339 protein-coding genes, 7 tRNA genes, 1 rRNA gene and 2 pseudogenes (1 of these 349 running past the window's edge) are annotated in these 366,175 nt (G+C 37.1%); 180 read left to right on the forward strand and 169 right to left on the reverse strand.

The annotated features are described in order from the left end of the window. From JO178_RS11315 to JO178_RS11370, 12 genes are all read right to left on the reverse strand, one after another. Nucleotides 1–930: the start of a glycoside hydrolase family 97 protein gene (locus JO178_RS11315; protein WP_291935449.1), read on the reverse strand. It extends 1,179 nt beyond the left edge of the window; the window shows 930 of its 2,109 coding nt (coding positions 1–930); the start codon lies at nucleotides 928–930; its stop codon lies off the left edge, out of view. A gap of 224 nt (nucleotides 931–1,154) precedes the next feature. After that, nucleotides 1,155–1,652, reverse strand: a complete 498-nt coding sequence (locus tag JO178_RS11320; protein WP_291935451.1) for a phosphoheptose isomerase — start codon at nucleotides 1,650–1,652, stop codon at nucleotides 1,155–1,157. Between the two features lie 24 nt (nucleotides 1,653–1,676). Then, a complete protein-coding gene (locus JO178_RS11325; RefSeq protein WP_291935453.1) occupies nucleotides 1,677–3,959 on the reverse strand; it encodes a GH92 family glycosyl hydrolase in 2,283 nt (760 codons plus the stop codon). A gap of 16 nt (nucleotides 3,960–3,975) precedes the next feature. After that, complete coding sequence (locus JO178_RS11330) at nucleotides 3,976–4,836, reverse strand: ROK family protein (RefSeq protein WP_291935454.1); 861 nt, start codon at nucleotides 4,834–4,836, stop codon at nucleotides 3,976–3,978. 121 nt (nucleotides 4,837–4,957) lie between these two features. Continuing rightward, a complete protein-coding gene (locus JO178_RS11335) occupies nucleotides 4,958–7,360 on the reverse strand; it encodes an endo-beta-N-acetylglucosaminidase H (RefSeq protein ID WP_291935456.1) in 2,403 nt (800 codons plus the stop codon). A gap of 114 nt (nucleotides 7,361–7,474) precedes the next feature. Further along, on the reverse strand, nucleotides 7,475–8,902 hold the full coding sequence (locus JO178_RS11340; RefSeq protein WP_291935458.1) for a glycoside hydrolase family 125 protein: 1,428 nt from the start codon (nucleotides 8,900–8,902) through the stop codon (nucleotides 7,475–7,477). A 33-nt stretch (nucleotides 8,903–8,935) separates the two neighbouring features. Next, complete coding sequence (locus JO178_RS11345; protein ID WP_291935460.1) at nucleotides 8,936–11,167, reverse strand: GH92 family glycosyl hydrolase; 2,232 nt, start codon at nucleotides 11,165–11,167, stop codon at nucleotides 8,936–8,938. Between the two features lie 123 nt (nucleotides 11,168–11,290). After that, entirely contained in the window at nucleotides 11,291–12,262 is a 972-nt protein-coding gene (locus tag JO178_RS11350) for a glycoside hydrolase family 130 protein (RefSeq protein ID WP_291935462.1), read from the reverse strand. Nucleotides 12,263–12,308: 46 nt separating this feature from the next. Further along, nucleotides 12,309–13,601, reverse strand: coding sequence for an MFS transporter (locus JO178_RS11355; protein ID WP_291935463.1), 1,293 nt, complete (start codon nucleotides 13,599–13,601; stop codon nucleotides 12,309–12,311). A 141-nt stretch (nucleotides 13,602–13,742) separates the two neighbouring features. Beyond that, entirely contained in the window at nucleotides 13,743–15,371 is a 1,629-nt protein-coding gene (locus JO178_RS11360; RefSeq protein WP_291935465.1) for a SusD/RagB family nutrient-binding outer membrane lipoprotein, read from the reverse strand. 14 nt (nucleotides 15,372–15,385) lie between these two features. Then, complete coding sequence (locus tag JO178_RS11365; protein WP_291935467.1) at nucleotides 15,386–18,340, reverse strand: SusC/RagA family TonB-linked outer membrane protein; 2,955 nt, start codon at nucleotides 18,338–18,340, stop codon at nucleotides 15,386–15,388. 374 nt (nucleotides 18,341–18,714) lie between these two features. Continuing rightward, on the reverse strand, nucleotides 18,715–19,593 hold the full coding sequence (locus tag JO178_RS11370; protein WP_291935469.1) for an AraC family transcriptional regulator: 879 nt from the start codon (nucleotides 19,591–19,593) through the stop codon (nucleotides 18,715–18,717). A 189-nt stretch (nucleotides 19,594–19,782) separates the two neighbouring features. Between JO178_RS11370 and JO178_RS11375 the strand changes: the two genes are divergently transcribed. The 5 genes from JO178_RS11375 to fabF all read left to right on the forward strand — a co-directional run bounded on the left by JO178_RS11375 (nucleotide 19,783) and on the right by fabF (nucleotide 24,602). Next, nucleotides 19,783–20,649, forward strand: a complete 867-nt coding sequence (locus tag JO178_RS11375) for an AraC family transcriptional regulator (protein WP_291935471.1) — start codon at nucleotides 19,783–19,785, stop codon at nucleotides 20,647–20,649. 87 nt (nucleotides 20,650–20,736) lie between these two features. Beyond that, nucleotides 20,737–21,156 (forward strand): OsmC family protein, encoded by a 420-nt coding sequence (locus JO178_RS11380; protein ID WP_291935474.1) that lies wholly within the window; start codon nucleotides 20,737–20,739, stop codon nucleotides 21,154–21,156. Between the two features lie 116 nt (nucleotides 21,157–21,272). Further along, nucleotides 21,273–21,878, forward strand: coding sequence for a TetR/AcrR family transcriptional regulator (locus JO178_RS11385; protein ID WP_291935476.1), 606 nt, complete (start codon nucleotides 21,273–21,275; stop codon nucleotides 21,876–21,878). Between the two features lie 10 nt (nucleotides 21,879–21,888). Continuing rightward, entirely contained in the window at nucleotides 21,889–23,157 is a 1,269-nt protein-coding gene (locus tag JO178_RS11390; RefSeq protein ID WP_291935478.1) for an acetyl-CoA C-acetyltransferase, read from the forward strand. Between the two features lie 203 nt (nucleotides 23,158–23,360). Beyond that, entirely contained in the window at nucleotides 23,361–24,602 is a 1,242-nt protein-coding gene (gene fabF, locus JO178_RS11395; RefSeq protein WP_291935480.1) for a beta-ketoacyl-ACP synthase II, read from the forward strand. A 160-nt stretch (nucleotides 24,603–24,762) separates the two neighbouring features. Here fabF and JO178_RS11400 read toward each other — a convergent pair whose 3' ends face one another. Genes JO178_RS11400 through JO178_RS11410 form a run of 3 tightly spaced genes read right to left on the reverse strand, consistent with a single transcriptional unit; the run spans nucleotide 24,763 to nucleotide 27,023 of the window. Further along, the gene (locus JO178_RS11400) at nucleotides 24,763–25,242 is read right to left on the reverse strand and encodes a hypothetical protein (protein WP_291935482.1); all 480 of its coding nucleotides are present in this window, start codon (nucleotides 25,240–25,242) and stop codon (nucleotides 24,763–24,765) included. Nucleotides 25,243–25,262: 20 nt separating this feature from the next. Beyond that, the gene (locus tag JO178_RS11405; RefSeq protein WP_291935484.1) at nucleotides 25,263–25,682 is read right to left on the reverse strand and encodes a Dabb family protein; all 420 of its coding nucleotides are present in this window, start codon (nucleotides 25,680–25,682) and stop codon (nucleotides 25,263–25,265) included. 12 nt (nucleotides 25,683–25,694) lie between these two features. Further along, nucleotides 25,695–27,023 carry a hypothetical protein gene (locus JO178_RS11410; protein WP_291935486.1) on the reverse strand — a complete coding sequence of 443 codons (1,329 nt, stop codon included), beginning with the start codon at nucleotides 27,021–27,023 and terminating at the stop codon, nucleotides 25,695–25,697. A gap of 239 nt (nucleotides 27,024–27,262) precedes the next feature. Here JO178_RS11410 and JO178_RS11415 point away from each other — a divergent pair, with 239 nt between their 5' ends. Both JO178_RS11415 and JO178_RS11420 read left to right on the forward strand, forming a co-directional pair. After that, entirely contained in the window at nucleotides 27,263–27,949 is a 687-nt protein-coding gene (locus JO178_RS11415) for a response regulator transcription factor (protein WP_291935487.1), read from the forward strand. Beyond that, nucleotides 27,946–29,325, forward strand: a complete 1,380-nt coding sequence (locus JO178_RS11420; RefSeq protein WP_291935489.1) for a HAMP domain-containing sensor histidine kinase — start codon at nucleotides 27,946–27,948, stop codon at nucleotides 29,323–29,325. The genes JO178_RS11415 and JO178_RS11420 overlap by 4 nt, the downstream gene beginning before the upstream one ends. A 17-nt stretch (nucleotides 29,326–29,342) precedes the next feature. Here JO178_RS11420 and JO178_RS11425 read toward each other — a convergent pair whose 3' ends face one another. Both JO178_RS11425 and msrB read right to left on the reverse strand, forming a co-directional pair. Next, the gene (locus tag JO178_RS11425) at nucleotides 29,343–30,101 is read right to left on the reverse strand and encodes a murein L,D-transpeptidase catalytic domain family protein (RefSeq protein ID WP_291935491.1); all 759 of its coding nucleotides are present in this window, start codon (nucleotides 30,099–30,101) and stop codon (nucleotides 29,343–29,345) included. 129 nt (nucleotides 30,102–30,230) lie between these two features. Beyond that, nucleotides 30,231–30,677, reverse strand: coding sequence for a peptide-methionine (R)-S-oxide reductase MsrB (msrB, locus tag JO178_RS11430; protein WP_291935493.1), 447 nt, complete (start codon nucleotides 30,675–30,677; stop codon nucleotides 30,231–30,233). Nucleotides 30,678–30,894: 217 nt separating this feature from the next. On the opposite strand from msrB, the gene JO178_RS11435 reads away from it, so the two are divergent. Together JO178_RS11435 and JO178_RS11440 are read left to right on the forward strand one after the other, a co-directional pair. Continuing rightward, the gene (locus JO178_RS11435; protein ID WP_291935495.1) at nucleotides 30,895–32,139 is read left to right on the forward strand and encodes a DUF445 domain-containing protein; all 1,245 of its coding nucleotides are present in this window, start codon (nucleotides 30,895–30,897) and stop codon (nucleotides 32,137–32,139) included. A gap of 16 nt (nucleotides 32,140–32,155) precedes the next feature. Next, a complete protein-coding gene (locus JO178_RS11440; RefSeq protein ID WP_291935498.1) occupies nucleotides 32,156–33,046 on the forward strand; it encodes a hypothetical protein in 891 nt (296 codons plus the stop codon). Between the two features lie 36 nt (nucleotides 33,047–33,082). Here the strand turns inward: JO178_RS11440 and JO178_RS11445 are convergent, their stop codons facing one another. Together JO178_RS11445 and JO178_RS11450 are read right to left on the reverse strand one after the other, a co-directional pair. Then, nucleotides 33,083–34,120, reverse strand: a complete 1,038-nt coding sequence (locus tag JO178_RS11445; protein WP_291935500.1) for a quinone-dependent dihydroorotate dehydrogenase — start codon at nucleotides 34,118–34,120, stop codon at nucleotides 33,083–33,085. A 210-nt stretch (nucleotides 34,121–34,330) separates the two neighbouring features. Beyond that, complete coding sequence (locus tag JO178_RS11450; RefSeq protein ID WP_291935502.1) at nucleotides 34,331–35,026, reverse strand: pseudouridine synthase; 696 nt, start codon at nucleotides 35,024–35,026, stop codon at nucleotides 34,331–34,333. A gap of 231 nt (nucleotides 35,027–35,257) precedes the next feature. Here JO178_RS11450 and JO178_RS11455 point away from each other — a divergent pair, with 231 nt between their 5' ends. From JO178_RS11455 to JO178_RS11470, 4 genes are all read left to right on the forward strand, one after another. Continuing rightward, a complete protein-coding gene (locus JO178_RS11455) occupies nucleotides 35,258–36,799 on the forward strand; it encodes a glycine--tRNA ligase (protein ID WP_291935504.1) in 1,542 nt (513 codons plus the stop codon). 106 nt (nucleotides 36,800–36,905) lie between these two features. After that, complete coding sequence (locus tag JO178_RS11460; RefSeq protein ID WP_291935506.1) at nucleotides 36,906–37,730, forward strand: hypothetical protein; 825 nt, start codon at nucleotides 36,906–36,908, stop codon at nucleotides 37,728–37,730. A gap of 129 nt (nucleotides 37,731–37,859) precedes the next feature. Then, entirely contained in the window at nucleotides 37,860–38,690 is an 831-nt protein-coding gene (locus JO178_RS11465) for a hypothetical protein (RefSeq protein ID WP_291935508.1), read from the forward strand. A 78-nt stretch (nucleotides 38,691–38,768) separates the two neighbouring features. After that, complete coding sequence (locus JO178_RS11470) at nucleotides 38,769–39,902, forward strand: serine hydrolase (RefSeq protein WP_291935510.1); 1,134 nt, start codon at nucleotides 38,769–38,771, stop codon at nucleotides 39,900–39,902. 68 nt (nucleotides 39,903–39,970) lie between these two features. Here JO178_RS11470 and JO178_RS11475 read toward each other — a convergent pair whose 3' ends face one another. The 3 genes from JO178_RS11475 to JO178_RS11485 all read right to left on the reverse strand — a co-directional run bounded on the left by JO178_RS11475 (nucleotide 39,971) and on the right by JO178_RS11485 (nucleotide 43,644). Beyond that, nucleotides 39,971–40,483 carry a hypothetical protein gene (locus JO178_RS11475; protein WP_291935512.1) on the reverse strand — a complete coding sequence of 171 codons (513 nt, stop codon included), beginning with the start codon at nucleotides 40,481–40,483 and terminating at the stop codon, nucleotides 39,971–39,973. Between the two features lie 104 nt (nucleotides 40,484–40,587). Then, complete coding sequence (locus JO178_RS11480) at nucleotides 40,588–41,880, reverse strand: Y-family DNA polymerase (protein WP_291935513.1); 1,293 nt, start codon at nucleotides 41,878–41,880, stop codon at nucleotides 40,588–40,590. 177 nt (nucleotides 41,881–42,057) lie between these two features. Continuing rightward, on the reverse strand, nucleotides 42,058–43,644 hold the full coding sequence (locus tag JO178_RS11485; protein ID WP_291935515.1) for a Na+/H+ antiporter: 1,587 nt from the start codon (nucleotides 43,642–43,644) through the stop codon (nucleotides 42,058–42,060). Nucleotides 43,645–44,025: 381 nt separating this feature from the next. On the opposite strand from JO178_RS11485, the gene JO178_RS11490 reads away from it, so the two are divergent. The 9 genes from JO178_RS11490 to JO178_RS11530 all read left to right on the forward strand — a co-directional run bounded on the left by JO178_RS11490 (nucleotide 44,026) and on the right by JO178_RS11530 (nucleotide 50,846). Continuing rightward, a complete protein-coding gene (locus JO178_RS11490; RefSeq protein WP_291935517.1) occupies nucleotides 44,026–44,526 on the forward strand; it encodes a M15 family metallopeptidase in 501 nt (166 codons plus the stop codon). Nucleotides 44,527–44,718: 192 nt separating this feature from the next. Further along, nucleotides 44,719–45,756 carry a patatin-like phospholipase family protein gene (locus JO178_RS11495; protein WP_291935520.1) on the forward strand — a complete coding sequence of 346 codons (1,038 nt, stop codon included), beginning with the start codon at nucleotides 44,719–44,721 and terminating at the stop codon, nucleotides 45,754–45,756. Nucleotides 45,757–46,102: 346 nt separating this feature from the next. Next, a complete protein-coding gene (locus JO178_RS11500; RefSeq protein WP_291935523.1) occupies nucleotides 46,103–46,693 on the forward strand; it encodes a DUF2589 domain-containing protein in 591 nt (196 codons plus the stop codon). A gap of 77 nt (nucleotides 46,694–46,770) precedes the next feature. Continuing rightward, nucleotides 46,771–47,454, forward strand: coding sequence for a hypothetical protein (locus JO178_RS11505; RefSeq protein WP_291935526.1), 684 nt, complete (start codon nucleotides 46,771–46,773; stop codon nucleotides 47,452–47,454). Between the two features lie 3 nt (nucleotides 47,455–47,457). Further along, complete coding sequence (locus JO178_RS11510) at nucleotides 47,458–48,012, forward strand: hypothetical protein (protein ID WP_291935529.1); 555 nt, start codon at nucleotides 47,458–47,460, stop codon at nucleotides 48,010–48,012. A gap of 202 nt (nucleotides 48,013–48,214) precedes the next feature. Further along, nucleotides 48,215–48,385: a hypothetical protein gene (locus tag JO178_RS11515; protein WP_291935532.1), complete on the forward strand. Its 171-nt coding sequence runs from the start codon at nucleotides 48,215–48,217 to the stop codon at nucleotides 48,383–48,385. Between the two features lie 425 nt (nucleotides 48,386–48,810). Further along, nucleotides 48,811–49,731 (forward strand): WYL domain-containing protein, encoded by a 921-nt coding sequence (locus tag JO178_RS11520; protein ID WP_291935535.1) that lies wholly within the window; start codon nucleotides 48,811–48,813, stop codon nucleotides 49,729–49,731. 53 nt (nucleotides 49,732–49,784) lie between these two features. Then, nucleotides 49,785–50,408, forward strand: a complete 624-nt coding sequence (locus JO178_RS11525) for a hypothetical protein (RefSeq protein ID WP_291935538.1) — start codon at nucleotides 49,785–49,787, stop codon at nucleotides 50,406–50,408. Nucleotides 50,409–50,414: 6 nt separating this feature from the next. Continuing rightward, a complete protein-coding gene (locus JO178_RS11530) occupies nucleotides 50,415–50,846 on the forward strand; it encodes a nucleoside deaminase (RefSeq protein WP_291935541.1) in 432 nt (143 codons plus the stop codon). A gap of 29 nt (nucleotides 50,847–50,875) precedes the next feature. Here JO178_RS11530 and JO178_RS11535 read toward each other — a convergent pair whose 3' ends face one another. From JO178_RS11535 to JO178_RS11550, 4 genes are all read right to left on the reverse strand, one after another. After that, nucleotides 50,876–51,406 carry a GNAT family N-acetyltransferase gene (locus JO178_RS11535; RefSeq protein WP_291935544.1) on the reverse strand — a complete coding sequence of 177 codons (531 nt, stop codon included), beginning with the start codon at nucleotides 51,404–51,406 and terminating at the stop codon, nucleotides 50,876–50,878. A gap of 68 nt (nucleotides 51,407–51,474) precedes the next feature. After that, nucleotides 51,475–52,233, reverse strand: a complete 759-nt coding sequence (locus JO178_RS11540) for a type III pantothenate kinase (protein WP_291935546.1) — start codon at nucleotides 52,231–52,233, stop codon at nucleotides 51,475–51,477. A gap of 104 nt (nucleotides 52,234–52,337) precedes the next feature. Continuing rightward, nucleotides 52,338–54,176 (reverse strand): M1 family metallopeptidase, encoded by a 1,839-nt coding sequence (locus JO178_RS11545; protein WP_291935549.1) that lies wholly within the window; start codon nucleotides 54,174–54,176, stop codon nucleotides 52,338–52,340. Nucleotides 54,177–54,375: 199 nt separating this feature from the next. Continuing rightward, nucleotides 54,376–56,067, reverse strand: coding sequence for a hypothetical protein (locus JO178_RS11550; protein ID WP_291935553.1), 1,692 nt, complete (start codon nucleotides 56,065–56,067; stop codon nucleotides 54,376–54,378). Nucleotides 56,068–56,381: 314 nt separating this feature from the next. On the opposite strand from JO178_RS11550, the gene JO178_RS11555 reads away from it, so the two are divergent. Continuing rightward, nucleotides 56,382–58,577, forward strand: coding sequence for a glutamine synthetase III (locus JO178_RS11555; protein ID WP_291935556.1), 2,196 nt, complete (start codon nucleotides 56,382–56,384; stop codon nucleotides 58,575–58,577). A gap of 337 nt (nucleotides 58,578–58,914) precedes the next feature. Then, nucleotides 58,915–59,625, forward strand: coding sequence for a C40 family peptidase (locus JO178_RS11560; RefSeq protein WP_291935559.1), 711 nt, complete (start codon nucleotides 58,915–58,917; stop codon nucleotides 59,623–59,625). Nucleotides 59,626–59,755: 130 nt separating this feature from the next. On the opposite strand, the gene JO178_RS11565 is transcribed toward JO178_RS11560, so the two are convergent. The 6 genes from JO178_RS11565 to JO178_RS11590 all read right to left on the reverse strand — a co-directional run bounded on the left by JO178_RS11565 (nucleotide 59,756) and on the right by JO178_RS11590 (nucleotide 66,085). Next, the gene (locus JO178_RS11565; protein ID WP_291935562.1) at nucleotides 59,756–60,334 is read right to left on the reverse strand and encodes a pentapeptide repeat-containing protein; all 579 of its coding nucleotides are present in this window, start codon (nucleotides 60,332–60,334) and stop codon (nucleotides 59,756–59,758) included. A gap of 75 nt (nucleotides 60,335–60,409) precedes the next feature. After that, complete coding sequence (rodA, locus tag JO178_RS11570; RefSeq protein WP_291935565.1) at nucleotides 60,410–61,639, reverse strand: rod shape-determining protein RodA; 1,230 nt, start codon at nucleotides 61,637–61,639, stop codon at nucleotides 60,410–60,412. Next, nucleotides 61,636–63,681: a penicillin-binding transpeptidase domain-containing protein gene (locus tag JO178_RS11575; protein WP_291935567.1), complete on the reverse strand. Its 2,046-nt coding sequence runs from the start codon at nucleotides 63,679–63,681 to the stop codon at nucleotides 61,636–61,638. Before JO178_RS11575 ends, rodA begins: the two co-directional genes overlap by 4 nt. Next, a complete protein-coding gene (locus JO178_RS11580) occupies nucleotides 63,678–64,184 on the reverse strand; it encodes a rod shape-determining protein MreD (RefSeq protein WP_115968295.1) in 507 nt (168 codons plus the stop codon). The genes JO178_RS11575 and JO178_RS11580 overlap by 4 nt, the downstream gene beginning before the upstream one ends. Then, nucleotides 64,177–65,031 (reverse strand): rod shape-determining protein MreC, encoded by an 855-nt coding sequence (gene mreC, locus JO178_RS11585; RefSeq protein WP_291935573.1) that lies wholly within the window; start codon nucleotides 65,029–65,031, stop codon nucleotides 64,177–64,179. Before mreC ends, JO178_RS11580 begins: the two co-directional genes overlap by 8 nt. Nucleotides 65,032–65,059: 28 nt before the next feature. Then, the gene (locus JO178_RS11590) at nucleotides 65,060–66,085 is read right to left on the reverse strand and encodes a rod shape-determining protein (protein ID WP_002982450.1); all 1,026 of its coding nucleotides are present in this window, start codon (nucleotides 66,083–66,085) and stop codon (nucleotides 65,060–65,062) included. A gap of 453 nt (nucleotides 66,086–66,538) precedes the next feature. On the opposite strand from JO178_RS11590, the gene hemA reads away from it, so the two are divergent. From hemA to hemE, 4 genes are read left to right on the forward strand one after another with little or no spacing between them, the layout of a single operon-like run. Then, a complete protein-coding gene (gene hemA, locus JO178_RS11595; protein ID WP_291935576.1) occupies nucleotides 66,539–67,813 on the forward strand; it encodes a glutamyl-tRNA reductase in 1,275 nt (424 codons plus the stop codon). Further along, complete coding sequence (hemC, locus tag JO178_RS11600) at nucleotides 67,800–68,708, forward strand: hydroxymethylbilane synthase (protein ID WP_291935579.1); 909 nt, start codon at nucleotides 67,800–67,802, stop codon at nucleotides 68,706–68,708. Before hemA ends, hemC begins: the two co-directional genes overlap by 14 nt. Nucleotides 68,709–68,767: 59 nt before the next feature. After that, nucleotides 68,768–69,451: a uroporphyrinogen-III synthase gene (locus JO178_RS11605; RefSeq protein ID WP_291935583.1), complete on the forward strand. Its 684-nt coding sequence runs from the start codon at nucleotides 68,768–68,770 to the stop codon at nucleotides 69,449–69,451. 47 nt (nucleotides 69,452–69,498) lie between these two features. Beyond that, entirely contained in the window at nucleotides 69,499–70,530 is a 1,032-nt protein-coding gene (gene hemE, locus JO178_RS11610) for a uroporphyrinogen decarboxylase (protein ID WP_291935586.1), read from the forward strand. Between the two features lie 83 nt (nucleotides 70,531–70,613). On the opposite strand, the gene JO178_RS11615 is transcribed toward hemE, so the two are convergent. The 5 genes from JO178_RS11615 to JO178_RS11635 all read right to left on the reverse strand — a co-directional run bounded on the left by JO178_RS11615 (nucleotide 70,614) and on the right by JO178_RS11635 (nucleotide 76,652). Then, a complete protein-coding gene (locus JO178_RS11615; RefSeq protein ID WP_291935589.1) occupies nucleotides 70,614–71,834 on the reverse strand; it encodes a cysteine desulfurase in 1,221 nt (406 codons plus the stop codon). Nucleotides 71,835–72,109: 275 nt separating this feature from the next. Next, nucleotides 72,110–72,763, reverse strand: coding sequence for a 50S ribosomal protein L25/general stress protein Ctc (locus tag JO178_RS11620; protein WP_291935592.1), 654 nt, complete (start codon nucleotides 72,761–72,763; stop codon nucleotides 72,110–72,112). A gap of 56 nt (nucleotides 72,764–72,819) precedes the next feature. After that, a complete protein-coding gene (locus JO178_RS11625) occupies nucleotides 72,820–73,758 on the reverse strand; it encodes a ribose-phosphate pyrophosphokinase (protein WP_291935595.1) in 939 nt (312 codons plus the stop codon). 85 nt (nucleotides 73,759–73,843) lie between these two features. After that, entirely contained in the window at nucleotides 73,844–75,406 is a 1,563-nt protein-coding gene (locus JO178_RS11630) for a G-D-S-L family lipolytic protein (RefSeq protein WP_291935597.1), read from the reverse strand. A 10-nt stretch (nucleotides 75,407–75,416) separates the two neighbouring features. Next, complete coding sequence (locus JO178_RS11635; RefSeq protein ID WP_291935600.1) at nucleotides 75,417–76,652, reverse strand: outer membrane protein transport protein; 1,236 nt, start codon at nucleotides 76,650–76,652, stop codon at nucleotides 75,417–75,419. Between the two features lie 476 nt (nucleotides 76,653–77,128). Here JO178_RS11635 and ricT point away from each other — a divergent pair, with 476 nt between their 5' ends. The 6 genes from ricT (at nucleotide 77,129) to JO178_RS11665 (ending at nucleotide 85,281) form a co-directional block, all read left to right on the forward strand. Then, on the forward strand, nucleotides 77,129–78,523 hold the full coding sequence (gene ricT / locus JO178_RS11640; protein WP_291935603.1) for a regulatory iron-sulfur-containing complex subunit RicT: 1,395 nt from the start codon (nucleotides 77,129–77,131) through the stop codon (nucleotides 78,521–78,523). Beyond that, nucleotides 78,516–78,983, forward strand: coding sequence for a gliding motility lipoprotein GldH (locus tag JO178_RS11645; RefSeq protein ID WP_291935606.1), 468 nt, complete (start codon nucleotides 78,516–78,518; stop codon nucleotides 78,981–78,983). Before ricT ends, JO178_RS11645 begins: the two co-directional genes overlap by 8 nt. A 6-nt stretch (nucleotides 78,984–78,989) precedes the next feature. Beyond that, nucleotides 78,990–81,368, forward strand: coding sequence for a transglycosylase domain-containing protein (locus JO178_RS11650; RefSeq protein ID WP_291935609.1), 2,379 nt, complete (start codon nucleotides 78,990–78,992; stop codon nucleotides 81,366–81,368). A 75-nt stretch (nucleotides 81,369–81,443) separates the two neighbouring features. Continuing rightward, nucleotides 81,444–82,985, forward strand: coding sequence for a protein adenylyltransferase SelO family protein (locus JO178_RS11655; protein ID WP_291935611.1), 1,542 nt, complete (start codon nucleotides 81,444–81,446; stop codon nucleotides 82,983–82,985). Nucleotides 82,986–83,068: 83 nt separating this feature from the next. Then, nucleotides 83,069–83,923, forward strand: a complete 855-nt coding sequence (locus tag JO178_RS11660; RefSeq protein WP_291935613.1) for a T9SS type A sorting domain-containing protein — start codon at nucleotides 83,069–83,071, stop codon at nucleotides 83,921–83,923. A gap of 80 nt (nucleotides 83,924–84,003) precedes the next feature. Next, nucleotides 84,004–85,281, forward strand: coding sequence for a DUF6080 domain-containing protein (locus JO178_RS11665; protein ID WP_291935617.1), 1,278 nt, complete (start codon nucleotides 84,004–84,006; stop codon nucleotides 85,279–85,281). Between the two features lie 52 nt (nucleotides 85,282–85,333). Here the strand turns inward: JO178_RS11665 and JO178_RS11670 are convergent, their stop codons facing one another. Continuing rightward, nucleotides 85,334–85,891: an SPOR domain-containing protein gene (locus JO178_RS11670; protein ID WP_291935620.1), complete on the reverse strand. Its 558-nt coding sequence runs from the start codon at nucleotides 85,889–85,891 to the stop codon at nucleotides 85,334–85,336. A 184-nt stretch (nucleotides 85,892–86,075) separates the two neighbouring features. Here JO178_RS11670 and JO178_RS11675 point away from each other — a divergent pair, with 184 nt between their 5' ends. The 11 genes from JO178_RS11675 to JO178_RS11725 all read left to right on the forward strand — a co-directional run bounded on the left by JO178_RS11675 (nucleotide 86,076) and on the right by JO178_RS11725 (nucleotide 100,139). Continuing rightward, nucleotides 86,076–87,434: a c-type cytochrome gene (locus tag JO178_RS11675; RefSeq protein WP_291935622.1), complete on the forward strand. Its 1,359-nt coding sequence runs from the start codon at nucleotides 86,076–86,078 to the stop codon at nucleotides 87,432–87,434. Nucleotides 87,435–87,457: 23 nt separating this feature from the next. Then, nucleotides 87,458–90,520, forward strand: a complete 3,063-nt coding sequence (locus JO178_RS11680) for a TAT-variant-translocated molybdopterin oxidoreductase (protein WP_291935624.1) — start codon at nucleotides 87,458–87,460, stop codon at nucleotides 90,518–90,520. Nucleotides 90,521–90,545: 25 nt separating this feature from the next. Beyond that, complete coding sequence (nrfD, locus tag JO178_RS11685) at nucleotides 90,546–91,943, forward strand: NrfD/PsrC family molybdoenzyme membrane anchor subunit (protein ID WP_291935626.1); 1,398 nt, start codon at nucleotides 90,546–90,548, stop codon at nucleotides 91,941–91,943. Continuing rightward, the gene (locus JO178_RS11690; protein WP_291935627.1) at nucleotides 91,930–92,451 is read left to right on the forward strand and encodes a DUF3341 domain-containing protein; all 522 of its coding nucleotides are present in this window, start codon (nucleotides 91,930–91,932) and stop codon (nucleotides 92,449–92,451) included. The genes nrfD and JO178_RS11690 overlap by 14 nt, the downstream gene beginning before the upstream one ends. 1 nt (nucleotide 92,452) lies before the next feature. After that, complete coding sequence (locus JO178_RS11695; RefSeq protein WP_291935628.1) at nucleotides 92,453–93,139, forward strand: cytochrome c; 687 nt, start codon at nucleotides 92,453–92,455, stop codon at nucleotides 93,137–93,139. 8 nt (nucleotides 93,140–93,147) lie between these two features. Further along, complete coding sequence (locus JO178_RS11700) at nucleotides 93,148–94,479, forward strand: quinol:cytochrome C oxidoreductase (protein ID WP_291935629.1); 1,332 nt, start codon at nucleotides 93,148–93,150, stop codon at nucleotides 94,477–94,479. Between the two features lie 168 nt (nucleotides 94,480–94,647). Continuing rightward, entirely contained in the window at nucleotides 94,648–95,850 is a 1,203-nt protein-coding gene (locus JO178_RS11705; protein ID WP_291935630.1) for a hypothetical protein, read from the forward strand. Beyond that, nucleotides 95,851–96,387 (forward strand): adenine phosphoribosyltransferase, encoded by a 537-nt coding sequence (locus tag JO178_RS11710; protein WP_291935631.1) that lies wholly within the window; start codon nucleotides 95,851–95,853, stop codon nucleotides 96,385–96,387. A 193-nt stretch (nucleotides 96,388–96,580) separates the two neighbouring features. Continuing rightward, a complete protein-coding gene (locus tag JO178_RS11715) occupies nucleotides 96,581–97,288 on the forward strand; it encodes a tetratricopeptide repeat protein (protein ID WP_291935632.1) in 708 nt (235 codons plus the stop codon). A gap of 3 nt (nucleotides 97,289–97,291) precedes the next feature. Continuing rightward, the gene (gene ribH, locus JO178_RS11720; RefSeq protein ID WP_291935633.1) at nucleotides 97,292–97,810 is read left to right on the forward strand and encodes a 6,7-dimethyl-8-ribityllumazine synthase; all 519 of its coding nucleotides are present in this window, start codon (nucleotides 97,292–97,294) and stop codon (nucleotides 97,808–97,810) included. 250 nt (nucleotides 97,811–98,060) lie between these two features. Beyond that, nucleotides 98,061–100,139 carry an alkaline phosphatase family protein gene (locus JO178_RS11725; protein ID WP_291936430.1) on the forward strand — a complete coding sequence of 693 codons (2,079 nt, stop codon included), beginning with the start codon at nucleotides 98,061–98,063 and terminating at the stop codon, nucleotides 100,137–100,139. On the opposite strand, the gene JO178_RS11730 is transcribed toward JO178_RS11725, so the two are convergent. The 3 genes from JO178_RS11730 to JO178_RS11740 are packed head-to-tail and all read right to left on the reverse strand — an operon-like array spanning nucleotide 100,129 to nucleotide 101,925. After that, nucleotides 100,129–101,259: a glutathionylspermidine synthase family protein gene (locus JO178_RS11730; RefSeq protein ID WP_291935634.1), complete on the reverse strand. Its 1,131-nt coding sequence runs from the start codon at nucleotides 101,257–101,259 to the stop codon at nucleotides 100,129–100,131. The genes JO178_RS11725 and JO178_RS11730 overlap by 11 nt on opposite strands. 4 nt (nucleotides 101,260–101,263) lie before the next feature. After that, complete coding sequence (locus JO178_RS11735; RefSeq protein WP_291935635.1) at nucleotides 101,264–101,596, reverse strand: hypothetical protein; 333 nt, start codon at nucleotides 101,594–101,596, stop codon at nucleotides 101,264–101,266. Nucleotides 101,597–101,598: 2 nt separating this feature from the next. Beyond that, complete coding sequence (locus tag JO178_RS11740; RefSeq protein ID WP_291935636.1) at nucleotides 101,599–101,925, reverse strand: hypothetical protein; 327 nt, start codon at nucleotides 101,923–101,925, stop codon at nucleotides 101,599–101,601. Between the two features lie 77 nt (nucleotides 101,926–102,002). Between JO178_RS11740 and JO178_RS11745 the strand changes: the two genes are divergently transcribed. Then, nucleotides 102,003–102,866 (forward strand): neutral zinc metallopeptidase, encoded by an 864-nt coding sequence (locus JO178_RS11745; RefSeq protein WP_291935637.1) that lies wholly within the window; start codon nucleotides 102,003–102,005, stop codon nucleotides 102,864–102,866. Between the two features lie 47 nt (nucleotides 102,867–102,913). Here JO178_RS11745 and JO178_RS11750 read toward each other — a convergent pair whose 3' ends face one another. Further along, on the reverse strand, nucleotides 102,914–103,768 hold the full coding sequence (locus JO178_RS11750; protein WP_291935639.1) for a GLPGLI family protein: 855 nt from the start codon (nucleotides 103,766–103,768) through the stop codon (nucleotides 102,914–102,916). Between the two features lie 7 nt (nucleotides 103,769–103,775). Beyond that, complete coding sequence (locus JO178_RS11755; protein WP_291935641.1) at nucleotides 103,776–104,699, reverse strand: GLPGLI family protein; 924 nt, start codon at nucleotides 104,697–104,699, stop codon at nucleotides 103,776–103,778. Between the two features lie 214 nt (nucleotides 104,700–104,913). Between JO178_RS11755 and JO178_RS11760 the strand changes: the two genes are divergently transcribed. From JO178_RS11760 to sufD, 5 genes are all read left to right on the forward strand, one after another. Then, the gene (locus JO178_RS11760; RefSeq protein ID WP_291935642.1) at nucleotides 104,914–105,243 is read left to right on the forward strand and encodes an iron-sulfur cluster assembly accessory protein; all 330 of its coding nucleotides are present in this window, start codon (nucleotides 104,914–104,916) and stop codon (nucleotides 105,241–105,243) included. Between the two features lie 353 nt (nucleotides 105,244–105,596). Further along, nucleotides 105,597–107,045, forward strand: a complete 1,449-nt coding sequence (gene sufB / locus JO178_RS11765) for a Fe-S cluster assembly protein SufB (protein ID WP_291935643.1) — start codon at nucleotides 105,597–105,599, stop codon at nucleotides 107,043–107,045. Between the two features lie 22 nt (nucleotides 107,046–107,067). Next, nucleotides 107,068–107,478, forward strand: coding sequence for a hydroxyisourate hydrolase (gene uraH, locus JO178_RS11770; RefSeq protein ID WP_291935644.1), 411 nt, complete (start codon nucleotides 107,068–107,070; stop codon nucleotides 107,476–107,478). Between the two features lie 30 nt (nucleotides 107,479–107,508). Then, on the forward strand, nucleotides 107,509–108,252 hold the full coding sequence (sufC, locus tag JO178_RS11775; protein ID WP_114819740.1) for a Fe-S cluster assembly ATPase SufC: 744 nt from the start codon (nucleotides 107,509–107,511) through the stop codon (nucleotides 108,250–108,252). A gap of 167 nt (nucleotides 108,253–108,419) precedes the next feature. Continuing rightward, on the forward strand, nucleotides 108,420–109,727 hold the full coding sequence (sufD, locus tag JO178_RS11780; protein ID WP_291935648.1) for a Fe-S cluster assembly protein SufD: 1,308 nt from the start codon (nucleotides 108,420–108,422) through the stop codon (nucleotides 109,725–109,727). A 75-nt stretch (nucleotides 109,728–109,802) separates the two neighbouring features. On the opposite strand, the gene JO178_RS11785 is transcribed toward sufD, so the two are convergent. Together JO178_RS11785 and JO178_RS11790 are read right to left on the reverse strand one after the other, a co-directional pair. Next, nucleotides 109,803–110,726, reverse strand: coding sequence for a DUF3078 domain-containing protein (locus JO178_RS11785; protein WP_291935650.1), 924 nt, complete (start codon nucleotides 110,724–110,726; stop codon nucleotides 109,803–109,805). Nucleotides 110,727–110,969: 243 nt separating this feature from the next. Further along, complete coding sequence (locus JO178_RS11790; RefSeq protein ID WP_291935652.1) at nucleotides 110,970–111,896, reverse strand: DUF3078 domain-containing protein; 927 nt, start codon at nucleotides 111,894–111,896, stop codon at nucleotides 110,970–110,972. A 246-nt stretch (nucleotides 111,897–112,142) separates the two neighbouring features. Between JO178_RS11790 and JO178_RS11795 the strand changes: the two genes are divergently transcribed. From JO178_RS11795 to JO178_RS11810, 4 genes are all read left to right on the forward strand, one after another. Then, the gene (locus JO178_RS11795) at nucleotides 112,143–112,910 is read left to right on the forward strand and encodes a rhomboid family intramembrane serine protease (RefSeq protein WP_291935654.1); all 768 of its coding nucleotides are present in this window, start codon (nucleotides 112,143–112,145) and stop codon (nucleotides 112,908–112,910) included. Between the two features lie 33 nt (nucleotides 112,911–112,943). Beyond that, the gene (dprA, locus tag JO178_RS11800) at nucleotides 112,944–114,053 is read left to right on the forward strand and encodes a DNA-processing protein DprA (protein WP_291935656.1); all 1,110 of its coding nucleotides are present in this window, start codon (nucleotides 112,944–112,946) and stop codon (nucleotides 114,051–114,053) included. 190 nt (nucleotides 114,054–114,243) lie between these two features. Further along, the gene (gene gdhA / locus JO178_RS11805; protein WP_291935659.1) at nucleotides 114,244–115,602 is read left to right on the forward strand and encodes an NADP-specific glutamate dehydrogenase; all 1,359 of its coding nucleotides are present in this window, start codon (nucleotides 114,244–114,246) and stop codon (nucleotides 115,600–115,602) included. Nucleotides 115,603–115,731: 129 nt separating this feature from the next. Continuing rightward, on the forward strand, nucleotides 115,732–116,106 hold the full coding sequence (locus tag JO178_RS11810; protein WP_291935663.1) for a DUF1801 domain-containing protein: 375 nt from the start codon (nucleotides 115,732–115,734) through the stop codon (nucleotides 116,104–116,106). Between the two features lie 35 nt (nucleotides 116,107–116,141). Here the strand turns inward: JO178_RS11810 and JO178_RS11815 are convergent, their stop codons facing one another. The 3 genes from JO178_RS11815 to JO178_RS11825 all read right to left on the reverse strand — a co-directional run bounded on the left by JO178_RS11815 (nucleotide 116,142) and on the right by JO178_RS11825 (nucleotide 118,095). Continuing rightward, a complete protein-coding gene (locus JO178_RS11815; RefSeq protein ID WP_291935667.1) occupies nucleotides 116,142–116,444 on the reverse strand; it encodes a hypothetical protein in 303 nt (100 codons plus the stop codon). A gap of 190 nt (nucleotides 116,445–116,634) precedes the next feature. Next, a complete protein-coding gene (locus JO178_RS11820) occupies nucleotides 116,635–117,123 on the reverse strand; it encodes a YkgJ family cysteine cluster protein (RefSeq protein WP_291935670.1) in 489 nt (162 codons plus the stop codon). Further along, complete coding sequence (locus tag JO178_RS11825) at nucleotides 117,124–118,095, reverse strand: ion channel (protein WP_291935678.1); 972 nt, start codon at nucleotides 118,093–118,095, stop codon at nucleotides 117,124–117,126. It lies immediately after the preceding gene. A 100-nt stretch (nucleotides 118,096–118,195) separates the two neighbouring features. On the opposite strand from JO178_RS11825, the gene JO178_RS11830 reads away from it, so the two are divergent. Beyond that, nucleotides 118,196–118,576 (forward strand): group III truncated hemoglobin, encoded by a 381-nt coding sequence (locus tag JO178_RS11830; protein WP_291935681.1) that lies wholly within the window; start codon nucleotides 118,196–118,198, stop codon nucleotides 118,574–118,576. Between the two features lie 98 nt (nucleotides 118,577–118,674). Here the strand turns inward: JO178_RS11830 and JO178_RS11835 are convergent, their stop codons facing one another. The 9 genes from JO178_RS11835 to hflX form a co-directional block, all read right to left on the reverse strand. After that, nucleotides 118,675–119,745: an ionic transporter y4hA gene (locus JO178_RS11835; RefSeq protein WP_291935684.1), complete on the reverse strand. Its 1,071-nt coding sequence runs from the start codon at nucleotides 119,743–119,745 to the stop codon at nucleotides 118,675–118,677. A gap of 66 nt (nucleotides 119,746–119,811) precedes the next feature. Continuing rightward, the gene (locus JO178_RS11840; RefSeq protein WP_291935687.1) at nucleotides 119,812–120,150 is read right to left on the reverse strand and encodes a DUF6122 family protein; all 339 of its coding nucleotides are present in this window, start codon (nucleotides 120,148–120,150) and stop codon (nucleotides 119,812–119,814) included. 28 nt (nucleotides 120,151–120,178) lie between these two features. Next, nucleotides 120,179–121,414 (reverse strand): hypothetical protein, encoded by a 1,236-nt coding sequence (locus tag JO178_RS11845; RefSeq protein WP_291935690.1) that lies wholly within the window; start codon nucleotides 121,412–121,414, stop codon nucleotides 120,179–120,181. Then, nucleotides 121,415–123,433, reverse strand: coding sequence for a hypothetical protein (locus JO178_RS11850; RefSeq protein WP_291935694.1), 2,019 nt, complete (start codon nucleotides 123,431–123,433; stop codon nucleotides 121,415–121,417). It lies immediately after the preceding gene. 17 nt (nucleotides 123,434–123,450) lie between these two features. Beyond that, complete coding sequence (locus JO178_RS11855; RefSeq protein WP_291935698.1) at nucleotides 123,451–124,119, reverse strand: hypothetical protein; 669 nt, start codon at nucleotides 124,117–124,119, stop codon at nucleotides 123,451–123,453. A 127-nt stretch (nucleotides 124,120–124,246) separates the two neighbouring features. Continuing rightward, on the reverse strand, nucleotides 124,247–124,966 hold the full coding sequence (locus tag JO178_RS11860; protein ID WP_291935701.1) for a DNA alkylation repair protein: 720 nt from the start codon (nucleotides 124,964–124,966) through the stop codon (nucleotides 124,247–124,249). Between the two features lie 18 nt (nucleotides 124,967–124,984). Next, nucleotides 124,985–126,271 (reverse strand): sodium:proton antiporter, encoded by a 1,287-nt coding sequence (locus tag JO178_RS11865; protein WP_291935704.1) that lies wholly within the window; start codon nucleotides 126,269–126,271, stop codon nucleotides 124,985–124,987. 22 nt (nucleotides 126,272–126,293) lie between these two features. Then, nucleotides 126,294–126,863, reverse strand: coding sequence for a DUF4919 domain-containing protein (locus JO178_RS11870; protein WP_291935706.1), 570 nt, complete (start codon nucleotides 126,861–126,863; stop codon nucleotides 126,294–126,296). Nucleotides 126,864–126,922: 59 nt separating this feature from the next. Further along, nucleotides 126,923–128,146 (reverse strand): GTPase HflX, encoded by a 1,224-nt coding sequence (hflX, locus tag JO178_RS11875; protein WP_291935708.1) that lies wholly within the window; start codon nucleotides 128,144–128,146, stop codon nucleotides 126,923–126,925. Between the two features lie 200 nt (nucleotides 128,147–128,346). Between hflX and JO178_RS11880 the strand changes: the two genes are divergently transcribed. Next, nucleotides 128,347–129,054: a LytTR family DNA-binding domain-containing protein gene (locus tag JO178_RS11880; RefSeq protein WP_291935710.1), complete on the forward strand. Its 708-nt coding sequence runs from the start codon at nucleotides 128,347–128,349 to the stop codon at nucleotides 129,052–129,054. A 354-nt stretch (nucleotides 129,055–129,408) separates the two neighbouring features. On the opposite strand, the gene JO178_RS11885 is transcribed toward JO178_RS11880, so the two are convergent. Next, nucleotides 129,409–129,843, reverse strand: a complete 435-nt coding sequence (locus JO178_RS11885; RefSeq protein WP_291935712.1) for an META domain-containing protein — start codon at nucleotides 129,841–129,843, stop codon at nucleotides 129,409–129,411. Between the two features lie 85 nt (nucleotides 129,844–129,928). On the opposite strand from JO178_RS11885, the gene JO178_RS11890 reads away from it, so the two are divergent. Together JO178_RS11890 and JO178_RS11895 are read left to right on the forward strand one after the other, a co-directional pair. Next, on the forward strand, nucleotides 129,929–132,133 hold the full coding sequence (locus JO178_RS11890) for a S46 family peptidase (protein WP_291935714.1): 2,205 nt from the start codon (nucleotides 129,929–129,931) through the stop codon (nucleotides 132,131–132,133). A 76-nt stretch (nucleotides 132,134–132,209) separates the two neighbouring features. Beyond that, complete coding sequence (locus tag JO178_RS11895) at nucleotides 132,210–132,686, forward strand: YdeI/OmpD-associated family protein (protein WP_291935715.1); 477 nt, start codon at nucleotides 132,210–132,212, stop codon at nucleotides 132,684–132,686. Nucleotides 132,687–132,689: 3 nt separating this feature from the next. On the opposite strand, the gene JO178_RS11900 is transcribed toward JO178_RS11895, so the two are convergent. Then, nucleotides 132,690–132,989: a hypothetical protein gene (locus tag JO178_RS11900; protein ID WP_291935717.1), complete on the reverse strand. Its 300-nt coding sequence runs from the start codon at nucleotides 132,987–132,989 to the stop codon at nucleotides 132,690–132,692. A 242-nt stretch (nucleotides 132,990–133,231) separates the two neighbouring features. Between JO178_RS11900 and JO178_RS11905 the strand changes: the two genes are divergently transcribed. Beyond that, complete coding sequence (locus tag JO178_RS11905) at nucleotides 133,232–134,449, forward strand: spondin domain-containing protein (protein ID WP_291935718.1); 1,218 nt, start codon at nucleotides 133,232–133,234, stop codon at nucleotides 134,447–134,449. Between the two features lie 119 nt (nucleotides 134,450–134,568). On the opposite strand, the gene JO178_RS11910 is transcribed toward JO178_RS11905, so the two are convergent. The 8 genes from JO178_RS11910 to JO178_RS11945 form a co-directional block, all read right to left on the reverse strand. Further along, nucleotides 134,569–136,104, reverse strand: coding sequence for a YifB family Mg chelatase-like AAA ATPase (locus tag JO178_RS11910; protein ID WP_291935722.1), 1,536 nt, complete (start codon nucleotides 136,102–136,104; stop codon nucleotides 134,569–134,571). Between the two features lie 195 nt (nucleotides 136,105–136,299). Beyond that, the gene (locus tag JO178_RS11915; protein WP_291935724.1) at nucleotides 136,300–137,262 is read right to left on the reverse strand and encodes a T9SS type A sorting domain-containing protein; all 963 of its coding nucleotides are present in this window, start codon (nucleotides 137,260–137,262) and stop codon (nucleotides 136,300–136,302) included. A 50-nt stretch (nucleotides 137,263–137,312) separates the two neighbouring features. Further along, a complete protein-coding gene (locus tag JO178_RS11920; RefSeq protein ID WP_291935727.1) occupies nucleotides 137,313–138,671 on the reverse strand; it encodes an outer membrane beta-barrel protein in 1,359 nt (452 codons plus the stop codon). Then, on the reverse strand, nucleotides 138,664–139,230 hold the full coding sequence (locus JO178_RS11925) for a sigma-70 family RNA polymerase sigma factor (protein ID WP_291935729.1): 567 nt from the start codon (nucleotides 139,228–139,230) through the stop codon (nucleotides 138,664–138,666). Before JO178_RS11925 ends, JO178_RS11920 begins: the two co-directional genes overlap by 8 nt. A gap of 100 nt (nucleotides 139,231–139,330) precedes the next feature. Next, nucleotides 139,331–139,909, reverse strand: coding sequence for a DUF4840 domain-containing protein (locus tag JO178_RS11930; RefSeq protein WP_291935732.1), 579 nt, complete (start codon nucleotides 139,907–139,909; stop codon nucleotides 139,331–139,333). Nucleotides 139,910–140,185: 276 nt separating this feature from the next. Then, on the reverse strand, nucleotides 140,186–141,601 hold the full coding sequence (locus JO178_RS11935; RefSeq protein ID WP_291935734.1) for a TolC family protein: 1,416 nt from the start codon (nucleotides 141,599–141,601) through the stop codon (nucleotides 140,186–140,188). Continuing rightward, complete coding sequence (locus tag JO178_RS11940; RefSeq protein ID WP_291935737.1) at nucleotides 141,588–144,746, reverse strand: efflux RND transporter permease subunit; 3,159 nt, start codon at nucleotides 144,744–144,746, stop codon at nucleotides 141,588–141,590. The genes JO178_RS11935 and JO178_RS11940 overlap by 14 nt, the downstream gene beginning before the upstream one ends. Nucleotides 144,747–144,772: 26 nt before the next feature. Next, entirely contained in the window at nucleotides 144,773–145,891 is a 1,119-nt protein-coding gene (locus tag JO178_RS11945; protein WP_291935739.1) for an efflux RND transporter periplasmic adaptor subunit, read from the reverse strand. A 306-nt stretch (nucleotides 145,892–146,197) separates the two neighbouring features. Between JO178_RS11945 and JO178_RS11950 the strand changes: the two genes are divergently transcribed. Then, the gene (locus JO178_RS11950; RefSeq protein ID WP_291935741.1) at nucleotides 146,198–146,791 is read left to right on the forward strand and encodes a porin family protein; all 594 of its coding nucleotides are present in this window, start codon (nucleotides 146,198–146,200) and stop codon (nucleotides 146,789–146,791) included. 151 nt (nucleotides 146,792–146,942) lie between these two features. Here JO178_RS11950 and JO178_RS11955 read toward each other — a convergent pair whose 3' ends face one another. Together JO178_RS11955 and JO178_RS11960 are read right to left on the reverse strand one after the other, a co-directional pair. Further along, nucleotides 146,943–147,707, reverse strand: a complete 765-nt coding sequence (locus tag JO178_RS11955) for a LytTR family DNA-binding domain-containing protein (RefSeq protein WP_291935745.1) — start codon at nucleotides 147,705–147,707, stop codon at nucleotides 146,943–146,945. After that, nucleotides 147,704–148,762: a sensor histidine kinase gene (locus tag JO178_RS11960; RefSeq protein ID WP_291935747.1), complete on the reverse strand. Its 1,059-nt coding sequence runs from the start codon at nucleotides 148,760–148,762 to the stop codon at nucleotides 147,704–147,706. The genes JO178_RS11955 and JO178_RS11960 overlap by 4 nt, the downstream gene beginning before the upstream one ends. Before the next feature lie 287 nt (nucleotides 148,763–149,049). Here JO178_RS11960 and JO178_RS11965 point away from each other — a divergent pair, with 287 nt between their 5' ends. From JO178_RS11965 to JO178_RS11985, 5 genes are all read left to right on the forward strand, one after another. Next, nucleotides 149,050–149,874 carry a universal stress protein gene (locus JO178_RS11965; RefSeq protein ID WP_291935750.1) on the forward strand — a complete coding sequence of 275 codons (825 nt, stop codon included), beginning with the start codon at nucleotides 149,050–149,052 and terminating at the stop codon, nucleotides 149,872–149,874. A 319-nt stretch (nucleotides 149,875–150,193) separates the two neighbouring features. Next, entirely contained in the window at nucleotides 150,194–150,703 is a 510-nt protein-coding gene (locus JO178_RS11970) for a hypothetical protein (protein ID WP_291935752.1), read from the forward strand. Further along, the gene (locus JO178_RS11975) at nucleotides 150,700–151,047 is read left to right on the forward strand and encodes a tRNA-binding protein (RefSeq protein WP_291935754.1); all 348 of its coding nucleotides are present in this window, start codon (nucleotides 150,700–150,702) and stop codon (nucleotides 151,045–151,047) included. Before JO178_RS11970 ends, JO178_RS11975 begins: the two co-directional genes overlap by 4 nt. A gap of 16 nt (nucleotides 151,048–151,063) precedes the next feature. Next, nucleotides 151,064–151,765, forward strand: a complete 702-nt coding sequence (locus JO178_RS11980; protein WP_291935756.1) for a 3'-5' exonuclease — start codon at nucleotides 151,064–151,066, stop codon at nucleotides 151,763–151,765. Nucleotides 151,766–151,768: 3 nt separating this feature from the next. Next, the gene (locus JO178_RS11985) at nucleotides 151,769–152,095 is read left to right on the forward strand and encodes an SUF system Fe-S cluster assembly protein (RefSeq protein ID WP_291935758.1); all 327 of its coding nucleotides are present in this window, start codon (nucleotides 151,769–151,771) and stop codon (nucleotides 152,093–152,095) included. A gap of 48 nt (nucleotides 152,096–152,143) precedes the next feature. On the opposite strand, the gene JO178_RS11990 is transcribed toward JO178_RS11985, so the two are convergent. Then, entirely contained in the window at nucleotides 152,144–152,980 is an 837-nt protein-coding gene (locus tag JO178_RS11990) for a sulfurtransferase (protein WP_291935761.1), read from the reverse strand. A gap of 143 nt (nucleotides 152,981–153,123) precedes the next feature. Beyond that, complete coding sequence (locus JO178_RS11995) at nucleotides 153,124–153,972, reverse strand: hydroxymethylglutaryl-CoA lyase (protein ID WP_291935764.1); 849 nt, start codon at nucleotides 153,970–153,972, stop codon at nucleotides 153,124–153,126. Between the two features lie 273 nt (nucleotides 153,973–154,245). Here JO178_RS11995 and JO178_RS12000 point away from each other — a divergent pair, with 273 nt between their 5' ends. The 6 genes from JO178_RS12000 (at nucleotide 154,246) to JO178_RS12025 (ending at nucleotide 159,839) form a co-directional block, all read left to right on the forward strand. Then, nucleotides 154,246–155,178 carry a hypothetical protein gene (locus tag JO178_RS12000; protein WP_291935767.1) on the forward strand — a complete coding sequence of 311 codons (933 nt, stop codon included), beginning with the start codon at nucleotides 154,246–154,248 and terminating at the stop codon, nucleotides 155,176–155,178. Nucleotides 155,179–155,348: 170 nt separating this feature from the next. After that, the gene (pepT, locus tag JO178_RS12005) at nucleotides 155,349–156,596 is read left to right on the forward strand and encodes a peptidase T (protein WP_291935770.1); all 1,248 of its coding nucleotides are present in this window, start codon (nucleotides 155,349–155,351) and stop codon (nucleotides 156,594–156,596) included. Nucleotides 156,597–156,602: 6 nt separating this feature from the next. After that, nucleotides 156,603–157,169 carry a hypothetical protein gene (locus JO178_RS12010; protein ID WP_291935772.1) on the forward strand — a complete coding sequence of 189 codons (567 nt, stop codon included), beginning with the start codon at nucleotides 156,603–156,605 and terminating at the stop codon, nucleotides 157,167–157,169. Nucleotides 157,170–157,386: 217 nt separating this feature from the next. After that, nucleotides 157,387–157,983, forward strand: a complete 597-nt coding sequence (locus tag JO178_RS12015; protein ID WP_291935774.1) for a porin family protein — start codon at nucleotides 157,387–157,389, stop codon at nucleotides 157,981–157,983. 67 nt (nucleotides 157,984–158,050) lie between these two features. Continuing rightward, nucleotides 158,051–159,112 carry a histidine kinase gene (locus JO178_RS12020; RefSeq protein WP_291935777.1) on the forward strand — a complete coding sequence of 354 codons (1,062 nt, stop codon included), beginning with the start codon at nucleotides 158,051–158,053 and terminating at the stop codon, nucleotides 159,110–159,112. Continuing rightward, nucleotides 159,102–159,839 carry a LytTR family DNA-binding domain-containing protein gene (locus tag JO178_RS12025; protein WP_291935780.1) on the forward strand — a complete coding sequence of 246 codons (738 nt, stop codon included), beginning with the start codon at nucleotides 159,102–159,104 and terminating at the stop codon, nucleotides 159,837–159,839. Before JO178_RS12020 ends, JO178_RS12025 begins: the two co-directional genes overlap by 11 nt. A gap of 84 nt (nucleotides 159,840–159,923) precedes the next feature. On the opposite strand, the gene JO178_RS12030 is transcribed toward JO178_RS12025, so the two are convergent. From JO178_RS12030 to JO178_RS12050, 5 genes are all read right to left on the reverse strand, one after another. Next, a complete protein-coding gene (locus JO178_RS12030) occupies nucleotides 159,924–160,829 on the reverse strand; it encodes a DUF6268 family outer membrane beta-barrel protein (protein WP_291935783.1) in 906 nt (301 codons plus the stop codon). A 98-nt stretch (nucleotides 160,830–160,927) separates the two neighbouring features. Further along, nucleotides 160,928–162,145 carry a multidrug effflux MFS transporter gene (locus tag JO178_RS12035; protein ID WP_291935786.1) on the reverse strand — a complete coding sequence of 406 codons (1,218 nt, stop codon included), beginning with the start codon at nucleotides 162,143–162,145 and terminating at the stop codon, nucleotides 160,928–160,930. A gap of 168 nt (nucleotides 162,146–162,313) precedes the next feature. Next, on the reverse strand, nucleotides 162,314–163,135 hold the full coding sequence (locus JO178_RS12040) for a helix-turn-helix domain-containing protein (RefSeq protein WP_291935789.1): 822 nt from the start codon (nucleotides 163,133–163,135) through the stop codon (nucleotides 162,314–162,316). 86 nt (nucleotides 163,136–163,221) lie between these two features. Beyond that, nucleotides 163,222–164,286, reverse strand: coding sequence for a thiamine-phosphate kinase (gene thiL, locus JO178_RS12045; RefSeq protein ID WP_291935792.1), 1,065 nt, complete (start codon nucleotides 164,284–164,286; stop codon nucleotides 163,222–163,224). A gap of 80 nt (nucleotides 164,287–164,366) precedes the next feature. Continuing rightward, a complete protein-coding gene (locus JO178_RS12050) occupies nucleotides 164,367–164,861 on the reverse strand; it encodes an acyl-CoA thioesterase (RefSeq protein WP_291935795.1) in 495 nt (164 codons plus the stop codon). A 113-nt stretch (nucleotides 164,862–164,974) separates the two neighbouring features. On the opposite strand from JO178_RS12050, the gene JO178_RS12055 reads away from it, so the two are divergent. Genes JO178_RS12055 through JO178_RS12070 form a run of 4 tightly spaced genes read left to right on the forward strand, consistent with a single transcriptional unit; the run spans nucleotide 164,975 to nucleotide 168,145 of the window. Beyond that, nucleotides 164,975–166,177 carry an NAD(P)/FAD-dependent oxidoreductase gene (locus JO178_RS12055; RefSeq protein ID WP_291935798.1) on the forward strand — a complete coding sequence of 401 codons (1,203 nt, stop codon included), beginning with the start codon at nucleotides 164,975–164,977 and terminating at the stop codon, nucleotides 166,175–166,177. A 2-nt stretch (nucleotides 166,178–166,179) separates the two neighbouring features. Continuing rightward, nucleotides 166,180–166,587 (forward strand): energy transducer TonB, encoded by a 408-nt coding sequence (locus JO178_RS12060; RefSeq protein ID WP_291935801.1) that lies wholly within the window; start codon nucleotides 166,180–166,182, stop codon nucleotides 166,585–166,587. Between the two features lie 5 nt (nucleotides 166,588–166,592). Next, nucleotides 166,593–167,231, forward strand: a complete 639-nt coding sequence (locus JO178_RS12065) for a DUF2306 domain-containing protein (RefSeq protein WP_291935804.1) — start codon at nucleotides 166,593–166,595, stop codon at nucleotides 167,229–167,231. Continuing rightward, nucleotides 167,228–168,145: a YARHG domain-containing protein gene (locus JO178_RS12070; protein WP_291935807.1), complete on the forward strand. Its 918-nt coding sequence runs from the start codon at nucleotides 167,228–167,230 to the stop codon at nucleotides 168,143–168,145. Before JO178_RS12065 ends, JO178_RS12070 begins: the two co-directional genes overlap by 4 nt. A 12-nt stretch (nucleotides 168,146–168,157) precedes the next feature. On the opposite strand, the gene JO178_RS12075 is transcribed toward JO178_RS12070, so the two are convergent. Then, nucleotides 168,158–168,556: a DUF2809 domain-containing protein gene (locus JO178_RS12075; RefSeq protein ID WP_291935809.1), complete on the reverse strand. Its 399-nt coding sequence runs from the start codon at nucleotides 168,554–168,556 to the stop codon at nucleotides 168,158–168,160. Nucleotides 168,557–168,731: 175 nt separating this feature from the next. On the opposite strand from JO178_RS12075, the gene JO178_RS12080 reads away from it, so the two are divergent. Continuing rightward, nucleotides 168,732–168,893 (forward strand): hypothetical protein, encoded by a 162-nt coding sequence (locus tag JO178_RS12080; protein ID WP_291935812.1) that lies wholly within the window; start codon nucleotides 168,732–168,734, stop codon nucleotides 168,891–168,893. Between the two features lie 35 nt (nucleotides 168,894–168,928). Here JO178_RS12080 and mutS read toward each other — a convergent pair whose 3' ends face one another. Further along, nucleotides 168,929–171,517, reverse strand: a complete 2,589-nt coding sequence (gene mutS, locus JO178_RS12085; protein WP_291935813.1) for a DNA mismatch repair protein MutS — start codon at nucleotides 171,515–171,517, stop codon at nucleotides 168,929–168,931. Nucleotides 171,518–171,640: 123 nt separating this feature from the next. Here mutS and JO178_RS12090 point away from each other — a divergent pair, with 123 nt between their 5' ends. Next, a complete protein-coding gene (locus JO178_RS12090) occupies nucleotides 171,641–172,171 on the forward strand; it encodes a GNAT family protein (protein WP_291935816.1) in 531 nt (176 codons plus the stop codon). A gap of 138 nt (nucleotides 172,172–172,309) precedes the next feature. Here JO178_RS12090 and JO178_RS12095 read toward each other — a convergent pair whose 3' ends face one another. After that, entirely contained in the window at nucleotides 172,310–173,188 is an 879-nt protein-coding gene (locus JO178_RS12095) for a cupin-like domain-containing protein (protein ID WP_291935820.1), read from the reverse strand. A 131-nt stretch (nucleotides 173,189–173,319) separates the two neighbouring features. After that, nucleotides 173,320–173,481 carry a hypothetical protein gene (locus JO178_RS12100; protein ID WP_291935823.1) on the reverse strand — a complete coding sequence of 54 codons (162 nt, stop codon included), beginning with the start codon at nucleotides 173,479–173,481 and terminating at the stop codon, nucleotides 173,320–173,322. 107 nt (nucleotides 173,482–173,588) lie between these two features. Here JO178_RS12100 and JO178_RS12105 point away from each other — a divergent pair, with 107 nt between their 5' ends. From JO178_RS12105 to JO178_RS12150, 10 genes are all read left to right on the forward strand, one after another. Beyond that, nucleotides 173,589–174,467, forward strand: coding sequence for a bestrophin family ion channel (locus JO178_RS12105; RefSeq protein ID WP_291935824.1), 879 nt, complete (start codon nucleotides 173,589–173,591; stop codon nucleotides 174,465–174,467). Nucleotides 174,468–174,625: 158 nt separating this feature from the next. Beyond that, complete coding sequence (locus JO178_RS12110) at nucleotides 174,626–175,156, forward strand: RNA methyltransferase (RefSeq protein ID WP_291935827.1); 531 nt, start codon at nucleotides 174,626–174,628, stop codon at nucleotides 175,154–175,156. A 187-nt stretch (nucleotides 175,157–175,343) separates the two neighbouring features. Continuing rightward, a complete protein-coding gene (locus JO178_RS12115) occupies nucleotides 175,344–175,994 on the forward strand; it encodes a CBS domain-containing protein (RefSeq protein WP_291935830.1) in 651 nt (216 codons plus the stop codon). Between the two features lies 1 nt (nucleotide 175,995). Next, complete coding sequence (locus tag JO178_RS12120) at nucleotides 175,996–176,862, forward strand: NAD kinase (protein WP_291935833.1); 867 nt, start codon at nucleotides 175,996–175,998, stop codon at nucleotides 176,860–176,862. A 71-nt stretch (nucleotides 176,863–176,933) separates the two neighbouring features. Beyond that, complete coding sequence (gene fbaA / locus JO178_RS12125) at nucleotides 176,934–178,004, forward strand: class II fructose-bisphosphate aldolase (RefSeq protein WP_291935836.1); 1,071 nt, start codon at nucleotides 176,934–176,936, stop codon at nucleotides 178,002–178,004. A 94-nt stretch (nucleotides 178,005–178,098) separates the two neighbouring features. Next, a complete protein-coding gene (gene accD, locus JO178_RS12130) occupies nucleotides 178,099–178,953 on the forward strand; it encodes an acetyl-CoA carboxylase, carboxyltransferase subunit beta (RefSeq protein ID WP_291935838.1) in 855 nt (284 codons plus the stop codon). A 54-nt stretch (nucleotides 178,954–179,007) separates the two neighbouring features. After that, complete coding sequence (locus JO178_RS12135) at nucleotides 179,008–179,517, forward strand: hypothetical protein (RefSeq protein ID WP_291935841.1); 510 nt, start codon at nucleotides 179,008–179,010, stop codon at nucleotides 179,515–179,517. A gap of 331 nt (nucleotides 179,518–179,848) precedes the next feature. Next, nucleotides 179,849–181,252 (forward strand): spore maturation protein, encoded by a 1,404-nt coding sequence (locus JO178_RS12140; RefSeq protein WP_291935843.1) that lies wholly within the window; start codon nucleotides 179,849–179,851, stop codon nucleotides 181,250–181,252. Next, entirely contained in the window at nucleotides 181,245–181,481 is a 237-nt protein-coding gene (locus JO178_RS12145; RefSeq protein ID WP_291935846.1) for a four helix bundle protein, read from the forward strand. Before JO178_RS12140 ends, JO178_RS12145 begins: the two co-directional genes overlap by 8 nt. A gap of 188 nt (nucleotides 181,482–181,669) precedes the next feature. Next, the gene (locus tag JO178_RS12150; protein ID WP_291935850.1) at nucleotides 181,670–182,062 is read left to right on the forward strand and encodes a hypothetical protein; all 393 of its coding nucleotides are present in this window, start codon (nucleotides 181,670–181,672) and stop codon (nucleotides 182,060–182,062) included. Between the two features lie 117 nt (nucleotides 182,063–182,179). Here the strand turns inward: JO178_RS12150 and JO178_RS12155 are convergent, their stop codons facing one another. The 4 genes from JO178_RS12155 to JO178_RS12170 form a co-directional block, all read right to left on the reverse strand. Continuing rightward, nucleotides 182,180–183,067, reverse strand: a complete 888-nt coding sequence (locus JO178_RS12155; RefSeq protein WP_291935853.1) for a ferric siderophore ABC transporter substrate-binding protein — start codon at nucleotides 183,065–183,067, stop codon at nucleotides 182,180–182,182. Nucleotides 183,068–183,100: 33 nt separating this feature from the next. Then, entirely contained in the window at nucleotides 183,101–183,499 is a 399-nt protein-coding gene (locus JO178_RS12160) for a biopolymer transporter ExbD (protein WP_291935856.1), read from the reverse strand. Between the two features lie 10 nt (nucleotides 183,500–183,509). After that, complete coding sequence (locus tag JO178_RS12165) at nucleotides 183,510–184,214, reverse strand: MotA/TolQ/ExbB proton channel family protein (RefSeq protein ID WP_291935860.1); 705 nt, start codon at nucleotides 184,212–184,214, stop codon at nucleotides 183,510–183,512. 174 nt (nucleotides 184,215–184,388) lie between these two features. Beyond that, on the reverse strand, nucleotides 184,389–184,850 hold the full coding sequence (locus JO178_RS12170; RefSeq protein ID WP_291935863.1) for a hypothetical protein: 462 nt from the start codon (nucleotides 184,848–184,850) through the stop codon (nucleotides 184,389–184,391). Nucleotides 184,851–185,018: 168 nt separating this feature from the next. On the opposite strand from JO178_RS12170, the gene JO178_RS12175 reads away from it, so the two are divergent. Both JO178_RS12175 and JO178_RS12180 read left to right on the forward strand, forming a co-directional pair. Then, nucleotides 185,019–186,815: a DUF885 domain-containing protein gene (locus tag JO178_RS12175; protein ID WP_291935874.1), complete on the forward strand. Its 1,797-nt coding sequence runs from the start codon at nucleotides 185,019–185,021 to the stop codon at nucleotides 186,813–186,815. An 87-nt stretch (nucleotides 186,816–186,902) separates the two neighbouring features. Continuing rightward, nucleotides 186,903–187,349 carry a DUF1572 family protein gene (locus JO178_RS12180; RefSeq protein ID WP_291935877.1) on the forward strand — a complete coding sequence of 149 codons (447 nt, stop codon included), beginning with the start codon at nucleotides 186,903–186,905 and terminating at the stop codon, nucleotides 187,347–187,349. A gap of 88 nt (nucleotides 187,350–187,437) precedes the next feature. Here the strand turns inward: JO178_RS12180 and nth are convergent, their stop codons facing one another. Continuing rightward, nucleotides 187,438–188,058: an endonuclease III gene (nth, locus tag JO178_RS12185; protein WP_291935880.1), complete on the reverse strand. Its 621-nt coding sequence runs from the start codon at nucleotides 188,056–188,058 to the stop codon at nucleotides 187,438–187,440. A 33-nt stretch (nucleotides 188,059–188,091) separates the two neighbouring features. On the opposite strand from nth, the gene bcp reads away from it, so the two are divergent. After that, nucleotides 188,092–188,541 (forward strand): thioredoxin-dependent thiol peroxidase, encoded by a 450-nt coding sequence (bcp, locus tag JO178_RS12190; protein WP_291935883.1) that lies wholly within the window; start codon nucleotides 188,092–188,094, stop codon nucleotides 188,539–188,541. Between the two features lie 64 nt (nucleotides 188,542–188,605). Here bcp and JO178_RS12195 read toward each other — a convergent pair whose 3' ends face one another. From JO178_RS12195 to JO178_RS12215, 5 genes are read right to left on the reverse strand one after another with little or no spacing between them, the layout of a single operon-like run. Then, nucleotides 188,606–189,139, reverse strand: coding sequence for a GNAT family N-acetyltransferase (locus JO178_RS12195; protein ID WP_291935886.1), 534 nt, complete (start codon nucleotides 189,137–189,139; stop codon nucleotides 188,606–188,608). Further along, nucleotides 189,108–189,770, reverse strand: coding sequence for a hypothetical protein (locus tag JO178_RS12200; RefSeq protein ID WP_291935889.1), 663 nt, complete (start codon nucleotides 189,768–189,770; stop codon nucleotides 189,108–189,110). Before JO178_RS12200 ends, JO178_RS12195 begins: the two co-directional genes overlap by 32 nt. A gap of 34 nt (nucleotides 189,771–189,804) precedes the next feature. After that, a complete protein-coding gene (locus tag JO178_RS12205) occupies nucleotides 189,805–190,887 on the reverse strand; it encodes a mannose-1-phosphate guanylyltransferase (protein WP_291935892.1) in 1,083 nt (360 codons plus the stop codon). Nucleotides 190,888–190,889: 2 nt separating this feature from the next. After that, nucleotides 190,890–191,480, reverse strand: coding sequence for a SprT-like domain-containing protein (locus JO178_RS12210; RefSeq protein WP_291935896.1), 591 nt, complete (start codon nucleotides 191,478–191,480; stop codon nucleotides 190,890–190,892). A 1-nt stretch (nucleotide 191,481) separates the two neighbouring features. Next, complete coding sequence (locus JO178_RS12215; protein WP_291935903.1) at nucleotides 191,482–192,804, reverse strand: TolC family protein; 1,323 nt, start codon at nucleotides 192,802–192,804, stop codon at nucleotides 191,482–191,484. Nucleotides 192,805–192,900: 96 nt separating this feature from the next. On the opposite strand from JO178_RS12215, the gene JO178_RS12220 reads away from it, so the two are divergent. The 3 genes from JO178_RS12220 to JO178_RS12230 all read left to right on the forward strand — a co-directional run bounded on the left by JO178_RS12220 (nucleotide 192,901) and on the right by JO178_RS12230 (nucleotide 194,376). Beyond that, nucleotides 192,901–194,145 (forward strand): folylpolyglutamate synthase/dihydrofolate synthase family protein, encoded by a 1,245-nt coding sequence (locus JO178_RS12220; RefSeq protein WP_291935906.1) that lies wholly within the window; start codon nucleotides 192,901–192,903, stop codon nucleotides 194,143–194,145. A gap of 48 nt (nucleotides 194,146–194,193) precedes the next feature. Further along, nucleotides 194,194–194,268: transfer RNA gene (locus JO178_RS12225), tRNA-Val, on the forward strand. Between the two features lie 33 nt (nucleotides 194,269–194,301). Then, nucleotides 194,302–194,376, forward strand: a tRNA-Val gene (locus JO178_RS12230). Nucleotides 194,377–194,471: 95 nt separating this feature from the next. Here the strand turns inward: JO178_RS12230 and JO178_RS12235 are convergent. The 5 genes from JO178_RS12235 to JO178_RS12255 all read right to left on the reverse strand — a co-directional run bounded on the left by JO178_RS12235 (nucleotide 194,472) and on the right by JO178_RS12255 (nucleotide 198,296). Next, nucleotides 194,472–195,359, reverse strand: coding sequence for a glycosyltransferase (locus tag JO178_RS12235; protein ID WP_291935908.1), 888 nt, complete (start codon nucleotides 195,357–195,359; stop codon nucleotides 194,472–194,474). A gap of 4 nt (nucleotides 195,360–195,363) precedes the next feature. Next, entirely contained in the window at nucleotides 195,364–196,329 is a 966-nt protein-coding gene (locus JO178_RS12240; protein WP_291935911.1) for a glycosyltransferase family 9 protein, read from the reverse strand. A gap of 2 nt (nucleotides 196,330–196,331) precedes the next feature. Beyond that, nucleotides 196,332–196,751 (reverse strand): SufE family protein, encoded by a 420-nt coding sequence (locus tag JO178_RS12245; protein ID WP_291935913.1) that lies wholly within the window; start codon nucleotides 196,749–196,751, stop codon nucleotides 196,332–196,334. 226 nt (nucleotides 196,752–196,977) lie between these two features. Further along, entirely contained in the window at nucleotides 196,978–198,072 is a 1,095-nt protein-coding gene (locus tag JO178_RS12250; protein ID WP_291935916.1) for a glycosyltransferase family 4 protein, read from the reverse strand. Beyond that, complete coding sequence (locus tag JO178_RS12255; RefSeq protein WP_291935920.1) at nucleotides 198,072–198,296, reverse strand: uroporphyrinogen decarboxylase; 225 nt, start codon at nucleotides 198,294–198,296, stop codon at nucleotides 198,072–198,074. The genes JO178_RS12250 and JO178_RS12255 overlap by 1 nt, the downstream gene beginning before the upstream one ends. 151 nt (nucleotides 198,297–198,447) lie before the next feature. Between JO178_RS12255 and JO178_RS12260 the strand changes: the two genes are divergently transcribed. Further along, nucleotides 198,448–200,985, forward strand: coding sequence for an ATP-dependent Clp protease ATP-binding subunit (locus JO178_RS12260; RefSeq protein WP_291935923.1), 2,538 nt, complete (start codon nucleotides 198,448–198,450; stop codon nucleotides 200,983–200,985). 115 nt (nucleotides 200,986–201,100) lie between these two features. Here the strand turns inward: JO178_RS12260 and JO178_RS12265 are convergent, their stop codons facing one another. Further along, nucleotides 201,101–201,628 (reverse strand): hypothetical protein, encoded by a 528-nt coding sequence (locus tag JO178_RS12265; protein ID WP_291935926.1) that lies wholly within the window; start codon nucleotides 201,626–201,628, stop codon nucleotides 201,101–201,103. A gap of 208 nt (nucleotides 201,629–201,836) precedes the next feature. On the opposite strand from JO178_RS12265, the gene mnmA reads away from it, so the two are divergent. Further along, a complete protein-coding gene (gene mnmA / locus JO178_RS12270; protein WP_291935929.1) occupies nucleotides 201,837–203,024 on the forward strand; it encodes a tRNA 2-thiouridine(34) synthase MnmA in 1,188 nt (395 codons plus the stop codon). Between the two features lie 93 nt (nucleotides 203,025–203,117). Continuing rightward, complete coding sequence (locus tag JO178_RS12275) at nucleotides 203,118–203,327, forward strand: hypothetical protein (RefSeq protein WP_291935931.1); 210 nt, start codon at nucleotides 203,118–203,120, stop codon at nucleotides 203,325–203,327. 59 nt (nucleotides 203,328–203,386) lie between these two features. On the opposite strand, the gene JO178_RS12280 is transcribed toward JO178_RS12275, so the two are convergent. After that, the gene (locus tag JO178_RS12280; RefSeq protein ID WP_291935934.1) at nucleotides 203,387–203,737 is read right to left on the reverse strand and encodes a hypothetical protein; all 351 of its coding nucleotides are present in this window, start codon (nucleotides 203,735–203,737) and stop codon (nucleotides 203,387–203,389) included. Between the two features lie 26 nt (nucleotides 203,738–203,763). After that, nucleotides 203,764–204,483, reverse strand: a complete 720-nt coding sequence (locus JO178_RS12285; protein WP_291935937.1) for a hypothetical protein — start codon at nucleotides 204,481–204,483, stop codon at nucleotides 203,764–203,766. Nucleotides 204,484–204,603: 120 nt separating this feature from the next. Here JO178_RS12285 and JO178_RS12290 point away from each other — a divergent pair, with 120 nt between their 5' ends. Both JO178_RS12290 and JO178_RS12295 read left to right on the forward strand, forming a co-directional pair. Next, complete coding sequence (locus tag JO178_RS12290; RefSeq protein ID WP_291935940.1) at nucleotides 204,604–205,500, forward strand: hypothetical protein; 897 nt, start codon at nucleotides 204,604–204,606, stop codon at nucleotides 205,498–205,500. A gap of 134 nt (nucleotides 205,501–205,634) precedes the next feature. Beyond that, complete coding sequence (locus JO178_RS12295) at nucleotides 205,635–206,861, forward strand: DUF6051 family protein (RefSeq protein WP_291935943.1); 1,227 nt, start codon at nucleotides 205,635–205,637, stop codon at nucleotides 206,859–206,861. A 210-nt stretch (nucleotides 206,862–207,071) separates the two neighbouring features. Here the strand turns inward: JO178_RS12295 and JO178_RS12300 are convergent, their stop codons facing one another. The 10 genes from JO178_RS12300 to JO178_RS12345 form a co-directional block, all read right to left on the reverse strand. Further along, nucleotides 207,072–207,815 (reverse strand): LytTR family DNA-binding domain-containing protein, encoded by a 744-nt coding sequence (locus tag JO178_RS12300; protein WP_291935946.1) that lies wholly within the window; start codon nucleotides 207,813–207,815, stop codon nucleotides 207,072–207,074. 54 nt (nucleotides 207,816–207,869) lie between these two features. After that, nucleotides 207,870–208,160: a 2TM domain-containing protein gene (locus tag JO178_RS12305; RefSeq protein WP_291935948.1), complete on the reverse strand. Its 291-nt coding sequence runs from the start codon at nucleotides 208,158–208,160 to the stop codon at nucleotides 207,870–207,872. A gap of 29 nt (nucleotides 208,161–208,189) precedes the next feature. Next, nucleotides 208,190–208,483 (reverse strand): 2TM domain-containing protein, encoded by a 294-nt coding sequence (locus JO178_RS12310; protein WP_291935950.1) that lies wholly within the window; start codon nucleotides 208,481–208,483, stop codon nucleotides 208,190–208,192. 279 nt (nucleotides 208,484–208,762) lie between these two features. Next, nucleotides 208,763–209,332 carry an isoprenylcysteine carboxylmethyltransferase family protein gene (locus JO178_RS12315; RefSeq protein WP_291935953.1) on the reverse strand — a complete coding sequence of 190 codons (570 nt, stop codon included), beginning with the start codon at nucleotides 209,330–209,332 and terminating at the stop codon, nucleotides 208,763–208,765. A 42-nt stretch (nucleotides 209,333–209,374) separates the two neighbouring features. Then, complete coding sequence (locus JO178_RS12320) at nucleotides 209,375–209,680, reverse strand: 2TM domain-containing protein (RefSeq protein ID WP_291935956.1); 306 nt, start codon at nucleotides 209,678–209,680, stop codon at nucleotides 209,375–209,377. Continuing rightward, the gene (locus JO178_RS12325; protein WP_291935958.1) at nucleotides 209,667–210,998 is read right to left on the reverse strand and encodes a 2TM domain-containing protein; all 1,332 of its coding nucleotides are present in this window, start codon (nucleotides 210,996–210,998) and stop codon (nucleotides 209,667–209,669) included. The genes JO178_RS12320 and JO178_RS12325 overlap by 14 nt, the downstream gene beginning before the upstream one ends. A gap of 193 nt (nucleotides 210,999–211,191) precedes the next feature. Continuing rightward, nucleotides 211,192–211,848 carry a hypothetical protein gene (locus tag JO178_RS12330; protein WP_291935960.1) on the reverse strand — a complete coding sequence of 219 codons (657 nt, stop codon included), beginning with the start codon at nucleotides 211,846–211,848 and terminating at the stop codon, nucleotides 211,192–211,194. A gap of 51 nt (nucleotides 211,849–211,899) precedes the next feature. After that, on the reverse strand, nucleotides 211,900–214,146 hold the full coding sequence (locus tag JO178_RS12335) for a TonB-dependent receptor (RefSeq protein ID WP_291935962.1): 2,247 nt from the start codon (nucleotides 214,144–214,146) through the stop codon (nucleotides 211,900–211,902). A 94-nt stretch (nucleotides 214,147–214,240) separates the two neighbouring features. After that, on the reverse strand, nucleotides 214,241–215,143 hold the full coding sequence (locus tag JO178_RS12340) for an AraC family transcriptional regulator (RefSeq protein ID WP_291935965.1): 903 nt from the start codon (nucleotides 215,141–215,143) through the stop codon (nucleotides 214,241–214,243). Between the two features lie 71 nt (nucleotides 215,144–215,214). After that, the gene (locus JO178_RS12345) at nucleotides 215,215–215,853 is read right to left on the reverse strand and encodes a 4'-phosphopantetheinyl transferase superfamily protein (protein WP_291935966.1); all 639 of its coding nucleotides are present in this window, start codon (nucleotides 215,851–215,853) and stop codon (nucleotides 215,215–215,217) included. A gap of 212 nt (nucleotides 215,854–216,065) precedes the next feature. On the opposite strand from JO178_RS12345, the gene JO178_RS12350 reads away from it, so the two are divergent. Further along, nucleotides 216,066–216,569: a superoxide dismutase family protein gene (locus JO178_RS12350; RefSeq protein WP_291935967.1), complete on the forward strand. Its 504-nt coding sequence runs from the start codon at nucleotides 216,066–216,068 to the stop codon at nucleotides 216,567–216,569. Between the two features lie 54 nt (nucleotides 216,570–216,623). Here JO178_RS12350 and JO178_RS12355 read toward each other — a convergent pair whose 3' ends face one another. Then, a complete protein-coding gene (locus JO178_RS12355) occupies nucleotides 216,624–218,753 on the reverse strand; it encodes a carboxy terminal-processing peptidase (protein WP_291935973.1) in 2,130 nt (709 codons plus the stop codon). A 337-nt stretch (nucleotides 218,754–219,090) separates the two neighbouring features. Here JO178_RS12355 and JO178_RS12360 point away from each other — a divergent pair, with 337 nt between their 5' ends. Beyond that, nucleotides 219,091–219,261, forward strand: a complete 171-nt coding sequence (locus tag JO178_RS12360) for a lmo0937 family membrane protein (protein WP_291935975.1) — start codon at nucleotides 219,091–219,093, stop codon at nucleotides 219,259–219,261. A gap of 339 nt (nucleotides 219,262–219,600) precedes the next feature. Beyond that, complete coding sequence (surE, locus tag JO178_RS12365; protein WP_291935978.1) at nucleotides 219,601–220,395, forward strand: 5'/3'-nucleotidase SurE; 795 nt, start codon at nucleotides 219,601–219,603, stop codon at nucleotides 220,393–220,395. Nucleotides 220,396–220,468: 73 nt separating this feature from the next. On the opposite strand, the gene JO178_RS12370 is transcribed toward surE, so the two are convergent. The 3 genes from JO178_RS12370 to JO178_RS12380 are packed head-to-tail and all read right to left on the reverse strand — an operon-like array spanning nucleotide 220,469 to nucleotide 222,867. After that, nucleotides 220,469–221,872 (reverse strand): radical SAM protein, encoded by a 1,404-nt coding sequence (locus tag JO178_RS12370; protein WP_291935981.1) that lies wholly within the window; start codon nucleotides 221,870–221,872, stop codon nucleotides 220,469–220,471. Nucleotides 221,873–221,881: 9 nt separating this feature from the next. Then, nucleotides 221,882–222,115: a hypothetical protein gene (locus JO178_RS12375; RefSeq protein ID WP_291935984.1), complete on the reverse strand. Its 234-nt coding sequence runs from the start codon at nucleotides 222,113–222,115 to the stop codon at nucleotides 221,882–221,884. Continuing rightward, the gene (locus tag JO178_RS12380; RefSeq protein WP_291935994.1) at nucleotides 222,112–222,867 is read right to left on the reverse strand and encodes a prolipoprotein diacylglyceryl transferase family protein; all 756 of its coding nucleotides are present in this window, start codon (nucleotides 222,865–222,867) and stop codon (nucleotides 222,112–222,114) included. The genes JO178_RS12375 and JO178_RS12380 overlap by 4 nt, the downstream gene beginning before the upstream one ends. A gap of 61 nt (nucleotides 222,868–222,928) precedes the next feature. On the opposite strand from JO178_RS12380, the gene JO178_RS12385 reads away from it, so the two are divergent. Then, nucleotides 222,929–223,966: a GMP reductase gene (locus JO178_RS12385; protein WP_291935995.1), complete on the forward strand. Its 1,038-nt coding sequence runs from the start codon at nucleotides 222,929–222,931 to the stop codon at nucleotides 223,964–223,966. Nucleotides 223,967–224,042: 76 nt separating this feature from the next. Here the strand turns inward: JO178_RS12385 and fabG are convergent, their stop codons facing one another. From fabG to JO178_RS12405, 4 genes are all read right to left on the reverse strand, one after another. After that, nucleotides 224,043–224,786 (reverse strand): 3-oxoacyl-[acyl-carrier-protein] reductase, encoded by a 744-nt coding sequence (gene fabG / locus JO178_RS12390; protein ID WP_291935997.1) that lies wholly within the window; start codon nucleotides 224,784–224,786, stop codon nucleotides 224,043–224,045. Between the two features lie 174 nt (nucleotides 224,787–224,960). Then, on the reverse strand, nucleotides 224,961–226,472 hold the full coding sequence (locus JO178_RS12395; protein ID WP_291936001.1) for a WG repeat-containing protein: 1,512 nt from the start codon (nucleotides 226,470–226,472) through the stop codon (nucleotides 224,961–224,963). Continuing rightward, nucleotides 226,473–227,147, reverse strand: coding sequence for a 16S rRNA (cytidine(1402)-2'-O)-methyltransferase (gene rsmI / locus JO178_RS12400; protein WP_291936003.1), 675 nt, complete (start codon nucleotides 227,145–227,147; stop codon nucleotides 226,473–226,475). Nucleotides 227,148–227,149: 2 nt separating this feature from the next. Continuing rightward, nucleotides 227,150–228,622: a hypothetical protein gene (locus JO178_RS12405; RefSeq protein ID WP_291936006.1), complete on the reverse strand. Its 1,473-nt coding sequence runs from the start codon at nucleotides 228,620–228,622 to the stop codon at nucleotides 227,150–227,152. A gap of 61 nt (nucleotides 228,623–228,683) precedes the next feature. Here JO178_RS12405 and JO178_RS12410 point away from each other — a divergent pair, with 61 nt between their 5' ends. From JO178_RS12410 to JO178_RS12435, 6 genes are all read left to right on the forward strand, one after another. After that, a complete protein-coding gene (locus JO178_RS12410) occupies nucleotides 228,684–229,271 on the forward strand; it encodes a thymidine kinase (protein WP_291936009.1) in 588 nt (195 codons plus the stop codon). A gap of 172 nt (nucleotides 229,272–229,443) precedes the next feature. Then, a complete protein-coding gene (locus JO178_RS12415; protein ID WP_291936012.1) occupies nucleotides 229,444–231,891 on the forward strand; it encodes a bifunctional UDP-N-acetylmuramoyl-tripeptide:D-alanyl-D-alanine ligase/alanine racemase in 2,448 nt (815 codons plus the stop codon). A 2-nt stretch (nucleotides 231,892–231,893) separates the two neighbouring features. Beyond that, the gene (locus JO178_RS12420) at nucleotides 231,894–234,050 is read left to right on the forward strand and encodes a patatin-like phospholipase family protein (protein WP_291936015.1); all 2,157 of its coding nucleotides are present in this window, start codon (nucleotides 231,894–231,896) and stop codon (nucleotides 234,048–234,050) included. Between the two features lie 4 nt (nucleotides 234,051–234,054). Beyond that, nucleotides 234,055–234,474 (forward strand): rRNA maturation RNase YbeY, encoded by a 420-nt coding sequence (gene ybeY, locus JO178_RS12425; RefSeq protein WP_291936018.1) that lies wholly within the window; start codon nucleotides 234,055–234,057, stop codon nucleotides 234,472–234,474. Between the two features lie 154 nt (nucleotides 234,475–234,628). Further along, complete coding sequence (gene mnmG, locus JO178_RS12430) at nucleotides 234,629–236,491, forward strand: tRNA uridine-5-carboxymethylaminomethyl(34) synthesis enzyme MnmG (RefSeq protein ID WP_291936021.1); 1,863 nt, start codon at nucleotides 234,629–234,631, stop codon at nucleotides 236,489–236,491. Between the two features lie 110 nt (nucleotides 236,492–236,601). Continuing rightward, nucleotides 236,602–237,423 (forward strand): class I SAM-dependent methyltransferase, encoded by an 822-nt coding sequence (locus tag JO178_RS12435; RefSeq protein WP_291936024.1) that lies wholly within the window; start codon nucleotides 236,602–236,604, stop codon nucleotides 237,421–237,423. Nucleotides 237,424–238,414: 991 nt separating this feature from the next. Here the strand turns inward: JO178_RS12435 and JO178_RS12440 are convergent. Next, nucleotides 238,415–238,999, reverse strand: coding sequence for a hypothetical protein (locus JO178_RS12440; protein ID WP_291936027.1), 585 nt, complete (start codon nucleotides 238,997–238,999; stop codon nucleotides 238,415–238,417). Nucleotides 239,000–239,296: 297 nt separating this feature from the next. Beyond that, entirely contained in the window at nucleotides 239,297–240,487 is a 1,191-nt protein-coding gene (locus JO178_RS12445) for a phosphoglycerate kinase (protein WP_291936030.1), read from the reverse strand. 554 nt (nucleotides 240,488–241,041) lie between these two features. Between JO178_RS12445 and rpiB the strand changes: the two genes are divergently transcribed. The 8 genes and pseudogenes from rpiB to tsaB all read left to right on the forward strand — a co-directional run bounded on the left by rpiB (nucleotide 241,042) and on the right by tsaB (nucleotide 248,687). After that, nucleotides 241,042–241,476 carry a ribose 5-phosphate isomerase B gene (rpiB, locus tag JO178_RS12450; RefSeq protein WP_291936033.1) on the forward strand — a complete coding sequence of 145 codons (435 nt, stop codon included), beginning with the start codon at nucleotides 241,042–241,044 and terminating at the stop codon, nucleotides 241,474–241,476. Nucleotides 241,477–241,867: 391 nt separating this feature from the next. Beyond that, nucleotides 241,868–242,086, forward strand: a pseudogene (locus tag JO178_RS12455) (thrombospondin type 3 repeat-containing protein); the annotation flags it as partial. 607 nt (nucleotides 242,087–242,693) lie between these two features. Then, nucleotides 242,694–244,847 (forward strand): ribonuclease R, encoded by a 2,154-nt coding sequence (gene rnr / locus JO178_RS12460; RefSeq protein ID WP_291936036.1) that lies wholly within the window; start codon nucleotides 242,694–242,696, stop codon nucleotides 244,845–244,847. A 224-nt stretch (nucleotides 244,848–245,071) separates the two neighbouring features. After that, on the forward strand, nucleotides 245,072–245,758 hold the full coding sequence (locus JO178_RS12465; protein ID WP_291936038.1) for a LysE family transporter: 687 nt from the start codon (nucleotides 245,072–245,074) through the stop codon (nucleotides 245,756–245,758). Beyond that, a complete protein-coding gene (locus JO178_RS12470) occupies nucleotides 245,755–246,684 on the forward strand; it encodes an LD-carboxypeptidase (protein WP_291936041.1) in 930 nt (309 codons plus the stop codon). Before JO178_RS12465 ends, JO178_RS12470 begins: the two co-directional genes overlap by 4 nt. A gap of 38 nt (nucleotides 246,685–246,722) precedes the next feature. After that, nucleotides 246,723–247,094: a YraN family protein gene (locus JO178_RS12475; protein ID WP_291936045.1), complete on the forward strand. Its 372-nt coding sequence runs from the start codon at nucleotides 246,723–246,725 to the stop codon at nucleotides 247,092–247,094. A 94-nt stretch (nucleotides 247,095–247,188) separates the two neighbouring features. Beyond that, nucleotides 247,189–247,938, forward strand: coding sequence for an SDR family NAD(P)-dependent oxidoreductase (locus tag JO178_RS12480; protein ID WP_291936048.1), 750 nt, complete (start codon nucleotides 247,189–247,191; stop codon nucleotides 247,936–247,938). Nucleotides 247,939–248,015: 77 nt separating this feature from the next. Then, a complete protein-coding gene (tsaB, locus tag JO178_RS12485; RefSeq protein WP_291936051.1) occupies nucleotides 248,016–248,687 on the forward strand; it encodes a tRNA (adenosine(37)-N6)-threonylcarbamoyltransferase complex dimerization subunit type 1 TsaB in 672 nt (223 codons plus the stop codon). Nucleotides 248,688–248,756: 69 nt separating this feature from the next. Here the strand turns inward: tsaB and JO178_RS12490 are convergent, their stop codons facing one another. The 4 genes from JO178_RS12490 to JO178_RS12505 form a co-directional block, all read right to left on the reverse strand. Then, complete coding sequence (locus JO178_RS12490; RefSeq protein WP_291936054.1) at nucleotides 248,757–251,351, reverse strand: tetratricopeptide repeat protein; 2,595 nt, start codon at nucleotides 251,349–251,351, stop codon at nucleotides 248,757–248,759. A gap of 87 nt (nucleotides 251,352–251,438) precedes the next feature. Continuing rightward, nucleotides 251,439–251,993 (reverse strand): Maf family nucleotide pyrophosphatase, encoded by a 555-nt coding sequence (locus JO178_RS12495; protein ID WP_291936057.1) that lies wholly within the window; start codon nucleotides 251,991–251,993, stop codon nucleotides 251,439–251,441. A 10-nt stretch (nucleotides 251,994–252,003) separates the two neighbouring features. Next, nucleotides 252,004–252,522 carry an HAD hydrolase family protein gene (locus JO178_RS12500; protein ID WP_291936061.1) on the reverse strand — a complete coding sequence of 173 codons (519 nt, stop codon included), beginning with the start codon at nucleotides 252,520–252,522 and terminating at the stop codon, nucleotides 252,004–252,006. Then, nucleotides 252,512–253,261 (reverse strand): Rossmann-like and DUF2520 domain-containing protein, encoded by a 750-nt coding sequence (locus JO178_RS12505; protein ID WP_291936064.1) that lies wholly within the window; start codon nucleotides 253,259–253,261, stop codon nucleotides 252,512–252,514. Before JO178_RS12505 ends, JO178_RS12500 begins: the two co-directional genes overlap by 11 nt. A gap of 203 nt (nucleotides 253,262–253,464) precedes the next feature. Between JO178_RS12505 and JO178_RS12510 the strand changes: the two genes are divergently transcribed. The 5 genes from JO178_RS12510 (at nucleotide 253,465) to lepA (ending at nucleotide 258,081) form a co-directional block, all read left to right on the forward strand. Further along, nucleotides 253,465–254,016, forward strand: coding sequence for a sigma-70 family RNA polymerase sigma factor (locus JO178_RS12510; RefSeq protein WP_291936067.1), 552 nt, complete (start codon nucleotides 253,465–253,467; stop codon nucleotides 254,014–254,016). Nucleotides 254,017–254,033: 17 nt separating this feature from the next. Continuing rightward, nucleotides 254,034–254,570, forward strand: a complete 537-nt coding sequence (locus JO178_RS12515; protein ID WP_291936070.1) for a hypothetical protein — start codon at nucleotides 254,034–254,036, stop codon at nucleotides 254,568–254,570. Nucleotides 254,571–254,576: 6 nt separating this feature from the next. Continuing rightward, complete coding sequence (locus JO178_RS12520; protein ID WP_291936073.1) at nucleotides 254,577–255,086, forward strand: hypothetical protein; 510 nt, start codon at nucleotides 254,577–254,579, stop codon at nucleotides 255,084–255,086. 100 nt (nucleotides 255,087–255,186) lie between these two features. Continuing rightward, nucleotides 255,187–256,209 (forward strand): hypothetical protein, encoded by a 1,023-nt coding sequence (locus JO178_RS12525; RefSeq protein WP_291936075.1) that lies wholly within the window; start codon nucleotides 255,187–255,189, stop codon nucleotides 256,207–256,209. Between the two features lie 75 nt (nucleotides 256,210–256,284). Continuing rightward, on the forward strand, nucleotides 256,285–258,081 hold the full coding sequence (gene lepA / locus JO178_RS12530; protein WP_291936077.1) for a translation elongation factor 4: 1,797 nt from the start codon (nucleotides 256,285–256,287) through the stop codon (nucleotides 258,079–258,081). A gap of 38 nt (nucleotides 258,082–258,119) precedes the next feature. Here lepA and JO178_RS12535 read toward each other — a convergent pair whose 3' ends face one another. Then, nucleotides 258,120–258,872, reverse strand: coding sequence for a hypothetical protein (locus tag JO178_RS12535; protein ID WP_291936080.1), 753 nt, complete (start codon nucleotides 258,870–258,872; stop codon nucleotides 258,120–258,122). A gap of 63 nt (nucleotides 258,873–258,935) precedes the next feature. On the opposite strand from JO178_RS12535, the gene JO178_RS12540 reads away from it, so the two are divergent. The 21 genes from JO178_RS12540 (at nucleotide 258,936) to JO178_RS12640 (ending at nucleotide 277,848) form a co-directional block, all read left to right on the forward strand. Then, nucleotides 258,936–259,631 (forward strand): NUDIX domain-containing protein, encoded by a 696-nt coding sequence (locus JO178_RS12540; protein ID WP_291936082.1) that lies wholly within the window; start codon nucleotides 258,936–258,938, stop codon nucleotides 259,629–259,631. A gap of 154 nt (nucleotides 259,632–259,785) precedes the next feature. Then, a complete protein-coding gene (locus tag JO178_RS12545) occupies nucleotides 259,786–259,995 on the forward strand; it encodes a hypothetical protein (RefSeq protein ID WP_291936085.1) in 210 nt (69 codons plus the stop codon). A 135-nt stretch (nucleotides 259,996–260,130) separates the two neighbouring features. After that, nucleotides 260,131–261,285 (forward strand): TlpA disulfide reductase family protein, encoded by a 1,155-nt coding sequence (locus tag JO178_RS12550; protein ID WP_291936088.1) that lies wholly within the window; start codon nucleotides 260,131–260,133, stop codon nucleotides 261,283–261,285. Then, nucleotides 261,278–262,771: a vitamin K epoxide reductase family protein gene (locus JO178_RS12555; protein WP_291936091.1), complete on the forward strand. Its 1,494-nt coding sequence runs from the start codon at nucleotides 261,278–261,280 to the stop codon at nucleotides 262,769–262,771. Before JO178_RS12550 ends, JO178_RS12555 begins: the two co-directional genes overlap by 8 nt. A gap of 124 nt (nucleotides 262,772–262,895) precedes the next feature. Further along, nucleotides 262,896–265,727: a thiopeptide-type bacteriocin biosynthesis protein gene (locus JO178_RS12560; protein WP_291936093.1), complete on the forward strand. Its 2,832-nt coding sequence runs from the start codon at nucleotides 262,896–262,898 to the stop codon at nucleotides 265,725–265,727. Nucleotides 265,728–265,906: 179 nt separating this feature from the next. After that, entirely contained in the window at nucleotides 265,907–266,449 is a 543-nt protein-coding gene (locus JO178_RS12565) for an NADAR family protein (RefSeq protein ID WP_291936096.1), read from the forward strand. A gap of 125 nt (nucleotides 266,450–266,574) precedes the next feature. After that, the gene (locus tag JO178_RS12570) at nucleotides 266,575–266,910 is read left to right on the forward strand and encodes a hypothetical protein (RefSeq protein ID WP_291936101.1); all 336 of its coding nucleotides are present in this window, start codon (nucleotides 266,575–266,577) and stop codon (nucleotides 266,908–266,910) included. A 2-nt stretch (nucleotides 266,911–266,912) separates the two neighbouring features. After that, nucleotides 266,913–267,767: a hypothetical protein gene (locus tag JO178_RS12575; RefSeq protein WP_291936103.1), complete on the forward strand. Its 855-nt coding sequence runs from the start codon at nucleotides 266,913–266,915 to the stop codon at nucleotides 267,765–267,767. A gap of 44 nt (nucleotides 267,768–267,811) precedes the next feature. Beyond that, nucleotides 267,812–268,912, forward strand: coding sequence for an adenylosuccinate synthetase (locus JO178_RS12580; RefSeq protein ID WP_291936106.1), 1,101 nt, complete (start codon nucleotides 267,812–267,814; stop codon nucleotides 268,910–268,912). 155 nt (nucleotides 268,913–269,067) lie between these two features. Beyond that, the gene (locus JO178_RS12585; protein WP_291936110.1) at nucleotides 269,068–269,337 is read left to right on the forward strand and encodes a hypothetical protein; all 270 of its coding nucleotides are present in this window, start codon (nucleotides 269,068–269,070) and stop codon (nucleotides 269,335–269,337) included. 2 nt (nucleotides 269,338–269,339) lie between these two features. Continuing rightward, nucleotides 269,340–269,816 carry a macro domain-containing protein gene (locus tag JO178_RS12590; RefSeq protein ID WP_291936112.1) on the forward strand — a complete coding sequence of 159 codons (477 nt, stop codon included), beginning with the start codon at nucleotides 269,340–269,342 and terminating at the stop codon, nucleotides 269,814–269,816. A gap of 7 nt (nucleotides 269,817–269,823) precedes the next feature. After that, nucleotides 269,824–270,414 (forward strand): DUF4291 domain-containing protein, encoded by a 591-nt coding sequence (locus tag JO178_RS12595; protein ID WP_291936115.1) that lies wholly within the window; start codon nucleotides 269,824–269,826, stop codon nucleotides 270,412–270,414. Nucleotides 270,415–270,536: 122 nt separating this feature from the next. After that, a complete protein-coding gene (locus JO178_RS12600) occupies nucleotides 270,537–271,352 on the forward strand; it encodes a TIGR02452 family protein (RefSeq protein WP_291936117.1) in 816 nt (271 codons plus the stop codon). Beyond that, nucleotides 271,349–271,864 carry an O-acetyl-ADP-ribose deacetylase gene (locus tag JO178_RS12605; RefSeq protein ID WP_291936119.1) on the forward strand — a complete coding sequence of 172 codons (516 nt, stop codon included), beginning with the start codon at nucleotides 271,349–271,351 and terminating at the stop codon, nucleotides 271,862–271,864. Before JO178_RS12600 ends, JO178_RS12605 begins: the two co-directional genes overlap by 4 nt. A 63-nt stretch (nucleotides 271,865–271,927) precedes the next feature. Further along, entirely contained in the window at nucleotides 271,928–272,614 is a 687-nt protein-coding gene (locus tag JO178_RS12610) for a Sir2 family NAD-dependent protein deacetylase (protein ID WP_291936122.1), read from the forward strand. After that, nucleotides 272,614–273,561, forward strand: a complete 948-nt coding sequence (locus JO178_RS12615; RefSeq protein WP_291936123.1) for an ADP-ribosylglycohydrolase family protein — start codon at nucleotides 272,614–272,616, stop codon at nucleotides 273,559–273,561. The genes JO178_RS12610 and JO178_RS12615 overlap by 1 nt, the downstream gene beginning before the upstream one ends. Then, on the forward strand, nucleotides 273,558–274,037 hold the full coding sequence (locus tag JO178_RS12620) for a hypothetical protein (RefSeq protein WP_291936126.1): 480 nt from the start codon (nucleotides 273,558–273,560) through the stop codon (nucleotides 274,035–274,037). The genes JO178_RS12615 and JO178_RS12620 overlap by 4 nt, the downstream gene beginning before the upstream one ends. A 16-nt stretch (nucleotides 274,038–274,053) precedes the next feature. Next, nucleotides 274,054–274,599 (forward strand): RNA 2'-phosphotransferase, encoded by a 546-nt coding sequence (locus JO178_RS12625; RefSeq protein ID WP_291936129.1) that lies wholly within the window; start codon nucleotides 274,054–274,056, stop codon nucleotides 274,597–274,599. 74 nt (nucleotides 274,600–274,673) lie between these two features. Continuing rightward, a complete protein-coding gene (locus tag JO178_RS12630) occupies nucleotides 274,674–275,420 on the forward strand; it encodes a metallophosphoesterase family protein (protein WP_291936132.1) in 747 nt (248 codons plus the stop codon). Nucleotides 275,421–275,756: 336 nt separating this feature from the next. Beyond that, entirely contained in the window at nucleotides 275,757–276,014 is a 258-nt protein-coding gene (locus tag JO178_RS12635; RefSeq protein WP_291936135.1) for a hypothetical protein, read from the forward strand. Nucleotides 276,015–276,123: 109 nt separating this feature from the next. Next, the gene (locus tag JO178_RS12640; protein WP_291936137.1) at nucleotides 276,124–277,848 is read left to right on the forward strand and encodes a hypothetical protein; all 1,725 of its coding nucleotides are present in this window, start codon (nucleotides 276,124–276,126) and stop codon (nucleotides 277,846–277,848) included. 61 nt (nucleotides 277,849–277,909) lie between these two features. Here JO178_RS12640 and JO178_RS12645 read toward each other — a convergent pair whose 3' ends face one another. Then, the gene (locus JO178_RS12645) at nucleotides 277,910–278,791 is read right to left on the reverse strand and encodes a cupin-like domain-containing protein (protein ID WP_291936202.1); all 882 of its coding nucleotides are present in this window, start codon (nucleotides 278,789–278,791) and stop codon (nucleotides 277,910–277,912) included. Between the two features lie 622 nt (nucleotides 278,792–279,413). Between JO178_RS12645 and JO178_RS12650 the strand changes: the two genes are divergently transcribed. Beyond that, a complete protein-coding gene (locus JO178_RS12650; protein ID WP_291936215.1) occupies nucleotides 279,414–282,122 on the forward strand; it encodes a hypothetical protein in 2,709 nt (902 codons plus the stop codon). A 50-nt stretch (nucleotides 282,123–282,172) separates the two neighbouring features. Here the strand turns inward: JO178_RS12650 and JO178_RS12655 are convergent, their stop codons facing one another. Beyond that, nucleotides 282,173–282,673, reverse strand: coding sequence for a DinB family protein (locus JO178_RS12655; RefSeq protein WP_291936218.1), 501 nt, complete (start codon nucleotides 282,671–282,673; stop codon nucleotides 282,173–282,175). A gap of 155 nt (nucleotides 282,674–282,828) precedes the next feature. On the opposite strand from JO178_RS12655, the gene JO178_RS12660 reads away from it, so the two are divergent. The 9 genes from JO178_RS12660 to JO178_RS12700 all read left to right on the forward strand — a co-directional run bounded on the left by JO178_RS12660 (nucleotide 282,829) and on the right by JO178_RS12700 (nucleotide 292,501). Beyond that, a complete protein-coding gene (locus JO178_RS12660; protein ID WP_291936220.1) occupies nucleotides 282,829–283,731 on the forward strand; it encodes a GLPGLI family protein in 903 nt (300 codons plus the stop codon). Between the two features lie 325 nt (nucleotides 283,732–284,056). After that, nucleotides 284,057–284,311, forward strand: coding sequence for a FeoA family protein (locus JO178_RS12665; RefSeq protein WP_291936222.1), 255 nt, complete (start codon nucleotides 284,057–284,059; stop codon nucleotides 284,309–284,311). After that, the gene (gene feoB / locus JO178_RS12670) at nucleotides 284,311–286,344 is read left to right on the forward strand and encodes a ferrous iron transport protein B (protein WP_291936225.1); all 2,034 of its coding nucleotides are present in this window, start codon (nucleotides 284,311–284,313) and stop codon (nucleotides 286,342–286,344) included. The genes JO178_RS12665 and feoB overlap by 1 nt, the downstream gene beginning before the upstream one ends. After that, the gene (locus tag JO178_RS12675) at nucleotides 286,344–286,496 is read left to right on the forward strand and encodes a hypothetical protein (RefSeq protein WP_291936228.1); all 153 of its coding nucleotides are present in this window, start codon (nucleotides 286,344–286,346) and stop codon (nucleotides 286,494–286,496) included. Before feoB ends, JO178_RS12675 begins: the two co-directional genes overlap by 1 nt. A 64-nt stretch (nucleotides 286,497–286,560) precedes the next feature. Next, entirely contained in the window at nucleotides 286,561–287,577 is a 1,017-nt protein-coding gene (locus JO178_RS12680) for a DUF4421 family protein (RefSeq protein ID WP_291936230.1), read from the forward strand. Between the two features lie 63 nt (nucleotides 287,578–287,640). Continuing rightward, nucleotides 287,641–289,023, forward strand: coding sequence for a phosphoglucosamine mutase (glmM, locus tag JO178_RS12685; protein WP_291936233.1), 1,383 nt, complete (start codon nucleotides 287,641–287,643; stop codon nucleotides 289,021–289,023). Between the two features lie 48 nt (nucleotides 289,024–289,071). Next, a complete protein-coding gene (locus JO178_RS12690) occupies nucleotides 289,072–289,653 on the forward strand; it encodes a Crp/Fnr family transcriptional regulator (protein ID WP_291936236.1) in 582 nt (193 codons plus the stop codon). Nucleotides 289,654–289,939: 286 nt separating this feature from the next. Next, on the forward strand, nucleotides 289,940–290,911 hold the full coding sequence (locus JO178_RS12695; protein ID WP_291936239.1) for a zinc-binding alcohol dehydrogenase family protein: 972 nt from the start codon (nucleotides 289,940–289,942) through the stop codon (nucleotides 290,909–290,911). 207 nt (nucleotides 290,912–291,118) lie between these two features. Next, a complete protein-coding gene (locus JO178_RS12700; protein ID WP_291936243.1) occupies nucleotides 291,119–292,501 on the forward strand; it encodes a tetratricopeptide repeat protein in 1,383 nt (460 codons plus the stop codon). Between the two features lie 123 nt (nucleotides 292,502–292,624). On the opposite strand, the gene JO178_RS12705 is transcribed toward JO178_RS12700, so the two are convergent. Genes JO178_RS12705 through JO178_RS12715 form a run of 3 tightly spaced genes read right to left on the reverse strand, consistent with a single transcriptional unit; the run spans nucleotide 292,625 to nucleotide 294,578 of the window. Next, nucleotides 292,625–293,503 carry a DMT family transporter gene (locus JO178_RS12705; protein ID WP_291936245.1) on the reverse strand — a complete coding sequence of 293 codons (879 nt, stop codon included), beginning with the start codon at nucleotides 293,501–293,503 and terminating at the stop codon, nucleotides 292,625–292,627. Continuing rightward, nucleotides 293,490–294,143 carry a leucyl/phenylalanyl-tRNA--protein transferase gene (aat, locus tag JO178_RS12710; protein ID WP_291936248.1) on the reverse strand — a complete coding sequence of 218 codons (654 nt, stop codon included), beginning with the start codon at nucleotides 294,141–294,143 and terminating at the stop codon, nucleotides 293,490–293,492. Before aat ends, JO178_RS12705 begins: the two co-directional genes overlap by 14 nt. 57 nt (nucleotides 294,144–294,200) lie before the next feature. Then, complete coding sequence (locus tag JO178_RS12715; RefSeq protein WP_291936251.1) at nucleotides 294,201–294,578, reverse strand: DUF3127 domain-containing protein; 378 nt, start codon at nucleotides 294,576–294,578, stop codon at nucleotides 294,201–294,203. Nucleotides 294,579–294,756: 178 nt separating this feature from the next. On the opposite strand from JO178_RS12715, the gene JO178_RS12720 reads away from it, so the two are divergent. The 5 genes from JO178_RS12720 to JO178_RS12740 all read left to right on the forward strand — a co-directional run bounded on the left by JO178_RS12720 (nucleotide 294,757) and on the right by JO178_RS12740 (nucleotide 295,297). After that, nucleotides 294,757–294,838, forward strand: a tRNA-Leu gene (locus JO178_RS12720). 4 nt (nucleotides 294,839–294,842) lie between these two features. Further along, nucleotides 294,843–294,918, forward strand: a tRNA-Gly gene (locus tag JO178_RS12725). Between the two features lie 6 nt (nucleotides 294,919–294,924). Beyond that, a tRNA-Leu gene (locus tag JO178_RS12730) sits at nucleotides 294,925–295,008 on the forward strand. Nucleotides 295,009–295,127: 119 nt separating this feature from the next. Then, nucleotides 295,128–295,212: transfer RNA gene (locus JO178_RS12735), tRNA-Leu, on the forward strand. A 1-nt stretch (nucleotide 295,213) separates the two neighbouring features. Further along, nucleotides 295,214–295,297, forward strand: a tRNA-Leu gene (locus tag JO178_RS12740). A gap of 365 nt (nucleotides 295,298–295,662) precedes the next feature. Here JO178_RS12740 and JO178_RS12745 read toward each other — a convergent pair. Continuing rightward, nucleotides 295,663–296,289 carry a helix-turn-helix transcriptional regulator gene (locus tag JO178_RS12745; protein WP_291936253.1) on the reverse strand — a complete coding sequence of 209 codons (627 nt, stop codon included), beginning with the start codon at nucleotides 296,287–296,289 and terminating at the stop codon, nucleotides 295,663–295,665. A gap of 196 nt (nucleotides 296,290–296,485) precedes the next feature. Between JO178_RS12745 and JO178_RS12750 the strand changes: the two genes are divergently transcribed. Genes JO178_RS12750 through JO178_RS12760 form a run of 3 tightly spaced genes read left to right on the forward strand, consistent with a single transcriptional unit; the run spans nucleotide 296,486 to nucleotide 298,808 of the window. Next, the gene (locus JO178_RS12750; RefSeq protein ID WP_291936255.1) at nucleotides 296,486–296,851 is read left to right on the forward strand and encodes a hypothetical protein; all 366 of its coding nucleotides are present in this window, start codon (nucleotides 296,486–296,488) and stop codon (nucleotides 296,849–296,851) included. Nucleotides 296,852–296,893: 42 nt separating this feature from the next. Continuing rightward, the gene (locus tag JO178_RS12755; RefSeq protein ID WP_291936256.1) at nucleotides 296,894–298,309 is read left to right on the forward strand and encodes a PLP-dependent aminotransferase family protein; all 1,416 of its coding nucleotides are present in this window, start codon (nucleotides 296,894–296,896) and stop codon (nucleotides 298,307–298,309) included. A gap of 13 nt (nucleotides 298,310–298,322) precedes the next feature. Then, complete coding sequence (locus tag JO178_RS12760; RefSeq protein WP_291936258.1) at nucleotides 298,323–298,808, forward strand: GNAT family N-acetyltransferase; 486 nt, start codon at nucleotides 298,323–298,325, stop codon at nucleotides 298,806–298,808. 78 nt (nucleotides 298,809–298,886) lie between these two features. Here the strand turns inward: JO178_RS12760 and JO178_RS12765 are convergent, their stop codons facing one another. The 6 genes from JO178_RS12765 to JO178_RS12790 form a co-directional block, all read right to left on the reverse strand. Further along, nucleotides 298,887–300,740 (reverse strand): alkaline phosphatase family protein, encoded by a 1,854-nt coding sequence (locus JO178_RS12765; protein ID WP_291936260.1) that lies wholly within the window; start codon nucleotides 300,738–300,740, stop codon nucleotides 298,887–298,889. Nucleotides 300,741–301,125: 385 nt separating this feature from the next. Then, nucleotides 301,126–301,794 (reverse strand): HAD-IA family hydrolase, encoded by a 669-nt coding sequence (locus JO178_RS12770; protein ID WP_291936262.1) that lies wholly within the window; start codon nucleotides 301,792–301,794, stop codon nucleotides 301,126–301,128. Between the two features lie 6 nt (nucleotides 301,795–301,800). Next, nucleotides 301,801–302,955, reverse strand: a complete 1,155-nt coding sequence (locus JO178_RS12775; RefSeq protein ID WP_291936264.1) for a TIGR03364 family FAD-dependent oxidoreductase — start codon at nucleotides 302,953–302,955, stop codon at nucleotides 301,801–301,803. Between the two features lie 11 nt (nucleotides 302,956–302,966). Continuing rightward, nucleotides 302,967–304,265 carry a DUF5690 family protein gene (locus JO178_RS12780; protein WP_291936266.1) on the reverse strand — a complete coding sequence of 433 codons (1,299 nt, stop codon included), beginning with the start codon at nucleotides 304,263–304,265 and terminating at the stop codon, nucleotides 302,967–302,969. A gap of 9 nt (nucleotides 304,266–304,274) precedes the next feature. After that, complete coding sequence (locus JO178_RS12785; protein WP_291936269.1) at nucleotides 304,275–307,100, reverse strand: TonB-dependent receptor; 2,826 nt, start codon at nucleotides 307,098–307,100, stop codon at nucleotides 304,275–304,277. A 479-nt stretch (nucleotides 307,101–307,579) separates the two neighbouring features. Continuing rightward, entirely contained in the window at nucleotides 307,580–308,149 is a 570-nt protein-coding gene (locus JO178_RS12790; RefSeq protein ID WP_291936272.1) for an XRE family transcriptional regulator, read from the reverse strand. Nucleotides 308,150–308,375: 226 nt separating this feature from the next. On the opposite strand from JO178_RS12790, the gene JO178_RS12795 reads away from it, so the two are divergent. The 10 genes from JO178_RS12795 to JO178_RS12840 all read left to right on the forward strand — a co-directional run bounded on the left by JO178_RS12795 (nucleotide 308,376) and on the right by JO178_RS12840 (nucleotide 317,703). Continuing rightward, nucleotides 308,376–309,083, forward strand: a complete 708-nt coding sequence (locus JO178_RS12795) for a response regulator transcription factor (RefSeq protein ID WP_291936276.1) — start codon at nucleotides 308,376–308,378, stop codon at nucleotides 309,081–309,083. A 3-nt stretch (nucleotides 309,084–309,086) separates the two neighbouring features. Further along, nucleotides 309,087–310,487 (forward strand): HAMP domain-containing sensor histidine kinase, encoded by a 1,401-nt coding sequence (locus JO178_RS12800; protein WP_291936279.1) that lies wholly within the window; start codon nucleotides 309,087–309,089, stop codon nucleotides 310,485–310,487. Nucleotides 310,488–310,694: 207 nt separating this feature from the next. Next, a complete protein-coding gene (locus JO178_RS12805) occupies nucleotides 310,695–311,189 on the forward strand; it encodes a hypothetical protein (protein WP_291936282.1) in 495 nt (164 codons plus the stop codon). A 27-nt stretch (nucleotides 311,190–311,216) separates the two neighbouring features. Further along, entirely contained in the window at nucleotides 311,217–312,044 is an 828-nt protein-coding gene (locus tag JO178_RS12810; RefSeq protein ID WP_291936284.1) for a YoaK family protein, read from the forward strand. A gap of 242 nt (nucleotides 312,045–312,286) precedes the next feature. Beyond that, nucleotides 312,287–314,080 carry a DNA mismatch repair endonuclease MutL gene (mutL, locus tag JO178_RS12815; protein ID WP_291936287.1) on the forward strand — a complete coding sequence of 598 codons (1,794 nt, stop codon included), beginning with the start codon at nucleotides 312,287–312,289 and terminating at the stop codon, nucleotides 314,078–314,080. A 4-nt stretch (nucleotides 314,081–314,084) separates the two neighbouring features. Beyond that, on the forward strand, nucleotides 314,085–314,813 hold the full coding sequence (locus JO178_RS12820; RefSeq protein WP_291936290.1) for a rhomboid family intramembrane serine protease: 729 nt from the start codon (nucleotides 314,085–314,087) through the stop codon (nucleotides 314,811–314,813). 9 nt (nucleotides 314,814–314,822) lie between these two features. Further along, nucleotides 314,823–315,821, forward strand: coding sequence for an endonuclease/exonuclease/phosphatase family protein (locus JO178_RS12825; protein WP_291936292.1), 999 nt, complete (start codon nucleotides 314,823–314,825; stop codon nucleotides 315,819–315,821). A gap of 74 nt (nucleotides 315,822–315,895) precedes the next feature. Further along, nucleotides 315,896–316,867 (forward strand): endonuclease/exonuclease/phosphatase family protein, encoded by a 972-nt coding sequence (locus tag JO178_RS12830; RefSeq protein ID WP_291936294.1) that lies wholly within the window; start codon nucleotides 315,896–315,898, stop codon nucleotides 316,865–316,867. Nucleotides 316,868–316,871: 4 nt separating this feature from the next. Beyond that, nucleotides 316,872–317,231, forward strand: coding sequence for a hypothetical protein (locus JO178_RS12835; protein ID WP_291936295.1), 360 nt, complete (start codon nucleotides 316,872–316,874; stop codon nucleotides 317,229–317,231). A gap of 25 nt (nucleotides 317,232–317,256) precedes the next feature. Then, entirely contained in the window at nucleotides 317,257–317,703 is a 447-nt protein-coding gene (locus tag JO178_RS12840; protein WP_291936298.1) for a hypothetical protein, read from the forward strand. A gap of 75 nt (nucleotides 317,704–317,778) precedes the next feature. Here the strand turns inward: JO178_RS12840 and JO178_RS12845 are convergent, their stop codons facing one another. From JO178_RS12845 to mraZ, 16 genes are all read right to left on the reverse strand, one after another. Next, nucleotides 317,779–319,293: a GH3 auxin-responsive promoter family protein gene (locus JO178_RS12845; RefSeq protein ID WP_291936300.1), complete on the reverse strand. Its 1,515-nt coding sequence runs from the start codon at nucleotides 319,291–319,293 to the stop codon at nucleotides 317,779–317,781. Between the two features lie 104 nt (nucleotides 319,294–319,397). Next, a complete protein-coding gene (locus JO178_RS12850; protein WP_230032974.1) occupies nucleotides 319,398–319,808 on the reverse strand; it encodes a BrxA/BrxB family bacilliredoxin in 411 nt (136 codons plus the stop codon). A gap of 451 nt (nucleotides 319,809–320,259) precedes the next feature. Next, on the reverse strand, nucleotides 320,260–320,706 hold the full coding sequence (locus JO178_RS12855) for a GatB/YqeY domain-containing protein (RefSeq protein ID WP_291936306.1): 447 nt from the start codon (nucleotides 320,704–320,706) through the stop codon (nucleotides 320,260–320,262). An 89-nt stretch (nucleotides 320,707–320,795) separates the two neighbouring features. Continuing rightward, nucleotides 320,796–322,709 (reverse strand): cell division protein FtsZ, encoded by a 1,914-nt coding sequence (gene ftsZ, locus JO178_RS12860; RefSeq protein WP_291936308.1) that lies wholly within the window; start codon nucleotides 322,707–322,709, stop codon nucleotides 320,796–320,798. Nucleotides 322,710–322,773: 64 nt separating this feature from the next. Further along, nucleotides 322,774–324,159 carry a cell division protein FtsA gene (ftsA, locus tag JO178_RS12865; protein ID WP_291936311.1) on the reverse strand — a complete coding sequence of 462 codons (1,386 nt, stop codon included), beginning with the start codon at nucleotides 324,157–324,159 and terminating at the stop codon, nucleotides 322,774–322,776. Between the two features lie 92 nt (nucleotides 324,160–324,251). Beyond that, nucleotides 324,252–325,229: a cell division protein FtsQ gene (locus JO178_RS12870; RefSeq protein ID WP_291936313.1), complete on the reverse strand. Its 978-nt coding sequence runs from the start codon at nucleotides 325,227–325,229 to the stop codon at nucleotides 324,252–324,254. Nucleotides 325,230–325,414: 185 nt separating this feature from the next. Beyond that, the gene (murC, locus tag JO178_RS12875) at nucleotides 325,415–326,773 is read right to left on the reverse strand and encodes a UDP-N-acetylmuramate--L-alanine ligase (RefSeq protein WP_291936316.1); all 1,359 of its coding nucleotides are present in this window, start codon (nucleotides 326,771–326,773) and stop codon (nucleotides 325,415–325,417) included. A 40-nt stretch (nucleotides 326,774–326,813) separates the two neighbouring features. Further along, the gene (gene murG / locus JO178_RS12880; protein WP_291936319.1) at nucleotides 326,814–327,911 is read right to left on the reverse strand and encodes an undecaprenyldiphospho-muramoylpentapeptide beta-N-acetylglucosaminyltransferase; all 1,098 of its coding nucleotides are present in this window, start codon (nucleotides 327,909–327,911) and stop codon (nucleotides 326,814–326,816) included. 1 nt (nucleotide 327,912) lies between these two features. Next, nucleotides 327,913–329,151: an FtsW/RodA/SpoVE family cell cycle protein gene (locus JO178_RS12885; RefSeq protein ID WP_291936322.1), complete on the reverse strand. Its 1,239-nt coding sequence runs from the start codon at nucleotides 329,149–329,151 to the stop codon at nucleotides 327,913–327,915. Between the two features lie 23 nt (nucleotides 329,152–329,174). Continuing rightward, a complete protein-coding gene (gene murD, locus JO178_RS12890; RefSeq protein ID WP_291936325.1) occupies nucleotides 329,175–330,512 on the reverse strand; it encodes a UDP-N-acetylmuramoyl-L-alanine--D-glutamate ligase in 1,338 nt (445 codons plus the stop codon). Nucleotides 330,513–330,573: 61 nt separating this feature from the next. After that, on the reverse strand, nucleotides 330,574–331,815 hold the full coding sequence (mraY, locus tag JO178_RS12895) for a phospho-N-acetylmuramoyl-pentapeptide-transferase (RefSeq protein ID WP_291936328.1): 1,242 nt from the start codon (nucleotides 331,813–331,815) through the stop codon (nucleotides 330,574–330,576). 19 nt (nucleotides 331,816–331,834) lie between these two features. Beyond that, a complete protein-coding gene (locus JO178_RS12900; protein ID WP_291936331.1) occupies nucleotides 331,835–333,295 on the reverse strand; it encodes a UDP-N-acetylmuramoyl-L-alanyl-D-glutamate--2,6-diaminopimelate ligase in 1,461 nt (486 codons plus the stop codon). Between the two features lie 56 nt (nucleotides 333,296–333,351). Continuing rightward, on the reverse strand, nucleotides 333,352–335,343 hold the full coding sequence (locus tag JO178_RS12905; protein WP_291936334.1) for a penicillin-binding transpeptidase domain-containing protein: 1,992 nt from the start codon (nucleotides 335,341–335,343) through the stop codon (nucleotides 333,352–333,354). Then, nucleotides 335,327–335,692, reverse strand: a complete 366-nt coding sequence (locus tag JO178_RS12910; RefSeq protein ID WP_027372881.1) for an FtsL-like putative cell division protein — start codon at nucleotides 335,690–335,692, stop codon at nucleotides 335,327–335,329. The genes JO178_RS12905 and JO178_RS12910 overlap by 17 nt, the downstream gene beginning before the upstream one ends. A 66-nt stretch (nucleotides 335,693–335,758) precedes the next feature. After that, nucleotides 335,759–336,652, reverse strand: a complete 894-nt coding sequence (gene rsmH / locus JO178_RS12915) for a 16S rRNA (cytosine(1402)-N(4))-methyltransferase RsmH (RefSeq protein ID WP_291936348.1) — start codon at nucleotides 336,650–336,652, stop codon at nucleotides 335,759–335,761. A 44-nt stretch (nucleotides 336,653–336,696) separates the two neighbouring features. Continuing rightward, on the reverse strand, nucleotides 336,697–337,155 hold the full coding sequence (mraZ, locus tag JO178_RS12920; RefSeq protein WP_291936351.1) for a division/cell wall cluster transcriptional repressor MraZ: 459 nt from the start codon (nucleotides 337,153–337,155) through the stop codon (nucleotides 336,697–336,699). A gap of 272 nt (nucleotides 337,156–337,427) precedes the next feature. Between mraZ and JO178_RS12925 the strand changes: the two genes are divergently transcribed. The 3 genes from JO178_RS12925 to JO178_RS12935 all read left to right on the forward strand — a co-directional run bounded on the left by JO178_RS12925 (nucleotide 337,428) and on the right by JO178_RS12935 (nucleotide 339,319). Beyond that, complete coding sequence (locus JO178_RS12925; RefSeq protein ID WP_291936353.1) at nucleotides 337,428–338,189, forward strand: alpha/beta hydrolase; 762 nt, start codon at nucleotides 337,428–337,430, stop codon at nucleotides 338,187–338,189. A gap of 64 nt (nucleotides 338,190–338,253) precedes the next feature. After that, nucleotides 338,254–338,877: a ribosome biogenesis GTP-binding protein YihA/YsxC gene (gene yihA, locus JO178_RS12930; RefSeq protein WP_291936355.1), complete on the forward strand. Its 624-nt coding sequence runs from the start codon at nucleotides 338,254–338,256 to the stop codon at nucleotides 338,875–338,877. Beyond that, on the forward strand, nucleotides 338,870–339,319 hold the full coding sequence (locus tag JO178_RS12935; protein ID WP_291936359.1) for a GNAT family N-acetyltransferase: 450 nt from the start codon (nucleotides 338,870–338,872) through the stop codon (nucleotides 339,317–339,319). The genes yihA and JO178_RS12935 overlap by 8 nt, the downstream gene beginning before the upstream one ends. 107 nt (nucleotides 339,320–339,426) lie before the next feature. Here the strand turns inward: JO178_RS12935 and JO178_RS12940 are convergent, their stop codons facing one another. The 8 genes from JO178_RS12940 to JO178_RS12975 form a co-directional block, all read right to left on the reverse strand. Next, nucleotides 339,427–339,642, reverse strand: a complete 216-nt coding sequence (locus tag JO178_RS12940) for a TM2 domain-containing protein (protein WP_291936361.1) — start codon at nucleotides 339,640–339,642, stop codon at nucleotides 339,427–339,429. 3 nt (nucleotides 339,643–339,645) lie between these two features. Then, nucleotides 339,646–340,272 (reverse strand): PH domain-containing protein, encoded by a 627-nt coding sequence (locus JO178_RS12945; protein WP_291936364.1) that lies wholly within the window; start codon nucleotides 340,270–340,272, stop codon nucleotides 339,646–339,648. Nucleotide 340,273: 1 nt separating this feature from the next. Beyond that, the gene (locus JO178_RS12950) at nucleotides 340,274–340,822 is read right to left on the reverse strand and encodes a hypothetical protein (RefSeq protein WP_291936366.1); all 549 of its coding nucleotides are present in this window, start codon (nucleotides 340,820–340,822) and stop codon (nucleotides 340,274–340,276) included. 3 nt (nucleotides 340,823–340,825) lie between these two features. Continuing rightward, the gene (locus tag JO178_RS12955) at nucleotides 340,826–341,896 is read right to left on the reverse strand and encodes a type I restriction endonuclease (RefSeq protein WP_291936369.1); all 1,071 of its coding nucleotides are present in this window, start codon (nucleotides 341,894–341,896) and stop codon (nucleotides 340,826–340,828) included. A gap of 11 nt (nucleotides 341,897–341,907) precedes the next feature. Beyond that, on the reverse strand, nucleotides 341,908–342,087 hold the full coding sequence (locus JO178_RS12960; protein ID WP_291936372.1) for a YegP family protein: 180 nt from the start codon (nucleotides 342,085–342,087) through the stop codon (nucleotides 341,908–341,910). A gap of 125 nt (nucleotides 342,088–342,212) precedes the next feature. Next, on the reverse strand, nucleotides 342,213–342,878 hold the full coding sequence (locus tag JO178_RS12965) for a response regulator (protein ID WP_291936375.1): 666 nt from the start codon (nucleotides 342,876–342,878) through the stop codon (nucleotides 342,213–342,215). A gap of 14 nt (nucleotides 342,879–342,892) precedes the next feature. Then, nucleotides 342,893–344,536, reverse strand: a complete 1,644-nt coding sequence (locus JO178_RS12970; RefSeq protein ID WP_291936378.1) for a hypothetical protein — start codon at nucleotides 344,534–344,536, stop codon at nucleotides 342,893–342,895. Between the two features lie 67 nt (nucleotides 344,537–344,603). Continuing rightward, nucleotides 344,604–344,786: a hypothetical protein gene (locus tag JO178_RS12975; protein ID WP_291936381.1), complete on the reverse strand. Its 183-nt coding sequence runs from the start codon at nucleotides 344,784–344,786 to the stop codon at nucleotides 344,604–344,606. Nucleotides 344,787–345,179: 393 nt separating this feature from the next. On the opposite strand from JO178_RS12975, the gene JO178_RS12980 reads away from it, so the two are divergent. Then, a complete protein-coding gene (locus JO178_RS12980; protein WP_291936384.1) occupies nucleotides 345,180–346,016 on the forward strand; it encodes a hypothetical protein in 837 nt (278 codons plus the stop codon). A gap of 30 nt (nucleotides 346,017–346,046) precedes the next feature. On the opposite strand, the pseudogene msrA reads toward JO178_RS12980, so the two are convergent. The 9 genes and pseudogenes from msrA to JO178_RS13025 all read right to left on the reverse strand — a co-directional run bounded on the left by msrA (nucleotide 346,047) and on the right by JO178_RS13025 (nucleotide 359,442). Continuing rightward, nucleotides 346,047–346,651: pseudogene (msrA, locus tag JO178_RS12985) on the reverse strand (peptide-methionine (S)-S-oxide reductase MsrA). Between the two features lie 208 nt (nucleotides 346,652–346,859). Beyond that, entirely contained in the window at nucleotides 346,860–347,828 is a 969-nt protein-coding gene (locus JO178_RS12990) for an ROK family protein (RefSeq protein WP_291936390.1), read from the reverse strand. A 79-nt stretch (nucleotides 347,829–347,907) separates the two neighbouring features. Further along, nucleotides 347,908–349,119 carry a PepSY-associated TM helix domain-containing protein gene (locus JO178_RS12995; protein ID WP_291936393.1) on the reverse strand — a complete coding sequence of 404 codons (1,212 nt, stop codon included), beginning with the start codon at nucleotides 349,117–349,119 and terminating at the stop codon, nucleotides 347,908–347,910. A gap of 51 nt (nucleotides 349,120–349,170) precedes the next feature. After that, nucleotides 349,171–351,285, reverse strand: coding sequence for a TonB-dependent receptor (locus JO178_RS13000; RefSeq protein ID WP_291936397.1), 2,115 nt, complete (start codon nucleotides 351,283–351,285; stop codon nucleotides 349,171–349,173). After that, entirely contained in the window at nucleotides 351,285–352,487 is a 1,203-nt protein-coding gene (locus JO178_RS13005; RefSeq protein ID WP_291936400.1) for a PepSY-associated TM helix domain-containing protein, read from the reverse strand. Before JO178_RS13005 ends, JO178_RS13000 begins: the two co-directional genes overlap by 1 nt. 42 nt (nucleotides 352,488–352,529) lie before the next feature. Beyond that, complete coding sequence (locus tag JO178_RS13010) at nucleotides 352,530–354,707, reverse strand: TonB-dependent siderophore receptor (RefSeq protein ID WP_291936403.1); 2,178 nt, start codon at nucleotides 354,705–354,707, stop codon at nucleotides 352,530–352,532. Between the two features lie 149 nt (nucleotides 354,708–354,856). Continuing rightward, the gene (gene secA / locus JO178_RS13015; protein ID WP_291936406.1) at nucleotides 354,857–357,931 is read right to left on the reverse strand and encodes a preprotein translocase subunit SecA; all 3,075 of its coding nucleotides are present in this window, start codon (nucleotides 357,929–357,931) and stop codon (nucleotides 354,857–354,859) included. A 125-nt stretch (nucleotides 357,932–358,056) separates the two neighbouring features. After that, nucleotides 358,057–358,278: a DUF2795 domain-containing protein gene (locus JO178_RS13020; protein ID WP_002662059.1), complete on the reverse strand. Its 222-nt coding sequence runs from the start codon at nucleotides 358,276–358,278 to the stop codon at nucleotides 358,057–358,059. 135 nt (nucleotides 358,279–358,413) lie between these two features. Next, a complete protein-coding gene (locus JO178_RS13025; RefSeq protein WP_291936409.1) occupies nucleotides 358,414–359,442 on the reverse strand; it encodes a GDP-mannose 4,6-dehydratase in 1,029 nt (342 codons plus the stop codon). Nucleotides 359,443–359,532: 90 nt separating this feature from the next. Between JO178_RS13025 and JO178_RS13030 the strand changes: the two genes are divergently transcribed. Together JO178_RS13030 and JO178_RS13035 are read left to right on the forward strand one after the other, a co-directional pair. Continuing rightward, nucleotides 359,533–360,330, forward strand: a complete 798-nt coding sequence (locus JO178_RS13030; RefSeq protein WP_291936413.1) for a DUF2797 domain-containing protein — start codon at nucleotides 359,533–359,535, stop codon at nucleotides 360,328–360,330. A gap of 33 nt (nucleotides 360,331–360,363) precedes the next feature. Continuing rightward, nucleotides 360,364–363,027 (forward strand): hypothetical protein, encoded by a 2,664-nt coding sequence (locus tag JO178_RS13035; protein WP_291936416.1) that lies wholly within the window; start codon nucleotides 360,364–360,366, stop codon nucleotides 363,025–363,027. Between the two features lie 121 nt (nucleotides 363,028–363,148). On the opposite strand, the gene JO178_RS13040 is transcribed toward JO178_RS13035, so the two are convergent. Further along, on the reverse strand, nucleotides 363,149–363,499 hold the full coding sequence (locus JO178_RS13040; protein WP_291936419.1) for a hypothetical protein: 351 nt from the start codon (nucleotides 363,497–363,499) through the stop codon (nucleotides 363,149–363,151). Nucleotides 363,500–363,676: 177 nt separating this feature from the next. Between JO178_RS13040 and JO178_RS13045 the strand changes: the two genes are divergently transcribed. The 3 genes from JO178_RS13045 to JO178_RS13055 all read left to right on the forward strand — a co-directional run. Further along, complete coding sequence (locus tag JO178_RS13045) at nucleotides 363,677–363,871, forward strand: hypothetical protein (protein WP_291936421.1); 195 nt, start codon at nucleotides 363,677–363,679, stop codon at nucleotides 363,869–363,871. A gap of 124 nt (nucleotides 363,872–363,995) precedes the next feature. Next, on the forward strand, nucleotides 363,996–365,042 hold the full coding sequence (locus JO178_RS13050) for a PA0069 family radical SAM protein (RefSeq protein WP_291936423.1): 1,047 nt from the start codon (nucleotides 363,996–363,998) through the stop codon (nucleotides 365,040–365,042). Between the two features lie 1,014 nt (nucleotides 365,043–366,056). Further along, nucleotides 366,057–366,175: ribosomal RNA gene (locus JO178_RS13055) — 16S ribosomal RNA — on the forward strand; the annotation flags it as partial.

Here is a 366,175-nt window from a genome sequence, read left to right on the forward strand (position 1 = left end):
GTATTCCCACCATACTCCGATATATTTGGTAGGTTTGATCCAGGAAGTATCTTCTATTTTACTGGGCTCATTAAGATTTACAATCAGATTGGAAGCCAATATATCTCTGGCATCATCACTGATAATCATTGTACGCCAGGGACTTACGGAACCGGTTTGGATAAACCCTCTTTCTCCGTTTTTATCGGGTGTCAGGTTAGAAGATAAAATGAAATTTTTCTCATCCAGATTCAGGCTCATTGCCGGAAAATTAATCAAAGCGGCTTCATGAATGTTAATATAAATTCCATCCTGAGACTTCAGCATCAACGGAGTCTGTACGGCAAGTCCGGTACTTGGAGCTTTAGCAGCAAGTGGTTCTTTTCTCACCTCATCAATCAGCCCTGAAACTTCGGATAATCTGGAAGTGGTTACCGGAAATTCATTGGTATCATAATCTGCGGGAATCCAGAAAGATTTATAATCTTTTCCAAGATTAAAAGAGGTAAGCTCGTTGCTGATCGTAAAATGTCTTAGCTCGGGCTGAACCGGGAATTCATACCGGAATCCCAATCCGTCATCAAAAAGTCTGAACCGGACGTCAAGTTTCCACCCAGTTTTATTTTGCACCAGATGAACGAGCATCTCATTATAATGATTAGCCACTTCCCTATTGGGGCCCCAAACGGTTTTCCATGTATTATTTTCAGAAGTATAGGTAATATTTGTCACTGTAAATCCGGAAAAATAGGACGTGGAAGGCTTCAGAATAAATCCAAGTTTACTGTCCTTTAATATTGTTTTTCCTTTATACTCAAGGCCATAATAAGGACTTTCTTCTTCCATTTTAAAATTCAGTTTTAATTTGGCATTGGGGGATTCAAGTAATTGTGCATCAACCATTAGCCCGAATACAACAGACATATAAAGGCACAGCATATTTTTTATCATGATCTTCAGTTATTTAGTTGTTTAAACAAAGAGTTTCAGTTCATCCGGAAAAGATGAGAGCTAAAAACACGGATTTCCATATCATTCTGAAATTCAGTCTTATAGAAAAGACTATGTAAGAAATACAGAAACTGAAAAGAAGTATTTTCACCCTTGACATTCACATTACATTTCTTCCCTTCTTCTTCTTTTGAAGGGAAGAAATGAATATGTTTTTATTTTAATTATCTGCCGAAATCATCCTGTACGCGAACGATATCATCTTCATCAGAAGGATTAGAAGCATCAGTATGCTGCCAGATTTCAGCAACCACACCCCAGCCGTCCAGACCAATCAGCCTGTGTCTTTCTCCCTGCTGAAGTTTTACCTGATCTGCCGGATGATATTCTTTCAGTTCTCCTTCTTCATCGGTATTGCTTCTTTTAATTCCTACGCTACCTTCCACCACCTGCCAGATTTCGGCTCTTCTGTGGTGATATTGCCAGCTTAATCTTGCTTCCGGAGCAACGATAAGAATTTTAGGACTTAATTTCCCTCCAATCCTTAAACTATCAACATCAATCCCATCAAAATACTGATTGGCAAAATCCTGCGCCTGATTTTCATCAATCACAAAAAAGCCGCCCCATGGTCTTGTATCATCTTTTGCTGCAATACTGAAACCTTGTGTTGCCAGTATTTTCTCTACTCTATCGAATATTTCTGTTTTTTCTGTACTCATACAGTTGTATTTGTAGGTTAAAATTTATTTTTTTGATTCTTCTTTTGACATTGAATATGGAAAATCTTTTTCCTCGGATCCTCTTTCTTTATTCGGTTTACTATTCATTTTAAAATCCAGAACACTGCCTTTCATCAATTCTGTATGGCTCAGCCAGCTTTTGGAATAAGGCTTCTGGTTTACCTGTAATGATTGTACATAAAGATTATCCTGAGTGTTTTCCGGAGCTTTGATTTCAATTTTTTTACCATTTTCAAGGTGAATAGTGGCCTCTTTGAAAAGTGGCGCTCCTAAAACATACTGATCTGTTGCCGGTGTTACCGGATAAAATCCTAATGCAGAGAAAATATACCATGCGGAGGTCTGTCCGTTATCTTCATCTCCACAATATCCATCAGGAGTAGCCTGATATAATTTATTCATGACCTGTCTTACCCAATATTGTGTTTTATAAGGAGAACCCGCATAGTTGTACAGATAAATCATATGCTGGATAGGCTGGTTACCATGAGCATACTGGCCCATATTCATGATCTGCATCTCTCTGATTTCATGGATTACACTGCCATAATAGCTGTCGTCAAACACAGGCGGCAGTGAGAACACCTCATCCAGTTTAGCTTCAAATTTCTTTTTACCTCCCATCAGTTCTGCAAGACCGTTGATATCCTGGAAAACAGACCACGTATAATGCCAGCTGTTTCCTTCTGTAAAAGCATCTCCCCATTTGAATGGGTTGAAAGGTTTCTGGAAGCTACCGTCTTTATTCCGGCCACGCATCAATCCTGTTTCCCTGTCAAATACGTTTTTGTAATTGTAAGCTCTTTTCTTATAAATATCAATTTCTGAAGCGGGCTTTCCCAATGCTTTCCCCAGTTGATAAATCGAAAAATCATCATAGGCATATTCCAGGGTTCTGGCAGCATTTTCATTAATTTTCACATCATAGGGTACATATCCTAATGTATTGTAATATTCTACTCCTGCACGTCCAACGGCTTCTATCGGGCCCTCATGATTCGCCCCGTGTTTTACGGCCTGCCAAAGAGTTTCCGTATCATATCCTCGAAGTCCTTTGATATAGGCATCTGCCACTACGGAAGCAGAGTTGTTTCCTATCATGATATCAGAATATCCGGGGCTGCTCCATTCCGGCAGAAATCCACCTTCTTTGTAAGCATTGGCGAGCCCTTCCTGCATTTCAACATTGATGCTTGGATATACCAGATTCAGGAAAGGGTATAATGCACGGAAAGTGTCCCAGAATCCGGTTCCGGCAAACATTCTCCCGTTCAGCACCTTACCATTATAGGGGCTCCAGTGTTTTATGGTATTCTGGGCATCAATTTCATATAATTTTTGCGGAAAGAACAGAGTCCTGTACAGGGAGGAATAGAACGTTCTCATTTGCTGGTCCGTACCTCCTTTTACCTCTATTTTCCCTAATGTTTTATTCCAGATATTTTTAGCATCGGTTTTTACCTGTTCAAAATTTTTGTCACCGATTTCTCTTTTAAGGTTCAGTTCAGCCTGTTCAACACTAATAAATGAAGAGGCTACTTTTGCATATACCGATTCTTTATTCTTTAGCTTAAATCCTACAACAGCTCCTGCATGATCGCTGGTTATTTCCAGCTGGCTATTCACAAACTGATCATCTTTCCATCCTTTGGTCAGCTCAAAATCTTTATCAAACTGGATGACGAAATAGTTTTTAAAGTTTTCATATTTCCCGGTTGAATATCTTGTTGTATATCCTAAAATTTTTCTTTCTTTAGGAAGAATTTTAATATAGGAGCCTTTGTTCAGGGCATCAATTACTACATAAGCGCTATCTGTTTTGGGAAAATCAAACTTAAAATAAGAAGCTCTCTCTGTGGGAGTCAGCTCAGTAGTCACATTAATATCAGCAAGATAGACACTGTAGAAATAAGGAGTTGAAACTTCCGCTTTATGACTGAACCAGCTCGCTCTGTCCTCTTCTTTAAATTTTAATTTTCCCACACCCGGCATAATGGTAAAAGCACCGTAATCATTCATCCACGGAGAGGGCTGATGGGTTTGTTTAAAACCTTTTATTTTATCCGCATCATAGGTATAGGCCCATCCGTCACCCATTTTACCCGTCTGCGGAGTCCAGATATTCATTCCCCACGGAAGTCCGACTGCCGGATAGGTATTCCCGTTGGATAAAGAAGGTTTAGACTGGGTTCCCATTAACGGATTTACATAATCTACAGGGGATACATTCTGGCCGAATGCACAGAACTGCAGTACTATAAAGAAAGAAGAAAATAGCGACTTCATCGTATTGTTTTATTATTTATTTAATCTTTTTCAAAGCATAACTGGCTGCTCCTAAAATGGCTGCATCTTCAAAAATAGCAGAAATTTTAACCGGCAGATTTATATTATTCTTTTCTAAATTCTGGGTGAAGCGTTTTTCAAAATAAGGATATGCTTTCGCAATATTGCCTCCAATCACCAGGACTTCGGGTTCATAATGACTTACATATTTCATGACAAATTCTGAAAAAGAATCTGCATATTCATCAAAGATTCTGGTTTGAATTTCGATGGGTTTATCCAGCAGATCTTTCGTTCCTGAGATCAGTTCGCCGGTTAATTCTTTATAATAATTAACAAACCAGCGCGTTGCAAGATAATCTTCAGCAATAGAGTTTTTAAATGGTGAATCCCAAAGATCTTCATCAGTGGCGAAATCTCCGTTATAAAAAGTGGTTCCAAGGCCTGTTCCAAGAGTGATTCCGAAAACTTTTTTAAAATCCTGAACACATCCTCCGAATATTTCTCCTTCCATGAAGGCAGCAGCATCATTTACAAAATGGATCTGATGCTGAGAGACGGATAATCTTTCAGCCAGTTCTTCTTTAATGTTTACCTGATAGATATCGATAAATTTTCCGTGCAGCATCAGAGATATTCCGTTTTCATAATCAAAGGGACCGGGCATGGCAATTCCTATTAAAAGCTTATCTTTCCCAAGATTATATGCTGCTTTTTCCACCGCCGAAACCCATGCTGAAAAGATAACCTCTCTGTTATCAAAAGAATTCACATGCTCCCTTACGTATGTCGAAGAAATAATTTCTTTTTTCCCGGAATCTACCTGAGCTAAGGTAATATGTGATCCGCCGATATCTATTCCTAGTATATTTTGCATTATTTTACTGTATTAACTTCCTAGTTTTTTTACTGAAAAACAGACAAACAAGAATTCATACTTGTCTGTCTGTTTACTATTCAATTTTATTCCGGGGATAATATCCTGTTATCCGGCATATTTAATTCACTATGATTTTACCTGATGATAATACTCTACCCTCTTTTGAAGTAATTTTGTAAAGATAGTTACCAGAAGGTAAATCCTGTGTATTCATCCTATTATTATTTTGATTAATATTTTGTTTTTTAGATAATGCTCCGGAACCGTCATATACAGCTATTTCACTGGCAGAGCTGTCATCAATTCTGAAACTGATATCAGCACCTCTTTTAACCGGGTTCGGATAAACCGCACTTTCCTGTTTGCTGTTCGCATTTACTGATTTTACGGATAAAGAAGACGGACAAGGTACTTCTGTTTTCCAGTTGGTATCTGTCATACTTATTAGTGTGGCATTGTGTGTATTAGAAGTGGCATCTACAGCACCTGTTCCGCTTCCGTCATCCATTTTCCAGTTGGCTTCAAGACTGGCTGATCCCGGTGCTACACTGCACTTATTAGCAAGGACTTCCTGAGCGGTTAATGCTTTCTTCCAGACTCTGAACTCATCCATTGAACCGTTCAGGGTGCGGGAATTATCATAATTTCTCGCCATATAAAGAATTCCGTTTGCCGTAAAATTACCTGTAGCCGTAGTACTTGCATCAAGATTACCATTGACATAGAGTTTCATAGCTGCTCCGTCATAAGTGGCTGCTATATGATACCATGTGTTGGCTGCAAGTGCTGTGTTTCCGTTGAGTTTAACCTGATTAGAACCGAAGCTTAACGTAAACTGCAGTTTATTATTAGCAAGATTAGCATCACCTAGTCTCAATATCGCTGAATTATTATCTGCCACTTCAATTCCGATAATGGATGAGATATAAGGGAATGCGGTTTTGAAAGCACTTACTTTTACCCAGCCTTCGAAAGTTAACGCATTTCCGCTAAGATTAAATTGCCCTGCATTCAGGTACTGAGTGCTTCCGTTGAAGGACAGCGATCTCGGGCCAGGGCTTGTTACAGGGGTATTTCCGCTGTTGAAGGGAGTATCTGCTGAATAGGCACTGGTGGTTGTTCCTCCGCATACGGATTGTATTTTCCAAACATAGTTGGTATTGGCTGTCAGATTCTGAAGGGTATACGTATTCGTTGAAATAGTAGGAACGGTAGTCCAGGTTGTAGCTGCGGCGGTTTTATATTGTAACGTATAGGAAGAAGCGCTTGCTACGGTATCCCAGTTTAATTTAGCCGTAGTTCCGAGAGTATTGGTGGCACTCAGGTTTGACGGGGTTCCACATCCGTTTCCTAAACTAAATCTCGGAGCAAACAGATAGGTACTTTTTGATGTTGAAGAGCAGTTAGATTGTATTCTCCAGTCATAATCCGTATTCATGGTCAGGTTACTGACTGCGATATTGTTTCCGGAATAATTACTGGCAACATTAGTCCATGTGGTTGAACCCACCGGTTTATAATCAATATTATAGGTTTGGGAACCAGTGGAAGTCCAGTTTAAGGTAGCTGAATTTGTAGTAAGGTTACTTACTCCCAGTCCCAATGGCGGATCACAGGTTGCACCCTGCGTCCATGAATAGAGCTGTCCGGTAAGCTGTGTATTCTGATTATAAAGGATATTGGACCCTGTACTTAAATAGCTGGCCATATTGGTTCCGGGCAGATCATACCACATAAAGACTCCATAGCCGTCATTTTTTGAATTCGTTGCCAATGTGGATAATGTGGAAGTAGAGGTATTATTGATCCAGGTTGCGGCAGCGGAAAGTTTGGCTTTAGTAAGTGGGGGTACACTTGGAGCGCTGTAGGTTCCGTAATAGGCATTCCAGCTGTAGTCAATATAATTTCCGGCCTGATCTCCGTTATAGCTCTGTCTTGAAGTCGCAGGGCCCAGATAATAGAATGTGATGAGCTTATCAGGCATTGCTGCTTTAAGTTCCTGCAGCAACATTACGAAAGAGCTGCTGTTCGGCTGTCCCGTCCCGTTATTTCCGTAATCTGCATATTCGTCATCCAGATCAACGCCATCCAACCCGTAGGTATACACGGTATTGGCAATCTGTAGTGCAAAATCTTTTGCTGCTTCTCTGTTCGGGAAATTGGATATTCCGGCTCCCTGGTGATTTCCTAAGAGATCAAGCAAAACCTTGATTCCTTTTTGTTGCAGGGGTTTCACATAAGTGTTTACATCATTCAGTACTTTGGTAACATTATTATTACTGGAGATATACGCCCTGTTTTTGGAAGTATCATAATTGATGTTGGCGGCAAAAATAATAGCGACATCAAAAAGCTGTTTACCGCTGCTCTGCAAAGTATAGGACCCTGCATTCAGCATATTGTTGTTATTCACTTCCACATAGCATATTCCTACCGGATTATTAAGCTGTTGTGCAGTGAGTAGAGAACCCGACTGAAGCATGGCTGCCATCAGTGTAATAAAAAGAGATTTTTTTTTCATTGTATAACTTTTTTGAGGTTTTTTTGGTGTTTGGATTTTGTATAGCATTCCCCTGATATCATTCTTCTTAAAGAAAAATATCGCAGATAAAAGAGGGCAATATAAAATGATGGGCTAGCTCAGTAGCTCAGGATTTTCATTAAAGGTTTTCCATAATAATTCACCCAATAATGTATTCGACCAGGCGAACCATTCTCTGGTGAATTTTTTGTCGTTGTCTTTATGGAAGGACTCATGCATAAAGCCTGTCCCGCCGTGCGTTTTCTGTAAGGTTTCGATACACCATCTGATCTCTCCCTTATCTTTGGTAGTAAGGGCTTTCATAATGATACTCATCGGCCAGATCATATCAAGTCCAATGTGAGGTCCTCCAATCCCTTCTGCCAGTTTCCCTTTAAAGAAAAAAGGATTGTCTTGTGACCACACGTATTTTCTTGTATTTAAATATACCTGATCATCAGCTTTTACAGCATCCAGATAAGGTAATCCCAATAAACTCGGGCAATTGGCATCATCCATCAGGTTGTAGCTTCCAAAGCCATTCACTTCAAATGCATAGATCTGCCCGTACTGAGGATGATTATAGATTCCGTACTTTTTGATGGCTGCCTCTACCTCATCAGCAAGACTGGTAAGCTGCTGGGCCAGTGTTTTATCGTTTTTGATCTGAGACACCATTTCTGCCGCCTGGCGTAGGCTTACCACAGCAAATAAATTGGATGGAATCAGGAATCCGTAAATGGTAGCATCATCACTTGGACGGAACATGGAGCTGATCAGCCCTACAGGCTTTGTCGGATATCCGTAACCTCCCATAGGAACACCATCTGTTGCCCATGATGTGGTACGCTCAAACTGATAAGGTCCCAGATCTTTTTTCCGCTGCTGCTCCGTAAAAGTCTGTAAAGTAAGCTTGATTCCTTTTAACCAGCTATCATCAAAAGGTCGGATATCTCCTGTGGTTTTCCAGAAATGATAAGCAAGGCGGATCGGATAGCATAATGAATCGATTTCCCACTTTCTTTCATGGGTTCCCGGCTTCATATCGGTATGATCATATTCTTTCCATTTACTGATTTTCTGATCATCGTTATAGAAAGCATTCGCATACGGATCTTTCAGAATAAAAGTAGTCTGCTTACGGATAACCCCTGCAATGAGCTTATGAAGTTTTTCATCTTTTTTCGTAAACTGCAGATAAGGGAATACCTGTGCAGAGCTGTCGCGAAGCCACATGGCATCGATATCTCCTGTAATTACGTACGTATCCGGAGTACCGTTCTTTTCACTGTAAAAAACAGTAGTATCTAATGTATTCGGAAAACAGTTTTCAAAAAGCCAGCCCAGTTCTTTATTTTTGACTTTCTTTTTAAAAGCTGCAATAGCACTTTCTACGGATTCACTGGTAAAATGTCTTTTATCTTTAGGAACACGGACAACAGGAAAATCCCCGATAACCAGATTTTTAGCAAAAACATTTTGAGTAAACAGCAATCCGGCTCCTGCCAGTGCACTTGTTTTAATAAAATTTCTCCTTTCCATTGATACTTTTGTTTCGTTTATTTTTTATTAGTCTTATTTTACAGGCTTACTTCCCATTACAAATCTCAGCTCTCCTCCATTCATAATGTCACTGTGATTCAGTTCCCAGCTTTTGTATGCTTTCCCGTTCAGGAACATTTTCTGTACATATATATTTTTATCTGAGATTTTATCTGCTATTACCGTAAAGGTTTTTCCGTTTTCCAGCTGAAGAGAAGCTTTCGGAAACTGCGGAGCACCAATGGCATATACAGGTTTACCCGGAGTTACGGGATAGAATCCTAATGAAGAGAAAATATACCAGGCCGACATTTGTCCGCAGTCTTCATTATTCACAATCCCGTCAGGTTTTGCCGCATACATATTGTCACGGATAAATTTGATCATTTTCTGCGTCTTATAAGGACTTCCTGCATAATTGTACAGATAGGGAACATGATGTCCCGGCTCATCTCCAAATCCTAAAGAACCAATGAATCCTGAAATATCAACGTGTTGTTCTCCCTGCATATTCAGTGCTTCAGTAAAGGTTTTATCCAGCTTTTCTTCAAACCCTTTTTTACCGCCATACAGATCCATCATCTGATCGATCTGATGGGGAACAAAGAAGTCATAAGCCCAGATATTTCCGGAAACCCAGTGCGGCTGTAATTTTTTCCAATCATTCAGAGCAAAATCAGCTATGAATTTCCCGTCTTTCTGTTTGGGCCAGAAATGCTTATTCTCTTTATTGAAAGTATTAAGAAAGTTCATGGAACGTTTCTTATATACTTCTGCCTCTTCTTTTTTACCTAATTTTTCAGCAAGTTGCTGGATACACCAGTCATCATACGCATATTCGAGTGTTGCAGAAACAGAAGCTCCGTTTTCAGAGGGAGTATATCCCAATTTGATATAATCATTAAGACCACCCCCGCCATCACTACTGCTCATTTTATCTGTGAGAGACGCATCTTTCATAGCAGCAAAAGCTTTTTCTGTATCAATCCCCGGTACCCCTTTGGAAATGGCATCCCAGATCACCGATACGCTATGGTAACCCAACATGCAGAAATTATCATATCCGCAGAGTTCCCAGATCGGCATATGATCTTTGCGGTCTGTATATCTGCTGATCAGGGAATTGGCAAATTCCTTGGTATGTTTCTGATCCATGATTGTCAGCAACGGATGGGTTGCTCTGAAACCGTCCCAGTAAGAATAGGTGCTATAGTTTGTAAACCATTTGGTATTCATATTTTCCTGAGCCGCCACATAATCTCCGTTGGTATCCATATATAGATTGGGAGCAATAAAAGTGTGATAAACTCCGGTATAGAAAATTTTTCTCTGATCGTCTGTTCCTCCGGTAACCTGGAATCTTCCGATAAGATCTCTCCATGTTTTCTGAGCGGTTTCTTTTGCTTTCGCAAAGTCTATGTTTTTGGCTTCTTCATCAAAGTTGGCTTGTGCATTTTCTGTACTTATCGGTGATAAAGATACTTTTACCTCGATGCTTTCGTTGTTTTCCGTGGAGAACCGAACAAATGCTTTGGCATCTTTTGCAAGGGCAATTTTTTCGTTATTCTTTGTCTTTCCTTCCGCATAAACACCGTAGGATTTAAATGGTTTCGAAAATTCCATCACGAAATAAGCGAATCGCTTCCCCCCCCAACCGTTGCTGTAACAGTATCCTTTGATCTTGTTATTTCCTTCTACGCTAACCAGTGTGTGATAAATATTTCCGAAAATTTTGTTAGTAGGATCAATAATAATATTGGCTTCCTCTGTTTTGGGAAATGTATATTTATGAAAACCTACTCTTGGAGAGGCCGTAAGCTCCGCTTTAATTCCATAACTGTCCAGCATTACGGAATAATATCCCGGAGAGGCCGTCTCTTTGTCATGACTGAACGTTGAACGATATCCCGTTTCCGGATGATCTTCTGATCCCGGAACCATTTTTACCTGCCCAACAGTTGGCATCACTAAAATATCCCCAAGATCTGCCCATCCCGTTCCGCTCAGGTGATTATGACTGAATCCCATGATCGTTTTGCTGCTGTAATGATAACCGGAACACCAGTCCCAGTCTCCGCTTTTCGTATTCTGATCGGGACTGAGCTGAATCATTCCGAACGGAGTCGTAGCTCCCGGAAACGTATGACCATGTCCTCCTGTCCCTATAAAAGGGTCTACCCAGGACAGAACATCATTCTTATTTTGCTGTGCATTCGCCGTGGAAATCAGGGCAGTAAAAAAACAGATAAGCAATTCTTTTTTCATGATACGAGAGATATCGGACTTTTTTTAAGTTAAAAGTTGGTTTAAAAATATGAAAACCTTAACAAAGATCCCAAAAAGCAGAGAAATTAAGCTGATTAACATAATATTAAAACCTTAGATTCCTTAGATTGAATTCTTTTTCATAAAATCTATAATTTCTGAAATGTATCCAAACGCAATAGCCACTACCGTATCGGCAGCACCATAATACACGGTTACTTTATCTCCTTCAGTTAATGCTGCACAAGGAAAAACCACATTCGGAACATCTCCTGTCAACTCATAAATTTCTGCCGGAGCCAATAAATACGGTTTTGTTCTGTACAATACTTTTGTAGGGTCTTCAAGGTCAAGCAATGCTGCTCCCATTGAATATCTGAACCCTCGGCATGTATTGATTACTCCGTGATAAAAAAGCAGCCATCCTTCTTCCGTCTTAATAGGAACAGGACCTCCGCCGATTTTTGTACACTGCCATGCGCTGTCTTCAAAAGGTGTTACCTTCATTACACAACGATGTTCACCCCAGTATTTCATATCAGGGCTATAGCTGATATAAATATCTCCGAAAGGGGTATGTCCGTTATCACTCGGACGGCTCAGCATTGCGTATTTACCATTGATCTTTTCCGGAAAAAGAACTCCGTTTCTGTTGAAGGGTAAAAATGCATTTTCACACTGAAAAAATTCTTTGAAATCAAATGTATATCCGATTCCGATCGTAGGCCCGTTATATCCGTTACACCATGTGATCCAGTAGCGGTCTTCAATAAAGGTAACACGGGGATCATATTTGTAGTCAGATTCTATCATATCTGTATTTCCGGCCTTCATTTCAATAGGATCATGATTGATATCCCAATGAATTCCGTCTTTACTGAAACCTGCAAAAATATTCATCTGTACCGCTTTGTTATCGCAACGGAATACTCCTGCAAATCCATCCTCAAAAGGAATCACTGCACTGTTGAATATACTGTTGGATGTGGGTATCGCATATCTGTTAATGATCGGGTTTTCGGAAAACCTCCACATGATATCGTTACAACCTTCCGGGCGATCCTGCCATGGGATCATTACTGATTGAGCTGTCATAAAGTATTTTTACTTTTATTTATTTTTAAATGATTCGTATTTGATTTTATTGTTCTTTCTGATCTTCAGCATATGGGAACGGTACCCACAGGGTGACAAGGAATGCAGGAATGGTAGCGACCAATACCCAGATGAAGAATAACTTGTACCCGACCCAGTCACTGATCATTCCGCTGAACATTCCCGGAATCATTACTCCCAGATTCATAATTCCTGTTGCAAATGCATAGTGAGCCGTTTTATGTTTTCCCGGTGCAATCTGTTGCATCATATACAGCATAAGGCCTACAAAGCCAAAGCCATAACCGAAATACTCCACGACAACAGCCACTCCTACCGGCAAAAGGTCAGCCGGCTGATAGTGAGCCAATAAGGCATACACCACAAATGGAATATTAAATGCACAGCACAGCCATATTAAAGATTTTTTCAATCCGCGGGATGAAATAAAATATCCCGCCAGTACAGATCCTAGAATAAACGCTGCCGAGCCATAGGTTCCGTAAATAAGTCCAATATCCGAAGTCGATAGTCCCAATCCTCCTGAAGATCTTGGTGCCTTGAAAAATAAAGGCGCGATTTTAATGGCAAAACCTTCAGCAAAACGGTATAGAATAATGAACAATACAGACCACAGAATATTCTTCTTTGTAAAGAAAGAAGTAATAACTTCCAGCAGTTCTTTACGGATATTTCCTACTGTCTTTTTATCTTTCTGTACAGCCCCTTTATTTTCTTTTGGTAAGATTAAATAATGATAAACCGCCAGTGCAAAAAATAACATAGCATATACAATCATAATGATCATCCATGCATGTGTAACTCCTTTTGTTTTTTCTAAAACCCCTGCAAAATAAACCAAGGCACCACTGCTGATAATCTTGGCTAAATTGTAAAAAGCACCCTGCCATCCGATATACTTCGCCTGTTCCTTATTGGTCAGAAAGCTGATATAAGTTCCATCTGCCACCACATCATGAGTAGCCCCGCAAAAAGCGACTACTGCAAAAAGAGCAATACTGTATTTAAAAAAGTCGTGCAGAGGCAGACTTAATGCAACCAGTGCAAACAAAATTCCTATCGCAAACTGAGTAAAAACAACAAAGAATTTTTTCGTTTTATAGATTTCCAGAAAAGGGCTCCACAGAGGTTTCAGGGTCCATGAAAACATAATAAGAGCTGTCCAGAATGTAATCTGAGAATCCGAAACTCCCATATCCTTATACATAATCCCGGAAACTGCATTAATCGTTACAAAGGGGATTCCCATTGCAAAGTATAAGGTGGATATCCAAAGGATTGGCTGTACTGAACGGGTTTCAGCGTTGTTTTTTCCCATATATAAATAAGATGCTAAAGAAAAAAGAGAACATCTCAACATTGCATTTCAGAACTTAAAACGAAACTATAAATATTGGAGATTACTCTCCTTCTGAAATTTCTTACTGTTAAGATGTCTCTGTATTTTGAGTGATTCTGATTATAATTTTTTATCCCACCATAACTTCGTTCCTCCTGTATCAGCTCCTCCAAGCATTTGTGCAGCCTGCGGATAATTGAAAAGAGATGTTTTTGTATCTGTCGTGAAGGGAATTCTTCGGATCATCACATCAGTACTGATCAGGCCACCGCTATCATTTTGTCTGATTTTAAATAAAACAGGATAGCCGGTTCTCCTCTGCTCTGCCCATGCCTCCGGCCCGTTTGGATAAAGGGACAGCCATTTCTGAGTAATAATCCTTTCCAGTTTTCTTTCCTGAGAATCAGTACTGTTCCAGGCAATAGTGATGGTGCTCAGTTGTGCATCACCGGCATTTATATTATTGGCAGCATTTTTAGGATCAATATAAGGCGCTTCCGTAGATGTTGTATTAGCCAGGTAAGTCATAGCGTCAGCACTTTTACCCCATTCTCCAAAAGATTGTTTTACTCCGTTTTCGTAATTGGTCTGAATATCTCCGGCTCCTGAATACCCTCTCAGAGCAGCTTCAGCTTTCAAAAACCATGTTTCAGCCGCAGTAAATAATTTCATTTTACCGTCTGTTGCAGAGAAATAGTCACCGGTTGCAGATTTTGCTTGTGGCTGAGAAAATCCTCCATAGGTTGTTTTACCGTTAAGCAAATCAATACCCTGTCTTATTCCTATATATTGCCCCTGCACCTGATTGTCTGTTGCCGGAATAGCGTAAGCCGAAAGTCTTGGGTCATGATATCCGTTCATATAGGCCATTAAAGGAGCTCCAATCAGACAGTCTCCCCAGGCATAAATAATAAAACTCAGCTCAGATTGTCCTACACTGATTAATCCGTTATCTGCATTATCTGTAATGAGCCCGGCAGATGAAGCAAATGCTTCTTCAGCATATTGTTTAGATTTAGCCGGATCTGCGTAGCTCATCCTCATAGCCAGTCTTAGTTTAAGAGAGTTTGCTAATTTTGCCCATTGTGCAATATTTCCTCCATACACCAAATCTGCTCTTTTTAATGCTGACTTATCTTCCACATTTTGAGTGGCAGGCATATTATTTACTTTTTGCAGATCTGTAATTGCGGCCGTAAGATCTGCAATAAAGAAGTTGTACGCATCCTGCTGAGAATCAAAGTCGGTAACTCCATTGGCATTAGGTGTTTCATATTTACTGTATACAACAGGTCCATGACTGTCTGAAACTCTGGCTGCCGTAATTACTTTCAGTATCTTTTTCATGGCCAGCGTAGCTGTGAAATCTATTCCCGGATAGTTAAATTTTGCTGCTTTATCGATAGTAATGGAATAATTGAAAATATCCTGCTGTCTGGCGATAATCCTGTTATTCCATCCATCCATCATATAGTAGGTAAGATTATTTTTCCCGCCGTTAAATTGGGTTGCCGTACTAAACATTCCGCTATACATATCTGCACTGAGATTAGGATACAGCTGATAATCTGACTGTAATCCTCTTTGTATAGATTTCAGAGGGTTTACGACAGCAATAAAATCAGCATAGAAATTTTCAGGCCCGCCTGCTTTTTCCTGATTATACTGATCAAAATCGCCGGTACATCCTGAAGCAGAAAACAATACTACTGCTCCGAATACTAATGTTTTAATATGATTGATTTTCATTTTCGTATTGTAAATTAGAAGTTAGCCTTTAATGATAAACCTAGAGATCGGGTAATTGGCACTCCGAATGCATCTACTCCTACCCCGCCCGGTGTATTTCCTGCTACCTGCTCAGGATCAAAAGGAGCTTTTTTATAGAAGAAGAACAGATTCGTTCCTACAAGACTCACAGTTGCATTTTTCATATATTTTGAATTAATATCAAATGTATATGATATAGAAGCCTGGCGTAAACGTACCGTTGTTGCACTATAGATATAGGCTTCATCGATACCTGTTGAATTGTTAATCCCTCCGGTTGCCGAATAATAAGCTTTAGCATCGGTTTTTCCGTTGTATGCCATTCCTGCCTGAGGGGTTCCCGGAGCATACACGGCATTCTGAATCGTTACTCCTCCGGCATCACGGGCATCGGCAGAAGCTTTACTTACTCCGTATAGATCATTGGCTTTTTCCGTAAGAGACAATACCTGTCCTCCGAATTTTCCGTCAATAAGGAAGGAAACTCCCAGTTTACCGATGTTGAATGAGTTATTGAAGCCCAAAATAAATTTAGGATTCGGATTTCCCAGATACCCCAGTTCTCCTGTGGTTGCTAATGGAACTCCATTCTTATCTACTAAGATACGTCCCTGATCATCTCTTTGAAATTTAATTCCGTAAATATCTCCAAAAGATCCGCCCAGTTTCAGTTTGGTATAATTTCCTCCCCCTGTAAGTGAAAAAGGTAATTCTTTTGGAATTCCTAAGATTTCAGGAAACAGCTCCACAATCTTGTTTTTATTTGCGGATGCATTCAACGTAGTTGTCCATCCGAATTTTTCATTATTGAATACTTTATAAGATAAAGAGGATTCAAAACCTGTATTTCGGATTTTCCCTGCATTCACATAATATGATCCTGAATTGATTCCTCCCAGATTAGATGCTATTGTTGTTTCCAGCAACTGATTGGTAGCATTCGAATTATAATAGGTAATATCAAAACTTAATCTGTTATTCAAAAGCCTCAATTCTGTTCCGGCTTCAAATGTTTTGTTAAGTTCAGGTCTTGGAATTAATTCCGGGATGTCTGTAATAAACGAACTTTTTGGATATACAATGATCCCTGCATCTACTCCGTAAGAATATGCTTTGTAATATTCCTGCATTGCATTGGCTATATTAGCAGGCAATCCAAGTCCTACTGTAGCATACGATGCTCTCACTTTCCAGAAATTAATCGTTTGCGGCATCTTGAAAATAGAAGATAATATAGCATTTGCTCCGATAGATTCATAATCAAACCCGGTTCTTCCTGTCAATGCTAAAGTAGAATCCCAGTCATTTCTGAAAGTCATATCTACATAGAACAGGTTTTTATATCCTAATGTTGCGCTGGCAAAGAATGATTGTACCTGTTTCTTAAAAGATGTATAAATATTATGATATCCGTCTCCCTGATCTCTGTTAACATTCCACTGCAGATTACTCAGAGTAAACAGGTTAGGCGCCGCGAGATAAGCATTATCAATCTGTGTTACAGTATTTCTTGTCGTGTTGATACTTCCTCCTACTGTAAAATCTAGACTAATAGATTCGCTCAGCTTAGGACTACCGATCAACAATACGTCTCCATAGGTAGATGAGTTTTCATATACATTTTTAAGCAGCCTTCCGTTAGCACCATTTAATAGTAAGGCAGGATCTGAGTAAGCCGAAATATCTCTCTGACTGTCAGAAGTATTCCAGCTGTAGTTCCCTCTTACTCTTGCAGACAACCATGGATTAATCTGATATGATAAAGCCGCGGAACCATAGAGATTTTTATTATTAACGGTCACCTGGTTTCTGTTCAGTATCCAGTATGGATTCTGTGTTGCCGGGTTTCCTTTGAAGGTACCGTCAGGTTTTATTTCCCACCAGTTTTGAGCAGGCAGGAAACGGGTTTTATTCATATAAAAATAATTATCCGGGCCGTATTGATCAAAATCAACACCTCTTGGCAACCAATACAAACTTGCTAAAGGAGAAAAGGAAGCTCCCGGTGTTTGCCTGTTCTTACTGTTTTGCAGGGAACCTATAAAATTGGCATCCAATGTTAATTTATCATCTAAAAACTTGCTCGAATTTCTGAAAGAGATATTATACTGGTCAAAGTACGACAAAGGTACAACCCCTTTATTAGTAGTATTTCCAATAGAAAAATAGCTTGTTGATTTGTCAGTCCCGGACTGGAAAGAAAGGCTATTCACCCACGTTGTTCCGGTTTGTAAAAAATCTTTTAGGTAATCTTTTGAAGAGCCTTTTGCGCCCCAGCTAAAGATAGATTCTCCCGGAGCCTGGTTCGGTACTGAAGGATCATAAGACAGATAGCTATGTTGTAATTTAGGCAGGCTATATGCTCTTTCCACTGTTAAGCTTGTGTTATATGTGATGGAACTTCTTCCTGCACGTCCTTTCTTAGTGGTAATTAAAATGGCTCCGTTCCCACCGGCGGATCCATACAACGCAGACGCTGAAGCTCCTTTTAAAAAGTTGATACTTTCAATATCATCAGGATTAATAGAGCTTAGCACATCTCCCGGGTCTGGCATAGAAGAGTACGGGCTTATCTCGGCAGATTTCCCTGTTCCGTTCGAAATGGGAATCCCATCAATTACGTACAGTGGCTGGCTGTTGGTAGCTGATTTATTTCCTCTCATAATCACCCTTACGGAGCCTCCTACACCGTTGGTTCTGTTGATCTGGACATTGGAAACTTTTCCATTGATAGAGTTTAAAAGATTGGGAGTTTTCACTTCTGTCAGCTCATCTCCGCCAATCTGCTGACTGGAATACGTCAGAGACCGGGCCTGCCTTTTAATCCCCAAAGAAGTCACAACAACCTCCTGAATATCGGTTGTCTTAGTGGTGTCGGCTGTTTTTTTCTCCTGAGCATTGGCTGCAAGCGAAAAAACGAATAGAACCGGTATAACTGCTTTTCTCATAAGGTTTAGATTAGTTAGATTTATTTGAAAATCAATCACATCACTTTAAATAATTCCTTAGTGTTTAATACAAACTTCTTTTATTTTTTAAGCAAGAATATGCTGTTTATGTATTAAAAAATTTAAAGTTTCGTTAAGATTTAATTCATATTAGCAAATCTAAATTTTGTTGGCAGTCCGATATAATACTATTTTATCATAAAACGATATTATTTTTTCAGCAATTTTAAAAAAACGCAAACAACAAGCTGATTTACAGCAACATAAAACACATAGAAATCTTTATAAAAAAGAGGATTTATTATACTTTTTAATCAAAAAAATAAAATCCGGATTTGCTGATCCGGATTTTAAAACTCTATTTTACCTCTTTATTATTCAATTTTTCTGACGCCTTTAAACTGTTCTTTAAATTCTGTAGGAGTTGTCTTTTTAATGGATTTAAAAACTTTATTAAAATTGGCAATATTATTAAACCCAGCCTCAAAAGCAATTTCAAAAACACTAAGATTTTTTTCCATTAGCCAGCGGGCGGCATAGCCGATTCTTATTTCATTAAGGTAATTCACAAAAGTTTTACCTACCCTTTTTTTAATGAATCTGTTGAAGGTCACATTACTCATGTTCACCAGCGAAGCGGCATCGTCCAATGTAATTTTATTTTCAAAATTCTTATGCACATAGTCATGAACAATCTTCATTTTATCATTGTCCGCAAAAGTTTCCAGCTCTATACTGTAAGAAGACAATAAGATCTTATCTTCAGCCACCGCCAGCTCATTAAGAATCTTCATAATTTCTATGAAAGACTCAAAACTGTTCATTTTGGAGAGATTCAGAAACGAATCTTTTAATTTTTCAGCAGTATCTGTAGAAAATAAAATTCCCCGTATTGAATCTTTCATGAGATTATTAATCGGCTTCAGGATATTTTTTCCCATCAGCGACTGATGGAAGAAATCCTGGTTAAACTGTATGGTGATTTCGTGAGTCTTTCTGTTTTTACATTTATGATTTGCCCAGCAATGCGGCAGATTCGGGCCTACAAGTACTAATTCTATATTTCCTATTTCTCCCGTATGATCACCTATCATTCTTCGATAGCCCTTTCCCTTATAAATAAAATTAATTTCAATTTCCGGATGATAATGGTATGGAAAATCAAAAGAAGCCTTAATCCTGTCAAAAACAAGAAAACTGTCTTCAGGAGAGAGTGGAGTTATTTCCCTCAAAATATTTTCTAATTCATTCATTAATAATTCTTTAAATAAAATTAATGCAATTTTTTACGGTACAAGTCTTTGTAAAAGTGATAAAATAATATCAATGTAAAAAACATATTTTAATTTTTTTCTCTGATAGTATAAGAAGAAAGACTGGTCGGGATCATTTAATCTGGTTGAAACCCCACTTTTTTGTATCTTTAAACTAAAGTTAAAAGTATGGCGCATCCGCTAATTTTTGAAGACCATTATAAAAAACTCGGGCTTGAAACATTTTCAGGGGGAAATCCTAAAGCAATGAATGGAAATCTGTTCAAATCGGATATTAAGGTTTTCTTTATTGCTGCCGGATATGATCTTATGGTAGATTTCAACCATCACCAAACAAAAAAACCTTCTTTATTTTTTATCACCAATCAACAACTGACCATTCAAAAAGGAAAAGAAGAATCCGAATTATTATATTACAACCGGGATTTCTACTGCATCCAGATTCATGATAAAGAAGTTGCCTGCGATGGACTTCTTTTTCATAATGTTTTTGAAATTCCTTTCGTGGAACTGGATCATGAGGAAACTCTTCTTATTAAAAACCTTTTTCAAAATATTAAAAACGAGCTCGAATGGCAGGATTCTTCTGCAGAGGAAATGATACGTACGTATGTAAAACAACTCATCATCCGGGCAACAAGAAAGTGGAAAAAACAAAATCTGGACAATGATCTTATCAAAATTTCGGGCAGTGAACTGGATATTTTCAGAGATTTCAGCAGATATCTGGAAATCCACTTCAGAGAAAAACACCATGTAGCAGATTATGCTGATATGCTTCATGTTGCTCCCAAAACCTTAACCCATAAGTTTAAAAACCTACAGCTGGATTCTCCGAATCAGTTGATTATCAACAGAATTTTATTAGAAGCCAAAAGACTTCTTTTCTACACAGACAAACCCGTTAAAGAAATAGCCTATGATCTCGGATATGAAGACCCTGCCTATTTTAACAGATTATTTACCCATAAAACGGGAAGCACACCGGCAAGTTTTAAAAAAAATTATACCTCGGGAAAAAAGTACAATTTTTAAAGCTCTTTATCTATTGAAACAGACCTATGACCGATTTATCTTTGTAACATCAAAACCAACCCATATTAATAATAAAAAACAAACATTATGAGACGTAACGCAACAGCCGTTTGGAACGGTACTATCAAAGAAGGAAAAGGACATTTAACGACTCAAAGTACAACTTTAAACCAGACTCAATATTCTTTCAACAGCCGTTTTGCAGATGGTGTGGGAACAAATCCCGAAGAATTACTGGCAGCAGCACATGCAGGATGCTTTACCATGAAATTAGATGCAGAACTGTCTCAGGCAGGTTATAATCCTGAAGAATTAAAAACAACTTCTGTGATTAGTCTTGATCCTAATATTGGAAAAATTACAAAATCTGAACTGACTTTAACCGCTAAGGTTCCCGGAATTTCAGAAGAAGAATTTCAGAAATTTGCTAAAATTGCGGAAGAAGGATGTCCTGTAAGCGCAGCATTCAACTTTGAAATTACCCTGAATGCCACTTTAGAAAACTAAGCATTCCCATACATCATATATTAAATCTGGGTTTTTATTGACTCAGATTTAATTTTTTCCATAAAATATACCGAGTGGTATATTTTTGTATATTTGCAGGAGAAATAGTAATCATCATGTCGAAAGCAGAAAAAACGAAACAGCATATTATTGAGAAAACGGCCACCTTATTTAATACAAAAGGCTATATTGCTACCTCTCTGTCTGATATTACTGAAGCAACAGGGCTTACAAAAGGAAGTATTTACGGAAATTTTGAAAATAAAGATGAAGTGGCCATTGAGGTATATAAATATAATGCTGACTTGCTGGGCCAAACACTCAGTCGTTCTTTCGGGGAAGAGTTTCCGGCTTCAAAGGACAAACTTCATGCTTTTGTCACCTTCTACAGAAAAAACTGGCAGACCGTCTTTGCCAATGGAGGCTGCCCGCTGATGAATGCTGCAACAGAAGCTGATGATTCTTTTCCGGCCCTTAAAATACAGGTCAGACATTCCTTTGAGATCTGGATGAAAAAAATTGCCGAAGTGATTATTCAGGGACAAAAAAAAGGTGAAATCCATCAAGAGATTGATGCAAACCGATATGCATCTCTATTTATTATGCTCATTGAAGGCGGAATTCTGCTTTCAAAAACCATGGGTGACCAAAGATTTCTTTATCATGCATTAGACAAGGTTACCCATATTATTGATCACGAATTAATTATTCTTCCATCATAAATTTTATACTATGGAAACAAAAAGAGTGGCGATTGTAGGATACAACAGAATCCCGTTTGCCAGAATGAATACCGATTACTCAGAACAGGGAAATCAGGATCTCCTGCTGGCTTCTCTTAACGGATTGATTGACCGTTATCATTTAAAAGGCAAACGCCTCGGAGAAGTAGCCGGGGGAGCCGTTATTAAACATATCTCTGAGAGTAACCTCATCAGGGAAACTGTGATGAATACAGCTCTGGATCCTGCTACTCCTGCCTGTGATTTACAACAAGCCTGTGATACAGGAATTGAAGCTGCTATTTATATCGGAAACAAAATAGCTTTAGGACAGATTGAAAGCGGAATTGCCTGTGGTGTTGAAGCCATGAGCAATATTCCTTTTGAATCTTCAGTAAAGCTAAGAAAAGCCTTACTGAAAGCCAATAAAGAAAAATCAGCATTCGGAAAATTAAAACATCTGCTGAGCCCCGGATTAAAAGACTGGATGCCTGTCCCTTACAAAGGTCAGGAACCGAAGACCGGGCTCGTGATGGGAGAACATACCGAAATTACGGCAAAATATTATTCGATTACCAGAGAAGAACAGGATGAATTAGCTTTTAAAAGTCATCGGAATATGGCTAAAGCCTATGATGAAGGGTTCTTTGATGATATGATGACGCCTGCTTTCGGACTGGATAAAGATAATAACCTGCGCCGCGATACCAGTTTAGAAAAACTATCACAGCTAAAACCTGCTTTTGATAAACAGAACGGAACTTTAACAGCTGGAAATTCAACACCATTTACAGACGGTGCTTCCGCTATTTTACTCGCCAGCGAAGAATGGGCAAATGCCAATAACCTTCCTGTATTGGCTTATATTACTTTTTCAGAACTGGCAGGAATAGAATATGTTGAAAATAAACAGAATCTGCTGTTAGCACCGGTTTTTGCTGCGGAAAGAATGCTTAAAAAAGCCGGAATGAATCTGGAAGATTTCGATTATTATGAAATCCATGAAGCGTTCGCTGCACAGGTTCTGGCTACCCTGAAAATTTGGGAAAACGAAGATCTTGCTAAAAAATTCGGACTGGAAAAAGCACTTGGAAAAATAGACAGAAGCAAGCTTAATGTAAAAGGGGGAAGCCTTGCAACGGCTCATCCGTTTGCAGCCACCGGCGGAAGAATTATCGCAACATTGGCTAAACTTATTCATGAAAAAGGCAGCGGAAAAGGCTTTATTTCCATTTGTGCCGCACGCGGACAGGGAATCACCATGATTCTAGAAAAATAGGATCTTCCCTATAAAAAGTTTTCTAAAGGCAATTTTTCTTTTATTATGCTTCAAATAATACCTCTAAAATTTGTCTACAGCGGAAGAAAAATGATAATATTGCAAGCGAAAACTAAATGATAAAAAAGAGAACCCCAACGAAACATAGGGTAAACCGGGTTTATCCTATTGAAATCTTATCTATTTAAAATTAGTAACTACGTATGAAAAGAGTTGTCATTACAGGATTAGGCGCAGTGACGCCTTTGGGAAATAATGTCGAAGATTTTTGGCAAAACAGTATTAAAGGAGTCAGCGGTGCAGGATTAATTACTTATTTCGATACAGAGAAGTTTAAGGTACATTTTGCCTGCGAGGTAAAGAATTTTGATCCTAAGGTTTACCTGACTCATAATGAAATTAAGAGAAGTGACCTGTTTACACAATATGCGATGTATGCTTCTTCAGAAGCAATTCAGGATTCCGGCTTGGAGCTGGAAAAAATGAATCCTTTCGATACCGGAGTAATCTGGGGAACCGGACAAGGAGGAATGTGGACTTTTGAAAAAGAGGTTATGGATTTCGCACAAGGTGACGGCACCCCGCGTTTCAACCCATTTTTCGTTCCTAAATTTATTGCCAATATGGCATCGGGAATGATTTCCATGAAATACGGTCTTCAGGGAATCAACTACACCACAGTTTCAGCATGTGCTACAGGAAACACAGCATTAATGGATGCTTTCAACTATATCCGTCTTGGAAAAGCGAAAGTAATCATCAGTGGTGGTTCTGAAGCCGCTATTACTCCGGCTTCCATAGGGGGATTCTCTATTATGAAAGCAATGTCTACCAGAAATGATGATTTCGCTTCAGCCAGCCGTCCTTATGATGCAGACAGAGACGGTTTTGTTATGGGTGAAGGTGCAGGAGCATTAGTTCTTGAAGAATATGAACACGCAGTAGCGAGAGGCGCAAAAATCTATGCAGAATTAGCAGGGGCAGCAATGACTGCAGATGCTTATCATATGACCGCACCTCATCCGGAAGGAGTTGGAGCGATCAAAGCGATGCAATTAGCTGTGAAAGAAGCAGGTGTCAACATGGAAGATATAGATTATATTAATCCACATGCCACTTCTACGCCACTGGGAGATTTAATTGAACTGAAAGCAATCAATGCTGCTTTTAAAGGAAGCAAAAATCTTGATATCAGTGCTACAAAATCTATGACAGGACATTTATTAGGTGCTGCAGGCGCTGTGGAGGCCATCCTTTCGATCAAAGCTATTCAACATAGTATTATCCCGCCAACGATCAATCTTCATCATATTGATGAGAATATTCCACAGGATATTAATATTGTTTTTGGAGAGGCAAAGGAAAAAGAGATCAATTTTGCATTGAGCAATGCCTTCGGATTTGGAGGCCATAATGCTACTGTAGTTTTCAAAAAGTTTAGATAATCCTGAAACAAAAATAATCTTTAATCCTTGTGTCTTACACAGGGATTTTTTTATTTCAAGAAACATTATTCCGGCATACATCCTAAAAAAGCAGCCCAACCGGCTGCTTCAAAAACATAACGAATCTATATATACTCTGTAAAAAGAGCTGTATTAAAAACTATTGCGCATCAGGCACGAAAAAATCGTCGGCATTTTCTGAAATCGGAATATAAAGCCTTTCCCATTCTTTACTTTTCACCATATCCCAGCTATGCCCTGTTCCTTTAAGATCTTCAGCAAGAAGCACCACCCCCGGCTTAATGATAAAAGTAGAACCATCGGTTACTTTAAATCTGATATTCCCTTTGATGGTGATCACATATTGCCTTCTGGGTGCAGGATGGGCATTTTTTTCCCACTCTTCGGTCTTATTGCTCATCCAGAAAGTGGTCGTATTCATGTGTTTAAGCGTCGGAATCTTTCCTTTTTCGAAAGAACATGAGCCATCCGGATTATTAATTAACCGTATGGCAGGAATAAACGCTGTAGATTCTTCCGGGGTTACACTTACATTTTTATGGTTTTTATGCTGTCCATTCATAAACCCTAAGTTACTTAATGCTAAAACAAGGCTTAGCCCTTTAATGATATTTTTCATTATAAATTTAAATTTTATTTTTAATTATATATGGTATCGTGAACCAACATTCTATCAAAGAATGGTTTATATTTTTGAACCAATGCAAGATGTTCAGGAAGCTGGCCATAAGCTTCCAGTTCTTCCAGGCTGTCAAATTCCATAGAGGCATTATAGGTGAATGTATTATCCAGAACATTTCTCGGGCTGGATGCTGCAGGCTTTCCATAACGCAGATTTTTCTGATAGGGAAGTTTTTTAAGACCTTCAAAAAAATTTTCAAAATCTTTAATCTCTGAGGCTGAAAGATCTTTTTTCAGCCAGAATAGCAAATAATGGAAGTACACTTTTTTCTTTTTTATAGGGTTAAACATCGGCAAAGCAGAGGCTAACATATTTCCGGAAACAACTAACAAAGCTGAAGCCTGTACTGAACTGAATAAAAATTTTCTTCTTTCCATAGTCGGTTATTTTTAGTTAAAATCTATTCTGTATTTAAGGACAAACTGCCATTTTCTATCGGAAACGACTGCATTATTCGAAGGATCGTTCATATATACGGGTCTGTTCTGGGCATCGAAGGTTAATCTGGATGACATTCCGTTCATAAGCAATGATATTCCGGCATCATAGACAACAGCATTATCGTGAAGCCCTTTTAAGTCGGACAGCTGAATTCCCACCGCAGGCTGAAGCTGAAGGTTTTTCTTTTCTTTATCTAAATAAGGAAGGGTTCCTCCTAATTGTACATAATAAGTATTTCCTGTTCCTATAACCGGCATTGCATTTCCTGCACCATTGAGACTGGCTTGTGTAACATCTACCGAAGTTGCGGGATTATTCGTCCCTACATAACGGATATAATTAGGACCATAGTCATTATGCATCGCCATTCCATATGCACTTATTGACGTTCCTTTCTCTTTATTTAAAGGAGCATCATAAAATAGGTCTACCGCAAAGCTCTTCATATCATCATTCACGGTATTTTTAGCAGCATCTTTATGCCATAAAGCATTGTGGATATAATCAAAACCAGCTCCTAAGCTCAGTACATTCTTTTTCCCTACATAGGTTCCTGAATTAAAAGGTGTTGAAATATTTTCTTTATCAAAAAAAGCATATCTGAAATACCCGGAGAAGTCTTTGCCTGGAGAATTCTTACTGAAAGTCGCTACATCAAATTTAGGATCTGAAGTCGCCATACTATAAGGATCAGCAACAACCAATCGATAATCAAATCTTCCCAGCTGACCTTTCACATATGCACTCAGCTCACGTACCGTATAATCAGTAGCACCTGCGTTAGCTGTTGCATAAGCGGGCAAATCATAAAGTAATGTATTTAAAGGACCGGTAGTAAATCTTGAAAGTCCTCTCCATGTAGAACGTCCTGCCCCGAAAGCGATTTTATCACTGAAAGAATATTCCGCATAAGCATCCAGTAGATCAAAGTAATTACTTGCTTTTGCATTGACATTGACATTGGTGGTTCCGCCCTGTAGAACAAACATTAATTTTTCAGTAGGCTTATAGGTCATTTTTACACGAACTCTGCGAAGAGAAAGATCAGAGGCATCTGATTTAGCTTCGTTGTTGATAAGACTTCCCGGATTAAGCTGAGCATATCTTGCCCATAATTCTGCATAACCACTTAAAGAGATATAGCGTGAATGTTCATCATTAAAATAATGGGTCAATCCCGGATTATTAAAGTCATTTTTTTTCTGAGCTTCTAATTTCCCCGTGATTCCTAACAGGGCCAATAAAGCGATTCCCGTGCTGAAAGATCTTGTCTTCATATTTTTCTGTTCTAATCTTTTTTGTTGATTTCAACGGGACAAAATTAGATCGGGAAGCTCCCCTCCGTTATTAGAAATCTATTAGAAACCTTTTAGAAAACTATTAAAAGCGTTAATCTGCTACCATAAAAAGAAAATAAGAAATACCTTTGCAAAGGGCTTTAGGAAAGCTGGAAATCAATATTTTAAAAACAAAATACCGAACTGAATATCAGCCTTCAATCCTGTAATATTTCCTTATGAGAATTTTAATAATAGAAGATAATTCACGAGTTTCAAGTCTGTTAAAGCGCGGGTTAGAAAGCCAGAGCTATCAGGTATATATTTCTGAAGATGCGGAGGATGCTATTGCGCTGCTTGGTAAACTAACTTTTGATCTGGCTATTACAGATATTATGCTTCCTAAAATGAATGGTATAGACTTGTGTAAATTCGTTAAACAGAAATATCCAGATTTACCGATTATCATGCTTACTGCATTGGGAACCATTGATGAGAAAGTAGAAGGATTTGATGCCGGAGCGGATGACTATATGGTAAAACCATTTGAAATACGAGAGCTTTTTGTCAGAATAAAAGCCATTCTTCAAAGAAGCTCAAATAAGAACAGAGAAACCTATCTCAGTGATCTGGAATATCATGATCTTAAGATTAATAGAAAAATTAATCGGGTCTTCAGAAATAATGAAGAAATAGAACTTACTCCAAAAGAATTCAAACTTCTGGTCTTTCTCGTAAGTAATGCTGAAAGAATTCTCACCCGTGAAGAAATTGCAGATAATGTATGGGGCAATCATTTTGATACGGGAACCAACTATATTGATGTGTACATTGCCTACTTACGAAAAAAAATAGACAAGAATTTTGATACTAAACTTATTCACACCAAACCGGGTGTAGGATTTATTTTTGCTTCACAATTATGAAAATAGCCACCAGAACAGCATTAATTTACGCCATTCTCACCGCAGGCATTCTCTTTATGTTTGCTTATGTACTGTATGTTGTCTCTGAAAAAAACAGGGAAGATGAGTTTAATGATCGTTTGGGATATAAAGTCATCTGGCGTTCTGAGTTTATTTTTGATGTCCGGATCAGTGATGAAAAAATCCGTGAACTGCATCAAAGAAACCAGAGATTATTGAATGAGGCTGATATCAGCGTTTATAACAGTAAAAAAGAGTTGACCTTTACAGATATTCCCCCATTGAAAAGCAATGAAAAGTATCTTGATAAAATCATTAAATCCAATAAAAATAGAATATTCTGGCAGCAAGGTGACCGCCAATACATTGCTATTAAATTCAAATCAGCTGGGGAAGATTATTATATCATCGGAAGTGCTGTAGATGTAACAGGAAATGCCCATATAGCAGAGTTTAAAAAAGATATTATCATCATTTATATCAGCTCGGTTATTGTTATTTTTATCATCGGGTTTCTTTTTTCCTACTATACTTTAAAACCTTTAAAAGATATCATTCTTCAAATCCGCGATATTTCAGAACATAATCTCAACCAACGCCTTGATGTTCCGAAGGCCAAAGATGAAATTTACGAGCTTACAGAAACTTTTAACTCCACTTTTAACAGGCTGGAGAAGTCATTTAATAATCATAAACAATTTGTGACGACCATTTCTCATGAATTCCGCACTCCGCTTTCTACCCTGATTGCAGAGCTGGAGCTGGCAAAAGAATTGAATGTAACATTGGATGATTATAAACTTTCCATTGATAATGCGCTTCAGGATGCCAATGATGCTTCAGAACTTTCATCGGCACTTTTAGATTTCGCAAGAGCCAGTTATGACGTTTCACAAATCAGTTTTACTAATATCCGTTTAGATGAAATCTTGGCAGAAGCCAAACTGGCACTGATCAAAAAAAACACCCATTATAAAATCGGAATCAATTATATCAGTAATGATGAAGAGGAAAGCAATTACGATGGGTATGGTAACCCTTATCTATTACAGGTTGCTTTTTCAAATCTTATGGAAAATGCCTGTAAATACTCCAAAGATAAAGGCTGCCGGGTAGAAATTGAAGCACACCGCTCGTCGGTAAAAATTCGTTTTGTAGATTACGGAGTTGGCATATCAGAACAGGATCTCACAAAAATATTTGAATTGTTTTACAGAGGTTCCAATAAAAACTTTGAAAAGGGAAACGGAATCGGATTATCTATTGTGAAAAGAATTGTAGAAATTCATGAAGGAAACCTGTATGTAGACTCTGAGATTTCTCAGGGAAGTACATTTACCATAGAATTCTCTTCTAAAAATAAAAAAGCAGTCTGATCAGACTGCTTTTTCGTTTATGCTTTTAACCATTCCGAAGAGGAAAGGTAATTTTGATCAGGATAATAGATGAATAATAAATTTCTGCCTTTTATCGTATTAATCATTGCTTGTGACAGTTCTCTGGGTACTGCAGGACAGCCCCAGCTTCTTCCGATTCTTTTGTGTACTGCGGCAAATGCATCACTTACATAATCTGCTCCATGCATCACAATAGCTCTTTTATACGCTGCATCATTAAATCCTTTATCCATTCCTAATAATCTCAACGAATACCCGTTATCTCCCTGATACGTTGCATCTGTGATATAAAATCCCATGCTGCTCTGTCGCGAACTTTCCGTGTTAGAAAAATTCGTGGCAAATTCTTCGCCTGTATTTTTACCGTGGGCAACCAATGAGTTGAACAGTACTTTTTTGTCGTTAAGATCAATAATCCAAAGTCTTTTAGTATTGGAAGACATAGAAAAATCGCAAACAGTTAATAAATGAGACTCGTCCGTAAGCAGTCCTGCTTTCTTTAGATTTTCAAGTCCTGTTAATGCTTTCGAAAAAACTTCATAGTTCAGTTCATGTTCAGGATCAAATTCAATGGTTTTGTATAATGCTTCTGCCGAAGATACTGCTGTAGTATTACTCTTCTCAGATTTCGTGTCTGTTACTCTTTCTGTTTTTGTTGTGGTGATACTTACACTCTTTACCTCTGCTCTCGGAGAAATGTAGAATGAAGTCGTCACCATGTAAAGAAGGCCTATTACGCCATAAAATCCTTTCATTCAATAATATATTAGTACCAAATTAGTGGGGCAAAATTATAAAAACATCGCTATCAGCCACTTATAAGTCTACAAAGTTTAACTGAATTTAAGAAACTTTAACGTCCTGATTCTGTGAAATAAAGCTCATTATTTCACAGAATCGCCAACAAATTCCAGGCTGATAGAATTCATACAATACCTCAATCCTGTGGGTTTTGGACCATCATCAAACACGTGCCCCAAATGGGAATCACATCTCTTGCAAAGTACTTCTACTCTTTCCATTCCGTAGGTCTGATCTCTTTTATAATATACGCCTTCTTTATCAGCTTCAAAGAAGCTTGGCCATCCACAACTGCTGGAAAATTTTGAAGTGGAACGGAATAAATGATTACCACAAACAGCACAGTAATAATCTCCTAACTCATCAAACTCATTATATTTTCCAGTAAAAGCCCTTTCCGTTGCCGCTTCTCTAGCAATTGCATAAAGGTCCGGGGCAAGTATTTTTTTCCATTCGCTATTGGGGATATTCAGTTTCGTAGTATCTGTTCTTGAGTAATATGGATTGCTTTTTGCTTCTTTATTTTCCATAGAAGTAATTTTAATAGGTTGCTGTTTCTGCGTACATCCCTGCAGAAGAATTAATATAATGGCTGAAAATAAAAATTTCATCAAAATTTTAAATGTCTTATATCTTAGCCACAAAACAAACATGTAAGGGAGCTAAACTCTTTACAATAAAACTTTTGCGTCTTTTGTGGTTCAAATATTGGATGATTTGATAACCAAATTTAGTAAATTTGAGAATATGAATGACGAAGCAAAAAGAAAACAACTTAGAAAATATAAGGCATTTGCCACCGGATTATTTGTTCTGATGGCGGTTATTTTCATTGTTACGACGGTTCTTCAAAAGTCCAGCAATTCTCACTGGATTGGCTATGTACGGGCTTTTGCAGAAGCGGCTATGGTAGGAGCATTAGCAGACTGGTTTGCAGTTACGGCCTTATTCCGTCATCCGTTGGGACTTCCGATTCCCCATACCAATCTGATTGAAAACAGTAAGCAGAAATTGGGTGATAACCTGGGAAGCTTCGTGGTGAGTAATTTTCTTTCTCCTCAAAATATCCGTCCCTACATTCAAAGAATCAGGGTTTCAAACTTTGTGGGGGAATGGCTTGGTAAAGAAAAAAATCAGGATATTCTGATCCGAAATCTGTCGGATATTGTTCTGGACATTCTCAATAAACTGGATGATTCCACTGTGAGTCAGTTTATCAGCAAAAAAGTGTCAGAAATGACCGATGGTATCAAACTGAATAAAGTGGTGGGCAACGGGATCAATTATATCCTGGAAAAAAATGACCATCAGAGAATCATCACCAATCTTTCCAAACAGATCAAAGAATACATTATTCAGAATGATGAAATGATCAAAGATCGGGTGAAAAAAGGAAGTTACACTTTCATTCCATCTTTTGTTGACAATAAAATTGCTGATAAAATAGCAGACGGTTTATCTGATTTTTTCAAAGAAATAGAGGAAGATCCCAACCATGAAGTAAGAGCCTTAATCACTCAAAAAATTTATGAATTTTCAGTTGATCTTAAAGAAGATCCGAAATGGGACGAAGAGTTTAAAACCATTAAAAACGGTCTTCTTAAAAATGATAAACTCGATGAATATTCCAATGACATCTGGGTTTCTATCAAAAGAACCCTTATGAAAGAACTTCAGGAGGATCAGTCTGCTCTGAAAGGTTATCTTTCTAAAAATCTGAATGAGTTTTCACAAAATTTAAAAACAGATGAAAATCTTCAGAATAAAATTGACCATTGGGTTCGGGTAACCGCTTATAAATATATTCTGAAAAACACTCATCAGTTCGGAAACCTCATCAGTACCACTGTAGGGAATTGGCAAGGTAAAGAATTAAGTGAAAAACTGGAACTGGAAGTAGGAAAAGATCTTCAGTTTATCCGTGTGAACGGAACTTTAGTGGGAGGTCTGGTAGGTTTAATTATATACACCATTTCTCATTTCTTTATTTAAAAACCGAAACACAACCATGAAAAAACTCCTTATTGCTCTCTTTCTTTCCTTTTTCCTTTCCGGTAAAAGTCAAAAGATTGAATTAAAAGCAGTCACAGATTCTTCCCAAGTCTTTAAAGGCGAGATTGCAGGAGTTCCTGTAACCTTTCAGCTTCGTTATACAGGCATTATAGACTGTGATCAGTATCAGCATTATGTAGACGGCTGGTACTATTACGACAAATACCAGAAGAAAATTCCTTTAACCGGCATCTACGATTTTTATGGCAATATGTATTTGTATAACTTTGGGAATAGGCAAAAGATGAATTCTAAAATTTTCAAGGAACAAATCACCTCCCGAAAGGCCATAGAACAAACTCATGAAATCGCACAAAAACTGGCTCCTCAGGAGTCTGTTATATTCGGACAACCTGTACCAAAAGAAAATACAGTCTCAGGAAATTTTTATCATAATAAAAAAGTGCTTTCCGCAAAGCTTTTCACCGGGAATGATATGATTTACCGGTATAATAATTATCTGATTTTACCGGATAATAAAAAGATCAATACGTATGATTTCATTAATAAGGCAGGCGGAAATCAATTCATATCATTTGCTTCCGGAGAACAGGGAAACAGGATTCTTCTATATTTTGAAGAAGTTTCCAATTTTAATTTTTGCGGGATGTGCGGAGCCAGTGACGGGGAAAAAGGATATCGGATTTTATATTTTACCAAAGACTGGAATTACAAACATTATGAAGAATATCTGACGGAAAGCTGCCGGAAAGGAATATCTGAAACCCGGAAGATAAAGACCAAAGACCCAAATGTACTTCAGTTTAACGTTCCAAAATCCTACTCTTCACCTGCATATTCATTAAGGATTGATACTAAAAGGGTTCATGTTATAAAATCAAAATAAATAAAAGAGAGCGCTGCCAGCGCTCTCTTTTTATTTCTATCTTGGCAATCTGCTTGCTCTTTTTAGAATTTCTTTATTGATTTCGTTAATCAGCTCAGGCCCTTCATAGATAAATCCGGTGTATAGCTGCACTAAACTAGCTCCTGCATCCAGTTTTTCAATGGCATCCTTTGCCGAATGAATTCCTCCTACTCCAATGATTGGGAATGCTCTGTTGCTTTTATCGGAAAGGTATTTAATCATCTTTGTACTTCTCTCACGGATAGGCTTACCACTTAAACCTCCGTTTCCGATTTGTTCTAAAACTTCAGGAGATGTTTTCAGTCCTTCTCTGTTGACAGACGTATTGGAAACAATGACTCCGTCAATTTTTGTTTCTGCAATCAGATCGATGATTTCATCCAGTTGCTGATTATTAAGATCGGGTGCAATTTTTAGTAATACCGGTTTTTGCACCGTTTTCGACTGATTGATTTTCTTAACTTCCGTAATCAGTTCACGCAGGTATTCTACATCTTCCAATTTCGCGTGACTTCCTACATTCGGGCAGCTTACATTCAGTACGAAATAATCTACATGTGGATGAAGCCCTTCAAAGCAATCCAGATAATCCTGGGTATAATTTTCGGGCTGGGTATCTGTATTTTTTCCGATGTTTCCACCAATGATTATTTTTCCTTTATTGGATTTCAGTTTTTCAATGGCAGCCTGAAGCCCATCATTATTGAACCCCATTCTGTTGATGATTCCTCCATCTTCAATAAGACGGAATAGTCTTTTCTTAGGATTTCCGGCCTGAGCTCTTGGGGTTACAGTTCCGATTTCTACAAATCCAAAACCTAAATCTCCCAACTCGTTAAACAATGCTGCATTTTTATCAAAACCGGCAGCCAGCCCTACAGGATTTTTAAATTTCAATCCGAAAACTTCTCTTTCCAGACGTTTGTCTTCAATAGGTTTTGGGAAAAATAATTGAGTAAGAAATCCAAAATTCTTAAGCATCGAAAAAGTAAAGTGATGCACTTCTTCGGGATCAAATTTGAAAAGAACCGGACGGATGAGCGATTTGTACATTGAAAAAAAGTTTTACAAAAATACTCATTTTAAAATTAATCTATAATTGACGTATGATATTTTATCAAGAAATGAATTATTAATACTATCTATATCATACAAAAACTGTGTAATCTGAAAACCATCGAGAATTTTTTTACGCTGACTATCCTTGTCAAGGTTTAAAACCTTGACAAGGATGTTTTCTAAAGATTTTCTTCTTTAAGATCATTAAGAATACGAACTCAAATCGAAGTTCAGGATATCTCCTACTCTTTTAAATTCTTCATCTATAGTAGCATTTACCGTAATTCTTTCGTTAGAAATAGGATGATTAAAAATCAATTGATGAGCATGAAGCGTCATTTTGTTAATTTCAAATGTTTGAAGCCATAATTTATTCTGTTTATTGCAGCCGTGTTTCCGGCATCCTAAAATGGGGTGTAAAATATGTTTAAAATGTTTTCTCAATTGGTGAAATCGTCCTGTTTCAGGGATCGCTTCTACTAAACAGTATCTCGAAGTCTGATGTTTTAAAAAGGGTAAATCGATTTCTGATTTTTGTAAAAGACGATAATAAGTAATCGCATTTTGCCTGACTTCGTTTTCATTAACCAGATCATAATCGATGGTTTCTTCTTCTTTCGCCCAGCCTCGTAGAATGGCGATATATTTTTTCTCCACTTCCCGGGTTGCAAAACGGTCGCTCATGATTCTCAGTGTATCTTTATCTAAAGTGAACAACAAAACCCCGGAGGTTTTGCGGTCTAAACGATGCACAGGATAGACTTTTTGTCCAATCTGCTTTCGTAATTCCTGAATAGCATAGGTATCTGCTTCCCCTGCATAGAAGGACTTGTGAACTAATAATCCACTGGGTTTATTGATGGCAATAATATGTTCGTCGCGATAAAGAATTTCTAACATGGGGCAAAAGTAGAAATTTTCTACTGATCTAGCCCTGATTGTAACGGCATCCTTTTTTGTTGCGGCCGGAGTGAAGCGGAAGCTGCGACAAAAAAGATACAGTGGAAAGCAGGTTCCCGGCTCCTAAAAACGAAAATCAAACTATTTAATGGATTATTAACAGCTTTTTTTACTGAATCTCATGATTTTGGATCCAATTTGCTATTTTTGCACATCAGACGTAAAAAAATTATGGCAAAGCAAGAAGATGTTTTCAAGAAAGTAATTTCTCACGCTAAAGAATACGGGTTTATTTTCCCTTCAAGTGAGATCTATGATGGTTTATCCGCTGTTTATGATTATGGACAGAACGGTGCTGAACTTAAAAATAATATCAAACAATACTGGTGGAAAGCTATGGTACAGCTTAACGAAAATATTGTGGGTATTGATTCGGCAATCCTTATGCACCCAACAACATGGAAGGCATCAGGCCACGTAGACGCTTTCAACGATCCATTGATTGATAATAAGGATTCTAAAAAACGTTTCAGAGCAGATGTTTTGGTGGAAGACTATTGTGCTAAAATTGAAGATAAAGAGAATAAAGAAATTGAAAAAGCGGCAAAGAGATTCGGAGATGCTTTCGATAAAGATCAGTTTGTTGCTACCAATCCAAAAATTTTGGAATACAGAGCAAAGAGAGAGGCTATTCTTTCAAGATTGGCAAAATCTCTGGAAAATGAAGATCTTGCTGATGTAAAAGCTTTGATTGAAGAACTTGAAATTGCTGATCCGGATACGGGTTCTAAAAACTGGACGGAAGTAAGACAGTTCAACTTAATGTTCGGAACTAAATTAGGTGCTTCTGCAGACAGCGCAATGGATCTTTATTTAAGACCGGAAACGGCTCAGGGTATTTTTGTGAACTATTTAAATGTTCAAAAAACTTCACGTCACAGACTTCCTTTCGGTATTGCACAGATTGGTAAAGCGTTCAGAAATGAGATTGTTGCCAGACAGTTTATCTTCAGAATGCGTGAATTCGAACAAATGGAAATGCAGTTCTTTGTAGCTCCGGGTACAGAGCTTGAATTCTACGAACAGTGGAAACAAAAACGTCTGAACTGGCACTTGGCATTAGGATTAGGGAATGATAATTACAGATTCCATGATCATGAGAAATTAGCTCACTATGCGAATGCTGCGGCTGATATTGAATTCAACTTCCCATTTGGTTTCAAAGAACTGGAAGGTATTCACTCAAGAACTGATTTTGACCTTAAGGCGCACGAAAAGTTCTCCGGAAGAAAGCTGCAGTTCTTCGATCCTGAAAGAAATGAAAACTATGTTCCTTACGTAGTGGAGACTTCTGTAGGTTTGGACAGATTATTCCTTTCTATCTTCTCACACTGCTTAAAAGATGAAGTACTGGAAGACGGTTCGGAAAGAACGGTTTTATCTTTACCTCCGGCATTGGCACCAATTAAGGCTGCTATTCTTCCATTGATGAAGAAAGATGGCTTAGCGGAGTATGCTGAGAAAATCTTCAACGATCTGAAATATGATTTCAACTTATTCTACGAAGAAAAAGACGCCATCGGAAAACGTTACAGAAGACAGGATGCTATTGGTACTCCTTACTGTATCACGGTAGATCACGATTCATTAACAGATCACACAGTAACCATCAGAGACAGAGATACAATGCAGCAGGAAAGAGTTCCTGTTTCAGAGTTGAGAAGAATCATTGATGAGAAGACCAACTTCAGAAATTTACTTTCTAAAATATAATGCAAAAGCCCTGAATAATCAGGGCTTTTTTCATTTTCAAAAAATATATATTCAGATATTGCGAAAATGATTATTTTTGACGGAATAAAAAAAACTAATAACAATCATGAAGAAATTATTTATTTCGTCTTTGGCTATGGCAGTGATCGTAAGCTGTAGCTCATCCAATGATGATACATCTGCCAATAGCAGCAATAATAACAATAACAACACGCCCTATCTCCTAAAGAAATCTACTGAAATTAGTCCGGATGGCTCGTCTTATGTTGTTGAATATAAATACAACGGAACTAAAATAACCGAGTCTTATGATGTTACTGACAAAGAAAAAACAGTATTCACTTATGACGGGGATAATATTGTAAAAGCTGAAGTCTATAGAGACGGAGTATTAAAAATCACAAGAGAGTATGCCTATTCCAGTGGTAAGCTGGTTTCTGAAAAGGTAACGAATAAAGAAAAGGGGCAACCCTTGATTTATACTGAAAACTATCAATATCTGAGTGACAATCATGTACAGTATAATGATTTTTATACGGCTACATATAATCCGACAACAGGTGCTTATTCAGATATCAAGTTTATTCAGAAAGATGTTTATTTCAATAATGGCAATATGATTTCCTGCAGTTCTACAAACATGGGAATTACCCATAGTATTACTTACATTTATGACGGAAACAACCATCCTATGAAGAATGTAACCGGTTTTGTAAAAATGGAAATGTTTAGCAATAATGACGGTGAAATTGGTTACAGTAATCTGTTAAGCTCAAACGGTACCTATACAGGTACTTTGAATGAAACTCATAAATCCAATGGAGTTCATACGCTTAATGCAGCTAATTATCCTACAAAGTCTGAGATGACTTATGTAAGCTCCAGTATTGGAACTAATAAGCGCACTTACCTTTACGAATACAACAAATAATGATTTACAGTATATAAATCCCTAGCCCTGAAATATTTCAGGGCTTTTTTATTTTTTAATCAGAGCAGATCAACATACCACGAAAATTGCTATTTTTAACGGACTAAAAACTAAAAACTGGTAATAACCATGAAAAAACTACTCATTTCATCACTGGCTGTAGCCGTGATTTCAAGTTGCGTATCCAATGACAATCCTGCAGATCACAGGGACGAGGGCAAAAAAAACAATAATACCAATGCTGCTTTCCGTCTTCTGAAAAAAGCAACCGAGATCAAACAGACCGGCACGCCTTATGTTCTGGAATTTAAATATAACGGAGACAAAATAACAGAATCCTACAATGCAGCAGATGATGATAAAATCATTTATACTTATAATGGAGATTATATCATTAAAATGGAAGAATTCGTTGGCGGTGTACTGGTTCTTATGAAAGAATTCACCTATTCCAACGGAAAACTTGCCACAGAGAAAGTAACTGATAAAGAACAGGGAATACTGGTTTACACCAAAAACTATCAGTACGTAAGCAATACGCATGTAAAATTTAATGAGTATAAAGATGCCACCTATAATGCATCCACGGGAACCTATTCGAATCTTCAGTTTGCCCAGGCGGATGCTTATTTAACAAACAACGGCAATGTAGCCTCAGTAAGTTACATTTATAACGGAACCACCTACAATATTACCAATATGTTTGATACTTCCAACAATCCGATGAGAAGTGTCAAAGGCTTTATTGAACTCGCCTTAACAGATGTACACGACGGGCAGCTATCTTACAATAATCTCCTCACCCAGAAAGAAATCTATTCGGGAGCGGTTAACGGAAGCAACAAAATTACGGCAACCCATACTCTCGGAGGTGACAATTATCCTACCAAAACAGTGACCACTTATGACATTTCATCCTATGGAACCACCACGATTACTTCACTTTATGAATACTATTAGTCTTTAAATTTTTACCGGTTCATTTTTACTTTTATAACCAAATTAGTTTAATTTTGTCAGAGACCGATTCATAACAATATGAAAATACTAAAGTACATGATAGGTGGTGCTGTAGCAGGTGCTGCAGCAGCTTATTTCCTGGGATACGACTATCTGTTTAGCGGCATATCCAAAACCTACCTTAAAGGAAAGTCCAGTGCTTATATTGATGACGGAGATCTTTTTCCAAGCAATCCTGTGGCCACAGAATCTCCTGAGCTTTGGGAAGAGGATCCGGACTATAATAAAAAGGAATTACCTAAAAGCTTAGTTGATAATTTAAAACATTCCAAAACAGCGGCTTTTATAGTGATCAGAAGCGGAAAAATTCTTCATGAGCAGTATTGGGATGGCTATAATCAGCTTTCACAGACCAATTCTTTTTCCATGGCAAAGGCTGTTACGGTTATGCTTCTGGGAAAAGCTCTTGAAGAAGGTATTATAAAAGACATTGATGAAAAGATGGCCACATTCTATCCTGAACTTCGCGAAAAAACATTTGGAAGCAGTGTTACCCTTAAAAATCTCGCTCAGATGGAAGCAGGACTTGACTGGGACGAAAATTATAACAACCCTTTTCTTCCCAATGCAAAAGCCTATTACGGAAAGAGCCTGGTAAAAGCAGTATTTTCAAGAAAATTCAAAGAGGAACCGGGCTCCCGGTTTGAATACCAGAGCGGCTCTACACAGCTTCTTGGCTTTGCTGTAAAAAAAGCACTGGGAAAACCGCTGGCTACCTATTTATCAGAAAAATTCTGGATTCCGCTGGGCATGGAACAAAATGCAAAATGGAGTACAGACAATTACGGAATGGAAAAAACATATTGCTGCATCCATTCCAATGCAAGAGACTTTGCTAAACTGGGACAATTATTCCTGAATGATGGTAAAGTTGGAGATCAGCAGGTTCTTAATACCGCTTTTATTGAAGCCATGAGAACCCCGACAGAGAAATCTGAAGGAATATACGGACTGGGTCTTTGGATCAATAATGATAATCCGGTCAGACATTATTATTTTCTGGGACTTCAGGGACAATATATTATTATGGTTCCGGAATACCAAATGATCATCGTAAGAACCGGAAGTTATTCCAACAGTCCTAAAAACGACAGGGGAAGACCGGATCAGGTGAGGTTTCTTGTCAATGAAACAGTTCAGTTTTTTCAGTAAAAGAGTCTGAAAAATATATTGAGTAGATCCGATTTGTCAAAAACACTGCTGTCGTGTTTTTTAACGGCTTATCTATTGGCCTTATCTTTTCCTTCCCACCTATAATGATACCATAGCCGGATTTCATCTTCCAGTGATGCCGGCTTTTTATCAGGATCAAACGGCTCTGCTCCGCCATTATCAATAATTTCCTGAGAATATCCCCTCTTCTTAAAAATTCTTTCTCTGCTTTTATCAGCAGTGATCATAAAAAGAATAAAAACACCCACTATGGATATCACAGCGACAATGATATTGGTATAATTAAAGAAAAAATCGTCCTTTATAAAAGTTCCCTTTCTCAGATACAGATAATTAAACAACCATATAACACACATGATTCCAAACAGATACAGATTGGAAATAACAGTATCATCATATCCATTAAGTTCCGAAAAGAATTTTAAAGAACACAAAATTAAGAACAGAAGAAAACTAACGACAAGTGCCGTCTTATGAATTAAGATACTTCTGTCATCTTTTTTAAAGCCTATTTTCAGAAGTTTATAGATTGAAAATGCCCAATAATTATATAGTTTCATGGTTTCTGAAATATACAGCTTTTTTGTTTTTTAAAACCATACATAGATAACTATTATTGAAGGGAGGGATCTTTTGAGTTTCCAAATGGTAAAGAAAACTGAGATCAATGAAACCTAAAATTCGCTTCAGGCAATGTATTCTTTTTCAAAAAGGCCTCATATTCCGGAGACAGCTGAGCACGGCCAAAGGTATTTTCGCCACTCATGCTTCCCAAACGGACTTTATCTTTTCCGAACTTTTTGTTCATGGCATCCATCGCTTTCATAACGGGCAGATGCTGATTTTGGGTATCTTCTTCAAACAGGCTGATCTGCCTTTGATCTTCAGGAACAAAATCATTAACCATAACCCCCGCTCTTTTATAATGAAAACCCTCTTTAAAAACAGCTTCAAACAGCTCATTCACTACCCTTCCGATTAAAATAGAAGAATTGGTAGGATTAGGAAGTATCTGTGTGACAGCATTACTGTATTCGGGAAGGTCTTTTCTGAAGCGGTTGGTCTGCACAAAAACACTAATCATTTTACAACAGGTATTTTGCTTTCGCAATCTCTCAGAGCAATACATTCCAAAAGTCTCTACTCTTTCTCTGACATCTTCTTTTTTTGTCAGCATTTCCATAAAACTTCGGGTAACGGCTATAGATTTTTTAGGAGATGGAGCATCGAGTTCCAGCTGGCGGATTCCTTTCAGTTCATTAATCATTCTAATACCGTGAATTCCCATTATTTTCCGGATCCATATCTCCGGTTTCTGAAGAAGATCCCAGGCTTTATACACCCCGCTATCATTCATTTTTGCACCGAGCTTTCTGCCAATTCCCCACACATCACCTATAGGAAGCCACCTCAACGCTTTTTCAATCTTTTCAGGCGTATCCAGAATATAAACACCGTTACATTTTTCCGGAAAATCTTTCACAATTCTGTTGGCCACTTTGCATAAGGTCTTCGTAGGAGCAATTCCTATACTCACCGGAATATTTTCTTTCTCTGAAATTTCCTGCTTGATTTTCACACAATATTCATAAATATCAATATACTTAAATCCTGTCAGATCCAAAAACAGCTCATCAATACTATACACCTCATGATCAACAACATAAGACTTCGCAATATTAATTACCTGCTGGCTTTTATAATTATAGAGTTCAAATTTTGCGGAAAAACTCTTTACATCATGTTTCTTAAAAAGATCTTTATACTTAAAAGCAGGTGCTGCCATAGGAATTCCAAGGTCTTTTGCTTCTTTGCTTCGGGATACAACACACCCATCGTTGTTGGAAAGAACCACAACAGGTTTGCCTTCAAGGCCCGGATTCAGAGTTCTTTCACAGGAAACAAAAAAGTTATTGCAATCTACGAGAGCGTACATGATGATGAATATATAATGCAAAATTATTCTTTTTTAAGAATAAAATAAGCTTTCATTTCAAAATTAACACAAGCTTTAACAGTCTACCTATCAAATAATTAAAATGATTTTTAATGCGTCATATTTTGACGTTCCCCTATTTTAATTTTAGCTTCAAAATCTCATTTCGCCAATACAAGCCTGCCATTTCCGTCTATATTACAATAACATTCTTAGCCGTTCTTCTTCCAGATCGATCTGATATAACTGATGGCGTATAATTTCTTCATCTATCGAAATATCTTTGTTAAGCTCAGAAAGAAACTGTCTCTGACTTTCCAGCATTTCAAAGAAAACAGTCCTGATCTCTTCATCCATCCAGTCTGTATTATTGCTCTGGTTCTTTTCCTCCCAATGTCTCAGGAGCCTTTCAATTCCGGTACTGCTGTGCACTGCATTTTCATGTTTATTTTTCAGAAAGTGATAAACATGTTGCTTCAGCTGGTGTCTGACTTCCTGCCTTGCCTGTTTCTCTTTTTCTTCATCGGTAAAGTCAGCAAACGGACGTAAATACTTTATAAAATAAGGCAGGGTAAGCCCCTGTACCAAAAGAGTAAGCAGGATCACAACAAAAGTGATGAACAGGATCAGATTTCTGTTTGGGAAAGGGGTTCCGTTTTCAAGGGTGATAGGAATTGCCAGTGCTGCAGCTAATGAAACGACCCCTCTCATACCTGTCCATCCCAGTATAAGCGGCATGGCAAAACGCCTTCTGGCAGAAGAAGCCCTTGGCGCCACACTCGGCCGGAAAATAATAGTTGCGATCATCGCCGCATATGAACTTATAATTCTGGCTAAAATAAGGATCACCGTTACCCAGACGCCATATTCAATTGCTGTTTTCAGAGGAATCCCTTCTGAGCGTAACCCACCGACAATTTCAGGAAGTTCCAGCCCTATAATCAGAAAAACAATTCCGTTTAAAATAAATACAAAACTTTCCCAGACACTGTATCCTCTTATACGGCTGGTACTGTTTAAGAAAATCATTCTTTTATTGGACATATATAATCCGCCGCATACAACAGCCAATACCCCGGAACAGTGGAACTGTTCAGCGACCCAATACATCAAATAAGGGTCAATAAGGGTCAGTGCAATATCCGAGGAAGCATCCGTAGGAAGTTTTTTATGAGCCTGCACAAACAGCCACGCCAGAACGAGCCCAATTACCGTTCCTCCTATCACCATCCATAAAAAATCTAATGAGGCTTCCTGCCATACAAACTGGCCCGTTCCTACTGCAATCAGGGCAAAACGAAAAATAATAAGAGAAGAAGCATCATTCAGCAGGCTTTCACCTTCCAGAATCGCCGAGGTCGTATTAGGTATTTTCACAAATCTCATAATGGCACCTGTGCTTACCGCATCAGGAGGAGAAACAATTCCTCCCAACAGAAATCCAAGGGCAATGGTAAATCCGGGAATAAAATAATTGGCCGCTATGGCCACTGTGAAAGCAGTAAAGAAAACGACCAGAAAAGCAAAACTTCCGATAATGCGCCACCATTTCTTCATCTCCTTAAAAGAGATCGTCCATGCAGCTTCAAATAATAAGGGGGGCAGAAATATAAAAAAGATAAGATCCGGATTAATTTTTACAGCGGGTAGTCCCGGTATAAAACTCACGAGCAGGCCGAATACCACCAACAAAATCGGATAAGCAATTCTCAGTCGGTTCGCCCACATGTTCAATAATACAATAGCGGCAACCATAGCCAGTAAAAAAGGTAAAATCGTATGCATGAAGTCTTGTGTTTTTTAATTTTCATCCATTATCTTCATTCCCTGTCTGAAGACAACATCTTTTACAAATATACAATCAATCTGTATTTTCGGAGTTTTTTTTTCATTCTTATTAAAACTTAAATAGAAATTATACAACAGGACCTCGATATGATCCCTGCTTATTAAGAAAAGGGGTTACAATCGTAAAAAAATCAATTAAAGCACACCAGATCTTGTCGTATTTACTTCTTTTTGTCTACTGGCTTTTGTCTAAAAATTTCAGTACCAAACCTGTGGATATAATCAATTTGATAGAGGACAAATAAAACAAATTTTATTCTACATACGTCAAGTTTTGTCGTAGCGTGCTCCTACTTTTGCCTCAGAACAGTAAATCATATGGACAAAGTAACATCAGAAAGAATTCAGACCCTTCACCCCCTGATCAGGGATGAAGTACAGCAGATTATTAAAGAGTGTGACGAAGCGCTTACCGGAAGAGCTAAGATAAGAATTACCCAGGCTTTGAGATCTTTTGAGGAGCAGGAAAGACTGTATGCCATCGGAAGAATTACTTCAGGAAAAAAAGTAACCAATGCAAAAGCAGGACAGAGCATTCACAACTATGGTCTTGCCGTAGATATCTGTCTGATGATCGACGGAAAGACAGCAAGCTGGGACACCGTCAAAGACTGGGATAACGATAAGGTTGCCGATTGGTACGAATGTGTAAAAATTTTTGCAAAACACGGCTGGGAATGGGGAGGAAACTGGAAAACATTCAAAGATCTGCCCCATTTCGAAAAGAAGAGTATCCCGTCTTCAGAAGGCACCGTGAAAACCAATTGGAAAACCCTTTTAAAAATGCCCAGAGACAAAGAGAATTACGTTATTTTTTAGACCTCATTTATTTAAAAAACAACTAAAATACGACACCTTTTGTCGCTGTCCCCGCCTACCTTTGCTTTACTAGATAACTACTAAAAAAGCAATCAAATCTAAGGATAAAAACCACAATATTTTTCCAAAAAAACACGGTTCTATCTGTTGAAGATTGCATGTGTCCTTTTAAAAAAACAATTAAAATATCACATGAAAAAGACAACCTTACTTTCTTTGGACGGGGGTGGAATAAGGGGAATTATCACCTGTATTATTCTACGTTACATAGAAGAACAGCTCCAGTACTATGATAAGCCGAGTGCCAGGCTCGGAGATTACTTCGATCTGGTCGCAGGCAGCAGCACAGGAGGTCTGATTGCTTCTATTATCCTTTGCCCCGATGAAACCCGGAAAGCAAAATATTCCATTCAAAAAGGATTGGAATTATACGCTGAAAAGGGTGGAGACATTTTTCAGGTTTCTTTTTGGGAAAAACTGGTCAATCCGTTTGGATTACTGAATGAAAGAATTTCTCAGGAAGCACTTGAAAAAAACCTAACCGATTTTTTTGGAAATCTGGAATTAAAAGAACTTATAAAACCATGTTTAATTACAAGTTATGATATAGAAAACAGAAGAGCCAAGCTTTTCAACTCCTGGGAAGCGAATCTCAGTACCGATAATTTTTATGTAAAAGATATTTGCAGAGCCACCTCAGCAGCGCCTACTTATTTCAGTCCTGTACAGATAAAATCCATGTACGGACAGATTTTTAGCCTGATTGACGGTGGTATGTTTGCCAATAATCCGGCCTTATGTGCTTATGCCGAAGCACGAAAAATTCCTTTTGCCGAAGTTTTAAAGAATCATCAGAAAGCTAATCATCCCGGAGTCAATGACATGATTATTATCTCTATCGGGACAGGAATTGAAGCCCGCCCCTACTCCTTTAAAAGATTGGAAAAATCGGGAAAAATAGGCTGGGTAAATCCTATCATTGACATTTTGATGTCTGCCAATGCAGAAACTGTAGATTACCAGCTGTCTCAGATGTTTCAGACATTAGGCATAAGAAATCAGAAAAATTATTACCGTCTGAATCCTTCGTTAAAAAACGCCTCTCCGGCAATGGATAATGTAAGGCGGTCTAATATTGAAAACCTGATCCAGGCCGGGCTGAGTTATATTGATGATAACAGGGAAACATTAAATGAAATCGTTCAGAAGCTCATCAAAAACAAAATATAAGCTTAACAACTTATAATATCTAAAAATAAGCTTTTTAGCTTATATTAAAAATTCTCTAAGATGAAAAGACGTTTACTCCATCTGAATTAATTTTGAAAAACTAAAAAAAAAATTTATAACACGACGAGTTTTGACGTCTCAGTAAACGATCTTTAAGTCAGTTAAATAACCTAGAAAACTAAAGCTAAAAGCTTATTCCATTTTTTTAAACATTCCGATTATTTTAAAATAATGAACGCTCAGTACCCAGCACTGAACCGGATATGTATTGCTCCCTATTGAATATTAGTCTGCTAGCACTACTATATATTATTAACCAATTAATACTCTTAACAATTTTAAAATTATGGCAAATTTAGTACAAGAATTAAACAGTTTAGATTTCAGTGTTTACATTGGAGGGCCTATGCAGGCTGCTATTAAAGCCCAGCATGACGCCTCCATGTCGCAGGTCAACTTTATTAAAGAAGTAGGTTTTGAACAGCCGGACGCACAGGGCGGCGCTACAAAACTTAAGTATGTTGACTTTGTCTATACAAAGTCAGTACCCAGTACTACAGGAAGTACCGATAGCGTGGTTAAATCAGAGGTAAAGCTAAGTGTCCCGTTACTTTCCATGCTTACCATTCCGGCGCTGAGAATTGATGAAATGACGATTGACTTCAACGCAAAGCTAAATTCAGTAGAAACCCAAAGCATTGCCAGTGAGTTTCAGGGAAGTGCTTCCCTGAGCGCAAAGTTTTGGAAAGTGAAATTCAATGCTTCTGCTTCTTATAAGAAAACAAGTTCAAGCACATCTACAACAGAAAAAACATATACCTTAGGAGTACATGTAAAGGCTGTCAACGATGAGCTTCCAGCCGGACTTTCAAAAATCATGGATATGTTAGAAGATGCTATTGTTGCTTCTGCAGCTCCGATAGCAAATCCGGCTTAATAAGCCTTTAGGGTGGCTGCTCCGGCGGTCATCCTTTTTAAACTTAAAATTCTTACTCATTTAAAAAAAAACTTATTATGCCAAAACTGAATGAATATCTGGGAGGTATTGTTTCCGAAATTACTGCTGCCAGAAAAATGACTGATTTACAGACGGTACAAATTGCTAAAGAATACGCTCAGGATGATCTGTTAAAACACTTTTCGGTTCCAAGGATGAAAGTCGGAACCGTAGATCTGACAATACCTTTTGCCATGGCCGGAAGTTCCCCAATTTTATCTTTCCGGGATTTCACATATGACGAAATTATCAAAGTAGCCAAAACCGATTACAATTCTTCTGATACTAAAAATGATCAGAATTTAAAGAACTTTCTTGCCAATCAGGAATTAAGTTATAATGATTATGTCACTAAAATTAAAGCTGAAAATAAGCCTGTACTCACTGATGAACAAATCAAATATTTTGAACCCATCACAAAATATACCATCGAATATTGCCGTTCACTTCCCAACTTTGCCTGGAAAGTCACAGACCCTCAGCTTTTATCCCAAAGTCTGTTCAACAGAATTATTTCCGAAGTAAAAAGAGTAATTGAAAAAACGGATGATCGTGAAATTATTGTAGAAGCAAGCAAGCTGATGCAGCTGGACAGCAAATGTCTGATTTTTGCTAAAATGAACGTAACTGAAGCAGGAATGGAATGGTCAAGATATGAAGATATCAACGGAAATATTGTAGAAACATTAATCCCGGAATAACCAATGAAAAAATCTCAGTTTATTTTAGTTTCCCAATTAAAGGAACAGCTGTTGAGCTTTCCGGATATTGTTTCTGCGTTAGAGAAAAAAGATCCTTTTTTTATAGAAAAAATGCTTCTCTGGCTAAAATCTGTTGAAGACATTCTTTCGGCAAACTCCATCAGTGAAGTTTCGGAAATAGCAGGATTCAGAAGTAAAATTCTGGCCGGAAAAATCAGCGATGAGAGAAGTTTTAACGCTAAGAAGAATCAACTCAAGATTACGGCTAATCTTCTCTACGAAGCACAAAACTGTGTGCTCAATGTATTATTACCTCACGAAGGAAAAATGAACGAGTGCAGAGAAATCACAAAACAGGTACTGACTTTAGCAGCTCAAACATCAACACAATTGTACAGCCCTGAACTCCAATTTGAAGATTTTGTACAAAAAGTATGGTGGTTTATCCTTTCTGACAATGATCTGAAAATGGGCGCTGTAAAACTCAAGTCGATGCTTTCGGAGATGGACATCATCATGCTTATGGCAGATGAGATAGAGCGTAAAGATTTTTCTTAAAAAACTAAAATAGTTCAAATTTTTTTTGAGCTATTTTTTTATACGTCAAGTTTTGACGCTGTGCCCTCTTATTTTTGAAATATAAATAAGGAACACAAAAATAATCTATAAAAATTAAAAAGACCTTTTGAATTCAACATTGATCAATGCTGAACAGTATAAAATATGTTCAAAAATTAACCCAAATCACCAAATACAAAACATGGAGACAACCAATCACAACACAGATTTACTCTTTGATGAAGATCTCTATACAATAGAATGGAGTGACATCGAAAATGCAGAGATGGACTACGAAAACTATCTTAATGATATTGAAAACTTCTTCAGACAGGATTTTGAAAATGATATTCTTGAAGAAGAAACCTTATAAATAAAATTTGAAACAATAGAAGTTCCGAAGCTGCTCACCCTACTTTAAGCATCCATAATGCTCACGCAATCTCGTCAAATTTTCGCTATACCTTTGAACTCACCATTCACAAAAGCGTGGGCAGCCGGAACTTTATTTAAAAAACATCAGACCAATTACATAAAGCTTATTATAAAGCAATTATTCTTATAGTTATTACCTGACTATTATATGAAGCCGGCGAAGGAATCTGCTCAAAACAGAGCCTTCCCGGTTTCATTTTTCACATAAAACCGCACTCAGATTGTGCACTTATTTTCATTACTGAGAATAAGTATCAGCCCCCCTTATATTTAAGCTTCCTCTACCACAAAATTGTCATAAAAAATAAAACACGACACATTTTGTCGCATTAAGCACATATATTTGTCTTACAAAATTTTACCATGAAGAAAGACTTTTATCTGACAAGATATGCCTTAATTATTAAAAGACTGGAAAACTCTCCTGCAACGTATTCTCAGCTAGAAGAATACCTTTTAAATTCTTTTGAATTCCAGGATGCGGGAATCAAGAGCTATTCCATCCGTACTTTACAGAGGGATATCCGTGAGATCTCAGATCTTTTCAATCTTTCTATCCATAATAAAAAAAAGGGAGATAACCGGTACTATATTGAAAGCCGCCCTATTATGGAAGTGGATGAATATAACCAGAAGTTGCTGGAGTCTTTTCAGGTAAGCAATGCGCTGAACCTTCATCCGGATTTTTCAGACTTTATTTTTTTTGAAAGCAGAAAGCCGACAGGTGTAGAAAACTTTTACGATCTGTTCTTTGCCATCCGTAATAAGAGAGTGGTCAGTTTTGAACATTATAATTACAAAAACAAGCTGATGACTTCCCGGAAGGTACATCCTCTGGCTTTAAAAGAATCTAAAGACAGATGGTATCTTATTGCCATCGATACTAAAGATAAAATTTTAAAATCTTTCGGACTGGACAGAATCAATTATCTGGATGTCGGAAAAAATAAATTCCGTGAAAAATACAGCTACAATTTCAGGGAACATTTCAAAAATGCTTTTGGAGTCATGAATCTCACGGAACAAAAACCGCAAAATATTGTTCTAAAATGCAGCCGCCATCAGGGGGAATACATCAGAAGTTTTCCGCTCCATCAATCTCAGAAAGAGACTAAGGAAACACCTGAAGAAATTTATTTTGAGTTCTTTCTTCATCCTACCTATGATTTTATGCAGGAGATTCTTTCCTATGGAAAAGAAGTAACCGTACTGGAACCGAAATGTCTAGTTGATGATATCCGTGCTCATCTGCAGGAGTCTCTGAACCGTTATTTTGAAAACTAGCATCATCATTTTATCTCATATTTTTTGATTATATTTACATAAATATACCTGAATTGAGAGCTTTATTTATTGGCATCAGCTGTTTTATTTCTTCATTTTTGTTGTCACAGCAGAAAGAGGAATTCAGGCTTGTCAAAAATTATTATAATCAGCATAGAAGTTTACTGAATAAAGAATTCAGGAAGAAATTCGATGCAGAATCCAATACGTTTAAGAAAGCGACGATAAAAGGTGATTTTCTGTACTTTATGAAGAAGATGGATAGTATTGAAAACACGGCTTTAGTCGGGGCTTTATTAAGAGTAAGGAATCTGGAGGATCTTCAGAGGATAAAAATGCTGAAAGATCCCACTCAGCTTATTCCTGAAAAGCCGGGAGATATAGAAACAGCACCCAATTATCCCGGAGGAATCAATACCCTGCGGCAGGAAGTGGCTAATCTTATTTATGTAGGCGGAGTTTATTCTGAGGTAAAAACAGTAAAAACGAGTGTTGCTTTTATTGTGGAAAAAGACGGGAGCATCAGCAATGTTCATGCACAGGGAGATAATTTCACTTTCAACCGACAGGCTGAAATTGCTTTATATTCTCTTTCTGAAAAATTTCTTCCGGCAGTAGCTAAGGGAGATCCTGCAAGATTCCAGTTCAGACTTCCTTTAACATTAACAATGGAATAGATATCAATGTTTACTGACGAATATTATATGAAAATGGCTTTGCAGGAAGCAGAAACTGCTCTGGAAAAAGATGAGGTTCCTATTGGCTGTGTCATCGTTTCCAATAATCGGATCATTGCAAGAGCCCACAATCTTACCGAAACTCTGAACGACGTTACCGCTCATGCAGAAATGCAGGCTATCACTGCTGCTGCTAATTTCTTAGGAGGAAAATACCTGAAAAACTGTATATTATACGTCACTCTGGAGCCTTGTGTGATGTGTTCAGGAGCTCTTTCCTGGTCTCAGATCTCGAAAGTCGTGATCGGTGCCAGAGATGAGCAGAGAGGCTTTATCAATAAACATCTTTCTTTACATCCGAAAACGGAAATAGTCACGGGTATTATGGAAAATGAATGTTCATCGATTGTCAAAGAATTTTTTAAAAGCAAAAGATAAAGGAACAATACCGGGTATTGTTCCTTTTTTTAATCATTAAAGATCGAATACTGAACTAAATCTAAATATTCTCCGTCTTTCTTAATATGTTGTTTTAAAACAGCCTCTTTTTCCATTCCGATTTTTTCCATGATTTTTCCGGAAGCAGGATTATGCAGAAAATGGGTTGCAAAGATTTTATTGAAGTTCATTTTTGTAAAACCAAAATCCACGATGGCTTTTGCCGCTTCTGTTACATATCCTTTATTCCAGAACGGGATTCCGATCCAGTATCCCATTTCGGCTTTATCATCATCCCGGTCATGAAGCCCTATTGCTCCCATCAGTTGTCCTTCCTGATCACGAATAGCAAAAGTATATCCTGAATTATTTTCAAAGGCATCCAGAGACATCTTCAGCCAGAGTTTAGCGTCATTTTCAGTGTAAGGATAGGGAATATTAGAGGTAAGATCAGAATAAATCTTATGTTTAAGGTATTCGGTTATCAAAGGAATATCTTTTTCTTCCAGTTGTGATAGAAGCAGTCTTTCTGTTTTGATTACAGGAAATTCTTTTGTCATATAAATAAGGAGTGATTAAGAAAAACAAAGGCTGACAATGGTTATTTGGTTCAGCCTCAGTCTTTATATTATAGATCTTTTCCGAGGAAATAGAGTCCTTTCAAAGTATGAAGTCTGTCCATGACATGGATCTTATCCGTCAAAGGTTTATAGACATGCGATACGCCTCCTGTGGCTACCACGAAACAATCGTCATTTACCTCATCATTAATCCGGTTTACAAATCCTTCTACCATTCCTAGGAATCCATAGACCATTCCGCTCTGCATACATGTTACGGTATCCAATCCCAGAACTGACTTTGGTTTTTTCAACTCAATATCAGGAAGTTGTGCCGTCTGACTGATCAATGAATTTAAAGAAGTAACGATTCCCGGAGCAATAATCACGCCTAAAGTCTCACCCGTTTCCGCGACACAGCTTGCCGTAAGGGCGGTACCGAAATCGATGACAATTTTTTTTCTGTTCGGGTAGAGGTTGTGAGCAGCAACAAGGTTTGCGTAAATATCCGTTCCCATCTGTTTTGATTTTGCCTGAACTCCTGACGGAGTTGTACGGTCAACAATTACAGGGGTAATTCCGTGAATCTTTTTAATTCCGGAACTCATCACTTTGGTAAGTTGGGGAACTACCGATCCTATGATTACCTTATTAATTTCTTTAGGTTCAATTTTATAGGTCTGATACAGCATCAGCATTTGCACATAAAGCTCATCTGCTGTTCTGTAAGGTTTTGTATTGATTACCCAGGAAATATCACAGTTGTCTCCATTGAAAAGTCCGAATCTGATGTTGCTGTTCCCTACGTTGATTACAATTGAATTCATTGATTTTATTTAACAGGCTAAGATTTAAAAATTCTACTTCCAAATTTATAAAAAAATAAAAGGAGTACCCGCGAATACTCCTTTTATCTGTATGTTTAACACTTTTATTTTACTTGTACAAAATTATCTTCCAGATTTACATCGGCTATTCTCTGGCTGAAGTCAATCCCCAGAACGGATAATTGAGATTTTGTGTAAGGGATGGTAAGCGTATATTCCTTTTGAGTCCAAGGCCAGTAAGGCATTGTTTTAAAATCCCCGTAGATATCTTTTGTTTTCCATGTGTGGGTCATGTTTAGTGGAATCTGATAAGTGATCACTTTTTTGTCGGTTGTCATCACTCCGAAGTCGATAGGCATAGGCACCTGACCTTTATTGATCAGCGTAATTGTGGTAGAGGTAGTATCGTATTTTACATCTTTAATCGCATAATCGATGGTTTTTGTCGTATTGATCCAATAGTTGTGAAACCATTTTAAATCCATACCGGAAACTTTTTGGGCAATATGAAGAAAGTCTCTGTCTGAAGGATGTTTCATGCTCCACTGATTATAATATTGTTTCAACGTTTCAGCAAGGTTCTGTTCTCCCATAATATATCCTAACTGTACCAGATACAACTCTCCTTTTACATAAGAAGCATACGTATAAGCCGTTCCGTTATCATGATGATCTCCCAGCCAAACAGCCGGTTCTTCAATTCCTTTTTTTATAAAACTTCTGTAAGCATCTAAAGTTTTAGCAAAAGGATTGGGAAGGTCTTCAGGGAATAACTGGTACATGGTGTATCCCTCTGCATAGCTTGTAAAACCTTCATCCATCCACGGGCGTACCGATTCGTTTGTTGCAAGCATTTGTTGATACCATGAGTGAGATCCTTCGTGAGCCATTAAGCCCATTAAATCTTTAATATTTTTAGCTTCTCCTAAAATCATGGTACACATTCCGTATTCCATACCACCGTCGCCTCCCTGAATAAAGGCATAGGTTGGATATACATATTTCCCGAAATGAGAGTTCATGATCTGGAAATATTTGGTAATATAAGGCTGAGCTTCACCCCAGGCTTTTGTTTTATCATTTTTCTGGTACACCAGATAGACTTTCGGACCATCGGGAACGTTAAAGCTTTCTACAGAATAATCTCGGTCTGCGCTCCAGGCGAAATCCAGAATATTTTTAGCGGTCCATTTCCAGACTGCTTTCTTATCTTTTTCAGCTTTAATTTTCGCATTGTTATCATATCCTTTAACCTCAGCCGGGTTTTCAAGAATTCCTCCTGCTCCCACTACATAATCTTTGTTGATTTTAATACTGACATCAAAATCTGAGAATGGCGCATGGAATTCTCTTCCCAGATAATCAAAGGTTGCCCATCCGTCATAGTCATATTCAGCAATTTTAGGGTACCACTGAGTCATGGTCATATCTACTCCTTCTCTGTTGTTTCTTCCGCTTCTTCTGATTTGCTGTGGAATTACCGCATCCCAGTCCATGGTGAAAGTGGTTGTGGAATTCGGCTTAATTGGTTCTGCCAGATACACTTTCATAATGGTTTCCTGCACTTCAAACTTCAGCTCTTTTCCGTTTTGTCTGATCCAGTGGATATTCTGAGCGCCTTCCTGATCTTTAGGAATAGAGGCCAGTCTTGAGATCCCGTCTTTCTGCAATCTCCCGTCTCCGTTTTTCCCCTGGGAAGCCACCCTCTGATCCATCATGGAATTGGGTTTAAAAGCGTTCCAGTACAGGTGAAAATAAACCACATTCAGCTCATCGGGTGAGTTGTTGGTGTATTCTAAAGTCTGCTTTCCCTGGTAAGTAAATTTTTCAGCATTGACATCAATATCCATCTTGTACTTCGCAGCCTGCTGATAATAAGCTCCTTGCTGAGCCTGAAATTGTGAAATGATAAACGCAAAAATGATTGCAGCCGATTTTCTCATTTAAAATTTAATTTTTTTCTAAAGGTAGGTAATTTAAGTAAGACCCTCAAATGTGGACTTATTCTGTTTAATATGAGTTTAGATCCCGTTTCACCTGATTGGTTAAATGAATACTAAGACTATTTTGAACCCTACCGGCTTTGCATAAAAAACCTCAGACGTAATACGTCTGAGGTTAATATGATTGATTTAAATCAGATTATTTTTTAGCGGGAACTTCTTTTTTTCCGCTTTTAAAGATTTTCTCAAGAATTCTTAAAGTAATCAGATAGGTAGGCTTCACTCCTGTAAGACCAAGACCTCCTGAAGATAACGTACTTCCTGTTTCCAGGGGATTATCCGATGCATAATACGCATAGCATACAAACAGGTCCGGTGAAATATGGTGTCTGATTTTAGAAGCCACCTGAATTGCTTTCTGGTAATGCGCGCCTTCCATTTCAAGACCGATTGCTCTCCATGAAGTATTCATAAAATAGGAAAGAATATCTCTGTTTTGAAGTGAGGTTCCTAAAACAGTAATCATAGGACCTTCGAATGCTTTAAGCTCGTCATCTTTAAAATCCTCCAGTTTCAGGGCATTTTCGAAAGGATAGTTATCTGCAGTTCCTTCAAAAATATGAGAGGTAGGAATCATAATATCTCCTTTCTCTCCTGTAAGGATACCAGCTTTTCCCATGATGGAAACAGACTTCACATGCATCATATACACTTCTCCTTTATGTTCAAAAGGTTTAAGCAGCTCATCCATTACTTCAAAAGCCTGCTCTCCGAATGCATAGTCGAATACCATAATAACATCATCACCGGAAAACTTGCTGTCACTGAAAGGAGTATTCTTCAGATCGGTTTTGCTCAGGTCGATAATCTGAACATCAATATTACTTCCGCTTTTATCAGCAATATGAATCATCCCTTCATCCAAAGCATACTTCGAGACTTTATCACGAAGATCTTTTTTGTTGGAAATGTCTTCGTATAGTTTGTAGTCTACTTCATGATGTGGTTTCTTTTTAAGTGCCTCATTCGCATACAGCATATTTTTTACAGAGTGCATGTTGGCAGAAATAATGTGCAAAGGACGCATATGAAGGTTGTTTTCAAACAAAACTTCTTTCACTTTGTTGGCCCATTTTTCTCCGAAGTAGTGATGCCCTACTCTTTCTTTTAGTATCGCACTGAAATGAATTTCTCTTTCTCTTGTTTCTTTAGCATCCTCAAGACTTACCTTTCCTAAGTTATAGATAATTTTAAACAAACGGTCAGGATTGTTATCATCCCCGAAAGTATTATATGCTCTCAGTGTTTCATCGAAAGTTCTTCCTATTAAAGAAGAAAGGTGAATAAGTGCCACTTCTTTTTCTCTTCTGCTGAATTTCTTTTCTCCTTTCACTACCTCTTCAATAATTTTAAAGGCACGTGTCGGTTTCCAGTTTTCATCCTGAATGAAAGCCAGGTTACGGATTTTATCTGCTTCTATAAATAGGAATGTCAGGTGGGTAAGAATGTCATAAATTTCGGAACGGCCCAAAAGAACCTCAATATTCATCTGGTGTTCGTCTATTCTATAACAGTTTCTTCTTCTTTTCTTAGGTACAATAGGTTCGAAACTTCCTTTATCAAACCCTTCGTCAGATGTAAGATGAATAAAAGCACATTCTTCAATTCCTTCCGGAAGTCTGTCTAAAACGTACATCAAACCGTCAAGTTCCAATTTATTTGGAATATTCATGGTACCATAAATCTCCGGATTGATTGTTTTTAACAAACTTCTAATGCTTTCTCCTGAAACACCCCCCGGCTTGAAAAATCCTCTATAAAATAAATGTCTCATAGAGATATATAATCTTTCAATAGCCTCTGTTGTTTCTCTTGCTCTAGAATTTGTCATAAAATAAATTTCACACAAATATACGAAATCTTTGTCCATTTTATTTTAACTATCTTTTAATAAGTAGTTTAATTCCCTTTATTTTCATATCTTATATACGTAGGCCCTTTCATATATATTTCAGAATCATTTCCCCCATAAAAGCAGGCTTGGGCCATTCAATTCAAAATCCGGACTGTTCCGCATGCCCCTGTTAAAAACGTTAAACTAATGTTTAATTTGTATAAATTTTCAAAGTACCCCTATTTTTTTTAGGGTCAAATCATTTTCGTTTCATTTTTTTCGTAAATTTGCCCCATAAAAATCACCCTAATATGTCAACCTTAAGATTCAAAGCGCTAGAAACCCTTCCATTTAAGGACTTCAGAAAAGATAATTCTGTTGAAGTTCCTGCCAAACTATCAGAACTATTCTGCAAAAATGTTTTCTCAGAAGAAACCATGAGAGAATATTTAACAAAAGAAGCATTCGGTTCTATTATGGATGCTATTAAAAAAGGAACTAAAATCCAGAGACATATCGCAGATCAGGTAGCAGTTGCGATGAAAGACTGGGCTATGAGCAAAGGCGTAACCCATTACACTCACTGGTTTCAGCCTTTAACAGGGACTACTGCTGAAAAACATGATTCTTTTTTTACTCCAATTGAAGGTGGCAGAGCCATCGAAAGGTTCAGCGGAAATATGCTGATCCAACAGGAGCCTGACGCATCTTCTTTCCCGAACGGAGGAATCAGAAACACTTTTGAAGCAAGAGGATATACGGCCTGGGATCCTACTTCACCGGCATTCATTATGGGGACTACATTATGTATTCCATCAATCTTTATTTCTTATACAGGAGAAACCTTAGATTATAAAGCTCCTCTTTTAAGAGCTTTGAATGCTGTAGATGAAGCTGCAACCAACGTGATGCAGTATTTTGACAAAAATGTAACGAAAGTAACACCAACATTGGGTTGGGAACAAGAATATTTCCTGGTTGATTCTGCATTATATCAGTCTCGTCCGGATCTTGTATTAACGGGTAAGACTTTATTAGGCCATTCTCCGGCTAAAGGACAACAGCTGGACGACCATTATTTCGGATCTATTCCTACAAGAGTAATGAACTTTATGAAGGAACTGGAAATCGAGTGTATGAAACTGGGTATCCCTGCAACGACAAGACACAATGAGGTAGCTCCCAACCAGTTTGAACTGGCTCCGATGTTTGAAGAGGTAAACGTTGCTGTAGACCACAATTCTTTATTGATGGACATCATGGCAAGAGTAGCGCACAAACATCATTTCCACATTCTATTCCATGAAAAACCTTTCGCAGGAGTAAACGGAAGTGGTAAGCACAACAACTGGTCTCTGGCAACTGACACAGGGGAAAACTTATTAAGTCCGGGGAAAAATCCTAAGAAAAATCTTCAGTTTTTAACATTCTTCGTGAATACAATTAAAGCTGTTCACGAATATGCTGACCTTTTAAGAGCAAGTATCGCTTCTGCAAGCAATGACCACAGACTTGGTGCTAACGAAGCTCCGCCGGCAATTATTTCGGTATTCATCGGAAGCCAGTTGTTCAGTGTTTTAGAAGAACTTGAAAAGGTAACAAACGGTAAATTATCTCCTGAAGAAAAAACGGAATTAAAACTAAATGTTGTCGGAAAAATTCCTGAAATTCTTTTAGATAATACAGACAGAAACAGGACATCTCCATTTGCATTTACAGGAAATAAATTTGAAATCAGAGCGGTAGGTTCTTCTGCCAACTGCGCGGAATCCATGACAGTAATGAATACTATTGCTGCAAAACAGCTGAATGATTTCAAAAAAGAAGTAGACAGTCTTATCGAAGGAGGACTGAAAAAAGACGAAGCCATCTTTAATGTTCTAAGAGAATATATCAAACAGTCCAAGAGCATTATGTTCGAAGGTGACGGCTACTCTGATGACTGGGCAAAAGAAGCCAAGAAAAGAGGATTAAACAACTTAAAAACAACTCCGGAAGCCTTAAAACAGGAAATGGACAAAAAATTCTTAGATCTGTATGAAGAGATGGGAATTTTCAACCACAGAGAAGTTGAAGCCAGAAACGAAATCAAACTGGAGAAGTATTCTACCGTGATTGATATTGAAGCAAGAGTACTAAGTGATATCGCAAGAAATCACATTATTCCTTCCGCTTTAAATTATCAGAACAGATTGATTGAAAACGTTAAAGGTCTTAAGGACATTTTCGGGGATAAAGAATTCAAGCCACTGGCAAAAGAGCAAATGAGCCTGATTACAAACATTTCTGAAAATGTTTCAAAGATCAAATTAGGCGTTGAAGATCTGATTAAAGCCAGAGAAGCAGCAAAAAGCTTAGCCAATAGCCAAAAGCAGGCAGAAGAATACTGCAACAAAGTAAAACCACTGTTTGACCCGATCAGAGAAGCTTCCGATGCGCTGGAAATGATGGTGGATGATGAGCTTTGGCCAATGACAAAATACAGAGAAATGTTGTTTACAAAATAACACCTGTAAAGTTCCATATTAGTTTAAATTCCTCGGTTTTCCGGGGAATTTTTTTGTTTTATTAACAACCTTCAAAAGTGGAGTTGTAAATTTCAAACTACGATTTATAGAAGAAAATCGATTAAGTTTGTTAAAGAATCTTAATAAAAAAAACCGCAGACTTGCCAAAAATGGGGAGTTGCGGTTTATTTTTCTTTAACATATGTAAACAATATGTTAAAATGTGTTAAAATAAGATCCTGACAATTATCATATCAGGGGTCTTTTAATCGGAATCTCTACTTTTGTAATGCTTTTGAAAATAAATATTCCTTTTAACACGGTTAATCAAATATATATGAAGAAAAGAGTTTTGTTTTATTTAGTTGCTTTAGTTACTACAGTTTCTATGCAATCGTGTGCTACCAATTATGTGGTTTCAAAACCAGCAACTTACGCTAAAGAATACAAAACAGATGCCAAACTAGCTTCTATAGATACTAAAAAAATGGAGCAGGATAAGCAAAAGCTTATCAATTCTTTTCTTGATGAAAAGGCAGCATCTATAGCAAATGCTAAAAAATCTATTAAGAATTCTGAGATTGCTAAAGCAATCAAACACAATAAAACTATTGACGGTATCCTTACAGAAGCTGAAACATACCTTGGAACGCCTTACAGATACGGAGGAACTACAAGAAACGGTATTGATTGTTCAGCTTTCGTTCTTTCTGTATTCGGAGCAGCAGCAGGCCTTAGCTTACCTAGAGTAGCAGCCTCTCAGTCTCAGGAGGGAGAAAGAGTAGAAAAAGGAGATTTACAAAAAGGAGATCTTATTTTCTTTTCACATGGAAGAAGAATTTCTCACGTAGGTATTGTAGAAAGTGTTTCTGAAGAAGGTGAAATTAAATTCATCCATGCAGCAACATCAAAGGGAGTAATGATCTCTTCACTTAACGACTCTTATTGGGGACCTAAGTTCAGATTTGCAAAAAGAGTGATCAATGAAGAAGGAGAATCATACAATAACTTAGCAGCAGTTACTCCAGCTACACCAGCAAATTTTTAATTTTTTAAATAATTGATTTAAATAATGAAGCCATCAAAATTTTGATGGCTTTTTTATTGCTTATCCGTCTTTTAAAAAGAAATAGATCTCAACAGGAAAGGAAGGTGTATTGATCAGTATATTTTAAAATTTAATCCTTATCAATTACAATGTCCAGCTTATACAGCAGACCATAGACTTCAGACAATGAAAATTTAGCCTTTTTAAGCTTATTTAAAGCCGGATCTATAGAATAACCGAATGAAGTCCTCAGATCGGCCTTTTCAAGGATTGTATTATCAAAGACTGCACCTGAAAGATCACAACCGCTCAGTATGGCATAAGAAAGATCACATTCTGTAAAATCAACTTCAATCAGTCTTGAATTCTTAAAGACTGTTTTTTTTACGGAGGTTTGGTAGAATACCGAATTATTCAATAAGCAGCCATCAAATGTAAAGGAAAGGCCAAACGCATTACAAGTGTTAAACTGCAGCCCGAACATTTTACATTCTTTAAAAACGGCATCGTGAAAAGAGGTTTTCACAAGCTTAGCCATGCTTAAGTTACATCCTGTAAATTCACAATTTTCAAAACTGAAGCCGGATATATCTGTATATTCAAAATTACAGTTTATGAATCGGCAGTTCTCATATTCCCCTTTATTGAATGGAAGTCGGGAAAAATCGGTGTTTTCAAAATTTTGATCTGCAATATAAGCTTCTTTCATAGCATACAATTTTGGATGGAAATACTATTACTTCCACAGTGTATATAAAAACAAAATGGTTGTTCCGTATGAAAATTATACCAGACTGTTCTTATCAGAATAATTAAGTTTAAAGAAAATAAATGTCATCATAGAAAAGGCCAGCAAAGAACTTCCTCCATAACTAAAATACGGAAGAGGAATCCCTACGGTCGGGAAAAGCCCCATAACCATCCCTAAATTGATCGAAAAGTGCATCAGCAGAATGGAAGCAAAACAATATCCGAATACCCGATTAAAAGTAGATTTCTGTTTCTCAGCCAGGTAATAGATACGTCCGATAAACACCAGATAACACAAAACGAGCAGAGCACTTCCTACAAACCCCCATTCTTCCCCTACTGCGCAGAAAATATAATCGGTCTGCTGTTCCGGAACAAATTTACCCTGAGTGACAGACCCTTCACGGTAACCTTTTCCTAAAAGGCCTCCTGATCCGATAGCTGTTTTGGAATATAATAAATTATAACCTGATGTATCTCTAAATGCTTTTTCTCCTTTATAAAGAACCTCGATTCTTTCTCTCTGGTGTTTTGGCAATTTTTCTAAAATAAAAGGGGAACCGAAAGCCAGCCCGCATAATAAGAGAATGGACCCAGTAATTCCGGAAATAGAAATTACATCCCAGGACATCCTGTGATAATTCATTGCAATCAGGACACCGGCAATCAATACTACCGCTGCCGCAACATATACCGGAGGTATTGCCAGTGAAACAAGAAAAACTGCTGCAAAAATAAATCCTACCCCAAACAATAATCCGCTTAATCCTTCCCGATAAAGAGCGATAAAGAATGCTATAAATACGAGCATGGATCCAACATCCGGAATAGCAAGAACTACTGCTGCCGGAATACCCACAATAGCCAATGCCATCAATAATGATTTTCTGTTAGCAAGGTTAAAATCCGGACCCGAAACATAATTGGCAAGCATCAGAGCGGTTCCGATCTTCGCAAATTCTACGGGCTGCATGGTAAAACTACCGAACTTGTACCAGTTCTTCTGTCCGAGAATTTCTTTACCAAAAGGGAAAAGGCCGATCAGCAGCAATACGCCGCCAATGTAGATGATTCCTGCCATATTCTCAAAGAATTTACTTCGGCTAAAGAATATAATAATCCCCACAAATAAAGAAATTCCGAAAAAAACCAATTGTTTTTCACCCAGCTTCTGATCCACACTGTAAATATTTGCAATCGCAAAAACGCAAAGCAGGACGTACAGTCCAAGACCAAGTTTATCTATTCCTTCTGTCCATTTCATTGCTTTACAGGTTTTTTAGGAGTGTTATTATTTTGAGTTCCTTCTTCTGTTTTCTTCTGAAGGCCGGCTTTTTGCTGTTTAACACGATCCAGACTATCTTTTATTCTTTTCCGTTTAATTGAGTCAGGTCTAGGATCAACATATAAACCTTTACGTTTTAAATCTGCAACCCATTGTCTTTTATATTCCGGCATAAAACTCGAGGTGATCATTTTTTTATACAAATTTTCCCTCTTCAAATCACCGGTAATATATTTTTCTGCAATCACCGTACAAGCCGGGCCCGCCCAAGTAGCTCCAAATCCGGCATGTTCCATTACAGCAACCACAACAATTTTCGGTTTATCAGCAGGAGCAATCAGTACAAAAATAGAATTATCCTTTCCCTGCGGAACCTGCGCAGTACCTGTTTTGGCTAATTGTGTAAAATCATTGGATTTTAATCCTCTTGCCGTTCCTCTCAAAACCACAGCTTCCATACCTTTTAAAACAGGTTCAAAATGTTTAGGATCAACTAAGGTCTGATGTTTAACCTTAAACCTTGGGTCAGGATTTGGTTTCCCGTCAATAGCTTTTACGATATGAGGCGTATAATACCATCCTCTGTTAGCGATAGCACTCACATAATTGGCGAGCTGAATAGGAGTTACCAAAACATCACCCTGCCCCATTCCGTTATAAATGGCACCGGTTGACATTTCATCCCAGTTTTTAAAGTCCGTTCGCTTGGAACCGCTTGCTTTCATGATGGCTTTAAATCGTCTTTCATAAAAATCTCCGGAAGGTATCCTGCCTTTTGCACCCACGGCGAAATCATTATTTAAAAACTCTCCGACTCCAAAGCTGCTCATGATTTTTTTCCATTCGTCAACTCCTTTTGAGGGATTTCCCGGATATTTTTTGATGATGGCAATAAATGCATAGGTAAAAAAACAGTTACTGGACACCTGAATGGAAGGAATCAGGGGCTCAGCTCCACCATGTCCTTTAATCCTTTTACCTTTATAGAAAAATCCGCCTCCACACGGAAAAATAGTTTTTTCATCCATTACTCCCATTTGCATGGCAGCCAGGGCAGTCAGTAACTTAAACGTTGAACCCGGAGGATATCCTGCCTGTAAGGAACGGTCAAAAGTAGGTTTATTTTCATAAAGCGTATCTTTTGACAGAGCATATAAATTTTTAGACTTATAGGGTCCGGTGAAAAGATTAGGATCAATATCCGGCCCGGTGGCTGCTACAAGTACTTCTCCGTTATTAGGGTCTATTGCTACAATTGCACCGTGTTTGTTGACCATCATTTCTTCAGCTGTTCTCTGAAGATCATAATCAATAGTCAACGTAATATCTTTACCCGTAATCACATCCTTATCCAAAGATCCGTTTTTATAAGAACCAATATTTCGAAGCCTGATGTCTTTTTGGATATATTTCATTCCTTTTACTCCCCGAAGGACTTTCTCGTAGGATTTTTCAACCCCTGTTTTTCCGATAAAATCTCCCGGTAAATAGTAAATAGAATCTTTTTTAATCTCTCTTTCATTCACTTCACTGGTATATCCCAAAAGGTTACCTGAAGTAGAAACTTCATACTGGCGCTGAGGTCTCTGCACAATATTAAAAGCCGGATATTTAAAAATAATTTCCTGGACTCTCGCAATATCTTCCCTGCTGAGGTCTTTCAGAAAAGTCATCGGGGTCAGCTTAGAATAATATTTTTCTTTTTTAATAATATTGATTTTGTTGATAAAATCAGACTTACTGATCTTCATGAGACTACAGAAGCCTAATGTATCAAAATCAGGTTTCATTAACGCCTGAGTAAATGAAATTTCATAGGCAGGCTGGTTACCCACCATAATTTTTCCGTTCCTGTCAAAAATAACCCCGCGCTGAGGAATTACGTATTCGATTTTAATGGATGTATTGGCTGCATTTAAAGCATAACGGTCCGTAAACAACTGTAAATAAGAAAGCCTCGCTACAAAAATAAGAGCGATAGCAACAAGGACGGAAAAGATTTTTAAATAACGTGTGTTCAAACTTTTTGTTTGATTTTAAATATTAATGCGTAAACAACTATAAATATAAATGAAATTACACTGGTCACCAACACATTAAATAAAATTTCAAAAAATCTGCTGAACTTAAAGAACTCAATATACTGTACTAAAAGCTGATGCAGAAAAATACTTGAAAATAAAAACAGCAAAAACTGCGCCCATTGCAGGGACTGAAAAGAGAAAAAGTCTGTAGACGTATCTGTAGATGTTCTGAAGATCAATGTTCTGAAATAGGCAATCAACGTGGTAGCAAAAGCATTGATTCCCCATGAATAAAGAAAACCGTCAATTGATAGGCCTATTAAAAAACTTAATGCCAGAAACTGAAATTTATTTCTGAAGAAAGGATAAAACATAACGAATACCGGGTATAATACCGGTGTATACTTCCCGAAAATCGTAATCCTGTTCAATACAAAAATCTGTAATGCAACAAGAAAAATCATGATCAATATGTCGGTAAATAAAGTCCTGCTAATCATTTTCTTTTTTTATTACAGCCTGCATAGTATCCTGAATCTTTTGCACCTCGGCTTTTTTAAGATTCTTTACTACGTATACTTTACTTAAAGCACCCATTTTTTCACTCAGCTCTACGGAAATATCCCAGAAACCGGTTTTATTATCTACGGAATATCCCGCAATCGTTCCAATCATGACCCCTTTAGGAAAGATGGCAGACTTACCGTCTGTCACTACGCTATCTCCTACTTTTAAGGCAACATATTTAGGAATATCGGCAAGATGCATTACCCTTGAATTATCTCCGTTCCAGGTAAGGGTACCAAAGTATCCGGAATTTTTAAGGGCTGCATTAATTCTGATTCTGTTGACACTTAATACGGACTGAACCAGGGCATAGCTATCTGTAGAATTGATAACAATTCCGGCAATACCTCTTGGAGCCATTACTCCCATTTGAGGAAACACCCCGTCTCTTCGGCCACGGTTGATCGTAAAGTAATTATTTCGTCTGTTGATACTGTTAAAAACAATCTCTCCGTCAACGAAAGTATAAATCTGCCCGCCCCCTATGGTATCATGAACTCTTTTGAAAACCGGATTTTTAGCGCCTTCTTTTCCATAAAGCTCAGTCATAAGAGCTTTATTCTGAGCTACAAGATCCTCATTGATCTGTTTAAGCTTCAGATAAGAAACTCCTTCGTCAATATATCCGGAAATCCAGGAATTCAGCGCAGCTGTTTGTCCCGCAATCCAGGATCTCTGCATGGCGTTTCTGGAGAATATCAGAACCAGAGCAATAATTTGCAGAAATATAAAGAAGACAAAAAGAGTGTTCTTCGAAAATAATCTCAGCAAAAATCCCATTCAGATATAGTGTCGTAAAAAGTTAAAATTATTTAATTAAGAAATTGAATTTATCCATATTCTTAAGTGCAATACCTGTTCCGCGAACAACAGCTCTCAACGGATCTTCAGCAACAAACACAGGAAGACCTGTCTTTTTGTGAATTCTATCCGCAAGACCTCTTAGTAACGCACCTCCTCCGGCAAGATAAATACCGGTTTTATAAATATCCGCAGCCAATTCCGGCGGAGTAAGAGAAAGTGTTTCCATTACCGCATCTTCAATTCTGATAATAGATTTGTCTAATGCACGGGCAATCTCTTTATATCCAACCATAATTTCTTTCGGTTTCCCTGTGATCAGGTCTCTCCCCTGTACAGGAATATCCTCGATATCTACATCAAGATCTTCTACTGCAGAACCTACTTCAATTTTGATTCTCTCAGCTGTTCTTTCTCCGATATAAAGATTATGGTGAGTTCTTAAGTAATAAGCGATATCATTGGTGAATACATCCCCTGCAATCTTCACAGATTTATCACATACGATACCCCCTAAAGCCACTACAGCAATTTCTGTAGTACCCCCTCCTATATCAATGATCATATTTCCTTCAGGCTTCTGTACATCAATACCTACTCCTATCGCGGCTGCCATTGGTTCGTAGATTAGTCTTACTTCTTTAGCGTTTACTTTCTGAGCAGAATCTCTTACCGCTCTCTTTTCAACTTCAGTAATACCAGAAGGAATACAGATTACAATTCGTAATGCAGGCTGAATGAATTTACCTTTGATTCCGGGAATTTTCTTGATGAATTCCTTGATCATGTGTTCAGAAGCATGGAAATCAGCAATAACCCCGTCTTTCAGAGGACGGATGGTTTTGATGTCCTCGTGAGTTTTACCTTGCATATGTTTAGCCTGCTCACCGACAGCAATCGGCTTACCCGAAGAACGTTCAATTGCAACAATTGAAGGTTGATCTATAACAATCTTATTATTATGGATGATAAGGGTATTAGCAGTTCCAAGGTCTATCGCAATTTCTTGCGTAAACATATCAAATAAACTCATATTTTTCTTCTGATTTTAAGTTTACAAAGATATAAATTTAACAATACTAAAGAAATTTCCAAACAACATAATTTGGTTAAAATTTTATTAAAATTTATAATTCTTTATTAACTTTTACTTTAGATATTTACAGAGTTTGAGTTAAACTAAAATTAATGGCGTGTTAAAAGAGTGAAATTGCAGATTCACGGAAGCCTCAAAAGACAGGGAAAACCGAAAAAAAGCGAACGGTACGGAAGGCTTAAAACGGAAAAAAAGAAAGTTTCAGAAACAGAACTCCCTGAATACACAGAAAAAAAAGGAACATTTAGCCCTCTCTCAACCGTTTTTCAGTTTCATTACTTCATGACTCAACACTTTTTCACGTCTGCCGTCTTATAGTTTTTTACGATAATTATCATATACACTATCAGAGGGTGGTTAATTAAAAAAAACGTAAATTTGCGACTGCTTATGTTACAGTATTCCAATATCCATCAAACATCAAATTTTGCCGTGCTTTCTATAAGCTACGAAAAAGCCGATGTAGAAACGAGAGGAAAATTTGCATTCTTTGATGAAAACATCAAAAACTTTGTTTCCAGAGTCCACCAGGAAGATCTGGGCGATGCTTTTGTGGTTTCCACCTGTAACAGAACCGAGATTTATACAACCTCCTCCAATTATCTTTTAGTAGCTGAGGAATATTGTAAAACAATCGGAGTACATCTTACTGATTTTCTTCAGTTCGCTAACATCCTTACAAAAGAAGAAGCTCTGATTCATCTTTTCAGAGTGGCTGCCGGTCTTGAAAGCCAGATCATTGGTGACTTTGAAATTATCGGACAGATCAAAAAGGCCTACAGCCGGTTCAAAAGAGAAAGACAAAATTCCAACCCTTATCTGGAGAGAGCGATTAATGCTGCAATTCAGATTTCGAAAAGAATCAAAAACGAAACAGGTATTTCCAATGGAGCCGCTTCTGTTTCCTATGCTGCAGTTCACTATATTTTAAATAGCCAGAAAAGAATTAATGAAAAAAACATTCTTCTGTTAGGAGTAGGTGAAATCGGGCAGAATACGGTTGAGAACCTGGTAAAACATGTCTATCAGCCAAAAATTAAAATTGCCAACAGGACTCAGGAAAAAGCTGAAAAAATTTCCCAGAAATATAATATTCCACATGTCGACTATGCAGATTTTGACAAGGAATTAAAAAACACGGATATTCTCATTGTAGCAACAGGAGCTAAACATCCTATTGTTAATCAGTCTCATTTTCCGAACGGAAAAGAAACATTGGTAATTGATCTTTCGATTCCCCATAACGTTGAGAAGAATGTTACCGAAAATGAAAATGTAACATTAATTGACGTGGATGAGCTTTCTAAGCAGATTCAGGAAACCATTCAACAGAGAGAAAGAGAAATCCCAAAAGCTGAAAAAATCATCAAGGAACTGATGAAAGATTTTATTGAATGGGAAAAAAAGAGAAAACTCGCACCAAATATTCATCATTTCAAAGCCGTTTTAAAAAACATGGAACGCAATGAAATGCATAACTTTTATAAAAAGAATAAATATATCAACATTCCGGACATGGAACTTTCTGATAAAATGATCCAGAAAATTACCAACCGTTTTGCAAAATATATAATAGATAATCCTTTAAAAGCCGAAGAAATTAGTAAATTAATGCACGAAATATTAGTTGAACAACCAAACAACGAATTCAATGAAAAGCATTAGAATCGGAACAAGAAATTCCGCACTTGCACTTTGGCAGGCTAGAGAGGTTGCGAGGCACCTTCAGAACAACAATTATTTAACGGAAATCGTCCCTATCGTTTCTTCCGGCGACAAGAATCTTAATCAGCCATTATATTCTTTAGGAATTACAGGGGTTTTCACAAGAGACCTTGATGTGGCGTTACTTAATGACGAAATAGACATTGCCGTACATTCCTTAAAAGATGTTCCTACCCAGCTGCCTCAAAATATTGAGATGATTGCTTATCTGGAAAGAGATTATCCACAGGATATTCTAATCAGAAAGGAATCTGCAAGAAATAAAGAATTCCACGAGCTGAAATTAGCAACAAGCAGTTTAAGAAGAAGAGCATTCTGGCTGAGACATTATCCTGCTACTGAATTTTCAGACATCCGTGGAAACATTCAGACCCGTCTTCAGAAACTTGAAGACGGAAACTTTGATGCTACTATTCTATCATTAGCAGGAATCAAAAGAATGAAAATGGAAATCGATTACGAAATGCTTCCATTATTAATTCCTGCCCCGTCGCAGGGAGTTATTGCCGTAGCCGGACATTCTGACAAACCTGAGATTAATGAAATATTAGGCCAGATCAATCATAGGCCGACTCAGATCTGTGTAGAGATTGAAAGAAATTTCCTGAGCACTCTGGAAGGCGGCTGTACTGCGCCTATCGGCGCTTTTGCAGAAATCATCGAAAATCAGATCCGTTTCAAAGGAGCACTTTGCTCTTTGGATGGCAAAAACTGTATTGCTGTGGATGAAAACTTCGAGTACAATCCAACAGAGAATTTTGGCGAAAAGTATGCAAAAGTAGTTCTTGAAAACGGAGGAAAAGAATTAATGGCAGAAATCAAAAGCCAGATCTAACAGATTTTAAATTTCAATTTTCCCGGTTTTTCCATTTTCACAGCTGCAAACTTCAGGACATGAAAATCTTATTCACCAAAAATATAGACCAGACGCTTATATCCAAAGAATTAGGAGAAGATATTTCGGTGGACTGTATTGAGGTAATAAAGACGAAACCCATCATGATCAGCCCGTTTGAGTTGAAAAACTATTCTCTGATTTTCACCAGCGTCAACGGGGTGACTGCATTTTTTAAAAATCGTTTTAAACCCAACGAAGATTTTACGGCGAAGAACTACAATAAGATTTATTGTGTAGGTGAGAAAACAAAAAAAGAATTAAGAAAGAATGGTTTTGGAACTTTTAAGGTATTAAAAAATGCTGAAATGTTATCCCGCTTTATCATCGGAAAATGCCAGCATGAGCAGTTTCTTCATTTCTGCGGCAACCTTGCCATCAATGTCCTGGATAAAGATCTTCCCTTACAAAACATTAAGTACAAAAAAGTTACTATATATAATACGGAGGAAATCTATCCTCTAATAACTGAAAAATATCATGCTGTAGTATTTTTTAGTCCGAGCGGAGTTCGTAGTTTTGCAAAGCGAAATTCCATGGAAGGGATGAAGCTCTTTTCGATAGGAGAAACCACTTCCGGAGAGTTGAAAAATTATACCAAAGACCCTATTTTTACTTCTGAAGGCAATAATCTAAGCTCTATCTTTGAGCTGATCAGGAAAGAATTCGGAAGTCATTTTTAAGAAAGCCGGTACCGGAACTTTGGCGGTACGATTAGTTTAAATAGATTATGATTAAAAACGACCTATATTTAAAAGCACTTCGCGGAGAAACCGTTGAAAGACCTCCTGTCTGGATGATGAGGCAGGCTGGAAGATATCTGCCGGAATTCATTGCTCTGAGAGATCAGTATGACTTCTTTACAAGATGTCAGACTCCTGAGCTTGCTGCTGAAATTACATTACAGCCTATCCGCAGATTTCCTTTGGATGCTGCGATCCTGTTTTCTGATATTCTGGTAGTTCCACAGGCTATGGGAATTGATTTCAAAATGAAAGAATCTGTTGGCCCTTGGTTGGATACCCCAATCAGAACCATGGAGCAGGTTCAGAATATTGAAACTCCGGATGTGAATGATACTTTAGGATACGTTTTTGATGCCATCGAACTTACTCTTCAGAAATTAGACAATGAAATTCCGTTGATCGGTTTTGCCGGATCACCATGGACTATTCTTTGCTACTGTGTGGAAGGAAAAGGAAGTAAAGCTTTTGATATTGCAAAATCATTCTGTTTCCAGCAGCCTGAAGCAGCTCACTTATTACTTCAGAAAATCACTGATACTACCATTGCCTATTTAAAGAGAAAGGTAGAAAAAGGAGTTTCTGCGGTACAGATATTCGACTCATGGGGTGGAATGCTCTCTCCTACCGATTATCAGGAGTTCTCATGGCAATACATCAACCAGATTGTTGAAGCATTAAGCCCGCTTACCCATGTCGTGGTATTTGGAAAAGGATGCTGGTTTGCATTGGAAGACATGACCATGTCTAAAGCATCTGCACTGGGTGTTGACTGGACGATCAAGCCGGAATTTGCAAGAACACTGACCAATCATACGATGACATTACAGGGAAATTTTGATCCTGCAAGACTTCATTCAACCCCTGAAACCATCAAGAAAATGGTTACTGAAATGATTAACCGTTTTGGAAAAGACAGATATATCGCCAATCTTGGACACGGAATTTTACCTAATGTTCCGGTGGAGAATGCAGAAGCTTTTATCAGAGCTGTCGTAGACTGGAAACCTACACTATAAGAGCGGTTCAATCCGTCAGCCATATACAAAAAGCCCCATCAGTAATGACGGGGCTTTTTTATTCTTATGACAGGTATATATTGTTAACCCAGCATTCTTTGCGCCTTCTTAACACCTTCTACCAATACATCAATTTCTTCAAAAGTATTATATACTGCAAAGCTGGCTCTTACCGTTCCCGCAATATTAAAGAAGTTCATAATAGGCTGTGTACAATGGTGACCTGTTCTTACCGCAATCCCCATTTTATCCAGGATCATTCCCACATCAGAAGAAATACCTACTCCTTCCAGATTAAAAGAAACAACCCCTGTTCTCCTCGCTTTTTCGCCATAGATTTTAATCCCTTCTATTTCTAAAAGCTGTCTTTGGGCATATTCCAGTAAAGCATTTTCATGGTTCTGGATATTTTCATGTCCTACGCTGTGCATAAAATCGACAGCAGCTCCTAAAGCGATATTCCCGCCTACGTTCGGCGTTCCTGCTTCATACTTAAAAGGAAGTCCTGCATAGGTAGTCCCTTCAAAAGAGCAGGTAGCAATCATCTCTCCTCCACCGTGAAATGGCGGTAAAGCTTCCAGAATATCACGTTTACCGTATAAAATACCTGTTCCCATCGGAGCATACATTTTATGACCTGAAAACACAAAGAAATCACAATCCATTTTCTGAACATCTATGTTAAAATGAGGAGCTGACTGAGCGCCATCAATAACAACATAGGCATCCGTATTTTTTCTTGTTTTTGAAATAATCTCTTCAATAGGATTCACAATTCCTAATGCATTGGAAACCTGATTAACAGAAACTACTTTTGTTTTTTCACCTAACAACTGATCAAACTGATCCATCTGAAGTACACCATTCTCATCAATTGGGATCACACGAAGCTTTGCTCCTGTTCTTTCACACAGCATTTGCCATGGAACAATATTAGAGTGATGCTCCAGATATGAGATAATGATCTCATCATCTTTCTTTAATTTCTGTGTTAAAATATAAGCAATGAGGTTTAAGCCTTCTGTGGTTCCTTTTGTAAAAATAACTTCAAAATCATGTTCAGCGTTAATGAATTTCTGGATCTTTCTTCTGGAAAGCTCCATCTCTTCGGTAGCCAATTGGCTCAGGGTATGAATCCCCCTGTGGACATTAGCGTTAAGTTCTGTATAATATGCATGACAGACTTCCAACACTGAATTTGGTTTCTGAGATGTAGCTGCATTATCCAGATAAACTAATGGTTTACCGTTTACTTCCCTGTCCAATATAGAAAACTGGCTTCTTATTTCCTGAATGTCAAACATTTATTTATTTTTTAAATTAAAACGTTCTTATTTAGAACTCTTCAAATTTACGGCTTTTTTTCTGAAAGGAAGCATTACAAGAAGTACTGATACTTGTCAGCTAATAGAAATATTCGATAGCTTATAGTGAAAAAAGCTGATGAGGAGAAAACGTACAAATACCGAAGTTCTGATAAAAGTCTTTTTATTCTGTTGTTGTTTGCACTCTTCAGCATGAAACAAAAAAACCTGCCAATATATATTGACAGGTCTTATATTCTTTAAATAAGCAATACTTATTCTGCAGATTTTTCTTCTGTTGTTGGAACATCAGGAGATTGAGTTGCAACTTCTTCTGCTTCTTCTTCATCTTCTTCATCCATTGCTGCTGCACCTCCTTTCATTGCATTTCTAGACATCTTAACAGCAACTACTACTGCGTTGTCAGGGTGCATGAAAGAATATCCTTCAGTTTTGATACCACCGATGTAAAGTTTGTTACCAATTCTTAATGGAGTAACATCTACAACGATTTCGTCTGGTAAGTTAGCAGGAATAGCTTTTACTTTTAGTTTTCTGAAAGACTGACGTAAAACACCACCAGCTACAACACCTTTTGAACGTCCAGTAATTCTTACAGGAACTTCCATGATAACTGGCTTATCGTCAGATAACTGGTAGAAGTCGATGTGAAGAATTTTGTCAGTGATTGGGTGAAACTGAATATCCTGAAGAACTGCTGGAATTGTTTTTCCGTCAACTTCAATAGATACCGTGTGTGCTTCAGGAGTGTATACTAACCCTTTGAAAGCTTTCTCTTCTGCAGAGAAGTTTAAAGGGGCTTCACCTCCATAAACAACACAAGGAACTAATTCAGCATCACGTAAAGCTTTTGTAGACTTTTTGCCCACGCTTTCTCTTTTTGTACCTTGAATTGTAATAGATTTCATTTATAAAAAATTTAAAAAATTATTTTAGTTTTGATTTGCAAACTTCTAAAAACCAATTAAATAACAAACTTGCTGCTAATTGATTTATGCTCATGAACCATTGTCATAACATCCGCAAATAACGGGGCGCAAGATAGCACTTTTATTTTAGATGACAAATTATTTTTAACAGGAATTGAGTCAGTTACAATAACTTCCAGAATTTTTGAATTCTCAATATTCTCGTAAGCCTTTCCGGAAAGCACTCCGTGAGTAGCCATTGCGCGAACTGTTTTTGCTCCTTTTTCAATTAAAATATCTGCGGCTTTACAAAGTGTTCCTGCAGTATCAATCATGTCATCAATAAGGATTACGTTTTTGCCTTTTACATCTCCGATAAGGAACATCTCTTCTACAACGTTTGCCTTTTTTCTTTCTTTATAAGCAATTACTACTTCTGCCCCTAAGTGACCCGCGTAGTTTTTTGCTCTTTTTGCACCTCCCATATCCGGAGAAGCAATAGTAAGATCTTCAAGATTTAAAGATCTGATATAGTCTACGAAAATAGTAGAAGCATACAGGTGGTCTACCGGAATTTCGAAGAACCCCTGAATCTGATCTGCGTGAAGATCCATGGTCATAATTCTCGTTGCTCCTGCCGCAGTCAGAAGATTAGCAACTAGTTTTGCTCCAATAGGTGCTCTTGGCTTGTCTTTTCTGTCTTGTCTTGCAAGTCCGAAATAAGGAATTACGACAGTGATGCTTTTAGCAGAAGCTCTTTTCGCTGCATCAATCATTAGAAGAAGCTCCAAAAGATTGTCTGCAGGAGGGAATGTAGATCCGATTAGGAAAACTCTTCCTCCTCTTACAGATTCGTCTAAAACAGGCTCAAATTCCCCGTCACTGAACTCCTGAAAGTTGATTTTTCCTAATTCTTTCCCATAATGTTGGGCAATTTTCTCTGCCAAGTCCCTGCTGGTTCTTGTACAAAATAGATAACTTAACTGATCGGCCATTTTTACTTTTTAAAAGATTTTGCAAATTTAAAAAAAAACCACAAGAATTACTCTTGTGGTTTTTAAGTTTTTTATTTCCTATTGATTATGGGAATTTTACACCTCCGTAATTATTAGGATTTACCTGTGGTAATGTTGATCTGTATTTAGCATTGATCGACTTAATAAATTCATTGGCAACAATACCGTACCCTCTTCCTGTCAGGTGAACACCATCCAGAGAGAATGCGCCTCCTGTTACAAACTTTGCTGTATATTTTACGCCATCAAATGAAATTCCTGACTGACCGTTGAGTTCAACCATTTTAGAATTAGCATCTACAAAAGCCAATCCATAAGAATCAGCAAGTGATTTGATAGACGCGTTATATGCATCCGTTGCTGTTTTTACATAAGCAGCCTCGGTTTTTGTTAATACGTGTTGGTTCTGCAATGGATAAGAAATACCATATACATTCACCGGAGCCGGAACCCCCGGCGCATTTGTATTAATTACAGAGCTCGTTGTAAGCAGGATATAATCATCCTGAGTAGCCTGTCTTGCCTGGCCGTAGATCTGGCCGAAAAGAGTGGCCTGAGCCAACCCTAGCGCCGGTGTTAAAGCCGCAGTAAGCTGGGCAGATAAATCCTGAAGGGCAACATCTTTAATCAGAACCGGGTTAGCAGAAGTAGAAGAAAGCAGATTAATTCTGTCTCCAGCACCAAAAGCAGTAAGTGCCTGTTTTAAAGGACCATATAAGCTTGTATTAAGAGCTGTCAGATTAGCTCCTAAAGCAGCTGGTGTCAAAGGGTTATACGGAACCGTTGTAAAGAAAGGTACTGAAGTAACATAAGGAATATTAGCAATAACTCCTTTTGTTGTCCCTACACTTTTAAGACCGTCTAAAACTCCTTTAATAGAACCCGCCACAACAGCAGGGTCAGAAATATCATTTGATTTATAAGTTCCCGGATTGGTATTTCCTGTCTGAACAGTTGCTGTTGTATATGTTGTCACGTTTCCTACCGTCTGGGAATTAGTTCCGCCATTGGTTGCATAAGACAATACATCATTATTTCCTATCCAAAGAGAAAAGAATGTTGCTTTCTGAGCCATAGCATCCTGTAAAACACTGGTTGTAGCAGAAGAAGCAAACCTTACAAAGTAAGGATTAGCGGTTCCTGCTGCAAGACCTGCAGGATTCCCATATCCAGGTGCTACCAAATGAAATGATTTGGCCCCCGGAACGCCCATATTCTGATATGTACCTCCATTAGGCAGAATATCCAGCGTGGCAGCCGGCGCACTTGGTACCGGAGATAAAGCTCCGTTAACAACCTGAAGTGTTAACTTTCCGGGAAAGCCTGGAAGATTGGTAAAACCACCAATATCATTAGGGACTAAAGGCTGTTTGAAATCTCCGCTTCCAGCCAGCTTCATCTGACCGGCAATCATACTTGGATAAGATTCGTTCTGGCCGGAGCTGTATAAAGCTCCATTGCTGTATCCGGAAGTCAAAGAGTTTCCTAAAGATATATATTTTGAGAAATCAGCATCCCCTTTTGTTACAGGGATATCTTTCACATCAGTATCAAAGTCTGTTTTACAACTCGTTACCGTAAAAAGAAGTGCAGAAACCGCAATTGTTGATATTATAATTTTTTTCATAGTCATTCAATTAAAAAGGATTATAAGATACGCCTAGACCAAAGTAGAATGCTTTTGCTTTTGCCTGTCCGTAAAATCCAAGATTCGCGTTGTTTACATCTCTGGCTTTAGGCATTGCATAACCTCCCGCAATATCAACTCCAAACTTTTTCAGTTTAAATCCTACCCCACCTGTCAGTACAAAAGTATCAAATGAAGGGGTTTCCGGAATAAAGTTGTCATTAGTATAAGGAGATTCGTCATAGTAAGCTCCCAGACGTCCGTAAATCATATTGGTGAACGCATACTGAGTCCCCAGTCTGAACGTTTTGGTATTCCTGAAGTTCTTAGGACTTACAAGAACTGTCGGATCTGCCTGATTTCCGATAGGTGCATTGTCGAAATCCAGTACAAGTTTACTGTATCTTTCCCATCCATGATAGTTAAAGTCTGCAGAAACCTGCCATTTCGGAGTCACTTTATAGGTTAAACCAATGGTATATTCTTCAACAAGCGGAAGTGTTGCAGAGAAGCCATCCTGCCCAGCTGCATTCAGTTTCAGCTGTGAGTAAATAGATTGTGACGGAAACTGGAATGATGCCGTCCCGGTTTTAGCTTTCATATCTACCGGTGAACGGTATGCAATACTCACATCTAATTTAGGATCTGGTCTGAAATAGAAACCGAATCCATATCCGTGTCCGCTTGCTTTTGTATCTTTAATATTAACCTGTCCTCCGAATTGAGTTACTGCTTTATCCCAGTCTACGATACCCCTTGCATAAATATAACTAGCACCAAAAGCTAACCATGGAGCAAGTTTTACTGAAACCATAGGCTGGAAATAGAAACTCTTCAGCTCAAGTTTTTGTACCATTTCCTTACCTTCCCAGTTTTCCGGCCATTGGATCGTACTTCCAAAAGGGGTAGTTACACTAAGACCTACTGATAATTTTTCTATTGGTCTATAAGTAACCGCAGCATAGAAAGGAGTTCCTAAAGGGTTATCCGTTGATGTACTTTGTAAAGTATTCAGGTTCTGGAAAGTAATTTTATTACTGGCTCCGAACCCTCCTGCCGCTATACTCAGCTTGGAAGGGATAAATGACATCCCCGCAGGGTTAAAAAATGTCACACTCGCATCTTCGGCATGAGCACTAGTATGCGCCATTGCCAATTGCTTTACCCCCTGCAAAGAAACCCTGAAGCCTCCTGCGTAAGATAAAACGCCTGCCAATAAAGCAGTTGATACTAATATTTTTTTCATAGACTATTATTATATAATCCAAATATAAAATTATTTTGAATACGTCTGTTAATATTTCCCAATATTTTAAACATTATAGGAAAAGAAAATTATGTTTAAAATAATACTTTATACGAAAACACCCATAAAATAACCAATATTAATCACTTAGTATATTCATCAAAAAGGGATATATTTAACGTTTAATATTAAACAATAGTTTAACTAAATTAAATATTGATTTTAAATCCAAAACCAAAAAATAGTCAGCCTTTTAGTGGAATCTTCATTTTTGAACAGAATTGGAACAGAAATAATTTAACACTCCTATTCAATGATAAAAAAAATACTTCCGATAACTTTCTCTTTCAGGCCTCAGATCTATTTTTATGGGGAAAACAGAGAAATGTTTTACCCTGAATTCAGGTTATTTGAGGATTTTAGAATTGGGTAAAGATAAAAATACATAAATTTGCAAGATTATAAATAATAATAATATGAGTTGTGGATGCAAAACATCTGGCGATTCTGCACATTCTTGCGGTCCTAAAAAGACTGCAACTGGTTGTGAAAATGTAAATACCTGCGGGAATAGTTATAAATTAAGTGTTTTTGACTGGCTTTCTAACATCAACAATCCGGCACCGAACAGGTGTGATTTCGTGGAAGTTAGATTTAAAAATGACAGAAAATCGTTTTATAAGAATGTAAACAATATTCCTTTACATATAGGCAGTGTAGTTACAGTAGAATCAAGCCCGGGACACGATGTGGGCGTAATAAGCCTTACCGGAGAATTAGTAAAGATTCAGATGAAAAAGAAAAAGTTTTCTGAAGAATCGGCACTCAAAATATACAGACAGGCCAACCAGAAAGATCTTGAGGTATGGCAGGAAGCAAGAAAAAAAGAAGACGGCGTAAAACTTGAAGCAAGAAAAATTGCTCAAAGAATAGGCCTTGAAATGAAAGTTACCGATGTGGAATATCAGGGTGATGCTTCAAAAATCACTTTTTATTATACTGCAGATAACCGGGTAGATTTCAGACAGCTGATCAAAGATTATGCAGGAGCTTTCAGAACAAAGATCGACATGAAACAGATCGGCTTCAGACAGGAAGCTGCAAAAGTAGGCGGAATAGGATCTTGCGGACGTGAACTTTGCTGCTCAACATGGCTTACAGATTTCAGATCTGTAAATACCAATGTAGCAAGATATCAGCAATTGAGTATCAACCCTCAAAAACTGGCAGGACAATGCGGGAAACTAAAATGTTGCCTTAACTATGAGCTTGACAGTTATTTAGATGCATTAAGCAACTTCCCTTCTTCATCTACCACACTCGATACAGAAAAAGGAAAAGCTTTCTGTATTAAAATAGACGTTTTTAAAAAGAAGATGTGGTTTGCCTATGTAGACCATTCTATTGCATGGTATGACTTTGATATAGATCTTGTCAAAAAACTAATCTCCAAGAATAAAAGGGGTGAAAAAACCCTTCCGCTGGAAGATTTAAAACAACCTGAAACATCAATTCAAACTATTGATCTGATTCAGGAAAATAATGTGGACCGTTTCGAGAAGAAAAACAGAAACAACAGAAACAGAAACAACCAGAATAAGCAGAATAATAATCAGCAGGGACAAGGACCGGGACAAAAGCGAAACAGACCTGAACGCCAGGAAAGACCTGAAAAAACTGAAAATCAGAACGCTCATTCGGGGAACCAACAGCCCAAACAGCAACCCAAGCCGCAGCAGAAACCACAAAAACCACAGCCCCCTGTGGAAAAAGTAGAAGCCGCTTCTAATGCTGAGAAAACCCCACAAAACAACCCGAACAAGAAGAAATTTAAAAAGAAATATCCTCCAAAAAAAGATAAAAATGCGTAAAATTTTAGGATTATTTTCCCTTATCCTTTTCTTTAGCTGTAATAGCTCTCCTTCAGGAGAAAACGTTATAATGAATTCTGTTGATAACAAATGGAATAAGAAAAGTGAGCAAAAATTTAATCTTGAAATTTCAGATCCGCAGAATCCTAAAAATATTATATTTGTTGTAAGAAACAATAATAAATATCCTTATAGCAACATAAGGTTTATTGTCAATTTCACCAATCTTCAGAATAAGAAAAAGGAAACAGACACCTTAAATTATGTTTTGGCAAAACCAAACGGAGAGTGGCTTGGTACAGGCTTTGGTGACACGAAAGAAACATTGTTTCAGTATAAATTAAATTATAGATTTCCTGCAAAAGGTAAATACGAAATCGGGCTGATTCAGGCGATGAGAAATGACAACCTTCAGGGAATTGAAGATATTGGGGTAAAAATAGAAACGGCTAAACCGTAACCATAAATGGAAGAAAACAAAAAAAATACAGGAAATAAAGGGAAAACATTCCCTCTGCCTCCCAAAAAAAAGAAAGACTCCTCTTGGAAGAAATGGGTTTCGTTTATTTGGATCGGACTCATTGCGGTAGTCTTAGGAATTTCAGGAATTTTCTTTGCTGTTTCCCAGGGTTTCCTTGGTGAAATGCCTGATGTGAAAGAACTTGAAAATCCGGACATCTTTGTCGCTTCTGAAATTATTTCTTCAGACGGAGTTACTTTAGGTAAGTTTGAAAAGGAAAAAACACAGCCCATTGTGTACAAAGACCTTCCTCCCTACCTGATTTATGCTTTACAGGCTAAAGAAGATGAGCGTTTTAAAGAACATTCAGGAATCGACTTATACTCTATCGCAAGAGCTGTGGCCTACGGTGGGGGACGTGGAGGGGGTTCTACAATCACCCAGCAGCTGGCAAAACTATTGTTTACAGGAGCTGCTTCTCAAAACAAAATAGAAAGAGGGTTCCAGAAACTTAAAGAATGGGTAGTGGCGGTAAGCCTTGAAAAAAGATATACCAAAGAAGAAATTATTACGCTTTATTTCAATAAGTTTGACTTCCTTTTCAATGCCAACGGTATTGAGATGGCTTCCAGAGTATATTTCAATAAGAAAACTTCGGAACTTACCTTGCCCGAAGCGGCTACTTTTGTCGCCATGCTTGAAAATCCAAGAAAAAACAACCCTTACCGATATCCTGAAAAAGCGAAAGAAAGAAGAAATGTTGTATTGGATCAGATGCAGAAAACGGGATATATTGACGCTGCCACGTATGAAAAGGCAATCAATACTCCTATCGAAGTAGACTTCCACCCTATCAAAAGCATTACTGACGGATATTCTGCGTATTATAAATTCTATCTGAGAAAAGAAATCGATAAGTATCTTGAAGGATATGAAAAAGAAACCGGAAAAAAACTTAATCTTTATAAAGACGGTTTAAAAATATATGTTACTCTGGATTCTAAAATGCAGAAATATGCAGAAGAAGCTATCAAAGAACATTTAACTGATCTTCAGAAGAGATTTGATGCCGAGCAAAGAGGAAGAAAGAACAGACCTTTCTACTATCTGACCGATAAACAAATCAATGAAGTAATGCTTCAGGCTATGAAGAGAACCGGCCGATACAAGCTTTTAAAAGCTGATGGCATGCCTGAAGATTCTATCATGATGGAATTTAAAAAACCGATCAAAACATCAAGATTTACATGGAGCGGAGAGGAAGAAGTTGAAATGTCTCCTTGGGATTCTATCAGATATCACAAACAGATTGCACAGGCCGGCTTAATGTCTATGGTTCCCGGAACCGGGGAGATCAAAGCCTGGGTAGGTGGAATCGACTGGCAACACTTCCAGTACGATCATATCAAACAAGGAAAGAGACAGGTGGGATCTACCTTCAAACCTTTTGTATATGCTACAGCAATTATGAAACTGGGAATGACTCCCTGCTCAACAGTTTCCAACGGAACTTACGATCATAACGGATGGCACGTACCGGGAAGAGGCGGAATGCTTACACTGAAAGACGGTTTGGCACACTCTCAAAACCCGGTTGCAGCAAGACTTATCGAAATGACAGGAGTAGATGCGGTAATCCAGACGGCAAGAGACCTTGGGGTAACTGAAGATATTCCGAGAAATAATACCATTGCTCTGGGATCATCAGATATTACTATTTACGAAATGCTTGGTGCCTACAGTACTTTTGCCAATTACGGAAATTACAATAAACCGGAAATGATCTGGAGAATTGAGGATGCCAACGGAAGAGTTATCAAAGAAGTAAATGTAGAGCCTAAAGAAGTCATGAACCCTATGTATGCGTACACCATGATTGAGCTAATGAAAGGTGTTGCACAATACGGAACCGCTTCAGGCGAGCTTGGAAGAAGAGGAATCTCAAAAGCAGTTGAAATTGCAGCCAAAACAGGTACTACTCAGAACAACTCTGACGGTTGGTTTATGGGTATTACTCCAAAATTAGCAACCGGAGCATGGGTTGGATGGGAAGACAGAGCCACTCACTTCTATGGTACCGGTGAAGGTCAGGGTGCACGAATGGCCCTCCCGATATGGGCAATATTCATGAAAAAGGTATGGGCAGACAAAACACTGGGTGTTACGCCGGATGATAAATTTGTTAAACCTTCAGACTGGAAAGATGGCTGTTCAAACCTTAAAGGGTTAGGCGGAGGATATGGAGACGATGGAAGTCTTCAGACCATTGATGAAATCAAAAATCCAAGACCGGCAGATCCAAACCCTAAAAAACCGACTGAAAAGAAAGAGGAAAACATCAATGAAAATCTTCACTCCAATGATGATGTAGATTTTAATAAATAGATTCTCTTTTAGAAATACACAAGACCTTTCAATAATTTGGAAGGTCTTTTCTTTTATAATTAATACCTTTGATATATGAATATCGAACGCATCAGACAGCCTTTCATTGAGAAGTTTCCCGGAGATTTCTCAAATAACCTTATGCAAAGAAACACCCCTAAAGTTTTATTTGCCACGACACAGCCTGCCGGTTTTAGCCACCCCAGACTGATCACTTTTAACGAAATTCTCTCAGAAGAAATCGGACTGGGAAAATTTGAAGAAAAAGATCTTGATTTTCTGGTAGGAAGCCATCTTCCCGAAAATCTCAAAACTTATGCAACAGCCTATGCAGGGCATCAGTTTGGAAACTGGGCAGGACAGTTAGGAGACGGAAGAGCAATTCTGGCAGGAGAAATTGAGAATAAAGACGGAATAAAGACGGAAATCCAATGGAAAGGAGCCGGCGCCACCCCTTACTCAAGACATGCTGACGGAAGAGCCGTTTTAAGGTCATCCGTCAGAGAATATCTGATGAGCGAGGCCATGTATCATCTGGAAGTTCCTACTACAAGAGCATTAAGCCTTGTACTCACAGGAGAGGATGTTGTCAGAGATATGATGTACAATGGAAATCCCCAACTGGAAAAAGGAGCAGTTGTTATCAGAACGGCAGCAAGCTTTCTGCGCTTCGGGCATTTTGAACTGATGTCAGCTCAAAGGGAATACAATACCCTTGAAGATCTTGTCGATTTTACCATTGAAAACTATTTCCCTGAAATCACATCCACAGGTAATCAAAAATATAAAGATTTTTTCGAAGATATATGTACACGAACTGCAAATATGGTAGTAGAATGGTTCAGGGTAGGCTTCGTACATGGAGTAATGAATACCGATAATATGTCTATTTTAGGTTTAACAATAGATTATGGCCCTTATTCTATGATGGACGAGTATGATCTGAATTTTACACCTAACACTACCGATCTTCCGGGAAGAAGATATGCTTTCGGAAAGCAGGGACAGATTGCCCAATGGAATCTCTGGCAACTTGCCAATGCCCTCCATCCGTTGATTAAAGATGAAAAATTTTTAGAAGATACTTTAAACCATTTCGGAACTTATTTCTGGGAAACTCATGATAAAATGCTTTGCAGAAAATTCGGCTTTGATGAACTTCAGAAAGGTGATGAAGAATTTTTCACCAACTGGCAGGGGCTAATGCAGGAGCTTCATTTCGACTACACTTTATTTTTCAATACTTTGGAAAATGTAAATACTGAAATCAACCTGAAATCGGCTTTTGAAAAAGTGTCTTATGCTGCTTTTGATAATGAAAAACTTAGAAAACTGGAAGACTTTATCAGAGGTTATCAGTCGAGACTTGCCTCAAATATTATTTCGGAAGAGGAATCAAAGCTTCTGATGAGAAAAACAAACCCCAGATTTATCTTACGAAATTATCTTCTTTATCAATGTATTGAGGAAATAGAAAATGGCGGAACGGAAATGCTTCAAAAGTTAACAAAAGCTCTTGAAAACCCTTATGAAGAACTATATCCGGAATTTTCTTCCAAGAGACCTTCTTCATATGATGACATTACAGGATGCTCTACACTTTCCTGTAGTTCTTGATAAATGGTTAATATTTTTCTATATTTTTTAGTTATTTCTTTTCATATTAAAAATTTTCACTAATTTTAGAAAAAATATTTAACATGAAAAGAACTCTACTATCTTTAGCTTTATTAGCTGGTTTTTACAGCAGCGCCCAAACGGTATTATCTGAAAATTTTGAAGGAGCAACATTTCCACCAACAGGATGGACAAGAAGTGCAACGCTTTCATCAAGACCCTGGGGACCATCTAATGTAGCGACAACCTTTCCATCAAGTGGAAGCGGAGCAATAACAACGTATTCTATCAATGGAACATCGGCAGCAATAGACTATTCAGCATCCAACAATACGGCTAACCTTGTATCCCCTGTTTTCAGTTTAGCAGGAGCTACTTCACCGGTATTAAAATTCAAAGTAGTGGTAGGCTGGTCCTACATGATTGATCAGGACTTGGGAAATCTTCTTGCGCAAATCTCCACAAACGGAGGAACAACCTGGACTACATTATGGACAGAGGACACAGAATCCGGTTTCATTGATGATGGTGACGGGAACCCGGATACCGATTTATATAATGTTGTATCCGTTCAGAAAGACCTGTCATCTTATGCCGGACAAACAAACGTTCAGATAAGATTCCAGTACGCAGCAGCAGACGCAGATGCTGTTTCTATAGATGATGTACAGGTTCTTGCAAGCGGTACATTGGCAACTCATGAAGTTTCTGCTAAAAAAGCCTCATTGGAAATTTATCCTAATCCAACAAAAGGAGAAATAAGCATCAAAGCGGATAAAAACATCAAGTCTTCAAGCATTTTTGATGTGTCAGGGAAATTATTGTTACAAACAGACCATGAAACAGCCAATATCTCGTCGCTTCCGAAGGGTACATATTTAATAAAAGTTGTATTCGCAGACGGAACTTCATCAACAAGAAAAGTAATTAAAGAATAAATAGATTTTAAATTAATATAATCTTCAAAGCTCACCCATATGGTGAGCTTTTTATTTTTACTTTTGCAAAAATTTTGGCTGTGTCTTTTATCAAAACAAAATTCATTAACTTTTTAAGGCTGGTTTTCCCCTCTGCTTATACTGAACTTGCAGTCTTTTTGTTTTTTATAACCTGTTATGGCATAATGGGCTCTTATATTGCGCTCCATTACAGAATAATATTGGATGACAGAATACCTTGGGACGCCTATTTCAGCTTTGATAATAAATCTATTCTGATGACAGGAGGAAGTTTTGAAAGACATCCCCTGTCTTATTACTTTTTTAATTGGATCAGGGAATTTTCATTATTTATTTCAGGTGGTAAAACGGACGCCACCTTCAGACTTACACTGGCATGGCTAAGTAATTTTGTCATTTCCCTCAATATTGTTCAAATCTTCAAATATCTAAAGAACATTATCAGACTCCCCCTCATGCCGAGTATTCTCATTGTTCTGTTTTTTGGAGCTTTTTCAACCAACATTATTCTTTCTTTTACTCCTGAAAATTTTACATACACTCTATTTTTACTGAGTTTGTACAACTATTACGCAGCCATAAAACTAAGACAGCAAGAAAAAACACCTGCTATAGCTTTATCCCTCGCAACCATCACAATCGGCGGACTTACCGTTACCAATCTTGTAAAAGTTTTCATCCCTGTATTGTTTGAAAAAAATCTTTTCAAAGACTGGAAGAAAATGGGAAGTGCTTTTATAAGAGGAGCAATAGCTATTATTCTTTATGCTTTACTCTATCTGAACAGAATTGATTTTAAATACCAGAATATTTTTTCAAAAACAAATCAGCAGTACGAAAAGTTCTCTCATGTAGAATCCATGCCGACATGGGATATGATTCTTTCTTTCTTTTTTGGAGGCAATATCTTATTTCCGAGTTTCATTACTTCGGATAAGCATAATATGAAAGGCTTTTATTTTAAAGCGTTGTATATGGATCTTTATTCTTCCGTATTTTCTTATCTTTTTATAGCCATTATACTTATCCTTGTAGGTTGGAGTTATTTCAAAAATTTCAGAAACAAATGGGTTCAGATTATTATGATTTCATTCCTGGTTGATATCATGATCCATTGCGTGATGAGGTTCGGTCTTCATACGTCTTATATCTATGGGGGCCATTTTGTCTTCATATACCCATTACTTATAGGATGGCTGTTTTATGCGTACAGAACTTCTCCTAAAATCATTTCAGCCCTGACTTTAACGGTTATTGTATTATGCATATATCTTGTCGCTAATAACGGGTACAGAATGTCAGAATTCTTTTGGTTTTTAGATTCATACTATCAATAAAAAAAGCCGGGAACTGGTTCTCGGCTTGTATCTAATTTGAATTGAATCAATTTTATTTAGCTTCAGCGCAGAAAATTCTGTATTGTACAGCAACTGCAGACTTGAAGTATTCTCTGATTTTAGACAGATCTGCTGCTGCACTTTGCTTCGTAAAATAACTTCCTGCTAAAATCTTATAGTTGGGTCTTAAAGAAGCATCAGTTTCTACTTTTAGGTTGGGAAATCTTTTTCTGAAATAAGACTTCACTTCATTGGCTTCATCATTGCTTTTTACCGTTGTAATCTGAATTTTAAAACCTAAAATTCTAGGATTTTTCTTACAAATTTCGGCATTGGTAAGTTCTCTGTTCGGAATATAAATTTTAGTTGGTTTTGTAATCCCGCCTGTAGAAATTCCGTTATCAATATTGCCATAATCCTTGGATGAATTATTCACTGCAACTTTTGAGCATTTGCCTTCAATTCCTTCCAAAGCTGCACTTATTTTGGAATCCATGGTCATGACAAGCTCTGTTCCCGAAAGCGTATCCTTTTTAACAACCTGCTGTGCTTCAATATTATAAAAACCAAATAATGATAATATCGAAAATATTTTAATCAAATTTCTCATTTAAACTTGTTTCCGCAAATTTATACAAATTAAAAAACTATACCAAACAGGTTATTTAGAATCAATACAAATTAAACGTAAATGATATTTTCCCTTTTCGATATGCCGTTAAATTTCTGTTAAAAATATTATTTTTGCGGAATTGATTGAATGTTCAATAATTTACTAACATAAGATAATTTAAATGATTAGTTGGAGAAAGCATTATAAAAAAACGTTGATCGCAATAGGTTTATTGCTATCAACCAGTGCTTCATTTTACGGGCAAGACGGCGATCCTAAAAACGGAGAGAAACTTTTCAAAGCGAATTGTACTGCATGTCACGCGCTGGACAAACAAGTGATAGGACCCCCATTAAAAGGTGTTGTAGAACGTGTAAAGACAGAAGGTGGTGTAGACAAAGATTGGCTTCACAAGTGGATCAAAGACAATAAAGCTTTAAGGGCTTCTGGGGATAAATACGCCAATGAGATTTTTGAAAAGTTTAATAAGACTGAAATGTTACAGTTTCCTAATCTTACAGAGAAGGATATTGACGACATTTTAGCTTTCACAACTAATCCTCCGGCTCCGGAAGAGAAAAAACCGGAAGCAACTCCTGCAACTGACGCTACTGCGGCAGCTCCTGCAGACAAAACGACTACAAACATTGTCATCATTTCTCTTTTAGCGATTGCAGGTTTATTGGTTTGGATTTTAGTAAAACTAAGACAATTAGTGACACTAGGCCAATCTGAAGAACTGGCAGGTCTTAACGAAACAAGAGTTCGTTCCTTCAAGGAAATGTATGAAAAGTTCCACTTCATCGGTAAAGGTGCTTTGGCAATTCTTGCTATTCTGGCGGCTTACGGAGTTTGGAACTGGCTGATGTGGATCGGTGTTTACAAAGGATACAAGCCAGAACAACCTATCTACTTCTCTCACAAAATTCACGCTGGAGAACAAAAAATTGACTGTCAGTTATGTCACTCCAGTGCTAAATACGGAAAAGTATCTGAGATCCCTTCTATGAACGTTTGTATGAACTGTCACAGAACCATCTCTGAATACAACAAAGATCACTATATGGAGCCTGGAAAAGACAAGGCATTCTATGACGGAGAAATCCAGAAGATCTATGCTGCTACAGGTTGGGATCCTGCAAAACAACAATACACAGGAAAAACACAACCGGTTGAATGGACAAGAATCCACAACATGCCGGACTTCGTTTACTTCAACCACTCTCAGCACGTAATTGCTGGTGAACAAGCAATTATTAATTCTTTCAACAAAAAGAATCCAGATAACAAAATTGATGTTGTATGTAAAGCTTGTCACGGAAAAATTGATACAATGAATGTTGTTCAGATGGCAAACGACTTTACAATGGGATGGTGTATCGAGTGCCACAGAACGACTGAAGTTGATATGAACAACGGTTATAATAAAGAGTACTTCAAAAATCTACATGACAAGTTGAAAAAACAATATCCACAAGATGGAGGTAAGATCACTGTAGCTGCAATTGGAGGTCTTGAGTGTGGTAAATGTCATTATTAATAACTAAAAAATTAGAAGTATAAATGGCTTCAAACAAAATACAATTCAGAAGTATTCATGAACTTAAAGATCCGGCTTTAAACAATAAGCTGGCTCAGAAAGAGTTTCAGGAAGAAATTCCGGTAGAAGATTTCCTTGGAGATGCTGAGAAAAACGGATCAAGTACTTCAAGAAGAGATTTCCTTAAATTATTAGGATTCTCTACAGCAGCAGTAACATTAGCTGCCTGCGAAGCTCCGGTTATCAAAACGATTCCTTATGTGGTAAAACCGCATGATATTATTCCGGGAATCCCTAATTATTACGCTTCAACTTATTTTGATGGTTTCGACTTTGCAAGTGTTTTAGTAAAAACCCGTGAAGGTAGACCTATCAAAATTGAACCGAACCCGGCTGGTGGCGATTTAGGTAAAACTAGTGCAAGAGCTCAGGCAAGTGTACTTTCTCTTTATGATAATGATAAAGTAAAGCAGCCTAAATTAGACGGGAAAAATGAAACATTCGATAAAGTAGATAGTTTCATTCTTAAAGGTTTAGAAGAGGCTAAAGCGTCAGGCAAAAAGATTGTGGTTCTATCACACTCTTTTGCTTCACCTACTTTCAAAAAATTATTCGCTGAATTCAAAGCTAAATATCCTACAGCTGAATTAGTAACTTATGATGCTTTCCCGTATTCTGCACAATTAGATGCAGCTCAGGAAGTATTCGGACAAAGAGCATTACCTGTTTATGACCTTAAAGGTTCTGAACTGGTAGTTTCTTTCCAGGCTGATTTCTTAGGAGACTATAACGCTTCAAGCTTAGAATCTTCTTATGCTGCGGCTAGAAAACCAGGAGCAAACATGTTGAGACACATTCAGGTGGAGTCTAATATGTCATTAACTGGTGCTAACGCTGACTCAAGATACAGATTAAAGCCAAGTGCAGTAAACAAAACACTAGTTGAGGTTTACAATGCTATCGTAGGTGGTGGTACTTCAGACAAGACTGCTACTGAGATCGCTAACGAACTAAAGACAAAAGGAAGCAAAGCGGTTGTTTTTGCTGACGGTTCTAAAGGAGCACAGGTATTAGCACACTTAATCAATCAGAAATTAGGATCTGTTGCTTTTACCGGTAAAGCTAACTTCTTAAAAGATTTCGATAAAGCAAGATACCAGGAATTCTTAGGATGGGTAAATGCAGGTCAGGTTGGTGTATTAATCGCAAACAACGTAGACCCTATCTACTCTCATCCAAAAGGAGAAGATTTCAAAAAATCTCTATCTAAAGTTCCTTGTGTAGTTGCTGTAGCAGATAAGAAAAATGAAATGTACAAAGCAGCGAAAGCTGTAATTCCAGTGGCCAACTGGTTAGAGTCTTGGGGAGATATCGAACCACAGACCGGAGTATATTCATTAATGCAGCCTACGATCCAGAAGATCTACAAATCAAGACAGATTGAAGAATCTCTATTGGTTTGGAAAAATGGCAAAAATAATGCAGCAAACAACTACTATGACTATTTAAAAGCTAATGCGGCTTCTATCTTAGGAGGTACTTCTTTCAACAAAGCATTATACAACGGTATCAATACCTCTACGAACTCAACAACATTATCTTATGCGGGCGGAAACGCGGCTCAGGCTGTTGCTGAATTAGGAAACTTCAAAGCTTCTGAACTAGAATTAGTATTGTACACTACGACTTCTATGGGAGACGGTACTCAGGCTAACAACCCTTGGTTGCAAGAATTACCTGACCCGATCACAAGAATGTCTTGGGATAACTACCTGACAATTTCTCCTAAAGATGCAGAGAAGTTTGCTATTGACAACGATCTTAACGCAAGAATGCAGTTAGACGGTTCAATCGTAAACCTTACTGTAAACGGAGTCACAATCAAAGATGTTCCTGTATTCGTTCAACCGGGACAAGCTGAAGGATCTGTAGGTCTTGCGCTTGGTTATGGTAAGAAAAATTCAGGAGCGACTGCAGATACAGGAGTAAATGCTTATCCTTTATTCGATGGTTCCAACCTTGCTCTTTCAGGAGTAAAAATCGAGAAAACAGGAGAAGACCACGAATTCGCAGGTATCCAGCTTCAAAATACATTAATGGGTCGTTATGAAATCGCTAAAGAAGTTCCTTTAGCTGAATTCATCAATGTACCGTTCGATGATGAGCACAAAGGATGGAATAAGCCTTTGGAATACCACACGATCAGCGGAGCACTTCCGGCGAGAAAAATCGACCTTTGGGATGCTTTCGATGATACGGACGGACCTCACTTCAACTTATCGATCGACTTGAACTCTTGTACAGGTTGTGGAGCGTGTATCATCGCTTGCCAGGCTGAAAACAACGTTCCTGTTGTAGGTAAAGAAGAAGTAAGAATGTCGAGAGATATGTATTGGTTAAGAATTGACCGTTATTACTCTTCAAGACAAAAAGTTGAAGTATACGAAGGATTAAAAGAAGGAATGGCTGTACCAGAATTATACGGTACTGCATTCAACAAAGAAGGAGGTGCATTAAACCACCCTGCAGACAATCCGGATGTAATCTTCCAGCCAGTAATGTGTCAGCACTGTAACCACGCTCCATGTGAAACAGTATGTCCGGTAGCGGCTACTTCACACGGTAAGCAAGGTCAAAACCATATGGCTTACAACAGATGTATCGGTACAAGATATTGTGCAAACAACTGTCCGTACAAAGTAAGACGTTTCAACTGGTTTACTTATAACCTGAACGATCGTTTCGATTTCAACATGAACAACGATCTAGGAAGAATGGTACTTAACCCGGATGTAGTTGTAAGAACTAGAGGGGTAATGGAGAAATGTTCAATGTGTATCCAAATGACTCAGAATACAATTCTTGAGGCTAAGAAAGAAGGAAGAAAAGTGAAGGATGGAGAATTCCAGACTGCATGTTCTAAAGCTTGTTCTACTGGTGCAATGACATTTGGAGACATGAACGATAAAGATTCTTCAATCAGAGAGCAGTATGCTTCTAACAGAAGATATTATTTACTAGAGGAGATCGGAACAAAACCAAACGTGTTCTATCACACTAAAGTAAGAAACAGAGTAGAAAAATAAAGTTTAAATAATAAATAGGTAAAAAATGTCAGGACATTACGAAGCTCCGATAAGGGAACCTCTAATTATTGGTCACAAAACTTATCACGATATCACAGAAGATATTGCACGACCTATCGAAGAAAGAGCAGGTAAATTATGGTGGATTTCATTATATGCTGCACTAGTTCTATTTCTCTATGGATTCGGCTGTATCGCTTATACGATCGGGACAGGTATTGGAGCATGGGGGCTTAACAGAACTATTAACTGGGGTTGGGATATTACCAACTTCGTATGGTGGGTAGGTATCGGTCACGCCGGGACCCTAATCTCAGCAGTATTATTATTATTTAGACAGAGATGGAGAATGTCTGTAAACAGATCTGCAGAGGCGATGACGATCTTTGCGGTTGTACAGGCAGCAATCTTCCCTGTAATTCACATGGGTAGAGTTTGGGTTGGATACTGGGTATTCCCTTTACCAAACCAGTTCGGTTCTCTTTGGGGGAACTTTAACTCTCCTCTACTTTGGGACGTATTTGCAATCTCCACGTATTTCTCAGTATCAACTGTATTCTGGTTTATGGGATTAATCCCTGACTTTGCAATGATCAGAGATAGAGCGAAAACTCCTTGGACTAGAAAAATTTATACATTCCTTGCATTTGGTTGGGGTGGTAAAGCAAAACACTGGCAAAGATTCGAAGAACTTTCTTTGGTTCTTGCAGGTTTAGCAACTCCGCTTGTATTCTCAGTACACACTACCGTATCTTTTGACTTCGCAACTTCAGTAATTAAAGGATGGCACTCAACTATCTACCCTCCTTATTTCGTTGCTGGTGCGATTTTCTCAGGATTTGCAATGGTACAGACTCTATTGTTGGTAGCAAGAAAAGTTTGTCACTTAGAAGAATATATTACTATGTATCATATCGAAATTATGAACATCGTAATCGTTCTTACAGGAGGTATGGTAACGGTAGCTTATGCTACTGAATATTTCATCGGATGGTATTCAGGATCAAGATTTGAAGACTTTACGTACCTTTCACCAGGTGCTGCAGTAGGACCTTACTGGTGGGCTTTCTGGTCTTTGATCATCTGTAACCTTGTGATTCCGGCTTCTTTCTGGTTTAAGAAAGCAAGAACAAATATTATCTGGACGTTCATCGTTGCATTGATTATCAACATCGGTATGTGGTTTGAGCGTTTTGATATCATCGTTATCAACCTTTCAAGAGACTACTTACCAGGATCATGGACAATGTTTAAGCCAACGATCATTGATGTGGGTGTATACTTAGGAACTATCGGATTCTTCTCTGTATTATTCTTATTATACGCAAGAACATTCCCTGTAATTGCACAGGCTGAATTAAAATCGATTTTGAAAATCTCAGGTGAAACTTATAAAGCAAAAGAAGGAGATGAGCACCACTAAAATTGTATACGGACTTTATGCTGACGACGACGATTTAATGAACGGCGTTAAGGCATTCAACGATAAAGGAATCAAAATAAACGAAGTGTATACTCCGTTTCCGGTTCACGGACTAGACAAAGCTTTAGGATTAAAGAAAACCAGAATTTCTGATGCTGCTTTCATCTACGCTTGTTATGGAGTGACTATTGGTGCTACTTTAACCTGGTATGTAATGAACCATGACTGGCCTCAGAACATTGGTGGAAAACCAGCATTTGACTGGGGACACAACATGCCGGCATTCGTAGTTCCAATGTTCGAATTGATGGTATTCTGTGCAGCTCACATGATGTCTTTAACTTTCTTATTTAGAAATAAAATGTATCCGGGGGCGCCGGCTCAGAATCCTGATCCAAGAACTACTGACGATAAATTCATGATGGAATTTGTAACTGAAGATGTAGAATCTGTAAAACAGTTGCTAATTGAAACGGGAGTTGAAGAAATAACTGTTAAAGACGCTTAAAATGAAAAAGAATGTATTAAAAATTACAGCAGTTTTAGGTTTAACAACAGTTTTACTTAACTCTTGCGGACCGAAAGAAAATACACCGTTGGTTTATTTCCCGGACATGTATTTTCCGGTAGCCTATGATCCGTTGATGAAAGCTCAGGATGCTTATTCAGATCATGAAAATGAAATTCCTGCTTTCGTTAAAAATAATGGTGCAACAGGTCTTTCTCCTGTAGAAGGATCAGTAGCTCAAAATAAAGACGGAGTTTTTGAAGAAGGTTTACTTCCTAAAAATGTAGATCAGTACAATGCAGGATATGATGCTTCTAAAAAGCTTACGGTATCTCCTTTAAATCCTGCCAATGCGGCTAAGGATCTTGAAAGAGGAAAAGTATTGTTTGATCACACTTGTGCTGCATGTCACGGAACAGGAGGAGATGGACAAGGACCTATCGTACAAAGCGGAGCATTCTCAGGAGTTCCTAATTATGCTGACAGAGAAATTACTGTAGGATCTGTTCATTATGTATTAACAAACGGTAGAAATGCTATGGGTTCTTATGCAGGACAATTGAATGCAGGAGACAGATGGAGAGTGGCTATGTATGTGATGAGTGCTTTCAAAAAAGGAGCAGCAGCACCGGCAGCAGCTACAGCGGCAGCACCAGCAACTGAAACGACTACCGAAACTAAAAAATAAGAAAAGAAATGTATAGTTTTTCACCAAAATTAAAATCAACTTCTATAATACTTCTTGTTGTAGGTTTAGTTCTGTTTGGTATTGGTTTCTTTATGAATAAAGGACTTTCTACTGAGAAGATAGAACAAATGATGGAAGCTGTTCATGCTTCAGGTCATAACGCTCCTACACACTCAAGTGAAATGGTTGGGCCACAGGACCACGCAGCTCATTTAGAGCACGCTGAACTTCAGGTTCACAATCAGCCGTTGGCATCGTTACACTTTGTAGCTGTCTTTTTCTTTGGAGTGAGTTGTGCTGTATTGTTTTTTTACTGCATTCAGCACGCTGCCCACGCTGGTTGGCCAATTATCATTACAAGAGTAATGGAAGCTATTGCTTCTTATATTCCTTATGGAGGTGCTATTCTGGTTATTATGATGATTTTAAATATCACGCACAATGGCCATTTATTCCACTGGATGGATCCGGAATTAACAAACCCTGACTCCGCTCATTTCGATGTTATTTTATTCGAAAAGAAAAGATTCTTAAACATACCTTTCTATGCTATCAGAACAATCATTTATGTAGTAGGTGCTTCTTTCTTTGCATGGAAATTAAAAGCTCAGTCTAAGAAAGTAGATGACACTAAATCTAAAGTTGAATATCAGATGCTTTACAGATGGGCAGTAGGATATATCGTATTCTTCGGATTTGCTTCTGCAGCTTGGGCTTGGGACTGGTTGATGTCTATTGACCCTCACTGGTATTCTACAATGTATATCTGGTATTCCATGGTTAGCTGCCTTTCAAGTGGTATTGCTGTAATCATCTTATTAAGTGTTTACCTTAAGAAAAATGGTTTCTTACCACAGTTCAATGACAACCACTTACACGATTTAGGAGTTTTCCTTTTCGCAACAAGTATGCTTTGGACATATACATGGTTCGCTCAGTTTATGCTTTACTGGTATGCCAACGTTCCGGAAGAGGTAAACTACTTCTTCGGAAGATTCCAGCACTACTCTCCTACTTTCTTACCAATGCTGATCATCAACTTCTTATTACCATTATTGGTATTAGTAAGCAGCAGCATCAAGAGAAATTACAAAGTAGTAACTACGATGGCTGTAGTAGTGATCTTAGGACACATTTTAGATTACTTCAACATGGTAATGCCGGGAACGGTAGGACCATACTGGAACACTCCTGAAGTATTCTTATTAATCTTAGGAGCTATCCTGTTCGTAGCCGGATTATTTATGTTTACTGTACTTTCAGCTTTATCTAAACTGAAGTTGATCCCTACAGGAAACCCATTCTTACACGAATCTGAAATTTATGAGTATCCTTTCTAAGGACTTATAATAAAATAAATTTAAAAAGGTTGGTCATTCAGTGGCCAACCTTTTTTTATGACATCTCTTAAGTTCTTTTTTTAGAACGATTTAAAAGAACAACAAAACAAAAAATAAAAACCTAGTATTAATAAAGGTTTTATTAAATTTGCAACAAACCAAATAAAAATGAAAAAGTTTTCTTTTCTACTTGTTTTCAGTCTCTTGCTTTTCACAGCATGTAAGAAAGATCATGTAGATGCTACGAATACTAAAACGCTGCAGTCGAGTATCAATGATATGACTTCCAGCCTGCCAACCATTAAACAGATTAAGTTTAATGAAGCTCTTTATATCCTTAAAACATTCGGTGTAGAAGCTGATGGAGATATCAATGAACTAAAAGCCCTTGGAAAACTGATCGACGGAAAAAAAGTTCCTGAGATTATGTCCCTAGCTGACGAAGTGGCTCAGAAAAATGGAATTGAATGGGCAAGCACTGCCCCTCCATCACTTGGAGAAATGAATATCTTCGGAGATGATAAAGCCAAAGAAAGTGATCCGAATGATGTCAAAGCCGGAGCCTTAAGTCTTGTGACCAGACCTACGGGAGATGACGGAAGCGGAGCTCCCACGGCAATTCAGATCGTTCCGAGGCTTGTAGATGCTGCAGGAAATCCTGTATCATTCACCGGTGCCGGACTGGAAGCTACTTTAGAAGTTTTCAGCAACGGAGTAAAACTGGCTACCGCTAAAAACCTGATGCAGGATAATAACTTCAAAGGATTCAACCTGAAGTTCTCTTCAATACCTGCGGCAAAAGTAGTAGACAATAAAATCGATATTACGGTTTCAGTAAAAACAACAGCCAAGACTTTTAAAATGTCTAAAATAGGACTTGATGTCAACGCTGCTGCTCTGAAAGTACCGGCAGTTCCTAAAACTGATACGACTGCAGTTCCTCAACAGCCAAGTGCTGTAGTGGATCCTAATAACCCCACTGCGACTCCTTCTGCCACCACAGAACCGGGAACAGCGACACCCGCAACACCTGCTGCCCCAAAACAGCCAGCAACAGATCCTAAAAATACCGTAAGTAAATTCTTAAACAGTGTAAGCTCTCAAAATTTAAAATCAGCTTATGAAGTATCCAATAATCCAAGCTGGGGAAGCTATGAGTCTTTCTCTAATCCGACCTCAGGCTTCGGATCTGTGAAAAACGTAAGTGTAAAAAACATTACCACCAATGCTACCAATCCAAACGGAGCAAGTGTAAATGCCACTTATGATGTAACCGATAAAAGTGGTAAGACAACCTCTTTAAAAGTGACTTTCGGACTTAAAAATGTAAACGGTGACTGGAAAATTTCCAGCTATAAAATCAATCCATAAATGGCTTCAGCAGAACTGATCAGAAAACTAGAAAATACTATTGAAAATATTGCTGATTTTCCAATACCGGGAATACAGTTTAAAGATATTTCACCCATTTTTTTAGATCCAAAACTTTACGAAGAAGTGATTGCAGATCTTGCCGCTTTCAGTAAAGGAAAAGTAGATGCAGTCTGCGGAATTGAAAGCCGTGGCTATCTTTTTGGAATCGCCATTGCGGTTGCTTTAGAAGTTCCTTTCATCCTGATCAGAAAAGCAGGAAAACTTCCGCCACCCGTAATTTCGGAAAGCTATGATCTGGAATATGGCAGTGCCGTCATAGAAACCCGCGAGGGACAAATAAAAAAAGGCCAGAGAGTTCTGATTCATGATGATCTTTTAGCGACAGGCGGAACAACAGAAGCTGCGGCAAAACTGGTAGAGAAACAAGGTGCTACTGTTTCTCAGTTTAGTTTCCTTATCGGATTGAAAGGACTGAATGGAGATGAAAAACTGAAGAAATTCGGTGCCGAAGTTTACCCTATTTTAGAATATTAAGAAATATATAAACCTATGCTTCGGCTTCGCTCAATATGGCTATCACTCGTTTCAGACAGTCCATGATGAGCGGAGCCGAAGTGTTTTTAGTGTGAATAGGTACAAATTCACAACATTTACATAATAATCCCGATAAAGTATTTTGTAAATCATTCAGAAACAATTAAATTTGCAATTCAATTTTTAAAAACTTATGGCAAAATTGGGTAAGAATGCTCAGAACGAGCAAGAAGGTAAAGAAACAGTTGAGTTCTTTAAAGACCTTGACAGAGAGGCTTTAAATGCTGAAAGGCTTCTTGAAAAATATTCAAAACCTTTAGGTGTTGTATTAGGAGCTTTAATTTTAGGTGTTTTAGGATTCTTCGCATACAAGCAATTTATCGTTGCTCCTAAAAATACTGAAGCTGTAAAAAGTTTCCTTGCTGCTCAAAAAAACCTTACAGAAGGTAAAGATAAAGAAGCTTTAGGTGGAAAATCTGCTGCTAATCCGGGTTTCGTAGGTACATATAACGATTATTCAGGAACAAATGTAGGCCAGCTTTCTGCTTATAACGCTGGTTTATTGAAATTCAAAGAAGGAAAATTTCAGGAAGCTTATGATCTTCTGGATAAATTTTCTTCTGATAACAAAACGTTAATGGCAATGAAGTACGGAGCGATGGCTGATGCTAAATCTGGTCTTAATAAAAATGATGAAGCTTTAGCTTTATTAGACAAAGCAGCAACAGCTTCTGATGATCCGTATACGACTTATTTCTTTACCAGAAAAGCAGGTATTGTAGCATTAGGGCTTAAGAAAAACACGGAAGCTAAAAAATACTTCTCTACCATTGATGAGAAATATCTGGATTATGACAACGGAATGTCTGATTCTTACATTGAAATGACTAAATATTATTAAAACATGGCAACAGTTAATCTTTCCGATTACAAGCCACTTCATATAACGAATGCCGAAGATTTTTCTATCGGCATTGTTTTTTCTGAGTGGAATGATTTTGTAACATACAATCTTCGTGATGCAGCATTGGAAATTCTTGAAAAAGAAGGAGTAAAATCTGAAAATATTAAACTTTTTCCTGTTCCCGGAGCTTTTGAATTAAGCTATGCAAGTATGCAGCTTTGCAAAGAAAGAAAATATGATGCAGTAATTTCTATAGGATGCGTAATCCGTGGAGAAACGCCTCATTTTGATTACGTTTGTTCTGCCGTAGCACAAGGGATTAAGGATTGTAATATCATGACGGATACTCCTACCATCTTCTGTGTACTGACAGATGATAACAAAGAACAGTCTATCGCAAGAAGCGGTGGTGATTTAGGGAACAAAGGAGTGGAAGCTGCTGTGACTGCCCTTAGAATGATTGATTTCAAAAAGAAATTATCTGATAAAAAAGGAAATATCGGTTTCGGACATTCATAAACCGATCAACCACTACATTAATAAAGGGCTGTCTCCAATATGGGCAGCCTTTTATTATTCTATACAACCTGCCTCTTCAATAAAACGGTACCGGAAGGTCAACATTATGACACAGGAAATTTTGCCTCGGATAAAAGGACTTCTTAAAGATTCATAAAATATCATTAATAAACAGGATGTTTTCATTTTTTTCCGTTAAAAGTTGCACACAAAAACTATCTTTGTGAAAACTAATTTAGATAATAAGTACATGTTTTTAAGAAAAATAAAACCGTTCCTTTATCTTGGAATTTTCTATCTTATTATTTCGTTGATAATAAGAACAATATTCTTTTTCCATCCCATCACTACAGCTAGTTTTGGTTTTTTTGAAGTGGTAAAAGTACTTCTGGTAGGACTTATCAATGACATATTTGTCTTCATACTGGCCAGTTCACTGCTCGCCGTTTATTTTTTATTTCTTTCCAACTCAAAGTATAAAAAACCTTACGGTTATGCTATTTTTGGAGCTTTAGTATTATTTTTTCTGTATATATGGCTTATACCCAATAATATTTTTAAACAATACGGAGGTTCAATAACAGAAGTTGCTCTTAGCTTCGTGGGAATAAAGACACTTTTCTTCGGACTTATGCTTTTCCTTCCTACTCAGAGAATTAAAATCCGCAATGTATTATATTTCACCACGCTATTACTTTATGTGCTGGTCATTATTTTTAACGGGGTAAGTGAATATTTTTTCTATAATGAATTTGGAGTACGTTATAACTTTATTGCGGTAGACTATCTGATATATACCAATGAAGTCATCGGGAATATTATGGAGAGTTATCCCGTAGTTCCTTTGTTTTCAGGCATCATGATTGTCACCTTATCCATCACATGGGTTATCTATAAGAAGACCAAAAATGAACTTCTGGAACTACCGGACTTCAAGCAGAAGATGGTTTTATTAGGATCATTTATTGTGCTATGCGCACTGAGTCTTGTGGCCATACCTTCATTAATGCAAATCAAATCAGACAATGTATTTGCAGACGAAATTGAAGCCAATGGAATTCCTAAGTTTTATTGGGCTTTTACTCATAACGAACTGGATTATTTCCAGTTTTATTCACAGATTAACCAGAAACAGGCAGAACAAAATTTATTAAGTCAGTTTTCTCAGCATACACTCTCAAGAAATATTATCGCAGAACAGCCGGAAGCCAAGAAAAATGTTGTTCTGATTTCTATTGAAAGCCTTTCTGCAGATTTTATGGAACATTACGGAAACAAAGAAAAAATAACGCCATTCTTAGATAGCCTGGCTGACAAGTCCTTGTTTTTCACCAACTTGTATGCAACAGGAAACAGAACAGTACGCGGACTGGAAGCTTTAACGCTGTGTATTCCTCCTACAGCCGGAGAGAGTGTTATTAAAAGAAATGACAATAAAAATAAATTCACAACAGGAAGCGTCTTCAAATCTAAAGGGTATGATGTAAGATTTCTATACGGCGGATACAGCTATTTCGATAATATGCAGGATTTTTTTGCCGGAAACGGATATGGTATTGTAGACCGAAATAATTTTAAACCTGAAGAGATCACTTTTGCTAATGTATGGGGTGTTGCTGACGAAGATATGGCAAGAAAAGCAATTCAGGTAATGAATGCTGAAGCAAAATCAGGAAAACCCTTTTTTAACCACTGGATGACGGTATCCAATCACAGACCTTTTACTTATCCGGATGGAAGGATTGATATTCCGGGAACCGCAAAATCCCGTGAAGGAGGAGTAAAATATACGGATTACTCATTGAAACTCTTCTTCGATATGGCTAAAAAACAGGACTGGTATAAAAATACCGTCTTCGTTATTATCGCAGATCATTGTGCTTCAAGTGCAGGAAAAACCGAACTTCCTATGGACAAATACAGAATTCCTGCGATGATTTTCTCAGAAGGATTTATACAGCCTCAGAAATTCAGTACACTGATGTCCCAGATCGATCTGATGCCAACTGTTTTCGGATTACTTAATTTCAGCTATCAATCTAAATTTCTGGGTCAGGATGTCTTCAAAAAAGAATTCCAGCCCAAGGCTTATATTGCAACTTATCAGGATCTTGGCTTGGTAAAAGATAATCGTTTAACCATTATTTCTCCGGTAAAAAAAGTAAAACAATACTCTTTAGACCTTGAAAAAAGTGATCTGGCTCCTGAATTTAAACTGTATTATAACGAAAAATTACTGAAGGATAAGGATCAAAAACTGATAGACGAAACTATTTCTGCTTATCAGTCTACTTCTTACTGGCTTAAAACAAAACAACTTAATCGTTAATTAAATGAGGCATAAAACGGCTTTGATTATTGGTGATCAGGTGAGTACTCTCTCTGATCCCAATTCCTGCCGGCTCCTGGCCTATCACCCAGCTTCCTATAACAGGATAATTTCCTTCAAATTCCGGAAGATCAAATAATTGCTGATAAATAAAACCTTCTTTGGCATAGTCTCCGCCATTTTCTTCAATAACAATATCGTCTTTGTATAAAACAACGTTTGCCCCTTCTCTCGAATATACCGGTTTTTTAGCATAGTTTTTCAGATGTCCCGGTTCGAAATAGGCTTCCAATAAATAAGGATGATCCGGATATAAGTCCCAAAGAACAGGAAGAATCGCTTTAGATGAAAGTAAAACTTTCCAGGCCGGTTCCATCCATTGTGACCGGAAACCATTCTTTACGAGCTTCTCACCATAACCGTCAGCCAGAATCCATTCATAAGGATAGAGTTTAAAAATATACTCCATAATCAGATCATCTTTTGCAATAAATTCTCCGATATTTTCTGCCCATCCGATATCCTGGATTGCAATAAACTCAGTATCAAAACCAGCCTGAGAAGCACAATCCCTCATATATTCCACATTAGTGACGTCCTCAATATTCGTTAATGATGTAAAATAGATATAGTGCGGATTCATATAATTTTTAAGATACTTCCAGTAATCCACAAGTTTCTCATGAATAGAATTAAACTGATCCTTATAAGGAAACAGCTCCTGAAGCCAATACCATTGTACCACCGAAGATTCGTAAAGAGAAGTCGGGGTATCTGCATTAAACTCCAGCAGTTTCAAATTGCTACCGTCAAACCCAAAATCAAACCGCCCGTAAATAGCAGGATGGTCTTCTTCCCAACTGGTAACAATATAATCTCTAAACCATAAAGGGATATTAAACCTGTCCCAAAGACCATTGGCAATAACATGATCTACCGCCTCCAGACACATATCCCATAATTCTGCTGTGGCCTTTTCAATAGTGGTAATCTCACGCATAGAAAACTGATAATAATGGCTTTCATCCCAGTAAAGCCCTTCAAGGGAATGATACCCAAATCCCAGGTTCTCAAGTTTATGCTCCCAGTTCTTTCTAAATGCTGATTGTATTCTTTCCATATCCTTATGATGATGCTCTGAAACCACTTCTTCCTAACCCGCCTCTGACAATACTTCCCTTATAGGAGCTTCTTCCTACATTAGACTTGGAACTTACAGCATCACTGTAATATCCGGCTTTATAATACTCTCCGTGATAATAGGCTCCATACGGACGAAAAGCACGATACGTATAGTAACCGGGAATGAACCCGTGTGATCTGGTATAAGCAGCCGTAGTATCTGATCTCATATACACTTTCTTCTCCTTTCCCCAGTCATTTTTAGGTTTTTCTTCAGAACACGCCACCAGTAAACCGGTCACGAAAAGCAATTTGACAGAACTTGATTTTTTCATAATTATTGAACGGTAATATAGAATTCATAATCATCTTTCATTTCTTTAATACGGTAACCCGCCGCAGAGCTGCTGTCCGGAACCGCCTGAAAACCACTTCTCAATGCAGGAATGGTATCTTTTTTTATAATTTCTTTCAAGAGCTTATTGTCTCTCCAGATCCGGTGTCTGGTAACCAGCAGATCTACCTTATCCAGATGTTCCACGGAAAGCTCTGTTTCAATAGCCGCTTCTTTATTTACCGAACTTACTTCATCCTCCTTTTGTTTGCTGCAAGCTGCAAAAAACATCATTCCCGGCAACAAAAAGTAAAATTTTAATTTTCTCACTTTGGCTTTAATTTTTAACAAAAGTAGTCATTTAGTGATGATATTATTTTAAATTTACAAGGCAAAAAAATTCTAATATGAAATGGACAGACGACAGAGGCGCAAGCGTTGACGATCGCCGTGGCTCCGGAGGCGGAGGTGGCGGTATGATCGTAGGCGGAGGCCTCGGAACCTTAATTATAGCAGCAATTGTTTTCTTTTTGGGTGGTGACCCTTCCGGTATTTTAAATTCAGGAAGTGTACAGTCTTCTTCGGGAGCCAGTGAAAAAAGAGAGCTTTCAGCCGGTGAAAAAAAAATCGGCGATATGGTAGAGATGATGGCGACATGGAATACCCAAACCTGGGATAAAGTGTTTAAAGAAAATGGGATGAACTATACAGAGCCCACCGTAGTTCTTTTTGAAGATACGACACAATCAGCTTGTGGTACTGCCCAGTCTGCAATGGGCCCCTTCTATTGCCCTGCCGACCAAAAGGTTTATATGGACATGAGTTTCTTTAATGAACTTCAGCAGAAATTCGGGGCTAAAGTTACGGAATTTACAGTAGCCTATGTTCTGGCCCACGAAGTTGGCCACCACGTTCAGACTCTTTTAGGCACTACACAGAAAGTAGATGCACTAAGAAGAAGCGGAAGATATTCTGAAGCTGAAATGAACAGAGTTTCCGTGGCCACAGAATTACAGGCAGACTTTTATGCCGGAGTCTGGGCAAAAAGAACAAATGACAGCAAGCATATTCTGGAACCCGGAGACATTCAGTCCGCAATAGATGCGGCAGAAGCAGTGGGAGATGATAATATTCAGAAAAGAGCTCAGGGATATGTTAACCAGGAAAGCTTTACCCACGGATCATCCGCACAACGTAAAGAATGGTTTATGAAAGGATACAATACCGGAGACATCAGACAAGGCGATACCTTTAATCAGCTTCTGAAGTAAACCAAGATACATAAAAAAACCTGAAGGATTTTCTTCAGGTTTTTTATTTATTGCAATTCAATCGGATTAGAATTTTTCTTGGCTTCCCCCTTTACTCTGTCTTCCATTCTCTTTTTCATATCCGCAGGATTTTGATTTCCACCACCCTGACCTCTTCCGCCACCCATTCTCATGGTAGTGGAAAAACCTCCCTGTCCTCCACTTTGGTTCATGAATGACATAGGATCTGCAATGAATTTCTGCTGTTGTTTTACAAAATCTGTCCTTTTTACCTTAATGGTATTTCCAAACTGATTCATATTTGGTAATTCTGCAATTTTATAATTCTTCATCAGATCAAAGGAATAATCTCCTTTATCGTCTTCCACCTTTACAATTAAACCGGGAAGTCCTCCAAATTTATAGGGCCCGTCCTGATATGGTAAATCTGTTGTAAACCAGGCCGTCCATTTTCTTCCTCCAAAATCTGTCTCTGCCTTTTGAACCTTATACTCTCCTATCTTTCGGGTTTCAGATGAAATTATCCAGTTAATGGGTCTGTCTTCTTCATAAGAATAAATATCCCTTCCTATACGGTCTTTAAAAAAGATTTTTTGATTGGTTTTATCTTTTTCAACCGAATAATTAATATTTGATCTCAGGCTTTCCATCTGATCCCTGCTGATACTTCCTCTTCCACCACCACCCTGAAAAGCCTTTTGCATAACAGAATCTCTTTTAATTCTATTTTCAGAATAAAAGACCGATTTCTCCGGAGAGATATCCAGATATGCATTTTCTGTTTTAATATCTGTTTTATTTTCTGCATCAGGCTTCATCGTTACCTGATATACAAATCTGTTTGTCTGTGCAGAAATATGCTGCATCAACAATGCAAGAACTATAATGCCTAATTTTTTCATGTATATTTTAATTTAATTCAATTGGATTGGGGTTTGTGCTATTTTTTAAAGAAATATTTTCCATTGCCCCATTTTGAACAGGAAGGCCACCGCTGCGATCGTCTCCTCCCATTCCTCTCTGCATGCCACCTGAACGCCCGCCATGCATACCGCCTCCGTGTTTTCCACCTCCCATATTCATAAGGCCCCCTCCATTTCCTCCGGCCATATTTTTTTTGTTTTTACTGAACTCCAATTCCAGAGCAGCTTTATCACCCCGGAAATTGACTCTTGTACTTTGTTTTGCATCAGAATTTACGGGTTCTTCAAAAGCATCTTTAACAATAATTTTCTTAACGAGATCAAATCTGTAGTCTCCTTTATCATCTTCAAGTCTTACAATCAGCCCCGGCAATCCGGAAAACTTATAAGGCCCGTCAGAAACATTAATATCTTTTGTAAACCAGGCTGTCCAGACTCTGCCTCCGAAATTCGCCACTGCCTTTTGTGCCTGATAACCATTCTGTTTTTCCATATCATTTGTTATTTCCCATTTTAACGGGCGGTCTTCCTGATAATAAATTTGTTTTCCGGCTACTCTGTCGTAATAGTATACTTTCTGTTCCGGAATATTTTTTGAGATAAAATAATCGAAGAAAGTAGGATCAAAATGCTTTTTTCCTTCGAGTTTCGAGAAATCTTTCTCATCTTTTTTATTATTTTCCTTCACTTCTGATTTAAAAGAGGCGAAAAGAGAATCTTTTTTCAATTTATTTTCACTGATAAATAAAGAACGTCCCCCTTTAATATCTAAAAATGTTCGTTCTGTTTTCATGCTTACCAGATTTATTGAATCCGGATTAACAGACGTATCATAGATATATCTTGTCGTCTGTCCATAAGACATTAGGGTTAAAAATAGTACAAAGAAGCCAAGTATTTTTTGTCTCATGTTCATTTTATTTTATAGATCAAAAATACAAATCAAGGTTAAACTCTAAAACAAATACTTAGGATTAATCTAAAAAATTTATATAATTTTAACACGGGCTCATGTAAAAAAAATGATGTATTGAGAACAGAATCATTAAAATAGATATCTTCGATTTGAGATTGCGGAAATTAGTTCGTATTTTTGCCTAATTAAATCATTCTAAATAAATACAATGATAAAAGTATCAGATTACGCAAAGGAAAAAGCCATCCAACTGATGACAGAAGATGGTTTTAACCCTGCTGAAGATTATATAAGAGTTGGAGTTAAAAGCGGTGGATGCTCTGGGTTAGAGTATGTTTTGAAGTTCGACAACCAAAAAACAGACTCAGACCAGGTTTTTGAAGACAATAATATTAAGATTGTTATTGATAAAAAATCCATTCTGTATTTAGCAGGAACGACTCTTGAATATTCGGGAGGACTAAACGGGAAAGGGTTTGTATTTAACAACCCGAACGCATCCAGAACTTGTGGATGTGGAGAATCATTTAGCTTGTAGTTCTTAAAAGATTAAAAATTTATAATCCTTTAAGAGATCAGTTAAAAAAGAATTTTGAACTGACAAGCCACTTAAAAGAGCTGTTTTGTCTGTTTCAAACAATGTTGGAGAAAAAATAAATATAATAATAACGGTCAGTTTATCCGGTATTTAAAATATTTCGGGAGAAGTTGCTCAGAAGTAAGAAATATGTTACATCTTTGCTCCCTGTTATGATGAGGATACAATCGAACTAATTAATGATTGCCGATTAGTTTCTCAACAAGTATCAAAATTTATTGATTACCTCTCTAAAATGGATACAAGAAAGAAGAATTAATTTTTAATCATTTAATTTTTTAATTATTTAATTAATGTCAAAATATACTGAAGACGATTTAAGAGTCGATCTAGAAAATAAAAAATATGAATTCGGTTGGGAAACGAAGATTGATTATGAAGATTTCCCGATTGGATTAAATGAGGATATCATCCGTGCCATTTCTGCTAAAAAAGAAGAACCGGAATGGATGACTGAATGGCGTCTGGAATCTTTCAAAATCTGGCAAAAAATGGTGGAGCCTGAATGGGCAAACATCAAATATGAAAAACCGGATTTCCAAGCCATCCGCTACTATGCTGCTCCAAAAGTAAAGCCTGAACTGGCAAGTCTTGACGAGGTAGATCCTGAGTTATTGAAAACATTCGAAAAGCTAGGGATTAATATCGAAGAACAGAAAAGACTTTCAGGAGTTGCCGTGGATATTGTCATGGACTCAGTTTCTGTGAAAACTACTTTCCAGGATACTTTAGCAGAAAAGGGAATTATTTTCTGTTCCATCTCTGAAGCGATTAAAAACCATCCTGATTTAGTAAGAAAATATCTTGGAAAAGTTGTTCCGAGAGGGGACAATTTTTATGCAGCGTTGAACTCTGCGGTATTTTCTGACGGAAGTTTCTGCTATATTCCTAAAGGAGTAAAGTGCCCGATGGAACTTTCTACTTATTTCCGTATCAACCAGGCAGGAACAGGACAGTTTGAAAGAACTCTTCTTGTAGCTGACGAAGGAAGTTATGTTTCTTATCTTGAAGGATGTACAGCTCCATCAAGAGATGAAAACCAGCTTCACGCGGCTGTTGTAGAGCTAATTGCTTTAGACAATGCTGAAATCAAATATTCAACGGTTCAGAACTGGTATCCCGGTAATGAAGAAGGAAAAGGCGGGGTATTCAACTTTGTAACGAAAAGAGGACTTTGTGAAAGAAATGCAAAAATCTCATGGACACAGGTAGAAACAGGTTCAGCCGTGACGTGGAAATATCCGTCTTGTATCCTTAAAGGAGACAATTCTATCGGAGAGTTCTATTCTATTGCAGTAACCAACAACCACCAATACGCAGATACAGGAACAAAAATGATCCACATTGGAAAAAACACCAAGTCTACAATCATCTCCAAAGGTATTTCTGCAGGAAAATCTCAAAACTCATACAGAGGTCAGGTGAAAGTAATGCCTTCTGCAAAAGGAGCAAGAAACTTCTCTCAGTGTGACTCTCTATTAATGGGTAATGAATGTGGAGCCCACACTTTCCCTTATATTGAAATCAAAGATCCTTCTGCACAATTAGAGCACGAAGCAACCACTTCAAAAATTGGAGAGGATCAGATTTTCTACTGTAACCAGAGAGGTATTGATACTGAAAGAGCTATCGCTCTGATTGTAAACGGTTTCAGCAAAGAGGTTCTAAATAAATTACCAATGGAATTTGCCATTGAAGCTCAAAAACTATTGGAAATTTCATTAGAAGGGTCGGTTGGATAAACCATTGAAAAAAAATAATCTTATGAAGAAGTTTTTGCTGGCGTTTTTTGGATTGATTTTTCTACACTTTTCCGCTCAGGAAAAAACAGGGTTTCAACTTTCAAGTCATATTCTGGATATATCACAGGGAAAACCTGCCGGAAATGTGGAAATTGAACTGGAAAAATACAATGAAACTACTAAACAATGGGTTTCTATAGGTAAGAAGCAAACTGATAATAATGGCAGGGTTTCAGATTTTTTACCGTATCAAAAAGCTGGTAATAACGGAAAATACAAACTTGTATTCTTCATAGAAGATTATTACAAACATAAAAATATAGAAAGCTTCTATCCGTCTATTGAGGTAATATTCCAGATAAAAGACAAAGAGCATTATCATGTTCCGATCACTTTATCACCATTTGGATATTCCACGTACAGAGGAAGCTAATACAATTATAAAAAGAAAAAGTTAGCAAGAATGTTACAAATTAAAGACCTTCACGCCAAAATTGAAGATGGCGCAGAAATATTAAAAGGTATTAATCTTGAAATAAAGCCGGGCGAAGTTCACGCAATCATGGGGCCGAACGGAGCTGGTAAATCTACCCTTTCTTCTGTAATCGCCGGAAAAGAAGATTATGAAGTAACGGGTGGTGAGATTCTTTTCCAGGGAGAAGATATCAGTGAAGACGCTCCTGAAGATAGAGCTCACAAAGGAATTTTCCTTTCTTTCCAATATCCAGTGGAAATTCCGGGAGTTTCTGTAACGAACTTTATCAAAGCAGCTTTAAACGAAACCAGAAAAGCAAACGGACTGGAAGAAATGCCGGCAAAAGAAATGCTTGCCTTAATCCGTGAAAAATCTGAAAAACTTGGAATCAAGAAAGATTTCCTTTCAAGATCATTGAATGAGGGATTCTCAGGAGGTGAAAAGAAAAGAAATGAAATCTTCCAGATGATGATGCTGAATCCTAAATTAGCGATTCTCGATGAAACAGATTCAGGATTAGATATCGATGCATTAAGAATCGTAGCAGACGGAGTAAACTACTTTAAAAACGAAGGAAATGCAGTTCTTTTGATTACGCACTATCAGAGATTGCTTAACTATATTCAGCCTGACTTCGTTCACGTGTTAGCAGACGGAAAAATCATCAAAACCGGTGATAAGTCTTTAGCATTAGAGCTTGAAGAAAAAGGTTATGACTGGCTTCTTAACTAAGAAGGAAGTACATTATTTCAGAGATTACAATTTCTCGCGGTCATTCATGTAGCGCAGCAAAATAAAGAATCTCTCATATTAAAAATTGGATTCCCTGTTCCTCGGAATAACCATATTTTAGTTCAAAATAAAAAGAAAAAATGGGGCAAACCACAGATATACCAGTAATGGCATTAAAAGAACAAATTATAGAGAACCATAATGAATTTTTGGAGAGTCTTCGTCACAGGTTTCTGGATGATGAAAGAAAAGCGGCTCTTCAAAGATTTGCAAACATCGGTTTTCCTACCAAAAAAGACGAAGAATATAAATATACCAATCTAAAGGAGATCACGGAAAAAAGCTACAACTTCTTCCCGAAAGAGAACCATAATATCACTAAAGAGCAATTTGATGAATTGCATCTTGGAGAAGAAAACTTTGATTGGATTGTTTTTGTAAACGGTAAACTTCACAAAGAACTTTCAAAAGTTTCTATTGAAAATGTAGAGTTCCTTTCATTCAATTATGCACTGAATGATGATCAGCATAAAGAAGTTTTTGAGAAATATTTCAACAGTATTGCTTCCAAAGAGCAGGCGTTCACCAACTTAAACCTTGCGTACTGCAAATACGGATTCTTTTTAAAGGTTCCTAAAAATGTAGTTATTGAAAAGCCAATCCATGTCTTTTATATTTCGCAAAACCAGGAAGAAAATACCTTCTACAACACCAGAAACCTGCTGATTGTAGAAGAAGGCGCTAAAGTAGAGGTTATTGAAAGCCATCACAATTTTGACAGTACATATGTATTGACTAACTCTGTGACTGAGATCTTTACCTATTCCAACGCCAAAGCCGACTGGCATAAGCTTCAGAACGACAACAATACTTCTTATTTTATCGATAATACTTTTGCCAGACAGGAAAAAGACAGCTTAACGACTGTAAATACCTTCTCTTTCGGAGGTAAACTGGTAAGAAACAATCTGGATTTTATTCATAATGGACAAAACATCAATTCATTCATGAACGGAATTACCATTATCGGAAAAGATCAGTTGGTAGACCACCACACGGCAGTACACCATAGTTTCCCGAACTGTGAAAGTTATCAGAACTACAAAGGAATTTTCGATGGCAATGCCCACGGTGTTTTCAATGGAAAGGTCTTCGTAGATAAGATTGCTCAAAAAACAAATGCTTATCAGCAGAACAACAATGTTTTACTAAGTGAAGGAGCAAGCATAGACACAAAACCCCAGTTGGAAATCTTTGCTGATGATGTAAAATGTTCTCACGGATGTACGGTAGGCCAATTGAATGAGGATGCTTTATTTTATCTGAGAGCAAGAGGAATTTCTAAAAAAGAGGCTCAGGCCCTTCTTTTATATGCTTTCGCTAATGATGCGATGCAGAATATTGACATAGAGCCTTTAAAAGAAAAAATTTCGAAGCTACTGGCAGAGAAATTAGAAGTAGATATAGAATTTTAAACTTTATATATTGATAATAAAAAAGCACTTCATGATGGAGTGCTTTTTATTTTTTATCATAGAATAGAACAAAAACTACTTCTTCAGCCAGCCCTGGTTATTCTTATTATCGGAACGTTTTTTACCATTGTCGATATTATAGGCAAAACCAACTCCTAACGTCTGTTTTAGCTGTGTTTTCTGAATCTGGTTATGATCATATAATAAATCCAGTGTAAGATTGGTAGAGATGAATTTATTGATTTTCATATTTAAAATTCCACTATATCCAAGTACCAAACGGTCAGGATGATCAAGATAATTTGAAAAAACAGAAGCCGTATTGGTCAGGTTGATATTTTCCATAATTTTCACCTTATACATTGCTGTTCCTAAGAAACCGAACTGGAACAGGGAAGAGTCTCCATCGTTTTTAAGCCCGTAAGTTCCTGCTTTCTGAAGGTCTTTATCCAGAACAAAAGTCCATCTGGCGTTTGCAGGGCGTAATGTCATTGTAAAATTATCGTTAGGACGGTAAGTGACTCCGGCCCCTAAATTAAGATAACCCGGTGCAAAGAAATTAGAGATCTTCTTAGCGTCAGGATTATTGCCATCCTCATACCCCGGTGCAAACTGTGACTGAATACTTGCTCCCATTGAGTAATACCAGTGCTTGGCAAACTCCCGCCCGTAGTTGGTAGAAAGATTGATAACATCCTGAGTCTTTCTTACTCCTGTACCCTGAGTGTTATTTTGCCCGTATCCCAGGATAATAATATTTTCCCAAAGATCTTTTCCTTTTTCATAGGTCAGGTTATAATTCACACCAGCAAGCCAGCCAACGTTATTGGCGCCCCCACCGACCCAGTTCGAAAAAGCAGCCTGATTAAGCATTAAGGTATTTTGTCCCTGGATAGACCACGCTTTAACAGTATCTGTTGCCGGTACTGAAGTTTTTGTTTCCTGAGCACCAGCAATAGCTCCCATAGAAAGGGAGGCGATTAATAAAAGTTTTTTCATAATTAACGATTTTCCTTACAAATGTATAAATAATAATCTACCTCCGGATAAAATTCACTTTAATTAGAATTTTATATTGTTTAAAAAATTATTGATAATCCGTTAATATTAAGATATTTAAAAACCTCCAAGCAGAGATAAAAAGCGTTCAAACTTAAAACTACTTAAAATCACCTTTCAGCTATTCACAAAAAAAAGTACTCCAAAACCGAAGCACTTTTATTCTATAATTTAATGATATCTTTATTTTTTAATCCACCACTGGCTGTCTTTACGGTCGGAACGTTTCACTCCATTATCCAGTGTATAGGCAAATCCGATTCCCAATGTCTGTTTAAGCTGGGTTTTCTCAATCTGATTATGATCGTATAATAAATCCAGTGTAATATTGGATGAGATATATTTATTAACCTTCAGATTCAGTAGCGCTCCGTAGGCGAGAACCAGCCTATCGGGACGATCAAGATAGTTGGAAAAGACTGAAGCGGTATTAGTCAGGTAAATATCTTCCATTAATTTAAGCTTATACATCGCAGTTCCGAGGAAACCGAATTGTAACAATGAGGAATCTCCGTCACTTTTCAAACCATAATTTCCGGCAAGCTGAAGATCTTTATCCAGTACAAATGTCCATCTGGCGTTGGTAGGACGCAAAGTTACCGTCAGATCATCATTCGGTCTGTAGGTGATACCCATACCCAGGTTCAGATAACCGGGTGCCATAAAGTTTGAAATTTTCTTTGCTTCAGGGTTATTTCCGTCTTCATATCCGGGAGCAAACTGTGATTGTAACCCTGCTCCTGCAGATAAATACCAGCTCTTGGAAAATTTTCTGCCGTAATTGGTGGAAAGGGTGATAACATCCTGCGTTTTTCGGATACCTAAACCTTTAGTATCATTTTGTCCGTATCCCAGAACAATGATATTTTCCCAAAGGTCTTTATCCTTTTCATAAGTCAGGTTATAATTAGCACCGGCAAGCCACCCTATGTTGTTGGCTCCCCCTCCTACCCAGTTTGAAAAGGCAGCCTGGTTAATCATTAAAGTGTTTTTTCCTAATACAGACCAGTATTTAACGGTGTCTACCACTACCGAATCTTTTTTTAATTCTTCTTGTGCACTTGCATAAATCCCTGTAAAAAAGGAAAGAATCAATAAAAACTTCTTCATTACTCTAAATAATTTCAATGCAAAAATATTAATATAATTTTTTTTTAAGGTAAATAAACCCTAAAAGAATCTATTTTTCATAAATTCTCGCTCCAATGACTAAAAATAATAATAAATTCAATGCCAAAAAAAGAGAATAAAAATCCAATTTGATACCTTTTGTCTTAAAATCAGACGGATAGAAGCATATTCATCGACAAATTTTCCGAAATTTATCCTTGGCTTTTGATTTGACATACAATCTCTATGTTTAAAAATGTAATTTCCAAAAGAGCGATTTTATACCCTTTGCTGATGCTTGCAGCCATGTGGTCCGGATATTTTTTACAGACGCAAGGCTTTTTTGCAAATTGCATAGGAGCTATCATTCCTTTACTTCCGGAAGGATTACTAGGTGTTATTACCTCTCCTTTATTACATGGAAATTTAGATCACATCATAGGAAATTCAATTCCTATTGCTGTTTTAATGTTTCTTCTGTATCAATTCTACCCTCTGGTAGCTAACAAAGTCTTTATTCTGGGCTGGCTGGCAACAGGTTTTTTAGTATGGCTTCTTCCTCCCATTGATATTCTTACCGGTGAATATATGTATACCTGTACTATCGGGGCCAGCGGTGTAGTGTACGTTCTTGCATTTTTTCTTTTCTTCAGCGGAGTTTTTAAATGGAATACCAAACTGCTTACCATTTCAATGCTTGTTGTTTTATACTATGGCAGTCTGATTTGGGGAATGCTTCCGGAAGAACTTTTTTACAATATGCAGGAGCCCAGTAAAATTTCGTGGCAGGCTCACCTTTCAGGAGCAGTTGTAGGAAGTATTATCGCTTTTGCATTTAAAAACGTGGGAGAAAAAAAGAAAAAATATATCTGGGAATTTCCTAACTATTATAGCGAAAAGGACGATAAACTATGGCAACAGTATAAAGAAAATCATCCTGAAGACTTTCTTGAACTTCCTTATAAAAAAAGAGACGATATCTGGGATCATTTGGATGAATTAAGAAAGAGATAACACTTATTTCACTACATTTGAAAAAAAACACACATGATCTCCGAAGAATATTTATATGCAATCGCGCTGCGCGAATGCAGCCATATTGGCGATATCAATTTCAAAAAACTGGTTAAAACTTTTGGAAGTGCAGAAGAAGCATGGAAAAGGGGTCGAAAAGAATATAAAAAACTGGAAGGAATGGGACTAAAAACCGTTTCTGATATCGGCAATGAAGAACATCTGAAATATGCAGAAAAAGAATTGATTTTTTGCGAAAAAAATAATATAAATATCAGGCTAAGACATCTTCAGGAAATTCCGTTTCTTCTTAATGAATGCCCGGATGCTCCTGCTATTATTTATCAAAAAGGAAATTCTGGTGACTCCGTACGAAAACTAAGTATCGTAGGAACCCGGAATATGACTCTCTATGGCAAACAGTTCATTAATGATTTCTTTGAAGCTACACAATCTGCTTCTTATGTCTCTGTAAGTGGCCTTGCATTAGGTATTGATAAAGAGGTTCATGAAGTATCTCTTCAATACCGGAGACCCACCATAGCCGTTCTGGCTCATGGCTTCCAATTCCTTTATCCTTCAAAAAATAAAAAGCTTTCGGAAAAGATCCTTCAGGAAGGAGGTGCATTACTGACGGAGTTCAGTTCCTCCAGAAAACCGGACCGTGAAAACTTCATTCAAAGGAACAGAATTGTGGCTGGAATTTCCCCATCAACCATCGTTGTGGAGACAGGATTCGGAGGGGGCTCTGTAAGTACTGCAGCTTTTGCCAATGAATACAACCGGGATGTATTTGCACTTCCAGGAAAGATTACAGATGTTTTTAGCCAGGGGTGTAATCAGTTGATTTTCCATCATAAAGCAACAGCAATTTCCACGATAAAAGATCTCATTAATCTTCTCGGATTCAACAAGCATGAGATGAAAATGGAAGAGCTGTTCCCACACAGCGAATCAACAATACAATTAACTGATAATCAAAACAAAATCTATCAATTCATCAAAGGCAATCCACAGATTTCTTTAGATGATATGTCTCAAAAAATTGAAGTTTCTGCGCACAAAATTTTACCGATAATTTTAGAATTAGAGCTTTTAGGGAAAGTAAAATCATTTTCCGGGAGGCAATTTATAGCAATTTAAGAATTAACGATTTCTTAATATTGCATTGTTTCATACATAACATTTCATTTTTAATAAAATTTGACAATAAATTATCAATTTAATAATATTTCTACACATTTTTATTTAATTTTTAACAATGTTAAAATAGAGTGTTGTGAATCTTGAAAAAAAAATTAAATTTGTTGACAATAATATTCAACCTTAATATATGGAACAATATAATATTGACCAGAAAATCCAAGAGTTTATTGCAAAAATTGAAGCAAAAAATCCTAACGAACCGGAATTTTTACAGGCTGTAAAAGAAGTTGCCGTAACTGTAATTCCATTCATTGCTACCAAAAAAGAATATACAGGAATGAAGCTGCTTGAAAGAATGGCTGAAGCTGAAAGAATTATTATTTTCAGAGTTCCATGGGTTGATGATAAAGGAGAAATTCAGGTTAACAGAGGTTTCAGAATTCAAATGAACTCTGCAATCGGACCATACAAAGGAGGAATTCGTTTCCATCCTACAGTAAACTTATCTGTTCTTAAATTCCTGGCTTTCGAACAGGTATTTAAAAACTCTTTAACAACCCTTCCAATGGGTGGTGGTAAAGGAGGTTCAGATTTTGATCCACAAGGAAAATCTGATATGGAAGTAATGCGTTTCTGCCAGGCTTTCATGACAGAATTATGCAAGCACATCGGTCCTGAAACAGACGTACCTGCAGGAGATATTGGTGTAGGAGCAAGAGAAATCGGTTACCTATTCGGACAATACAAGAAAATCAGAAATGAGTTTACAGGGGTTCTTACAGGAAAAGGTCTTGCTTACGGTGGTTCATTGATCCGTCCTGAAGCTACAGGATACGGAGTAGTATACTTTGCTGAGCAGATGCTTAAGACTATCGGACAGGATTTCCAGGGGAAAACAGTAACTGTATCAGGTTTCGGAAACGTGGCTTGGGGAGTTATCAAAAAAGCAACTGAACTGGGAGCTAAAGTGGTAACGATTTCTGGTCCTGACGGATATATCTATGATAAAGAGGGTATCAGCGGAGAAAAGATCGATTATTTATTAGAGCTTAGATCTTCAGGAAACAACAGAGCTGAGGACTATGCAAAAAAATACCCGTCTGCTGAATTCCACGCTGGAAAACGTCCTTGGGATGTGAAATGTGATGTAGCTTTCCCTTCTGCAACGCAAAACGAATTAGATTTAGATGACGCAAGAAAATTAGTTGAAAACGGATGTCTTTGTGTAACTGAAGCAGCTAATATGCCTTCTACGCTTGATGCGATCAACTATTTCTTAGATAATAAAGTATTATTCTCTCCTGGTAAAGCTTCCAATGCCGGAGGTGTTGCAACATCAGGATTAGAAATGACACAAAACTCTATCCGTCTTAACTGGACTTCTGAAGAGGTTGACGCAAGATTAAAGGAAATCATGATCGGTATCCACAAAGCTTGTAGAGACTACGGAAAAGACGAAGATGGCTATGTAAACTATGTAAAAGGGGCAAACATTGCCGGCTTCGTAAAAGTAGCGGAAGCAATGCTGGCTCAGGGAGTAGTGTAAATAAAGAACAAAGGTTGGGAGAAACTCCCGACCTTTTTTGATATAGCCTGTTCCCGGGATAATGGGAAAAAAGTAAAAAGTGAAAGGAGAAAGCGCTGCTATATGCAGCGCTTTTTTTATTTTTATATGATGAAAAACACCTTTAGAAATATAGATGAATACCTCCTTTTATTTCCGGGTGAAGTTCAGGAAAAACTGGATAGACTAAGGGAAATCATCCGGCTCAAAGCACCTGACTCTGAAGAATATATCGGCTATCAGATGCCTGCCTTCCGATATAAAGGAAAACCGCTCATCTATTTTGCCGGTTATAAAAATCATATTGGCTTTTATCCGGGAGCTGAGGGTATTAAAAATTTTGAAAAAAATTTTAGAGAAAAGGCCTATAAGTTTTCTAAAGGAGCTGTTCAGTTTCCGATCCATGAAGCACTGCCGGTTGATTTAATTCTTAATATACTTACTTTTAAAATACAGGAAATTGATCAAAAAAATCCTGAAATATAAGATTCCAGGATTCAGGCTCGTGTTTACTCAAGTATTTACTTTTTCTTTTTACTTTTCTTTTCTTCTTTGGTAGCCTCCGAAGTTTTAGCAGTTCCCACTGTAGTTCCTGTACTTACCGTAGCATCGGTAGCAGGAGCTGTTGTAGAAACTTCTGTTGTCGTGTTTTGTTTTTGCCCGTTGGTGGTTGAAGAGGTACTCCAGTCTGTGGTTGTCTTTGGACTTTGCTGCTGAGTTTGGGTAGTCGTTGAATTTTCTGCCGGTTTCTGAGTTTGTGTCTGAGCAGATACTGCAATGATTCCCGCGAATGTAAACGCTGCTGTTACAAATAACTTTTTCATAATGTAATATTTAAATGATTGTTTAAGATAAACGATACATTAATCACAAAATTATTTGTAACACCCTAATTTAACGTAGTTTATAATTATTTAAGAGGATTTTATAATGAGTAAAATAAGCTGAAAGAATGGTTGTTTCTCAACTCCTGTTATTTTTTTAATGATTATGCCTCCATAACAAGTGTTAAATCTATTTGCCAATATTCTTCATCATTTTTTCTACAAACTCAAAAGCAGCAGGACAAATTACAGTGTTCTTCAGCATTATATTATTAATCTGGTAGATCTTCTTGCGGTCTGTATGGGGATATTCCCTGCAGGCTTTCGGTCTTACTTCATAGATAGAACAGGTATTGTCAGCATTCAGAAAAAAACATGGCAGATGCTGTAATACTTTGTCATTATCTTCATCTACTCTTAAAAACTTTGCTTCAAAATCTGCCTGCTTCATCCGAAGATGTTTAGCTATACGTTCAATATCTTTTTCTGTATATAAAGGTCCGGTAGTTTTACAGCAGTTGGCACATTGTAAACAGTCTATTTCTTCAAACACTTCGTCATGGGTCTCCTGAACAATATAATCGAGGTTTTTGGGTGGCTTTTTCTTTAAACCATCCAGAAACTTTTTATGTTCTTTCTGCTTTTGTAAAGCTTGTTTTTTATAAAAATCTAAATCCATTTATTCTTTATTTCCAGCCGAAGCGGGAAGATCTTGTTTTTGATATTCATTAATCTTATCCAGATCCAGTACTGTTGTAAGATTATTTTTATCAGGATAATACATAGGGACAAATTTTGCTCCGTAAACAATTTCTCCGGTTACATAGGAAGATCTTTGAACCACGGTATTTGAAAATACTTCATCAAATGCGCGTACCTGAACGATAAGTTCAATATCTGTGGTTTTAAAATCTTCTTCAGAAAAGCCGTAAAACGGTGAATTTTCATCTATCTTATGAACAACGGTCCAGTTAAGCGCCAGTGTATTGATTTTACTTAAATGAATATCCAATCTGTAAAAATTACTTTTGGGAGCTCCATTTTCAATCACTTCTATAGCAGTAGACACGATAACATCGGCATCTGTAAGCGCGTTATTTTTATAAGGAGCGAGCCTGAACATCAGCGCTGTGGATTCCTGGAATGGTGCTATTACTGCAATATCAGAAAAGCTAAGATAAGCTCTCGGTCTGGAAAACCTTCCATAAAAAAGACCGGTTGCAATTGCAAAGGTAAGCAATCCTAAAAAAGCTTCAAAAGTAGCAATCAGACTGGCCATAAAACCTACAGGAGCAATTCTTCCGTATCCTACCGTTGTAAAAGTTTGTGAACTGAAAAAGAAAACATCAATAAATTCATTGCCCGGATTAGTCTTATCAATTCCTGTAAGGTGCTCTACCCCGATGATATAATATATAAGGGCAAATACCAGATTAATCAGGATATAAGCTATTACCAGATACGAAATAAAACGAAATGATGACAAATTCAGCATCGTATGATACCAGCTTAATCTGTTAAAAACATTTACGCCCCTTCTCTGAACGTTTGGAAGCCCGTCTTTATTAATAAACCTTCCCGATGCATTACTTCCGAAGCCGCTGTTCTCCGTATTTTTCTGACGGATTTTTTTTCTGAATCCTCTTGTCATTTTGTATCGTTTTTTCAGTACAAAGATAAAAGATTGTTTTCATGAAATTTATCAATCCCGTATTGAGATTTGTAAATTGATTTTGATGTAACTTTGAGAGATGAAAAAGCTTGAATCAAGAGAAGACATTGAACAACTGGTTAATTCATTCTACACCAAAGTTATTAAAGATGAAACCATTGGCTTTTTTTTCAATGACATTGCAAAAGTAGACTGGGATAAACACCTTCCGAAAATGTATTCTTTCTGGGAATCTATTCTTTTCGGGCAGATGACCTATAAAGGAAACCCAATGGGAGTTCATTTTCCGGTCAATGAAATACAAGCTATGGAACAAAAGCACTTTGATCAGTGGCTCAAATTGTGGCGTACTACCATTGAAGAAAATTTTGTAGGTGAAAATGCAGATATGGCCATCTACAAATCTGAAAACATTGCTAAACTCATGGCGTTCAAAATGGAATTGGCGAGAAGATTATAATAAATGGCGAGATTCGTATTCCTCAATTTATAATAACCTCCCGAATTGGGTAAACAAGCTAACATCTAACCTTTAATTTTTCAAAATCCCGTTTCTTTCTAGGGAACAATCACCGTAAATATATAGGCTGCCAGATTCACTAAAAGCACTGTTCCATAAAGAATATTGGTCTTTCCGCGGCTTAAAGAGAGCATAACAATAAATACGGATAAGGAGAGCAGGATAATATCTTTTTTATCCAGTCCTAAAACCAAAGGAATATCATACATGATACATACCGCAGAAACTGCAGGAATGGTTAATCCGATACTGGCTAATGCAGAACCCAGCGCCAGATTGAGACTGGACTGTATCTGATTTGCTCTCGCTGCACGAATAGCCGCTACTCCTTCGGGAAGCAAAACTACAGCTGCAATAATTACCCCAACCAGAGATTTGGGAGCTCCAAGACTCCGCACCATATCTTCAATTGTAGCCGACAACCCTTTTGCCATCAGAACCACTATAGCCAGACATACTACAAGAAAAACAAAACTGATGATGGTTTTCGTTAATGACGGAATATAATGTTCTTCAGGATGCTCATCAGGAACGATGAAATAACTCCTGTGACGAACGGTCTGTACCATCAGAAAAACCCCGTAAATGGCAAGACAGGCAATGGAAATAAAAATAAGCTGTGCCTCATTATAAAAAGGGCCGTTAACACTTGAAGTAAAATTGGGAAGAACTAAAGTAAGAACCAGAATGGAAACAATACTTACCAGATACGTAGTGGCAGAAGTCCTCGCAAAAAACTGCTCATGATACTTCACTCCTCCTACCAGAATACAGATTCCTAAAATACCATTCAGGATAAGCATGACTGCAGCAAATACCGTATCTCTTGCCAGCGTAATAGCCTGATCCCCGCCGGCAACCATCAGTGAGATGATTAAGGCAACTTCAATAATTGTGATACAAAGGGCAAGAATAATGGTTCCGAAAGGTTCTCCTACTTTATGTGCCACCACTTCTGCATGGTGAACTGCCGATAAAACACTTCCGATTAATAAAATTCCTGCAATAATATCATAAATAACACCTCCTCCCATTAATCCCGAGAAGTAGTAAACCACTGCAAGAACAGGAAAAATATACGTATAATGTAAAAGTTCTTTTAATCTCATAAGCTGATTACAAAATACAAAAAATCTATAATATTTTCAATATCAAAAGAAAATATTAATGTTATTTTAATGAGGCCAGAAGTTAAAGTCCTGATAATCTGTAAACATGTGAAAAAGAAGCCCAATTCCTATAACTCTGATATTTCCTTTGAAAAACAACATCAAAAAATACACCGCAATGGCATAATAGGAATGTAAAAAATGAAATCCTATACTTTCTCTTGACGGGTCGAAAATAGGATTGGCAAAAAGATGATCCAGATCTACCAGCATCGTCGCCAATAAAATAAGATACACCTTCTTCCAGTTTTTAGGATAAAAGACCAGTGCTATAAACACGGGAAATACAAAATGCAAAAAATAATGTGTGCATGTCTTGAGCAATGCAATTTCTGATGGAGCCATGAATAGATCTATTTTTTCAGCGTTATAATTACCACCGTAAAATTAAGGGTAAATCCCCTTTCTTCGCTTTTATTTTTATGTAGTAATTTTCTGATGTATTCCGGTAAAGCACATAATCGATTTCAGAAATAATTTTTTTCTCTGTTTTATTAAGCGTTTTCAAAGATGAATACCACAAAGCATTATTTCTGATCAGAATATAATTTTCTTTTAGCTGAGGGGATAGCATGACCGGTTTTCTGGTCGATTTTATAATAACCTCATTATTATTCTGACTGATTTTATTGGGCTGAAAAGGAATTGCTGTGAACTGACTTTCACTATTGATCCATTTTTTGGACCGGAAATATTCCCGGGTTCTTTGGGAATCATTGCTTTGGATACTGATGATATAATCGGGCTGCGTAATCTTCTGAAAAGTCTTTTTTTCAATTTCATTAAAGTTATCATCATATCCGTAACTGATAATGGTATCATTGATCTGCTCAAGATCAGCGGTAGCTTGTAAGGAAATGGCTTCTGATGAATCGGCAATGCTTTTATTGAAAAACCGGGTAAATTTTCTGAAATTTTCTTTATCTAACTCCAGTTGCAGAAAGTGATTTCCTTTCTTAAGTTTTGAATCAACAGTATTAAAAAATTCCGGGGCTGAATGGTTTGTGATCTCAATTTCGTCATTATTTAATGCAACAGAAAAGCGTTGAACTTTCTGTCCTGAAATAAAAGAAATACTCCCCGGTGTATTTTGAATAAAGCGGTCTGCATCCCAAACAGAATTTGAAGAAGTTTGAAACAGTCGTTGACGAATGACATCAAAAGCCAGATCAGAAGTCCCTGCAATACAACGATTTCCATCTATCATAAGAAAAACCTGGTCCTTCTGAAAACGATTATTTCCTTTATCCGTAAATTTTTGCTTTTTTAAAAAAACAAAAAATTTTTTGAGGTCCTTAAGTTCTAAGACACTGTACCATTCAGAAAACTTAGTATCCTCAACATGGAAGATCTGTAAAAAATCCGGAATACTGATTCCCGAATCTTTCAATAAACCGGAATCTTTTGTCTTTATTCCCCTTCCGGACCATGCTGAAGGGTGTGTTGCCAAGCTGAATATATATTGTCCCGTTAATTTTTTAGTATCGATTAAAACAACGACATCCGCATTGTCCGGAATATATCTGAGCTTTTTATCTTTATGAAAAGCCACAAAATACACTCCAACAGCCAGTATTAAAAGTAACGGGACAATAATCTTCTTTTTCATCTATAAGACGGGTGCTTTCTTTTCGGTCTCTTTTGTTTTAAAAATCTGATCGAATATATCAAAGAAATACATTAAACTGTTCTCTGAAGAATCTTTGATATTATAATTCATTTCAGTCCGGATACTTTCCCCATTTACTTCTGTCTTATAATACAATTCTCCCACATTTTTTCTGACTGCATCAAGCGTCTTTCTCTCTTTAGGACTTTTGAACTCCTTATCTAAACCGGTTAAAAGCTTCTGAATGTCCAGTCTTCCGGATAAAGGATATTTAGCAGAATCCTTAGCCCATTTTCTGGAAATATCAGATTGATTCACAGGTAAAATATTATCTGCGGAGCTCATCAGATAAACAACTCCGTCTTTTACAGTGAAGAATAACTGATCTATATATCCACCGGTTTTTTCCTCTTTAAAAATATACAGGTCCCCTTTTTTAGAGAATCTTTTTGAAAGCTTTTTATTTGTAGCCAGCATATCAAAAATACGATTCCAATATCCTTCGTTCTCTGTTGAAAAGGCAAACGTAAAATTAGGAACAGCAATTTCTTTGGTTTTCTTTACCTCTTTTTCATTGAAATCAGCATCATATTCGTAATCCGTGTACTCTACTTTCTTAGATTTCAGCTCGTTTAAAACAAAAATTCCGTTTCCGGGTGCAATTTTGGCAATGGCTTCTTCATCCAGAACAATTTTCATTGTTTCCATGATCAGTTCCATTTCTTTTTTATACTCATGTTCTCCGGCATGCTGGAAAAGACTGTACATCATATCAAAACATTTAGCACCGTTGACATTCACTGCATAATAACCTACGCTTTTTTCATTGATAAGGTTCAGCAGCTTCTTATTTTTCTTCCCCTTATAAATGGCTGATATATCCTTCTGAATATCGGCATTTTTATGCTGATAATGATTAACAAGTCTTACTTTGTCTTTATCAAAATACAGATTGTATGAATAGTTAGAATCATACATGTTTTTGAAGAATTGTTCATAGCTGTAATACTTGGTCATTTTACCATAAATTCCTTCATTTACAATTTTTCCGTAATCCGTGTAAACAAAAACATCAGAATTGGCATCCCTGAATAGCAGCATTTCTTTAGGAACTTCAATTTCTAAATTTGAACTAAAGTATTGATCAAACCTGTTCTCGGCATTCTGTTTAACAATTTTGAAATTTTCCCGGCGGATAGAATCCTGCTCCTTCTGGAAAGCTTTTTCCTGTTCTTCATCATAAGTGGTATCAGGCATTTCCTCTCCATTCTCAGGATACTCAGGATTTACCTTCTCTTCGGGATATTTATGATGCTTCTGCAGATATTTGATATCTTTCTGAAGTCTTGCAATTTCGTTATTATTATCTTTTACACTCTCTTTCAGGTACTTAATATCTTCTTTCAGGCTTTTAATTTCCTCCTTATAATTAAAAGGTTTTTCCGGCTCATCCGTATAGGGAGTATCTGCGGCATCTGTTGCAACACTGTCGGCAACAGCAACGGCAATACTGTCTGTCACAGCCTCTGTAGTCCAAAGATCTTTATAGGGCCTGGTATAGCTGATCATACTAAGAACCGCGCGACTTCCGTTCCATGCAACAAAAACATCGTCATTGAGATCTATATAAGAATAGTTTTTTCTGCTGGAAATTTCCTGCCCTTTTTTCTTTACAGAATTAATGAACTCCTGGAATTTTTCCTTGTTATCAATAATAAAGTGGGTATTGTAGGTCTTAATAGAGTCATTAAAACTGGCGTAATGATATTGAACTGCATCATATTTGATTCCCGTTTTGGAATAATCTGTCCATGAAAGGGTTTCGTTCTTCTTTTTGCTCAGCTCATGAAGTAAAGGATTCAGTTTATTCCAGTTGATTTTATTATTGAGCTGTTTTCCGTTGACTTCCATATAAAATACGGCATCAGACGGAATTTTCATACTGTTTTGGGCAAAAGCCAGTGTAAAACCAAAGGCTAAGAAAATAATTTTTTGTGTTTTTAATAAGATAGATTTCATGACTATAGTTTAGAAATTTATTGAAAAAGAATGGTGTTTTGTATTTGTTTTTTCTGAAGGATAAGATCCAGAATATCAGCCTCAAGTTTGAGAGCCTTTTTGTTGGGAGAAAGTACGTAATTGCTATTGGTTTGTGATTTCACGATATTCTCAAACTGCATAATGGAAGTATATTTCGCATCGTTAAACACTTCCTTATCCGCCTTACCCATCTTATCATAATCTTCTCTAAACGTATTCACTTTATTTCTTATGAATGTCTTTTTTTCAGAGTTCTGGCTATAAACCTGTGTCGGAACCATTTTACCCAATATTTTCTGGGCCTTAAGTTTTTCCAGGCCTGCATTGATATTTTCAATTTTTTTGAAATTACAGCTCAGTTTGATGATATAATTTTCAAAATCCACAGATGTTTTCACATTGGTAATTCCGGGAGTTGCTTTAAAAACCTTTGCGGCTTCATTGATTTTATTTTCAATTTCAGCTTTTTTAGGAACCTTTTTCCCATTGATGGTTTCCATTTTGGAAATTGAAGCCAGTCTTGTTTTGCTTTTGCTGGCATTAAGAATAATGGTATATTCTCCCGTTCCGTCAGCTTTTATATTTACTTTATCGAGAATATCGAAACAGCTTGTCAGCAATAGTAAGGGGATACATAGAAGAAATAATCTGAAAAAATTTTTCATTACCTGGTTTAAAACCACAAAATTACTCAATTTCGGGCTTAAACTCTTACAATCTTTGAATTTTTGAGTATAAATAGCTGTTTTCCGCTAGTTTTTCAGGGCAAACACCAGATTGTTCCGTGCTTATTTAAATACGTCCTTTAAGATAATCCTGTCTTATACTTTCATCCAGCTTTTCGATGGCATACCTAAGACAGGTTCTTGGCATATCTTTGTAATATATGTTCAGATACCTGATCAGTTCCGCTTCATTTTTATTTCCCATTTCGCGCAGCAACCATCCGTTTGCTTTGTGCATGAGGTCATGGGAGTGGGTCAGATTTCTTGTTACAAATTCCTTGGTCAGGTCATAGGACCCTTTCTTCACATAATGCATGGTTCCTACTACGGCTATTCTCTTATGCCACATCTCTTCAGACAGGGAAAGGTCTCTGAGAAGATCTTCCTTTCGGTTTTCAAAGGCATATCTGCCCAGAATTTTATAGCAGCTTGAATCCACAAGATCCCAGTTATTGATATAAGGAAGATGGTTCAGATAAAAAGTTATGACATCATTTTTTACAATCGGATCCTTTGTTTTTTCAAATTTTAAAATCAGTATAAAAAGTGCGGTAAGCCTGTGTTCATGGTATTGTGAAGAAAGCAGCTCACTCAATTTTTTTAAATCAATTTTAGAATAGTATTCCTTCGCCACAGATCTCTGATCCGGAACCTTAACTCCCAAAAACAAATCACCTTCGCCATATTCTCCCTCACCTGTTTTAAAAAACTTTGGAAAAAACTCAGCTTTTTCAGGAATTGATAAAACAGCAAGAGCTTCCCGAATTTCTTTAACAATACTGCTCATAACCTTTATTTAAAAAAATTAAGCTTTATCTTCTAAAATAGTATTCTCCTGTTCTTCCTCTTCCTTCACAATCTGTTTAGGATTAGCCACTTTAGCAATGGTAAGCCCCTGAACAATAATAGAGAAAACAACTACACAATAGGTGATACTTAAAATAATTTCACTGTACTCACTTTTAGGGATAGACAGGGCCAACGCAATAGAAACTCCGCCACGGATTCCTCCCCAGACCAATACTTTTACCGTTTGCGGGCTAAAACTCTTCCTTAAGGAGGTAAACTTTGTAGGTCCCCAAATGGAAATAAATCTGGCAAACAGTACTACGAAAATAGCCAGCAAACCAGGAATCATGAAATGCTTCAGATCTTTGATCATTAAGAGCTCGAATCCGATAAACAGGAATAATACGGCATTCAGAATTTCATCAATCAGCTCCCAGAATTTAATCAGATAGTCCTGAGTAACAGATTTCATTTTAAAGTTCCTGTTAAAATTACCCATAAACAGACCGGCCGCCACCATGGTCAGTGGTCCTGAAATGTGCATCTGCCTTGCAATAAGATAACCACCCATGACAACAGAAAGTGTGACCAATACGGAAATAATATAATCATCCACTTCACGCATCAGTCTTGAAGTTACCCATCCCAGCAAAACACCTAATAAAATACCACCACCTGCTTCATGAAGCAAAAGTAATCCGATATTTTCAACTCCTAAATCCACTTCTTTCCCGATGGCAAGCTGAAGGACTACTGTAAAGACCACAACCGCCATACCGTCATTAAAAAGAGATTCTCCGGCCACTTTTGTCTCCAGTGATTTGGAAACATTTGCCTGCTTCAGAACACTTAAAACCGCTACCGGATCGGTAGGAGAAATCAATGCTCCAAACACAAGACAGTATATAAAAGGCAGTTTAATCCCTACTAAAGGTAAAAGATAAAACATTCCAAAACCTACCACAAATGTGGAAATTACGACTCCTACAGTGGAAAATATCAATACAGGTCTAAATTGTTCCTTGAGATCATTAATATTAATATGAATTCCTCCTGCAAAAAGAAGAAAATTAAGCATCGCTCCCATCAGGATTTCTGTAAAATCAATACTTTCCATAAGATTATTGAGATGCCCAAATGTTCTTGGAAGTACTGTTTCTCCAAACATTACCAGAAAAATAGACACCACAATAGCAATGACCATAATTCCAATAGTACTGGGAAGTTTTAAAAATCTGTAATTAAGATATGCAAATATGGATGCAAGTACGATTAATGCTGAAAATGAATAATATAATTCCACTAAGTGTTTTTTAGGTTTAGGTTTATAAATTTAAGTACAATACTTTAATATAAGTTTTGCTACCTTCTTTTTCCCAGACATCAAACATCCCGTCTTTAGCGGGTACTGAACCTCTTGTATAGTCTTGTCCGATATTGAGAATATTCAATAAAATATACTCATCCCCTACTGAATTGACCAGGTAAGCTGTCTTTTCAGACTTTCCGTCTCCGGAGCTCTTTATACCGTCCGCCAGTGCACGGAACTGGCTCAGATGGTGCATAAAGTTGTTCCCGTCTTTTAGAGAGTCGTAGGCCCTGAGAAGAATCAGCAGAACATCCAAATTGGTAGGATCTTTGTCATACAAAGCTTTTCCCTGCTTGATACACTCTTCAAAATTATTTTGTTTAAAAGCCTCCGCCAGGTTTTTGAAACGTTCATCAGAAGTATCGATCTTATCATTTCTGAAGTTTCTCCCATAATACAGATATTGTGATTCTATACTGTCTAAAGATCTTGGAAACCCTTTGTATTTAAAGATAAGCTTGTCATAATTATACGGAGAGTCAGCCTTTTTGATACTTTTCTCAATGGCTTTAAAATCAACTTTCAATTTTTGGCTGAACCCAAAAGCCGAAAATAAAATGAACAGAAGGAAAAAGTGATATTTCATTATTTATTGTTTTCTTCCTCATCGTTATCGAAATATTCGAAAAGGAAATCATTGTATGGAAATCTCGAAATATGAATTTTCATGACCTCGTCATAGATCAGTTTTTTCATTTCCGGGAAGTTTTCTTTTGTTAAAGCTGAAATAAAAACTGTCGGATACTTGGATTTTGCCATCCATGTTTTTTTCCATTCTTCAAGAGAAACATTTTTACGGGATGACGGCGTCAAATCGTCTTCTTCTTTTTTCTCATAACTGAAATCATCAATTTTATTGAAAACCATGATCATAGGTTTCTGATGCGCATTGATCTCCATTAAAATCTGATTTACAGAGGCTATATGATCTTCAAAACTTTCATGGGAAATATCCACAACATGAATCAAAAGATCTGCTTCACGAACCTCATCCAAAGTGGATTTGAAAGATTCTACCAACTGAGTGGGTAGCTTCCTGATAAATCCTACTGTGTCCGTAAGCAAAAATGGCAGATTTCCGATTACTACTTTTCGCACCGTGGTATCCAGTGTAGCAAACAATTTATTTTCTGCAAATACTTCAGATTTTGACAAAGAATTCATCAGGGTAGATTTTCCGACATTGGTATACCCTACTAATGCTGCACGAACGACTTTTCCACGATTGTTTCGTTGTGTTGCCATTTGTTTGTCTATCGTTTTCAGTTTATCTTTCAACAGGGTAATTCTGTCACGGATAATACGACGGTCAGTTTCAATCTCCGTTTCACCAGGTCCTCTCATTCCGATTCCCCCTTTCTGACGCTCAAGGTGGGTCCACATTCTTGTCAGTCGTGGCAATAAATATTGATATTGTGCTAATTCTACCTGTGTTCTGGCATAAGAAGTCTGGGCACGCTGGGCAAAAATATCAAGAATAAGATTGGTACGATCCAAAATTTTAACTTCCATTTCTCGTTCCAGATTTTTAAGCTGCGAAGGAGAAAGCTCATCATCAAAAATGACGGTTCCGATCTCATTTTCTTTTACATATTCTTTTATCTCAAGTGCCTTTCCGCTTCCGATAAAGGTTTTGGAATCCGGTTGTGTTAATTTTTGAGTGAAGCGCTTTTGTACGGTTGCGCCTGCTGTGAAAGCCAAGAATTCTAGTTCATCCATATATTCCACTAGTTTATCCTCATCCTGATTTTGGGTAATAACCCCCACCAAGACTGCTTTCTCATAATTATGTTCTTTCTTTTCTAACATTAAGTTCTTGCTATGTTTATGATTTTTACAAGATAATATTTTTCAGAAAAAAAACAAAATCAATTTTTATATAATACCATTTTTTAATATAATTTTAAGTCAGATCTTCTATTCCTGATAAAAAATCAATAACTTTAGATCATAATTTTCTGATTTTGAAACTTTTAAATTAACAAAGTCTAACTAATTTCCGGAAGATCATGATTACCCATATTAAGTGTATGATTATTGATGATAATGAACTGGACAGGCTGGTTCTCCAGCATTACATCAGACAATATGAAAATATAGAAATTGTCGCCTCCTTTAATGCTGTGGAAAAAGCAGTCCCATACCTTGAATCTCCGGTTGATCTTCTTATCACCGAAACTTCTTTTAAAGGCATGAGCGGTCTGGAATTCAGAAAATTAGCTCATAAAATCCCTGCCTGTATTTTTATAAGTTCTCATCCTGAGCTGGCTGCTTCTGTATTTGAGATCAATACTTTGGATTTCATTACAAAACCTTTAAATTCAGAAAGATTTCATCATTCCATGCTGAGGCTTTTTGATTTCTTTACAGTAAAAGAAAAATGTGATTGTTATGACGCCATGTTTGAAGAAAACTTTATCAAAATAAAAGAAAGCGGAACTATTTCTCAGATCCGGAAAACAGATATCTTATATCTGGAAGCTTTAAAGGATTATACCCGGATTATCACCCTGGAAAAAAACCATTGTATTCTGGATTCTCTGGGGAATGTTCTTCATAAAGATTTTTTTAATTCTTTTGTCAGAATACACCGCAGCTATGCAGTGCCCCGCCATATTATCCGGGGAAAAAACTGTCATGAAATAGAACTGATCCATCAGATCAAACTTCCTATAGGGAGAACCTACCGGGGGAACCTTTCTTTTTTTGAACTTTAAATGTACATTCCAGGAAGAATTCACTGGGTGACGTTGGTCTATTAATTCTGCTGTTGGTCTATTTTTCTGCGATCAGATACTTATAGTTGGTAATTTAGTCTTCCCAAAAAAGTAATTTGAAAAACCTCTTATTGGTCATCAAAATATTTCTATAGCTCTTTAACTGAACTATCTTCTTTTAAAGAAATGGATTGAGAATCTTAAAAAGCCACAAACTATTGATATCTAAAAAATTCTAGGAACACAAATAAAAACTAATAATCCCAAAAGCTGATAACCAGTCTAGATTTTTCAAACAAAAGAAGTCCGCTAAACGGCGGACTTTTATTGTGATGTTAAAGATATTAATTTACATTAATCCCAATCTGCAGCAACAAACTTCATTGAATGCCCCTGGTCATCAGATAATGTAAGAAAATGTCCTTCTACAGAATATTTTGTCATCGTATCAAATTTTCTCTGGAATGCATTTTCAAGATCCATATTCTGGCAGGCTTTCATTGTGCTCACTCCTTTCGAAATTTTTATATGTCCTTCTTTTTTAAATTCGGAAATAAAAGACATCCTGTTACATCCCATATAGGCACTCCCCTGTATTTTACTTCCATCCATTGCAGAAGTCAGGTTGATCTCTGCTTTATTGGCGATCAGCTGATCTTTTGTAAAACCGTCGAAAGAAACCAGCATCCATTGTCTTTGAAGTGCCGGGTTTTTATCCGGAACTGCTGAGCAATTTAAGGCAAGTCCTAAAAATAAAACGCTAAAAAGTGGTAATAGTATCTTTTTCATGGCGATTATCATCCCATTTTCATACCAATCCGGGACTGAATCTCGTAAAAATTAGTAAATTAGCAACACAAAAATTTTTTATAAAATGAAAAGACTATTTCTACTATTCACTTTCTTGTTGAGCTTTGCTCAAATGAGGGCGGATGAGGGGATGTGGCTGCTAATGCTCATCAAAAGACTTAACAGTGTTGATATGCAAAAAGAGGGTCTACATCTGACGCCTGAAGAAATTTATTCAGTAAACAATTCCAGCTTAAAAGATGCTATCGTAAGCTTCGGAGGATTCTGTACCGGTGAAATTGTTTCTGATAAAGGACTTATATTCACCAACCATCACTGTGGTTATGGCGCTGTTGCAGCTGCTTCTACTCCGGAAAAAGACTATTTGAAGAATGGTTTCTGGGCGATGAAACAAAAAGACGAATTCAACGCAAAAGGTCTTTATGTAAGATTTTTAGTGAGAATGGATGATGCGACTAAGAGAATCACCTCCAAACTCAACGACAATATGACCGGAGAAGAGAGAAAAGCTGTTATTGATGCTGAGACTAAAGCTATTCAGACAGAAAACTCTGAAAACGGAAAATATACGGTAGTAGTAAGAGATTTCTTTAACGGAAATGAATTTTACTATTTCGTATATCAGGATTATAAAGATATCAGATTAGTGGGAGCTCCACCTTCATCATTAGGAAAGTTTGGAGGTGATACAGACAACTGGGAGTGGCCGAGACACACTGCAGACTTTACTGTTTTCAGAGTATATGCTGATGCTGCGGGAAATCCTGCTGAATATTCTCCAAGTAATACCCCATTGAAACCTAAGCACTTCCTTCCGGTTTCTCTTAAAGGGGTTAAGCCTGGTGATTTCTCCATGATCTTAGGATATCCTGGTAGAACAAACCGTTACCTGACTTCTTACGGAATCCAGCAAATGGTAAACAAAGATTATCCGGCTTGGGTTGAGGCTTCTAAAACAGCAATGGATGTTATGAAGAAGTATATGAATAAAGATAAAGCAACACAGCTTAATTATGCTTCTCAATATGCTTCTGTGGCCAACTACTGGAAAAACAGACAAGGGACAATTGATGCTGTTGAGAAAAACGGAACCATTACTGATAAGAAAAAAATTGAATCAACATTCAAGGCATGGGCTGCTTTACCGGCAAATAACATGTATGATGGTGTTTTAGAAGAAATTGGAGCTTATTATAAACAAACTTCTGACAGAAATGTTGAAAAAAACTATGCTTCACAATTCTCTAGAAATGCCAAATATCTTTCTCTTGCTCAGCAAGTAGGATCTGTACTTAAAGCTTATGCTGCTCAGGATATGCAGGGAAGACTGGCTATGAAAGCTAAAACAGAAGCTGCAATTAAAGCGGCTTATGAAAATTTCAGTCCTGCCCTGGAGGGTGAGATGCTTGCTGCGATGACCAGCCTTTACCAGGCAAGAGTAAATAAAGATGTTGCTTCTGCTACCATCTTAGGCTTAGATGCTAAAACCGTTTCTAACTTAGCTTATTCTTCAATTTTTGCTAACAAGACTTCTGCAACAAACTTCTTATTAAATCCTGATGCCCTGAAACTGGATGCTGATCCACTTTGGAAAGCAACCAACGGACTCGCTGCCGATCAGAAAATGAGTGCTGAAAGATATGTTAAAGTAGATGATAACTTTGCTAAAAACAGCCGTCTATTCTTAGCAGGATTAATGAAGGCTATGCCTGAGAAAAAATTCTATCCGGATGCTAATTCTACAATGAGACTTACTTATGGTACTGTAGATAAGCTTCCTATCAGAAATGACAGAAATTATTTCGGTATTACCGATAACTATTATACAGATATGACTGGTCTTGTAGGTAAATACAAGAAGGGTGATGAAGAATTTGATCTGCCTCAAAGAGTGATTGATCTTTATAACCTTAAAGATTTTGGCCAGTACGCTGATGCTGCAGGTTATATGCCTGTCAACTTCCTTTCTAATAATGATATTACCGGTGGTAATTCCGGTTCACCTGTAATTGATGGTGACGGAAACCTTATCGGTCTTGCTTTCGACGGAAACAGTGAAGCATTGAGTGGTGATATTGTATTTGAACCGGAATGGCAAAAAACAATCAATGTAGATGTTCGTTTTGTTCTTTGGACAATTGACAAATTTGCAGGTGCAAGAAGACTCGTTGATGAGTTAAAACTTGTGAGAGATGAAAATACTCCTGCCGATACAAAAACAAAAAACTCAGGGACGACAACAACACCTAAGAAATCGAAGAAAAAATAATCTTTTCTGATATATTTTTAAAACCGTGGAATTTACTTTCACGGTTTTTTTATTTTTGAATCATAAAACATTTTATATGAATGCCCCAGCAATAGAATTTAATGCCATCATAAAACAAAATGGAGAAATAAATGCCGCTTTTGTGGAGTTTCCTTTTTCTACAGAAGAATTATTCAATAAAAAGGGGCTGGTGAAAATCAAAGCCGTTTTTGACAACAAAGTAGAATACCGGGGAAGCCTGGCCAAAATGAAAACAGACTGTCATATTCTGGGCTTAACCCAGGAAGTGAGAAAACAGCTTAAAAAAACTTTCGGGGATGAGGTTTCTGTCTCTCTTATTGAAGATAAGGAAGAAAGGCTTATTGAAATTGCAGAAGATATAGCGTTGGTCTTTACTCAAAACCCAGCCGTGAAAATACGCTTTGATGCAATGAGCTATACCCACAGAAAGGAATATATCCGCTGGATTGAAGAGGCTAAAAAACCGGAAACAAGAGAGAACAGAAAGACTAAAATGGTCCGGATGATTTTGGACGGCAAAAAAGGAATCTAGTTTTTATACGAAGCTTTTTAATTCTGCCTTCAGATATTGATTTCCACCACCGTTGGTTATCGTTATAAATCCATCATAGTGGGCAATCTTTACCCCCAGATCATTCGTAACTTCCTTAAAATAACCTGTCGTTGCCATACGATCAGGAACTGCATTTTTTTGCCATGAAAACTCTGCCAACTGTCCCGTTTTATTTTGAAAAACCAATGATTTCAGTTGACTTCCAAATTTAAATGCTTTAATATCTACGACTGCACTTTCATTAGCGACAAACTTTTTTGCTAAAACAATAAAACTATTCATTTTTATATTTTTTGATTATAGGTTTTAAAACTCAATTTTATTTCTACGGCAAATATCTCTGTACATTACGACAGAACTCGACGCATTATTTCTTAAATTCACTTCATGCAAACCAAAAAATAAACAACTGATTACCAAATATTAATAAAAAAAACACCCAACTATCTGTTTATTTCCTGTCAGGATTTTAAAAAGCTTCCGACTATAGTTTCAGCACAGTTATAACTTTAAAAAATGAACTTATGAAAAAGAACTTTTTAAAAATGACAGCAATAGGAATTACCGCTGCTTTTAGCCTTTATTCATGTAATGATTCTGATCATAATAGGGCGGAAGATGTTTCCTTTCAGAAAAACATCACATTTGAAAATGTTGTTGTCCCTAAAAATTATGTAGAAAGCGGAAGTTTTCAAGGAACAGCACAACCGGTAATTATGCCCGGAGAATCGGTTTCCATTACATTCAGTGCCGGAAAGGCTCAGGCGTTGATGCTGACTACCATGTACGGAGCATCTAAAGACTGGTTTTTCGCTTCTAAGCAACCTGGAATAAAGCTCTTTGACAATAGCGGAAATGCCAGAACCGGAGATGTTTCTTCTGATGTTTTATTATGGGATAACGGAACAAAAGATAATGTGACAGGACAGCCTGAAAGCAAAACTATTGCAGAGGTACCGGGTGTAGATGCCTCTAAACTCATGAAAATCAACCTCACATTCAATGCTGTTTCTTCTGAATTTACGCTTACCATCACCAATACTTCAGGAGGAACCGCAAATACAACACCTTTCTCCCCGGGAGTATGGGCTGTTTCCAATTACAATGGATCCAAACTACTGAACGAAACTCCTTTCTTCATGCCCGGTACTTTATCAAATCCGGAAATTACCGATATAGCCCAAATGGGAAATATTACTAAAATGAAGACAAAGCTTAATAATGAAACCGGTATTATTACAGGGCTTTCCCCTGCACTGATTGTAGTCTATCGGGGTAATAAAAACCCTATTTATGAAGCAGGAAAAAATGATACCGGAATGGGGCTAAAAGAGATTGCTCAGACAGGAAATGTAACTAAACTTCAAAACAGTTTAAAATCTTTCCCGAATGTTAAGGGAGTATTTATTGCAGGAAATGCACCTGTACCTCCAGGCAATAAAATTACAGCCAGAATTAATGCTGATCCGGGAGATAAAATTGCCTATGTAACGATGTTTGGATTTTCCAACGACTGGTTTTATGCCAACGATCAGGATATTGATGCCAATACGCAGGGTGATGTTACTGCAAAGACTTCATTATTTGATTCGGGAACGGGAGTTGATCAATATCCCGGTGCAGGAAATAATCAGGCATTATTCGGAGGAACTCCACAGAGTGAAAGCAAAATAATTGATAAAGTAGGAAATCAATATCCGGTTCCTGCAGTACAGAATGTAATCAAGGTTACCATCAACTAAGTCATCCCATAAAACATAAATTTAAAAGAGAAAGGCTGGAAACGTATTCCGGCCTTTAATTATCGCCTTAGCTTTTAATTAATATAGTCTGGTTTGGCCATATAAATAGAATTATATTATCACCCATTCCAGAACTCCCGGTCTAAACTTCTGTATTGGATTGCTTCAGAAATATGATAGGAAAGTATTTTCTCCGATTCTTCAAGATCCGCTATTGTTCGGGCAACTTTCAGAATCCGGTCATAGGCTCTGGCAGAAAGGTTTAGTTTTTCCATGGCCAGTTTGATAAGATTGAAGGAGGTTTCATCCAGTTCACAAAATGCTTCAATTTCTTTGGGCCCGATCTGGGCATTGCAACTCATATTAAGCTCTTTATAGCGTTCATTTTGAATATCTCTCGCCTTTAGGACACGTTCTCTTATGTCTTTACTTTTTTCACCTTTTCTCTTTTCTGAGAGCTGTTCAAATTCTACTTTCTGAACCTCAATATGAATATCAATACGATCTAAGAGCGGTCCGGAAAGTTTATTCATATAGCGCTGCATTTCGTAAACGGAAGAAGTATTGTTGGGATCATCAGGAAAAAAACCACTGGGACTGGGATTCATAGAGGCAACGAGCATAAAACTTGCAGGATAATTTACCGTAAACCTTGCTCTTGAAATAGTAACCTCCCGGTCTTCCAAAGGTTGTCTCATTACCTCCAGCACTGTTCTTTTAAATTCAGGCATTTCATCGAGAAATAATACGCCATTATGAGCCAGAGAAATTTCTCCCGGCTGCGGATAGCTTCCGCCTCCCACCAGTGCTACATCCGAAATGGTATGATGGGGTGATCTGAAGGGGCGGACTGTCATCAATGAGGCTTCTGCACCGATTTTTCCGGCTACAGAATGTATTTTGGTAGTTTCTAAAGCTTCTTTCAGCGTCAGCGGTGGTAAAATACTGGGAACCCTTTTCGCCAACATCGTCTTTCCACTACCCGGAGGGCCGATGAGGATAATATTATGCCCTCCTGCTGCTGCTACTTCCATCGCTCTTTTGGCCGTTTCCTGCCCTTTTACCTCCGAGAAATCAAAAGGAAAATCATTAATTTTCTCATGAAATTCTTTACGGGTATCCAATATCATTTTTTCCAGCGGCTTTCCTTCATTAAAGAAGTCAATAACTTCTTTAATATTTTCGACTCCATATACCTCAAGATCATTAACAATAGCTGCTTCACGGGCATTCTGGACCGGAAGAATAATTCCCTTAAAACCTTCTTCTCTGGCCTGAATAGCAATGGGAAGTACCCCTTTGATCGGCTGAAGGCTTCCGTCCAGTGAAAGCTCCCCCATAATAATATAATGCTGGGCATCTTCAGCCAGAATCTGATCCGAAGCGGTAAGGATTCCTATAGCAATACTAAGATCATAGGCAGACCCTTCCTTCCTTAAATCTGCAGGTGCCATATTAATGGTAATCTTCTTCCCGGGAATTTTATAGCCTACATTTTTAAGGGCCGCAGAGATTCTGTAACTGCTCTCTTTAATTGCATTATCGGGCAGCCCTACAAGATGATAGCCTACCCCGCCTGTATCTATATTGACTTCAATGGTAATCGTCTGCGCTGCAACTCCGTGAATGGCGCTTCCGTAAATTTTTATCAACATGGTGTTTTTTGAAGTAAATGTAGCTAATATGTTATTTTAGGCAATCTGGTTTTTCATTAAAATTATTCAAACAAAATAAATACAACATAAACAATATCAACAAACTGAAATGATTACAAAATAATAAAATCGGTACAAAGAAAAACTCTGTACCGATCTAACCATTATTAAACTAACGAAAAGATTATTTAATCTCTATTTTTTTATGAACTTATTTTTATAAACTTTTCCGTCTGCACTTTTAGAAACAATGAGATAGTTTCCAGGTACAAGACGACTTACATCAATAGCCTGACTATACTGATGATCCTTTTTCTGTAACACTATTTTTCCGGACATATCTATGACGGAAACCTCAGGATATATCTTATCTGATTCTTTTCCGATATAAAGAAACTGAGTGGTAGGATTCGGATAAATTTTCAGATTGTTATCCTTAGCCTTTGTTTCTCCTGTTCCCAGCTCCCCGCAAAATTCCCAGTTTCCAAAATTGAGTTTTATGAATGAGTTGGTCCCTAAGAACTCACACTGGTCCGGGCAATATTCCGTACAGGCATAAAACCCGTATTCTCCAGATTCTGTTGCGGTATAGGAATCTCCGGTAGCTCCACTGATAATACAGGCATCTCCGGTAACCGGCGGGATATTACCCGGAAAACATTTGTACCAGGTGTGAACCCCGTATACAAGAGGAAAAGTATCTTCAAATTTTACGGATGCACCTGTGCATATATTAAATTCTCCACCATCTACCTGCTCATAGGTTCCCGGAGTAAATGTAGAAATCATAGACGGTAAGCCATATGCAAATCCGTCTGCCATAATTGCGGGGCTTTCTGCAGTACAGTCTCCCAGAGCAACGGCAACTTTAAAATAATACAGCTGATCATTACTCCCGTCAATAGTCAGCTGTTGGGAAGTTGCTCCGGGGATTGCTATCCAGGGATTATTATTGGGCGTCTGCCATGTCCATTCCTGTTTGTACCATTGATAACTTCCAAAAGACTGCGTAGAGAGCACTTCCGTTTCTGTATTGCAAAAAAGGATTTTATCCGGAAATTTCACTCCGAGTCTGGGACTGGTAATGCTAGGGTTACATTGTGCTTTTATACTCAGAATACCAAGTAAGAAAGCAAAAAAAATTAATTTTGTTTTCATATATAAACATTTAAGATTGATGTTGTTGTTGTTGTGATTAAATACTATGTTTAATCAAGCAAAAGCCTGATTCCGAATTTTATATTAAATTGTAAAGGTTTCTCTTTATAAACCGTATTGAGTGCATTGTCATCTTTGAAGTGATATCCAATTCCCGGTTCTGCATAAATTCCCAGTTTGTCAATAATTTTCAGCTGTAGACCCGCAGCCGTATTAACTGAAAACTGCAATTTCTTATTATCCAGACTTTCTTTTGAGGTTTCTTTTACCTCATCATTGACCACATAAGTGGTGGTAAGACTTCCTGAAACAGATTTTTCCACCAGCGCCCCTCCTGTTATATACCCTGTAAAGCGTCCTTTCTGAATAACATTATAATTAACCTGAACCGGTATTCCGATATAATGAACAGACTGAATCCCTTTGATATAATTATTTTCACTCCCCGAGTGAAGCTCAGATGTCAGTTTGGTGTAATTCAATCCGGTTCCTATTCCCCATTTCTTACCTAAATTATAATAAAGAGATAATCCCAGTGTAACAGGTACTTTATGCCTGATTCTCGCCTCTACCGGCTGGCTTTGATTAGCCAGCAGAAGTTCTGTAAGCGGATCATCATGGTAGCTCGAGGCACTCCACACCTCGGCTATATTCATCGGTTTTCCACTTATAGAAGCATAACCCGGAAATTGTTGTTCAGCAGCATTTGAAGTGGCATTTCCTGTAAGCATACTTAACATCCAGGATTTTGCAGGCTTCGATTTCTTATGATCGGCATATTGTTTTTCCTGTTGATTTTCACGATAAACAAAAACGTCACTGATTTCTTTCGGCTGAACAGGATCTGACACTATTTCTTTAACGGGAAGCAGATTTTGAGCTATCGGGAACTCCTGACTAAATACTTTTTCCGTGTTTTTTATTTTAAATACACTATGAATTATATCTTCATGATCTGCAACTGTACAATCAGTATGAATCTTCAGGTCATCTTTCAGGTTATTTCCCGCCATTGTTCCGTATGATGATATTCCTTCAGTAAAAGGATTTTTTTTATTTCCGCTGCCTTTTAAAGGATTTCCGGACTTTCCTTTTGTCATTCCCGAATGCAGTGAGGAATTATTATTTTGTTCAGCATGAGGAATAAGTTTTGTCATAAAAAAGCACAATATAGCAGCAGCTGCAACACCACTGATACGGTAAAATAATCGTCTGTGATCGGGTTTTGAATCTACTTTTTCCACTTCATCTTCATGCTGCAATTCCTGAGGCACAAAACCGCTCATCTTATTTTCCTTATCATCTTCAGAGAATAATTCATCCCTGATGTCATTCCACAACCTATCAGGAACATCCTCTTCATGGTCCTGCATTCTGCTGCGCAGGTTATTTAACCATTCATTATTCATATTGTGCTTTTTTTGACATTTTAAACTCTTTAATTTTCTGAACAAGTAAGCTTTTTGCTCTGTGAAACTGTGAGGCAGAAGAGTTTTCTGCGATACTCAGAAGTCCTGCAATCTCTTTATGGCTCTTTTTCTCAAACACGTAAAGATTAAAAACAGTTCTGTAACCATCCGGAAGGGATCTGATCATTTCCATAATAACAGCCCGTGGGATCTCTTCAAAATCGGGTTCATCCTCATCAGGAAGATTTGCCAGATGATCAATTTCAGCTGTCGTTTTAAAATCAGCCCTTTCTTTTATATGTTTTAAGGACTCATTAACCGTAATCTTAGTCATCCATGCTTTCAAAGAGCCGCTTCCTCTGTATTCAAAAGTTTCTATCGAGCGAAACATTTTGATAAAACTGTTCTGAAGTACATCATGAACATCTTCTTTTTCGGTAATGTAACGGGAACAGATATAGGTAAGGTTTCCGGAATAAGCTCCAAAAAGCTCTTTCCAGGCTGCTTCTTCTTTCAAAAGAAGGTGTTTTACCAGAATCTGTTCTTTACTTTCCTCCATGAATTGCTCCTATGTCCGATTGAATATGATTAAAATTATAAAGCAAAAATAGACTGCATCTTAATAAAAACACAATCCATTTTATGATAATATCTATGTACTAGTTCTTTATACAGAATGGAAAGTTATAATTAATTGTTTCGTAAGGGCTTAACACCACCCCGTCTACCGTTATCTTTTCAGCAGCAAGAGCAAACCTTAATGACTGGTCCATTCCTACAAAAAAGCCTTTTTGTTTAGCAGAAAGGAGTACAGATGTATTTTTGGTTACTCCATCTACAGGGATTTTGAGCAACAGTACCTTAGGATCAAAGGTTAATTCCAATACATTATTGGTTGTATTTACCGTTGCTTTGTAGCTCACATCATATTTCACTTTCGCCATTTCTCTTAATGCTTTCTCTGCCTTTACCGGATCACTCACTACGGATTTTACAATTTCTTTTATCGGAAATTCTGCAAACGTCAGGGTATCTTTTTTTACTTTAAAGTCTATAATACTTTCTGTTTTAAAATTTCCCTGTACAGTGATCAGCCTGCCTTTATAATTTCCTTTTACATCTTCTAATTTTACGGGCGGGATTTCCGGTCTGTCATCATTCATACACGAAAGCAAAGTAAGACCTGCCAGTATTGTTAAAGCAGCTATTAAAATTCTGGGTACTGTAAATTTCTTCATTACATTATTTTTTTACATTAAACATTATTTATTTTCGAGTACTCATTTATATAAATCCTGTTTTTTAAAAATCTTGCATGAAATTTTCTAAAAAAAATAAAAAAAATCATAACCTATTGATTTCATGAACGTAAAAAATAAAAAAAACACAATTACAGATTAAAATCATTATGAAGAACCGGATATTTTTGATCATTGACTGATTTCGGCTTTTAATCCTATATAAAAAAGGAAGCTACATTTTGTAGCTTCCTTCTTAGATTCATCAGTTATAGTTTACTCTACTCCGCCGCCTAATGCTCTGTATAAATCTACTTCGGCATTTAATCTTTCAAGGGTAACATTAATCGCTTCCAGATCATTCTGAAGTTTATTGTTCTGTGCCGTAATTACTTCCAGATAGGTTGCCATTCCGCTTTTGTACAGTTTAAGAGCATCATTGATTCCCTTATCCAAAATAACTGCTCTCTGATCCAGAAGCTCCAATCTTTCTGACGTCCCTTTGGATTTTGCCATCGCATCAGATACTTCCCCTACCGCTGCCATTACAGACTGCTTAAAACTGATCGCGGCCTTTTCCTGCTCTATCAAAGCTGTTTCATAAGCTGTCTTCAGCTCTTTTTTCTGGAAAATAGGTGCCGCAAGATTCGCTGCAATGGCTTTGGTAATTGATCCCGGAATATCAAACCAGGAATTAAATTTATTGGAATTCACCCCGATTTGCGGAGTCAGGCTGATACTTGGATACATGGCGGCTTTTGCCAGCCCTGTTTTTGCATTCAGGCTGATGACATTGAATTCGGCAACTTTCAGATCCGGTCTCCGGCTCAGGAGCCGTGCAGGAAGTCCTTCTGAAAGTTTATTTTCAGGAATCATTTTTTTCAGGGTTCCTTCTCTTTCTATCCTTCCCGGATATTCTCCGCAAAGAATACTCAGGGCATTTTCCTGAACGGAAATATTCTGTCTGGCAAGGGGAATCAGCAGCTCGGCAGTTTTCTTTTGCGCCTCTGATTGCTGAACCGCTAATGAATTGATCTGGCCCGCCGTAAACTGAAGCTTCATCATTTTAAGGGTATTATCACTCAATTCGATGTTCTGCTCGGCAATTCTAAGCTGCTCATCCAGACTGATCAGATTATAATAAGCCTGCGCTACCTGTACCACGATTCTGCTTTTTATGGCATTCAGATTTTCTTTCTGCCCAAAATATCCTGCGGCTGCAGATTCTTTCTGCATTTTAGCTTTACCCCAGATATCCACTTCCCATGAAAGTCTCAGTGTTGCATTGAAGTCATCTATGTATTTTGTTCCTAAAAACTGCTCATTAAGAGATCCGTTAAGACTGTTTTTAGATGCCCAGCTACGGTTGGCTCCTGCACTGAAATCCAGAGTTGGCATAAGAGACAGCTTGGCCTGCTTGTAGATGAGGTCCAGTTGTTCTATATTTTTCAGAGCAACATTCACCTCATTATTTCTGGTGAGTGCTTTATCAATCAACCCTATTAATTTAGGATCTTTGAAGAAAGTCTTCCAGGGAAGAATTACGGTATCTCCCGTTACCTGTACAGACTCTTTATAAGTTGCCGGTACCTGAAGTTCCGTTCTTGTATAGGGTTTCCCTACAGCGCAGGACACCAGTACGGATGCCATTGCGCCTGAAATAAGGAAATTCTTTATATTAAATATTTTCATTGGTCAATTGATTTTCTATGATGTTATACTTTTTCTTGGATGAAAACTTCTCATCCAGATACTGAAAGAACATATACAGGACAGGAATTACAAAAACACCTAAAACTACTCCGCTCAGCATTCCTATAGCCGCACTGACACTAATGGATTTATTTCCTGAAGCCATGCCTCCTGTAGAAATCATCAAAGGAATCATTCCTACGATAAAGGCTAATGATGTCATGATAATGGGACGTAATCTGGCTTTTGCTCCTTCCAGTGCCGAATCAATAATAGACAGGCCTGCTTTTCTTCGCTGTACGGCAAACTCCACAATAAGGATCGCATTTTTTGCGAGCAGACCAATAAGCATAATCAATCCGACCTGTACATAAATATTATTATCAAATCCAATCGTTTTTATTCCCAAAAATGCCCCTACTACTCCTGTCGGAATCGAAAGCATTACGGCTAAAGGAAGGATATAGCTTTCATATTGGGCTGCAAGAAGCAGATAAACAAAAAGCAAACACAGCCCAAGGATGACCACGGTCTGATTTCCCGCTGATTTTTCTTCTAAGCTTAGTCCCGTCCATTCATAACTGTAATCTGAAGGAAGCCGGCTTAATGTTTTTTCCATTTTATCCATTAGTGCTCCGTTACTTATCCCGGGTTTCGGAACCACATTGATGTTTAACGAGTTGTAAAGATTATATCGCTGAACAGATTCCGGACCATATACTTTTTTCAACGTAATCAGAGTATTCACAGGTACCATTTCTCCTTTAGTGTTTTTCACAAAAATATCATTAAACGCCTGTTCATCCATTCTGAACACTCCGTCTGCTTTAATATTCACTCTGTAGAATTTTCCAAATCTTGAGAAATTCTGAGACTGATCTCCTGAAAAATACGTCTGTACTGTTCCCAGGAGATTTGCCACACTTACTCCCAGCTGCTTAGCCTTATCTTCATTAACTTCAAGCTCCAGCTGAGGATAATCTGCTCTGAACATCGTGTAGGCATACGCAACTTCCGGTACCTGCATCAATTGGCCGATCACCTCATCTGCCTTAGCTTTAAGCACCTGTGGATCTCTGCTCATACGATCCTGTAAAACGATCTCTGCATCATTCGTCACCCCATATCCTTCTACCGGCGGCATTCTGAAACTGATCACGTTGCCTTCTTTAATCGTTGCCAGTTTTCCGTTAACAATATTCATGATTTCATCAATATTCTGAACAGCACCTCTTTCTTTTTTAGGTTTTAATTTCACAAACCCCATCGCATAAGCAGGTCCAGCACTGTTACTCAACAGGTTAAATCCTGTAATAGATGTATTTTCCTGTACGGCATCCACTGTTTTTAAAATCGAATTGATTTTATTGGAAACTTCCGTAGTTTTTGTCAGTCCGGTTCCCGGCGGCATGCTTAATGAATAGATAAAGAAACCGTCATCTTCCATAGGAACAAAACTTTTAGGCGTACTTGATAATAACCAGGCAGACAATCCGATAATCCCCGCTACCAGTCCGCCTGCGATCCACTTACGTCCTATTAAGAATTTGACTCCTTTGGCATAACGGTTGGTCATATTATTAAATCCTGCATTAAAGGCAAGGGCAAATCTCTGTCCGAATCCTTTTGGTTTCCCTCCTTCTTCGGCATGGTGGTTTTTAAGAAACACCGCACATAATGCAGGAGTAAGAGTAAGAGCATTCACTGCGGAAATAATAATTGCAATAGCCAGTGTATAGGCAAACTGCTTATAGAATAAACCCGCAGAACCGGACATAAACCCGATAGGAATGAATACTGCAGACATCACTAACGTAATGGAAATAACAGCTCCTGTAATTTCACTCATCGCTTTATGAGTAGCATCTCTTCCCGAAAGGCTGGTTCCTTCCATATTACTGTGAACAGCTTCCACAACTACAATAGCATCATCTACGACAATACCGATAGCCAGTACAAGGGCAAAGAGCGTTAATACATTGATAGTGAATCCTAATATCAAAAGGAAGAAGAACGTACCAATAATTGCCACAGGAACTGCAATCGCAGGAATAATGGTAGATCTGAAATCCTGTAAGAAAATAAATACGACAATAAATACCAGAATAAACGCTTCAATCAAAGTAGATTTCACCTGTCCTGTTGCTTCATCCAGCCTTTCTTTTGTACTCATTACCTTGGTATATTTAATACCCGGAGGAAATGATTTCGAAAGCTGATCAATCGCTTTATTCACTCCAATTTCAATTTCATTGGCATTGGATCCTGTCGTCTGCATGATGGCTACGGTAACTGCATTTTTTCCGTTGGAAAGGTTATCTCCGCTGTTATTAATAGATCCGAATTCCACACGGGCAACATCTTTAAGCCGGATCACATTGGTTCCGTCATTTTTAACAATAATATTTTCGTATTGTTCGGGTTTATTCTTTTTCCCTTTGTAGCGGATTACATATTCTAATGCGGCATTAGATTCTTCTCCTAATTTACCGGGAGCAGATTCCAGGCTATGATCGGCTATAGCATTGGAAACATCCGAGGGCTCAAGCCCGTAAGAAGACATTTTCTGCGGATTCAGCCAGATTCTCATGGAATAATCTTTGATTCCAAAAATCTGTGCCTGCCCGACACCTTTTACTCTTTTGATCTGGGGAATAAGATTAATATTGGCATAATTCTGCAGGAAAGTTTCATCATACTGCTTATTGTCTTCCGTATAGATATTGAAAATCAGCACCATGCTGTTTTGCTGTTTGGAAGTCGTCAATCCCATTCTTATTACTTCCTGCGGCAAAATCGGAGTCGCCTGCTGTACTCTGTTTTGTACATTTACAGCTGCCTGGTCCGCATTGACACCTTGTTTAAATATGACTGAGATGGTAAATGTTCCGTCATTACTGGCTGTAGATTTCATATAGCTCATGTCCTCTACCCCATTGATCTGTTCTTCCAGAGGGGTCACCACTGAACGAATCACTGTTTCACTGTTTCCTCCCGGATATGACCCTGAAACGGTAATCGTAGGTGGAGAAATATCCGGAAATCGGGTTACCGCCAGCTGGTTTAATCCTATAATCCCCAATATAACGATAATCAGAGATATTACCGTCGCAAGAACCGGACGGTCAATTATTTTTTTTAACATTTTCAAATTTTCTAAGAATGATTACATTATTTTGAAGGAATCACTTTGGCTGCAACCGGAGTACCATCTGTAAGTGCGTCAATCCTGTTAACGGCAATTTTATCTCCTGCATGTACTCCTTCTTTTACGAAATAATCCTGGGAAGTACTTCCGGAAACTTTAATCTGAGCCATCTTCACTTTATCCTTACCTTCCAGTTTGTATACAAAGAATTTATCCTGAATATCTTTTACTGAGGTTTTCGGAAGTCTGATTACTCCGTCCAATGCATTATGAATCAAGACTCTTGCGGTACCTCCTGATCTCAGCAGCTTATCCGGATTTTGAAAAACAGCTTTCATCTGGATACTTCCGGTAGTTCTGTCGAAGTTTCCGCTGGCATTTTCCAGTCTTCCTTTGTAAGAATACATAGAACCGTCTGCAAGGATCAATTCTACATTGTCATTATTTTGTCCTGATGCTGCGGCCCGGCTGTGTGCGATAAAGTCTGCTTCATTCATTGAAAAATAGACATTCACCGTGTTTATATTTGAAAGGTTTGTTAAAGGGGAAGCATCAGAAGGACTGATAAGATTTCCTACTCTGTTTGGAATTCTTCCTATATATCCGCTTACAGGTGCTTTGATATAGGTGAAATTCGCACTGATTTTTGAAGAGCCTAAAGAAGACTGCGCCTGTGCTACCTGCGCAGATGCCGCATTGTAACTCGCCTGCGCTGTTTTCAGCTGCATATCGGAAACTACTTTTCCTTCTACAAGAGGCTTAAGCTTTTCCACTTCCAGCCTTGCTGTTTCCTGAGCCGCCAATGCTGATTTTAGGGCAGCTGCATTGGTATTCACCTGCTCATTGTATACTGATGGATTAATTCTGAATAAAGTCTGTCCCTTACTCACATACTGTCCTTCTTTTATATATACTGCTTCCAGATAACCTGTTACCTGGGCTTTAATTTCCACATTATCCTGCCCTTCCATACTTCCCGGGTAGCCGGTAGAGACATCTTCATTTCCGGACTTCACCTGAATGAAGTCTGTAGGCAAAGCCGGTATTGGCTGGGCATTTTCCTGGCCGTTCCCTGACCCGCAGGAATACAAGACTGCAGCAGCGGTAAGTGAAAGTACCAGATATCCTTTTCTGTAATTCATAATATTGGTTTTTTTAAATTTTACAACAGCAAAATAAGCTCATATAATAAGGAGATTCATACAGAAATCAGGTGAAACGTAGTTAATCGCAGATGAAGCGTATCATACTAAAAATGAAAGGAAAACCATATATTTCAGCTATTAAAATTGAAAAAAAAGGGGTTTTCACTTTAGGATTTCAAAAATACGGTTGACATTTAAATTTATACGTTTCACGTTTAAAACTCTGGTTTCAGGTTCTTTAACACTATAATTTTGCAGTATTAAAAAATCAAAAAACAAGTCAATAATTTAAATTTTTATCAAATGAAAAAGTTTTTCGCAATCACGGCAATCATATTAGGGCTGGGTTTACAGGCTCAGCAGATGAAACCAATAAAGAAAGACTCCGGAATAGAGCTGATTCCAAAAGCAGGAATCAATATTGCGAATCAGTCTATTAAAAATGCAGACGGGGAAAAATCCAAAACCTCTTTTCAGGCAGGCCTGGGAGTAAATATACCAACAGGAATCGGCAATTTTTCCATACAGCCGGAGGTCAACTTTATCAGCAAAGGGACCCGTTTCAAAAACAACTTCGGAACTCAGACGTATAACTTCAATTATGTAGAAATTCCGGTACTGGCGAAATATAGCTTCGGACCGGTTTATATGAATGCCGGTCCTTCCATAGGTTTCCTGATGGAAAAAAATGACAGGATCAAAGAAGCTTACGGCAAAACCAGAAGTATAGATTTCGGACTACAGATGGGAGCCGGAGTGGCTATTCCTGCCGGACCGGGTAAACTGATTGTAGACGGAAGATATAATTTAGGTTTAAATAATATTTCCAACGAACAGGGGGTAAGCGTAAAAAACAGAGGCTTTGCGATCTCTTTAGGCTACGCAATTCCTTTATAATCCTCAGATCATAACTGTTTCTTTTATATCCTGATCCCTTTATGAATTTCTCATAAGGGGGTTTTTCTTTATCAGGAAGTATTTTTTAATCATAAAAAAGACTGTCCTCTTATAAGAACAGCCCTTTCTATGATTTTATAATGATCTGCAGTTAGTAATCCATCCAGGATTTGAATGAAGAAGCTTTCTCCCGGCTTACAATCACCTCCATTTCAGGTTGTTTTCTTAATTCAAGTTTAAGTTTACCATTAAAGTGATTAAAAATCTGTTTCACAGAATCTATATGAATGATAAACTGTCTGTTTGCTCTGAAAAAGAATTTCGGATCCAGCTGTTTTTCCAGCTCTTCCAATGTTTGGGGTACATTTTCAACAATCCCGGTAGTAAGCATTGCCTTACTGACTCCCAGTTCTGTATAAAAGTATAAAATATCTTCCGACAAAACGGTTTTATATCCGTCGCGATGAGGGATCAGAAATCGTTTTCTATAATCTTTAGGCTGAATATAATTAAGTAATCCTTCTATAGCAGTTCCTACAAACGGTACGGTTTCTATAAATGTTTCATACCTTCTCAACGCCAGTTCGAGCTCTTCTTCTTCAATAGGTTTCAAAAGATAATCTATACTGTTGTATTTGAATGCCTGCACTGCATACTCATCATAAGCTGTTGTAAAAATCACAGGGCTTCTTATATCGAACTTATTAAAGATCTCAAAACTCAGCCCGTCTGCCAGACGCACATCCATCATAATCATATCCGGTGCGGGATTATTTTCCAGCCAGTTCACCGAAGAGATAATCGAGTCCTCTACAGAGACGATTTCGACCTGAGGTCTCAGCTTTAGCAGAAGCCTTTTTAACCGGTCCGCATTAGGCTTTTCATCCTCAATTATTAAAATTTTATTAAGCTTCATATCAACGGAAGTTTTACAATAAATTGATTTTCATTTTTTTCTATTATCGGTTGCGGATATCCAAGAATTTCATACCGCGCACTGATGTTCGTAAGCCCGACACCTGAAGAATCTGGCTTATTGATCAAAGGTAAAAAGGTATTTGCCACTACTAATTCTTTGGATGAAGTTGTATAAATTTCTATTTCCAGCGGATGGCTTTTTGAGGTCTGATTATGCTTAATAGCGTTTTCAACCAATAACTGGACGGAAAGCGGAAGGGTATACATGGCTCTGTAGTCTTCCTGAATATCAATTTTAAATATAACGCCTTCCCCAATTCTTTTTTCAATCAAAAATATATAGGAATCCAAAAACCTTAATTCTTCTTCTAAGGCAATAATATCTTTCTTTGAATTAACCAGCAGATACCGGTACACTCTTGCAAATTTCTCTGAATATTCAAAGCCAAGCTGCTGATCTTCAAGAATTAATTCGGATAAAACACTCAGGTTATTAAAAATAAAATGCGGGTCTATCTGCAGCTTAAGAGCCTGAAGTTCAGCAGCCATAGCGGCCTGTTTATGTTTGGAGGCTCTAAGTTTATGCTGTGCTGCTTCTTCTGCCGTTTTTTTCCAGTTGGCAAGAAGGTAATCCACAGTATTAAATGCACTGATAATAAGGGAGATTACAATATTGGTAGCTACCCATTGTCCTAAAAGGGTGTATTCTTTACGGGCATCCATATCCGGGATACTATCGGAGGTGCTGTCGATAATAAAATTGATGACCATCACAATCAGTATACTTCCCACAATCTGAAGTGCACATTGAATCAGTAATCGTTTAACTGTCCGGTTCTTCCAGGGAAGTAATTTATTAAGAATCTTATCTATGAAAATACTGACTTCTGAAATAATTACCGAGAAAAGGAAAACCCATAGAAGGTCTTCAATAATCACTTGCAGCGGAGTCTGAAGATACCCTTCCCAGGCAGGATCAAAAGGATTGATCAAATATGAAAAAATACAAAAAGTAATAATAGCCACCAGCCAGATGACCAGTCTCCTTTTCATGGCCGAAAGGATTTTTTTACTTCGTATTATATTTTTCCTGATTTTAGAAACATTGTTCATATTTTCATTTGTCATGTAAAGATAAAAATAGATTTTACAAGAAGTCCTTCTATTTTACATGAGACTGCCAAAACGGGACCTGAAGTGTTAAATCGCGGACTTAAAATGATGGCTTACGTTTCATCACCTTAAAAATACATTTCAGCATCATTTTATGCAATGTCGCAATCTTTTTACTCCTTTATGAAATCTTTGTATCATAGTTTTGCCGTATCAATTTTGGAATAATGAAAACAATAATTGTCTGTACAGATTTCTCTAAAGAAGCCGAAAATGCAACCCATTATGCAGCATCTATGGCTAAAGAAAACGGGTATAAAATCGTTCTGTTTAACTTGCAGACGGTTTCAGTTCATGCCTTAAATGCTCAGGCTTCTGCTGATTTCTTCTATGAGCAGACGCTTAAGAATCAAAAAAAGATTTCTGATAAGGCTTCTGATATTTGCTCATTATATGCTATAGAAGCGGATCATTATCTGGCTTCCGGGGCTTTTATTGAAGCGCTGGAAAACTGCCTGCAGATGAATGAGGTTGATTTTGTTGTCATGGGTATGGCAGAAAAGACTATTGAAGAAAGGGTTTTCGGAAATACAGTAACCAGAGCCATTCACAGGATCAAAAAACCCATATTGATTATTCCGGACCATATTGAATACACCGGCATCAGAAAAATTCTTTTTGCCTACGATACCCATAAAAGCATGACGTGGTCTGCCATGAATGATATTTATTACTTCATCAATGAATTTAACGCTGATATTGAGGTATTCAATGTCAGTGAAAGACTGGAAGATTTTACGGAAGTCCTCCATGACATTGATCTTAATTCCGGATACGATATGGATGATATTAAATACAGCTTTAAAATGATTCAGTCTATTGAAGTGATAAAAGCCATTGAACAGGAAGTAAAATTAACCAACTCCGATCTTCTGACCATGGTTCCCTATAAGTACAATATCGTGGAATCTCTTTTCCACAGGAGTAAGACGGCTATTATGGCCTATAAAAATAAAGTCCCTTTATTATCAATTCCCTTAAACATGGATTAAGTTCAATAAAAATCTGTACACATCTAAATTATCCTTTTCGCCTTTAAAGGCTAAATTTTACACTTAATCTTGTTTAACAGGACCGGAAAGAATTCCGGTCCTGTTTTGTACGGATAACTAACCCATCGGAAACAAAAACTAAATATGAAGTCATAAAGTGAACAGACCGTTGAATACGAGTCCGGAACGGTCAGTAAGGTTACAGATCTTTTAAATCAAAGAGATACAGACCGGAATTTGATAAAATTAAATACATTTTCGGTTATCAGATCTTTACGATTCTCAATATTTTAATACATTTGTTAGAAAACCCATACAAATGAATTTTGAGCAGATTCGTTTCCATCTTGATGCTTACAAAGAACACAACCAAATTTTGGATGCTGCGAAATATCTGATCCATTCTTTTCAGCTGGAACACGAGAACTTTGCCGGATTTGGATTCAGGCAGGAATGGTCTCCTACTTCAATGCTTCTTACTGCGGAAGGAGAATTGGGAGGTCCCCAAACGGTCATGATTCCAAAGAATTTATTTGATTTTGATCTGAATCTTGTCCTGAATATGATTGCTCATGAAATGCTTCATGTAAGACAAAAAGCTCCCGGACAGGTAATAGAAGACAAAAATGAGAGAGAATTCCAGGCCTATTACGAAATGCTTACTCATAAAGTATTTCCACAGATTCCGGAAGTTTCTGATTTTCATAAAAAATTCTTCGGCGGTAAGGCGCTGGAATATTATAAAAGAATGGGAGAAGGTTCGGCGCTCCAACAAAAATATGCAGAACAGAAAACAGAAGTTGAACATTTAATGAATACATTACCATGAACTTAAAACCAGACATCACCTGGACTGATTTTGAAAAAATAGATATCCGATGCGGAACCATTATCGCAGTCAGTGATTTTGAGAAAGCAAGAAATCCTTCCTACCAGCTGGAAATAGACTTTGGAGATCTGGGTATCAGAAAATCCTCAGCACAGATTACCACTCTTTACCGGAAAGAAGAATTGATAGGAAAACAAATTTTAGCCGTGGTTAACTTTCCTAAAAAACAGATTGCTAATTTTTTCAGTGAATGTCTTGTCCTTGGATTATATGGAGAAGATAAAAACGATGTTACTCTTTTAACGCCTTCATTACCCACTAAAAACGGGATGCAGGTAGGATAGCTAATAAAAAACACACATGATACAGAACATACCATTAGAAAGAGTTTTATTTCTTGATATTGAAACCGTTCCGCAGGCGGGTTCCTGGGATGAGTTATCTGAAACCGAGCAGTATCTTTGGGACAAAAAAACCAGATTTCAGAGAAAAGATGAGGTTACAGCAGAAGAATTTTACGAAAGAGCCGGAATTATGGCCGAATTCGGGAAAATTATATGCATCAGCATTGGCATGGTTGAAAAGAATGAAACATTAAAAATAAAAAGCTTTTCAGGGCATGATGAGAAAAAAATGCTTCAGGAGTTTGGCGAAATTTTCAATAGCCCAAGACTTCGGGAGGTGATTCTCTGTGCTCATAATGGGAAAGAATTTGATTTTCCCTGGATTGCACGCCGGTATCTTATTCATGGAATGCAGCCTCCGGCTCCTTTTCAGATGTTTGGCAAAAAGCCCTGGGAGATTCCTCATCTGGATACCATGGAGCTATGGAAATTCGGAGATTATAAAAGTTTTGTATCTCTCGAACTGCTGGCTCATGTATTTGGTATTCCTACCCCGAAAGACGATATTGATGGCTCAATGGTTTCATCAATTTACTACATAGAAAAAGACTTGCAGAGAATTGTTGATTATTGTGAAAAAGATGTCTTAACTTTGGCAAATATTTTCCGGCGCATGCGTCAGGAAGATTTGTTGAAAAGGAATATCAATTTAGATTAAAAAATGAAATTTACAGACGATCAAATTGCTGACATTGGTGAGGAAATCATCAGTGTATTAAAAACCGTATACGACCCCGAAATTCCTGTAGATATTTACGAATTAGGGCTCATTTATGATGTACAGATTTCTGAAGACGGCGATGTAAAAATTGTAATGACACTTACCACTCCCAACTGCCCTGTTGCCGAGACTCTTCCACAAGAGGTAAAAGACAAAGTGGGTGAAGTAGAAAATGTAAAAAGTGTGGATTTGGAACTTACATTCGAGCCGAGCTGGAATAAGGATATGATGAGTGAAGAAGCCAAGTTTGAGCTGGGAATGCTTTAACGGCTATTAAAATATAAAACCTCAGAAAATTTCTGAGGTTTATGTTTTTTAAATATCGGTGGCCACTTCTTTTCCTTCTCTGCGGCTCCATTCGCTCCAGGATCCTACATAAAGACTGGGAATGGTAAGCCCCGCATAATCCAGGGCTAAAATGGTATGGCAGGCTGTCACCCCCGATCCGCAATGAATGATCAGACGCTCCGGCTTATTTTCCAGTAGCTTACTGTATTTTTCTTTTAAAACTTCAGGAGTAAGGAAGTTTCCGTTTTCATCAAGATTTTCAGAAAAAGGAATATTGATTGCTCCGGGAATATGTCCGGCAATCAGGTCTATGGGCTCAGATTCGCCTCTGTACCGGTATGCGTCTCTTACATCAATCACTGTGGAAGATCCGTTTTTCAATTCATTTTCAACCTCTTCAAGACTTGAAACCGGAAGTTCCCAATGGCCTCTTTTAATACCTTCCGTTTTTTCGACAGCTTCTTCTCCAGAGGAAAATTCAATTCCGTTTTTTTCTGCGGCCTGTAATCCTCCGTCAAGAACCTGAACATTTTTCAATCCGAATGCTTTCAGCATCCACCATGCTCTTGCTGCGGCATTTGAAGCATTTTTGTCATCATATACCACAATACGGGATCTTTCAGAGATTCCAAGAAGAGATAGTTTTTCCGCAAACTTTTCTAAGGAAGGAAGCGGATGTCTGCCTCCAAAAGCAGCATTTTCTCCTATCTCCGCCAGGTCTTTATCCAGGTCAATGAATCTGGCTCCTTTGATATGTTTTTCAAGATAATGCTGGTGAGCATCTTTCCCGGTCCTTGCATCAAGGATAATAAAGTTTTCCGTAGGAAGATTTTTAAATGCTGTTGATGAGATAATTGAGGACATTTTGAATTGGATTTTAAATTAATTTTTGGCTTCAGCCCATTGTATTTTAATACGTTGAAGCGAGCTAAAGCCCGCTCCTGCTGATATTTTAAATTCCTATGGATGCACTCTGATTACAGAAACTGATACATCCTGAAATTTTTTTAAAAATGAAAAATATCTTTGGCTTTGTTATAAGAACTTTCGAAGTTCAGTAAATTCAGTTTATGGTCTGCCTTTTCAACACTCATAAAATTGATAACCTGCTCTGTAGGCATATTTCCTACAAGATCATCTTTAGCCATAGGACATCCGCCAATTCCCTTGATGGCACTGTCAAATCTTCTGCATCCCTGATCATAAGCCGCCTTTAATTTTGAATAAGAATCCTCATAACGGTTATGAAAATGCCCCCCGAAATTGATTTCAGGATATTTGGAAGGAATTTTTTCAAATAAAAGAGCGATGGTATCCGGTGTCGCTACTCCAGTGGTATCGGAAAGCAGAATATCTTTCACACCTATCTCTGAAAACCTTTGTGCCCATTGATCTACATCTTCCCATTTCCACATTTCCCCATATGGGTTTCCGAAAGCCATAGAAAAATAGATATTCAGCTGCCTTCCTTCACTTTTTACCAGCTCAAGCATTTTAATAATCTCAGCAAAAGCTTCTTCCTGGCTTTTATTTGTATTTCTGTGCTGGAATGTTTCTGAAATAGAAAACGGAAATCCCAGAATATCCACCGACTGATGCTTCAGTGCTTTTTCAGCACCTCTGTAATTTCCGATAATCGCAGAAACTTTAGTATTGGAACGTGATTTATCAATATTTTCAGCAACCTCATCAGAATCTGCCATCTGAGGAATTGCTTTGGGAGAAACAAAGCTCAGGCAATCCAATACATCAAACCCAACATCCATTAAGGAGTTGATATAATCTATTTTTTTATCGGTAGGGATAAACTCTCCCCAACCCTGCATTGCATCTCTAGGACATTCGGTAAGAAACATTTTTACTTTTGATTTTCTCAAATATAATAAAACTAAACTATTTAGTATACTCTACATACAAATCTAACATTATTTTGATTTTCAAAGTTTTATATCCGATTTATAATTTCAATAACTGATATTCCATTGCCGATAAGGTATTCTAACAACAGATTTAATCAGCTCAGAACAACGTATTTTAATATATTTGATTGAAGCCCTGACTTATAAATCTGAAATAATAGACTCAGTAATCATATCCTCCGTTAATATTTTTAACCCAAAACAGTAGCCATGAAAGTTGTACTTATTTTATCACTATTTTTTTCTGTTCTATGTAACAGCCAGCAAAACAGCAATGATCATAAATATTTAGAATTAGAAACAATTTCTAAAAAATCCCGTGAGCTGAAAGACCAATATGATTCTTTAGTGGAAAAAAACAAACGCAATCTTATCAATGAGGATGGGGTATATTTTAATAAGGCCTTATATGAGCAGGAGAAGCAAAAGAAAAATGGAGAATGGATAAATCCTCTTTTATCAAAATCTACATATACTCTAAAAGCAGGAGATAATGAATTTTTTATCAAAGATGAAGGACAAGGTCTGCAAATTTATCTTACAAAAAAGGGATATCTCATGGAACAGATACACATGATCAAGAAAGATGGCAATGTGGAGAGGGTGATTAATTTTTCTGAAGGAATAAGTGCAAGCTATGATGACTACAATCACAAAATATCTGTCTATCATTTTATCCAAGACCAATACGATCCTCATAAAGAAGACCTCATGCTTTACAGGGAATATATTAATAAGCAAGTGGTATCGGAAAAGAACTACAAAAAAGATTTCAAAATCAGTAAGGAGCAAATGCTAAAAGAGCTGCCCAGTAATTTTTACTATACTGCACTGGATTATCTGGTAAGAAAGCAAGAAGAATGGCATAAAAAAAGAGAAATTGAGAAATCCGTTAATGAAATTGAAACAGAAATAAAAAAACGCTTACAGCCTGTTAAAAACAGGTTACAAACAGCACTGGAAACTAAGAATGATTTTTATAAGGAAATTAGAATTTTTAAACTGTACAATGAAAGCAACACCCCTTTCTATCATTTGACTATCCCTGAAAACCCGGCAATCACAAGTGTTTACTGGATGATAAATATTGATGGAAAATCCAATAAAATAACCCGCATAGAGCAAATAATTCCTATTGATTAATAATGGATATAATCTAAATACCTCAACCACCGGCATCCCTCATCTTACAAGTTTTAATAGAATAAAGTAAAAACTTTAATTTTAAAGATATAAGTCATGTTTTCTAAAAGGTATTCCACCCACTGTATACAAATTACGTCGTATATTTGTTCAAATTTAGAATAAATCTGATGAGTACAATAGAATTCAATCCGTTATGGAAAGAGAAATTACTGAACCGTTTTCTTAGTTATGTAAAAATATATTCAACCAGTGATGCAGAAAGTGAAACAACACCTTCTACTCCAAGACAATGGGATATTGCCAATTATATTACTGAAGAACTGAGAACCATTGGTTTGGAAGACGTTTCAATTGATGGGAACGGGTATATTATGGGTTATATTCCTTCGAATCTTGAAAACGATGACAGACCTACGATCGGCTTCATTTCCCATTATGATACATCACCTGATTTCAGCGGGGAAAATGTAAATCCTCAGGTCTGGAAGAATTATGATGGAAATGATCTTTTATTAAACCAGACGACAGGATTCACTTTATCTCCTTCAAGATTTGAAAGTTTAAAAAAATACGTCGGGCAGACCTTAATTACGACTGACGGAAATACTCTTCTCGGAGCTGATGATAAAGCAGGTTGTGCAGAAATTGTAACCGCTGCAGAATACCTGATTGCTCATCCGGAAATCAAGCACGGAAGAATTGCGGTAGGATTTACCCCTGACGAAGAAATCGGAAGAGGTGCTCACAAATTTGATGTGGCAAAATTCGGTGCTGAATGGGCGTACACAATGGATGGAGGTGAAGTTGGAGAACTGGAATATGAAAACTTTAATGCAGCCGGAGCTGTAGTAAAAATCCACGGATTAAGCGTACACCCTGGTTATGCGTATGGTAAAATGATCAATGCAGCATTACTGGCTTCTGAATTTGCACAGATGTTGCCTGCTAATGAAACTCCTGCAACCACTAAAGGGTTTGATGGTTTTTATCATTTAATGGATATCAATGCTGATATTTCTGAAGCTAAACTTCAATATATCATTCGTGATCACGACGCCGATAAATTTGAAGCCAGAAAGAAATTCATGGCGGAAAAAGTGGCTGAATTCAACCAGAAACATGGTGAAGGGACTGCTGAAGTAGAAATCAAGGAACAATACAGAAACATGAAGCAGCAGTTTGAAGGCAAAATGCACATTGTGGACCTTGCGGCCAAAGCAATGACGGAAGCGGGAATTGAACCTAAAATCAAAGCGATCAGAGGAGGAACAGACGGAGCACAGTTGTCTTATATGGGTCTTCCTTGTCCTAATATTTTCGCCGGAGGGATCAATTTCCACGGGCCTTACGAATATGTAGCGCTAGAAAGTATGGAAAAAGCTACTGAAGTTATTATTAACATCGTAAAAGCTTAATACATTATGAAAAAGCTCTTAGCATTAGCATTTATTGTCACTTTTGTTTTCAGCCATGCCCAGATTTCTGAATTTCAGAAGGCAGACTCCCGCTATGACAGAAAGAAAACGGCTCTTTATAAAAAATATCCTAAGCCTAATGATTTAAAGACTAAGCTGGAGTGGCTTTTGACTGAAGATAAAATAACGTCATACAAGAAAGCCCTGGATAAGCTTTCTACAGAGGACAAAAAAATGATTGCTTCAGATCCGCCAGCAAAGGCTAAGATCACCAAAGAAGCGGAGTACGACAAAGGAAAAGCAGCCTATCTAAGGCTTTTATATGAAGCTGTAGATCTTAGTTTTTTAAACTATGCTTCGGATTCTTATAAAGCAACCATGAGTTTTGTGGTAGATTCTAAGGGACATGCTCTTGATGCTCAGGTAAAAGGGAACAATGAAGATGTGAATGCATTCATTGAGGCCGCTTTTTATCGCATCAGAGAGAAAGGCCAGTGGAAACCGGCAGAAAGTAGCGGTAAACCTGTATCTTCTACAGTTACCCTTCCTCTGGTACTGACATTTAAAAAATAAATACCATCCCTCTACTGCACAGTGGAGGGATTTTAAAAAATACGCTGTTCAGCTTCAAGATGATGTAAAACCGGAAGAATATTCTTCCGGTTTTTGTATGGAGTATATTTCCCTACAAAAGAATCTTATCATAAGATTCCTGCCGTTCATCAAATAAAATTTCATCCCATCTTCAGGAATTGTTGTTTTGCATCCAATTTCTAACAATAATCAACTTATGAAACAACAATTTTTAGCAATCAGTGCATTCTTATTGTGCATCGGCAGTTCAATTCATCTACAGGCACAGCAGACACCGGCTTTTCACATCGGGGTCAAGGGCGGAACCAATTTTACAAAGACCTCAACGGAGTCCTCTTCCTTGGAAGGGAAATACGGATTCGGTTATCAGGCAGGGCTAATGACCAGAATGGATATCGGAAAGCTTTACGTACAGGGAGAAGCCTTATTCAACAAAAGAAAAACATCTTACGAATCAAAAGACGGAACTTCTGCAAAACTGTCATGGAATTCTATTGATATCCCGGTGGTTGTGGGATATAAGGTAGTAAAAACCGATGATTTTAATCTGAGAGTATTTGCAGGAGGTGTATACAGCTATGCTTTTAAAAATAATCTTTCAACCTCTGCAGCCATACGGGAAGGTTTCGAAAAGTTTGATAAATCCAATATCGGAATTACCGGGGGTATCGGAGTGGATTACAAAAATTTTACCGTAGATCTAAGATACGAAAATGGCCTTTCCAATGTCAGTAAAGTATTTAAATCCAAACCTCACAGTTTCAGTCTTGGGATAGGTTATTTCTTATTCTAAAAACTTGATTTATCTTTACCATTAGAAACTGTATCACTGCAGTTTCTATTTTTTTACCAATTTACTTATGACGAAATCTTTTGTTTTAAAAGAATATATATTCACTTTTATGTTCTGGCTTGTTTTAACCATTGTATTATGGTGTAATTTCCAGACTGAGACCGAGAAATACCTGGCTATGCTCCAGGCAGTGATCATTGCTGTCAGTTCTTTTATGCTCACCCATTTTTTAACTAACCGGCTTCTTCCAAAAGCTTTATGGACAAAAAATATGAAACGTTTTCTGATCCAGGCAGCACTGGTTATTTTCATTTTAAGTGTCATATTTTCTGTTATTTTCACCTATCTTGAGGCAGCACCCAAACAACAGCTTCCTTCTGAATTTTCAGGCCATCTTCCTTTTTTATGGCGGGGCTTTTATATGTCTTTACCGGCTTCATTTCTGATCAACGGATCTGCATGCGGAATCAAATTCTATAAAGAACACGGAAGAATAGAACGGGATCACATCCTTCTTCAGCAGGCTCATCTTGAAAATCAGCTTAAATTACTGCAGGATCAGATCAATCCTCATCTGGTATTCAATATTATGAATCATATTCACATTCTGATGAAAACAGATACACAACTTGCTGATTTTCTGCTGATGAAATTTTCAGACATTCTTCGCTATCAGCTGTATCACTGCAATCAGAGCCTGGTTCCTCTGGATAAGGAAATTGAGTATTTGCAGAATCTTGTGGAAGTAGAAAAGCTGAGGTGGGGAAATGAACTCGAAGTGGAGGCCCTATGGGAAATCAATAATAAAAAGGCAGATATTGCCCCGTTACTACTGGTTCCTTTTATTGAAAATGCCTTTAAATACGTGTGCAGACTTCCCGGACATACAGGTTATATTAAAATCCACTGTAAGGAAAAACACGGCAATCTTTCCTTTTATGTTGAAAATTCTTATTCTGATATGATCAAGTATAGAAAAAAGGAAAAAGAAGGCGGGATTGGTCTTCAGAATGTAAAAAAACGTTTAAAATTACAATATCCTGATTCTCATAACCTGAAAATTGAATCAAATAATCTCGTTTATACCGTAAGTTTATCCTTAGAATTATCCAAAGAAAATGAACAGTAATAATATCCCTAAAATGAAATGCCTGATTGTGGATGATGAGCCACTGGCAAGATTCCACCTGAAGGAACTGGCAGATCAGATTGATTTTTTATCTGTTGAAGGAACCTGTGCTACTGCACTGGAAGCTGACACTAAAGTAAAGGAAAGCGAAATAGATCTTCTTTTTCTGGATATTAATATGCCTTATCTGAGTGGTCTTGAATTTCTGGAACAGCTTGAAAATCCTCCTTTATGTATTCTTACCACGGCCTATTCCGAATATGCACTGGAAGGATTCCGTTTACAGGTAGTAGATTATCTTTTAAAGCCGATTGCTTTTAATCGTTTTTATCAGGCGGTCAATAAAGCCCAGCAACAGTTTATTATCAGTGAAAAACATAAAAAAAATGTACCGCTGGATGATCCTTTTCTCTACGTAAGGCAATCCGATTCCTTTATTAAAGTTTCATGGGTTGATATTTTATACATTGAAAGTATGCAGAATTATACCAAGCTTCATTTTAAGGATAAGGCTCTGATCATTCATCAGACGATGAAGGCTATTGAAGAATCTCTGCCTTCCGAACATTTTTTCAGAATCCACAAATCATTCCTGATTAATATTTTACATATTGATATGATTTCCGGAGGCCGTCTGTTTATTAATAAAACCGAGCTCCCTATTTCCCGTACCAGAAAAGAGGAATTACTTAATCAGGTGGTCTATAAAAAGTTAATTAGTAAGTAAAAAATGGAGGCCGGAAGAAAGAAGTAAGGCTTTTAATTTTATGACAATCGCCTTTAAATAATCTCTTTCCTCCGGCTTCCAGCCTTATAAATTCCAGCGTAATGCAACAGCAACATAGAATGTACTGGCAAATCTGGGATCTTCCATCTTTTTAGTTTTAAAAATATTTTTGATCTTTCGGTCACTTTCGCTGAAACTTCTCAACAGAGCAGTTCCTCCGGTAACACGAAGACTGAGTTTATCACTCAGTTGAATTTCAGGTCTCAGACCTGCTGTAATCTGCTGATAACCTACTAATACAGACTTACCATCTTTATTTCTTTCCGCAGACATCCCGCTGAGATCAATGGCAGCCTTTAAAGAAAACTGATCTGAAAACTGGTATCCCGCTTCCATTCCTTCAGGGAAGTTGATTCTTACTTTGATTTTTCCATTGGTTTTCCAGTCGAAATAAATCCATGGTAACACCATAGGAACACCAAATGCCGTGGTAAGAATCGGGCCACCGCCCAGTGCAAGATTAGGATTAAAATGTCTCACAAATACAATTCCTCCCTGCCCCAATACATCATCAAAACTTATTCGTTCCAGATCAGTATATACTCCCACTGAAGCCATCATCATTATACTCCATTTCTTGCCCAAAGGACGCATATGCTGAATTCCTATTTGAGCATTGAGCATTTGAGAGGGAAATAACGGGGTTTCATAATTCTTATGGGTCATCTTTGCATACGATCCGCTCAATAACATTGACCAGGCTTTTACTTTACCGTTACTGTCTTTTTTTACAGATAAAGGGATATTTAGATTCAGCCCTACCCTTTTAAAATCACTGGTGGAATTTGTTTTTACGCTATCTTCCGGTCGGATATAGCTGGAAGCCGGAATATATTCGGTTTTCAGCTCGGCAGATATTCCGGATTGTGCACTGACCCAGTATCCTAATGGCAGCAGACAGCAAAAAGCCGTCACAAGGTTTCTCTTCATAATTTAAATTTTATGCAAAGAGAAACCTTTGTGCATTTTTTACAAAAATTACTTGATTAAGTGCCCGGATTCTATGACGACAGGATTAAATAACAGGATTAAAAATCTTCCAAAGAAGCTTCTGCCGGAACAGTTGTTTTCTGGCTTTTGAAAATACGATATCCAAACCACACTGCCATTGCAGCCATTCCTGTACGCGTTACCACCATTGGCATGATTGAACCTGCTTCTAATAAGCCCAGTAACCCCGACATCAGAAAAGTCACCATCAACTGCATAAATCCGAGGAGCGCGGCAGCGGTTCCACGGCCTTCTTTAAAAGGTGATAAAGCGTGAGCGGATGTAATAGGAAACAATATTCCAATGGCAAGTAATGACAGATACAACATTGCTATTTCTAAGGCTACAGATAAATTTTCAGCAGCAATCAGAATATGCAGAGCACAAACCACCAGTAATACCATCGTAGCGATAAACAAAAGTGCTGAGTTGCTTATTCTCCTGATCAGCCTGGGAGTAATATAGGCTGCCGTTATCAGAGCCAAAGAGTTAAAAGCAAAGATAAAGCTAAAGACTCCGCTAGAGAACCCGTGAAGCTCCATAAATAAGAACGGCGCATTCGAAATATAAATAATAAGAGAGGCAAAAGCAATACTTCCCACCATGGTACTGTTGATAAAATCCCGGTTTGAAATAATCATTTTCAGCTGGTCCTTTACTCCTTTTTCGTCTTGATGTATATCTGGCTGGCTGATTCTGGTATTCGTTTCCGGAACATATTTGTACACCATAAAAAGGGTGATCAGTCCCATAATACACAGAAAGGCAAAAGAGCTGTTCCAGCCCCAGAATTTAAGAAATACACTTCCTAAAAGAGGAGCTACAATAGGTGCAATACCGCTTATCTGGGATTGTTGTGAGAAAATAGTAACAGACTTCTGCTTATCATAAAGATCAATAATGATAGCTCTTCCGATAACAATCCCTGCACTTCCTCCAAAAGCCTGCAGAAAGCGCATGGCCCATAAAACATAAATATCTGAGGTAAAATAGATGGCTGTTGCTCCTATAATAAAAAGTAAAAGCCCACAATACAACATAGGTTTACGCCCTTTTTTATCTGATAAGGGCCCCCATAATAACTGCCCGAAAGCAAATCCTGCAAAGAAAACAGAAATGGATATCTGGATATGCCCGATATCGGTTTTAAAAATATCCGCCATACTTGGAAAAGCGGGAAGGTAAAGGTCTATACTTAAGGACTCCAACGTGTTGAGCAGTGCTAAAATAAACACTACAATATTTAACTTCTTCATAAACAATGATAAGCCTCAAAGGCGATTTTTCAGTCTGCAAAATTGACTAAAAAACCAAAAGCTTACAATAAAACAACTGAAGGAAGACCAGCACAAACTGAGGATCAGCCTTAGCATTCATATTAAATTTATCCCCTCAAAACCACACAGAACGGAACATTCTGAGGATTAGCCATTTCCGGATTTAAAACTGTCGGGATTCTGCCCTGTATGTTTTTTAAAGAATCTGGAGAAATAAGATGCATCTCTGAATCCCAGCTTAAAAGCAATTTCCTTCACTGTAAGCGCTCCAAAGCTAAGTTCTCTTTTGGCTTCCAGAATAAGGCGCTGGCTAATCATTTTTTTTACCGTTGTTCCTCTCAAAAGACGTACAATATCATTCAGATGATGGGTGCTTATCTTTAATTTTTCCGCGTAGAAACCGGTTTCTTTATGCACTATATAATATTTTTCAATAAGCCCTACCAATTCCTGAATTCGTTGACGGTCATGCAATAACGGCTCCTGAGGATTAATTTGTTCCGCAATGATGATACAAAATGCTTTCAGATAAGTCTTTAAGAGTTCAGTTCTTGAGGCTCCATTGTACTCATTTTCAATCAGTGACAGGATGGCACTGCATACATTTTCACTTTCGGAATGTAAAAAAAAGGGAAGCACTCCTCCTGTAAGTACCCATTCTATATCACAGGCTTCGTTGAAAATCTCCCGGCTTATAGCCATTGCATATCCTACCTCTCCTTCTATTTTCATATTGAATGCCTGTCCGGGTGCAATGATACAGATTTGGTTGTTCCCAAGCTTATAGCTTTCAAAGTCCAATTCTAAGCGGCTGTTTTCATATACTTCTCTGAACCATATAATTTCAAAAAAATTATGGCGGTGAACATCATGAAAATTTTCCGGTCCTGCGGCTGTCAGAGTGCTCATCTGAAATTCTTCAGAAGTCAGATGATGAACGGGAATATCTTTTTCTGTTGAACTCATCATATATTCATCATGTATTTTGTGTGATAAACAGAAACCACAGCAAAAAAGCTGCGGTCCCCCTACAATATTTACAATTAAATGTAATTTTATCCGTTTTGCTGATTGCCTAAAAAAGCATCCCATCCCTGTGCGGTAAGTGCTACCAGCTGATTGGAGCCTCTTGCCACCATAAAGTTTCCGTCTTCTTTTTCTACCGCATGCCCGATAATGGTAAAATCAGGATGATTTTTTATTTTATCAAAATCATTCGGAGCAATCGTAAACAGTAATTCGTAGTCTTCTCCACCGCTTAAAGCGGTCATTACAGGATTAAGGTTCATTTCATCAGCTGTAGAAATCGTAAGACTATCCATTGGAATTTTTTCTTCGTATAATCTGAATCCTACATTCGACTGATCGGAAAGGTGAAGGATTTCAGAAGCCAGACCATCAGAGATATCAATCATAGAAGTTGGTTTGATATCCAGTTCTTCCAAAATTGCTTTAACATCTGTTCTTGCTTCAGGTTTCAGCTGTCTCTCAAGAATGTAATCATACCCCTCCATCTCCGGCTGCATATTAGGGTTTGCCAGATAAACGGCATGCTCTCTTTCCAGAACCTGAAGCCCCATATATGCTCCACCTAAATCTCCTGTTACCACCAGAAGATCATTCGCTTTTGCCCCGTTTCTCTTTACAAGATTCTCACCATTTTCAATACCTACAGCTGTGATACTCATTACCAGTCCCGAATTAGAGCTGGTTGTATCTCCTCCGATAAGATCAACCTTATATCTCGTACAGGCTGCCTGAATACCGGCGTAAATTTCTTCTAAAGCTTCTACCGGAAAACGACTTGAAACAGCCAGAGATACCAGGATTTGCGTAGGCACCGCATTCATGGCCGCTATATCACTGAGATTAACTACCACAGCTTTGTATCCTAAGTGCTTTAAGGGCACATAGCCCAGATTAAAATGTACCCCTTCTGCCAAAACATCGGTTGTAAGGACTACTTTTTTATTTTCAGGATTGATAACTGCCGCGTCATCTCCCACTCCAAGCTCTGAGGAATCATTAGATAAAGGGAAATGCTCGGTCAGATGCTTAATAAGGCCAAATTCTCCTAATTTCGAAATCGGGGTTAGTTCCTGTGATTTATCTTCAAACATAAATTGTTGTATTAATGTACACTGTAAAAATCAATACTATTTTTACAATTCTTTCTGTAATATTAAATGCTGAAATTCAATTATTTAGTAAATTCCGCCGGGTCAATATTGTGCGGATGAAAAGGAAATTTTTTAAAGTCTTCTTTTGTAAGTACCACAGTTTCCGGGCTCTTATATTTATTCATTGCTTCTATCACATCATCCGGCGGAGTTGTCATTTTTCTCAGCATCATATCAATCCAGACTCCGGTTGCTTCAGAAGTTGCACAATGCACACCATCCGGTGTATAGAATTTATGGACAAAACGATAGATAGAAGAATCATCTGAGCATCCGTCTATTTCCACACTTACAATGACCGTCTGATCAGCATAAATTTCTTTGAAAAAAGAATATCTTTCATGTAAGATTACCGGACCTATCCCCCATCTGCTTAATTGGGTAACTCCCATTTTTTCTTTCGTCATAAAAGCCATTCTGGCCTGAGCACAGTATTGTACATATGATGAATTGGCCAAATGCTTGTTGGCATCAAGGTCACTCCAGCGTACTTCGAATGTATGGTAAAATATCATATGAAAATCTTTTTTGGGATCATTAAATTATATTCTTCAAAAATACTCAAATAAGATGGTTTATAAAAATTGTACTTTTGGAAAAATAATCTTCAGCATAGGATTACACATACATGAAACATATCATTATTATCGGAGGCGGGGCTGCAGGCTTTTTCTGCGCGTCGAACCTTGACGAAACGAAATACAATATTACCATTTTAGAACAGAATTCGGATGTCCTTCAAAAAGTGAAAATATCCGGCGGGGGACGCTGTAATGTCACCCATGCCTGTTTTGATCCAAGGGAGCTGGTACAATTTTATCCCCGTGGAAATAAAGAACTTCTTAGTGTTTTCACCAAATTTCAGCCGGGAGACACTATGGAATGGTTCGATCAGCGAAATGTTCCTTTAAAAATTGAAAATGATAACCGTACTTTTCCGGAAAGCAATTCTTCCCAAACCATTATCAATACTTTTTTGAATGAGACACAAAAGAAAAATGTTATCGTCAAAACAAAATGCACCGTCAAAGAGATTGAAAAACAAGATAATAAGTACCTCATCAGAACCACTTCCGGAGATTTTGAGGCAGATTATATAGTGTATACAACCGGCAGTTCTCCAAAATCACTGAAAATCATTGAAAATCTGGGGCATAAAATTGTCAATCTTGTCCCTTCCCTTTTTACTTTCAATATTAAAGATGAGTTGCTAACAGCACTTCCGGGAACAAGTTTTGAAAACGCAGGTATTTCAATTCCCAAGCTGAAAACCGAAGAAAGCGGCCCGCTGCTGATTACCCATTGGGGACTTTCCGGACCTGCTGTTTTAAAAATTTCCGCATGGGAAGCGATAAGCCTTGCCCGTTTACAGTATAATTTTGAAATTGAAGTTAATTTTATTTCTACCCCAGTAGATGAAGCAGAAGAAGCTTTTCAGAATTTCAAACAATCCAATCCTAAAAAGACCATCGGACAATCGAAAATTTTTGACATTACCAACAGGTTCTGGCAAAAGATCCTGGATATTTCAAAAGTTGACCTCAATAAACAGGTAGCCAATATTTCGGGAAAAGAAATGCAGACTATCCTGGAAAATCTTTGTAAAAAGAAATTTCAGGTGACCGGAAAATCAACTTTTAAAGACGAATTCGTAACCGCAGGAGGTGTTGATTTAAAGGAAATTAATTTTAAAAATATGTCTTCAAAACTTCTTCCTAATTTTTATATTGCCGGAGAAGTATTGAATATAGATGCTGTAACCGGTGGATTTAATTTTCAGGCTTGCTGGAGCGAAGGCTGGTTGATTGCACAAGATCTGAATACTTTATAACCATGAAAAAAATAGTATTATCGTTGCTTTTAGGAAGTTTCACTTTTTTTCAGGCACAAAAAACAGAAACGTCTCCCTCTCAGGATCATTCCAGAGATCATTATATTCCCGATGCCTCTAAACCTGCAGAATACCCGGGTGGTTTTACGGCATTCAGAATGGAAGTATCAAGAAAAATCAGGACAAATAAAATAATAGGGACAAAAGGAGTTATACGTGCCAATGCAAGATTTTCAGTCAGCAATAAAGGTGAGATAGAAAAAGTCGTAGTAACGGGAGATAATGAAAGCTTCAACAGAGAAATCGAAAACGCTGTTAAATCGATACACACGCGATGGAAACCTGAAGAATACAAAGGAACACCCGTATCTGGCTGGTATAATATCTCATTTACGTTCAGTTTTGATTAAATACGATGCTTTCAGCTAAAAGAAATATTTCAAGGCTCTCTAAAATCCTATTGATCACAGGGTTTGGATATTTCTTTTGGCTGATGTTAAAAATCACACTGGAATATATTCCTTTTAATCCGAATGTAAGCTTTCTGATGATTAAACAAACTGAGGTGGAACAAAAACCGGAATACCTTTATTTTTTCTACACTCACGTTTATACCAGTATTTTTATACTTCTTTCAGGTTTTCTGGCGATTCTCAGGAAAGATTTCGGTGTAAAAAATTTTCACAAAAACATGGGAAAAATCTATATTTTTCTCATTCTGATACTGGCTGCTCCATCAGGAATTTATATGGGCTTCTTTGCCAACGGAGGAATTTTATCCAAAGTTTCCTTCGTGATACTGGGCATCTTATGGTGGTGTTCCACTTTTAAAGCCTACCGGCTGGCCCTACAACGTAAGTTTAAAGATCACAAACAATGGATGTGGCGAAGCTTTGCTTTTACTTTATCTGCCATTACCCTAAGAATGTGGAAGGTTATTATTGTATATTTATTTCACCCCGATCCTATGGATGTTTACCAGATTATTGCCTGGGCAGGATGGGTTCCTAATATCCTTATTATTGAATATTTAATCACAAAAAAACAGATATGAAAATTGTAAATTACACCTTAATTTCCTTATTGACAGTCTCTTTGGCAAGCTGCAAAAAGGAAGGAAAAACAAACGAATCCGGGAAAGATTCCCTGACCGCAAAGAAAGATTCTGTTATCATTCCTGAAATTCACAAAGAATACTACGGAATCTATACCGGAGAATTCTTCGGAGCAGAAAAAATGATTGATGAAACTGATGGTTCTGAATATGAAGGAGGAACCTACAAGAAAATCTCTTTAAAAATCAACAGAATCACTAAAGACAGTGTCTACGGACAAAGCATCGTAAGCGGCAATCAAAGACCCTTCAGAGGAATATTTAATGAAACCTCCGGCTCTTTTATTCTGGATGAACCCGGTAATGATAAAACGGACGGAAGATTTGAAGTAAAACTGAAAGGAGACAGCTTAACCGGTAAATGGAATGCTTTTAATAAAACTGCGGTAAAAGCGCCTGCAAAAGATCTTAAATTAGTCAAAAAAGAATTTGTTTATAATCCCAATTTCATGCTGGATAAAGACTCTAATCTGGTAGACTGGTCTAACCCAAAAGAATTTGTAGAAAAATATACCGATGACACCGGAAAAACGGAAAGCTATACAACATCTAAAAACCGGGTAGCCTCTGAAGCGATATTTAAGCTTAATGCTTCCAAACAGAAACTCACGGAAAAAGATCTTAAAAACCTAAGAAAACTGGATCTCGAGATTATCAAAAACTCAGTATTTGCAAGACACGGCTATTCTTTTAAAAAAGAAACATACAGAAATTTCTTTGAACAAACGGACTGGTATATTCCGGTATCCAATAATGTAGACCACGACCTTTCACCTCTGGAAAAAGAAAATGTGGCTTTACTGAGCCGTTTCACCAAATATGCAGAAGATAAATACGACAGCTTTGGAAGATAGATCTCTTAGAAATTATGAGATTGAAGCTAAGCTTTTAGAGGTCTTCATTCTTATAAAGATGAATAAAAATAAGCAGCCTACGGCATAACACAGCATATCAATCCATGAAAATGAATTTCCGATCACAATATACATCAGGCTTCCCTTTCGGAAGCCTAATTTTTCGGCTATATTAAAATACTGTCCTCCCTCAATCAGAAAAGAAAATATCAGAATTCCCAGAATCAGCTTCTGATTACTATTTACCTCTATAAAGCTCTTTATTAAGGTATAAAGCAGCATTACTACAATAACATCGCCCAGATAGGCTCTGATAAAAAAGATGTTTTTTAGTACGGTAGCGATGAGAACTTCAACAAGGAAGATCAATAGGGTCAGAAGAAAATATTTCAGGCTAAATTTAAATTTCATTGTTATTATTCCTGTTTAGATCTTACACTTCAACAAATATATCAAAACTCACGCATTGGCAGCAAAAAAGCATAAAACACTCATTATCCGCGAAATAAAACAACACAAAATACTCACAATCAATTGAATTAGTCAATATTTTTGTATATTAGCTTACAATCAAATTAAAAATATCATGAAAAAATCAAACATTCAAACGAGAAAACTGACTAAAAAAGAAATGAAGGAAATCAGTGGGGCAAGACCGTTCTGTCCATTGGTAGTAAGCTGTTTTGATCCTTCTACCGGACAGGAGATGTATGGGGTTCACGGGATTCAGGACGGCCCTTGCTGCTAGTCGGCATCTTCTTGTTATAATAAAAAATGATTGGGTTAACCTCCAATCATTTTTTTTATGGCATTCAGCTTCATTAAAGCTTCAATGGGTGTCAGTGTATTGATATCTATTTTGGTAAGCTCCTCACGGATATTTTCCAGTACAGGATCGTCCAGCTGGAAGAAAGAAAGCTGCATATTTTCTTCAGTTACTCTTTTCATACTCTCCGATGTTCCGCCGCTCTGAGCTCTGCTGGCTTCAAGTGTTTTAAGGATCTCATTCGCTCTGCTTACCACCTTCGCGGGCATTCCGGCTAATTTAGCAACATGAATACCAAAGCTGTGTTCACTGCCTCCCGGAACCAGCTTTCTAAGGAAAATAATATTTCCTTTATTCTCCTGAATGGAAACATGGAAATTCTTCACTCTTTCAAAATTCACCGTCATTTCGTTCAGCTCATGATAGTGGGTTGCAAACAGGGTTTTAGCCTGAGTCGGATGCTGATGAAGGTATTCTGCAATGGCCCACGCAATGGAGACTCCGTCATACGTAGAAGTACCGCGTCCTATCTCATCCAGAAGAATAAGGCTTCGTTCCGAAATATTATTCAGGATATTGGCTGCTTCGTTCATTTCAACCATGAAAGTAGATTCGCCGGCAGAAATATTATCTGTCGCTCCTACTCTGGTAAAAATTTTATCAAGCAATCCGATCTCTGCATGTTTCGCGGGTACAAAACTTCCGATTTGTGCTAAAAGACAAACAATTGCCGTCTGACGCAGAATTGCTGACTTACCGGCCATGTTTGGCCCTGTAACCATAATAATCTGCTGAGCATCTTTATCTAAAAAGATATCATTTGGAATATATTTTTCTCCCAACGGAAGAGCATTTTCAATAATCGGATGCCTTGCTTCTTTTAAATCAATCGCGTATCCGTCATTCAGAATGGGCTTTGTATAACTTTCAGAAACGGCCAGTTCGGATAATCCGGCAGCCACATCAAGCTGGGCAATGATATGGGAGTTCTGCTGAATCTGGTCGATATAAACCATTGTTTCGGCACATACATTTCTGTACAGCTCATTTTCCAGAACACCTATTTTCTCTTCTGCACCCAGAATCTGATTTTCATATTCTTTTAATTCTTCTGTTATATACCGCTCAGCGTTCACGAGAGTCTGTTTTCTTACCCAGTCTGCGGGAACTTTATCCTTATGTGTATTTCTAACTTCAATATAATATCCGAAAACATTATTGAAATCAATTTTAAGACTTGAAATTCCCGTTCGTTCAATTTCCCTCTGGCACATTTCATCAAGGAATCCGCGTCCTTTACTTTGAAGACCCCTCAGTCTGTCAAGTTCTTCAGAAACTCCTTCTTTAATTACATTTCCTTTGGCAATACTCACAGGAAGTTCCACGTTAAGATTATTTTGTAAAAACCTGATCAGTTCTTCCAGATCATATAACGGTTCCAACCAGGCCAATACTTCTGCATGAGAATGAAGGAGTCCTTTTATCATATGGATATTGATTAAACTCTGACGCAGGTACCCCAATTCTTTGGGTGAAATTTTTTCTGCCGCCAGTTTTCCCATTAATCGGTCCAGATCAGAAATAGACTTTAACAACTGGCTGATTTCATATTTCAAAGGGTCGTTTTCATTTAAAAAATCAATCAGAGAAAGTCTTCTCATAATCTCATCCACTGATTTTAAAGGAAGTATGATTCTTCTTCTCAGGAGTCTTCCTCCCATCGGAGTGGATGTTTTATCAATAATATCAAGCAATGATTTGCCCTGAGCATTACTCGGATAAACGATTTCCAGATTTCTTAAGGTGAAATTATCCATCATCAGATACTCTTCCTGAGGAATGATCTGAAGCCTGGTAATATGAGAAAGCAGGTTATGATGGGTATCTTCCACCAGATAGGCAAAAATGGCACCTGCTGCTGTAATCGCTAATGGAAGGTTTTCTACCCCAAACCCTTTTAAAGAACTGGTTTTAAAGTGGTTTGTTAATTTTTCGTAGGCAAAATTATACTGAAATGCCCAGTCTTCAAGTTTAAAAGCATTTTTATTTTTAATCTGTTCCGGAATCTGTACGCTTCTCTGGAAAATAATTTCACTCGGATCAAAAGTATTTACAATATGCTGAAGCTTATCCAGATTTCCTTCACTGACTAAAAACTCACCCGTAGAAATATCTACCAATGCTATTCCGTATTTTTCTTTCTCCTTATGTAAAGAAAGCAGGAAGTTATTCTTTTTGGAATTTAATACCTGGTCGTTAAATGTCACTCCGGGAGTCACCAGCTCGGTAACTCCTCTTTTTACAATTCCTTTTACCATTTTCGGATCTTCCAGCTGATCACAGATGGCCACTCTCATCCCGGCTCTCACCAGTTTCGGAAGATAAGAATCTATGGAATGGTGTGGAAACCCGGCCAATTCAACACTTCCTTCCCCGTTATTTCTTTTGGTCAGAACAATGCCCAGAATCTGAGATGTTCTTACTGCATCCTGCCCAAAAGTTTCATAAAAATCTCCCACTCTGAAAAGTAAAAGTGCATCAGGGTACTTTGCCTTGATGGTATTATACTGTGTCATTAATGGAGTTTCCTTCTTCGATTTTGCCATAGTAAAAAATGAGCCCCAAATTTAGAAAAATAAATCAGGCTTATAGAATTGTTTCCCCGTTAATCTTTCTATAAACTTTTTCTTATCAGTAATTAATTGTATTTTCACCATAAAATACAACCCATGCAATTTCCTGTTTTAGAGACTGAAAGACTTATTTTACGACAGCTTACCCTTCAGGATACCCAGGACCTGTTCGAATATTTTTCTCTGGATGAGGTAATGGAATATTATGATCTGGCTCCCTTTAAAACATTAGAGGATGCCCAGCAAATCATTCAGCACTTCAACAGTGAATTTGAAAAAGGAAAAGGCTTCCGATGGGCTCTCGAGTTAAAATCCAACGGTAAGGTAATTGGCACCTGCGGATATCACAACTGGTACCGGGAACATTTCAGAGCAGAAATAGGCTATGAACTGAACCCCATATTTTGGAAACAGTCTTTCATGAAGGAAGCCATTCTCCCTATTTTAACTTTTGGGTTTGAAAGCATGAGGCTACACCGGGTAGATGCCTTTACAGACCCGTCTAATATTGCCTCCGAAAAACTTTTACTTTCTATCAGCTTTAAGGAAGAAGGAGTCCTCAGAGATTATTTTTTTGAAAAAGGAAAATTCGTAGATGCAAAAATCTTCGGATTGATTAATAAATAACACCCATTTTAAGGCCGGGACCCAGAAGCAGGAAGTACTATTCGTCAATAGACTTCTGACCATTATTTGATGAAAATGAGGATTAAAATAGAGTTTAGGATATACTTTACCCTACAGAACACCCATCTTCCTGCTTATCTATTTCTCAGTTTTCAAATGTCTTTCCAAAGCTTCGGAACTTTTCTTATGTGCCCACTTCTGCTTGTAATTCACCCATCTGGCTTTAAATAATTTACGCATCAGCTTATCTGTATACCTCATGATAAAAACATGATACAACATATTGGCAAATACTTTCGGCTTATCTGGAAGAGCTCTCAATGACAGAGAAAACCCAGGTTCAAGGTATCGGTTAAAATGCCAGAAGGCCCCGGGAATAAAAAGCGCATCCCCGTGTTCCATAAAAATCTCATACCCTTTCGCATATTGTAATGCCGGAAACTTCTCATAGTCAGGATGCTCATAATCCAGATCATAAACCGTATGGACAGATAACGGAACTTTGTACAAAAAAGCAGATTGTTTCTGATCAAAAAGCAAAATTCTCTTTTTGCCTTCAAAGTGAATATGCATAAAATCCCCTAAATCTACATCATAATGCATAAGCACATGTGCCTCGCTTCCTCCAAAAAATAAAGTAGGAAGCCGTTTAAAAAATTTTATTCCCAAATCAGGATAAGTAAAGTTTTTTAACAGCTCAGGAAGCCTGTCTGTAATGATATAAAAAAAAATCCGCAGATCTGAGGGCCTGCTTTTTATCGTATCGATATAATCCTTCATCTTCATATGAGTTGCCGGTGCATCCGAACTTTTAGAAGCATCAGCTGGTTTATTATCATATAACGGAACATCCTGATCACCTGCTTTTTCACGGATATAAGCCAGGTTCCAAAGGTCAAAGGCATCCCACCGGCTGGCAAAATTCTTGATCAGAAGCGGCTTTTGCTTTTTAAAATAATTCTTCTGAAAATCTTCTTTACTGATATCATTAACTGTATCTACGTTTACGAGGATCATGTATTTTGTATTTAATGCGAAATAAAAATACTGTTTTTTTGAAACTTGTAAAAATTTTTAAAAACAGCAAGACAACAGATAAAAGCGATTATTTATGACGCAAATATCTCCCCTTTCCAATTACACACAGATCAACCCAATATATACAGCAGGAATGAAATGATTCCACCCAAAATAATGATGACACAACCTTGCGGTTCGGAATATCTTTTTCCTCTACCACGGGAATTCACATAATGACCGCTTACCCAGGTTCCGTTTTTCTTAAAATGTCCTTTTCTGTAATAACCCATATTTATTTTTTGAACAAAATAAAAGGGGTTTACATAATAAATTTTACGGGTTCCCATAAAACGGTGCTAAATGAAAATAAATTATATTTGTGTTATTAAGCACATGTATGAGAGTCTACAATACGAAACATTTCATCAAAATCCTTTTCAGTTTACATAAAAGTGATACCTTAAAAATTCTTTTCCCGAGCATGATCCTTGTAGGCTTATACTCCTGGGGAATACAATATTTAGAAGTAGGATATCTGCATCTGACGACAAAATCAGGAATCAGCAATGTCGGGATGATCCATTCTTTGCTGGGGTTTGTATTGTCTCTACTGTTGGTTTTCAGGACGAATACGGCTTATGACAGATGGTGGGAAGGAAGAAAGCTCTGGGGGAAACTGGTCAATGATACCCGAAACTTTGCGATAAAAATCAATACCATCCTGGAAAATGACAGGCAGGATGCGGAACAGATCTCGAGATATTTAAAATTTTTTCCTCATTTTTTAGCCAAACATCTTTCTAAAGAATCTACAAGGCTCGCTTTGGATGAAGATTATTCTGAAATTGAAAAGTCATTAAAAAATCACGGTCCCAGCGAAATCATTATTCTTTTAAGCCATAAACTGCACCAGCTCAAAAAAGAGGGGAAAATATCAGAGATTGAAATGCTTTATCTGGATACTCAGCTTTCCGGTTTTCTGGAAATATGTGGCGGTTGTGAAAGAATCAAAAACACCCCGATTCCTTATTCCTATTCTTCATTCATCAAAAAGTTTATCATTCTTTACGTATTTGCACTTCCGATTGCTTATGTCATTACCATAGGTCTTTTTATGATTCCGCTTACCGTTTTTGTGTATTATGTTCTGATGAGTCTTGAACTGATTGCTGAAGAGATTGAGGATCCGTTCAACAATGATGAAAATGATATTCCCATGGAAACCATTGCCCAAAATATTGAGAAAAATGTTCATCAGATTATGGGTAAAAAATAAAAAGACAGGATAAATTGTTTTTTTCTCCCCATATTTTTGAACCCCAAAAACTATTTTACTATTTTTGAATTACGATACAGTGACCCGCCTGATCTTACTTAAAGGAATAAGAACATAGGCTGTAAAACTGAAAATTAATATCAACAAATAAGATACAATTGGTACAGAAACTAAAACTGGAAGAGCTTAACAGGATTGATGTCGAAACATTCAAGAAGGTTGAAAAAATTCCACTGGTTATCATTTTAGATAATGTCAGAAGCATGCATAATGTAGGAGCTGCATTCAGAACGGCAGACGCTTTTTTGATTGAAAAAATAATTCTTTGCGGAATTACACCGCAGCCGCCACACCGTGAGATTCATAAAGCGGCATTGGGAGCAACCGAAAGTGTAGACTGGTCTCACGAGGAAGATATCAATACAGCCATTGCTGATCTGAAAAGCAGAGCGTATGAAGTAATCGGGATTGAACAGACAACCGACAGCCGGATGATCACGGATTTTACTATTGATCCGTCAAAAAAATATGCCCTGGTTTTAGGAAATGAAGTAGAGGGAATCAGTGATGAAGCATTACCTAATATTGACGTTTTCCTGGAAATTCCACAACTGGGAACAAAGCATTCTCTGAATGTAAGTGTTTGCGGAGGAATTGTCATGTGGGAATTCGCCAAAGCCCTAAAATAAAAAAACTGCATATGTCCTTAGTAGACAGTGCAGTTTGAAATAAATCTAATAAAAAGTAAAAATGAAAGGCGACAAAGGTACCTTTTTTTTCTATACAAACAAATTTTGACGGCACTTTTTTTGATAGATCTTAAAAAAAGTAGGCTTTTCAGAAAAAGTTTCATTTAATTTTTTATAAATTAGCACAATGTTTATCAAGGACTATATCTCAAAAGACTTCCCGTGTTTTAGCCTTTCTGATTCCATAGAGTCAGCAAGAAATACATTAGAAGATTTTGGATATTCCCATGTTTTCATCAAAAAATCCCATCATTTTTACGGAGCCATTGCCAAAGACTTTCTCTACGAAGGTGAAGGTACGCTGAAAGACCTTGAACATCAGATTGAGCGTTTTGCCATTCTGGAAGACAATAATGTTATGGACAGCATCCGCTTATTTTATACATTCAGCTGCAATGTGATCCCGGTAATCAATAAGGGGGAAAAATATCTGGGTTATATTACCTGTGAAGATATTTTTCAGGATCTTTCCCGCTATCCGTTATTTTCGGAAACCGGAGCTATTCTTACCATAGAAACCCCTTCCAGAAAATATTCCATGACGGAGATTGCCAATATTGTAGAAAGCAATAATTCTAAATTTTATGGGGGATTTATAAGCTTTATGTCTGATGAGGTAATTCACGTTACCATAAAGATCAGCAATGAAAATCTGGCCTCGATAGATTCAACTTTTGACCGATACGATTACAGAATTGTTGAAAAATATTATTCTGATGAAAAAACTGATCTGTTTAAAGACCGATTTGGTTTTTTCCAAAAATTCATAGAAATATAACATGAAGGCAGCCATATATTCTCAGAAAAAAGATCTTGATACTTTTTTATATTTAAGCAAGTTTATCTCTGAGCTTGAAAGCAGAGGTGTAAAATCCGTTCTGTATGATGAAATGGCTGAAGCACTTCAGTTTTCAAAAATCTTCGAGACATTTAACTCTAAAAAAGACCTTTTAGACAAAGAAGTGGATCTTTTCTTCACTTTTGGCGGAGACGGAACCATTGTCAATTCATTGACTTTTATTGAAGACCTTGAAATCCCCGTTGTAGGGGTAAACACCGGAAGACTGGGTTTTCTGGCTTTCTTTACTAAAGAAGAAGCATTCAAAGAACTGGATTCTATTTTAAAAGGAGATGTAAAAACCAGCCGCCGTTCCGTTATTGAAGTTGTTTCCCCGGATCTGGAAGGCTCTTTTCCTTATGCATTAAACGATGTGACGGTTTCCAGAAAGGAGACTACTTCGATGATTACCGTGGACTCTTACATCAATAATGAATTTCTGAATGTATTCTGGGGAGACGGAGTGATCATCTCAACACCAACCGGCTCTACAGCCTATTCACTGAGTTGTGGCGGACCCATTATTTCCCCGAATAACGAAAATTTTGTCATCACCCCTATCGCTCCTCACAATCTGAATGTGAGACCTTTAGTCGTGAATGATAAAGTAGAAATCAAATTCAGAGTGGAAAGCCGTGTACCCCAATACTCCCTTTCTCTTGATTCCCGACTCATCCACATTGAAACCGACAAGGAAATCATCATTAAAAAGGCAAGTTTTCAGCTTCTTCTGGTACAGCCTAATAATTTAAGTTTCTACGAAACCATTCGTCAGAAGCTACTTTGGGGAAGAGACAAAAGAAATTAGTAATTTCCTAAAAATGATTACCTTTACACGAAAATAAAAACACCTAATAAATTTATAATAAAAAGTAAAACATGAGCAGAATTTTTCCGGCAGGAGTTGCCACAGGTCAGTTAGTTACTGATATTTTTCAGTATGCTAAAGAAAATAAATTTGCATTACCTGCAGTAAACGTAATTGGATCAAGCAACATCAACGCTACAATGGAAACTGCAGCGAAATTAAATTCTCCTGTAATTATCCAGTTTTCAAATGGTGGAGCATCTTTCAATGCAGGGAAAGGATTAAGCAATGACGGACAAAAGTCTGCAATCTTAGGAGCTATCGCAGGAGCAAAACATATTCACACTCTTGCAGAAGCTTACGGAGCAACTGTAATTCTTCACACAGACCACTGTGCAAAGAAATTGCTTCCTTGGATCGACGGATTAATGGATGCTAACGAAGAGTTTTTCAAGCAAACAGGAAAATCACTATACTCTTCTCACATGTTGGACCTTTCTGAAGAACCTCTGGAAGAAAACCTTGAGATTTCAGCTCAATATTTCGAAAGAATGGCAAAACTTCAGATGACCCTTGAAGTGGAAATCGGAGTGACAGGTGGTGAAGAAGATGGTGTAGACAACTCAGACGTTGACAACTCTAAATTATATACCCAGCCGGAAGATGTAGCTTATACTTATGAAAAGTTAAAAGCTATTTCTGACAACTTTACCATTGCAGCTGCATTCGGTAACGTACACGGAGTTTACAAGCCAGGAAATGTGGTTCTTACCCCGAAAATCCTTGACAATTCACAGAAATATGTGCAGGAAAAATTCGGAACGGCGGCTAAGCCGATCAACTTTGTATTCCATGGTGGTTCAGGATCTACTTTAGAAGAGATCAGAGAAGCCATCGACTACGGAGTCATTAAAATGAATATCGATACTGACCTTCAGTTTGCCTATACAGAAGGCATCAGAGATTATATGGTGAATAATATTGATTATTTAAGAGCTCAAATCGGAAACCCTGAAGGAGAAGAAAAACCGAACAAAAAATTCTATGACCCAAGAGCTTGGGTAAGAAAAGGTGAGGAAACATTCTCTACAAGATTGGTGCAGGCATTTGAAGATTTAAATAACGTAAATACTTTAAAATAAATTTGTAAAAACTAAAATGTATAAAGTACAGCTTATCAAACGGCTCCTCTTTATACATTTTACATTATACTTTGTACATTAATACTAATACAAAATGGCATTCGACTGGTTTAAAAGAAAAGCAAAAAACATTACTACCTCTACTGATGAAAAAAAGGACGTTCCCAAAGGCCTTTGGCATCAGACTCCATCTGGAAAAGTAGTGGAACACGATGAACTGAAGAGAAATAATTATGTTTCTCCTGAAGACGGATTTCATGTAAGAATAGGAAGTGCGGAATTTTTTGACATCCTTTTTGACGAAGGTAAATTTACCGAACTGGATGCCAATGTTGAAAGTATTGATATCTTAAACTTCAAGGATACAAAACCTTATAAAGACCGTTTAAAAGAAGTAAAAGCTAAAACAAAACTTACAGACTCCATCAGAAATGCAGTAGGTACGGTAAAAGGTACTGAAATGGTAGTTTCATGTATGGATTTTGCTTTTATCGGTGGATCTTTAGGTTCCGTAATGGGTGAAAAAATCAGAAGAGCAGTAGATTACTGTATCAAACATAAACTTCCTTACATGATCATCTGTCAGTCTGGAGGAGCAAGAATGCAGGAAGCTACCTATTCTCTGATGCAGCTGGCTAAAGTTCAGGCTAAGCTTGCCCAGCTTTCAGAAGCAGGACTTTTATATATCGCTTACCTTTGCGACCCTACTTTTGGAGGAATTACAGCATCTTTTGCGATGACCGCTGATATTATTATGGCAGAACCGGGAGCTCTGATCGGATTTGCAGGGCCAAGAGTAATCCGTGAAACCATCGGAAGAGACTTACCTGAAGGATTCCAGACATCGGAATTCTTACAGGAAAAAGGATTTGTAGATTTCATTGTAAAAAGAACTGAAATTCAGAATACTATTGCAAAAACAGTTAATTTATTAACAGTAAAAGCATAGTCACTGTAACAAAAACAATACAGTCTCTCTCTAATTAGGGAGAGATTTTTATTTATGAGGACTTTTAAGATATTTTTCAACACCATCCGGAGTATGAGTTTAAAAAAGATAATCCGTCTTTTATCGCTTATTCTCCCCCATCCTCTTTTTGCCCTGCTCAGTTTTCATGCCACTGTTAAGGCGTTTACCATCGCGCAGGCCAAATTTCCCGAAACAGCATCTAATAACGGAATAGGAAATGCCTTCAGACATGCGCTCTGGTGTTGTTTTATCCTGATGTACTGCTGTAAGGTATCTTCTCCTAAAAAGGCTCTTGATTTCTGTAAAAGAATGACTGACATGCATGAAGAATTGTTTCCCAATAAACCTCTGGAAACAAAAATGGATCTTCACAACAACAAATTCGGAATGGATTATTTCATGGAACTTCTTCCGGGAATTCATCGCCAGTTTTTTGAGAAAAGTTTCTTCGTAGACGGTCTGATCAAAAAAATGGATGAAGCCAAGGTCCTGAAAAGTCTTGATGATGATTTTGAAGGTCATCTGGTTTATCTTGAAGAGTAATTTTTTTGTTTCATACGCAAAGGGATCATAAATCCTTATGCATATTTCCGGTCGCAAAGGCACTTCGTTCAGCAAGGATCTCTACCTTATGAGCTCTGCTAAGTACTAACGCCGCAGCGATCGTAAAATTTTTACTCCCAGATAAAATCTTAGCCAACCTCGCATTACAATAACCCAGCATACAAAAGGCTGAAATCAAATATTTTAAAAAAACTTAAATGCTCTTTTCGGCCACATGACTGAAACTTTCTATAAACTTCGTTGTTTAATTCTTTTGTGACTTTTGTGGTTTAAAGTATTTTTGATAAGTTTAAACAATTAAATCAATCAGATGGTTCTCAGCAGAATTTGGTCGGCTTTTATTATCATTGCCATTACCATTGCCAGTATAAAATATATTTCATCGTACAACTACAAAACCATTTTCAATGATATGGTCGTTGGAAAAAGCGGTGATACGATACAGATTGCATCTCAGAAGATGAATGCTCTCTCTCCTGTTGTCAGAGGCAACCTGATGAAGAAAAATGATTTTGCGGACAGCAGAATTCACTACAAAACAGATTCCTTACAACAAGAAGTTAAAGTCTATCGCGTGCAGGAAGCAGACGGAGTCATAGGGACTTCCGAAACAGCAGTAAAAATCTGCCTGGGACTGATTGGAATCATGACGTTGTTTATGGGCTTTATGAGCATTGCCGAAAAAGCAGGCGGAATCAATCTTTTGAGCCGCTTTATACAACCGTTTTTTTCAAAATTATTCCCCGATATTCCTAAAAACCATCCGGCTTTCGGACATATGCTGATGAATTTCAGCGCCAATCTGTTAGGCCTTGATAATGCCGCCACTCCGTTTGGACTGAAGGCAATGGAAAGCCTGCAGAGCCTAAATCCCAACAAAGATACAGCCAGCAATTCGCAGATCATGTTTCTCTGTTTACATGCCGGAGGAATGACCCTGATTCCGGTTTCCATTATTGCAATCAGAGCATCCATGGGTTCAAAAACTCCCACAGACATATTCCTTCCCTGCATGATTGCTACTTTTGCCGCCACACTTGCGGCGATGATCATTGTATCTTTATATCAGAAAATCAATCTGCTGCGTCCGGTTGTCATCGCATATGTAGGTGGTATTTCAGCCATTATAGGCCTTCTTGTACTCTATCTTGTACAATTGAGTAAAGATGAACTGGATGATTTCAGCAAAGTACTGAGTAACGGTCTTATACTGTTTATTTTCCTCGCTATTGTACTGGGAGCTCTCTATAAAAAAATTAACGTTTTTGATGCCTTTATTGAAGGAGCAAAAGAAGGCTTTACTACCTGTGTGAAAATTATTCCTTATCTGGTAGGAATGCTGATAGCCATCTCTCTATTAAGAACTTCAGGTGTTTTTGATGTCATCATTGACGGCATGAAATGGCTCGCTAATGTAGTCCATCTGGATCCCCGTTTTGTGGACGGACTTCCTACCGCCCTGATCAAACCCCTGTCCGGCTCCGGAGCAAGAGGAATGATGGTAGATACGATGAAAACTTTCGGCCCTGACAGTTTTCAGGGGCATCTTTCCGCCGTCCTTCAGGGAAGTTCAGATACGACGTTTTATGTGATTGCGGTATATTTTGGTGCCATAGCTGTAAAGAATACAAGATACACGGTAATTGCCATGCTTCTGGCCGATTTGGTAGGAGTTATTACCTCAATTGCGCTAGCCTATCTATTTTTTGCCTAAGATAGTTACTAGTTTCTTTATCATTAATGAGTTACGAAAAACCTATATTGATAATATTGCTTTTGAGCTGTTTATTGAAGCACATACGCTTTCACTCCAACTGCCAGATTATGAATTATATAAATCGGGTAGCCAGTTGAGACGACTTGCCGATTCCGTTGTTACAAACATTACAGAAGGCTATGGAATAAAAAATTACAAAGGTGATTTTATCAGGTTTCTTACTTAGTCTCAGGCAAGTTGTGATGAAACAGTTTGTCACTTATCAAAAAACCAATGCCTTTATCCGGGTTTAAGTCCAGATTTTAAAGAAAAATCAGAACAATATAGACTCTTAGGAGGAAAAATCAATACCTTTATAAAATACGTCCAATTGAACTGGAGCACATAACCCAGACCATCAACAAAATTACCATTATGATAACAGATAAAGAATTTACGTTAAGACTTATCAGACAGCTTTCCCAGGCCCTGGAAAAGCTGATTCTGGACAAACCCGAGGAAAGTTTAATGCAAAAAGAACTGGATTTTGATACCCTGATGCGGGACATTTTCAAGATGAATTTCACAGAAGTAGCAGCAATGACTCCGGAAGAGATGATTGCTCTTGTCAATGAAAGACAGGAAAGAGACCGTAAAGATTATTATGAAATGCTGGGAAATCTTTTCTACTTTAAGAGCAGAGAAGAACAGAATAAAGACTTCCAGAATAAAGCAAAGACATTCTACGAGCTCTATCTTCAGACCAGCGGTATTTTTGCCCTTCCGGTTATCAACAGAATTAATGAATTAAAAAAAGCACTTGAATAAAGTGCTTTTTTATATAGATGTGTTTTAACCTTATTGTAGTAACTCCGAAAAGTCTTTATAATGATAACAGCAGTTGCTTTCGGGCAAACCTGTAGATTCTTTCCTCCGAAATAAAAGTTAGAATGTAATTTTATAAGTTCCTGTGGAAGATGTATTGGCTTTCTCCGCTTTTACATATTTCTTAACCCAGGCAACTGAGGTGGAAGATACACAAGGGTCTGAAATTCCTCCCGCTCTTCTTGCAGAAACTACATTTCCGGCTTTATCCACCGTATAGGCAACGGTGATAGATCCGCTGGCTGTACAACTGTGAGAAGGCTGAGCCCCTCCTCTTCCCATCGTTCCCGGAATATATCCTACCAGTTTTCGGTCAATTCCTACTTTACTATCTCCGTTTCCGTCTCCGCCTAAAGGATCTCCTGCGTTGCCGATTCCTTCGCCTGTTCCCTGGCTTCCGGCTTTTGTGCCTCTTCCTTTAATCAGGTTTCCGATGGCTGCATTTCCTTTTCCGTCACCATTTCCTGTTTTGGAATTGGCCGTGGCTGCTCCTGATTTTTTAGTATTCTTGGAAGCACTGGTACTGGTGGCTTCCTTTTTTTCTACTTTTTTTGATTCCTCTTTTTTAGGAACCGTATTTTTTGATTTATCTCCAGTAATAATCTTTTCCTTAGCCTCTGTTTTTTTGGGCACAGGAACGGGTACCGGTTCTGGTTTTACAACAGTTTTAGTTTCAGGAACCGGCGTTTCTGCAGGCTCAGGAGTGACCTCTTCTGTAGCAGCCTGACTTCCCGGTTGTTCTGCAGGCTCTTCAATCCCTTTTCCGTTTCTGTTGTCTCCGAAATTCACAAGCATTGTTGTCACGATTTCCGGTTCCTTATCCAGTTCAGGTTTTAATTTATATAAAAAAACAAAAAGCAAAACGGCAGCCCAGATAAGGACAGAAAGCAACGCGCTTTTTACCCTGTCTTTATTTTCCTCGTTTTTATTGGCAGTATAGCTTCTCATCTTACAATAATTCTTTCCGGTGATTCGGGTGTATTATTTATCTTTAACTGTTGCAATAGCAATATTAAATTTATGTTTTTCAGCAATTTCCATCACAAAAACAACATCTTTATGCAATGTGTTTTCATCAGCTCTGATCGTGAACGATTTATTGGTCTGATTCGCCAGTTTATCAACAATAATCTGCTCCAGTTCGCCTTTATTGGCAGGATTATCATCTACATAAAATGAACCATCCGGCTTAATACTTACCGTTAAAGGATTCGGAATATTATCGTCGACAGCTCCGGCTTTCGGCAGATTCACATCAATGGCACTTTGATTGGCAGCCGAAGAGGTGATCATAAAGAATATCAGCATCAACAGGATAACATCTGTCATCGCTGCTAAACTGAATTCCGGGTTCGCTTTATTTCTTCTTTGAATTTTCATTGCAAGAAAATTATAACGGTTTATTGATAAGATCTAAAAATTCTCCGGACATGTTCTGTGCTTTCAACACAAACTTATCAATCCTTGTCAAAAGGATGTTATAACAGAAGTTTGCAGGAATAGCTACTGCCAGACCTACAGCTGTTTGCCCTAAAGCGGTATAAATACCTTCTGAAAGAGTTTTAGGAGAAAAAGATCCTGTAGCATGTGATAAATTAAAGAAAGCAATAATCATCCCGATTACCGTCCCTAAAAGCCCTAACATCGGGGCAATACTTGGAACTACAGCCAAAAGGTTAAGGTTTTTTTCCATATTGGCAACTTCCACCTGTGCCTGTGCCTCCATTGCACTTACAATATCAGAAACAGGACGTCCCAGTCTTGAAATTCCTTTTTCAAGAATTCTCCCTTCCGGGGAATTTTGTGTCTTACAGTAATCTGCTGCTGCTTCTATCTTTCCTTCTTTAATAAAGTCTTCAATATTATTCATAAAATTGGAATCCGTCTTGGATGTCAGCCTTTTAATAAAGAAAAATCTTTCAAAAAACAGATATAGAGAAAATACACCCAGGAGCAACACGGTTACCATCACTATTTTAGCGAAAGCTCCTCCGTGGAACATAATCTTCCAAAATGAAAATTCTAAATTGTCTGTAGCAACTGCAGGTGTAGCGATTTGAGCAAATAAAATCTGAGTAAGTTCCGTTAACAGCATTAATGTGAATTTTTATAAAAATTTAACGACAAATGTAGTGGAATATTATTAATTGATATCTTAAAAATTGCTTAAAAACAACTTAAAATATGTTATTTAATATAAACAGCAAATTTCTTTCCAAAAGAAATTTTGAAAAGAAATTTGAGATAAAAAGAATAAGTAGCGACTTTTTTAGTCTTCGTCTACCTCAATATCATCTTGCTTAAACTCACATTTTAGCCTAAAAGGAATCGGTGTATCTGACCCTGTATAGAAATCGTCGATGGTTCCCTTCCAGATGACCTGAAGCTCACCGTCTTCGTTTTTCTCAAAAAGAAGCTCATTATCGTAAATATAGGCCTCTTCATCATCGAAGAGATCTACTTCCGTATAAGTTTCCTCATCAGAATCACTGATTTTAATTGTTTGGCCTTCTATTTCGGAAGAATCAATCGGAAAATCGAAAACTTCCAGCGAAAGCTGTGGAAAGTTGTACTGTAATGAATCATCATCTACGTGATCCAAACTGTCATCCGTTATAACTTCAACCTCTAAAAAATGTTGCTGGTTGCTGTAGACTGCTTTACAATAAGTATTTCTGATATTGTATTTTAAAGTCTCGTCCGGATGGTAAATTTTTAAAATCCCTTTCATTTTTTCTTAAAAAAGAACTGTAATAATATGATTGTTAAACGTTTTAGACAAAGATAAAAAATTGATTCAAAGTTAAAAGGATTTTGAAAATAAATTTTCAAAATCAAATCAGATGATGAGTCTGAATCCTCTAATAATACTTACTTTTGTTTTATAAAGATTCTGAAAATGAAAAACATTTTATCAAAAAGTATTTTAGGTCTGGGACTGCTGATCAGCCTTGCCTCGTGCAGGAAATCTGATTCTCCTCTTACAAAAGTGACCCCTACCAATCTGGATTCTATTGCATCCAATTATTATGAACAGTATCTTAAATTATACCCTTTAGATGCTACTTCTCAGGGAGATACAAGATACAATGACCAGCTTCCTATTAATATTGATAAAGATTTCATCTCAGGAGAAATTGCTTTTTACAATTCAGTACAGAAACAGCTGGAACATGTTGACTACAAAAGTCTTTCCGATGAAAATAAAGTGGTGTATGATGTATTGGACTATACTTTAAAAGATAAAATCGAAGCATATGCCTATCACCCGGAATACATCCCTTTCACTCAGTTTGGGGGACTTCCGTTAAGTTTTCCTCTGTACGGAAGCGGTGAAGGAAGCCAGCCTTTCAAAACAGAAAAAGATTACAATGACTGGCTGAAAAGAATGGAAAAGTTTCCGGACTGGATGAATGCGGCTGCAGAAAATTTCCGCGAGGGAATCAATAATAAAATTGTTCTTCCTAAAAAACTGGTGGTTAAAATGATTCCACAGCTGAAAGCTGAGGAAATCATCACAACCGATATGGAAAAAAATATCTTTTACGGGCCTATCAGAAAATTCCCGAAAAATTTTACTCAGAATCAAAAAGATAAGTTTTCAGAACTTTATAAAGAAGCGATTATCAAAAAAATTATTCCTGCTTATACCAAAATGGGTACTTTCCTTGAGAAAGAATATTTACCAAAAGCGAGGGATACCGATGGCTACAACAGCCTTCCTAACGGGAATGAAATTTATACGTACTATGTAAAAAGCTGGACAACAACCAAGAAATCTCCTGAAGAAATTAATAAAATCGGACAGCAGCAGGTGGCTATGCTTCGTGCTGAAATGGAAAAAGTAAAGCAACAGGTGGGCTTTAAAGGAACACTGGAAGAATTCATCACGTTTGTGAAAACCGACCCTAAAGCAATGCCTTACAAAACTTCTAAAGATGTTTTAAACGGATTCAATGCTATTCTGACTAAAATTACCCCGAAGCTGAAAACGATGTTTAATGTAACCCCGAAAACAAAGTTTGAAATCAGACAGACGGAAAAATTCAGAGAAGCAAGTGCAAGTGCAGAATATATTCCCGGAACACCAGACGGTAAGAGACCCGGAATTTTCTACGTTCCTCTTCCCGATCCTACAAAATTCAATGTAACTTCAGGAATGGAATCCCTTTTTCTTCACGAAGCTATTCCGGGACATCATTATCAGGTTTCCCTACAGCAGGAAAACACTTCTCTCCCCAAATTCATGAGATTCGGATGGTTTGGAGCCTATGGAGAAGGGTGGGCTCATTATTGTGAAACATTAGGCCCTGAGTTCGGACTTTATACAGACCCTTATCAGAAAATGGGCTATTTAAGTGATCAGATGCTGAGAGCAGTGAGACTGGTAGTAGATACAGGAATTCATACCGGAAAAATGACCCGCGAGGAAGCCATTAAATACTTCCTCAGCAATATCTCTTATGACGAAGGAGCTGCTACAGCAGAAGTAGAAAGATATATGGCTATGCCGGGACAGGCCTTAGGATATAAAATCGGTTCTTTACGAATCCGTGAACTCAGAGAAAAATACCAGAAAGAACTGGGAACGAAGTTTAATCTGGCAAGCTTCCATGATGAAGTATTAAGCCAGGGATGCCTCCCTCTGGATGTTCTGAACAGAAAAATGGAGCTTTGGGCCCAAAAACAAAAATAGTTATTTGACAAATAAAAGGTACTGAACAACAAACAGTACCTTTTTTAAGCTTAGCAAATTTTAATAATCATCTATAAAATAAAACCCATGATCACAGAAAGTCTGAAATCTCTTTACAACAGAGATTTAAATAAGCTGAAAACGGAGCTAGTATCCTATCAGAATGAAGAAAACATCTGGAAAACGGATAAAAACATCAGTAATTCCGCGGGAAATCTGTGTCTTCACCTTGTGGGAAACCTCAGTCATTTTATTGGAGCAGAGCTGGGGAAAACAGGATACATCAGACAAAGAGAGCTTGAATTTTCACTGAAAGACATTCCGAGAGCCGAACTTATCACAAAAGTTGAAGACACAGCTGCAATGATCGATACGGTACTCTCTCAACTATCTGAAGATGATCTGAAGAAAGAATACCCGCTCGTTGTTTTTGAAGACAAGATGACCACAGATTATTTCCTGATTCATCTTCTTGCCCATCTGGACTATCATTTGGGGCAGATCAATTACCACAGAAGGCTGCTGGATCTGTAATCACGATTCAGTTACTCCGCCTTTTTTTCGCACAAAACCTCTTCCCCTTCAAAGAAGGGGAATTTTGTCTGGTATAAAAACAAGGATTCTACTTGTCGAACATCATTTTAGTGATAAAATCTTTATCTCCTTTTCCTCTTGCCGGGGAATATTCTCTTCCGTAGAAAATAATCTGAAGATGGAGCTTATTCCATACCTCTTCAGGAAACAGCTTTTTGGCGTCGCGTTCTGTTTCTACAACATTTTTTCCTGAGGTCAGCTTCCATTGTGTCATGAGACGGTGAATATGGGTATCTACCGGAAAAGCCGGAAAGCCAAATCCCTGACTCATCACTACAGAGGCGGTTTTATGCCCTACCCCTGGAAGCGCTTCCAATTCTTCATAAGTCTGCGGAACAATACCGTCATGTCTCTCTAATAAAAGCTCGGCCATTTTTTTCAGGTTTTTAGCTTTGGTATTGGAGAGCCCTATTTCTTTGATCAGCTCTTTGATTTCAAATTCTTCCAGTTTTGCCATTCTTTGTGGAGTTCCTGCAACAGCAAAGAGATCGGGCGTTACCTGATTCACCTTTTTATCTGTAGTCTGCGCAGAAAGCGCTACAGCTACCATTAATGTATACGGATCCGTATGATCCAGCGGAATGGGTGTTGTAGGATACAGCTTATCCAATTCTATCTGAACGAGCTCAGCTCTTTGTTTTTTTGTCATGTAACCCTTAAATTTGAACAAAATTAATTTATTATGTTGAAAGTTGGAGACAAATTGCCTGAATTTGAAGGGCACAATCAAGACGAAAAAACAGTAACCTCATCAAAATTAATCGGAAAAAAGCTGGTTGTTTTCTTTTATCCGCAAGCGAATACTCCGACATGTACTGTGGAAGCCTGTAATCTGAGTGACAATTATGCCCGGCTTAAAAAAGCGGGGTTTCAGTTATTGGGGATTAGCGGAGATTCTGTAAAAAAACAGAAAAATTTCCACAGTAAATTTGCTTTTCCATATGATCTTATTGCTGATGAAAACCATGATATTATCGAAAAATTCGGGGTTTGGCAAGAGAAAAAGACTTTTGGGAAAACCTATATGGGGATTGTAAGAACAACCTTTATTTTTGATGAAAACGGCATTTGCACAAGAGTTATTGAAAAAGTAACTTCAAAAACAGCTGCTGAACAGATCTTGGAAGGATAATTTTAATACTAATAAAAAGAAAAATCCACAAATAGACTTTGTGGATTTTTTATCGTGTTTGGCTTTATTCTGTTTCGTAATAGTTGAGCTCTTCTGTTTCACCGGGAAGTGTAACATATTTTTTAAACTTCAGTCCTAATTTCTCTATCAGTTTTTGTGAAGAAAGGTTGTCTTTTGAGATAATGGCCGATATTTTCGAAAGCCCAAATTCGTCCATACCAATAGATTTTACCTTTTGAGCGCCTTCATAAGCATATCCTTTACCTTCAAATTCTTCCAGGAGAGAATAGCCTATATCTACAATATCCAATCCTTCTCTTTCAAATATCCCAACCGCACCTATTTTCTGATGTCCTTCTTTTGTAATGAGCACATAGTTCCCGTATTTCAATCTTTCAAGTTGTGGTAAGAATCTGTTTTGGATATAGTTTTCAGCGTCTTCAACCGTCTTAATTCCACGGTCACCTATATACTGAATGAATTTTGGAGAAGTGTAAAGTTCAAAAATCAAATCTTTGTCTTCAAGAGAAACGGGACGAATGATTAATCGCTCTGTTTCATACAATTTACCTGCGTCTGGTTGTTTTTTTAGGCTCATCTTTTGGTTCTTCTTTTTTCTCGATCTTTAAAAGACGGGGGTTATTAGCACATTTTTTATTGTAAAGCTCAATATAGGTTCCGTTATCTTTTACCTGACTTACGGCTCCTGTTGCCTTATTTATTGTTAACGTATAGTGAGTTTTCTGATAAGGACATTCTTTCGAGGTTACCTTACCCAGATCAAGATAGTAATTCGATTGATCTTCATGATAGTTACCTGCCAGATCCTTGAACTCTTCATCTACCATATATCCGTCTGCTGCCAATACCACGGCTGCTTCCTGAGCATTGTCTATTTTACCTACAAACGTTTTTAGTTCTCCAGCATTGGTTATATAGCCTATTTTTCCGGCTTTGGAATAAGCAATATAATAAAAGCTGTCTTCATCAGGAAATAAATTGAATCCGGAAAACTGAGGGCTATAGTTTATCTTCCCGCCGGATGTTTTTATTTCCTCCCCTTTTCCATAGTTGTTATAAACCAGCACCCATGAATCTGTTTTATCATTAGGTTCAATCTGCTTTAAAATATTCGGAATGCTTGAAAACTTTTTTTTCTCCTGAGAGTATCCTAAGAATCCCAGAAGTAAAAACGTAAGCATTGTAAATCGGGTTGCAACTTTTATCATAGCTCAAAAATCAGCAGAAAATATACCAAAATATTTACATAAACTTCTCTCCTTTCTTGAAGCTCTTTAAATCAAGCACATAATCTTTGATCAGCTGATCATTATCTCTCGGGCAGATCAGAAGAGCTTTATCCGTATCTACAACAATATAATTTTCAAGCCCGTCGATGATTACCGCTTTATTATTATTTTTTAAACGGATGATATTTCCGTTAGAATTATAAGTAAGCAAGTGTTTCAGTTTTACAGCATTCCCGTTTTCATCTTTTTCAGTATTCTCATATACCGATGTCCAGGTGCCTAAATCACTCCAGCCCAAATCAGACGGAATAACATATACATTCTTTGCTTTTTCTAAAATTCCGTTATCTATTGATATTTTCTGTACTTTAGGGTAAATGGTTTCTATGCAGCTGTGTTCTTTTTCAGAATTATATTCACAGGCCATAAAGTGCTGCATCATCTCAGGAAGATATAATTCAAAGGCATGGTGGATGCTTTTTATATTCCAGATAAATATTCCTGCATTCCAGAGGAAGTCTCCGCTTTCTAAGAAGCTCTGAGCAATTTCAAGAATAGGTTTTTCGGTAAATGTCTTTACCTTAAAGTATTCCGATCCTTTCTTTTCTACAAACTGAATATACCCGTATCCGGTATCAGGTCTTGTGGGTGTAATCCCCAAGGTCACCAGATAGTCATGTTTAGATGCCAGATCGAAGGCTAGTTCCACTTTTTCCAGAAATACATCTTCCTTCAGAATCAGATGATCTGCCGGAAGAACAATCATGGTAGCATCAGGATTAATTTCAGCAATTTTATTAGCCATATACAGATTGCAGGCCGCTGTATTTTTCATCAGAGGTTCTCCCACAATGTTCTCTTCAGGAACCTCAGGAAGCTGCTGATGAGAAAGCGCAACATATTCTTTATTCGTAATAACGAATATGTGTTCTTTAGGAATTATCTTACTGATTCTGTCATAAGTCTGCTGAATCATAGTACGGCCAACTCCTAAAATATCCTGAAACTGTTTTGGAAATTTTTGTGTACTCATTGGCCAGAACCGGCTACCGATTCCTCCCGCCATTATCACACAGTATCTATCTGATTTTAACATTCTTAGCTACATTTTTCTACCCTTGCTAAAGGCTTGAAAGAATACTTCCTCCCAGTAGCCAGGTTCTTACAAAGATAGTTCTTTTTAACCAGACCTTCTAATAAATACTTTTCGTTGCGATAGATAAAGAATTCTCCTTTCTTAAGCTGTTCAATAAATTGAAGACTATCATCTTGTTTCTCAGTATGAAAATACCTAACAAGATCCGGGCTCGCCATAAAATTTGCTTTGGGTGACTTTGAAAATTTCACAATAATAGGCTTCAGGTCTTCATCATACACTTCAAGACTTTCAAGAAGCATATTTCTGAAAGTTTCTTTCCACTCGTTTCCGTGTGGCGAGATCCTTCTTCCATATTTTTCAAAAGCAATTAAATGGGCCAGTTCATGAGTCAGCACAAAGAAAAACAGCTGGGGAGTAAGGGTGGAATTTACTGTAATTTCATGGGAATTATCCGGAAGCTTTCTATAATCTCCCAGTTTAGAATTCCTGTTTCGGGTAACTTTTATATGAATAAAATAATCTGAAAACCAGATTCTTAAATATTTAAGTGTATTTTTTGGTAAATATTTTTCTAATGATTGAATAGACATCTTACAAACTTAATGGAATTCCTGCATAGAAATTCAACAGCTTAAGACTAAAAAGATAATTATATTTCGCCTGTGCTACCGATCCCTGTGCATTTGCATAATTATTTCTTGCAACATTAGCATCATAAATAGTTGTTCGTCCTGCAGCATAGCTCTTATCCGCAAAATCAAGAGCCAACTTCGAACTCTTCTCCGCTTCTACAGCTGCCAGGTAAGTTTCATAGTTTGCATCAGCGTCAAACTGAGCTTTCTGTATATTTTGTCTTATCGTTTGCTTCTGCTGTTCCAACGCATTTTTAGCAAGACTTTCGTTTATTTTAGATTGTTCTACCTGTAATTTTGTTTTTCCTTTATTGAAGATAGGAACGTTAAGTGTTATCCCTACATTTTGTCCAAACTGATCTTTATACTGTTGAAAAAAACCTCCCTGCACAACACCCGGCAGAACATTAAACTGATTATTATAGAAAGTGTTAAGACCAGCACTAGCTGTCAATGTAGGCCAGAATGCTGTTTTGCTTACTTCAGTTTGTGCTTCTGCAGATCTTATTCTGCTTTCCGCCGCTTTTATCTGAGGTTGTATTTCATATGCCGTTGCAAGTACTTCATCCGCGGTGGTAAGCTGTAATTCAAGCTTTTCCGGAACATTTACATCTTCCACATCAAACCCCTTATAATCTGACAGTTGTAAAAGCTGAGCAATGGCAAACAAAGCACGTCCAACATTTACTTCTGCTGTTTTAAGATTTTGTTTTTCTCTCGCCAGCGCAGCTTCAGCCTCAGCAAGAACTGTCTGAGCGGTTGTTCCTACCTGCGTTGTTATCTTAGCTCTGTCATACTGTTTCTGAGCATTTTCTACGGCACTCTGAGAGATTTTAACAATCTCTTTGTTCAGAAGAGCTGTAAGATATTGTTGAGCAATCTGAAGAGAAATATCATTTTTAATGGTTTCAATGTCGTACTGGCTTGCTTCTACATCAAACTGAGCTTTTCTTATATTCTTTTCTAATCTTCCATTATTATAAAGCAAAATATCGGCTCCCAGCCCCACGCTGTTGTTGAATCTGTCATTTCTATAACTTCCTGCTCCTAGTGATCCCTGTCCGAAACTCACTCCATTTGTAATACTCCCCGATACGGAAGGTAAATATTCTTTTTTGGCTGATTTAAGATTGTATTCCTGATTCTGTTTGTTATATTGATTTTGGATAACCTGAAGATTATGCTCCACTGCATAGCTTACACATTCTTTTAAGGACCATTTCTTTTGGGCATTTAATCCCAAATAACCTAATCCAAAAACGATAATCCAAATTTTTTTCATGTTAAGATTTTTCCCTATTAGACGAACTAAATATAAAAAAGTTACACATTGAAAAAAAATGTTTCATTTTAATAAAACTTTTGAGAATTTTGTATCATGACAAATGAACAATATCAGGAAGCTATAGACTGGCTTTTCGTACAGATGCCCAACTATCAGATAGATGGACAAAAAGCTTACAAACCCGGGCTTGATAATATTACCAGGCTTTGTGCCTTTTTTGGAAATCCTCAGGAAAAGATAAAATGCATCCACATCGGAGGAACCAACGGAAAAGGATCTTCAAGTAATATGCTGGCCTCTGTGCTTCAGGAAGAGGGATATAAAACAGGTTTATATAATTCTCCACACCTTATTGACTTTACAGAACGTATTAAAGTAAACGGAGAAAACTGTAATAAAGAATTTGTCTTTGAGTTTATCCTGAAACTTAAACAGCTGCCTGAAGACATCCGCCCTTCTTTTTTTGAATTTACAACGATCATGGCTTTTGAATATTTTGCTCAGCAGGGAGTAGATTTTGCCATTATTGAGGTAGGTCTGGGTGGAAGACTGGACTCTACCAATATTATTACGCCTTTAATTTCTGCGATTACCAATGTTCAGCTGGATCATCAGAATATTTTAGGAGATACTATTGAAGAAATAGCAAGAGAAAAAGCAGGAATCGTTAAAAAGAATATCCCCGTTATTTCCGGTGATGAAAATGAAGCGGTAAAAAATATCATTAAAGCAAAAGCAACACAGGAAAATGCTCCTTTTATAGATGCCACACAGATTCATACAGACCTTTCTTCGGATTTAAAAGGAAATTATCAGAAGAAGAATATTCGGGTAGTATGGGCAATGGTTGCAGAATTAAGAAAGCAGGGTATTCTTATTTCAGATGAGGCACTTGAAAAAGGCTTACTCAATGTTCATCAAAATACAGGATTTATTGGAAGATGGTTTGAGTTTTCAAATCACCCGCTTACCATTTGTGATACGGGACACAATCAGGCCGGTTTAGAATATGTTTTTTCCCAACTAAACTCTATCGACAGGCATAAGCATGTCATTTTGGGATTTGTGAATGATAAAAAAATAGACGAAGTCATGGATTTGCTTCCTGAAAATTCTGAGTTTTATTTTGCAAAACCTTCTATTAACAGGGGAAGACATCCTGAGGATTATGAAAATCTGCTTCGGGAGGCAAAAATTTTTTATAAAATTTTCAATTCCGTCCAGGAAGCGTATCTCTCTGCAAAAGAGCAATGTACAAATGAAGAAATGATTTTTATTGGCGGAAGCAACTTTGTTGTTGGAGAATTTTTAGAAAAAAATTTGGAGATTCACAAATAAGTTGTATATTTGCACCACTCTAAACGAGGAAACAACAACAAGTCTAGAGGGTTCTTAGCTCAGTTGGTTCAGAGCATCTGGTTTACACCCAGAGGGTCGGGGGTTCGAATCCCTCAGGACCCACAGAAAAGGAAACGAAACCTTTCAAAAAAATTCGGGTTCTTAGCTCAGTTGGTTCAGAGCATCTGGTTTACACCCAGAGGGTCGGGGGTTCGAATCCCTCAGGACCCACAAAAATCTCTCAAGAAATTGAGAGATTTTTTTATTTCATATACCTTTCAGTCTATTGAAGATTAATCAATAGAGCATACAATACCCCGATAGGGTTATTGATTCATTTTCCCGGCCAGAATGCCCAGTTTATAAAAATCAAAATACCTTATATCAGGATTTTCCGAAAGAAGGTTTTTCTTAATTTTATTTTCAAATATTCCATAAAAAAACAGGAATAGCCAAATCAGCTTTAATTGCTTTAATTTCACCGCAACCCTATACACCTTTACTTTTCTTATGAAAGGCTTATTTTCCGGTCTTTCTGAAAGCTTCCATAATGATTTCATCCCTATTTCGATCTTTTTTAAAAAAACGTCATTGCCGGTATCATCAAAATGGATAACGGGATTATTAATGGCTAAAAATTTTACTTTATTCAGTTCAAGAAGCTGTGCAAAAACAAAATCTTCATAGCCATAATCTGTCAGTTCTTCATTAAAAGGGAATTTTTCAAAAACAGTTCTTCTGATGACAAAATTGACGGTTTTAAATAATGAAAAATCCGCAGACCGGGCCCCTGAAAAGATCTCTCTTTCCAGCGAGTATTTATTCCGAAGTGTAGAGGCGTATTCATGAGCTATTTTAAAATTTCCGTATATCAGTTCCAGATCGGGTTGTTTTTTTATTTCACATAAATAGCTCTGAAGGAATTTTCCGCTGTCTATTTTAACATCACAATCCAGGAAAAGAAGATATTTTCCCTGTGAATATTTTAAAAAAAGATTACGAATTTTGGAACGTCCCGCATTTTTTTCGAGAAAAATGAAATTCTGAACATCATCCTGAAGCTGATTATTGATCTGCTTATAAGAGTCATTAGAAGCATCATCAATTAAGATGATTTCAGCATCAATAGCATAGGTCTCAATTTCTTTTTTCAAATCAAAAACCAGCTCACGGACATCAAAATTAAATACGGGAATACAGACTGAAAGTTCCATTTCCTTAGATTTTTTCAATAACTTTCCGGATATCAAACTCCTCAAGACAGGCCCAGTCTCCTCTGTAACATTCTTTGTCTCCAAATACAGAGCAGGGCCTGCAGGTAAGATCTTTCACCTGAATAACATCATTTTCACTTTGCCCGAAACCTAAAAACCCGGCATAAGGATGAGTTGCCCCCCATATGGATATACATCTCGTTCCCACAAGGCTGGCCAGGTGCATATTGGCAGAATCCATTGAAATCATTAGTTCTAATCCCGAAATCCTGTTAAGTTCTTCCGTGAGGCTTAGCTTTCCCGAAAGACTTTTGGTATTTGGAATCTGACTCTCCCACTGCTCAAGGGTTTCCGTTTCTTTTTTGCCGCCTCCGAAAAAATAGACGGTATGCTTCTGTGCCAGAATTCTGGCTAATTCGAAAGACTTCTCCAAAGGAAGCATTTTCCCTTTATGCTGAGCAAAAGGAGCAAAACCAATTCCTGATTTAGGTCCTGAAAATGGTCTTAGCTTTTGAGAAAGTTCAACATTGAAGCCCATTTCTCTGAAGACATCAGCGTAGCGTTCTACTGTTTTTTTCAACTGAACTTTATTGAGATTCCATACATTGGTAAGATTCTCTTTTTCTTCTTTCCCTTTATCTATTTTAAAAACCTTTAATCCTTTCCTTCTATAAATCTTGTCCAGAATCTTTGTTCTGATCACATCATGAAGATTGGCAACAAAATCCGGATTATAGGTTCTGATTAATTCATTTCCCAGTCTTCTTATGCCAAAAATTCCTTTATAATCATCCAGATCGATTCCTTTGAATATCAGATTCGGAATACCCGCAAACAGAGCTTCAAAATTCTTTCTGGAAACCATGACAATCTCCACATCGGGATTCTGCTCCAAAAACTCTCTGAAAACAGGAACAGTCATGGCAACATCTCCAAATGCAGAAAAACGATATGCTAAAATTCTTGTCACAATTATGATTTCAGTTGATAAGCAACCGCGTAAAATTTAATTTGTTTGGTCATCGCCATCAGACCGTTAGCTCTGGATGGAGAAAGAAACTCCTGCAACCCGATTTCTGAAATAAATTCAAAATCTGAATCCAGAATTTCCTGTGTAGAATGACCGCTATAAATGCTTACTAAAAGTGAAACAATTCCTTTGGGTAAAATTCCGTCAGAATCTGCATTAAAGAAAAGCTTTCCGTCTTTAAACTCAGCATCAATCCATACTTTACTCTGACAGCCTTTAATCAGGTTTTCTTCCGTTTTTTTATCTTCAGAAAGCCCTTTCAGCTCTTTTCCAAGGTCGATAATGTATTCATATTTCTGCTCCCAGTCGTCAAGAAATGCAAATTCTTCAATTATTTCCTGCTGTTTTTCCTTAATGGTCATTTTAAAAAAATTTCTTTGTGCAAAGATAATTAATTTTAGACTTTTAATTTTTATTTCAGGTTTCATTATATCATTATCAACAAAATACAACCTGTTAACACTAAAGATATAAAAAAATAATAAAAATAATTTAAACATTTACAATACATAAATGGTTTTCCCTGGTCAAAAATGATTTTGACGCATTGTTTTAACCTTTATATTTTAGCTTATATAAATGAAAAATTTATTGATATACTTTTTGAACAAACTCCAGTAATTTGACTTCTTCGTTTTCCCAGCAATATACTTTGGAAGCATTCTCCAGCTCCTCCCGGTAACCGGTTCTGCCTTTGGCCAATACTTTTTGAACAGCTGCCGAAATTGTTTCCGGGCGATGGTCCGCAATAATCTCACCTATATCAAAATGGCTTTTAATACGCTTCATTTCAGGAAAATCAGACAGTATTAAAGGGACTCTTGCCTGAATACAATCCAGAACCTTATTAGGCAAAGAATACAGATAACTTTCTCCCCCGTTTTCCTCAATACTCATTCCACAGTCTGCCGTTATCGTTATATTTCTTAGATTCTCGGGAATCAGTTTGCCTAAAAACTGAACTTTATGCTGAAGGTTTTCTTCAGTTACCAGCCTTTCATACTCTGCTTTCATCGGCCCGTCTCCTGCTATTTTTAAAATAACACCATCGAGATGATGCATGGCAAGAATTACTTTATCGATCCCGCGAAAAGGATTAATGGCTCCCTGATATAAAAGGATCTTCGGATCATTATCGGATATCTTTCCCGAAAAATTTAATCTGCGTGGTGCATTCTGTATTACTACAGGATTTATTCCGTACTTCTTCTGAAACCATTTTGCATAGCTTCCGCTTGCCGTGATCATATTTCCAAGCTTAGGAATAATGGTCTTTTCGACGTGTCTCCATATTTTTTGTGACATTTTGCCCTGAATTGCAGGCATTTCTGAAAAAATTTCATGACTGTCAAAAATCAACGGAATATTTAATTTCTGAGCAATAAGATAATTAGGATATAATGCATCTACATCATTGGCATACAAGGCAGTATGCTGATCTGCTTTTTTCTTTAATTTCTGATACAGCTTCCAGTTAAATTCAAAATACGCTGTCTTCAAACTTTTTGAAGCAAGATGAATTCTGGAAAAGGGATAGGGACGTTCCATTTTACCGGCTCCGTTCCAGTCATTTCCTATCAGTTCTATCTGATACCCGTTTTCATATAAAGTGCGGCATACTTTCTCTATACGCTGATCTGTATATAAATTACTGAAGGCAGATATAATGATTTTTTTCTTCATCAAGCTTTTTTTCCGAACAATAAATGATAGATCTGAATAAAACAAATAAGTCCGTTGGGAATGATAACCGGCCAAAGCATACCGTTAAAGAAACCATAAATGACAAAACAAATACAGCCAATCATATTAACCACTCTGATTTTTCTTACATCTTTCAGTATGAAACTCAATACGATAAAAACTGAGGCAGAGTATCCAATATACGTAGTAATTTCGGGATTCATGGGGATTTTTTAGAAGAAACAAACTTAATCATTTTCAATAAGATAATAAAATTTTTTGTGACATAAAGTCATTAATTGATTTTTGGTAAAATATTTGTAATTTAGATAATGAATAAAAAGCAATGTTGCTTTTGTTCTAATGAGATATATTATGGATTATAAGTTTTCACAAGGTTTGAGCCAGGTGTTCAAACAAAGCAAAAGCGAAGCTAAAAGGCTGAAAAGTGAATTTCTTAATACAGAACATCTACTTTTAGGTATTATAAAAACGGAAAACTCTGCAAAAGAAATCCTTCAAAACCTTAATGCGGATTTAACACAAATCAGAAGAAAAATTGAAACTCTAAATACAGCAAGTCTTAATCCTATTTCTGAGGAGGTTACTAATATTTCTTTCACTAAGATGGCAGATCATGCTATTAAACGTGCAGAGTTAGAATGCAGACAATATAAAAGCAATGAAATTAATACCGTTCACCTGCTTTTAGGCATTCTTTATAAATATGAGGACCCTACTTCAAATATTTTAGGAGCTTATGACATCGACTATGAAGGTGTTTCAAGAGAGTACCAGACGATGCTTAAAAATTCCGGGCAGTCACCACAAATGAGTGCTTATGACGATGACGATGAAAGAGAGGAATTTGAGCAGATGAGAAAGCCTACGGGAAATTTAGGTTCTGCAAAAAGTAAAACTCCTACATTGGATAACTTTGGTAGAGACTTAACTTCTTTGGCAAGAGATGGAAAATTAGACCCAGTCATCGGTCGTGAAAAAGAAATTGAGAGAGTCTCTCAGATTTTATCCCGTAGAAAGAAAAACAACCCTCTTCTTATCGGGGAACCGGGAGTTGGTAAGTCTGCCATTGCAGAAGGACTGGCTTTAAGAATTCAACAGAAAAAGGTGTCAAGAGTTCTTTACGGAAAACGTGTAATCACTTTGGATCTTGCAAGTTTAGTAGCCGGAACCAAATACCGAGGTCAGTTTGAAGAAAGAATGAAGGCCATCATGACTGAGCTGGAAAAAAACAGAGATGTCATCTTATTTATCGATGAGCTTCACACGATTGTAGGTGCAGGAAGTTCTACAGGAAGTTTAGATGCATCCAATATGTTTAAACCGGCTCTGGCAAGAGGTGAAATTCAATGCATCGGAGCGACAACTCTGGATGAGTACCGTCAGTATATTGAAAAAGACGGAGCTTTAGAAAGAAGATTCCAGAAAGTAATGGTGGAGCCTACCTCTATCGACGAAACCATTCAGATCCTGAATCAGATCAAAGATAAGTATGAAGAACATCACAATGTTATTTATACTCCGGAAGCCATCGCTGCGTGTGTCAATTTGACATCAAGATATATTACAGACCGTTTTTTACCGGACAAAGCTATTGATGCAATGGACGAGGCAGGATCCCGTGTTTATATTAAAAACATGAAAGTTCCTACCGAAATCATTGATTTCGAAAAGAAAATTGAAGAGATTAAAGAACTGAAACAGAAAGCTGTAAAAGCTCAGGATTATCTTGAAGCCAGAAAGCTTAAAGATGAGGAAGAACGTCTTCAGATGGAACTGAATGCTGCTCAGGAAAAATGGGATAAAGATGTAAAAGAGAAAAAAGAAACCGTAACGGAAGAAAATGTAGCGGAAGTAGTTTCTATGATGAGTGGTGTTCCGGTAACAAAAGTCGGCAAAAATGAGCTTGATAAATTAGCTCAGATGGATGAAAAGCTGAACGGAAAAGTAATCGGTCAGGAAGATGCTGTGAAAAAGGTAGTGAAAGCTATACAAAGAAACAGAGCCGGACTTAAAGATCCAAACCGCCCTATCGGAACCTTTATTTTCCTTGGTACTACCGGGGTTGGTAAAACAGAGCTCGCCAAAGTAATGGCCAGAGAGCTTTTTGAATCTGATGAGTCTCTGATCCGAATTGACATGAGTGAATACATGGAGAAATTCGCTGTTTCAAGATTGGTAGGTGCGCCTCCGGGATACGTTGGATACGAAGAAGGTGGGCAATTGACCGAAGCAGTAAGAAGAAAACCTTATGCTGTGGTTCTTTTGGATGAGATTGAAAAAGCTCACCCTGATGTATTCAATATTCTTTTACAGATCCTTGATGAAGGTCATGTTACCGATAGTTTAGGAAGAAAAATAGATTTTAGAAATACCATCATTATTCTTACTTCTAACATCGGAACCAGAGATCTTAAGGATTTCGGAGATGGTGTAGGCTTCGGAACATCAGCCAAAAAAACGTCTTCAGATACAAGAGCAAGAAGTACTATTGAAAATGCCCTTAAGAAAGCATTTGCACCTGAGTTCTTAAACAGAATTGATGATATTGTCATTTTCAACTCTCTTGTACAGGATGATATCAAGAAAATTATTGATATTGAACTGAACAAACTATATGGCCGACTTGAAAAATTAGGCTATAAAGTAGAATTAACTGAAGAAGCGAAAGACTTTATTTCTGAGAAAGGATGGGATAAAGATTTCGGGGCAAGACCATTGAAAAGAGCTATCCAGAAATATATTGAAGATTTATTGGCAGAAATGCTTGTAAATAAACAATTAAACGAAGGAGAAACCGTAGTTCTTGACCTTAATGAAGCTAAAGACGGATTAACAGGAAAAACTTCAAAGCCAAAGAAAACTGCGGCTGAAAAGTCTTCTCAATCTTAACTCAATATCTTACAGAATAGATAAAAAAGCACCGGAGATTTCCGGTGCTTTTGTTTTTATCAGTTGTTGGATCTCAGCTAAAATTGTTGATCCGAAGCACTTAGAAAAGCAAAAATTATAGTCCCACCACAAATCCTATATTGGGAACCAGCCCGCTTGAAAAGACACTTGAATGCTCTTTCCAAAGCACATTATACATTACCCCGATCTGCATAAAGGAATTATTTCCTATTCTCTGCATATACCCTCCTCCGAGATACAATGCATTTTCTTCTTTATTGTATTTATAATCATAGTATTTATCCTTATAATCGATAAAATAATGCTGAAAATTAGCGCCCAGATAAAATGACCTTGCAATATAATAATTCACAAACGGGCCTACTCCAAACATGGTCGACTTATAATAATCTGACGTTTGCCAGGAAACACTTCCCACAACTCCTCCTTCAAGATCTTCTGTAAGTCTGTATCCTACTCTGGGTGAAGCCTGCAGATAAAAAGCACTGTTGCTGCCAAAACCCAATCCGATTCCTCCTCCGAAAGTCCACCTGTTGGTTTCCTGAGTCGGGGTACCTACTGAAATCTGGGAAAAAACTGATCCTGAAAACATCAGCATTAACGGAATAATAAACTTTTTCATATGTACTATTTTATTTGTCTAAGGTGATTGATATACCTGCATTTTTTTATCTGCAACAAGCCAATACCACTATGCCTGTGTTGGCTTTTATATGGCTATTGTTTTTATCAATGTTTAAAATTATGGTTTTTTTACGAATTTTTTTAGTTGTATTTTTGCCACGTCAAACTAAGAACTCCCGTTAAGAGTTTCGTAAAATTGAAATATAATGAAAATAGTAGTAGGCCTCTCAGGAGGTGTAGACTCAAGTGTTACAGCATATTTGCTGCAACAGCAAGGTCATGAGGTAGTGGCTTTGTTTATGAGAAACTGGAATGATGCTTCGGTAACACTGGAAGACGAATGTCCATGGATCGAAGACAGTAATGATGCTCTGATGGTAGCCCAGAAGCTGGGAATCCCATTTCAGGTAATTGACATGAGCGAACTTTACAAGGAACGTATTGTAGATTATATGTTCGCGGAATACGAAAAAGGAAGAACTCCGAACCCTGATGTCTTATGTAACAGAGAAGTAAAATTTGATGTTTTTATGAAGACAGCCATGTCTTTAGGGGCAGATAAGGTGGCTACAGGACATTATGCCAGAGTAGATTCTACTATTGATGAAAACGGAAAGGAAATTTTCCATCTGTTAGCAGGAAAGGATAACAATAAAGATCAGTCTTATTTTCTTTGTCAGCTAAGTCAGGATCAGCTATCAAAAGCCTTGTTTCCTATCGGTGAACTTACAAAACCTCAGGTACGTGAAATTGCAAAAGAAATCGGACTGGTGACTGCCGATAAAAAGGATTCTCAGGGGTTATGTTTTATCGGAAAGGTAAGTCTTCCGCAGTTTTTACAACAGCAATTAAAGCCAAATGAAGGTGAAATTGTTGAAATTTTTAAAGATTCGCCTCTCTTTTCAGAAATACAACCCGAATTTTCTTCAAAAAAAGAAGAACTGGAGTTTTTATCCCGAAAAATCAATTATAAAAAAGCAGACGGTAAAGTAATCGGCAAGCATCAGGGGGCTCAGTTTTTCACGATCGGACAAAGTAAAGGACTTGGAATAGGCGGCCATAAGGAAAGCTGCTTTATTGTATCAAGAGATATGGAAAATAATATTCTTTTTGTAGGAGAAGGAAATCATTTTCCGGGATTATACAAAAAAGCATTAAAAATTGACAATTCCGAGTTGCATTGGGTACGTGAAGACCTGAAGCTGCAAAATGGCGGCTCTATGGAGGTAATGGCCAGATTCAGATACAGGCAGCCTTTACAAAAGGCTACTTTATATCAGTTTGAAGACACCTTCTATATTGAATTTGAAGATGCACAGTCTGCCATTGCGGAAGGACAGTTTGCCTCATGGTATATCGATGAAGAGCTTATCGGAAGCGGTGTGATTTCGTAACCTGTATTTCAGAAAGAAATTTTTTTTGAAATTTTCTGTAACGTTTTTAAAGTGATCATACTTACTCAGTAAATAACAATAAAAAATACTGCTATGAAAACTTCTGTAAAAAATCAATATGCTTTTGCAAACAATATTCTGATTGCTTTGGTATCCGCTGTTTTTGGCTATAACCTGTATCAGGCCATTGTACATCCGGACAAGTCCCATATCGCTTTGAGCCTTATTTTAGTGGTTCTCACTTCAATCATGATAAGGAAATACGGAAATCAGAAGATGAAAGAAAAAGAGGAAGATCAATAATCTCTACCATTCAATATATAAACCGGAACATAGATTTCGGTTTTTTTTTATCCATGACTTCACTTCGTGGAATTGTTCAGTTGACTTTTAATAAGTACTACACCAGCAATACATTCCATAAAAAGAATGAGCAGCAAAAAGCCAATGGGTTTTCCCAGCCAGAGTCCTCTGACCAGCTTTACAACACCCAATCCAAACAGAAGCACAATGAAGGATACAAATGTTTTTAAACCTGTTTTTTTTTCTTGTTTTAAAAAGAGAAGTGACGCGTAAAATCCGGTTAAAAGAATTAAATAGAAGACTAAGAAATCCGGTCCTTTTAGGCTAACCGGATTATATGTGTGATGCATAGCCATAAGCCACAACCAGCATACAATAACCGGTACTGAATGAATGATAATTTTTTTCATACCTATTTAATTTTTATTGTTACTATTTACCCGCCACAGCCTCCGCAGCCGCCACAACCACCACCGCAGCCTCCGCCACAACCACTTCCGCTACTACAGCTTCCTCCGCCACAGCCTGAGCCGGAATCACCGCCTTTCTTATCATTATCATTCTGAACGGAGCCTATCACAAATCCAAACACCAAAATACCTGCTATCGAACAGAAGATCCATGTTACTGTACTGATGATTTCGCCAAGACAGGAGGTTAACATACAGAGTACTATAATCAGCGGGATGAAACGCAGCTTTCTGAACCATTGAGTTGTAGACCTCTTTTTTACCTTTCCCTGCCAGACATCCCGTGGTGGTGGTGACTGAAAAATTTCTCTGTAACTTTTCAGCGTATCGGAAAACCAATGCTGATGTTTTTCTTTTTCACAAGCACCTCCCTTTGAAGGATAATGATGAAGTACCCTATGTAAGATATGGGGACAAAATTCTACCCAATAACTCTCTGTATAAATCAGATGCATATGCCAGACTTTATCTACTGTTTCACTCGGAGAAGCGCCTTTAGGCAGAATACAGCAGAGATAGATAAATTTTTTATATTCTTCTATGGCTTTCTTCGTGAAATCGAGACTCCAGTTTTCTTCTTTAGCCAGCTTTTTTGAAAAAGGAAAATCAGCATCAGGAGCGTCTAAGGAAAACCCCTGAATCCTGGCCCAGAGAGATTCGTCTTTTAAAAGCATTCTTGTTTCCATTGTTTTTATATTGTTTTTTCTATTCAAATATCTTTTGATTTTATAATATAAAAATCTTCTTAATATCTTATTTGGTATGATAAAAGTCTTAAATTAGTCTTGCAATAAAAACTAAAACAAATGAAAAAGGAAGATATCCTCCATCTTGAAAAGCTTATGAATTTCTTAAGCCGTCAGTTTTTAAAGAAAAGCGATTGGGAAGATGTCACAAAAACAGAATGGTCTTATATAAGTTCGGAACTAAATGACCTCATCATTGCTGATCATTCAAAGAAAGAGATAGTGAAAAAACCTGAATTACTGGGGACTCATTATCTGTATGAGCATTTAATCATCAATAAGCTAAAGAAATACAGTCTGAATGAAAATACAGTTTTAAGCCGCCCTAACCTGTCAAAGCTGAGCCTGATTGTCAAAGTTTTAGGATATTCAAATTATATCGATTTTATTAATTCCAATACGGAAGCATTTAATTTTAATGATCTTAGAATCGACATGAACAATACAGCGCAAAATACGGTACTTTTAGAACGTTTAACAGGCTGTTGGTATTCTTATAACAGAAACCTTCCTGAGAATCCTTTACAGGCAAAAGAAGACCGTATCTGGCGCTCTGCCATGGAAATCTATAAGTCTGAAACTACCGGAGAATATTTTATTGAGCGGAGCGGAGGTGATCATCATAAATATTTTGGGAAAGTCACCGCGTATTCGGATTATGTATTTATCATCATGAACAGTAATACTTTTATCAGACAGCGGCATTTCATTTCAAGAATTAAAGATATTAAGGAAAAACTTAAAAATCCGGAATACAAACTTCATGAGCTTCATTTTATCAGTACCTGTATCAGCTTTAATCAGGAGCCCATTGCTCTTTTTGAAATCTTCAGGAAAGCTGAAAGAAAAAATTTCATTTCAGATTCCATCAGCTTTCCGACCGACAGTGATGAAATTCCGGAATCCATCTTAAAACAACTTGAAGATCCCGAGGCGAACAGAATTGGTTACAGGTAGTTTCCGGAATAAAAATAAAAAGAAAACCAGGAACATCTAATATGCCTAGAATACATTTAGCATTTTAAAATCAGTATTTTACAGCAATAATTCCATAATTTAATAGTTCTAATTTTGAACCCACAGATCTTGTTATGGAATATTATGAATTATACGAAATTTTAAAAAGGCATTTTGATTCCCCGGAAGAGAATTTGGAAATAAAGGAACTGAATACAACCCTAGAATCTGTCTCTTTTGTTTCAAAAGCTTCAGATCTGCTGCATGGTTCATCTGCTCAGGAATGCATCAAACATCATCCTCAGGCGGAAGTGAACGAAAAAGCATATCTGGTATACGATCAGCCTTCCATAGACACTAAGGATTTTGATATTGAATGCAATAAAAGGTTTGCATATCATATTCTTAAAAGAGCTGATGTGGAAACCGCCAAAGGATGTATTATTTTTTTCCACGGACTGAACGAAAAGAAATGGGACAAATACCTTCCGTGGGCCTATGAACTTGCCCAAAGGACCCATAAAGCCATTATTCTCTTTCCTATTGCTTTTCATATGGACCGTGCAGAGCCTGTGTGGAGCGATCGTCATCAAATGTCAGAAATTGTAAAATTCAGAAAAAAAAGATATCCGGAAAACACCAATTATTCGTTTATAAATGCTGCAATAAGTTCAAGACTGGAAGCCCATCCTCAGCGAGTTTTCTGGTCCGGTTTACAAACCTATTGTGATATGATTGAAGTGGTAAAAGAGATCAAAAACGGCAGGATAAAAAGTATTTCCCCTGATGTACGTCTGGATTTATTCGGCTACTCTATCGGCTCTTTTCTCTCAATGATCATTAAAATGGCAGATCCGGGATCTTATTTTACACAATCCAGATTATTTTGTTTTTGCGGCGGAATGACTATTGACCGGATGTTTCCGATTTCGAAATACATTATGGATGCTCAGGCTACTGTTAAGATGCAAGCTGTTTTCACGGAACTTTTAAGTTCCGATTTCAGGTATGATCTTCGTTTAAAACACTATCAGAATGAAGAAATACACCCTCAGGAAAGCTGGTTTAAGAGAATGCTTCGTTACAATTATTTCCAGAAAGAAAGAGAGAGCAGGATTCGTGAAATACATTCCCAGATCAAAGCTTATGTACTGGAAAAAGACAGTGTGGCTCCGCCTATCGAGGTTTTAAATACGTTACAGGGAGGCTACAGAAATATTGATGTGCAAGTGGAAATAACAGACTTCCCTTATGAATATTCACATATGATTCCTTTTCCCCTGACCCATAAAAATAAAAAGGAAATTACTGAAGCATTCAAAAATTTTGCAAAATCCGCCAGCGATTTTTACAACCAGTAAATATTTCATAACCATATGAAGCATAATTTCTAAGAGTAAAACACTTCAAGAAAAAATTTAAACAGTATCAGAATAAGATCCATAAGTACGATTCTAAAAGCGGGTAAAATTTTGAATAGATTACAGGTATATCCATAAGCTTAGCGGATACCTGATTAACCAGGTATTATTTTTCAGAGCGCCTTCTGTTTCCCTGCTGTCATTATAAAATCAGCTGACAAGCCAGTCTTTAAAATCCTTGACACGATCTCTGCTTACGGTAATTTCTTCATCAGGCTGAAATTCTAGATCAACTTTGTAATAAGGTGAGGTATGAATATTTTTGATATAATCCGAATTGACTATAAACTGTCTGTTGACACGGAAAAATTTTTTCATCTCCAGAATATCTTCCAGTTCATCCAGAGTGAAATCTGACGGGTAGGTACGATCTTCAGTCTGAAGGTAAACAATTTTATTTTCACTGAAAAAACAGCTTATTTCTTCTGTCTGTATAATCTTCAGATTATATCCGATCTTTACCAATACTCTGGAAAGGGTAGATTTTTCCTTTTTTATCAGTTGTTTGATATCCTGAGAGCCGATGGTATTTTCAGCTGGAATAAACGACTTGAATTTCTCTACAGCACCGGAAAGATCTTCTTCCAGAATCGGTTTTAAAAGATAGTCTATACTGTTCAGTTTAAAAGCCTTCAGCGTATACTGATCAAAGGCTGTTGTATAGATGATAAATCCTTTTGTAGGAGTCTTCTCAAAAATATCAAAAGACAGTCCGTCTCCTAAAACAATATCGGAAAAAATCAGTTGGGGATGATCATTTTCAGTGAACCATGCCACACCTTCTTCTACGGATTCTATTTTAGCAATTACTTCAATTTCAGGAAAGTTACTTAACATTCTCTCCAATTTCCTTGAAGCAGGCTTTTCGTCTTCGATAATGACTGTTTTGATCATTGAGTTTTGGTTTTCAGATTTTAGGAAATAAAGGTAAATAAAAGCCGGGAGATTTTAAAAATCTATCGGCTGTTTATCTTTTTTAAGCTCTCTTTCAATCATATCTTTTTCCCATTCGGAATCAAAAAGAAAGAGTTTCACTGCTTTGATAGTTAAAATAAGTGCCCAGATAGCAAGTATCGTGTACCCGTCAAACAATCTGATTTTAATAATATGGTCTTCAAATATATTGCGTTCAAAGAAGTCGTTTGGGATAATCAGAACGGCAACTACAGCAAAGAAAAGAAGGCTTCTGTAGAATTTTTTGAGCTGGGTTGTTCTTGTGTATGCTGAATTATAATCCATGATCGTGTAAGTTTTTAAATGAATGATTCTTATAATGTTTTTATTTTTCCTTTTTCTTCTTCCATCAGTTCTTTTATTTTCTTCTCTTCCCAGCTTTTACCGAGTCCAAAGACATTCACAGCATGGAATGCGATTCCTATTCCCCACCCCAGCATTGGCCATAAAAACCATAAATATCCGGGGGCTGTCAAGAGGTTTAAAGCGGCTAAAAAAGGGATGACCAGACAATAAGAAGTAAGATTTCCATAAAATTCTTTTAATTCTTTTACTCTTCTTCTGGCTTTATCGTAAGCTGGGTTTTCTTTGTTAGATAAAATTTCCATAATGTTTTGTTTTAAAGGTTAGTTTGTCTTTTTTGTTGATTCAAAGGTAGCTTGAAATAGAGGCTCCGATCAACTTTATATTACCGAACGGCAGAATATGATATCCGAATGGTAGAATCTGAAGATTAATGGAAATAAGTTTTTAAAATCCGCCCGCAAACTAAATACTGCCTGGCTTCCATATTTATATGAATGGTAAAATTACCCCGAATACAATCGGCGTGTATTCATGTTTCCGTTTTAAAAAACCTGGCTTCTATAAACGGGACTTTATGGTATTTAGTAGATAAAAGGGATCAGTTTCTTAGTTTTCTTTCTGTATTCAATATATTCATTACCAAACCGTTCTACCAATGCCTGTTCTTCTATCTTAATTCTGTAGGCAAAAGCCAGAAACGGAGGAACGAAAGCGAAGAGTAAAGACAACCAGTTGTTGAGATACAGACCAAGCCCCAAAGAAGTCACTAATGAAAAGGCATAAGACGGATGTCTCAGGTATTTATAGAAGCCTTCTTTTTTTATTTTATGATCCTGCTTTATCGTCACATCTACGGTAAAATATTTCCCCAGTGACCTGATAATGATAAATCTGAAGACAATTCCAAGGATAATCAAAAATTCTCCCACATACAAAATCCGGTTTCCTTTCAATATCGGAAAATGAGTGTTATAAGAAATAATAACGGAAGCTCCTATAGAGAAAGGAATCGCCACCCAAAGAATATTCAGGGTAGATTTATCCTGATTTTTTTTATCCTCTTTCTCTGATTTCAGCATATTTTTATATAAAAACTCACTGATAAACCAGGCGATCATTGAGACAGTAAATAGTATTCCAAGTGTATTCATTTCATATGATTTAGGGTTAAAATTTTCATTGTAAAAGGACTGTTATTTATCCTTTTGCTGATCCATTAGCTCCCGGATTTTTTTTTCTTCCCATTTCCTGACAAGATTAGTTTGGGGTAAAAATACCATGACCCCATGACCAAGAACCCCGATTCCCCAAAAGATGGCCGTTAAAAAATTTTTACCCTGAAAATAGCTTTCTCCGGGTTTTAAATTCGAATAATTAAAATATACAATAACAAGATTCACTGCAATATAAATGAATACGTGGGTATAAAACCTTCTTAAACGCTCTACCTGTCTCTTGGCCTGCTGATATTGAATATGATCTTCATTAAATATTTCCATGATCTTTATTTTTTTGTTGATCCATAATTTCTCTGATCTTCTTTTCCTGCCACGATTCCCCGATTCCGAAAATTCTAAAAGCACGGAAAGCCAGAGCAATCCCCCATCCTAATGCGGGATACCAGAACCAGTGGCTGTAAGGTTCTGTTGTCAGGTTGATAAAAATTAAAAAAGGAATAATAATACAGTAAGCAATCAGATTGGTATAAAAACCTTTTATCTCTTTAACTCTCTTTTGAGCTCTCTTATAAGCTTTAATTTCTTCATCAGGCTGTACGCTTACAATAGTAGGTTTAGCAGATAGCATAGGAAGTTTTACTTTAAAATAATCTTCGGATTTTTCTATAAAAACATTCCTTTTGGTAAGCAGGGCATATCGTTGTACAATATTAGCCAGCCCTATTCCTGAACTTTCCTTGATCTGCTCTCTTACCTGAAGATTATTCTCAATACACAACGTATTTCCGTCTGAAAATATTCTGATGACCAAAGGCCTTGATGACGTTGCAAAATTATGTTTAATACAGTTTTCCAGCAGCAACTGTAAAGAAAGTGGCACCACATATTCTCGATAGTCTTCTTTTTTTAAGTCAAAATGAAAATCTACACTGTCTTCAAATCTTGTTTTCAGAAGTTCACAATACGTTTTTGCAAATTCTATCTCATCTTCTACTGTCACCAGTTCTTTATCTTTTTGTTCAAGTACATACCGGTAAATCTTTGACATTGAGGCCGTAAACTTCTGTGCCTGTTGCGGATTTTCATCAATTAGAGCGCTTAAAACATTCAGTGAATTAAAAAGAAAATGTGGATCAAGCTGATTTTTTAAACTTTCAAACTGTGCGTTGGCCGATTTGGCAATAAGTTTTTGCTCCACCACCTCCTTTTTGGAAGTTTTTTTCAGTTCCTCCATAAATCCTTTTGCATGAAGAAAAGTGGTAATAAGCAATGCAATATTGATCATAAACCAATTGGTGAGACCATATTTCTGGGAGAAAAACGCTTCTGTAGTTGCTACATTCTGAATCACGACATAATTCATATAGTTACAAAAATAAACCAGAATAAAATTGCCGATAATAATGGAAATAATACTTAAAACAGCTCTCGTTCTGGTAGCTTCGGACCAAGGAAATTTCTTATTAAGATATTCATTAATAAATCCGTTCCCGAACCCTAATACAAAGGAATACATGGTAGAAAGCAACAGGGTGATCAAAAAAGTATGAAGGTTTTTTTCATCATTAAAGAACAAAAAGAAGAAAAAAGTAGTCCCTATTGATGTCCAGACTAATATTTTAAAGTATTTCAGTTTCATGTTTCGTTTTCTTAGCTCAAAATTAGTTTTTATTAAAGGTATCAAAAATTATTTCTTACCGAGAGGCTGATTTTTCTTCCCGAACGGGATAAAAAAACCTTCACAGAATGAAGGTTTTTTATCTCAGGGAGTGAATGTTAAAAGGATCATCAGGCACTCCTGACTGTTTCAGACCTTTACTTCAGGGATCTTTTTATTGTCCTTTTTCCGAAAGGCTGATAAAGTATTCGGCTTCAGATTTTCCCCAATTAGGATCCAGCGCTGACTTCGGTTTATAATTATTGAATTGGGTCAGCGCAGCTTTAAACATTTCCACTCCTTTTGTTTTGCTTCCGCCATATTGTTCAGGAGTAAAATAAGTATCTTCTGCTTTGATGAGTGCGATTCTCGGGTTAGAAGGATCCAGCTTTTCTGCCACCGTAAGTTCTTCAGAGGCTCTTGCCCCGTCTGTCATAAATCTCTGTTGCGGATTCACCATCATTCTCAATGAATAAGCCATTTTTTTCAGCAGATGGATCTCTGCATTATCAGCTCCGGCAAGATTTTGGGCCATAGCCAGGTACTTTTCTGCCTGCTCTGCAATACCATCAAGCTCCTGCATATTTCCGTTTCTCATCATAAGTCTTCCTTTCTGAATCTGGGAAAAGGCAGCGTAATACTGAGGAAGCCATTGCGCACTTTCCTTACTCCCTATTCTCTGGAAATCATTAGACAAAGTCTGGATTTCTTCCGGAGTTCTGGCAGCCTGAATTTTAGCAATTTTATCCGTCATTATTTTTTCATAATCTGTCTGTGCAAAAGCGGTTAAGCTTATAAAAGCTAAAGCAAAACTTAAAAGGTATTTTTTCATACTATTAATTTTTTTAAAGTTAGTTGTAAAAGTTGACTGGGACTGATTTTTTTATAAATTATTATTGATTGCATCATCTGTTTTATCTACTCCAAAGCTGATAAATGCACCTATAAATACGAAGGTATTCACTGGTGGAACAACAGCTGAACTTCTGGAACCATCTGCAGAGAAATTATATCCGTATACATTCTTGGACCCGAGAATATTTGAGATACTCAATACAAATACCGGGAAAGCCCTGGCATTTTTTTTACCGATATTCGGTAGATAATTGACACTGAAATTCAATGCATTGTAATCTTTTAATCTTCCTTCGGTTCTGGTATAATTAATGGGATTTCCATTTTCAAACTTAGAGGCGATATCATAATAGGGTCTGCCTTTTGCGTAAGTATATGATAAGTTCACTCCAAGTTTCCATTCCGGAATAAATCTTTTGGCTACGGCAGAAAGCGTGTGTTCAGCTGCAAAGCTCGGTTGTAAGCTCACCGGATAATTAAGGAAATCTCTTTTCGAATCCAGAAACGAATAGCTGATCCAGTAGTCTATATTTTCAAAAGTTTTCTTGTTATCTCTCCAAAACAGCTCCACTCCTTTTGCATATCCGTAGCCATTGTTGTTCAGAGCGGTCTGAATCTGTTGATTTTGTTCTTTATCCGGGGTAATAGTAAATGTTTTAATCAGCTGATCATACTTTTTATAGAAAGCTTCAAAACGTAAGGTTCTGCCTTCAGATGCTCTCTGAACCTGAAAAATATAATGTTGTGACTGCTGAAAACCCAGGTCTGCAGGTCCGTTGATATATTTGCTTTCCGGATTCTGGTAGAAAAGTCCGTAAGCCAGGGAAGTCGTCCAGTCTTTTGCAAGACGGTAAGCCAACGCAAATCGTGGGGCTATATTGTTTTTATTCAAAAAAGATGAATGTTCTGCTCTCACTCCTATTTTTGCTGACAAGGCATTGCTGAATCCAAGGTCTGTTTCTAGGAAAGCCGAAGAAATCAGGTCTTTATAATGTTTTTGAACGTCTTCAAAATTGAGTTTTTCATCGGTATTATTCAATTCAAATCCACCTCTTATCGCACTTATTCTATTGATCTTTCTTTCAAGAACCGCTTTAAAGTTGATATAGTTTCCGTCAGTAAGCAGCTGATTTCTGTTTGATTCTGTCTCATTGGTTTCTGTAGAAAAATGAAGATCTGATCTGTTGTATGCATAAGAGCCCCCCACGTTTAAAAGATATTTTCCAAATTTTTGTTTAAAAGAAAGGTTATGATAGGTACTTTTTCCATTGAGTCTTACCAGGCTGAAATCATATCCGGGTTCCAGGCTTTCCGATCTGACCCCCATTTTATTGGAGTTATACATTCCGTAATATTTGAAAAAGCCGCCTGATTTTGTTTTAACCCTGAAGTTCATATCTCCGTTTAATCCTTGTGGAGCGTTAATAAAATCAGTATTAAAATGAAATACCTTCTGCATAAGACTTAAGAGTGAATACCCGGCAGAAGCTCCGTAAGAATAGTTTTTATTGTTTCCCAGTTTTTGAAATCCGGCATTGATAAAAATCGGAGAAATTCCAACATTATAGGATGTTTCATCCGGAAGGTCAACACTTTCCAGCATCAGTGCTCCTGAAAGAGCCTGCCCGTAGAGAGCGGAGTATCCTCCGCTTGAAAATATATTTCCTTTAAAAAGAGACGTATTGAACTGATCTCTTCCTGCAATTCCGGGAACAGAATTGGAAAAATAATTGTTGATTAAACTTCCATCCATAAAAATTTTAGACTCTGTTCCTGTACCTCCTCTGATGAAAAGACCTTCCGTACCTCCTACTTTCTGTACACCCGGAAGATAGGTTAAAGCAGAGGAGATCTGTCCGTCTGCACCGGCGGTGGTATAAATATCAATAGGAGTTAATAAAGTGGTGGCTCTTTTCCGGTCACTAGCTTCAATTGAACCTGCTGAAACTACCACCGCGTCAATTTCGCTGATCTGTTCTTTAAGGTCTGCATTTACTGCAATATCCTGATTTTCAATAGTAATTGTTTTTTCTACATTTTCATATTTCGGATGGGTAAACGTCAGAATATGAATTCCTTTTTCAGAAGTTTCAAAATAAAAATTTCCCTGAGCATCAGTTGTTGCGCCGTCATAAGTATCTTTCAGGGTAACGTTTACCTCGCTTACTCCTTTATTTTTAAAACTTACTTTTCCTGAAACTTTTACCTGGGCATATCCGGTTATAAAAGCTAAAAAAGAGAACAGGATGAGTAGTTTTTGCACTTGCGTTTTCATGATTATTAATTTTCTGAGTCAAAAATATCACAACCAATGCCCTTCTGTAAAAAATTTCTTACTGAAAGGCATTCTTTTGCTACCGAATGGGAAATTAGTGGACCGGAATACAAAAATCCACGATCATTTTTCCTTCCGGATGGTCTTTAAAGTTGGAATGGTAGACCTCAAAAGGAAATGTTCTCCGTATCGAATAATGGTGCTCATTCATCCATAAAAATAAAGAGACCCAGCATTGTTCAAAATCATTAAGGACAACTTCCCCGCTTCCCACAATATAGTTTCCGGCATGTATGGTTTCCGGAAAAACTTCTCCTTTTTCTTTCTCCAGTTGTTGATCCAGCAGCATACAGGCATGTATTCTGACCTTATCCGGCGGAGTTACCTTGAAACTGTCATGATATACGGAAATCATTTTGACATTTTCACGAGGGAACAGCTTTTCATTTTTTGCCCAGTCGATGAGAACGTTAAAAGAAGGTTCTACATTGCTGATTCCTAAACTCATCACTGCTGCCAGATTCATTTCCGGCAATTCTTTAACTTCAATTTTTAAATTCATATTGGCCCAGTTTAACAGGTTTTCCATATGGCAAATGTATGGGGTGAAAACCGTATCCACTTGTCCGTTCTTGCTTTGTATTTGTGAAATCCTGTGAAATTTTCCCGGAGCAGATCTCCGGAATTCAGACGGAGGAAGCCCGTAATATTTCTTAAACGTTTTGGTAAAAACCGAATGGCTTGAAAAACCAAGCTCAAAATAGATATCCCTGATTTCTTTCTCTTTATGTACTGCCAGATAGAAAGCACTTTTTTCTATTTTCTTTCTGGTAATATAGCTCTGAAGGGGTTCTCCGGTAATCAGTTTGAATATCCTGTGAAAATGGAATGGAGAGTAGGCACTGATCTCTGCAATAATCTCCAGAGAAAGATCTGCATCGAGATTGTTATTAATGTATTGAATTGTTTTGACAATCCTTTTTTTATATTCTTCCAAAATTAAAAATGTTGATTAACAAAGATATACATCTGAAGTATTCTTTGTTTGTCTTTTATTGCGGATTCATATCAAATTTCAAAAAATTCAACAATGACGGCCTCATTTTTAACATTCTCATTCTCAGAAGCAATGCAACAGTAATAATCGGGATCGATATCAAGCTCTTTTATGAAGAATTTTCCTCCTTCAATAGAGCATTCATCATTGATCACCTCAAAAGAATCCAGAGGAAGCATCATTCCGCTTCCGTGTGCTTTTATAACAGCCTCCTTATTGGTCCAGTAGGTAAAAAAAGCTTTTGTTTTATCTTCAGAATGATGAATTTTCAGGAATTCTCCGGAAGTCATCTGAAATTGGAAATCATGATAATTAACTTTCTCGTCCGAAAACTCTATATCAATCCCGACAGAAAAATCGGCAAGGGCACATACGACAAGGTTTCCCGAATGAGAGATATTGAAATAAACAGGATTTCCTTTGAGGAAAGGCTTCTTATCCGGCAAAAAATCAATATCCAAACGGTGAATATTATAGAATTTCTCTGTTCCATACTTTAAAAGAACTCTTCCCAAAAGAGACAGCTGTGCATCCTGCCATCTTTTGTATTTCAGAATATCTTTTTTAAAACCTTCGGTAAAGCCATCCAGATATCTGTCCAGCAGCTCCTGATGTTTTTCTTCATGAATAAATGTGTATAAAATGATCATCGATATTTTTGGTTATCTAAAGATAAAATATTTGGCTTTTCCCTGCTGTATTTTAACTGATTATTAATTTTCTGTCGACCAGTACCTCTTTAAAAAGTGACCGTATTTCCGGCCCTTTTCCAGTCATCAAAAAGAAAAAAGACTGGAATCATAAAGCCCTTTGGAAAATCTTTTATAAATTTATCATAAAATCACTATAAATCATTTAAAAAATGAAAGTACAAACATTAGCACTATTGGCAGGTTTTGCATTGGCAGCCGTTTCATGCGGTACCACAAAAACGTATGCCGTAAACGCCAAAAGCGGAACACAGACAGGGGGAACGGTAAAGTTTACCCAACAGGGAGAAGATGTTGTTATGAAACTTGATGTAACCCACCTTACTCCCGGAATCCATGCAGTACACATTCATGAAAAAGGAGACTGCTCTGCAGCAGACGGTACTTCTACAGGAGGGCACTGGAATCCTTCTAAAAACGACCATGGAAAATGGGGTGCAGAACATTTCCACATGGGAGATATAGGAAACCTTGTGGCAGACCAAAGCGGAAATGCAACGCTTACCTTCAAGACCAACAAATGGTGTCTTGGCTGTGCAGATGAGTCTAAGAACATTATCGGAAAGGGGCTTATCGTACACGCAGCAGCCGATGATTTCCATACCCAGCCTACAGGAAATGCAGGCGGAAGAGTGGGATGTGTAGAAATTAAGTAATCTTATTCTATTCCATAAAAAAACCGCTAATTAAAATTAGCGGTTTTTTGTTTTTTATGATTTTGTTCCCATATCTGATACAATATTCATTGCTTCCTGCAGATAAAGATCTTTTTTCAGATTTTTGATCCACATTTCAGATTTTTTCTTGAACGCTTCATCTTTTTTCTCTCTTTCCACTTCACTTGGATACATGATAAACTGAAGTCCGTTTTCAAATTTAGTTAAAGCTTTGAATTTTTCAATCTGAGCTTTTCTTTGTTTCATCACTTCATTAAACTTATCAATATTCAGGGTAATGGTTTCCTCCTTATCCAGCTTTTCTCTCCACTGAGCAGATTCCAGTAACAGCTGATAATTGCTGTTTTTAGCCATTCTTCCTGCACTTGCTTTCTCAAGAGCCTGGATATTAAAATAGTTCAGTTTCTCGAATTTTGTTGGCGGAATCTTATCCCATGCTAATGCATAATCATCATATCTTTCACCTACTTCAGCATAGGTAAAGAAGTCTTTCATCTGGATATCGGAAACAATTCCTTTTCTCTGTGTAGATTCTCCTGTAATTCTGTAAAACTTCTGAATAGTAAGTTTTAAAGATCCGAAATCATCTTCTGTATTCAGGAATCTATTCAGATCAACAAATGTCTGAACCGTACCTTTTCCAAACGACTGTGGTGATCCGATAATCATGGCTCTGCCATAGTCCTGCATTACTCCTGCAAGAATTTCGGAGGCAGAGGCAGAAAGTTCATTCTGCATAATGACAAGTGGCCCTGTCCAGATCGGAGTTTCATATTTATTCTTTAAAGTCTGGATTTTTCCGTTTCCGTCTTTCACCTGAACGTAAGGTCCGGCATCCATGAAAAGTCCCATAATATCTCCTACTTCAGTTAAAGATCCCCCGCCATTATTTCTAAGATCAAGAACAATTCCTTCAATATTCTGGGCTTTAAGCTTAACGATTTCATTTTTAATATCGTCCGAGGCGTTTCTTCCTTTCGCATTTTCAAAATCAGCGTTAAAGCTTGGAAGATTAATGAATCCGTATTTCTTTCCATTAGGAGCATTCACAACAATACTTCTCGCAAAAGTGTCTTCAATGGCTACTTCTTCACGGATCATCGTTACGTCTTTAATACTGCCGTCTTTCTTCTGCACCGTTAATGTCACCGGAGTCCCTTTTTCTCCTCTGATCAGTCTTACTGCCTCATCAGAAAGCATGCCTACCACATTTACCGCATCATCTTTCGGTTTGGATTTCACTTTCAGGATTTTATCTCCTTCGGAAAGCTGTTTTGATTTCCAAGCCGGTGCTCCGATGGTAAGTGCTCCCAGATAAAGGTTTCCTTTTTTCTCCTGGATAATGGCTCCGATTCCGATTACTTTTCCTGTAAACTGGCTGTCAAAATCTTCCTTATCCTTTGGAGAATAATAGTTGGTATGAGGATCGAAAACTTCAGTATACGCATTCATATATACGGTAAACCAATCCATTTTCTTTCTCTTTTTGAATCTTGTAAAGGTATCTTTCACAAGATCTTTTACTTCGTCCGTGGCTTTTTTGATTTTTTCATCAGGACTAAGCACTTTGAAATTGATGGTATCTTTCAGTTTATATTTCTGAACGGAATCCTTTTTCTCTTTTTGAGCTTCTTCTTTACTGTTCATCGATTCGATTTCCTGAAGGATATTGTATTTGATGAATTTTTTCCACTCATTATACTGTTCCTGTTTATTGGCAGGTACTTTTTTTAATTTGGGTTCCAGCGTAAGTGTTTCATCTTCCTTAAGGTTGATAGGTTTGCTGAAAATATCCTGTGTAATCTTGTCGATTTCGTCCACTCTTTGATAAAGTCTGTCGATCGTCAATTTATAGAAAGTCAGATCTCCCTGGCTGATATAATCATCAAGCTTTGTTTCATGCTTGCTAAATTCATCCATATCAGATTGCAGGAAATATCTTTTTGCAGGATCTACCAATTCGAAATAATGCTTATAAACATCCTTCGAATAGGCATCATTAATAGTTTTAGGGCTATAATGCAGATAAGAAAGTGTATTTTTTACGCTCACCATTATTGTTTGCATCTTTTCATCGTCATTCTTCGGCGAGTTGAAACAAAACATCAGACTTGTTAATGGAATTAGTAGTAAAAATTTATTCAGTTTGAAATTTTTCCACATAAACTGTCTCGTATTTATTAATTTTTTTTAAATAAGTATTGTAATTAGTAGCACTAATTACTAGGACTGTTACAAACGATCAAATTTAATACCTTATTTACAAATATCGAATAGTTTTAAGTATTTTTATTAAAAGAGATTGAGAAATAATCATTGCTGTTCTCTGTATTTCCTATGACAAGGCACTTTGCCAGATTTATAAAAGATAAAGACACCCGTTTTTTTGATTAAAATTATTCTTAACAACCTCATAAACAGATACCACAAAATGATTTTTTGACCATAAAGGCATAAAATATGCAGGTATTTGAGAAGATAACTTTAAAATTTTACAGTCATGAGAAGTTTATTATGGTTAGTAGCCGTCATTTGTATCGTTGTTTGGCTTTTAGGAATTTTAGGAATCGTACCGGGGATGAGTACCGGTTATTTAATACACATCCTGCTTGTTATTGCCATTATTGTTATTCTTTATAATCTTATAACAGGCAGAAAACCCTTAGACTAAGCCTCAACAATTATTACCGATTATCAGACTTAAACGGATGTTGATTTCCAACAGAACGGAACTTCTGTTCACAGGAAAGAAACATCTGTGAAGTTCTGATATGTTTTGTTTTTTATGAAAATTTTATTTCTCTGAAACATTGTATTTCTCTTCTGTTTTTATGGTATTTTTTCTCTTTTTCTCCTGTTTTTTAAGTAATCTGATTCATTTATAAGCAATAAGATGTTTTGCAGCAGCTTATTTTTAACTACATTTGATGTGTTGAAAAAAATTTCTTTTTATCCTATTCAATCAACGGGCAAATTGCACTTTACTTATAAAAAATAATTAGCATAATTTATGGAAAGACCGCTTATTCTGGTTACTAATGATGATGGAATTACAGCACCTGGTATCAGAAATCTTATAAACTTTATGAATGAAATAGGAGAAGTAGTTGTTGTAGCTCCCAACTCTCCTCAAAGTGGAAAAGGCCACGCTATTACCATTAATTCTACTTTAAGCTACGAAGAAGTTAACCTTGACGGGCCACAAACAGATTTTTCGTGTAGCGGAACCCCCGTAGATTGTGTTAAAATGGCTTTGGATAAGATCCTGAAAAGAAGACCGGATATTGTGGTATCAGGAATCAATCATGGGGCCAACTCCTCTATTAATGTGATCTATTCCGGGACAATGTCTGCTGCTGTAGAAGCGGGTGTGGAAGGAATTCCTGCCATCGGGTTTTCATTACTTGATTTCAGCTGGGAAGCAGACTTTACGCAGGCAAAGGAATATATTCAGAATATTGTAAGAAGAACTCTTGAAAAACCAATGCCGAAAGGAATTGTTCTGAATGTTAATATTCCCAAGCTGCCCGCGGAAGAAATAAAAGGGGTAAAAGTCTGCAAACAGGCTCATGCGAAATGGGAAGAAAGTTTTGACGAAAGAATAAACCCACACGGTAAAAAATATTACTGGCTTACCGGATATTTCAATAATATGGATGAATCCGAAGATGCTGATGAAACGGCATTGGCCAACGGATATATTTCGATTGTTCCCGTAAAATTTGATCTTACCGCTTACGAGTATATGAAAACACTGGAAGAGGTAATGTCTTTTGAAAACGCAAAAGAAATTAAACAATCCTAATTGTCGTCTTATAAAAAATTACAAGGCATGAAAAAATTATTTTTTCATGCCTTATTTTGGGGTTATTTCAATGTTAGAAAAGTACTTTATCCTCTTTTCTGAGTTCTTCGAGATAGCTTTTCTTATCGTCCCTATAGAAGAGGTTCATCGTTTCAAAAGGAATTAATTTAAGATCTTTATTCACGATATGAACGCAGGATTTTTTTACGGCTCGAACATCAAAATCGTGGGCATCCATAAAATTCATAATGATAATTCTGAATAGGTTATCATAATCGAGATCAGGAGCACATACTTCCGGGAGGCAGCAAAGTAACTGGTTTACTTTAGGTTTTACTTTATCTACGGAAATGCCTGTACTGAAAATATCCAGCAGCTGCATATGAAGCCCTGCATCCTGTTCATAAACAATTGTATTTCTGGATTCGTTATTCAGGAGATCGGCAGGATTGATATACCGGGTTAAAGGAATGATTTCTCCTTCTAGTTTTAAGATATATCCCATTGCCAGAGCATCAGGGTTACAGGGAACCGGAATAATATCGTCTAAATTCAGAAGCGGAAACTGACTCAGGATTTCCTGTCTTACTTCCGTTAAGGTAATTTTTTCATGCGCAGAGTCGTCTCTGTTTCTTCCGGCAATCTCCACGGGCTGAAAGGTAATACCACGTACACATTTCTGTTTCAGGGCAAATTCGATGATCTTCCCGATCTCATCAATATTCTTATCTTTTTGAAGAACAATCACCAGTGTGGTGGAAAGATTCAGGGCATTCAGTTTTTCCAGGGCCTTCATTCTTACGGAAGTAAGATCTTTTCCTCTGAAATCCTCCAGCACTTCAGGTTTAAAAGAATCAAACTGAAGATACACTTCAAATTCAGGAGCATAGGCAGCCAGTTTTTCTGCAAATCCGGGATCATTGGCAATTCTTATTCCGTTGGTATTCAGCATCAGGTGCTTTATCGGTTTTGATTTGGCAATATTCATGATTTTAAAAAATTCCGGATGAATGGTAGGTTCTCCGCCACTGATCTGAACAACGTCCGGTTCTCCTTCATTTTTCACGATAGCATCAAACATAGCTTCTATTTCCTCAAGACTCCTGTGATTTCCATAATGAGGCGAAGACATGGCATAGCAGGTAGGACAGGTCAGATTGCAACGGTCTGTCACTTCTACAATAGAAAGGCAACTATGTTGTTCATGATCCACACACAGCCCGCAGTCATAGGGACATCCGTATTCGACATCTGTTCCGAAATGAAGCGGCATTTCAGAGGCTTTATTATAGTTTCTTATATTTTTATAATACTGAACATCCGAAGCTATTCTGGTTTTAAAAAAACCGTGATCAGGACATCTTTTAGTCATAAATACAGCTTCATCCTCAATAATAATCTTCGCTCCTACCCTTTTCAGACATTCAGGGCAAAGGCTGATCGTATAATCGTAATAAGTATAGTTTCTTACCGGCATAATTAAATTTTAAAGTCCACCACAGATAAATCCACTGATCAGGCCACAAATAAGGAGGCTGATGACCATCGTTTGTATAAATTGTTTTTTACTGAATTTCCTTTCTCCTTTCCATTCATAGATTACTTTAGTAATCAAAGCCACGACCAGGGAAATAAAAAGGGCACCCAGAATAATCATTCCAATGATCATGATGACGACACCGGCAAGGTTTCCGACCTCTAAAATTGTTAAATTTCTCATCTTGAATATTTTAAGTGTAAGGATTTAGTATTTTTAATTGTATAAATGTAGTAAATAATTACACAAATACAGACCATTTGTATGGTTCCCAGACTACCCGTAATTTCTACTCTTGGTTTAATAAAATCAAGAAAGAATCTGAAAGTGAAATAGCTTAACATAAATACCTTAAAAATATATCCTGAAGGATATTTTCTCCCTTGCTGAATATATTTTAACCCTGCCCATAAAAGAATCAGGAAAACAATTTCATACAAGGCAACGGGATGTCTCAGATACTGATCCCCAAGATGCATTCCAAAAACAGAGTCGGTAGGTAGCCCATAAGTTTCTTCATAGATTCCGGTGAGGAAACAGCCCACCCGTCCGATAATAATGGCAAACATTAAAGGGAATACAATTAAATCTCCTGTACTATCTTTATGTCTGACGATTTTTTTAGCCAGCTCCACTCCTATTAACCCAAAGGCGAGGCCACCAACAATGGTATTGTTTGACCAGAATCTCTTAAAGCTGAAGTTTTCAAATAAAGAATATGGGTTTTCAAGATTCCCAATGAGCTTGGAACCTAGTAAAGCTCCGGCAGTTGCTCCTATTAAAACAGCTGCTGAAGTATTAAATGATAATTTTTCTTTGGATTTCCTTTTAAGGTAAAAATAATACCGCATCCCCAAAAATATTCCAACCGCCTCAAAAAAAGGATGTGCAAGGACTGTATTACCGAAAATATGAAAAGTTACAGGAAAATCCATGACTTCAAAAATAATCCATTTCAGATTATTTACTACCTTTATTCTGATAAATAATTACAAAATGCGCATAGAATATGACATAAAACTCGGGTTCAAGGATGTAATGTTCCGCCCGAAACGCTCCACTCTGAAATCCCGCTCAGAAGTGAATCTGGAAAGAGAATTCACATTCAGGCATACTGGTAAAAAATGGAGCGGTGTTCCTGTTATTGCAGCCAATATGGATACGGTAGGTACTTTTGAGATGGCTGTAGAACTGGCAAAAGATAAAATTATTACCGCCATTCACAAGCATTATACTCCTGAAGAATGGAGCCGGTTTCTGAACAGCCAGCCTGAAAGTATTCATCAGTATATTGCTCTGAGTACGGGAACAGGAAAGGCGGATGAAGAAAAAATCAGACAAATCTTAGAAAAACACCCGAAAGTCGAATTTCTCTGTATCGATGTAGCGAATGGCTATTCGGAACATTTTGTGGAATTTGTGAAGAAGGCAAGGGCAAATTTTCCGGATAAAATCATTATAGCGGGTAATGTGGTTACCGGAGAAATGGTAGAAGAACTGCTTTTGGTAGGTGCAGATATCATTAAAGTAGGTATCGGGCCTGGTTCTGTTTGTACAACAAGAGTAAAAACAGGAGTCGGATATCCTCAGCTTTCTGCCATTATCGAGTGTTCTGATGCGGCTCATGGTTTGGGAGGGCACATTATTGCAGACGGAGGTTGTAAAGTTCCGGGTGATGTCGCTAAAGCTTTCGGAGGCGGTGCCGATTTTGTAATGCTGGGCGGAATGTTTGCCGGGCATGATGAAAGCGGTGGAGAAATGATTGAAGAAGACGGCAAAAAGTATCGCCTTTTCTATGGGATGAGTTCCAAAACTGCAATGGATAAGCATTCCGGAGGAGTTGCAGAATACCGTGCTTCCGAAGGAAAAACAGTGAAAGTAGCTTATAAAGGCCCTGTCTCAGAAACAGTAAAAGATATTTTAGGAGGGGTACGTTCTACCTGTACGTACGTAGGAGCTTCCAAACTTAAAGAGCTTTCCAAGAGAACTACTTTTATCAGGGTTCAGGAGCAGGAAAACCAAATATTTACCTGATAGGGATCTGCATCAGGAAGAAAAATATTGTTATCAAAAAAGAGGCTGTACATTCTGTAACAGCCTCTTTATATTTTTAAGTTAACATTCCTCCGTCAACGTTCAGTGTCTGTCCTGTAATATAAGAAGCCATTTCGCTTCCTAAGAACACACACGCATTCGCAACATCTACTGGCTGTCCTCCTTTCTTCATCGGGATTCCTTCTCTCCATTCCTGAACAATCTTTTCATCTAAGACAGCTGTCATTTCTGTTTCAATGAATCCTGGTGCAATGGCATTACATCTGATATTTCTGGAACCTAACTCCAATGCAATAGATTTTGTAAATCCGATAACTCCTGCTTTAGAAGCCGCATAGTTGGCCTGTCCTGCATGTCCTTGTATTCCGACTACTGAAGTCATATTAATGATAGATCCTGATCTTGCTTTCATCATTGGTTTGATGACCGCTTTTGTAAGGTTGAAAACCGAATCTAAGTTGACTCTCAATACCTGGTCCCAATCTTCTTTAGACATTCTCAATAGCAGGTTGTCTTTTGTAATCCCTGCATTGTTTACCAAAATATCAATCTGCCCAAACTCTGCCATTACTTCTTCCACCAATTTCTGAGCGGCATCGTAATCTGACGCATCAGACTGATAACCTTTGATTTGGGTTACAGAACTTAAAGTGGCTTCTAATTCTTTAGCTTTGTCTACAGAGCCGGCATAGGTAAATGCTATTTTTGCACCTTGCTTTGCAAATACTTCAGCGATCCCCTTTCCGATTCCTCTTGTAGCTCCGGTAATTAGTGCTACTTTTCCTTCTAATAATTTCATATTCGTTAACAATTATTTTTCTTTATAACTCATTCAGCGTGTGAATGCTGACTCAATCAATATCAATAATTCCTTTTCTGGAATTAAACGGTGTGCAAAGATATTACAAAATGTCATGCAATGCATTCAATTCATCAAATTACTTAATTTTTTTGCACTTTTTTTACTATATTATCAAAGTCTGCGTGTGGTACCTTTAAATCTTGTGAAATAGACAAAGTCTGATTTCTTATCTTTATCCATCCTTAATACTTCCTTCTGCCAGAGATACTTATCATAGATAATCTCTTTCAGCGGCTCGTTCTGGAAATTCAGTACTCCATATCTGCCTTCTTTTTTTACAACAATTTCATTTTCAGAATTGTCAAAGACTATAATATCTTCATAAAGAAAAGGAACAATCTCTTTTCCTTTTTCATCCAGAATCCCATAGCGGTTGTCTGTATTTTTACACACCAGCGGTTTTGAATACTCATTCAGAGGATTAAAATAATCCGTATCCTGATTCTTAATAAAGCTGATATTCTTAAGTTCCTTTTCAGACAGGCTATTCACTGAAAGCTGATAGTATTTCTCCTGTTTTCTGATCAGCAGATTATCAGGATAAAAGCCCAGTATCTGTGTCCCTTCACTAATCACATTCTTAAGATTCTTATCCAGTAGTTTTTCTTCTTCTCCTTTTTTAAGATATATAAAATTCCTGCCTGAAATAATGAAACTTTTAATAAAATCATATTCCGGAGGAATAATAATGTTTCCCTGCAGATTAACAACTCCGTATTTTTTAGCTTTGTCGTTGTATACATTAAAATACTGATCAAATAAAGGATTTAAATATCTGAAACTATTAGGGTAAAGTTTACGGTCTTTTTTATAGAAAACGGTTATTTTGTTGCTTTTTCTTAGATAAAGATATTCTTTTTGACCAAAATATTCCGGACTGATCTCATCAAAGATTTCCTCAGCCATTGCATTGTCATCTTTATCGATCAGCCCATACTTTCCGGTACTTTTATTTTTAGTAATCAGGTACGGAAAAGCGTTGATATCAGTAATCTGTTTTGAGAATTTATAAAGGGTTTGCCCCTCTGTTCCGATAATTTCACTCTGACTGTCCTCATTTACAATCAGAGCCCGGCCTTCCTCAAAGTTATAATCTTCTTTAAACTCCCGCTCACTGAGCTTTTTTCCATTGAAATCATATAAAAACCATTTCTTATCTTTTAAAACAAAAAACCGGTTCTTTCCTGCAAATCTTATCCGATCCGAATGAGGAATGATCAGACTACCCTTATAATCATACACCGCTTCTTTATCCTGTTTTGAGGCGATGATTCTCTCTCTACTCAGCCACGGTGTATTAAATTCCTGATCATCAAAAGAAATCACTTCATTCCCTTTTTCATCAATCACCGCAGACTTTGCTCTGCTTCCTTCTTCAGACCGTATAACAAATTTATTTTTAAATATATGATAGATGCTTCCTCTGTAAGGTGATTCAAAAGTAACAGTTCCCAAAGAATCCACTATTCCCTGTTTTTTAGTCACAGGATCGTATACCGTACCATATCCTCCTGCGTACGAGCCCACCTCTTTTCCTATTTTTTTTGATAAAAGAACTTTGGTATACTGATTAGTCTGTGCAGCACAGATGGCCGAGCACAAAACAAAAACTATTTTTTTCAATTAAATAGAATTATTGACAATAAGGACAATTTCCCCTTTTAAAGTTTTAGTCTTGGAAAACTCAATTAATTCATTGATTGTTCCCCGTTTAGTTTCTTCAAATTTCTTAGAAATCTCCCTGCTCAGACTGGCTTTGGTTTCTTCTCCGAAGAACTCTTTAATCTGTTCTAAAGTCGTATTGATCTTATGCGGGCTCTCATACAAAACAATGGTTTTCTTTTCTTCTGCAAGCTGTTTAAGCTTGGTCTGTCTGCCTTTTTTTTGTGGTAAAAACCCTGCAAACAGAAATTCATTATTAGGAAGCCCTGAAACCACCAATGCCGGAATCAGTGCTGTAGCTCCCGGAAGACAGATCATCTCGATCCTGTTGTCTGCTCCGGCTTTCGCCAGCAGATATCCCGGATCTGAAATACCGGGTGTTCCTGCATCAGTAATAATGGCAATATTCTGGCCGTTTTTAAGATCTGTAATCACCTTTTCAGTAGCCTGATGTTCATTATGTAAATGATAGGATTTCAGAGGTTTTGAGATCTCAAAATGTTTTAAAAGTATTCCGGAAGTTCTGGTATCTTCACATAAAATATAATCTACCTCTTTAAGGACATTCACAGCCCTGAAAGTCATATCTTCCAAGTTTCCTACAGGTGTAGGAACAAAATATAGGATTCCGCTCAAAATTATAAGAATTTATTTTCCACCAATATCCAAAGTCTCTGAGCATACTCATCCACCTTATTCCACTTTCTCTCATAATAAAGATCACTTAGATATTCTTTTGCCTCTTCGAGAGTTCTGTATTGATTCAGACGTGCCATCGTTTCATTAAGATCTGACTGGCTGCCATCAAACAGCATTTTCGAAAAAGCAATTCTGTCATTCAGATCAAGTCTGAACTCAGGCTTCTGTTTTTCAGCCTCCATAAAATTGGTAGGAATATTCGATTTCAGAATACTTCCTTCATCCTCTTTTACTGTATGAGTCTGATTTTCTGCAGGAGCTTCTCTTTCCAAAGGATCATCATCAAAAAGGGTCTGAACTGCTTTCAATCCTTTGATATTGGCTAATTTTATTTTTTTATCCTGATGATATTCGTCTAAATTTTCAAAACTTTCATCAGAACGGTGTTTTTCAGTTTCTTCCGGAACCGGTTTATCTATTTCAACAATCTTTCTTCTGTCATAAACTTCAGCAAGTACATTGTCTCCTTGCTGATCTTCCGCAGTATGATCATTTTTAATTTCGCTCAGAATATTCTCTACATTGGAAGTTTCTGTAGCAAGCTCTCCCTGCTCTATAGAAATTTGTGATCCGATAAACTGTTCTTCATTTTCTTCAATTAATATTTCATCATCCAGCATTTCAGGATCAAAAATACTTGGAATTTTTTCCGAGATTTTCTGGGTGTCTTTTACAAAAGCTTCATCTTTCACACTTTTTTCCCGTGGTTCAGCTTCTGCTTCTTCAGAAGCATCTATTTCATTCAGTTGATTATTAAATATGGCTTCTTCTTTTGTAATTCCATTATCAAACATATCTTCGTTGATATCTTCCTCTGATTCCGGAATGGAATGTGCCAGTATTTTTTCTTCGTCGATAAAATTCAATACAGCCGTTTCACTTCCTGAAAGCTCATGCTCCTGAATAGGATCAGAATGTACCAAAGCTTCTTTCTCTTCATTACTTTCTGCCTGAAGAACAGGATCAGGATCTCTGTGATCATCACTTTCTTCCACAAAGCTGATAATGTTTTCATGAAACTCATTTTCCATAATTTCATTCAACTGATTATTGAATATAGCTTCTTCATCAATTCCGTTGGCAAAGCTTTCGTTTTCATGTTCATCAATTTCATTAAGCTCATTGTTGAAAATAGCTTCTTCTTCCGTCACTTCATTTCCGGTCTCGTGTATATCCGAATCCTTTGAGACAAAAGAATCTGCATGGCTTCCCAAGTGGTGTGCAGGCTCTTCAGGAATAAAATACTCTATATTTTTTTCCAGCAGTTTCAGGAAAGAAATTCTGTTAGCAAGCTCATCCACAAGATCTTGCTTGGAAAGTAATTCGTCTACGTTATTTATTTTGTCCAGATTATCAATGATATTCATGGATTCAAAAAAAATCTTTTCCTTTAAATCTTGGATATTCTGCATAATAAGATTCTTATTAAAATTGCTTACTTTTGATGTGAAAAATATACGGCTAATTTAACAAATGTTTTTAGAAAATACAATTAATCATTCCAAACAAAGCGGTTGGATGGAAGTTATCTGTGGCTCTATGTTTTCGGGTAAAACGGAGGAGTTAATCCGAAGATTGAGAAGAGCAGAAATGGCGGGGCAGAACGTTGAAATTTTTAAACCGAAACTGGATATCCGGTATTCTGAGGAAGATGTAGTATCTCATAATCAGAATAAAATACGCAGTACCGCGGTGGATAATCCTAACGAAATCCTTCTGCTTGCTTCCAACTGTGATGTAGTAGGAATAGATGAAGCCCAGTTTTTTGATGAAAGTATTGTTGAAATTGCCAATCAGCTTGCCAATGGCGGGATAAGGGTGGTCATTGCCGGACTGGATATGGACTTTTTAGGACGTCCTTTCGGTCCTATGCCCAATCTGATGGCCACAGCAGAATATGTTACAAAAGTGCATGCTATTTGTAAGAGAACAGGTAATCTTGCCAATTATTCGATGAGAACTTCTCAGGGAGATGATCTTGTGGAACTTGGAGAAACCGAAAGCTATGAAGCGGTAAGCCGCCGTGTCTTTATTGATGAAGTGCTTTCGAAAAGAAAATAAAAGGACAAACCGCTGAATATAGCGACCAAGAAGACATTCACGTAATATAAATGAAAACGAAAAAGCAATAGTGTAAAATCCTGAAAAATCAGCCCGTACTTATCGGCTCTTTTAGTTTTTTGCGATTTTATCTTTTTGCAGTTTTCGTCAAAAAAAAGCAGAAAGGGTACCAATGAACTACACAGTACAACAAATTGCAGAAATCACCAATGCACAGGTTATTGGAGACGGGAACTTAATGATTAAAAACATAGCATTTGACAGCAGGATTATTTACTCTACAAAAAATACTGCCTTTATTGCTATTAATACGCATAAAAATTCCGGAGAAAAATATATTGAATCTGCAATTGACAGAGGTATCAGCATCATTATTTCCGAACGCCAGTATCCGCAATCTGAAAATATAACATGGATCATCGTTGAAAACTCCGTAGATTTTCTTCAACAATTGGCAAAGTACCATTTCGAACATTCACATTTACAATCTATCGGAATTACGGGAAGCAACGGAAAAACGATTTTAAAAGAATGGCTGTATCAATGTGTCTGGAATGAATTTCCAACAGTGAAAAGTCCTAAGAGTTTTAATTCTCAGATCGGCCTTCCCCTGTCACTGCTCCAAATCAACCCGTCTTACCAGCTCGGAATTTTTGAAGTAGGAATTTCTAAACCCGATGAAATGGAAAAACTGGAAAATATTTTCCATCCTCAGATCGGATTACTGACTCATATCGGAACAGCTCATGCAGCCAACTTTTCTTCTGAAGAAGAACTGATCGACGAGAAAATCAAACTTTTTAAAGATTCTGAGGTGATCATCTATAATGGTGATCATTCACTGGTGGACCAGAAAATAAAATATCTGTACTCTGATAAGAAATTAATTTCTTACGGATTCAAAAAAGAAAACCAGGTCTTCATTAAAAATAATATTTCTAAAGCTGAAAACATTATTGTAGACTATTTTGGTGAAGAAATCAGTTTTCCTGCCCATCAGAGAGACGAAGCCACGTTAACCAATGCTATGGCGCTTATCACGGTTCTTAAGGGACTGAACATCGAAAATAAAAAGATCGTCGAAAAAATCAACACTTTAAAGGCCGTTGAAATGAGGCTTGAAGCGATCGAAGGAATTAAAGGTAATATTGTGATCAATGATTCCTTTAATCTGGATCTCGACTCTTTGAAGACAGCCCTTCAGTTTTTGAACGAATACAATAAACCGAAAAAATCTCTGGTCCTGACAGACATCGTAGGAGTAAATGCCAATTCACAGGAACTTTATGAAGAAGTCTCAGAATTGGTGAATGAACAATATTTCGATTCCGTATTTTTAATCGGGGATGAAATTTCAAAATTCAGTTCATTATTTAATTCCAAAACCTTTACTTTCACTAATACTAAAGAACTTATTGAAAGCAAACACCTTTCTGAAATAGAAAATCAGATTATCCTGCTGAAAGGAGCCAGAAAATTTGAAATTGAAAAGCTTAAAGATATTCTTGAGCTCAGAAAGCATGACACGGTTTTAGAAATTAACCTGAATGCTATTCTTCATAATATTAATTATCATAAATCGCTGCTGAAACCCGGTACAAAAATGATGGCTATGGTAAAAGCCAATGCTTACGGATTGGGCAGCTATGAGATCTCAGAATTTTTGCAGCACCATCATATAGACTATCTCGGGGTAGCGTTTGCAGATGAAGGGGCAGAACTTCGTAAGAAGGGAATTACAACTCCTATTGTCGTTATGAATCCGGAACAGCACAGTTATCAGACTATTATAGAATATAATCTGGAACCTGAAATTTATAGTTTCAGAGTGCTGGAACTTTTCTATGAAGCAGTTCAGAAGTCCGGTTATGATCAGAAATATCCTATCCATCTTAAACTGGAAACGGGAATGCACCGTCTTGGTTTTAAAGATTTTGAGCTGGACCAGTTAAGTGAAACTTTAAGCAAAAAAAATCTTAAAGTTCAAAGTATATTCAGTCATTTGTCTTCTTCCGATGTTCCTGAAGAAAAAGAATTCACATTAAATCAGCTGTCTGTTTTTGAAAAAAATTCAACCTATTTAACAGAAAAACTGCGTTATACCCCAATCCGTCATATTCTAAATTCCTCAGGAATTACAAGCTATACAGATCATCAGTATGACATGGTAAGAATAGGAATCGGAATGCTAGGAGAATCACCAAATAGTGAAATACAAAAGCAATTACGTTCCGTAGTAAGTTTTAAAACTGTAATTTCGCAGATATCTTCTGTAGAAAACGGAGAATCTGTAGGTTACAGCAGAAAATATAAAACGGATCATTTAACGAATATTGCAACCATTCCCGTAGGCTATGCAGACGGTATTCCAAGATTAATCGGCAACCAGGTAGGAAGTGTAGGGGTCCATAAAAATCTGGCACCTATTGTAGGCAATATATGTATGGATATGATGATGATCAATGTAGACCATATCCCGAATGTAAGAGAAGGTGATACGGTAACTATTTTTAATGCATACCCGAGTTTAAAAGAATTCGCAGACTACTGCAAAACGATAACCTATGAAGTTTTAACCTCCATTTCACCCCGGGTGAAACGGATTTATATTAAAGATTAACTATGAGAAAACTCCTGACTATTCTCTTCGTATTCCAATTGCTTTTGATCCACTCACAGGTAAAAAAGAATTTAGTGATTCCGAAAAATCCCAAAATAGGCTTGTCTCTTGCCGGTGGTGGTGCCAAAGGTTTTTCACATGTAGGGGTACTTAAAGTATTAGATTCATTAGGAGTAAAAGTAGATTATATTGCCGGAACCAGTATGGGGGCCATAGTCGGCGGGCTCTATGCTTCCGGATATTCAGGAAAAGAAATAGAAAAAATTGTCATGGACACAGATTTCTATTCTCTGATTATGGATCCCAAATCCAGGCAGGAATCTACATTTTTTAATAAATCTGTTGACAAATATCTTTTGTCTATTCCTTTAAAAAACGGAAAAATTTCTCTTCCTTCTTCAATAAGTACAGGACAAAGAAATGTCTATCTTCTCAAAGAACTCTTTAAAAATGTTTCTAATATTGAAGATTTTTCAAAACTTCCCATTCCTTTCTTATGTGTAGCCACCAATCTTGAAAGCGGGAATATGCAGATCTTCGAAAAAGGAGATCTTGTACAGTCTATCATGGCAAGCTCAGCATTTCCGTCTTTAATGGATCCCGTAAAAATAGGCGATAGTATTTATATAGACGGCGCAATGACCGTTAATTATCCCTCAAAGCCGTTAAAGGATAGAGGAATTGATATTGTAATCGGAGTGGACCTGAACCAGGATCTTTCCAAAAGAGAGGATTTAAACAATATTATCTCTATTCTCAATCAGGTAATCGATTTCGGAATTAAAAGAGATACCAGAAAACAATATAAATATACCGATATCAATATTAAGCCTGATTTAAAAGGAATGACAGCCACAAGCTATGATGATAAGAAAAAAATTCTCGACAGCGGCTATGTGGAAGGAATGAAATATGCCCATATACTGGATCAATTGCCGAAGCGTTCATTCGACCGGCTCAGACAGCGCGTCAATCCTATTTATTCCAATGTTTATAAGATAGACAGCATTGCTATAGAAGGCGGAAAAATATACGGAAAAAACTACGTTTTAGGGAAAATGGGGCTACGTCTCCCCTCTCTTCAGACCTATGGCAATATTAATAAAATGATTGATAAACTTGTTGCCACCAATAACTACAGATTCATCAACTATGATATCGTTCAGCAGAATGATGCCAATTATTTAAAGCTATATGTAACTGAAGATGATGCCCGTCATTTTCTAAAATTCGGGCTGCATTATGATGAAGTTTTCAAAACAGGGCTTCTTCTTAATTATTCAGCCAAAAGGCTTTTATTTAAAAATTCAAACCTTTCTGTAGATGTTATTGTAGGTGACCGATTGAGATATTATCTGAATTATTTTATTGATAACGGATATATTCCGGGCTTTGGGATCTACTCTTCCGGAATGAGCTTCGATCTTAAGAATGTAGATAATAATGTTATAGACAAATGGGAATGGACCAGAAATGAAGCCTATATTCAATCTGTATGGAAAGATAAATTTGCTATTGGGGGTGGTATAAGCCACGATTATTTCAAAGCAGAACTTAATGGTGATAACAAACGTTACAGTCGTTTTTTAAACCCGTACATCTTCTTAAAAACCGATACTCAGGACGATAAGGAATTTCCTACAAAAGGAGTTTATTTTGCTGCTGAAGGAAAGGTAATCGATCTTTTAAAATCCGAAGTTGATAAAAGAATCGTTCAGATCAAAGGAGATCTGAGAATCAATATTCCATTAGGAAAGCAGTTTACTTACCGTCTGAATCTGTTCGGTGGAGTAACGATCGGAGAAAACCTCCCGCAATATTATCAATTTAGGTTAGGCGGAGTTTTTGAGCAGAATATCATCAACTTCAAAAGTTTTGGAGGATTTTATTTTGCACAGCTGTATACTAATAATGTGATCATCGCATCAAATGATATACAGTTCAGGTTTAATAAAAACTACTTTGTCAGCGGAAACTTTAGCTTTGCCAATCTTTCCAATGACATTAAATTTGAAGACGCAGTTAAAGTAAATTATAGCTCATTAGGAATTACCGCAGGGTACAAATCTCCGTTCGGGCAGATTAAAGTAAACTTTAGCCACTCATTAAAAAACAATCAAAAAGGCATATTCAGTGTTATTTTAGGACACTGGTTTTAAAACAATGATACAATTCTTTTACGAAAACTTACCGGAGTCAGTAAGTACAGATTACAAAAAATGGCTGGAAGATATTATTCTTTCAGAAGAAAAAAAACAGGGAGAAATCAATTATATTTTCTGTGATGATGAATATCTTCTTAAGATCAATCAGGACTATTTACAGCATGATTATTATACAGATATTATCACTTTTGATTATGTAAAAGGGAAAACAATAAGCGGGGAGATTTTCGTATCTTTGCAGCGCATTTCTGATAACGCCTCTACCCTTTCCCGAGATTATGAAGAAGAATTAAGAAGGGTCCTTGCCCACGGAATTCTGCACCTTGCAGGCTACAAAGACAAGACAGAAGCAGAAGAAAAAGAGATGCGGAGAATGGAAGATTTGTACTTATCCAGGTATCATGATTTAATGATTTAATGATTTAAAATTAAAGAATCACTTAAACTACAATATCTAAAGTACTCTATTCTAGTGTTAATATAAATTTACCTAGAGTGCATTCTCCAAAAATGTTTCACGTGAAACATTGATGACAAGAATAAAGTTTAAAGCTTAAATAAGCGAGATAAAAATGATTTCAGAAATATATGACGTAATTGTAGTAGGCGCCGGACACGCAGGTTGCGAAGCTGCAGCCGCTGCTGCTAACTTAGGTTCCAAGACCCTACTCGTTACAATGAATATGCAGACCATCGGACAGATGAGCTGCAACCCCGCAATGGGTGGAATCGCAAAAGGACAGATCGTAAGAGAAATCGATGCGATGGGAGGATATTCAGGAATTGTGGCAGACAAATCTGCAATACAATTTAAAATGTTGAATCTTTCCAAAGGTCCTGCCATGTGGTCTCCAAGAACCCAAAATGACAGAATGCTTTTTGCCGAAGAATGGCGACTTGCATTAGAAAACACCCCCAATCTTGATTTCTTTCAGGATATGGTAAAACAACTGATCGTAGAGAACAATAAAGTAACAGGAGTTATTACTTCTCTGGGAATTGAAATTAAAGCAAAATCTGTAGTTTTAACCAACGGTACTTTTCTTAACGGATTAATTCACGTTGGTGACAAACAATTAGGCGGTGGAAGAATGGGAGAACCGAGAGCATTCGGAATTACCGAACAATTGGTTTCTTTAGGGTTCGAAGCAGGAAGAATGAAGACCGGTACTCCACCGAGAGTAGACGGAAGAAGTCTGGACTATTCTAAAATGGAAGAACAAAAAGGAGATACCCACCCTCAAAAATTCAGTTATCTGGATACTCCGAAACTAACAAAACAATTAAGCTGTCATATCGTATATACTAATGAAACGGTACACGATATCTTGCGCGAAGGTTTTGACAGGAGTCCTATGTTCAATGGAACCATTCAAAGTTTAGGCCCGAGATACTGCCCGAGTATTGAAGATAAAATCAACCGTTTTGCTGAAAGAACAAGACATCAGTTATTCGTAGAACCTGAAGGGTGGAAAACCGTAGAAATATATGTCAACGGATTTAGTTCATCACTTCCGGAAGATGTGCAGATTAAAGCGATGAAACATATTCCAGGTTTTGAAAATGTAAAAGTATTCCGTCCGGGATATGCCATTGAATATGATTACTTCCCTCCTACCCAACTGAAGCATACCTTAGAAACTAAACTGATAGACAATTTATATTTCGCAGGGCAAATCAACGGGACTACAGGATATGAAGAAGCAGCGGGACAAGGTCTGATTGCAGGAATCAACGCACACAATAAAGTTCATGAAAAAGAAGAATTCATCCTTAACAGAGATGAAGCTTATATTGGAGTTCTAATTGATGACCTGATTACAAAAGGAACCGAAGAACCTTACAGGATGTTTACTTCTCGCGCCGAATACAGACTTCTTTTAAGACAGGATAATGCCGATATCCGATTAACGGAAAAAGCTTATCATCTTGGACTTGCAAAAGAAGAAAGATTAAGAAGAGTAGAAGTAAAACTATCTGAAAGTCAGTCACTTGAAGAATTTTTACGAGAAACTTCTTTAAAACCAGGTATCATCAACCCTATTCTAGAATCTATTGAAAGCAGTCCGGTAGATCAGGCTTACAGAGCAGCCCAAATTCTTACAAGGCCCAATATGACACTGGAAAAACTTGATGAAATTGAAGCTATTAAAGAATTCTCTTCTCAGTACAATGAAGAGGTAAGAGAACAGGCGGAGATCAATATTAAGTATAAGGGCTATATTGAAAAAGAAAAAGAGAATGTAGCTAAGCTTAATCGCCTTGAAAACATTAAAATCCCTGAAGATTTCGATTATTCAAAGCTTTCAAGCCTTTCTGCAGAAGCAAAACAGAAGATGTCTAATGTACGTCCGAAAACAATTGCACAGGCAGGAAGAATAAGTGGTGTTTCTCCGGCAGATATCAACGTTTTACTAGTCTATTTAGGACGTTAAAAAAAATGTTTCACGTGAAACATTAAAAAATAAAATAAAAATTAAGGTATTCAAAGTTGATTAAACTTATGAATATCTTAATTTTTAAAATACTATATACAACGAATTCAATGAAAATAAAAGATCATTTTCTTTCACAGGAAATATTTGAAATCAAGGAAACCGAAACAAAAGGAGTATTCAAAACCTCCCCTATCCCATCTAATATTTCCAAATACTACGAAAGTGAAGACTATATTTCCCATCACCAGGATTCCGGAAGCCTTAAAGAAAAATTATATAAATTTCTTCAATCATTCAATCTGCAATACAAAAAAAATATTTTAGTAGACAGAATAAAAAAAGGATCAAGAGTTTTGGATTACGGATGCGGCGCAGGCGAATTCGTAAAGTATATAGAAAATGATTTTGAAACCTTCGGTTTTGAACCGGACGCAGATGCAAGAAAAGCAGCTCAGAAAAAAATAACAACTGCAGATATTCTGAATGATATCAATACCATTGATGATTACAGTCTGGATGCCATAACGCTGTGGCATGTATTTGAGCATATAGAAAATCAGGATGAGATGCTTAACATCTTCAGCAGGAAATTAAAGGAAAAAGGACTTTTGATTATAGCCGTACCCAATCCTACTTCTTATGATGCTAAACATTACAAAGAATATTGGGCAGCTTATGACGTCCCAAGACATATCTATCATTTTTCAAAAAACGGAATGGAAAATCTAATTTCTAAAAAACCAAATTGGAAAATGAGAAAGATTAAACCTTTGGTTCTTGATTCATATTATATTTCGATGTTGAGCGAAAAATACAAAAAATCACCACTATTTTGGCTAAAGGCAAGCATTTACGGTACGATTTCGAACATAAAAGCCCTATTTTCGAACGAATTTTCAAGCTTGATATATATTATCGAAAAAAAGTAGAAAATCGATTTTTAAGCCGTTTCTGACGTCCAAAATTCAGCATATTTGTTAAAAAAAACAAAAACTCAGGAAAACTATCCTGAGTTTTTTTATGAAAAGGCTTCATCAGAATTTAAAAAAAGAATAATTTGTTCAAAATTGAATAAAAATATAACCTCATAAAAATCAATTGTAGTCTTACTCTTATTTTCAGAATACAATTTAAATTTTCAGATTTAAACCCTGCTTTTTTCATTTAAAAAAAAATTTGAAATACCATAAGAAAAAAATCAAACCTCAGTTTTTCGAGAGCACTCCCCTACCCTGTCTTTTGATGAATAAAAAAATTCAGATACCTGAAATTAGTTCTTCGAAATTTTCTTCTATCAGCAACCGGACATATCAAAAAGACAATACGAATAAAAAAAATCAAAAAAAACGGGCTGAAAACCTAAATCGCACATAAATACACTTATTTTCACGTCAATTAATAAAAAAGGTATTAATACTCTAAAACATCTAGAAAATAGATTTTACAGGTATTTCTGAATGTCATTTTTTCATGCATTTAATAAAAATCAGTCCGAATAAAAAATTCCAGCTGAATAAAGAATTTTAAATTAAAAACAAAGAAAATTTGATCTGATCCAAAAATAATAAGCTTGAAATAATTTCACACGAAAACCCGATTCCGGAATTTTAAAAATATTTCAGCTTTTTAAGCAAATAAAAAATTGACAAAAAAAAATCTATAAGAAAACATGAACTTAAAATTTCAAAAATAAAAATAAAAAAAAGACTTTAAATGTTAAAATTCAATAACTTACATAGCCATGAACACCATTAACAAAACAAAAAAAGAACCAACTTAAAAACACCTCTAAAATTGCAAAAAATAAAAAGAAAATATCTATAATTAAATAAGATTAATTACTAATTACCAATACGTTATAGCATCATATATCAATCATGATAAATATAAAAAAGACCGAAAAAATTCCGGTCCTTTTCTTTATAGATCAATAATAAGATTACTTACAAGGTCAGAATTTCCTGAAAATAAACCTGGAGTAATATCATCAACTTTAAATTTAACCGCTGCCGTACCACCTGCTCCAAAGAGCATTAAAGAAAAGTTCCGGAAAAGGATAAGTAGGCTGAATCGTATACATCGCTCCCCTCTTTTATGGCTGTCAGAAAGCACCGGATTAATCAAAACAGAAGTACCTCCACTGATACTAGGAACAGGAGTACTCACAAGTGATAAAACATTTTTTGCTTTATTGGATGGATCTGCCAGAAACCCAGCAGCTGGTGTAAACTCAACTTTTGGCTGATTGTAAACATAAGTATTATCTTTTATTGTTGCAGACCGGATGATATCAGCATTAATTTCAATTAGATTTTCTAGAGCGTCAGAGGCCAAAACATCATGCTGTAAAACTTTAGGATCATTAGCAGCTAGTGAATTACCATCAGCCCATATTGTCACTTTCTGAAAAACAACATTCTCCTTGGTAAAGCTGTCGATAAGCCGTACAAATTCATCGTTGGGAGTGGTATTTCCAAAGACGAAAAATTCATTTGTATACCTCATAATACTATAATTTAGATTACCAATATATTCTCCGCTGTCGACAAAACATGATGTTCAAAAATTTAAAAATATCAGAAACAAAAGAAGAATAATCTGTATCTGAAAATTAAATATTTCTAATAAAAACTTGGTAAATCTATAAGTCTCAGTAGATGAAATACTTATTTTAACTATAACCTGAAGTTATATCATATAATTCAAAAAGTACGATTGATCCTGAGTTTTTACAGAGGATTTAAGACATAAAAAAGCCTGCTAAAATAATTAGCAGGCTCAGAAAATATGAATTTTTTTTTCTTAATTATTGATTGCAGCTACTCCCGGAAGCTCAAGCCCTTCAAGACTTTCAAGCATTGCTCCTCCACCGGTAGATACATAACTTACCTTATCAGCGTAACCGAACTGCTTAACAAAAGCAACACTGTCTCCACCTCCTACTAATGAGAAAGCACCCAGTCTTGTTGCTTCAGCAATACTATCACCCAAAGCAACTGTTCCGCCGGCAAAATGAGACATTTCAAAAACACCGATCGGACCGTTCCAAAGAATTGTTCTTGAATTTAACAAGACATCGTTAAACTGATCTCTTGATTTATGCCCGGCATCCAGTCCCATCCATCCTTCAGGAATTGCATAGATATCAGCTTCTTTTCTTTCCGTTTCATTGCTGAAGCTTTCTGCAATAATAACATCAGAAGGAAGGTATACTTTTACTTTATGTTCTTTTGCTTTTCCAAGGATTTCCAAAGCAAGCGGAAGTTTATCTTCTTCTACCAGTGAAGTTCCGATCTTACCTCCTAAAGCTTTAATAAATGTGAATGCCATTCCACCACCAATAATCAGATTATCGATTGCCGGAAGAATATTTTCTATGATAGTAATCTTAGTTGAAACTTTCGATCCACCAAGGATTGCAGTAATAGGTCTTTCACCACTCTTCAGTACTTTATCAATGGCCTGAAGCTCCTTAGCCATCAGTAAACCGAAATATTTAGTTGAAGGAAAGAATTTAGCGATAACTGCTGTAGATGCATGAGCTCTGTGCGCTGTTCCGAATGCATCATTTACATAAGCATCCCCAAGTCTGGATAACTGCTCAGCAAAACCTTCATCTCCTTTTTCCTCTTCATTATGAAAACGTACATTTTCCAACAATAAGATCTCACCGGGCTGTAATTCGGAAGCAGCCTTTTCAGCTTTCTCCCCGATACACTCATCAACAAACTTCACTTCTTTTCCAAGTACAGCGGAAACTTCATTCAGAATATGTTTCAGCGAAAACTCATCTTTAACTTCTCCCTTTGGTCTTCCCAGATGGGTCATTAAAATCACCGAACCGCCATCGTTAAGAATTTTTTCAACTGTAGGTTTTACAGCCACAATTCTTGTATTGTCCGTCACGTTGAGTTGATCATCCTGCGGAACATTGAAGTCCACCCTTACAAGAGCCTTCTTATCTCTAAAATTGAAATCATTGATTGTTTTCATAAATATCGTTGAATTTTCGTTTCACAAATGTAAGGTTTTAAACTTTTTCAACAGATTCATTCAAATAAAAGTTTTCAAAAACTTTCCTCATCCCCAATCACCCATTAATCAACAATTTTTTCTCTTCTAAAAAAAAGAATAATGTAGTTGTTGTTGAGTATTGTTAGTTTCGGGGATAAGTTTTCAGGTAAAAGTTCACCACAAATAGCTTTTATCAAACTCATATTTAATCCACATTCTAACCTCTTGTAAACCTGCTGATTCACATGCTTATCCACAATTGTGGATAATTTTAAAAACAATCGATTATTAGTTATTTCATTATGGAAAAACTTTGGATTTGTTGAAGAAAACATTTGGAAAGTTGTGGTTAAAATTTTCGGACAGGTTTTCTATTACGAAATAAATTCATCTTTAAAAATAGAAAGTTGAGAAAAGTTTTCCACACTTACTAACATACCTTTTCACAATTAATTCCCGGTTTACTAACACTAATTGTTATTATTCTTAACTTTGTAAGGAAATAGAATCTAATAAAGCTTAATAAGAGTATTATGAAAAGAAAAATTGCTATCGCAGCGGACCATGCAGGCTATGAATATAAGGAGATTGTTAAAAACTACCTCTCGGAACATTTTGAAGTTCAGGATTTTGGCACGTTTTCCACAAACAGTGTGGATTATCCGGACTTTGTACACCCGGCTGCGACCTCTGTGGAAAACGGAGAAAATGAGCTGGGAATTTTGATCTGCGGAAGCGGAAACGGTGTTCAGATCACTGCGAACAAGCATCAGAAAATAAGATGCGCACTTTGCTGGATGCCGGAGATTGCAACCCTGGCAAGACTACATAATGATGCTAATATGATTTCAATGCCTGCAAGATTTATATCAAAAGAATTGGCGTTGGAAATTGTAGATAAATTTCTTTCAACAGATTTTGAAGGTGGAAGACACCAGAACAGAGTTGACAAAATTGCAGTTTGCTAAATAGAATAAGGCTTGTAAATCGGTTTACAAGCCTTATTAATTTTTATTCGTACATTTGCAGTGTTCAATAGAAATTACACCCTATACTTCTCCTGAGCCTTTATAATATTTTAAAGATATTTTTATAGAAGGTTTTCTCTTTTCTTCTCCAAATAGTATTAAATTTATAAACAACTAAAGCTTCCGTTATAAAGTGGATTTAGAATAATAAAGTTAAATTAAACATTAAGGTTTGATGAAAATAAAATTATCTGCGGTATTATTTTTTATGTTAGGTTGTTTCCATGGTCAGGAGATTAAAGATCGTAATACCTTTAATAAATGCAGGAAAGAATTCAGTAGAAAGATCTGTCTTTCCGATAAGGATACGGACGGGGTTCTGTTTTATCTTGACCAGTGTCCTGAGGTATCCGGGCCGGAAGATAATAATGGATGTCCATGGGCAGATACAGATAATGATGGAGTGATTGATAAATATGATGCATGCCCTACTGTAGAAGGACCCGAAGAAAATAATGGCTGCCCGTGGCCGGATACAGATGGTGATGGGGTTCTGGACAAGGATGATGCATGTCCTACTATACCCGGAGATCCGAAAAATAAAGGCTGTAAAGCAATTCCCAGCTCAAAAAGCTACACGGCAGAAGAGCTGCAAAAAATAGAAAATGATTTTTTAGCTAATAATAAAAATATTAATTATCATGCATTAGCAGATTATATTTTCAAAAAAATAGATACAAAGAATCTGAATAAGAAAGTGCTTTATCTTTCTATTTATAGAATATATCAAGCGGGATGCGGGCTGGACAGGACTGATTATTCTGATGTGAACTTGGTACAGCGATTGATATTTCAATCATTCTGGGATGAGAGAAACTTTAAAAAGTTTGCCAATCTTTTTCCTAATAAAATAATTCTTCCCATAGGAAGACCTCGTATTTATGATTACGAGAGTAACAAGAGTATAGGAAACCTTAAAGGGGTACCTAAATTAGTAACAAAATATGGAACGGTTTATAATGCAAAAGGAAGATTTGCGGAAATATCAGATTCTAATGAAAAAATAATTTCGGACAGTGATGGAATAACTTTATTTTTATTCGTTGAAAATAATAAAGTAGCCGTTTCTCTCAATGAAAAGGATTTTTATTTTAGATGTAAGAATTCAAAAATTGAAGAGATTTCGGGTTCGGAATATAACAATTAAAAAAATTAAAATGCCAAAAAAAAGAAAATATATAAGTCATAAAAATGATTTAAAAATGATGGAAATCGGGAGACTGATTCTCCGTTTTATGAATGCAAATTCATCAAAAATTTATAATTATAAGCAGATCGCTGACGGAATTGATTATAAAAATCCGAGACAAAGAGAGCTCGTAATCCAGGCGCTTCATAAACTTCAGGGTTCTGAAAAGATCAAAGAAGTGGAAAAAGGTAAATACATCGTGAATCTGAAAATTGCCGGAACACTCTCGGGAATTATCGATTTTAATCAAAGTGGTAATGCCTATGTCAATGTTGAAGGAATGGAGGATGATATCTTCATCCATGCGAAAAATGTGAAGGATGCACTACAGGGAGATAAGGTTCTTATTATAACTTATCATTATAAAGGAAAGAAACTGGAAGGCTCCGTTTTGGAGGTTTTGGAAAGAACAAGAACGGAGTTTGTAGGAACTTTTCAAAAGGTTGCCCACAAGGATTTCGGGTTTGTAGTTTGTGATAAAAAATCAATCAATACAGATATTTTTATCCCAAAAAGCAAGTTCAATAATGCAGAGGATGGTGATAAGGTCATTGTAAAAATGACAGAATGGAAACCGGGTGATAAAAACCCTGAAGGGGAAATTATTCAGGTACTGGGTGCTCCGGGTGAACACGAAACGGAAATCCACTCTATTCTTGCTGAATATGGTTTGCCTTATGAGTTTCCACAGGAAGTAGAACTCGATGCAGATAAAATTGACAGAAGAATTACAGATGAAGAAGTGGCAAAACGATGGGATATGCGTACAATCTGTACGTTTACGATAGACCCTAAGGATGCGAAAGATTTTGATGATGCATTATCAATAAGAAAATTGGAAAACGGAAACTGGGAAATCGGAGTTCATATTGCCGATGTATCCCATTATGTAGTTCCGGGAACTATTCTTGATGATGAAGCTTATCAGAGAGCAACTTCCGTATATCTGGTAGACCGTGTGGTTCCGATGTTACCGGAAGTATTGAGTAATGATGTTTGTTCTCTTCGTCCGAACGAAGATAAATATACGTTCTCAGCAGTTTTCGAACTGAATGATCAGGCAGAAATTCAGAAGCAATGGTTCGGAAGAACAGTGATTCACTCAGACAGAAGATTTACTTATGAGGAAGCTCAGGAACGTATTGAAACAGGTGAAGGAGATTTAGCCGAAGAAATCAATGTTCTGGACAGACTGGCTAAAATTTTACGTAACGACCGTATCAGAAAAGGAGCCATTACTTTTGACAGAAGTGAAGTAAGGTTCAATCTGGATGAAAATAATGAGCCAATCGGGGTATACTTTAAAATAAGTAAAGATTCCAATCACCTGATTGAGGAATTCATGCTCTTAGCTAATAAAAAAGTATCTGAATTTGTATCCCTGACAAGAAAAGGTGAGATCACCAACAATACATTTATTTACAGGGTTCACGATGATCCGGATCCTGCGAAACTTGAAGCATTGAGAGATTTTGTCTCAACTTTCGGATATACCATGAATCTGGCCAATACCAAAAAAGTGGCAGAATCATTGAATAAACTTCTTCATGATGTGAAAGGCAAAGGAGAAGAAAATATGATTGAAACACTTGCGATGAGAAGTATGAGTAAAGCGGTGTATTCTACAGAACCTATCGGACACTATGGTCTTGGTTTCGCTTATTACAGCCACTTCACCTCTCCTATCCGTCGTTATCCGGATTTGATTGCCCATCGTCTTCTTCAGCATTATCTTGACGGAGGAAAATCGCCTAATAAACCTGAACTTGAGGAAAAAGCAAAACACTGCAGTTCCATGGAAAGATTAGCAGCTGATGCAGAAAGAGACTCCATCAAGTATATGCAGGTTAAATTCATGGAAAAACATCTGGGAGAAACTTTCAGTGGTGTTATTTCCGGAGTGGCAGAATTCGGATTCTGGGTTGAAATTCCTGAAAACGGTGCCGAAGGTCTGATCAAACTTAGAGATCTGGTAGATGATTCCTATATGTTTGATGCGAAAACGCATGCGGTATACGGAACAAGACACGGGAAAAAGTATCAGCTGGGAGATGTTGTACAGATTAAAGTGGTAAAAGCTAATCTGATTCAAAAACAACTGGACTTTAAGGTGGTTGATTAATCATAAAAACAATCATATTCTAAATAAAGAGGTTGCCCGTGCGGAGCGGCCTCTTTTTATTTTACCTCATGTCTCTCCCGGTTCCTGCTTCTATTCTTAAAAAACTTATCTGGAATCTCCGGTTAAATCCGGTTGATATATAACATCTTTATTGAATAATTAAATCATAAAGTATAACTTTGTATAAAACGAAATGGAAAATCTTTCATTTTAAATCATATTAAATGCTAGAACTTGTACTATCTGCCATCATATTAGGATTCATGCTGAGTCTGGTTTTTATTGGGCCCATATTTTTCCTGTTAATTGAAACCAGCTTTTCCAGAGGACCGAAACATGCTCTATCGTTGGATCTTGGGGTAATCAGTGCAGATTTATTGTGCATTGTAGCGGCTTATTATGCCAGCTCTGATATCGTCACATTAATTGACAAACATCCCGGGTTTTACAGGATCACTTCCATTCTTATTTTTATTTACGGGATTGTGATGCTGGTAACAAAAACCAAAATGCATATGCCCGGCGAAGAAAAGATCATTGGCCAGAACTATATTAAAACTTTTTTTAATGGTTTTTTCTTTAATCTTTTAAATGTTGGAGTCATCCTTTTCTGGCTGGTAACGGTAATTTCCGTAAGGAATCAATATCCGGACACCAGCAGTTTTATTTTATACATTAGCATAGTACTGGCTACTTACCTTTCTATAGACCTTGCTAAAATATTTCTTGCCAAGCAATTTCATGATAAACTTACCCAGAAACTGGCGAATCAGATCAGAAGAGTGGTTGGCGTAATTCTTATTATTTTCAGTTTCTTTATCTTTTTACAGAGTTTTAAAAAGTTTAATCAGTTTGACAGACGACTGGAAGAAGCCGAAAAGAAAGAAATTAAATACCAAAAAGCAAAATGAAAAAAAGTATCTTTCCATCTTCCCTTAAAAAAGGGGCTAAAATAGCCGTTATTTCACCTGCCGGAGCTGTAGATCCTACACAACTGGAAAAGGGAATAGAAATGATTAAAAACAGAGGATTTGAACCCGTTCTGGGGAAACATCTTTATACAAAATTTTCAAACGGTTACAACTATGCCGGAACGGAACAGGAAAGAATAAAAGATATCAACTGGGCTTTAAATGATAAAGAAATCGGAGCAATATGGGCTTCACGGGGCGGCTATGGCTGTCAGCATCTGATCCAGCATCTTAAGCTGAAAGGTTTTACGGAACATCCGAAATGGTATATCGGGTATTCTGATAATACGGTTATACAAAGTTATCTGCTGAAAAAAGGATTTGTATCTGTTCATGGGCAGACGATCAAGACTTCCAGCTTTGGTGTAACGGATGAAAGCTATGATTTGATTTTTGATATTCTGCAGGGCAAAAAGCCAAAATACAGCCTGGAATCGCATCTGTTGAATAAGAAAGGTAAGACTGAAGGAGAATTGGTAGGAGGAAATTTGGCCCTTATCTATGCTCTTCTGGGAACTAAATACTCTTTTGATTTCAAAGATAAAATCCTATTTATCGAAGATATCGGAGAAAACTTTTATGCACTGGACCGGATGATTATGAGTCTGGAGCTGGCCGGTGTTTTTACCAAAATTAAAGGACTTATCGTAGGTGGAATGACCAATATGGGAGACGAAAAAGACAATAAAAATTATGAGGAAAGTTTTGACGAGTTTGCTTATACCCTGATCTCAGAAAGGATTGCAAAATATGACTTTCCTGTTGTTTTTGGCTTTCCCAATGGGCATATTAAAGATAACAGACCCCTTCTTATCGGAGGGCAGATTAAATTAAAAGTGGAGACTAAAGTAAAGGTCGATTTTTAAAGCCTCTACCCTAGCCTTCTGATTATATTACCGAAAGTATGGCAACACACAACGATTTTGGAAAAATAGCAGAAGACATGGCAGCCGATTATCTTTTGAAAAACGGCTATAAAATTCTTGCCAGAAACTTTCGTTTTCAGAAAGCGGAAATCGATATCATTGCTGAAAAAGACCATCTGATGATCATTGTTGAAGTAAAAGCAAGATCTTCGGATGTATTTTTACTTCCTCAGGAAGCGGTCACCAAAACCAAAATCAGGTCCGTTGTTTCTGCTGCCAATCATTATCTGGAAGAATTTAATAAAGACCAGGAAGTAAGGTTTGATATCATTTCAGTTCTTCCTGATGAAAACAAAAAATTAGTCATTGATCATATTATCGATGCTTTTCAGGCATGGGATGCCAACTGATAATAAATGGATCAGTATAAGAATCCCATCATGTAATCCTGTCATCATATCCCTGCGGCGATACCGATGCATTTATAGTAAATAAAACAATTTTATGAAAACAATACTCATCACAGGGGCTACTTCCGGTATAGGAAAATCTACCGCCGAGCTTCTTGCTCAACAAGGAAACAGAATTATTATTTGCGGAAGAAGAGCTGATGCGCTTCAGACTTTAAAAACTAAGTTGTCTGAATTTACCGAAATATTTAGTTTAATGTTTGATGTGAGAAACCTGGAAGAAGTGGAAACTGCCATTAGTTCTCTTCCTGAAGCATGGAAAGATATTGACGTTCTGATTAATAATGCCGGTAATGCACACGGGCTGGATCCTCTTTCTTCCGGGAAGACCGATGACTGGGATTCAATGATTGACGGGAATGTAAAAGGACTTTTATATGTTTCTAAAATGATTATCCCATCTATGAAAACTAAAAATTTAGGTCATATTGTAAACATCAGTTCTGTGGCTGCAAGACAAACCTATGCGAATGGTGTTGTCTATTGTGCCACCAAAAAAGCAGTGGATGTTATTTCAGAAGGGATGAGGCTTGAGCTTACAGAATTTGGAATTAAAGTAACGAATATTCAGCCGGGAGCTGTGGAGACCGATTTCTCACTGATAAGATTCAAAGGGGACAGCGAAAAAGCAGCAAATGTGTATGCGGGATATGAAGCATTAAAAGCAGAAGATATTGCGGATGCAATTGCTTATTGTGTAAATGCCCCAAAACACGTAACGATTTCTGATATGACGATTTATCCGAGTGCTCAGGCAGAGCCAAGAACAATCTATAGAAAATAGTCTCAAAATAAAGAAGTAAATTTGCAGCATATTATCAGAAGTATTTTACTTTTTATCATTTAGCCTAAAACAAGACAATGAAAATCTTATATCTTGAAACCTCTTCTAAAAACTGTTCAGTAGCCATTTCAGACAATGAAAAACTATTATGTCTGTGTGAAGAAGTTTCTGAAAATTATAAACAGTCTGAAAGCCTTCATACTTTTGTTGAGTGGGCTCTGGAAGGAGCGGGTATTTCAATGAAAGAAATTGAAGCTGTTTCACTGGGGAAAGGACCCGGCTCTTACACCGGATTAAGGATTGGGGCAGCCTCTGCAAAAGGTTTCTGCTACGGACTGAAAGTACCATTGGTTGCAGTAAACTCTTTAGAAAGCATGATAGAGCCTTTTTTAGGCACTCATTATGATTTCATAGTGCCTTTAATCGATGCGAGAAGAATGGAGGTTTATACGGCCGTTTATGACGGCAGGACAGGGGAGGAGCTCTCAGAAACAATTGCCAAGATATTAGATGAGACTTCTTTTGAAGAGTTTAAGAATAAAAAAGTTTTGTTTGTGGGAGACGGTGCCACCAAGGCAAAAGATATTCTGAATCTTCCGCAGGCAGATTTTAAAGAAGATGTTTATCCTTCCGCACAATATCTCATTAAGAAATCCCTGGAAAGAATAGAAAAGAAAGAATTTGAAGATATGGCTTATTTTGAGCCGTTTTATCTAAAAGACTTCCATGGTGTAAAAAAGAAATCTTAAGATTCTCTATACACCGGAAAAGGATAAGAATATAAAAAAAGCGAAGACTCAGTCTTCGCTTTTTCTTTTTTATTGAGGTCTTGGAGGAGCAGTTGAATTTGAACTGTTTTCATTTCCTCTTTTCTTTTTTTGTTGCTGGATATTCCCTGCAGGTACAGCACCTTCTGATAAGTTAACCTGATTCTGTTGAAGCGTATTGTTTCCGGGTCTTTTCGGAGCGCCGTTTTGAGCGGGAGAGGACTGATTATTATTCTGAAGCTGGTTAGGCTGATTGGTCCCCGGCTGCATCGGAACAGCATTTCCTTTTTGATCCGTAGCCTGGAAACTAAGATCACTTTTAAGATAGTTCAGCATTTCTTTGGCTCTTACTCCCTCAGGTGTTTTAGAGTAATTCAGAGCAATTTGTTCAAGCTGAAGAATCATTACTTCTTTTCCGCTGGATTTTCCTGCATTGAAAGCATTTAACAGATAAAGTTTAGGAACCAGTGCATCTTTAGGAAATTTTTGAATGGTCTGGTCTATCGTAGTTTTACTTTCTGCAAATTTTTCAGCCTCATATAATGCATAGGCTTTCTTATATTCGTTTTCAACATCTTCTGTAGATTTTACAAACGAAACATTTTTAGGGTTTCTGGCAAATTCTGCATAGGATGTGTACGGATAGTCTGTCAAAAGAATCTGTTTTGCCCGGTCAGACGCCTGAGGATTTTTTTCATAATTCATGGCAAAGATTTCGTAAAGTGCCTGAAGCATTACTTTTTCTTCAGGTTTTACATCTACAAGATCATACAGCGTTTTGGTAGCCAGAGGAGTATTGGTAAAATAATTCTGATACATAACCCCCAGACCTAAAGAAGCAGTATCTCTGTCTTTCTTCAGCTGGGCCAGTTTCCCCTGATCGGTTGGAATCTGTTCGATATAATAAGCCGGTTCAAAACGTCTTGGGTTAGGAGCAGAGGTTACCCCTAAGGCCTCGTTTTTCATATCTTCAATAGAAGTCATTTTTTTTGAAAAACGCCAGTTATCAACAAGAGCTCTGTCTCCCCAGACCTGCTTAAATGATGAGGTTCCTTTGCTTACTGTTCCTGTATTACTAAAGTAAAAACCTTTTGTAGTAACACCGAAATCTTCAAAAGCATTGGCATTGTTTGCAAAAATAGAATTGGCATTGTAATCTCCTGTATCAAAACCCTTGCTTCTTTCTGCTCGTTTTCTTTCCAGTTCTTCTTTTTCTTCTTTTGCCTTTAATTTAGCAATATGTTTGCTGAAAAAATCGGTTCTTTGAGCATCATTCATTTTAGCTAAAGAAAGAATACTGTCATTTTTTTTGATCAGATAATAGTTTTTAGAGATTTTTTTGATGTATTCGGACTGGTCTTTCAATAAAATCTTAGAAGGCTCATAAGTCATTACAGCCAGTGCTGAATCATAATAACTTCCCGCCCCGATATAATCATTTTTTTCAAGATAGCTTTTTCCTATTTCGTAATAGGCCAGCCCTCGGATCTGAGGATCGGAAACCTTTTCAAATAAAGATTTTCTGAAAAATTGCTGCGCTTCTTCTTTTTTTCCTGCCTTATTGGCCATTAAACCTAACGCATAGTAAAATTCATTCTTTCGGGATCCGTAAGTTCCTTTTTTACTGATTCCTTCAAGATAATTTTTGGCTCCGTTATAATCACCTTTACCATTGAACGTTTTGGCGATGGCAATCTGTGATTTTACTTCAAATTCAAAATCATTGGCATATTTATACGCTGCTGCAAAGCTTTCTCTTGCTTTGTCATTTTGCCCGAGATTTTCAAGAACCTGACCCCTTAAATAAGCAATCCGGCTTTTCAGTTTTTTATTGGAATTAAGCTCAAAAGCTTCATCAAGTTCTTTTGCTGCATCCTGAGTTTTACCTGCATCCAACAGAGATTCCGAATAATAAATGCTTAAAAGTTTTGCATAGGATTTATTGATGTCCTCTCCCTTAAGTTTCTCAAATGTCTCATGAGCTCTATGATAATCCTTGATTTTATCATAGGCCAACCCCTGATAAATTCTTGCCAGCGGAAGCCTTTTATCATCTTTCATGTGAGTGAAAACGTAGTTCAGAGCATCCAGAGCGTCCAGAGGTTTATTTCGGTAAATTCTGGCCTGAGCAAGAATCATATAGGCTTCAAAAATCTGTTTGTTTTTCTCTTCTCCGTTTCTGATCACTGAATATTTATTGATCGCTTTAAGCGCTTTAGCTTCTGCAATTTCCAAAGTAGTAGCGCCTTTATTCTGATCTTCATCCTGATTGGCCTGTGAATTTCCGGTCATTCCCGGAATATTAGGAATACCGGGATTATTTCTTCCTGAAGATTTATTGCCGGTATTGGCTACTTCAGCCATTTTCATGGAGTTTTCCGCAAAAGCCGCAGATTGGCCAAGATCACTTCCCAGAGGTTGTTCTTCATACGTGAGAATAGGAATATAAGGAGCATAAAAATTGTCCTTATGTCCTTTGTCCCGTGTCGTAAATTCACTGTTCAATGCATCTTTGGCATTAAAAAGAGTATTATAATAGGTGTAAAATCCTTTCAGCATCTTGGATCGTTGTTCCGGCTTCTTTGTTTTGGTAGCACAGGAAGCAACAAATAATATTACGAAAAGGAATAATATATTTTTTTTCATTATTCAATATAACTCGCTAATTTGCTTTTTATTATCGATTGATTGATCAATTTTGTAAAAATAATAAAATTTTATAATGAACAATATTTATATTTTTTGCAAAATTTTATACACCAGATGAGTAGGAAGGCCCATAATCGTATAAAAGCTTCCGTTTATATTTTTGATCTTAGCCATTCCAAGCCATTCCTGAATACCATAGCTGCCGGCTTTATCAAAAGGTTGATATTTCTGAATATAAAATTCTATTTCGCCGTCTGTTATTTCATCAAAGGTGACATCAGCGACATCTGTTTCAGTAAATACTCTGTCCTGGGTCTTTATTGTAATTCCGGTATATACCTGATGGGTTTTTCCTGAAAGATGGCGAAGCATATTTTTGGCATCGGTTTCATCTGCAGGTTTTCCCAGGACCTTATCTTCTATGGCTACCACCGTATCGGCGGTAAGCAGAATTTCATCAGGAGATAAGCTTCTGAATGTATCCGCTTTCAATTGAGAAAGATAAGCCGCAGCTTCTTCAATTTTAATATCAGCAGGAAGAATTTCTTCACAATCTGTTTTTACCACTTCAAATTCAAATCCGAGACTGGTAAGCAATTCTTTTCTTCTTGGCGATTGCGAGGCTAATAGTAATTTCATAAACTAAAGATTATACAGATTGGGTATTATCATCATGCCAGTTTCCCTGAACTTTCATCACCTGTTCTATAACATCACGTACAGCTCCTGTTCCTCCTTTTTTGGGAGAAATATAGTCAGAAATTCCTTTTACTTCAGGAACTGCATTTTCAGGACATGCCGCAATCGCTGAGTTTTCCATAATATGAATATCCGGAAGATCATCACCCATAGTCAGAATTTCTTCATTTTTAAGATTATATTTCTTTTTGAAATCTTCAAAATCAGCAATTTTGTTGTGTGATTTCGGGTAGTAATCCTGAATTCCGAGATAGTTGATTCTATGTTTTACCATTTCGTCATTTCCACCGGTAATAACGCCTATCAAATAATTGTTTTTTAAAGCTTTTACGACAGCATATCCGTCCAGAACATTCATTACTCTGCACATATTTCCTCCCGGCATAAGATAAACACTTCCGTCTGTAAAAACACCGTCAACATCAAATACAAACGCTTTAATATCTTTTAATTTCTCTTTATAACTCATACATTTTCTGAATAGAATGATTCATTGTTTTATAAATTTCAAGACTTTCGCCTTTTAATAACTGTTCATGCAATTGTAAAATCCTTATGTCGTTTCTTACGGCCGGACCTGTTTGTGCCATTTTAGGCTCTATTTCATAGATCTTCTGTACGGTCTCATTAACCAGCGGTAAAAAATAATCAAACGGAATCTCCTGAGAATCAGAAATTTCTTTTGCTCTTGAAAAAAGATGATTGACAAAATTACACGCAAAAACAGCTGTTAAATGAATATATTTTCTCTTTTCATAAGTACTTTCCATTACATTTTCTGAGATCTTGGAAGCGATTTCAAAAAGAAGGTCACGGTCTTCATTATTTTCTGCTTCAATGAAAAACGGAATTTTCTCATATTCCAGATCTTTGGACTTTGAGAAAGTCTGCAACGGATAAAAACTTGCCTTTCTGTACGCTCCGGAAAGAATTTCTTTAGGTAACGATCCTGAAGTATGAACAACAAGACTTTCTTTTTTAGTGATTATCTTAGAAACCTCTTCTACAGAATGATCACTTACACAGATGAGATAAAGGTCTGCATCTTCCAGCTGTTTTGAAGAATAAGGGATGTTCAACTCCTCAGAAGTTTTCCTAAGCTCATTTTCATTTCTGCCAAAAATCTGAGCCAAAGAAATTCCTTTTAAAGTGAATGCTTTGGCCATATGATAGGCAACATTTCCGGAACCGATGATTACAATTTTCATATAACAAATATAAGATTTTAAGATGAGCAGGAAAAAGAAAGAAGAAGGAGAGAAATCATAAATTAATGATGGGCACACTTATTGCCTGTAGTCTAAGGCTTATGATCTAAGTGTCTCATATTATTTTGGATATTTAGGTGAAAAATTGAGTGAATAATTTAACTTTCAGTTATTTTTGTAATCCAAAACAGTGAAAGCATCTTATGAAGATTAAGGACGCGGAAATTATTTCGTTGATGCAAAATCCACGGACCCAGGAAAAAGGAGTCCGTGCCTTGATGGATGCTTATCAAAGCAGATTGTATTGGCACATAAGAAGAATTATTGTGGACGGAGATCTTGCTCAGGATACTTTGCAGGAAACATTTATTAAAGCTTATCAGAATTTTCATCAGTTCAAAAATGACAGCCAGCTGTATACCTGGCTTTATAGAATTGCTACCAACGAAGCGCTACAGCAGGTCAACAAAATGAATAAAATGAAAAAATCTGATGAAGATGCGGAGTATCATATGCAGAATCTTGTCGCCGATAATACCGAAGGTGATGCCGAAGAAATACAAATCCTGTTACAGAATGCCATACAAAGCCTGCCTGAAAAGCAGAAACTTGTATTTATGATGCGGTATTATGATGATTTGCCTTATGAGGAAATTTCTAAAATTGTAGATATGTCCGTAGGAACACTGAAAACAAATTATCACTATGCCAAACAGAAAATAGAAGATTTTATAAAAGAAAATTACGAAAGATAATTTTTGAAAAAACAGAAATGAAAGAGTTCGATATAGAAAAATTAGAACGTAAAAACATTTACAAGGTTCCTGATCAATTGTTTGAAAACATTCAGGATAGCGTCATGAATGAGATAAAGACAAGTAAAAAAGCACCTGTCTTTAAACTGAACTGGATATATGCAGCAGCAGCCTCTTTAGCTTTGATTTTTGGGATGACTTATGTTTTTAATTCTGATCAAAATTCAGTTGAAAAAGGATTAACTTCAAATGCAGGTTATACCATTCATAAAGGGGAGCCTAAAACTGAAGGCGAACTCGCTTATGAGACATTAAAATCTGATTTAACTTCTGTTGAAAATAATAATCAAACAGTTGTAAATCAGAATACTGGGAGTGTTGATGCCTATAAAAACGAAAATGAAAAAACAATAACGTCACCTAAAGCAGTGAAAGTAGTTACCAGACAAGATGAAACCAAAATGAATGATTATCTGGATTCATTCTCTAATTCTGAAATTGCAGAACTAGCTAGTAACTCAACTCAAGACGTTTATTTGGACTTATACAATTAATAAAAGATGAAAAAGATATTATTGACGTTTCTTATTATTTATGGTTTTGGCTTAAATGCTCAAAGAACGGACTATGATTGGAAAAAGATGGACCCTAAACAAAGAAAAGAGGTCATTAATAATCTTTCTCCGGAAGAAAGGAAAGAATTGCTCAGGAAGTTCAGAAATAACATGATCATGGATAATCTGAATATCGACCAGGATGATAAAGCAGAATTTACCCAGCTTTATAATGAATATCTGGAAAGTCAGAAGCAGATAAAAAGTCAGTTCGATCCAAGTTTTAACCCGGAAACTTTATCAGATGATGAAGCTAAGGCAAAGCTGCAGCAGAGCTTTGAAATAGGGCAGAAGCTATTGGATAACAGAAAGAAATACGCAGATAAAATGCAGCAGGTAATTCCCTGCCAAAAAGTCTTGAAGCTCTTTCAGTCAGAGGGAATGATGAGAGATAAAATGAATGAAAGAAAGCCTCACGGAAACAATACGACTTCCGGGCCTAAACAAAACCCATAATAGTTTATTTTTTTAATGTTGGACGGCTCTTACAAACCTTTTTGTGAGAGCCGTTTAATTTTTTTGTCTTAAATACCATATTTTTGTCTAAAAATTACTCATGAAAAAATTATTACAGGTCATTTTTACTTGTATAGCGGTTATTTCTTTTTCACAGACAAAAGAAGAGATTAAATTCAAAGGAAACATTTTAAATTACACAGATTATGCCTACAAGGCATTCAAAGTCATTGATCAGAGAGAAGATCAACAAATAGGGACACTTCCTTTTGGTGACAAAAAGGAAATGCGAGAAATTGTTTTTCCTAACAATCCGGGAGTAGATTTCAATGCATGGTTTGCCAAAAGTAACGGGTATGCAACAGGAAATACCGAATTTGTTATGGTTTTAAAAAAATTAAAACTTTCAATAGGAGAATCAAACGGTAAAACAACAGAAGGAAATATAGATTTTTCAGCACAAACATTTGCAAAAAACGGAGATAAGTATCAGTTTCTTTATAAAAAAGATACAGTGTTTACCTTTAATAATAAAGAAATTGCTGAGTATATGGTGAAGAATATTCCGGTTATCTATTCGGTCTTCATCAAAAAATCATACTCTTTAAAGCCTTCTGCAAGAGAAGTTGAAATTCGTGATCTGGCTGACTATGAGCAATATGTGAAATCCAATACTCTAGCCCTGAAAGAAGGCCCGTTAAAAGACGGAATTTATCTGGATCATGCTTCTTTCTTTAATCAAACTCCTGAACCCGGAAATTTCACATTTGAAACTAACACTAAAGGTGAGATAACAAAAGCTTTGAAAGAAGAAGACGGAAAGAAAACTAAAATACAGGCTTATAAAATGTTTGCTTATGTAGATAAAGGAAAAGTATATAAACATACTTTTTCCGGATTTATGGAGCTGAATAAAGATGAAAAAGGATATTATGTAATCGCCAACAGAGGTCATCTTTTCCCTGTTGCAGTAAATAATACGTACGGAATGTTTGGCCTGATCGGGGGGATTGCCGGAGCAATTGAACAGGGAGAAAGGCAGAAAAAAATGAAGAAACAGGATACCGGGAAAGTATATATAGATCCTATGACCGGAGAATATGACTTTTCTGATGAATCATAAATTATTCATTACAATGAATTTAAGAGAGATATATGTCTCTCTTTTTTTTATCTTTGCAAATTACAAGATTCTTAAATGAAAAACATACGAAATTTTTGCATAATCGCCCATATTGACCATGGTAAAAGTACTTTGGCAGACCGTCTTCTGGAGTATACAAATACTGTTACTCAAAGAGAATTACAGTCTCAGACACTGGATGATATGGATTTGGAGAAAGAACGTGGGATTACGATTAAGTCTCACGCAATCCAGATGGATTATGAGTATAAAGGAGAAAAATATATTTTAAACCTTATTGATACCCCGGGACACGTTGACTTTTCTTATGAAGTTTCCCGTTCAATCGCTGCCTGTGAAGGTGCACTTCTTATTGTTGATGCGGCCCAGAGTATTCAGGCACAAACGATTAGTAACCTTTATCTGGCATTGGAAAATGATCTTACGATTATTCCGATTCTGAATAAAATTGACCTTCCATCTGCCAATCCTGAAGAAGTAACTGATGAGATCATGAATCTTATCGGATGTGAATATGAAGATGTATTGAGAGTTTCAGGGAAAACAGGAGAAGGTGTTCATCACCTGTTGGAACAAATTGTTGAAAGAATTCCTGCACCGGTTGGAAATCCTGACGGACCACTTCAAGCCTTGATCTTTGACTCTGTTTACAACCCATTTAGAGGAATTGAAGCTTACTTCAAAGTAGTAAACGGGAGCATCACTAAAAATGAAAAGATCAAATTCTTTGCTACAGGGAAAGAATATGGAGCTGATGAGGTAGGGACCCTGAAATTGAAGCAGGTTCCAAAGAAAACCATTCAGTGTGGTGATGTAGGATACCTGGTTTCAGGGATTAAAGATGCTCGTGAAGTAAAAGTGGGAGATACCATCACTTCTTTCGATAAACCGGCAGACGGCCCAATTGATGGATTTGAAGAGGTAAAGCCAATGGTATTTGCTGGTATTTATCCTATTGATTCTGAGGATTTTGAAGAGTTGAGATTCTCTCTTGAAAAATTAAGACTGAACGATGCTTCTCTGGTTTTTGAACCGGAAAGTTCAGCAGCTCTTGGCTTTGGATTCCGTTGCGGATTCTTAGGAATGCTTCACATGGAAATCGTTCAGGAACGTTTGGACAGAGAGTTTAATATGAACGTAATTACGACGGTACCAAACGTTTCTTACTTCGGGTATACTAAAAAAGAACCTGAAGTTCCAATCTTGATCAATAACCCGTCTGAAATGATGGATCCTTCCACAATGGACAGAGTAGAAGAACCTTTCATTAAGGCTTCTATCATTACAAAATCTGACTTTGTGGGCGCTGTAATGACTTTATGTATTGAGAAAAGAGGAGAGATCGTTAACCAGAGTTATTTGACATCTGAAAGAGTTGAATTAATTTTCAATATGCCTTTGGCAGAAGTTGTTTTCGACTTCTATGACAGATTAAAATCAATCTCTAAAGGATATGCATCATTCGATTACCACCCAATCGGTTTCAGAGCTTCCAAGCTTGTAAAAATGGATATCCTGATCAACGGTGATATGGTAGATGCCCTGTCATCATTGATTCACGACAGCAATGCTTATTACATCGGTAAGAGAATGTGTGAAAAGCTTCGTGAACTGATCCCGAGACAGCAGTTTGATATCGCTGTTCAGGCAGCATTAGGAACGAAAGTTATTGCAAGAGAAACCATCAAAGCCTTAAGGAAGGACGTTACCGCAAAATGTTACGGTGGAGATATTTCCAGAAAGCGTAAGCTATTGGAAAAGCAGAAAGAAGGTAAGAAGAAGATGAAACAGATCGGAAGGGTAGAGGTACCGCAATCTGCATTTATGGCTGTATTAAAGCTTAATGACTAAATATAGAAAAACCGCTTCGAAAGAAGCGGTTTTTATTTTTATTGTACCTGAATGTAGTTTCGCTGTTCTTTGACCGTATTTCTGTCATAATTCATCATAAATGGTTCAGAAGCAGTCCCTCCAAATGATATTTTAAATTTGCCTCGATCTGCTCCCGTAAGATAATTAACTGAAAAGATCATGATTTCATCAGGTTCAAATTCCCAGTAATCCCTTTCCCATACGGCTCCGCAACTAAAGGCATTATCATTCCATATCATCTGCCATTTATGCTGACTATTGAATATCGCAAGCGGAAGGTTTTTGAATTCCGGAAATATTAATTTCCGTTTGGAGATATTTTTGATAAAGACGGGAAAAGCTTTGTATTTTTTAATGACACCGATTTCTGAGTTGTAGGCATATTTAGGAATGGTATCCTTAGGTTTAATGATTATTTTTACATGAGCTTCCGATAAAGAATCAAAACGCACAGGTGTGTAAGAAAATTTCATTCTTTCAAAAGCGGGACGAAAATATTCCTTATGAAGGTTAAAATTTCTTTTGATCTCTGTTCCAGGCGGCGGTGGCGGTGGTGCTACCATTGAATTATAATACTTTACTTCAACATTGGACGGGTCCTTGCCAATATATATTAATCCGGTTTCCGATTCTCCGATGCCTTCGTTAAACTTTTGAAAGCTTAGCTTTTCATTTTTTTTATAGTGTAAGGTAATAGTATCCGCAAAAGACGGTTCTTTTTTACAAGAGAACAGCCCAAGGATAAGAATAAGATAAAAAAGCTTTTTCATAGTAAAAGTAAAAATACTAATTATTTATTCATAATTTTGTGTATTCGTAACGCAAATTAATTTATGGAATCTCCAAAAAAATTACAGGATATCAAAGTAGCGGTAGATGCCGTTATTTTCGGGTATTTCGATAAAAAAGACCTTCAAATTCTTCTCATCAAAAGAAATATTGAACCCTTTAAAGGCGGATGGGCCCTTCCGGGAGGGCTGGTTCTGGATGATGAAAATCTTGACGATGCCGTAAAGAGAGAGCTTCACGAAGAAGCAGGCATAAAGCCGGATTTTCTAGAACAGCTTTATACATTTGGTAATGTTGGTCGTGATCCGAGAAACAGGGTGGTTTCTGTAGCTTATTTGGGCCTTGTGAATCCTTCTTATCATGAGCTCTTTGCAGATTCTGATGCAGATGATGCACAGTGGTTTAGTGTGAATCAGCTTCCTTTAGTTGCTTTTGATCACCAGAATATTATTGATATTGCTTTAAAAAGGCTTCGTACCAAGATTCAGTATCAGCCGATCGGATTTAATCTTCTGAATGAAGAATTTCCTTTTTCAGATCTTGAAAACCTTTATAAAACCATTGTAGGACAGGAAATTGACCGAAGAAACTTCCGTAAAAAAATCATGAGCTACGGATTGCTTAATGAAACCAATAACGTTAAAAAAGAGGGCAGTGGAAGACCGGGAAAACTCTTTACCTTCAACCAGGAAAAATATAAAGAACTGGAAGAACAGGGATTTTATTTTGAAATTAAATAAAGATCACCAATTCTGAAACCGTATTTCCGCGGTCTGTTTAATATTATGATAAATAGGTGATTTTTTCAATGGGACAAGGAAATATTTTTTTTATAAACCCTTTGTTCATTTGATTTTTTTTGTAAATTGGCTCCGAACAAAAATCAACTAATCCATGAAAAAATTAATGATCAAAAAGACGACAAAGTCTTTATCAGAATCTTCAACTTTAAACAGAGGAACTTTGAAAAACTTTAAAGGAGGTTTAAAAGTCATAGAGGATCCAATCAGTGAAGGAGGATGTAACGCAGACGCTCTATGTTCTTCAGGAAGATCAATCTGGAATAACTTCTCCGGAACTCCACACACAAACTGCTGCGCATAAGTAATTCATGTCGATGAGGAATATAATATCCTCACCGAAGAAAGAATTCCTTATATAAGCATATGATCAAGATAGGCTGCTGTATTTAATATAAGGCAGCCTATTTTATTTATTCGTTATTAATACATTCATGTTATGAAAGTTTTTGCTCAACTTTGCATTTCAGTTTTTTCTCTGGCCAGCCCGTTCTTTATTTCACAAAACATCAGCATTAAAGGACATTCACAATATACATTTCACCAATCCAAAATATATCTTGTTAATGCTTTTCACGACCGCTATTACGAAAAAGGGAAGCTTTTAGATTCCGCTTCGGTGGATCAGAAAGGAAATTTCCAGTTTAATGTTTCAGGCCTGAAAGAAGGAAGCCCGTATAAATTGATCGACAAGGATATCAAAGGTTACAGCGAAACACCTGTTTTTTTTATTTCTTCCAGAAATGTATCTGTTGATCTTTTCAAAATGGATTCCCTTCGGGTAAATGACAGCCGCCAGCTGCGCAGTGAAAAAAAAGACTTTGATCATTTTTTCAAGCCAGTCAGGGACAGATATCAGGATTTATATCAGGACGGCAATAAAGCAGTAGCTGAGTATGGAGGGATGGAAAAAATCCCCCGGGAATATTTCACTTCCTATTATAAAATTCAGAATGAAATCATGGCTGATGAAAAGAAAATGCTTTCTGATTATGTAAAAGAATATTCCGGCTCAGGGATCGCTTTCTGGAAGTTTGTGGAAATGTTTCAGAAAAACCAGCTCAGTGTGCAGGAAGCCGGCTCGATATTAAGTTTTTTTTCACCTCTTATTAAAAAGACTTTTGCAGCCCGTGAAATAGCCGCTGAAATTCATCGGAAAAAAATATTCGCGATGGGGCAAACATTTCCGTTACCTTATGTCACTGATCTGGAGAAAAAAAAGGTAAACTTTAAAACCGGTCCGGATCAAAAATATACTCTGATTGAATTCTGGTTTAGCCACTGTCTGCCATGCAGACGTGATTTACCTGATTATATCAGGCTGTACCAAACTTTTGCCCCAAAAGGATTTACAATCATTAATATCGCTACAGACCGCACAAAAGACCTGCCTTATCTGCGAAAAACAATTAAAGATTTTAATATTCCCTGGGTTCAGTATCTGGATGAGAACGGGGATCAGGCCAAAGAATGGGGCATTAATTCTTTTCCGTCCAGCTTTTTACTGAACGATAAAAATGAGATCATTGGAATCAATCTTTCGGTTTCCGAATTGAATCATTTCCTGTTAAAAAATACAACCAAGAATGAGTAATAATATTCGAATTCTCTATAAATACCTGAAAAATAAAAATATAGAGGTAGACTATCCCGACTTTGAAACATCCGTTAGTTCCCACCCTGATTATCCTGAAATTATATCTTATGTGGATGCCCTGAACATACTGAATATTAAATATGATATGTACAGTTATGAAGAAGTAAAAGATCAGATCGACCCTAAAGACCTTGTCATCTTTTATGATGAATTAAGGGAACTGACATTTGAATACCATCCAAAAGACGATCTGGAAGAAGGCCTTGTTTTGATTGTTGAAGAGCTTCCGTTTAAGAAAGCAATCTTCAGGGCAGACCGGAAGATGATTGTTTATGTCGTTCTACTTTTGTTTCTTGGCTACCTGGAAACAATTTCCGGTTCGTGGAGTCTTTTGGTTCTTTTAATTTGTTCTTTTGCAGGAGTTTATGTCTCCTATAGCGGACTTTCGATGGAGCTGGGAATAGAATCCGATTTCTCCAATAAATTCTGTTCTTCCAAAGAGGAAAAATCAAGTTGCAGCTCGGTGATCAATTCTGCAAAAAAGATCGATGTCAAGTTAGGGCATCTCAGTTTCTTCTTTTTTGTTTTCCAGGTTTTTTTACTGGGATTCAGTCTTGCAGTTCCGGAATATATGTATCTTTTTTTATTGGGATCACTGCTAAGTATACCGGTAACAGTCTATTCTTTATATTTCCAGTTTTTCGTGGAAAAGAAGTGGTGCACCATCTGTCTCTCAACGATCGCTGTATTGTATATCCAGGTAGTGACCGGTTTTTTTGCTTACAAGGAACTGGCGGTTGAAATGAGTTTGAACAAGTTCTTATTGCTGGCCTTGATCGGTGCGGTATCTTATCTTGCCACCTCTTTTGTATCTTCCCAAACTGCTTTAGTGGAAAGACTGAAGACCACGAATACCGGGCTTATTAAGTTTTACCGGAATTATGATTTGTTTAAATTTTCCCTGATTAAAAGCAAAAAAATTAATCTGGATACTGAAACAATGGGAGTAATGATCGGCGGGCAGCAGGAACATGATCAACCCGTGATCACCATGATCTCAAATCCTACCTGTAAATACTGTAAAGAAACGTATAGGACTCTATTGGATATTTATCGTGCTGATCCGGAAAGTATAGTGATCCAGATTGTTTTTTATGATAAGAATTTCATGCCGGAAAGCGAAGCAATGATCAGAAATATTTTTTACCATTATTTTCGTTCGGGCGGCCTTTCTACCCTGGAACTATTAGCTTACGATTTTGAATTTTTTAGAAAAAAACAGGAAATAGGGGATGACATACACTTGCTGATCGAAGAGCAGATCCAGAAACAAAACCGCTTCGGAATGACAGAGAATTTTGAATTTTCACCTACTTTACTCATCAACCAGTATGTGTTTCCGGAAAATTATTCAAGATCTCATATCAGGTATTTTATTCCTGATTTAATTAATGATATGCAAGAAACCAAAGTTTATGTCTGACTCTCTTTTTTCTAAGGCAATTTTAAGAAGACCCTTGTTGGGTATTGATTTCTTTAAGTCGGCTTACCTTTCCAGTATGTCATTTAAAGATACATTTCAAAAGGTGTCCCACAATAGTCTTTTTATGGATTCTATAAAAATGGCCTCCGGTCATTTCTTTGAATTTCTGTTAGAATATGATCATAAGACAGCAGATAAAAAGAAAAATATTGAGTTTTCGTTCTATAAGTATTTTTCCAGGGCAGCCACCAGATCGGTACCATTCGGGATGTTCTCGGGGATCGGACTGCTTGATCTTTGTCATAAAGAAATAAATACATCGGAAGGGTATACGGAGATCCGTGGGAAGATTAGCTATTCGTATCTGGATCAGATTGTAAAAAGGGCTAACGAAAACAGAACCATCAGGATGAAGCTTAGCTATTCCCTTAATAATACCTTTTCAATTAATCAGAAAGGAGAAGCTGTTTATATTCAAAAAGACCTCCAGAGTGTTGCTAACGGATATATAAAAAACAGTGTTGAGAATGATGAGGTAATGAGTTCTATTTTTGAATTTTGTCAGAAAGAAAGATCTATGGCTGAGTTCATTCATTTTCTGACAGAGACTTTTAAGGTGACGGAAGATGAAGGGTTGGCATTTTTTGATGATTTGCTGGAGGAGTCCATTATTTTTTCTAATCTTAAGTACTCCAGTCTCGGAAGCCATTATCTTGCCAATGACGTATTGGAGCTTATTATTTCAGATGAGCTGAAACAGGATGATCCTTCTCTTTATAAAGACCTTCTCGATATTTTTGAACTCCAAACCAAAGGACTGACCGGAAAGACTTTAGATCAGCAGATTCATTACGATCTTTATTTTCAGGGAGATCAAGGCATCAGCCCAAAAATAGCAACGGAGGTGGAAGATATTCTCCTGATTTATGAGAAATTATCGCAAAATTTTGATACCAAGCCGGCAGTATTCGAAATATTCATTGATGCTTTCATCAAAAAATATGGTGAAAGAGAAATTCCACTATTGGAGGTCTTGTCTCTTGATGATAGAGATAATATCGGAATGACAGGCGGTTCACATCTGCAGCTCGGGAAATCTGAAAGCCTGATTCTGAAAAAAATGTTTGAAGGAGCCAGAGAAGGTAAAATAAAGATTGATCTTGAAAAACAGGATCTGGTATCCTTCTCCGGAACCGTTCCGGATACCGGGACAAAATATTGTTCTGTTTCACTTTTTAATGATCATGACAGCAGTAAAAGGACCATCAGCATCAATTATCTTTCCTATGCTTCTCCGCTAAAGATACTGGGAAGATTTACCGCGGACAGGAAAATCAGAAATTTTGCAGATGAAATCCAGGAATATGAGAAGACCACACTGGGCCCCGATTTTATCTGGGCTGAAATAGAGCACCTTCCTACTCATCTTGCCGGTCAGATCGTACAACGGAATATTCAGTGTGAATACATTATCAGGTATCCCAATGACAGCCCGTCATACAGCCATCAGAAATATATTGACATTCATGATCTGTCGGTAAGTATTATCGATTCCCGGGTATATTTAAGAAGTAAAAAATACAACAAATATGTTATTCCGAGGTTCTCTGCCTTTTTTGATGCGAAACACCCGGTTAATAGCCCTATATTCAGTCTTTTACTCGATATAGGTGCTCAGTTTGATAACAAAGAAAAATCGGGTATACCCATCGATAAGGTAATGAAGATTTCCGGCTTTTTTCCGAGAATCTGCTACAGAAACCATATTTTAAAAAAAGCACACTGGAGGGTAGAGGCCAGTGAATTTTTCAAAAACAAAAACGAAAATCCTGAAGTCAGCATGCAATCCTATAAAAAGAATGCAGAAAGACTGGGTATCAATCCGTCATTCTGTATCGTGGAAGGAGAAAATGAGCTTTATATTAATGAGAACATTCCGGTTTCCATCGAATTATTTTTAAAAGAGCTTAAAAAGAAAGGCAGCTTAGTTCTTTGTGAAGTTCTTTATGATGAGTATATTCCTTTCAGTCTGAGCGGTGAAAAGGAAAAGGTGCTTTCAGAAATTATTTTTGCTTTTAAAAACAAAGCACTGGTATCCCACTCATCCCTGTCCATACCTGAAGATATAAAAGTTCCGGGAAAACTATTCCCTTTTATGGACGACTGTATTTATCTGAAGTTATTTATCAGTAAAAAAGATGCCGCCCCATTGATTTCGGATCTTATACCTTACCTGAATCAGCTGGCGGAGAATGGCATACTGAGCCATTTTGTCTATCTGTATTATTACAGTCCTGATTTTCACATACGATTGAGGATTTTCTCTTCCAGGCCTATGGACGCTGTTCATGAACTGAGTGCCTTTCTGAAAGAAAAACAAAACGATATCGATCAAATTCAATATACTACTTATGACAGAGAAATGAGACGTTATTCAGGAGATCATATCCTGTTTTTTGAAAAACTACACCATCTCGACAGCCTGGTAGCACATCAGACGATAAAGGAAACGCTGGAAGGAAACGCTGAAGAGCTGTTCTTTTGTCTTAGAACTGCATTATATTATATTGACAGTATGTATGACAGCTGGGAAGAGAAGATAAGCTATGTAAAGAAAATAAAGAATGCTTTCGGATCGGAGCTCAGAGCCGGTCCCGATACCAGCCGTTATGTTCATAAGATCTTTTCAGAGAATAAAGAAAACATAGCGTTTATTTTAGAATCTGAATTTCCTGAAACGGATAGGATTCTGAAGGAAATCAGACTACAGATCCGGACCGCACCGGTTTTCTGGACTGCAGATACAAAGGAAGCCCAGATCTTTAATCTGATTCATATGCATATAATGAGAATTGTAAAGCAGAATAACCGCTTCTTTGAATTTGTTTTATATTCTGTTTTGGAGAAAAAACTCAACGAAATCCTGTACCGAAGCCAGACAGTCGAAAAAAGCTGATCAGTATAAAAACGGACTTTAGTCCGTTTTTTTTATGGAATAATCCCGCCATAACCTGTTATTTGTAAAAACTTTATATCCTGTAAACCAGGTTTTTATATTTATTAGCGTAAAATTAACACAAATAAATTTGGCACTTAAAATGATATTGTATTACATTTGCGTAGAAATAACACAATATGAAATACACCATACAAAATATTAAAGACAGGTTTCAGAAGAAACAAAGGATAAAGTTTTTGTTTTTCTGGGGGCATACGGTTAAAGATGAAATCACCAAATCATGTTTTAGCCAATGGTTTACAGGGAATTTTGAAGAGAACGGGATCGTTTATAAAACAGCAGAACATTATATGATGGCCGGTAAAGCAAGATTATTTAATGATCCTGAAACGCTGGAAAAAATACTGAAAGCAGCAAGTCCGAATCAGGTTAAAACTCTGGGAAGACAAGTAAAAAACTTTGACCCGAAACTTTGGAATGAGCACAAATATGAGATTGTAAAACAGGGAAATCTTTTGAAATTTTCACAGAACAAAAAGTATAAAGACTTTCTTTTGTCAACAGGAGAGAAAATCCTTGTAGAAGCCAGTCCATACGATACCATTTGGGGAATCGGAATGCTGGAAACAGATTCAAGAGCAGAAAATCCTTTATTATGGAACGGAGAAAACCTTTTAGGATTTGCTTTGATGGAAGTAAGAGATGAATTAAGAGGGTAAAAACACAATAACCGGTCACAAAATAGCACTATGAAAAGGTAAGTCCTGATGAATATTAAATAATGTTTTGCAAAACTATGTCCTTTTCAATTAGCGTAATAATAACGCAAAAAAAATAATCAGATATGGAAGATGAATTAAAACCAAGATTTATCGAGTCATTACAAAGAAATAATGATCAGATCAGAGAAGACCGTGCGCGAACGATCGGAGAAGATTCAGAGTTGATTTACAGGCGCAAGGTAGAAGACATCGGGTTAAGAATCAAAAGACTCGAGCGTGAACAGGAAGGACTTATTGATGTGAGTCCTTTGGACAGAAACAGTTTGACTTTTGCGGATTTTAATCCCGAAGCATTCGTTCAGAAGGACATGGAATTATCATTAACTATCAGAAATCTGAATATTCAGTTAGGAGTTTCTCAAAAGAGATTTGAATATTTATTCGGCAAAACATTTTAATTATGGGAGGTACAAGATACGATATAGACGCTCGTTATAACAGAGCAAGCAGAGCAGGTTACGGAACAAAATCCGCAGGTGAAATTTTTACACAGAATGCCAAAAGACAGGCACATCCATCAATGATTCCTCAAGGAATTTCTTTCAGGGAGTCCAGAGATTCTGAGGTACATCCCAATACAGTTCCTATTATTCTGGGATTGGACGTTACAGGAAGTATGGGACATATTCCACATCAACTCATTAAAGAAGGCCTTCCTAAACTGATGGGTGGAATCATCCAGGGTGGCGTTCCTGATCCGGCATTGCTTTTTCTGGGAATAGGAGATCATGAATGTGACAATTATCCGTTACAGATAGGCCAGTTTGAGTCCGGAGATGAAGAACTGGATATGTGGCTTACCCGTACTTATATTGAATCCGGAGGCGGTGGAAATGGAGGTGAGAGTTATCTATTAGCATGGTATTTTGCCGCCTTCCATACCAGAACAGATGCTTTTGAAAAAAGAAATCAGAAAGGGCTATTGTTTACCGTAGGTGACGAACCTTGCCTGAAAGTACTTTCGGCATCAGCCATCAGAGAAATCATGGGCTCAGGACAGCAAACCTATACTCACTTCGATCTGTTGGAAGAAGCTAAAAAGAAATACGAGGTATATCATATCAATGTTCTGCATTCTGATCAGGCGATAAGAGCAAATAGAGATTGGAAGGAATTATTAGGAGAAAATTGTATATCCATACCAGACCATAGAGATATTCCGGAGGTGATCACAAAGATTATCTGCAATAAATGTAAAGATAAAACCTTTGGAACACCAAACGTAGACGGGTTAGACAATATACAGATGCTGTAGATCACAAATTAGCCACAGCGGCAATAACTTTAAAAATACCAGACATGAAAAAGGCGCAAATTGTTATAGGACTAGGTTTCGGAGATGAAGGAAAAGGAATCACAACAGATTTTCTGGCTCAGCAAAATCCTGAGGCTGTAGTGATCAGATTCTCAGGAGGACAGCAAGCGGCTCATACGGTAATGATTGATGACAGAAAACATGTTCATTCAAGTTTTGCCAGTGGAGCGCTTCGCGGATTACCTTCTTATTATACCGAACATTGCACCATTCATCCCTTATTTCTATTCAATGAAAGGGAAGAATTAAAAGCAAAAAACGGAAATACAGAGCTTCATATTCATCCGTTAGCCAAGGTAACTACGCCTTTTGATGTCTGGCAAAACAGAACCAGTTCCAAAAATCTGGAACATGGAACCTGTGGAAAAGGAGTAGGAGCTACCATGAAAAGAAATGAAAGCCCTTACAAACTATTTGCCATTGATCTTATTGCCCCAAAGGAAATGTTGATCGAAAAGCTGAAAGGAATTGCTTATTACTATGGTTTTATGGAAGAGGAGCAGATTAATGAGCAGATCATTCCTTTTTTAGAAGCTGTTGAAAAAATAGATTGGAAGATCGATGATTACAGTTATCTGAACTCATTTGAAAATCTCATTTTTGAGGGAAGTCAGGGGATTTTATTAGATATGGATCATGGTGTTTTTCCGAATGTAACATACGCTCATACAACTTCAAAAAATGCTTATGAGATCTGTAAAAAGCTCAATTTTGAAGATATTGAAATGTATTATGTAACCAGAAGCTATGCAACACGTCACGGAAATGGATGGATGAGCAATGAAAAAGAGCTGCATCTGAGAAATAATGTAGAAGAAACGTGTACCTTTAATGAATATCAGAAAGAACTGAGATTCGGAGGGTTAGATTATAAATTATTGAATTATGCTTTAAAATTGGATGGAGCTTATATTACCCCAACAAAAAAGAACCTGGTGATAACCTGCCTGGATCAGATTGATGAGGAATTTAAACTTGATCAGCTTGAAATGAAATTTGACAGTATGTTTGGATCTTATTCTCCTTATTCAAAAGATTTTAGAGAATTGAAAATAGATTGTGAAGACCATGTGAAAATTAATTAAGAATATAAAAACACAACGATGAAAAAAATATATGTATCTGAAAATGGAAATTTGTCGTGGGAAAATTTTCATCAATTCTATATAGAACCTTTAAAAAAATAAATCTTTCTGAATGTGAATTTATTATAGGCGATTTTTCGGGAACCGATACAATGATGATGGAATTTTTAAAAGATAAATGTGAAAACGTAACAATTTTACATGTAGGAAAAAGACCAAGATATTTTGCCAATTCATTTAAAACGAAGACTATGAAATGGAATGTGATGGGCGGTTTTGTAAATGATTATGAAAGAGATATGTTCGGAATTGATCTTTGCACCCATTTTCTGGCTACGGATTTTAACACCGATGAAAAACGAAAAAGCGGAACATTAAAAAACATTGAAAAGTGTCTGAGTTTGGGTAAAATAAAAATGAAATAACCATGAAAACTATACAATACTTAAAAGGAGACGCTACAAATCCTCAAGTTGAAGGAAATAAGATTATTACTCATATTTGCAACGATATTGGAGGTTGGGGAAAAGGTTTTGTATTGGCTATTTCAAAAAGATGGAAAGAGCCTGAAAATGAATACAGAAACTGGTACCGCTTCAGAAGTGAAAATAACTTTGGTTTGGGAGAACTTCAGATCATACAGGTAGAACAATATGTCTATGTTGCCAATATGATTGGTCAAAAAGGAATCAAAACCGGAAGTAACGGAATTCCTGTTCGATATGAAGCGATTGAAAAATGTTTAGAAGAACTATCCAAACAAGCCTTACGCATCAACGCAAGTATACATATGCCAAGAATTGGATGTGGATTGGCAGGTGGAAAATGGGAACAAATAGAACCTATTATCGAAAGAACTTTACGGGCAAATGATGTTGAGGTATATGTATATGATTTTGATTAAATAAGTGATGAAAGAATTTGAAATAAGAGCAGACTATAACCGGGATACGATTGTTGTATATCAGTCTTATAATAAAACGATAGCAAAATCTGCAATAGAGAATCAGAAGTTTACTGCTCCTTTTTCATTCAGCAGAATGACCTGGATTAAGCCTTCTTTTCTTTGGATGATGGAACGAAGTAATTACGGTCAGAAATCCAATCAGGAATGTACTCTTGCCATTCACATTAAAAGAGAAGCATGGGAGAAAGCTTTGGAACTTGCCATTTTAACCTCGCCTGAGAAAAGGGTATATCCAAAGCCCGGCATATGGGAAGAGGAATTTGAAAAAGCCAAAGTATATGTACAATGGGATCCCGAAAGAAATATCAAAGGTAACAAGCTGGAATATCGTTCCATCCAGGTAGGAATCAGCCGATTTCTGATCGAAGAATTTAATGAAGACTGGATGGTGAAAATAGAAGACTACTCACCATTGGTTAAAAAGATTTTGAATCTTACCAAACAGGGGGAATATGATAAAGCCAAAAAGCTGTTACCTGTAGAAAAAATATATCCGTTATCCAACGAAATTGCTCGCAGGATAGGATCAGACTAAGATTTTAAAAACAAACGCCACGAATGCACGAATAAAAGCATAGACAATTGTTATAAGGCTTAAACTATACATAAGTATGATAAGAAAATTCGTCTATTCGTGGCCAAAAAACAAAAGCAATCATGACAAATAAAGGAATGGCAAAAGATACCTTAGATATCCTCGCCAGAAAATATTATATCAATACAGAAAACGAAAGAATAGATATAGAAAATGAGCTGGAAATCAGTAAAAAAGAAACCGTTCTTTTCACTCCGGAACAACTTTCCGAACTGGCTGCTGCCCCAATGCCGGAAGTACATTTTGAAACTCAATTTGAAACCTGGCGCTGCAGCTCCCTAAAAGCTATTTTAGAATTAGTGAATGAAGAGGATCAGGATAAGGTCATGTGCCTTAATTTTGCCTCCGCAAAAAATCCTGGTGGCGGATTTATCAATGGTGCCGAAGCCCAGGAAGAAAGCCTTGCAAGAACTTCCGGATTATATGAAAGCCTGTTAATGGCAGAGGATTATTACACATTACATCGCAGTATGACCTCTTGTTTTTACACAGATACGATGATTTATAGCCCGAAAGTGCCTGTTTTCAGAAAAGATAAAGGGGAATTATTGTCAGAACCGGTTCTGTGTAACTTTATTACTTCTCCGGCAGTAAATGCCGGGGTTGTAAAAAGACAGGAACCCCAAAGAGAAAATGAAATTGCGGGAGCTATGGATATCAGAACAGATAAAATGCTTGCACTCGCCTTACATCAGGGCAATGAAACCCTGATTCTGGGAGCTTGGGGCTGTGGAGTATTTAGGAATGATCCGAAAGAAATTGCCGGTTTGTTCAGGAAATACCTTCAGGGAAAATATAAGAACAAATTTAAAAGAGTGGTTTTTGCAATCTTAACAAAGAAAGAAGAGATGCTGAAACCATTTGAAGAAATACAATGAAAATTGAAATCATAAGAGGAGATATCACAAGAATCCATGCAGATGCTATTGTCAATGCTGCCAATTCCTCCTTATTAGGAGGTGGCGGTGTAGATGGGGCTATTCATCGTGCCGGAGGATCACAAATCCTTGAAGAATGCAGAGCGATCAGAAACAGACAGGGAAAATGTAATACCGGGGAAGCAGTGGCGACCACAGCAGGAAATCTTCCCGCTCAATATGTCATCCATACTGTAGGACCGGTCTGGAACGGAGATGAAGAAAAATGTATTCGATTTCTGTTTGATTGTTATAAAAACTCTTTGAGGCTGGCGGAAACACTTGATATTAAAACAATTGCTTTTCCCAATATCAGCACAGGAATCTATAAATTTCCAAAAGAACTGGCAGGAGAAATCGCGATCCATGAAGTAAGAAAATTTCACTCAGATAGCATAGAGAATGTTATTTTTGTTTGTTTTGATGAAGAGAACGAAGAAATTTATAAAAAGCTCTTAAAATCTCCTTTGTAGAATCAATTATATTCGTGCATTCGTGACTAAGAAGCCACTGTGTACAAAAACAAAATTACACCAATGAAAAAACTAACCATATTAAGCGGTGCAGGAATCAGCGCAGAAAGCGGAATACAAACCTTCAGAGACGGAGATGGCCTCTGGGAGAATCATAATGTAACCGATGTGGCAAGTCCGGAAGGCTGGAGAAAAGACAGAGCTTTGGTATTAGAATTTTACAACCAGAGAAGACGACAGCTTCACGAAGTAGAGCCTAATGAAGCCCACAAACTAGTGGCAGAGCTTGAAAAATATTTTGAGGTACAGATCATTACCCAAAATATTGATGATCTGCATGAAAGAGCTGGTTCTACCAAGATTCTTCACATTCACGGAGAATTGTTTAAGTCATGTTCGTGCAACAATAAAAGATTAAGCTACGAACAAAAAGGAGATATCAATATAGGCGATAAAGCAGAAGATGGAGCTCAGTTAAGACCATTCATTGTTTGGTTTGGAGAAGATGTTCCTTTGTACCAGGACGCCAGAGAAATAGTAAAAGATTCCGATATATTATTGGTGATCGGGACCTCTTTACAGGTATATCCTGCAGCAGGGTTAATTCATGATATCAAAGATGATTGTCTATTAATTGTGATCAATCCTAATGAAACTGGCTTTGGTTACGGGCAAAGAGCAGTAGTGATGAAAGAAACGGCTACACAGGGCATGAAACTACTGTTCGATAAACTGATAAACCTTGCGTAATGAAAAATAAAGTAAAGGCAGGAATCATGGGAGTATGCATCGGTGATGCTCTAGGAGTTCCGGTTGAATTTAAAAACAGAGAATATTTAAAACAGTTTCCTGTTACAGAAATGCAGGAATTCGGCTCGCATAATCAACCCAAAGGAACCTGGAGCGATGATAGCTCTCTAACGCTCTGCCTTGCTGAAGAACTTACAAAGGGCTATAATCTGGAAAAGATAGGGCAAAGCTTTATAAAATGGGTTAAATACGGTCATTGGACTGCCCATGGAAGACTTTTCGATATTGGAGGAACTACAAGGGAGGCTATTGCAAGGTTAATTAAAGGAGAAAGCGCGCGATTTTCAGGAAATATCTTTGAAGAAGACAATGGAAATGGTTCTTTAATGAGAATTCTTCCCCTTGCTTTTTATTTAAAAGATGAAGAAAATATTGAAAAGATTTACCAAACAGTAAAGGAAATCTCCACCATCACGCATGGACATTTTAGATCTGTTTTTGCCTGCTTTATCTATGTGATATTTAGCATTCAGTTAATCAAAGGGAAAAGCAAATCTCAAGCTTATCAGTATATGCAGGATGTTGCTTTGGAATATGCAGAAAAACAGTGGTTTAGCTTGAGTGAGCTTGAGCTTTTTCAAAGGGTTTTAAAAAACGATATTTCAAAATATTCTGAAGATGAAATAAGGGGGAGTGGGTACGTACTACATAGCCTGGAAGCTTCATTATGGTGCTTATTAAATTCAGAGAGTTACTCAGAAGCGGTATTGAAAGCCGTAAATCTGGGTGAAGATACCGATACCACAGGAGCTATTACCGGTGGATTGGCAGGAATTTATTATGGTTTTGGAAACATCCCCCAGAAATGGGTTGAGGAGCTGGTAAGAAAAGAGGATATTGAAACACTATGTGAAAAATTAGAAAATAAATACACTGTAAACTCATGAAATCTTTCCTAAAAGCCCTTACTGAGATGTTTTCAAAAAATGATCCCGAGAATGATATTCAGAATTATCCTTTGAAGAAATATGAAGGAAGAATTGAAATCAATAAAGCTTTAGAAATAGAAAATTTTCATGTTCATTACTCTCCCGATTATGCATTTGAGACCCCGGTTGAAATATTGAATAGAATAAATGGGAAGACCTTACTTTGGATAGATCATCAAAATAGTCTGCTGGGTTTTTCACATCAAAAGAAGACTTTATTGATTCCTTTACATAAAATAAATGGAATAGAGATTCAGAATATTCTTAAAGGAAAAGGACCGGGTGAATCTGATTTATTCGTCTATCTTAAAAACAGCATCTCTGTAATGCTTTCAGTAGCACCGGATCCATATTATTTTGATCAGTATGCAGATGATATTCATAAAACAACAGGGTTTCCTGTGACTTTTTCTCCGGAATTTTATAATACATAACTAAAGCACAAACACTATGAACGAAATAGAAACAAAAAGAATAAGTAAATTTTTGAGCCTCATTTTGAGGCACCAGCCCGAAACGATCGGATTAAAACTGGATGAAAACGGCTGGGCAGATGTAGAAGAACTGAGAGCAAAATCAGAAAAAAAAAGGATGCACTTTTCTTTGGATGAACTGGATGAGGTGGTTGAAACCAATAACAAAAAAAGATTCGCCTTTAATGATGATAAAACAAAGATCAGAGCAAGTCAGGGACATTCTATCGACATCGATTTGGCTTTGGTAGCAATGCAACCACCTGATTTTTTATATCATGGGACTGCGGAAGCTAACATTTCTTCTATTACCGCTAAAGGAATTGAAAAAAGAACCCGCCAGCATGTACACTTAAGTGCTGATAAAGAGACCGCTACCAAGGTGGGGATGAGATATGGCAAGCCCATCATTCTGACCATCAGAACCGGACAAATGCATGAAGACGGAGTTGCATTCTATCAATCGGCTAACGGAGTGTGGCTCACAGAATTTGTAGATCCTAAATACATTTCAAAGTCATAAAAAACAACAGAACTGTATGAAAAGAACCATTATGTAAAGATAATGGTTTATCTTTTCATCAACGAAAGTAAACCATGAGCAGAACATTAGTAATAGGAGACATTCACGGCGGATACAGAGCCCTAACGCAGATACTTGAAAGAGCTGAGGTTACCCCGGACGACAAACTGATCTTCTTGGGAGATTATGTAGACGGCTGGAGCGAATCTTACCAGGTCATTCAGGCTTTAATTGAACTTTCCGAAAAGAACGAATGTATTTTTATCAAAGGAAATCATGATGTCTGGTGTGAAGACTGGTTAGCCCGTGGAGAAGGTCCCGGAGTTTGGCTCTCCAATGGCGGTAAAAGTACAGTAGACAGTTATGAAAACTATTCTCAGGAAGACCAGGAGATCCATCTGGAATTTTTCCAACGCATGAAAAGTTATCATGTGGATGAGCAGAACCGCCTGTTTATTCATGCCGGCTATTCTTCCATGCATGGTCCGGAGAAAGAAGTATATTCCAGCAATTACCGTTGGGACAGAACCCTTTGGGAGACTGCTGTAGCAATGGATAAAAAATTAGAAAAACACTCCTTGTTATATCCTAAAAGACTGCTTCTTTATAAAGAAATATTCATCGGACATACTCCAACACTGTATATCGGAAGTAAAATGCCATCCAATAAAGCCAATATCTGGAATATGGATACCGGAGCAGCTTTTACCGGAGCGCTATCCATCATGGATATTGAAACGAATGAATGCTGGCAAAGCGACATACTTCCCACATTATATCCTGATGAAAAAGGGAGGAATGCAGATATGTTAAATAGGTGATACCTTTAATAACCCAATCTTCAAAAGTCCGCCATGAGTTCTATCCTTCTGAAGTTTCCACATACGCATCAATTGAGTATTCGTGACATAAAACGGGTGGAAACAGTAAATTGTAAGCTTTCCGATTCTACAATCTGTTGACCCTATTTCCATTGTGGTGTTTCAAGAATTGTAATGGTGATCAATTCTGTGTTCATTACATATTATAGTATAATCTGGTTGTAGCAGATAATCCTGTTGGATTCAACTTCATTTTAAAACGTAGTGAATTTCTTCTTTTTTACTAGAATTTTATGTCCCTGAAACAAGCTATATTTGTAAAAAAAACAATACTTCATGAAGGATAATATATTCCAGGAATTAACCAATGAGGAACTGCTTAAAAAAAGAAATATAATGAAAGGGCTTGCTATTGGCTTTGGAATTATGTTTTTGCTGGCAATAGTAGCATTTGTTGCCATTATTATGATGAAAGGAAGTAAAGGGTTTCCTTACGCAACCTGCGTTCCGTTTTTAGTAATGCCGATAACAATGAGACCTTTACTGATAAATTTTAAAAGGATAAATAAAGAAATCCAATCAAGGAACCTTTAAATACTGCATCCATTAGGTAGAAACTGAAAAATAAATATACTGATCAGCATTTTTGTTTTTGTGACAGGATCATATTGACTAATTTTAATTCCTGAAAATTATGTTAACAATGAAACTGAAATACCTGTTGCTTTCCCTAAGCTCTTCCCTGCTATTTGGGCAAAAAACATTTCAGACCCCATTTGAAAAAGGGAATGGTAACCAAACTGTTACCTATGATGAAATGAATGTCTATTACCAGGATCTGGCAAAAAATTTTAATACCATTCAATACCTCAAAAAAGGCGAAGATGATAATGGAAAATCTATCTATGTGGTTATCTACAACCCTTTTTCTGAAAAAGATCCCGAAAAACTGAGAAAAGATAAAGCCATTCTCTTTGTCAATAACGGAATTCACCCGGGAGAACCAGACGGTATTGATGCTACCATGATGCTGATGAGAGATTTGGCGACTAAGAAGATCAAAACGCCACATAATTTTATTATTGCCGCTATTTCTGCGTATAATGTAAGCGGTATGCTGAACAGGGGTTCTTATTCCAGAGCCAATCAGAATGGCCCGGAACAGTATGGATTCAGGGGAAATGCAAGAAACTACGACCTTAACAGGGATTTCATTAAAGCAGATACCAGAAATGCCAGAAGTTTTCAGGAAATATATCAGTGGCTGAAACCGGATGTTTTTATTGATAACCATGTCAGTAATGGTGCGGATTATCAGTATACATTTACTTATATCTCAACCTTTAAAGAACGTTTAGGAAATACATTAGGAACCTATTTTTACAATGATTATCAGGCCAAAAACCTGGATGATATGAAAAAATTAGGATATGAAAGTACTCCGTATGTCAACATTCACGGGGATGTTCCGGAGGTAGGATTTGCCTCTTTTGAAGATTCACCAAGGTATTCTACAGGATATACTACCTTATTCAATTCTTTGGGAACCGTTCCTGAAACCCATATGCTGAAACCTTATGACAAAAGGGTAGATGCCACCTATAAATACATGCTGGTCAACCTTCAGAACCTCGATAAAGATTACGCTAAAATCAAACAGCTCCGCATTGAAAATTTAAAACAATATCAGGCCGGAAAGGCATACGGAATCCGTTGGAAAATTGATTCAACGAAATATTCAACGATGGATTTTAAAGGATATGAAGGAAAATACAAACCCAGCGAGGTTTCCGGAAAACCGAGATTGTATTATGACAGAAACAAACCGTTTACAAAAAATATTAAACTTTTTACCACAGCGGTTCCTACAGGATATATCACTATTCCTTCATATTATGTAGTTCCTCAGTCCCAATACAGAGTGATTGAAGAACTAAAGAGAAACGGGATTCAGATAAAGCCGCTCCAGAAAGACAGCAGCATTGCTGTGGAATCTTATAAAATTAAAGATTTTAAAACAGTAAAAAACCCTTATGAAGGTCATTATCTGCATTATGAAACGACTGTAGATAAGGCTCAGAGGAATCTTACGTTTACTGCTGGAGATTATGTAGTTTCTACCAGTCAGCCTGGTGTGAAATATATTATTGAAACCCTTGAACCTGAAGCATTAGACTCATTTTTTAACTGGAATTTTTTCGACGGTATTTTAGCTCAGAAAGAATATTATTCTGCCTATATTTTTGAAGACACCGCTTCAGCATTGTTAAAGAATGATAAAAAACTTAAAGAAGCCTTTGAAGCAGCAAAAAAATCAGATAAGAAGCTTTCAGAAGATGGTGAGGCACAGTTGGACTGGGTGTACAGACATTCCCCTTACTTTGAAGAAAAAACATTCAGACAGTATCCTGTGTATAGGATTATGTAATCTGTTGATATATAAACAATAAGCTATAAAAAAAGACGTTTCAAATGAAACGTCTTTTTTATTATCTTGGTAAGCCTCTTTTCAAAGCAATTTCAGCTCTTTTGATAGCCATTTTCTCTTTCCAGTCCATGTATTGCTTTTTGAAATTGGACTTCATGATGTCGTCAAATTTACGCTGTACGGTAAGATTCCACAGAGAATGTGCTTTTACTGCCCATGATTTGTCCCATGCTCTTAAAGAAATAGAGAATGAGCCATCCAGATATTTCATCCAGTGCCACCATCCTGTCGGCATAAATAATGTATCTCCGTGTTCCAGAAAGCATTCAATTCCTTCTACACCATCCAGAGCCGGAAATTTTGTGAAATCCGGATTTTCAATATCATAATCTTCCAGTGCATAGGTAGCGTACGGAATCTGATATAATCTTTCTCGCCACTTATAGTCAAAAAGAAGAATATGCTTTCTTCCGTTGAAATGAGTATGGAAAATATGAGCCATATCTATATCAAAGTGAAGGAAGGTGACCGAACCCTTCCCGCCAAAAAACATATTGGGATACTTATCCAGAAAACCTCCCATTAATTCCTTGGGAGAAATATAATCTTCCAAAAGTTTTGGGGCATACTTTATAGGGTCAAAAAGGAAAATTCTAAGATCTGTTGGTTCTTTTTCAATAAGGTCTATATAATCTGCAAACTTCATTTTTGCAGCAGAAGAATTGATGGGAGCAGAAGGGTCTGCTTTTGAGCTGTCATATAACGGGACTTCCACATCTCCTACTACTTCTTTCATGTAGTCCATCGTCCATTTTTGGTAAGCTGGCCATTTTTTTGCCATATTTTTGATGACAACGGGCCTTCTTGGCTTTAGATATTTTTCATAGAATTCCTCTTTAGAAATATCCTCTACAACATCTATAGGCTTTAAAATAATTCCCATTTTAATAATTTTATGTTACAAAATTATTAAATTAAAATGGACAAAAGAAAGTTTAGAATTTTTTTTTATCTATGATTTAAATAATTCCAGGTTATTTAGTCTAAATAAAAACATTGAAAATTCTTCATTATAGAACTGTTTTTTAATAATTAGAAAGATATACCGGAACGCTGTTTCTGATTTTCAAAGAATTAATAGCGGCACTGAAACATGTATGGATATGTTTATAGCTAAGATAAGAAAATTTTAGGATTGAATAAAAATATAAATATCCATATTTTTATCAGATTATATTAATTTTTTTCTTGTATAAATAAACAATATACAGAGTTCATTAATTTTTATTTTTAATATTTTATTTGTTAAATATTTATTTATTACCGTTTATTTTTATGAATATAAAATATAAAACCATATTTATATTGTTTTGTGTTGTTTTAAATCATTAAAAGGTGAATTTTTTTATATTCCAAACTCTTAAAATTTTTTAATAAAAGAAGAAAGTGTTAAAAATATAACTAAGTTTGTAGTGATATTAATTTAACTTTTTGCATGAAAATGTATCTTTAAAATAGATGTAACGAAAAACAATAATCATTAACTAATTAGGCAAATAATAGGTATGAAAAAAAATATTCTTTTATTTCTGATGATTTTTTTTACTGTGTTCACATTTGCACAGAAAACAGTCTCAGGAAAAATTACTGACGATGACGGAGTAGCCATACCGAGCGCAAGCGTAACGGTAGAAGAGCCCGGTAAAGATGCTATTCTGGCTTATGGAATTACCAATGCTAAAGGAGAATATAAAGTGACTTTTACTTCTCCGGAATCCAATGTAGACCTTAAAGTAAAAGCTTTCAATCAGAGACCGCTTACCAGACAGATCAGCAATAGTGATCAGATCCTGAATTTCAAGATGCAGTCTGAGGCTACAGAAATAAAAGAAGTGCAGCTTAAAACCAAAATGATCACCGCAAAAGGAGATACCATATCTTATGATCTTAAAGCTTTTAACAGCAAAAATGACAGAACTCTTGCAGATGTAATGAAAAAAATTCCCGGTATTGAAGTTAATAATGACGGAACAATCCTTTATCAGGGAAATGCAATCAATAAATTTTATGTCAACGGAAAAGACCTGATGGAAGGAGGGTATGGTACGATCAACAATTCTCTCCCTAAAGATGCTGTACAGAAAGTAGAAGTTCTTGAAAATCACCAGCCTGTTAAAATTCTTCAGGATAAAGTACCATCGGATCAGGCTGCTATCAATATTAAACTTAAAAACTCCGTCACCATGACCGGTAGAGGAGAAGTGGGAGCCGGTTCGGGAGATCATCTGCTTTGGAATGTGAAGCTAACCCCTATGTTTTTTGGCCAGAAAAGCCAGTGGGTAGTCAATTATAAAACCAATAATATGGGCGAGCAGGTAGAAAATGAAGGAAATATCCTCGCTTTCGGAAACGGATGGGAAGGAAGGAGAATCAATGCAGGACAAAATAACTGGCTGAATGTAGAAAATGCAAGCACGCCCAATGTTCCTGTAAAAAGATATTTAATGAACTCTGTACATTATCTTTCTGCCAATTACCTGGTCAATATTGACAAAAAGAAAGAATGGGAGCTGAAAGCAAGTGCCAATTATACCAATAATGCTGTGGAAAGAGAAAGCCAGAGCGAAACGGATTATATGATAAACGGACAGGCAGGATCTAAAGTATCACAGAGTATTTTTAATAATTTTTATACGGATAAAGCCAAGGGAGAATTGGTTTTTACCAAAAATGCTAAAAAAGGATTCTTTAAAAATACAACAAGCTTCTCCCAGTTCTGGAATGCAGATCGTGCATTAACAGACAGAATAAGCACTGCAGCAAATACAACCAGCAGAAGCGGAGCCGAAGCATTGGAATCTCCCACATCATCTTTTCAGAACTCACTGAGTACCATCATTCCCTGGAAAGAAAAAATGGTAAATGTAAAGTCTTATATCAATTATCAGACAGACAGACAAACGCTGGATGTCTCACCAGCATCATATCTGGAAATACCGGGTTTTACTCCCGGAGCCAATGCCGAATCTATAAGACAAAATTTCAGACTGAAAACCTTTGAAGCCAATCATTCTGCAAATGTCGGGTTTTCAGTAAAAGGGTGGACATTTACACCGGAAGTTGGATTTAACTTTAAATCTACAACCCTCAATTCCAGCCTTACCAACCTTCAAAACGGACAGTATATAGGATACGGTGACAAATATAATAATGACCTTACCTATTCTACTGCTACGCCTTACGGAAGTTTAGGGGTCAATTATAAAAGTGAATCATGGATGCTTTTTGCCAACTTTCCTGTAAACTCAAATAATATCAAAGCAGATGATCCATTGAGAAATGTAGCAAAATCTGCCAATAAAGTCACTTTTGAGCCCAATCTTTTTGTTCAGTATTCGTTTGCTTCATTTTGGAAGGCATCCTTAACCGGAAATATTAATAATAATTTTGGCGAGATCAATTCTGCTTACTCAGGATTTATGATGACCTCTCCCAATGGAATCAGCGTGATGGATTCCAATAATCCTATTCCTCAGAATAATTCCAAAACCGCAGGATCCAGAATAGAGTACAGGAACCCGCTAAATAACCTGTTTTTTAATATCAATTATTCAATAGGTGATACCAAAAGAAATCTTGTGGCAGCTCCAATTCTGGATTCAATTACCGGATTTACGTTTATTCAGTACAAAGAGCTTGATAACCATTCAAAAACGAACAGGTTCAGTGCAGAAGTAGGTAAATATTTCCCGAAATTTAAAACCAATTTATCAGTGAGCTATAGTAATGCTTTGACAAAATCTGATGCATTCCTTGGGAATACTCCATATCTGAATAAGAATAATGCCCAAAACTATGGGTTTAAATTAAATAACACCTATTTCAGCTGGATGAGTTTAGATTATAATCTTAGTTTTTCAAGAACCAAACAGGATAATATAGGATTACCCGGAAGCTTTTTACCTAATACGGGTTTCAATCACAACCTTGCTGCTTTCTTTTATCCTATTGAAAATCATACAATCGGATTCAACTGGGATCAGATTAATACCAGCAATGGTACCAGAAATTATAATAATGCTTTTTATGATATCTCTTACCAGTTTTCCTGGGCGAAAAAGAAAATTGATTTTGAGCTTAAATGGATGAATATCGGAAACAGAAAAGTTTTTGAAACCTACACCATCAATGATAAAACAAACAGTACTACCTATTCCAGGGTTCAGCTTCGTCCGAGCCAGGTCATGTTTACTGTAAAATTCAACTTTAAATAAAATGTAAAAACCAATCCCTGAGGATTGGTTTTTTGCTGAGATATATGGCTTTACTTAAAGCTTTGTTGATCGGCTGAAGGCCCGTAGCTTCCCGGTAAAGGGATGTTGTTTAATCTGTAATATACTCCTAACTGAGCTCTATGGTGGGTAATCTGGTTTAATGCATGACGAATAGCTCCGTATTTACTCCAGCTTGCCAGTTCATGACCATCATTTTTAATAGTCCAGCTGGGATCGAGCTGGTCTTCAGATGCATTTTCTAAAGCCGCCTTGCCTGCCTGGTAACTGTCATCCAGTTTTTTGATAAGATCCTCCTTCGTTGAAAGATGGGAAGGCTGATAGTCTCCTTTTGCAAAATCCAGTTCGGAAGTATTTAAAATGGTATTCGGCCATTCAAAAACTTCTACAAGATGGGTGGCAAGGGGCATCAGTTTCATGCTTTTTTCATGAGGAGCGTACTCATTTTTACCCTCAGGAAAAAGTTCAATAAATTTTTTTGTTGTTTGAAACTCTCCTTCCAGTTCGGATTTTAATTGAGATAAGGTATCCATAATATTTTGTTTTTAAGAGTATTAAAGGTAGAAATTTTAAAAATGAAAATGTTTTAACAAAATCATAATTTTTATCATCGGACCCTCCAAAAAAAAAAATTCAAATAAGTGTAACAAAATCAGATAACCATATACTAATTAAGAAACTTGATTACATGAGAAAGCTATTTTCTATATTCCTTATAGCATTTTTTGCTATTGTGAATGCACAGGAATCTAAAGAAACTGCTAACCGCTTTTTTTATGAGCTTACTTTTAAGCCGAAAAAAGATTCTGCTAAATTGGATAAGATCATTACGATCCTGGATATTACGCCCAAAAAATCCATTTATCAAGACTATACCATGCCGGCTCAGGACTCTATCATTAAAGTTCAGATAGAAGAAATGGAGAAGACCAAGACGTTTAAAGATATGAGTAAGCTAATCAAATGGCCTAAATTTTCATACAAAATTGTCAAGGTTTATCCGGAGATGAAAGTACAGTATGTAGACAGAATCAGCAGAAACTTTTTTTCTTATGATGATAATGTAAAACTACAGTGGAATATATCTCCTGAAAAGCAGAAAATAGGAGCTTATAATGCTCAAAAAGCAACTACGGAATTCGGAGGAAGAACATGGACGGCATGGTTCAGTACGGATATCCCTTTTCAGGACGGTCCATACAAATTTTACGGACTTCCGGGATTAATCGTAAAAATTGAAGATGCAGATAAAAACTATTCCTGGCAGCTAAGCGGAAATAAAAAAATAGAAAATTACGATGAACTGTCTTATGCAGATAAGATTAATGCCAAAATGGGGATGATGAGTAATACTGTGACTCCTACAACAAAGGAAAAGTTTTTGAAATCTTACGAAGGTTATAAAGCAGATCCTTTTGCGGAATCCCGCCCTTATATGACTCCGGAAAACATGAGTAGACCGATGCCCGGGACAAACGGAACAGTGGGAGACTTTATGAAAAGACTGGAGAAACAGGTGAAAGACTTCTTCGGATCTAATGACAATCCGATTGAAAAAGATCAGAATACCTCTGATAAAAAGAAAAAGTAAACATTCATATCAACTAAATTATATTTTGAATCAACCCAGATACAGTAATGTGTTTGGGTTGATTTCTTTTTAAGCCCCATTATAAAATCTTAGAAAAATTTATTATTTATGGATAAGAGATTTGAATAAATAAAGCTTTAAAATATTATTTAATATTTTATTCTTTACATCAATTTAAGTCCAAAGGAAAATAATTTATCATAAGATCAAAATTCCTATAAGTATATTCAATCACATTATTGTATTTGAGGTAATTTCTTTTATGACAAAACGTTATTTAGATTAAATTTAAATAGCGTATATTTGCAACACTAAAAATTAGGCTTTGAAAGAGAAAGGTTTACATAAATTAAGTGGATTCCCCAGAAATAGAATGGGGAAGATATTGGGATATGATAATGACCATCTGAAAATGCCCAATAAAATCATTGAAATGGGGCTTCTTCCGGAGACTTTTTTCAGGATTTTGTATCAGGCCCCGTTCAACGGGCCGATGTATGTGGAATTTGGAGCGGAAAAAAGCCGGATCGCTCTTCGTGAGGAAGAAGGAAATTATATCATTGTTGAAGAATTGAATTAATGCAGGCAAATAAGAAAAAACAGATACTTTTAGTAGGGAACCCTAATGTAGGAAAGTCAACGGTTTTTAATACGCTTTGTAATAAAAAGCAGAAGACCGGGAACTATGCCGGAGTAACCGTTGCCAGTCATTCGGGAAACTATGTGTATAATAATGAGGAAGTTGAAGTAATTGATCTCCCCGGTTCATACAGCGTTTATCCAAGTTCCGAAGATGAAGCTATTTTCTCAAAATACCTTATTGATGAACAGGAAAACTATGCAGGTGTTGTGTACATTCTTGAAGCATTAAGTTTAAAAAGAGGCCTTCTTTTATTCCAGCAGATTCAGGATTTAGGGGTTCCTATGATTTTGATTGTCAATCAAATTGATCAGGCAGAAAGACGAGGGATCAGCATTGATATTCAGAAATTTTCTGAAGCATTAGGTATTACAATTATTCAGACCAATGCTAAAGAGCAGATTGGTATAGATGAAGTAAGAGAAGCTGTTTTCCATAATAAGTTTGTAAAAGCAGACCATATTTCTTTTGAAACCCCGAACGAGCACAGAGATTTCATTCAGAAACTGGCTGCACATAAAGGTTTTGATAATGAATATAAAGCCTGGATGAGCCTTTCATTAGGGACTGATCTTGGTAAGATAGAACCTCTGGTGGATCAGATCAATGAGTCTGAATCTAAAAGTTTGGTTCCTAAAAGATTACAGGTTCAGGAGACTGTCAGAAGATATCAGAAAGTGGATAAAATCTTAGAAAATGTAATTGCTAAGAAACCGCAGTTTAAAGAGTTATTGACAGAAAAACTGGACAGGGTTTTAGTGCATAAGTTTTGGGGGTATATCGTTTTTATGGTGATCTTACTGATCATTTTCCAAAGTGTTTATTTCATTGCGGAATTCCCAAAAGGATGGATAGAAGATTTATTTACATGGATGTCTGCCGCAACGGCAGAGCATTTGCCTGAAGGCCCGGTGAACTCACTGGTTTCAAAAGGAATTATTCCGGGAATAGGAAGTATTGTTTCTTTTGCCCCGCAAATTGGTATTTTATTGTATTTCCTTTATTTATTAGAGGATTCGGGATATATGGCAAGAGTAGTATTCCTTATGGACAGACTCTTACGCCCCTTCGGACTGAACGGAAAAAGTATTGTGCCATTGGTTTCAGGAACAGCCTGTGCTATTCCGGCGGTTATTTCTACAAGAAATATTGAAAACGTAAAAGAAAGACTGCTGACAATATTGGTGACTCCTTTTATGACCTGTTCTGCAAGACTCCCGGTATACAGTATCATTATCGGATTAATTATTTCAGACAGATCCTTCCTTGGAATCAAGTACAGAGCACTTGTGTTAATGGGAATGTATCTTTTAGGATTTGTAGTTGCCCTTTTTTCAGCTGCTGTTCTGAAAAGATTTATAAAAAATAAAGGGAAAACATATCTGGTAATGGATTTGCCAAGTTATAAAAAGCCCCTTTTCGGTTATGATTTTAAAATGGTTTTAGGTAAAGTATGGGAATTTGTTACCGGAGCCGGAAAAATTATTTTCGTTGTCAGTATTATTATCTGGTTCCTGAGTTATTTCGGACCCAAACAGAAGCCGACAGAATTTGTGGCGACCAATGTTGAGCTGGATCATTCTTACCTCGCCAAATTGGGGAAAGGAATAGAGCCGGCTATTGCACCACTTGGTTATGACTGGAAAATGGGAGTGGGAATTCTGACCAGTTTTGTTGCCAGAGAAGTATTTGTAGGAACAATGTCTACATTATACAGTCTGGATGATGATGCACCGGAAGTAAAAGTAATTGATAAAATGAGACAGGATGTAAAACCCAACGGAGAAAAAGTCTTCAGCTTTGCGACCGGAATTTCAATACTTTTATTCTATGCATTTGCAATGCAGTGTGTGGCAACACTTGCTGCAGTATACAGGGAAACCAAAAGCTGGAAATGGACCGGCTTTCAGGTGGCTATGATGACAGGTTTGGCATATTTTGTGTCGATGATAGTATATCAGATTTTAAAGTAATGGACTCATCATTAATTTTTCAGTATGTAATTATTGCACTGGTAGTGGCTTTTGCCTGCTATTCATTATTTAAAGTGCTTAAAAAGAACTTTGCCCCTAAAAAATTCAGCTCTAAAAGAACGGGTTGTGACAAAGATTGCGGTTGTTCTTAATAAAGGCTTCATCGGATAATTAAAAAAATATGGTAAATTCATGTTTTAATTTAAAATATCCGGTTTGAATTTCATAACAGCAACTTCCTTTTTAGTATTCTTATTTATTTTTCAGAGGGGATACGCCCAAATAGACTCTGCCCGTATCATTTCTTATGCAGACCGGCTGATGGTTCGGGTTAATCTCGATACCAATATAGAAGGTTTTGTGTTTTCACAGGGAACCTTGCCGGATGCCAGAAAAACCGTCCTTACGATCAATAATAAGGCTACCACTTCGCTGTCGTTTGATTATAAATTGTTCAGTGTCACTTTATCGATGACTCCCCGGTTTATTTCCGGAGGCAATAAAGATGAACAAAAAGGGCACAGCTCTTACACGGATTTTAGCTTCAGACTTTTTCCAAAAAGATTTATTCAGAGTGTTTACTATAAAAATGTAAGAGGTTTTTATGTAGACAATATGAAAGACCTTGTTCCCGGATGGGAAGAGGGCAGAGATCCTTATATCAGATTTCCCGGTCTTCAGGTACAAAGTTACGGCGGAACAACATCCTATATTCTGAATAAAAATTTCTCGGCAAAAAGTATCTATACTCAGGGAGAATGGCAGAAACACAGTGGCGGAAGCTGGATTCCGTCTGTGGATTATGACCTCACCATATTTAAAAATACAGACAACGACAATGCCAATAAAGCCGTTCAATATAAAATTGGAGGCAATATGGGGTACTTTTATAATTGGGTAATCGGAAAAAAGGTGAATATTGCTCCCTATCTGGCTCTCGGACTTGGTGCAAAATTTGCTAGCTACCGTAATGTTCTTGGAGACGGAAAAAAAGAAAATACCCAATATCTCACTATAAGAACAGAAGGCGGTCTTCATGCAGGATATAATACGGACAGATTTTTGTTTGGCGGGAAAATTAATTTCAATGCATCGGCTTATAACCAGAAAAAAGATCAGACAATTGAAAATAATTACATCTATGGTCTTCTATACATAGGCTATCGTTTTGCACCGCCAAAAGTAGTTAAAAAAACCTACGATAAAATTGAAAAAACAATCCCGCTTTTATAAGTTAAAAGTCTTTTAATTATCTTTGTTTACGAAAAAATATACTAACAAAAAGAAATAAACATAATGTCATTAATAAAATCTATTTCAGGAATCCGAGGTACCATCGGCGGAAAAGTAAATGATAATCTGACACCCCTCGATGTAGTGAAATTTGCTTCTGCATTCGGGACCTGGCTTCAGAATAATAAAAATAAAAAAGACCTTACCCTGGTCATCGGAAGAGATGCCAGAATATCCGGTCAGATGGTCTCTTCTCTGGTGACGGCTACTTTACAGGGACTGGGTATCAACGTTGTTGATCTTGGCCTTTCCACAACACCTACTGTAGAGATAATGGTTCCTGAGCTGAAAGCAGACGGAGGTATCATTCTTACTGCCTCTCATAACCCAAAACAATGGAATGCTCTTAAATTATTAAACGAGAAAGGAGAATTTATCAGCGGGGAAAACGGAGCAGAGGTACTTGCCCTTGCGGAAAGCGAAGATTTCAACTATGCGGAGGTAGATAACCTTGGAAAATATGAAACAAGAGAGGATGCTTTTGATATTCATATTGAGCAGATACTTAATTTACCAATGGTAGACACAGAGGCTATTAAAGCAAAAAAATTTAAAGTGGTACTGGATGCGGTAAACTCTACAGGAGGAATCGCAATTCCAATGCTGTTAGATAAACTGGGTTGTGAAACCATTAAATTATATTGTGAACCAACAGGGCACTTTCCGCATAATCCTGAACCTTTAAAAGAACACCTTGGAGATATATGTGAGCTTGTGAAAAAAGAAAATGCAGACCTGGGAATCGTGGTAGATCCAGACGTGGACAGATTAGCCTTAATTGATGAAAAAGGTGAAATGTTCGGTGAGGAATATACATTGGTGGCGGTTGCAGATTACCTTTTAAAGCATAAAAACGGAGTAGCAGTTTCCAATCTTTCGTCAAGCCGTGCCTTGAGAGACGTTGCACAGACCCACAACTCAGAATACTTTGCCAGTGCAGTAGGAGAGGTAAATGTAGTAACCCTGATGAAAGAAAAAAATGCGGTCATCGGCGGAGAAGGAAACGGGGGAATTATTTATCCTGAATTGCATTACGGAAGAGACTCTTTAGTAGGTGTTGCTTTATTTTTAACCCATTTGGCAAAAGAAAATAAAACCGTTTCCGAATTAAGAGCAGGTTATCCGAGCTATTTCATGGGAAAAAAGAAAATAGAATTAACCCCGGAAATTAATGTAGATGCTATTTTAAGCAAAATGGAGCAGGAATATCAGAACGAAGAAGTTTCTACTGTGGACGGAGTAAAAATAGATTTTGAAAATAACTGGGTTCATCTCAGAAAATCTAATACTGAGCCGATTATCAGAATCTATACGGAAGCTAAATCTCAGGAAGAAGCTGATCAGTTGGGAGATGATATCATTGCTAAGATCAAGACTTTAATCTAAATACATCATAAGGACGGAACTCTACAGGCTCCGTTCTTTTTTTATACTATGTTTGAGCATATTAAAAAAAGGTTTCCTTTCCCAAAAGATAAATGGCGAAAATTTTTAAGCCGTTTCGAACGTCTGGAAGTTCCTGCGAAAACGCTGCTGTTACAGGAAGGAGAGATTTCAAACCATGCATTTTATCTTGAAAAAGGAATTGTGAGAGCCTGGTATAATAATGACGGTAAAGATGTCTCATTTCAGTTTTTTCTGGAAAATACTATGTTTTCTTCTCTGGAGAGCTTTAAGAAAGGATTGCCCAGTATGGTATCTTTTGAGACCGTGGAACCCTGCGTTTTGTATAAAATTAAAAAAAACGATGTGGAAGCTTTTCTCGAAGAAGTATATGAAAATCCGGACCTCAGAACCTTGTTTATGGATGCTCTTTTCGAAAGGATGTTTGATTATATGAAACATTTTTTCTCATTTATTAAAGACAGCCCGCAGCAACGATATCTGCAGCTTACCAAAACTAAACCTGAAATCATTAAAAGAGTTCCGCAACATTATATTGCATCTTATTTAGGAATTACAACGGTTCATCTCAGCAGGATAAAAGCTAAAATACTGAAAGAGAAGCTTTCTTAATCGATATGTAACTGAAGGAAGTTGAATTTTTTAACGCAACAGCCGCAAATAATATTAAAATAATGCTTAAAAAACGTTTGCAAAGACCTTCCACCCGGCAGAGATTACGTTCTTAGCTGAACGAAGTGCCGCTGCGATCGAAAATAAAGTATAATAATCAATTTACCAACTTGGTGTTTCCCGTCATTTCATTTGTATTGATAACCTTCATCTTCCATCTTAACTGATAACAAATGTTATCGCAGCATTATTTTTCACTTCATAATTTTGTATAAAATTTAAAACAATGAAAGCAGCAGTTGTATTTGCAAAAGGAAGTATTCCTCAATATGCAGACTTTGCGGAACCGGAAGTGACGATGGAACATGAAGTTTTGGTATCTGTAAAAGCGGCATCTATTAAAAATTTGGATAAAGCCAGAGCCAGTGGAAAACATTATTCTACGGAAAACGATGTTCATCAGCCAACAATCATTGGTTCCGATGGCGTAGGCTACCTGGAAGATGGGTCAAAAGTGTATTTTTTTAATAAGAAAGGAACAGTAGCAGAAAAGGCTATTGCCAATCCTAAAATGATGGTGACAATTCCTCAAGGACTTGATTTTTCCACAGCAGCAGCTCTTCCGAACGCCATAATGGGCTCGGCAATGGCATTAAAATTCAGAGCCGGCATGCAATCGGGGAACGTTGTACTGGTGAATGGCGCAACAGGAATCACAGGAAGAATTGCCGTTCAGATTGCTAAGGTGTATGGAGCACAAAAAATTATTGTTACAGGTAGAAATGAAGAATCCCTGAAGGAGCTTCGTGATCTGGGAGCCGATGAGGTGGTTTCTCTGCATTTAAGTGATGAGGATTTCAAAAAGAGAATAAAAGAAATTCATAGTGAAAGTCCTATTGACATTGTTATCGATTATATCTGGGGACATTCTGTGGAAATGATTTTATCAGCGTTCAAAGGAGATGGAACATTTTCCCATAAAACGAAGCTGGTTACCATTGGGGGAATGAGTGGGGATACCATTCAATTGTCTTCACAGATTTTGCGTGCAACAGATATTCAGATCTCTGGTTCAGGGCTGGGAAGCTGGACAGAGGAAGAATCGGGCCGGCTTTTCTCAGAAATTATTCCGGAAATGTTTCAGGCAGCAGCAGCGGGAAAAATAAAAATAGAAACAGAAGAGGCTGATATAGAAAATATTGAAGCGGTATGGAACGCAGAAATTCCCTCAGGAAAGAGACTTGTTATAAGAATTTAATCACAATTTCAATTTTTTATCCACAATCCTTTTATCTGTTTTCTTTTTTTACTATTTTTATAATAGAAATTTATGAAATGGAAAATTCAAAAAAAAGTTGCAACTTTGCATAAATATTTGAATATCAGTTTCAGATGTATTATTAATTAAAAAGTTTGCCGAGGTCTGTAAGCAAATTCAGACATCGGGCCGACAGAGAGGACACTATTGGAAGAGTATTTTGGAAATGAACTTGTTAAAAAGTTCGAGGAAATGATGGAAAACAATGATGAATTCTACTTCGATACCGAGGAGTTGGAAGATATTATTGTTTATTATTTGGAGCTTGGAGACTTTAATTATGCCGATATGGCGGTTAGTTATGGTTTAAAGCTTCATCCTAATTCATTGGATATCAAGATTAAAAAACTTGAAATTCTTTTGGAATGGGAGGAATATAATACGGCAAAAGAGCTTATCGATGAGCTGAAGGGTTCTTCTATGGAAAACACAGATTTTTTGGTTTGCTATGCTAAGTATTATTCGAACTTAGGAAACCCTAGAAAATCCATTGAAATTTGTAAAAAAGCACTTGAGTTGGGAGAAGAAGAAAACTTCCTTCACAACTTTATTGCAGATGAATATGTAAATCTCGGTGATCCTTTTAACGCTCTTAAACATTACAGAAAAGCACTGAAAGAAGATCCGGCAGATGAGTATGCCCTGGAGAACTGTATGGTTTGCTTTAGTGATCTGAATAAGAGTGAGGAGGCTATTGCCTTTCTTAATGAATATCTGGATGAGTTTTCTTATTCGGAAACCGCCTGGTTTGAATATGGACAATTCTATTTCAACAGAAAAAATTACGAAGAAGCCATCAGAGGATATGATTATTTACTGGCTATCAACTCAAATTCAGTTGGAGTCTATGCCAATAAAGCGGCTTGTTATGAAGCCCTTGGACAATATCAGAAGGCCATTGATGTATATGAAGAAATGCTCGAGTTGGAATATACCAAAGCATTTACATTCTATAAAATCGGATTGTGTCACAAGGCTTTAAAACAGCCTATTTTAGCGTTAAATGCATTCCAGAAATCATTGAGAGAAGACCCGCAGTTTTATCTTGCTATGATGGAGCAGTCCTATCTGTATGAGGAAATGGGAGGAATGTCTGAAGCATTACATTATGCTAAAGAAGCAACCCAGCTGAATGAAAACAATCTCGATTATCAAAAAAGACTGGCATTCCTGTTTATTGATTCGGGGAAATTTGAAGAAAGTCTTTCCTGCCTGAAAAAACTGGTGAATGATGAGCCTTCAAGATTTTACAACTGGTATGCGTACTCTGAAGTATTAATGCTTTTAGGAGAATATGAAGAAGCCGTAACGGTTCTGAATATGGCCCTTAAAAAACATTTCAGAGCGGAATTATATTATCAGCTGAGTAATTGTTTTTTTAATCTGAAAGACCAGAATAAAGGAATGGAAGCTCTTCAGAAAGCATTAGACCTTGATGCAACCTTAGTGAAAGATATGCAAAAAAAGTATCCTTTCATTAAAGATGAAGTGAAAAAGGTGAAAGCGACCAATAAAGTGAAAAAGAACTGAAAAGAGTAATCTTTACAATTTTATACTTTAACTATATATAAGAATCCTGCAGGAATGCGGGATTTTTTTATGAGAAATAAATGTATAAGGAAGCACTTTACCGGCATTTGGTGAAATAAATTTTTATTTTTTAGGATGGGCTCTTAAAAATATTAATCCGGCAATAATAATTCCGGCTCCAATGAACTGAAGATAAGTTAGTTTTTCTCCGTCTATAATTCCCCAGATAATAGCAACGATAGGCATTACTAAAGTTACCGTAGAAGCAAAAAGCGGTGTAGAGACCTTGAGTAAGCGGTAATTCATCATCATGGCAAGACCGGTTCCGAAAACAGATAACAGACTGACAAACAGCAATCCCATCATATTGTCCTTTGAAAAATTAAATTCAGAGAAAAATCCGGTACTCGTTAAAGCAATAACAGAGGGAAAAAAGAGGACAAAGGAAAAGACAAATGCCGACAAAACAGTAGAGGATATCTCCATTAGCTTTGATTTTACGGTGGTGGTACTCAGCGCATAGCACAAAGTAGCAAGCAGCAGCAAGAGAATCGGAATCATTTTAAATGCTCCGCTGTCTCCACCGCCAAACGCCAGAATACAAACTCCTGTAAAGCTTATCAGAGTTCCTATAATCTGTTTTTTTGTGGTTTCAAACTTCCATACCAGTGCCCCTACAATAATGACAAAAATAGGCATCATAGAATTGATAATCCCGGCAATACTGCTGCTTACCTCCGTTTCTGCAATAGGAAACAGAAACATGGGAATAAAGTTCCCGGTAAATGCTGCCAGAATAAGCCATTTCAGGTGTTTTCTCGGAAAAAGCTTATAATTGGAAACGGCAATGGGAAGCAGGATGATTCCTGCGATGAGGACTCTTAAAGACCCCACCTGGAACGGATTAAAATGTTCCAGAGATTTTTTGATCAGAATAAAAGATGATCCCCAGATAATACTCAGGACAGTCAAAAGAATCCATTTTTCTTTATCCGCGTTCATTATTTTCGTGTAAAGTTTTTAAAAATTCCTGCTTAGGGATCATTCTGGCTCCCAAACTTTCCAGATGGTCTGTATGAGACTGACAGTCAATAAGCTCCAGATAGGTCTTGTTGCTTTCCACAAAATGTATAAAGCCTGCCTTAGAGGCATTGCTGACTTTAGCAAACATACTTTCACCACAGAATATATTTCCGATTTGTAACCCATAGAATCCACCTACAAGTTCTTCATCCTGCCATACTTCTATACTTTTAGCCAGACCAAATTCATGAAGTTTGATAAATGATTCCATCAGCTCGTCGGAAAGCCAGGTTCCTGACTGTCCTTTTCGGTGAGCTTGCTGACAATTTCGGATTACTTCCCTGAAATTCTGATTCTCTGAAAAGGTAAAAACATTTCTGTTCAATATTTTTCTCATCGATTTAGAAACTTTGATTTCTTCCGGATATAAAACGAATCTCGGATCCGGACACCACCATAAAATTTCTTCTCCCGGATTGTACCAGGGAAAAATCCCCAACTGGTAGGCAAACCAGATACGTTCTACAGACAGATCACCACCAAAAGCAATCAATCCGTCATGACCATCATAAACTTCCGGGTCTGGAAATGAAATCTCGTTTTCGTCTAATCGAACCATTGTAGAAAAAAATCCCACTTTAAGAAAGCAGGATTTATATTTGATTGTATTCTTTAATTAGAAAGGTAAATCATCGTCATCATCTCCGGCAAACGGATTCTCGTTAGAAACAGAAGATGCAGACTGCTGAGGCATTGCCTGAGTAGGCTCAGAACCATTGTCAAATACTTTTTCCACTCTCCATCCTGTGATCGAGTTGAAGTATTTTGTCTCACCCTGAGGAGAAACCCATTCTCTTCCTCTGATGTTGATTCCTACCTTTACGTTCTCTCCTTCTTTGATGTTATCTAATAAACTAATTTTATCAGACAAAAATTCTATGTTTATCGGCTGTGGATACTGTTCTTGAGTTAAAATAACCATTTCTCTCTTTTGAAACCCGCTCGCAAATGTTTGAGCATCAAAAAGTTTCTTTACCGTTCCTTGTAATTCCATATCGTAAATATTAACGATGTAAAAGTAAGAAAATGAATCGTAATAATAGGTGCCGTGAAAAAAAAAACTAAAAAAATTAATTTTTTTACCGGAAAAGTTTGGAGGTAATGGAAATTGTCCTATATTTGCACTCACAAAAACGAAGCAAGCTCTTTAAAACTTACAATATAAAAAACCAGCGGATGTGGTGTAATTGGTAGCCACGCCAGACTTAGGATCTGGTGCCGTGAGGCGTGGGGGTTCGAGTCCCTTCATCCGCACTATGCGAAAATAGCTCAGCTGGTAGAGCACAACCTTGCCAAGGTTGGGGTCGCGGGTTCGAATCCCGTTTTTCGCTCCACACCATGCCCTGGTGGTGGAACTGGTAGACACGCAGGACTTAAAATCCTGTGCCTCTTTTGGCGTGCGGGTTCAAGTCCCGCCCGGGGTACAAAGCCCTCTGTATTTCGTTACGGAGGGTTTTTTGTTTTAATAGAGAGTGTTCTTTCAATAAAAAGGTCTTATATTTGTAAGATAAATCGATATCTGCGAAAGCAGAGTAATAAACCAGCGGATGTGGTGTAATTGGTAGCCACGCCAGACTTAGGATCTGGTGCCGTGAGGCGTGGGGGTTCGAGTCCCTTCATCCGCACCATGCCCTGGTGGTGGAACTGGTAGACACGCAGGACTTAAAATCCTGTACCTCTTTTGGTGTGCGGGTTCAAGTCCCGCCCGGGGTACTAAAACCCTCCGTAATTTGATTATGGAGGGTTTTTTGTTTTTCAGATGAACCTCTCTATGTTACAGAGAAAAGGTACGCGACCTTAAAAACCATTTAAAAAAGTACTTTAATCATTTTCCTTATCTAAGCCTGGTTTGGGCTTGATTTTAGCTTTATATATCCTTATACTTCCTACAGTGAAGTTCTCAAGTAATGATGTTTCTTCAGCAGGGTGATGCTATTACGGATAGTCTCTTGATGTATCTCGGCTTCAGTTACTTCGTCTGTACGAAGAATGATTATTACAAGATTATAGATTTAATGATCAGGTTTCTAATAAGTGCTTCTCCCTTATCAATGACAGAGGATTTTTTATTCTGGCCTTTAATACTGGCTTTTCTTTAATTGGTTTTCCAGATTCTCCAATCTTTCAAAGATGCTTTCAAAAATATTCTTTTCCGTGGTGGAAATATGTCCTATGATCTTATAGATATTTTCTTTTGTTTTCTGATTTTCAGTAAGATATTGAATGTTATCCTCGTTGTAAATCACTAAACTGTTGTGGGAAGCCTTTTCAGGATCGGCTTTTTTCAAAAATAGAATATCTCCGTATTGATATTGAGGGAGCAAATGACTTTCTTTTGTGAATTCATGAATCAAATCTACAGATGCTAATATTTTTTGCAAAACAATGGCGTTGGGAATGTTGTTTTCCGGCTGACCTTTGTTTGCTGTAGTGTTTTGTAGTGGAGGTTCAGGGAAAAGAAGAAGCTGATTGATCGCTGAAATGTTATTTAATTGATTGTTTTGTAGCTCTTTAGTTAAGAGCTCATCCAGCTCAATACCAAAATGATCAGCAACCTTCAGAATGGTTTCTATTTTAGGCTCTGCACGCCCTTCTTCGTATGAACTAATGACCCCTCTGTTCAAATCAAACAGGTCAGCAAAAGCTTTTTGGCTTAATCCTTTTACATGTCTTATTTTCTTGATATTGATTCCAAAGAAGCTCATTGTCTAATATTTTTTGCAAAGATAAAAAAATGATAAACTTCGATAAAAATATTGGCAATTTGAAAGGTGATCAGAAACTGATTGATACTTATAAAGAATTATATATACTATTCTGTATCCATAATATTCTATTCTTCTGTATCTGTATCCTGAGTAGAATACTCCCTAATTTTGTTTAGCTAAAGAAGAAAATAGTATGGAAACAAGAGTTCAACATCAGAAACAGCTTCAATATGCTGAGGTATATATTTCAGATATGTTGGAGTTGAAAGAAATTTTTTTACGGGCTCAAAACACTGCAACAGTACATAAAGACTTCGGAATTCCCTTTCTTTTGGCTAAAGAAAAAGATAATATTCTTTCATTTGCCAGCCTTGTCATTAATGAACAAGGTGAGATTGAATGTAAAGCTTATCACAGAGCTGAAACTACAGAGCCTGAGAAGAGAATTTTTGATTATAAATCAGAAGAATACTGTCAACGGAATACGACTGCTAATTTCCGAAATCCGGAACAACTAAAAAGAAGTATTGAAAGTATGGTTAGCTGGCTTAATTTTTAATAAAGCATGGATAAATTGTACATTTACTTAAAACCGTGATCAATGTCTAAAGATGTTCTGTACCTTAAAATAGCCAATTCTGTCACTGAACAGATCAAAAGTGAAACATTGCAGTTTGGTGACAGGCTTCCATCGCTGAGAAGTGCTCAAAAGTTATATAATGTTAGCTTAAATACTGTAAAACAGGCTTATATGGAGCTTGAGAGCCGCTCACTTGTAGAATCTCGCCCAAAATATGGATATTATGTGAGCCAGACTTCCCAAAGAAAGCTGGAATTGCCTTCTGTGGCTAAAATGAAAGTTTCAGAAGAAAAAAAGAGTCCGGAAGATCTTATCGGAAAAGTATTTGGTTCTATTGCAGGAACAGATATGACACAGTTTGCGCTGGGAATTCCTGGCAAAAGTCTTCTTCCTGTTGCTAAGATGAAGAAATGTATGATTGATGTAATAAAGCGGAAGAGTGACAGTGGAACCAATTATGAACCGGTGCAGGGAAGTGTAGGATTAAGGCGGGAAATTGCCAAGTGGTCTATTGTAATGGAAGGAAAAATTACAGAAGATGATCTGGTAATAACTTCCGGTGCGATGAATGGGGTTTATAACTGTCTGATGGCCGTTACCCGGCCGGGAGACTATGTAGCGGTGGAAAGCCCTGTTTATTTTGGGATTCTTCAGGCTATTCAGTTGTTGGGGTTGAAAGCGGTAGAAATTCCGACCCATCCTATTACAGGGGTAGATCTGGATGCCTTAAAGAAGATAATGCCAAAGCTTTCTGCTTGTTGTTTTGTGGTGAACTATAATAATCCGTTAGGTTTTCAGATGCCGGATGAGAATAAGAAAGAACTGGTAAGAATGCTTACTGAGTACAATGTTCCTTTGGTAGAAGATGATGTCTATGGAAATATTTATTTTGGTGCAGGAAGACCGAAACCATGTAAATTTTACGATGAAGCAGGAATTGTGATGTGGGTGGGTTCTGTATCTAAAACGTTAGCTCCGGGTTATCGTGTAGGCTGGGTAGCACCAGGGAAATTTAAAGAGAAAATTATCCGGCAGAAATTGGTGCAAACCGTTTCCAGTCCTTCTTTATTCTCCGATGTGATTGCCGATTTCCTGGAACATGGCCGTTATGATCATCATTTGAGAATGTTTAGAAAGAAGCTTTATGCGAATTATTTACAAATCCAGAAATCCGTGACTCAGTATTTTCCTGATAATACCAAAGTTTCAGAACCTAAAGGCGGGTTTATGTTGTGGCTGGAATTGGATAAAAGAATATGTACTGAAGATCTTTATGATGAAGCAGTGAACCAAAAAGTAAACTTTGCCCCGGGAAGAATGTTTTCACAATATAATCAGTATCAAAACTGTATGCGATTAAATTATGCCCTTGAATGGACAGATCGGGTAGAAAGCGACCTGGAGAAATTAGGGAAAATGATAAAAAACAGAATATAATAAACCTTAAGCGATGAATGATATCAATAATGAAGTAAAAATTATAGCTTACGAACCTCAATATAAGGAAGCTTTTAAAACCTTAAATGAAGAGTGGATCAAGACATTCTTTGTTATGGAACCAAGTGATTATAAATTATTGGATAACCCTGAAGAACAGATTATAAATAAAGGTGGGTATATTGGTTTTGCTTTGCTGAATGGCGAGCCGGTAGGTACTTGTGCTTTAGTAAAAGCGCAGGAAGAACCTATTGCTTTTGAACTGTCAAAAATGGCAGTAAGTCCTAAAGCTCAGGGAAAGAAAATTGGTTATCTTTTAGGGAATGCTCTTGTTGAAAAAGCCAGAGAACTGAAAGCTGAAAAAGTATTTCTGGAAACAAACTCTATTCTGGTTCCGGCGATAAGGTTATACGAAAAATTAGGGTTTCAACATATTCCCATTACTAATCCAGGATATGATCGTGTGGATGTGCAGATGGAATTGGATCTCAACATCTAGTCCAAAAAAAATATTGGAACTCGGAGGATAAGATCCTTGTTCCAATATCAAAAATTTAAATCTAATTGTTTTAGTGTTTTATTTCTTTATAAAAGCCTTTGTCAGGGCCTTCTTACTTCCGGTGAGCCTTATAAAATAATTGCCTGTGGTGAGTTTTTCAATATTTATTTTTTCGTCATAATTTCCTTTTGAAGAAACAAAGGTCTGAGTAGAGATAAGGGCTCCTCTGATATCAATAATTTCTGCCTTTATCTCTTTATCTTCAGTTGTATAACGAATATTAACTACTGAGGATGCAGGATTGGGAAATATTTGAAAATCCGCTGCGGAGGTCTTTATTTCTCTGCTGGCTAAAACTTCGTTCGAACAGGCCGGAATTCTGTTCACTCCGTCTATACCCCATGAAGATTGTACCGGAATACACAACCAGTTCAGTACGGTAGGAAAATGATCTGTTTCCCTTGTTGTGGAAGTATAATCATAGATTCTGAATGTGTTGGACGTATTGGCGGCATAGGCCGGATTTCCTGTAATATTCATGTGATTGGCATTAGGGCTGGAATCTGTTAATACATTTCCGGAAGTTTCTTCGCATTTCCAGTTGGCTAACAACTGTGCATAAAAAGGATGTGAAGAAGTGATGTTCTGATTTGCCCAGCCGGCAATCACCTCATTAGGTAAGGCGGATTTCCAGATTCTGATATCTTTATAAGATGCTGCAAGGTTGATTCCATAGGTATTGGTTCCGTCCTGGTTTAATGTGAAAGGGAGTCCGGAATCAATATTTCCGATGGTATTCATTTTAGCAAATGTTACCGGAACACCATCTTCATATAAAGTCACAAGACCATCTCTGTCGAAAGCTACTGCTACGTGTTTCCATTTGTTGGTTTCTGCTTTCCCGCCTACAAGATCAATTCTGTTGGTTCCGTCTCCGATATTTATTTTAAAAGTTTGTCCGGAGTATCCTGAGATAATAATGCCTTTGTTTTTTCCATTGGCCCAGTTTTTATTTCCGATCATTACCGGATCACTTGAGTAGGAAGCATTAGGTTTTACCCAGAATTCTATGGTAAAATCCTGATTTGCTCCAAAATTGAAAGGTGTCTGGTTTGCAGGTTTTGCGTAGGTTCCGGCCGGGAAGCTGAGCTGAGTAAAGTTTTTGGAAGATTCAAGTAGCGTTTTGCTGATTTGTTGAGGAATAAATCCCGGGTTAGAATATACGGTAAAAATATTTCTTTCAGTAAGGTTTCCGCCTCCGTGAGAGGAATCTATGGCTCCGTGATCCGTAGTTAGTACAACCAGCCAGTCTTCATTATGATAAGAAACTCTGTTTTTCATGGCATTCACAATTTCACCAATATAGGAATCTGTAGTCTGGATGGAAGAAACATACTGAGGAACTGCAGAAGAGAAACCATAGGAATGTCCGGCATGGTCAACATCATCAAAGTCTACGAATAAAATATCAGGATTATCATTTTGTAAAGCATTAACTGCTGCATTTTTTACAGCAAGATCCGAGCCCAGATTAGATTTTACATCTGCATTCTGTATTATTTTATCATTGATAGGGGCCCAGTTTACCAGGGATATTGTTCTCAGATTAGGATTGGATGCTTCTGCTCTTGACATAAAATCAGGATAATTTATAAAGTTCGGACTGGTAAAATTATTATCCTGTACATTGTGCTTGGTATGCCATACACCGGTCAGCATGGTACTCCAGCCGTTTCCGCTCCAGGTCGTCGCTGCACATAGCCCGTCCAGAGAGTAAATGGACTGATTGATGAGGTTTTGGATGTTGGGTATGTTGGCAGACATCATTACGTCTGCGCGGCATCCGTCGATACCGATAAAAAGAACCTTTTTGGTCTGAGCGCCAAGGAAACAGCTCATCATTACTGCCATTGAGAATAGTTTTGTTTTCATAGGAAAATGGTTTTGAAAAGAATGTTTACAAATAGTAATTTAATTTTTAACTATTGTAAAATTAGTTTACTATTTGTAAATAATTATGAACTGAAAATTAATTAATAAATAAAATACCTTCAAAAATAAAGAGGTAAAAAAATAATTTATTTTTAATTGCTTTAATATTAATGCTTTATATTATTTAGGATTCTGTTTTATGAAAGGCTCTATAGAATGGCTGTTCTACAGATGATAAAAATTAATAGTTTACAAATATTAAAATAATAAAGGCCGTTTTGCAGTCCGGAAAAAGGTAAATCAAGATATAATGAAGAGAATAAAAAACAGCACAAATGTTATTCGTAAAAACATTTGTGCCGTAAGTATTTAAAAAAAGAAGTAGTTACAGTATATTTTCTGCTTCAGCAATTGTATTCAGGATATAATCCGGCTTTGCTTTTTCAAGTTCTGTTCTGCTTTGTGCACCTGAAAGAACAGCAATGGTCAGGCCGCAGCCGGCGTTTTTTCCTTCCTCAATGTCAATCATAGAGTCTCCGGCTTTTAAAACTTTTTCCGGCTCAGTGATATTGAATTTTTTCATTGCAAGGTTGATCATTTCGGGACTCGGCCTGCTTTCGGAAACATCATCAGCGGTGATCAGGGCATCGAAATGTATATTTTCTTTCCAGTGTAATTTATCCAGAAGCTGCCGGGCAATTTCTGCAGTATACCCTGTATTCAGAACTACTTTTTTGTTTTGGGCTTTCATTTTCAGAAGAAAGTCCTCGGTACCGTTGATGGGCTTTACTATAAGATTCTGATAGGCTTTTTTTAATTTTTCGGAAAACTTTTCAAAAATAACAACAGCGTCATCTTCATTTCCATGGATTTCTTTGAGCAGACTTGTGATGGCTTCCAGTTTTTCCATTCCGGCACAGCTCACCAGAACCTGATCCAGGTAAACGGAATAGCCATGCTCATTCACGGCTTCCGTAAGAGTTTTATATACTACATTATCCTCATCAATTGTTGTTCCGGCCATATCCAGAACGAGTAATTCTATATTTTTCATTGAAATTTATGTGTAAATTTTGTCTATGTTAAACTTTGAGAAGCCTCCGCTTCCTGTCATTCCTTTTCCTCCGATACCGGTTACAATATGGATATTAGGAGATGGGCTATGTTCAAAAATGTCTTTTGTTTTACACTGGGAATAGACACCGAACCATCTTCTTTGAATCTCATAAGTAGGAAGGTCAATAATTTTTTTTGCCTCATGAATCATAAATTCATCAATTTCCATATTGAGATCATATCCGAGATCATCCGCATGTTTAGCATCTGCATATTCATGGGAATCACCAAGGATTATAGAACCGTCAAGAGCCTGTTTGAACAGGATATGAACTCCGTATTTCTTTTCAAATGAATTGGGGTCTTCTGAGGATTTGATTTTCTGAAAAGAAGTACATTCACTGAATGACTCATATCTTCTGATGGAAAGCCCGGTCAAAATATTTCCCTGAAGAGAATATATTCCCTGAGGTTTAGTTTGTAACATCTGTAACTTGCTTACCTCCAGATCGCTTTCGTTGAATACGGCAGGGTATAACGTTTTAAATTCGTGCCCGCCGCAAATAATGATTTTCGAGGCTGAAAATACTGTGCCTTCCGCTGTAACAACCGTACATTGTCCATCATTTTCATGAGTCTCAACAGCGGTGGTATTGTAAAAAATCCTGAGTCCCATTTTTTGCTGCAGAAGTTTATGAAGTTTTACAATCATATCTGCAGAATCTACAGAAAGTTCTTGTGGAAAGAACAGTCCTCCTTTACAATAATCAGAGCGAAGGCCGTCAAATTTTTTGATACAGTCGTTCTTTGATAATAGAACAGATTCATAGGCATTGTTTCTGTTGATCTCGTATAGTTCCTCAAGGAGCTGAAGTTCTTCATCATCGGAAGCGATGTATATAGAGCCGTTTTGCCTGATGGTAAGGTCTGCCTGTGCATGAAGCTCATTATATATACTAAGACTTTCTCTCCCGAAATTCTGCCACTTAAGGTCCATTCCTGAGGGAACGACCTGTCCGAAGTTTCGTACCGTTGCACCCTGAGGAACAGAGTTTCTTTCCAGGATGGCTACCTTTAGATTTTTCTTCAGGGCATGATAAGCATGGAAAGTTCCTAAAATTCCACCCCCCACAACGAGTAAATCAAATTTTGCTGTCATTGTACTAAATTTTATAAAATTTTCGAAGTATCGAAATTGATGTATTGATTAGAATTTGAATTAGGTTTTGTTTTTTTTCTGAAAGCCAGAAAGGCGATAACCGAAAGAAATAAAACCATAATGGTAATAATATAATTCAGACTGATATAAAAGTTGAGCCATGAAGTCTGCGCAGAACCGAAGTTCTTGTATAATAAAACAAGGACGCTACCCAGATATCCGAAAGAATCTACAATATAAATCAGAAAGCCTACATTACCTTTAATGTCGAATGCTGCTATCATTCTGTCAAAATAGATTCCATTAAAAGGAATATAACAGATATACATTCCAAAACCGGATATCGTCATCCATAAGAAAGGAGAAAGTGTATTTTGCTGAAATAAATAAGTAGAAAATCCTACTGTCAGAATTCCGGCGAAAAGGATATAATGATAATAAGCAAATGCTTTTTTATTGTTTTTGACCTTTACCATACCACTCAGAATCAAAAGAACCATAATGGCAATAGGGATTTCGGTCAGTGTGAAAATTGAGCTGTCCAATTTAAAATGAAACCCGTCCCAGATTTCACGGTTGAAATTATCTCTGAAGTCTCTTAAAACCGTCAAGCATACATAAAGAAAGATAATGCATATAACAGGAACAAAAAACTGACGGATAAGCGCTTTTCTTCCCCGGCTGTTAAGGGGTTGTCTTTTACTTTTAAGCCTGATATCCTCTTCTGAGGGCTTAGGAATCCTTTCCAGCAGAAGACCGGAAATAATCAACGGGATGATAAAAACCAATCCGGCAGAAAATGGCATCCAGAATTCCGAAATAGAAAAAGTATCCATCAGAAATTTACCTACAGATTTTGTAAATCCTGAAGAGACCACAAAGCTCGAACATAAGAATAATCCGATAATCTCGGTGGTTTTGCGGCCTTCAATATAAGAGAAAACAATACCCCAGATCATTCCCAGAGGAATGCCGTTGAGAAACATAAACAAAATGTTATAAGGCGCTGGAACCAGAGCGAATCCCAATAGGGAAAGTTCTGCGATGGCAATGAAAGAAAACAGGTAGGTCAGCCTTTTTGCGGGTTTTAACTCGGAAATAAATCTAATCCCGATAAATTTCGAAATAAAATACCCAACTGCCTGTGCAATGATTATCAGGATTTTATAATCTACCCCGAAATAAGATAGTCCTTCAAAAGAAGCTACGGTAAAAGGCTTCCTGAATCCGTACATGCAGAAGTAGACCCCGAAAGCGGCAAGTGCTGCCTTCAGTGTTATTCTTATTTTATGATTGATAATTCTGGCCATTGTTCTGGTTTAAAAGTTCAGTTTTATTCCAAGATTAAATCTTACTCCATAATATTCTACCTGTTCAGGACGGTCTTCATTTTTCCCGAAGTGATAGATCAATGGTTTATTAAGAATATTGTTGATATCCGCGTACAGACCAAGGGACTTTGTAAACTGATAAGAACCTCCGAAATCAAGACTGCTGTATTTTCCGTAGTAAGAGTCATTGATATCCTCTTCAGCATATTCTATAGCATATTTTCCTTTGTAATTATAAGCCAGCCTTGCATTGAATCCTTTTTTCTCAAAGAATAGCTGTATGTTATAAAGCTCTTTAGCCTGATAAGGAAGGGCAACTTTTCTTCCGCTGGGTTTCTCCATCTCGGATGTCATAAAGGTTGCATTTACCTGGGCCCCGAAATATTGAAGAAAGCCGGGCAGAAAGTCGAATCTTTTATTGATTCCCAATTCAATACCGCCTAGCCATGCCGCTTTTCCGTTGTTCGGTGCCGAAAACTGTACCCCGCTGATACCATTGTAGTTTCCGATGAAAGAATCCTGAAAAATAGGATCTGTAATAGATTTATAAAAAATACCACCACTCAGGATGCCTACATTGGAGAAGTAATATTCTCCCATCAGATCAAAATTCAAAGAATAGGTAGGGTTGAGGTTGGGATTTCCGCCTTTGAATTCATTATCTGCCTCAATATAAGTTCCTCCCGGTGTCAGATCTCCGAAATTCGGCCTTGAAAATGTTCTGGTAGCCGCAAAACGGAGATTGGTTTTATCGTTTAACGTATATTTTAAATGAATCATCGGAAGAACAGCCAGATAGTTTTTGGTATTTTCAACGGGAGTGAGCACATCATCGATAACACTATATCCTTTTACTTTGGTATTGGTGTTGGATAATCTGATTCCTCCTAAAACCGTCATCTTATCATTTACCTTGTAGGTAGCCATTCCAAATGCATCAGCGTGCTTTTCAAATACATCGAAGTTTCTTCCCAATGCTTTATTGTATTCCAATGCCTCGGAATCTGTGGGATTGATTTTTAGATTTTTTTGATTGTCAAACCAGAACTGATTCATTCCGGGAGTAGAAAGTACCGGTCCGAAGGTATTTCCGATATGAGCATTCATTTCACTTAAGTATTGTGTTCCGTTGGGTTGTGAACTAATGTATTGAGCATAATCTGCCAGAAGAGGAGCTGTGCCTCCGTTCCAATTGTAGAATATATCTGAAAATCTTGCGTTACGCTCCTTATCCCTGTATTTGAACCCGTATTTTAAGGTCAGTTTATCGGAAGCATTAATTTCATGATTAAAGGCTGCTACAATTTTGTCTTTTTCTTCTACGAAAACTTTGTAGAATTCCAGGTCTGTAAATCTCATCTGCGAAGCATCCATTTTAAAGTTCGGATCGCTGTAGAACCCGAACAGTGCATCCGGATTTTTATAATCAAGCTTTCCGCCATCTGCTTTCCAGTAGGCTCTCGGGCCATTACCACGATCAGAGATATAATCCGGATTGATGCCTACACCTGATTGTGTATACTTAATTACGTAATAGGAATTATTTTGTTTATCAGGGATATTTCCGTATTTGAACTGATTGTCATAATAAGAAAGATCCCAGTCAATTTTTCCTTTATTTAGATTGTGAACGCCCCCTAATGAAACAGATGTTAATTCTGTGATCAGCAGGTTGTGAATATTCTGAAGCTCTACTCTTGCCGTATTGTTTGAAGAACTGAATTTATCAAATCTTACTCTGTGTTTATAGTGGGTCTCGTCATCCGCCAGTGTTCCGTACATTCCTTTCAGGTATAATGTATTTTTAGGAGACAGTACATATTCAAAAGCCGTATTGATTCCCGTTGTTTTTCTCACGCCGTTGTAATCACGGAGTTCCATTCTGAATACTCCTTCATCACCGCTTCTTCTTGCTTCAAAATTATCAGTAGACCAGTTTCTGATGAAATGTGCAAAATTAAACAGGTATCCGAATTTTTTATTTTTTGTTCTTCCGCCATATAATAACCCAATATTATAGATTCCTTTATCTGCTTTGGCATTATACCCGCTTCCTAGCGTTGCCTTAAACTCTGTTTTCATGGGGGGAGTCTTCGTAATGAAATTGACTCCGCCACCAATTCCGTCTGCTTCCATGTCAGGCGTAAAAGATTTGTTGACATGTACATAAGAAATAAGTTCCGTTGGAAAGAAGTCGAAAGCAGTAGCTCTGGAAGTTGTTTCTTCTTCTGCTGTTGGAAGTCTGTTTCCGTTGATTGTCGTTGAAGCCCAGAAAGGAGGAAGGCCTCTTAATGACACAAATCTGCCTTCACCCTGATCTCTTTCAATGGAGACTCCCTGTACACGCTGTACGGTTTCCGCTGCATTTCTGTCCGGGAGCTTTCCGATTCCGTCCGAAGCGATAACATTGGTAATATTGATTGCATTCTTTTGCATATTTAATGCTCTTGCTTCAGTATTTTTCAGGGTTCCCGTTACGACAACTTCATCAATGTTTTTACGGGGTTGAGAAAGCTTTATATCCCCCAGATCAATCGTTTCTTCAGGTTGAAGATTTATACTGATATTGGCCTGTTCGTAACCTATGTAGCTGATTTGTAAAGTGTATTGGCCTTCTTTAATATCATTGATCGCAAATTTACCTTCCATATCGGTAGTGATATTTTTAGATAAACCTTTTATTTTGACTGTTGCCCCGGGAAGGGGCTGGCTGTCGTCAAGAACAGTTCCTATAATTAACTGCTTCTGTGCTGAAACAAAAACGATGAAACAGACAAAAACAAGGGTAAGTAATTTCTCTAAATTTGTTTTCATTTTTACATATATTAAATTTTTTATGCAAATCACGCTAATAATTTTAATATATATAAATGTTTTGTATTAAGTATTGTTTAACAAATCAAGGCGGTTTATTACCCGAATTTTACTTTCTGAGTTTTTATTAATAGTAAGGATAAATGAAATACGTTTTGAATAAATTCTTTATTTACAGCGCGTTATATGTCGGTTGGGAACTGTATTTGCAGGTAAGAATTTTTTAATAAAATGATGGTTTTGATTAACATTTCGTTCATTTTAATCAAAAATAAGAAAACTAAAAGTTTACAAATAGTAAACTTTTTGAGAGAGAATGTAATTTGTATAGTAACGCGTAAAATATATTTCCGGCCCCGAATACGATCAATATGCACAGCTCTTGAAAATCATGTATTCACGTGTCGGAAAGATATAACCCCATTGGCCACATAGAAATAATGAGCGCATCGTGGCTAAAAAACAGGTGTAAAATTGATTTAAGCAGTATAAAAATAGAGAACAAGCATGACGCAGCTTTCATCACTGATGCTTACCGGAACGTGTGGAAACTTACCGTTAAAATATAAAGAATCACCTTCTTTTAAAATGATTTCTTCATTGTCAATGATGTATTTCACTTTTCCCTTCAGGATGTATTTGAATTCCCAGGCATCCGTAATGACCTTTTCTCTTTTCGAATTAGGCTCAAGTGTGAGCAGCACAGCTTCAAAACCCAGGGAATGAAGGCTTTTGCTGAAGATATGCATGTATTTAAAGCCTTCAGCCTCCATTTCTTTTTCTATAATCTGCTGGCTTTCTTTCGGAACATAAATAAATTTTGCATTCGACTTTTTCTCTACTCCTTCAAAAAAATAGCTTGCATCAATTTCCAGTGACTGGATAAGGTCCAGTAAAACAGGAAGAGAAGGAATTGTTCTTCCGTTTTCAATACGGGAAACCAGGCCATTACTTACATTGGCCTTAAAGGCCAGCTCATTGATGGTTAAATTATTCTTTTTTCTAATATCCTTTAATCTCTTACCGATACCTATTAAAAAGTCATTCATGCTGTATTCTTGTTTAACCTAAATTATTTTTCGTCATTCAAAAGTAAAGACAAAGGTAGTGTTATTCTATAGAGTTTGGATGTTGGACTGAATCAATTCATTGAAAATTATTATGGATGATATACCGCTTCAATTTCGGAAACCTGAAGCTGGAATTGAGTTCATTGGTGTTTTCATATTCTCCCCAGGAAATTTTCCTATTTTTGTACAACTCCTTATTTCATTTATGAAGAAAATTATTCTTATCGAAGACGAAACCAGTGTTGTATCTTTTATTAAAAAAGGACTTCAGGAAAACGGATATGAAATTTCTGTAGCATTCGACGGACGTACAGGAGTACAACTGGTGCAGTCCAATGATTTTGATCTGGTCATTTTAGATATTATGCTTCCGGAAATGAATGGGCTGGATGTCTGTAAAGAAATCAGAAAAACCAATCAGGCTGTTCCTATTTTATTTCTTACAGCATTGGGAACATCAGAAAATATTGTGCTGGGGCTGGAAAGCGGAGGTGATGATTATCTGGTAAAGCCTTTTAAATTTATTGAACTGGTAGCCCGTGTCAAGTCTTTACTGAGAAGGACTAATAATAGTGGACCACAGGATGCCGCTGAATCAGAACCTGATAATGAAAATGTATTTCAGTTTTCAGATGTGAGGGTGAATGATTATACTAAAAAAGTAACCCGCTCCGGAGAAGATATTACCCTTACTTCAACGGAATATAAGCTTTTGCTTTATTTTCTTAATAATCCTGAAAAAGTGATTTCCAGAGCTGAAATTCTGGATGCCGTATGGGGGGTAAACTATGAGCTGGGTACCAATGTAGTAGACGTTTATGTTAATTATTTAAGGAAAAAACTAGACGATAAGGATGATAATAAACTGATCCATACGGTGATAGGGATGGGGTATGTGATGAAAAAATCTTAAGGCATGTTTAATAAAGTGATCACAAATCAAACCAAAACAATGGTGCTTTTAATGTTGGTTTTTACCGCCATTATTCTGCTGTTCAGCGGATTGGTTTATTTTTCGATCGTTAACTTTTCACATCAGAGATTTTATGAATTACTGAAGATTCGTACAGCGACAATCGTACAGATTGAGAAAAGCAAAGAACATCTTGATCTTCCCGAAAATTATATACTCAGCAGTCTGAATGACGATGAACTGCCGATGGAGAAAGATTATGTTTTCGCCGTTCCCACAGATTCCAATTTCAAAAAAATATCACAGGAGGTTCATATTCCCGCTTATTTTTTCAAAAATATCATCAAAGAAGGAGAATCCAATTATAATGACAAAGAATTCTATTATATAGGTCAGAGTTTTAAGTATGATGATAAAGACTATATAGCTATTGCTTCGGCAAAGAACCATTATGTAGTCTATTACCTGGGGTTTTTAAAAAGAACTTTATTGACATGCACTATCCTTTCTTTATTTTTCAGTATGATATTTTCCTTCTACCTGTCTAAGACCCTGTTTAAACCTATCTTAAAAATTACAGGAAAAGTAAAGGAAATCAGTTCTGAGAATCTTCATTTAAGACTTGAATCTCAACCGGATAATAAAGAACTGAATGAGCTGGTGGATACCTTTAATGATATGCTCAACAGGATTGAGACCTCTTTTGAAACCCAAAATCATCTGATCGGAAACGTATCCCACGAGCTGAGAACACCTCTGACTTCCATTATGGGGGAGGCTGATGTGGCTCTTTCAATCAGCAGAACGGCGGAAGAGTATAAAGAAACCCTGGGGATTATTCTGGATGAAGCTGAAAAACTGGATAAAAAGATTAAAGCCTTATTGATGATTGCTCAAACCGGATTTGATGGCAAAATTCAGAAAATGGATAAGGTAAGAATGGATCAGCTGCTCTGGGATGTGATTGAAACCCTAAGAAAAATTGATTCAAGAAACAATATCTATCTGGATATAAGTATGCTTCCGGATAATCCCAAAAAGCTAAAAGTTCAGGGAAATGAACAGCTGCTGCATCTTGCGGTAGCCAATATCATCAACAACGGGTGTAAATATTCTGATTTTCAGCAGGTGAAAGTTTCACTGGGAGCTACGGATACCGACGTATACATCATTGTAAAGGACAATGGAATCGGAATTCCCGAAATAGAAATGAATAAAATCTATGATCCCTTTTTCAGAGCTTCCAATACCAATAATTACGAAGGATATGGAATCGGTCTTCCCCTGGCCAGAAATATCATAAGAATGCATCATGGTGAACTGATTGTAAGCTCGAACGAAAATCAGGGAACCACGGTGCAAATGCGTTTCCCGAATTTCTATAGTACACAGCAGGAAGGATAATGCCTGACGATAGAATACATCGTATCAGTCTGTATTTTCGGTTGTGTCCTTTTACTCTTTTTTATGATGTTAAGCTTCTTTAACAATTTTCTAATCTCATTTTAATCTCTTTAATCACATTTTAATTCCATTCCAAAGAGCTTCTAATCTGGTCGTTCTAGTTTTGTATCATCAAATAAGATAAACACAAAACAAAATATAAAGAACATGGCTAAAACAATTTTAATTGCAACAGATTATTCTCTTGAGTCATTAAACATATTAAAAAAGGTATTGAAAGAAAAAGAGGCCTCGGAAGATCAGAATAATTATAATATCCTTCTGGTTTCAGGATATGATTCGGGAGATTCTATCAGAGATCTTTTATTTACTACCAAAACTTCGGTCTTTAATAAGATCAGACCGGCGGAATTCTGTGATGCGTACGGAATTATTAAAAACAAGTACCCTCATTTGGTCCATAAAATCATTTGTGATGTTTTTACAGGAAGTTTTCAGAGAACATTTAATCAGTATGTAAAAGCGGAAAATGTTGAAGAAGCTTATTACTCTCCTTCGATTAAAAGTAAAGGAAAGGAAAAATTTGATCTCATTCCCTATATCAAAAAATGTAAAGACCTGCCGTCCTATGAAATTGCAATAGAAAGTAAAGAAAAGCTTCCTGAAAGAGGAAGACTGGCAGAGATCTTTGTAGAAGTCTAATTATCAACATTATTAAAAAGATAAAAAATGTTAAGAAATTATAGTAACAGCAGGACACTGGGAGACAATATCAGATTGGGGACGCTGACTGCATTTACGGCAGGTACTATAAATATTGCATCCCTATTAATATTTCTCTCATTTACATCAAACGTCACCGGGCATTATGCTATTCTGGCAGCAGAAATCAGTAAAGCCAACTGGGGACAGGTAGCAGTAGTGGGAGCATGGATATTCCTGTTCTTCTTCGGAAGCTTTGTATCCAACTTTATTGTGATTAATTTCAATAAAAAAAGTAAATATTTTGCTCATGCAATGCCCATTGTATTAGAAATTATATGTCTTCTGTTTGTTGGGGTATACGGACAGCTGTATTATCAGAAGACACTGGAAGAAACAGAATACCTGGTAGCGCTGATGCTTTTTGCTACAGGTCTTCAAAACGGCCTTACGGCAAGTATCTCCAACTTCTCGGTAAAAACAACCCACCTTACGGGAACCACAACCGACCTTGGAATTCTGGTTTCCATGTTTACCCAGAAAAAATATAGAAAAAACGGAGAACTGATCGGAAGAGCAAAGTTGCTGATGAGTATTATGATTGCCTATGTTTTAGGTGCCGTATTTTCGGGATTAACATACTATTATCTGGAATTCAGAGTATTTTATGTGATTAGCGTATGTCTTTTAATTGTCATCGGATATGATGCCTATAAGATTCATATAAGACACTTTAATACCAAATACAGATATAACAGAATTTACAGAAAACCAAACCTTTTGGCTTATCTGTATGAAAAAATCCATGGAATTCCTAAAAGAGAAAAGAAACGAAAACTTGTTTTCGAAGATTAAAAACGGAATAAGAGTGAATATCACTATTAATTTTTTGTATAAACTAGCTGTGAATCAATCCTCTATTTGTGTGAAAGCAATAGGGGATTGTTCTCTTCAGAAAACCTCTGTAATGAAAGGTTTGAGACTGAGCCGGTAAAAAGGAGTATTGTTGAAATGTTGATAATTAAATATTAATTCCCGTTTTTAATGTTTTAATTCCCGTTTTCATTGACTATTTTTGTAAGTTGATTTACGTTTTTATGTCAGATATTATTCAACTTTTACCGGATCATGTAGCGAACCAAATTGCAGCAGGAGAGGTGGTGCAGAGGCCTGCATCCATCGTAAAGGAACTTTTGGAAAATGCTATAGATGCAGATGCTGCTAAAATTGAACTGATCCTCAGAGATGCCGGAAAAAACCTGATACAGGTGGTAGACGACGGAAAAGGGATGTCAGAAACAGATGCGAGAATGGCATTTGAAAGACATGCTACTTCTAAAATCAGGGGAACAGAAGATATCTTTAAAATTGCAACAAAAGGCTTCAGGGGGGAAGCGTTGGCGTCTATTGCGGCTGTTTCACAGGTTGAGCTTAGAACCAAACAGAAAGACTCCTCTATCGGAACGAATATTTATATTGAAGGCGGTGTTTTTCAGTTTCAGGACCCGATACAGACTTCGGAAGGATCCAATTTTCTGGTGAAAAATTTATTTTATAATGTTCCTGCCAGAAGAAAATTTCTTAAAAATAATAATATTGAATTCAGACATGTTATTGATGAATTCCAGCGTGTGGCTCTGGCCCATGAAGGATTAGAATTCTCATTGTTCCATGATGATGAGCCGGTTTTCAGATTAAGAAAAGGGAGCCAGATGCAGCGAATAGTAGACATTTTCGGAAGGAAATTACAACCGCAGCTGATTCCCATCAAAGAAGATATTATCTGGTGCAAACTTCATGGATTTGTGGCAAAACCTGAAGGAGCAAAAAAATCCAGAGGCGAGCAGTTCCTTTTCGTCAACGGAAGATATTTTAAGAGCCCGTATTTCAACAAAGCGGTTCAGGAAGCTTTTGAAGGATTGCTTTTACCGGGTTATGTTCCGTCGTTTTTTCTTTATCTGGAATTAGATCCTGAAAAAATAGATGTGAATATTCATCCACAGAAAACCGAGGTAAAGTTTGAAGATGAACATCTTATTTTTGCCCTGCTTCGATCTACTATAAAAAGGTCTTTAGGAATTTATAATGTTTCTCCCAGTCTTGATTTTGACAGAGATCCGGATTTGGATGAGATCATGAATAAACCATTGCCCAGCAAAGGTAACGGTGGCGGCGGAGTGATTAAAATGCCTGAAATTATAGTGGATAAAGACTATAATCCGTTTTTGGAAGAAGAAAAAAATGTTGTTCTTCCTGAGGAAATTCAGAACCTTACAGAAATATATCATCAGAATATTACCGCAGAGCCTTCAAAAATCAACCTGTTTGAAGATGAAGATTTTGATGAAGATCTGATGAGACTTCCCAACGGATACTGGCTGTTTAATAAAGGGGATGTAACACTGATGCTGGATTTAGGAAGAATGCACAGGCTTTTGGTCTCGGAAAACAACAGATCATCCGGAAAAAAATCAGGTACTAACAGCCATGCTCTTCTGTTCTCTCTGGAGTATCATATGAACGAAATAGAGAAAAATAAATATAATTCTATTAAAAAATATCTTCCGGAACTTGGGTTTGACATGAAAATTGCTCATGAAAGTGTACTGAGAATAGATTCGCTTCCCGAAGGACTCAAAGAGACACAGGCAATGAAGTTTCTGGAGAATCTTTTTGAGATTCTTGAATACAAAACAGAAGAGGAGTTCATGATGTATTATCAGAACCAGTGGAATAAAATGCAATCGAAGTCCAGATTTGACTTTATTTATAAAAAAGATGCGGAACAGCTGATCAAAGATTTTACGGCATTAGGTTTTCCTGAGTTTTTACCGGATGGGAAAAGATGCTTTTATGAAGTTCCGTTTAATGATTTTAAAAACAAATTTTAGAAAAATGTTTAATAATATACCGCCGGTTACAAGAAACCTTATCATTATTAATGTTATCGTTTTTATTGCGACTTTTTTACTGGGTAATCAGATGATTGGCTATCTGGCAGGTTTTTATCCTTTTTCCCCATTTTTCCATTCGTGGCAGATTATTACTCATATGTTTATGCATGGAAGTATCATGCACATTCTTTTTAATATGATGACTTTATTTAGTTTCGGACCTATTCTGGAACAAACGCTGGGAGATAGAAAATATCTGATCCTTTATTTTGCCAGTGGATTAGGGGCTTTTTTCCTGTTTAATTTATGGAATTTTGTTGAAGTTCAGCAGATTTCCAATGAATTGCAGCAATTAGGATTTAATGTGAGTGCTTATATGTCTGGTGCGAGTGTAGAATTTACCGGCACTTCCGATTCAATTCTCAAACAAAAAGAATTATTGGAGAATTTAAAAGGAATTGTAGCAACACCAATGGTGGGAGCTTCCGGAGCAATATTTGGTGTTGTGGCTGCTTTTTCTACCTTATACCCGGATTCAAAAATTATGATGATGTTTATTCCTATCCCGATGAAGGTTAAATATTTGTTACCAATTATTGTTGTCATCTCTGTATATCTTGGAGTTTCCGGAAATGGCGGTGGCATTGCGCATTTGGCTCATGTTGGTGGTGCTTTGGTGGGCTGGTTGCTTGCAAGAAGCTGGAAAAAACATTTGTACAGATTCAACTAATTTTTTTTTGTGAAATTTATTCGTCTCATATTACTGATTCTGCATCTGGGGATTTTAGGACTGTTGTTGGGTACTTTGCTGAATGCTTATGTGCCGCCTAAAATATTTCCCTGGTTCAATCTGCTTTCGTTAGGATTTCCGGTTTTAATGATGGGGTATATTGTTCTGATTTTTTTTTGGATTTTCAGCTGGAAAAAAAGAGCTTTTATCTTTATGCTTGCAGGACTGGTCTTCTTAAATCCTGTAAAAAGAATTATTAATTTTTCCGGTGATCAAAAAAGAAAGGCTGATTTGAAGATCGTTTCCTTTAATATAAAAGGCGGTACCATGGGAGCTGAAGAGGTCGGAAGATATATAAAATCTAAGGATGCCGATGTGATTCTTTTGCAGGAGGGAAGAGGAGGAGATATTCCGTTGCTGGATGATTATAAGAAAGTGAATTCATCCGGAGGTGTGGCAACCATCTTAACGAAACATAAGATTTTAAATACAAAGAAAATAGACTTTCCGGACAGGGGTGAAATTGCACCTGCGGTAATGGCAGATATTGAAGTAAAGGGGAGAACTTACCGGTTTATCAGTGTTTATCTCCATCCTTTTAAGTTTGAAAGGAATATGGTGACGCTTAACGGAAATACAAGTGCAAATGAAGAAAAAATGAAAGATATTGTAAGGAGGCTTATTCCTACTTTCAAAATACATCAGGAGCAGGTAGAGCTTATTAAGAGCGTCATAGATAACTCACCTTATCCTGTTGTCTTAACCGGAGATTTTAATTCTGTGCCTAATTCTTATGAATATTATCATTTGTCATCGGGCCTTGATGATGCTTTTGTAACTGCCGGTAAAGGAAGTGCTACCAGTTTTCATGATTATAAATTTCCAATCAGAATTGATTATGTTTTTTCTTCAAGATCAATCCGGGCAGTTTCCTACGTGGTTGACCGTTCTGTCAGAATTTCAGACCATTATCCTGTCATTTCAGAATTTTCTCTTGAAAATAAATAATCATAAAATAAGTTAAAATTTTGGTTCTTGGTAGGATTTTTGCTTAAAAAAATGCGTACCAAGACCGTTTTTTCATGAAGTCGAATCAGATACTGCTGTTTATACATATTGTTGTTGCTGTTTTACTGCTATGTACACTGGGCAATGCATGGGTTCCTCCTAATCTTTTAGGGAGCCTGAATCTGCTTTCTCTAGGTTTTCCCTATCTGATATTGGCACATGTTATTCTTACCGTGATCTGGATCATTAAAAAGAACAAGCTGGCCATTGTTTTCGCATTGGGAACTTTTCTTTTTTATAATCCGATAAGAAGATGGGCCAATTATTCTTCCAGAGCAGATAACGAAAAAACAATCCGTGATATTAAGGTTTTAACCTTTAATGTAAAATATGGAGAATACGGATGGGATAAAGTAAAAAACTATATTAAGGAACAGAACGCTGACATTATTCTGGTACAGGAAAAAGATACCAACCGGGCTCTTAAACAAGATCTTGTAAAATATCCTTCCGTCATTCTTAAAACCAAACATAAGATCGTAAGACAGGCAGAGATTATTGAAGATAATGCAAGAGGAAACTCTTTCTATGCAGATGTAGATATTAACGGAAAAATTATCAGAATCGTTAATGTATACCTGGAGCCATTCCGGCTTCATAAATCTATGTTTACCAAACTGGATGGTTTGGGAATAGGAAATGTATCAACTCTTCTTTCTCATATGATTCCCACGTTTCAGGCTCATGAAGATCAGGTGAAAAAGATCAGAAAAATAATAGATCTTTCTCCTTATCCTGTAATCTTAGCAGGAGATTTTAACTCTGTTCCTAATTCATACGAATACTATAATCTCGGAAAAGATCTGCAGGATGCTTTTTTAGTAGCAGGAAAGGGAAGTGCAAGCAGCTTTCATGACTATAAAGTTCCTTTAAGGATTGATTATATCTTTACTTCAAAATCTATTATTCCATTGAGCTATAAAGTGGATAATTCTGTAGAATTGTCGGATCATTATCCGGTAATTGCGGAATTTCTATTAAATTAGTTCCATGAAAAATTTAGTGTTTGCTGCTTTTGTTTTGGCAGTTTTGTCTGTCGCCTGTTCTAAAAAAGAGTCTGCCGGCTTTAGTACCGAACAGGATGTTAAATTACATTATGATACGACAGCTATAGATTCTTTTTCTACAGGGGCTATTTCAGTAGATATTGCCCGGAAAATAAAGATGTCTTCACCTCAATACCAGGACTCTGTAAAGCAGGCTAAGAAGCTTCTGGAAGAAGAAAAAAAGCTTAAAATTGAGCTTGAAAAAGAGAACAAAAAGAAAACGGAAGACGAAAAGAAGAAAACAGACGCTGATAAAAAGCAAAAAACGCAGGAAATACCTACCGCAGAAACCAAAACAGAATAGAATAAACACTTTAAAAATAGATAATATGAAAAAACACATCTTGACGGCGCTGGTGATTTCAGTATTCACAGTAGCATGTACAAAATCAACGACAAAAACGGAACAGGTAGAAAGTTCTGACGGGTCAGTTACCACTACCACTACTACAGTGACCGAAACACCTTCTCAGATTGTCGATAGTTCAAAAGTTAATAAAGCAAAAGAAGATGTTAAAACAAAAGTAGACGAAGCTGGAAATAAAATAGATGCTGCTGCTCAGAAAGCTAAAGATAAAATAGATGCTACTGCCGATAAGACAAAGCAAGATCTTAATAAGGCAGGGAAAGACATCAAAACAGAAGCTAACAAAGTAGGAAAAGACATTAAAGGTGGAGTTCAGGAAGCTGGAAAAGATGCAAAAGATGCTGCGAGAAAAGGCGCGTCAAAAGTTGAGGAAGCTGCTAAAAAAGTAAAAGAAGACTTAAGCAAATAAATAAAATAAAAGCCGCCGTTGAATGCAACGGCGGCTTTTATGATTATAAGGCAGGGCAAGCAAGCCTCAATTCTTTTATTTATTAAGTTCCAGTAGCGGATCTATGTATTCTCTGTCATTGCTTAATCTGGGTACTTTATTCTGACCTCCGAGCTTCCCTTTGGCTTCCAGCCAATGATAGAACAGGTTGTGTTTTGCAATATGTACCAGTGGTCTTTTTAGCGTGATATTATTGTATCTTTTTGCTTCATAATCCGAATTGATGGTTTTCAGATGTTGGTCAAAAATATCAACAAAACGGTCCAGGCTATCCGGATGATGGCTGAATTCAAAAATCCATTCATGGGCCCCCCCTTCATTTTCTTTCATAAAGACCGGTGCTCCTGTAAAATCCGTAACGGAAGCTCCTGTGGCTTCGCATGCTTTTGAAAGAGCGGATTCTACATTGGTAATCATTAATTCTTCCCCAAAAGCATTGATATAATGCTTGGTTCGTCCGGTTATTTTTATTCTGAAAGGATTGATGGATGTAAACACTACGGTATCCCCGATCAGATATCTCCACAGCCCCCCATTGGTCGTAATGACCATGGCATAATTTTTTCCTATTTCAACATCCTCAAGGCTCACCACTTTAGGGTTGGAAAAGTGAAACTGATCCATAGGGATGAATTCATAAAATATACCATAATCAAGCATAAGAAGCATCTCATCACTGTTTGATCTGTCCTGAATTCCGAAGAAGCCCTCAGAAGCATTGTATATTTCGTAGTAATTGATGTTTTTTCCGATGATCTGCCTGTATTGCTCCCTGTAAGGTTTAAAACTGATTCCGCCGTGAAAAAACACCTCTAAATTAGGCCAGAGCTCTGAAATGCTGCCCGTCTCTGTTTCCTGTAATACTCTTTGCAGAAGTACCATCATCCAGCTTGGAACCCCGAGGATGCTTCCTACATCTTCGTTTTTCACTTCAGAAGTAATCGCTCTTAATTTACTTTCCCATTCAGACATCAGAGAAACCTTCTTACTGGGAGTTGTTGTAATCTCTACCCAAAAAGGAAGGTTGTCAATAAGAATGGCGGAAAGATCACCGAATTTTGTGTTGAAATCGGCATAGAGTTCTGAGCTTCCTCCAAGTCTCAGGTTTTTATTGGTGAATAATTGATTTTCAGGATGATTATTGGCGTAAATTGAAACCATATCCTTTCCTGCTTTCATATGGCAATATTCAAGACTTTCAGTAGAAATTGGAATGTATTTGCTCTTCGCATTAGTGGTTCCTGATGATTTTGCAAAGTGTTTGATAAGTCCCGGCCAGCTGACATCCTTATATCCTTGTCTTGCTTTTTCAATATAAGGCTCAAAATCTTCATAAGTGACAATCGGGACTTTATTTTTGAAGTCCTGATAGCTCGAAATAGAGTTAAATCCGTACAGTTTGCCATATTCTGTATCTTCTGCATGAAACAGCTGGGAAAATAATATACCTTTCTGTGTTTCAATAGGATGATCCATGAAATTCTGTATCTGATCTATCCTTTGGCGGATAAACCAGTTAACGACTGTATTGAAGAGTGCCTTGGTTGCCATTCCAACAAATATAATAATATTTGATTTTTCAGAGAATTTTTTATGGTGTTAAATAAAAAAACCGTTACAATTTGTAACGGTTAGTTATTTAAACGAATTGTTTCTTAGCAATACTCATCGTAAGCAGCCTGAAGGTTTGCAGCAATAGCTCCTGCAGGGTTTCCTTCGATGTGGTGTCTTTCAAGCATGTGAACCAATTCTCCGTCTTTGAAAAGTGCTACACACGGAGAACTTGGAGGAAATGGAGCAAGGTGTTTTCTTGCTTCTGCTACAGCTTCTGTATCAAATCCTGCAAAAACAGTGGTAAGGTGATCTGGTTTTTTATCTCCGGTTAAAGAGTATACCACTCCCGGTCTTGCGGCTCCTGCAGCACAACCACACACTGAGTTGATCACTAAAAGTGTAGTTCCTGATTGCTTTAAAGCTTCTTCTACCTGAGAAGGACTTGTTAAATCCTGGAAACCTTTATCTGTAAGTTCAGCCTTCATTGGCATTACTAAATCTGTTGGATACATATATAATTTGTTTTTTATCAGTACAAAGTTAAACAATTCTTTACGTTTCTTCAATATATAATAACTATCAATGGATTAGTCAGATAAAATTAATGCAATATTAATATTTCAATAATATTCATTAAATAATGAATTAAAAATAGGAATAATAAAATATTTTTATTAAATTTGAAATGATTCTGAAAAAACAAACGACCATGAAAAAAACATTTACGGCTTTCCCTCAAGCGATTAAAGTATTTAATACTGTATAAATGCGGTAGTTAAAAAGATTTTCCGGTACTATTTAAGCCGGATAACAAACTTGAATATCCAAAAAGCGAATCCCGGGACTAAAAGTTCCGGGATTCTTTAATCAAATCGATATGCAAAGGTTGAATATCCTTATAAAAGTTGAGAACGGGTGAAAACTGATGGTAAGAACGATCAATTTTTCAACTCCTCACTTCAACTAAGACAGAAGCTTTTTAACCATCTCGGAAATACTCTTTCCGTCAGATTTCCCGGCTAATGCTTTTGAAGCAGCTCCCATTACCTTTCCTAAATCTTTAATAGATTCAGCTCCGGTATCAGAAATAATATTTTTAATTTCTGTTTCTAATTCTTCAGCAGAAAGCTGCTTAGGTAAAAACTTTTCAATCACTTTCATCTGAGCTTCTTCCACCTCAGCAAGATCTTGTCTTCCCTGGGCTGAAAACTGTTCAAAAGAGTCTTTACGTTGTTTAATCATTCTCTGAAGAATAGCAATTTCCTGCTCTGCAGAAACTTCAGCACCTTTGGCTTCGGTTTTCAACAGAAGAATTTGAGATTTTACAGCACGAAGAGAGTCCAGAGCAACTCTGTCTTTTTCTCTCATTGCTGTTTTTATAGCTTCACTTATTGTATTTTCTAAACTCATGTTTATATGCTTTTGGCTTCTGGCAGTTGGCTATTAGCTTTTATATGGCTTCGAAAGCCATTTGCTAGCAGCCAATTGCCAATAGCGTTTTAGTCTACGTCTTTATTTAAAAATCTGTTTTCTCTGATCTGCATAGAGCCATTGTTGTCAGACAGATAAGTATTGATATTCTGATCTGATGCATTGGTTCCGTCGATAGAAATATTTTTTCTCTTGAAAGCAGGAATAGATTCAAATTCACTCGTACTGTCAAAACTTTGATAGCGGGAATTAAATTCTTTTAATTTATTTCTTCTTTCCAGCACTCTTTCCTGGTCTACTATTTTATTCACAAAAGTGAATTCTGATTCTTCAGTTTTTGGAGTTTCAGTCTGTGCCTTATTTTCAAAAGCTGGTTTAGTTTCAGCTTTTGGCTCCTCCTGCTTCTGGAAGAATGTTTCTACCTTCTGCATAGGTTCTGCAACAGCGCTGACCGGAGTACTGAATTCTGCTTTAGGCTGTCCGAAGTCAGTTTTAGGCTCATTTCTGGTCGCATCATTGACAAAGAAGCTGAATTCAACAGGCTTTTCTTCTGAAAATGAATGATTGGAAATACTACCTGACTGAGGCTCTTCTTTTTTGTTTTCAAAATCGAATGAGAAAGACTGAATCTCCAGGTCGTTTGGATCTTCACCTTCTTCATCAATAGAAAGAAGGCTATATTCCTCCTGGTTGTTTTCGTCCTCATTTCTCCAGCCCTGTTCAGGAGCGTGTAGCTTATCTTCTTCTTTATCAAAGAATTTTATTTCAGTTCTGATTTCCTCTTCTTCAATAATCATTTTTTTTTCAGCAGATGTCACATTGAACGGTGTGTCATGATCTTCGTCATCTAATCTGAAAAGGTTTTTTCCGCCAAAATCATGCGTTGTTTCAGGATTGGCTTCTCTCTCTTCTCTTGTTTTAAAAGGAGAGTTTTTTGGCGCTTCAAAACTATCATTAAGACTGATTCTGATTTTCTCCGTAGGGCCTGCAAATTTTTTATTGTCATTAGAGAATCCTGTTGCAATAACAAGAACGCTTACAGCATCTCCTAATTCCTCATCAGCACCTACTCCGAAGATAATATCAGCGGTGTTTCCTGCTTCTTTCTGGATGTGGTCCATAATGATACCGATTTCATCCATGGTAACCTCTTCTGCACCACTTCTGATCAGTAATAAAACATTTTTAGCTCCTGTGATTTTGTTATCATTCAATAATGGAGAGTCTAAGGCTTTTCTTACCGCTTCTTCTGCTTTATTTTCACCTGAAGCTGTACCGGTAGACATAAGGGCCGTTCCGGAATTTTGAAGTACAGATTTAGCATCTCTAAAGTCAATGTTTACATCAAAATAACCTGTAATAACTTCTGCCATTCCCTTAGCGGCATTGGCTAAGACTTCATCAGCTTTTGAAAATCCCTGTTTAAATCCAAGGTTCCCGAATTGCTGTCTTAGTTTATCATTGTTGATGACAATTAATGAGTCAACATTATTTTTTAATTTATCCAGACCATTTTCAGCCTGTTCTAATCTTCTTTTACCTTCGAAGCTGAAAGGAACGGTAACGATACCCACGGTTAGGATTCCCATGTCTTTTGCTACTTTAGCAATAACAGGAGCAGCCCCGGTACCGGTACCACCCCCCATTCCGGCAGTAATGAACACCATTTTGGTGTTTTGCCCCATCGCAGCTTTGATATCTTCAATACTTTCGATGGCAGATTTTTCTCCTACTTCAGGATCAGCACCGGCCCCCAAACCTTCTGTGATAGAAGTTCCCAACTGTACTTTATTGGCAACAGGGTTGTTGTCTAAAGTCTGAGCGTCTGTATTACAGATCACGAAATCCACTCCGTGAATCCCTTTCTCATACATGTGTTTTAAAGCGTTGTTTCCACCGCCCCCTACACCGATTACTTTTATGATGGATGAATTTCCTTTTGGTAGGTCAAATGAAAATCCTTGTGAACCTATATTTTCCATAACTTTATTTTTAATAATTGATAATTAATAGATGATAATTGATAGATCGTTTATCATTTATAATTTACTCTACTTCTTCAAAGAATTTTTTTACTTTTTCCATAAGCGATTGCCCGAAAGTAAGCTTCGCTTTTCTGTTTTCCCGCTGTTGGTTAACTACAGGTTGCTCCTGAACAGGGGCTGCCTGTTGCTGTACCGGTGGAATGGTTTCGGCCTGTACAGGGGCAGGTTCAGCTTTAGCTTGTTCAGTTACAACAGGTTCCATTTCATCAGCGGTCTGTTTTTTGTCTCTGATCTTTAAACTCTCCATCAGTAATCCGATAGATGTAGCAAATTCAGGGCCTTTCAGGTACTGATTTTTATCGTTGGCGATATATTCATTCGCAAAACCTATTCTGCTGTCAAAACCTGTGGTATAATTAGCCAGCTGGCGAAGATGCTTTAAGTTGGATCCACCACCTGTCAAAACGATTCCTGCAATCAGTTTTTTCTTCTGTTCAAAGGCACCGTAGGCTTTCAGCTCAGTATTAACCATTTCTAAAACTTCTTCTACTCTTGCATTGATAATTTGTGCAAGGGTTTTTAAAGAAATTTCTTTATCCGGTCTTCCGTGAAGCCCGGGAATTGTTACAAAAGTACTGTCTTTTTCCAATTCGGGAACAGCCGAACCAAATTTTACTTTCAACTGTTCTGCATGCTTCTCAATAATTGAACAGCCTTCTTTGATATCTTCCGTAATAATTCCGCCTCCATAAGGAATGACGCAGGTATGACGGATGATATTATCTTTGAAAATAGCAATATCGGTAGTACCACCACCAATGTCAACAATAGCGACTCCTGCTTCTTTTTCTTCTTTGGTAAGAACAGCTTCAGAAGAGGCTAAAGGTTCTAAGGTAAGGGCCTCCATCTCCAGTCCGGCTTCACGAACGCATCTTGCAATATTTCTGATGCTTCCCATTTGCCCGACTACCACATGGAAGTTCGCTTCTAAACGCTTTCCGTGCATTCCGACCGGCTCCTGAATTTCGCCCTCGGAATCCACTTTATATTCTTGAGGAAGTACATGGATAATTTCTTCTCCAGGAAGCATGACCAGCTTCTTGACCTGATCTTTTAAGGCTTCAATGTCATCATCTGTAATAAATTTATCCGGATGTTCACGCATAATATAATCGGAATGCTGCAGAGAACGGATGTGTTTTCCTGCAATACCTACCGTTACTTTGCGGATAGGAACTCCCGCACTGGATTGTGCTTCGGACACTGCAGCCTTGATTGAATTAATAGTCTGTGAAATATTATTCACAATACCTTTATGAACACCAAGACTTTTAGCTTTTCCTACACCGAGAACTTCTATTTTCCCGTGTGCATTCCTTCTTCCGACAATCGCGACTATCTTCGTTGTCCCGATGTCCAGACCTACTGAATACTCTTGATTTTCCATTTTTATATCGATTTGATTTTTTTCTACTTTTTCCATGATAGGAACTGGTCCTATATTTTGTGTTATTAATCCTCTTACGGGATTTTACTGTCTTATTCTATTTTTACTTTTGGTTTCGGTTTCGGTTTGGACTGTGCCGGAACCGTTGTCTTTTTCTCTGTTTTTTTTGTCTCCTTTGAGTGTGCTTTCGGTTTTGTACTCTCCTTCGGTTTGCTAGAAGTGGAGTGTGTTTTTTTTATTTCTGTGGTCTTCGGCTTTGTTTCCGTTTTTTTAGCAATCGCTGTCGGAGAGGGAACCTTAGCCAGTTCTAGTTTTCCAGCCTTCAGCAGGCTGTCATTTTCTTTGAAATAAGGATTCAGTGTGGTTACAATCTGATTCTGATATTTTACAGACACCATACTGTATTTCTGAGGATCCTGATATACCAGGTATTTTTCCACAAAGGTTTTAAATCCCTTTACTTTAAAATCGATATTATCCAAATCTCCTATCTCCACTCTGTAATTTCCTTCGCTGGTAAGAAGACTGTAACTGTCTTTGCTTTTTGATATTCCGATAAAGTATTTTTTACTAAAATCGTCTTTATCAATTTTTTCAACCAGTACTGCCAGTTTTTCATACTCATCGGGCTGTACATTTCCGGTAACCAGCATACATGGGTGAGAATAGGTCCTTGAAATGGGAAACTCAATTCCTTTTTCATCTACATAAAAGTCTTTTCCGTCTTTATTTAATCTGAAGACAGGAACTCTCTGTTTGATATCCAGATTAAGTTTTCCATTCAGATTTAAATAGACGTTGGCGCTATCCACTGCCGGAAGAGAGTTGATCTTTTTTTCCAGAGAAGGAATATTGAGATCTCCTACTTTTCCTGAAGGATTTTCTTTTTTTACAATTTCCCGGATATCCTTTTCATCAACGAAATAAACCGGAGTTTTTTCACTCATTTTTACAGAAATTTTATTATCGGTAATCTCCTGTCGGCTGAATCTCTTCAATGAGAAACTCAGTAACAATCCTAAGATGATTACGGTGATAATAATTTTTAATATTCTGTACTTATTTTTCATACTTTTTCTTTTAACGCAATGCTCGCAAAGTTTCTGTAATTTATTATGGTATACTCCACATTCGCGAGGGCGTTTCACTCAGCGAAGGCTATAGTTTTATAATTTTACTGTTATTATATCTTTTCTTTTTTACAGAAATATCTGTTATTTCATTTTTTTTTACGAGCGCTGCGTTTATTCTCTCCTCAAATATTTCCCATCCATTCGCAGATCGGATCATACAGGGTATCGATATTTCCTGCACCTACTGTAAGGAGGATATCAAAATCTTTTTCTTTTATTTTTTCAAAAGCATCGGATAGTGTAGATACCTCTTTTTTATCTAAGCTCACTTTGTCCAGCAGCCAGCTTGATGTGATTCCTTCAAAATTCTCCTGAAGTTCTCTTGCCGGATAAATATCAAGCAAAATCAGTTCATCTGCATGGCTCAGGCTCTCTGCAAAACCGTCTGCAAAATCTCTTGTTCTGCTAAACAGGTGCGGCTGAAAAGCAACCAGTAATTTCTTGTCCGGATAAAATGCTTTAATTGAGTCCATTACAGCATTGATTTCTGTAGGATGGTGAGCATAATCATCAATATAAATTTTACCGTTTTGATAAAAATGTTTAGTATATCTTCTCTTTATTCCTTTAAAACCGGCAATTGCCTTTTTCAGCGTATCAAAATCTGCGCCCAAATTGTGAAGAATTGCCAGTGCTACTGTAGCATTTTCAACATTATGAATTCCCGGGATTTCCCAGACAAAATCTTTTATCGTTTCCGTTGGAGTATGGAAGTCAAAATAAATTTTATCATGATCCATACGCATATTGTCAGAATAATAATCCGCAGGTTCATTGACTGCATAGGTCTGATGGTCTCGGCCGATATCAATTCCTTTTCTTACGAAGAGGTTTTTATCTTCAGGAACTAAAGCCGCAAATTGTCTGAATCCTTCTTCAATATGGCTTTTATCCCCGTAAATATCCAGATGGTCCGCGTCTATAGAAGTTACCACAGCCCAGTCCGGAGACAGGTTCAGGAAGCTTCTGTCATATTCATCTGCTTCCACTACAGAATAGGTGGAACCATTGTAGAGGAAGTTGGATTTAAAGTTCTCTGAAATGCCTCCTAAAAAACATGAAAAAGGTAAATCCGCCTCTTTGCATAAATGAGAGACAAGGGTAGATGTGGTTGTTTTACCATGAGTTCCTGCTACAGCAATACAATCTGTGTTTTCTGTAATTAACCCTAAAACTTTAGCCCGTTTTAAAACTTCAAACTGATGTTGGCTGAAGTAATCTAAAATCCCGAGTGTTTTGATGGCAGGAGTATAAATGACCAGTGTATCTTCTTTCTGAAGAGCCGTTATCCTTTCATCAATAAGGTCTTCAAAAACGATATCAATGCCTTCGTTCATCAGATTTTTAGTAAGTTTTGTATTGGTTTTATCATAACCCAATACTTTTTTTCCGGATGCATTGAAATAGCGTGCGAGAGCACTCATTCCGATACCTCCGATTCCGACGAAGTAAAAGTTTTGATATGTTTCTAAATTCTTCATTTTTTTCTTAATGTATGATGTACAAAGTACATTTTACTTTTTACAATGTATTAAAAATTTCGTCTACAATCTCTTTTGTCGCATTAGGCTTGGCAAAATATTTAAGATTTTCAGACATTTCTTTTCGCAGACTTTCTTTTTCGCAGATTTCTGATAGTGTGTTCCAGAATTTTTCCTGCATTTCAGAGTCTTTTACCATTCTTGCTGCATTTTTTTCAACGAGATTCATGGCATTTTTGGTTTGATGGTCTTCCGCTGCAAAAGGGAAGGGCACCAATAATACCGGTTTTTGTGCCACAGCCAGTTCTGAAATAGCTATTGCTCCGGCTCTTGAAACGATGATATCTGCCCCGGAATAAGCCAGTTCCATATCTTTGATGAATTCAAGGATCTGAATATTTTCGGTGTTTATATCTTTTGTTTCTTTTATAATATCTTTATAATCAAGCTTTCCGGTTTGCCAGATCAGCTGATAGTCTTTGTTTATAATATCATTCAAATGAGATTTCCATGCGTTGTTCAGCGTTCTGGAGCCTAAAGATCCGCCTACCGATAAAATCGTAAGCCTGTCCTTATTCAATCCCATTTTTTCTTTTGCCTGAGCCGTTTCCTGCATTCCGGAAATGATGGTTGAGCGGATAGGATTTCCCAGGAATTTTATTTTCTCTGTCGGAAAACCTTCTACTTTCGGGTAAGCCGTAAAAACTGCTTTAGCTTTTTTGCTCAGAATTTTATTGGTTACTCCGGCATGGGCATTCTGTTCCTGAATAAAAATGGGGATTCCCATTTTACTTGCTTCGTAAAGAGCAGGTCCGCTGGCGAATCCTCCTGTTCCCACAGCAAAATCCGGTGCAAAGTCTTTAATGATTCTTTTTGATTTAGATAAGCTTTTCAGAATCTTAAATGGCAGTCCTAAGTTGGATAATAAATTTCCTCTGTCTATTCCTGCGATATCAATGCCTTCTATAGCATAACCGGCCTGAGGAACTTTTTCCATTTCCATTTTCCCGTTGGCTCCAATGAACAAAAATTCTGCATCCGGAAATCTTTTTTTGATTTCATCCGCAATGGCGATGGCAGGAAAGATGTGTCCGCCTGTTCCTCCGCCTGATAATAATATTTTTAGTTTTTTGTTCATTTTAAGCAATATCGTTTATTTCTGCTATACTTTGTTTCTTTCCCATTCCTTCTTCATCGTAAATCTGGATTCTGGAGCTTATATTCAGAATAATTCCTAATTGTAAATAGGTGACCAGCATTGATGTTCCTCCGTAGCTTATCAGAGGTAATGGCTGACCTGTTACCGGGATCAGATTAATAGCTACAGCAATATTTACAGCTAACTGTATAAAAATCATTACCCCGAGACTAAGCACCAGCAATGATCCGAAAAATGCGGGCATTTTGCTGGCTATCATGACAATCCTTATCATCATAATGAGATAGAGACTGATGAGAAAAGCGGCTCCTATAACTCCATATTCTTCTACAATGACCGCGAAAATAAAATCGGAAGCAGACTGTGGAAGCATCTGTTTCAATGCACTTTTTCCTGGCCCCATTCCGGTAATTCCTCCGTGTACAATAGCTGCTTTGGCCTGCATTACCTGATAATTCTTAGCTTTCACGCTTTCATCGTCCGTTTCTGCACTTTTCGCTTTGCTGGAAGTGAACGTTTCAATACGGCTCATCCATGTATGAACACGATTTCCGCCAATCATATTTGTATTCAGAGCAATTAGTAAAAAGAATACAATCGCTACGAATGATGCGGAAATAAATCCTGCAATATATTTCCAGTGAAGCTGTCCTATAATTAAGACAATCACGGAAACCATCAGAATCATTAATGCTGTAGAACCGTTATCTTTGGCTACTAACACGAAAACAAGAAGGATAGGTCCGAAAATATACATGATATTTTCTATCGGAAGTCTTTCTCGCGTTATTTTTTTAGTCAGGTATCTGCACAAATAAATAATCAGCATTAAAAATGCAAATGACGAAGGCTGGAATGAGATGGGTGTTCCCGGAATTTTCAGCCATCTGGAGGCACTGGCTCCATCAATGGTCTGGCCGGTGAACATGGTAACAACCAGTAAGACAATCATCAGCCCGAGTAAAATGCTGCTCAGTTTTCCGATGTATTCATATTTTACGGTTCCTACCAGTCTCATGATGCCTAAGCCTAAGACGACAAAGAACATATGTTTGATAACGTGACCGGTAGTGGTCCCGTTATTAACGATGTATTCCAGATTCGAGCTTGCAGAATATACAGGGAAAATAGAGAAAATGGAGATCACAAGGATGACCATCCAAAGTACTTTATCGCCCTTTAGAAATTCAAATCTGCTTTCTATGTTCTGTTCGTCCATATTTTAATGCTATTGGCTTTTGGCTAATGGCCATTGGCTTTTAATACCTGTTCTTTAAACTGACGTCCTCTGTCTTCATAGCTTTTAAATAAGTCAAAGCTGGCGCAGCATGGAGACAGAAGTACTGTGTCTCCTTTTTTAGCCAGTGATTTTGATATTCTCACTGCTTCTTCCATGCTTGAAGTATCATAAATAAATTCTTTTTTGTCTTTAAAGAAATCTATGATCTTTTTGTTGTCAATCCCAAGGCAGACAATTGCCTTTACTTTTCTTTTAACTAAGTCCTCAATTTCGGTATAGTCATTTCCTTTATCTAGTCCTCCGACGATCCATACCGTTGGAGTTTTCATACTTTCTAATGCATAGTAGGTTGCATTTACATTGGTTGCTTTGCTGTCGTTGATGTATTTCACACCATCAATTTCAGAAACAAGCTCCAGTCTGTGCTCTACTGCCTGGAAGGTCATCAATGAGTTTCTGATGCTTTCATTGTTGATTTCCAGTATTTTACCTGCTATGGAGGCCGCGAGGCTGTTCGCTACATTGTGGTTTCCAAGGAGAGAGAGCTCGTCAATTTTCATTGAGAATTCGTCTTTTACTTTTACCACGATATTATCATTATTAATGAATCCCCCTTCAGCCAGTTTTTCTTTGGTAGAGAAAGGAATCATTTTGGCTTTTATTTCCAGTTTTTCAAGAAGATTTTTACTCATTTCGTCATCTTTGTTGTAGATGAAGAAATTGTCATTTTCCTGATTTTCTGCAATTCTGAATTTTGCCAGCGCATACTCTTCATAGTTGTAATTGTACTGATCCAGGTGATCCTTTGATAAGTTCAGCAATAAAGAGATATAGGGTCTGAAATTCTGAATATCATCCAACTGGAAAGAACTCACTTCCAGGACATAATATTCAAAGTTTTCATCAGCAACCTGCTTGGCAAAGCTGTATCCTATATTTCCCCCCAGTCCTACATTCAGTCCGTCATTTTTCAGGATATAGTAGATCAGGGAAGTGGTGGTTGTTTTTCCGTTGCTTCCGGTAATGGCGATGATCTTTGCATCAGTAAATTCGGAAGCAAATTCAATTTCAGAAGAAAGTCTTATTCCTTTTTCATGAATTTTATGAATGATTTCTGCCTTTTTCGGAATTCCCGGGCTTTTTACAATCCAGTCTGCATTAAGAATTCTTTCTTCGTCGTGCTTTCCCTCTTCAAATTCAATTTCATTCTCAGTAAGGAACTGCTTGTAATTATCTTTAATGGCTCCTTTATCTGAAAGAAATACTTCCAGACCTTTCTTTTTAGCCAAATAAGCAGCGCCACATCCGCTTTCTCCTCCTCCTAAAACAACTATTTTCATATTATAAAAGCTTTATGCTATAGGCTTTAAGCTTTAAGCTTATTGCTTACAGCTTTTAATTTTATCTCATTTTTAAGGTGATCAGACAAACAATTGCCAGTATTACTCCGATGATAATCATTCTGTTCACGATTTTACTTTCGTGGAATCCTTCTTTCTGATAATGATGGTGTAATGGTGACATTTTGAACAGTCTATTGTTTTGGGCATATTCAAGCCCGTATTTTCTTTTTCTGTATTTAAATACCCAAACCTGCAGAATGACAGAAAGCAATTCAATCAGGAATACTCCGCACAGAACGGGAATCAGTAATTCTTTTCTTAAGATAATGGCGAGAACGGCGATAACTCCTCCAAGCATCAAACTTCCTGTATCTCCCATAAAAACCTGTGCAGGGTAAGTATTGTACCAGAAGAATCCGATTACAGCTCCTACCATTGCCACTGCAAAAATGGTGGTTTCTCCCATATTAGGAAGGAACATAATGTTGAGATAATCTGCAAAAATGATGTTCCCTGAAAGATAGGCGAAAAGGGCAAGGGTGAGGAGGATCACGGTACTGGTACCTGCTGCAAGACCATCAATTCCATCAGTAATATTCGCTCCGTTTGAAACGGCTGTTACGATGAAAATAACGATAGGGATAAAGACGATCCATGCCCATTCATGGGCGTCTTTGTCATTCATCCAAAACAGAATTCCACTGTAATCAAACTCATTGTTCTTTGCAAAAGGAACGGTAGAAACTGTGATTTTTTCAGTAGGCATAAAATTTTGCTCTACATTGTTTCTGTTCACAACTTTTGCATCTGCATATTTTCTTTTTACGGTAATGTCAGGATGAAAATACATGGTAACTCCGACAATTAATCCTAATCCCACCTGACCGACTACTTTGAATTTTCCGCTAAGTCCGTCTTTATTTTTCTTAATCTTTTTTAAGTAATCATCGAGAAATCCAATCGCTCCCATCCATAGCATTGAAACCAACAACAAAACGATATATACATTGGTAATTCTTGTAAATAATACTACAGGAATAAGGGTTGCCAGAATAATGATAAGTCCCCCCATAGTAGGAGTTCCTTCTTTTTGTTTTTGGCCATCCAGTCCAAGGTCACGCACCAATTCACCCATTTGCTTTGCTCTCAGGTAGTTGATGACTCTTTTTCCGTAGACAAGAGCAATAATCAGTGAGAAAAGTACTGCCATTCCGGCGCGGAAGGAAATGTATTTTAGCAATCCTAATCCCGGAACGTGGATTCCATGGTTGGTCAGATATTCGTATAGATAGTATAGCATGTTTCTTTTTTAATTTAATTTATTTGGACATTAATTTCCAAAGCTCATTAATTACTTCTTTGTCATCAAAATGGTGTTTTACACCATTTATCTCCTGATATGTTTCGTGTCCTTTTCCGGCTACCAAAACAATATCTTTAGGTTCAGCAAACTTAATGGCCATCTTAATGGCTTCTTTTCTGTCCGGAATTGAAGTGTATTTGCTGAAGTTCTGAGGTTCCACTCCCGCTTCAATCTCTTTGATGATTTGCGCGGGGTCTTCTGTTCTTGGATTATCTGACGTGATGATTGCCAGTGTTGATTTTTTAGTGGCAATATTTCCCATTTCGGGTCTTTTAGAGTGATCTCTGTCTCCTCCGCATCCGAAAACGGTTATTAATCGTTCATTTTTTGTTCTGATATCGTTGATGCTGTCCAGGATATTTTCTAAAGCATCCGGAGTGTGGGCATAATCTACGATAAAGAAAATTCCTCCATCTGATTTGAATGTTTCAAATCTTCCGGAAACTCTTTTTAGCTTACTGATTGCCTGAAGGATTTCGTCCTGTTCAAAGCCTAATTCTTCAGCAATACCAAATACAAGCAATAAGTTATATACATTGAATTTTCCCGTTAGTGTGGTCCAGAATTCTTTTCCGTTGAAATTCAGCAGCATACCGTTGAAATCAACTTCTAAAAGTTTTCCATGGTAGTCTGCCATAGTTTTCAAAGCATAAGACTTCTTCTTAGCCTTTGTATTCTGAAGCATTACATTTCCGTTTTTGTCATCGATATTGGTAATGGCAATTGCGGTATCTTCCAGCTCGTCAAAGAATCTTTTTTTCGTTTTTAAGTATTCTTCGAAAGTTTTATGGTAATCTAAATGGTCATGAGTAAGATTCGTGAAACCTGCCACTTTGAAATGTAATCCTTCAATTCTGTGTTGGGCTATTCCGTGAGAGCTTACTTCCATGAATGCGTACTCGCATCCTTTTTCAACAGCTTCTGATAAAATACGGTTGATGGTAATGACATCCGGAGTGGTATGAGTCGCCGGAATAATTTCATCTCCGATTCTTATTTCAACAGTAGAAAGTAAAGCCGCATCATACCCCAGATTTCTGAAAACATCGAAAAGCAGGGTTGAAACCGAAGTCTTACCATTAGTTCCTGTAACGCCGATCAGTTTTAATTTCTTAGAAGGATTTTCAAAGAAATTAGAGGCCAAATGACCTAAGGCTTTAGATGAATCTTTTACTTTTACGTAAGTTACATTTTCAGCCAATATTTCAGGAAATTCTTCGCAGACGATAGCGGTTGCCCCTTTTTCAATAGCGGAAGTGATGAATGAGTGACCATCCACAACTGTTCCTCTCATAGCAACGTAAAGAGAGTTCTCTGTAATTTTTCTGCTGTCGAATACCAACTCAGCAATCTCACGGTGACTGTCACCGTGGATCTCTATTACCGGGATTCTGTTTACTAATTCTGTTACTGTCATTTTTATCAACAGGGTTTTACCCTATCTTGTTTTAAATTGTCCTTTCGGGCTGTTTTCTAATTTTGCAGAGATAAATAAATTCTCTGGTTCTTACTGATTGTTGTGCCTTCTAACGGGAATTGTTCTTTAATTCTTCCGACTCCCTTATAGTCAACACGGTATCCTAAATTTTCCAGTTGGGGGATTACGTTTTTACCGATTAATCCTACAACATTGGGCATTTGTTTATCATTGACTGCTATTTTAACATTAGGCTCAACCATTTTGTTCAGGTTTACCTTTTTGTCTACCAGCATTTCTTTTTCAATATTCTGAGGGGTTTTCAGGAATGTTTTTCCTGCAATTTCTTTAAACACCGGTGCGGCTACGGGGCCTCCGTAAAATCCGATGGATGTATTGGGCTCGCTCACCATTACATAACATGTATATTTGGGTGCATCCGCCGGATAGAATCCTGCGAAAGAAGCTCTGTACTTCATAGGACCGGGAAGCCAGTATTCAAATCTTGCCGTTCCTGTTTTTCCTGCCATTTTAAGATTGGGAGTAAAAATACTTCGTCCGGTTCCTTTTTCAACCGCTTTTGTCAGGGCATTTGTCATCATTTTAATGGCCTTTTCCGAAGCCATTTTATTAACCATTACTTCCGGCTTTGCTTTATACATTACCTTTCCGTCTTTCATGATTTTATCGATAAACAGAGGTTTAAGCATTTTACCGCCATTGGCAACCCCGTTATAGAAAGTTGTTAGCTGAAGCAGGTTAACATTGGACGAATACCCGAATGAAATAGAAGCCAGTGTCGCTGCATTCCATCTTTTATTTTGTGGCGTTAAGATTTTCGGTTTTGTGATCCCCGGAAGTTCAATATCCATTTTATCGAACAGTTTCCAGCGTTTCAAATGATCGAGGAAAATCTGCGGTTTTTCTGCATAATACTTTGTAATCAGTTTAGCTGTTCCCACATTGCTTGATTTGGCCAGAACATCACTGATGTCATAGGTTCCGCCTCCGTGTCCGTCTGAAATTCTTTGTTTTGCGTATACCCAGACTCCGTTTCCTACATTTACGGTTGTGTTTTCATCAATAAATCCGTCATCCATTGCGGCCAAAAGAGAGATGGTTTTAAAGGTAGAACCAGGTTCGATATTATCTTTCAGGGCATAGTTGTAAGAGTCTTCATAATCTCCTGATTCTGTTCTTCTTAAGTTGACAAGAGCACGGACCTTTCCTGTTTCTACCTCCATAACGATCACGGTTCCGTGCTTCGCTTCAAAATTGATCAGCTGCTTCTCTAATGCGGAGTGTGCAATATCCTGAATTCTGAGATCTAAGGTTGTATAAACATCTTCTCCGTCTATAGGTTCCTGTACTTTCCAGAAGTCAATCGGTTTCCATTGAGAGGAATTGATTCTTTGTTCTAATCTTTTTCCGTCAGTTCCTGTTAAATATTTTGAAAAAGCCCCCTCAAGTCCTGATTTAAGCTCTCCGTTGTCTATTCCGATCGTTCCGGCACCGATTTCCGAAGTAGCAAGCTCTCTCTTATAATTTCGGTCAACGATGAATCCACCTTTGTTTTTACCTCTTTTGAAGATCGGGAATTTTCTGATTCTGTCGTATTGGTCAAAATCAAGTCCTTTTACTAAAGTATAGTATTGGTTTTTCTTTTTCTTTTGCTCGTCAAACTTTTGTCTGAATTCACTTCTTGGTTTTCCGAACATTTTACTCAAAGAGTCTGTTAATGCGCCGATATTGTTGCTATAGACCGTATCTTTCATTGTTTTGAAATCAAGATAAATATCGTAGCGCATTACGGTGGTTGCTAAAATAGATCCGTCAGAAGCAAAAAGGTTACCGCGGGCTGCTTTTAAGGTAGCTTCACGATAATTTTTATTGATGTAATCGTCTTTTATTTCCTGGACATTGGTGTTTTGAAGGATGACAATCCTTGCCAAGAACATGACAAACACGCACAAAGCTACCACTGCAAAGAGGTAGCCCCATCGTAACGTTTTTTTACGTTTATTGTCGTATTCATTTTGCTTTTGCATCTGTACTATCCAGTTTTATTAGCAATTTATGAGGATGATTTTCGAGGGTCATTAAAGAATCCCTTGCAACTTCTTTCCCCAGTTCCGATTCCATTTTTACTTTGATCAGCTTACTCTGGGCATAAGCATTTCTCGATTTATATTCTTCCGTTTCTTCTTTTAAAGCATTTACAATTTTAATCTTCTTGTTGACGAGATGATTACTGTAAATCATGGCCATCATTAAGATAAACAACAGGAGGAAATACTTATAATGTATTTTGATCTCATCACGATTCAGAAAGTTTCCTTTTATAATATCTATAAAAGTGAGTCTTTTCTGTGGGCGATTTGTTGTTCTCTTTGCCAATTTATTTTCGGTGGTTAACTATTGATGGCTGACAGTTCATATCATTTATCAATAATCGTATACCCTTTAAATTTTTATTCCTGTTCTCATTTTTGCACTTCTTGCTCTGGAGTTTTCTTCAATTTCCCTGTCATCCGGGATGATGGCTTTACTCTTAAGCAGTTCAAATGCTTTTTTATAATTTCCGTAGATATCTCTTTCCGGTTCTCCTTCAAACATTCCGTTTTTAAGAAATCTTTTGACCAGGCGGTCTTCCAGAGAATGGTAAGAAATAACAACCAGCCTTCCTTCCGGTTTTAAAACATTATAAGCCTGAACAAGCATTTCTTTCAATACCTCAAGTTCCTGGTTTACTTCTATTCTTATTGCCTGAAAAAGCTGTGCATAGAATTTATTAACCTTATGAGGTGGAATATAGCTGAATAATTTTTTCAGATCTTCCGTAGTTTCTATGCTCTTTGTTTTTCTGTGATGCACAATTTCTCTTGCCAGTTTCCTCGCTTCTCTTAATTCTCCGTAATGATAGAAAAGATCAGCAAGCTCTTCCTCCTCATATTCATTGATCACTCTTTTCGCATCCAGATTCTGCATGACATTCATTCTCATATCCAAGGGCGCATTGCTTCTTGTAGAAAACCCTCTGTCTGCTTCATCAAACTGATGGGATGAAACCCCCAAGTCTGCCAAAATTCCGTCAACCTGAGGTGCTCCATACATTAAAAGGGAGTTTTCCAGAAATCTGAAGTTTTGATTGACTAATGTAAATCTCGGATCATCAATTGTATTTTTAAGGGCGTCCAGATCCTGGTCAAAACTGAATAGTCTTCCTTTATCAGAAAGTCTGCTCAGAATTTCCCTTGAGTGGCCTCCGCCTCCAAAGGTGCAGTCCACGTATATTCCGTCAGGATTCGTCACCAAATCATCGACACTCTGCTTCAACAAAACGGGGTTATGATACATGCTTAATTGTGTTTTATTCAAAAAAATATTAATAACCGCAACATTTATTCTTCATCGAAAGAGCCCATCACATCTTCGGCCAGGTTGGCAAAATCAGCTTCATTGGTGGAAATAACCTTCTCATAGGCTTCTTTATCCCAAATTTCAAAAAGTTCTCCTGCACTGGTCACCACAATATCTTTCTGAAGATTTGCGAAATGGGTCAGGTCTTTTGAAATCTGCAGTCTTCCTGCATTATCCAATTCTACTGTTTTTACTCCTGCCGTAAACATTCGTATGAAATCAGCATTCTTTTTTATGAATCTGTTCAGTTTATTAATTTTGCCCATTAGTTTGTCCCATGCATTCATCGGATAAACTTCCAGGCAAGGTTGGAACACGGATCTTTTGACTACAAACGCCTTATCGTCGAAGTTTTCCATCTGTTTGATTAAAGATGAAGGAACTTTTAAGCGGCCTTTGTCGTCAATTTTACACTCATATGTCCCAATGAAACTTTTCATTTGGGACAAATTTATATAATAATTTCCAAAATTTCCCACTTTTTCCCACTTTTTGACTCAATGTTAATAAGTTTTATTAAAGATTGAATTTCAAGCGCGTAAACAACTGATATGAAAGCGGTTGTAAAAACTGCTATTTAGGCCATAATAAAGCTGTTTTGAAAAAAAAAGTTAAAAAGAGGAATATTATATTATTTTTATCTTAAATTAGGATAATCAAAATATTTTTGAGGTTTAATTTGTATTTTTGCAGGGCTTCATTAAAGCGTTTTATGATATTTAGTACAAAAAAAGAAAAGAAATATTCCTATGTAGAGGCGGGAGAAGGACATCCATTGGTGCTGTTGCACGGGTTAATGGGTGGTTTGAGTAATTTCGATAAAATGGTAGATTTTTTTTCAGACAGAGGATTTAAGGTATATGTACCTCAGCTTCCCATCTATGATCTGCCGGTACTCAATACCAATCTTACCACTATTGCAAAATATATTATCAAGTTCATAGAGAGCCATATTGATGGGCCTGTAAGCATTGTAGGAAACTCAATGGGAGGTCATGTAGGGCTTATCTTAACACTGGCAAGACCGGATTTGGTAAAAAATCTTGTTTTAACAGGGAGTTCAGGATTATATGAAAGAACATTCGGAGACAGTTTTCCAAGAAAAAATGACCGTTCTTATATAAGAAAGAAAACGGAAGAAGTTTTTTATGATCCGAAAATTGCAACAGAAGATCTTGTAGACGAGGTTTTCGGAGTGGTAAATGACCGAATGAAAGGAATAAAGACCGTCATGTTGGCAAGAAGTGCCATCAAACACAATATGTTGAATGATTTGCCTAAGATTCTGACGCCAACGTGTCTGATCTGGGGGAAGCAGGATAATGTGACTCCACCGGAAGTAGCGGAGGATATGCATAAATTTATTCCTAATTCAGATTTGTTCTGGATTGACCATTGCGGCCATGCAGCGATGATGGAAAAGCCGGATGAATTTAATGAAATCCTGTACAACTGGATAAAAGATAAAGTTTAAAATAAATAACTAATGACCATTAAGAGCTTTTCTTAATGGTTTGTTTTTCTAAAATATATTCAAAATGATTATTAAGACAGCAGCGTTTGTAAAGAGCAGCGGAAAATGGCAGGAATGTCCTGAACCTACGATTCCGGAATACGCTTTTATCGGAAGATCTAATGTAGGAAAATCATCATTGATCAATGCAATGATGAATCATAAGGATCTGGCAAAAACGTCACAGACTCCCGGAAAAACTCAGTTGATCAATCATTTTTTGGTGAATGAAAACTGGTATCTTACCGATTTGCCCGGGTATGGATATGCAAAGGTTTCAAAAGTACAGCGTAAAGATTTTGAAAAACTGATCACCAATTATATTTTGAACAGAAGAAATCTTGTTAATCTTTTTGTGTTGGTAGATATAAGACACAAACCTCAGGCTATAGATCTTGATTTTATGCAGTGGTGTGGAGAAAGCGGTGTGCCGTTTTCTATTGTGTTTACAAAGGCAGATAAACTGAAGCCCAATGCCGTCATCAAAAATGTTGAAGATTATAAACTGGAAATGCATAAAACTTGGGAAGATCTTCCTGAATTATATGTGACTTCAGCAGAGAAGAAAGAGGGGGGAGATGAAATTCTGAACTTTATTGAAAAGACCAATGACTTTTTGATACATAATAATGTAAGTTTTGATGAGTAGCATAATCTGGAGAATCAAAACCTTTGATGAATTTACCGTTTTCGAGCTGTATGCGGTATTGAAAGCCCGTATTGATGTTTTCGTTATTGAACAGAACTGTCCGTACCCTGATCTGGATAATTATGATCAGAAGGCTGTTCACATCTGGGCAGAAGAAAACGGACAGGTAATGGCTTACTGCCGTGTTTTTGATAAAGGAATAAAATATGATGAAACGTCTATAGGAAGGGTTTTAACGACTGAACAGGCGAGAGGAAAGAGTCTTGGGAAATTATTGATACAATATGCGGTGGAAACAATAGAAAACCGTTTTCATACTTCTGAAATCAGAATCTCCGCACAGGATTATCTTCTAAAATTCTATGCCGGCTTCGGTTTTGAAGATACCGGAAACAAATATCTTGAAGATGATATTCCGCATACGGAAATGATCAGAAAATAAAATAAAAGGTATCCCCCGTAAAGGATACCTTTTTTCATGGTTATATATGGAGTGTGTTTTTCGAGAATCACAAAACTATCAGATAGGGAGCAGATTGGTGTTATACTTTATAATCCGGATTGAAGGTTATATTTATAATTAAAACGTTCTTCGGACATTATTATAAAAGCCAGAAAATCACAAAATGCAATTAACGAAGGAATGAACGTCCAGCAAAATACCAAATAAAGAATTCCTTTTATGTTTTGTCCCAAATAAAATCTATGAATACCCAGGCCTCCTAAAAACAGTGCGAGTATAACCGCAGTAAATTTTGACTTCATACTTTAAACCCTTGATAAAATTTCGTTCTTTTTTCCTTCAAATTCTTCTGCGGAAATAATGCCATTTTCCATTAATCCTTTTAATTTCTGCAAAAGAGCAAAAGGATCTTCATTTTCTATAAGCATTGGGTTATGTGATTGTTGAACCTGTTGTGGATGTGTAAAAACCGGTGTTGCATTATTTACTGTGACTCCTCCTGCTGAAGCTCTCCTTGTTTCCAGTTCTTTTTCTCTTCTTAGTCCCCTCATCTGTTCTTCAATTTCTTGAGCGTATTGATAAAGTTTTCTGGCTTGGGCTTTAGGAAGATAGTCCATCATATAAGTATTGTTTCTTACGGTCTTCATGATGAAGGTTGCTCCAAGAATTCCTTCCTTGATATGACAATCTGCTACATCTACCCAACTATAATCCTGAAAATCCATTGAAAATCCGAAATTTTTAGGTCTGCAGAAAATAATTCGTCTGTTGGTAAGAGCAATGCAGTCCGGAGAGAAATTCATTGCCGGTTTTTTCTGGACTGCAATATATTCTACGCTCTCCTGGGATGTCAGAAGACTATTGATTTTTTCCAAAAGTTTCTCAACAGCTTTCGGGTCTTGTTCCTCGTTTAAAAATTGTTTTAAGTTCATATTATTTTGTGTTTAGATTACTGATATCGTTGCTGGTTATATATCCTGTTTTTCCGGATTTTTGAACTTTTACTTTATACCATGAGCCATTTTTTAAAATACTAATCATTGGAGTATTCTTTGGAATAATTTCAATTGTTCTTGATTGAAAAGAGGGTTTTTCAAAAACAGTTACGGTACGATTTGAAAGGACAATATTGTTAGCAGGAATGGTAACTGCTAAATCATCAATAGAAGCTCTTGGTATTTTAGAGTTTCTTTTGGTGTCAGATTTAAGATAACCGGACTCTGATAATTCTTTAGACCCTGACTTTTTTGAAGAAGAACGTTTAGAAGAAGCCTTTGTTCCTGAAAAGCTGCCTTTACATACACCGCAGGTACCTCCGCCGGAGCAATGCCCACATCTTGAACAGCTGGAGCATGCCGTACAATAAGCAGATCCGGTACATCTCCCGCCGTGATGGTCTTTTCCTTCAGGTGTTATGAATGAAAAAGGATCAGAAACGAACGTTCCAAAACATATAATAAATATAGAGATGAATATTTTCATGGTTTAGTTGTAGTTTTCTAATGTTTTATGGAGTTCGTTTCTGAAATTATATATTTCATCAAGACTGTTTAATAAGACCTTTTCACCGGAATCCTTTCCGTTATGGAATGTTTCAATATACTTGTTGGCTGTATTGAAATGAAGTCTGCATAATGGTTTCCTGTTATTATCATCCAATAGAATTCCAAAATAGGAGAGCGTGTCTCTGTAAGCAATACGTGTTGACGGAATTTTCTCTCTCATTATGGCTTTTACGATCTGGAATCCTTCAAGTTCTTCTTCTGTGGTCACAATTTTAGAGTCGTTGTTATCATCGATAAGTTGAGGAGGCTTAATATCCTCGTCCTGTTTTTCAATTCTCTCATTAATGCTTAAGGCAGATTTAAGTCTGAAACTTATAGATTCATTGATGGAAGTGGTGAGTGCCTTTTTAGTATATTCTTTAAAAGAAACCAGTCTGTTTGCAGTAATAGGTTTTTCAAAAAATCTGCTGACCAATAGTTTTACAATCTCATCAGAAGGCGTTTCTATTTCTTTTTCAAATTCCTTTCTTATAGCTTTGATATATTTTAAGGCTTCTGCCGAATCCAGAATATTCTCAAGGTTATAGTCTTTTTTTGTAAAGCTTTCAAGAATTTTAATAGAGCTTTCTTTAATGTCCTCGATATTGATGGTAAAAAATGGCTTTTCATCCATTACATTAGGTTTTTCAAGATCTGTATAAAAGTTATATACAATACCATTGGTTAACACACCAAATTTTGTTTTGGAAACATGAAAATACCTGTGAAGTTGTGAATTATGGGCATCTGCACTTTCTTTCCAATGTTTACACTCAATAATAAAAATAGGCTCATTGTTATTTTTAATTACATAGTCAACCTTTTCTCCCTTCTTTGTTCCAATATCACAAATGTATTCCGGAACTACTTCCGTGGGATTGAAAATATCATAACCTAAGATTTGTATAAAAGGCATTACAAAAGCATTTTTTGTTGCTTCTTCTGTGCTGATCTGGTCTTTTAAACCAACAACTTTTTGGTGTAACTGTTCTAATTTTATTTTAAGGTCCATTATTTTTTATTTTAAAGAGTTGTGTCGATTATTTCTGCATCCAATGCTTTATTTTTCACAGAAGCAATTCCGTTTTCCATAGCAGTTTTTGGACTGTACAACTGACTTTTGCCAATGATTTCTCTATTGCCTGCTTTTTGATTAAACTGATATTCATTATTAATTCTTCGACTGATAATAAATTTTCCCATAATTATTGTTTGATTAACAGTCCAAAATTATAACCCTTTCAAAGCCAATCCTTACGGGAAACCGTAAAAACAAAAAACCTCTCCACTTTTGGAGAGGTTTTTATATAAGTTGTAAAAGATTTATTTTAAATAATCCCGATATCTTTACAAAAAGCAACGAGATGTTCATTGCTGGAGACTTCCAGGTCTTCTTTTAAACTGTTCAGTTTTTTCTCTACACTGCTTAAACTGTAAGGTTTTATATCATTTTCCTGAAGATAATTCGGAATGTTTTTTTGTAAAACTCCTTTTGATAGAAGGGTTACCAATGTAATATCATAGGCTGTGAATTCATAGCTGTTCAGCTTTTTGACTTCCTGCTTGAGATCTGTTGACAAATAGTCTTTGTTAATATATACCGAGGCGATGGATCTTTTCAGTTCCTTGGAGTCATTTCTGGCCTTTCGGACATACCCGTTGATTTTAGATTCATTAAAAAGAGAATCGATAACTCCGGATTTGTGTTCGGCAGAAAAGACAATTACTTTCAATGCCGGTTGCATTTCCCTTGCATTAAGGATGAGCTCTTTTCCGTCTTTTATTTTTTGATGATGATGATCTTCTTCATAATAAAGATCAGTAATCAATAAATCATAAGGATCCTCTTCACGGAGTGCTTTTTGTATTTTAGCAAGGGCATCGTCACAATAGTATACATAATCTACATTGGGTATATGAAGTTCTTCCAGTGTCTTCTGTACTGAGAAATTTATACTTTCGTGGTCTTCGGCGATTAAAATTTTTTTGAACATTCTTTTTAATTTTTTTAGATAACAGGGAATGAAATATTGATTTTCAATCCTTTTTCGGTTTTAGTGTCAAAAGTAATTTCTCCATCGATGGTTTCAATACGGGAACCCGTATTTGTAAGGCCGTTTTTTTGGATGAGGTCTCCCGAAATGCCTATCCCGTTATCTTTATAATAAATTTTTATGGTGTTGTTTGTTCTTTCAAATCTTAAAGAAACAATACTGGCCCGGCTGTGTTTTTTCATATTAACAAGCAGCTCACGAATGATCTGATAGATTTCTCCTCTTGCAGAATCATTGAGCTGTTCCCAGATTTCAGGACTGTTTCCTGCAAGATAGGTTTTGACCTCATCGTTGTTGAAAGAACCGACAAGCTCAGATATTTTTTTATCGAATTCCAGGGTATATTTTGTATCTGTTTTTTCATAAGAGATGTCTCTTGACTTTTCGTATACGAATTCCAGTTCGTCCAGCGCTTCTTCTTTATCAAAGTTTTCCTGGTTTTCAATCTTGGTCATGACCTGATAGATCCCGTTGGCTACTACATCATGTACTTTTTTCGACATTTTGAGCTGGGTATTTTTTACCTCGAGTTCTTTTTCCTGCTGTAAAATACGCTGTCTTCTTTGATACAAAACAAATCCCGCGATCAGGCAGATTCCTAAAGCTCCGAGACCTATGTTTTGCTTTAAGATCTGGGTTTCTTTTTGAGCATTTTCAGTTCTCAGTTTTTCAGCTCCGAATCTGATGAGAGCAAATTGATTTTTTGCCTTATTCCGGGAAGTTTGGAGGCTGTCTGTAAGTGTATGATATTGATTGAAGTAAGCTAAGCGATGGTCAGGATCTAAATTGATCAGCTTTTGCAATGCCTCTGCCTGATCATCAGGGTTTTTGATCAACCTTGCAGTCTCAAACATTTCTTTTGCATACATTAAAGATTTGCCGGGATCTGTTTTTGTATAATAATCAGATAAATAAAGATAATTTACAATAAGACCTTCTTTATCATTTGTCTGGATACGGATATTCAAGGCTTTTAATAATTCAGGCTCTGGATTATATGAAGGATTGTCTAGCCATTTTACTCTGGCAAGATTGGTCATGACTCTGGCCAGTTCTTTTGGAGAGCCCTTTTGTGACTGCTGGTATATACTCTCATAGATTTTTATGGCTTCTTTATATTGTTTTAGTTGTTTTAGGACATTGGCTTTATTATTTAAATAAATATTTTTTTCACTGGAATTACCTGAAAATTTTATAGCAAGGTTATAGAATTTTATGGCCTCATAATATTGTTTCAAATTATAACTGGAGATTCCGAGATTGTTATAATTTGATTTTATATATGCATAATCCTGTTCATTATTTTCATTAAAATATTTAGTTGCTTCCAGAGACGTTTCCTGTCCTCCCAGATTATCGCCCTTTTGTGTTGAAATAATAGCAAGATTAATTAAGCTTTTTCCAATGCCAATACTGTCCTTCTTTTGGGAAAACAGGTCTTTGGCTCTGTAGAAATAAACATAGGCACTATCTTCATTTCCTGTATCTTTAAAGTCGAATGCTTTATCGTAATAAAAATTATTAGAAGTGTCTCTTTCCTTTGAGCATGATGAGATGAAAAAAACGAATAAGATGAATACGAAGGCTTTTATTTTCAATGGAATTAGATTTAACCCTAAATTTAAAAAAAAATAAGCGAAAACTCAGTTTTCGCTTATTTGGATATTATTTTCTTGGCGGGGTCTGCCCGTTTTCACCGCTGGTATCTCCCGGATCTAGTCCTTCTCCCGGGTCGCCACTGGCACTAAATGTTATAATATGTTTCGGGTCATTGTTCTGACATGCTGTTGTTGTATTTCCGTTATTATTTGTAAGTGCTAAAATTAGCATCATAAAAAATTGTATCATTTCCGTAAAATTTTTGAAGTTTTTGGTTGTTTTTCTTCCTCCTGAGAATTATTTATTCCAGGCTGTACACATTTAAAATTTGAAGCGCTTCTAAATTTTTTTGGGAAGTGAACCTTCAAAAACGGAGGAGAAACATCTGCTTCCCAACCCGGAGTTTTCCTCCGTTTTATCTGGCAATTTTAAAATCAGTTTTTGTAAATTTGTTTTTGTCTTTTGGTTTAATTATTTGTTTATCACTGATTTTGATATGGCAAAGATGGTGAAGAAAGGAAAGTGAGTGTTAGACAAAATATGGACATCGATGGACAAGAATGGACAGGATTTCGCTACGGGAACCCGTAATGCGACACGGTATAAAATCATCTATTTTGTAATTGCCTTTAAAAACTAATTATGTCCAAGAGAAAACTATTAATCAATGAGGTATTCGAGCAAGCAAAGAAAGAATCCGGAAAAACATCTAAAAGTGGCTTAGCTCTTTATTTAAAGGTTCATCTTGAATCCTTTAAAATTTATTTTGACGAAAAGACGTTTAGCAGGTATTATGATGCTTTTGTACTGGGAATGAAAAAAGAAATAAATGTTGATCCGGATACTCTTAATAAATTGAGCCAGTATGTTGGATTTAAAGATTTTTTTGATTTTTCCAACACGTTCATCAAAGAAGATGAAAAAGCTAATAAAACAACGGTAAAAATAAGCGTAGATGAGGATGATGAATCCTTATCAGAAAAGTTATCCAAGATCATCATCAATATTACCAATGAACAGCATTTTAAACTGCCGGAATTTGTCAAGCAAAACGGATTGGGAATTGCAGGGATTCTTCTTATCGGAAGTATGTTGGTCGGGAATTATAGCTGGCCGAAGACGAAGGCAAAGAATACGAATACTATGGCATTGGGTTTTTTTGGGGCTCCGGAAGCTGATAAAGGCTGTATGTACTGGGATAAAAGTGAATATAAACTGGCGGATTGTGAAGATAAAAATCCTTTACTTAGTCTTACTCCCAGGGATACGGTCCAAATGAGATACTTTAAAAGAATAACACGGAAAGATACGCTGACGGTAGAAAACGCTATGGGAAGAACGTGGTATTCCAAGTTTAACGGAAATGTTGAATTTTTTACGATGGATGGAGTAGACCCGGATACAGGGAAGGAACTGAGATCTTCAACCCCTTATATTATTGAGAAATATGCGGGTCAGCCGGTTCAGGTTGAGGAATAAAAAAAGCGAAGATTTCTCTCCGCTTTGTTTTTAATCTGCATTCAGCATTTCCAGCTCTCCGAAATGTTTTTTAAATTTCTGGATTTTAGGACCTACTACAGCACTGCAGTAAGGTTGTGTAGGGTTTTCGTTATAATATCCCTGATGATATTGTTCTGCCGGCCAGAATTTCTCGAAAGGAGCAAGTTCCGTAACATAGGCTCCGGCCCACCTTCCCGATTTCTGGGAAATTTTTAAGGCTTCTTCTGCTTTTTGTTTTTCAGCTCCGTCTTTATAGAAAATTACAGATCGGTATTGGGTTCCGATATCATTTCCCTGTCTGTTTAATTGGGTAGGGTCATGAAGGAAAAAGAATACATCCATTAATTGCTCATATGAAATTACGGCCGGATTATAAGTGATCTCTACAACTTCAGCATGATCAGTTTCTCCTGTACATACTTCTTCATACGTAGGGTTTTCTTTATGCCCTCCGGAATATCCTGAGATAGCAGACGTCACTCCTTTCAGCATATTGAAACAACTCTCTACACACCAGAAGCACCCGCCCCCGAAAACGATCTTTTCTAAATTATTGTTGTCCATCTTTAGGTAATTGTTTTATTTTAAAATGACCTTTCCTTTCTTTCATACAGAAGACTGAAAAAGCTGATCAAAAGTAAGAAAAACTTAATGGATTCCGATATGAATCAAATGAATTGTTTTCATAGATAATACGAATGATAATAGAAATTAAATGGAGTCGTCGTTTATCTTTTTAGATGAGTTTCTATGAAGGCAATATAGGAAAAGAAAAAAGCTACCTTCGGGTGAGATAGCTTTTATATATTGTAGATGAAACCGTTATTTTTCCCACACCAAGGCGCTTGCTCCAAGAATGGCAGCATCTGCTTCGTCAAGTTCACTGAATACCAGTTTTACTTTATTTCTGAAGATCGGAAGAAGATTTCTTTCCATATGAAGTTTTGCCGGCTTTAGAATAAAATCACCAGCCTTAATAACTCCGCCGAATAAAAGAATAGCTTCCGGGGAAGAAAACATGACGAAATTGGCTAATGCCTCACCCAATTTCTGTCCCGTATATCTGAATACTTCAATAGCAATAGGATCTTCTTTTAAAGCACATTCATAAACTGTTTTAGAATTCACCTCATCTTCAGGATACTGATTTAACATAGACTCAGGGAATTCTGCTCTCATTTTCTTGGCAGTGATGGTAATGCCTGTTGCTGAAGCATAGGCTTCCAGGCTTCCTTCAGAACCGGTGCTCCAGTGTTTTCTTCCGCCTGGCTTTACAATGGTATGGCCTAATTCTCCTGCGAAACCGTCATGTCCGTAGATCAGACTTCCGTTGGCAATAATTCCGCTTCCTACACCTGTTCCCAGAGTAATCATGATAAAATCCTTCATTCCCCTTGCTGCTCCGAAAAGCATCTCTCCTAAAGCTGCCGCATTGGCATCATTGGTAACGGTACAGGGTAAATTAAATTTTGCAGTCATAAGCTCAGCAAAAGGGATGACACCTTTCCATGGAAGATTGGGTGCCAGCTCAATCGTTCCTTTATAGTAGTTGGCATTCGGTGCACCTACGCCTATTCCGTCGAAATGCTTTTCAGTACCATGTTTTTCCATCATTGGATAAACATGTTCATATAGAGCATCGATGAAATCTTCCACTTTGTCATAAGCATCAGTTCTAAGATTTCCTTTATCCAGAACTTCTCCACGGTGGTTTACAATTCCGAATTTCGTATTGGTTCCTCCGATGTCAACTCCAAGAGCCACTTGTTTTGATAAATCTATTAATGACATTTCTATTATTAAATTCTTGAGGCTAAAATTATAAAAAAGATTGTATTAATGGATTATGAACTCTGTATTATTTATAGTTTTAAACCGTTTTTATTGGTTTTTTCTTTCTTCTTCCCCACCAGATCATAAAGCCGGTGACCGGAAGTGAGGCACAGATAAGGCTTACGACAAAAGCAATAATTTTAGTCGGAAGACCTAAAATTGCCCCTACATGGATATCATAATTGGCATTGACTACCTTTTCTCCAAAATTTTTGTCTTTAGGATCATGGGTATGAAGAAGCTCTCCCGAATTTTCATCGAAGATCAGGCTGCTGCTTTTATGATAAGAATATGAAAGGTGTTTTACATATACCTCGAAATTCGGATGTTCATGATCATCCATGTGTTCATGACCAAGATCTATCGCAAAGCCATAAGAATCCGGATACTTTGTTTTTACGGTGGTAATAATCTTATCCAGTGTTCCTTCTGTTCTTAATTCAATGGGTGCTTTTGTTTTAATATGAGAAAAGTCCGGATACTGGGTCTCTCCTCCGGAAAAGATTACATAGATCATAGCCTGAACTACAAAGAATGCATAAAATAATCCTGTAACAGAGAAAATTAAAGCAAAAATAGAAGCATAAAAACCTAAGATATTATGAAGATCATAGTTCTTTCTTTTCCAGCTTTTAATATTTTTCCATTTGAAAGAGAAACGCTGTTTTCTGGCTGCTTTATTTTTAGGCCACCATAAAACAATTCCCGTGATAAGCATCATGATAAATATTATGACCGGTATTCCTACTACATAGGTGCCCCAGTCCTGTTTTAAAAGGAAACTCCAGTGGATCATTTTTACGATATTGAAAAACCCGTTTTTTTCATCATAAACTCTCAGGACCTTTCCTGTATAAGGATTTACGTAAGCCTGTTTATAAACGGGAAATTCATCAAAATAATTCCAGCCTTTTGTATTATGCTCGTACCAGAAAAACATGTAAGACATTTTCTTGTCAATCGGAACATTAACCCAGTGAACGGGATATTTTTCCTTTACCTGATCCGCAACTGCCTTTTCCATCACCCGGATAGGAAGAATCTGCTTCTGTCCGATATTCTCCTCATGATGGTAGATCACATCTTTTCGGGTAAGATTTTCTACTTCATCCTTAAAAACATATAAGGCTCCCGTAATGGAAATAATAAAGATCAGAAACCCGATTCCTAATCCGAACCATAAATGCAGTTTGGAAGACCATTTTTTAAAAAATCCGGGTTTATTTTTATGATGATGCTTTTTCTTCATATCGCAGCTAAAAGTAGGACAAAGATAGTCTTTACTTTTTATTTAGATTAATTAAAATTTATATTCAATCATGAACGTTCCTCTCATTCCCAATGCATTGATAAAATCACTGTCTCTTGCTGACCACCATGAAATGGAAGGCTGATACGTCGTATTGAATAAATTTTCAATTCCTAATGATAGTCTCCAGTTGTTGCTAACCTCATAGCTGGATTTAAGATTAAAGATCGTATAAGAAGGTACATACCCCTCTCCATAAGCATACAATCCTGTTTTAGCATTAGTGACAAATCTATCCTGTTTAAAGGAGTGAAGCATATCCAGACCCACGGATAGGGGACGGATTGGCTTTACCTGAACATAGGCAAGAACTTTAGGTGCTGAAATTCTGCTGTTATTGATTTTTGTAGAATAATCACCATTATCATTTGGTGAAGTAATACCTTCCATCCAGCTATAGCTTCCACCGAACTGAATCCATTTTACAGGTGTAAAATGCAGGAATCCTTCCACTCCGTAAATAACTTCAGGAGCTCTCTGAATGGTCAGGGCTCTGTCTGCACTCTGAACAAAAGTAGCTCCCAGTTTGGAAGTACTTACATAAGAAGTCAGCTCATAATTCAGCCAATTGGAAAGCTGTCCTGTTGCTCCCAATTCATAATTATTAACAATGATGGGCTTGGTTTCAAGGTTCTTAATCGTTTCAGAAGTTGAGGTTCTTAAAATTCTCCCCAGTTCATTGATAGAGTAGGCTTGTGAGAAACTGGCAAACAGATTGATATAAGGTTCTATATTATAACGCAGTCCGATGTTTCCTACCAAGGCATTATAATTTAATTTTCCTCCTGCAACAGGAATGCTTTTGGTGAATGTTCCGTCGTTTTTAATGACTGAAAGGGTATTGAAGTCGTCTACATTTACTTTGATGTTTTCATATCGAAGTCCTCCTTTAATCGTTATTTTTTTAAAAAGATCAATTTTTGCCAGTAAGAAAGGAGCAATATTGGTCATACTCATATTAGGAGTCCAGAAACGGCCGTCTTCCAGTTTTTGAACGGTCTGGTCATTCAGGATATCCGCTCCGTAGATAATTTCTCCCTGAGAATTTGGAGCATTCCATAATTGGGTATCAAAATTAAATCGGGCACCGGCCTTTTTTGAAATAACATTGGATTGGCCACCGTTGAAAAAAGTGTCACTATATCCGTATACGGTTTTAAAATCCTGATAGTAAAGGTTAATATTCAAAGATGTTCCGGCAAATAAATTTTTATTATCATAACTTACCCTGATGTTATGATTTTTGGGAGTTCCCTGAGGAGTGGTTTCCAGGCTTTTTCCCAATCCTTCCCCTATAGTAGGCGTAATCCCGTATTTTCCTGTTTTTAACCCTAAATTGAGATCAGATCGAGAAGAATAACCGATATAGGATGCTTCAATTCTTTGATTGTCATTGATCTCATATCCTAATTTCAACATGCCGTTGTAATTGTCCATTTTTGCGGTACTGTATGTAGGGCTTAGCATGACGCCATCAGCATCTTTCATATAGCCCGTTCTTTCATAAGCTAAAGAAAGGGTATAGTCGAACTTATTGACTTTTCCGGACAAAAGCTGGCTTGCTCTCACGCCCAACGTTCCTCCATAGGGTTGTCCTGTAAATCCGATTTGAGATATTCCGGAGATTTTTTTATCGGTTTTGCTTCTTTTCGTGATATAATTGATAATTCCACCGTCTGCACCATTTCCATAAATTGATGAAGCTCCTTTGATCACTTCAATTCTTTCGATGGCAGAAGGATCAATCACTCTTAAATCCCTTGCTCCGTTTCGGAGTGGAGTAGATTGTGGAATACCATCAATCAGAACAAGCACCTGGCGGCCTCTTAAAGTCTGTCCGGTATTGGAGGTTTGGCCGGAGTTTGTTCCCAAACTCGGAACGGTATACTGAAGGATGCTGGTAATATCAGAATTAACAGTCAACTGAGACTGAATCTGTTTTTCAGCAACAATGGTAATAGAGCTGGGAACTTCCTTAATATTTTCCTTTTTTCTGGAAGCGGTCATCACAACTTCTTCAACATTTCTGGTTTGTAAAGTATCTTTGACCTGTGCAGAAACCATAATGGTTCCCAGACAGGCTGTTGATAAAAGCACTTTTTTCATTATATTTTCTTTCCTTGTTTCTTTCTTTTTCCCCACCAGACCAGGAATCCGGTGACCGGGAGCGATGTGCAGATAAGACCTGCGATAAACCAAATGATCTTTCCGAAGAGTCCGAAATAGGATCCGGTATGGATATCATAATTGGCATTGGCGTATTTTTCGGCGGCGCTCAGTTTCTGATGAGGTTTCTCAGCCAGCAGTTTTCCTGAGTATTTGTCGAATGTCAGAAGGTTTCTTTCACTAAACCGCCCTTCCTTTCCGTAGATGGTAACCGGAAGATTCTTTAATTCTTTTCCTTTTTTGTTCTTTCCGTTGAGTGTAATTCTGAAGCTTGATGATCCGGCATATCGTTTTTGAGTCTGTGCTGCTGCAAGATCAAAAACGGCTTCGTTTTTTGTCATCAGTGAATCAGTGGACTTGATTTCTTTTTCTTTGGGAGCCTCCCAATACCCTGAAATAGCAAAGTTAAAAGTATTTTTTACATACGGATAAGCAAAATAAATCCCCGTTACACTCATCACTAAGGCAATAAATGAGGCATAGAATCCTAATACATTATGAAGGTCATAGTTTTTTCGTTTCCAGTTTTTTACATTTTCCCAGTTGAACCAGAACCGTCCTTTTCTCGCATTTTTATTTTTAGGCCACCATAAAATAATTCCGGTAATCAGCATAATGATAAACAATACGGTAGGAATTCCTGTCACATAAGGACCCCATTCTGAGTTGAGCAAAAGCCCCCAGTGGATGTACTTCAGGATATTAAATACATCATACTTTTCATCATAGGCGGCAAGGATCTCACCGGTATACTGATTAACATATACCTGTTTGTTGATCAGGACCTGCTGGAAATAATTCCAGCCTTTTTTACTTTTTTCATAGTAAAGAAATCTATAAGATTTACCTTTGTCCAAAGGGATTTCTACCGAGCTTAGAGGATATTTTTCATTAAATTCCAATGATACCTTTTCACGAAGCAGATTAAGTGGCAGGGCCTTCTTTCCGGCATCTTCTTTTTTTACATAAATAGCCTCCCTTCGCAGACTATTCTGTACCTCATCCTTAAAAATATATAAAGTCCCTGTAAGAGAGATTATAAAAATAATAATACCAACGGACAAACCAAACCACAAATGCAGTTTGGCAGACCATTTCTTCGTGGAAGAAACCTTTTTTTTAGGGTGATGTTTTTTTCTCATAATAAAAAGTTAACCCCAATCGGGGTTAACCTTTATTTAGTATTAAAATTTATATCCTATTGATATTCTGAAATTTCTTGGCGCATCTGCCTGATAATAGTAATATCCTGCATAGGGTGTTCCTGAATATAAATATCTGTTGAAGACATTAAATACGTTCAGGTTGACTCTGAATTTTGAATTTTCCCAGGAAGCCCCTGCATCAAATTTTACATAATCTCCCATTTGTAAGGTATTGGTGCTTCCCCAATCCCAGCTGCTTCTGTCTCCCATATAAGTTCCTCCGAAGCTTAGCCCAAAACCTGTAAGCTCACCCACTGTAAAGGTATAATTTAACCATCCGTTCAGTGTATGTTTTGCATATCCCGGAACTTTGTCTCCTTTATTAGCTGTAGGGGTAGTTTCTGTGAATTTGTTTTCAGTAAATGCATAGTTAAATATGGCATTAAATCCTTTGAAAACTTCTCCTTTCAGATCAAATTCCACACCCTGTGCTCTTGTTTTTCCAAGCAGAATAGAATATTTATAAGTAGGATCTGAAGGATCTGCAGTAATGGCATTGTCTTTATTAATACTATACAATGATAGAGTAGTATTCCATTTTCCGGCAAACCAGTCTTTTTTAAAACCAACTTCTACATTACTTCCGGTTACAGGTTTAGCCGTTGTTCCGTCTCTGAATAACCCTGCCTGTGGATTGAATGACTGATCATATAAAGCATAGGCAGAAGTATTATTGTCAATAGAATAACTTAATCCTATACGGGGAGTAATTCTGTTGGCTTCAGAAAGAGTCCCATAATTATTTTCTTTTACCGTTGTATAACGGGCTGCCAAAGTAAGTCTTAATGCATCATCTAAGAAACCCAGCTCATCCTGTAAATAAAGCCCGGTATAATTCTGGTCGATGGTACCTCCGGCTCCGGCTCTTACGGAAAGAGGCTTACTGGTGTCAAAAGGTTTATAAGTACCATTAGGTCCGCTGTAAGGGCTTCCTCCGTTGATATCATAATTGCGGGTATTTACATTATACCAGTATCTGTAATCAGGAGCTCCGTTATCTCCTTTTTCATTGTTTTTATCAAGACTGTAATTCTGGTTCCAGTCTGCAATATACTTCTTACTTCCCAGATCCAGACCTGCTAAGATTTTATGAGAAACAGCTCCGGTTTTTACATACCCGTTTAAGAACAACTGTCCGAATTTCATTTCGTTGTTTGCTTCCCAGTAATTCAGACCACGAAGCATATATTGTCCTTCAAATTTTGTCGGCCAGATATCACTTCCTAAGGTATATTCATTAACATAAGTAAGCTGAGAGGTCAGTTTCCAGTTTTCATTAAACTTATGCTGTAAGTTTAAATTAATAGTATTATTGGTAACTCTTGTAGGATCAATACTCGGGTCCGTGATGCTGTATTCAACAGGTTTTGTAGCATAACCATCTGCACTGAATACATAAGCTGAGCCTACTTCAGTCATTTTAGCCTTCTGAAAGATATATTCAGCCGTTAAGGTAGTATTGTCAGTAAGATTAATTTTTAACGATGGGTTAATAATATATCTGTCGTTGAATTCGTTGTCTCTGAAACTTTTTTTGTTTTGAGCCATCAGATTCAGTCTGAATGCCACTTTATCTGTAATTTTTGTATCGATATCCGTTTCTCCCCGGTACATATTGAAACTTCCAAGCGTAACTCTTGCAGTTCCGTTAAGGGCATTCCCGGTAGGCTTCTTGGTTACAATATTATAGATTCCGCTTGGCTCTCCGTTTGACATTAAAAATCCTGACGGACCTTTGATAAATTCAATATGATCCACATAGCTCATATCCTCACTTAAAGGTCCCCAGTTGGAAGTAACATTTACGCCGTTCATAAATGCTGCCGCTCTGGATCCTCTCATATTTACTCTCGTATACATGTCTCCCCAGTGTTCAAGTCTCTGAGCTCCCGCTACGTTTCTTAGAACACCGTCGCTTAAAGTTGTGACTTGCTGATCTTCTAATGCTTTGTTGGTAATAATCGAAATGTTCTGTGGTATTTTTATAAGTGCTTCATCCAGGCGAAGAGAAGATGACCCCTGTTTTTCTACATATTTCTTATAATATTTCCCGTTGACTACAATTTCTTCAATATGATTAGATTTGGTGGAATCTTTCTCCTGTGCCGACATTAAGATAGAACCTAATAATGACGCACAGACCAGTACATTTTTCATGAAAGTCAAATTTTATGCAAATATATTATTTTTAAGTATTCTAAATAAATAATAAGATTGATATTTATCATAAAAATATTGAATAAGCATAATAAAAAACCGCTCCAGTCAATACTGAAGCGGTTTTTTAAAATATTATTAATTATTTCTTAGGCAGGAATTTCTCCTTTATATAAGAAAGAAATAATTTCTTTGTTTAATTTATCGATCATTTCACTAAATAAGTGGAAAGATTCCTGCTTATAAATTACCAATGGATCTTTCTGTTCGTAAACGGCACCTTGCGAAGATCTTCTAAGGTCATCCATCTCACGTAAGTGAAGTTTCCAGTTTTCATCTATGATTGATAACGTGATGTTCTTTTCAAAATCATTCACTAAACTTTCACACTGTGTTTCATAGGCTTCTTTTAAGTCTGCAACAATGGTCATTGTTTTATGGCCGTCGGTGAAAGGAACCTGAATCATTTTGAACATCGAACCCTGATTTTGGTATACATTCTCAATGATAGGGAATGATTTTTCTTTCAACAGATTCAGCTTCATCTGATAATCTTCCTGAGCTGCTTTGAATAAAATATGGGTAAGATCCTGAACGTTTTTATTATTGAAATCATTTTGAGAAATCGGAGATTCCATCGTAAATGTTTTAATAATCTCGTATTCGAAATCTTTGTAATTTCCTGTAGATTTTCCTTTCGCAACAATAGAATTGGCAACATCGAAAATCATATTCGTGATATCATATTTCAGGTGATCTCCGAATAGAGCATTCTTTCTTCTTTTGTAGATAACATCACGTTGCTTGTTCATTACGTCATCATACTCAAGAAGTCTCTTTCTTGTTCCGAAGTTGTTTTCTTCTACTTTTTTCTGTGCTCTTTCAATAGATTTACTGATCATAGAGTGCTGAATCACTTCACCTTCTTTATGACCCATTCTGTCCATCATCTTAGCAATTCTTTCAGAACCGAATAAACGCATTAAGTTGTCTTCAAGAGAAACATAGAACTGTGAGCTTCCGGGATCTCCCTGACGTCCTGCTCTACCTCTCAGCTGTCTGTCAACACGTCTAGAATCGTGTCTTTCCGTTCCGATGATAGCTAAACCTCCTGCTTCTTTTACCGCTTTGGAAAGTTTGATGTCGGTACCACGACCTGCCATGTTGGTGGCAATGGTTACCACTCCCGGTTGTCCCGCTCCGGCAACAATCTCGGCTTCTTTTTTGTGAAGCTTCGCATTCAATACCTGATGCGGAATTTTTCTTAACTGAAGGGCTTTGGAAAGCAACTGAGAAATTTCAACGGAAGTTGTTCCTACAAGTACCGGTCTTCCCGCTGCTGTTAGCTTTTCAACTTCTTCAATAACGGCATTATATTTTTCTCTGTTAGTCTTATAAACTAAGTCTTGTCTGTCATGTCTTAAAATAGCACGGTTGGTAGGAATTACTACTACATCCAGTTTGTAGATTTCCCAAAGCTCACCTGCTTCTGTCTCTGCAGTACCGGTCATCCCCGCAAGTTTGTTGTACATACGGAAATAGTTCTGAAGCGTAATGGTTGCAAAAGTTTGAGTAGCAGCCTCAATTTTTACATTTTCTTTAGCTTCAATAGCCTGGTGAAGACCATCTGAATAACGACGTCCTTCCATGATACGCCCCGTCTGCTCATCAACGATTTTTACTTCACCATCAATTACTACATACTCATCATCTTTTTCAAATAATGTATAGGCTTTCAATAGCTGGCTCATCGTGTGAACTCTTTCAGATTTTTCAGCAAAATCACCGAAAAGTCTTTCTTTAGCTTCGAATTCTTCTTCTTTAGATAAGTTTTTAGCTTCTACTTCAGCAATTTCAGTTCCGATATCCGGAAGTACGAAGAAGTTTGGATCGGAGTTCCCCTGAGACATGTATTCAACACCTTTATCTGTAAGGTCTACTTGATTGTTCTTTTCTTCAATTACGAAATAAAGATCTTTATCTACAATCGGCATGTCGCGGTTATTATCCTGCATGTACTGAGCCTCAACTTTCTGAAGCAATGCCCTGTTTCCGCTTTCCGATAAGAATTTGATGAGTTGTCTGTTTTTAGGAAGACCTCTGTATGCCTGAAGCAATTTGAATCCTCCTTCTTTTGTGTTTCCTGCTGCGATTAGTTTTTTCGCTTCATTGAAAATGGCAGAAACCGTTTTTTTCTGAACTTCAACGATTCTGTCGATAGAAGGTTTGAGAACATCAAACTCCTGTCTGTCTCCCTGAGGAACCGGACCTGAAATAATCAATGGTGTTCTTGCATCATCTACCAATACGGAATCTACCTCATCTACGATCGCAAAGTTCAATTCTCTTTGTACCAATTCTGAAGGTGAAGTCACCATATTATCTCTCAGGTAATCGAAACCGAATTCGTTGTTCGTTCCGTAAGTAATATCTGAGTTATATGCTTTTCTTCTTCCGTCGGAGTTCGGCTGATGATTATCGATACAATCGATAGACATTCCGTGGAACTGATAAAGAGGTCCCATCCATGCCGAGTCTCTTTTTGCAAGATAGTCATTCACGGTAACCACGTGAACACCTCTCTCCGGAAGTGAATTTAAATAAATAGGCAATGTTCCTACCAAAGTCTTACCCTCACCGGTTGCCATTTCGGCAATTTTACCACTGTGAAGAATAATTCCTCCGATAAACTGAACATCATAGTGGACCATATCCCAAACTACAGGAGTTCCGGCTGCATCCCATGAGTTTTTCCAAACAGCTTGGTCTCCCTGAATTTCAACAAAATCTTTTCCTGCAGCAGCCAGCTCTCTATCCCAGTCACTTGCTGTTACACGGATTTCTCCGTTCTGAGCCCATCTTCTTGCCGTTTCTTTGATCAGTGCAAAGGCTTCCGGAAGAACTTGTATCAGAACTTTTTCTTCAATTTCGTATGATTCTTTCTTTAAAGACTCAATTTTTGAGAAAAGAGCTTCTTTCTCATCAACGTTTGTTGAATTCTTTATCTGCTCTTTTACCTGTTCTATTTGAGCTGTGATCTTGCTGGTTGCAGATTTTATATTCTCTTTAAACTCAGCCGTTTTTTGTCTCAAACCATCATCCGACAATTGTTGAATGTTAGGTTCTACAGCTTTGATTTTTGTTACAACTTTTTTTACTTCTTTTAGGTCCTGCGCTTTTTTGTCTCCCAAAAACCCTTTAAGAACTTTGTTTAAAAAACTCATAAATTTTTTGCTTTATGCTTAATGCAAGATGCTTTAAGCGTTTTAAATGACACGCTTATCGTGTAAATTAATATATAAAAAGGGCAAAAAAGCTCTAAGCATGCAGCCTAAAGCTTATCGCTTTATTAATATTCGTCCTCGTTCCAAAGGAAATCTTCGTCAGTAGGATAGTCACTCCATACCTCTTCGATAGATTCATAAATTTCTCCTTCGTCTTCAATAGCCTGAAGGTTTTCTACTACTTCCATAGGTGCACCAGTTCTGATTGCGTAGTCAATAAGCTCTGCTTTTGTCATTGGCCAAGGTGCGTCACTTAGATATGAAGCTAATTCTAATGTCCAGTACATAATTTTCTAATTTTTTGCAAAAGTATAAAAATAGGTTATATAATAAGCTTTTTTATACTTGATTTTCAATTCTTTTTATAATTTTTTCTTATAAATGTCTGTCACTACTGAGTGTCAGGGGTGTCAGAAATTTACTTAATGTCGTTTTCTCAAAAACCATTCCATAAATTTTTTTATGCCATTTTGGAAGTCTATCTGAGGTTCATACCCTATTAATGTCTTCGATTTGGCAATATCTGCATTCGTTTTTCGGACATCTCCCGGCTGCATTGGCAGATTTTTTCTGATGGCAGTCTTTCCCAAAGCTTCTTCTATCGTGTTTACCATTTCAGATAAACTGATCACCTGATTTTCGCCTAAATTCAGAATTTCATAAACCCCGGAATGGCTCTCCAGATAAAGAACAGATTTGATAATTCCATCGATAATATCATCAATATACGTGTAGTCTCTTGCTGTATTTCCATCACCATAGAAAGGAATTTCATGACCCTGGGAAATGAGCTTTGTAAACTTGTGTATTGCAAGGTCAGGTCTTTGTCTCGGTCCATATACCGTAAAGAATCTCAGCTGGATCATATCAATATGATAAAGATCGTGGTATACATGCCCCAGAATTTCTCCGCATTTTTTGGTGGCGGCATAAGGCGAAATCGGATTATCTACATTATCTGTTTCTGAAAAAGGGATTTTTTCATTATTTCCGTAAACGCTTGAAGAAGAGGCGCAAATGAATTTATTGATATTGAAATCTTTACATAATTCCCAAAGATTCATACTTCCCCTTACATTTACTTCCTCATATTCCAATGGCCGTTCAATAGAAGGACGAACACCGGCGAGGGCAGCCAGATGAATGACCATGTCAATATGGTGGTTTTGAAAAATCATTTCAAGACCTTTTTTGTCTCTGATATCCTGATAGTAAAGGGAATATTGAGCAGAATCAGAGCAGGATATCAGGTGCTGTATATCAGCCTCTTTGTCAGAGAACTCAAAATCCGAATTTATACCAATAGACTCTAAAGTATTTTTGATTTTAGTCCGATAGCTATAGAAATCATCAAAATTGTCAATGTTTATGACAGAATGTCCATTTCTTAATAATCGTTCAATTAAATGGGAACCAATGAAGCCACTACCTCCAGTTATAAGATAAATCATCTGTGATTTTTTATGAATACAAAAATATAAATTTTACTTTTTGAAAAATATAATCATTAAATTTACTTAAAAAAGTAATATAAATATAATATGCAGTTTCAAGGGCAAATTTTAAAAATGACAAGCTATGATGCACAACCTATCCAATACTACCTTAATCTTTCAGGGGATCTGATCCATATGAATGAGTTATTTGGAAAGGAAATAAGCATTAAACATATCGGATTTCAATGTGTGAACTGTGGAGAAGATAAACCGATTTACAGAATGGGGTTCTGCAAAAATTGTTTCTTTGAAAGTCCTTATGCCAGTGATACCATTATCCGTCCGGAACTTTCTACTGCTCATTTAGGAGTGGCGGAAAGAGATTTGGAAATCGAAAAAGAAATCCAGCTTCAGCCACACACCGTTTATTTAGCATATACCGGAGATGTCAAAGTGGGAGTAACCAGAAATACCCAGATTCCTACCAGATGGATTGATCAGGGGGCTACTTTTGCTTTACCGATTGCCAGAACCGAAAACAGATATGAGGCAGGAATGATAGAGGTGGCCTTAAAAGATCATTTACCTGATAAAACCAATTGGAGAAAAATGCTTCAGGATGACTTCGAAGGAGAAATTGATCTTGCGGATTTCAGACAAAAGATCAAAGAATATTTTCCTGAAGACTTCCAGAAATTCTATAGTGAAGGAGAGGAGTTATGGAGATTTGATTACCCTTTTGAAAAACCGGAAAAAGTTTCTTCATTTACTTTAGATAAAAAACCTGAATTTACAGGAAGGTTGAAAGGTATTAAAGGACAGTACCTGGGGTTTGAAGGCGGAAATTTTATCAATGTAAGAGGACACGAAGGCTATGTCATAGAACTGGAGATCAGGAACTGATCTGCTTAAAAAATACAAAACCAAATCACCAATATGAAAAAATGGGTAAAAAGACTATTAATAAGTTTCGGAATTGTGGCAGGGATTCTTCTTGCTGCCAATTTCGGACTGAATTTTTGGCTTAAAACCCAGCTTCCTGACTATATTAAAAGGAATACAGACTATAAAGTTTCCTATACAAGCTTAGCTGTTGACCTTGGTACCGGAAATGTTTTAGCTACAGGAATCTCGGTTAATAATAAAAACCCTCAAAATATCAATGTAATAGGCCTACAGGGAACAATTGATACATTAAAGATCAGCAGATTCGGAATTTATGATGCGATTTTTAACAAAAGAATCAGTTCTTCTGACCTCCTCTTGGCTAAACCTAATCTGAATGTGGTTTTGGCCAAACCTGTCGATCGTCGTACAGGGAAAAAAAGAAGCCCTTTTCTATTTGAGAATATTAGAATCAATCAAGGAACGATTGCTATTTTCAGGCACACCAAACAAAAATTTCTATCAGTACAGCAGTTAGACCTGTTTGTGGAAAACCTGCAGATGACGGAAGAATCTGTAGAAGATCGGTTGCCTGTAGTGTTTGACAGTTATAGTATACAAGGGAAAAACTTTTTTTTCCGCCCCGATGAAGTGTACGCTGTAACAATGGCTGCTATTAATACTGAAAACGGGCAGATGTCTGTTGATAATTTCCGCCTGATTCCGCTTTTGTCTTTTGATCAGTTTAAAAAATTCTATCCTAAGAAACCGCAATTGTTTGAGTTGACCATTCCTAAAACAGAGTTTAAAGATGTGGTTTTGAGTAAAAATAAAATAGCGCTTACCAATGCTGATTTTCAAAACCCAATTTTTACAGTATATAATACAGGAGTAAAAACTAAAAAAGAAGCAAAAAAATCCAATTTTGAAGTTAATTTAGAAAATATAAAATGCAACAATGCCGTCGTTAAGATTAATAAACCTGACGGAAATAATCTCCTTTCTGCAGAAAATCTTAATTTAAATGTCAGGAAACTTGTATTTGACCAGGAAACATCCGGAAAGGTTATTCCTGTCGCCTATAAAGATTTTACTTTTTCAGGAAAGAATATTGTGTATGCCGATCATCAGAATGTAAATGTCGGAAGTATTGCGCTAAAACCCACAAGCGGGGAAATCAGAGATATTATACTGAAGCCTGGTTCTGCCGCAGACGGAAAAACGACCCTGGATATTAAGTCCAGCCAGATAGCATTCAATATTAACAGACTGGATTTTATTGATAAAAAACTGGTATTGGATATTAAAGATGTTCTTTTTGAAAATGTAAACGGAACAATCTATGCAGGGGGCAATAGACAAAATAAAAATCCTGAACCGGGCATTATTCATTCCGTTCTGGTAAGGAAAATGTCTCTGAAGAATTCGAATATTACCTATGATAAGGGAAAAGAACCCTTAGTTTTTCATGATTTAAATGCAACGGTAAATCATATTGAAATTGCTCCCGAAGCAAATAGTCAAAGACTTTCTTTACATGTAAAAGATTACTTCCTGACCACCAGAAACTTTGCGTATACAACACCGTTCTATCACATGAGCCTGGGCCTTCTGAAATTGAATAAAAATAAAATTCAGATCAATAATTTTACGATGAAACCTATCGTTTCGAGATCACAGTTTATCAAAATGATACCTGTTGAGAGGGATCTTTATGATTTGAAAGCCGGACAGCTTACTGCAGAAGGAAATTGGGACCTGTTTTCTCAGAATAAATTTGTAAACGCTTCCCATGTGATGATCCAGTCCGCAAATGCCAATATTTTCAGAAGTAAAATTCCTAAAGATGATCCTAAGATCAAAGCATTGTACTCAAAGATGCTTCGTTCAATTAAAATTCCGATGACAATTGCCGATTTGGATTTGAAAAATTCCGTTCTGGTGTATGAAGAAGATACTCCGGAAAGTATGGGCCCCGGAAAATTAACATTCAGCAACTTTGATATGCATGTCAAAAACCTGAATTCTGCCAAAGAAAAAGGAAAGCCAACCAAAGTGGATATTAAAATCAATTGCTCATTTATGAACCTTGCACCGCTATCTGTACACTGGAATTTTGATGTAGCGGATCAAAGCGACGCTTTCGGTATTTCCGGAAAAACAGCCAATCTTCCGGCAAGCGGGATCAATCCTTTTATAAGGCCCTATCTTCACGTAACGGCAACTGCAGGTACTATTCAGGAAATGTATTTTAACTTCAAAGGAAATCCGAAAGGATTACACGGAACATTTAATTTAAAACATAAAGACCTTAAAATTGCTGTTTTAAATAAACATAATCACGAAAAAAAAGGCTTTCTGACAGCTGTTGCCAATGTTTTTCTGAAATCAGATTCTGGAAATTTCCCTGAATCGGTAACCGTAGAAAATGTAGAACGCGATCCCACCAAATCATTCTTTAACCTTTTCTGGAGAGGAATTGAGCAGGGTTTGAAAAAAACCTTAATAGGAAAGAATGTAGAAAAAACAGAGAAAAAAGTAAAAAAAGCAGTTTCTTCAGTAAAGGATATGAAAAAATCCGTAAAAGAAATTAAAAAAGAAATAAAAAATACTAAAGAAAAAAAATCTTCATCCCAACCGGAAGAAGGGCAGAAAGAAAAGAAAGGCTTTCTGAATAATATTTTTAAGAAAAAAGAGGCTTCCGAAAAAGAATGACCCTTAAACCATTAAGAATGAGATAATAAATGTTGGTCTTTCTGTTGGCGTGAAACAAAATTTTTTATATTTAGTTAAAACAGTCCTAATGGTTTAAAAATCAATATTTATTTCTATAAGGTTAAAAACTAAATTCGTCGCTTTCAAGAATAGGAATGTTTCTTAGAAACTCATCAAACTTTTCACCCGAATAATTGCTGTCTGCACCATAAGAATCAATGATCATCCCCTGATTTCCTACACTGTCTTTAATAACATATAATACCGCATTGTCGTCTGGATTGCTGTCACCTTCAAAACGGTATGTTTTTAAAATAATGAGTTCGGCAGGCTGATAAATCCTATCAGAATTTTCAAACTTCATCTCACCATGAGCATCCATTCTGAATTCTCTGTGTATTCCTCTTTCAGCAAGCTTTTTCATAACTTGGCTTAAGGTAGTCATATTGTCCATGTTGTCCGGATTTTCCATAATACTATTTTTCTTGTTAAATACAATAATTAAACCATATTAGATTTTCTAAATCTAAGAAAAATAAAGAATTATAGTTTCCTTAAAAATAAAGTTTAATGTTAACAAAATTTATAATTTAAAAAAAACAAATAGGTATACTTTTTGCAATGCTACCAGTAATAAATCAGAGAAAATATGAAAAAAGAAGTTGGAGTTTTACTGGCAGGGGGAGTTGGTCTTTTGGCAGTATTAAGTTTAATAAGCATCAAAAAAATATTGACTAAAAAAGATAAAAAATACAGTGATACATACTCAGACTATCACAGACACTTTGATGAAAAATACCACGATGATGAAAATCATGGCGTGGAACTTTATGCAGTGAAGTAGTAAAAAAATATATTTTAATTATGTTTAAATCCAGCACTTTTGAAAGTGCTGGATTTTTTTGTTGAAAACTTTAATGTTAAAACTCATTATTTTATAAAAAATCCATTCTAATTTTACATCATCAATGCAAAACGAAAATTTCATAAAAGGACAAGGAGCTCAGCGAAACGTGGTCAACCGTTTCGACCGGTATACTTATGAGCCTGAAGATGAAGACTTCGAAACCCTAAAAACTACTTTTACAGAAGTTTTTCCAAAAACAATTGTCAATCAGGTTAAAAGTGAAGACCTTCCGATGGAATATTCCATGAACCCTTACCAGGGCTGTGAACATGGTTGTTCCTATTGTTTTGCAAGACCCACCCATGAATACTGGGGATATAGCGCCGGAATTGATTTTGAAAGAAAAATCATGGTGAAAAAAAATGCCCCCGAACTATTGGAGAAATTTTTTCAGAAAAAAGGCTATAAAGCAGCCCCGATTTTATTGTCAGGGAATACCGACTGCTATCAGCCCGCTGAACGACAGTTTGAAATTACCAGAAAACTCCTGCAAATCTGTCTCGACTACAGGCACCCTGTCAATATTCTGACAAAAAATGCTCTGGTATTAAGAGATCTTGACATTTTAAAGCCTATGGCAGAACAAAATCTGGTCTCCGTTTCACTCAGCATTCCCACAATCAATGAAGAGCTCAGACGAAAAATGGAACCAAGAACAAGTTCTGCCAAAAATAAACTGAAGGCTGTAGAAATCCTCTCTGAGAATAAAATTCCTGTCCATGTAATGGTTGCACCCATTATTCCGGGACTTAATAGTGATGAACCACTAAATATTTTAAAAGAAATCTCCGGAGCAGGAGCTTTGGGTTTCGGATATACGCTGGTAAGATTAAACGACACCGTAGAGCCGGTTTTTGTTAATTGGATTGAAACACATTTTCCGGACAGAGCACAAAAAGTTCTCAACCTGATCCGTTCCATGCGCGGAGGAAAACTCGGAGATAAAAGGTATTTTGAAAGGCAAAAAGGAGAGGGTAATATCGCAGAGATGATTCACACTACTTTTAAAATCGGACGTAAAAAGTTTTTTGATGGCAGAGAATTTCCCAAGCTATCCACAGCCGGTTTTACCGGAACAAGAGATCAGCAGCTAAAATTATTTGACTGATCACATATTATATATATACATGGAGCTTTGGGACTATATATAAATATAATAGATACAGATAAGAAATAAAGCTTTTATCACCCGATTGCCCATCCTTTCCCGTATATTCAGGAGCTTATACCCGCTATCCGCTCATACTCCTCGTGCCGCGTTTCCCTCGCCATGCCTTTCATCTTTCCATTCCTTACTGCGGGGTACCCGCTTCTATCGGGGCTAGATATGGGAAGCGAGCCAAGAATAAAGATAAATAACGATAACACCCATCCATAGGAACCGGCTTCAGCCGTTTCCGTTCGTTACAATATTCCATAGCGCTGTTTTTGCTCCCCAAACATTAATCCATATGTATAGGGGACAGGCTTTATTCCTTTATTATATATAATCTCCGTCCGGGTCATATCCCATTTTCGAAAACACCTTCATACATCCGTTATTCTATATATAGGCTAATATCTGTTCCGCTCCGTGTATCGGATAGCCCGCCCAAACATTTGTTTAAAATTTTTCCACTTGCTGATCAGTATATTAGCCTTAAATATTACGATTATATGAATTTTAAGTTAAATAAACTTGCGTGGAATGCAGGAAGTTTCTATCTTTGCCCCACTGAAAAACGAAAGAGATTCGGTAAGCGCAGAAGAGCTTTTAGATAAGCAGAATAATATACTTTAAAAAGAGAATGACTTAAGAAAAAACTTCAAAATTTTTTGAGAAAAGAGTTGCGGGTTAATAAAAAGTTGCTATCTTTGCAGTCCCAATTAGAGGGAGCGCAGGAGTATAAGATTAAGGGTTTGGGAAGGAGTTAAGGTTACTTAAAAAACTTTAAAATTTTCTTTCAAAACATTTGGTCAATTCAAAATAAAGTTTTACTTTTGCACTCGCAAATACGGAGCAACAGAGACAGAAGATTGTTTCGTTATAAAGCGGAAGATATAAAGATCATTGACATACAATATAACAACCAAGTAAGGAAAAACTAAAGCGTTAAAAACTTTGAGTGAGTCAGACAAACATACAATGGAGAGTTTGATCCTGGCTCAGGATGAACGCTAGCGGGAGGCCTAACACATGCAAGCCGAGCGGTATTTGTTCTTCGGAACAGAGAGAGCGGCGTACGGGTGCGGAACACGTGT

Origin of the sequence: Chryseobacterium sp., assembly GCF_019236175.1 — a bacterium.
Lineage (GTDB): Bacteria > Bacteroidota > Bacteroidia > Flavobacteriales > Weeksellaceae > Chryseobacterium.

What these genes read in the sequence shown, in the direction of transcription:
- thiL (WP_291935792.1), bottom strand. Translation starts at nt 164,286, where the DNA reads ATGTTTGAAGATAAATCACAGGAACTAACCCCGATTTCGAAATTAGGA.
- JO178_RS11960 (WP_291935747.1), bottom strand. Translation starts at nt 148,762, where the DNA reads ATGAAAAGGAGACTGGTCATCTGGCTGGTGGCTATTATTACTTTTTGT.
- JO178_RS12545 (WP_291936085.1), top strand. Translation starts at nt 259,786, where the DNA reads ATGAAAAAATTAATGATCAAAAAGACGACAAAGTCTTTATCAGAATCT.
- feoB (WP_291936225.1), top strand. Translation starts at nt 284,311, where the DNA reads ATGCAGGCAAATAAGAAAAAACAGATACTTTTAGTAGGGAACCCTAAT.
- JO178_RS11975 (WP_291935754.1), top strand. Translation starts at nt 150,700, where the DNA reads ATGAACTTAAAACCAGACATCACCTGGACTGATTTTGAAAAAATAGAT.
- JO178_RS12785 (WP_291936269.1), bottom strand. Translation starts at nt 307,100, where the DNA reads ATGAAAACAAATTTAGAGAAATTACTTACCCTTGTTTTTGTCTGTTTC.
- JO178_RS12160 (WP_291935856.1), bottom strand. Translation starts at nt 183,499, where the DNA reads ATGAAAATTCAAAGAAGAAATAAAGCGAACCCGGAATTCAGTTTAGCA.
- JO178_RS11535 (WP_291935544.1), bottom strand. Translation starts at nt 51,406, where the DNA reads ATGACAAAAGAATTTCCTGTAATCAAAACAGAAAGACTGCTTCTATCA.
- JO178_RS12375 (WP_291935984.1), bottom strand. Translation starts at nt 222,115, where the DNA reads ATGAGAAATTTAACAATTTTAGAGGTCGGAAACCTTGCCGGTGTCGTC.
- aat (WP_291936248.1), bottom strand. Translation starts at nt 294,143, where the DNA reads ATGGTTCGATTAGACGAAAACGAGATTTCATTTCCAGACCCGGAAGTT.
- JO178_RS11695 (WP_291935628.1), top strand. Translation starts at nt 92,453, where the DNA reads ATGAAAAAGAATGTATTAAAAATTACAGCAGTTTTAGGTTTAACAACA.
- JO178_RS12510 (WP_291936067.1), top strand. Translation starts at nt 253,465, where the DNA reads ATGAAGATTAAGGACGCGGAAATTATTTCGTTGATGCAAAATCCACGG.
- JO178_RS12435 (WP_291936024.1), top strand. Translation starts at nt 236,602, where the DNA reads ATGAAAATAAAAGATCATTTTCTTTCACAGGAAATATTTGAAATCAAG.
- JO178_RS12615 (WP_291936123.1), top strand. Translation starts at nt 272,614, where the DNA reads ATGAAAAATAAAGTAAAGGCAGGAATCATGGGAGTATGCATCGGTGAT.
- JO178_RS12595 (WP_291936115.1), top strand. Translation starts at nt 269,824, where the DNA reads ATGAAAGAATTTGAAATAAGAGCAGACTATAACCGGGATACGATTGTT.
- JO178_RS12415 (WP_291936012.1), top strand. Translation starts at nt 229,444, where the DNA reads ATGAACTACACAGTACAACAAATTGCAGAAATCACCAATGCACAGGTT.
- yihA (WP_291936355.1), top strand. Translation starts at nt 338,254, where the DNA reads ATGATTATTAAGACAGCAGCGTTTGTAAAGAGCAGCGGAAAATGGCAG.
- JO178_RS11365 (WP_291935467.1), bottom strand. Translation starts at nt 18,340, where the DNA reads ATGAGAAAAGCAGTTATACCGGTTCTATTCGTTTTTTCGCTTGCAGCC.
- ribH (WP_291935633.1), top strand. Translation starts at nt 97,292, where the DNA reads ATGGCAACAGTTAATCTTTCCGATTACAAGCCACTTCATATAACGAAT.
- JO178_RS11580 (WP_115968295.1), bottom strand. Translation starts at nt 64,184, where the DNA reads ATGATTAGCAGGACTTTATTTACCGACATATTGATCATGATTTTTCTT.
- JO178_RS12965 (WP_291936375.1), bottom strand. Translation starts at nt 342,878, where the DNA reads ATGTTCAAAAAAATTTTAATCGCCGAAGACCACGAAAGTATAAATTTC.
- JO178_RS11840 (WP_291935687.1), bottom strand. Translation starts at nt 120,150, where the DNA reads ATGGCTCCATCAGAAATTGCATTGCTCAAGACATGCACACATTATTTT.
- JO178_RS12660 (WP_291936220.1), top strand. Translation starts at nt 282,829, where the DNA reads ATGAGAAAGCTATTTTCTATATTCCTTATAGCATTTTTTGCTATTGTG.
- JO178_RS12590 (WP_291936112.1), top strand. Translation starts at nt 269,340, where the DNA reads ATGAAAACTATACAATACTTAAAAGGAGACGCTACAAATCCTCAAGTT.
- rnr (WP_291936036.1), top strand. Translation starts at nt 242,694, where the DNA reads ATGCCAAAAAAAAGAAAATATATAAGTCATAAAAATGATTTAAAAATG.
- JO178_RS11920 (WP_291935727.1), bottom strand. Translation starts at nt 138,671, where the DNA reads ATGAATAATGAATGGTTAAATAACCTGCGCAGCAGAATGCAGGACCAT.
- JO178_RS12675 (WP_291936228.1), top strand. Translation starts at nt 286,344, where the DNA reads ATGGACTCATCATTAATTTTTCAGTATGTAATTATTGCACTGGTAGTG.
- JO178_RS11485 (WP_291935515.1), bottom strand. Translation starts at nt 43,644, where the DNA reads ATGCATACGATTTTACCTTTTTTACTGGCTATGGTTGCCGCTATTGTA.
- JO178_RS11510 (WP_291935529.1), top strand. Translation starts at nt 47,458, where the DNA reads ATGAAAAAATCTCAGTTTATTTTAGTTTCCCAATTAAAGGAACAGCTG.
- JO178_RS11355 (WP_291935463.1), bottom strand. Translation starts at nt 13,601, where the DNA reads ATGGGAAAAAACAACGCTGAAACCCGTTCAGTACAGCCAATCCTTTGG.
- JO178_RS12060 (WP_291935801.1), top strand. Translation starts at nt 166,180, where the DNA reads ATGAAAAAAATAGTATTATCGTTGCTTTTAGGAAGTTTCACTTTTTTT.
- JO178_RS12030 (WP_291935783.1), bottom strand. Translation starts at nt 160,829, where the DNA reads ATGAAGAGAAACCTTGTGACGGCTTTTTGCTGTCTGCTGCCATTAGGA.
- JO178_RS12560 (WP_291936093.1), top strand. Translation starts at nt 262,896, where the DNA reads ATGGATTCTATAAAAATGGCCTCCGGTCATTTCTTTGAATTTCTGTTA.
- JO178_RS11335 (WP_291935456.1), bottom strand. Translation starts at nt 7,360, where the DNA reads ATGAAAAAAAAATCTCTTTTTATTACACTGATGGCAGCCATGCTTCAG.
- fabG (WP_291935997.1), bottom strand. Translation starts at nt 224,786, where the DNA reads ATGAAATTATTAGAAGGAAAAGTAGCACTAATTACCGGAGCTACAAGA.
- JO178_RS12585 (WP_291936110.1), top strand. Translation starts at nt 269,068, where the DNA reads ATGATGGAATTTTTAAAAGATAAATGTGAAAACGTAACAATTTTACAT.
- JO178_RS12100 (WP_291935823.1), bottom strand. Translation starts at nt 173,481, where the DNA reads ATGGGTTATTACAGAAAAGGACATTTTAAGAAAAACGGAACCTGGGTA.
- JO178_RS12945 (WP_291936364.1), bottom strand. Translation starts at nt 340,272, where the DNA reads ATGAACTTAAAACAATTTTTAAACGAGGAACAAGACCCGAAAGCTGTT.
- JO178_RS12935 (WP_291936359.1), top strand. Translation starts at nt 338,870, where the DNA reads ATGAGTAGCATAATCTGGAGAATCAAAACCTTTGATGAATTTACCGTT.
- JO178_RS12745 (WP_291936253.1), bottom strand. Translation starts at nt 296,289, where the DNA reads ATGAGCTTCTTTGGAATCAATATCAAGAAAATAAGACATGTAAAAGGA.
- JO178_RS12250 (WP_291935916.1), bottom strand. Translation starts at nt 198,072, where the DNA reads ATGAAGAAAAAAATCATTATATCTGCCTTCAGTAATTTATATACAGAT.
- gdhA (WP_291935659.1), top strand. Translation starts at nt 114,244, where the DNA reads ATGGAACAATATAATATTGACCAGAAAATCCAAGAGTTTATTGCAAAA.
- JO178_RS11380 (WP_291935474.1), top strand. Translation starts at nt 20,737, where the DNA reads ATGAGACGTAACGCAACAGCCGTTTGGAACGGTACTATCAAAGAAGGA.
- JO178_RS13035 (WP_291936416.1), top strand. Translation starts at nt 360,364, where the DNA reads ATGAAAAAATGGGTAAAAAGACTATTAATAAGTTTCGGAATTGTGGCA.
- JO178_RS11340 (WP_291935458.1), bottom strand. Translation starts at nt 8,902, where the DNA reads ATGGAAAGGAGAAATTTTATTAAAACAAGTGCACTGGCAGGAGCCGGA.
- JO178_RS12260 (WP_291935923.1), top strand. Translation starts at nt 198,448, where the DNA reads ATGGATTATAAGTTTTCACAAGGTTTGAGCCAGGTGTTCAAACAAAGC.
- JO178_RS11400 (WP_291935482.1), bottom strand. Translation starts at nt 25,242, where the DNA reads ATGAAAAATATCATTAAAGGGCTAAGCCTTGTTTTAGCATTAAGTAAC.
- ricT (WP_291935603.1), top strand. Translation starts at nt 77,129, where the DNA reads ATGAGTTGTGGATGCAAAACATCTGGCGATTCTGCACATTCTTGCGGT.
- JO178_RS11330 (WP_291935454.1), bottom strand. Translation starts at nt 4,836, where the DNA reads ATGCAAAATATACTAGGAATAGATATCGGCGGATCACATATTACCTTA.
- JO178_RS12760 (WP_291936258.1), top strand. Translation starts at nt 298,323, where the DNA reads ATGAATGATATCAATAATGAAGTAAAAATTATAGCTTACGAACCTCAA.
- JO178_RS11635 (WP_291935600.1), bottom strand. Translation starts at nt 76,652, where the DNA reads ATGAAAAAAATATTAGTATCAACTGCTTTATTGGCAGGCGTTTTATCT.
- mutL (WP_291936287.1), top strand. Translation starts at nt 312,287, where the DNA reads ATGTCAGATATTATTCAACTTTTACCGGATCATGTAGCGAACCAAATT.
- JO178_RS11760 (WP_291935642.1), top strand. Translation starts at nt 104,914, where the DNA reads ATGATAAAAGTATCAGATTACGCAAAGGAAAAAGCCATCCAACTGATG.
- JO178_RS11725 (WP_291936430.1), top strand. Translation starts at nt 98,061, where the DNA reads ATGTTTTTAAGAAAAATAAAACCGTTCCTTTATCTTGGAATTTTCTAT.
- JO178_RS11490 (WP_291935517.1), top strand. Translation starts at nt 44,026, where the DNA reads ATGGACAAAGTAACATCAGAAAGAATTCAGACCCTTCACCCCCTGATC.
- JO178_RS11940 (WP_291935737.1), bottom strand. Translation starts at nt 144,746, where the DNA reads ATGTTAAAAAAAATAATTGACCGTCCGGTTCTTGCGACGGTAATATCT.
- mutS (WP_291935813.1), bottom strand. Translation starts at nt 171,517, where the DNA reads ATGGCAAAATCGAAGAAGGAAACTCCATTAATGACACAGTATAATACC.
- JO178_RS12555 (WP_291936091.1), top strand. Translation starts at nt 261,278, where the DNA reads ATGAGTAATAATATTCGAATTCTCTATAAATACCTGAAAAATAAAAAT.
- JO178_RS12775 (WP_291936264.1), bottom strand. Translation starts at nt 302,955, where the DNA reads ATGACAGCAAAATTTGATTTACTCGTTGTGGGGGGTGGAATTTTAGGA.
- JO178_RS11550 (WP_291935553.1), bottom strand. Translation starts at nt 56,067, where the DNA reads ATGACAAATTCTAGAGCAAGAGAAACAACAGAGGCTATTGAAAGATTA.
- JO178_RS11860 (WP_291935701.1), bottom strand. Translation starts at nt 124,966, where the DNA reads ATGAGCAGTATTGTTAAAGAAATTCGGGAAGCTCTTGCTGTTTTATCA.
- JO178_RS12245 (WP_291935913.1), bottom strand. Translation starts at nt 196,751, where the DNA reads ATGACCATTAAGGAAAAACAGCAGGAAATAATTGAAGAATTTGCATTT.
- JO178_RS11560 (WP_291935559.1), top strand. Translation starts at nt 58,915, where the DNA reads ATGAAGAAAAGAGTTTTGTTTTATTTAGTTGCTTTAGTTACTACAGTT.
- nrfD (WP_291935626.1), top strand. Translation starts at nt 90,546, where the DNA reads ATGTCAGGACATTACGAAGCTCCGATAAGGGAACCTCTAATTATTGGT.
- JO178_RS11460 (WP_291935506.1), top strand. Translation starts at nt 36,906, where the DNA reads ATGAAGAAATTATTTATTTCGTCTTTGGCTATGGCAGTGATCGTAAGC.
- JO178_RS12570 (WP_291936101.1), top strand. Translation starts at nt 266,575, where the DNA reads ATGGAAGATGAATTAAAACCAAGATTTATCGAGTCATTACAAAGAAAT.
- JO178_RS12870 (WP_291936313.1), bottom strand. Translation starts at nt 325,229, where the DNA reads ATGAAAAATAAGTACAGAATATTAAAAATTATTATCACCGTAATCATC.
- JO178_RS11530 (WP_291935541.1), top strand. Translation starts at nt 50,415, where the DNA reads ATGTTTACTGACGAATATTATATGAAAATGGCTTTGCAGGAAGCAGAA.
- JO178_RS12690 (WP_291936236.1), top strand. Translation starts at nt 289,072, where the DNA reads ATGTTTGAGCATATTAAAAAAAGGTTTCCTTTCCCAAAAGATAAATGG.
- JO178_RS12805 (WP_291936282.1), top strand. Translation starts at nt 310,695, where the DNA reads ATGGCTAAAACAATTTTAATTGCAACAGATTATTCTCTTGAGTCATTA.
- JO178_RS12475 (WP_291936045.1), top strand. Translation starts at nt 246,723, where the DNA reads ATGGCAACACACAACGATTTTGGAAAAATAGCAGAAGACATGGCAGCC.
- glmM (WP_291936233.1), top strand. Translation starts at nt 287,641, where the DNA reads ATGTCATTAATAAAATCTATTTCAGGAATCCGAGGTACCATCGGCGGA.
- JO178_RS12385 (WP_291935995.1), top strand. Translation starts at nt 222,929, where the DNA reads ATGCGCATAGAATATGACATAAAACTCGGGTTCAAGGATGTAATGTTC.
- tsaB (WP_291936051.1), top strand. Translation starts at nt 248,016, where the DNA reads ATGAAAATCTTATATCTTGAAACCTCTTCTAAAAACTGTTCAGTAGCC.
- JO178_RS12090 (WP_291935816.1), top strand. Translation starts at nt 171,641, where the DNA reads ATGCAATTTCCTGTTTTAGAGACTGAAAGACTTATTTTACGACAGCTT.
- uraH (WP_291935644.1), top strand. Translation starts at nt 107,068, where the DNA reads ATGAAGAAGTTTTTGCTGGCGTTTTTTGGATTGATTTTTCTACACTTT.
- JO178_RS11455 (WP_291935504.1), top strand. Translation starts at nt 35,258, where the DNA reads ATGGCAAAGCAAGAAGATGTTTTCAAGAAAGTAATTTCTCACGCTAAA.
- JO178_RS11345 (WP_291935460.1), bottom strand. Translation starts at nt 11,167, where the DNA reads ATGAAAAAAGAATTGCTTATCTGTTTTTTTACTGCCCTGATTTCCACG.
- JO178_RS12575 (WP_291936103.1), top strand. Translation starts at nt 266,913, where the DNA reads ATGGGAGGTACAAGATACGATATAGACGCTCGTTATAACAGAGCAAGC.
- JO178_RS12705 (WP_291936245.1), bottom strand. Translation starts at nt 293,503, where the DNA reads ATGAACGCGGATAAAGAAAAATGGATTCTTTTGACTGTCCTGAGTATT.
- JO178_RS12210 (WP_291935896.1), bottom strand. Translation starts at nt 191,480, where the DNA reads ATGTCTATTCAATCATTAGAAAAATATTTACCAAAAAATACACTTAAA.
- JO178_RS12200 (WP_291935889.1), bottom strand. Translation starts at nt 189,770, where the DNA reads ATGATAAAAGTTGCAACCCGATTTACAATGCTTACGTTTTTACTTCTG.
- JO178_RS11590 (WP_002982450.1), bottom strand. Translation starts at nt 66,085, where the DNA reads ATGAGTTTATTTGATATGTTTACGCAAGAAATTGCGATAGACCTTGGA.
- JO178_RS12050 (WP_291935795.1), bottom strand. Translation starts at nt 164,861, where the DNA reads ATGATATTTTACCATACATTCGAAGTACGCTGGAGTGACCTTGATGCC.
- JO178_RS11540 (WP_291935546.1), bottom strand. Translation starts at nt 52,233, where the DNA reads ATGAATTCAATTGTAATCAACGTAGGGAACAGCAACATCAGATTCGGA.
- JO178_RS12310 (WP_291935950.1), bottom strand. Translation starts at nt 208,483, where the DNA reads ATGGAAATTTTATCTAACAAAGAAAACCCAGCTTACGATAAAGCCAGA.
- JO178_RS12065 (WP_291935804.1), top strand. Translation starts at nt 166,593, where the DNA reads ATGCTTTCAGCTAAAAGAAATATTTCAAGGCTCTCTAAAATCCTATTG.
- JO178_RS11500 (WP_291935523.1), top strand. Translation starts at nt 46,103, where the DNA reads ATGGCAAATTTAGTACAAGAATTAAACAGTTTAGATTTCAGTGTTTAC.
- JO178_RS11990 (WP_291935761.1), bottom strand. Translation starts at nt 152,980, where the DNA reads ATGTCCTCAATTATCTCATCAACAGCATTTAAAAATCTTCCTACGGAA.
- ftsA (WP_291936311.1), bottom strand. Translation starts at nt 324,159, where the DNA reads ATGGAAAATCAAGAGTATTCAGTAGGTCTGGACATCGGGACAACGAAG.
- JO178_RS12640 (WP_291936137.1), top strand. Translation starts at nt 276,124, where the DNA reads ATGAAACTGAAATACCTGTTGCTTTCCCTAAGCTCTTCCCTGCTATTT.
- JO178_RS11790 (WP_291935652.1), bottom strand. Translation starts at nt 111,896, where the DNA reads ATGAAGAAGTTTTTATTGATTCTTTCCTTTTTTACAGGGATTTATGCA.
- JO178_RS12350 (WP_291935967.1), top strand. Translation starts at nt 216,066, where the DNA reads ATGAAAGTACAAACATTAGCACTATTGGCAGGTTTTGCATTGGCAGCC.
- JO178_RS11935 (WP_291935734.1), bottom strand. Translation starts at nt 141,601, where the DNA reads ATGAAAATATTTAATATAAAGAATTTCCTTATTTCAGGCGCAATGGCA.
- JO178_RS11705 (WP_291935630.1), top strand. Translation starts at nt 94,648, where the DNA reads ATGAAAAAGTTTTCTTTTCTACTTGTTTTCAGTCTCTTGCTTTTCACA.
- JO178_RS11680 (WP_291935624.1), top strand. Translation starts at nt 87,458, where the DNA reads ATGGCTTCAAACAAAATACAATTCAGAAGTATTCATGAACTTAAAGAT.
- JO178_RS12645 (WP_291936202.1), bottom strand. Translation starts at nt 278,791, where the DNA reads ATGGGAATTATTTTAAAGCCTATAGATGTTGTAGAGGATATTTCTAAA.
- JO178_RS12790 (WP_291936272.1), bottom strand. Translation starts at nt 308,149, where the DNA reads ATGAATGACTTTTTAATAGGTATCGGTAAGAGATTAAAGGATATTAGA.
- JO178_RS11350 (WP_291935462.1), bottom strand. Translation starts at nt 12,262, where the DNA reads ATGACAGCTCAATCAGTAATGATCCCATGGCAGGATCGCCCGGAAGGT.
- JO178_RS12140 (WP_291935843.1), top strand. Translation starts at nt 179,849, where the DNA reads ATGGTTCTCAGCAGAATTTGGTCGGCTTTTATTATCATTGCCATTACC.
- JO178_RS11750 (WP_291935639.1), bottom strand. Translation starts at nt 103,768, where the DNA reads ATGAAAAAATTAGGCATTATAGTTCTTGCATTGTTGATGCAGCATATT.
- JO178_RS12290 (WP_291935940.1), top strand. Translation starts at nt 204,604, where the DNA reads ATGAAAAAGGAAGATATCCTCCATCTTGAAAAGCTTATGAATTTCTTA.
- JO178_RS12900 (WP_291936331.1), bottom strand. Translation starts at nt 333,295, where the DNA reads ATGACAGTAACAGAATTAGTAAACAGAATCCCGGTAATAGAGATCCAC.
- JO178_RS11630 (WP_291935597.1), bottom strand. Translation starts at nt 75,406, where the DNA reads ATGAAAAAAATTATAATATCAACAATTGCGGTTTCTGCACTTCTTTTT.
- surE (WP_291935978.1), top strand. Translation starts at nt 219,601, where the DNA reads ATGGAAAGACCGCTTATTCTGGTTACTAATGATGATGGAATTACAGCA.
- JO178_RS12405 (WP_291936006.1), bottom strand. Translation starts at nt 228,622, where the DNA reads ATGCAGAATATCCAAGATTTAAAGGAAAAGATTTTTTTTGAATCCATG.
- JO178_RS12220 (WP_291935906.1), top strand. Translation starts at nt 192,901, where the DNA reads ATGACAAATGAACAATATCAGGAAGCTATAGACTGGCTTTTCGTACAG.
- pepT (WP_291935770.1), top strand. Translation starts at nt 155,349, where the DNA reads ATGAGTACAATAGAATTCAATCCGTTATGGAAAGAGAAATTACTGAAC.
- JO178_RS13010 (WP_291936403.1), bottom strand. Translation starts at nt 354,707, where the DNA reads ATGAAAAATGTACTGGTCTGTGCGTCATTATTAGGTTCTATCTTAATG.
- ftsZ (WP_291936308.1), bottom strand. Translation starts at nt 322,709, where the DNA reads ATGGAAAATATAGGTTCACAAGGATTTTCATTTGACCTACCAAAAGGA.
- hflX (WP_291935708.1), bottom strand. Translation starts at nt 128,146, where the DNA reads ATGTTAGAAAAGAAAGAACATAATTATGAGAAAGCAGTCTTGGTGGGG.
- JO178_RS11815 (WP_291935667.1), bottom strand. Translation starts at nt 116,444, where the DNA reads ATGAAAAAGTTATTTGTAACAGCAGCGTTTACATTCGCGGGAATCATT.
- JO178_RS12780 (WP_291936266.1), bottom strand. Translation starts at nt 304,265, where the DNA reads ATGGCCAGAATTATCAATCATAAAATAAGAATAACACTGAAGGCAGCA.
- hemC (WP_291935579.1), top strand. Translation starts at nt 67,800, where the DNA reads ATGAAAAGCATTAGAATCGGAACAAGAAATTCCGCACTTGCACTTTGG.
- JO178_RS11660 (WP_291935613.1), top strand. Translation starts at nt 83,069, where the DNA reads ATGAAAAGAACTCTACTATCTTTAGCTTTATTAGCTGGTTTTTACAGC.
- JO178_RS11325 (WP_291935453.1), bottom strand. Translation starts at nt 3,959, where the DNA reads ATGAAGTCGCTATTTTCTTCTTTCTTTATAGTACTGCAGTTCTGTGCA.
- fbaA (WP_291935836.1), top strand. Translation starts at nt 176,934, where the DNA reads ATGAGCAGAATTTTTCCGGCAGGAGTTGCCACAGGTCAGTTAGTTACT.
- JO178_RS12170 (WP_291935863.1), bottom strand. Translation starts at nt 184,850, where the DNA reads ATGAAAGGGATTTTAAAAATTTACCATCCGGACGAGACTTTAAAATAC.
- JO178_RS11915 (WP_291935724.1), bottom strand. Translation starts at nt 137,262, where the DNA reads ATGAAAACAAAATTAATTTTTTTTGCTTTCTTACTTGGTATTCTGAGT.
- JO178_RS12285 (WP_291935937.1), bottom strand. Translation starts at nt 204,483, where the DNA reads ATGGAAACAAGAATGCTTTTAAAAGACGAATCTCTCTGGGCCAGGATT.
- JO178_RS12235 (WP_291935908.1), bottom strand. Translation starts at nt 195,359, where the DNA reads ATGGAACTTTCAGTCTGTATTCCCGTATTTAATTTTGATGTCCGTGAG.
- JO178_RS12215 (WP_291935903.1), bottom strand. Translation starts at nt 192,804, where the DNA reads ATGAAAAAAATTTGGATTATCGTTTTTGGATTAGGTTATTTGGGATTA.
- JO178_RS12355 (WP_291935973.1), bottom strand. Translation starts at nt 218,753, where the DNA reads ATGTGGAAAAATTTCAAACTGAATAAATTTTTACTACTAATTCCATTA.
- JO178_RS12080 (WP_291935812.1), top strand. Translation starts at nt 168,732, where the DNA reads ATGAAAAAATCAAACATTCAAACGAGAAAACTGACTAAAAAAGAAATG.
- JO178_RS12020 (WP_291935777.1), top strand. Translation starts at nt 158,051, where the DNA reads ATGACGAAATCTTTTGTTTTAAAAGAATATATATTCACTTTTATGTTC.
- JO178_RS12960 (WP_291936372.1), bottom strand. Translation starts at nt 342,087, where the DNA reads ATGGGAAAATTTATTATCAGTCGAAGAATTAATAATGAATATCAGTTT.
- lepA (WP_291936077.1), top strand. Translation starts at nt 256,285, where the DNA reads ATGAAAAACATACGAAATTTTTGCATAATCGCCCATATTGACCATGGT.
- JO178_RS12165 (WP_291935860.1), bottom strand. Translation starts at nt 184,214, where the DNA reads ATGCTGTTAACGGAACTTACTCAGATTTTATTTGCTCAAATCGCTACA.
- JO178_RS11950 (WP_291935741.1), top strand. Translation starts at nt 146,198, where the DNA reads ATGAAAAAGTTTTTCGCAATCACGGCAATCATATTAGGGCTGGGTTTA.
- JO178_RS11650 (WP_291935609.1), top strand. Translation starts at nt 78,990, where the DNA reads ATGGAAGAAAACAAAAAAAATACAGGAAATAAAGGGAAAACATTCCCT.
- JO178_RS11730 (WP_291935634.1), bottom strand. Translation starts at nt 101,259, where the DNA reads ATGGAAAGAATACAATCAGCATTTAGAAAGAACTGGGAGCATAAACTT.
- JO178_RS11910 (WP_291935722.1), bottom strand. Translation starts at nt 136,104, where the DNA reads ATGTTGATAAAAATTTACGGAAGCGCCATTCACGGAGTTGCAGCGCAG.
- JO178_RS11445 (WP_291935500.1), bottom strand. Translation starts at nt 34,120, where the DNA reads ATGTACAAATCGCTCATCCGTCCGGTTCTTTTCAAATTTGATCCCGAA.
- JO178_RS11505 (WP_291935526.1), top strand. Translation starts at nt 46,771, where the DNA reads ATGCCAAAACTGAATGAATATCTGGGAGGTATTGTTTCCGAAATTACT.
- JO178_RS12755 (WP_291936256.1), top strand. Translation starts at nt 296,894, where the DNA reads ATGTCTAAAGATGTTCTGTACCTTAAAATAGCCAATTCTGTCACTGAA.
- JO178_RS12950 (WP_291936366.1), bottom strand. Translation starts at nt 340,822, where the DNA reads ATGAAAATATTCATCTCTATATTTATTATATGTTTTGGAACGTTCGTT.
- JO178_RS11745 (WP_291935637.1), top strand. Translation starts at nt 102,003, where the DNA reads ATGAAATGGACAGACGACAGAGGCGCAAGCGTTGACGATCGCCGTGGC.
- JO178_RS12765 (WP_291936260.1), bottom strand. Translation starts at nt 300,740, where the DNA reads ATGAAAACAAAACTATTCTCAATGGCAGTAATGATGAGCTGTTTCCTT.
- JO178_RS11515 (WP_291935532.1), top strand. Translation starts at nt 48,215, where the DNA reads ATGGAGACAACCAATCACAACACAGATTTACTCTTTGATGAAGATCTC.
- JO178_RS12795 (WP_291936276.1), top strand. Translation starts at nt 308,376, where the DNA reads ATGAAGAAAATTATTCTTATCGAAGACGAAACCAGTGTTGTATCTTTT.
- JO178_RS11895 (WP_291935715.1), top strand. Translation starts at nt 132,210, where the DNA reads ATGAATGCCCCAGCAATAGAATTTAATGCCATCATAAAACAAAATGGA.
- JO178_RS12335 (WP_291935962.1), bottom strand. Translation starts at nt 214,146, where the DNA reads ATGAAAACGCAAGTGCAAAAACTACTCATCCTGTTCTCTTTTTTAGCT.
- JO178_RS11855 (WP_291935698.1), bottom strand. Translation starts at nt 124,119, where the DNA reads ATGAAAAATTTTTTCAGATTATTTCTTCTATGTATCCCCTTACTATTG.
- JO178_RS12195 (WP_291935886.1), bottom strand. Translation starts at nt 189,139, where the DNA reads ATGAGCCTAAAAAAACAACCAGACGCAGGTAAATTGTATGAAACAGAG.
- JO178_RS12540 (WP_291936082.1), top strand. Translation starts at nt 258,936, where the DNA reads ATGGAATCTCCAAAAAAATTACAGGATATCAAAGTAGCGGTAGATGCC.
- mraZ (WP_291936351.1), bottom strand. Translation starts at nt 337,155, where the DNA reads ATGAAAAGTTTCATTGGGACATATGAGTGTAAAATTGACGACAAAGGC.
- JO178_RS11735 (WP_291935635.1), bottom strand. Translation starts at nt 101,596, where the DNA reads ATGAAAAAATCAAGTTCTGTCAAATTGCTTTTCGTGACCGGTTTACTG.
- JO178_RS12565 (WP_291936096.1), top strand. Translation starts at nt 265,907, where the DNA reads ATGAAATACACCATACAAAATATTAAAGACAGGTTTCAGAAGAAACAA.
- JO178_RS11755 (WP_291935641.1), bottom strand. Translation starts at nt 104,699, where the DNA reads ATGAGACAAAAAATACTTGGCTTCTTTGTACTATTTTTAACCCTAATG.
- JO178_RS12155 (WP_291935853.1), bottom strand. Translation starts at nt 183,067, where the DNA reads ATGAGAAGCTATACTGCCAATAAAAACGAGGAAAATAAAGACAGGGTA.
- JO178_RS12835 (WP_291936295.1), top strand. Translation starts at nt 316,872, where the DNA reads ATGAAAAATTTAGTGTTTGCTGCTTTTGTTTTGGCAGTTTTGTCTGTC.
- JO178_RS12520 (WP_291936073.1), top strand. Translation starts at nt 254,577, where the DNA reads ATGAAAAAGATATTATTGACGTTTCTTATTATTTATGGTTTTGGCTTA.
- rodA (WP_291935565.1), bottom strand. Translation starts at nt 61,639, where the DNA reads ATGAAATGGACAGAAGGAATAGATAAACTTGGTCTTGGACTGTACGTC.
- JO178_RS12840 (WP_291936298.1), top strand. Translation starts at nt 317,257, where the DNA reads ATGAAAAAACACATCTTGACGGCGCTGGTGATTTCAGTATTCACAGTA.
- JO178_RS12610 (WP_291936122.1), top strand. Translation starts at nt 271,928, where the DNA reads ATGAAAAAACTAACCATATTAAGCGGTGCAGGAATCAGCGCAGAAAGC.
- JO178_RS11495 (WP_291935520.1), top strand. Translation starts at nt 44,719, where the DNA reads ATGAAAAAGACAACCTTACTTTCTTTGGACGGGGGTGGAATAAGGGGA.
- JO178_RS11620 (WP_291935592.1), bottom strand. Translation starts at nt 72,763, where the DNA reads ATGAAATCTATTACAATTCAAGGTACAAAAAGAGAAAGCGTGGGCAAA.
- JO178_RS12380 (WP_291935994.1), bottom strand. Translation starts at nt 222,867, where the DNA reads ATGGATTTTCCTGTAACTTTTCATATTTTCGGTAATACAGTCCTTGCA.
- JO178_RS12625 (WP_291936129.1), top strand. Translation starts at nt 274,054, where the DNA reads ATGAACGAAATAGAAACAAAAAGAATAAGTAAATTTTTGAGCCTCATT.
- JO178_RS11655 (WP_291935611.1), top strand. Translation starts at nt 81,444, where the DNA reads ATGAATATCGAACGCATCAGACAGCCTTTCATTGAGAAGTTTCCCGGA.
- JO178_RS11425 (WP_291935491.1), bottom strand. Translation starts at nt 30,101, where the DNA reads ATGAAAGGATTTTATGGCGTAATAGGCCTTCTTTACATGGTGACGACT.
- JO178_RS12885 (WP_291936322.1), bottom strand. Translation starts at nt 329,151, where the DNA reads ATGGACGAACAGAACATAGAAAGCAGATTTGAATTTCTAAAGGGCGAT.
- JO178_RS12025 (WP_291935780.1), top strand. Translation starts at nt 159,102, where the DNA reads ATGAACAGTAATAATATCCCTAAAATGAAATGCCTGATTGTGGATGAT.
- JO178_RS12280 (WP_291935934.1), bottom strand. Translation starts at nt 203,737, where the DNA reads ATGAAAAAAATTATCATTCATTCAGTACCGGTTATTGTATGCTGGTTG.
- JO178_RS12150 (WP_291935850.1), top strand. Translation starts at nt 181,670, where the DNA reads ATGATAACAGATAAAGAATTTACGTTAAGACTTATCAGACAGCTTTCC.
- JO178_RS12345 (WP_291935966.1), bottom strand. Translation starts at nt 215,853, where the DNA reads ATGATCATTTTATACACATTTATTCATGAAGAAAAACATCAGGAGCTG.
- JO178_RS12175 (WP_291935874.1), top strand. Translation starts at nt 185,019, where the DNA reads ATGAAAAACATTTTATCAAAAAGTATTTTAGGTCTGGGACTGCTGATC.
- JO178_RS12820 (WP_291936290.1), top strand. Translation starts at nt 314,085, where the DNA reads ATGTTTAATAATATACCGCCGGTTACAAGAAACCTTATCATTATTAAT.
- JO178_RS12800 (WP_291936279.1), top strand. Translation starts at nt 309,087, where the DNA reads ATGTTTAATAAAGTGATCACAAATCAAACCAAAACAATGGTGCTTTTA.
- JO178_RS12955 (WP_291936369.1), bottom strand. Translation starts at nt 341,896, where the DNA reads ATGGACCTTAAAATAAAATTAGAACAGTTACACCAAAAAGTTGTTGGT.
- JO178_RS12655 (WP_291936218.1), bottom strand. Translation starts at nt 282,673, where the DNA reads ATGGATACCTTATCTCAATTAAAATCCGAACTGGAAGGAGAGTTTCAA.
- murD (WP_291936325.1), bottom strand. Translation starts at nt 330,512, where the DNA reads ATGAAAATAGTTGTTTTAGGAGGAGGAGAAAGCGGATGTGGCGCTGCT.
- JO178_RS12120 (WP_291935833.1), top strand. Translation starts at nt 175,996, where the DNA reads ATGAAGGCAGCCATATATTCTCAGAAAAAAGATCTTGATACTTTTTTA.
- JO178_RS12010 (WP_291935772.1), top strand. Translation starts at nt 156,603, where the DNA reads ATGAAAAAGCTCTTAGCATTAGCATTTATTGTCACTTTTGTTTTCAGC.
- sufC (WP_114819740.1), top strand. Translation starts at nt 107,509, where the DNA reads ATGTTACAAATTAAAGACCTTCACGCCAAAATTGAAGATGGCGCAGAA.
- JO178_RS12995 (WP_291936393.1), bottom strand. Translation starts at nt 349,119, where the DNA reads ATGAAGAAAAAGCATCATCATAAAAATAAACCCGGATTTTTTAAAAAA.
- JO178_RS11715 (WP_291935632.1), top strand. Translation starts at nt 96,581, where the DNA reads ATGGCAAAATTGGGTAAGAATGCTCAGAACGAGCAAGAAGGTAAAGAA.
- JO178_RS13040 (WP_291936419.1), bottom strand. Translation starts at nt 363,499, where the DNA reads ATGGAAAATCCGGACAACATGGACAATATGACTACCTTAAGCCAAGTT.
- JO178_RS12470 (WP_291936041.1), top strand. Translation starts at nt 245,755, where the DNA reads ATGAAAAAAAGTATCTTTCCATCTTCCCTTAAAAAAGGGGCTAAAATA.
- JO178_RS11415 (WP_291935487.1), top strand. Translation starts at nt 27,263, where the DNA reads ATGAGAATTTTAATAATAGAAGATAATTCACGAGTTTCAAGTCTGTTA.
- fabF (WP_291935480.1), top strand. Translation starts at nt 23,361, where the DNA reads ATGAAAAGAGTTGTCATTACAGGATTAGGCGCAGTGACGCCTTTGGGA.
- mraY (WP_291936328.1), bottom strand. Translation starts at nt 331,815, where the DNA reads ATGCTATACTATCTATACGAATATCTGACCAACCATGGAATCCACGTT.
- JO178_RS12075 (WP_291935809.1), bottom strand. Translation starts at nt 168,556, where the DNA reads ATGAAATTTAAATTTAGCCTGAAATATTTTCTTCTGACCCTATTGATC.
- JO178_RS11435 (WP_291935495.1), top strand. Translation starts at nt 30,895, where the DNA reads ATGAATGACGAAGCAAAAAGAAAACAACTTAGAAAATATAAGGCATTT.
- JO178_RS12000 (WP_291935767.1), top strand. Translation starts at nt 154,246, where the DNA reads ATGAAAGTTGTACTTATTTTATCACTATTTTTTTCTGTTCTATGTAAC.
- hemA (WP_291935576.1), top strand. Translation starts at nt 66,539, where the DNA reads ATGTTACAGTATTCCAATATCCATCAAACATCAAATTTTGCCGTGCTT.
- JO178_RS11850 (WP_291935694.1), bottom strand. Translation starts at nt 123,433, where the DNA reads ATGAAATCTATCTTATTAAAAACACAAAAAATTATTTTCTTAGCCTTT.
- JO178_RS12850 (WP_230032974.1), bottom strand. Translation starts at nt 319,808, where the DNA reads ATGTATCCAACAGATTTAGTAATGCCAATGAAGGCTGAACTTACAGAT.
- JO178_RS12830 (WP_291936294.1), top strand. Translation starts at nt 315,896, where the DNA reads ATGAAGTCGAATCAGATACTGCTGTTTATACATATTGTTGTTGCTGTT.
- JO178_RS12410 (WP_291936009.1), top strand. Translation starts at nt 228,684, where the DNA reads ATGTTTTTAGAAAATACAATTAATCATTCCAAACAAAGCGGTTGGATG.
- JO178_RS11785 (WP_291935650.1), bottom strand. Translation starts at nt 110,726, where the DNA reads ATGAAAAAACTTTTATTAATCGCCTCCCTTTCTATGGGAGCTATTGCT.
- dprA (WP_291935656.1), top strand. Translation starts at nt 112,944, where the DNA reads ATGATCTCCGAAGAATATTTATATGCAATCGCGCTGCGCGAATGCAGC.
- JO178_RS11675 (WP_291935622.1), top strand. Translation starts at nt 86,076, where the DNA reads ATGATTAGTTGGAGAAAGCATTATAAAAAAACGTTGATCGCAATAGGT.
- JO178_RS12035 (WP_291935786.1), bottom strand. Translation starts at nt 162,145, where the DNA reads ATGAAGAAGTTAAATATTGTAGTGTTTATTTTAGCACTGCTCAACACG.
- JO178_RS12500 (WP_291936061.1), bottom strand. Translation starts at nt 252,522, where the DNA reads ATGAGTTATAAAGAGAAATTAAAAGATATTAAAGCGTTTGTATTTGAT.
- JO178_RS11410 (WP_291935486.1), bottom strand. Translation starts at nt 27,023, where the DNA reads ATGAAGACAAGATCTTTCAGCACGGGAATCGCTTTATTGGCCCTGTTA.
- JO178_RS12770 (WP_291936262.1), bottom strand. Translation starts at nt 301,794, where the DNA reads ATGAAAAATATAGAATTACTCGTTCTGGATATGGCCGGAACAACAATT.
- JO178_RS11390 (WP_291935478.1), top strand. Translation starts at nt 21,889, where the DNA reads ATGGAAACAAAAAGAGTGGCGATTGTAGGATACAACAGAATCCCGTTT.
- JO178_RS12105 (WP_291935824.1), top strand. Translation starts at nt 173,589, where the DNA reads ATGAGAGTCTACAATACGAAACATTTCATCAAAATCCTTTTCAGTTTA.
- JO178_RS11615 (WP_291935589.1), bottom strand. Translation starts at nt 71,834, where the DNA reads ATGTTTGACATTCAGGAAATAAGAAGCCAGTTTTCTATATTGGACAGG.
- JO178_RS11890 (WP_291935714.1), top strand. Translation starts at nt 129,929, where the DNA reads ATGAAAAGACTATTTCTACTATTCACTTTCTTGTTGAGCTTTGCTCAA.
- JO178_RS11880 (WP_291935710.1), top strand. Translation starts at nt 128,347, where the DNA reads ATGATTACCCATATTAAGTGTATGATTATTGATGATAATGAACTGGAC.
- JO178_RS11810 (WP_291935663.1), top strand. Translation starts at nt 115,732, where the DNA reads ATGAAAAACACCTTTAGAAATATAGATGAATACCTCCTTTTATTTCCG.
- ybeY (WP_291936018.1), top strand. Translation starts at nt 234,055, where the DNA reads ATGATACAATTCTTTTACGAAAACTTACCGGAGTCAGTAAGTACAGAT.
- JO178_RS12040 (WP_291935789.1), bottom strand. Translation starts at nt 163,135, where the DNA reads ATGATGAGTTCAACAGAAAAAGATATTCCCGTTCATCATCTGACTTCT.
- JO178_RS11475 (WP_291935512.1), bottom strand. Translation starts at nt 40,483, where the DNA reads ATGAAACTATATAATTATTGGGCATTTTCAATCTATAAACTTCTGAAA.
- JO178_RS11320 (WP_291935451.1), bottom strand. Translation starts at nt 1,652, where the DNA reads ATGAGTACAGAAAAAACAGAAATATTCGATAGAGTAGAGAAAATACTG.
- JO178_RS12275 (WP_291935931.1), top strand. Translation starts at nt 203,118, where the DNA reads ATGAAAACTTCTGTAAAAAATCAATATGCTTTTGCAAACAATATTCTG.
- JO178_RS11470 (WP_291935510.1), top strand. Translation starts at nt 38,769, where the DNA reads ATGAAAATACTAAAGTACATGATAGGTGGTGCTGTAGCAGGTGCTGCA.
- murG (WP_291936319.1), bottom strand. Translation starts at nt 327,911, where the DNA reads ATGAACAAAAAACTAAAAATATTATTATCAGGCGGAGGAACAGGCGGA.
- JO178_RS12550 (WP_291936088.1), top strand. Translation starts at nt 260,131, where the DNA reads ATGAAAGTTTTTGCTCAACTTTGCATTTCAGTTTTTTCTCTGGCCAGC.
- JO178_RS12515 (WP_291936070.1), top strand. Translation starts at nt 254,034, where the DNA reads ATGAAAGAGTTCGATATAGAAAAATTAGAACGTAAAAACATTTACAAG.
- JO178_RS11700 (WP_291935629.1), top strand. Translation starts at nt 93,148, where the DNA reads ATGTATAGTTTTTCACCAAAATTAAAATCAACTTCTATAATACTTCTT.
- JO178_RS12420 (WP_291936015.1), top strand. Translation starts at nt 231,894, where the DNA reads ATGAGAAAACTCCTGACTATTCTCTTCGTATTCCAATTGCTTTTGATC.
- JO178_RS12015 (WP_291935774.1), top strand. Translation starts at nt 157,387, where the DNA reads ATGAAACAACAATTTTTAGCAATCAGTGCATTCTTATTGTGCATCGGC.
- JO178_RS12315 (WP_291935953.1), bottom strand. Translation starts at nt 209,332, where the DNA reads ATGAATACACTTGGAATACTATTTACTGTCTCAATGATCGCCTGGTTT.
- JO178_RS12695 (WP_291936239.1), top strand. Translation starts at nt 289,940, where the DNA reads ATGAAAGCAGCAGTTGTATTTGCAAAAGGAAGTATTCCTCAATATGCA.
- hemE (WP_291935586.1), top strand. Translation starts at nt 69,499, where the DNA reads ATGATTAAAAACGACCTATATTTAAAAGCACTTCGCGGAGAAACCGTT.
- JO178_RS12940 (WP_291936361.1), bottom strand. Translation starts at nt 339,642, where the DNA reads ATGAAGTCAAAATTTACTGCGGTTATACTCGCACTGTTTTTAGGAGGC.
- JO178_RS11970 (WP_291935752.1), top strand. Translation starts at nt 150,194, where the DNA reads ATGAATTTTGAGCAGATTCGTTTCCATCTTGATGCTTACAAAGAACAC.
- JO178_RS12975 (WP_291936381.1), bottom strand. Translation starts at nt 344,786, where the DNA reads ATGATACAATTTTTTATGATGCTAATTTTAGCACTTACAAATAATAAC.
- JO178_RS12495 (WP_291936057.1), bottom strand. Translation starts at nt 251,993, where the DNA reads ATGAAATTACTATTAGCCTCGCAATCGCCAAGAAGAAAAGAATTGCTT.
- JO178_RS11645 (WP_291935606.1), top strand. Translation starts at nt 78,516, where the DNA reads ATGCGTAAAATTTTAGGATTATTTTCCCTTATCCTTTTCTTTAGCTGT.
- JO178_RS11985 (WP_291935758.1), top strand. Translation starts at nt 151,769, where the DNA reads ATGAAATTTACAGACGATCAAATTGCTGACATTGGTGAGGAAATCATC.
- JO178_RS11670 (WP_291935620.1), bottom strand. Translation starts at nt 85,891, where the DNA reads ATGAGAAATTTGATTAAAATATTTTCGATATTATCATTATTTGGTTTT.
- JO178_RS11980 (WP_291935756.1), top strand. Translation starts at nt 151,064, where the DNA reads ATGATACAGAACATACCATTAGAAAGAGTTTTATTTCTTGATATTGAA.
- JO178_RS11885 (WP_291935712.1), bottom strand. Translation starts at nt 129,843, where the DNA reads ATGAAAAAGATACTATTACCACTTTTTAGCGTTTTATTTTTAGGACTT.
- JO178_RS12845 (WP_291936300.1), bottom strand. Translation starts at nt 319,293, where the DNA reads ATGGCAACCAAGGCACTCTTCAATACAGTCGTTAACTGGTTTATCCGC.
- JO178_RS11370 (WP_291935469.1), bottom strand. Translation starts at nt 19,593, where the DNA reads ATGAATGAATTAGAAAATATTTTGAGGGAAATAACTCCACTCTCTCCT.
- JO178_RS11555 (WP_291935556.1), top strand. Translation starts at nt 56,382, where the DNA reads ATGTCAACCTTAAGATTCAAAGCGCTAGAAACCCTTCCATTTAAGGAC.
- msrB (WP_291935493.1), bottom strand. Translation starts at nt 30,677, where the DNA reads ATGGAAAATAAAGAAGCAAAAAGCAATCCATATTACTCAAGAACAGAT.
- JO178_RS11360 (WP_291935465.1), bottom strand. Translation starts at nt 15,371, where the DNA reads ATGAAAATCAATCATATTAAAACATTAGTATTCGGAGCAGTAGTATTG.
- JO178_RS11955 (WP_291935745.1), bottom strand. Translation starts at nt 147,707, where the DNA reads ATGAAGCTTAATAAAATTTTAATAATTGAGGATGAAAAGCCTAATGCG.
- mnmG (WP_291936021.1), top strand. Translation starts at nt 234,629, where the DNA reads ATGATTTCAGAAATATATGACGTAATTGTAGTAGGCGCCGGACACGCA.
- JO178_RS12440 (WP_291936027.1), bottom strand. Translation starts at nt 238,999, where the DNA reads ATGAGGTATACAAATGAATTTTTCGTCTTTGGAAATACCACTCCCAAC.
- JO178_RS11520 (WP_291935535.1), top strand. Translation starts at nt 48,811, where the DNA reads ATGAAGAAAGACTTTTATCTGACAAGATATGCCTTAATTATTAAAAGA.
- JO178_RS13045 (WP_291936421.1), top strand. Translation starts at nt 363,677, where the DNA reads ATGAAAAAAGAAGTTGGAGTTTTACTGGCAGGGGGAGTTGGTCTTTTG.
- JO178_RS11830 (WP_291935681.1), top strand. Translation starts at nt 118,196, where the DNA reads ATGAAAAAGCTTGAATCAAGAGAAGACATTGAACAACTGGTTAATTCA.
- JO178_RS11795 (WP_291935654.1), top strand. Translation starts at nt 112,143, where the DNA reads ATGTTTAAAAATGTAATTTCCAAAAGAGCGATTTTATACCCTTTGCTG.
- JO178_RS11375 (WP_291935471.1), top strand. Translation starts at nt 19,783, where the DNA reads ATGGCGCATCCGCTAATTTTTGAAGACCATTATAAAAAACTCGGGCTT.
- JO178_RS12330 (WP_291935960.1), bottom strand. Translation starts at nt 211,848, where the DNA reads ATGAAAAAATACCTTTTAAGTTTTGCTTTAGCTTTTATAAGCTTAACC.
- JO178_RS12990 (WP_291936390.1), bottom strand. Translation starts at nt 347,828, where the DNA reads ATGTCATTAATAGATTTATCAAAACAAGTGGCTCTTGGAGTTGACATC.
- JO178_RS12490 (WP_291936054.1), bottom strand. Translation starts at nt 251,351, where the DNA reads ATGAAAAAAAATATATTATTCCTTTTCGTAATATTATTTGTTGCTTCC.
- JO178_RS12180 (WP_291935877.1), top strand. Translation starts at nt 186,903, where the DNA reads ATGATCACAGAAAGTCTGAAATCTCTTTACAACAGAGATTTAAATAAG.
- JO178_RS12715 (WP_291936251.1), bottom strand. Translation starts at nt 294,578, where the DNA reads ATGGAATTACAAGGAACGGTAAAGAAACTTTTTGATGCTCAAACATTT.
- JO178_RS11965 (WP_291935750.1), top strand. Translation starts at nt 149,050, where the DNA reads ATGAAAACAATAATTGTCTGTACAGATTTCTCTAAAGAAGCCGAAAAT.
- JO178_RS12055 (WP_291935798.1), top strand. Translation starts at nt 164,975, where the DNA reads ATGAAACATATCATTATTATCGGAGGCGGGGCTGCAGGCTTTTTCTGC.
- bcp (WP_291935883.1), top strand. Translation starts at nt 188,092, where the DNA reads ATGTTGAAAGTTGGAGACAAATTGCCTGAATTTGAAGGGCACAATCAA.
- JO178_RS12115 (WP_291935830.1), top strand. Translation starts at nt 175,344, where the DNA reads ATGTTTATCAAGGACTATATCTCAAAAGACTTCCCGTGTTTTAGCCTT.
- JO178_RS11905 (WP_291935718.1), top strand. Translation starts at nt 133,232, where the DNA reads ATGAAAAAGAACTTTTTAAAAATGACAGCAATAGGAATTACCGCTGCT.
- JO178_RS12300 (WP_291935946.1), bottom strand. Translation starts at nt 207,815, where the DNA reads ATGATCAAAACAGTCATTATCGAAGACGAAAAGCCTGCTTCAAGGAAA.
- JO178_RS12925 (WP_291936353.1), top strand. Translation starts at nt 337,428, where the DNA reads ATGATATTTAGTACAAAAAAAGAAAAGAAATATTCCTATGTAGAGGCG.
- JO178_RS12135 (WP_291935841.1), top strand. Translation starts at nt 179,008, where the DNA reads ATGAGGACTTTTAAGATATTTTTCAACACCATCCGGAGTATGAGTTTA.
- JO178_RS11465 (WP_291935508.1), top strand. Translation starts at nt 37,860, where the DNA reads ATGAAAAAACTACTCATTTCATCACTGGCTGTAGCCGTGATTTCAAGT.
- JO178_RS13020 (WP_002662059.1), bottom strand. Translation starts at nt 358,278, where the DNA reads ATGTACTGGACATTAGAATTAGCTTCATATCTAAGTGACGCACCTTGG.
- JO178_RS12255 (WP_291935920.1), bottom strand. Translation starts at nt 198,296, where the DNA reads ATGAATCCCGAAATTACTACGTATATTGGATACTCTGCCTCAGTTTTT.
- murC (WP_291936316.1), bottom strand. Translation starts at nt 326,773, where the DNA reads ATGAAGAATTTAGAAACATATCAAAACTTTTACTTCGTCGGAATCGGA.
- JO178_RS13030 (WP_291936413.1), top strand. Translation starts at nt 359,533, where the DNA reads ATGCAGTTTCAAGGGCAAATTTTAAAAATGACAAGCTATGATGCACAA.
- secA (WP_291936406.1), bottom strand. Translation starts at nt 357,931, where the DNA reads ATGAGTTTTTTAAACAAAGTTCTTAAAGGGTTTTTGGGAGACAAAAAA.
- JO178_RS12465 (WP_291936038.1), top strand. Translation starts at nt 245,072, where the DNA reads ATGCTAGAACTTGTACTATCTGCCATCATATTAGGATTCATGCTGAGT.
- mnmA (WP_291935929.1), top strand. Translation starts at nt 201,837, where the DNA reads ATGAAAATAGTAGTAGGCCTCTCAGGAGGTGTAGACTCAAGTGTTACA.
- JO178_RS11690 (WP_291935627.1), top strand. Translation starts at nt 91,930, where the DNA reads ATGAGCACCACTAAAATTGTATACGGACTTTATGCTGACGACGACGAT.
- JO178_RS11710 (WP_291935631.1), top strand. Translation starts at nt 95,851, where the DNA reads ATGGCTTCAGCAGAACTGATCAGAAAACTAGAAAATACTATTGAAAAT.
- JO178_RS12750 (WP_291936255.1), top strand. Translation starts at nt 296,486, where the DNA reads ATGGAAACAAGAGTTCAACATCAGAAACAGCTTCAATATGCTGAGGTA.
- JO178_RS12620 (WP_291936126.1), top strand. Translation starts at nt 273,558, where the DNA reads ATGAAATCTTTCCTAAAAGCCCTTACTGAGATGTTTTCAAAAAATGAT.
- sufD (WP_291935648.1), top strand. Translation starts at nt 108,420, where the DNA reads ATGGCATTAAAAGAACAAATTATAGAGAACCATAATGAATTTTTGGAG.
- JO178_RS12600 (WP_291936117.1), top strand. Translation starts at nt 270,537, where the DNA reads ATGACAAATAAAGGAATGGCAAAAGATACCTTAGATATCCTCGCCAGA.
- rsmH (WP_291936348.1), bottom strand. Translation starts at nt 336,652, where the DNA reads ATGTATCATAACCCCGTTTTGTTGAAGCAGAGTGTCGATGATTTGGTG.
- JO178_RS12605 (WP_291936119.1), top strand. Translation starts at nt 271,349, where the DNA reads ATGAAAATTGAAATCATAAGAGGAGATATCACAAGAATCCATGCAGAT.
- JO178_RS12855 (WP_291936306.1), bottom strand. Translation starts at nt 320,706, where the DNA reads ATGAGTTTAGAAAATACAATAAGTGAAGCTATAAAAACAGCAATGAGA.
- JO178_RS12505 (WP_291936064.1), bottom strand. Translation starts at nt 253,261, where the DNA reads ATGAAAATTGTAATCATCGGTTCCGGAAATGTTGCCTATCATATGGCC.
- JO178_RS12535 (WP_291936080.1), bottom strand. Translation starts at nt 258,872, where the DNA reads ATGAAAAAGCTTTTTTATCTTATTCTTATCCTTGGGCTGTTCTCTTGT.
- JO178_RS11825 (WP_291935678.1), bottom strand. Translation starts at nt 118,095, where the DNA reads ATGACAAGAGGATTCAGAAAAAAAATCCGTCAGAAAAATACGGAGAAC.
- rpiB (WP_291936033.1), top strand. Translation starts at nt 241,042, where the DNA reads ATGAAAAGAAAAATTGCTATCGCAGCGGACCATGCAGGCTATGAATAT.
- JO178_RS12905 (WP_291936334.1), bottom strand. Translation starts at nt 335,343, where the DNA reads ATGCAAAAGCAAAATGAATACGACAATAAACGTAAAAAAACGTTACGA.
- JO178_RS11835 (WP_291935684.1), bottom strand. Translation starts at nt 119,745, where the DNA reads ATGAGATTAAAAGAACTTTTACATTATACGTATATTTTTCCTGTTCTT.
- JO178_RS13050 (WP_291936423.1), top strand. Translation starts at nt 363,996, where the DNA reads ATGCAAAACGAAAATTTCATAAAAGGACAAGGAGCTCAGCGAAACGTG.
- JO178_RS12205 (WP_291935892.1), bottom strand. Translation starts at nt 190,887, where the DNA reads ATGTTAAAATCAGATAGATACTGTGTGATAATGGCGGGAGGAATCGGT.
- JO178_RS11405 (WP_291935484.1), bottom strand. Translation starts at nt 25,682, where the DNA reads ATGGAAAGAAGAAAATTTTTATTCAGTTCAGTACAGGCTTCAGCTTTG.
- JO178_RS11945 (WP_291935739.1), bottom strand. Translation starts at nt 145,891, where the DNA reads ATGAATTACAGAAAAGGATATCTGGTACTTTCACTTACCGCTGCTGCA.
- nth (WP_291935880.1), bottom strand. Translation starts at nt 188,058, where the DNA reads ATGACAAAAAAACAAAGAGCTGAGCTCGTTCAGATAGAATTGGATAAG.
- mreC (WP_291935573.1), bottom strand. Translation starts at nt 65,031, where the DNA reads ATGGGATTTTTGCTGAGATTATTTTCGAAGAACACTCTTTTTGTCTTC.
- JO178_RS12295 (WP_291935943.1), top strand. Translation starts at nt 205,635, where the DNA reads ATGGAATATTATGAATTATACGAAATTTTAAAAAGGCATTTTGATTCC.
- JO178_RS12265 (WP_291935926.1), bottom strand. Translation starts at nt 201,628, where the DNA reads ATGAAAAAGTTTATTATTCCGTTAATGCTGATGTTTTCAGGATCAGTT.
- JO178_RS11925 (WP_291935729.1), bottom strand. Translation starts at nt 139,230, where the DNA reads ATGGAGGAAAGTAAAGAACAGATTCTGGTAAAACACCTTCTTTTGAAA.
- JO178_RS12525 (WP_291936075.1), top strand. Translation starts at nt 255,187, where the DNA reads ATGAAAAAATTATTACAGGTCATTTTTACTTGTATAGCGGTTATTTCT.
- JO178_RS11605 (WP_291935583.1), top strand. Translation starts at nt 68,768, where the DNA reads ATGAAAATCTTATTCACCAAAAATATAGACCAGACGCTTATATCCAAA.
- JO178_RS11440 (WP_291935498.1), top strand. Translation starts at nt 32,156, where the DNA reads ATGAAAAAACTCCTTATTGCTCTCTTTCTTTCCTTTTTCCTTTCCGGT.
- JO178_RS12650 (WP_291936215.1), top strand. Translation starts at nt 279,414, where the DNA reads ATGAAAAAAAATATTCTTTTATTTCTGATGATTTTTTTTACTGTGTTC.
- JO178_RS11565 (WP_291935562.1), bottom strand. Translation starts at nt 60,334, where the DNA reads ATGAAAGAAGCTTATATTGCAGATCAAAATTTTGAAAACACCGATTTT.
- JO178_RS12325 (WP_291935958.1), bottom strand. Translation starts at nt 210,998, where the DNA reads ATGAAACTGAAATACTTTAAAATATTAGTCTGGACATCAATAGGGACT.
- JO178_RS12635 (WP_291936135.1), top strand. Translation starts at nt 275,757, where the DNA reads ATGAAGGATAATATATTCCAGGAATTAACCAATGAGGAACTGCTTAAA.
- JO178_RS11450 (WP_291935502.1), bottom strand. Translation starts at nt 35,026, where the DNA reads ATGTTAGAAATTCTTTATCGCGACGAACATATTATTGCCATCAATAAA.
- JO178_RS11995 (WP_291935764.1), bottom strand. Translation starts at nt 153,972, where the DNA reads ATGTTTCTTACCGAATGTCCTAGAGATGCAATGCAGGGTTGGGGAGAG.
- JO178_RS11625 (WP_291935595.1), bottom strand. Translation starts at nt 73,758, where the DNA reads ATGGCCGATCAGTTAAGTTATCTATTTTGTACAAGAACCAGCAGGGAC.
- JO178_RS12445 (WP_291936030.1), bottom strand. Translation starts at nt 240,487, where the DNA reads ATGAAAACAATCAATGATTTCAATTTTAGAGATAAGAAGGCTCTTGTA.
- JO178_RS12810 (WP_291936284.1), top strand. Translation starts at nt 311,217, where the DNA reads ATGTTAAGAAATTATAGTAACAGCAGGACACTGGGAGACAATATCAGA.
- JO178_RS11845 (WP_291935690.1), bottom strand. Translation starts at nt 121,414, where the DNA reads ATGAAAAAGAAGATTATTGTCCCGTTACTTTTAATACTGGCTGTTGGA.
- JO178_RS11900 (WP_291935717.1), bottom strand. Translation starts at nt 132,989, where the DNA reads ATGAATAGTTTTATTGTTTTAGCAAAAAAGTTTGTCGCTAATGAAAGT.
- JO178_RS12630 (WP_291936132.1), top strand. Translation starts at nt 274,674, where the DNA reads ATGAGCAGAACATTAGTAATAGGAGACATTCACGGCGGATACAGAGCC.
- JO178_RS13005 (WP_291936400.1), bottom strand. Translation starts at nt 352,487, where the DNA reads ATGAGAAAAAAACATCACCCTAAAAAAAAGGTTTCTTCCACGAAGAAA.
- JO178_RS12070 (WP_291935807.1), top strand. Translation starts at nt 167,228, where the DNA reads ATGAAAATTGTAAATTACACCTTAATTTCCTTATTGACAGTCTCTTTG.
- JO178_RS12360 (WP_291935975.1), top strand. Translation starts at nt 219,091, where the DNA reads ATGAGAAGTTTATTATGGTTAGTAGCCGTCATTTGTATCGTTGTTTGG.
- accD (WP_291935838.1), top strand. Translation starts at nt 178,099, where the DNA reads ATGGCATTCGACTGGTTTAAAAGAAAAGCAAAAAACATTACTACCTCT.
- JO178_RS12305 (WP_291935948.1), bottom strand. Translation starts at nt 208,160, where the DNA reads ATGGATTATAATTCAGCATACACAAGAACAACCCAGCTCAAAAAATTC.
- JO178_RS11545 (WP_291935549.1), bottom strand. Translation starts at nt 54,176, where the DNA reads ATGAGAAAATCGGCTGCAATCATTTTTGCGTTTATCATTTCACAATTT.
- JO178_RS11820 (WP_291935670.1), bottom strand. Translation starts at nt 117,123, where the DNA reads ATGGATTTAGATTTTTATAAAAAACAAGCTTTACAAAAGCAGAAAGAA.
- JO178_RS11930 (WP_291935732.1), bottom strand. Translation starts at nt 139,909, where the DNA reads ATGAAGAAATTTACAGTACCCAGAATTTTAATAGCTGCTTTAACAATA.
- JO178_RS12320 (WP_291935956.1), bottom strand. Translation starts at nt 209,680, where the DNA reads ATGGAAATATTTAATGAAGATCATATTCAATATCAGCAGGCCAAGAGA.
- JO178_RS13000 (WP_291936397.1), bottom strand. Translation starts at nt 351,285, where the DNA reads ATGAAAAAAGTGCTTTTATCAACAGCCTGTCTGGGAACCATTATGGTT.
- JO178_RS12580 (WP_291936106.1), top strand. Translation starts at nt 267,812, where the DNA reads ATGAAAAAGGCGCAAATTGTTATAGGACTAGGTTTCGGAGATGAAGGA.
- JO178_RS12095 (WP_291935820.1), bottom strand. Translation starts at nt 173,188, where the DNA reads ATGATCCTCGTAAACGTAGATACAGTTAATGATATCAGTAAAGAAGAT.
- JO178_RS12370 (WP_291935981.1), bottom strand. Translation starts at nt 221,872, where the DNA reads ATGCCGGTAAGAAACTATACTTATTACGATTATACGATCAGCCTTTGC.
- JO178_RS11385 (WP_291935476.1), top strand. Translation starts at nt 21,273, where the DNA reads ATGTCGAAAGCAGAAAAAACGAAACAGCATATTATTGAGAAAACGGCC.
- JO178_RS12980 (WP_291936384.1), top strand. Translation starts at nt 345,180, where the DNA reads ATGTCCAAGAGAAAACTATTAATCAATGAGGTATTCGAGCAAGCAAAG.
- JO178_RS13025 (WP_291936409.1), bottom strand. Translation starts at nt 359,442, where the DNA reads ATGATTTATCTTATAACTGGAGGTAGTGGCTTCATTGGTTCCCATTTA.
- JO178_RS12480 (WP_291936048.1), top strand. Translation starts at nt 247,189, where the DNA reads ATGAAAACAATACTCATCACAGGGGCTACTTCCGGTATAGGAAAATCT.
- JO178_RS11420 (WP_291935489.1), top strand. Translation starts at nt 27,946, where the DNA reads ATGAAAATAGCCACCAGAACAGCATTAATTTACGCCATTCTCACCGCA.
- sufB (WP_291935643.1), top strand. Translation starts at nt 105,597, where the DNA reads ATGTCAAAATATACTGAAGACGATTTAAGAGTCGATCTAGAAAATAAA.